This is a genomic window from Kosakonia sp. MH5 (assembly GCF_009935945.1).
In the GTDB taxonomy this organism is placed as follows: Bacteria; Pseudomonadota; Gammaproteobacteria; order Enterobacterales; family Enterobacteriaceae; genus Kosakonia; species Kosakonia radicincitans.
The window spans coordinates 192,683-654,055 of the sequence record NZ_QODH01000002.1 but is presented as its reverse complement, the minus strand read 5'-3'; the positions used below and the strand labels follow the sequence as shown (position 1 = coordinate 654,055).

Annotated in this window: 411 protein-coding genes, 6 tRNA genes, 7 pseudogenes, 2 riboswitches and 1 other annotated feature (1 of these 427 running past the window's edge); of the genes and pseudogenes, 141 read left to right on the top strand and 283 right to left on the bottom strand. The window is 54.0% G+C overall.

Annotated elements, in window-relative coordinates; genetic code table 11:
• Window positions 1-93, bottom strand: the beginning of a protein-coding gene (locus DK872_RS09400) for a mannosyl-3-phosphoglycerate phosphatase-related protein (RefSeq protein ID WP_007371380.1). The gene continues 732 nt to the left of window position 1, outside the view; 93 of the gene's 825 nt are visible here — the first part of the coding sequence; its start codon is at window positions 91-93; the stop codon falls past the left edge of the window.
• A gap of 1,287 nt (window positions 94-1,380) precedes the next feature.
• Between DK872_RS09400 and DK872_RS09395 the strand changes: the two genes are divergently transcribed.
• The 5 genes and pseudogenes from DK872_RS09395 (at window position 1,381) to DK872_RS09375 (ending at window position 6,789) form a co-directional block, all read left to right on the top strand.
• Window positions 1,381-1,569 (top strand): YjfB family protein, encoded by a 189-nt coding sequence (locus DK872_RS09395; RefSeq protein ID WP_007371378.1) that lies wholly within the window; start codon window positions 1,381-1,383, stop codon window positions 1,567-1,569.
• A 158-nt stretch (window positions 1,570-1,727) separates the two neighbouring features.
• Window positions 1,728-2,404, top strand: a pseudogene (locus DK872_RS09390) (TetR family transcriptional regulator C-terminal domain-containing protein).
• A 30-nt stretch (window positions 2,405-2,434) separates the two neighbouring features.
• Window positions 2,435-3,412, top strand: coding sequence for an MDR family oxidoreductase (locus tag DK872_RS09385; RefSeq protein WP_161518277.1), 978 nt, complete (start codon window positions 2,435-2,437; stop codon window positions 3,410-3,412).
• A 130-nt stretch (window positions 3,413-3,542) separates the two neighbouring features.
• A complete protein-coding gene (locus DK872_RS09380) occupies window positions 3,543-4,997 on the top strand; it encodes an AMP nucleosidase (protein ID WP_035890079.1) in 1,455 nt (484 codons plus the stop codon).
• Window positions 4,998-5,013: 16 nt separating this feature from the next.
• A complete protein-coding gene (locus DK872_RS09375) occupies window positions 5,014-6,789 on the top strand; it encodes an aminopeptidase P family protein (protein WP_161518276.1) in 1,776 nt (591 codons plus the stop codon).
• 154 nt (window positions 6,790-6,943) lie between these two features.
• Here DK872_RS09375 and DK872_RS09370 read toward each other — a convergent pair whose 3' ends face one another.
• Window positions 6,944-7,564: a TetR/AcrR family transcriptional regulator gene (locus DK872_RS09370; protein WP_107146597.1), complete on the bottom strand. Its 621-nt coding sequence runs from the start codon at window positions 7,562-7,564 to the stop codon at window positions 6,944-6,946.
• Between the two features lie 131 nt (window positions 7,565-7,695).
• Between DK872_RS09370 and DK872_RS09365 the strand changes: the two genes are divergently transcribed.
• The 5 genes and pseudogenes from DK872_RS09365 to DK872_RS09345 all read left to right on the top strand — a co-directional run bounded on the left by DK872_RS09365 (window position 7,696) and on the right by DK872_RS09345 (window position 15,381).
• Entirely contained in the window at window positions 7,696-9,531 is a 1,836-nt protein-coding gene (locus DK872_RS09365) for an FUSC family protein (protein WP_161518275.1), read from the top strand.
• Window positions 9,528-11,000: an aldehyde dehydrogenase family protein gene (locus DK872_RS09360; protein ID WP_035942197.1), complete on the top strand. Its 1,473-nt coding sequence runs from the start codon at window positions 9,528-9,530 to the stop codon at window positions 10,998-11,000. The genes DK872_RS09365 and DK872_RS09360 overlap by 4 nt, the downstream gene beginning before the upstream one ends.
• Window positions 11,001-11,119: 119 nt before the next feature.
• The gene (locus tag DK872_RS09355; protein ID WP_161518274.1) at window positions 11,120-12,574 is read left to right on the top strand and encodes a carotenoid oxygenase family protein; all 1,455 of its coding nucleotides are present in this window, start codon (window positions 11,120-11,122) and stop codon (window positions 12,572-12,574) included.
• Between the two features lie 213 nt (window positions 12,575-12,787).
• A pseudogene (locus tag DK872_RS09350) lies at window positions 12,788-12,968 on the top strand (integrase core domain-containing protein); the annotation flags it as partial.
• Window positions 12,969-13,410: 442 nt separating this feature from the next.
• Window positions 13,411-15,381, top strand: a complete 1,971-nt coding sequence (locus DK872_RS09345; protein WP_161518273.1) for a TonB-dependent receptor domain-containing protein — start codon at window positions 13,411-13,413, stop codon at window positions 15,379-15,381.
• Between the two features lie 32 nt (window positions 15,382-15,413).
• On the opposite strand, the gene DK872_RS09340 is transcribed toward DK872_RS09345, so the two are convergent.
• Entirely contained in the window at window positions 15,414-16,229 is an 816-nt protein-coding gene (locus tag DK872_RS09340) for a helix-turn-helix domain-containing protein (protein WP_035890092.1), read from the bottom strand.
• A gap of 371 nt (window positions 16,230-16,600) precedes the next feature.
• Between DK872_RS09340 and DK872_RS09335 the strand changes: the two genes are divergently transcribed.
• Window positions 16,601-17,497, top strand: a complete 897-nt coding sequence (locus DK872_RS09335) for a helix-turn-helix domain-containing protein (protein WP_071921016.1) — start codon at window positions 16,601-16,603, stop codon at window positions 17,495-17,497.
• A 94-nt stretch (window positions 17,498-17,591) separates the two neighbouring features.
• Here DK872_RS09335 and DK872_RS27975 read toward each other — a convergent pair whose 3' ends face one another.
• The 5 genes from DK872_RS27975 to DK872_RS27970 form a co-directional block, all read right to left on the bottom strand.
• Window positions 17,592-17,819, bottom strand: a complete 228-nt coding sequence (locus DK872_RS27975; RefSeq protein ID WP_227136855.1) for a transcriptional repressor — start codon at window positions 17,817-17,819, stop codon at window positions 17,592-17,594.
• Between the two features lie 80 nt (window positions 17,820-17,899).
• Window positions 17,900-18,325, bottom strand: coding sequence for a hypothetical protein (locus tag DK872_RS09325; protein WP_051644088.1), 426 nt, complete (start codon window positions 18,323-18,325; stop codon window positions 17,900-17,902).
• Window positions 18,326-18,631: 306 nt separating this feature from the next.
• Window positions 18,632-18,707 (bottom strand) — tRNA-Asn (locus DK872_RS09320).
• An 81-nt stretch (window positions 18,708-18,788) separates the two neighbouring features.
• A complete protein-coding gene (locus DK872_RS09315) occupies window positions 18,789-20,240 on the bottom strand; it encodes an EmmdR/YeeO family multidrug/toxin efflux MATE transporter (RefSeq protein ID WP_236946399.1) in 1,452 nt (483 codons plus the stop codon).
• 90 nt (window positions 20,241-20,330) lie between these two features.
• Window positions 20,331-20,423 carry a DUF5951 family protein gene (locus DK872_RS27970; protein ID WP_222104920.1) on the bottom strand — a complete coding sequence of 31 codons (93 nt, stop codon included), beginning with the start codon at window positions 20,421-20,423 and terminating at the stop codon, window positions 20,331-20,333.
• Between the two features lie 5 nt (window positions 20,424-20,428).
• Between DK872_RS27970 and DK872_RS09310 the strand changes: the two genes are divergently transcribed.
• Both DK872_RS09310 and DK872_RS09305 read left to right on the top strand, forming a co-directional pair.
• Window positions 20,429-20,504, top strand: a tRNA-Asn gene (locus DK872_RS09310).
• A gap of 149 nt (window positions 20,505-20,653) precedes the next feature.
• The gene (locus DK872_RS09305) at window positions 20,654-20,986 is read left to right on the top strand and encodes a gamma-glutamylcyclotransferase (RefSeq protein WP_035888660.1); all 333 of its coding nucleotides are present in this window, start codon (window positions 20,654-20,656) and stop codon (window positions 20,984-20,986) included.
• 218 nt (window positions 20,987-21,204) lie between these two features.
• Here DK872_RS09305 and DK872_RS09300 read toward each other — a convergent pair whose 3' ends face one another.
• Window positions 21,205-21,984 carry an alpha/beta fold hydrolase gene (locus tag DK872_RS09300; protein WP_007371359.1) on the bottom strand — a complete coding sequence of 260 codons (780 nt, stop codon included), beginning with the start codon at window positions 21,982-21,984 and terminating at the stop codon, window positions 21,205-21,207.
• A 109-nt stretch (window positions 21,985-22,093) separates the two neighbouring features.
• Between DK872_RS09300 and DK872_RS09295 the strand changes: the two genes are divergently transcribed.
• Window positions 22,094-23,002, top strand: a complete 909-nt coding sequence (locus DK872_RS09295) for a LysR family transcriptional regulator (RefSeq protein WP_161518272.1) — start codon at window positions 22,094-22,096, stop codon at window positions 23,000-23,002.
• Window positions 23,003-23,088: 86 nt separating this feature from the next.
• Window positions 23,089-24,207, top strand: a complete 1,119-nt coding sequence (locus tag DK872_RS09290; protein ID WP_051644040.1) for a lysozyme inhibitor LprI family protein — start codon at window positions 23,089-23,091, stop codon at window positions 24,205-24,207.
• 78 nt (window positions 24,208-24,285) lie between these two features.
• Here the strand turns inward: DK872_RS09290 and DK872_RS09285 are convergent, their stop codons facing one another.
• The 8 genes from DK872_RS09285 to DK872_RS09250 all read right to left on the bottom strand — a co-directional run bounded on the left by DK872_RS09285 (window position 24,286) and on the right by DK872_RS09250 (window position 33,197).
• Window positions 24,286-24,894, bottom strand: coding sequence for an ANTAR domain-containing response regulator (locus DK872_RS09285; protein WP_035888666.1), 609 nt, complete (start codon window positions 24,892-24,894; stop codon window positions 24,286-24,288).
• A complete protein-coding gene (locus DK872_RS09280) occupies window positions 24,891-26,048 on the bottom strand; it encodes a transporter substrate-binding domain-containing protein (RefSeq protein ID WP_007371355.1) in 1,158 nt (385 codons plus the stop codon). Before DK872_RS09280 ends, DK872_RS09285 begins: the two co-directional genes overlap by 4 nt.
• Window positions 26,049-26,091: 43 nt before the next feature.
• Window positions 26,092-27,798 (bottom strand): nitrilase-related carbon-nitrogen hydrolase, encoded by a 1,707-nt coding sequence (locus tag DK872_RS09275; RefSeq protein WP_035888668.1) that lies wholly within the window; start codon window positions 27,796-27,798, stop codon window positions 26,092-26,094.
• On the bottom strand, window positions 27,798-29,291 hold the full coding sequence (locus tag DK872_RS09270; RefSeq protein WP_007371353.1) for a cytosine permease: 1,494 nt from the start codon (window positions 29,289-29,291) through the stop codon (window positions 27,798-27,800). The genes DK872_RS09275 and DK872_RS09270 overlap by 1 nt, the downstream gene beginning before the upstream one ends.
• 335 nt (window positions 29,292-29,626) lie before the next feature.
• Entirely contained in the window at window positions 29,627-30,025 is a 399-nt protein-coding gene (locus DK872_RS09265) for a helix-turn-helix domain-containing protein (RefSeq protein WP_007371351.1), read from the bottom strand.
• Window positions 30,026-30,065: 40 nt separating this feature from the next.
• Complete coding sequence (locus DK872_RS09260) at window positions 30,066-30,929, bottom strand: HlyD family secretion protein (protein WP_161518271.1); 864 nt, start codon at window positions 30,927-30,929, stop codon at window positions 30,066-30,068.
• A complete protein-coding gene (locus DK872_RS09255; RefSeq protein ID WP_035888674.1) occupies window positions 30,926-31,144 on the bottom strand; it encodes a DUF1656 domain-containing protein in 219 nt (72 codons plus the stop codon). Before DK872_RS09255 ends, DK872_RS09260 begins: the two co-directional genes overlap by 4 nt.
• On the bottom strand, window positions 31,134-33,197 hold the full coding sequence (locus tag DK872_RS09250) for an FUSC family protein (RefSeq protein WP_161518270.1): 2,064 nt from the start codon (window positions 33,195-33,197) through the stop codon (window positions 31,134-31,136). The genes DK872_RS09255 and DK872_RS09250 overlap by 11 nt, the downstream gene beginning before the upstream one ends.
• A 76-nt stretch (window positions 33,198-33,273) precedes the next feature.
• Between DK872_RS09250 and DK872_RS09245 the strand changes: the two genes are divergently transcribed.
• Window positions 33,274-34,068 (top strand): helix-turn-helix transcriptional regulator, encoded by a 795-nt coding sequence (locus tag DK872_RS09245; RefSeq protein ID WP_161518269.1) that lies wholly within the window; start codon window positions 33,274-33,276, stop codon window positions 34,066-34,068.
• A 72-nt stretch (window positions 34,069-34,140) separates the two neighbouring features.
• Here DK872_RS09245 and DK872_RS09240 read toward each other — a convergent pair whose 3' ends face one another.
• Both DK872_RS09240 and DK872_RS09235 read right to left on the bottom strand, forming a co-directional pair.
• The gene (locus DK872_RS09240; protein ID WP_090396559.1) at window positions 34,141-34,443 is read right to left on the bottom strand and encodes a putative quinol monooxygenase; all 303 of its coding nucleotides are present in this window, start codon (window positions 34,441-34,443) and stop codon (window positions 34,141-34,143) included.
• 58 nt (window positions 34,444-34,501) lie between these two features.
• Window positions 34,502-35,518: an NADP-dependent oxidoreductase gene (locus DK872_RS09235; protein WP_072440373.1), complete on the bottom strand. Its 1,017-nt coding sequence runs from the start codon at window positions 35,516-35,518 to the stop codon at window positions 34,502-34,504.
• Between the two features lie 90 nt (window positions 35,519-35,608).
• On the opposite strand from DK872_RS09235, the gene DK872_RS09230 reads away from it, so the two are divergent.
• Window positions 35,609-36,511, top strand: coding sequence for a LysR family transcriptional regulator (locus DK872_RS09230; RefSeq protein WP_161518268.1), 903 nt, complete (start codon window positions 35,609-35,611; stop codon window positions 36,509-36,511).
• A gap of 220 nt (window positions 36,512-36,731) precedes the next feature.
• On the opposite strand, the gene DK872_RS09225 is transcribed toward DK872_RS09230, so the two are convergent.
• The 5 genes from DK872_RS09225 to fusA all read right to left on the bottom strand — a co-directional run bounded on the left by DK872_RS09225 (window position 36,732) and on the right by fusA (window position 44,936).
• Window positions 36,732-38,354 (bottom strand): carbohydrate porin, encoded by a 1,623-nt coding sequence (locus DK872_RS09225; protein ID WP_161518267.1) that lies wholly within the window; start codon window positions 38,352-38,354, stop codon window positions 36,732-36,734.
• A 518-nt stretch (window positions 38,355-38,872) separates the two neighbouring features.
• Window positions 38,873-39,898 (bottom strand): LLM class flavin-dependent oxidoreductase, encoded by a 1,026-nt coding sequence (locus tag DK872_RS09220; protein ID WP_007371339.1) that lies wholly within the window; start codon window positions 39,896-39,898, stop codon window positions 38,873-38,875.
• Window positions 39,899-40,049: 151 nt separating this feature from the next.
• Window positions 40,050-41,495: an efflux transporter outer membrane subunit gene (locus tag DK872_RS09215; protein ID WP_161518266.1), complete on the bottom strand. Its 1,446-nt coding sequence runs from the start codon at window positions 41,493-41,495 to the stop codon at window positions 40,050-40,052.
• Window positions 41,496-41,705: 210 nt separating this feature from the next.
• Window positions 41,706-42,650, bottom strand: a complete 945-nt coding sequence (ldtA, locus tag DK872_RS09210) for a L,D-transpeptidase (RefSeq protein WP_007371337.1) — start codon at window positions 42,648-42,650, stop codon at window positions 41,706-41,708.
• Between the two features lie 183 nt (window positions 42,651-42,833).
• The gene (gene fusA / locus DK872_RS09205; protein ID WP_007371336.1) at window positions 42,834-44,936 is read right to left on the bottom strand and encodes an elongation factor G; all 2,103 of its coding nucleotides are present in this window, start codon (window positions 44,934-44,936) and stop codon (window positions 42,834-42,836) included.
• A 221-nt stretch (window positions 44,937-45,157) separates the two neighbouring features.
• Between fusA and DK872_RS09200 the strand changes: the two genes are divergently transcribed.
• On the top strand, window positions 45,158-45,469 hold the full coding sequence (locus DK872_RS09200; RefSeq protein ID WP_007371335.1) for a helix-turn-helix transcriptional regulator: 312 nt from the start codon (window positions 45,158-45,160) through the stop codon (window positions 45,467-45,469).
• A 91-nt stretch (window positions 45,470-45,560) separates the two neighbouring features.
• Here the strand turns inward: DK872_RS09200 and cobT are convergent, their stop codons facing one another.
• Genes cobT through DK872_RS09100 form a run of 20 tightly spaced genes read right to left on the bottom strand, consistent with a single transcriptional unit; the run spans window position 45,561 to window position 62,026 of the window.
• A complete protein-coding gene (cobT, locus tag DK872_RS09195; protein WP_161518265.1) occupies window positions 45,561-46,619 on the bottom strand; it encodes a nicotinate-nucleotide--dimethylbenzimidazole phosphoribosyltransferase in 1,059 nt (352 codons plus the stop codon).
• Window positions 46,620-46,646: 27 nt separating this feature from the next.
• A complete protein-coding gene (gene cobS, locus DK872_RS09190; RefSeq protein ID WP_071921030.1) occupies window positions 46,647-47,384 on the bottom strand; it encodes an adenosylcobinamide-GDP ribazoletransferase in 738 nt (245 codons plus the stop codon).
• Complete coding sequence (cobU, locus tag DK872_RS09185) at window positions 47,381-47,926, bottom strand: bifunctional adenosylcobinamide kinase/adenosylcobinamide-phosphate guanylyltransferase (RefSeq protein ID WP_072439786.1); 546 nt, start codon at window positions 47,924-47,926, stop codon at window positions 47,381-47,383. The genes cobS and cobU overlap by 4 nt, the downstream gene beginning before the upstream one ends.
• Window positions 47,920-49,443 carry a cobyric acid synthase gene (locus DK872_RS09180; protein WP_161518261.1) on the bottom strand — a complete coding sequence of 508 codons (1,524 nt, stop codon included), beginning with the start codon at window positions 49,441-49,443 and terminating at the stop codon, window positions 47,920-47,922. Before DK872_RS09180 ends, cobU begins: the two co-directional genes overlap by 7 nt.
• Window positions 49,440-50,255 carry an energy-coupling factor ABC transporter ATP-binding protein gene (locus DK872_RS09175; RefSeq protein ID WP_079517703.1) on the bottom strand — a complete coding sequence of 272 codons (816 nt, stop codon included), beginning with the start codon at window positions 50,253-50,255 and terminating at the stop codon, window positions 49,440-49,442. The genes DK872_RS09180 and DK872_RS09175 overlap by 4 nt, the downstream gene beginning before the upstream one ends.
• Before the next feature lie 9 nt (window positions 50,256-50,264).
• Window positions 50,265-50,945 carry an energy-coupling factor ABC transporter transmembrane protein gene (locus tag DK872_RS09170; protein ID WP_172825400.1) on the bottom strand — a complete coding sequence of 227 codons (681 nt, stop codon included), beginning with the start codon at window positions 50,943-50,945 and terminating at the stop codon, window positions 50,265-50,267.
• Complete coding sequence (locus DK872_RS09165) at window positions 50,929-51,210, bottom strand: energy-coupling factor ABC transporter substrate-binding protein (RefSeq protein ID WP_072439781.1); 282 nt, start codon at window positions 51,208-51,210, stop codon at window positions 50,929-50,931. Before DK872_RS09165 ends, DK872_RS09170 begins: the two co-directional genes overlap by 17 nt.
• Window positions 51,207-51,941: a cobalt ECF transporter S component CbiM gene (cbiM, locus tag DK872_RS09160; RefSeq protein WP_072439779.1), complete on the bottom strand. Its 735-nt coding sequence runs from the start codon at window positions 51,939-51,941 to the stop codon at window positions 51,207-51,209. Before cbiM ends, DK872_RS09165 begins: the two co-directional genes overlap by 4 nt.
• On the bottom strand, window positions 51,938-52,648 hold the full coding sequence (locus DK872_RS09155; RefSeq protein ID WP_161518259.1) for a cobalt-factor II C(20)-methyltransferase: 711 nt from the start codon (window positions 52,646-52,648) through the stop codon (window positions 51,938-51,940). Before DK872_RS09155 ends, cbiM begins: the two co-directional genes overlap by 4 nt.
• The gene (locus DK872_RS09150) at window positions 52,645-53,439 is read right to left on the bottom strand and encodes a sirohydrochlorin cobaltochelatase (RefSeq protein WP_035888694.1); all 795 of its coding nucleotides are present in this window, start codon (window positions 53,437-53,439) and stop codon (window positions 52,645-52,647) included. The genes DK872_RS09155 and DK872_RS09150 overlap by 4 nt, the downstream gene beginning before the upstream one ends.
• A 10-nt stretch (window positions 53,440-53,449) precedes the next feature.
• Entirely contained in the window at window positions 53,450-54,232 is a 783-nt protein-coding gene (locus tag DK872_RS09145; RefSeq protein ID WP_079517701.1) for a cobalt-precorrin-6A reductase, read from the bottom strand.
• On the bottom strand, window positions 54,232-54,957 hold the full coding sequence (locus DK872_RS09140) for a precorrin-3B C(17)-methyltransferase (protein ID WP_035888696.1): 726 nt from the start codon (window positions 54,955-54,957) through the stop codon (window positions 54,232-54,234). Before DK872_RS09140 ends, DK872_RS09145 begins: the two co-directional genes overlap by 1 nt.
• A complete protein-coding gene (cbiG, locus tag DK872_RS09135) occupies window positions 54,957-56,012 on the bottom strand; it encodes a cobalt-precorrin 5A hydrolase (protein ID WP_079517700.1) in 1,056 nt (351 codons plus the stop codon). The genes DK872_RS09140 and cbiG overlap by 1 nt, the downstream gene beginning before the upstream one ends.
• A complete protein-coding gene (locus DK872_RS09130; protein ID WP_035888698.1) occupies window positions 55,993-56,766 on the bottom strand; it encodes a cobalt-precorrin-4 methyltransferase in 774 nt (257 codons plus the stop codon). The genes cbiG and DK872_RS09130 overlap by 20 nt, the downstream gene beginning before the upstream one ends.
• The gene (locus tag DK872_RS09125; RefSeq protein ID WP_007371320.1) at window positions 56,759-57,328 is read right to left on the bottom strand and encodes a decarboxylating cobalt-precorrin-6B (C(15))-methyltransferase; all 570 of its coding nucleotides are present in this window, start codon (window positions 57,326-57,328) and stop codon (window positions 56,759-56,761) included. Before DK872_RS09125 ends, DK872_RS09130 begins: the two co-directional genes overlap by 8 nt.
• Entirely contained in the window at window positions 57,318-57,923 is a 606-nt protein-coding gene (locus tag DK872_RS09120) for a cobalt-precorrin-7 (C(5))-methyltransferase (RefSeq protein WP_007371319.1), read from the bottom strand. Before DK872_RS09120 ends, DK872_RS09125 begins: the two co-directional genes overlap by 11 nt.
• Window positions 57,917-59,053 carry a cobalt-precorrin-5B (C(1))-methyltransferase CbiD gene (gene cbiD / locus DK872_RS09115; protein ID WP_007371318.1) on the bottom strand — a complete coding sequence of 379 codons (1,137 nt, stop codon included), beginning with the start codon at window positions 59,051-59,053 and terminating at the stop codon, window positions 57,917-57,919. Before cbiD ends, DK872_RS09120 begins: the two co-directional genes overlap by 7 nt.
• A complete protein-coding gene (locus DK872_RS09110) occupies window positions 59,050-59,682 on the bottom strand; it encodes a cobalt-precorrin-8 methylmutase (protein ID WP_007371317.1) in 633 nt (210 codons plus the stop codon). Before DK872_RS09110 ends, cbiD begins: the two co-directional genes overlap by 4 nt.
• A gap of 11 nt (window positions 59,683-59,693) precedes the next feature.
• Window positions 59,694-60,650 carry an adenosylcobinamide-phosphate synthase CbiB gene (cbiB, locus tag DK872_RS09105; protein WP_007371316.1) on the bottom strand — a complete coding sequence of 319 codons (957 nt, stop codon included), beginning with the start codon at window positions 60,648-60,650 and terminating at the stop codon, window positions 59,694-59,696.
• Window positions 60,647-62,026: a cobyrinate a,c-diamide synthase gene (locus DK872_RS09100; RefSeq protein WP_161518257.1), complete on the bottom strand. Its 1,380-nt coding sequence runs from the start codon at window positions 62,024-62,026 to the stop codon at window positions 60,647-60,649. The genes cbiB and DK872_RS09100 overlap by 4 nt, the downstream gene beginning before the upstream one ends.
• Before the next feature lie 99 nt (window positions 62,027-62,125).
• A riboswitch (cobalamin riboswitch) is annotated at window positions 62,126-62,308 on the bottom strand.
• Window positions 62,309-62,693: 385 nt separating this feature from the next.
• Here DK872_RS09100 and DK872_RS09095 point away from each other — a divergent pair.
• Entirely contained in the window at window positions 62,694-63,560 is an 867-nt protein-coding gene (locus tag DK872_RS09095; protein WP_161518255.1) for an L-threonine kinase, read from the top strand.
• Between the two features lie 31 nt (window positions 63,561-63,591).
• On the opposite strand, the gene DK872_RS09090 is transcribed toward DK872_RS09095, so the two are convergent.
• The 4 genes from DK872_RS09090 to dacD form a co-directional block, all read right to left on the bottom strand.
• Window positions 63,592-63,927 (bottom strand): DUF496 family protein, encoded by a 336-nt coding sequence (locus tag DK872_RS09090; protein WP_007371313.1) that lies wholly within the window; start codon window positions 63,925-63,927, stop codon window positions 63,592-63,594.
• 166 nt (window positions 63,928-64,093) lie between these two features.
• Window positions 64,094-65,152 carry an FUSC family protein gene (locus DK872_RS09085; RefSeq protein WP_007371312.1) on the bottom strand — a complete coding sequence of 353 codons (1,059 nt, stop codon included), beginning with the start codon at window positions 65,150-65,152 and terminating at the stop codon, window positions 64,094-64,096.
• Between the two features lie 125 nt (window positions 65,153-65,277).
• Window positions 65,278-65,751, bottom strand: coding sequence for a DNA gyrase inhibitor SbmC (gene sbmC / locus DK872_RS09080; RefSeq protein WP_035888707.1), 474 nt, complete (start codon window positions 65,749-65,751; stop codon window positions 65,278-65,280).
• Between the two features lie 121 nt (window positions 65,752-65,872).
• Window positions 65,873-67,033 (bottom strand): serine-type D-Ala-D-Ala carboxypeptidase DacD, encoded by a 1,161-nt coding sequence (gene dacD / locus DK872_RS09075; RefSeq protein ID WP_161518254.1) that lies wholly within the window; start codon window positions 67,031-67,033, stop codon window positions 65,873-65,875.
• Window positions 67,034-67,243: 210 nt separating this feature from the next.
• On the opposite strand from dacD, the gene sbcB reads away from it, so the two are divergent.
• On the top strand, window positions 67,244-68,668 hold the full coding sequence (gene sbcB / locus DK872_RS09070; protein WP_071921038.1) for an exodeoxyribonuclease I: 1,425 nt from the start codon (window positions 67,244-67,246) through the stop codon (window positions 68,666-68,668).
• 77 nt (window positions 68,669-68,745) lie between these two features.
• Here sbcB and DK872_RS09065 read toward each other — a convergent pair whose 3' ends face one another.
• Both DK872_RS09065 and DK872_RS09060 read right to left on the bottom strand, forming a co-directional pair.
• Window positions 68,746-70,104, bottom strand: coding sequence for an APC family permease (locus DK872_RS09065; RefSeq protein ID WP_007371307.1), 1,359 nt, complete (start codon window positions 70,102-70,104; stop codon window positions 68,746-68,748).
• A 337-nt stretch (window positions 70,105-70,441) separates the two neighbouring features.
• Window positions 70,442-71,266: an SDR family oxidoreductase gene (locus DK872_RS09060; RefSeq protein ID WP_071921039.1), complete on the bottom strand. Its 825-nt coding sequence runs from the start codon at window positions 71,264-71,266 to the stop codon at window positions 70,442-70,444.
• 177 nt (window positions 71,267-71,443) lie between these two features.
• On the opposite strand from DK872_RS09060, the gene hisL reads away from it, so the two are divergent.
• From hisL to hisIE, 9 genes are all read left to right on the top strand, one after another.
• Window positions 71,444-71,494, top strand: coding sequence for a his operon leader peptide (gene hisL, locus DK872_RS09055; RefSeq protein WP_001364200.1), 51 nt, complete (start codon window positions 71,444-71,446; stop codon window positions 71,492-71,494).
• Window positions 71,470-71,592, top strand: a sequence feature (His leader region). It overlaps the preceding gene by 25 nt.
• Before the next feature lie 34 nt (window positions 71,593-71,626).
• Window positions 71,627-72,526, top strand: a complete 900-nt coding sequence (gene hisG, locus DK872_RS09050) for an ATP phosphoribosyltransferase (protein ID WP_007371305.1) — start codon at window positions 71,627-71,629, stop codon at window positions 72,524-72,526.
• Window positions 72,527-72,530: 4 nt separating this feature from the next.
• A complete protein-coding gene (hisD, locus tag DK872_RS09045; protein ID WP_071921040.1) occupies window positions 72,531-73,835 on the top strand; it encodes a histidinol dehydrogenase in 1,305 nt (434 codons plus the stop codon).
• The gene (gene hisC, locus DK872_RS09040) at window positions 73,832-74,893 is read left to right on the top strand and encodes a histidinol-phosphate transaminase (RefSeq protein WP_071921041.1); all 1,062 of its coding nucleotides are present in this window, start codon (window positions 73,832-73,834) and stop codon (window positions 74,891-74,893) included. The genes hisD and hisC overlap by 4 nt, the downstream gene beginning before the upstream one ends.
• Window positions 74,890-75,957: a bifunctional histidinol-phosphatase/imidazoleglycerol-phosphate dehydratase HisB gene (gene hisB / locus DK872_RS09035; RefSeq protein WP_007371302.1), complete on the top strand. Its 1,068-nt coding sequence runs from the start codon at window positions 74,890-74,892 to the stop codon at window positions 75,955-75,957. The genes hisC and hisB overlap by 4 nt, the downstream gene beginning before the upstream one ends.
• A complete protein-coding gene (hisH, locus tag DK872_RS09030; RefSeq protein ID WP_007371301.1) occupies window positions 75,957-76,547 on the top strand; it encodes an imidazole glycerol phosphate synthase subunit HisH in 591 nt (196 codons plus the stop codon). Before hisB ends, hisH begins: the two co-directional genes overlap by 1 nt.
• Entirely contained in the window at window positions 76,547-77,284 is a 738-nt protein-coding gene (gene hisA, locus DK872_RS09025) for a 1-(5-phosphoribosyl)-5-[(5-phosphoribosylamino)methylideneamino]imidazole-4-carboxamide isomerase (RefSeq protein ID WP_071921042.1), read from the top strand. Before hisH ends, hisA begins: the two co-directional genes overlap by 1 nt.
• Complete coding sequence (gene hisF, locus DK872_RS09020) at window positions 77,266-78,042, top strand: imidazole glycerol phosphate synthase subunit HisF (RefSeq protein ID WP_071921043.1); 777 nt, start codon at window positions 77,266-77,268, stop codon at window positions 78,040-78,042. The genes hisA and hisF overlap by 19 nt, the downstream gene beginning before the upstream one ends.
• Window positions 78,036-78,647, top strand: coding sequence for a bifunctional phosphoribosyl-AMP cyclohydrolase/phosphoribosyl-ATP diphosphatase HisIE (gene hisIE, locus DK872_RS09015; RefSeq protein ID WP_007371298.1), 612 nt, complete (start codon window positions 78,036-78,038; stop codon window positions 78,645-78,647). Before hisF ends, hisIE begins: the two co-directional genes overlap by 7 nt.
• Before the next feature lie 67 nt (window positions 78,648-78,714).
• Here hisIE and wzzB read toward each other — a convergent pair whose 3' ends face one another.
• Window positions 78,715-79,698: an LPS O-antigen chain length determinant protein WzzB gene (gene wzzB / locus DK872_RS09010; RefSeq protein ID WP_071921865.1), complete on the bottom strand. Its 984-nt coding sequence runs from the start codon at window positions 79,696-79,698 to the stop codon at window positions 78,715-78,717.
• A 202-nt stretch (window positions 79,699-79,900) separates the two neighbouring features.
• Between wzzB and DK872_RS09005 the strand changes: the two genes are divergently transcribed.
• Window positions 79,901-80,905, top strand: coding sequence for an NAD-dependent epimerase (locus DK872_RS09005; RefSeq protein ID WP_071921044.1), 1,005 nt, complete (start codon window positions 79,901-79,903; stop codon window positions 80,903-80,905).
• Between the two features lie 38 nt (window positions 80,906-80,943).
• On the opposite strand, the gene ugd is transcribed toward DK872_RS09005, so the two are convergent.
• The 39 genes from ugd to DK872_RS08810 all read right to left on the bottom strand — a co-directional run bounded on the left by ugd (window position 80,944) and on the right by DK872_RS08810 (window position 124,002).
• Window positions 80,944-82,110: a UDP-glucose 6-dehydrogenase gene (gene ugd, locus DK872_RS09000; protein WP_007371295.1), complete on the bottom strand. Its 1,167-nt coding sequence runs from the start codon at window positions 82,108-82,110 to the stop codon at window positions 80,944-80,946.
• Between the two features lie 265 nt (window positions 82,111-82,375).
• Complete coding sequence (gndA, locus tag DK872_RS08995; protein WP_007371293.1) at window positions 82,376-83,782, bottom strand: NADP-dependent phosphogluconate dehydrogenase; 1,407 nt, start codon at window positions 83,780-83,782, stop codon at window positions 82,376-82,378.
• Between the two features lie 121 nt (window positions 83,783-83,903).
• Window positions 83,904-84,821, bottom strand: coding sequence for a glycosyltransferase family 2 protein (locus DK872_RS08990; protein WP_071921045.1), 918 nt, complete (start codon window positions 84,819-84,821; stop codon window positions 83,904-83,906).
• Window positions 84,818-85,702 carry a glycosyltransferase family 2 protein gene (locus DK872_RS08985; protein WP_071921046.1) on the bottom strand — a complete coding sequence of 295 codons (885 nt, stop codon included), beginning with the start codon at window positions 85,700-85,702 and terminating at the stop codon, window positions 84,818-84,820. The genes DK872_RS08990 and DK872_RS08985 overlap by 4 nt, the downstream gene beginning before the upstream one ends.
• Complete coding sequence (locus tag DK872_RS08980; protein WP_071921047.1) at window positions 85,671-86,894, bottom strand: O-antigen polymerase; 1,224 nt, start codon at window positions 86,892-86,894, stop codon at window positions 85,671-85,673. Before DK872_RS08980 ends, DK872_RS08985 begins: the two co-directional genes overlap by 32 nt.
• 42 nt (window positions 86,895-86,936) lie before the next feature.
• On the bottom strand, window positions 86,937-88,388 hold the full coding sequence (gene wbaP / locus DK872_RS08975; RefSeq protein ID WP_156897420.1) for an undecaprenyl-phosphate galactose phosphotransferase WbaP: 1,452 nt from the start codon (window positions 88,386-88,388) through the stop codon (window positions 86,937-86,939).
• A gap of 31 nt (window positions 88,389-88,419) precedes the next feature.
• Window positions 88,420-89,400 carry a glycosyltransferase gene (locus DK872_RS08970; protein ID WP_071921048.1) on the bottom strand — a complete coding sequence of 327 codons (981 nt, stop codon included), beginning with the start codon at window positions 89,398-89,400 and terminating at the stop codon, window positions 88,420-88,422.
• Window positions 89,390-90,790, bottom strand: a complete 1,401-nt coding sequence (wzx, locus tag DK872_RS08965) for an O-unit flippase-like protein (RefSeq protein ID WP_161518253.1) — start codon at window positions 90,788-90,790, stop codon at window positions 89,390-89,392. Before wzx ends, DK872_RS08970 begins: the two co-directional genes overlap by 11 nt.
• Complete coding sequence (locus tag DK872_RS08960; RefSeq protein WP_071921049.1) at window positions 90,756-91,622, bottom strand: NAD(P)-dependent oxidoreductase; 867 nt, start codon at window positions 91,620-91,622, stop codon at window positions 90,756-90,758. Before DK872_RS08960 ends, wzx begins: the two co-directional genes overlap by 35 nt.
• Before the next feature lie 6 nt (window positions 91,623-91,628).
• Window positions 91,629-92,165, bottom strand: a complete 537-nt coding sequence (gene rfbC / locus DK872_RS08955; protein WP_071921050.1) for a dTDP-4-dehydrorhamnose 3,5-epimerase — start codon at window positions 92,163-92,165, stop codon at window positions 91,629-91,631.
• Between the two features lie 48 nt (window positions 92,166-92,213).
• Complete coding sequence (gene rfbH, locus DK872_RS08950) at window positions 92,214-93,527, bottom strand: lipopolysaccharide biosynthesis protein RfbH (RefSeq protein ID WP_007371280.1); 1,314 nt, start codon at window positions 93,525-93,527, stop codon at window positions 92,214-92,216.
• A gap of 21 nt (window positions 93,528-93,548) precedes the next feature.
• Entirely contained in the window at window positions 93,549-94,628 is a 1,080-nt protein-coding gene (rfbG, locus tag DK872_RS08945; RefSeq protein WP_071921051.1) for a CDP-glucose 4,6-dehydratase, read from the bottom strand.
• A gap of 3 nt (window positions 94,629-94,631) precedes the next feature.
• Window positions 94,632-95,405 carry a glucose-1-phosphate cytidylyltransferase gene (gene rfbF, locus DK872_RS08940; protein WP_007371278.1) on the bottom strand — a complete coding sequence of 258 codons (774 nt, stop codon included), beginning with the start codon at window positions 95,403-95,405 and terminating at the stop codon, window positions 94,632-94,634.
• 16 nt (window positions 95,406-95,421) lie between these two features.
• Window positions 95,422-96,396: an FAD-binding oxidoreductase gene (locus tag DK872_RS08935; RefSeq protein WP_161518251.1), complete on the bottom strand. Its 975-nt coding sequence runs from the start codon at window positions 96,394-96,396 to the stop codon at window positions 95,422-95,424.
• A 6-nt stretch (window positions 96,397-96,402) separates the two neighbouring features.
• Window positions 96,403-96,951, bottom strand: a complete 549-nt coding sequence (gene rfbC / locus DK872_RS08930; RefSeq protein WP_161518249.1) for a dTDP-4-dehydrorhamnose 3,5-epimerase — start codon at window positions 96,949-96,951, stop codon at window positions 96,403-96,405.
• Window positions 96,952-96,953: 2 nt separating this feature from the next.
• Entirely contained in the window at window positions 96,954-97,832 is an 879-nt protein-coding gene (gene rfbA / locus DK872_RS08925) for a glucose-1-phosphate thymidylyltransferase RfbA (RefSeq protein WP_007371275.1), read from the bottom strand.
• 48 nt (window positions 97,833-97,880) lie between these two features.
• Window positions 97,881-98,780: a dTDP-4-dehydrorhamnose reductase gene (gene rfbD, locus DK872_RS08920; protein ID WP_035888725.1), complete on the bottom strand. Its 900-nt coding sequence runs from the start codon at window positions 98,778-98,780 to the stop codon at window positions 97,881-97,883.
• A gap of 2 nt (window positions 98,781-98,782) precedes the next feature.
• Window positions 98,783-99,865, bottom strand: a complete 1,083-nt coding sequence (rfbB, locus tag DK872_RS08915; protein ID WP_161518248.1) for a dTDP-glucose 4,6-dehydratase — start codon at window positions 99,863-99,865, stop codon at window positions 98,783-98,785.
• A gap of 399 nt (window positions 99,866-100,264) precedes the next feature.
• Window positions 100,265-101,158: a GalU regulator GalF gene (gene galF, locus DK872_RS08910; protein ID WP_007371272.1), complete on the bottom strand. Its 894-nt coding sequence runs from the start codon at window positions 101,156-101,158 to the stop codon at window positions 100,265-100,267.
• 186 nt (window positions 101,159-101,344) lie between these two features.
• On the bottom strand, window positions 101,345-102,760 hold the full coding sequence (gene wcaM / locus DK872_RS08905; RefSeq protein ID WP_007371271.1) for a colanic acid biosynthesis protein WcaM: 1,416 nt from the start codon (window positions 102,758-102,760) through the stop codon (window positions 101,345-101,347).
• 11 nt (window positions 102,761-102,771) lie between these two features.
• Window positions 102,772-103,992, bottom strand: a complete 1,221-nt coding sequence (wcaL, locus tag DK872_RS08900; protein ID WP_007371270.1) for a colanic acid biosynthesis glycosyltransferase WcaL — start codon at window positions 103,990-103,992, stop codon at window positions 102,772-102,774.
• Window positions 103,989-105,269, bottom strand: a complete 1,281-nt coding sequence (gene wcaK / locus DK872_RS08895; RefSeq protein WP_007371269.1) for a colanic acid biosynthesis pyruvyl transferase WcaK — start codon at window positions 105,267-105,269, stop codon at window positions 103,989-103,991. Before wcaK ends, wcaL begins: the two co-directional genes overlap by 4 nt.
• A gap of 32 nt (window positions 105,270-105,301) precedes the next feature.
• Window positions 105,302-106,780, bottom strand: a complete 1,479-nt coding sequence (wzxC, locus tag DK872_RS08890) for a colanic acid undecaprenyl disphosphate flippase WzxC (RefSeq protein WP_007371268.1) — start codon at window positions 106,778-106,780, stop codon at window positions 105,302-105,304.
• A gap of 10 nt (window positions 106,781-106,790) precedes the next feature.
• Window positions 106,791-108,185: an undecaprenyl-phosphate glucose phosphotransferase gene (gene wcaJ, locus DK872_RS08885; RefSeq protein WP_007371267.1), complete on the bottom strand. Its 1,395-nt coding sequence runs from the start codon at window positions 108,183-108,185 to the stop codon at window positions 106,791-106,793.
• Between the two features lie 58 nt (window positions 108,186-108,243).
• Entirely contained in the window at window positions 108,244-109,614 is a 1,371-nt protein-coding gene (gene cpsG, locus DK872_RS08880; RefSeq protein ID WP_071921868.1) for a colanic acid biosynthesis phosphomannomutase CpsG, read from the bottom strand.
• Window positions 109,615-109,723: 109 nt separating this feature from the next.
• On the bottom strand, window positions 109,724-111,160 hold the full coding sequence (gene cpsB / locus DK872_RS08875; RefSeq protein ID WP_007371265.1) for a mannose-1-phosphate guanyltransferase: 1,437 nt from the start codon (window positions 111,158-111,160) through the stop codon (window positions 109,724-109,726).
• Complete coding sequence (gene wcaI / locus DK872_RS08870; RefSeq protein ID WP_071921055.1) at window positions 111,157-112,464, bottom strand: colanic acid biosynthesis fucosyltransferase WcaI; 1,308 nt, start codon at window positions 112,462-112,464, stop codon at window positions 111,157-111,159. Before wcaI ends, cpsB begins: the two co-directional genes overlap by 4 nt.
• Entirely contained in the window at window positions 112,461-112,934 is a 474-nt protein-coding gene (locus tag DK872_RS08865; RefSeq protein WP_007371263.1) for a GDP-mannose mannosyl hydrolase, read from the bottom strand. The genes wcaI and DK872_RS08865 overlap by 4 nt, the downstream gene beginning before the upstream one ends.
• A gap of 2 nt (window positions 112,935-112,936) precedes the next feature.
• On the bottom strand, window positions 112,937-113,902 hold the full coding sequence (locus tag DK872_RS08860) for a GDP-L-fucose synthase (protein WP_007371262.1): 966 nt from the start codon (window positions 113,900-113,902) through the stop codon (window positions 112,937-112,939).
• Window positions 113,903-113,904: 2 nt separating this feature from the next.
• On the bottom strand, window positions 113,905-115,026 hold the full coding sequence (gene gmd, locus DK872_RS08855) for a GDP-mannose 4,6-dehydratase (RefSeq protein WP_007371261.1): 1,122 nt from the start codon (window positions 115,024-115,026) through the stop codon (window positions 113,905-113,907).
• Window positions 115,027-115,051: 25 nt separating this feature from the next.
• Window positions 115,052-115,606: a colanic acid biosynthesis acetyltransferase WcaF gene (gene wcaF / locus DK872_RS08850; protein ID WP_007371260.1), complete on the bottom strand. Its 555-nt coding sequence runs from the start codon at window positions 115,604-115,606 to the stop codon at window positions 115,052-115,054.
• 22 nt (window positions 115,607-115,628) lie between these two features.
• Window positions 115,629-116,375, bottom strand: coding sequence for a colanic acid biosynthesis glycosyltransferase WcaE (gene wcaE, locus DK872_RS08845; RefSeq protein ID WP_007371259.1), 747 nt, complete (start codon window positions 116,373-116,375; stop codon window positions 115,629-115,631).
• Between the two features lie 13 nt (window positions 116,376-116,388).
• A complete protein-coding gene (wcaD, locus tag DK872_RS08840; RefSeq protein ID WP_007371258.1) occupies window positions 116,389-117,609 on the bottom strand; it encodes a colanic acid polymerase WcaD in 1,221 nt (406 codons plus the stop codon).
• The gene (wcaC, locus tag DK872_RS08835) at window positions 117,584-118,801 is read right to left on the bottom strand and encodes a colanic acid biosynthesis glycosyltransferase WcaC (protein WP_007371257.1); all 1,218 of its coding nucleotides are present in this window, start codon (window positions 118,799-118,801) and stop codon (window positions 117,584-117,586) included. Before wcaC ends, wcaD begins: the two co-directional genes overlap by 26 nt.
• Complete coding sequence (gene wcaB / locus DK872_RS08830) at window positions 118,798-119,289, bottom strand: colanic acid biosynthesis acetyltransferase WcaB (protein ID WP_007371256.1); 492 nt, start codon at window positions 119,287-119,289, stop codon at window positions 118,798-118,800. Before wcaB ends, wcaC begins: the two co-directional genes overlap by 4 nt.
• Window positions 119,289-120,134 (bottom strand): colanic acid biosynthesis glycosyltransferase WcaA, encoded by an 846-nt coding sequence (gene wcaA, locus DK872_RS08825; RefSeq protein ID WP_007371255.1) that lies wholly within the window; start codon window positions 120,132-120,134, stop codon window positions 119,289-119,291. The genes wcaB and wcaA overlap by 1 nt, the downstream gene beginning before the upstream one ends.
• Before the next feature lie 105 nt (window positions 120,135-120,239).
• The gene (wzc, locus tag DK872_RS08820; RefSeq protein ID WP_007371254.1) at window positions 120,240-122,408 is read right to left on the bottom strand and encodes a tyrosine-protein kinase Wzc; all 2,169 of its coding nucleotides are present in this window, start codon (window positions 122,406-122,408) and stop codon (window positions 120,240-120,242) included.
• Window positions 122,409-122,410: 2 nt separating this feature from the next.
• A complete protein-coding gene (gene wzb, locus DK872_RS08815; protein ID WP_007371253.1) occupies window positions 122,411-122,854 on the bottom strand; it encodes a low molecular weight protein-tyrosine-phosphatase Wzb in 444 nt (147 codons plus the stop codon).
• Between the two features lie 2 nt (window positions 122,855-122,856).
• Complete coding sequence (locus DK872_RS08810; RefSeq protein WP_035888731.1) at window positions 122,857-124,002, bottom strand: polysaccharide export protein; 1,146 nt, start codon at window positions 124,000-124,002, stop codon at window positions 122,857-122,859.
• 689 nt (window positions 124,003-124,691) lie between these two features.
• Here DK872_RS08810 and DK872_RS08805 point away from each other — a divergent pair.
• The gene (locus tag DK872_RS08805) at window positions 124,692-126,275 is read left to right on the top strand and encodes a TerC family protein (RefSeq protein WP_007371250.1); all 1,584 of its coding nucleotides are present in this window, start codon (window positions 124,692-124,694) and stop codon (window positions 126,273-126,275) included.
• Window positions 126,276-126,279: 4 nt separating this feature from the next.
• Here DK872_RS08805 and DK872_RS08800 read toward each other — a convergent pair whose 3' ends face one another.
• Window positions 126,280-127,035: a DeoR/GlpR family DNA-binding transcription regulator gene (locus DK872_RS08800; protein ID WP_007371249.1), complete on the bottom strand. Its 756-nt coding sequence runs from the start codon at window positions 127,033-127,035 to the stop codon at window positions 126,280-126,282.
• A gap of 84 nt (window positions 127,036-127,119) precedes the next feature.
• Between DK872_RS08800 and DK872_RS08795 the strand changes: the two genes are divergently transcribed.
• The gene (locus tag DK872_RS08795) at window positions 127,120-127,704 is read left to right on the top strand and encodes an NUDIX domain-containing protein (RefSeq protein ID WP_007371248.1); all 585 of its coding nucleotides are present in this window, start codon (window positions 127,120-127,122) and stop codon (window positions 127,702-127,704) included.
• Between the two features lie 42 nt (window positions 127,705-127,746).
• Here the strand turns inward: DK872_RS08795 and asmA are convergent, their stop codons facing one another.
• The 3 genes from asmA to udk form a co-directional block, all read right to left on the bottom strand.
• Complete coding sequence (asmA, locus tag DK872_RS08790) at window positions 127,747-129,594, bottom strand: outer membrane assembly protein AsmA (protein WP_007371247.1); 1,848 nt, start codon at window positions 129,592-129,594, stop codon at window positions 127,747-127,749.
• A gap of 21 nt (window positions 129,595-129,615) precedes the next feature.
• Window positions 129,616-130,197: a dCTP deaminase gene (dcd, locus tag DK872_RS08785; protein ID WP_007371246.1), complete on the bottom strand. Its 582-nt coding sequence runs from the start codon at window positions 130,195-130,197 to the stop codon at window positions 129,616-129,618.
• Window positions 130,198-130,280: 83 nt separating this feature from the next.
• Window positions 130,281-130,922, bottom strand: a complete 642-nt coding sequence (gene udk / locus DK872_RS08780; RefSeq protein ID WP_007371245.1) for a uridine kinase — start codon at window positions 130,920-130,922, stop codon at window positions 130,281-130,283.
• A gap of 353 nt (window positions 130,923-131,275) precedes the next feature.
• Here udk and DK872_RS08775 point away from each other — a divergent pair, with 353 nt between their 5' ends.
• Window positions 131,276-134,605 carry a diguanylate cyclase gene (locus DK872_RS08775; RefSeq protein ID WP_161518247.1) on the top strand — a complete coding sequence of 1,110 codons (3,330 nt, stop codon included), beginning with the start codon at window positions 131,276-131,278 and terminating at the stop codon, window positions 134,603-134,605.
• Window positions 134,606-134,657: 52 nt separating this feature from the next.
• Here the strand turns inward: DK872_RS08775 and alkA are convergent, their stop codons facing one another.
• The gene (alkA, locus tag DK872_RS08770; protein ID WP_161518246.1) at window positions 134,658-135,500 is read right to left on the bottom strand and encodes a DNA-3-methyladenine glycosylase 2; all 843 of its coding nucleotides are present in this window, start codon (window positions 135,498-135,500) and stop codon (window positions 134,658-134,660) included.
• Window positions 135,501-135,631: 131 nt separating this feature from the next.
• Between alkA and yegD the strand changes: the two genes are divergently transcribed.
• The 7 genes from yegD to baeR all read left to right on the top strand — a co-directional run bounded on the left by yegD (window position 135,632) and on the right by baeR (window position 148,305).
• A complete protein-coding gene (gene yegD, locus DK872_RS08765) occupies window positions 135,632-136,984 on the top strand; it encodes a molecular chaperone (RefSeq protein WP_107146569.1) in 1,353 nt (450 codons plus the stop codon).
• A gap of 183 nt (window positions 136,985-137,167) precedes the next feature.
• Complete coding sequence (locus DK872_RS08760) at window positions 137,168-138,400, top strand: MdtA/MuxA family multidrug efflux RND transporter periplasmic adaptor subunit (RefSeq protein WP_035888742.1); 1,233 nt, start codon at window positions 137,168-137,170, stop codon at window positions 138,398-138,400.
• On the top strand, window positions 138,400-141,522 hold the full coding sequence (locus tag DK872_RS08755; protein ID WP_007371238.1) for an MdtB/MuxB family multidrug efflux RND transporter permease subunit: 3,123 nt from the start codon (window positions 138,400-138,402) through the stop codon (window positions 141,520-141,522). Before DK872_RS08760 ends, DK872_RS08755 begins: the two co-directional genes overlap by 1 nt.
• Window positions 141,523-144,600: a multidrug efflux RND transporter permease subunit MdtC gene (gene mdtC, locus DK872_RS08750; protein WP_007371237.1), complete on the top strand. Its 3,078-nt coding sequence runs from the start codon at window positions 141,523-141,525 to the stop codon at window positions 144,598-144,600. It abuts the gene before it with no gap.
• Window positions 144,597-146,012: an MFS transporter gene (locus DK872_RS08745; protein WP_007371236.1), complete on the top strand. Its 1,416-nt coding sequence runs from the start codon at window positions 144,597-144,599 to the stop codon at window positions 146,010-146,012. The genes mdtC and DK872_RS08745 overlap by 4 nt, the downstream gene beginning before the upstream one ends.
• Complete coding sequence (gene baeS, locus DK872_RS08740) at window positions 146,009-147,586, top strand: two-component system sensor histidine kinase BaeS (protein ID WP_144135097.1); 1,578 nt, start codon at window positions 146,009-146,011, stop codon at window positions 147,584-147,586. The genes DK872_RS08745 and baeS overlap by 4 nt, the downstream gene beginning before the upstream one ends.
• Window positions 147,583-148,305 (top strand): two-component system response regulator BaeR, encoded by a 723-nt coding sequence (gene baeR / locus DK872_RS08735; protein ID WP_007371234.1) that lies wholly within the window; start codon window positions 147,583-147,585, stop codon window positions 148,303-148,305. The genes baeS and baeR overlap by 4 nt, the downstream gene beginning before the upstream one ends.
• 29 nt (window positions 148,306-148,334) lie before the next feature.
• On the opposite strand, the gene DK872_RS08730 is transcribed toward baeR, so the two are convergent.
• The gene (locus DK872_RS08730; protein ID WP_187775391.1) at window positions 148,335-148,796 is read right to left on the bottom strand and encodes a helix-turn-helix domain-containing protein; all 462 of its coding nucleotides are present in this window, start codon (window positions 148,794-148,796) and stop codon (window positions 148,335-148,337) included.
• Window positions 148,797-148,991: 195 nt separating this feature from the next.
• Here DK872_RS08730 and DK872_RS08725 point away from each other — a divergent pair, with 195 nt between their 5' ends.
• From DK872_RS08725 to yegS, 3 genes are all read left to right on the top strand, one after another.
• A complete protein-coding gene (locus DK872_RS08725; protein ID WP_202625983.1) occupies window positions 148,992-149,723 on the top strand; it encodes a tetratricopeptide repeat protein in 732 nt (243 codons plus the stop codon).
• A gap of 116 nt (window positions 149,724-149,839) precedes the next feature.
• A complete protein-coding gene (gene yegQ, locus DK872_RS08720; protein WP_161518244.1) occupies window positions 149,840-151,201 on the top strand; it encodes a tRNA 5-hydroxyuridine modification protein YegQ in 1,362 nt (453 codons plus the stop codon).
• 251 nt (window positions 151,202-151,452) lie between these two features.
• On the top strand, window positions 151,453-152,352 hold the full coding sequence (gene yegS / locus DK872_RS08715; protein ID WP_007371230.1) for a lipid kinase YegS: 900 nt from the start codon (window positions 151,453-151,455) through the stop codon (window positions 152,350-152,352).
• Between the two features lie 112 nt (window positions 152,353-152,464).
• On the opposite strand, the gene fbaB is transcribed toward yegS, so the two are convergent.
• The 3 genes from fbaB to thiM all read right to left on the bottom strand — a co-directional run bounded on the left by fbaB (window position 152,465) and on the right by thiM (window position 155,253).
• Window positions 152,465-153,517 (bottom strand): class I fructose-bisphosphate aldolase, encoded by a 1,053-nt coding sequence (fbaB, locus tag DK872_RS08710; protein WP_007371229.1) that lies wholly within the window; start codon window positions 153,515-153,517, stop codon window positions 152,465-152,467.
• Window positions 153,518-153,667: 150 nt separating this feature from the next.
• Entirely contained in the window at window positions 153,668-154,468 is an 801-nt protein-coding gene (gene thiD, locus DK872_RS08705; RefSeq protein WP_161518238.1) for a bifunctional hydroxymethylpyrimidine kinase/phosphomethylpyrimidine kinase, read from the bottom strand.
• Window positions 154,465-155,253: a hydroxyethylthiazole kinase gene (gene thiM / locus DK872_RS08700; RefSeq protein WP_035888752.1), complete on the bottom strand. Its 789-nt coding sequence runs from the start codon at window positions 155,251-155,253 to the stop codon at window positions 154,465-154,467. Before thiM ends, thiD begins: the two co-directional genes overlap by 4 nt.
• A 37-nt stretch (window positions 155,254-155,290) precedes the next feature.
• Window positions 155,291-155,387: riboswitch (TPP riboswitch) on the bottom strand.
• A gap of 282 nt (window positions 155,388-155,669) precedes the next feature.
• Between thiM and DK872_RS08695 the strand changes: the two genes are divergently transcribed.
• Window positions 155,670-156,113 (top strand): DUF2778 domain-containing protein, encoded by a 444-nt coding sequence (locus DK872_RS08695; RefSeq protein WP_233218378.1) that lies wholly within the window; start codon window positions 155,670-155,672, stop codon window positions 156,111-156,113.
• Complete coding sequence (locus tag DK872_RS08690) at window positions 156,088-156,348, top strand: hypothetical protein (RefSeq protein WP_035888754.1); 261 nt, start codon at window positions 156,088-156,090, stop codon at window positions 156,346-156,348. Before DK872_RS08695 ends, DK872_RS08690 begins: the two co-directional genes overlap by 26 nt.
• Window positions 156,349-156,429: 81 nt before the next feature.
• Here DK872_RS08690 and DK872_RS08685 read toward each other — a convergent pair.
• Window positions 156,430-156,519, bottom strand: a pseudogene (locus DK872_RS08685) (IS200/IS605 family transposase); the annotation flags it as partial.
• 508 nt (window positions 156,520-157,027) lie between these two features.
• Window positions 157,028-158,566 (bottom strand): methyl-accepting chemotaxis protein, encoded by a 1,539-nt coding sequence (locus DK872_RS08680; RefSeq protein ID WP_007371225.1) that lies wholly within the window; start codon window positions 158,564-158,566, stop codon window positions 157,028-157,030.
• A 569-nt stretch (window positions 158,567-159,135) separates the two neighbouring features.
• On the opposite strand from DK872_RS08680, the gene DK872_RS08675 reads away from it, so the two are divergent.
• The gene (locus tag DK872_RS08675; RefSeq protein ID WP_161518236.1) at window positions 159,136-160,119 is read left to right on the top strand and encodes a radical SAM/SPASM domain-containing protein; all 984 of its coding nucleotides are present in this window, start codon (window positions 159,136-159,138) and stop codon (window positions 160,117-160,119) included.
• A 34-nt stretch (window positions 160,120-160,153) separates the two neighbouring features.
• The gene (locus DK872_RS08670; protein WP_107146741.1) at window positions 160,154-160,987 is read left to right on the top strand and encodes an FkbM family methyltransferase; all 834 of its coding nucleotides are present in this window, start codon (window positions 160,154-160,156) and stop codon (window positions 160,985-160,987) included.
• A 54-nt stretch (window positions 160,988-161,041) separates the two neighbouring features.
• Here the strand turns inward: DK872_RS08670 and DK872_RS08665 are convergent, their stop codons facing one another.
• Window positions 161,042-162,115, bottom strand: coding sequence for a LacI family DNA-binding transcriptional regulator (locus tag DK872_RS08665; protein WP_144135103.1), 1,074 nt, complete (start codon window positions 162,113-162,115; stop codon window positions 161,042-161,044).
• Window positions 162,116-162,383: 268 nt separating this feature from the next.
• On the opposite strand from DK872_RS08665, the gene DK872_RS08660 reads away from it, so the two are divergent.
• Window positions 162,384-163,649, top strand: coding sequence for a maltoporin (locus DK872_RS08660; protein ID WP_161518234.1), 1,266 nt, complete (start codon window positions 162,384-162,386; stop codon window positions 163,647-163,649).
• A 234-nt stretch (window positions 163,650-163,883) separates the two neighbouring features.
• Here the strand turns inward: DK872_RS08660 and DK872_RS08655 are convergent, their stop codons facing one another.
• The 6 genes from DK872_RS08655 to DK872_RS08630 form a co-directional block, all read right to left on the bottom strand.
• Window positions 163,884-164,204, bottom strand: coding sequence for a glucose PTS transporter subunit EIIB (locus tag DK872_RS08655; protein WP_007371220.1), 321 nt, complete (start codon window positions 164,202-164,204; stop codon window positions 163,884-163,886).
• Between the two features lie 66 nt (window positions 164,205-164,270).
• Window positions 164,271-166,328: a beta-galactosidase gene (locus DK872_RS08650; RefSeq protein WP_161518232.1), complete on the bottom strand. Its 2,058-nt coding sequence runs from the start codon at window positions 166,326-166,328 to the stop codon at window positions 164,271-164,273.
• Between the two features lie 31 nt (window positions 166,329-166,359).
• A complete protein-coding gene (locus tag DK872_RS08645; protein WP_035888880.1) occupies window positions 166,360-167,559 on the bottom strand; it encodes an arabinogalactan endo-beta-1,4-galactanase in 1,200 nt (399 codons plus the stop codon).
• A gap of 4 nt (window positions 167,560-167,563) precedes the next feature.
• Window positions 167,564-168,415 carry a sugar ABC transporter permease gene (locus tag DK872_RS08640; RefSeq protein ID WP_079517655.1) on the bottom strand — a complete coding sequence of 284 codons (852 nt, stop codon included), beginning with the start codon at window positions 168,413-168,415 and terminating at the stop codon, window positions 167,564-167,566.
• Between the two features lie 10 nt (window positions 168,416-168,425).
• A complete protein-coding gene (locus DK872_RS08635; protein WP_007371216.1) occupies window positions 168,426-169,730 on the bottom strand; it encodes a carbohydrate ABC transporter permease in 1,305 nt (434 codons plus the stop codon).
• Window positions 169,731-169,786: 56 nt separating this feature from the next.
• Window positions 169,787-171,022 carry an extracellular solute-binding protein gene (locus tag DK872_RS08630; RefSeq protein WP_007371215.1) on the bottom strand — a complete coding sequence of 412 codons (1,236 nt, stop codon included), beginning with the start codon at window positions 171,020-171,022 and terminating at the stop codon, window positions 169,787-169,789.
• Window positions 171,023-171,375: 353 nt separating this feature from the next.
• Between DK872_RS08630 and DK872_RS08625 the strand changes: the two genes are divergently transcribed.
• The 4 genes from DK872_RS08625 to DK872_RS08610 all read left to right on the top strand — a co-directional run bounded on the left by DK872_RS08625 (window position 171,376) and on the right by DK872_RS08610 (window position 174,721).
• Window positions 171,376-172,485, top strand: coding sequence for an ABC transporter ATP-binding protein (locus DK872_RS08625; protein WP_035888878.1), 1,110 nt, complete (start codon window positions 171,376-171,378; stop codon window positions 172,483-172,485).
• Between the two features lie 250 nt (window positions 172,486-172,735).
• A complete protein-coding gene (locus DK872_RS08620; protein ID WP_161518231.1) occupies window positions 172,736-173,749 on the top strand; it encodes a zinc-binding alcohol dehydrogenase family protein in 1,014 nt (337 codons plus the stop codon).
• A 200-nt stretch (window positions 173,750-173,949) separates the two neighbouring features.
• Window positions 173,950-174,285 carry an RcnB family protein gene (locus DK872_RS08615; protein WP_035888875.1) on the top strand — a complete coding sequence of 112 codons (336 nt, stop codon included), beginning with the start codon at window positions 173,950-173,952 and terminating at the stop codon, window positions 174,283-174,285.
• Between the two features lie 10 nt (window positions 174,286-174,295).
• On the top strand, window positions 174,296-174,721 hold the full coding sequence (locus DK872_RS08610; protein ID WP_007371210.1) for a GNAT family N-acetyltransferase: 426 nt from the start codon (window positions 174,296-174,298) through the stop codon (window positions 174,719-174,721).
• Between the two features lie 113 nt (window positions 174,722-174,834).
• On the opposite strand, the gene apbC is transcribed toward DK872_RS08610, so the two are convergent.
• Complete coding sequence (apbC, locus tag DK872_RS08605) at window positions 174,835-175,944, bottom strand: iron-sulfur cluster carrier protein ApbC (RefSeq protein ID WP_007371209.1); 1,110 nt, start codon at window positions 175,942-175,944, stop codon at window positions 174,835-174,837.
• Between the two features lie 273 nt (window positions 175,945-176,217).
• Between apbC and metG the strand changes: the two genes are divergently transcribed.
• On the top strand, window positions 176,218-178,251 hold the full coding sequence (metG, locus tag DK872_RS08600; RefSeq protein WP_161518291.1) for a methionine--tRNA ligase: 2,034 nt from the start codon (window positions 176,218-176,220) through the stop codon (window positions 178,249-178,251).
• A gap of 69 nt (window positions 178,252-178,320) precedes the next feature.
• Window positions 178,321-178,776, top strand: coding sequence for a YehR family lipoprotein (locus tag DK872_RS08595; protein WP_007371207.1), 456 nt, complete (start codon window positions 178,321-178,323; stop codon window positions 178,774-178,776).
• Window positions 178,777-178,903: 127 nt separating this feature from the next.
• On the opposite strand, the gene DK872_RS08590 is transcribed toward DK872_RS08595, so the two are convergent.
• Genes DK872_RS08590 through DK872_RS08580 form a run of 3 tightly spaced genes read right to left on the bottom strand, consistent with a single transcriptional unit; the run spans window position 178,904 to window position 181,834 of the window.
• Window positions 178,904-179,380 carry a DUF1456 family protein gene (locus DK872_RS08590; protein WP_007371206.1) on the bottom strand — a complete coding sequence of 159 codons (477 nt, stop codon included), beginning with the start codon at window positions 179,378-179,380 and terminating at the stop codon, window positions 178,904-178,906.
• A gap of 52 nt (window positions 179,381-179,432) precedes the next feature.
• Window positions 179,433-180,152, bottom strand: a complete 720-nt coding sequence (gene btsR / locus DK872_RS08585; RefSeq protein WP_161518230.1) for a two-component system response regulator BtsR — start codon at window positions 180,150-180,152, stop codon at window positions 179,433-179,435.
• Entirely contained in the window at window positions 180,146-181,834 is a 1,689-nt protein-coding gene (locus DK872_RS08580; RefSeq protein ID WP_007371204.1) for a sensor histidine kinase, read from the bottom strand. The genes btsR and DK872_RS08580 overlap by 7 nt, the downstream gene beginning before the upstream one ends.
• Window positions 181,835-182,054: 220 nt before the next feature.
• Here DK872_RS08580 and mlrA point away from each other — a divergent pair, with 220 nt between their 5' ends.
• Both mlrA and DK872_RS08570 read left to right on the top strand, forming a co-directional pair.
• A complete protein-coding gene (gene mlrA, locus DK872_RS08575) occupies window positions 182,055-182,786 on the top strand; it encodes an HTH-type transcriptional regulator MlrA (RefSeq protein ID WP_035888870.1) in 732 nt (243 codons plus the stop codon).
• A gap of 58 nt (window positions 182,787-182,844) precedes the next feature.
• Complete coding sequence (locus DK872_RS08570; RefSeq protein ID WP_007371202.1) at window positions 182,845-182,958, top strand: protein YohO; 114 nt, start codon at window positions 182,845-182,847, stop codon at window positions 182,956-182,958.
• On the opposite strand, the gene DK872_RS08565 is transcribed toward DK872_RS08570, so the two are convergent.
• The 5 genes from DK872_RS08565 to bglX form a co-directional block, all read right to left on the bottom strand.
• Window positions 182,933-183,670 (bottom strand): ABC transporter permease, encoded by a 738-nt coding sequence (locus DK872_RS08565; protein ID WP_007371201.1) that lies wholly within the window; start codon window positions 183,668-183,670, stop codon window positions 182,933-182,935. The genes DK872_RS08570 and DK872_RS08565 overlap by 26 nt on opposite strands.
• Complete coding sequence (locus tag DK872_RS08560; protein ID WP_161518229.1) at window positions 183,654-184,601, bottom strand: ABC transporter ATP-binding protein; 948 nt, start codon at window positions 184,599-184,601, stop codon at window positions 183,654-183,656. Before DK872_RS08560 ends, DK872_RS08565 begins: the two co-directional genes overlap by 17 nt.
• Window positions 184,594-185,748 carry an ABC transporter permease gene (locus DK872_RS08555; protein WP_035942170.1) on the bottom strand — a complete coding sequence of 385 codons (1,155 nt, stop codon included), beginning with the start codon at window positions 185,746-185,748 and terminating at the stop codon, window positions 184,594-184,596. The genes DK872_RS08560 and DK872_RS08555 overlap by 8 nt, the downstream gene beginning before the upstream one ends.
• Before the next feature lie 8 nt (window positions 185,749-185,756).
• Window positions 185,757-186,674, bottom strand: coding sequence for an ABC transporter substrate-binding protein (locus DK872_RS08550; RefSeq protein ID WP_072439698.1), 918 nt, complete (start codon window positions 186,672-186,674; stop codon window positions 185,757-185,759).
• Window positions 186,675-186,823: 149 nt separating this feature from the next.
• Window positions 186,824-189,121 carry a beta-glucosidase BglX gene (gene bglX, locus DK872_RS08545; RefSeq protein WP_107146740.1) on the bottom strand — a complete coding sequence of 766 codons (2,298 nt, stop codon included), beginning with the start codon at window positions 189,119-189,121 and terminating at the stop codon, window positions 186,824-186,826.
• A gap of 188 nt (window positions 189,122-189,309) precedes the next feature.
• On the opposite strand from bglX, the gene dld reads away from it, so the two are divergent.
• Both dld and DK872_RS08535 read left to right on the top strand, forming a co-directional pair.
• On the top strand, window positions 189,310-191,058 hold the full coding sequence (gene dld, locus DK872_RS08540) for a D-lactate dehydrogenase (RefSeq protein WP_007371196.1): 1,749 nt from the start codon (window positions 189,310-189,312) through the stop codon (window positions 191,056-191,058).
• A gap of 102 nt (window positions 191,059-191,160) precedes the next feature.
• Window positions 191,161-191,715, top strand: a complete 555-nt coding sequence (locus tag DK872_RS08535; RefSeq protein WP_035888864.1) for a GNAT family N-acetyltransferase — start codon at window positions 191,161-191,163, stop codon at window positions 191,713-191,715.
• Here the strand turns inward: DK872_RS08535 and pbpG are convergent, their stop codons facing one another.
• Together pbpG and DK872_RS08525 are read right to left on the bottom strand one after the other, a co-directional pair.
• Complete coding sequence (gene pbpG, locus DK872_RS08530) at window positions 191,716-192,663, bottom strand: D-alanyl-D-alanine endopeptidase (RefSeq protein WP_007371194.1); 948 nt, start codon at window positions 192,661-192,663, stop codon at window positions 191,716-191,718.
• A 169-nt stretch (window positions 192,664-192,832) separates the two neighbouring features.
• Complete coding sequence (locus tag DK872_RS08525; RefSeq protein ID WP_007371193.1) at window positions 192,833-193,420, bottom strand: Yip1 family protein; 588 nt, start codon at window positions 193,418-193,420, stop codon at window positions 192,833-192,835.
• Window positions 193,421-193,589: 169 nt separating this feature from the next.
• Here DK872_RS08525 and DK872_RS08520 point away from each other — a divergent pair, with 169 nt between their 5' ends.
• Entirely contained in the window at window positions 193,590-194,174 is a 585-nt protein-coding gene (locus tag DK872_RS08520) for a DedA family protein (RefSeq protein ID WP_007371192.1), read from the top strand.
• Here DK872_RS08520 and DK872_RS08515 read toward each other — a convergent pair.
• Complete coding sequence (locus tag DK872_RS08515; protein ID WP_071921075.1) at window positions 194,171-194,941, bottom strand: SDR family oxidoreductase; 771 nt, start codon at window positions 194,939-194,941, stop codon at window positions 194,171-194,173. The two genes, DK872_RS08520 and DK872_RS08515, sit on opposite strands and share 4 nt — an antisense overlap.
• 248 nt (window positions 194,942-195,189) lie before the next feature.
• The gene (locus DK872_RS08510; RefSeq protein ID WP_071921076.1) at window positions 195,190-196,146 is read right to left on the bottom strand and encodes an MBL fold metallo-hydrolase; all 957 of its coding nucleotides are present in this window, start codon (window positions 196,144-196,146) and stop codon (window positions 195,190-195,192) included.
• Window positions 196,147-196,220: 74 nt separating this feature from the next.
• Between DK872_RS08510 and DK872_RS08505 the strand changes: the two genes are divergently transcribed.
• A complete protein-coding gene (locus tag DK872_RS08505) occupies window positions 196,221-197,135 on the top strand; it encodes a LysR substrate-binding domain-containing protein (protein ID WP_071921077.1) in 915 nt (304 codons plus the stop codon).
• A 31-nt stretch (window positions 197,136-197,166) separates the two neighbouring features.
• Here the strand turns inward: DK872_RS08505 and DK872_RS08500 are convergent, their stop codons facing one another.
• The 6 genes from DK872_RS08500 to dusC all read right to left on the bottom strand — a co-directional run bounded on the left by DK872_RS08500 (window position 197,167) and on the right by dusC (window position 205,007).
• Window positions 197,167-198,558 carry a glycoside hydrolase family 1 protein gene (locus DK872_RS08500; RefSeq protein WP_072439690.1) on the bottom strand — a complete coding sequence of 464 codons (1,392 nt, stop codon included), beginning with the start codon at window positions 198,556-198,558 and terminating at the stop codon, window positions 197,167-197,169.
• Between the two features lie 15 nt (window positions 198,559-198,573).
• Window positions 198,574-200,430: a PTS beta-glucoside transporter subunit IIABC gene (gene bglF / locus DK872_RS08495; RefSeq protein WP_161518228.1), complete on the bottom strand. Its 1,857-nt coding sequence runs from the start codon at window positions 200,428-200,430 to the stop codon at window positions 198,574-198,576.
• A 127-nt stretch (window positions 200,431-200,557) separates the two neighbouring features.
• A complete protein-coding gene (gene bglG, locus DK872_RS08490; RefSeq protein ID WP_007371186.1) occupies window positions 200,558-201,391 on the bottom strand; it encodes a transcriptional antiterminator BglG in 834 nt (277 codons plus the stop codon).
• Window positions 201,392-201,549: 158 nt separating this feature from the next.
• A complete protein-coding gene (gene surE / locus DK872_RS08485; protein WP_035888858.1) occupies window positions 201,550-202,422 on the bottom strand; it encodes a 5'/3'-nucleotidase SurE in 873 nt (290 codons plus the stop codon).
• A gap of 14 nt (window positions 202,423-202,436) precedes the next feature.
• Entirely contained in the window at window positions 202,437-203,738 is a 1,302-nt protein-coding gene (locus DK872_RS08480; protein WP_161518227.1) for an OprD family outer membrane porin, read from the bottom strand.
• 321 nt (window positions 203,739-204,059) lie between these two features.
• A complete protein-coding gene (dusC, locus tag DK872_RS08475) occupies window positions 204,060-205,007 on the bottom strand; it encodes a tRNA dihydrouridine(16) synthase DusC (protein WP_071921081.1) in 948 nt (315 codons plus the stop codon).
• A 230-nt stretch (window positions 205,008-205,237) separates the two neighbouring features.
• Between dusC and DK872_RS08470 the strand changes: the two genes are divergently transcribed.
• From DK872_RS08470 to sanA, 4 genes are all read left to right on the top strand, one after another.
• Window positions 205,238-205,636 (top strand): CidA/LrgA family protein, encoded by a 399-nt coding sequence (locus tag DK872_RS08470; RefSeq protein WP_007371182.1) that lies wholly within the window; start codon window positions 205,238-205,240, stop codon window positions 205,634-205,636.
• Window positions 205,633-206,328, top strand: a complete 696-nt coding sequence (locus DK872_RS08465; RefSeq protein WP_007371181.1) for a CidB/LrgB family autolysis modulator — start codon at window positions 205,633-205,635, stop codon at window positions 206,326-206,328. Before DK872_RS08470 ends, DK872_RS08465 begins: the two co-directional genes overlap by 4 nt.
• A gap of 130 nt (window positions 206,329-206,458) precedes the next feature.
• Complete coding sequence (cdd, locus tag DK872_RS08460) at window positions 206,459-207,343, top strand: cytidine deaminase (RefSeq protein WP_090396464.1); 885 nt, start codon at window positions 206,459-206,461, stop codon at window positions 207,341-207,343.
• A 125-nt stretch (window positions 207,344-207,468) separates the two neighbouring features.
• On the top strand, window positions 207,469-208,188 hold the full coding sequence (gene sanA, locus DK872_RS08455; RefSeq protein WP_007371179.1) for an outer membrane permeability protein SanA: 720 nt from the start codon (window positions 207,469-207,471) through the stop codon (window positions 208,186-208,188).
• A 6-nt stretch (window positions 208,189-208,194) separates the two neighbouring features.
• On the opposite strand, the gene DK872_RS08450 is transcribed toward sanA, so the two are convergent.
• The 9 genes from DK872_RS08450 to DK872_RS08410 all read right to left on the bottom strand — a co-directional run bounded on the left by DK872_RS08450 (window position 208,195) and on the right by DK872_RS08410 (window position 217,440).
• Window positions 208,195-208,620 (bottom strand): hypothetical protein, encoded by a 426-nt coding sequence (locus tag DK872_RS08450; protein WP_007371178.1) that lies wholly within the window; start codon window positions 208,618-208,620, stop codon window positions 208,195-208,197.
• A gap of 197 nt (window positions 208,621-208,817) precedes the next feature.
• Window positions 208,818-209,045: a hypothetical protein gene (locus DK872_RS08445; RefSeq protein ID WP_007371177.1), complete on the bottom strand. Its 228-nt coding sequence runs from the start codon at window positions 209,043-209,045 to the stop codon at window positions 208,818-208,820.
• A 188-nt stretch (window positions 209,046-209,233) separates the two neighbouring features.
• Complete coding sequence (gene mglC / locus DK872_RS08440) at window positions 209,234-210,244, bottom strand: galactose/methyl galactoside ABC transporter permease MglC (protein WP_007371175.1); 1,011 nt, start codon at window positions 210,242-210,244, stop codon at window positions 209,234-209,236.
• Between the two features lie 15 nt (window positions 210,245-210,259).
• Window positions 210,260-211,780: a galactose/methyl galactoside ABC transporter ATP-binding protein MglA gene (gene mglA, locus DK872_RS08435; RefSeq protein ID WP_007371174.1), complete on the bottom strand. Its 1,521-nt coding sequence runs from the start codon at window positions 211,778-211,780 to the stop codon at window positions 210,260-210,262.
• Between the two features lie 84 nt (window positions 211,781-211,864).
• Window positions 211,865-212,863, bottom strand: coding sequence for a galactose/glucose ABC transporter substrate-binding protein MglB (gene mglB, locus DK872_RS08430; protein ID WP_007371173.1), 999 nt, complete (start codon window positions 212,861-212,863; stop codon window positions 211,865-211,867).
• Window positions 212,864-213,159: 296 nt separating this feature from the next.
• Entirely contained in the window at window positions 213,160-214,185 is a 1,026-nt protein-coding gene (galS, locus tag DK872_RS08425; RefSeq protein ID WP_007371172.1) for an HTH-type transcriptional regulator GalS, read from the bottom strand.
• Window positions 214,186-214,340: 155 nt separating this feature from the next.
• On the bottom strand, window positions 214,341-215,501 hold the full coding sequence (yeiB, locus tag DK872_RS08420; protein WP_007371171.1) for a DUF418 domain-containing protein YeiB: 1,161 nt from the start codon (window positions 215,499-215,501) through the stop codon (window positions 214,341-214,343).
• Window positions 215,502-215,518: 17 nt separating this feature from the next.
• Window positions 215,519-216,187, bottom strand: a complete 669-nt coding sequence (gene folE / locus DK872_RS08415) for a GTP cyclohydrolase I FolE (RefSeq protein ID WP_007371170.1) — start codon at window positions 216,185-216,187, stop codon at window positions 215,519-215,521.
• A 125-nt stretch (window positions 216,188-216,312) separates the two neighbouring features.
• Window positions 216,313-217,440 carry a YbfB/YjiJ family MFS transporter gene (locus DK872_RS08410; RefSeq protein WP_007371169.1) on the bottom strand — a complete coding sequence of 376 codons (1,128 nt, stop codon included), beginning with the start codon at window positions 217,438-217,440 and terminating at the stop codon, window positions 216,313-216,315.
• A gap of 146 nt (window positions 217,441-217,586) precedes the next feature.
• Here DK872_RS08410 and fghA point away from each other — a divergent pair, with 146 nt between their 5' ends.
• The gene (fghA, locus tag DK872_RS08405) at window positions 217,587-218,423 is read left to right on the top strand and encodes an S-formylglutathione hydrolase (protein WP_071921083.1); all 837 of its coding nucleotides are present in this window, start codon (window positions 217,587-217,589) and stop codon (window positions 218,421-218,423) included.
• 200 nt (window positions 218,424-218,623) lie between these two features.
• Here the strand turns inward: fghA and DK872_RS08400 are convergent, their stop codons facing one another.
• Entirely contained in the window at window positions 218,624-220,093 is a 1,470-nt protein-coding gene (locus tag DK872_RS08400) for an amino acid permease (protein WP_007371167.1), read from the bottom strand.
• Window positions 220,094-220,257: 164 nt separating this feature from the next.
• Window positions 220,258-221,124 carry a DNA-binding transcriptional regulator YeiE gene (yieE, locus tag DK872_RS08395; protein WP_007371166.1) on the bottom strand — a complete coding sequence of 289 codons (867 nt, stop codon included), beginning with the start codon at window positions 221,122-221,124 and terminating at the stop codon, window positions 220,258-220,260.
• Between the two features lie 101 nt (window positions 221,125-221,225).
• Between yieE and DK872_RS08390 the strand changes: the two genes are divergently transcribed.
• Together DK872_RS08390 and nfo are read left to right on the top strand one after the other, a co-directional pair.
• The gene (locus tag DK872_RS08390) at window positions 221,226-222,275 is read left to right on the top strand and encodes a YeiH family putative sulfate export transporter (protein WP_161518226.1); all 1,050 of its coding nucleotides are present in this window, start codon (window positions 221,226-221,228) and stop codon (window positions 222,273-222,275) included.
• Between the two features lie 72 nt (window positions 222,276-222,347).
• On the top strand, window positions 222,348-223,205 hold the full coding sequence (nfo, locus tag DK872_RS08385) for a deoxyribonuclease IV (protein WP_035888851.1): 858 nt from the start codon (window positions 222,348-222,350) through the stop codon (window positions 223,203-223,205).
• A gap of 119 nt (window positions 223,206-223,324) precedes the next feature.
• Here the strand turns inward: nfo and fruA are convergent, their stop codons facing one another.
• Genes fruA through fruB form a run of 3 tightly spaced genes read right to left on the bottom strand, consistent with a single transcriptional unit; the run spans window position 223,325 to window position 227,105 of the window.
• A complete protein-coding gene (gene fruA / locus DK872_RS08380; RefSeq protein WP_007371163.1) occupies window positions 223,325-225,019 on the bottom strand; it encodes a PTS fructose transporter subunit IIBC in 1,695 nt (564 codons plus the stop codon).
• 16 nt (window positions 225,020-225,035) lie between these two features.
• Window positions 225,036-225,974, bottom strand: a complete 939-nt coding sequence (gene fruK / locus DK872_RS08375; protein WP_007371162.1) for a 1-phosphofructokinase — start codon at window positions 225,972-225,974, stop codon at window positions 225,036-225,038.
• Window positions 225,975-227,105 carry a fused PTS fructose transporter subunit IIA/HPr protein gene (fruB, locus tag DK872_RS08370; protein WP_007371161.1) on the bottom strand — a complete coding sequence of 377 codons (1,131 nt, stop codon included), beginning with the start codon at window positions 227,103-227,105 and terminating at the stop codon, window positions 225,975-225,977. It lies immediately after the preceding gene.
• 368 nt (window positions 227,106-227,473) lie between these two features.
• On the opposite strand from fruB, the gene setB reads away from it, so the two are divergent.
• Window positions 227,474-228,655, top strand: coding sequence for a sugar efflux transporter SetB (gene setB / locus DK872_RS08365; protein WP_007371159.1), 1,182 nt, complete (start codon window positions 227,474-227,476; stop codon window positions 228,653-228,655).
• On the opposite strand, the gene DK872_RS08360 is transcribed toward setB, so the two are convergent.
• Window positions 228,652-228,906, bottom strand: a complete 255-nt coding sequence (locus DK872_RS08360; protein ID WP_035888848.1) for a YkgJ family cysteine cluster protein — start codon at window positions 228,904-228,906, stop codon at window positions 228,652-228,654. The two genes, setB and DK872_RS08360, sit on opposite strands and share 4 nt — an antisense overlap.
• Before the next feature lie 163 nt (window positions 228,907-229,069).
• Between DK872_RS08360 and yeiP the strand changes: the two genes are divergently transcribed.
• On the top strand, window positions 229,070-229,642 hold the full coding sequence (gene yeiP, locus DK872_RS08355; protein ID WP_007371156.1) for an elongation factor P-like protein YeiP: 573 nt from the start codon (window positions 229,070-229,072) through the stop codon (window positions 229,640-229,642).
• Window positions 229,643-229,724: 82 nt separating this feature from the next.
• On the opposite strand, the gene uxuA is transcribed toward yeiP, so the two are convergent.
• Window positions 229,725-230,915 (bottom strand): mannonate dehydratase, encoded by a 1,191-nt coding sequence (uxuA, locus tag DK872_RS08350; protein WP_007371155.1) that lies wholly within the window; start codon window positions 230,913-230,915, stop codon window positions 229,725-229,727.
• A 203-nt stretch (window positions 230,916-231,118) separates the two neighbouring features.
• Between uxuA and DK872_RS08345 the strand changes: the two genes are divergently transcribed.
• The 9 genes from DK872_RS08345 to yejF all read left to right on the top strand — a co-directional run bounded on the left by DK872_RS08345 (window position 231,119) and on the right by yejF (window position 242,759).
• The gene (locus DK872_RS08345) at window positions 231,119-232,585 is read left to right on the top strand and encodes a mannitol dehydrogenase family protein (protein WP_161518225.1); all 1,467 of its coding nucleotides are present in this window, start codon (window positions 231,119-231,121) and stop codon (window positions 232,583-232,585) included.
• Window positions 232,586-232,702: 117 nt separating this feature from the next.
• The gene (locus DK872_RS08340; RefSeq protein ID WP_071921087.1) at window positions 232,703-233,689 is read left to right on the top strand and encodes a GTP-binding protein; all 987 of its coding nucleotides are present in this window, start codon (window positions 232,703-232,705) and stop codon (window positions 233,687-233,689) included.
• A gap of 34 nt (window positions 233,690-233,723) precedes the next feature.
• Complete coding sequence (locus DK872_RS08335; protein ID WP_007371152.1) at window positions 233,724-234,425, top strand: phosphatase PAP2 family protein; 702 nt, start codon at window positions 233,724-233,726, stop codon at window positions 234,423-234,425.
• A 422-nt stretch (window positions 234,426-234,847) separates the two neighbouring features.
• Entirely contained in the window at window positions 234,848-235,411 is a 564-nt protein-coding gene (mepS, locus tag DK872_RS08330; RefSeq protein WP_007371151.1) for a bifunctional murein DD-endopeptidase/murein LD-carboxypeptidase, read from the top strand.
• Between the two features lie 160 nt (window positions 235,412-235,571).
• Window positions 235,572-237,128 (top strand): cyclic di-GMP phosphodiesterase, encoded by a 1,557-nt coding sequence (locus DK872_RS08325; RefSeq protein ID WP_007371150.1) that lies wholly within the window; start codon window positions 235,572-235,574, stop codon window positions 237,126-237,128.
• 95 nt (window positions 237,129-237,223) lie between these two features.
• Window positions 237,224-239,032 (top strand): extracellular solute-binding protein, encoded by a 1,809-nt coding sequence (locus DK872_RS08320; protein WP_071921089.1) that lies wholly within the window; start codon window positions 237,224-237,226, stop codon window positions 239,030-239,032.
• Between the two features lie 9 nt (window positions 239,033-239,041).
• Window positions 239,042-240,142: a microcin C ABC transporter permease YejB gene (locus DK872_RS08315; protein WP_079517637.1), complete on the top strand. Its 1,101-nt coding sequence runs from the start codon at window positions 239,042-239,044 to the stop codon at window positions 240,140-240,142.
• Window positions 240,142-241,167: a microcin C ABC transporter permease gene (locus tag DK872_RS08310; protein ID WP_107146551.1), complete on the top strand. Its 1,026-nt coding sequence runs from the start codon at window positions 240,142-240,144 to the stop codon at window positions 241,165-241,167. The genes DK872_RS08315 and DK872_RS08310 overlap by 1 nt, the downstream gene beginning before the upstream one ends.
• 2 nt (window positions 241,168-241,169) lie before the next feature.
• Window positions 241,170-242,759 carry a microcin C ABC transporter ATP-binding protein YejF gene (gene yejF, locus DK872_RS08305; RefSeq protein ID WP_035888837.1) on the top strand — a complete coding sequence of 530 codons (1,590 nt, stop codon included), beginning with the start codon at window positions 241,170-241,172 and terminating at the stop codon, window positions 242,757-242,759.
• Between the two features lie 3 nt (window positions 242,760-242,762).
• Here yejF and DK872_RS08300 read toward each other — a convergent pair whose 3' ends face one another.
• From DK872_RS08300 to rsuA, 3 genes are all read right to left on the bottom strand, one after another.
• Window positions 242,763-243,107: a YejG family protein gene (locus tag DK872_RS08300; RefSeq protein WP_007371145.1), complete on the bottom strand. Its 345-nt coding sequence runs from the start codon at window positions 243,105-243,107 to the stop codon at window positions 242,763-242,765.
• A 338-nt stretch (window positions 243,108-243,445) separates the two neighbouring features.
• Window positions 243,446-244,639, bottom strand: coding sequence for a Bcr/CflA family multidrug efflux MFS transporter (locus DK872_RS08295; RefSeq protein ID WP_072439672.1), 1,194 nt, complete (start codon window positions 244,637-244,639; stop codon window positions 243,446-243,448).
• Between the two features lie 15 nt (window positions 244,640-244,654).
• Window positions 244,655-245,362: a 16S rRNA pseudouridine(516) synthase RsuA gene (gene rsuA / locus DK872_RS08290; protein ID WP_007371143.1), complete on the bottom strand. Its 708-nt coding sequence runs from the start codon at window positions 245,360-245,362 to the stop codon at window positions 244,655-244,657.
• Window positions 245,363-245,510: 148 nt separating this feature from the next.
• On the opposite strand from rsuA, the gene DK872_RS08285 reads away from it, so the two are divergent.
• Both DK872_RS08285 and rplY read left to right on the top strand, forming a co-directional pair.
• Entirely contained in the window at window positions 245,511-247,271 is a 1,761-nt protein-coding gene (locus DK872_RS08285) for a DEAD/DEAH box helicase (protein WP_035888834.1), read from the top strand.
• 124 nt (window positions 247,272-247,395) lie between these two features.
• Window positions 247,396-247,680: a 50S ribosomal protein L25 gene (gene rplY / locus DK872_RS08280; RefSeq protein WP_007371141.1), complete on the top strand. Its 285-nt coding sequence runs from the start codon at window positions 247,396-247,398 to the stop codon at window positions 247,678-247,680.
• A 140-nt stretch (window positions 247,681-247,820) separates the two neighbouring features.
• Here rplY and yejK read toward each other — a convergent pair whose 3' ends face one another.
• A complete protein-coding gene (yejK, locus tag DK872_RS08275) occupies window positions 247,821-248,828 on the bottom strand; it encodes a nucleoid-associated protein YejK (RefSeq protein ID WP_071921093.1) in 1,008 nt (335 codons plus the stop codon).
• Window positions 248,829-248,960: 132 nt separating this feature from the next.
• Here yejK and DK872_RS08270 point away from each other — a divergent pair, with 132 nt between their 5' ends.
• From DK872_RS08270 to DK872_RS08260, 3 genes are all read left to right on the top strand, one after another.
• Window positions 248,961-249,188 (top strand): YejL family protein, encoded by a 228-nt coding sequence (locus tag DK872_RS08270; protein ID WP_007371139.1) that lies wholly within the window; start codon window positions 248,961-248,963, stop codon window positions 249,186-249,188.
• 18 nt (window positions 249,189-249,206) lie between these two features.
• Window positions 249,207-250,967, top strand: coding sequence for an LPS biosynthesis-modulating metalloenzyme YejM (gene yejM, locus DK872_RS08265; protein ID WP_007371138.1), 1,761 nt, complete (start codon window positions 249,207-249,209; stop codon window positions 250,965-250,967).
• A 76-nt stretch (window positions 250,968-251,043) separates the two neighbouring features.
• A tRNA-Pro gene (locus tag DK872_RS08260) sits at window positions 251,044-251,120 on the top strand.
• Window positions 251,121-251,208: 88 nt separating this feature from the next.
• Here DK872_RS08260 and DK872_RS08255 read toward each other — a convergent pair.
• Window positions 251,209-252,024 carry a hypothetical protein gene (locus tag DK872_RS08255; protein ID WP_007371137.1) on the bottom strand — a complete coding sequence of 272 codons (816 nt, stop codon included), beginning with the start codon at window positions 252,022-252,024 and terminating at the stop codon, window positions 251,209-251,211.
• 143 nt (window positions 252,025-252,167) lie between these two features.
• Complete coding sequence (mqo, locus tag DK872_RS08250; protein ID WP_007371136.1) at window positions 252,168-253,823, bottom strand: malate dehydrogenase (quinone); 1,656 nt, start codon at window positions 253,821-253,823, stop codon at window positions 252,168-252,170.
• 278 nt (window positions 253,824-254,101) lie between these two features.
• On the opposite strand from mqo, the gene DK872_RS08245 reads away from it, so the two are divergent.
• Window positions 254,102-255,337, top strand: coding sequence for a SulP family inorganic anion transporter (locus DK872_RS08245; RefSeq protein ID WP_161518224.1), 1,236 nt, complete (start codon window positions 254,102-254,104; stop codon window positions 255,335-255,337).
• On the opposite strand, the gene mgtE is transcribed toward DK872_RS08245, so the two are convergent.
• The 6 genes from mgtE to DK872_RS08215 all read right to left on the bottom strand — a co-directional run bounded on the left by mgtE (window position 255,300) and on the right by DK872_RS08215 (window position 262,652).
• The gene (mgtE, locus tag DK872_RS08240) at window positions 255,300-256,736 is read right to left on the bottom strand and encodes a magnesium transporter (protein ID WP_161518223.1); all 1,437 of its coding nucleotides are present in this window, start codon (window positions 256,734-256,736) and stop codon (window positions 255,300-255,302) included. The genes DK872_RS08245 and mgtE overlap by 38 nt on opposite strands.
• A gap of 146 nt (window positions 256,737-256,882) precedes the next feature.
• Entirely contained in the window at window positions 256,883-258,526 is a 1,644-nt protein-coding gene (locus DK872_RS08235) for a multidrug ABC transporter permease/ATP-binding protein (protein ID WP_161518222.1), read from the bottom strand.
• Between the two features lie 74 nt (window positions 258,527-258,600).
• Complete coding sequence (gene alkB, locus DK872_RS08230) at window positions 258,601-259,251, bottom strand: DNA oxidative demethylase AlkB (protein WP_161518221.1); 651 nt, start codon at window positions 259,249-259,251, stop codon at window positions 258,601-258,603.
• A complete protein-coding gene (gene ada / locus DK872_RS08225; protein WP_161518220.1) occupies window positions 259,251-260,312 on the bottom strand; it encodes a bifunctional DNA-binding transcriptional regulator/O6-methylguanine-DNA methyltransferase Ada in 1,062 nt (353 codons plus the stop codon). Before ada ends, alkB begins: the two co-directional genes overlap by 1 nt.
• A 72-nt stretch (window positions 260,313-260,384) precedes the next feature.
• A complete protein-coding gene (gene apbE / locus DK872_RS08220; RefSeq protein ID WP_161518219.1) occupies window positions 260,385-261,422 on the bottom strand; it encodes an FAD:protein FMN transferase ApbE in 1,038 nt (345 codons plus the stop codon).
• A 93-nt stretch (window positions 261,423-261,515) separates the two neighbouring features.
• Complete coding sequence (locus tag DK872_RS08215) at window positions 261,516-262,652, bottom strand: porin OmpC (RefSeq protein ID WP_007371128.1); 1,137 nt, start codon at window positions 262,650-262,652, stop codon at window positions 261,516-261,518.
• Between the two features lie 835 nt (window positions 262,653-263,487).
• Between DK872_RS08215 and rcsD the strand changes: the two genes are divergently transcribed.
• Window positions 263,488-266,157, top strand: coding sequence for a phosphotransferase RcsD (gene rcsD, locus DK872_RS08210; RefSeq protein WP_081850764.1), 2,670 nt, complete (start codon window positions 263,488-263,490; stop codon window positions 266,155-266,157).
• A gap of 16 nt (window positions 266,158-266,173) precedes the next feature.
• Window positions 266,174-266,824 (top strand): response regulator transcription factor RcsB, encoded by a 651-nt coding sequence (rcsB, locus tag DK872_RS08205; protein ID WP_007371125.1) that lies wholly within the window; start codon window positions 266,174-266,176, stop codon window positions 266,822-266,824.
• Window positions 266,825-266,859: 35 nt separating this feature from the next.
• Here the strand turns inward: rcsB and rcsC are convergent, their stop codons facing one another.
• Window positions 266,860-269,706 (bottom strand): two-component system sensor histidine kinase RcsC, encoded by a 2,847-nt coding sequence (gene rcsC, locus DK872_RS08200; RefSeq protein WP_035888812.1) that lies wholly within the window; start codon window positions 269,704-269,706, stop codon window positions 266,860-266,862.
• Window positions 269,707-269,821: 115 nt separating this feature from the next.
• A complete protein-coding gene (gyrA, locus tag DK872_RS08195; RefSeq protein ID WP_007371123.1) occupies window positions 269,822-272,458 on the bottom strand; it encodes a DNA topoisomerase (ATP-hydrolyzing) subunit A in 2,637 nt (878 codons plus the stop codon).
• 158 nt (window positions 272,459-272,616) lie between these two features.
• Here gyrA and ubiG point away from each other — a divergent pair, with 158 nt between their 5' ends.
• The 4 genes from ubiG (at window position 272,617) to yfaE (ending at window position 277,408) form a co-directional block, all read left to right on the top strand.
• The gene (ubiG, locus tag DK872_RS08190; protein WP_107146494.1) at window positions 272,617-273,345 is read left to right on the top strand and encodes a bifunctional 2-polyprenyl-6-hydroxyphenol methylase/3-demethylubiquinol 3-O-methyltransferase UbiG; all 729 of its coding nucleotides are present in this window, start codon (window positions 272,617-272,619) and stop codon (window positions 273,343-273,345) included.
• 342 nt (window positions 273,346-273,687) lie between these two features.
• Complete coding sequence (gene nrdA, locus DK872_RS08185) at window positions 273,688-275,973, top strand: class 1a ribonucleoside-diphosphate reductase subunit alpha (protein WP_035888806.1); 2,286 nt, start codon at window positions 273,688-273,690, stop codon at window positions 275,971-275,973.
• A gap of 50 nt (window positions 275,974-276,023) precedes the next feature.
• Window positions 276,024-277,154, top strand: a complete 1,131-nt coding sequence (nrdB, locus tag DK872_RS08180; protein ID WP_007371120.1) for a class Ia ribonucleoside-diphosphate reductase subunit beta — start codon at window positions 276,024-276,026, stop codon at window positions 277,152-277,154.
• Window positions 277,154-277,408, top strand: a complete 255-nt coding sequence (gene yfaE / locus DK872_RS08175) for a class I ribonucleotide reductase maintenance protein YfaE (protein WP_007371119.1) — start codon at window positions 277,154-277,156, stop codon at window positions 277,406-277,408. The genes nrdB and yfaE overlap by 1 nt, the downstream gene beginning before the upstream one ends.
• A 62-nt stretch (window positions 277,409-277,470) precedes the next feature.
• Here the strand turns inward: yfaE and glpQ are convergent, their stop codons facing one another.
• Entirely contained in the window at window positions 277,471-278,541 is a 1,071-nt protein-coding gene (glpQ, locus tag DK872_RS08170; RefSeq protein ID WP_007371118.1) for a glycerophosphodiester phosphodiesterase, read from the bottom strand.
• Between the two features lie 12 nt (window positions 278,542-278,553).
• Entirely contained in the window at window positions 278,554-279,906 is a 1,353-nt protein-coding gene (gene glpT, locus DK872_RS08165; RefSeq protein WP_035888801.1) for a glycerol-3-phosphate transporter, read from the bottom strand.
• 273 nt (window positions 279,907-280,179) lie between these two features.
• Between glpT and glpA the strand changes: the two genes are divergently transcribed.
• From glpA to glpC, 3 genes are read left to right on the top strand one after another with little or no spacing between them, the layout of a single operon-like run.
• Window positions 280,180-281,802: an anaerobic glycerol-3-phosphate dehydrogenase subunit A gene (gene glpA / locus DK872_RS08160; protein WP_161518218.1), complete on the top strand. Its 1,623-nt coding sequence runs from the start codon at window positions 280,180-280,182 to the stop codon at window positions 281,800-281,802.
• Window positions 281,792-283,048: a glycerol-3-phosphate dehydrogenase subunit GlpB gene (gene glpB, locus DK872_RS08155; protein WP_007371114.1), complete on the top strand. Its 1,257-nt coding sequence runs from the start codon at window positions 281,792-281,794 to the stop codon at window positions 283,046-283,048. Before glpA ends, glpB begins: the two co-directional genes overlap by 11 nt.
• On the top strand, window positions 283,045-284,235 hold the full coding sequence (glpC, locus tag DK872_RS08150; RefSeq protein ID WP_161518217.1) for an anaerobic glycerol-3-phosphate dehydrogenase subunit GlpC: 1,191 nt from the start codon (window positions 283,045-283,047) through the stop codon (window positions 284,233-284,235). The genes glpB and glpC overlap by 4 nt, the downstream gene beginning before the upstream one ends.
• A 28-nt stretch (window positions 284,236-284,263) precedes the next feature.
• Here the strand turns inward: glpC and DK872_RS08145 are convergent, their stop codons facing one another.
• The 10 genes from DK872_RS08145 to DK872_RS08100 all read right to left on the bottom strand — a co-directional run bounded on the left by DK872_RS08145 (window position 284,264) and on the right by DK872_RS08100 (window position 294,256).
• Window positions 284,264-285,460, bottom strand: coding sequence for a nicotinamide mononucleotide deamidase-related protein YfaY (locus DK872_RS08145; protein ID WP_035888793.1), 1,197 nt, complete (start codon window positions 285,458-285,460; stop codon window positions 284,264-284,266).
• A gap of 93 nt (window positions 285,461-285,553) precedes the next feature.
• Window positions 285,554-286,096, bottom strand: a complete 543-nt coding sequence (locus tag DK872_RS08140; RefSeq protein ID WP_007371111.1) for a YfaZ family outer membrane protein — start codon at window positions 286,094-286,096, stop codon at window positions 285,554-285,556.
• A gap of 240 nt (window positions 286,097-286,336) precedes the next feature.
• On the bottom strand, window positions 286,337-287,719 hold the full coding sequence (menE, locus tag DK872_RS08135; RefSeq protein ID WP_071921099.1) for an o-succinylbenzoate--CoA ligase: 1,383 nt from the start codon (window positions 287,717-287,719) through the stop codon (window positions 286,337-286,339).
• Window positions 287,716-288,681: an o-succinylbenzoate synthase gene (menC, locus tag DK872_RS08130; RefSeq protein WP_007371108.1), complete on the bottom strand. Its 966-nt coding sequence runs from the start codon at window positions 288,679-288,681 to the stop codon at window positions 287,716-287,718. The genes menE and menC overlap by 4 nt, the downstream gene beginning before the upstream one ends.
• Window positions 288,681-289,538 carry a 1,4-dihydroxy-2-naphthoyl-CoA synthase gene (menB, locus tag DK872_RS08125; RefSeq protein WP_043952912.1) on the bottom strand — a complete coding sequence of 286 codons (858 nt, stop codon included), beginning with the start codon at window positions 289,536-289,538 and terminating at the stop codon, window positions 288,681-288,683. Before menB ends, menC begins: the two co-directional genes overlap by 1 nt.
• On the bottom strand, window positions 289,535-290,311 hold the full coding sequence (menH, locus tag DK872_RS08120) for a 2-succinyl-6-hydroxy-2,4-cyclohexadiene-1-carboxylate synthase (protein ID WP_161518216.1): 777 nt from the start codon (window positions 290,309-290,311) through the stop codon (window positions 289,535-289,537). Before menH ends, menB begins: the two co-directional genes overlap by 4 nt.
• Window positions 290,308-291,978: a 2-succinyl-5-enolpyruvyl-6-hydroxy-3-cyclohexene-1-carboxylic-acid synthase gene (menD, locus tag DK872_RS08115; RefSeq protein WP_071921101.1), complete on the bottom strand. Its 1,671-nt coding sequence runs from the start codon at window positions 291,976-291,978 to the stop codon at window positions 290,308-290,310. Before menD ends, menH begins: the two co-directional genes overlap by 4 nt.
• A gap of 71 nt (window positions 291,979-292,049) precedes the next feature.
• The gene (menF, locus tag DK872_RS08110; RefSeq protein ID WP_161518215.1) at window positions 292,050-293,348 is read right to left on the bottom strand and encodes an isochorismate synthase MenF; all 1,299 of its coding nucleotides are present in this window, start codon (window positions 293,346-293,348) and stop codon (window positions 292,050-292,052) included.
• A gap of 87 nt (window positions 293,349-293,435) precedes the next feature.
• Complete coding sequence (gene elaB / locus DK872_RS08105; protein ID WP_007371103.1) at window positions 293,436-293,741, bottom strand: stress response protein ElaB; 306 nt, start codon at window positions 293,739-293,741, stop codon at window positions 293,436-293,438.
• A gap of 53 nt (window positions 293,742-293,794) precedes the next feature.
• Window positions 293,795-294,256 carry a GNAT family N-acetyltransferase gene (locus DK872_RS08100; protein WP_007371102.1) on the bottom strand — a complete coding sequence of 154 codons (462 nt, stop codon included), beginning with the start codon at window positions 294,254-294,256 and terminating at the stop codon, window positions 293,795-293,797.
• A 66-nt stretch (window positions 294,257-294,322) separates the two neighbouring features.
• Between DK872_RS08100 and rbn the strand changes: the two genes are divergently transcribed.
• Both rbn and DK872_RS08090 read left to right on the top strand, forming a co-directional pair.
• Window positions 294,323-295,240: a ribonuclease BN gene (rbn, locus tag DK872_RS08095; protein ID WP_161518214.1), complete on the top strand. Its 918-nt coding sequence runs from the start codon at window positions 294,323-294,325 to the stop codon at window positions 295,238-295,240.
• 76 nt (window positions 295,241-295,316) lie between these two features.
• On the top strand, window positions 295,317-296,342 hold the full coding sequence (locus DK872_RS08090) for a chemotaxis protein (protein ID WP_007371100.1): 1,026 nt from the start codon (window positions 295,317-295,319) through the stop codon (window positions 296,340-296,342).
• 66 nt (window positions 296,343-296,408) lie between these two features.
• Here DK872_RS08090 and nuoN read toward each other — a convergent pair whose 3' ends face one another.
• From nuoN to lrhA, 14 genes are all read right to left on the bottom strand, one after another.
• On the bottom strand, window positions 296,409-297,866 hold the full coding sequence (nuoN, locus tag DK872_RS08085) for an NADH-quinone oxidoreductase subunit NuoN (RefSeq protein ID WP_007371099.1): 1,458 nt from the start codon (window positions 297,864-297,866) through the stop codon (window positions 296,409-296,411).
• Window positions 297,867-297,872: 6 nt separating this feature from the next.
• Entirely contained in the window at window positions 297,873-299,402 is a 1,530-nt protein-coding gene (nuoM, locus tag DK872_RS08080) for an NADH-quinone oxidoreductase subunit M (RefSeq protein ID WP_007371098.1), read from the bottom strand.
• Between the two features lie 237 nt (window positions 299,403-299,639).
• Complete coding sequence (gene nuoL, locus DK872_RS08075) at window positions 299,640-301,481, bottom strand: NADH-quinone oxidoreductase subunit L (RefSeq protein ID WP_035889803.1); 1,842 nt, start codon at window positions 301,479-301,481, stop codon at window positions 299,640-299,642.
• Window positions 301,478-301,780 (bottom strand): NADH-quinone oxidoreductase subunit NuoK, encoded by a 303-nt coding sequence (gene nuoK, locus DK872_RS08070; RefSeq protein WP_002463445.1) that lies wholly within the window; start codon window positions 301,778-301,780, stop codon window positions 301,478-301,480. The genes nuoL and nuoK overlap by 4 nt, the downstream gene beginning before the upstream one ends.
• Window positions 301,777-302,331 (bottom strand): NADH-quinone oxidoreductase subunit J, encoded by a 555-nt coding sequence (gene nuoJ, locus DK872_RS08065; RefSeq protein ID WP_007371095.1) that lies wholly within the window; start codon window positions 302,329-302,331, stop codon window positions 301,777-301,779. The genes nuoK and nuoJ overlap by 4 nt, the downstream gene beginning before the upstream one ends.
• 11 nt (window positions 302,332-302,342) lie before the next feature.
• Complete coding sequence (nuoI, locus tag DK872_RS08060) at window positions 302,343-302,885, bottom strand: NADH-quinone oxidoreductase subunit NuoI (protein ID WP_161518213.1); 543 nt, start codon at window positions 302,883-302,885, stop codon at window positions 302,343-302,345.
• Window positions 302,886-302,899: 14 nt separating this feature from the next.
• A complete protein-coding gene (gene nuoH, locus DK872_RS08055) occupies window positions 302,900-303,877 on the bottom strand; it encodes an NADH-quinone oxidoreductase subunit NuoH (protein ID WP_007371093.1) in 978 nt (325 codons plus the stop codon).
• Window positions 303,874-306,600 carry an NADH-quinone oxidoreductase subunit NuoG gene (gene nuoG / locus DK872_RS08050; protein WP_161518212.1) on the bottom strand — a complete coding sequence of 909 codons (2,727 nt, stop codon included), beginning with the start codon at window positions 306,598-306,600 and terminating at the stop codon, window positions 303,874-303,876. The genes nuoH and nuoG overlap by 4 nt, the downstream gene beginning before the upstream one ends.
• A 135-nt stretch (window positions 306,601-306,735) precedes the next feature.
• Window positions 306,736-308,073 (bottom strand): NADH-quinone oxidoreductase subunit NuoF, encoded by a 1,338-nt coding sequence (gene nuoF, locus DK872_RS08045; protein WP_007371091.1) that lies wholly within the window; start codon window positions 308,071-308,073, stop codon window positions 306,736-306,738.
• Window positions 308,070-308,570, bottom strand: a complete 501-nt coding sequence (gene nuoE, locus DK872_RS08040; RefSeq protein ID WP_007371090.1) for an NADH-quinone oxidoreductase subunit NuoE — start codon at window positions 308,568-308,570, stop codon at window positions 308,070-308,072. The genes nuoF and nuoE overlap by 4 nt, the downstream gene beginning before the upstream one ends.
• A gap of 2 nt (window positions 308,571-308,572) precedes the next feature.
• Entirely contained in the window at window positions 308,573-310,375 is a 1,803-nt protein-coding gene (nuoC, locus tag DK872_RS08035; protein WP_072439644.1) for an NADH-quinone oxidoreductase subunit C/D, read from the bottom strand.
• Between the two features lie 89 nt (window positions 310,376-310,464).
• Window positions 310,465-311,139 carry an NADH-quinone oxidoreductase subunit NuoB gene (gene nuoB, locus DK872_RS08030; RefSeq protein ID WP_007371088.1) on the bottom strand — a complete coding sequence of 225 codons (675 nt, stop codon included), beginning with the start codon at window positions 311,137-311,139 and terminating at the stop codon, window positions 310,465-310,467.
• A gap of 15 nt (window positions 311,140-311,154) precedes the next feature.
• Window positions 311,155-311,598, bottom strand: a complete 444-nt coding sequence (nuoA, locus tag DK872_RS08025) for an NADH-quinone oxidoreductase subunit NuoA (protein WP_035889801.1) — start codon at window positions 311,596-311,598, stop codon at window positions 311,155-311,157.
• Window positions 311,599-312,221: 623 nt separating this feature from the next.
• Window positions 312,222-313,160, bottom strand: a complete 939-nt coding sequence (gene lrhA / locus DK872_RS08020) for a transcriptional regulator LrhA (RefSeq protein ID WP_007371086.1) — start codon at window positions 313,158-313,160, stop codon at window positions 312,222-312,224.
• A gap of 951 nt (window positions 313,161-314,111) precedes the next feature.
• On the opposite strand from lrhA, the gene DK872_RS08015 reads away from it, so the two are divergent.
• Both DK872_RS08015 and yfbR read left to right on the top strand, forming a co-directional pair.
• Entirely contained in the window at window positions 314,112-315,326 is a 1,215-nt protein-coding gene (locus tag DK872_RS08015) for a pyridoxal phosphate-dependent aminotransferase (RefSeq protein WP_007371084.1), read from the top strand.
• An 80-nt stretch (window positions 315,327-315,406) separates the two neighbouring features.
• A complete protein-coding gene (gene yfbR, locus DK872_RS08010) occupies window positions 315,407-316,006 on the top strand; it encodes a 5'-deoxynucleotidase (protein ID WP_007371083.1) in 600 nt (199 codons plus the stop codon).
• Between the two features lie 37 nt (window positions 316,007-316,043).
• Here the strand turns inward: yfbR and DK872_RS08005 are convergent, their stop codons facing one another.
• The 4 genes from DK872_RS08005 to yfbV all read right to left on the bottom strand — a co-directional run bounded on the left by DK872_RS08005 (window position 316,044) and on the right by yfbV (window position 319,744).
• A complete protein-coding gene (locus tag DK872_RS08005; protein ID WP_007371082.1) occupies window positions 316,044-317,876 on the bottom strand; it encodes an SLC13 family permease in 1,833 nt (610 codons plus the stop codon).
• Between the two features lie 76 nt (window positions 317,877-317,952).
• The gene (locus DK872_RS08000; RefSeq protein ID WP_090396424.1) at window positions 317,953-318,612 is read right to left on the bottom strand and encodes a sugar phosphatase; all 660 of its coding nucleotides are present in this window, start codon (window positions 318,610-318,612) and stop codon (window positions 317,953-317,955) included.
• A 10-nt stretch (window positions 318,613-318,622) separates the two neighbouring features.
• The gene (locus DK872_RS07995; protein WP_043952895.1) at window positions 318,623-319,117 is read right to left on the bottom strand and encodes a YfbU family protein; all 495 of its coding nucleotides are present in this window, start codon (window positions 319,115-319,117) and stop codon (window positions 318,623-318,625) included.
• 171 nt (window positions 319,118-319,288) lie between these two features.
• Entirely contained in the window at window positions 319,289-319,744 is a 456-nt protein-coding gene (gene yfbV, locus DK872_RS07990; protein ID WP_035889798.1) for a terminus macrodomain insulation protein YfbV, read from the bottom strand.
• 337 nt (window positions 319,745-320,081) lie between these two features.
• Here yfbV and ackA point away from each other — a divergent pair, with 337 nt between their 5' ends.
• On the top strand, window positions 320,082-321,284 hold the full coding sequence (gene ackA, locus DK872_RS07985; RefSeq protein WP_007371077.1) for an acetate kinase: 1,203 nt from the start codon (window positions 320,082-320,084) through the stop codon (window positions 321,282-321,284).
• 78 nt (window positions 321,285-321,362) lie between these two features.
• Window positions 321,363-323,504, top strand: a complete 2,142-nt coding sequence (gene pta, locus DK872_RS07980) for a phosphate acetyltransferase (RefSeq protein WP_007371076.1) — start codon at window positions 321,363-321,365, stop codon at window positions 323,502-323,504.
• Between the two features lie 67 nt (window positions 323,505-323,571).
• On the opposite strand, the gene DK872_RS07975 is transcribed toward pta, so the two are convergent.
• The 5 genes from DK872_RS07975 to DK872_RS07955 form a co-directional block, all read right to left on the bottom strand.
• Window positions 323,572-324,525, bottom strand: a complete 954-nt coding sequence (locus tag DK872_RS07975; RefSeq protein WP_007371075.1) for a transketolase family protein — start codon at window positions 324,523-324,525, stop codon at window positions 323,572-323,574.
• The gene (locus tag DK872_RS07970; RefSeq protein ID WP_007371074.1) at window positions 324,518-325,351 is read right to left on the bottom strand and encodes a transketolase; all 834 of its coding nucleotides are present in this window, start codon (window positions 325,349-325,351) and stop codon (window positions 324,518-324,520) included. The genes DK872_RS07975 and DK872_RS07970 overlap by 8 nt, the downstream gene beginning before the upstream one ends.
• Window positions 325,348-326,739, bottom strand: coding sequence for a PTS ascorbate transporter subunit IIC (locus DK872_RS07965; protein WP_007371073.1), 1,392 nt, complete (start codon window positions 326,737-326,739; stop codon window positions 325,348-325,350). Before DK872_RS07965 ends, DK872_RS07970 begins: the two co-directional genes overlap by 4 nt.
• Window positions 326,740-326,791: 52 nt before the next feature.
• Window positions 326,792-327,064 (bottom strand): PTS sugar transporter subunit IIB, encoded by a 273-nt coding sequence (locus DK872_RS07960; protein WP_007371072.1) that lies wholly within the window; start codon window positions 327,062-327,064, stop codon window positions 326,792-326,794.
• Window positions 327,065-327,144: 80 nt separating this feature from the next.
• The gene (locus DK872_RS07955) at window positions 327,145-327,588 is read right to left on the bottom strand and encodes a PTS sugar transporter subunit IIA (RefSeq protein WP_007371071.1); all 444 of its coding nucleotides are present in this window, start codon (window positions 327,586-327,588) and stop codon (window positions 327,145-327,147) included.
• A gap of 234 nt (window positions 327,589-327,822) precedes the next feature.
• On the opposite strand from DK872_RS07955, the gene DK872_RS07950 reads away from it, so the two are divergent.
• On the top strand, window positions 327,823-328,842 hold the full coding sequence (locus DK872_RS07950; RefSeq protein WP_007371070.1) for a LacI family DNA-binding transcriptional regulator: 1,020 nt from the start codon (window positions 327,823-327,825) through the stop codon (window positions 328,840-328,842).
• On the opposite strand, the gene yfcD is transcribed toward DK872_RS07950, so the two are convergent.
• The 3 genes from yfcD to yfcF are packed head-to-tail and all read right to left on the bottom strand — an operon-like array spanning window position 328,839 to window position 330,690.
• A complete protein-coding gene (yfcD, locus tag DK872_RS07945) occupies window positions 328,839-329,384 on the bottom strand; it encodes an NUDIX hydrolase YfcD (protein WP_007371069.1) in 546 nt (181 codons plus the stop codon). The genes DK872_RS07950 and yfcD overlap by 4 nt on opposite strands.
• Before the next feature lie 54 nt (window positions 329,385-329,438).
• Window positions 329,439-329,990, bottom strand: a complete 552-nt coding sequence (gene yfcE, locus DK872_RS07940; RefSeq protein ID WP_007371068.1) for a phosphodiesterase — start codon at window positions 329,988-329,990, stop codon at window positions 329,439-329,441.
• Window positions 329,991-330,045: 55 nt separating this feature from the next.
• Entirely contained in the window at window positions 330,046-330,690 is a 645-nt protein-coding gene (yfcF, locus tag DK872_RS07935; RefSeq protein WP_007371067.1) for a glutathione transferase, read from the bottom strand.
• A 135-nt stretch (window positions 330,691-330,825) separates the two neighbouring features.
• Between yfcF and yfcG the strand changes: the two genes are divergently transcribed.
• From yfcG to DK872_RS07920, 3 genes are all read left to right on the top strand, one after another.
• Entirely contained in the window at window positions 330,826-331,455 is a 630-nt protein-coding gene (gene yfcG / locus DK872_RS07930) for a GSH-dependent disulfide bond oxidoreductase (protein ID WP_035889796.1), read from the top strand.
• Window positions 331,456-331,568: 113 nt separating this feature from the next.
• A complete protein-coding gene (locus tag DK872_RS07925) occupies window positions 331,569-332,465 on the top strand; it encodes a TIGR01777 family oxidoreductase (protein ID WP_007371065.1) in 897 nt (298 codons plus the stop codon).
• A gap of 68 nt (window positions 332,466-332,533) precedes the next feature.
• Window positions 332,534-333,028: a GNAT family N-acetyltransferase gene (locus DK872_RS07920; protein WP_007371064.1), complete on the top strand. Its 495-nt coding sequence runs from the start codon at window positions 332,534-332,536 to the stop codon at window positions 333,026-333,028.
• Window positions 333,029-333,057: 29 nt separating this feature from the next.
• On the opposite strand, the gene hisP is transcribed toward DK872_RS07920, so the two are convergent.
• The 15 genes from hisP to pdxB all read right to left on the bottom strand — a co-directional run bounded on the left by hisP (window position 333,058) and on the right by pdxB (window position 347,144).
• A complete protein-coding gene (hisP, locus tag DK872_RS07915; protein WP_007371063.1) occupies window positions 333,058-333,831 on the bottom strand; it encodes a histidine ABC transporter ATP-binding protein HisP in 774 nt (257 codons plus the stop codon).
• A 7-nt stretch (window positions 333,832-333,838) separates the two neighbouring features.
• Window positions 333,839-334,555 (bottom strand): ABC transporter permease, encoded by a 717-nt coding sequence (locus DK872_RS07910; protein ID WP_007371062.1) that lies wholly within the window; start codon window positions 334,553-334,555, stop codon window positions 333,839-333,841.
• Window positions 334,552-335,238: a histidine ABC transporter permease HisQ gene (locus DK872_RS07905; protein WP_007371061.1), complete on the bottom strand. Its 687-nt coding sequence runs from the start codon at window positions 335,236-335,238 to the stop codon at window positions 334,552-334,554. The genes DK872_RS07910 and DK872_RS07905 overlap by 4 nt, the downstream gene beginning before the upstream one ends.
• Window positions 335,239-335,323: 85 nt before the next feature.
• Window positions 335,324-336,106 carry a histidine ABC transporter substrate-binding protein HisJ gene (hisJ, locus tag DK872_RS07900; protein WP_007371060.1) on the bottom strand — a complete coding sequence of 261 codons (783 nt, stop codon included), beginning with the start codon at window positions 336,104-336,106 and terminating at the stop codon, window positions 335,324-335,326.
• Window positions 336,107-336,370: 264 nt separating this feature from the next.
• Entirely contained in the window at window positions 336,371-337,153 is a 783-nt protein-coding gene (argT, locus tag DK872_RS07895; protein WP_007371059.1) for a lysine/arginine/ornithine ABC transporter substrate-binding protein ArgT, read from the bottom strand.
• Between the two features lie 273 nt (window positions 337,154-337,426).
• Window positions 337,427-338,008: a UbiX family flavin prenyltransferase gene (locus tag DK872_RS07890; protein WP_007371058.1), complete on the bottom strand. Its 582-nt coding sequence runs from the start codon at window positions 338,006-338,008 to the stop codon at window positions 337,427-337,429.
• Between the two features lie 93 nt (window positions 338,009-338,101).
• Window positions 338,102-339,619 carry an amidophosphoribosyltransferase gene (purF, locus tag DK872_RS07885; protein ID WP_007371057.1) on the bottom strand — a complete coding sequence of 506 codons (1,518 nt, stop codon included), beginning with the start codon at window positions 339,617-339,619 and terminating at the stop codon, window positions 338,102-338,104.
• 33 nt (window positions 339,620-339,652) lie between these two features.
• Window positions 339,653-340,141, bottom strand: a complete 489-nt coding sequence (gene cvpA, locus DK872_RS07880) for a colicin V production protein (protein WP_007371056.1) — start codon at window positions 340,139-340,141, stop codon at window positions 339,653-339,655.
• A gap of 230 nt (window positions 340,142-340,371) precedes the next feature.
• The gene (dedD, locus tag DK872_RS07875; RefSeq protein WP_007371055.1) at window positions 340,372-341,082 is read right to left on the bottom strand and encodes a cell division protein DedD; all 711 of its coding nucleotides are present in this window, start codon (window positions 341,080-341,082) and stop codon (window positions 340,372-340,374) included.
• Entirely contained in the window at window positions 341,072-342,340 is a 1,269-nt protein-coding gene (gene folC / locus DK872_RS07870; RefSeq protein ID WP_007371054.1) for a bifunctional tetrahydrofolate synthase/dihydrofolate synthase, read from the bottom strand. The genes dedD and folC overlap by 11 nt, the downstream gene beginning before the upstream one ends.
• Window positions 342,341-342,410: 70 nt before the next feature.
• On the bottom strand, window positions 342,411-343,325 hold the full coding sequence (gene accD, locus DK872_RS07865) for an acetyl-CoA carboxylase, carboxyltransferase subunit beta (RefSeq protein ID WP_007371053.1): 915 nt from the start codon (window positions 343,323-343,325) through the stop codon (window positions 342,411-342,413).
• A gap of 103 nt (window positions 343,326-343,428) precedes the next feature.
• Window positions 343,429-344,088 (bottom strand): DedA family protein, encoded by a 660-nt coding sequence (locus DK872_RS07860; RefSeq protein ID WP_007371052.1) that lies wholly within the window; start codon window positions 344,086-344,088, stop codon window positions 343,429-343,431.
• Between the two features lie 28 nt (window positions 344,089-344,116).
• A complete protein-coding gene (gene truA / locus DK872_RS07855) occupies window positions 344,117-344,929 on the bottom strand; it encodes a tRNA pseudouridine(38-40) synthase TruA (RefSeq protein WP_007371051.1) in 813 nt (270 codons plus the stop codon).
• Window positions 344,929-345,942: an aspartate-semialdehyde dehydrogenase gene (locus DK872_RS07850; RefSeq protein WP_007371050.1), complete on the bottom strand. Its 1,014-nt coding sequence runs from the start codon at window positions 345,940-345,942 to the stop codon at window positions 344,929-344,931. Before DK872_RS07850 ends, truA begins: the two co-directional genes overlap by 1 nt.
• A gap of 65 nt (window positions 345,943-346,007) precedes the next feature.
• Complete coding sequence (gene pdxB, locus DK872_RS07845; RefSeq protein ID WP_072440088.1) at window positions 346,008-347,144, bottom strand: 4-phosphoerythronate dehydrogenase PdxB; 1,137 nt, start codon at window positions 347,142-347,144, stop codon at window positions 346,008-346,010.
• A 113-nt stretch (window positions 347,145-347,257) separates the two neighbouring features.
• Between pdxB and flk the strand changes: the two genes are divergently transcribed.
• A complete protein-coding gene (gene flk / locus DK872_RS07840; protein WP_035889789.1) occupies window positions 347,258-348,265 on the top strand; it encodes a flagella biosynthesis regulator Flk in 1,008 nt (335 codons plus the stop codon).
• Window positions 348,266-348,298: 33 nt separating this feature from the next.
• Here the strand turns inward: flk and DK872_RS07835 are convergent, their stop codons facing one another.
• From DK872_RS07835 to fabB, 3 genes are all read right to left on the bottom strand, one after another.
• Window positions 348,299-349,729, bottom strand: coding sequence for a 6-phospho-beta-glucosidase (locus DK872_RS07835; RefSeq protein WP_035889787.1), 1,431 nt, complete (start codon window positions 349,727-349,729; stop codon window positions 348,299-348,301).
• A gap of 111 nt (window positions 349,730-349,840) precedes the next feature.
• Window positions 349,841-351,022: an MFS transporter gene (locus DK872_RS07830; RefSeq protein ID WP_007371046.1), complete on the bottom strand. Its 1,182-nt coding sequence runs from the start codon at window positions 351,020-351,022 to the stop codon at window positions 349,841-349,843.
• A 212-nt stretch (window positions 351,023-351,234) separates the two neighbouring features.
• Window positions 351,235-352,449: a beta-ketoacyl-ACP synthase I gene (gene fabB, locus DK872_RS07825; protein ID WP_007371045.1), complete on the bottom strand. Its 1,215-nt coding sequence runs from the start codon at window positions 352,447-352,449 to the stop codon at window positions 351,235-351,237.
• 155 nt (window positions 352,450-352,604) lie between these two features.
• Between fabB and mnmC the strand changes: the two genes are divergently transcribed.
• Window positions 352,605-354,605, top strand: coding sequence for a bifunctional tRNA (5-methylaminomethyl-2-thiouridine)(34)-methyltransferase MnmD/FAD-dependent 5-carboxymethylaminomethyl-2-thiouridine(34) oxidoreductase MnmC (gene mnmC / locus DK872_RS07820; protein ID WP_370520870.1), 2,001 nt, complete (start codon window positions 352,605-352,607; stop codon window positions 354,603-354,605).
• A 108-nt stretch (window positions 354,606-354,713) separates the two neighbouring features.
• Here mnmC and DK872_RS07815 read toward each other — a convergent pair whose 3' ends face one another.
• Genes DK872_RS07815 through prmB form a run of 6 tightly spaced genes read right to left on the bottom strand, consistent with a single transcriptional unit; the run spans window position 354,714 to window position 359,251 of the window.
• A complete protein-coding gene (locus tag DK872_RS07815; RefSeq protein ID WP_007371043.1) occupies window positions 354,714-354,992 on the bottom strand; it encodes a YfcL family protein in 279 nt (92 codons plus the stop codon).
• A 27-nt stretch (window positions 354,993-355,019) separates the two neighbouring features.
• Window positions 355,020-355,559, bottom strand: coding sequence for an elongation factor P hydroxylase (locus DK872_RS07810; protein WP_007371042.1), 540 nt, complete (start codon window positions 355,557-355,559; stop codon window positions 355,020-355,022).
• Window positions 355,556-356,368 (bottom strand): sulfite exporter TauE/SafE family protein, encoded by an 813-nt coding sequence (locus tag DK872_RS07805; RefSeq protein WP_007371041.1) that lies wholly within the window; start codon window positions 356,366-356,368, stop codon window positions 355,556-355,558. The genes DK872_RS07810 and DK872_RS07805 overlap by 4 nt, the downstream gene beginning before the upstream one ends.
• Entirely contained in the window at window positions 356,368-357,192 is an 825-nt protein-coding gene (gene mepA, locus DK872_RS07800) for a penicillin-insensitive murein endopeptidase (RefSeq protein ID WP_007371040.1), read from the bottom strand. The genes DK872_RS07805 and mepA overlap by 1 nt, the downstream gene beginning before the upstream one ends.
• A gap of 3 nt (window positions 357,193-357,195) precedes the next feature.
• On the bottom strand, window positions 357,196-358,281 hold the full coding sequence (gene aroC, locus DK872_RS07795) for a chorismate synthase (RefSeq protein WP_007371039.1): 1,086 nt from the start codon (window positions 358,279-358,281) through the stop codon (window positions 357,196-357,198).
• Between the two features lie 37 nt (window positions 358,282-358,318).
• Window positions 358,319-359,251 (bottom strand): 50S ribosomal protein L3 N(5)-glutamine methyltransferase, encoded by a 933-nt coding sequence (gene prmB / locus DK872_RS07790; RefSeq protein WP_007371038.1) that lies wholly within the window; start codon window positions 359,249-359,251, stop codon window positions 358,319-358,321.
• A 165-nt stretch (window positions 359,252-359,416) separates the two neighbouring features.
• Between prmB and smrB the strand changes: the two genes are divergently transcribed.
• Window positions 359,417-359,968, top strand: coding sequence for an endonuclease SmrB (smrB, locus tag DK872_RS07785; protein WP_007371037.1), 552 nt, complete (start codon window positions 359,417-359,419; stop codon window positions 359,966-359,968).
• A gap of 58 nt (window positions 359,969-360,026) precedes the next feature.
• Here smrB and sixA read toward each other — a convergent pair whose 3' ends face one another.
• The 4 genes from sixA to DK872_RS07765 form a co-directional block, all read right to left on the bottom strand.
• Entirely contained in the window at window positions 360,027-360,512 is a 486-nt protein-coding gene (gene sixA / locus DK872_RS07780) for a phosphohistidine phosphatase SixA (protein WP_035889074.1), read from the bottom strand.
• Between the two features lie 210 nt (window positions 360,513-360,722).
• A complete protein-coding gene (gene fadJ, locus DK872_RS07775; RefSeq protein WP_007371034.1) occupies window positions 360,723-362,870 on the bottom strand; it encodes a fatty acid oxidation complex subunit alpha FadJ in 2,148 nt (715 codons plus the stop codon).
• On the bottom strand, window positions 362,870-364,177 hold the full coding sequence (gene fadI, locus DK872_RS07770) for an acetyl-CoA C-acyltransferase FadI (RefSeq protein WP_007371033.1): 1,308 nt from the start codon (window positions 364,175-364,177) through the stop codon (window positions 362,870-362,872). The genes fadJ and fadI overlap by 1 nt, the downstream gene beginning before the upstream one ends.
• A 160-nt stretch (window positions 364,178-364,337) precedes the next feature.
• Complete coding sequence (locus tag DK872_RS07765) at window positions 364,338-364,622, bottom strand: YfcZ/YiiS family protein (RefSeq protein ID WP_007371032.1); 285 nt, start codon at window positions 364,620-364,622, stop codon at window positions 364,338-364,340.
• A gap of 377 nt (window positions 364,623-364,999) precedes the next feature.
• Between DK872_RS07765 and fadL the strand changes: the two genes are divergently transcribed.
• Window positions 365,000-366,361: a long-chain fatty acid transporter FadL gene (gene fadL / locus DK872_RS07760; RefSeq protein ID WP_007371030.1), complete on the top strand. Its 1,362-nt coding sequence runs from the start codon at window positions 365,000-365,002 to the stop codon at window positions 366,359-366,361.
• Between the two features lie 61 nt (window positions 366,362-366,422).
• Here fadL and mlaA read toward each other — a convergent pair whose 3' ends face one another.
• The gene (mlaA, locus tag DK872_RS07755) at window positions 366,423-367,175 is read right to left on the bottom strand and encodes a phospholipid-binding lipoprotein MlaA (RefSeq protein ID WP_007371029.1); all 753 of its coding nucleotides are present in this window, start codon (window positions 367,173-367,175) and stop codon (window positions 366,423-366,425) included.
• A gap of 305 nt (window positions 367,176-367,480) precedes the next feature.
• Here mlaA and DK872_RS07750 point away from each other — a divergent pair, with 305 nt between their 5' ends.
• Both DK872_RS07750 and DK872_RS07745 read left to right on the top strand, forming a co-directional pair.
• On the top strand, window positions 367,481-368,407 hold the full coding sequence (locus DK872_RS07750; RefSeq protein ID WP_035889067.1) for a formate/nitrite transporter family protein: 927 nt from the start codon (window positions 367,481-367,483) through the stop codon (window positions 368,405-368,407).
• A gap of 75 nt (window positions 368,408-368,482) precedes the next feature.
• Window positions 368,483-368,557 (top strand) — tRNA-Arg (locus DK872_RS07745).
• A 333-nt stretch (window positions 368,558-368,890) separates the two neighbouring features.
• On the opposite strand, the gene codA is transcribed toward DK872_RS07745, so the two are convergent.
• The 3 genes from codA to codB are packed head-to-tail and all read right to left on the bottom strand — an operon-like array spanning window position 368,891 to window position 372,632.
• Complete coding sequence (gene codA, locus DK872_RS07740; RefSeq protein WP_079517612.1) at window positions 368,891-370,129, bottom strand: cytosine deaminase; 1,239 nt, start codon at window positions 370,127-370,129, stop codon at window positions 368,891-368,893.
• Complete coding sequence (locus tag DK872_RS07735) at window positions 370,126-371,361, bottom strand: PucR family transcriptional regulator ligand-binding domain-containing protein (protein ID WP_007371025.1); 1,236 nt, start codon at window positions 371,359-371,361, stop codon at window positions 370,126-370,128. Before DK872_RS07735 ends, codA begins: the two co-directional genes overlap by 4 nt.
• A 2-nt stretch (window positions 371,362-371,363) precedes the next feature.
• Complete coding sequence (gene codB / locus DK872_RS07730; protein ID WP_035889064.1) at window positions 371,364-372,632, bottom strand: cytosine permease; 1,269 nt, start codon at window positions 372,630-372,632, stop codon at window positions 371,364-371,366.
• 439 nt (window positions 372,633-373,071) lie between these two features.
• Between codB and DK872_RS07725 the strand changes: the two genes are divergently transcribed.
• Complete coding sequence (locus DK872_RS07725) at window positions 373,072-373,650, top strand: YceI family protein (protein ID WP_079517610.1); 579 nt, start codon at window positions 373,072-373,074, stop codon at window positions 373,648-373,650.
• 35 nt (window positions 373,651-373,685) lie between these two features.
• On the opposite strand, the gene DK872_RS07720 is transcribed toward DK872_RS07725, so the two are convergent.
• From DK872_RS07720 to DK872_RS07705, 4 genes are read right to left on the bottom strand one after another with little or no spacing between them, the layout of a single operon-like run.
• Window positions 373,686-374,483, bottom strand: a complete 798-nt coding sequence (locus DK872_RS07720; RefSeq protein WP_079517609.1) for an anti-sigma factor — start codon at window positions 374,481-374,483, stop codon at window positions 373,686-373,688.
• A complete protein-coding gene (locus tag DK872_RS07715; protein ID WP_202625989.1) occupies window positions 374,480-374,956 on the bottom strand; it encodes a sigma-70 family RNA polymerase sigma factor in 477 nt (158 codons plus the stop codon). The genes DK872_RS07720 and DK872_RS07715 overlap by 4 nt, the downstream gene beginning before the upstream one ends.
• Window positions 374,957-375,016: 60 nt before the next feature.
• Window positions 375,017-375,562 carry a tetratricopeptide repeat protein gene (locus DK872_RS07710; RefSeq protein ID WP_007371020.1) on the bottom strand — a complete coding sequence of 182 codons (546 nt, stop codon included), beginning with the start codon at window positions 375,560-375,562 and terminating at the stop codon, window positions 375,017-375,019.
• Between the two features lie 13 nt (window positions 375,563-375,575).
• Complete coding sequence (locus tag DK872_RS07705; protein ID WP_007371019.1) at window positions 375,576-376,154, bottom strand: cytochrome b; 579 nt, start codon at window positions 376,152-376,154, stop codon at window positions 375,576-375,578.
• 260 nt (window positions 376,155-376,414) lie between these two features.
• Between DK872_RS07705 and DK872_RS07700 the strand changes: the two genes are divergently transcribed.
• The gene (locus DK872_RS07700; protein WP_007371018.1) at window positions 376,415-376,897 is read left to right on the top strand and encodes a glutathione peroxidase; all 483 of its coding nucleotides are present in this window, start codon (window positions 376,415-376,417) and stop codon (window positions 376,895-376,897) included.
• A 200-nt stretch (window positions 376,898-377,097) separates the two neighbouring features.
• On the opposite strand, the gene DK872_RS07695 is transcribed toward DK872_RS07700, so the two are convergent.
• The 17 genes and pseudogenes from DK872_RS07695 to hutH all read right to left on the bottom strand — a co-directional run bounded on the left by DK872_RS07695 (window position 377,098) and on the right by hutH (window position 393,710).
• A complete protein-coding gene (locus DK872_RS07695; RefSeq protein WP_007371017.1) occupies window positions 377,098-377,589 on the bottom strand; it encodes a DUF1003 domain-containing protein in 492 nt (163 codons plus the stop codon).
• Between the two features lie 187 nt (window positions 377,590-377,776).
• Window positions 377,777-378,229, bottom strand: coding sequence for a MarR family winged helix-turn-helix transcriptional regulator (locus DK872_RS07690; protein WP_035889059.1), 453 nt, complete (start codon window positions 378,227-378,229; stop codon window positions 377,777-377,779).
• Window positions 378,230-378,661 (bottom strand): SRPBCC family protein, encoded by a 432-nt coding sequence (locus DK872_RS07685; RefSeq protein ID WP_035889058.1) that lies wholly within the window; start codon window positions 378,659-378,661, stop codon window positions 378,230-378,232.
• Window positions 378,662-379,011: 350 nt separating this feature from the next.
• A complete protein-coding gene (locus tag DK872_RS07680; RefSeq protein ID WP_161518210.1) occupies window positions 379,012-380,394 on the bottom strand; it encodes a VasL domain-containing protein in 1,383 nt (460 codons plus the stop codon).
• Between the two features lie 215 nt (window positions 380,395-380,609).
• Entirely contained in the window at window positions 380,610-381,062 is a 453-nt protein-coding gene (gene tssE, locus DK872_RS07675) for a type VI secretion system baseplate subunit TssE (RefSeq protein WP_161518209.1), read from the bottom strand.
• Window positions 381,055-381,294 (bottom strand): annotated as a pseudogene (locus tag DK872_RS07670) (type VI secretion lipoprotein TssJ); the annotation flags it as partial. The pseudogene DK872_RS07670 and the gene tssE, both read right to left, overlap by 8 nt.
• Window positions 381,281-383,161, bottom strand: a pseudogene (locus DK872_RS07665) (ImcF-related family protein); the annotation flags it as partial. The pseudogenes DK872_RS07665 and DK872_RS07670, both read right to left, overlap by 14 nt.
• Entirely contained in the window at window positions 383,148-384,308 is a 1,161-nt protein-coding gene (locus tag DK872_RS07660; protein ID WP_161518208.1) for a hypothetical protein, read from the bottom strand. The pseudogene DK872_RS07665 and the gene DK872_RS07660, both read right to left, overlap by 14 nt.
• Before the next feature lie 3 nt (window positions 384,309-384,311).
• Window positions 384,312-384,578 (bottom strand): PAAR domain-containing protein, encoded by a 267-nt coding sequence (locus tag DK872_RS07655; protein WP_071531985.1) that lies wholly within the window; start codon window positions 384,576-384,578, stop codon window positions 384,312-384,314.
• A 348-nt stretch (window positions 384,579-384,926) separates the two neighbouring features.
• Complete coding sequence (locus tag DK872_RS27495) at window positions 384,927-385,397, bottom strand: hypothetical protein (RefSeq protein WP_233218428.1); 471 nt, start codon at window positions 385,395-385,397, stop codon at window positions 384,927-384,929.
• A 48-nt stretch (window positions 385,398-385,445) separates the two neighbouring features.
• A complete protein-coding gene (locus DK872_RS07645; protein ID WP_161518207.1) occupies window positions 385,446-386,213 on the bottom strand; it encodes a hypothetical protein in 768 nt (255 codons plus the stop codon).
• Window positions 386,206-388,215, bottom strand: coding sequence for a lipase family protein (locus DK872_RS07640; protein ID WP_161518206.1), 2,010 nt, complete (start codon window positions 388,213-388,215; stop codon window positions 386,206-386,208). Before DK872_RS07640 ends, DK872_RS07645 begins: the two co-directional genes overlap by 8 nt.
• A gap of 1 nt (window position 388,216) precedes the next feature.
• Window positions 388,217-389,584, bottom strand: a pseudogene (locus tag DK872_RS07635) (DUF2345 domain-containing protein); the annotation flags it as partial.
• Window positions 389,565-390,332, bottom strand: a pseudogene (locus DK872_RS07630) (type VI secretion system contractile sheath domain-containing protein); the annotation flags it as partial. The pseudogenes DK872_RS07635 and DK872_RS07630, both read right to left, overlap by 20 nt.
• Window positions 390,333-390,366: 34 nt before the next feature.
• A complete protein-coding gene (tssB, locus tag DK872_RS07625) occupies window positions 390,367-390,864 on the bottom strand; it encodes a type VI secretion system contractile sheath small subunit (protein WP_007370994.1) in 498 nt (165 codons plus the stop codon).
• 584 nt (window positions 390,865-391,448) lie between these two features.
• Window positions 391,449-392,090 (bottom strand): DNA-binding protein, encoded by a 642-nt coding sequence (locus tag DK872_RS07620; protein WP_071921130.1) that lies wholly within the window; start codon window positions 392,088-392,090, stop codon window positions 391,449-391,451.
• A 96-nt stretch (window positions 392,091-392,186) separates the two neighbouring features.
• A complete protein-coding gene (gene hutH, locus DK872_RS07615) occupies window positions 392,187-393,710 on the bottom strand; it encodes a histidine ammonia-lyase (RefSeq protein ID WP_007370992.1) in 1,524 nt (507 codons plus the stop codon).
• Between the two features lie 572 nt (window positions 393,711-394,282).
• Here hutH and ypdK point away from each other — a divergent pair.
• A complete protein-coding gene (gene ypdK / locus DK872_RS07610) occupies window positions 394,283-394,354 on the top strand; it encodes a membrane protein YpdK (RefSeq protein WP_099458783.1) in 72 nt (23 codons plus the stop codon).
• A gap of 49 nt (window positions 394,355-394,403) precedes the next feature.
• On the opposite strand, the gene alaC is transcribed toward ypdK, so the two are convergent.
• Window positions 394,404-395,645, bottom strand: a complete 1,242-nt coding sequence (gene alaC / locus DK872_RS07605) for an alanine transaminase (protein ID WP_007370991.1) — start codon at window positions 395,643-395,645, stop codon at window positions 394,404-394,406.
• Between the two features lie 387 nt (window positions 395,646-396,032).
• On the opposite strand from alaC, the gene DK872_RS07600 reads away from it, so the two are divergent.
• Both DK872_RS07600 and DK872_RS07595 read left to right on the top strand, forming a co-directional pair.
• Window positions 396,033-397,715 (top strand): sensor histidine kinase, encoded by a 1,683-nt coding sequence (locus DK872_RS07600; protein ID WP_090396379.1) that lies wholly within the window; start codon window positions 396,033-396,035, stop codon window positions 397,713-397,715.
• Between the two features lie 12 nt (window positions 397,716-397,727).
• The gene (locus tag DK872_RS07595; protein ID WP_007370989.1) at window positions 397,728-398,456 is read left to right on the top strand and encodes a LytTR family DNA-binding domain-containing protein; all 729 of its coding nucleotides are present in this window, start codon (window positions 397,728-397,730) and stop codon (window positions 398,454-398,456) included.
• Here the strand turns inward: DK872_RS07595 and glk are convergent.
• On the bottom strand, window positions 398,453-399,418 hold the full coding sequence (glk, locus tag DK872_RS07590; RefSeq protein WP_007370988.1) for a glucokinase: 966 nt from the start codon (window positions 399,416-399,418) through the stop codon (window positions 398,453-398,455). The genes DK872_RS07595 and glk overlap by 4 nt on opposite strands.
• 178 nt (window positions 399,419-399,596) lie before the next feature.
• Here glk and DK872_RS07585 point away from each other — a divergent pair, with 178 nt between their 5' ends.
• Window positions 399,597-400,832 (top strand): ion channel protein, encoded by a 1,236-nt coding sequence (locus tag DK872_RS07585; RefSeq protein WP_007370987.1) that lies wholly within the window; start codon window positions 399,597-399,599, stop codon window positions 400,830-400,832.
• 3 nt (window positions 400,833-400,835) lie between these two features.
• On the opposite strand, the gene DK872_RS07580 is transcribed toward DK872_RS07585, so the two are convergent.
• The gene (locus DK872_RS07580; protein WP_161518205.1) at window positions 400,836-402,491 is read right to left on the bottom strand and encodes an alpha-keto acid decarboxylase family protein; all 1,656 of its coding nucleotides are present in this window, start codon (window positions 402,489-402,491) and stop codon (window positions 400,836-400,838) included.
• Between the two features lie 179 nt (window positions 402,492-402,670).
• On the opposite strand from DK872_RS07580, the gene mgrA reads away from it, so the two are divergent.
• Both mgrA and ypeC read left to right on the top strand, forming a co-directional pair.
• Window positions 402,671-403,669, top strand: a complete 999-nt coding sequence (mgrA, locus tag DK872_RS07575) for an L-glyceraldehyde 3-phosphate reductase (RefSeq protein ID WP_161518204.1) — start codon at window positions 402,671-402,673, stop codon at window positions 403,667-403,669.
• A 122-nt stretch (window positions 403,670-403,791) separates the two neighbouring features.
• Window positions 403,792-404,112 (top strand): DUF2502 domain-containing protein YpeC, encoded by a 321-nt coding sequence (gene ypeC, locus DK872_RS07570; protein ID WP_007370984.1) that lies wholly within the window; start codon window positions 403,792-403,794, stop codon window positions 404,110-404,112.
• Window positions 404,113-404,188: 76 nt separating this feature from the next.
• Here ypeC and DK872_RS07565 read toward each other — a convergent pair whose 3' ends face one another.
• Window positions 404,189-405,427 carry an Nramp family divalent metal transporter gene (locus tag DK872_RS07565; protein WP_007370982.1) on the bottom strand — a complete coding sequence of 413 codons (1,239 nt, stop codon included), beginning with the start codon at window positions 405,425-405,427 and terminating at the stop codon, window positions 404,189-404,191.
• Between the two features lie 354 nt (window positions 405,428-405,781).
• Here DK872_RS07565 and DK872_RS07560 point away from each other — a divergent pair, with 354 nt between their 5' ends.
• Complete coding sequence (locus DK872_RS07560) at window positions 405,782-406,969, top strand: NupC/NupG family nucleoside CNT transporter (RefSeq protein WP_007370980.1); 1,188 nt, start codon at window positions 405,782-405,784, stop codon at window positions 406,967-406,969.
• 42 nt (window positions 406,970-407,011) lie between these two features.
• Here the strand turns inward: DK872_RS07560 and DK872_RS07555 are convergent, their stop codons facing one another.
• The 3 genes from DK872_RS07555 to DK872_RS07545 form a co-directional block, all read right to left on the bottom strand.
• Window positions 407,012-409,201, bottom strand: coding sequence for an EAL domain-containing protein (locus DK872_RS07555; protein ID WP_161518203.1), 2,190 nt, complete (start codon window positions 409,199-409,201; stop codon window positions 407,012-407,014).
• A gap of 209 nt (window positions 409,202-409,410) precedes the next feature.
• Window positions 409,411-409,486 (bottom strand) — tRNA-Ala (locus DK872_RS07550).
• 41 nt (window positions 409,487-409,527) lie between these two features.
• Window positions 409,528-409,603, bottom strand: a tRNA-Ala gene (locus DK872_RS07545).
• Window positions 409,604-409,823: 220 nt separating this feature from the next.
• Between DK872_RS07545 and DK872_RS07540 the strand changes: the two genes are divergently transcribed.
• Entirely contained in the window at window positions 409,824-410,183 is a 360-nt protein-coding gene (locus tag DK872_RS07540) for a YfeC-like transcriptional regulator (RefSeq protein ID WP_035889037.1), read from the top strand.
• Window position 410,184: 1 nt separating this feature from the next.
• Window positions 410,185-410,577 carry a YfeC-like transcriptional regulator gene (locus DK872_RS07535; protein WP_007370977.1) on the top strand — a complete coding sequence of 131 codons (393 nt, stop codon included), beginning with the start codon at window positions 410,185-410,187 and terminating at the stop codon, window positions 410,575-410,577.
• A gap of 38 nt (window positions 410,578-410,615) precedes the next feature.
• Here DK872_RS07535 and DK872_RS07530 read toward each other — a convergent pair whose 3' ends face one another.
• Together DK872_RS07530 and DK872_RS07525 are read right to left on the bottom strand one after the other, a co-directional pair.
• Window positions 410,616-410,957 (bottom strand): RamA family antibiotic efflux transcriptional regulator, encoded by a 342-nt coding sequence (locus DK872_RS07530; RefSeq protein ID WP_007370976.1) that lies wholly within the window; start codon window positions 410,955-410,957, stop codon window positions 410,616-410,618.
• A gap of 38 nt (window positions 410,958-410,995) precedes the next feature.
• On the bottom strand, window positions 410,996-412,096 hold the full coding sequence (locus tag DK872_RS07525; RefSeq protein ID WP_090396373.1) for an MBL fold metallo-hydrolase: 1,101 nt from the start codon (window positions 412,094-412,096) through the stop codon (window positions 410,996-410,998).
• A 192-nt stretch (window positions 412,097-412,288) separates the two neighbouring features.
• On the opposite strand from DK872_RS07525, the gene DK872_RS07520 reads away from it, so the two are divergent.
• Both DK872_RS07520 and DK872_RS07515 read left to right on the top strand, forming a co-directional pair.
• Entirely contained in the window at window positions 412,289-412,879 is a 591-nt protein-coding gene (locus tag DK872_RS07520) for a TetR/AcrR family transcriptional regulator (RefSeq protein WP_007370974.1), read from the top strand.
• Window positions 412,869-413,255 (top strand): MmcQ/YjbR family DNA-binding protein, encoded by a 387-nt coding sequence (locus DK872_RS07515; protein ID WP_007370973.1) that lies wholly within the window; start codon window positions 412,869-412,871, stop codon window positions 413,253-413,255. Before DK872_RS07520 ends, DK872_RS07515 begins: the two co-directional genes overlap by 11 nt.
• Here DK872_RS07515 and DK872_RS07510 read toward each other — a convergent pair.
• Entirely contained in the window at window positions 413,230-414,102 is an 873-nt protein-coding gene (locus tag DK872_RS07510) for a helix-turn-helix transcriptional regulator (RefSeq protein ID WP_071921133.1), read from the bottom strand. The genes DK872_RS07515 and DK872_RS07510 overlap by 26 nt on opposite strands.
• Before the next feature lie 108 nt (window positions 414,103-414,210).
• Here DK872_RS07510 and DK872_RS07505 point away from each other — a divergent pair, with 108 nt between their 5' ends.
• Window positions 414,211-415,629, top strand: coding sequence for an MFS transporter (locus DK872_RS07505; protein WP_007370971.1), 1,419 nt, complete (start codon window positions 414,211-414,213; stop codon window positions 415,627-415,629).
• A gap of 32 nt (window positions 415,630-415,661) precedes the next feature.
• On the top strand, window positions 415,662-416,492 hold the full coding sequence (locus tag DK872_RS07500) for a PhzF family phenazine biosynthesis protein (RefSeq protein WP_244157404.1): 831 nt from the start codon (window positions 415,662-415,664) through the stop codon (window positions 416,490-416,492).
• Here the strand turns inward: DK872_RS07500 and DK872_RS07495 are convergent.
• Window positions 416,481-417,350 (bottom strand): DMT family transporter, encoded by an 870-nt coding sequence (locus tag DK872_RS07495; RefSeq protein ID WP_161518202.1) that lies wholly within the window; start codon window positions 417,348-417,350, stop codon window positions 416,481-416,483. The genes DK872_RS07500 and DK872_RS07495 overlap by 12 nt on opposite strands.
• A gap of 207 nt (window positions 417,351-417,557) precedes the next feature.
• Window positions 417,558-418,955: a phenylalanine transporter gene (pheP, locus tag DK872_RS07490; RefSeq protein ID WP_161518201.1), complete on the bottom strand. Its 1,398-nt coding sequence runs from the start codon at window positions 418,953-418,955 to the stop codon at window positions 417,558-417,560.
• Window positions 418,956-419,100: 145 nt separating this feature from the next.
• On the opposite strand from pheP, the gene DK872_RS07485 reads away from it, so the two are divergent.
• Window positions 419,101-419,487, top strand: coding sequence for a VOC family protein (locus DK872_RS07485; protein ID WP_007370967.1), 387 nt, complete (start codon window positions 419,101-419,103; stop codon window positions 419,485-419,487).
• 14 nt (window positions 419,488-419,501) lie between these two features.
• On the opposite strand, the gene DK872_RS07480 is transcribed toward DK872_RS07485, so the two are convergent.
• Both DK872_RS07480 and DK872_RS07475 read right to left on the bottom strand, forming a co-directional pair.
• Complete coding sequence (locus DK872_RS07480; RefSeq protein WP_007370966.1) at window positions 419,502-421,442, bottom strand: methyl-accepting chemotaxis protein; 1,941 nt, start codon at window positions 421,440-421,442, stop codon at window positions 419,502-419,504.
• 287 nt (window positions 421,443-421,729) lie between these two features.
• On the bottom strand, window positions 421,730-421,990 hold the full coding sequence (locus DK872_RS07475) for a DUF2534 family protein (protein WP_007370964.1): 261 nt from the start codon (window positions 421,988-421,990) through the stop codon (window positions 421,730-421,732).
• Window positions 421,991-422,279: 289 nt separating this feature from the next.
• Between DK872_RS07475 and DK872_RS07470 the strand changes: the two genes are divergently transcribed.
• Window positions 422,280-423,683, top strand: coding sequence for a glutamine synthetase family protein (locus tag DK872_RS07470; RefSeq protein ID WP_161518200.1), 1,404 nt, complete (start codon window positions 422,280-422,282; stop codon window positions 423,681-423,683).
• 10 nt (window positions 423,684-423,693) lie between these two features.
• Here the strand turns inward: DK872_RS07470 and DK872_RS07465 are convergent, their stop codons facing one another.
• A complete protein-coding gene (locus tag DK872_RS07465) occupies window positions 423,694-424,218 on the bottom strand; it encodes a GNAT family N-acetyltransferase (RefSeq protein ID WP_079517595.1) in 525 nt (174 codons plus the stop codon).
• Between the two features lie 96 nt (window positions 424,219-424,314).
• Here DK872_RS07465 and DK872_RS07460 point away from each other — a divergent pair, with 96 nt between their 5' ends.
• The gene (locus DK872_RS07460; protein ID WP_161518199.1) at window positions 424,315-425,214 is read left to right on the top strand and encodes a LysR family transcriptional regulator; all 900 of its coding nucleotides are present in this window, start codon (window positions 424,315-424,317) and stop codon (window positions 425,212-425,214) included.
• On the opposite strand, the gene DK872_RS07455 is transcribed toward DK872_RS07460, so the two are convergent.
• From DK872_RS07455 to betC, 4 genes are all read right to left on the bottom strand, one after another.
• Window positions 425,211-427,424 (bottom strand): TonB-dependent siderophore receptor, encoded by a 2,214-nt coding sequence (locus DK872_RS07455; RefSeq protein WP_071921139.1) that lies wholly within the window; start codon window positions 427,422-427,424, stop codon window positions 425,211-425,213. The two genes, DK872_RS07460 and DK872_RS07455, sit on opposite strands and share 4 nt — an antisense overlap.
• Before the next feature lie 51 nt (window positions 427,425-427,475).
• Window positions 427,476-428,564, bottom strand: coding sequence for a YncE family protein (locus tag DK872_RS07450; protein ID WP_035889019.1), 1,089 nt, complete (start codon window positions 428,562-428,564; stop codon window positions 427,476-427,478).
• Window positions 428,565-428,870: 306 nt separating this feature from the next.
• Entirely contained in the window at window positions 428,871-429,815 is a 945-nt protein-coding gene (gene choX, locus DK872_RS07445) for a choline ABC transporter substrate-binding protein (protein ID WP_072440006.1), read from the bottom strand.
• 2 nt (window positions 429,816-429,817) lie between these two features.
• Complete coding sequence (betC, locus tag DK872_RS07440; protein ID WP_161518198.1) at window positions 429,818-431,359, bottom strand: choline-sulfatase; 1,542 nt, start codon at window positions 431,357-431,359, stop codon at window positions 429,818-429,820.
• 105 nt (window positions 431,360-431,464) lie between these two features.
• Here betC and DK872_RS07435 point away from each other — a divergent pair, with 105 nt between their 5' ends.
• From DK872_RS07435 to DK872_RS07425, 3 genes are all read left to right on the top strand, one after another.
• Window positions 431,465-432,394, top strand: a complete 930-nt coding sequence (locus DK872_RS07435) for a LysR substrate-binding domain-containing protein (protein ID WP_035889016.1) — start codon at window positions 431,465-431,467, stop codon at window positions 432,392-432,394.
• 104 nt (window positions 432,395-432,498) lie between these two features.
• On the top strand, window positions 432,499-433,335 hold the full coding sequence (locus DK872_RS07430; RefSeq protein ID WP_050998883.1) for an ATP-binding cassette domain-containing protein: 837 nt from the start codon (window positions 432,499-432,501) through the stop codon (window positions 433,333-433,335).
• An 8-nt stretch (window positions 433,336-433,343) separates the two neighbouring features.
• Window positions 433,344-434,177 carry a proline/glycine betaine ABC transporter permease gene (locus DK872_RS07425; protein WP_072440004.1) on the top strand — a complete coding sequence of 278 codons (834 nt, stop codon included), beginning with the start codon at window positions 433,344-433,346 and terminating at the stop codon, window positions 434,175-434,177.
• On the opposite strand, the gene DK872_RS07420 is transcribed toward DK872_RS07425, so the two are convergent.
• The 4 genes from DK872_RS07420 to DK872_RS07405 form a co-directional block, all read right to left on the bottom strand.
• Window positions 434,171-434,554 (bottom strand): hypothetical protein, encoded by a 384-nt coding sequence (locus tag DK872_RS07420; RefSeq protein WP_035889014.1) that lies wholly within the window; start codon window positions 434,552-434,554, stop codon window positions 434,171-434,173. The two genes, DK872_RS07425 and DK872_RS07420, sit on opposite strands and share 7 nt — an antisense overlap.
• Window positions 434,555-434,700: 146 nt before the next feature.
• Window positions 434,701-435,567 (bottom strand): ABC transporter permease, encoded by an 867-nt coding sequence (locus DK872_RS07415; protein ID WP_007370950.1) that lies wholly within the window; start codon window positions 435,565-435,567, stop codon window positions 434,701-434,703.
• Window positions 435,539-436,381, bottom strand: coding sequence for an ABC transporter ATP-binding protein (locus DK872_RS07410; protein WP_007370949.1), 843 nt, complete (start codon window positions 436,379-436,381; stop codon window positions 435,539-435,541). Before DK872_RS07410 ends, DK872_RS07415 begins: the two co-directional genes overlap by 29 nt.
• Before the next feature lie 21 nt (window positions 436,382-436,402).
• Window positions 436,403-437,410: an ABC transporter substrate-binding protein gene (locus DK872_RS07405; RefSeq protein ID WP_007370948.1), complete on the bottom strand. Its 1,008-nt coding sequence runs from the start codon at window positions 437,408-437,410 to the stop codon at window positions 436,403-436,405.
• A gap of 229 nt (window positions 437,411-437,639) precedes the next feature.
• Here DK872_RS07405 and DK872_RS07400 point away from each other — a divergent pair, with 229 nt between their 5' ends.
• The 5 genes from DK872_RS07400 to DK872_RS07380 all read left to right on the top strand — a co-directional run bounded on the left by DK872_RS07400 (window position 437,640) and on the right by DK872_RS07380 (window position 441,926).
• Window positions 437,640-438,662 carry a malate/lactate/ureidoglycolate dehydrogenase gene (locus tag DK872_RS07400; RefSeq protein ID WP_035889012.1) on the top strand — a complete coding sequence of 341 codons (1,023 nt, stop codon included), beginning with the start codon at window positions 437,640-437,642 and terminating at the stop codon, window positions 438,660-438,662.
• 295 nt (window positions 438,663-438,957) lie between these two features.
• A complete protein-coding gene (locus DK872_RS07395; protein ID WP_079518380.1) occupies window positions 438,958-440,166 on the top strand; it encodes a SpoIIE family protein phosphatase in 1,209 nt (402 codons plus the stop codon).
• An 8-nt stretch (window positions 440,167-440,174) separates the two neighbouring features.
• Window positions 440,175-440,756 (top strand): SiaB family protein kinase, encoded by a 582-nt coding sequence (locus tag DK872_RS07390; RefSeq protein ID WP_369878944.1) that lies wholly within the window; start codon window positions 440,175-440,177, stop codon window positions 440,754-440,756.
• Window positions 440,749-441,165 carry a DUF1987 domain-containing protein gene (locus DK872_RS07385; RefSeq protein ID WP_007370944.1) on the top strand — a complete coding sequence of 139 codons (417 nt, stop codon included), beginning with the start codon at window positions 440,749-440,751 and terminating at the stop codon, window positions 441,163-441,165. The genes DK872_RS07390 and DK872_RS07385 overlap by 8 nt, the downstream gene beginning before the upstream one ends.
• Window positions 441,159-441,926: a GGDEF domain-containing protein gene (locus DK872_RS07380; protein WP_007370943.1), complete on the top strand. Its 768-nt coding sequence runs from the start codon at window positions 441,159-441,161 to the stop codon at window positions 441,924-441,926. The genes DK872_RS07385 and DK872_RS07380 overlap by 7 nt, the downstream gene beginning before the upstream one ends.
• A gap of 367 nt (window positions 441,927-442,293) precedes the next feature.
• On the opposite strand, the gene DK872_RS07375 is transcribed toward DK872_RS07380, so the two are convergent.
• From DK872_RS07375 to DK872_RS07360, 4 genes are read right to left on the bottom strand one after another with little or no spacing between them, the layout of a single operon-like run.
• Entirely contained in the window at window positions 442,294-443,055 is a 762-nt protein-coding gene (locus DK872_RS07375) for an amino acid ABC transporter ATP-binding protein (RefSeq protein WP_007370942.1), read from the bottom strand.
• The gene (locus DK872_RS07370; protein WP_007370941.1) at window positions 443,048-443,713 is read right to left on the bottom strand and encodes an amino acid ABC transporter permease; all 666 of its coding nucleotides are present in this window, start codon (window positions 443,711-443,713) and stop codon (window positions 443,048-443,050) included. Before DK872_RS07370 ends, DK872_RS07375 begins: the two co-directional genes overlap by 8 nt.
• 14 nt (window positions 443,714-443,727) lie before the next feature.
• On the bottom strand, window positions 443,728-444,369 hold the full coding sequence (locus DK872_RS07365; RefSeq protein WP_161518197.1) for an amino acid ABC transporter permease: 642 nt from the start codon (window positions 444,367-444,369) through the stop codon (window positions 443,728-443,730).
• A gap of 45 nt (window positions 444,370-444,414) precedes the next feature.
• Window positions 444,415-445,263, bottom strand: a complete 849-nt coding sequence (locus tag DK872_RS07360) for a transporter substrate-binding domain-containing protein (protein ID WP_007370939.1) — start codon at window positions 445,261-445,263, stop codon at window positions 444,415-444,417.
• A gap of 233 nt (window positions 445,264-445,496) precedes the next feature.
• Between DK872_RS07360 and DK872_RS07355 the strand changes: the two genes are divergently transcribed.
• Window positions 445,497-446,969, top strand: coding sequence for a PLP-dependent aminotransferase family protein (locus tag DK872_RS07355; RefSeq protein ID WP_161518196.1), 1,473 nt, complete (start codon window positions 445,497-445,499; stop codon window positions 446,967-446,969).
• Window positions 446,970-446,993: 24 nt separating this feature from the next.
• On the opposite strand, the gene DK872_RS07350 is transcribed toward DK872_RS07355, so the two are convergent.
• The 7 genes from DK872_RS07350 to DK872_RS07320 are packed head-to-tail and all read right to left on the bottom strand — an operon-like array spanning window position 446,994 to window position 455,018.
• Entirely contained in the window at window positions 446,994-448,262 is a 1,269-nt protein-coding gene (locus tag DK872_RS07350) for a Zn-dependent hydrolase (RefSeq protein WP_161518195.1), read from the bottom strand.
• Between the two features lies 1 nt (window position 448,263).
• Entirely contained in the window at window positions 448,264-449,433 is a 1,170-nt protein-coding gene (locus DK872_RS07345; protein WP_072439998.1) for an amidase, read from the bottom strand.
• 15 nt (window positions 449,434-449,448) lie between these two features.
• A complete protein-coding gene (locus DK872_RS07340) occupies window positions 449,449-450,459 on the bottom strand; it encodes an ABC transporter ATP-binding protein (protein ID WP_161518194.1) in 1,011 nt (336 codons plus the stop codon).
• Complete coding sequence (locus DK872_RS07335; protein WP_007370934.1) at window positions 450,449-451,492, bottom strand: ABC transporter ATP-binding protein; 1,044 nt, start codon at window positions 451,490-451,492, stop codon at window positions 450,449-450,451. Before DK872_RS07335 ends, DK872_RS07340 begins: the two co-directional genes overlap by 11 nt.
• A gap of 4 nt (window positions 451,493-451,496) precedes the next feature.
• Complete coding sequence (locus tag DK872_RS07330) at window positions 451,497-452,390, bottom strand: ABC transporter permease (RefSeq protein ID WP_071921148.1); 894 nt, start codon at window positions 452,388-452,390, stop codon at window positions 451,497-451,499.
• Between the two features lie 2 nt (window positions 452,391-452,392).
• Window positions 452,393-453,346, bottom strand: coding sequence for an ABC transporter permease (locus DK872_RS07325; RefSeq protein ID WP_007370932.1), 954 nt, complete (start codon window positions 453,344-453,346; stop codon window positions 452,393-452,395).
• Window positions 453,347-453,359: 13 nt separating this feature from the next.
• Window positions 453,360-455,018 (bottom strand): ABC transporter substrate-binding protein, encoded by a 1,659-nt coding sequence (locus DK872_RS07320; protein WP_071921149.1) that lies wholly within the window; start codon window positions 455,016-455,018, stop codon window positions 453,360-453,362.
• 391 nt (window positions 455,019-455,409) lie between these two features.
• On the opposite strand from DK872_RS07320, the gene DK872_RS07315 reads away from it, so the two are divergent.
• The 5 genes from DK872_RS07315 to DK872_RS07295 all read left to right on the top strand — a co-directional run bounded on the left by DK872_RS07315 (window position 455,410) and on the right by DK872_RS07295 (window position 460,099).
• Window positions 455,410-456,528: a YbdK family carboxylate-amine ligase gene (locus DK872_RS07315; protein WP_161518193.1), complete on the top strand. Its 1,119-nt coding sequence runs from the start codon at window positions 455,410-455,412 to the stop codon at window positions 456,526-456,528.
• Window positions 456,529-456,737: 209 nt separating this feature from the next.
• Window positions 456,738-458,645 (top strand): methyl-accepting chemotaxis protein, encoded by a 1,908-nt coding sequence (locus DK872_RS07310; RefSeq protein ID WP_202625978.1) that lies wholly within the window; start codon window positions 456,738-456,740, stop codon window positions 458,643-458,645.
• Between the two features lie 74 nt (window positions 458,646-458,719).
• Window positions 458,720-458,962, top strand: coding sequence for a DUF1158 domain-containing protein (locus DK872_RS07305; RefSeq protein ID WP_007370928.1), 243 nt, complete (start codon window positions 458,720-458,722; stop codon window positions 458,960-458,962).
• 199 nt (window positions 458,963-459,161) lie between these two features.
• On the top strand, window positions 459,162-459,371 hold the full coding sequence (locus tag DK872_RS07300) for a DUF1471 domain-containing protein (RefSeq protein WP_007370927.1): 210 nt from the start codon (window positions 459,162-459,164) through the stop codon (window positions 459,369-459,371).
• A gap of 128 nt (window positions 459,372-459,499) precedes the next feature.
• Complete coding sequence (locus tag DK872_RS07295; protein ID WP_007370926.1) at window positions 459,500-460,099, top strand: nitroreductase family protein; 600 nt, start codon at window positions 459,500-459,502, stop codon at window positions 460,097-460,099.
• 80 nt (window positions 460,100-460,179) lie between these two features.
• Here the strand turns inward: DK872_RS07295 and DK872_RS07290 are convergent.
• Window positions 460,180-461,373: hypothetical protein (locus DK872_RS07290; RefSeq protein WP_237656184.1), on the bottom strand; the 1,194-nt coding region annotated here is incomplete at its 5' end.

Below are 461,373 nucleotides of genomic sequence, written 5' to 3'. Positions count from 1 at the left end.
CTGGCGGGCAGCATTCCAGTTGTAGTCATGATGATCCAGTAATGAGCCATCAAGGTCGCTTACAATCAGCAAGGAAGAATCAAGAGAGAGCATCATTACTCCTTCTGGCATACCCAGAGAAAACGAGTTAACGGTGCAATAAAAATCACCAATAAATGAGTTTTAAATCTTAGACCGATTATTATCATCGAATCATGAAAATAAATATTCAGTTACAATCGCTGCCATCGTTTTCCGACATAATTTAGTCCGCGACGCTCTCTTATGACTGTGTGGTCTTCTTATATTCCGGTGAGCTGACTCCCGGCGGTGCTGGTCAGTTTTACAATACGGGCGGGAGGATAATGTGAATATCAACAACGACAAGCTCAATAATTACATCCCGAATAGATATTGCGGAATAAAATTTCATCCAGCAAGCAAATCTAGTGTGATTTATCCTGTAAAGTGCACGCTGCATAAAATGTAAAATCACGCCGCCAGTTAGGATAAATCCTATTATTATGCTTGCTCTGAAATCTTATGGAACTTTTTTATTTAACTCTCAGATGATAAGATTTTGCCGTTGCTATGGTATGGCATTAATTAATATAACTCATTTTATACGAAGGCGGTTCTTTATTAAACGAAAGTATAGTATGCGTATTAGCTGAAACACTATTTTTAATATAATAAAAACATTTCTGCCTGCACCAGGGCGATCTGTCAGGGTGTAGATTTGTTGTCACAGATAACTCATATACGCGGTAGTTGCGACACTGTGAGAGTTTTTTATTTGTATCATGGTCTGCATCGAAAAATGTGGCTCTAATAAAGAATTTTAGAATATTTAATTTCTTAGCTACTTACTGGTAAAACCGCTCCCAGCCAGTGAAGCCAAATTGCAGCGATGTTTTCCTTTACCACCAGCTTCTGTTTCCTGGTAAATACTCTACCGCTATCAGATGGGGTGGGAATTGGAGACATAACAGTGATTCCTCGTTTTTTGTGCAAAGAAAATGGCGCGCTGAGTATTCGCCTTATGGCCAGCAGCACCTTCTGCACAGCCGGAAAGATGCTGTGCCGTAGCGGAACAGATCACAGCGAGCGATGAAGGCGAAACGTTCGGCCAGTTGTCTCTGTTTCATTACGATCTGCCCGAAAAAATAACCATCCGGATTTCCTGCCTCAACGAAAAAACCCGTATTCAGACGACCCACGTCTGTTTATAAAAATGCTTCTTTTCACTGTTTCCCCAATTGTTTACGGAGAAAAAGGGGGGGTTTGGCCTGCGTTATCCGCGCTCCGCCTAAAGATTCACCACCTGCTGCCGATAAATTCTGTGCAGTTATATTCACAACTGTTCTTTGGTTGTTTTTTCCACAACACAGGATGATCGACATGGACCCGATACAAATTGCCTCTCTGGCCAGCAGCCTGGACTCCTATCAGCTTGATAGCCAGGTCAGTACGCTGGTACTCAAAAAGGCGCTGGATGCTCAGCAGTCAATGGCTTCCGATATCATTCAGCAGATCCCGCAGTTACCATCCAACCCGGCAATTGGTCGTAATATCAATACCACGGCCTAATCCGGTCTACCCGCAGGCGTGAAAGGGAAGCCACTGCGCCAGTCGGTAAAATACCTCTGCAAGGCCCGTCATTGTGCGGGCCTTTTTCCTGCTCTTCGCTTGCTTAGCCTTCACAAACGGCGTAGCCTACAGCGAATTAAAACCAATCGGTCTAAATTATGAGTAGCGAAACGGCAGCGCGGGCAAAACCCCGTCGCGGACGGCCGCCAAAGGTAGAACGCGATTTCACGGATACCCGCCAGGAGCTGATTCGTTCTGGCCTCGAAGTGATCACCGAAACCGGCTATTTGTCGGCCGGCATTGATGCGGTGATCAAAAACATCGCCGTGCCAAAGGGCTCGTTCTACCACTGCTTCAAGAGCAAGCAGGAATTCGGTATGGCGGTGATCGACGCCTATGGCCGCTTTTTCGCACATAAACTCGACAAATTTTTACTCGATACGCAACTCGCCCCGCTGCAACGGATAGAGGCCTTCGTGCTGCATGCCGGTCAGGGGATGGCGAAATACGATTTCCGTCGCGGCTGCCTGGTCGGCAACCTGCTACAGGAAACACCGCTTTTACCGGAAGCCTTCCCCGAACGCCTGCAGGCGATCCTCCAGGAATGGGAAAGCCGCGTCGCACGCTGCCTGGACGAGGCAAAACTGCGCGACGAGCTGGCGACAGATGCACCGCCCAGCGAACTGGCGCGCCAGTTCTGGTCCGGCTGGGAAGGCGCAGTAATGCGCGCCAAACTGTTCCGCTCTGTGGAGCCCCTCAACCAGTTCTGGACGTTCTTCCGGCACAGTATTACAGCTAAATAACACCTGCACAGGACGGCAAAACTGCCGAATAATCAACGTTATCCGACGAGGAAAACGCAGTCATGAAAGCATTAGTTCTGGAACAGCTTGAGAATAAAACCCTGGCGGAAGTCAAAGACGTGGCGCTGCCTGCGCTGGCCGAGGGTGATGTCCGGGTCGATATTGACTGGTCCAGTCTCAACTACAAAGACGCGCTGGCCATCACTGGTAAAGGCAAAATCATTCGCCAGTTCCCGATGGTGCCAGGCATCGATTTTTCCGGCCGCGTCAGCGAAAGCCGCGATCCGCGTTTTGTACCGGGCCAGGCGGTCATTCTCACCGGTTGGGGCGTGGGTGAAAACCACTGGGGCGGCCTTGCGGCGCAGGCCTGCGTGAAAGGCGACTGGCTGGTGCCTCTGCCGGAAAGTTTAAGCGCGCGTCAGGCGATGATCATCGGTACCGCTGGTTTTACCGCCATGCTGTGCGTCATGGCATTGCAGGAAGCCGGGGTGAAACCGCAGTATGGCACGGTGCTCGTCACCGGCGCGAGCGGCGGCGTGGGCAGCACCGCCGTGGTACTGCTGAAAGCTCTGGGTTACACCGTGGCCGCCGTTACTGGCCGCGAATCGACCCACGATTTCCTGCGCCAGTTGGGTGCTGACGAGATCCTGCCACGCAGCGAATTCGAACAGACGCGCCCGCTGGAGAAACAACTGTGGGCCGGTGCGATCGATACCGTCGGCAGCCATATGCTGGCAAAAGTGCTGGCGCAGACCAACTATGGCGGTTGCGTGGCGGCCTGTGGCCTGGCGGGCGGTTTCGATCTACCGACGACCGTGATGCCGTTTATCCTGCGCAACGTGCGTCTGCAAGGCGTGGATTCAGTCATGGTGCCGACGGCGCAACGTCCGGCAGTATGGGAAAATCTCGCCCGCATCCTGCCGCAGAGCTACTACCAGCAGGCGGCGACTGAAATCGCGCTGGAACAAGCCCCGGCAACCGCCGCCGATTTCCTGCAAAACAAAATCCAGGGCCGCACGCTGGTGAAAATCAGCGGCTAACCCCTTTCCCGGCGCGCACTGTTGCGCCGGGCGCTTCCCCCGTTTCCTCTGAATCCCTGTCCGCACGGCTTTTGTTTCACATTCCTGTGACATACTATCGGGAACCGCCGCAGAAGCAGACAAGGAGATAATGATGAATAAAGGTGCACACCTGACACCTGAGCAGGCGCTGGATCAACTGGAGGCGCTGTACGACCGCTCGGTCAACGCACTGCGCCACGCCATTGGCCGCTATATTGAAAACGGTGAACTCCCGGCGGCTGAAGCCCGCGCACAAGGGTTGTTCGTCTACCCATCGCTGTCGGTAAGCTGGAATGGCAGCGCAACAAAACCGCCAAAAACCCGCGCTTATGCCCGCTTCACCCACTCCGGCTGCTACACCACCACCGTCACCCGCCCTGCACTGTTTCGCGCCTATTTACTCGAACAATTAACATTACTGTGCCAGGACTACGGCGCGCAGATCGAAGTGGGTCTTTCAGCCCATGAGATCCCCTACCCGTATGTGATTGATGGCTCCGAGCTGACGCTGGATCGCTCGATGAGCGCCGGTCTGACGCGCCACTTCCCGACCACCGAGCTGGCGCAGATTGGCGATGAAACCGCTGATGGCCTGTTCCACCCGACCGAGCTGTATCCGCTGTCGCATTTTGATGCCCGCCGCGTGGATTTTTCGCTGGCGCGCCTGCGCCACTACACCGGCACGCCGGTCGAGCATTTCCAGCCGTTTGTGCTGTTCACCAACTACACCCGCTATGTGGATGAGTTTGTGCGCTGGGGTTGCAACCAAATCCTCGATCCAGAAAGCCCCTATGTTGCGCTCTCCTGCGCGGGCGGGCACTGGATCACCGCCGATACCGAAGCGCCGGAGCAGGCGATTTCCGATCTGGCATGGAAAAAACATCAGATGCCAGCCTGGCACCTGGTGACCGCAGACGGCCAGGGGATCACGCTGGTGAATATTGGCGTCGGGCCGTCAAACGCCAAAACCATCTGCGATCACCTCGCCGTGCTGCGCCCGGATGTCTGGCTGATGATTGGCCACTGTGGCGGATTGCGTGAAAGCCAGGAGATTGGCGATTACGTGCTGGCGCACGCTTATCTGCGCGACGACCATGTGTTGGATGCGGTACTGCCGCCGGATATCCCGATCCCGAGCATCGCCGAAGTACAGCGCGCATTGTACGACGCCACCAAAGCAGTGAGCGATATGCCAGGCGAAGAGGTCAAACAACGCCTGCGTACCGGTACTGTAGTGACCACCGACGATCGTAACTGGGAGCTGCGCTATTCCGCCTCGGCGCTGCGTTTTAACCTGAGCCGCGCCGTGGCGATTGATATGGAAAGCGCCACCATTGCCGCACAGGGTTACCGCTTCCGTGTGCCTTATGGCACGCTGCTGTGCGTGTCGGATAAACCGCTGCACGGCGAGATCAAACTGCCCGGCCAGGCAAACCGTTTTTATGAAGGGGCAATTTCCGAGCACCTGCAAATTGGTATTCGCGCGATTGACCTGCTGCGGGCGGAGGGCGATCGCCTGCACTCCCGTAAGCTGCGCACCTTCAACGAACCGCCGTTCAGATAAGAAAAAAGGACTCACTATGCAAACCCCAACACCGTTACAGGCGTTACGCGACCAGCTTGTCGCGCTGGAGCTTGACGGTATCATTGTGCCGCGCGCCGATGCGCATCAAAGCGAAGACTGCGCCCCGCACGATAATAAATTACAGTGGCTCACCGGTTTTACCGGCTCGGCCGGGCTGGCGCTGGTACTGCGCGATCGCGCGTTAATGTTTGTCGATGGTCGCTACCAGGTGCAGGTACGCAGCGAAGTGGATCTGCATGCCTTTGAAATCCATCACCTGCACAACGAGCCGCTCGATCAGGTTCTTGCTTCGTTGCCTGCAGGAAGTCGCATCGGTTTCGAACCGCTGCTGATGGTCAACAGCCAGTTCACCGCTCTTGACGCCACGCATTGTGAACTGGTGGCGCTGACGCACGATCCGTTCGCTGCCATCTGGCGCGATCGCCCGGCAGCACCCTGCGGCGTGATCCGTGAAATGCCCGTCGCCATCAGTGGAGAAAGCAGTGCCGATAAACGCGCGCGTATTGCGCAAGTGCTGGCGGCGAAAGGGGCGGATTATCTCGCCATCACCCTGCCGGATAATATTGCCTGGCTGCTGAATATCCGCGGCTCCGACATTGCGATGAACCCGGTGGCGCACTCTTTTGCTCTGCTGAGCCGTGATGGCGCGGTGGAGTGGTTTGTCGATCCGCGCAAAACAGCGGCTCTGTCTGCTGAACTGAAGGCCACGCTGACGCTGAACGATTTCGATGCCTTTCTGCCGCGCTGCCAGCAGATTGCGCCGGGCAAACGCATCCTGCTCGACGGTGATTTTGCCCCCGTCGCTCTGCGTTTTGCTATCGAACAACAGGGTGGTGAAGTGCTGTGGAGCGCGGATCCGATCACCTTTATCAAAGCGCATAAAAATCCGGTGGAGCTGGCGGGCTACCGTGAAAGCCACCAGCAGGATGGCGCGGCGTGGGTGAATTTTCTGGCGTGGCTGGCGCAGGAAGTTCCGGCGCGTGAAGCTGCGGGTAACCCGGTCACCGAACTGGAAGCTCAGCAGAAGCAACTGGAATTTCGCCAGCAGCAGGTCGGGTTTATCGAGCAGAGTTTCAGTACCATTTCGGCCTCTGCCAGCAACGCCGCCATGTGCCACTATCACAGCAGCGAGAAAACCAACAAAGCCATCACCCGCGCGAATTTTTACCTGAACGACTCCGGCGGCCAGTACCAGAACGGCACCACTGACGCCACGCGTACCCTGTCGTTTAGCCCGCTGGACGCGCAACAGCGCCTGCACTACACCGCCGTGCTGAAAGGCTTTTTGTCGATGTTTACTCTGCAATTCCCTGCCGGAACGCACGGCCATCAGCTTGATGCCTTTGCCCGCCGCGCGCTCTGGGATCTGGGGCTGGATTTCGATCACGGCACCGGACACGGCGTCGGTCACCAGTTGCTGATCCACGAACAGCCGCAGCGCATTGCCAAAAAGGTCAACCCGTGGCCGCTCAGTGCCGGTAATATTATGACCATCGAACCGGGTTACTATCTGGCGGATCGCTACGGTATTCGTATCGAAAATCAGGTGGAAGTGGTGGAAAGCCAGCCCGGTTTCTGCCGCTTCTCATCCCTGACGCTGATCCCCATCGATTTGAGCCAGGTGGAGTGGAACCTGCTGAGCGAACAGGAGAAACAGTGGCTGGATGATTATCACCAGCAGGTGCGTGAAATACTGTTGCCGCGGGTCAGCAGCAACGCCCGCGAGTGGCTGATTGCCGCCACCGCGCCGCTGCGCGTGCAGGCAAGCTAACTCATGGCGCCGGGGCAACCCGGTGCTGATGGTTGCTGAACGCTGAAAAGCAAAAAGCCTGCGCGTAAGCAGGCTTTTTAAATTACCGCATGCACAGCGGCTCGGGCAGTTGATTGCCGCGGCGTGTCGGGGAGATCGGGCTTTCCGTCTGGCCCTACCCTTTATGGCGGTGTGTCTGTGTCGCATCATACGCAGGCAGGAACGCCTCGATTGCGGCGTCAACCGCTTCCCGGCGGGTTTCTTCGGCAGGCTGCTGATCCAATCCCCACAACTGGCGTTCGACCAGGCCTGCCTCGCACAATGCCTTGAAATACAGTCCGGTTCGACGCAACTCGGCCTGGCGTAACAACCCGCGTTGCATCAGGTTGTCGAGCACGTTGCAGATCGAGATCAGTGTCTGGCGTGGGCCATTCTCGTAGAAAATGCGGCTCAACTGCGGGTAACGCCCAGCCTCACCGATGACTAAGCGGTTCAGGTTGATGACTTCTGGCCGAGTGACAAGGTCCAGATAGGCCATGCCCAGGCGCTGCAAGGTCGCTTGTAGTCCATCCTCCCTGGATGTTTCCAACGTCTCGATAACACCTTTCCCTGCCTCCGCAGCGAAAGCTCCGAACAATTCATCCTTGTTCGGGAAGTAGCTGTAAAGCGTGACTTTGGACGCGCCAGCCTCGGCGGCAATCGCTTCCATCGTTACTGTACCGAACCCATGTTCGATGAACAGTTTGCCCGCCGCCTGCACGAAGCTCAGGCGGCGGGCCTCAGTTTTCCTACGCATTTGCAGATCCTGTCTCAGTGGATTTTTAGGTAATGGTAGCCCAAAAATGAACGACATCGTACAAATATATTGACCGCACGACGCCTTGTGCTTAAATTGAACGAAGTCGTTCAATTATAGGTGTTGCGATCGTGGTCAAACCCGCCCTCCATCTCCCCTCACCTCAAGAAAAGGCTCCCATCGCTTTGCTTGAGCCTCCTGTTGAAAAAAGGATCAATGGAGAGGAGCGTCCAGGGGAGAAGCCAGCACTCTTCTCGTTGCGAACCACCCTTGCCGCGCTGCTGGCACTGACCGTCGCCAACGCCCTGGGGATAGATCATCCCTGGTGGGCTGCGATGACGGTCTGGCTGGTCGCCCAGCCGACACGCGGCCTTCTGCTCGAACGGGCCTTTGCACGTATGGTCGGCTCTGCTGTCGGGGCAGCAACCGGCGCTGTGATCTTGCTTGAGCTGGGCGGGCAGCCCGTCCCGTCGTTGTTCGCGCTCGCGCTCTGGCTGATGCTGTGTGCGGGACCTGGCAGCTTGTTTCGCCACTTCCGCAACTATGGCTTCGTGCTGGCTGGCTACACCGCCGCGATCGTTGTGCTGTTCGGCCTGGGCGATGGCATACACGATGGGCATATGGCGAGGGATCGCGTCATATGCACGATGCTTGGCATCGTTTGCTCTGCACTGGCGTCGATCTATGGCGTCCCGAAAGGGCGCAGCGAATATGTAGCCGAATGTGTGGATGGATTGATGCAGCGGTGCCTGGATCGGGTGGAACAGTACCTGCGGTATGGCAGCTCTTTCCCTTCGGCACAGACTCTCATTGCCAACATCGCGGCCCTGGAGCGCAGCGTGGACAACGACGCCGCAGGATCGCTGCGCGGACGCTGGAAGGCGTCTGAAGTACGGCAAATCTCTGGCCTGTTGCTGGAATTGATCGCGCTGACGCCCGAAGACGGGAACACACGGAACATTCCGGCATTCGGCAGTGCGTCCGTCGAAGAACGGGTCACTCATCTTTCCAGGTTTTGCCAGCTTCTGACCGGCTCGCAGCTATCGGCTACACAGTCAAGTGTTGTGCCTCTGGCATCGGTGCTCGATGAACTGTCGGAGGTCTTGCACCAGCCCGGTACAGGATGGTCGCAGGCGGCATTTCGCGGTTTCGATCTGCGCTCAGCGTTACGGTCCGCCGCACGCCCCGTCATAGCGTTGATGCTTACCGCTGCGTTCTGGCGGTTCTCCGGCTGGCAGGCTGGTGCCATGATGGTAATGACGGCGACCCTCTTTGCATCGCTGTTTTCAGCGCATGAGCGAGGGAATGAAGCTCTGGTTCATGTCCTGATCGGTTCAACGATCGGTGCGCCTGTCGGCACCCTGGTCCATTTGTTCCTGTTGCCACAGGTTGAGGATTTCCGGGGCGTCCTGATCTGCTTAGCGCCTTTCCTGGCGCTGGGTGCCTGGCTGATGCGTCGTCCGTCCACAGCCAGGATGGCGATCGACATGAATATGACGTTCCTGCTGACTGCCCAGCCGGGGAGCCATTACCTGGGTGTCGCCGAAGCACTGAACCAGTTGGCCGCCATCGTCCTTGGCGTGCTGGCAGCCGCAGCTACATATTGGTTGTTCTTACCCTCCACGCCGGAGGTACATCGTCGCAAGCTCGCCCAGCGCATCGCGGCATTGGCCGAAGTGGCGAGCCGGGCACCGACCGCATCGGCGTTGATAAAAACTCATCGTGCTCAGCGCGTTGCGCTTACGCGATTGCTCTACTTCTGCAATCCGTCGGAAAGGATGTTTACCCTGGCCCAGGAGTGCCTGGTCAAGTCGCGCCTCTTGCTCGTCCAGCGCACGCGCGGCACCGATGCAAATTCGTCCATTGTTTCCCCAACCGTGACCGCAGGTGAAGCCCTTCGCCATGCGAGCGCCGAGTTGAACGCATGTGTTGCCTTCCCATCAACCGCAGACAGGAACTCCCTATGAATCAGACCCTCACCCCTACCGCATTCACCGGCCAATACATTGCGGGCCAATGGCGCTCTGGCAGTGCCGGGACTGTCCTGCAAGACCGCAATCCCTACGACCAGTCGATCCTGACCGAGATCGTCCTGGCGACGCGGGCGGACCTGGACAGTGCCTATGTCGCTGCCGCGAATATGCAATATGAATGGGCAAGGACACTGCCCTCAGAGCGTGCCGCCGTGTTTTACCGGGCCGTCGAAATCATCGACGCACGTCACGCCGAGATCGTCGATTGGCTGATCGCCGAGTCGGGCAGTACCCGGTTGAAGGCGGAAATGGAGTGGAGCTCGGTTCGGGCCGCGACCCTGGCCGCAGCTGCCATGCCCTATCGGATAGCAGGCAGCATTCTTCCTGTGGATGTGCCAGGCAAGGAGAGCCGGGTGTACCGCCGTCCGCTGGGTGTTGTCGGCGTGATTAGCCCCTGGAACTGGCCGTTGCACCTGTCCAATCGCTCGGTGGCGCCAGCGCTGGCCCTGGGCAACAGCGTCGTGCTCAAACCTGCGGAGGATACCCCGATCACCGGCGGTCTGCTGCTGGCAAGCATCTACGAGGAGGCGGGTCTGCCGCCGGGGGTGCTCAATGTTGTCATTGGTGAAATCAGCGAGATAGGCGACGCCTTCACTCTCCATCCAATCCCGAAATTCATCTCCTTTACCGGCTCGACCCGCGTGGGCCGTCGCATCGGGGAGTTGGCTGTTACAGGCCCAACGCTCAAGCGCGTCGGTCTGGAACTGGGTGGTAATGCGCCGTTCGTGGTGCTCGATGACGCGAATCTGGAACGTGCGGTGGACGCTGCAATCGTTGGCCGTTTCCTGCACCAGGGCCAAATCTGCATGAGCAGCAATCGCATCATCGTTGAAGCTGGAATCTACCCGCGATTCGTGGACGCCTTCGTTGAGCGAGCCCGCAACTTGAAGGTCGGCGATCCGAGGCAGGCTGATACGGTGATCGGCCCCTTGATTAACCAAAAGCAGCTCGATGGCGCCCTTGCGCGCCTGAAAGCAGCAAAAGACGCTGGCATCCGTCAGCTGCTGGGTGCGCCCCATGAAGGGTTGTTACTACCGCCTCAGGTCTTCGCCGACGTACCCAACGATTCGGATCTGGCGCAGACCGAACAGTTCGCGCCCATCGCGCCGCTGATCCGTGCCGTGCACGAGGAGGACGCGCTGCGTATTGCCAATGCCACCGAGTTCGGGCTTTCGAGCGCGGTGTTCACCAGCAACGAAGCCCGTGGCGTGCGCTTCGCGCAGGGGATCGACGCTGGCATGACCCACATTAACGACATTACCCCCAATGACGAGGCCAACGTGATGTTCGGCGGAGAAAAGAACAGCGGAATCGGCCGCTTCAACAGCGACTGGATCATCGCAGAACTCACCACCGACCACTGGGTCAGCGTGCAGCAAGAACCACGTACCTATCCGTTCTGAATGGTTCCATGGCGCAGTTGTCTTCCTCTGCACCATGGATAGCACCGAGGAAGACAACCCATCAATGAGGCGCTTGCGAGCGCAGTTTTGTAGGCAAGAAAACAACAGAGGTATTTGTCATGTGGACTAAAAAGAACCCTTTCCTGCGAGGTCCGTACGAGCCGCTCTACACCGAGTATAAGGTCAACGAACTGCATGTCGAGGGAAGTATCCCCAGGGAACTAAAAGGCACGTTGTACCGGGTTGCCAGCAACCAACAATTCGAGCCTCTCAATCCCGACAAATTCCATTGGTTCGATGGCGACGGCATGGTTCATGCGTTCCGGTTGGAGGATGGTAAAGCCAGCTACAGCAACCGGTTTGTCGAAACTGAAGGCCTCAAGGTCGAGCGCGGGGCGGGCAAGGCGCTCTACAACGGGATCATGGGTTATAGCAATACACCACAGCCACCGCTGCCAGAAGGTGCTCCCAGGATCAAAGCCACGGCAAATATCAACGTGATTCGGCTGGGCGACAAACTTCTCGCCATGCACGAGGTCGAGCATCACTATTGGGAATTAGACCCGGTGACGCTCGAAACGCTTGGCACGTTCAATTTCAATGGACAAGTCGAAGGCATGCTCACCGCCCATCCGCATTTCGATTTGGTGACGAAGGAATGGATCTTCTATGCCCTGGATAACGAAAATCACTTTGTAGAGTGCTTCTCGACCGACGTGGATGGCACTATCACGGCCAGACACCGTGTCCCCTTGTCGTTCACGCCGTGGAATCACGACGTCATTTTCACCAGGCAGCACTACATCTTCTTCTTCGGTCTGATCAGTTGGCGGCCATGGTCGGACGAGCTGATCCAGAAGGGGAAGAGCTCGTGGTTCGTCGCCCCTGGCCAGGATCGCAATGCACGTATCCTGTTCGTCGATCGCAAGACTGGCGAAGCAATCTGGCTGCATCCGGAAAACTCGGAATACATGATCGGCCACTTCCTCAATGCTTATCAGGATGAGGAAGATACGATTATCGACGCCAGCACCACGCCGGTATCTAACGCGATTCTGCAGTTCAATCCTTCGGACTACTATCCGTTCCCTCTGGTAGACGGTCCATCGGCATTCGAGCAACCGCAGCTGTGGCGCTTTGTGATCAACCTCAGGCAGGGCACGGTAAGGCACCACCGGATCGGTGATTTCTCTGCCGAATTCGTACGCCCTAACGAGACCATCCTGGGCTCCCCCCACCGCTACGGTTATATGGCTGGCGTCCATGACCCGAAGCCTGAATCGCGCGGGTTCAACTGTCTGATCAAGCACGACTATCAGACCGGGACGACCGAGTTCCAGCACGTCACCCGCGAGCTCGACCTGGTTGTAGGAGAACCGATCTTCGTGCCGCATCCGGAGGCGAAGGAGGAAGACCACGGATGGATTCTCGCCGTGTGGTATCACCCGCTCAGGAATGCCAGCGAGTTGGTCATCCTCGATGCGACGGACTTTTCCGGTAAACCGGTGGCCCGCATCAAGCTGGACCACCATGTCCCGCAGGGATTCCACGGAAACTGGATCGCCGACCGATAACTGGCCGGCAACAAAGGGGCAGCAAAATCGCTGTCCCTTTGTGCTTCGTGGGAATCATGTTTCATCAAGCCCAGGGGCATCAGATGAAAAGGAGCGTGCCCATGATTGCATACCTGGCTTCACTCGCAATCGGCCTGCGGGTCGGTGACCGGCTCCCCGTTGACTTGAAGAGGAAAACGCGCCTCAGAAGCTGCTCGCCGAAGCCATGCTGGATATCACCGCCGCTTTCACGATGAATACCTGAATGAGCATTGGTTCAGCGATATTGTTCACGCCAGGAATATCATTAATGACTCGCCCACATTCAGCACTGAATTATCAGACGCCGTCAGAGTTTGCGGTACAGTGGCGAAACGGGAAATTAGGCAGTAATAGAGCAGATGTTACTAATTGATCGTTGTATCTGATACTGGGATCTGGTCATGGGATGAGTAAAAAAATAACCAATAAATTCCATGATATTTCTCGTCATAGCCTCACCATCAATGTTTATTAACAAATAATTATCATTGGTTTTTACATATGGAACGTAGTTTGTTTCAGTCATGATAGTTTTCCATTCCGCCATAATGGCGTGCAGAAATGAGCGCTCATATTCGCCCTCCCCACATAACATCATGATAAATATATAAATTTATTAATTAAACTCAAGTGAAGATAAAACTGCACCCTCTGCATGGCTGGAATAAAGAATAATATGGCTGAAATTAATAATGCGGACGGTCTTCTGGCCCTTTAAATTACTATCTCTTAAATGCTTATGATTATCATTATCACATGTGGTGATTTTTCAAGGGCTCTTGGGTTTGAAAAAATAAAAAAATTGGGGAGATAGTATGAGGAAATACAGAATTTCACCTATTAGTATAAGTTTGATATGTCTGGTTACACCGCTTTCTTTTTTCGTTAACGCTACAGATAATGATAATACAATTATTGTCTCAGCAAATGCCAATGGACAAGCCAGTAGTACAGAACAAGCACCGGCATCAGTTACCTCAATTTCCCAAAATCAATTAGAAAAGAAACCGTATCGTGATATTGCGGATATGCTCCAGGGGATTCCGGGTGTTACGACAACCGTCGGTGGAGACCATAAAGAAATAAATATACGAGGTATGGGTTCTGCATATACGCTCTATCTGATCGACGGAATGAGAATTGACTCCAGAGATAGCAGTCGATTATTTGATGGTTCTGGTCAGATGAATGCCTGGATTCCTCCTGTTTCTGCTATTGATCATATAGAGGTTATTAGGGGGCCGATGTCATCGCTTTATGGTTCTGATGCCATTGGTGGCGTAATTAATATTATTACAAAGAAAAATGCAAAAAAATGGCAGGGTAGCATCGGAAGTAATTTGACTGTGCAGGAACATAGTGATTCCGGTGATATTTTTCAGAATGATTTTTTTGTTACAGGACCATTGGTAGATAATATCCTTTCAATGCAAGCCTATGGTAGTTATTCAAAGCGTGATGAAGACGAAATTTATAATGGATATCGTGGCAGCAAAAGAGAAAACGTGACAGGGAAAGTTACCTATACTCCTACCGATGAACAAGAGATTTCGCTCACTGCTAACCATACACAGCAGGATATTAGTCAGATGGTTGGAAAATCCATCAGTCCGGAGTGTACATATTACTCTGGCTGCCCTTCTGATTTTCGTAAAAAAGCAAAGGTAAATCGGTTCTCTGTCAATCATGTGGGCTACTGGGCTATTGGTAAGACTGACTCTTACATTCAGAGTGAAGATTACTCTATTAACTCACAAGATATTGATTTGAAGAATATTAATATGCGCTCTTCACTCTCCTCAAATATAGGGAGTCATATTCTTACGTTTGGTGGTGAGCTAAGCATTAAGAAATTACATGACGGTTATTCAAACCAGATTTCTGATTTAACGAATCTAAAACGGACAGAAAAATCTCTCTTTCTCGAAGATTCATGGATGACAACCGAAGACTTTACTCTGACAACCGGGGTAAGACTGGATCACGATAATCAATTTGGTGATCACTGGAGCCCACGTATGTATGGCGTGTGGAATGTAGCTTCGGACTGGACAGTAAAAGGAGGGGTAAGCAGTGGTTTTAAAGCCCCAGGAATCACTGAAACAGATCCACATTTTGGTTCAGTTTCCTATGCAGGTGATGTTTATGGTAATCCTAACCTTAAACCTGAAAAATCAATCACGCAGGAACTTGGTCTCTTATACAACAACGATGAGGGATTATCTGGTGGTGTGACATTATTTAATAATCAATTTAAAGATAAAATAACAACAACTGCGTGCCCGTCTACCCAATGCGATCCTGTTCCCAACCCATATGGGGCATATCCGCTAACATATGATAATGTAGGGAAAGCGGTTACGAGAGGGGTTGAGGCTGATCTTAATTTTCCTGTAAATGATAAAGTAACCGTTGAAAATAATTATACATATACATATTCACAACAAAAATCAGGTGAGTATAAAGGAAAACCGCTGACGAAACTTCCCAAACATCAGTTTACCAGCACGATAAATTATGAGTTAAATGAATCATTTAAAACCTGGCTTACAGTGAACTTCCGCGGAAAAGATAGTGATAATGTGGGTGGAACTGAGCAGGCAATATTACCAATCAGAGCCCCATCTTTTGCATTATTCGATTTTGGTACAGATTATAGTGTGAATAAAAATATAGATGTCAAAGCTGGCATCTCGAACCTGTTAGATAAGAAAATCAGATATGATAATTACGGATATACTGAGGATGGAAGACGCTTCTGGGTTGCAGTAAACTACGCCTTCTGATGGTGAAAGAGGGTTAATAACCCTCTTTTAAATTAAATTCTGAAAGAATTATTATTTCTAATGTTAGCATCCTGGAATTCCTTATAGTAGCTTAATGGTGGTTTGCCCAAAACTTTTTTGAACATAGTTACAAAACCACTGGTATTTTCATATCCTAAATCAAGAGCAATTGTGGTTATACTATCCCCCTGTGAAATCCTTTGGAGCGCAATGACAATGTGGAGTTGCTGTTTCCATCTGCCAAAGCTCATTCCCAGTTCCTGATGGACAAGTCGGGTAAAACTTCTTTCGCTCATATTAATTTTATTTGCCCAATCTTTAAGTTTTAAGTTATCCCCTGGATTTTTTATTAACATATTGGCTAAAGAATAGAGGCGAGATTCAGAAGGCATAGAAAGGCTCACATCCATTTTTGATGATATTTTTATCTGATCAACCAAAATATCAATAATTTTTTGCTCCGACGGCTTTATTAGTTCGTGATTAAACCCGGATGCATATATTATTAACTCACGTAAGAGTGGAGAGACAGATAACGTGCTACATTCGGAAGGTAATCCTTTAATTAAGCTGGTATCTATAAAAATACAATAACAATCTGTATTACCACTCCCTCTTGTCGAATGGAGGACATTAGTAGGTATCCATATTGCACATTGAGGCGGGATCAATCTGATACAGTTTTTCACTTCGCAAATCATCGTGCCTTTGACTGAAAAAAGAAGCTGTGCTTCGGGATGTTTGTGTGGTTTCAATTCCCAGTCATCAGAGATACTCTCTGATTTCATTGAGAAGACAGGTAATAAAGGATTTATGAATTCTGAGGGTGTATGGTCTAACGTTCTCACTGGAATTGTCTCCACCAATGGGCACTGTCTGGAATACAGACATTATGCCATTTGTTTTAATATCGGGCCAGTACAAAAGGTGTTTTTATATTTTAAATCTTAACTAAATGAGATAGTACTTAATCACTGGAAAGTCTCTTGTTATTCATGTCAGATGCATCAGTATCATTTTGTATTTTTATTATGGAGATGATTTTTAAAATCTGTGCACGCTGTGCATTCTTACTTATATTTGGCCGAGAAAGATAAAGACCTGGCTTGATTATAAAGTTATTATTACTACCTCTAATATATGATGTGTGATTTTTTAGTCGTTATGTAACTCAAGCGTTAGTCTTGTCGGTATACATTTCTTTTTAGGGTGAATATTTATGACTGATTTCTTCTATGATCTGCTTACCTGGATTGAAAATAATCTACACACCAATCTTAAAATAGAAAACATTTCAATTAAATCAGGTTACAGTAAATGGCATCTCCAGAGAATGTTTCATAAATATTTTGGAATAAGTCTTGGAAGATACATTCGAAACAGGAAAATTACGAATGCAGCCCTCCTTATAAAAATGAGTCAGCTCCCGATGGTAGAAATTTGTGTTGAAAGTGGTTTTAGTTCCCAGCAAACATTCGCTCGTTTTTTTAAGAAGTACTATGGCGTAACCCCTGGTTACTACCGTAAGACTCGATTTATATCCAGCTCTTTTTTTCAGAGAAACCTCGCCATGTCCTGGAACTTAACAGTTAAACATGAGAATATTATATTTGAGCATAATATTGTTTCTTCTATTCATGATAGAAGAAATGATTATAAAGAAGAAAAGCAAGAGTTTGTCCTTTCACAAAGAAATGAAAGCATTGAGTCTCTTTTCTATAAAAGACTAACTCGTTTCATTTTAGATTTATACGAAAAAAAATTCGTAATTTCTTCCTGCAGTGAATCCAACCATTTGACTATAACTGCTGAGTTCAAGAAAACGTTGTCAATAAAAGACCCTGTAATTTTTTTTACTGCCAGAGATGCTACGCTCTCTTCGGTTGTTACATATAATGAATTTATAAGATTTTATTATGAGGGGTACATATCTGATTTAGAAAAATTTATAAATTATGTATATTTTAATTATATGATAGAGAACAAAATAAAAAGAAGAGACTCTGATCCTGATCTTTTTTCTGGTTGTTTTTTTGAGAAAGATAATAAAGGTATTTTAAAAGGATATTATTATATCCCTTTACCAGATACGTGTCATTCAAATGATGATAAATAAATATTATTCTTTTCTTCTACGACTTGCTCGTTTTTATATGAAAGTGATAATGATTGTAACCTACAAAGGCAGGCCAGAAGTAAGCCAAATATTTTTATTTCATCGTGTCAATTAATCTATATGTTAGACGTCCATTATATTCATTCCAGCGTCGTTCAAGAATTCCTGCAGTATAGAGATCTCTTGTGACTCGATAAATTACACTCAGCGCAATTTTATGACTTTCTTTCATGAGGGAATATATTTCGGTAACCTGGAGAAATTTATTCTTGTTATTTTCCATGACATTAATAACATATTGCCTTGGTACTGTTTGCCGCATGCGTTTTCTGGTTAACATCATTAATTTTCCTGTTCTTGTTCTTTCACATAAGGGGCGAATTTAACTAAGGTGAAAATGCATTAATCTTGTTGTTTTATATTGTTAAGTAAATTATTGGCTTTGACTATTGCATTTTCCTTATCAGAAACGATTAGCATAGGATATCCCCAAAACTTTGAAAATGCTTTCGCAAAGCCTTTTAATATAATGCTTTGTTTGTTTTCTGGTACTATTTGAATTTGCGCGATTATATATTTTTTCACATTGGCTTTGTTTTTCTTAAGCCATAATGCCAATTTCATTTTTTCTTCTTTCGAATGTTCGTGTTGTTCTTCATCCTCAAATTCTGTCGCACTTATTATGACAAAAGGTATTTTCTTGCCTAAAATTTTTTCTAGCTGAATAAAACTGTTATCGTAAGCTTCGCTTTGAGAACTGCGATTCTCCATTTGGTCGACTTGTATCAGCCATACGAGAGGGAACTCCGATTCATCAATACGTAACATTTTTCTTGCCCTTTAGAAGTAAACCTAATGAGATAGATTATCATTTCCTTTATTTGTAATATTATAAATTCCAGCCATCATGTTACATGATCCGGCCTTATCAATTGAAAAAGACAGTACACGTTCTTGTGGGTACTGCACTGATTTCATTATGAGTATTTAGTGATTACTGATACAGACCGTGTGAATCAGAGGCTTTAAAAGGCTTACGAGATGGTTTGAAATTGCGGAGCAACTGTCTGCACGCGCGGCGCGCGGTAAACGCCAAAAAGCAAAAAGCCTGCTCGAAAGCAGGCTTCTTAAATATGGCTCCTCTGACTGGACTCGAACCAGTGACATACGGATTAACAGTCCGCCGTTCTACCGACTGAACTACAGAGGAATCGTGTGAACGGGGCGAATATTAACGACGCCCCTGACCCTTGTCAAAGCCTGATTTGCCTTTTTCGGCGCGTTTGCCGAATTATTCTCCAGGTTGTGCAGAAATGGCGCTTTTCTGCGGCTTTGGATACTTCCACAACCACCTGCCGCTCGCCATGCGCCAGTAGAAGAAAACGCCGCGTACCGCCCAGTCGAGGAACATCCCGAGCCAGACGCCAATCACGCCCATACCGAGCATGACCCCCAGCGTATACCCTGCCACCACCCGGCAACCCCACATTCCAAGCATGGAAACCCACATGGCGAAACGGGCGTCGCGCGCGCCTTTCAGACCCGCAGGCAGCACCCATGATGCCGCCCAAATCGGCATAAACGCCGCATTAAGCCACAGAAGTACCTTAACCACCTCTTTTACGTCCTCTTCCTGGGTATAAAAGGAAGCAAACAGCCCGGCAAAAGGCGCAGTACCCCAGGCAATTGCTGTCAGCAACAGCGTCGAAAGCCAGAAGACATGGCGTATCTGGCGTTCTGCCTGGCCGATCTGACCTTTACCGAGGCGCTTACCGGTAATAATGGTAGACGCAGAGCCCAGCGCGTTCCCCGGCAGGTTAATCAGTGCAGCCACGGAGAAGGCAATAAAATTACCGGCGATGACGTTGGTACCCATACCCGCGACAAACATTTGCGTTAACAGCTTGCCGCCGTTAAACAGCACCGACTCGATACTGGCCGGAATGCCGATCCCCATCACTTCCCAGATAATAGAGAAGTTGAGTTTTTCGAAGTAGCTTTTCAGCGAGATCCGCAGCGCCGGATTAAAACCAATCATCAGCACCCAGATAATCGCCACCGCGCCAATATAGCGGGAAATAGTCAACCCCAGCCCTGCACCGGCAAAACCCATGCCTTTCCAGCCCCAAAGGCCATAAATCAGGATGCTGCTGATAATGATGTTGAGGATATTCATCCCGCCATTAATCAACAGCGGGATTTTGGTATTGCCCGCGCCGCGCAGCGCGCCGCTGCCAATCAGGGCAATGGCCGCCGCCGGGTAGCTGATGACGGTGAGTTCAAGGTAGGTCAGCGCCAGCGCTTTAACTTCCGCCGTCGCCGCACCGGCGATAAAGTCGATGATTTGCGTGCCAAAGTAGTGGATCACCGCCGCCAGTACAATGGCAAACAACGTCATGATCACCAGCGACTGCCGCGTTGCCGCCCTCGCCCGCTCACCATCCAGTTTGCCGAGGCTGAAGGCCACGACCACCGTCGTCCCTAAATCAATGGCGGCAAAAAAAGACATCACCACCATATTGAAGCTGTCCGCCAGGCCGACGCCCGCCATCGCTTCTTTACCCAGCCAGCTCACCAGAAACGTGCTGAGCACCCCCATCATCAAAACACAGGTGTTTTCCAGGAAGATCGGTACGGCAAGGGGGGTAATTTCTCGCCAGAATAATACACGGTAACTTTTACGTTTTCTGTACCAGGGCGTACGCATGACGGCCTGGCGTAAGGGAGTGACGAGGTTCAAAATGGTCCTTAGCCGCGAAAGGTGAAATCACATTTCAAATGATGAGGGAGAAACCCTGATCCTGCAAAGTATTTACACCGAAATCGGTGTTTATTAGATCAAATTGTCGATGGATTCAGCAGTCAGGTTGCCATCGCTAAAATGAGGTTTGACAAAAGATTTTTCGCCGCTAAGATAAGCCTCCACACGATTCCTCTGTAGTTCAGTCGGTAGAACGGCGGACTGTTAATCCGTATGTCACTGGTTCGAGTCCAGTCAGAGGAGCCATATTTAAGAAGCCTGCTTTCGAGCAGGCTTTTTGCTTTTTGGCGTTTACCGCGCACCGCGCGTGCAGACAGTTGCGAACCTCATCACAAAACCGTATTTTGAATACTCTTCGCCCGCTGGGTATTTATCGCGTTGATTGTTGAGGGAAAATGGAATCGTTATTTGTCTACGGCACGCTGCGTCCCGGCTGTTCTAATGCGCATATCCTGGAGAACATCGGCGGTGAATGGCTGCCGGGCTACGTCACCGGTACGTTTTACGCGCGTGGCTGGGGAGCCGCTGCCGATTTTCCAGGCATCGTACTGGATGAAAACGGCGCACAGGTGCACGGTTACCTGTTTCTGTCCGACAACCTTGCTGCGCACTGGCCGATGCTGGATGAATTTGAAGAGGGATACGACCGCGTTTTAGTCGAGGTCACTACCGCTGAGGGCAAACGCGTCAGCGCTTGGATTTACCAGCTACAGCCACGAGCCGAATAGCCTGGTACTCGCACAGAGCCGTATCAGCGGCTCTGAACTATCCGGCGGGCTGAAAGACATCTCCCATTTTTACACCGCTATGCAGGAATGGGCAGCCGGATTTGACGCGCCGCCAGAGTACCGTCAAATATACGCAACTCTACGGCGCGTTTGCGGGCAAAGAGATAACCGAAAACGCCGCTCAGGGGAAAGATATCTCGCCTGCCTGCGTTAAGGCTTCAGAGTGCATGCGTTATAAAATGCGCGATCCTCTCTGTAAGCGCTTGCGGCGCTTCGAGCGGCAGCAGATGCCCGGCGTCAGGGATGATATGCAACGTCGCCTGCGGGATGCGCGGCAAAAGCTCGGCTTCCAGCACCGGGCGGCGTTCCACCTTATCCCGCTCGCCCAAAATAACCATCGCGGGCACCTTAATTGCAGCGACATCTGCCGTAATATCTTCCGCCATCATCACGTCCGGCCAGGCTTTTTTCGCCTGCGGGCTGCCTTTCAGGCTGTCTTCAATCACCTGCTCCCGCTGTGCGGCGCTCAGTTCTTTCGCTGTCAGCACATTATCAATCACGTATCCGACCGATTCACGGGACGAATAAGCGCTGGTTAAAAGCGTGCGTTCTTGCGGTGAAAGGCGCATCGGCGAAGGGGGAGACGGCGCGACCAGGATCATCCCTGCAAGACCAGTCGGTTGGTGCGAGGCGATAAGCTGCGCAACCTTTCCCCCCATCGAATGCCCCACCAGAATATAGCGTTGCAGGTTAAGCGCATCGATGACCGCCTGCGCATCCGCCGCCAGTGTCGCCAGCTCATAGCCGCTTTCCGGTTTTGCCGATTCGCCCCAGCCGCGATGGTCGATGGCCATCGTCCGGTAGCGATCCGACAGTGCCCCGGCAACCGCATCCCAGGTTCGCGACGAACCGCCGTAATAGTGCAAAAAGACCAGCGCCAGCTCCCCGTTCCCTTGCTGCGTGACCTGAATGTGTGTGCCATTAACGTCAAGTTTCATTGCATAGCTCCTCTGTTTAACGAGTCAGCAGCGTAAACTCCATCACAGTATTTGATAATTCCCTGTAAAGTAGCGAGAGTCGATAATCTGAGTATTGAATGGTAAAGAAATGGATCGGTTAACCAGCCTTGCTGTTTTTGTTGCTGCCGTTGAAGAAGGCAGTTTTGCTGCCGCTGCGAGACGTTTTGGCGTGTCTCCGGCTATGGCGGGCAAACACGTCAGCGCGCTCGAAGCCGAAGTGAATGCCCGGCTTCTGCAACGTTCAACACGGCGATTAAGTTTGACCGATGCCGGTCAAATCTATTACGAGCGCGGCAAACAGATCCTCGAAGCGTTTGAGGAGGCAAACCGCGAAGCGGGCGATACCCAGGCCACCGCACGTGGCACCTTGCGCGTTACCGTCCCGGTCACTTTCGGTGAGCTTCATGTCGCAAGCGTAGTGGCTCGCTATCTGGAAGATCACCCTGAGGTGAATGTGGAGGTGCTGCTGGAAGATCGTTATGTCGATCTGCTGGATGCGCGGGTGGATGTTGCCATCCGCATTGGCAGACTGAAATCGACACAGCTTGTCACGCGGCAACTGGCGCCCTGTCGCATGGTTATCTGCGCTTCGCCTGGCTGGCTTTTGCGACACGGCACTCCGCAAACGCCGGAGGATTTGCGTAATGCTGCGCGGCTGGCTTTTAGTGAAGCCGTCTCAGAAGGAAACTGGACGCTGTTTGATAAGCAAAAACACGCGCACGTGATTGATGGGCCATGCAGGCTGACGGCAAATAATCTGCAGTTACTGGTGGCGTCTGCGCTGGCCGGAACGGGGATTGTCTATGGGCCAACCTTTATGTTTGGCGATTATATCCGCCGCAAGGCCTTGATCCCGTTGCTGCCGGATTACACTGCCAGTGATTTAGTTATTCAGGCGGTTTATCCGAGCGCGCTGCGCATTCCAGTGAAAGTCCGCCATTTTGTCGATTACCTGGCGCAGGCTTTTGGCGACAATCCCCCCTGGGATCGCGCCTGATCCCCCTATTAACAGCAGGTATATTTCCCCTAAAGCTTTTGTCTTTCAGCCCGATAGAGATATTCAAACTTAACAAGGGCGAGATTATGAAGAAAACCATTCTGGCGGGCCTACTGTGCTGCATTTCGCAAATGGGCCACAGTGCTTCGTTTAATTGTGAGAAAGCCGCAGGTTTTGTCGAACTTACCATTTGCTCCACGCCCGCGCTCTCCGGGATGGACAGCCAGCTTAACGCGCTCTATAACCAGCTACTTCAGCAACAGCCGGAAAATAAAGCCCTGCTGCGCAAATCACAGTTGTCATGGCTGAAAGATATTCGCAATAAGGCGACGACCATTGAGTCTCTGCAAACTGCGTATCAGTCGCGCATTCAGGATCTGCAAACGCTGCTGGGTAACAAAACTGAACCCGTTCAGGCGAAACCCGATCCTGCGCCAGTTACCCCGCAGCCCGCACCGGTTGCCGCCAAATCAGAACTTGAATTGAAAGCTGAAGCGGGCGATATCGCTGCACAGGCCGAGTGGGGAATCGCGCTCAGCAAAGGCACGGCGCAGCAAAAAAGCGAAGCCATTCACTGGCTGGAATCCGCAGCGGCGCAAAAAAATCCGGCGGCCATGCAGCGGTTGGGTTTTCTCTATACCTACGGGAAAAGCGTTGCCCGGGATGTTGATAAAGGCGTGGCGTTAACCCGCGCAGCAGCCGAAGCCAATGATGCGAATGCGCAAATTGATTTGGGTTACAACTATGCCAACGGGATTGGCGTCGAAAAGGATTATCAGCAAGCGCTGGCGTGGTATGAAAAGGCAAAAGCCAATGGCAGCCCTTTAGCGGAGAGAAATATCGCGGCGATAAAATCCAATATGGAAGAAGAGGCCAAATACCGCAATGGCTATACCGCAATCGTGACGTGCGGCCCGGTTACCTCGCCGGGATACGTTGATAACTGCTTTAACGACAGCGACCTGAAAATCACCAAAGACAATATCACCACGCTTTATAACATGAGCAGCGGAAACTACCCCAGCGCTGCCGGCGAGGCATTTTCTGACGGATTACATATCAAACTGCCGGAAAACTTTAGCGTCTATGCGCAAAACAGCATGGATAACGATGTGTTAATGGTGAAGATTGTCAAAAATGACAGCGGTAAAGTGGTGTTTCAGGATCAAGCGTCAAAATACGGCGTGATTAACGTCAGAAATTAAGCGGAATGGTGAAAACCCGACACTCCGGCCTCTTCTTGAGGCCGTTTTTTTGCACAGCATCCTGCAAAACAGAGCACACTATTCCGCCAGCAGTGATTTCAACCGGTTGAGCCAGAATTCCGTGTCGTTCAGCAACTCACAGCTGAGGTTTTCAATGGTCATGTGTTGCGCCATCGAGGCACGGCGCAGCAAGCTGTAAGCATCGTCTTCCTCCAGCCGTAGCGCGTGCATAACCCGCAGTTGCGCGGAAAACAAAAACTTACGCGCTCGCAGCCGCTCCTCCTGCCGCCTGAGTTGCGCTTCGAGCTGGTTGATGTGCGCGGCATGATTAAGCGCCAGCGTAAAGGCGGTCATCACACCATCAAAACGTACCGGTTTACGCATATAGCTGTCGATCTTCTGCTCGGCAATCCACTGTAAACGCGATGGCGTTTCAATGGCGGTAAGCGCAATCTTTGGCAGCGCGGGCCAGGGGAGCAGGTTCGTGGGATGAAACAGGGTGGAGTTATCGCCGTCGAACACCAGCAGCTGTTGGTCAGCCAGTTGGCTCTCATCAGGAAACGCCGCACAGAACAGGCCCTCTATCCCTATGCGGCTAAACTGTTGCGCCAGATGGTGGTTATCACGATCGGAACAGCCGATCACACACACTTTTAATCCGCGCATCTGCACGTTTTTTCGGCTCATGCGCTGCCTCCGCGATGCGTGAGGCTCGCGAGATCCACCCAGGCCAGCCAGGGATCGGGTTTCACCGCGGCATCAGCCTGCCAGAAACTCTCCAGCCTGCCGTTGTGACAGCGCGCCAGATGCGGGGTCAACCAGCAGTGATTATTGTCGGCGTCGAGGCGAATTCGCCCGGCTGGCGAATCCATTTCATCCTGCAATACCGCATTGCGCACGCCTTCAACGTCGGCATTGCCGTGGCGCGCAATGGCTCTTGCCAGTAAATGTCCGGCCAGCCAGGCACTTTCACTGTCCACTGACGGCGAAACATGCTCACCAAAGCGCTGGCGGTAGCTGCTCAGAAAACGCCGGTTGGCGGCGCTGTCAATCGACTGAAACCAGCTTGCAGAGACCAGATACCCCTCTAATGCCTCTGCGCCTATTAACTGCACTTCCGGCTCACACAGCGTCAGGCTCAGCTTCAGCACCTCGTTTAACCACGGGTGCTGCTGACAGGCCTGGTGCCAGGCGCGGTAAAAACTGTAGGCGCTTTTGCCGACCATGGTATTCAGGAGCACTTTCGGGCGGCAGGCGATAATATCAGCGATTAACGCATCCACATTTTCGTCGCCCAGCGGCAGTAATTTACTCTGCACCACGCAGCCGCCCGCAGGGATCACGGCCTCACGGGTGATGCGATCCATCTCCCAGGACCAGACATAGTTAGAGCCGATGTGATAGATCTCCGCCGCCTGCTGCTGTAACAGCCAGCTCAGCATCGGCAAGATATGCTGATTGGGCGTGGCGCCAAGATAAATCACGCTGTTGCTGCTCTCAAACCCTTCATAGCGCGCGGAGTGCCACAGCAGCGCATTTGCACCTTCGATCAACGGCAGAATGGTTTTACGCGCCGCGGACGTGTAGCAGCCGATCACATGACGCACGCCGTGGCGATAGAGCAAGTCGTGGCAATAGTCGTAGTAGAGATCCAGCGAACCCTGCGGATCGCGGATTATGGGAGCAAGGGTAAATTCATGGGCGGGATTGGCATTTATCTCCTCAATCGCCAGCAGAATGCCGTTGAGCATCTCGCGCCCGATAACCGCATAATCGCCTGAAACAGAATAGAGAATACCGACCGGAATAACGCGTTTAGGCAGCGGCTGAGTGGCAGACATAATGGCTCCTGAATCAACGCGGCCCGCAGGCCGCGTCTGTGGTTCATCGCGGTGGTTGAGCAACCAGCGCAGTGTAGTAATGCGGCTGACGCATCAGCACCAGGTCTTTACGTCTTACCACATGATCGGGGTAGGTGGTACCGGCTGAACCCGTGGAGATATCCAGCACTGCCAGCCCTTTCGCGCCTGTGGCTTTCGCTTCTTTACGCGGAAAGGCAAACGTATCCGGGCCGAATACTCCGCTCAGGCCAATGCTTTCTCCTTCAGCGGCTGGCCAGTTGGCAAAAGCCAGCCAGACATTATTCTCACCCGCGCGAACGCGCGGCAGCAGCCAGTGGTAAGGATCGGCACCGCGCGGAATCGGCCAGACATGGGGGATCGCCGTGCCCACGTGCGCCATCGGCGCAGGTGTATGAAGCTGCGCCGGGCACGCAATGATGTCGCAGCCTTCCAGCGCCAGAATCCGTGCGGCTTCCGGCACCAGCAGATCTTCTCCCAGCAAAATACCAACCCGCCCGCAGGGCAGATCGCAGGTCACCCACTGATTACCTGCGCAGGCCCATTGCCGATCCTGTTCGCTTACATGAATCTGCCGATAATGCGCACTCAACCCGCCACTGCTCACCAGCACCGCGCTGTTATAGCACTGCTCCCCTTCCCGCTCGGCGAACCCCGCAAGCAGCGCGATATCCAGTTCCATCGCCAGCGCGATCAGCGCCTGTACTGGCGCATCATCCAGCGTCAGCGCGTAGCGGCTACCGTCACCGCCAGTCAGCGCGCGTTCCGGCAATACCAGCAGTTCTGCGCCGCCCGATTTCGCCTGTTCGGCCCAGTGGCGAATCTGCGACAGATTGGCATCAACATCGTTTTGCGGACGAAACTGCGCCACCGCAATACGTGAATCTTTGCCGTCGGGCAGTGGATTACGCCCATATAAGCCAAAAAAGTCCTTTGGATTCCACTGGAAAGTGTTGGTCATCAAACGCTGATACAGCTCAGGCCGACGCTTATTCAGTTGTGGATTCTCCTCAGGCAGGGGTAATTCAGCGCTGAGTACCCGATCGCCGCTGTCACAACTGGCCAGCAGATTCCCGTGGCTATCCACAATGCAGCTGCCGCCGCTGAACTGCACGCCCCGCTCCCAGCCCCAGCGATTACTTTCGATCAGCGCGCAGCCGTTCTCCCAACCGCGCGTAAGCCAGTAAGGCGCAGGTGTGCGTTCAGCCAGCCAGTTGCTGATGTGGCAGATAATTTGCGCGCCGCCCAGCGCAACCAGCCGGGCGGTTTCAATAAAGTGAATATCCATACAGATCAACAGCGCGATATTGCCGATCTCCGTGTGAAAGACCTGATGTCCGCCATCGCCGTTAGCCGCCCATTTCGGTTCCGAGATATAAGGGTGCGTTTTACGGTGGACGCCAATCACCCCCTGCGGCCCGACCAGAACGGCGCTGTTATAGTAAAGGTCGGTCACCGGATCCCGCTCCGGCATGCCAAAGACCAAAAAGCAGTTAAACTCGCGCGCAACGGCAGCAAATGCCTGGCTGGTGGCTCCGTCCGCCGTTTCTACATAAGGGGCGACTTCCGCGCGATCCAGCCAACAATAGCCGGTGGTCGCCATTTCCGGCATAACGATTAAGCGCGCGCCATCACGCGCGGCCTGAGTTGCTAATGCCAGCAGACGCGTGACGTTCTCCTCTTTTCTGAACTGCGTTGGTTCAAACTGGATGGTTGCAACGTTGATGCGCATTATTCTGCCTCCTTGCTCAGTAACGGATTAAATACCGGTTTCGGCCCCTGATAAGCATCAGAAGGTTTCCAGTTGGTTTGCATGTCCTCAGGGAAGGTTTTGAAGTAATAGCTGCCGCGAGTGGCAACGCTGATAGCAACGTGCAGCACCGGGCCAACCAGCATGGCGATAAACGAGGCATACACCATCGGATACAGGCCCAGCACGCCAGCCGCGCCTATGGCAACCGCAACGCACAGCGCAATCACGCCGGACGGGTTCCACATACGCAGATACTCTTTGCGGAACTCCACAAAATCGGATGGCGCAAGGTGCAGCACTTTGCGGCAGATAAAGTAATCCGCAAGGATAATAAACACCCAGGTGTTGGTGAGAATGCCAGTAATGGAGAGGAAAGTGCCGGTATATTGCAAGATATTGCAGATGTAGAACACTACGCCAAGCAACCAGACCAGCAACATCCACCACTGACGTCCCGGACGATAGTTAAACGCCATATCCATAGTATTCGACAGTGCAATCGAACCCGAGTAGAGATTGAGCACGTTAATGCGGATCTGGGTAATCACCGCAAATAACACGCCGGTCAGACCAATAATCAGCGGGAAGACAAAGCCCGGATCGAGCGCCAGCGACCAGACATCTTCGCCCTGAATATGCGGCATCAGGGTGTAGGCCATAAACGCGCCAAACAGCATGACCACCACAATCGGGATCAGCATCCCCAGCATGATGGTGGCAGTGCCTTTATGGCTGATACCCGGACGGGCAAAACGACCGTAATCAGTAGCCATCAATCCCTGAAAGACAATTTGCCCGTTGGCCATATTCATCACCAGCCACAGCGCGTTACTGTCGATCTCCCCTTTTGGCTGCCAGCCGCTGAAGCTGACCGCCGGATAGTGGTGGGTTAATTGCCAGATACAAAAGCCAAACAGCACAATGAAAATGGGAACGCCCCAGGTTTGCAGAAACTGCATGGATGACATGCCTTTCCAGACAAACCAGATGGCGGCCAGCCCCATCAGCGCAAAGATGGCGATGCCGGTAAACGAGTTGACCGGCACGCCCGCATAGTTGGCGATAGCGTGAGACACGATGGTGCCTTCGAACAGGAAATAGAAGATGAAATTCACGGCGTAAATCAGCGATGTGAAGGCCGACCCCATATAGCCGAATCCCAGCCCGCGCGTCATCAGATTGAGTGAAAGTCCCTCTTTACTCGCCATCTTCATAATGCAGGAGCCAATTAAGGTGGCGAACACCACCATATAACCAATCGGCAGCAGCAACATGGGCCAGCCGACCTGATAGCTCATGTCCGCGCCAAGGCTGAACCAGAACATGGCGGTAGAGTTGCCGAGCAGTACCAGAATAATGGCCGGAATAGGCCAGCGATAGTGCGACGGCACGCGGCCGACTGCGTAATCCTCAACGGCTTCTGCTTCAGTGATATCTTGTGGACCCTGAAACCATGCTTTTAACTTGCTCATAGATTTACTCCAAAAAAAAGCCCCGCCGACAGCATTGCCGGCAGGGCTTCTTCGCCTGAAATCGATGTACTGGAGTGGCTAATCGCCACAAGCCGCTTGCCAGGCTACGGTGCCTGTTCCTGCCATGCAGGATGCGGTATCGTTAAGAAAGCAATTGATGTTCCAGCTTTTAAAAACCGCAGAAGGTGCAGGTAAACGGGCAGAATAGCGAGGCGAACACGCATTGTGTCAGTGCAGCGCGCACCATTCTGGTACAAAGGCGCGTTATTCCGGCAAGGCGTCCCGCTTTTTAAATAGATGTCCCCTAATCGCCAGCCGGAACGGCAACAGACGACTCACCTCGACGATGACGCGGGTGATGATTTCCGTGGTTTTACGTCGGTATGAAAATCATCGAAATGCTGACGGAAAAATGTCTTTCGGTATTTATGCGGCGGCAGTTGATATTTTTTGTGAAATGCCCGGGTTAATGATTGCTGAGAATCAAAGCCGTATTTCATGGCCAGACTGATTAATGATTCATTGGATGTAATCAGTTGTTCGGCAATTAAACTTAGCTTTCGATCGCGGATAAACTGGCCCAGATTCTGGCCCGTTTCCGCAAAAAACAGTCGCTGTAAGTGCCATTTTGAATAGCCGGACTTGGCTGCGACATCATCAATTTTCATTGGCGACTGAATATTGCGATTGATCCACGCAATTAAGTTGATGATAAGTTCTTTTCTGTGATTCATAGCGTTAAACCCAACGTGTGCACAATAGTGACCAGAAACGTTATGGCGTAATCAACACGCTCGCGGACAAACCAGCCACCAGATCAATTCCCGCCGGTAAGGTGTCGATATGAATGCGCACCGGAATACGCTGCGCGAGCCGCACCCAGCTAAATGTCGGTTCCACGTCCGGCAGACCAAGCCCGCCCGTCTCGTCATTACTGTCACCGATCCCGTGCCCGATACTTTCAACATGGCCGGTAATGGCAGGCTCAAACCCCATCAACGCTATCTGCGCACTGTTTCCCACACGAATATGGCGCAGTTTGGTCTCCTCGAAATAACCCACAACCCAGAAACTGTTCGCATCGACGATGGCCACTTTTGTTTCGCCAGCGGCAGCGTAGTCGCCAGCGCGAAGCCGCAGATGCGTAACATAGCCCGCAACCGGCGAGCGCACGGTGGCATGGGATAAATTAAGCTGAGCCAGTTCCAGCGCGGCCAGCGCGCCATGGTAGTTCGCCACCGCGACGCTCGCCGCACTGTCGGTTTGCTGCAAATCCTCGCTGGCGATCACGCCCTTGAGGCGGGAACGCCTTGTCGCCGCATCCTGGCGCATTAACATCTCATGGCGTTTAGCCTCGACGTCAGCCTGCGCGCTGGCCACCGCCAGCTTTAACCAGCGCGGATCGATCGTGTAGAGCACATCGCCACGATTAACCCACTGATTATCTTTGACTTGCACACTGCTCACCGGCCCAGAAACCTCCGGCGCAATCTGCACCACATCCGCACGCACCCGGCCATCGCGGGTCCAGGGTATCTGCGCATAATGTTTCCACATCATAAAAGCCAGAAGTGTTGCCACCGCCACTGCGCTTAATGTCAGCGCATAGCGTCCAAACAGAGAGAGAAACGATTTCATGCGAATAACCACCCCAGCGCATTCAACCCCTGGATAAGCAGGGAAAAGGTAACGATATAGATTGAGAAACCCATCAGCGGGCGATAAGGCAAACGCCGGTAAAGCCTGCTGAAAGAGAAAAGCGGCACACACAGCAAAGTAAAGACCAGGGCCAGAACCGCGACGATCAACAGGCCGGGGAAAAAGACACCGCCAATATTCATGTCATTGATCATCGGCTTGCTCCCCGTTCTGCTCCTGCAATGCACAGTACAAATCAACCAGCCTGCCAACGAATTGCTGAGATTGTTGCTGCCCGGCAGGCAAACAGCGGCCAATCATTGCGACAATACGCTCGCGCAAAATAGCGGCATCTGTCGCGTTGCCAGGCAGGTAAAACAGCTCATTGAGCGCTTTACCCGTATCGCCTCCCGCTGGCGAATAACCACGCCGCAAATGCATCACGCCGAGGCCAATCCGCAGATAGTGCAGCATCTGGTTAAGCGTCTGCGCGGGCGATTGCCTGCTACGCTGCAAGCGCGGAAGTAACAAGGCAGTCCTGTCGATCATTAAATTGGTCCAGTGTGTCTCGTCGGATTTAAACGCCCCTTTCACGCTGCGTCGTATATCGCGACGGCAACGCTTCAGCAGACGGTTTATCGCCGCATCTGCCTGCACGGTTTGCAGCAAGCTCATACCGATCACGGCAAAACCGGTCGCGGCAAATAAGGCGATGGCGGTGTTAACAGCCACGGCGAAGTCTCCGCTGTAGCGGGGACCCAACTCGCACAAAACAGGCAGTGTGAGGGTGATCCCCATGGCCATAAACGTGGTGGGCGGCCGTGCCTGGAGCGATCCGGCCAGCAGATAGGCTGGTGCAAACACCGCGACCAGCACACTGAATTCAGTGACGTGTGGAAGAAGGGCAAAGCTGTAGATCAGGCTTATCAATACGCCCCAGAAGGAGCCAATAATGTATTTCACAATATGCGGAGCCGGCGCGTCGAAACTGCCAAACAACGTGCAGCAGACGCCAAGGATAGACACTGCCGTGCCGCCATCAGGCCAGGCCGAGAAAATCCATACCAGGCAGCCGCTCATGATTATCACAAACGCCCCCAGCGCAGTGCGTGCAGCGGCAAGATGATCGCGATGAAAAACATAACCTTTCACCGGCTGGTCTTGCGCCAGCCCTGGCGCGGGTTTCGCGTGATGGATGGCCCCGGCAAGACGCTCGCATTGCTGTATGAGGAGGATCGCTTCTGTCAGATGACGGGCAAAGCTCGCTTGCACGGCATCCTGCAATGTCAGAGCGAGCTGATCCTGCTGCGCCGTTAACTGCTCGCTGCGTATTCTTAGCGCTTCTGCCGTAATTTTTCGTTCCCGCTCATCCTGACAGGCAAGCCAGTGCTGAACATCGCCCAGCAGTTTGTGCAGATCCTCCGGCATCGCCTCAATCATCTGCAGGCGATCGCGTAATTCGCAGATCACGATTAACAATCGGGCCAGCTTGTCATGCAGGGCATTTCTGGCGTGCCGGATCGGTACGGAGAGGGCAAAGTCATAGGGAATGTGGTGGCTGACGCCCTGAAGATACTGCAACGCCAGCGCCAAATGCAGGCTATTTGCAGCCTTATCGGATTTGCCTGCTAACGCGTCGGCAAGGGTCTGTCGCGCCGAGCGCAGCGTTTCCGATAATTTGCTGTTGAACAGCCCGGATATCCGTTTTGGCAGCACATAGCGGTGAAGAAGCGCCGCGCAGAGGATGCCAATCATGATCTCCTGCACCCGAACGATGGCGGTGTCAAAAATCGCGCCGGGTTGCATTACCGCAGGAAAACCAATCAGGCTCGCGGTGTAACCGGCTAAAACAAAAGCGTAAGCGCGGGGTGTGCGTTCAAGCAGCGATAAGTAAAGGCAGAAGGTGATCCAGCCGGTAAGCACCACGCTGCACACGATCGGCATATTCACAAACGTGGGCACAATCAACACGGTCGCTGCGGCACCGATGACTGTTCCGGCCAGGCGATAAAGCGATCGGCTGAGTGAAGCGCCAACCGAGGTCTGCGAAACAATATAAACGGTAATGATTGCCCAGGAAGGCCTTTCAAGACCGATCGATAAGGCGATGTAATAAGCGAGCATGGCTGCTGCAAAGCTCTTGATGGCATACAGCAACGCATTGGCGTCATTTTGCAGCGTCAATGAAGCCATTACGACACCTGCACGGTGGAACACGTTGGAGATAGCCCGCCAAAAGCGGCAGTGACAGAAGTTTATTTTGTTCATGCCGGGATTATTACCGACTTGCACACTCGCTTAAATACTCTATTCTGTCAAAAAATCCCTAAATGTTGCCAATGCTATGAAGACCAGTGATGCCACGCAAGTGTTTGATCCTGACGCCACACCGTGCCCGGCCGTTGCGCGTCATCTCGAGTTCGTTGATTACGCCGCCGAAGTGCCCGTGCATACGCACCGCAAGGGGCAACTGATTATTGCGCTGTATGGTGCTGTTATCTGTCGCGCGGAAAATGATATCTGGATCGTGCCGCCGCACTGCGCTGTCTGGATCCCGGGCGGGGTCCCGCACAGTGCCAAAGCGACCTGGAACGCACATCTTAATTATTTGTTCATTGAACCCGGAGCCGTAGCACTCCCGGAGAAGTGTTGCACGCTGGCGATTTCGCAGTTGATTAAAGAATTAGTTGACCGTTTAACCCACGAGGGCGTTGATTACCCGGCAGATAGCCACGTTGCCAAGCTCACCCGGGTGACGCTCGACGAATTAGCCACCATGCCGCAGCAGAAACTGAGCTTGCCTGTCTCTTCGAATCCCAAAATACGTACCATGGCCGATACGCTGGTAAGCCAGCCGGAAGATCGCAGCACATTTAAAGAGTGGGCGAAACGGCTGGCGATAAGCGAACGTTCGCTGGCGCGCTTGATGCTGCGCGAGACGGGGCTGACCTTTGGGCGATGGCGCCAGCAACTCCATTTGATTATTGCGCTACAGGAGTTAGCCAGCGGCGTATCCGTGCAAAACGTGGCGGCTAAATTGGGGTACGAGTCCGTGAATGCGTTCATCACTATGTTCAGGAAAACGATGGGCAGCACGCCTGCCCACTATTTTGCCGAACGGAAACTAAGCTCACGCTAATGCAGATTTCGTGCTCGAAGCTGCCGGTAAAAACGGTGGCTGACGCGCCGATCATAATAAACGCAACCGGTATTACACGTCCAACAGCCCCCTTTCGTTAAAGGCATCATATTTCAAAACCTCCCCCGTCATTCGCCCTTCCCATTTGGTGATAAATGCCCGGGTGTGGGTTGCCGCAAGATGCGCCGTGAGCGCCTCCTGGTCTTGCCAGCGTTCAGATATCAGCACGCTGCCGGTCACAGGGTCATCTACTGCAGCATCATACGAGAGGTTGCCTTCACCTTTTCGCACGCGTTGAGCCAGTAATTTTATATCGGCCATAAAGTGCTGTAAGCACGCAGGCTCAATATGGATATAGCCGGAGACAATGAGCATAACGCTTTCCTTTTTCTGTCTTCCCCCGATCGCCATGCAGAACAAATCGGGGAAGTGATTAAGCGTTTGTCAGCACAATTTTGCCCTGAATACTTCCCTTCGCAGCACGCTGATGAGCAGCCGATGCCATGGCTAACGGCCAGGTACTATCAATGACCACCCGGATCACGCCTTCTTCCAGCAGACGGCCTGCTTCTGATAATTGCGCGCCACTGGAGCGAACTTGTGTTGATGACACCGTAATATCTTTTTTGGCGGCCTCACTCCATGCGGAAAAACCCAGAGGGTTTACCAGAAATAACGCACCGCCTGGCTTTATACAGCGCAGAAAGCGCTCCATATTTGCACCGCCAACCGCATCAAGTACCAGATCAACATTGCTTACTACGCTCTCTGGTGCTGTTTTGGTGTAATCGATAAACTCATCCGCCCCCAGATCGCGTAACAGCGCCTCATTGCGGGAAGAGGCCACAGCAATAACCCGCGCTCCTTTCCAGTGGGCAATCTGCACCGCAAGGTGCCCCACGCCTCCCCCTGCACCATTGACCAGCACGGTCCGGTCTTTTAATGGAACGGCTTTATGAGGAAAAGCCTGGAAAGGATTCGGTGCGTCATGCCCCGTTTCGACAAGAAACTGCCAGGCCGTGAGGAGTGACATTGGCGCTCCCGCCGCCTGAACATGGTCAATTCCCCGTGGTTTTAATGCCACTTCAGATGAAGGAACGCTGATATATTGCGCATAGCCGCCACTGCCTTCCATTAACTTTTGCGGAAAGCGCGCCATTGAATAGACCTCATCACCCGTGCTGAACCCGGTCACATTTTTACCGACCGCAGCAACGACGCCTGATACGTCAGTCCCCAAAATGAGCGGAAATTCGGGCTCCGGCCACCATTCAGGCGGAAGCGCGCGATAACCGTCACGCAGATACCAGTCTGGCGGGTTAAGGCTGGCCGCCTGCACATGCACAAGAACCTCATCGCTGCCCACTAGCGGCCTGGGGGTCTCTTCATACAGCAGGTTTTCCGGCCCGCCAAACGCATGGAGTTGTACTGCTTTCATCATTTCAGTCATCACAATCTCGCTCTAAAAGTGCTCAGGTGTCAGAGCATATGACGAATATCAGGGATTGATAATGAGGCTGAATTTCGCTTTACTTATGCCATGAAGGAACAAATGGCTTTTGAAAGACTCACCGGTCTTATTGCATTCGCTCGTGCTGGCGCGCTGGGCAGCTATACTGCGGCTGCCAGGTCGCTTTCTGTTTCGCCTTCCGCCATCAGTAAGAGTATTCAGCGGCTGGAGAAACACCTTGGCATCACGCTGTTCACCCGAACGACGCGTTCGCTGGTTTTGACTGCCGAAGGCCGCGAACTGCACGAACGGGCGTTGCGGTTGTTACGGGATGCGGAGGAGATCGAACAGGTAGCCAAACGCACGCGCGCAGAACCCGCTGGTACATTGCGCATCGCGGCGTCGTTACCCATTGGTATTCATTTAATTGCCCCTGTTCTTCCACAATTTTGCGCGCTTTACCCCAAAGTGAAGATTGACCTGCGCTTAAGCGACCACATGGTAAACCTTGTTGATGAGCATATTGATATTGCCATTCGAATGGGTGAGCTTGCGGATTCCAGCCTCCTGTCGCGTCACCTCCCGGCCTATCAGATAGGTTGTTATGCCTCGCCTGAATATTTAGCCCGTTGCGCTCCTCCGGAACATCCCAATGGCTTAATCGGGCATCAAACGATTAATCTGCGTTACCAGAATACGGGGCAACTTTTTCGCTGGCCGTTCCGTATCGGAGAGCGGGAAATTGAGATGGTGCCTTCGTCAACGGTCATTGTTGATGCAAGCGAAGCCGTCATTGCCGCAATTGCCGCCGGGGCTGGAATAGGCATGGCCGCGAATTTTATGGTGGCTTCCCTGGTGAGGGATAAAAAGTTAGTGCCCATACTGGCAGATTTTGCGGTAGAGCGAGGCAATATTTCGGCTGTCTGGCATGAAAGCCGTCGTTCCAATCCTGCGGTACGCGCCTTTCTCGATCATATGCTTAAACATGTTTAAATGTCCGGAAGCCGGTTATTGCTGATTATGGCTGGCGCATGTTTTAAGCCCGCAAACAGACCAGGCAGAATAGTCTGGCTCCCGTTCGCTCCGGGAAATACCGAAACGTATTTCTGCACGCCGTAAAAGATGAGCTGGAATACCATACCCGCCGAGCCCATATATCGCGCGGCCGATAATAAAAGAGCCTGCTGTACGCAGGCTCTGAATTTTTAAGTTATTACCACCACACTTCCGCCTGGACGCCGACGGTGAACTGATCGCTTTTCGCATCGGCAAATTCAAACTGGCTGATGCCATTATCGTTCACCTTCAGATACGTCCCATAGAAACGAATTTCCGGGCGTGAGGTCAACAGGCTGGTATCCACTTTCAGCGCATGATAGAGCGTAGTTTTATAACCGGATTCATGATACTCATTGCCGCCGGTTTTATTTTTCTGATCGAACCAAGCAAGTTCCACGCCAGTTTGATTAAAGTTATCCCAGATATACGCCGGGCGAACCACCGCACGAACGGAATTAAAATCAGTATGCGCACCGGTGTTGTAGTCGTAAATATCATTACCGTGCGCATAGACCAGCGCATGCGCCATAATCACATCCGGACGTAAATAATTCTCGCCCTGAGAAATCATGCGGAAGGCTTTGCCGTAACTATGCTCGCCATAATACTGATCGTTATAACCGTACGTTGGGTTAGAATCCGAAATTAACGCAAAGCCGCTGGCGATGGAATTATCCGCTCCCTGGAGCGTTAATTCGTTAAACCCGCCGTCGTTAAACTTATGCCGCAGAATTAAACCGCCATGCCAGGCATCTTTGACGCTGTAATAGCTGCCGTTATCTTCATTTTTATGGTTGCTGTCGGTTTCATTCGGCATCGCATAACGCGCAAATACTTCCAGCGTGGCTTTCTCCCACAGCGGAATATCTTTATAGCGCACCTCTGCGCTGTTGGCGTTAACCTGCTGCGTATTGCCCGAGGTCGCATAATCGACCGCGTGGGCATTAACATCTTCGCGTGTGACGGCTACATTCAGCTTGCCGGGGCCAAGCTGCCAGTTCTCGATGCCGAGACCAGAACCGGCGTTCGTGCGATGGCTTTTCCAGTCCAGCATCTGAATTTCATACACCGGCAGGTTATGTTTACCGACCCAAAAATCCGCTTCCGGCGCAAACGGCAGGAACCCTTTGGTCGTCAGATAGATATCCGAGAATTGCAGGAGATTTTCCGAAGTGCTGTCAAACCAGCCCGCGCTATATTGCTGGCCAACGTTGCCATCCAGCATGACCACGGCTTTCGCCACCTTGCCGCCGGCATCGTAGACTTTCTGCGACAATTGCAGGTCGAACCAGGCGCTGTTTTCCTGGCCGAACCGCCCCAGGGAACCAATGGCGTAAGACTTCGGCGCGCCGCGCGTTCCGGTCGACCAGCCGGAGCGGAAGTAGCCGGTATAACTGAAGCCGAGATCGTTTTTCACATATTTACTGATGTCCGCCAGCGTCACCTCTTGTACCGGAGTCGCGCCGGTGACCGCTGCAGAATGCACTGGCGTAGCGTCGCCAGGCGCAGATGTTGCCGCATGCGTTTTATCGGCGGGTTTATTACTGGCGACAGCGTTCGCTCCACGGGCAGGATCCGGCTGCCTGTCGAACCGGATTTTATATTGCCGCAGCTCTTGCTTCGTGGCCTGTAATTCCTGTTGGTTTTCCGCCAGTGCTTTTTCCAGTAATTCCAGACGCTGTTCAACAGAGAGTTTTGCAGCGTCGGCGCTGGCGGAAACCAGCGCAGAGGATATTAATAGAGCAATCCATTTCAGTTGATGCTTTTTATTTATCATCTTTTTGTTCCTGTTATCCCTGGTAATAAATGGGTTGATTAACATGAGCTGGGTAGATATTCAGGCAATACAACTCCGCCTGATGAACTGAATCGACATCAGGTAATTAATTATCTGTACCAGTAAAATGAACGACTGGTTATTTGCCGCAAATAGTGTATGGCTGGAATCATTCATTGCGGAAACAAGAGCCGCCCATGAAATATCCCGCAACGACTATCAGGGTATTTCATGCTTCACCTGAACTGACAGGCCATTGGTATTTTTACGTGTTCATCCCTCCTGAGGAAAATCCGATATCATTTCAAAACTCCAAAAAAAAACCTGAATCATTTTTCCAGGCAGTCAATGCTCAGAAAAACGATTCAGGTTTTGCCCGTATTGGTCAGAGAATAATACGGTAGCAATCCAGTTTGTCCTGCGACAGGATACTGGCTTTTAATTCACTGACAAGCGACGAATCACTCCGTCGCGTTATTTTGTGAACTCACGCAATATTTCACGCCTGTTTTTTCATATTAATCGCGCCAGCCCATAGCCGGGGCCACATGTTTAAGAATTGATTCGATAACATGCGCGTTGTAATCAACGCCCAACTGATTCGGCACGGTCAACAATAGGGTATCGGCTTCGGCAATCGCCTCGTCCTGTTTCAGCATTTCAACCAGTTTTTCCGGCTCTGCCGCGTAGCTACGGCCAAAGATCGCGCGGGTTTTCTCATCAAGGAAACCCACCTGGTCCTGATCGTTGCGGCTGCTGCCGAAATAAGCGCGGTCGCGATCGTCCATCAACGCAAAAATGCTGCGGCTAACGGAAACGCGCGGCGTACGCTGGTGCCCCGCTTCCGCCCAGGCCGCACGATACGCGCGGATCTGCTGCGCCTGCTGAATGTGGAACGGCTCGCCGGTTTCATCATTTTTCAGCGTCGAGCTTTGCAAATTCATCCCCAGTTTTGCAGCCCAGGCAGCGGTTGCATTTGAACCTGCCCCCCACCAGATACGCTCGCGCAAGCCTGCAGAATAGGGTTCCAGACGTAAAAGCCCCGGCGGATTCGGAAACATCGGCTGCGGATTTGGCGTAGCGAACTCTTCTCCCTTCAGGATCTCCAGCAGCGTTTCGGTGCGATGACGCGCCATGTCGGCCTCGCTTTCGCCTTCGGCAGGTTGATAACCGAAATAGCGCCAGCCATCAATCACCTGCTCCGGTGAACCCCGGCTGATCCCCAGTTGCAGGCGACCGCCGGAAATGAGATCCGCCGCGCCTGCGTCTTCGGCCATATAGAGCGGGTTTTCATAGCGCATATCAATGACACCGGTGCCGATCTCGATATTGCGGGTTTTGGCACCGATGGCTGCCAGCAGCGGGAAAGGAGAACTGAGCTGACGGGCGAAATGGTGGACACGGAAATAGGCGCCGTCCGCACCCAGCTCTTCAGCGGCAACCGCCAGATCAATGGATTGCAACAGCGCATCAGCGGCTGAGCGAGTGGCGGATTGTGCTGAAGGCGTCCAGTGACCAAAGGTCAAAAATCCGATCTTTTTCATGGTTTCGGGGGTCCTTTTAGGAAAAACGCGGCAGGCGGAATATATTTAGGTCGCATACCGATATATACCCCGCTTATCCTGCCTTTGACTCCCCTACTCTACGCACTATCCGATACAAATAAATATCATTTATTTAACATTAAGCATCAAATTAATTGATGGCCTTTGCGGGCTGGGTAATTAACCCACCGCCAAGCTGTTCAATCAGTAAAATATTCTGGTCCATCATGTCGGCTTGCAACTGTGCAACGCTGCGATCTGACGCCAGCAGTTGATCCTGTAATGAGAGGACGTCCAGCCACGGACGCAATCCGGCTTTAAATTGGGCGGAAACGTCATCCCACGCACTGTGCGCGAGTTTATCGGCATCTTCCGTTTGTACAATCTGCTGCTCCAACGATTTCAGATTCACAATAGAAGTGCTGATATCGCCCAGTGATGAAATCAGCAGGCTGTTATAGTGAGCGACCACCAGATCCCACTCTGCGTTGCTGCCCGCCAAATCCGCCCGCCGTTTCCCGCCGTCGAAAATCGGCAGCGAAAGCGTCGGCCCGACATTGAAAAACCGACTCGGCGCGCCGACAAACGCATCGCCGAGAAGATTGCGCGTCCCGGCTTCGGCAACGAGGTTGATATTGGGGTAGAACTCGGTTTTCGTGGCTTTTATCTGTTTTTCCGCCGCTTCAACGCGCCAGCGCGCGGCAACCACATCCGGCCTGCGCCCGACTAACTCAGCCGGAATCGTCGACGGCAGCGTCGTTTGCATTGCCGGATTGCTCTCTGACGGTTTCAGATGGTGCCAATAATCCGGTCCCTTACCGACCAGCGTGGATAACTTAATTCCCGCTGCGGTGACATTTTCCTGCGCCTGTAATAATGCGGTCTGCGCATCTTTATCGTTAGCCATTGCCTGTTTATATTGATATTCCGGTGAAATACCACCGTGATAAAACTGACGCTGGATATCGCTTATTTTTGCCAGACGTTCGGCATTAGCGGCCGCTATTTTTTCTAATTTCCAGTCGACATTTAAATTATTCCATGCGCGGGCAATATTGGCCGATAAACTGAGCGCGGCAGCTTGTTTATCCAGCTCCGCCGCTTTGGCATTGCCTAACGCCGCCTGCCAGGCCGCTTTCTTACCGCCCCATAAATCCAGCGTGTAGCTGGTGCTGAGCGAGGCGGTGCGCAGCGTGCTGTAAGTTTTACCCACCAGCAAAGGATCATCAACGCGCGCGACGCGGGAACGGGTAATGCTGGTATCCATATTAATATCAGGTAGTTGCTCTGCTCTGGCGCTGACTACCGTGGCATTGGCCTGATCCGCACGGGCGTTCGCTTCCTGCAAGCTGGGGCTGGACGCGAGTCCGTCGCGGATCAGCACATCAAGTTGCGGATCGTTAAAACGCTGCCACCAGTTGCCTTTGGGCCAGTTTGCCGGGCTTAACGTGACCTGCGACAGGGTATTTTTCGCCGCCAGCGAATCCGGGTTTAACATTTTGTTGTGAGTGTGAAGCCCCTCAGATGTGGCGCAACTGGTTAATACCAGAGAAGCCAGTAAGGTCATGGCTTGTTTATTTACTGCCGGAATTCTCATTACTTTATTGCCTTGGGCCGGAACACGAATACAGGACAGGAAGGAGTATCCTACCGTCCGGCCGCAGCGTTTTATATTGACATTCCGTGCGTTGAAATAAAACGAAATAACAAAATCATTATTCAACAAAAATAAAAACATAAATAACCCACAATTACTTCACTTTGTGGATTTTATTTTTCAGGATATTTCAATACTAAAATCGCGCCGCTACAGGCGCTGTTTATCAATCTGCCCGGTCTGAATACTGATATTCACCGGCATCCCTGAACGGCGTTCAAGCTCGGCTGATGCCCGGCTGGCATTAACCTCATCGCCTTTCATCAGCGCATGCAGTACCGGCGTGGCCGGGAGCGGAACTTTATTGCTGGATTCAAATTCCGTGCGATTGCGCGAGAGCGGTTCGTGAACCTCCAGCCAGCGGCTGCCGTCTGGCTCGGTGGTCATTTTCACCGGTTGATCGATAACCTGCACGCGCGTCCCGACCGGAACGTTATCAAACAGATATTTGATATCTGCATTACGCAGGCGAATACAGCCCTGGCTGACGCGTAAACCAATACCGAAGTTGGCATTAGTACCGTGAATGGCATACAGCTTGCCGATATAGATGGCATACAGCCCCATCGGGTTATCCGGCCCGGCGGGCACAAAAGCGGGCAAGGTTTTCCCCTCTGCAGCATAGGCTTTACGGGTGTTTGGCGTCGGCGTCCAGGTCGGCCCTTCTTGTTTACGTTCCACTGCGGTAACCCAGTTGCGCGGCGTTTCGCGCCCCGCCTGACCAATGCCAATCGGCATGATCTCCACCGTGTTGCTCTCTTTCGGGTAATAGTAGAGGCGCATCTCCGCGACGTTGACAACAATGCCTTCACGTACCGTATCGGGCAAGATGATCTGCTGCGGAATAATCAGCTGCGAACCCGCTTTCGGCAAGAACGGATCAGCATCGGGGTTCGCTTCCAGCAAATTGCTCAACCCTTGCCCGTATTTCGCGGCAAAGGCTTCCAGCGGCAACGTATTGCCCTGCTCGATAGTGATGGTTTGCGGGCTTCCCACCAGCCGGCTGCCCTCGGGCGGCAAAGGGTAGCTGACCGCCAGCGCAGCGCGGGTGGAGATCAGGGCAAGCAGGCAGCAAAGCAGTTTTACACGGCGCATGGCAGCATTCCTTAAAAACGGCGAAGACAGGATAAGCATAGCCCGCTTTGTGCATTTTCTGCTTTTTTACAGCACGTTATGACGCAGCGATAAAACGAGCGCGACCGGTTTATCGTGCGTAGCGAATACTGTACGGGCAATAAAAAACCCCGCCGCAGCGGGGTTTGGGGTCAGAATATCATGTCAGGCTTTGGCGCGGCTGGCGATGATCTCATCCGCCACATTGCGCGGCGCTTCCGCGTAGTGGTGGAACTCCATGCTGTAGGTTGCACGCCCCTGCGACATGGATCGCAGCGTGGTGGAGTAACCGAACATCTCGGCCAGCGGCACGTCAGCGCGGATAATCTGGCTGCCGAAGCGCTCTTCCATGCCCTGCACCATACCGCGACGGGAAGAGAGATCGCCCATAATGTTACCGGCGTACTCTTCCGGCGTTTCCACTTCCACATGCATCACCGGCTCCAGAATAGCCGGATCCGCTTTGCGCGCGCCCTCTTTGAAACCAAAGATGGCCGCCATGCGGAACGCCATTTCCGACGAGTCGACATCGTGGTAGGAACCGAAGGTCAGCGTCGCTTTCACATCCACCACCGGATAACCGGCCAGCACACCGCTGTTCATGGCTTCGCGCAGCCCTTTCTCCACGGATGGAATATACTCGCGCGGCACCACGCCGCCTTTGGTGGCGTCTTCAAAGACAAAGCCGCTACCCGGCTCCAGCGGTTCGAGCGTCAGCACCACGTGGCCATACTGCCCTTTACCACCGGACTGGCGAACAAACTTGCCTTCAATGTCTTTCACCGTTTTACGCAGCGTTTCACGGTAAGTCACCTGCGGGCGACCGATGTTCGCTTCCACGCCGAATTCGCGTTTCATACGGTCGACGATAATCTCCAGATGCAGTTCGCCCATACCGGAAATGATCGTCTGGCCGGACTCTTCATCCGTGTGCAGACGGAATGACGGGTCTTCAGAGGCCAGCCGTTGCAGCGCGATACCCATTTTTTCCTGGTCCGCTTTGGTTTTCGGCTCGATAGCCAGCGAAATCACCGGCTCCGGGAATTCCATACGTTCCAACGTGATCACCGCATCCGGGTCACTTAAGGTATCGCCAGTGGTGACATCTTTCAGCCCGACACAGGCTGCGATATCGCCCGCGCGCAGTTCATCCACTTCATGACGATCGTTGGCATGCATCTGCACGATACGCCCGATACGCTCTTTCTTACCCTTAACCGGGTTGTAGACCGCATCGCCTTTTTTCAGCACGCCGGAATAGACGCGGATAAAAGTGAGCTGGCCGACATACGGGTCAGTCATCAGTTTAAACGCCAGCGCCGAGAACGGTTCGTCATCGCTCGGGTGACGTTCCGCCGGTTGGCCTTTTTCATCCACGCCCTGAATGGCAGGAATATCCAGCGGCGACGGCATCAGTTCGACAACCGCATCAAGCATGCGCTGCACTCCTTTGTTTTTAAAGGCGCTGCCGCACAGCATCGGCTGGATCTCACCGGCGATCGTACGTTTGCGCAGACCGGCAATAATGTCGGCTTCGTCCAGCGAACCGGTTTCCAGATATTTATCCATCAGCTCTTCGCTGGCTTCCGCCGCCGCAGAGACCATTTTTTCACGCCACTCCAGCGCGGTTGCCTGTAATTCTTCCGGCACTGGCGCGTAGCTGAAAACCATACCCTGCGTGGCGTCATCCCAGATGATTTCACGCATTTTGATCAAATCCACTACGCCGGTGAAATGCTCTTCAGCGCCAATCGGGATGACGATCGGCACCGGATTGGCTTTCAGACGATCGATCATCATCTGCACCACGCGGAAGAAATCCGCACCGGGGCGGTCCATCTTGTTGACGAAAGCCAGACGCGGCACGTGATATTTGTTGGCCTGGCGCCAGACGGTTTCCGATTGCGGCTGCACACCGCCTACCGAGTCATACACCATCACTGCGCCGTCGAGCACGCGCATGGAACGTTCCACTTCAATGGTGAAATCCACGTGCCCGGGGGTGTCGATAATGTTGATGCGGTGCGGCTCATAACTTCTGTCCATACCGGGCCAGAAGCAGCTCACTGCAGCGGAAGTAATGGTGATCCCGCGCTCCTGCTCCTGCGCCATCCAGTCGGTTGTTGCCGCGCCATCGTGTACTTCCCCCAGCTTGTGGCTCATCCCGGTGTAAAACAGGATGCGCTCGGTGGTAGTGGTTTTACCGGCATCGATATGCGCGGAGATACCGATGTTGCGATAACGTTCGAGGGGGATGGGTCGGGGCATGATGCGTCCTTAGTCATTTGACTATCAGTTCACGGCCGGAATTGGCCGCAGTTCATTGGCATGTATCATAGTACAACTGTACGAGTATATTCGAACTATTTTTGCTATTATTACGATTGGTTGGGCCACGATTGAGGTCGTGGCTTTAAAAATCGAGTTTGCGTATAGTACCGGCCCGGCCGCGACGTTCTTACACCAGGCCATCGCCACACAGGAATATTATGATCGCTAACCACCCAGAACGTGAGCAATTCCGCCTGGAAAATGTGCTCTTCGCCCTCGGCAACCCGCTGCGCCTGGCGATGATCAAACGGCTCGCCGATGGGGCTGAACTGAGCTGTAATACGTTGCGGCCGCAGGATGTGGCGAAATCGACCATGACGCATCACTGGCGCGTACTGCGCGACAGCGGCGTGGTCTGGCAGCGCCCGCAGGGGCGGGAAAATATGATTTCGCTGCGCCGGGAAGATCTGGACGCCTGCTTCCCGGGGCTGCTGGATACGCTGTTGCAGGTGATGCAACAGGAAGGGTGAGTTGCCGGATAGCGGCTTCGCCTTATCCGGCCTACGGTAAGCGAACCCGCTTCACAGGACGGATAAGCGCTTCGCGCCATCCGGCAAAATTCTATTTCGTTTCCGGTAATACGATATTGCTCGCCGCCAGCGTGCCCATCTTGTTGTAAATCGCGCAGGCAGCATCCACCAGTTGCATCGCCAGCGCCGCACCACTGCCTTCCCCCAGTCGCATGCCCATATTGAAATAGGGCTCCAGGCCTAAATGTTCGAGCGCAATGCGCGCACCTTTTTCGGCTGAGAGATGCGACGGGATCAGATACGGCTTCACCTGCGGCGCGATACGGCAGGCGGCCAGCGCCGAGGCGTAAGAGAGGAAACCATCGAGCACCACCGGCAAACCGCAGGTTGCCGCGCCGAGGATCACCCCGGTCATGCCAAGCAGATCATAACCGCCCACTTTCGCCAGCACATCAAGGCCATCGGCAACATCCGGCTGGTTCACCGCAATGGCTCTGCGCACCACCTGCGCTTTATGCCCGAGCAGCGTTTCCGGCAGATTGGCGCCAATACCCACCACCGATTCCGGCTCTTCACCGGTCAGCACGCTGACAATCGCTGCGGCTGGCGTGGTGTTGGCCATCCCCAGTTCGCCGACGCCAAACAGCGTCACGCCCTGCGCTGCCAGCTCGCGGGTATAGCGCATCGTTTCCAGCAGCAGTTCCTGCGCCTGACTGCGGCTCATCGCCGGGCCGCTGGCGATATTCCCGCTGCCGCGCGCTACCTTCATATTGACGAGGCCCGGGATCGGATCGGCATCAATACCGACGTCCAGTACGTGCACTTTTGCTCCAGCTTGCGCCGCCAGCACACAAACACCCGTGGTGCCTTGCGTCATGTTCGCCGCCTGAATTGCGGTCACCACCTGCGGTGAAATCGCCACGCCTTCATGCCAGACGCCGTGATCGGCGCACATCACCACAATCGCTTTTTCAGCTATCTGCGGCGTACCATTCAGCCCCGGCATACCGGCCAGTTGTACCGCTAATGCTTCCAGTCGCCCCAGGCTGCCTGGCGGCTTCAGTAAACCATCCAGATGAACCCGGGCCTGCGCCATCGCCACGTCATCGGGTACCGGAATGCTTGCCAGTAATGTCGTTAATGTCTGCATGCTGTTTCTCATTATGTTGTGGGCTGTTTATAACAGCGCCAGAAGAAAAATCAGTTCGCCAAGCTCAATGGCGGCGCCGAGCGTATCGCCGGTCTGCCCGCCAAGCGTGCGCTTCAACATCTGCCCGAGCAGAAATACCGCCGCCAGAGTCACCAGCAGCGCCACGATCCCTTTCGCGCCCAGCAGCCCAAGCGTGACCAGCGCGGTAATGATGAGCGTGACTGACGTATCGCGCCCCGACACTTTGCCGATAAACAGATTGCCGAGCCCCTCTTCGCGGGCGTAGCGATGACCGAACATCAGTAGCACCGCGCAGCCGCGCCCGGCGGCACAGGCCGCCGCCAGCGCCGCGATCATCGGCGCGTCACGCAGTTGCAGTTCGCTAAGAGTGAGGATTTTCGCTGCCAGCACAAACACCAGCGCCAGACCGCCATGCGTGCCGAGACGGCTGTCGCGCATGATCTCCAGCATCCGCTCGCGCCGCCGGGCGGAAAAAACGCCGTCGCAGGTATCGGCAAGGCCATCAAGATGAAACCCGCCGGTCAGCAACGCCAGCGCCAGCACGCAGAACAGCGCCGCCAGCGGTGCGCCGCACCACGGCTGCAATATCACCAGTACGCCGCCGCTAATAGCGCCCAGCAGTACGCCGACGAGGGGAAAAGTGACAATCCCGCGCACATAATCGGCGACATCCAGCCCCTGCACCCAGCGCTCCGGCACCGGCAGACGGCTGATAAATGACAGCGTGGCGAAGAACAGTTTCATTTGATTTTGACTCCTATCCCGGACACCACCAGCCAGACGTGATCCGCCGCCTGCGCCAGCCGCTGATTGACACGCCCGGCAATATCGCGGAAATGCCGCGCGAGGCGGTTTTCCGGCACAATCCCCATCCCCACTTCATTGGTGACCAGCACCACCGGCGACGGGCAGGCCGCGCAGGCGGCTATCAGCGCCTCAATTTCCTGCTGCACCTGCGTTTCCAGCGCGGCGTAATCCCACTGTTCCGGGTCACTCTCGCCGCCAAAGGCAAACAGCATATTGGTCGTCAGCGTAGTGATGCACTCCAGCAGCACGGCTTCGCGGCTATCGTTGTCGGGAGTAATGATTTCCGCCAGCTGCTGCCAGCGCTCTTCGGTACGCCAGTGGGCCGGACGGCTCGCCCGGTGGTGCGCAATACGTGCCGCCATCTCCTGATCAAAGATCTTCGAAGTGGCGATATAGAGTACGCGGCTGGCGTCTGCAACCAGCGACTCGGCGTGGCGGCTCTTGCCGCTGCGCGCCCCGCCGGTAACAAGGGTTAACATGTTTGCTCCTGATGTTGCTGCATAATCTGGTAGATACGATCGATATCGATATGCTTGCGCATGGCGTCGGCGAGGATATCAAACTGCTGCGCTTTATAATCGGCATAATTTACGGCGATATCGAGCGGCCCCAATCCTTTACGCTCGCGCAGGCCATTCAGCAACGCGCGGGTAAACGCATCGCTGTCGAACAGGCCGTGCAGATAAGTGCCAAACACCAGACCGTCATCGCTGACCGCACCATCCGCCACGCGCTGACCGTTTTTCTCTAACCACAGCGCCGGACGACAACCGCTTTGCAACGTTGTTTCGCCCATATGAATCTCATATCCGCGCAGCGCCAGCCCGGCGCAGTTCGCCAGCCAGCCGGGCAGCGTCTCCTGCAAACGGGCCTCAACAAGCGTGGTGGTTTTATCCTGTGCGAAATGGGTCACGGTATTGAGCAACCCCAGCCCCGGCTGCGTACCCAGCCCGGATTCCACCTCATCGACGATCGTCTCGCCGAGCATCTGATAACCACCGCAAACGCCGATCGTCGGAACGCCCGCGCGATGCCTGGCAAGCACCGCTTTCGCCAGCCCGCTTTCGCGCAGCCAGTTCAGATCGCCAAGGGTGTTTTTACTGCCCGGTAAAATCACCAGATCCGCGCCCTGCAACGCATCGGGCGAGCGGACATAGTGCACGCGTACATCCGGCTGCGCCGCCAGCGCGTTAAAATCGGTGAAGTTGGAAATATGCGGAAACTGCACCACCGCAATATCCAACGCCCGCTCGGCGGTGTTCAGGTATTTGCCACGTTGCAGCGCCACGCCATCTTCATCTTCGAGGTCGACCTCCAGCCACGGCATCACACCGATAACCGGAACGCCCGTCAGTTCTTCAATCTGTTTTATGCCCGGCGTCAGTAGCGCGACGTCGCCGCGGAATTTATTGATGATCACCCCTTTTACTCGCCAGCGTTCATGCGGCTGGAGCAGCGCCAGCGTGCCGTAAATGGCCGCAAAAACGCCGCCGCGATCGATATCCGCCACCAGGATAACCGGGCAGGCTGCCATCTCCGCCATGCCCATATTGACGATATCCCGATCGCGCAGGTTGATCTCCGCCGGGCTGCCTGCCCCTTCCAGCACCAGCGCCTCGTATTCCTGCGCCAGGCTTTGCCAGACGCGCATAATTTGAGCACGCAGATGGGGTTTGTAGTCGTGATAGCTGACGGCATCCATGTCGGTCGCCACCTTGCCCATCAACACCACCTGCGCTTTACGGTCGCTGGTGGGTTTAAGCAACACCGGGTTCATACGCACATCCGGCACGATACCCGCCGCTTCCGCCTGGAATATTTGCGCGCGCCCCATCTCCTGGCCATCCGGCGTGATACCGGAATTGAGCGCCATATTCTGCGATTTAAAGGGGGCGGTTTTCAGCCCATCCTGATAAAAAATGCGGCACAGCCCGGCCACCAGCACGCTTTTACCTACATCTGAGGCGGTGCCCTGCAACATAATTGCCAGCGTCATGACGCCTCCTTAACCCGCATCGCCCGCATGCGGGCATAAAATTCATCTTCACTTTTACACAGCGGCAAACCCAGCTCGCTGTGCAGTTTTACCAGCCACGGCTGCGTCAGACCGGCTTTCTCAACCAGCGCGCGGCGGGCAAACACCTCGCCGGGCGTTCCCTGCGTCAGGCATTCGCCGTGATGCAGCACATAGACTGCATCACAAATTTCATAAATCAAATCAATATCGTGGCTGGAGATCACCACATGATTCCCCTGCGCGACAATACGGCGGATGATCGCGATCATCTGCGCGCGCCCGGCGGGATCAAGACCCGCTGTGGGCTCATCCAGCAGCAGATATTTTGCCTGCATCACCAGCGCGCCAGCGATGGCAACGCGCTTTTTCTGCCCGTGGCTCAGGCACTGGATTGGCTGCTGACGGAAGGAGTGCGCATCCACAAGCGTCAGGGCATCATCAACGCGGCGCGCGATCTCCGCTTCCTCTACGCCGATGTTGCGCAGGCTGAAAGCGATGTCGCTGTCGATATCGGTATAGAAAATCTGCTGATCGGGGTCCTGAAATACAGTAGTCACCTGCTGGCGCAGCGCCAGCAACCCGCGCTTGCTGTAATCGAGCGGTTTTCCCTGCCACAGCACCGCCCCTTTTTGCGGGCGCAGGATACCGCTCAGGTTCATAAACAGCGTCGATTTCCCACAGCCGTTCGCACCGACCAGCCCGGTCACCGGCTGGCGGGAAAAATCGAGCGTCAGCCCTTTCAGCGTCGGCGCATCCTGGTAGCTGAACCACAGATTTTCACATGCCAGCATGCCTCGTCCCTACAGGTGAAAATCACCCTGATAAAGTTTGATATCCAGCGTGGTCGCCATCGCTTTGTAGCGTAGCAGCACGCGGGTAAATAACAGGCTCACCAGCATCGCCAGTGAGCGGTAGCTCAGCGGTAAGGTGCGATAACCAAAGCGCAGCGTCTGCGCACGGTGAAGCGCCGCCGCCTCTTCGAGCAGGATAAAGATAAAGCGCCAGGTGAGCAGGATCTGCTCGGTCAGCAATCGCGGCACGCGCCCGCGTTTAAGCAAGACAATCAGTTGCGGAAAGGTCAGATTGAGCACAAGCCAGAAGGTTGCCGCCAGCGCGGCGAGGCTGCGCCATAACGTGCTGTTGGCTGATGCCAGCCCCTGCGGCGATACGCCGATCCAGATGCTGCCGAGATGCACGCCGTACAACAGCTGCTGCGGCTCGCGCGTCACGCTGAACAGAATCGTCACCACGCCAACCAGCAAAAAGCCCATCGGCAGAGCCATCCAGCGCAGCCAGCGCCAGAGTGAGACGCGCAGCAGCCAGCAGGTAAAAATCGCCAGCGCCACCAGCAACACCCCCTGCCCGAATGGCGGCAGAGAAAAGGCCAGCACCATCATCAGCAACCAGAACATAAATTTACGCTCCGGCGCAACGTGAAACCAGCGGCTCTGGTAGCTCAGCCGATCAAGACCGTTCGCGATCACGCTGCCTGCCTTTCATATAACCGAGGATATAGAAAATGACCGCTGCGCCAATCGAGCCTTGCAGGGTAAAAAGCAGGCTTTCAATTTCGCCGCTTGCTGGCTCATACAGCGGCTGGAACCACGGCTGGTAATGGGGCGCAATCGCCAGGATCTGGCTTTCCGCCTGGTTGTCGGAACCAGCATATTCACCGCCGTGATTGATAAAGAACGGCAGCACCATCAGGCCGATCACCATTGCCAGCAGAATCAGGGTCTTTTTCATCTTAATACCCCGGCGATCAACTGTCGTTTGGTGAGCTGATCGTAAATCATCACCGTCAACAACCCTTCCGCGATGGCAATCGGAATTTGCGTCAGGCAAAAGATGCCCATAAATTTCACGATAGAGCCAGTTGCCCCAGTTTGTGGATCCGGGAATGCCACGCCCAGTTGCAGCGAGGTAATGAAGTAGGTCGCCAGATCTGCCAGCATGGCGCAGAGAAACACCGCCACATCGCGGCGGAAACCCGCCCGGTAGGCCAGTTTCCACACCACATAGCCGACAACAGGGCCAATGACCGCCATCGACATGCCGTTGGCGCCAAGCGTGGTCAGCCCGCCGTGCGCCAGCAACAGCGCCTGAAACAGCAGCACAATCGCGCCAAGAATCGCCACCACGCCGGGGCCAAACAAAATTACCGCCAGCCCGACGCCGGTCGGGTGCGAGCAGCTGCCGGTCACCGACGGGATCTTCAGCGCCGACAGGACAAAAATAAACGCACCGCACAGCGCCAGCAGTACCTTCTGGTTGGTATCGTCTGCCACAATGCGGCGCAGACACACCAGCCCGTACCACAGGCACGGCAGGAACAGCACCCACCACGCCAGCGCCCACATCGGCGGCAGAAACCCCTCCATAATGTGCATGGCGAAGGCCTCCTGCGGCACCACCATCAGCAGCAGCGCCGCGGCAAGCCCGCTGCAGGACAACTGTTTCAGTTGTTGCGTTTTCATCTTCTCTCCCACTGTTTATTCACCAGAATGGTCGAAAAATAGGGCAGCGGCTGGTCATCGCGAACCTCGCTAAGCTGCCGCCAGCACTGCTCGCCGGGCAGGGTGGCTTCCGCCATCATCAGGGCGTGCTCCAGCAGCCCCGCTTGCGCCAGCAACGCTTTGATACGGGCAAAACGGCCATAGACTTTCATCAGTACCAGGCTGTCGTGTTGCTGTAACGCCTGGCGGATTTCATCTTCCGGCGCGGTGCAGGACACCACGCCCAGCGACTGTTGCTCCATCGCCAGTGGCACCTGCGCACGCGCGGCAATGGCGGCAAACGACGTGACGCCTGGTACAATCTCCAGCCACTGCGGCTGGCCAAGCCGTTGCAGCAGGAATACCCAGGTGCTGAACAGCATCGCATCGCCGAGGGTAATAAACCCCACCTGTTTACCGGCCCGCACTTCCGCTGCCAGCGCGGCGGCGACCTCGTCCCACACCGCTTCTTTTTCTGCGCTGTCAGCGCTCATTGGAAAGTGGCAGCAGCGTACTTCGGTCTGCGCGCCGAGGTACTCGCGCACAATGGAAAGCGCCAGGCTGTCGCCGCCTTTGCGCCCGGCCGGGGCATACAGCGCATCGAGCTTTCCAAGAATGCGCGCGCCGCGCACGGTGATCAGATCGGTAGCACCTGGACCGGTGCTCAGCGCGTAAAGTTTACCGCTCATGCTGCGGCCTCCATCACTTGCGCCAGCGCCTGATGCAGATGCTGGACAAACATCGCACGCACATCGGCATTCTCGCCTAAGCCCTGTAACCACGGCGTCGCGGCAATACCGACGCGCTCAAACTGCGTCTTCCACGAATCATCGTCATCGGACGCCATGTCGTTGATCGCATGGTCGCCCGCCACCAGCATCAGCGGCATCAGGTGCACCGCTTTCACCCCTTCATGACGCAGGCCGTCGATCAGCAGATCGATTTCCGGGTAACTCTCCACCGCGCCAACACGCGCCGGAAAACGGTACGCCGCCATCATATGGTCGAGGCAGGCGTAAGCGGCAAAAGCGTGATGGCTGGCGCCGTGACCCATAAACACCACGCGCTCATCGGCCGCGACCTGCGGCATCTGCCGGGAGAGCGCCTGCATCAGATGCAGATAATCGTCGTGGCTGCTGAGCAGCGGCGCGCCAATCACCAGCCGTTTGAACAGCGGGCGCAGTGTCTGGACTTCACGAACGATTTTTTCGTATTCGTCGCCGTTGATAATGTGCAGCGACTGGATCGCCACGTCCTGATACCCCTGCTCCGCCAGCTTTTGCAGCGCCTCCAGCGGCGTGTCGATATGCAGGTTGTCGCGCTGTTTGAGCTTGCGAATGATCATCCCGGAGGTAAAAGCGCGAAACAGCGCACGATCCGGGCAGCTTGCCGCCAGATCGCGCTCGCAGGCGACGATGTTCTTTTCACAGGTGTCGCGATAGCTGGTGCCAAAGCTCACCACCAGAAGGGCTTTCTTCATTCTGTTCTCCTCACTGTGCCGCCAGCCAGCGTTGCAAGCGTCCGGCAAAGTCATCCTGACTGTTGAGTAACTCATCGCCCACGACCAGCGGTTGCGGCCGGGCAATCACAATGCACGGGATGCCAGCATCCAGCGCAGGCTGTACTTTTTCCAGATAACCGCCTTCCGCGCCGGAGGCTTTGGTGATCATCACCTCAACGCGGTACTGGCGATAAAACGCGGCGTTAAATTCAGCGTTAAACGGGCCGCACAGCGCGAAGACCTCCCCCACGCCAAAACCCAGTTCTGCGCACTGCGCCAGCACATCCGCCACGGGCAGCACCCGCGCCAGCAGCGTTTTCCCCGGCAATCCGTCGCGCCAGCGCGCCAGATCTTTGCTGCCGGTGGTCAGCAAGATACGCTCACCCAGATTACGGGCTTTGTCGCAGGCTTCCTCCAGTGTGGCGACGTTGAGCAGCAGCGGATGTTGCAGCTCCGGCTGTTGCTCCGGGCGCTGATAGCGGCTCAGCAACACCTGTGCCGCGTTGCAGGCATGGGCAATATTGCGGCTGACCACGTCGGCGTAGGGGTGCGAAGCATCGATCACCCAGCGCGTGCCGTTCTGTTTGAGCCAGGTAACCATCTCGCCCAGCTCCAGCCGTCCGCAGCGCACCTGACCGCGAATGTTGCCCGCCAGCTGCGCACCGGTCGGTGTGGCAACCGACAGCGTGTAACGCACTCCGGCTTCATCCAGTTGCTGGCAAATCAGCCGCGCATCGCTGGTACCGCCAATCACCAGCACCTCGCCTGCCATCACAGGGTGTAGCCTCGCGGAGTGATCATCAGACCGTTTTGCACATAGGTGGCGCGGTTACCGACAATCACCAGGCTGGTCATATCAACGGGTGCAAAATCCATCTCGCCGAGCGTGGTCAGCCATTTTTCCTCTTTTTTGCGCCCGGCAGATTTCACCACGCCCACCGGCGTGTTGGCGCTTTTGCTGGCCGCCAGCAGTTCGAATGCCCGCGCCAGATGCCCTTCGCGGCCCCGGCTTCGCGGGTTGTAGAAGCAGATAACGAAATCCGCCTCGCCGGCTGCGATAATGCGTTTTTCGATAACCGGCCACGGCGTCATCAGGTCGCTCAGGCTGATATGGCAGAAGTCGTGCATCAACGGCGCGCCCAGCAGTGCAGCGGCGGCGATACTGGCGGTCATCCCCGGCACCAGCCGCACTTCCACATCCAGCTGTTGCTTGTTGACCAGTTCGAGTACCAGCCCGGCCATGCCATAGATCCCGGCGTCACCGCTGCTGACCAGCGCCACGTTATGCCCGGCCTGCGCCAGCTCAATCGCCGCCTGGCAGCGTTCAATCTCTTTGCACATGCCGGTTTTGATCACCTGCTTATCGCCGGTGAAGGCTTTGACGAGGTGCGTGTAGGTTTTGTAGCCCACCACAATTTCCGCTGCCTGTAGCGCGTCGATGGCCTCCATGGTCATCATTGCCTGTGAGCCGGGGCCAATCCCGATTACCGTTAACATCAGTGCGAAACTCCCAAAGTAATTGTCACGCCCTGCTCCCGCAGGGTCTCACCAACCAGTTGCCCCTGGCTCATCAGCCAGGCTGCCGGGCCGGAAACGCTACCCACGCCTGCGGTCTGCCGGACAAAGTCCGAGGCTGGAAAGCGATGCTCGTGCTCACGCAGCGCCTGCGCGGTAAAAATTTCAAACGGCACCCGCAGGCTCTCCACCAGTTGCAGTAGCCCTTTCTCATCCTGCTTTAAGCTGATGCTGCCAATCGCCCGCAGCGCCAGCGGATCGAAGGCCTGCGCCTGCAACTGGCGTTGCAGTAACGCCGACAGCAAGGCAAACGGCGTATCGCGCCGACAGCCGATCCCCGCGACCACGCGCTTTGGCACCAGTTTAAACACCGGCACGGGCAGCGCAGGCAGTTGCGCCCGAATGGAGACGCAGACCAGCCCGTCCAGTTCCGGCAGAGCGTCAAGGCACGTGACGGGGATAAAACCTCGCGTATCACAGCTTGCCACTTCCTCACGCAGCGCCTCTTCACACCACAGGCCGATGCGTTTACCGCTGACCAGCATGTGGTTGATGGTCTTTACCGCCGCGCGAAAATTCTCCATCCGCGCATCAAGCTGACAGGCCAGCGTGTCCAGCGCCGCCAGTTCGTTTACGTCGGTCGCCGTGGTGATCACCGGATCGGCATCCAGTACGCCCGCCAGATAACGCGTCAGCGCGTTTCCGCCGCCGTAGTGGCCGGAAAGCAGACTGATCGCATGCTGGCCGCGTTCATCAATGACGATCACCGCCGGATCGAGAAATTTGTCGTTGACCAGCGGAGCAATCGCCCGAACGGCAATGCCCGTTGCGCCGATAAACACCACCGCCGGGTAGTGGCAAAAGGCCTCGCGCAAGGTCTGCGCAAAGCTGCCTGCAAAAGGCTGAAAGCCGTCGGTGAGCAGCTTCTCGCTGGTAAAACAGGTCATCGGCAGCACCGCTTTCAGACGGTTCGCTAGCGCCACGCCGCCCGGCGTCAGGCAGAACAGCGCAATCGATTCAGGCTTTACGGTATTCATGGCTGAAATCCGCCGCATACAGCCGCGAGTAGTGGTACTCCTCGCCAAGAAATGCGCCAACGAGGATCAGCGCGGTTTTACGGATGCCAGCTTCACGCACTTTGTCGCCGATATCCGACAGCGTGCCGCGTACCGTCTGGCTCTGTGGCCATGTGGCTTTGTAAATCACCGCCACCGGCGTGGTCTGCGGGTAGCCGCCTTCGATTAAGCGCTCCGCCACGCGATGGATGCGCTGCACGGAAAGGTAGATAGCCATCGACGTCTGATGGCTGGCGAAGGATTCAAGCTGCTCGCGCTCCGGCACCGGCGTACGCCCTTCCAGGCGGGTAATGATCAGGCTCTGCGACACTTCCGGTACGGTGTACTCAACGCCCAATTCTGCCGCCGCGCCGAGAAACGCGCTGACGCCCGGCACGACCTGCCAGCGGATGCCGCGCCGGGTCAGTTCTTCACCCTGCTCGCGCACCGAGCCGTAAAGCGAAACATCGCCGGTTTGCAGACGCACCACGACTTTCCCGGCTTTCACTCCGGCTTCCATCAGGTCGATAATTTGCTCAAGATGCAGTTCGGCGCTGTCATGACATGCCGCGCCAGCCGGGCAATATTCCAACAGCTCGGTGTTGATGAGCGATCCGGCGTAAATCACCACCTGAGCCTGTTGCAACAGCCGGTAGCCTTTCAGGGTGATCAGTTCACGATCGCCCGGCCCGGCGCCGACAAACCAGACCGTTTGTGCATCAGCGTTATCAGGCATGCTGCTTCTCCTTTTCGCAGGAAATCAAAAAGACAGGGTTATTCGCTTTGAAGTAATGACCGCTGCCCAGCCCGGTGAGCAGGGAGACCTGGATTTGCTGGCAATCCAGCCCGGCAACCCGGCGGGTGCGCAGGTGTGAGAGCGCGCTGTTAAGGTTCTCCTGCAAAATAAAGGTCATCACCAGCCGTCCTCCGGGGTGAAGCTGCGCCAGCGACCAGTCAATCAGTTGCGCCAGGTTGCCGCCGCTGCCGCCGATAAACACCGCATCGGCAAGCCGCTCGACAAACAGCGGCGCTGCGCCGGTGACGATGGCAATGTTGCGACAGCCAAAGTGCAGGCAGTTATCTTCCAGCAGGCCCAGCGCCGCCGGGTTACGCTCGATGGCGGTGACCTGCAAGCCCGGGTGCGCCAGCGCCGCTTCAATGCTGACGCTGCCGGTACCCGCGCCGATATCGATCAGGTGCTGCGCGCGATGCAACTCCAGCTTCGACAGCGCCAGCGCACGCACCGCCTCTTTGGTCATCGGCACCTTTTCACTACGGATAAACAGCTCATCTTTCATTGAGGATCACCACCACATTCATTGCATATTCGGCCTGTACTTCCGCCGGACGCAGCCGGTGGATGCGCTCATCGTCCAGCCCTAAGTTTTCCCCGATCACCAGCCAGCACTTTTCTGCGCCGCGCGCCAGCAATGCCTCTGCAATCGCTTTTGGTCCGCACTTTGCGTCAGTGACCATCGCCACTTTGTGGGCGCGGGCTAACGCGTCGAAATCCACTGCCCGCCCGTGGCTGCTGGTGAGCCAGATGTCATTCATATCGATACCCGTGCGCGCGCAGAGATATTGCACGGCGCTGATGCCGGGAATAATGCGCAACTGCCCGATACCGAAATGCGCCACCAGCCGGGTGCCGATGCCGTAAAACAGCGGATCGCCGGAAGCCAGCACCACCACGCGCCGCTGCTGTTGCTGCTCAAGCCACGTCAGCAGGCCGGGGATGTCAGCATCCAGTACGCGAACTTCACCGCGAAAATCGGCAAACTGCGCCAGGTGGCGTTTGCCGCCGACCAGCACGTCGGCCTGCGCCACGGCCTCCAGCGCCTGCGGCGTCATCAGCGCGAGGTTACCCGGCCCCATGCCGGCAATGGTCAACATTTCAGATCTCCGGCAATCTCTTCAACCGGGCGATTCGCGCCCAGCACTTTGTTATCAAAAGAGAACAGCACCGCATCACACTGCGGCGGGTTTTGCGTGAAACGCAGCATCTGCGCGATGCGCAGGCAGATCCGCTGCGCCAGATGCGTGTAAAGATGGCTGAACCCGGCAGCATCGATGTACTCCATTGCCGCTTCGGTGGTGTCGCAGTCGCTGACCTTCAGCAGCAGATCATGTGGCGCGCCGAGCAGCGCCAGGTGTGCGACCAGCGTCTCCATCCGCGCATCCGCGATATGGCTGTGGGTATGAAAAATACCGGCGGCGATTTTCACCAGCTTGCCGGGATGGCCGACCAGCACGATCTGCCGGTAGCCCAGACGCACCGCCTCTTCAATCATGTAGCCAACGAAGTTGCTCATCGTCACGACCAGCTCGCCGGAGACGCCAAGCTGCTCACGCACGAAGCGTTCGCCGTGGTTGCCCGGGACGAGGATCACCCGTTCCATTCCGCCCGCGCGTTTTAGCTCCAGCTCCAGCGACAGCGAGCGTTTCCAGCTCTCTTCCGACATTGGCGTCACGATACCGGTGGTACCGATAATCGAAATACCGCCAAGAATGCCGAGCCTGCCGTTGTAGGTTTTCTTCGCCCGCTCTTCGCCTTCCGGGGCGAAAATTTCCACCTGCGCGCCGCGCGTGGGGCCAATCACTTCGCGGACAGCGGCTTCGATGGTCTGGCGCGGCGTGCGGTTGATCGCCGCTTCCCCCACAGCGAGGCCAATACCTTTGCGGGTGACGGTGCCCACGCCTTCACCGCCGCGCAGAACAATCTGGTCATCCTCGGTGAGCGTGACGCGGGCAAAGATCAGCATGCCGTGGGTGGCATCCACATCGTCGCCGCCGTCTTTGCGAATGGCGGCAATCGCCTGCTGACCTTCAATATGCGGCGATTCCACATTCAGATGCAGGGTGACGCCGGAGGGGGTGACAATCGAGACCTGGTGAATAATGTGCTGGCGCAGCACCATCAACGCCGCGACTTTTGCCGCTGCGGTGGCGCAGGAACCGGTGGTATAGCCTTTGCGCAGGGCTTTACCGTTGTGCCACACCGGGTCGTCGAAGGCCTGGCTCATTGCGCCGCCTGCAAGTGATAGAGCAGCGCATTAATAATCGCCGCCGCCACATTGCTGCCGCCCTTGCGACCCTGCGCGGCAATGGCGGGCAAACCGCTCTCTACCAGCGCCTCTTTCGATTCCGCAGCGCCAACAAAACCGACTGGCACACCGACCACGCCGCTGACCGGCACCTTGTGTTCCAGCAGGCGGAACAACGCCGTGGGCGCATTGCCGAAAACAAAGATTTTCTCTTCTGCTTCCGTCAGCGCCAGATCGACCGCCGCCATCGAACGGGTGATCCCCTCCTCTTTGGCTTTACGCACCACGCGCGGATCGGAGATGTAGCAACGCACTTCGCCGCCGAACTCCGCCAGCAGCCGCTTATTAATGCCGGAAAGCGCCATTGTGGTGTCGGTATAAAGGGTGCAGCCTTGCGTTATCGCCCCGCACAGACGTTGCAGCGCATCACTGGAAAACCACAGAATATCGAGCCAGTCGAAATCAGCGGTGGTGTGGATGACCCGTTTGATTACCGCTTCATGCAGCGGGCTGGCAAAACGAAAATCGGGGCGGGTTTGCTGGATAATCTCGCCGATAATGACAAAACTTTTGGCTTCAATAGCCTGCGGTTGCTGCAAATAATCCATCGTCTTCATCCTTATGCGCCCACGAGGGCAAGGTGTATCAGCGCAAACAGTGCCAGCGCCAGCGTGGCGGCAAGCCACATCATGCGAATGGTACGGGGAATGTCATCCGGCGTGATGGCGCGGAGCTCATCGCCAATCCACGGTTTTTCGACTCGCTGGCCGAAATAGTCATTTGGCCCGCCAAGCCGCACGCCAAGCGCCCCGGCCACGGTACCTTCCGGCCAGGCGCAGTTGGGGCTGCTGTGGTTGCGCCGATCGCGAAAACCGATACGCAGCGCATTGCCCGCATCATTACCTGCGAGCCATGCCGCCATACTGAGTAACGGCCAACTCAGACGCGCCGGGATAAAGTTGGCGACATCATCCAGCCGCGCGCTGACCATGCCGATCGCGCGGTATTTTTCATGCTTGTAGCCCACCATCGAATCCAGGGTATTGACCGCTTTGTAGGCCATTGCCAGCGGCGCGCCACCGAGCAGTAAAAAGAACAGCGGCGCGATAACACCATCGACAGTGTTTTCCGCGACGGTTTCCACTACCGCGCGGGTGATTTGCGGCGGCTGGAGCTGCGCGGTATCACGACCGACAATCCACGACAGCTTTTCGCGGCTTTCGGCAAGCGAACAGAAGCGCAGCGCCTGCTCCACTTCCCGCGCCATATCCGCAAGACAACGCGTGGCAAGCAGGGTGTAAATCATCCACACCTCCACGCACCAGCCGAACCACGGATGGATTGCCTGCGCTAGCGCGAGCACGCCCCAGGCAACGCTCCAGGTGATGCCCACTACCAACAGCCACATCACCCCGCCGCCGATGCGCAGCGCGGTATCGCTGCGGCACACTCGGCGGACGGCGCTTTGTACCAGGTTAATCAACGCGCCGATCCAGCGTACCGGATGCGGCCAGTGCGGCGGGTCGCCAAGTAAGCGATCGAGCAGAAATGCGACACACCAGGCCAGCAACGTCATGACGCGCTCCTTGCGGCAGCAAACCAGTGTTCCAGTATCGTTGGACGCTGGGCGAAATGCAGATGTAAATAGCTGGCAAAGGTGTTGCCCACCTGCCAGCCGCCCTGCCAGCGCTTCAGCACTTCGCCATCGCGCGTTTTATGGCACGCCAGCACGGCATCGCCGCGCGGGGTGAAATCGGAATAGTGAAACTCGTGGCCGCGCAGGGTTTCCCCTTCGGCAGCAAGTAAGGTCTGCTGCGTTGCGCGGGCTTCGCAGTAACCAAAGCGGGTGAGCTTACTGCCCATCCGGCTGTAACCGGGGATGGCACCGACCATCGGCCACTCATCACCTGCGGCATCCAGCAACGTATCGCCGAGATACATCAGGCCGCCGCACTCGGCATAGATCGCCACACCACGCCGGTGCGCAGCGAGAATGGCATCCCGCATCGGCTGGTTTGCCGACAGCACGCGCGCGTGTAGCTCCGGGTAGCCGCCGCCCAGCCACAGCATCTGGCATGCGGGCAACTCATGGTCATGCAGCGGGCTAAAACGCACGATGCGTACGCCGGTGTGTTCAAGCAGTTGCAGATTATCGGCGTAGTAAAAGTTGAAGGCTTCGTCGTCGGCCAGCGCCAGCGTCAGCCCTGCGCCCGCCTCTGGCGCGGGCATGGCAGGAAGCTCACCCTGCGGCAGCGTGGTGGTCTTGCTCAGAGCAAGTAAGCGGTCAATATCAAGGGTCTGTTCCAGGCGTGCGGCAAACTCCTGCCATGGCTGCGCGTCGACGACCGACTCGCGGGAAGTGATCAGACCAAGATGACGTTCCGGCAGCGCCACGCCGGGATCAACAGGAACATATCCCAGCACCGGCAAGTCACAGTAATGCTCAATGGCGTGTTTCAACAGTTGAAAATGGCTGTCGCTGTTTACCCGATTGACGATCGCTCCGGCAATGCGCAACTGCGGGTCAAAGTGCTGAAAACCCATCACCGTGGCGGCAATGGAGGTGGATACGGCTTTGCCATCAACCAGCAGGATCACCGGAAGCGCAAGCTGTTTTGCCAGCGCCGCACTGCTGCAATAGTTAGGGTCGGTGCCGTAGCCATCGTAAAGCCCCATTACGCCCTCAATGACGGCGACATCGGCAGCGGTGAAATGTTGGCGAAACAGCGCATTTAACGCAGACGGCGGCAGCATAAAGCTGTCGAGATTGCGGGAAGCCACGCCGGTAACGGCGCTATGCCAGGCGGTGTCGAGGTAGTCCGGCCCCACTTTGAAGGGTTGCACGAGTAAACCACGACGTTGCAGCACGGTGAGCAGCCCGAGCGTGACGGTGGTTTTCCCACAGCCGCTGCCGGTTCCGGCAAGAATAAAGGCGCTGCGTCTGTCTGACATTCCTGTAACCCCGTAGCGGGCAGGAAGAACGGAGCCAGGACGCGTGTTGACCCGGTCTTTCGACCGCACGCTACTGAGCAACCCACTTCCCACCGAAGTTGTTGATAATGTCCATCAGGCCGGTCTTCTGGCTTAGCGTCATCCTCACCCGCCCTTCCCGATCTTACGATCAGTGGCGATTACGGGGTCGTCAGCATTACAGCAGCGGGGGCTGCGGGGGATTTACACCCCCTTCCCAGCCGCAAAATACAGTTGCGGCAAACCTGATAGATTTTTAATCACGGTACGTCATTATTACCCTGATTTTTCCCTGTACGAACTATATCGCAGCAGGGAAATAAAAACGGATTCAGTTTATCTTTGAGCAAATAATAATTTGTTGCGCTATGACAATTTATTGCTCACCCTTTTCATCCCCCCCGGCATATTAAGGCTTCAGAAAGTTCTCAAGCACATACGGAATAACAAAATATTGCTAACGGAAATTTAATCGCCCTTATAATTTGCATTATTTCGCAGACGAAATGTCTGCGGTGTCAGTTGACAGATCTGGCGAAAAACTTTGCAGAAATAGCGGGTCTGCGAGAAATCTACATTGCGCGAAATTCTGGCGTTCGCCGGGTCGAAGTGACACTATCCTGGCTTTGATTGTGAAGGGAGTTACAGCGTGGCGTTGGCACACTTTCCCGCATCGTGCGGTGAAATAATCCAGGGCTGGATCCTGGGAGGTGAAAAACTGGTCTCCTGTCCGGTGGACTGGTACAGCAGTGTCGAAGTCACATACGGCAAACCTCGGTTGGATGAACGACCACTGATGCGTCGTATGGTTAACCAACTCCTGGCGCACTGGCAGCTACCAGCCACACTGACGCATGCATTATGCATCGAGTGCCGCTCTACCATTCCACTGGCCAAAGGCATGGCCAGCAGCACCGCGGATATTGCCGCCGCCGCCGTGGCAACGGCCCGTCATCTTGAGCAACCGCTGGATGAGAAAACACTGGCGCAACTGTGCGTGGCGCTGGAGCCGACCGACAGCACGATCTTTTCGCGCCTGACGCTGTTCGATCACAATACCGCTGCAACGCAGATTACCTGCGGCGGTTTGCCGGAGTGCGACGTGCTGCTGCTTGAAAGTCCGCTAACCCTGACCACTGCCGCTTATCATCGTCTGCCACGCCAGCAGGCACTGCTGGAAAATGCCCATACTCTGGATAATGCATGGCGCCTGTTGCAGCAAGCCTGCGGGGAAAATGATGCCGCGCGGCTGGGAGAAGCTGCGACGTTAAGCGCAATTGCCAGCCAGACGCTGCTGCCAAAACCGGCGTTTCCCGCCCTGCTCGATCTGGTGGAACGTTGCGATCTGTATGGACTGAATGTTGCCCACAGCGGAAGTGTGGTCGGGCTGCTGCTTTATAGTCAGCGCCATGATGTGGAAAGCGTTCGTCGGGAGTTGAAAGAGACCGGGTTGACGGCGCACTGGCCGCAAAACTATCTGCTGAAAATGGTGGCAGGAGGCGTGCTGGAAGGGTGAGAGGCGCACCTCTCACCGCTCGCTGGAGGCGTTATTCCGCTTTTGGCTCAATCGGCTTCAGTTCGCCCATAGTTTTGAGTTTTTTGGAGATTTCGCGGCGCTCTTTCGACAGTTCAGCATTTTTGATGATGTAATCGTCCACGCGATCTTCGTAGTCAGTCTTCATGCTGGCGATAATGCCCTGAATCGCTTCTACGCTCATACCCGGTTTAATGTAGTCGCTCAGGTTGTCCAGCAGCAGCACGCGCTTCTGGTTATCACGGATCTTCTTCTCCACGTCCTGGATTTCACGCTGCAATTTATTTTTGCGGCGGAACAGACGCACAAACTCCAGAACATCCTGGAATGAAGGCTTACTAGTTTCCATTTTTACACCCCTGATAATGTGAGATTCGGATTCGTTAAAGCAACCACCTTAGAGGCAAACCTACCCAATGTGGTCGCATAAGACAATGGTTTTTCCTGTCAGCTATCATAACCGCAAATGTAGCTGAATCGAAACAACCCATCAGCGGTATGTGGTTACCTGACTGTTATTTGCGCAACGCCCGACAGATCAAATGTGACAGTAGCTCCAGTTGACGGGCCAACTCCATGCTCAGCCAGACGTAACCGTGAATCGAGGTTTCAGCCAGTGCATCGCCTTTATGTTCGCCGCTCAACTGGCGCAACTCCGCCACAATTTCACTGAGTTTTTCCGTGTTGGCCAGAATCGGCTGCGGGTTGCCTTCATACAGCGCATGCGCAATGGTCAGCAGTGTTTGCTGAGTCATCTGCTGCGTATCCCGCAGCGTATGCGCATTGATCATCACAAAATGGCTGGTACGTGAGCTCCAGTGAGCATTGATTTGCAGCTCCAGCATGCAGACCATATTGCGGCTGACGGTCTGGATGGCTTCGAAAATCGCCTTTTGCAGATGTGTCTCTTTGCAGGCTGGCGCGATCAGACCGCGCATCTTCACCACATCGTTGAGGATTTTTTGCAGATGTTTTTCCAGACGCGGCCGTTCGACCAGGTTACGGGAGAAACCCGCCTGATAAACGCGATTGAAGGCAGTGACGTAGTTGGCCATCTGAATACGCCAGTGCAAAAATGCCCTCTGCGGCCAGATCCCGGTAAACAGCATCGCCAGCAGCGAACCGATAATCACATCGCCGCTGCGCCACAGCGCGGTATGCATATCACCTGGCGGCGCGCCAACCACCACCGATAGCGTAATACCAATGAGCAGCGCCTGGTAAGGCTTTTTGCCCAGCGCCAGCCAGCCACAGAGAAACATCGCCACCGCGCACCACAGCAGCATCACGGGCAGCGAGAGCAGCTCCAGTTTTAATGCCACCAGACCCAGCGCCGCACCCAAAATTGTGCCGCCAATGCGTTCAAATGCGCGCGGAACCACGTTTCCCCAAAAGGAGATCGGCCCCATCAGAACCACCAGCGTGATCAGTGGCCAGGTTCCCTCCGGCACCTCCAGCAGACGGATCAGCAAAAAGGTCAGAATAAAAGCCAGCGCAATACGCACACCGTGTACGACACGATAATGGCGGTAAAGACGAATCTCGAAAGGACTGAGTGATTTGTCGCGACGCACAGTCGCTTCTCCCGATTGAACCGACAAAGGCGCAATTGTAGGATTTTTCGGACTCAGATAGCACCCTCTGCGATAAAAAAAGAGGCGACAGCGCTTCCTGTTACCTCTTCCGGTTAATTTATCGCTTACAGATTTTTCGGCTCAACCGGGATATGCATGTCGATTTCCCAGTAACCATCCTGCTGTGCATCGTTCAGGTAGACTTCAAAGCAGGGACCCGCAGCAATTTGCACAGATTGGTCGCTAAGCAGTTCATCAAAAAAGAGATCCCAGCACGCTTCGAACTCTTCGTTGTACACCCTCGCCTGCGCCACGGCATACTGGCCGCCGGGAATGTCGGTGAGGATCACCCCTTCGCTATTTGCCGGGATTTGAAAATCAGCATCGACGGTGATGGCAACGTCAGCGCGCAGCTTTTCCGGCGGCACTTCGTCAGGGTTATCGTAATAAGCGCACACCCACTCCAGCGGTGCGATCTTATTGCTGTCGACCCACATCATTAGCTGTTTAAAACCCTGCTTCACCGTCACATTCCAGGGCCCGACCAGATGGAACCCGGCGATACGACGTTTTTCCAGTTGCCTCACGTTGTAGCTCATGTTGACTCCCTTACCGTTACTGTGTGTTTATACAGTATAGCGTTCCGACGATCGCCTGGCATGTCGGAGTCATCAATTATGCGAGCAGACTCGCATCACCGCCACTCTGCCCGCACGCGCGTTACCCTTTGTGATGCAACCAGTCGCTCAGACGCGAGAACAAGCCGCCTTTGCCGACACTTTCCAGCGTGACCAGCGGCCAGTGAGCGATCAGTTGGTCGCGATCGTAGAGTTGAATCTCCCCTACTTGCTGATGCGCAGCCAGCGGCGCATCCAGCTCTTTACTGCTCAGCACATACTTCGCTTTGACGTTCTGCACTTCTGCTTTTGGCAGCACCAGCCAGTGATCCTGATCCGTACCAACCGCAATCTGCTCTTTATCGCCATACCACACGCGCTCGCTGCCGACTTTTTTGCCGTTACGCAAAATTTCGACGGTATCGAAGTTTTGTTGTCCCCAGTGCAGTAATTTGCGCGCCTGATCTTCACGGCCTTTCGGACTGTCCGCACCCATAACCACCGCAATCAGTCGGCGCTGACCATCGACGCTGGAGGCGATCAGGTTAAAACCCGCACCTGAAGTGTGACCGGTTTTCAGCCCGTCGACGTTGAGGGTTTTGTCCCACAATAGCCCGTTACGGTTTTGCTGGGTGATGCCGTTCCACGTCAGGCTTTTTTCGCTATACATGTGGTAGAAATCCGGCTCGCCGTGAATGATGGCGCGGGACAGCACCGCCAGATCGTAGGCCGAACTGTGCTGCCCTGGCGCATCCAGCCCGTGGACAGTTTCGAAGTGAGTATCGCGCAGATTCAGCTTCTGCACATAATCATTCATCATGGTGACAAACTGCGCCTGGCCGCCCGCCACATGATCGGCCAGCGCCACGCAGGCATCGTTACCGGAATCGACAATCAGACCACGGCTCAGATCGCGCACGGTCAGACGGTCGCCTGGTTTCAGGAACATCAGCGATGAACCGTCAAAAACCGGGTTTCCTTTCGCCCACGCATCCTTCCCCACCGTCACCACATCATCCGCGCTGATACGATGGCTGTCGATCGCCCGATCCACTACATAGCCGGTCATCAGTTTGGTTAAACTCGCCGGATTACGCTGCTGATGCTCGTTGCCCGCAGTTAAGATTTGCCCGGTGGTGTAATCCATCAATACCCAGGAGCCAGCCTGAATAGCTGGCGGCTGTGGGGCAAAAGGTAAGTCGTCGGCCTGGGCGTTATGTACGCAAATCGCCAGCAAAGAAGCAGCAAACAAACGGCGTTTCAATGAAATATCCTCAATAGCAGCTAAAATCGCTGTCCTTTTTACGGAACTTCGCGTGTCGTTACCTGGTTAAATTGCAAAAAAGTGTGACACAGATCAGTTTTAACGCGCTGTTTTTGCGAGGTTCTGCGGAACAGTGACGGGTTTTCCTTCGGTACACAGGGTGGGATGGTTTACCATAAGCAACATATTTACTGACAGGATGAGCAACTGGTGTCTGATTCCGCCGCAACGCCCACTTTTCTCTTTCACGATTATGAGACTTTCGGTACCAGCCCGGCGCTGGATCGCCCGGCGCAGTTCGCCGCGCTGCGTACTGATGCCGATTTTAATGTCATCGGCGAGCCGGAAGTTTTCTACTGTAAACCGGCAGATGATTACCTGCCGCAGCCCGAAGCAGTGCTGATCACCGGTATCACGCCCCAGATTGCGCGCGCCAAAGGCGAGAACGAGGCCGCGTTCGCCCGGCGTATTCACGATCTCTTTACCGTACCGAAAACCTGCGTACTCGGTTACAACAATGTGCGTTTTGACGACGAAGTCACGCGCAATATCTTTTATCGCAACTTTTACGATCCGTACGCCTGGAGCTGGCAGAACAACAATTCGCGCTGGGATCTGCTGGATGTGATGCGCGCCTGCTACGCCCTGCGCCCGGACGGTATCAACTGGCCGGAGAACGACGACGGCCTGCCGAGTTTTCGCCTTGAACATCTGACGAAAGCCAACGGTATCGAACACAGTAATGCCCACGATGCGATGGCCGATGTGTACGCCACCATTGCAATGGCGCAACTGGTTAAAGCAAAACAGCCAAAGCTGTTTGACTATCTCTATAGCCATCGCAACAAGCAGAAACTGGCGGCGCTGATCGATGTTCCGCAAATGAAGCCGCTGGTGCACGTTTCCGGCATGTTCGGCGCGTGGCGTGGCAATACCAGTTGGGTTGCGCCGCTGGCCTGGCACCCGGAGAACCGCAACGCGGTGATTATGGTGGATCTCGCGGGCGATATGTCACCGCTGCTGGAGCTGGATGCCGATGCGCTGCGCGAGCGTCTGTACACGCCAAAAGCGGATCTCGGTGAAAGCGCGGCGGTGCCGGTAAAGCTGGTGCATCTGAATAAATGCCCGGTACTGGCGCAGGCCAATACGCTGCGCCCGCAGGATGCAGAGCGGCTGGGCATTAACCGCCAGCAGTGTCTTGATAACCTGCAAATTCTGCGCGATAACCCGCAGGTGCGGGAAAAAGTGCTGGCCATTTTTGCCGAAGCCGAACCCTTCGTGCCGTCAGAGAATGTTGATGCGCAGATCTACAACGGCTTTTTCAGCGATGCCGACCGCGCAGCAATGAAAATCCTGCTCGAAACCGAGCCGCGTAACCTGCCCGCTCTTGATATTACCTTTGCCGACGGGCGCATTGAAAAGCTGCTGTTTAACTACCGGGCGCGCAACTTCCCCGGCACGCTGGATGAAAACGAGCAGCAGCGCTGGTTGCAGTATCGCCGTAACGTCTTTACGCCGGAGTATTTGCAACAGTACGCCGAACAGATCCAGGCGCTGTTCCAGCAATACGACGGTAACAGTGAAAAACAGGCTCTACTGAAAGCGCTGTGGCAGTACGCGGAAGAGATTGTCTGAGCGCGAGTAGCCTGACCTTGAAGCATAAAAAAACCGGAGGCTTTGACCTCCGGTTTTTTGTCTCTGCGTAAAGCGATTTACGCGATATCTTCGTACTGCGGCACCGGGTTGCGGAAGCTGCGGGTGACACAGGCCAGGTAAACCAAGCCGATTGCGCCCCAGATGAGACCCAGAATCATTGAGCTCTGCTCAAGGTTGATCCACAGCGCGCCCACCGTCAGCGCACCACACACCGGCAGAACCAGGTAGTTGAAGTGATCTTTCAGCGTTTTATTGCGTTTTTCACGGATCCAGAACTGCGAGATCACCGACAGATTCACAAAAGTGAATGCCACCAGCGCACCAAAGTTAATCAGCGCCGTTGCCGTGACCAGATCGAATTTAATCGCCAGCAGTGCAATCGCGCCGACCAGCAGAACGTTCCACGCCGGGGTACGCCATTTCGGATGTACATAGCCGAAGAAACGGGACGGGAACACGCCGTCGCGGCCCATTACGTACATCAGACGGGAGACGCCCGCATGCGCGGCCATACCGGAAGCCAGAACGGTAACGCTGGAGAAGATCAGCACGCCCCACTGGAAGGTTTTACCGGCTACGTACAGCATGATTTCCGGCTGTGAAGCGTCCGGATCTTTAAAGCGGGAGATATCCGGGAAGTAGAGTTGCAGGAAGTAAGATGCCGCAATAAACACTACGCCGCCAATCAGCGCGGTGAGGAAGATAGCACGCGGGATCACGCGTTCAGCATCTTTGGTCTCTTCAGACAGCGAGGAGATACCGTCAAAACCAAGGAACGAGAAACACAGGATGGTTGCGCCAGTGATCATCGGCACAACGTGCGCGCCTTCAGACCAGAATGGACGGGAACTGACCAGCGTGCCCGCGCCTTCACCGTGTGAAACGCCGTAAATGATCAGGCCAACGATGACCGCGACGATGCCCATTTGCAGGATCACGATCAGGGTGTTGAAGTTCGCCACGGTCTTGATGCTGCGCAGGTTAGAGATGGTCATAAAAGCCACCAGCGCGACCACGAAGAGCCACGACGGTACGGACGGCACCAGCGCTTCGAAGTAAATTTTCGCCAGCAGGATGTTGATCATCGGCATGAACAGATAGTCCAGCAGCGATGACCAGCCGACCATAAAGCCGACAGCCGGAGAAATAGATTTCTGTGCGTAGGTGTACGCAGAGCCTGCGGACGGGAAGCGACGCACCAGCTTACCGTAGCTCAACGCAGTAAAGAGGATGGCGACCAGCGCAAACGCATAAGCGGTTGCGACATGACCATCGGTCAGGCCGGAGACGATACCAAATGTATCGAACAGCGTCATCGGCTGCATATAGGCAAGGCCCATCATTACAACCGGAATTAACGTAAGCGTCTTACGTAATTCCACGCGAGAGGTTTTTGGAGTAACGTTATGCGACATGGCTATCCCCCAGAACGGTGTATACCGCCGCAAAAGCAAAAAATTGCCCCATTTGTGTTCTTTCCTCAGCGACAACGACTGTCGGTTTTTAAATGTGTATCTATCCGGTACGAAGCCCGGCCTCTTTTATTGAATGACGTTTTTGCCCGCAAAAAAAATAACCGACGGATTAAGGTCGGTTACTCTCTATTTTTGCAGCGGCACATTTTGCACCAGATTGAGGCGCGATGACAATACAGTGCAAGCCAACTCACTGCATTGGTGCAATCAAACGACTGATTTTCAAGCGTTTGGCGAACTATTAATCATACGAATAGCATTTTTTGCACAAAAATCGTCACGACAGCGGCATATTAAACGGATCGGGGTAGAGATATTCGAAGCCCAGCTCATTACAAATCCGGCTGCCATCAATCACTTTGCCCTTATCCTGAGACGTTGATTCGAGGAAATGCGGCGGCGCCAGTCCAAGCTGACGTGCCATCTGCGGATAAAAGCTTTCCCGAGAGGGATGAGACGGCGTGCAGAGATTGTAGATGTGCCCACCTTTGGGTGCCTGTAACAGCAGCGTAATAGCCGCAATAACATCTTCCAGATGCACCAGATTAACGCCATGCTGGCCGTCAGGCGCGGTTTTTCCGGCGAGGAATCGCCCCGGGTGACGCGCAGGCCCGACAAGCCCCGCCAGGCGCAGAATATCAACGGAAGTCCCCGGCAAATTGTGCAGCCAGTCTTCCAGTTCTTTCAGTACCCGCCCGCTGGGCGTCACCGGCTCGCGCGGCGTGCTCTCTTTCACGATGCCCGTTGCATCGCCATAGACAGATGTCGAACTGGTAAAGATGATGCGAGGAATACGATACGCCAGCGCGCTGTCGACGATTTCCTGCGTCGCCTGCAAATAGAACTCTTCGCCAGGCCCACTGCGCCGCGCGGGAAGCGTGATCACCAGTGCATCGACATTCATCAGCGCGTCGAGATCGTCCGTATCACATACCAGTTCCGGTTCGAGATTCAGCAAATAACTTTCGATACCGCACATGCGCGCGGCTTCCACGCCATCGGGGCGGGTTTTGCTGCCGGTCACCTGCCAGCCCCGCGCCATTAACGATAATGCCAGCGGCATGCCCAGCCATCCTAACCCGACAATTGCGACCTTTTTCATGCTTCCTCCCCTTCCTTTCCGGCACCTGACTCTTCAAGGCTACGCCAGCCAGCGACAACTGACAATTCATACAATGTATATGAAATGAATGAATGATTAAAAAAAGCCCTTGCGTTTGTCAGCTAAAGTGGTTTAGGTTAATCAACATTATGTGAATAAGCATTCATTGAGAATTTTATGACCCGCGTTCAATTTAAACACCACCATCATCACCATCATCCTGACTAGTCTTTCAGGCGATGTGTGCTGGAAGACGTTTGGATCTTCCAGTGGTGCATGAACGCAGAGAAAGCCCCCGGAAGATCTTCTTCCGGGGGCTTTTTTTTGAACCAAATTCAGCAGGATAAAGAGGACAACAGAATGTTAGATAATACGCGTTTACGCATAGCTATTCAGAAATCCGGCCGCCTGAGCGATGACTCTCGCGAACTTCTGGCCCGTTGCGGCATTAAGATCAACCTGCACACGCAGCGTCTGATCGCACTGGCGGAAAATATGCCGATCGATATTCTGCGCGTACGCGATGACGACATTCCGGGGCTTATCATGGACGGCGTCGTCGACCTGGGCATCATTGGCGAGAACGTGCTGGAAGAAGAGTTGCTGACTCGCCGCGCGCAGGGCGAAGATCCGCGTTACTTCACCCTGCGCCGTCTCGATTTCGGCGGTTGCCGCCTGTCGCTGGCCACGCCGGTGGATGAGTCCTGGGATGGCCCGGCAGCGCTGGATGGTAAACGCATCGCCACTTCTTACCCGCACCTGCTGAAACGCTATCTGGATCAGAAAGGCGTCTCTTTCAAATCCTGTCTGCTGAACGGTTCTGTTGAAGTTGCACCGCGCGCCGGTCTGGCCGACGCGATTTGCGACCTAGTATCAACCGGCGCCACGCTGGAAGCTAACGGTCTGCGCGAAGTTGAAGTGATTTACCGCTCAAAAGCGTGCCTTATCCAGCGCGACGGCGAGATGAGTGACGCCAAACAGCAACTGATTGATAAATTGCTGACCCGTATTCAGGGCGTTATTCAGGCCCGCGAATCGAAATACATCATGATGCACGCGCCAAGCGAGCGTCTGGAAGAAGTTGTCGCTCTGCTGCCGGGCGCTGAACGCCCGACCATTCTGCCGCTGGCGGGTGACCAGCAGCGCGTGGCGATGCACATGGTGAGCAGCGAAACCCTGTTCTGGGAAACGATGGAAAAACTGAAAGCGCTGGGCGCCAGCTCCATCCTGGTTCTGCCGATTGAGAAGATGATGGAGTAAGGCCATGAGTTTCAATACCGTAATTGACTGGAACAGTTGTAGCGAACAACAGCAACGCGACCTGCTGATGCGCCCGGCTATCTCAGCCTCGGAGAGCATTACCCGCACGGTAGTGGAAATCCTTGATAATGTCCGCGCGCGCGGCGATAACGCGCTGCGCGAATACAGTGCCAAATTCGACAAAACGCAGGTTGATGCGCTGAAAGTCACCGCTGACGAAATCCGCGAGGCCAGCGCCCGACTGAGTGACGAACTCAAGCAAGCGATGGCCGTGGCGGTGAAAAATATCGACACCTTCCACAATGCACAAAAATTGTCGACCGTGGATGTGGAAACGCTGCCTGGGGTGCGCTGCCAGCAGGTGACCCGCCCTATCGCCTCCGTCGGCCTCTATATTCCCGGCGGTTCGGCTCCGCTGTTCTCCACGGTGCTGATGCTGGCGACGCCAGCACGTATCGCCGGATGCCAGAAAGTGGTGCTCTGCTCGCCGCCGCCGATTGCCGATGAAATTCTCTATGCCGCGCAGTTGTGCGGCGTGCAGGAGATCTTTAAAGTCGGCGGCGCGCAGGCCATTGCGGCGCTGGCTTTCGGCACTGAATCCGTACCGAAAGTTGACAAGATCTTCGGGCCGGGCAACGCCTTTGTTACCGAAGCCAAACGCCAGGTGAGCCAGCGTCTTGATGGCGCGGCCATTGATATGCCGGCTGGCCCTTCCGAAGTGCTGGTGATTGCCGACAGCGGCGCAACGCCGGATTTCGTGGCCTCCGATCTGCTGTCTCAGGCGGAACACGGCCCCGATTCTCAGGTGATCCTGCTGACGCCGGACAGCAGCATGGCTTCCCGCGTTGCCGACGCCGTTGCGCGTCAACTGGCGGATCTGCCGCGCGCGAAAACCGCTCGCCAGGCGCTCTCTGCCAGCCGCCTGATTGTGGCGCACGATCTGGCGCAGTGCGTGGCGATTTCCAATCTCTACGGCCCGGAGCACCTGATTATTCAGACCCGCGACGCCCGTTCGCTTGTCGATGGCATCACCAGCGCCGGTTCGGTGTTCCTCGGCGACTGGTCGCCAGAATCGGCTGGCGATTATGCTTCCGGCACCAACCACGTTCTGCCGACCTATGGCTATACCGCAACCTGCTCCAGCCTGGGGCTGGCAGATTTCCAGAAACGCATGACAGTGCAGGAACTTTCGCGCGACGGTTTTGCGCGGCTTGCCAGCACCATCGAAACGCTGGCGGCGGCTGAACGTCTGACCGCCCACAAAAACGCCGTCACCCTGCGCGTCAAGGCGCTGAAGGAGCAAGCATGAGCATTGAAGAACTGGCGCGTAAAAACGTACGCGAACTGACGCCTTACCAGTCTGCCCGCCGCCTGGGCGGCAAAGGGGATGTCTGGCTGAACGCCAACGAATTCCCGACAGCAGTGCAATATGAACTTACGCAACAGACGCTGAACCGCTATCCGGAGTGCCAGCCGAAAGCGGTTATCGAAAATTATGCGCAGTATGCCGGGGTGAAACCGGAGCAGGTGCTGGCCAGCCGTGGCGCAGATGAAGGCATCGAACTGCTGATCCGCGCCTTCTGCGAACCAGGCCAGGATGCGGTTCTGTTCTGCCCGCCGACTTACGGCATGTACAGCGTCAGCGCCGAAACGCTGGGTGTCGAGTACCGAACCGTGCAGGCGCTGGCAGACTGGCAGCTCGATTTACCGGCTATCGCCGACAAACTGGACGGCGTGAAAGTGGTCTATGTTTGCAGCCCGAACAACCCGACCGGACAGATTATTAAGCCGCAAGATATGCGCGTCTTGCTGGAAATGACGCGCGGTAAAGCCCTTGTGGTAGCCGATGAAGCCTATATTGAATTCTGCCCGCAGGCGACGCTGGCCGGTTGGCTAGCAGAATATCCGCATCTGGTGGTGCTGCGCACGCTGTCGAAAGCCTTTGCGCTGGCGGGTCTGCGCTGTGGTTTCACGCTTGCCAATGAAGAGGTGATCGCCCTGCTGCTGAAAGTGATCGCCCCTTACCCGCTCTCCACGCCGGTGGCCGACATTGCCGCGCAGGCGCTCAGCCCGCTGGGCATTGTGGCCATGCGTGAACGTGTGGCACAGATCCTCGCGGAGCGCCAGTATCTGGTTAGCGCATTAAAGGATATTCCGTGCGTTGAGCAGGTGTTCGACTCGGAAACGAACTATATTCTCGTGCGCCTGACGGCCTCCAGCGCGGTGTTTAAATCTTTGTGGGATCAGGGCATTATCCTGAGAGACCAGAACAAACAACCTTCTTTAAGCGGCTGCCTGCGTATCACCATCGGCACCCGCGCAGAGAGCCAGCGCGTCATCGACGCCTTACGTGCGGAGCAAGTATGAGCCAGAAGTACCTGTTTATTGACCGTGACGGAACACTGATTTCCGAGCCGCCAAGTGACTTTCAGGTCGACAGATTCGACAAACTGGCCTTTGAGCCAGAGGTGATCCCGGTACTGCTGAAGCTGCAAAAAGCGGGCTACCAGCTGGTGATGATCACCAATCAGGATGGTCTGGGCACCAGCAGCTTCCCGCAGGCCGATTTCGATGGTCCGCATAACCTGATGATGCAGATCTTCACCTCGCAAGGGGTGAATTTTGAAGAGGTGCTGATCTGCCCGCATTTCCCTGACGATGGCTGCGACTGCCGCAAACCGAAGGTGAAAATGGTGGAGCGCTGGCTGGCAGAACAGGCGCTGGATCGCGCCAACAGCTATGTGATTGGCGACCGCGCAACCGATATCGAACTGGCGGACAACATGGGGATCGGCGGTCTGCGCTATCACCGCGAGACGCTGAACTGGGCGATGATCGGTGAGCAACTGACGCGCCGCGATCGTTATGCTCACGTCGAACGCACCACTAAAGAGACGCAGATTGATGTCAAAGTGTGGCTGGATCGCGAAGGCGGCAGCAAAATTCACACTGGCGTCGGTTTCTTCGATCACATGCTGGATCAGATCGCCACCCACGGCGGTTTCCGCATGGAGATCACCGTTAAAGGCGATCTCTATATTGACGATCACCACACGGTGGAAGATACCGGCCTGGCGCTGGGCGAAGCGCTGAAACTGGCGCTGGGCGACAAGCGCGGCATCAACCGTTTTGGCTTTGTACTGCCAATGGATGAGTGTCTGGCACGCTGCGCCATGGATATCTCTGGCCGTCCGCACCTGGAATATAAAGCCGAGTTCACCTATCAGCGCGTGGGTGATTTGAGCACCGAAATGGTCGAGCACTTCTTCCGTTCGCTCTCCTACACCATGGCGCTGACTCTGCATCTGAAGACCAAAGGCAAAAACGACCATCACCGTGTGGAAAGCCTGTTTAAAGCCTTCGGCCGCACGTTGCGTCAGGCAATTCGCGTGGAAGGCGATACCCTTCCCTCCTCAAAAGGAGTGCTGTAATGAATGTGGTGATCCTTGATACCGGCTGCGCCAACCTGAATTCGGTGAAATCCGCCATCGCCCGTCACGGTTATGAACCGCTGGTGAGCCGCGACCCGGATGTGGTGCTGCGCGCCGACAAACTGTTTCTTCCCGGCGTTGGTACCGCGCAGGCGGCGATGGACCAATTGCGCGAACGCGAACTTATCGATCTGGTGAAAGCCTGTACCCAACCGGTGCTCGGCATCTGTCTTGGCATGCAGTTGCTGGGCCGTTTTAGCGAGGAGAATAAGGGCGTCGATTTGCTGGGTATCATCGACCAGGATGTGCCGAAAATGAAAGATGTCGGCCTGCCGCTGCCGCATATGGGCTGGAACCAGGTCTATCCGAAAGCGGGCAACCGCCTGTTCCAGGGCATTGACGATGGCGCGTACTTCTACTTTGTTCACAGCTATGCGATGCCGGTCAATGAGAACACCATTGCTCAGTGCCAGTACGGTGAAGCGTTCACCGCCGCCGTACAAAAAGATAACTTTTATGGTGTGCAGTTTCACCCGGAACGCTCGGGGCGCGCGGGTGCGCAACTGTTGAAAAACTTCCTGGAGATGTGATGATTATTCCCGCTTTAGATTTAATCGACGGCACGGTGGTGCGTCTCCATCAGGGCGATTATGCGCAACAGCGTGACTACGGCAACGATCCGCTACCGCGTTTGCAGGATTATGCTGCACAAGGTGCCGAAGTTCTGCACCTGGTGGATTTAACCGGGGCGAAAGATCCGGCTAAGCGCCAGATCCCGCTGCTGAAAACGCTGGTCGCCGGAGTGAATGTTCCGGTGCAGGTCGGCGGCGGTGTGCGCAGCGAAGAAGATGTTGCGGCCCTGCTTGACGCGGGCGTGGCGCGGGTGGTGATTGGTTCTACCGCCGTCAAATCCCCGGAAGTGGTAAAAGGCTGGTTCACCCGGTTTGGTGCGGACCGACTGGTGCTGGCGCTGGATGTGCGTATTGATAAACAGGGTACGAAACAGGTGGCAGTCAGCGGCTGGCAGGAGAACTCCGGCGTTACGCTGGAGACGCTGGTGGAAACCTACCTCGCTGTGGGCCTGAAACATGTGCTGTGCACGGATATTTCCCGCGACGGTACGCTGGCCGGTTCCAATGTTTCGCTGTACGAAGAGATTTGCGCGCGCTGGCCGCAGGTGGCGTTCCAGTCTTCAGGCGGTATTGGCGATATAAATGATATTGCCGCCCTGCGCGGTACCGGTGTACGCGGCGTGATTGTCGGACGTGCGCTGCTGGAAGGTAAATTCACTGTGAAGGAGGCCATTCAATGCTGGCAAAACGGATAATCCCTTGTCTCGACGTGCGTGATGGCCAGGTGGTGAAAGGCGTGCAGTTTCGCAATCACGAAATTATTGGCGATATTGTTCCGCTGGCGAAACGCTATGCCGAAGAAGGTGCAGACGAGCTGGTGTTTTATGACATCACCGCCTCCAGCGATGGTCGTGTTGTGGATAAAAGTTGGGTTGCGCGCGTCGCGGAAGTGATTGATATCCCCTTCTGCGTGGCAGGCGGTATTAAATCTGCCGATGATGCCGCAAAAATTCTCTCATTCGGTGCGGATAAAATCTCCATCAACTCTCCGGCGCTGGCCGATCCTGAGTTGATCACCCGGCTGGCTGACCGCTTTGGCGTGCAGTGTATTGTGGTAGGTATTGATACCTGGTTTGATGCCGCTACCGGTAAATACCACGTAAACCAGTATACCGGCGATGAAAGCCGTACCCGTGTGACAAAATGGGAAACGCTGGACTGGGTGCAGGAAGTGCAGAAGCGTGGCGCCGGGGAAATCGTGCTGAATATGATGAACCAGGATGGCGTGCGCAACGGTTACGATCTTGAGCAGTTGAAAAAAGTGCGTGCGGTGTGCCATGTTCCGCTGATTGCTTCCGGCGGTGCAGGCACCATGGAACACTTTCTGGAAGCGTTCCGCGATGCGGATGTTGACGGTGCGCTGGCCGCTTCTGTCTTCCACAAACAGATTATTAATATTGGTGAATTAAAAACGTACCTGGCAGGCCAGGGCGTGGAGATTAGGGTATGTTAACAGAGCAACAACTGGCCCAACTGGACTGGGAAAAAACCGACGGGCTGCTGCCCGCCGTGGTGCAACATGCGGTTTCCGGCGAAGTGCTGATGCTGGGTTATATGAATAAAGAGGCGCTGGCGAAGACGCTGGAAAGCGGTAAAGTGACCTTTTTCTCCCGCACCAAAGGGCGTTTGTGGACCAAAGGGGAAACCTCTGGCCACTTCCTTAATCTGGTTAATATTGCCCCGGACTGTGACAACGATACCCTGCTGGTGCTGGTGAACCCGATCGGGCCAACCTGCCACACCGGCACCTCAAGCTGCTTTGGCGATAATAGCCATCAGTGGTTGTTCCTGTATCAACTTGAAGAGCTGCTGGCATCGCGTAAAACCGCCGATCCGGCCAGTTCCTATACGGCCAGACTGTATGCCAGCGGCACCAAGCGTATCGCGCAAAAAGTCGGCGAAGAAGGTGTGGAAACAGCGCTGGCCGCGACCGTACACGACCGCGAAGAGCTGACGAATGAAGCCTCTGACCTGATGTATCACCTGCTGGTGCTGTTGCAGGATCAGCAACTGGATCTGACCACCGTGATTGAGAACCTGCGCAAGCGGCATCAGTAAGGCGTAAAAAAACCGGGCAACGCCCGGTTTTTTATTGCCCAACTGGATTCCAGTGAAAGCTGTTTGTTTATGGCTTCACCTGATAAGCCCTGATGGCATTGCGTGCCAGTACATAGCCTGAACCAATCATAATACCCAGTAAAACCGCCAGTACGAGTGTCAATACCAACTTGGGGCTGTCGCGGCGAATCGGCTCCGTAGGTTTCATAACGTAACGGTAGCCATGCACGCTTTCCGACCTCACACTAATTGACTGAATATTAAGAAGATTTTGTCTTATTTTGTAGTAATCATCAGAAAAAATCAGCGGACGGGAGGACTCATTTTTAATCATCGACTCCAGCGCTGAACTCCCAAGCAAGAACAACGTATCCTGCGATACGTTTTGCGCCTGCCGCACCTGCGGAGACTGCACTTCGGCCTCTTTTGCAACAGAAAGCGCCTGCGCAATCTGCTTAATACGCAGATCTTTTTGCTCCTGCGCCACTTTTTCCTGTGCAGCGAGCGTTTCAACCAAATCGGCTGAACGGGATTTGATGCTGGTGTTTAAATCATCGATCAGCTCTTTAGCGATCTGTTGATCTACTTTTTCAATATATTGCGCTAGTTTTTGCTGCGCCTCTCTGGCCGTCGGGCCCTGATAGGTCAGTTTGAGAGGTAGCGGTTGCCCCTGAACCGCAGGGTCAATGGTCAGTTTCTCGGGTTTTTCCTGGTTATTTAGTGTCTCAGCTAGCGCTGAAAAGGCTGAATTAAAACGTCCAATCACACGCTGCTGAATGTCAATAATGTCATATTTGTCATCATTGTTCAGCACACTTATTGCGTTTGTATAGCTGGCAATCTGCCCGGCATCAGGCGAACTGATAACAGCAACAGAAGTCCATTTCTCCTTGGCAACGCTTAAATAAACGACAGCAATTACCAGACTCAACAGAACAAACAGTCCGACAAGCCATTTTCCACGCCAAATTTGCAATAAAATATCAATCAAATCAAGATTTTCTTGTTCATTGCTTTGGCTGTCTGGATAGCCATTTTTTTCGTACGTCATAGCAACCTTAAATGAGAAGCGCATAAGAGAAATAGTATAGAGCGCGAGTTTAACCATTCATGCTTTTTTTTCTATAGGATTACATGTAAATATGTTTTGCTGTTCATTATTTCACCTTATTCTGATGTCTATAACTTATAGCGATTAGCCTGTCAGCATCATACAATATGCGAATTGTATTAGATGTCATAAAGGATGAGAGATGAAATTTCTGGTTACCGGCGCGGCCGGCTTTATCGGCTTCCACGTCAGCGAGCGCCTTTTGCAGGCAGGCTACCAGGTTGTAGGGATTGATAATCTCAATGATTATTACGATGTGAGTCTGAAACAGGCGCGCCTGGATCTGCTGGCCTCGCCCGGCTTCAGCTTCCACAAGATTGACCTCGCCGACCGTGAGAATATGGCGCAGTTGTTTGCGACGGAGAAATTCGACCGGGTGATCCATCTGGCGGCGCAGGCTGGCGTACGCTATTCGCTGGAAAATCCGCATGTTTATGCCGAATCAAATCTCATTGGGCATCTGAACGTACTGGAAGGTTGCCGCCACAATAAAGTACAGCACTTGCTCTATGCCTCCTCCAGTTCTGTTTACGGCCTGAACCGTAAAATGCCGTTCTCCACAGATGATTCCGTTGATCATCCGGTTTCGCTGTATGCGGCAACCAAAAAAGCTAACGAGTTGATGTCCCACACCTACTCTCACCTGTACGGATTACCGACTACCGGTTTGCGTTTCTTCACCGTTTATGGCCCGTGGGGCCGTCCGGACATGGCGCTGTTTAAATTCACCAAAGCGATGCTGGAAGGCAAAAGCATCGACGTTTATAACTACGGCAAGATGAAGCGCGACTTCACCTATATCGACGATATCGTTGAAGCGATTGTCCGTATGCAGGAGGTCATTCCGCAGGCCAATCCGGCCTGGACGGTTGAAACCGGCACGCCAGCCAGCAGCTCTGCGCCTTACCACGTCTATAACATCGGCAATAGCTCACCGGTGGAGTTGATGGATTACATTACGGCGCTGGAAGAGGCGCTGGGCATTGAAGCACAGAAAAACATGCTGCCGATTCAACCGGGCGATGTGCTGGAGACCAGCGCAGATACTCAACCACTGTACGAAACGATCGGTTTCAAACCGCAAACCTCGGTTAAAGAAGGGGTGAAACGCTTTGTTGAGTGGTACAGAGACTTTTATAAAGTATAAAAAAAACGGCCCTTATGGGCCGTTTTCATTTTTCGTCTTTAGTCGTTACCGAATAAATCACGGGTATAGACTTTATCCGCAACATCAGACAGTTCTTCCGCCATACGGTTGGAGATAATCACGTCAGCTTCCTGCTTAAACGCCTCCAGGTCGCGCACTACGCGGGAATGGAAGAATTCATCCTCCTGCATCACCGGTTCATAAATGATAACCTGCACGCCCTTCGCTTTAATACGTTTCATGATGCCCTGAATGGACGACGCGCGGAAGTTATCGGAACCGCTCTTCATGATCAGGCGGTAAACGCCGACCACTTTCGGTTTACGCGAAAGAATGGAATCGGCGATAAAGTCTTTACGCGTGCGGTTAGCATCAACGATGGCCGAAATAATGTTGTTCGGCACTGACTGGTAATTTGCCAGCAGCTGTTTGGTGTCTTTCGGCAGACAGTAGCCGCCGTAACCAAATGATGGGTTGTTGTAGTGGTTGCCGATGCGCGGATCGAGACAAACGCCTTCAATAATCTGGCGGCTGTTCAGCCCCAGGCTTTCCGCGTAGCTGTCCAGCTCGTTGAAGTAAGCAACACGCATCGCCAGATAGGTGTTGGCGAACAGTTTGATCGCTTCGGCTTCCGTAGAGTCGGTAAACAGCACGCGAATATCTTTTTTAATCGCCCCTTCCTGCAACAGCGCGGCAAAACGCTCAGCACGTTCAGAACGCTCGCCGATGACGATACGTGATGGGTGCAGGTTATCGTACAGCGCTTTCCCTTCACGCAGGAATTCTGGTGAGAAAATGATATTATCCACGCCGAATTTTTCGCGGATCGACTGGGTAAAGCCCACCGGAATGGTGGATTTGATAATCATCACCGCCTGCGGGTTAATTTCCAGCACATCGCGGATCACCGATTCCACGCTGCTGGTATTGAAGTAGTTGGTTTTCGGGTCGTAATCCGTTGGGGTGGCGATAATCACAAAGTCGGCGCCGCGATAGGCTTCCTGCTTGTCCGTGGTGGCACGGAAATTCAGCGGCTTATTCTGCAAATACTCCTGGATTTCCTTATCAACGATGGGAGAAATCTTCTGGTTAAGCATATCAACTTTGGATTGCACGATATCCAGCGCGACGACCTCATGGTTCTGCGCGATCAGAATCCCGTTTGATAGCCCAACGTAACCTGTTCCGGAGATTGTTATTTTCATTCGATAAGCAACTTTTGTGAGTGTATGAAACCGGAGATGACGAGCCTGTCGCCACCCACTTAATATCAATAACTGTTGGGGTTTTTACCTCTTCTGTTGAGGGACTGTCAAGGCGACAACCAGCCTGCAACAGCGGCGTTGATGCGAAGTTTAATGTCGAAATGTCAACAAATTAAAGACGAGTACCCTGAAAAGCCGCGCTACGGCCGAAAAAAAGCCCGGTTACACTAACCGGGCTTACATTCATCAAACGAATGATTTCAGATTAATCCAGCCACTCGGTGTGGAAGACGCCATCTTTGTCAGTACGTTTATAGGTGTGCGCACCGAAGTAGTCGCGCTGGGCCTGGATCAGGTTCGCTGGCAGCACGGCTGAACGGTAGCTGTCGTAATAGGCCACGGCGGCAGAGAAAGTCGGTACCGGAATACCGTTCTGCACAGCGTAAGCCACGACATCACGCAGCGCCTGCTGGTAATCATCAGCAATTTTCTTGAAATACGGTGCCAGCAACAGGTTAGCGATTGCCGGTGTTTCTGCGTAAGCGTCAGTGATTTTCTGCAGGAACTGCGCACGAATGATGCAGCCCGCGCGGAAAATCTTCGCGATTTCGCCGTAGTTCAGATCCCAGTTGTGCTCGTCAGAAGCGGCACGCAGCTGCGAGAAGCCCTGAGCATAAGAGACGATTTTACCCAGATAGAGCGCGCGGCGCACTTTCTCGATAAATTCCGCTTTATCGCCAGCCGGTTTGGCTTGCGGGCCGGAAAGCACTTTAGACGCCGCAACGCGTTGCTCTTTCAGCGAGGAGATGTAGCGCGCGAAAACGGATTCGGTGATCAGCGACAGCGGCTCGCCGAGATCCAGGGAGCTCTGGCTGGTCCATTTACCGGTACCTTTGTTTGCCGCTTCATCCAGGATCACATCAACCAGGTATTTACCCTCTTCATCTTTCTTGGTGAAGATATCTTTGGTGATGTCGATCAGGTAGCTGCTCAGCTCGCCGGCATTCCACTCGCTGAAGGTTTTCGCCAGCTCTTCGTTAGAGAGGTTCAGACCACCTTTCAGCAGCGCGTAAGCTTCCGCGATCAACTGCATGTCACCGTATTCGATGCCGTTGTGCACCATTTTCACGTAGTGACCCGCACCATCCGGACCGATGTAAGTAACGCACGGCTCGCCATCTTCAGCCACAGCAGCGATTTTCGTCAGGATCGGCGCAACCAGTTCATACGCTTCTTTCTGACCGCCAGGCATGATTGACGGGCCTTTCAGCGCGCCCTCTTCACCGCCGGAAACACCGGTACCGATGAAGTTAAAACCTTCGGCAGAAAGTTCGCGGTTACGACGGATGGTGTCCTGGAAGAAGGTGTTACCGCCATCAATGATGATGTCGCCTTTGTCCAGGTACGGTTTCAGGGATTCAATCGCCTTGTCAGTACCCTCGCCGGCTTTCACCATCAGCAGGATGCGGCGCGGGGTTTCCAGGGATTCGACAAATTCTTGCACGGTGTAGTAAGGAACCAGCTTTTTGCCCGGGTTTTCGGCAATCACTTCTTCGGTTTTTTCGCGGGAGCGGTTGAACACGGAAACGGTGTAGCCACGGCTCTCAATGTTGAGCGCAAGGTTGCGCCCCATCACTGCCATACCAACAACGCCGATTTGTTGCTTGGACATTACATACTCCTGTCAGGTGAAATCATGTTATTGCAAAATACTCTACCAGAACTAACTATAATCGAGAACATCGATGGTTTATCAAAAGATAGCATTTTTCGTTCTGGAGCCACTCGGTAGATTATTTCTTGATCCAGTAACTTTTATACATACTTAATTTGGGTAATAAGAATTTTGGTATTTGATTCCAGCGCAAACCAAGTTTAAAACCCACTAACTTTGCAATGGTATTCAGAATCGATAAAGGTATCCATAACGGATGAGTTTTCAAAAGATATTTCAATTCTGAAATAACAAATTTCTTCCCTTCGCCATCTAAAACACCAAGTTTTTCTCTTATCCATTTTTCTTGAGAATGGAAAACCCCCGTATCAAAATATCGTTTAAACTCTTCAACCGGAGAATAATTATGAGAATGGCGTACACTGGCCTCAGCGCAATAACCGACTTTCTTTCCATCAAGTAAAAATCTTGCAGCAACATACATATCTTCAGCAAGAATGGTATCTAATGGAAAACCGCCAATGTCAAGAAGATCGGCTGTTCGATACGCGGCAAATGAATTAGACATGAATGCCGCTTTGATACCTAGAATCGGTATATCATTAGCCGTCTTAATTATAGATGTTTGCGGATAGTTATACCACCTGGCATGACGTGCAAGAGGGTTTGCGGTCACATGGGGCAACTGCCTACCACATACGGCAGCGATTTCGTTGTCCGATTCAAAGAAGGACAATAAATTCGCAAATGCAAAGGATGAATTGAGGATCGCATCCTGAGTGAGGAATACAATAAATTCAACATCACTCACTAGCCGAGCGGCCATATTCCGGGTCCCACCATGATTAAACTCAGAAGACGGAATAATTTTAATACAATCTGTGTATCTCGAAGCTAACTCAACCGTATTGTCTTTAGAGCTAGAATCTATGACCAAAATTATATTAGGTTGTATACTTTGCGTTGTAATTGATTCCAGACACTCTTTAAATACATCCCCGCCATTATGGGTTGGTATAACTACAGCAAAATTCATTTCAAATATCCCTTTGCATGGGCTAAAGCATAGGCACAAGACTTTCTCAAACCAGACCCGGAAAACAATAACATCAAGAATAATGCCATGAACATCATAAAACTTTTTTTATACGCAGGCTTATCACCATACAAAACACGCTTATTAATATTTACTCGCTTAGTGATATCCTCTAAAGATTCATTATGCGAATGTGCAATAGTAAGCGATGGAACATAATGAACAAGATGGTTTTTATCGATAATCGAACTTGCCCATAAAAAATCCTCACTTGCAGCAACGTCAGGAAAAGTTGTTTCAATGGCCAATCTGGTTTTAAAAAATGAGCCTGCATTACTGAAACGCAAACCTTTTTTATCCGTCACGCTAAATACTCTAGCATCTCTTCTTTCCGGAAAACTTTTATTCAGCGTCAATACATCATAAAGAGAATACCCGTTATTGTGATTTACAACCTGTCGGAAGTACCCACACTCACTTCCTTTCTCTATTGCATCCCCCAATCTTTGCAAGAAATCATTACCAATAATTTCGATATGGGCTGACAATAAAATACAGTTAGGTGCTCTTGCACTCTCCACTAAAAAATTACAAGTTTTGGAGAATGAAAATTCATTTGCATTTATAGAGTAAATTACAAAATTTTCGCAATTCTCCATTACAATTTCAATACTATCATCTTTACTTTCACTATCTAAAAATATTAACTCATATGTATAATTTGTTACCTGCGCCGACAGTGATTTTATAAAGTGTGGTAACATTTTTTCCTCATTCTTCATCCTGACTAGAATCGAAAAAAAAGGAGCCTCATCAAAACCTCTGACATCCTTCACTAAACGCAGCGAATCAAACGATGTTTTTTCTTTTTGTTTCAGCATATGTAACAATCCTGGAATCGTATCTTGCAATGAAGCAAAAATAAATCACCACAAGTTGAAATATAATAGGTAAATACATATAGTGATTATAAAAAACACTTAATATATTACATTGCACAAGCACACAAAAACAAAGTATTGATCGCGTATCTTTTTTACTTTGTAAATAAGTAACAAAAAAGCCAGAAAAGAAAGCGAGTAAAAACACACCTACGCTCCCTAAATCTCTATAAGGATCAATATACGCCGTACTGACGTTAAATGCCTGCGTTACCAAATAATATGTTGAATCGTAGGTTAGATCACCGTAAATCAAATTCCTTAGGAAAGAAGGAATCAATAATATCGTTGAATTATTCAGCCCTATATTCCATTCAGGAGAAATCGTATTAAAGACATGTATAAGGTTATTCAGAGGTGTTACAAGATACATATACACCCATAAGAACCCAGAAGGTAACCAATCTGGATAGTTATCATTAACAGCAGCCAGTTCAAAGAAAGTCTCTTTGCCTGTACGTGCGTCGCCAACTACCCCGAATATAAGGATTAGGATAAGTAGTAATAATGCCGATTTAGCAAATTTGTAATAATTTATTTTAGCAAAATAAAAATGCAACACAACCATTTGAATTACATTCACAATTAATAAATTTCGAGATATAACCACCAGTGCCCAAAAACAAGCGAACAGAGGAATTAATAAATTTTTTTTATTACCTGTCATTAAATACAAATAATAAGAAACTAATGAAGTTGTAAGTATCAATGAGTTAAGAAAACCATGTATACTTGGTATTCCGAAGTCAAAATAAGTTTTGCCATTACCGATAATCAGCCATAATACTGGTACACCTTGGCAATAGCCGACTTCGAACAAGGTCATTATACTCCAAAACCCAAAAAATATTTTCACTCGCCTTGTCAGTTGTGAAATGAATGATTGTGTTACCGTATGAATATGACTATTTTGACTGTAGTTAGTCACAATTCTCATAATTAACCAACCTAGAAAGAAACTGGCTATAATGAAATAAGTGACAAAAAAAGCTTGTAAGGTTGAATAATACAATAATTTAGAAAAATGCAATGAATACAGAAAAAGAACTATATTCCATACTATAAAGAAAATTGCTAGTGGTCCAAATATTAAATTGCGACCAGTTACTTTGCGAATGAAAGCATCATTCATTTTGACTCCTGTAACTACTGAACCATTACACGAAAACAACGGTCAGTAAGCACCGCTTCGATATACAACAACGCTGATTGTCTTTATCAGAATCACAATGTCATTCCATACAGACCAGTTTTTAACATACCATGAATCAAAGTATACGCGTCGCTCGTAATCGACATCGTTACGGCCACTTACCTGCCATAAACCGGTCATTCCAGGGCGAACCATTAGATAATATTCAACATCATCACCGTATTTTTCAAGTTCTTCGTCCACGATAGGTCTTGGACCAACCAGGCTCATTTCACCACGTACCACATTCCATAATTGAGGTAATTCATCAAGGCTTGTATTTCGCATAAAATGACCAATTTTTGTAATTCGCGGATCATTTTTAAGCTTATGATCTTTTTCCCATTCTGACTTTGCCGATGGGTCAGTCTCTAATAAATTTTTCAGCACTTGCTCAGAGTCATGCACCATGGAGCGTAGCTTGTAACAATTGAACTTTTGACCATTACGACCAACGCGAATGTGGCTATAAAATGTCTTGCCTCCATCTTTTCTAATTTTATAACTTAAAAAGACAAATAATGGCCAGATCATGGCAAGAATAGCTACAGCACCAACAACATCAAAAATGCGCTTAAAAATACGTGATGATAATCGTCCAAGATTATTACCAACCTTCAAGATCATCAATTCTTCACTAAAAAAATAGGATAACTCTGTACCATACAGTGGGACACCACGTAACGGAGGAATTACTGACACATAATGAAAACCTGGTTTTGAAGTTAGGCGCAAATAACGGTCACACTCACTTTGCTCGTTGTATTCCAGAGCAATTATCACTTGGTAATTATCTTTCGCTAAATCACTCAGTTGCAATTCATCTTCAGTGAATAACAAGTCAGGGTCTACATGGCTGGAAAGGTAAGATTTGTCTGTAACAAGAAAACCTTTTACTTCCAAACCTAAGTATTTTTCACGTCTAACGGCGCAATAAGCAAGATACGCATTATCGGAGCTACCTATTATTAACGTCGGACGTTGCCAATATTTCAATCGCAGCAAAATTGTTTTTGTAAGAAAACGCAAGCACGGTACCAATAAAAATGCAAGCAACCAAGTGCTACCAAATGAGTAACGGGACACTTCCCACTTAGTTATAGCCACGAGTGCCAGATCAAAAATAGAGAAAATAACGATAGTACGTAATATCTCTTTCAACTCACTCCAGAAAGGTTTCCTGCTAGTATAATGTCTCAGACGGATACTGAACCAAAATATAAAAAAAGTATACAATAATGCCAACGTGTGAAATCTTGTTGAGAAATAAGCGGCTGGAATAAACCTGTTGAGTCCGCCTTCTGCAAACGTTAAGAAAAAGCACGAAATAAAAAAAGAGGAAAATAATGCAATAAGATCGGAAAAAATTAGAATAACATTACATTTTAATTCTCTGTGAGAATTTTTTATCGATATCATCGAATAGTTGCTCATATCTATTACTTCTTAAGTTAAATGCCACACATTAAGACAATGTGAAGAATATTGCACAGCGAACCCTTAGAATGAAATACTTTAAAATATTAATTATGTTTTTCTTATGCTTAACTTCATTATTGCTCCATGAGAAATTGAAAAGCATACTATCTCTCTGTTTCAATAAATTAGTATATTTCGCATACACTTTCATCTCTGGTACATTTCTGCATATCTCTTCACGAAGCTGAAAATCCTTCTCTATAAATGCATCAATAGTTTGTTGCTTCATTGTTTCGTTTTCTCTTATTCGATATAGCGCAACATATTCAGGTTCAATATACACAGTGCCGAACTTAGCTATCCATTTTGACCAAAAATGATAATCCGCCACTGGATAATAATCTTCATCAAAACCACTAATGGTAATAGCTTTGTTTCGATTAAATACTACGGCCAATGTTCCCATAAATACATTGAGAAAAAAAAGAGTTTTGATATCAATAACTCTTCTATGTTTGTGTTTAACTTCACGAATACTTGTATAAATTTTTTTGATTAAGCTATATAACAGATGAACTCGAGGTTTATTTGTAGCAGTCCTTTCATCCAGAACTCCGCAATTGAATGCCATGAAGTCATTTTCCTCAAGCTGGTTGATATCTAAAGCAGAGGAGAAATTATCTTTAAGAAGATCATCATCATGCAACAAGGTAATGTATTTACCCTTTGCCAGCATAAGGCATTGATTCCAGTTACCAAACATTCCATAATTTTCTGAATTTTTATAATATTTAAACTGAAATTTCTCGAACTCTTTCATTTCCTGCAAAGCCAACATGTCATTATCCGGATCATTGTCCACAACAATCACTTCGATATTAATTTTGAAAGCATTTGCAAAAACACTACGTAATGTTTCCTTCAGCAAATCAAATCGTTTATAAGTAGGTATTGCTATAGTTAAAAGCACATCCCCTTCATAATCCATTGTATTTATTATACAGCGATTAGCTTTTTCACTTAGCATACGAGAAAAACTCCTTATAAACCGTCACTGGCCATTTCCAGTTATTATAGGAAAGTTGAATTATACCCTGCGCTATGATCAACCCCATAACGCCTAAATCCGTATATTTCAGTAACAGATATGATGTTAATACAATGAAGAAACCCGATAGTAACGCAGGTTTGACAAAAGGAACCTTATTTTGCGTCGTAATAATAGTTGCACAAATAGAATGAGTTAACTCAAGAAAATACACAACTGCCAGTAATACAAGAAACTTACTGTCCAGGAAATGCACTTTAAGGTTAAGAAGTTCAGTCAAAAAATTTGCCAGTACATAAAAAGTGAGAAAACCAAGTATATATATAGAACAAGAGAGGCTCAGCGTTTTAGCAATGCTTTTCTGTAAGCCCGTGCGATCCCCTCTTAAAACTAAAGAAGAAAGCTGCGGTACTTTTATAGTCACGAATACATTCCCAACAGCTAACAGTGCCATATATACTTGTAAAGTAAATGTATAAGCACCGGCGAGTGCGAGGGGCAAATACAGTCCTGCAATCAGGATGGTCGCGCGGCTTATCATAAAACTTCCCAGACTTACTGTACCAAGCTTGATTGTATTATACGCAATGACGGGTATTGTTGATTCTGACTGCATCACGACATTTTTTGTTTTGCGAATATTATCGTTGCGATTATAAAAGTAGGAACTTACTGCCCTGTTAATAAATATTGAAATGACAAAGACAGCTGAAAAACCAATTATGCTTGAATGGAAAAACAAAACGAGCATTGTCAATATAAGCCAAGACAATTTGCCTGCAATGTTTGCATAGTAGGAATGTTGAATTACACCTAAGCCACACAGAACAGGCGTGTAGTATAAATAATAAAGATTGAGCAAAAGCCCGAGAGAAAAAAAACCCCATGCAATGATAATCTCAGTGGCTAAATGCTCCGGGGAAATGAGCCAAAAATAAATACCGCCGCCCAGCGTAATGATAAAAAACGCTACGATTGTAATATATGAATATATACGTTTAATATCTTTTAATAATCTTAGCAACAAAGGAAATGATATGATTGCATCATCAGAAATTGCAACGATACCATCTTTTTGTAATGTCTTTGCGCCACCAATAACATAGCTGATATTGCGAATTGTCGTCGGCGACAAGCCAAAGTCAAAAAGGTTGATAAGTACCATCATCGATAAAAATATGACCCAAATACTACCATGTTCAGCATCAGTAGTTTTCAAGCCAATCACTGTTATAATGAACGGTGATAGAATATTGACAAACTGATTAATCAGGCCAGTAAGTAGCTGGCCATATTTTTTTATCATTGTTGCTACAACCATTAATATGAAAGTATCAATACCTGTTAGAAAGTTTAATACCTTCTTCAAGCGGAATCTCTGGCTTCCATCCGGGAAGAACCATTAAATTGTTAGCGGGATGCATAACTTCTCTTTCACGATATTCTCGCCCGCCCCAGTTGATATTTAACTGACAATGGTTAGCAGATTCGTATATTTTGGCCAATTTTTTTAGAGACACTGCGTTTTCTGAATATAAACCAAAAGAAGAAACATAACTCTCATTTTGTTTGTGGAGCATATCTACAGCAATGCCATAGGCGCGACAAACATCATCGATATGGATGAGATCAATCATCTGTTCGCCAGGTGACATATCCAACTTTTCTTGAGTTTTAGCTAATCGATCCAACAAAGAGATTAATTTTCCTCGGGAGTCACCAGGTCCATATGAATCATAAATTTTCAGCGTAATGCAGCTAAATCCCTTCGCCATTACGTAATATTTGACAATATCTTCAAATGATTGCTTCGTCGCGGCATAAAGATTTACCGGATTGTATTCCTCAGAATCATAATGTTGCCACGATGTACCCGTATTGATCAGTCTAGTAACACCATTTTCTGCCATAGCTTCTAGTAACTGAGTTGGGAAGAGAATATTACTGCTAATCAGGTTATGGATATCTTCGTATTTATGCGCAGCTAGAAACAGGGACGCAATATGTACTACACAATCGGGTTTAATAAATCCTATAAGTGATTTTAGATTATCGCCGGTTAATAGATGGTAATGGAGTTCCGGATTGAGCACCTGGACTTCGCGTCTCACCAGACCATGGACTTCATGTCCCTGGCTGAGCAAATACTTCATTACTGCGTTACCAATATACCCCGTCACACCAGTAAGTAATATTTTCATATAAACTCAAAATGGGCTATTAAATTCAGAAAAGGTTGAATGTTTAGTATCTCGGTCTGAAATGACTGGTGCACTTACAGGCCAGGGATAACCGAAACTGTCCCACCGAATGCCGCAGTCTTTCAATGGGTCATGAACTGTGCTGGTTTTATATACCATTACACTGTTATCTTCTAATGAAAGAAAACCATGCGCAATGCCTTTAGGAAGGAATAATGTCCTGGCATTTTCACCACTCAGTTCTATTCCCATCGACTGTCCATAAGTTGGAGAATGCTTTCTGATATCAAGGAACACATCCAACACACTTCCATTCATGCAATAAACCAGTTTTTCATGGTCAGAGGGTGGCAACTGGAAATGCATGCCTCTTAATACATCTTTTCTGGAGACAGAATAAAACTCTTCTGCAAGATCTATCTTGATGCCGTTTTCTTCAAATATATTCTTGTGGTAGGTCTTGACAAATCCGCCGCGTACATCCATAAATTTCGAAGATTCGATCAGAAAACAACCTGGGAATTGTAGCTCTGTAATTTTCATAGAAATAATAAGAGAGCGTTAGCTCTCTTATTTCCTTAGTAGGGATGATTAGAAATTCAGACCAAAGAACTCTTCAAATTTGGAAACGACATAATCCAAATGTTCTTTTGTCAGGCCCGGATAAATACCGATCCAGAAAGTCTGATTCATAATGCGGTCAGTATTGGTTAACTCACCAACAACACGATATTTCACATTTGCAAAATATGGCTGGCGGGTAAGGTTACCGGCAAACAATAAGCGGGTACCGATTTTTGCGTCATCAAGGAATTTCACCAGGTCAACGCGCGTAACGCCGCTGGTTTCTTTGAGTGTAATCGGGAAACCAAACCACGATGGATCCGATTTTTCAGTAGCTTCCGGTAATTCCAGGAACTCAGCACAAGACTGAAGACCTTGCTTGAGATATGCAAAGTTCTCTTTACGCAGACGAACGAATTCATCAATACGCTCCAACTGCGCCAGGCCACACGCTGCCTGCATATCGGTAATTTTGAGGTTATAACCCAGATGAGAATAGGTATATTTGTGATCGTAGCCGAACGGCAGCGAACCCAGCTGATGACCGAAACGCTTGCCGCAGGTGTTATCACAGCCCGGTGCACAGTAGCAATCACGGCCCCAGTCGCGGAAAGACTCAATCAGCTTTTTCAGTTCAGCAGATTTGGTAAATACCGCGCCGCCCTCACCCATCGTAATATGGTGAGCAGGATAGAAACTTACGGTGCCGATATCACCAAAAGTACCGACCATTTTGCCGTCATAAGTCGTACCAAGAGCATCGCAGCAGTCTTCAATCAGCCACAGATTATATTTATCGGCAATACGGCGAACTTCCGTCAGATCGAAGGCATTACCCAGCGTATGGGCAATCATAATAGCTTTGGTTTTATCTGATACTGCAGCTTCAATCAGTTTCGAATCGACGTTATAAGTCGGAATATCAACATCGATAAATACCGGAATTAAACCATTCTGGATCGTCGGGTTAACGGTAGTCGGGAACCCCGCAGCAACTGTAATCACTTCATCACCCGGTTTGAGGGCGCGGTCACCCAGTTTTGGCGACGTCAATGCAGTTAATGCCAGCAGGTTTGCTGAAGAGCCTGAAGTGGTGGTCAGAACATGCGGGACACCAATAAACTCACCCAGTTTTTTTTCAAAAGCATCGTTAAAACGGCCCGTAGTTAACCAGCCATCCAGCGATGCTTCTACCATCAATTGAAGCTCTTTTGCGCCAATCACTTTGCCAGAAGGCGGTACGACACTGCTGCCAGCAACAAACGGCTTTGGACTTAACGCTTCGTCAGCATATTGGGCAACTAGTTGAGAGATTTGCTCACGCAGGTTATTTGCGCTCATTGCTTTTTTCCTGTTAGTCAATTATTTCAAAGAGGTGTTCATGTATTCGCTGATTTCATTCCGTGAACGAGCAAGCATATCTTCACCAGCAATCCATGCTTTATGCCATTTCACAATACGCTCCAGCGTTTCAACTAAATTCCAGCGCGGCTGCCACCCCAGACGCATACGCGCTTTGGAGCAATCGAGTTTCAAATAGTGAGCTTCATGTGGATGCTCATTACCGTCTAACAGCCACGCTGCATCGTCTCCCCAAATTTTCACCATGGTTTCGACGATAAACTGCACGGGCATTGCATCATCTTCGCGTGGTCCAAAGTTCCAGCCCTCAGCGAAAGCAGGGCCTTCCTCATACAATCGCTGAGCGATAGTGATGTAACCAGAGAGAGGTTCAAGCACATGCTGCCACGGGCGAATAGCGTGTGGGTTGCGGATAATAACAGTTTGGTTGTTCTCAAAGGAACGCAGGATATCCGGAATCAAACGATCTTTCGCCCAGTCACCACCGCCAATCACGTTACCTGCGCGCACGGAAGCGAGAGCTACTCCGTGTTTTGCATAGTCTTTTTCATTAAAAAATGAGTTTCTGTAGGCCGAAGCTACTAGCTCAGCGCATCCTTTACTGTTTGAGTAAGGATCGTACCCCCCCATTGCCTCATGCTCACGATATCCCCAGACCCATTCGCGGTTTTCGTAGCATTTGTCACTGGTAATGTTGACGATCGCCTTTACGCCACCCACGCGTTTAACCGCTTCCAGTAAATGGACTGTGCCCATTACATTGGTCGAATAGGTCTCGATAGGCTCATCGTAGGAGAGTCTGACCAGCGGCTGCGCGGCCATATGAAAGACGATTTCAGGCCTGAACGCGCTGATTGCCGCATGTAACTGATCGAAGTTACGAATATCGCCAATCGTGGAATCAATCAGATCGTCGACAGCCGCGCTTTCATATAAAGAAGGCTCGGTAGGAGGATTCAGCGAATACCCCTTCAGCACCGCACCCATCGATTGCAGCCAGAGCGTCAACCATGAGCCTTTAAAACCTGTATGACCGGTGATAAAGACTCGTTTACCTTTCCAGAATGATGCGTCAATCATCTTTTACTCCCACGTTTTCCAGGGAGCATTCCCTTTTTCCCAAAGGCCTTCCAGATAAGTTTTATCACGAAGGGTATCCATCGGCTGCCAGAAACCAGGATGCTCAAACGCCATTAACTCGCCCTGTTCAGCCAAACGCATCAGCGGTTCCTGTTCCCACGTCGTCGCATCGTTTTCGATCAGATCGATAACTGACGGGTGCAGGACAAAGAACCCACCATTGATCATCGCACCATCACCTTTCGGTTTTTCTTTGAACGAGCGAACCTGGCGATTCTGAATATCCAGCGCACCAAAACGGCCTGGCGGAAAAGTAGCGGTCAGCGTGGCTTTTTTGCCATGTTTACGATGGAAATCGATCGTCGCGCTAATATCCAAATCAGATACGCCATCACCGTAAGTAAACAGAAAAGCCTCGTCATCTTTCACATACTCACGTACGCGTTTCAGGCGTCCGCCAGTCATTGAGGCTTCGCCCGTATCAACGAGTGTAACGTTCCAGGGTTCTACACGCTTCTGATGAACTTCCATACGATTTTCAGCCATATGAAAAGTCACATCAGACATATGCAGAAAATAGTTGGCGAAATACTCTTTAATGACATATCCCTTGTACCCGCAGCAAATAACAAAATCACGGATACCGTGAGCGGAATACATTTTCATGATATGCCATAAAATCGGTTTACCACCGATTTCAACCATGGGTTTTGGTTTTAATACGGTCTCTTCACTTAAACGTGTACCCAACCCACCGGCTAAAATAACGGCTTTCATCTCTTTATCCTCTGTCTTATTTTGATACGGTAAACGCGTCCGCATAAAAGTGTTTAGCCGGTAATCCCAATGTCATCAGATCTTTTCGGCTCGCGTCGATCATCACAGGTGAACCACAAGCATAAACATCGAAATCCGCTAAGTTTTCGAAGTCTTCCACGACCGCATTGTGAACAAAACCCTTACGTCCTTGCCAGTTGCTTTCTTCACCTGAGACCACAGGAATAAAATGGATATCAGGATTCGCATCAGCCCATTGCTGAGGTAAAGACGAATAGAAATGCGTTGAATGCTGCATTCCCCAATAGATATAGATCTTCCGTTGCGTATTTTCGGCAATCAGCGATTCAACCATCGCTTTTACCGGAGCGAACCCCGTCCCTCCGGCGATAAATATTACCGGGCGCTCATTGTTACGGATGAAGAATGTTCCGCACGGCCCTTCAATTCGCATCAATGTATTTGCCGCAAGCCCGCCGAAAATTAACTGGCTCATTTGTCCATCAGGCACATTGCGAATATGCAATTCAATGCCTTCTTTTTCATTGGCATTAGCAATTGAGTAACTGCGCGTTACACCTTGATACTGCAAATTAATATACTGACCCGGTAAGTAGTTAATCTGCGTCGTCGGCGGGAAACGCAGCAGCAACTTGATTACGTCCGCAGAAACATTTTCAGCGCTAACCACTTTACATGGGGTGATTTTTTTAACCTGCCCGGCAAGCTCAGGATAATACGTTGCCTGTAGCGATATATCACCCTGGGGACGGCAACTACATGTCAGGATATTATTTCCTGCAGTAATAACCAGGCCCTCGGCATCGATCACTTCCCCGGCCATCAGTCCGGCTTCGCAAATACCACAACTGCCGTTTTTACAGCTGTGTTCAAGGTGGATACCTGAATCAAGGGCAGAATCAAGCAACGTTTTCCCGCTGTCGCCTTCAAAGGCAATATCAGCAGGGAATATTTTAATTACATGTGACACGGACAGTTACTCGAAAAATTTCGCTGAGGTAAATGAAGGCGCCACCGCATCTTTGCCGGAGAGCTCAGGCTCTATGGCTAGCGGCCACGCGATATTCAATTCCGGATCGTTCCAGATGATACTACTTTCCGACTGCGGGCAGTAATAATTGGTGGCTTTATAAACAAATTCAGCGCTATCGCTTAACACGACAAATCCATGTGCAAAACCTTCAGGGATCCACAACTGACGCTTATTTTCCGCGGATAAATGTACGCCGACCCACTGCCCAAATGTCGGTGAGCTTTTGCGAACATCTACCGCAACATCAAAAACTTCCCCTGCTACAGCACGCACCAGTTTTCCCTGAGCATGGGGATCTAACTGATAATGCAGACCACGTAAAACCCCTTTTTTGGATTTGGAGTGATTGTCCTGCACGAATTGTACTTTACGCCCAACCGCCTCTTCAAACTGACGCTGGCTGAAGCTTTCAAAGAAAAAGCCGCGATCATCGCCAAAAACCTTTGGCTCAAAAATTAATACATCAGGGATCGCAGTCTCAACGATTTTCATTTTTAGTGACCTTTAACCATTCTTAACAGATATTGACCGTAAGCATTTTTTTTCAGCGGCTCAGCCAATTTTTTAACCTGCTCTGCATCAATGAAATTCTTGCGGTAAGCAATCTCTTCAGGACAAGAAACTTTAAGCCCCTGCCGTGCTTCAATGGTCTGAATAAAATTACTGGCTTCAATCAAACTCTGGTGGGTACCGGTATCCAGCCACGCATAACCACGCCCCATCATCGCCACGGACAAACGTCCCTGCTCCATGTAAAGGCGATTGATATCGGTAATCTCTAATTCACCGCGAGCCGAAGGCTTCAGACTTTTCGCCAGCGCAACCACATCGTTATCGTAAAAATAGAGACCGGTCACCGCATAATTACTTTTCGGTTCCAGCGGCTTCTCTTCCAGGCTGACAGCAGTACCTTCGCTATCAAACTCGACGACACCGTAGCGTTCAGGATCGGTAACATGATAGGCAAAAACAGTCGCACCGCTTTCCTGGTTGACCGCTGTATCCATCAGTTTCGGCAAATCATGGCCATAGAAAATATTGTCGCCCAGCACCAGGGCGCAAGGATCGTTACCAATAAATTCTTCACCGAGGATAAATGCCTGCGCCAACCCGTCCGGGCTTGGCTGAACTTTATAATGCAGGGTTAATCCCCACTGGCTTCCATCACCAAGCAACTGTTCAAAACGGGGGAGATCCTGCGGCGTGCTGATGATCAGAATATCGCGAATCCCGGCCAGCATCAGTGTGGACAGGGGATAATAAATCATTGGCTTATCGTAAATCGGCAACAGTTGTTTGCTCACTGCCATTGTTACCGGATACAAGCGGGTTCCCGAACCGCCCGCCAGTATGATTCCTTTACGTGTTTTCATTTCGTATTCCCGCGCAAAAAATACCTGCCCAGAGGCATTTTCAAGAAGTTAATTTGACGTTGCAGCAAAGAGCTCAGCAAGCATACGTTTTACGCCGTTCTCCCATGGAGGCAGAACAAGACCGAATTCACGCTGGAATTTTTCTGTGTTGAGGCGCGAATTACCAGGGCGCTTCGCTGGAGTCGGATAAGCTTCAGTAGCAATCGGGTTAACTTTATTAAGCGCCAGCGTTAAACCCGCTTTCCTCGCCTCATCAAACACCATTTGCGCAAAGGCGTACCAGGTTGTGGTTCCCGCAGCAACCAGATGGTAAAGCCCGGCGACCTCCGGTTTACTCATTGCAGTACGAATCGCATGCGCCGTACAGTCGGCCAGTAATTCAGCACCGGTTGGTGCACCATACTGATCATCGATAATGGAGAGCTCTTCGCGGTCTTTCGCCAGTTTAAGCATTGTTTTGGCAAAGTTATTTCCTTTGCTGGCGTAGACCCAACTGGTACGGAAAATAAGATGATGAGGGCAATGTTGCTGGACGGCCTTTTCCCCTGCCAGCTTAGTCTCACCATAGACATTCAGCGGCGCGGGAGCATCCGTTTCACACCAGGGTTTGTCACCGGTGCCAGGAAAAACATAATCCGTCGAATAGTGCACCAGCCAGCCGCCAATCGCGCCAACTTCACGCGCAATGGCCTCGACACTGGTTGCATTCAGCAGTTGCGCAAACTCACGCTCTGATTCAGCTTTATCCACGGCAGTGTGCGCAGCGGCATTCACCACCACATCAGGGCGAATACGGCGAACGGTTTCAGCCACCTCGTTCGGTTTACTGAAATCACCACAATACTCAGCAGAGTGAACGTCAACAGCAACCACCTTGCCAAGGGGCGCCAGCGCACGTTGCAGCTCCCAACCTACCTGCCCCGTTTTACCGAATAACAAAATATTCATGATTAACGCTTCTCGTAGTTCTGTTCGATCCAGCTTTTGTACGCGCCGCTTTTAACGTTCTCAACCCAATTCTGATTATCGAGGTACCACTGCACTGTCTTACGGATGCCCGACTCAAAGGTTTCCTGCGGTTTCCAGCCCAGTTCGCGACTGATTTTCTCAGCGTCGATGGCGTACCGCCTGTCGTGGCCAGGACGATCGGTAACATAGGTGATTTGATCGCGGTAAGAACCGGTTTTCGGCACGATCTCATCAAGCAAATCACAGATTGTATAGACAACATCGAGGTTCTGTTTTTCGTTATGGCCGCCAATGTTGTAAGTTTCACCGCCAACACCCTGAGTAACCACGGTATAGAGGGCACGGGCGTGATCTTCAACGTACAACCAGTCGCGGATTTGATCGCCTTTGCCATAGATTGGCAACGGTTTGCCTTCAAGCGCATTGAGAATAACCAGCGGGATCAATTTTTCCGGGAAGTGGTAAGGACCGTAGTTATTGGAACAGTTGGTGACAATGGTAGGCATACCATAGGTACGTAACCAGGCGCGAACCAGATGATCGCTGGAGGCTTTTGACGCGGAGTAAGGGCTGCTCGGCGCATAGGCCGTTTTTTCAGTAAACAGCGGTAACGGCTGACCTTGCGGCTGCTCATCAGGATGTGGCAAATCACCGTAAACTTCATCTGTCGAGATATGATGAAAACGGAATGCTTCTTTTGCCGCATCTGCCAGCGAGGACCAATACGCACGAACAGCTTCCAGCAATACGTAGGTGCCTACAATATTGGTTTCAATGAAGGCCGCAGGCCCGGTGATAGAACGGTCAACATGGCTTTCCGCAGCCAGGTGCATTACTGCATCCGGCTTGTGCTCATCCAGGATACGCGCCATTTCTGCTGCATTGCAAATATCCGCATGCTCAAAAAAATAACGCTCGCTATCCGAGACGTCTGTAAGTGATTGAAGATTTCCTGCATAGGTCAATTTATCGACATTAACCACAGAATCTTGCGTGTTATTAATGATATGACGAACCACTGCAGAGCCAATAAAGCCTGCGCCACCGGTAACCAATATTTTCACGAGAATTATCCGTACTTGCTATGCAATATTTTGAACTATATGAACGGGCGAAAGAGAGAAGCCAAATAATTTCAGGCACGCTACCGCCCCAGGCTCTTCAGCTACCTGTTAACTGATTGAAACTATCTTCTATTTCTGTCGTTAACATGTTTCGTTAACGTAATTTCTGTTTTGCCATCAGGCACAAAATGCTAAGCGGCTATTCTCTACCGAAACAGGCACTGAAACAAGGGAAAATCTTAGTTCTGGTCGTACAATAATCCCGCAAAAACACGCTTTTACTTATTGATTTAATAGTAAAATAAATAAAGGCAGTAAGAATAACCTGAGAATGAAACACCTCATAGCGACTCTTTACTGCCTTATAAACTAGCGTTGCAACTGCAACGTTTTAATTGCTTATTGTGTAAGTAATTTCTTAATACTATCGCGGAACTTCTGACCTTCTTTCAGGTTGCGTAAGCCATACTGCACAAAAGCCTGCATATAGCCCATTTTCTTACCGCAGTCGTAGCTCTCGCCGGTCATCAGCATTGCATCAACAGACTGTTTTTCCGCCAGTTTGGCAATCGCATCGGTCAACTGGATACGGCCCCAGGCGCCCGGTTCGGTTTTCTCCAGCTCAGGCCAGATATCCGCAGAAAGCACATAGCGCCCTACGGCCATCAGGTCAGAATCCAGCGTTTGCGGCTGATCCGGTTTTTCGATGAACTGAACGATACGGCTAATCTTGCCTTCAGTATCCAGCGGCTCTTTAGTCTGAATCACGGAGTATTCAGAGAGATCGCCTTTCATGCGTTTTGCCAGTACCTGGCTGCGACCCGTTTCCGTGAAACGCGCCACCATGGCGGCAAGGTTGTAGCGCAGCGGATCCGCAGTGGCGTTGTCCAGAACGATATCCGGCAGGACCACCACGAACGGGTTGTCGCCAATAATCGGATGCGCACAGAGGATAGAGTGACCCAGACCCAGCGGCTGCGCCTGACGCACGTTCATGATCGTTACGCCCGGCGGGCAAATAGACTGTACTTCCGCCAGCAGCTGGCGCTTAACACGCTGCTCCAGCAGCGCTTCCAGCTCATATGAGGTGTCGAAGTGGTTCTCCACTGCGTTTTTAGACGAGTGAGTAACCAGAACGATTTCTTTGATCCCTGCAGCAACAACTTCATCGACGATATACTGAATCATCGGCTTGTCGACAATCGGCAGCATCTCTTTTGGAATGGCCTTCGTGGCAGGAAGCATATGCATTCCCAGCCCTGCTACCGGAATAACTGCTTTCAAATTAACCATTATTTCTATCCACCTATAATAATTGGACGAAGTATAAACCTTTAACCTGGTTTCGCCAGCAAGTTAGCGATGAGGATCGGTAAAAAGTCTTATGTTGTGTTATGACTGTCCAGATCAGGCCAACGATGTAATCCTAACCCCCCGGTTAAATCACCAGGATTTATCGCAAAAGCCCGTAATAACGGGTTATAACCGCTTCGCCGGTAGTCGGAAGTTCAAATTATCAACGTTCACCACATGCTGATCGACCCTGTCGATATCCACCGAGCTTTGCCCGTTTTCGTTAACTGCGTGAATATTCGCCAGCGACAACAGCGTGTCCTGCCTGGCCATAAAGCGTCCGCGCACATCTTTGCGCATGTCAAAATTGAGTTTCAACGCCGGGCCATTAGCTGCATCTTGCATTACATTGATATTGCGTAAGAAAAGATGTTGCGGCTTGTTATGCAACTCGAGTGTCGCATGCTGCATTTTTAGATTAGTGATCGCCACAAACGACGTAGCATTACCGGACGATATCTGGATACCACGCAGTTTATATTTGCTACCGCTGTTATCCTGCTGAATATCGTTCAGTTTAAAGTTCTGCGGAATGGATAAATAATTCCCCTTGATCACGCCATAACCAATCAACATTCCGGCACTATTGACCATACTGACATTATCAATAACAAAATTATCGCAGCCGTAAATAGCGATCGTGGCATTATCCAGGCCCGCCTTTTTGCTGAAATCGGGAGTGATATTTTCGGCTTTAACGTTGCGGATAATGAAATGTTTGCCGTTCTCGACGTGTACCAGTTGGCGGCAATTACTGCCGGTAATATTGGCCACGACGAAATTTTTAACCGCCTGATCTTCCGGGTAATTATTGTCGTAGGTACTGCCCGCCAGCCCGATACCGATTCCCCAGTTAATCTGGCCGTTGGTGCAATCGATATTTTTGATGACATGGTCGGAAATCAGGATATTGCGATCGTTAATTGCCACGTTCCATTCGATGGCATCGCCCTGCAAATCGCTGAAACGGCTATTCGTGATGCGCGCGCCATCCAGTTGATTATGGTAACCCTGGCGCAGGATACCGTAGTTAGCCTTGCTGACAGTGATGTTATCTATCAGTAAGTTACGCATCGTGCCGGTATTTTTGCCACCAATATAAATCTGCATGATCGGGCCGTAGCCACTCATGCTGACGCCCTGGATGACACAGTTGGAACCGCGCACATCCAGCGTAATGTTATACAAGCTTCCGCCTTTCTCGCCAATAACGCGGCTACCATCCTGCAACACAAATCGTCCGCGCCCACTGCTCTTTAGCGTACCGCGTATCAAAAGCGTTTTACCCGGCGGGATAAAGATCCCGGTATTGATATTTTCACACACCAGGCCGGCGGGAATTTCTACCGTTTGCCCCTCGTTAAAGGCTTTATTTAACGCAGCGGGCCAGTCGTTGTGATCATAATCACTGATATTGACGGAACCCTTGCCCCCCAGCGCACGCGCGGCTGGCGAATGCAGTAACGGAAGCGCTGCCAGTGCAGAGCTGGCAGCGAGAAAAGTGCGGCGTGAGAGCGGTGTTGATGCTTTTTTTGCGGTCATAAAACCTCGATTCAAAGCGCCTGCAACAGGCTGGCAAGCTGCTGATTGATGATCTTTTGATTAAAGTCGGCTTCGACTTTTTCCCGCGCACGCGTCACCACCGGCGCTAAATCCTGGCCCTGCATCGAGCCAAACGCGGCAAGCCGCTGCGCCAGCGCCTGAGCATCGTTTTCCGGCACCAGCCAGCCAGATTTCCCGGCTTCAATCAGCTCCGGAATGCCGCTGTGCACCGTCGAAACCACCGGAATGCCCACGGCCATCGCTTCCATCAGGGCAACGGGTATCCCTTCCATATCGCCATCCGCGCCCGTCACCGAAGGTAACAGGAAAACATCCGCTTCATCGAGCATGGCCTTGACTTCATGGCTCGGTTTGAAGCCCGGCATCTCGATCACATCTTCCAGTTGGAACTGTTCGATCAACGTACGCAAACGGCGTTCCCACGGACCGATACCCAGAATGCGATATTTGAAATCGACGCCGCGTTCCTTCAGCAGGCGGCAGGCTTCAATCGCCACATGCAGCCCTTTTTTCTCGGTAAGACGCGCCACTGAGATAATTTGCAGCGGAGTGCCCGGCGTTCTAACCGGGCGCAGGCTAAAGCGCGCCATATCGACGCCCATACGCGAAACCGCGATTTTTTTCTCCGGGCATCCCATCTTTTTCAGTCTTCCCGCCCACAGTTCGCTGATCGGCAGCATCAAATCCCCGCGCTGGAACAGTTGCTGATACTCCGGCGTGTAGTGGTTCAGCACATCGCGATGGGAAATATCGATGCCATGGAAAACCGTGGCAATTTTGCCCTTCAGCACCCCAAGTTCACGCAGTTTTGCCGCCGTAACGCCTGCCGGGCCAAAGTGAGCAATAAAAATATCCGCCTTGAAGGTACGTGGCGCGAGGGCGCAAATCGCCGGCAGGATCAGGTTACGCGCCTCGTTACCATAGCGGCTGATATTCAGCGCTTTCCAGGTTGCTGATTTCCACATCCCGCGCGCCATTGCCTGCGCACGGTAACCCAGCTTCGCCATACGTCCTTCCGGTTCCGACAGCAACCAGCGGGTTTTCTCCGCCAGTCGGTATTCAGTGTACGCCGCATGGGTATTGTTCATATCGCCCTTTTGCAGAGCGATGATTTCCACCTCAAACCCCATATTGATAAACGCAACAATCTGGTTGAGGACAAAGGTTTCGGAAGATAATGGAAACTTCAGCAAAAAGAAGCTGACTTTCATTTCACCTCCTGTACGCGATCAAGCACCGATTTCACCATCTTCATGCCCTGTTCGCGTTCAGCCGCAACCGCTGTTGCCAGACGCTGGTTAATTGCAGGTAACTGACCCAGCGAATCGGCGACCATCGCCGCCAGCGAACCGTCCAGCAAGTGACGAATATCGACCGCCATTTCCGGCATGCCCAGTTGCTGCATGATGCCCGCCGATTTGTGTTCGTAGTTGATGGCAATCGCCGGGGTACCAAAGTTCATTGAGATGATCGCCGAGTGCAGACGCGTGCCGACAGTCAAATCGCAGGCGGCCAGCAATTTTCCCATCTCCAGATCGTTGAGTTCATCCATCACCACATGGTATTGCGACGGATCGTTAACGTACTGGCCCAGGTTGAGCGCCACCATGCGGTCATCTTTGTTGTAGCTGTCGATACCGGTACAGGTGGAAAGCGCAATCACCTGGTAGCCCGCATCGATAATGCGGTTGACCACTCCGGCAAATGCCTGTTCGTAGGCCTGCTGCGTGGTATTCAATCGCTTGTCGAACGGTGCCAGTTCGCGCAGGGTAATGGCGACGGTTTTCTGTTTTGCTGCCAGGTTCAGCCAGTGCTGCACCGCATAGCTGGCAACAAAATCGTGCTGATGGTGATCCACCAGCCAGGCGGTATCCACGCCCTGCTCCACTTTCGCTGTAGTGATATTGCTCTGCTTCATCAGATTCAGGCTGACGGTTTCACGTAAGATCAGCGCATCACAGTGACCGAAAACATAATTCGCCAGTTGGTTGAAAGCTTCATTCTGGAACGGGCCAACGCTGTGACCAATCATATAAAGCGGCTTTTTCGCCATGAAGGTGCAGAGCGCATGTTCAAATTGCGGCACGCCATAGAGATCGACAAAGAACGAACCGCCGACCTGAATAATCGCGTCATAATCGTTAAGCCTGCGGACAAAATCGGTAAAGCCCTGGGCGATGGCGATATTGCGCAGCTTGCCGGTGTCCGTCACGCGTGAAAGCAGAACCTGGTGCTGATAGCGACGGCGTAGCACTTTCTTCACCCGCCCCATCAGACCGGCGGCGTTATTGTGCTCTTTCATCTGGCTGTAGAGCGGATCGCCCATCACCGGACGGTTTAATAACCATGATGAACTCACCGGATAGCGACTCATCACGTCAACGTCTGCATCAGGATTAATCAGGGCAATCGCATCCAGCAATCCGCGTAAAATTGCGCTGTCACCACGGTTTCCGCAGGTATGATTGCCAAGGATCAATAATTTCATAACGACCTCATGAAGGGGTTCAATAACGTTTCTTATCCTGCGCGAAGCAGCGTTTTAAGTTTCTCGTTGCGGCAAAACTGGCGCTTCATCTCCACCACCAGCGCGTTGCGCGAGACAATCAGCATCACCGCGAAAGCCAGTACGCCTGCCGCGACCTGTACTGCCAGCATGGCGGCCAGCGGCATATGCCCGTTCAGCGCCAGCCCAAGGCCATAGCTCACGACCAGCGTCGGCAGCGATAAGTAGAACGGCAGCCACAGGCTGAGGATGTACTGACGATAGCTGGAACCGAGCACCGGTTTGATCATCACGAAGTAGCTCAACACGGTGTTGATGATTTGCACCAGCAGGAAACCCAGCGTTACGCCCAGCGCACCGGCCAGATGGCCGCCGATAATAATGGCGGGAATAAAGAGAAACGTTTTGAAAACATTGAATTTAAAACTGATATCCACCCGCGCTTTCGCCATCAGCAGCGAACCGATAGGGTTACCGACCGCGCGCAGCAGGCCAACAATACAGAGCAATTGCAGGATCGGGATAATGCTGTTCCACTTGTCGCCAAAGACCAGCGGCACAAAATTGTTCGACACCACCATCAGCCCCAGCAGGATGGGGAAGTTGATGATCCCCACCACCGACAGCAGCTTGTAGAAGTTAACACGCAGCTTCTCCGTGTCGTCCTGAATTTTGGCGAACGCCGGGAACAGTACGCGGGTAATAATCGGGTTGAGCTTCATCGGCGGCACCACCGCCACGTTGTACGCCAGGTTGTATCCCCCGGCGACGCTGGCGCCGAGGATACGCGCCAGCACTAACGTGGAGAGGTTGGTGTTGACATAGTTAATGATGCTGTCAGCCGTCAGCCATGCGCCAAAGCGCAGATTTGAACTGACCGACGCAAGGGAGAAATGCAAGCCAGGGCGATAGATCTTGCGGCCAAAATAGCCGAACAGCAGCGTACGAACGGCGCTGTTGACCAGATAACCGAGGATGGCTGTCATCGCCAGCGGCCAGTAAAAGGCGCTGATCACCGTAAAGCAGAAGCCCGCCAGTACCGACACGGTTTCAATCGCGCCAATCTTATTGAACTCCAGCTCTTTCTGCATCAGCGCGCGGAACTGCTGACCGTGCGGGATCACCACAAAGGCGAACGACAGGGTTTTGATCAGCGGCGCCAGATCCGGGTTGTGCAAGACACTGGCAATGACGTTGCTCAGCGAGAAAACCAGCAGACAAACCACAATCCCCAGCCCAACGTTCAGCCAGTACAGGGTGGTGAGTTCCAGATGGCTTATCTCTTTGCGCTGAATAATGGAGTTAGCAATACCAAAATCTGACAGCGTATCCGCCAGCGCGATAATCACCAGTGAGACGGTCAACAGACCGAACTGGTGATTATCGATAATGCGCGCCAGCACCGTCATCTGCACCAGCCCCAGGCCGATGATGGTTAAAGTGGCCATCGCTGACCACTTTGCACCGCTGATGGTTTTTTCTCTCAGGCTCATGACCTTTCCTTTAATACGCCGCTTTATTAATAAAGCCTTTAAAGATGGTCAGAAAAACGATTTTGATATCGAACCACAGACTCCACTCGCGGATGTACTCCAGGTCGAACTCAACGCGTTTTTCCATTTTTTCCAGCGTGTCGGTTTCGCCGCGCCAGCCGTTAATCTGCGCCCAGCCGGTAATGCCTGGTTTCACTTTATGACGCAGCATGTAACCCTCAATCAGCGAACGGTACTGCTCGTTGTGCGCCACCGCATGCGGGCGTGGGCCAACGATAGACATGCCGCCGAGCAGCACATTAATGAACTGCGGCAGTTCGTCGAGCGAGGTACGGCGCAGGAAGCTCCCCACTTTGGTTACACGCGGATCGTTCTGCGTTGCCTGGGTCACCACTTTGTCGTTTTCCATCACCCTCATGGAACGGAATTTCCAGACTTTGATTGGCTTACCGTCCATGCCATAACGGGTCTGACGGAAGATAATCGGGCCGGGAGAGCTGAGTTTTACCGCCACCGCAATCGCCAGCAGAACCGGAGAGATCAGCAGTAAAATCATTGACGAGAGTACAATGTCTTCAAGGCGTTTCAGAATGCGGTTCACGCCGGAAAGCGGTGTTTCGTACAGCGGAACTACCGGCACGCCATTCATCTCTTCAATCCGCGAATGCAGAATATTGAAGGTGAAGACATCCGGGATCAGGATCACTGAACAGGTGGTGTCTGCCAACTGACGCACCAGCTTTTTGATGCTGGCCGCATCATTCATCGACATCGCGATATAGACGTTGTGAATTTTCCCCGCTTTCGCATCGTCAACCAGCTGGTCGAGATTACCCGCCCAGCCGGTGGTGATGCCGCCCGGTTGCGGATCGTGGTACACCCCCACCACATCGAATCCCAACCAGGGTTCATTGCGAAAACCTTCCAGCAACGCCTGGCCCATCGGCATATCCCCCGCCACCGCAACGCGGCGCGTGTTATAGCCCAGGTTCCGCAGCCAGCCTGCGCCAAAGCGGATTACCGCGCGGCTCAGCATCAGCCCCATACTGGTTAACAAATACCAGGGGAGATAAATCATGAAAGTGTTATCGAAATCGTTGTTGAACGAGAGCAGCCCCGCGCTGAAAATCAGGCTGAGCGTCCAGTTCTGCAACAGTAGGGTCAGTTCAGTCGTAATTTTTACCCCTCGCCAGGAGCGATAAAAATCGGTCATTCCGCCAATCATCTGGAAGACAACCAGGGAGAGCAGAGCCATCAGCAGATGCATGTAGAAAAAGGGCAACGCATTCAATTTGCACACCAGCCACAGCCCACCGAACATAATGGTGATGTCAGAGAATCGCTGCACGATTGAGATTAACGATGCATTCGTTTTGGCCCGGTCGCGCTTTTTTAGATGAGTCATCGTTTTACCTGCCTGTATGTTGACTCTCCCCACGTCCGGGGGAGAGCAACGCCGAGATTTACTGATTCAACAGCGCCAGAATTTCCTGCGTTCGTGCCTCCATCAGTGACACATCGCGACGCGACTCAACGTTCAGTCGCACTACCGGCTCGGTATTGGATGAACGGAGGTTAAAGCGCCACTCAGGGAAGGCGATGCTGATGCCGTCGGTGCGATCGATCTCCAGCGCGCCGGGCGTAAAATGCTGCTCAACACGCTGGATAGCCGTGACCGGATCGGCAAGCTTGCTGTTGATTTCACCACTCGCCGGGAACGCCAGCATTCGATCGCTGACCAGCTCGGCGAGGGTTTTACCTTTCAGGCACAGCAGCTCAGTGACCAGCAGCCATGGGATCATGCCGCTGTCGCAATAGGCGAAATCGCGGAAGTAGTGGTGCGCGCTCATCTCGCCGCCATAGATGGCATCTTCGTTACGCATACGTTCTTTAATAAATGCGTGCCCGGTCTTTGACATTACCGGCGTGCCGCCTGCGCGCGTCACCACATCCACCGTGTTCCAGGAGAGACGCGGGTCGTGGATGATTTTGGCGCCAGGGTGTTTTTCGAGGAACGCTTCCGCCAGCAAACCAACGATGTAGTAACCCTCAATAAAGCGCCCTTCACCATCGAACAAGAAGCAGCGGTCGAAATCGCCGTCAAAGGCGATCCCCATGTCGGCGTGATGTTCCAGCACCGCATTGCGGGTATCCGCGCGACACTCCGGCAGTAGCGGGTTAGGAATACCGTGCGGGAAAGTGCCGTCCGGTTCGTTATGCACTTTGATAAAGGTCACCGGCACGTTCAGCGCTTTGAAGCGGGCTTCAATGGCATCCACTACCGGACCTGCCGCGCCGTTACCGGAGTTGATCACCAGTTTCAATGGCTTAAGGTTAGCCGGATTGATATAGCCCAGCAGATGATCGATATAGGCATCGCGCAGGTTAATCTGCTCATAGCTGCCGCGTTTTTCCGCATCCACCGGCGGAAAGTCGTTGGCTTCCGCCAGACGCTGCACATCGCGCAGCCCGGTATCGCCGCTGATCGGACGTGCGCCTTTGCGCACCAGCTTCATACCGTTATAGTCCATCGGGTTGTGGCTGGCAGTCACTTCGATGCCGCCATCCACGCCGAGATGGAACGTGGCAAAATAGATCTCTTCGGTACCGGAAAGACCGATATCCTGCACGTTGACGCCCGCATCCTGCAGCCCTTTCGCCAGCGCCAGTTTCAACGATTCGCTGGTCTGACGCACATCGCCGCCCAGCACAATCGTTTGCGGCTTCAGGTATTCACCGTAGGCGCGGCCGATACGCCATGCGATATCTTCATTCAGTTCTTCGCCCAGCTTTCCACGGATATCGTAAGCTTTAAAACAGGTTAATTTTTCCATCATTACCTCTTCTTAAGGCAACAGTCAGCCTTGACCGTAAAATGGCCATTTGTTATTGATTCGTTTGTTTTTTCTGCCGGACGGGCAACACCGCGTCCGGCACTGGCTTTTAAACTCGCCCGTAGCGATCCGCAAAGCGCACGATGTCGTCTTCTTCCAGGTACGAACCCGAACGAACTTCAATCAGATCGAGCGGAATTTTCCCCGGGTTTTCCAGACAGTGATGCGCGCCAAGCGGGATATAGATCGATTCATTCTCACCGAGTAATTTCACTTCATCATTGATGGTCACTTTCGCCGTTCCCGCCACCACTACCCAGTGCTCCGCACGGTGATGATGCATCTGTACGGAGAGCCCCTCGCCCGGCTTCACGGTAATGCGTTTCACTTGATAGCGATCGCCGGTATCGATGGAGTCATATTTGCCCCATGGGCGGTAAACTTCACGGTGGATATGATGCTCGTGACGCCCGTCGGCTTTGATTTTCTCCACCACTTTTTTCACATCCTGTACCTGATTTCGATCGGCAATCAGCACCGCATCTTTGGTCTGAACCACCACCAGATCTTTCACGCCGACGGTCGTGACCAGCCCGGACTCCGCATACACGTAGCTGTTTTGGGTGTTATGGCTGATGACGTCGCCGTGATGGACGTTTCCCTCCGGTGTGTGCTGGCTGATTTCCCACAGCGAAGACCAGGAACCGACATCGCTCCAGCCTGCATCCATCGGCACGACCACCGCATCCGCCGTGCGTTCCATTACCGCATAGTCAATCGACTCTTCCGGGCAGGCGAGGAACGCCTCTTCATCAACGCGGACAAAATCCATATCCGGATCAGCGGCCTGCATCGCCTGTTCGCAGGCGCGCAAAATGTCCGGACGATATTTATTCAGCTCTTCAAGGAAACGACCGGCACGGAACAGGAACATACCGCTGTTCCAGTAATATTCGCCGCTGGCAACGTAACCCTGTGCCGTTTCCAGGTTCGGTTTTTCAACGAACTGCGCCACCTCAAAGGCAACGGAATCGGCCTGCCCGGCACTGACACCGCCGCGGCGGATATAGCCATAGCCCGTTTCCGGCAGATCCGGCACGATGCCGAAGGTCACCAGTTTGCCACTCTGCGCATAAGGAATAGCGTCGCGAACCGAGGCGCGAAACGCCTCTTCGTTCTGAATGACATGGTCGGCCGCCAGCACCAGCATCAGCGGATCGCTGTCCGGGTTGTGGCGTTTTATCGCCAGCGCCGCCAGCGCAATCGCCGGAGCGGTATTACGGCCAGCCGGTTCGAGAATGATGTTCTCGGTCAGCTTGTGCAGTTGACGCAGTTGCTCGGCGACAATAAAGCGATGTTGTTCATTACAAATCACCACCGGGCTTTCACACTCGACACCATTCAGGCGACAGACGGTGGTCTGCAACATGGTGAGATCGCCCTTCAGGCAGAGAAACTGTTTAGGGTAAAGCACGCGGGACAACGGCCACAGACGGCTTCCGGAGCCTCCGGCCATCACTACCGGATAGAGTTGTGTTTGACTCATGATTTATCCCCATTCCCGTCAAAATTCAGGCGGCCTTCGTGCTGCGCGCTTTCGCGGGCGCGTACGGGCTTCACGGAACTTTCCGGGCTGATATCAGCAATAAACTGGTTTAATACGCTCTCTTTTTCGAGCGTGCGTTCGGCATATTCACGTGCCACCGTGTTGTTTTTGGGCAGCGCCAGCGCGCGCTCAATGCCCCAGGTCAGCGCCTCGACCGATTCCGGCTCCACGCAGACCGCAATGCCTGGCTCTGCCAGACAGAGTTGCCCGAGCTCAGTGCTCTCTTCAGCAGTGATTACCGCATTACCGCCCACCGCCAGAATGTTGGTCAGCTTGGACGGCAATACCGCATCGGCCGCACCACGTTTCTGAATAACCAGATGGCAATCGCCCATTTTCAGCAGCGCCGGCAGCGCATCGTACGGCTGCAACGGGAAGAAGATGACGTTGTTCAGGCTGCGTTCACTAACCTGTTTTTCCAGCCGCGCCTTCCCCCCGCCCTGACCGACAATGACAAACAGCCATGGATGGGTGTGTAACTGCGCAGCGGCTTCAATGACGTTTTCCAGCCCCTGCTTCTCGCCGATGTTGCCGGAGTAAAGAACGATTTTTTTGTCATCCGGCAGACCGAGATTGCGGCGCAGTTCCGTGACATCGGCATCGCTGACATCGCGAAACCGCGCCACTTCCGACCAGTTCGGGAAGAAGATGATTTTGTCGGCCTCCACCCCTTTCTCGCGCGCTTTGTTCATCATTGAGCGAGAGATGGTGGAGACGTTATCGACGTTATGCAGATTGCTGCGTTCAAACGCGGTCGCCAGCTTCGCCACGCGGCCGCTTTTACCTTTACCCGCCATTCCCAGACCGAGCATGGCGTCCACTTCATAATCCTGAATATGCAGCACGGTTTTTGCGCCGCTCAGTTTGGCCAGCAGGCGCATCCCCGGCGTGCAAAACAACGTTGGCACCACGCCGATAATGCGGTCCGGTTTCCAGCTACGCTGCGCCATCAGCGGGAAAAAGCTGCTGAGGGCAAAGCTGCCCAGATGCAGTAAACGCTTCAGGGTCGATGGCTGTTTTGGCACATACAGCGGGCAGCGCCACACCGTGGCGGCACCCTGCTCTTTACGCCAGCGCCAGGCGCTGTAGTGCTCGCCGACTTTCCATTCCGGATAGTAAGGCGGCGCTGTGATCACGCGCACTTCATGGCCCTGACGGGCCATCCATTCCACCATTTCGCCGGTGTACTTACCGATCCCGGTAAGCTCCGGCGAATAGTTGATGCCATAGACCAGGATCTTCATAAGCCCGGTACTCCCTGTGCGTCGAGGAAATAGGCGCGGCTGTTGTCATGCACCAGCGGGTCGGCAATCAGCGACTCCGGCGTCCCCCAGCGATAGTCATTGTGCTGATCCGGCGGCAGTGCGAGCGTTTGCTCGTCCACGCGCAGGCGGAAACCCAGCACAATGTAGTGGGTGGAAAAATCGCTACCGGAGAAATTATCGTCATAGAAGTGCTGCCAGACGCCGTAAAACTCGCCTGCAGACATCGGCAGGCGCAGCCCCAGTTCCGCCAGGGTCAGCCGCTCGAAAGCGGCCGCCAGCGGTTCGTCCTTTTGCACGCGTCCGCCCGGCACAAACCAGTATCCCTGGGCCGGACGGTTAGTGCGCTTGCCGAGCAAAAACTCGCCGCGTGAGTTTTCCACGATCAAATCGATGGAAATCAGCGGGGTGGAGCGCACCACCGTGGCAAAATCTTCCTGACTTAAAAACATGCCTACCCCCGGAACCGGTGCTGGTTTTCAAGGAACCACTGGTAGGTGCTTGCAAGCCCTGCTTCCAGTGAGATCTCGTGATACCAGCCAAGCTGATGCAGACGCGTCACATCCAGCAATTTACGCGGCGTACCGTCCGGCTTGGTGGCGTCAAACACCACGCGGCCTTTGTAGCCGACAACGCTGGCAACTGTCTGCGCCAGTTCGCGAATCGTGCAATCCACACCAGTACCAACGTTGATATGCGACAGCATCGGTTCGGTGTTCTCTTGCCACACTTCGCGCGCCAGCTCCTGAACATGGATGCTGGCTGCCGCCATATCGTCCACGTGCAGGAATTCACGCATCGGCGTGCCGCTTCCCCACACCACCACGTCCGGCGTGTTCTCCTGCGTCGCCTCGTGGAAGCGGCGCAGCAGCGCCGGGATCACGTGCGAATTGCTCGGGTGGAAGTTATCGTGCGGACCATACAGGTTCGTCGGCATTACCGAGCGGTAGTCGCGGTCATACTGGCGATTGTAGGACTCGCACAGTTTGATACCGGCGATCTTGGCAATCGCGTACGGCTCGTTGGTCGGCTCCAGCGTCCCCTGCAACAGCTCACTTTCCGCGATCGGTTGGTGCGCCAGTTTCGGGTAGATACAGGACGAACCGAGGAACAACAGCTTGTTCACGTCATGCTTATGCGCTGAGTGAATGATGTTGCTCTCAATCATCATGTTTTCGTAGATGAAGTCCGCCGGGTAGGTATTGTTCGCCACAATACCGCCCACTTTTGCCGCTGCCAGGTAAACCTGGTCGATACGGTTGCTGGCGAAAAAAGCATCGACAGCAGCGGAATCCAGCAGGTTCAGCTCTTCACGGGAGCGCAGTACCAGTTCAACATCCGCACGTTGTTCGAGCTGGCGAACAATGGCTGATCCCACCATCCCGCGATGGCCAGCCACGAAAATACGTTGTTTGGTCATGCTTAAGACTCCAGCGCGATGGCAACCTCGTAACCGTGGGCTTTAAGCAGTGAGTGTTTTTTCGCTGCTTCCAGATCTTTCGCCACCATCTCGGAGACCATCTCCTGCAGCGTGGTTTCCGGTTTCCAGCCCAGTTTTTCGTGTGCTTTGGTCGGATCGCCCAGCAGGGTTTCCACTTCCGCAGGACGGAAGTAGCGCGGGTCAACGGCGACGATTACATCACCCGGTTTCACGCCCGGAGCATCATGACCGGTCACGGAAACCACAATACCCTTCTCTTCTACGCCGGTGCCTTCAAAGCGCAGTTTGATACCCAGTTGTGCCGCGGCCATTTCCACGAACTGACGCACGGAGTACTGCACGCCGGTGGCGATAACGAAGTCTTCCGGTTTTTCCTGTTGCAGCATCATCCACTGCATTCTCACGTAGTCTTTCGCATGGCCCCAGTCACGCAGGGAATCCATGTTGCCGAGGTACAGGCAGGATTCCAGACCCTGAGCAATGTTGGCGATCGCACGGGTAATTTTACGGGTTACGAAAGTTTCGCCGCGACGCGGAGATTCGTGGTTGAACAGAATGCCGTTGCAGGCATACATGCCATAAGATTCACGGTAGTTCACGGTGATCCAGTAGGCGTAAAGTTTGGCAACTGCATACGGAGAACGCGGGTAGAACGGCGTGGTCTCTTTCTGCGGAATTTCCTGCACCAGACCATACAGTTCAGAGGTTGATGCCTGGTAGAAACGGGTTTTCTTCTCAAGGCCGAGGAAGCGAATCGCTTCCAGCAGACGCAGCGTACCCATCGCATCCACGTCGGCGGTGTATTCCGGGGATTCAAACGAAACGGCCACATGGCTCATTGCGCCCAGGTTGTAGACTTCATCCGGTTGAACTTCCTGCAGGATACGGGTCAGGTTGGACGTATCCGTCAGGTCGCCGTAGTGCAGATGGAACTTCGGATTGCAGGTGTGCGGATCCTGATAGATGTGATCCACACGCTCGGTATTGAATGAGGAAGCACGGCGTTTAATACCATGAACTTCATAGCCTTTTTCCAGAAGCAGTTCTGCCAGATAAGAGCCATCTTGCCCGGTTACGCCGGTGATGAGAGCGACTTTAGACATAATTTATTTTCCTCAATAGTCCCTGTTAGGGAGTTACCTTTTCAACGCGTTCGCGCGTCACCACTGCGGGATTGCCACGGCAAATTGCATTTGCCGGAAGCGATTTAAAAACACTGCTGCGCGCACCGACTACCGTCCCGTCGCCGATGGAGACGCCTGGCGCGACAAAGACATCCGTCGCCAGCCAGCACTTCTCACCAATCACGATTGGCGTCGCGTTAATATCGAAATGCGCGCTCTGATAATCGTGACTGCCGGTGCACAAATAACATTTCTGTGAAACCACGGAATTTGCGCCGATGGTGATATCGCCAAGGGTGTACAACACCGCGTCATCACCAACCCAACTGTAATCGCCTAATGTTAATTTCCACGGGTAGGTAATCTTTACCGATGGGCGAATAACCACGCCCTTACCAACTTTTGCGCCAAATAAACGCAAGAGGAATGCACGCCAGCGATACAGCACCTGTGGAGACCAGGCAAATAATGTCGCCTGTACCGCCCACCACAGTTGAACCTTAATAGCATTGCCGCCCCGAAAGCCTTTCGGCACGGAGAATCCTTGTAAATCCTGCATCTTTTTTCCCTATATTTGAGCGTTATGCTTTGTTATATAAGGCCTTTGCTTTGCCAGTCGTCCGCAGGCGCAATATATATGACAATTGCGCCCAAAAACCCGGGACTCGTAATATCGTACGCTGAACTTTGCGGGCATCCTGGCACAATTCAACGTTATTAGAGGTAGATACGCCGCCCATTGAAAATTCAGATACCAGCCCTTTCAAACGTTTGAAAGGAAAACCGGCTTTAAACATTCTGGCCGCTAATGCGTAATCGGAAGAGACTTTAAATTGCAGATCGTAGGGGTATGTTTTCAGACCATTTACCGGGAAAAATATAGCCTGATGGCTGGCCGGTAAGCTGTGGTAAATATACCAGCCATGTTTGGCGCTACGGCGTAATTTGTTGCCGTCGCCAAAATCCAGCAGCGCATCGCCAATATACATGGCGTTCTCGTTTTCTTCATCTAACTGGCGAACAACATCCACAATTTCCTCATGGAAAATATCGCCGGAATTCAAAAACAATGCATAGCGTCCCGTCGCCATGTCAATGCCTTTATTCATGGCATCATAGATGCCTTTGTCACGCTCGCTGATAAAACGTAAATTGTATTGTCCGTTGAGATTTTTCAGAAATTCCGCAGTACCATCCTGCGAGCCGCCGTCAACGACAATCCATTCGAATTCGATATTCTGCGCTTTCGCCAGGTGAGCCAGAGACTGCCAGGTCTTCATCACACCTTCATAATTGCGAAACGCGACAGTAATAACACTTAGCAGCATATGACCCACCTTTTCATGAATTCACGATATTCAGCGCTTTACGCAGAATAAACGGACAAACAATTAAAAACGCATATTCCGGGCTAAAAATTGACCCCGTAAAAAACAACGATATAGGCGTAAACAGGTAAAGCTGTACGCGAAAATTCTGATTATTGCCAAAGGCATTTACCATCATTTTCCCGACTTTGAACAAATACCAGCCTGTCAACAACACTGCGAACCACGAGAAATAAATGATCAGCAGATACAACCCATTGTCTATTGTTTTCCCGACATCTGCACCGTTAAAGATTCCGAATGATGCGACATATTCATAAAGTGAGCCAAATCTTACTACCCCATCAATATTGGTCAGTGAATATCCCACCATCACCAGCGGACCGATAATACGATAATAAGAAGAAGAACCTTCCGTACCTAAATCGCCGAGTCGTTCTGCAATATAGGGGAAAGCGAAAACCACACCGACAATAAACACTGCAAGAGAAATAATTGCCAGTGGTAACTTTTTACGAATCGCCTCTTTGTTCAGATACTGGAATGCCCACTCCAGCAAATAAAACAGGATAAAAGTCATTACCCCAGAGAACGATCCCGAAAGTACTATCCCTGCCAAAATCATAGCATCGGTCTTCGGCGTTTTGATACCAAACTGTTTGATACTGAGCCAAATTGAGATTAATGCCAGAGCGAAGAATGCCGGTTCGAAATATAACGCGGTAGTACGCTTACCGCCGAACTTGATAAAATTCAGCACGTAACTGTTGCTGTAGATGAGGTATTTAGAAATACCCTCCATCAAACTACTCCCACCGGTGAGAATAATCTGAGCCATCTCCATCGCCGCAAGCATCACCACCATTGCCACAACCACATAGAAGAATCGCAAAATCTTGCGGTAATTATGCGGTGATATGGTTTTAAAGCGGATGCTCCACACCATGCCAACAATGATCACAATGTAAACAAACAGCATGGTTGAAGTGACATATTTGCTGGCATCCAGCGATTTACCAAAAATAAAGTTAAACAGCGTTAACCCGGCTCCGGCCCCCAGTGCAATCATCAACTTTTTCAGATTGATTTTGTCGAGATAGAGCAGCAACAGTAGCGGCAAAAACGTCACGATCGTGATCGGGAAACTTTCACCGAGCTGCATGATTTTCACGTTAACCAGCAGGTAAATCACCGGCAGCAGCAGGTAACTACAGACTCTGATAGAACGAGACATATTCCTCCAGCATCTGTTGTCCACTGTAGGCCTGGCGGCTGCGCGCGCGAAATGCGTCGAGGCTTTCGCCAAACACCGCCTGGGCAATTTCTGCTTTACGGCACTGCACCAGCGGCAGCACCTCCTGTTCGGCAAAAGTTTTACCGCCGGATTTCTGCAACACTTCCCGCGCCGCATCGCTGTGCGTGGCGATCACCGGCACGCCAATGGAGAGCGCTTCGCAGAGGATCAGCGGGTAGTTATCCACCCTGGAAGAGAAGACCAGTGCATCCATCTGATTGAGTTCGCTCATCAATTGGCGCTTATCTGTAAGAAAGCCGTGGTTGACAACGTTTTGCCCCTCAAACGGAGAAAACTTGCCAAAGGTGTGCAACTCCACACGGTCACCCAGCGCCATGATGTCGCGCACCAGTTGCTGATTGGTTTTACCGTCGTAGCGCAGGTCATGGGCAACCACGGCGATTTTCGGTTTTCCTTCGGTGGCTTTTACCGGCGCAAGTTCAGCCAGAATCGCCTCGGTCGCAACATCAATACCGTTATTAATAATATTGCAGCGCCCTGCGCCATAGAGGCTGTTAAAAGCGTCCGCCACATGCTGGCTGGGGGAGATAAACTGGCAGCCCAGCGCCAGCATATTGTTAAACAACTGGCGCTTGCGGTTGACCAGTTGATGCGCACGATCCACCTTCACCGGCGGATAGTTGCTCAGTGTCGGGCATTTGCGGCAATTCTCTTTCCAGCCTTCGCAGCCATCGGTAAAGGCGCAGCGCCCGGTTACGCTCCAGTGATCGTGCAGCGTCCAGACCAGCGTGACATCAGGTTTGTGCGCTTTCACTTTCTGGCAGAACGCCACCAAATCATCAAGGTTCAGCCAGTAGCTGTGCATTACATGAAAGTGCAGCACCACCGGCCCTTGCGTGCGGGTGACGGTGCGATAAAGGTTATTCAAATTGCCAAAAACGTCGCGGTTAAACAGGCGGAACAGCGCGAGATTAGCAACGGAAGTCAGACGCGGCGTCTGCTTGTAAACCTGCGGATAGTTATCGTGACTGACACTTTTTTTCCCGCCTTTGCCGTAGCCATAAATAAAACGTGACTGCATACCCTTTTGCAGCGCGCGCTGGTGTAAATCCAGCGCCACGCCCGCAGCGCCGCCTTCGGCAAGGCGGACATTGAACTGTAAAATATTCATTTGATCACCTTCACGCGCGCTTTCTCACCCACCACCAGCGCGTTATCGGGGATGCTGTCGAGTACGACGCTTCCCGCGCCGATAGTGACATTGTTGCCAATCGTAATGTCGCCAATGATCACCACATTCGCACCCAGCTCGACATTGTTGCCAATCACCGGGCAGGCCAGATTATCGGCACCGCGATTACCAATGGTAACGGCGTGGCGAATCGTGAAATCATCACCCGCGACCACATTTTTATTGATCACCACCGCATAACCGTGATGGATAGTAAAACGGCGCCCGATGGTCGCAGCAGCCTGGATTTCGTAGCCAAACAGACACTCGGTGACAAAGCGATAGAGCAGGATCGCGGGCGCAGCCCACAGGTTATTGATAACGTGTTTTTTGCGCCACACGGAGCAAAAGTGGGCAATACGGTAAGCCGCAACCATGCAGCAAGGGCGCAAGCTCCAGTGATTTGCGCGAAAATCTTCCAGTCGCATTATTTCCCCCGCAGCCCGTCAGCCAGTCGTTTACCGTTACGCAGCGAGAATAACGTCAGCAGCGTGCGCCAGGTCATGCGCTTATTGCGGATCTGATACAGCGTAAATAACTGATATTTTTTACTGGCGCGATCGAACTTGTTTTTATGCTTCCGATAAAAGTGGAAGTAGCCAGAGAATTTCTTCGGCGACGAGGTGATTTGCATTTCGCCGTGATTAACGTGCAGGATCTGCGTGGCTTCTTCAATCTTCCACGGTTCGCCATACTCATCCACCATGCGCAGGAAAATATCGTAATCCTGAGCCGCTTTCAGTTGCGTATCGAACAAGCTCTCTTTGAAGCGCCAGGCCCAGGTAAAGACCTGGTTGCCGACGATGTTGCGCTTCCAGAACAGCTTGCGCGAGAACGGCGATTTCGGATACAGCGGCAGACTGGTGGGCTGCGCATAAACCTCGCCCTGGCAGAGATAATCATTGGCATAGAGAAACGCGCGGGTGTTGAGCAGATGTTTGTGCGCCAGAAAAACTGACAGTCGGTTCGGCGTCCATTCATCGTCGTCATCAATCCCGGTAATGTACTGCCCCTGCGCCTGTAGAATCGCCTGGTTTCGTACCGCGCAGGCACCCGAGTTATAAGGATTGCGCGTATAACTCACGCGTGAATCACCCAGTTCCTCAACAAACTGTTGCAGTTGTTCATACGCGTCGGAACAGTCGTCCACAACGATCATTTCCCAGTGCGGGTAATCCTGGCGCAGCACCGATTTAATGGCGCGGATCGCCAGCTGTTGCCGGTTCCAGGTTGGCATATAGATAGAAATTAATGGGTTTGCTGTTGTGCTCATGATGCGATCCCTAATGCGTTCAACATGCCACGTTCGCCCCCACGTCTGCTCTCCCCCCGGGCGGAGGGAGAGCAGTTCGTGCTAAAGATTGAAGTGAGGGACTGGTTATTTCGAATCGGACTTGTATTCGTATTCGTAGTAGCCGTAATCCTGATAGCCCGTCGCGCGGCGGAAAATCGAGTTCAGGATCACGCCTTTAACCTCAATACCGTTCTGTTCGAAGCGGCTCAGGCTGGTCTGGATCTCTTTCAGCGTATTCACGGCGTAGCGAGCCACCATCAGCGTAGTGCCGGCATGACGACCGACAATCGCCGCATCCGTAACCGCCAGAATTGGCGGGGTGTCGATCAGCACCAGGTCATAGTGACTGCTGGCCCATTTCACCAGTTGCGTAAAACGTTCGCTCATCAACAGTTCGGACGGATTCGGCGGCACCTGTCCGCGCGGAACCAGATCGAAATTGCTGATGGAGGTTGGTTTGGCGCAATTCTCAACCGAACCTTTTCCGGCCAGCACATCGGACAAACCGTTAATGTTGTCGGTGCCCAGCAGTTCGTGGGTGTAGCCTTTGCGCATGTCACAGTCGATGAGCAGCACACGTTTGTTCGTCTGGCTGATCACCGCTGCGAGGTTGGCGCAGACAAAGGTTTTACCGATGGAGGGGCTGACCCCGGTCATCATCAACACATTATTAGTGGACTGCATCATGGCGAAGTGCAGGCTGGTACGCAGACTGCGCACGGCTTCAATCGCCAGATCCGTCGGGTTACCCACCGCCAGCAACTGGCTCTGCTTGTAGCGCTTCACGCCCTTAACGGTTTTGACGCTATCACGCGCTTTCTGCCATTCGGAAAGCGGGATGCTGGCATACACGCTGATGCCGTGCTCTTCAAGGATCTGCGGGCTTTCCACACCGCGATTGAACAACGAGCGCAGCAGAACGCCAACCACAGAGACAATCAGGCCAAGAATAATGCTGCCGAGAATGATCAACGCTTTCTTCGGCTTCAGCACGCCAGGCTGAGTGATCGCCGGGTCAACAATACGCACATCGCCCACGGTACTGGCCTGGGTAATACGCAGTTCCTGCTGTTTATTCAGCAGTTGCATATAGACCTGCTGGCCGGATTCCACATCACGCGTCAGGCGAACAATTTCCTGTTGCGTTTGCGGCATCGCGGTAATGCGGTTGTTCAGCTTCGCTTTTTCATCTTCCAGCGCTTTACGTTTTTCCAGCAGCGTGCGGTATGCCGGGTGAACTTTGGTATACAACTTGGAGATTTCCGCTTCACGGAAAGTCAGTTCGTTCAACTGCGAGTCGATGTTGACCATCGAATCGAGCACCGATTTGGCTTCCAGCGGCAGATCGACAGAGTCTTTGGTCTGGCGATAGGTGTTGAGCTTATCTTCTGCGATATCCAGATTGTGGCGCACTTCCGGCAGCTGTTTATCGAGGAATACCAGGCTCTTCGCTGCTTCCTCGGATTTACGCTCGATATTTTGCTCAAGGTAATTACGGGTAATGCTGTTCAAAATAGCGCGGATCTGATCGCGATCTTCACCGGTATACGTCAGGCTGAGCACACCGGTATCTTTACCGTTTTCCACTACCGTCAGGTTATTTTGCAGGTTGTTAATCATCCCCAGCGTGGAGAATTTAGTGACGGTAAACTCGGAGTCATTCGAGGCAAGAATATCGCTCACCATCATGGTCACGCCCTGCTTGCTCAACAACTTGCCAACTTCGCCACGCGCCTCAAAACCGCCATCGCTGGTTAACTGATACTGTTTTGGGCTCAGCACTTTCAGCGTAAAGGTTTGCTGATTCATCCCGGCAGGCAACGTAAAGGTGGTGACTTTCACCGTCTCGTTCTGCCTCCCCATCAGCCGCTCCCAGCCGGTACCGAACAGCGGAAAGGTGTTTTTCACTACGGAGATGTCGAGATCCAGATCCTCAACGGTTTTGCCCAGCACCATACGCGACTGGATAAGCTGGATTTCCGCATCTGACGCCGGTGGCTTATTCGCCAGGGCGCTGCTGATATCCTGCACCAGTGAACTGCCGGTGTTTTGTTCGATTTGCACCAGTGAATCGGCGCTGTAAATGGGTGTCGCAAACAGGCAGTAGACAACCGCGATCAGTGCAAACACCGAGGTGATGCCCAGTACCCACCAGCGAGCTTCAATGATAGTGCCGAGCAAACGGCCAATATCGATTTCGTCATTGCCCACCACCGGGGCAGCAGAATGCGAATGGTGTGTTTTCTCTGTCATTATTATCCCTGCTGAGCTTGCAATGCCTGCGCCCACTGGCGGGCAGACTGGTCAAGTAAGGTGTAAACGGCTTCAAAAGCTTCACGACTTTTACGATACGGGTCGGGAATTTCTCGTTCGTTATCCCAGTGGCCAAATAACATGACCTTGCCGCGCATCTCCGGGGCAATCTCACACAGGCTGGCGATGTGGCGTTTTTCCATGACCAGAATCAGGTCATATTCACGACACATGGCACCGGAAACCTGCCGCGCGCGATGTCCCTCCAGAGAAAGTTGATTGTCTGCCGCTACGCTCACCGCGTTAGCATCCGCGCCACGTCCGACCAGCGCGCCCAGCCCTGCCGATGCCACTGTTAATCCGGGCTGGTATTTTTTCAGCAGTCGTTCTGCTGTTGGGGAACGACAAATGTTCCCCACACAAACCACCAGAATTTTGTTGAACATAGTCATTGCAAGTTTTGGATATCGTTGGCCGTGTTGGTCATGTAGCGAACGCCACTGATTGTCGGCAGCAACTGGTTGATAAGACGATTCCAGCGCGCCACCGGCGCAGTCGTGACGTACACCACGTCATACGGCTGGAGTCGGAAATTCGTCGCCATCACCAGAGAGGTGGCGTCCGACATATCAAGCTGGTAGATATTGGCAATCTTGCCGCTGCGATCGCTCTCGCCGCCTTTCAACGGACGGATAACGAAGATGCCGCTGGCGTTGGAGGTCGTCAGGTCGATACCTTCGGCCTGGCCAAGCGCTTCCGTCAGCGTCATGCCGCTGAAGTCCATTTTGAGCGTGCTCTGTTTTTTCACTTCGCCCATCACGAACACTTTCAGATCGTCATTACGCGGTACAAAGAGGATATCGCCTGGATAAAGCAGGCGGTTCTGGCTGAGGTCGCCATTCTGCATCAGCGCCTGGAGCGAAATGCGCTGCTCTTTTCCCTGATGTGTCAGCACTACGTTGCGCCAGTCGGCGTTGTCGGTCAGCCCGCCCGCCGCGTTGATAGCGTCCAGCACGGTAAGCGGCACGTTGGTGATCGCCTGCTGGCCGGACTTGGCGACCTGGCCGGAGATGTAGGCTTTTTGTGAGCGGAATGCGGCGATATTAACGTCCACCTGCGGGTCAGCAATGTACGTCGCTAAACGGCTGGTAATATCACTGCGGATCTCGGCGAGGGTTTTCCCCACCACCTGTACTTTCCCGACATAGGGATAAAACATGGTGCCATCAGGCTGTACCCAGTTGCCTGTGTCGCTGGAACTACGATATTGGCCCGCTGGCGTGGTTAATTCCGGGTGATCCCAGACGGTGACATTCAATACATCCCCTGGCCCTACACGATACTGGTAAGCCGCAATTTCGTTGTCGAGCGACATATTTGGTTGAGCGACATTAACGCGCGGGCGCAATTGTTCAATCAGACGTGGTGTTAAAGGATAAACATTCACCATGCGGTCTAAATCAAAGTCTGCATCCTGCTGTTTAATCACATCCTTTCCCATCGTAGTCATATTGCTACCGGGGAAAACAGTGCAGCCACTCATCATGCTTATGGACACCAATAATGGCATCAATTTCATTTTAGATTTCATCATTGATTAATTATCACTTTGGCAGAGTAATTATCCTGTGCGATTTATATAAGCGCTCAAGTTGTACACAGAATCAGAATGCAGTTAATTACGAAAGAATATAACTGGCATCAATCCTAAAAAGCGTTTATTCAACCACATGCGGTTACAGAATAATCCAGGCTGATTGACATACCCACAGGCACGCTACCGCCCCTGGCTTTCAGTTACCAATTCACTGAACATCTCTAACTCATTGATAGTTATCCCTTACAGGCCTTAAGGTTGCAATGTACCGCAGACCAGAAAAAATACGGCAGGAATCGAATTTGTAACGAATAACGATGACGAAAATAACATCGTTAGTATATTTGAGTGATGCAGGAAGAATTGTTGCAGCTAAGCGAATAGCAGGCAAGGCACCAGCCCTGATAAACATATTTTTAAGAATAAGTTTAAGAACAAACTTTTCAAATTTTAAGACTAACCGTATATTGACAAACTTTGTATATGGAATTACTTATGCGAAATATCCTAATTTGCTAATTTTTCCCTTATAATTAATCACAGTAACAATAAGGAAATTGAATTTATACGTATTGCTCATAACCAATAAATTAAGAATAATCGCAGGCTGGCATTGCAATTTCATCCAGCTTTATCCATGATCGCACTGTGACAATTGTCATATCACAGAAGGTGTTACGTTTACGATGGAATGGATTGCCGATCCATCAATCTGGGCCGGGTTGGTCACGCTGGTCGTGATCGAGCTGGTACTCGGTATTGATAACCTGGTTTTTATTGCGATTCTTGCGGAAAAATTGCCGGCGGCGCAGCGCGATCGCGCCCGTATTACCGGGCTGCTGCTGGCGATGTTGATGCGATTGCTTTTACTGGCCTCAATCTCCTGGCTGGTGACACTCACTAATCCTCTGTTTACGGTGCGCGGCTTAAGCTTCAGCGCGCGCGATCTGATTATGCTGCTCGGCGGCCTGTTCCTGCTGTTTAAAGCGACGGTGGAACTTAATGAGCGCCTTGAAGGCAAAGACAGCGACAATCCAACGCAGCGACGTGGCGCGAAATTCTGGGCTGTGGTCACCCAGATCGTGGTGCTGGATGCGGTCTTCTCGCTCGACTCGGTGATCACTGCCGTCGGCATGGTTGACCACCTGGCCGTCATGATGGCCGCCGTGGTGATTGCCATTTCCCTGATGCTGCTGGCCAGTAAATCGCTGACGCGCTTCGTCAACAGCCACCCGACAATTGTTATTCTCTGTCTCAGTTTCCTGCTGATGATCGGTTTTAGCCTGGTGGCGGATGGTTTTGGTTTCCATATTCCGAAAGGTTATCTGTACGCCGCAATTGGCTTCTCGGTGATGATTGAAGCGCTGAACCAGTTGGCTATCTTTAATCGCCGCCGTTTTCTGTTCGCCAACCAGACGCTACGCCAGCGCACGACAGAAACGGTGATGCGCCTGCTCAGCGGGCGGAAAGAGGATGCTGAACTGGATGCCGATACCGCCTCGATGCTGCACGACAGTGACGACAACCAGATCTTTAATCCGCAGGAGCGGCGCATGATTGAGCGGGTGCTGAACCTCAATCAGCGCTCGGTCAGCAGCATCATGACGTCGCGCCACGATATTGAGCATATCGATCTCAGCGCGCCGGAAGCAGAGATCCGCGCCCTGCTGGATAAAAACCAGCATACGCGCGTGGTGGTTACGGGCGGCGATACTGAAGAGGATTTGCTTGGCGTTGTTCATGTGCTCGATCTGCTGCAACAATCTCTGCGCGGCGAACCGCTGGATCTCAAGGCGCTAATCCGTCAGCCGCTGGTGTTCCCGGAAGCGCTGCCGCTGTTGCAGGCGCTGGAGCAGTTCCGCAATGCCCGCACCCACTTCGCTTTCGTGGTCGATGAGTTTGGTTCCGTGGAAGGCATTGTCACTCTCAGCGATGTGATGGAAACCATCGCCGGGAATCTGCCAAACGAAGTGGAAGAGATCGATGCCCGCCATGATATTCAGAAAAACAGCGATGGCAGCTGGACGGCCAATGGTCATATGCCGCTGGAGGATCTGGTGCAGTACATCGCAATACCGCTGGATGAGAAGCGTGACTACCACACCATTGCCGGCCTGCTGATGGAGTACCTGCAGCGGATCCCCAAACCCGGTGAAGAGGTGCAGGTAGGCGATGTTCTGCTGAAAACCCTGGAAGTTGAGAGCCACCGCGTGCAGAAAGTGCAAATTATTCCGCTGACGCGTGACGAAGATCCGGACTACGAAGTGTAAAGGGCTACGCTTTAACCACCGTCACCCCACGGTGGTTAAACGGGGCCAGCAGGCGATCGTCCGTCTGCGCGTCCACCACCAGCGTGTTGATAAGCGAGATATCGCCAATCACCCATGGCGATGCGCTGTTCAGTTTCTCCGGCGAGGCCAGAACTACAGTCTCTGCCGCCCTGTCGGCCAGCGCGCGCTTGATACGCGACTCCTCAAAATCCCCGGTGCTGAGACCGGCGTCCACATGTACGCCGGTCACGCCCATAAAAAAGAGGTCGGCGCGTATCCGGCTGATAGATTCCAGCGCGCCTGCGCCAACGTTGACGATCGAATGTTTGTAGAGATGGCCACCGATCATCACCACTTCAATCAGCGGATGCTGTGCCAGCCCAACGGCGATACTGGGGCTGTGTGTTACCACGGTAATGCGTAAATCCTGTGGGAAATGCGTAATCAGTTCAGAGGTCGTCGTACCGCCATCAATCATAACAACCTGCCCTGCTGAGACGAGCTGCGCGCCTTTCTGCGCGATACGCCGCTTGGCGTCAGACTGCAAATGTTGCCGCTCGGCAAATGTCACCGTAGCGGCGGAAGATGGCAGTGCGCCGCCGTGCACACGCTGTAACAAACCCTCAGCCGCCAGCTCACGCAGATCCCGCCGCACGGTATCTTCCGAGACGCCAAATCGTTCGCTGAGTTCCTTCGACAGCACCTGCCCTTCTTCAGCAAGCTGGTTGAGGATCAATTGCTTACGTTGTGGGGTTAGCATCGCGTTGCTCCTGCTTGCACGAAAAACCTTGATAATGCACGAATGTGCACGTTATGCTGCTATCTTACCTGCACAGGAGCTGATATGTCATCTGAAAATGCACAAATACGCATTATTGCGTCGATGCCTCTCGCTGAAGATTGGGGAAAACTGACCAAATACACCTTTGATTATCGCCGTCATGACGGTGAATGGCAGCGCCAGACCCGCGAGGTGTATGACCGGGGCAACGGCGCGGTGATCCTGCTGTATAACCGCCGCAAGCGGAGCGTGATCCTCACCCGACAGTTTCGTTTACCGCTTTTCGTCAACCAGCATCACGGTTTTTTGCTGGAAGCGGCTGCTGGCCTGCTGGATGAGCTTGAGCCTGAGGAGCGCATTCGTCACGAAGCGGAAGAAGAGACCGGCTACCGGCTGGAACAGGTACAGAAAGTGTTTGTGGCGTGGATGAGCCCCGGCTCCGTCAGCGAAAAACTGCACTTTTTTATTGCTGAATACGATGACAGCAAACGCACCGGAAGCGGTGGCGGCGTAATCGAAGAGGGAGAGGATATTGAAGTGGTGGAGATGGATTTTGCCACCGCGCTGGCGGCAATCCGTACGGGCGATATTGCCGACGGCAAAACCATTATGCTACTGCAACATCTGGCGCTGGAAGGCATTTTATAGCCCTGCAGCGCCGTTGCTTATCCGGCCGAACTGGCCGGATAGTTACATCTTATCAAGCAGCTTTTTCAGGTCTTTGCTGTTTTGCGAATCTTTATTACGCTCAGCCCAGTCGTTGAGACGACGTTTGGCTTCATCCTGCAAATGTTTACGCAACACCTGGTCCACTTGCAGGCTATAGTTGAGCGCCTGCCATTTACCGTAAACGCGCAGTGGGATCGGCGTCGCTTTCAGGAAGTCGATCAGCGCGCTATCACCTTCCCATCCTTCCAGAACCCGGACATTGAAGCGCGTATCGGTCTGCTCCTGCACCAGATCCATCTTGCCTTCCCCGGTGAGCGCCAGCAGCGCGGAGCTACCCTGCATATCGCTGAAGGTCATCTGCCCGTTATCCAGCGACAACTCTGCGCTGAAATTATCCAGCCGGGTGGCACTGTCGAAATTATCTTTCGCATGCACATCGCTGCTGCGAGCCACCGCCTGTTGTACCAGTTGCTGGAAGTTAAGCCCTTCCATGCGGCTGTTTTTCAGATCGACGTGTGCACTCCCCTGCCAGTCGCGGCGGAAAGATTCTGCATCGATATCCGGGCCGCTGAAATCGCCCGCCATGGTCAGGCTGCCGGTCAGCGCAATCGGGTAGTTAAACGCTTTCAGGATATTACCAATCTCAATGCTCTCCAGCCGTGGCTGGAACTCGGCGCGAGGTTGCTTGCCGCGCACGTCCAGCGTGCCGGGCAATGAGATTTGCCCGTTCCCCATTTTGCCCTGCAACGTCGGGATAGCCAGCAAACCGGCATTATTGTTGAGCTGACCGCTGACATCGGCAAACTGCATACCGCGCCAGCGTACGTTTTTCGCAGTGATGCCGATTTGCGCCGTAAAATCGCGCAGTTCGTTGTACTGCGGCGTATCCGCCCCGCTGGAAATCACCGGGCGCGGCAGGCGATTTTGTTCCTGTCCCTGTGGCATCACGCCGTCGCCGTTCAGCGTCCCTTCCGGCGGCAGCAAGTTATCCAGATTGAGATTGTCGAACTGCACATCGACTGCCCAGACTGGCTGCGTACCAAACGTTACGCTCCCCTTACCGGTAAAGGCGCTGTCATTCGCGCTCAGAGTGACATCATTCAGCGTCAGCCGCTGTGCCGCGCTTTGCCACTGCGCTTGCAATGTGCCCGCCCCGCTGATGCCCTTCGGTGGCGTATCGCCCCCCTGAAGTTGCCACTGCAATTTATCAATAGCGGCGCTAACATTACGCGGATAATCGCGTGCATCTATTTTCGCGCTGAATGAAAGCGTCAGGTCGCGCTGATTGCGGTTAACCCGCCCGGAGAAATCCAGCGTCGCCTGATATTGCGCATCCTGCTCCATTTGCAGACGAATATCGCGTACCGTCACCGGTTCATCGTTGGCGCGCTGGAAAACCAGCAGGCTATCCGCAACCTGTAAGCGGGCAATATCCCATGACCAGCCGCGATCCGATTCCACCTGCGGCAGTGAGTTGCCATGAGGCGCCACTGGCGCATTTTTTTCCGGTGCCGCTTCACTTTGCGGAGTGAGCTGAATCACCGCGCCCTTCAGCATCACTTGTTTCACCTGTAACTGGTGCGACAGCAACGGCAACAGGTTGACATCAAGACGCATATTATCGGCTTTCACCACCGGCATTTCCGCGCCGGGGGCCGTCAACGTGACGCGGCCAGAGAGGATGCTAAGCTGCGGCCAGACGTGCCAGCGCAGCGGGCCATCAAGCTGTAGCTGATAGCCGCTTCGCGCCTCGACCTGACGCACCATGTAAGCGCGGAAATCGTTCGGATTGACCAGTAACACTAATGCCGAAAGGCCGGCAACCAGCACGACCAGCAAAATCATCAGTGTTGTTAACGCTCTTCTCATCACATCCTCAATGGAGATCAGTCAGTCTTTATCAATGCGGCTGGCGACCGCGCCTTGCTGATCGCGATACTTCGCATCTTCACGTCGGTTATAAGGACGATCGGCCGGCCCGGAGAGCGGCTCAAAGCTCAGGGCGCCAATCAGCATGCCCGGTCGCAGCGCCAGCGGCAGCTTGCCTGAATTATAGAACTCCAGCACGATACAGCCCGACCAGCCGGGATCGATGCGGTGCGCGGTTACGTGCACCATCAAACCCAGACGCGCAAGTGAAGAGCGCCCGTCCAGCCAGCCGACCAGATCGGCAGGCAAGGTAACGGATTCATAAGTCACCGCCAGCGCCAGTTCACCCGGATGCAGGAAAAACGCCTCGCCTTCATCAAGCACAATCTCGTCGCTCATTACCCGGTCAAGCGCCGCGCTGACTTCATGCTTCGGGCCGCTGAGATCGATAAATGCCGCCGTATGTCCGCTGAAAGTGCGGAATTTATTGCCGAGGCGGACATCCACCGTCGCCCCGTTAATCCGTTCTACCGGCGGACGCGGGTTAATAGCAAGCCGACCGTCATTCAGCCAGGCTTCAATATCGCGGTCACAAAGACGCATGGCGCATTCTCCTTAATAGTGCGACACGCCCCTGAGAAGATCAGGGGCCGGACTTAACACTCAGTGCTATAGCCTAACATGTATTATTCAAAAAACTGGCTGATTTTGGCTTTCAGGATATCGATGGCGATGCGGTTTTTACCGCCGCGCGGCACGATGATGTCGGCGTATTGCTTGGAGGGTTCAATAAATTGCAGGAACATCGGACGCACGGTTTTCTGATATTGCGCCATGACCGAGTCCATTGAACGGCCACGCTCGTTAACGTCGCGCTTGATGCGGCGCATCAGGCAGATATCCAGCGGCGTATCAACAAAAATGGAGAAATTCATCTCATCGCGCAGGCGTGAATCAGTCAGTAACAGGATCCCTTCCAGGATGATCACTTTTTTCGCTTCAATGCGGATAGTTTCTTTGGTGCGAGTATGTTCCACATAGCTGTACACCGGTAACTCAATAGCTTCGCCGCGCTTGAGAGACTGCAAATGCTGGAATAACAGACTATGATCCATTGCACTGGGGTGGTCATAGTTGGTTTTTACACGCTCTTCCATCGATAGATGGCTTTGATCTTTGTAGTAGCTATCTTCTGGAATAACGCCAATGTGTTCATCACCCACCTGCTCGCGCAGTTCACGATACAGCGTGCTGGCGATAAGACTTTTACCTGAAGCAGATGCGCCGGCGATGCCGATGATGACGCACTGATGAGACTGATCAGTCATAAATTTAGCGACCTGATTAACCTGGATGTAAAGGAAGGACGACGCCGAAGCGTCAAACGCGGCAATTATAGGGATTTCACCGTCGTGATACCAGCCGAATCCTTAGCGGAAACAGGGACGGTAAAAAGCCGCTCGCTTTTGCCCGTCTGGCTGACCAGCCATAAATTAAAACGCTCAAAATTAACCCGGCAGATGTGTTTTTATTACTGACTAAGTAATTAATAACATTATGGTGTCAAATTATGAGCGCCCGGCATAGGAATTGTAAATTGTTTGTACTAGCATAATCCAAAATTCAAATTTCACTCTCCGGACGCGGTTCCGGACGTCACAGGGTTGCGGATAAAGCGGTAATGAAGAAACAACACCAGCGCGTTTTGGTTACCACCCCACATCCTGGGTTGCGGCTTGTCAGTTTAGGGCTGCTCTCTTTCATCTTTACGCTCTTCTCGCTGGAGCTTATCCGTTTTGGCACTGTTATCGCACCGCTGTGGTTTCCCACCGCCATCATTATGGTGGGATTTTACCGCCACGCCGGGCGGATGTGGCCGGGCATCGCGCTGGTCTGCGTGCTGGGCAATGTCGCGGCGACAATCATGCTCTTATCGGCCAACGCAGTCGATCTACGCTATACCGCCGTCAATGTTATTGAGGCCGCGATAGGCGCGGTGCTACTGCGCAAACTGTTGCCCTGGTATAACCCGCTGCAAAACCTCGGCGACTGGCTGCGTCTGGCGGTCGGCAGCGCGATTATCCCGCCGCTGGTCGGCGGCGTGCTGGTTTGTCTGCTGGTGCCCGGCGACAATATTCTGCGTACTTTTCTGGTCTGGGTGCTGTCGGAATCCATCGGCGCGCTGGCGTTGGTGCCGCTCGGCCTGCTGTTTAAACCGCATTACCTGCTGCGTCACCGTAGACCTCAGCTGCTGCTGGAAACACTCGTTACGCTCGCTGTCACGCTCGGGCTAAGCTGGCTGGCGCTGCACTACCTGCCGTGGCCGTTTACTGCGGTCATTGTACTGCTGATGTGGAGCGCCGTGCGTCTGCCGCGGGTTGAAGCCTTTCTCGTCTTTCTGATTACCATCATGATGGTCTCGCTGATGATTGCAGATGATCCCTCTCTCATCACCATGCCGAAAAACAACGTGATGATGAACGCACCGTGGCTGCCGTTTCTGATGATCCTGCTGCCGGTGAACGTCATGACGATGGTGATGTACGCCTTTCGCGCCGAGCGCAAACACATCATCGAAAGCGAAGAGCGCTTTCGAAATGCGATGGAGTATTCCGCCATCGGGATGGCGCTGGTGAGCACCGAAGGACAGTGGTTACAGGCCAACAAAGCGTTATGTCAGTTTCTGGGCTACAGCCAGGAGGAGCTGCAGCAGATGACCTTCCAGCAGCTCACCTGCCCGGAAGATTTAAACAGCGATCTGGAACAGCTTGAGCAACTGGTGCGCGGCGACATCTCCACTTACTCCATGGAAAAGCGCTATTACACGCGCAGCGGCGAACTGGTGTGGGCGCTGATGGCAGTTTCCGTTGTGCGCCATACGGATGGCACCCCGCTCTACTTTATCGCCCAGGTCGAAGACATTAACGATCTGAAGCAGACCGAGTGGGTTAACAAGCGCCTGATGGAGCGTATCACGCTGGCGAACGAAGCGGGCGGGATTGGCATCTGGGAGTGGGAGCTTGAGCCGGACATTATCAGTTGGGATAAGCGCATGTTCGAGATGTACGAAGTGCCGCCCCACACGAAACCGACATGGCAATTGTGGTACGAGCGCGTGCTGCCGGAAGACAGGCCGGAAACCGAACGCATTATCCGCGACGGGCTGGCGGCGCGCATGGCCTTCAAACTGGAGTTCCGCATTAGAGTCAAAGGCGGTATTCGCCATATTCGCGCGCTGGCAAACCGCGTGCTGAACAAGCATGGCGAAGTCGAACGCCTGCTCGGCGTCAATATGGATATGACGGAAGTTAAGCAGTTGAACGACGCGCTGTTCCAGGAAAAAGAGCGCCTGCACATTACGCTGGATTCCATCGGCGAAGCGGTGCTTTGTACCGATGTGGATATGAACGTCACTTTTATGAATCCGGTGGCGGAAAAAATGAGCGGCTGGGCGCAGGAACAGGCTATCGGCCAGCCGTTGCTGACAGTGCTGCGCATTACGTTTGGTGATAATGGTCCGGTGATGGAAAACATCCACAGTGGTGATATGTCACGTTCGGCCATTGAACAGGATGTGGTACTGCACTGCCGCACCGGCGGCAGCTTCGACATTCACTACAGCGTAACGCCGCTCAGCACGCTGGATGGGCAACATATCGGCTCTGTGCTGGTGATCCAGGACGTAACGGAATCCCGCAAAATGCTGCGGCAACTGAGCTACAGCGCTTCCCACGATGCGCTGACCCATCTGGCGAACCGGGTCAGTTTTGAAAACCATCTCAAACGCCTGCTGCTGACAGTACAGGAATTCCACCAGCGTCATGCGCTGGTGTTTATCGATCTTGACCGCTTTAAAGCCGTCAACGATACAGCCGGGCACGCGGCGGGGGATGCCCTGCTGCGCGAGATCGCGTCGCTGATGCTCAGCATGTTGCGTTCGACCGATATTCTTGCCCGCCTTGGCGGCGATGAATTCGGTTTACTGCTGCCGGACTGTAATGTCGAGAGCGCGCGGTATATTTCCGGGCGTATTGTTGAAGCCATCAATGACTACCACTTTATGTGGGAAGGCCGTTTGCACCGCATCGGCGCCAGCGCCGGAATTTCGCTGATTGATGAAACTAACTATCAGGCTTCAGAAGTGATGTCGCAGGCGGATATCGCCTGTTATGCCTCCAAAAATAATGGGCGCGGGATCGTGACCGTGTACGAACCGCAGCAAGGCCAGATGCAGCATGATCGCAGCATCATGTCGCTGGATGAACAGTGGCATATGATCAAAGACAATCATCTGCTGCTGATTGCCCGCGGCGTAGCGTCGCCGCGCGTACCGGAGGCCTGCAACTTCTGGCTACTCTCCCTGCGCTTGTGGACCAGCGAAGGCGAAGTGATGGAGGAGCACGCTTTCCGTTCCGGCCTTAGCGAATCAGAGCTGATCCGCGCGCTCGACCGCCGCGTATTCCATGAGTTTTTCCGTAACCACGCTACTGCCGTTGCGGGTAAAGGGCTCGGCGTTGCCCTGCCGCTTTCCGTGGCCGGGCTCTCCAGCACAACGCTGGTGAATGAACTGCTCGAACTGCTGGAAAGCGGCCCGCTATCCGCCCGGCTGTTGCATCTGGTGGTACATGCCGATGCGCTGATGCGTGAAGATAACACCCTGCTCGACAATCTGAAGCGGCTGCGCCAGGCAGGTTGCCGCATTATTCTCAGCCGTATCGGGCACGATCTGGATATTTTTAACCGCCTGAGTCCGAATATGGTCGATTACCTGATGCTCGATCCGGAACTGGTTACCAACGTTCACGGTAATCTGATGGACGAGATGATGGTGACCATTATTCAGGGCCACGCCCAGCGCCTTGGCATGAAGAGCATTGCCGGGCCGACCAATCAGCCGCTGATGATGGATACCCTTTCCGGCGTCGGCATCGATATGATTTATGGCGATATTATTTCGCAGGCTCAGCCGCTGGATTTGATGCTGAATACCAGTTATTTCGCTATCAACTGACAAACAGGGTGGCGCCTTATCCGGACGGAAAATGCATTAAAACCACAAGGCATCACACTTCAGGCTCCCACCCCGCCGTATACCAGATATGCAACAGTGCATAAGAGCGCCACGGCTGCCAGCGTTCGGCGTAGCGCCTCGTCTGCGCGGGCGTCATCCCGGCAAAACGCTGCTTGATCAGATAATCGTCGGGTAGAAAAATGTCTTTCGCCTGCCAGCCGCGCAGGGCAAAGTAGCTGGCGGTCCAGCGGCCGATGCCGGGGAAAGTTTGCAAGGCTTTCACCCCCTGCTCCACATCCACCGGTGCCGTCAGCGGCAGCAAACCGTCGCAGGCTGCCTGTGCCAGATATATCAGCGATTCAGCGCGTTTGCGCGGCATGCCGAGCGTTTGCAAATCCCCAATTCGCGCCACAGAGAGCTGCTGCGGCGTGGGAAAACAGAGAAAACCGCGCTCATCCAGCGCATCGCCATAACGCTGCGCAACCTTTGCCGTCAGCTTTGCCGCCATCGCCACGCTGACTAACTGGCCTAAAATCGCCCGCACGCCCTGCTCAAATGGATCAACACATCCCGGCAGGCGCAACCCCGGTCGCGCAGCGCCCAACGTCCCCAGCGCCGCGGTCACCTCCTGCGGATTGCAGTCAAGATCAAACAGACAGCGAATCCGTTGCAGGCACAGTTCCGCAATCGGCTGCAAACCTTCGCTGAGTGTGACCCTCAATGTCGCGCTCGCCTCATCCGGTTCGGCAACAATCAACCCGCGATGCTCGCCAGCGGCAAAGGAGCGCACATAGCGTGTCGCATCAATCTCTTCAACACCCGCTACGGCGCGATCGCCTAAAAATCCCAACATCCAGGCCCAGTCATAGGGCGGCTGCCAGCGCAGTTCGTACATAGTTGCTCCTCTTTTCTGCTAACAGCATAAACGGCATCGGAATTTTCCGCCTTGCTTTCATATTCCGGTTGTCGCCCGCGCCGCATTCGGCTAAAGTCGCCCCCCTTCTTCACTGGCATGGGGATAAACACGTGTTTGTAGGCTTTGACTACGGGACAGCAAACTGCTCGATTGCAGTAATGCGCGATGGCGCGCCACACCTGCTGACCATGGAAAATAACAGTACGCTGCTGCCATCTATGCTCTGCGCGCCAACGCGCGAAGCCGTCAGCGAATGGCTCTATCGTCACCATCAGGTTCCGGCTACGGGGAGCGAAACCCAGGCGCTACTGCGCCGGGCAGTGAGCTTTAACCGTGAGGAAGATATTGAGGTCAACGCCGCCAGCGTACAATTTGGCCTCGCCTCGCTGCGTCAGTATGTGAGCGATCCGGAAGAGGTTTACTTCGTTAAATCGCCGAAATCCTTCCTCGGCGCCAGCGGCCTGAAACCGCAGCAGATCGCCCTGTTTGAGGATCTGGTCTGCGCCATGATGCTGCACATTCGCCAGCAGGCCGAAACGCAACTGCCGGAAAGCATCAACCAGGCGGTCATTGGCCGACCGATCAACTTCCAGGGGCTCGGCGGCGATGATGCTAACGCCCAGGCACAGGGGATCCTTGAGCGCGCGGCGAAACGCGCCGGTTTCCGTGATGTGGTGTTCCAGTATGAACCGGTAGCAGCAGGGCTCGATTTTGAAGCCACACTAAGCGAAGAGAAACGCGTGCTGGTGGTGGATATTGGCGGCGGAACAACAGACTGCTCCATTCTGCTGATGGGCCCACAGTGGCGCGCCAGACAGGATCGTGCAGCCAGCCTACTCGGCCACAGCGGTTGCCGCGTTGGCGGTAACGATCTGGATATCGCACTGGCGTTTAAAAGCCTGATGCCTCTGCTTGGTATGGGCGGCCAGACGGAAAAAGGCATCGCCCTGCCAATTCTGCCGTGGTGGAACGCGGTGGCGATCAACGATGTGCCGGCGCAAACCGAATTTTACAGCGCCGCCAATGGCCGTCTGCTCAACGATCTGCTGCGCGACGCCCGCGACGCGGAAAAAGTGGCCCTGCTGCTGAAAGTGTGGCGGCAGCGTCTGAGCTACCGGCTGGTGCGCAGCGCCGAAGAGAGCAAAATAGCGCTCTCGGAAGAAGCGCATGTCACCGCGCCGCTGCCGTTTATCAGCGACGATCTTGCCACTGCCATCACCCAGGAGGGTCTGGAAGCGGCGCTCAATCAGCCGTTACAGCGCATTATTGAGCAGGTGCAGTTGGCGCTGGAAAACAGCAACGAAACGCCGGAAGTAATCTACCTGACCGGCGGGAGCGCCCGCTCGCCCATCATCAAGAAAGCGCTGGCGGAAACGCTGCCGGGGATTCCGATTGCGGGCGGCGATGATTTTGGCTCTGTCACCGCCGGGCTTGCCCGCTGGGCGCAGGTTCTGTTTCGCTAATATTTTGCCGGATGATCGCCATCCGGCATGATTTTCTTCTCCATATTACCCCTAACGCAAATTTCCATCCCCGCTCGACGTTTCTAAACAGTGTTTCATATTTCCTCCATTTTTCTGCGTTAAGGCCTCACTAAACTAGTATTATTTTGGTCATGGTTTTTTCAGGACGAGATACATATAACGATGAAACGCAGTTTCACTTTTCGCCGCACGCTTGTTGCGGTCGTGGTTATCGCAGCGGCAGGTGCCGCGTGGTACCACTTTAGCCATCAAGAGGCTACTTCTTCTTCCGCCACCGGGCACACGCAACGTCAGGCTGGCAGCGGTCGCCACGGCATGCGCGGCGGCGCGTTACCGCCGGTACAGGCTGCCACAGCGACCCGCGAATCCGTTCCACGTTATCTCTCAGGTCTCGGTACGATTACGGCAACCAATACCGTGACCGTCCGCAGCCGTGTTTCCGGCCAACTGATGGCGCTCCACTTCCAGGAAGGGCAACAGGTTAAGGCCGGCGATCTGCTGGCTGAAATCGACCCCAGCGAATTTAAAGTGGCACTGGCGCAGGCACAGGGGCAACTGGCAAAAGATAAAGCCACGCTGGCGAATGCGCGCCGCGATCTGGCCCGCTATCAGCAACTGGCGAAAACCAGTCTCGTCTCCCGTCAGGATCTCGATACCCAGCAGGCGCTGGTAACGGAATCTGAAGGCACCGTCAAAGCCGATGAAGCTTCGGTCGCCAGCGCCCAGTTGCAGCTGGACTGGAGCCGCATCACGGCACCCATCTCCGGGCGCGTTGGCTTAAAGCAGGTGGATATTGGTAACCAAATCAGCAGCAGCGACACCACCGGTATTGTGGTGCTGACGCAAACCCACCCGATTGACCTCGTTTTTACCCTGCCGGAAAGCGAAATCGCCACCGTGGTGCAGGCGCAAAAAGCAGGCCAACCGCTGGTAGTGGAAGCCTGGGATCGCACGAACAAACAGAAACTGAGCAGCGGTTCGCTGCTCAGTCTTGATAACCAGATCGATGCCACCACCGGCACCATCAAACTGAAAGCACGCTTTAATAACCAGGACGACGCGCTGTTCCCCAACCAGTTCGTCAATGCGCGCATGCTGGTCGCCACGCAACAAGATGCCGTTGTGATCCCTGCCGCTGCGCTGCAAATGGGTAATGAAGGCAACTTTGTCTGGGTGGTGAATGAGAATAACCAGGTCAGCAAACATATCGTTACGCCGGGTATTCAGGACAGCCAGAAAGTGGTGATTGCCGCCGGGCTGTCGGCGGGCGATCGCGTAGTGACGGACGGTATCGACCGTCTGACCGAAGGGGCCAAAGTGGAAGTGGTGGATGCGCAAAGCGCCCAGCAGATGCCCACAAAACGTGAGCATCCGGCGAAAGGAGCGCACTCCTGATGCAGTTGCTACCGCCAGGCCGGACGGGAGGTCCTTCCCGTCTGTTTATCTTACGCCCGGTCGCCACCACCTTATTGATGGTGGCGATTCTGCTTGCCGGGGTCATCGGCTACCGTTTTCTTCCCGTCTCTGCGCTGCCGGAAGTGGATTACCCCACCATTCAAGTAGTCACCCTTTACCCCGGAGCCAGCCCGGATGTGGTGACGTCGGCGATAACCGCGCCGCTCGAACGGCAATTTGGCCAGATGTCGGGCTTAAAACAGATGTCGTCGCAAAGCTCCGGCGGCGCATCGGTGGTGACGTTGCAGTTCCAGCTCACGCTGCCGTTGGATGTTGCCGAGCAGGAAGTGCAGGCGGCAATGAACGCGGCCAACAGCTTGCTCCCTTCCGATCTGCCTAACCCGCCGGTTTACAGCAAAGTTAACCCGGCCGATCCGCCGATCATGACGCTGGCAGTCACCTCTTCCGCCATGCCGATGACGCAGGTGGAAGATATGGTCGAAACGCGCGTCGCGCAGAAAATTTCGCAGGTTTCCGGCGTTGGTCTGGTCACGCTTTCCGGCGGCCAGCGCCCGGCAGTGCGCGTCAAACTTAACGCACAGGCCATCGCCGCGCTGGGGTTGACCAGCGAAACCATTCGTACCGCCATCGACAATGCCAACGTTAACTCGGCAAAAGGGAGCCTCGATGGCCCAACGCGCGCCGTCACGCTCTCGGCCAACGATCAGATGCAGTCCGCCGAAGAGTACCGCCAGTTGATTGTCGCTTACCAGAACGGTGCGCCCATTCGCCTGGGCGATGTGGCAACCGTGGAACAGGGCGCAGAAAATAGCTGGCTTGGCGCATGGGCGAATAAGCAACAGGCTATTGTGATGAACGTCCAGCGTCAGCCGGGCGCCAACATTATTGATACCGCCGACAGCATTCGTACTCTGCTGCCGCAGTTAACGGAGAGCCTGCCGAAATCGGTCACGGTGAAAGTGCTCTCCGATCGCACCAACAACATCCGCGCCTCGGTCAGCGACACCCAGTTCGAACTGATGCTGGCTATCGCGCTGGTGGTGATGATTATCTATCTGTTTCTGCGCAATATTCCGGCCACTATCATCCCTGGCGTGGCCGTGCCGCTGTCGCTTATCGGCACCTTTGCGGTGATGGTGTTTCTCGATTTCTCTATCAATAACCTGACGCTGATGGCGCTGACCATCGCCACCGGCTTTGTGGTGGATGACGCGATTGTGGTGATTGAGAACATCTCGCGCTATATCGAAAAAGGGGAAAAACCGCTGGCGGCGGCGCTGAAAGGCGCAGGCGAGATCGGCTTTACCATTATCTCCCTCACCTTCTCGCTGATTGCCGTGCTGATCCCGCTGCTGTTTATGGGCGATATTGTCGGGCGCCTGTTCCGCGAGTTCGCCGTCACGCTGGCGGTGGCCATTCTTATATCGGCTATCGTTTCACTGACACTGACGCCGATGATGTGCGCGCGCATGCTGAGCGCTGAATCCCTGCGCAAGCAGAACCGTTTTTCCCGCGCCTCGGAGCGTTTTTTTGAGCGCGTGATTGCCGGGTATGGCCACCTGCTGGCGAAAGTGCTCAACCACCCGTGGCTGACGCTCAGCGTGGCGATAGGCACGCTGTTGCTGTCGGTGGCGCTGTGGGTTTTCATCCCGAAAGGCTTCTTCCCGGTACAGGACAACGGCATCATTCAGGGCACGCTCCAGGCGCCGCAGTCGGCGTCGTTTGCCAGCATGGCGCAGCGCCAGCGGCAGGTTGCCGACGTTATCCTGCAGGATCCGGCGGTTGAAAGCCTGACCTCGTTTGTTGGCGTCGATGGTACCAACCCGTCGCTGAACAGCGCGCGTCTGCAAATCAACCTTAAGCCGCTGGATGAGCGCGACGACCGCGTACAGACAGTGATTGCGCGCCTGCAACAGGCGGCGGCAAAAGTGCCCGGCGTGGCGCTCTATCTGCAACCGACGCAGGATCTGACCATCGACACCACGGTCAGCCGCACCCAGTACCAGTTTACCTTGCAGGCAAACTCGCTGGAGGCGCTGAGCACCTGGGTGCCGCAACTGATCGCTAAACTGGAAGCGCTGCCGCAACTTGCTGATGTCAGCAGCGACTGGCAGGACAAAGGGCTGGTGGCCAGGATCAACGTTGACCGCAACACCGCCAGCCGTCTTGGTATCACCATGTCGGATGTTGATAACGCGCTGTATAACGCCTTCGGCCAGCGGCTGATCTCCACCATCTATACCCAGTCAAACCAGTATCGTGTGGTGCTGGAACACGACACCACGCAAACGCCGGGGTTGGCAGCGCTGGAGAATATCCGCCTGGCCAGCAGCGGCGGCGGCGTGGTGCCTTTATCCTCGATTGCCAAAGTGGAACAACGCTTTGCGCCGCTGAGTATTAACCACCTCGATCAATTCCCCTCCACCACCATCTCTTTTAACGTGGCGAGCGGCTATTCACTGGGCGATGCGGTTCAGGCGATCACCGACAGCGAAAAAACCCTCAATTTCCCGACGGATATCCGCACCCAGTTCCAGGGCAGCACGCTGGCGTTCCAGTCTGCACTTGGCAGCACGGTCTGGCTGATCGTCGCAGCAGTGGTGGCAATGTATATCGTGCTCGGCGTGCTATATGAGAGTTTTATTCACCCGGTCACTATTCTCTCGACGTTGCCGACCGCGGGCGTTGGCGCGCTGCTGGCGCTGATGATTTCCGGCAGTGAGCTGGATGTGATTGCCATTATCGGCATCATTCTGCTGATTGGTATCGTCAAGAAAAATGCCATCATGATGATCGACTTCGCTCTCGCCGCCGAACGCGAAGAGGGGATGGCGCCGCGCGACGCGATTTTCCAGGCCTGCCTGCTGCGTTTTCGCCCGATCCTGATGACCACGCTGGCGGCCCTGCTCGGTGCGCTGCCGCTGATGCTCAGCACTGGCGTGGGCGCAGAGCTGCGCCGCCCGCTGGGTATCGGCATGGTGGGAGGCTTGCTGGTCAGCCAGGTGCTGACGCTGTTTACCACACCGGTGATTTATCTGCTGTTCGACCGCCTGTCGCTGGCCGTAAAACAGCGCTTCCCGCGCCGTGAAGAGGAGGCGTAAGTGAAGTTTTTCGCCCTCTTCATTTACCGCCCGGTGGCGACGATTTTGATTTCGCTGGCGATAACGCTGTGCGGCATCCTCGGCTTCCGGCTGTTGCCGGTGGCCCCGCTGCCGCAGGTCGATTTTCCGGTGATCATGGTCAGCGCCTCGCTACCTGGCGCCTCGCCGGAGACGATGGCGTCGTCGGTCGCTACGCCGCTGGAACGCTCGCTGGGGCGGATTGCCGGGGTCAGCGAGATGACCTCCTCCAGCTCGCTGGGCAGTACGCGCATCATTTTAGAGTTTAATTTTGACCGCAATATCAACGGTGCCGCGCGCGATGTGCAGGCGGCGATCAACGCGGCGCAAAGCCTGCTGCCAAGCGGTATGCCGAGCCGTCCGACCTACCGCAAAGCGAACCCGTCGGACGCGCCGATCATGATCCTGACGCTGACCTCGGATACCTATTCGCAGGGCCAGTTATACGATTTTGCCTCGACGCAGCTGGCACAAACCATCTCACAGATCGACGGCGTCGGCGATGTGGATGTCGGCGGAAGTTCGCTGCCCGCGGTGCGCGTCGATCTCAATCCGCAGGCGCTGTTTAATCAGGGCGTGTCACTCGATGCCGTGCGTACCGCCATCAGCAGCGCCAACGTCCGTCGTCCGCAGGGCGCTGTGGATGACGGCGCTCAACGCTGGCAAATACAAACGAATGATGAGCTGAAAACGGCGGCCGAATACCAGCCGTTGATCATTCATTACAACAACGGCGCGGCAGTACGTTTAAGCGATGTCGCCACGGTCAGCGACTCGGTGCAGGATGTGCGCAACGCCGGGATGACCAACGCAAAGCCGGCGATTTTGCTGATGATCCGCAAACTACCGGAAGCCAATATTATTCAGACGGTGGACAGCATCCGCGCCCGCCTGCCGGAATTACAGAAAACCATTCCTGCCGCTATCGATCTGCAAATCGCCCAGGATCGTTCGCCAACCATTCGCGCCTCGCTGGCGGAAGTGGAGCAGACACTGGTGATCTCGGTGGCGCTGGTGATCCTGGTGGTGTTCCTGTTTTTGCGTTCCGGCCGCGCGACGCTTATTCCGGCTGTCGCCGTACCGGTTTCGCTGATTGGCACCTTTGCCGCTATGTACCTGTGCGGTTTCAGCCTGAATAACCTGTCGCTGATGGCGCTGACCATCGCCACCGGCTTTGTCGTTGACGATGCCATTGTGGTGCTGGAAAACATCTCCCGCCATCTTGAAGCGGGCGTAAAACCGTTACAGGCGGCATTGCAGGGGACGCGGGAAGTCGGTTTTACCGTGCTGTCGATGAGCCTGTCGCTGGTAGCGGTGTTCCTGCCGCTGCTGCTGATGGCCGGTCTGCCGGGCAGGCTATTGCGCGAGTTTGCCGTCACGTTGTCGGTGGCGATTGGCATCTCGCTGGTCATTTCACTGACGCTGACGCCGATGATGTGCGGCTGGCTGCTGAAGCGCCATAAACCGCGCGAACGCACGCGGGAAAGAGGCGTTGGTCGTCTGCTGATTGCGCTCCAGCAGCAGTACGCCCGTTCGTTGAAATGGGTGCTTAACCACGCCCGGCTGGTGGGTCTGGTGCTACTTGGCACCATCGCATTGAATGTCTGGCTCTATATCTCCATTCCGAAAACCTTCTTCCCGGAGCAGGACACCGGCGTGCTGATGGGCGGCATTCAGGCGGATCAGAGTATCTCCTTCCAGGCGATGCGCGGTAAGTTGCAGGATTTTATGAAAATCATCCGTGACGACCCGGCGGTGGATAATGTCACCGGTTTTACCGGCGGCTCGCGCGTGAACAGCGGCATGATGTTTATCACCCTCAAATCCCGACATATTCGTAATGAAACGGCGCAGCAGGTGATTGACCGGTTACGCGTTAAACTGGCGAAAGAGCCTGGTGCAAGCCTGTTTTTGATGGCCGTACAGGATATTCGCGTCGGCGGGCGGCAGGCCAATGCCAGCTACCAGTTCGCCCTGCTGTCGGACGATCTCAGCGCCCTGCGCGAATGGGAGCCGAAGATCCGTAAAGCGCTGGCGGCGCTGCCGCAACTGGCGGACGTCAACTCAGACCAGCAGGACAACGGCGCGGAGATGAACCTGGTTTACGATCGCGAAACGATGTCGCGGCTGGGCATCAGTGTTGAAGCGGCCAACAGCCTGCTGAATAACGCCTTTGGTCAACGGCAGATCTCCACTATTTATCAACCGCTTAACCAGTACAAAGTGGTGATGGAAGTTGATCCCCGCTATACCCAGGACGTGAGCGCGCTGGACAAGATGTATGTGATCAACAGCGAAGGCCAGTCGATTCCGCTCTCTTACTTTGCCCACTGGCAACCGGCGAATGCGCCGCTGTCGGTGAACCATCAGGGGCTGTCGGCGGCGTCGACCATCGCCTTTAACCTGCCGACAGGCACGTCGCTGTCGGAAGCCAGCGACGCCATCGATCGTGCGATGACGCAACTTGGCGTCCCTTCGAGCGTGCGCGGCAGCTTCGCCGGTACAGCACAAGTATTCCAGGAGACGATGAATTCACAGGTGATCCTGATCCTGGCAGCGATTGCCACGGTCTATATCGTGCTGGGGATCCTCTACGAGAGCTACGTCCACCCGCTGACCATTCTCTCCACGCTGCCCTCGGCGGGCGTCGGCGCACTGCTGGCGCTGGAACTGTTTGGCGCGCCCTTTAGCCTGATCGCACTGATTGGCATCATGTTGCTGATCGGGATAGTGAAGAAGAATGCCATAATGATGGTCGACTTCGCCCTAGAAGCCCAGCGCAAGGGCAGCCTGAGCGCAGAAGAGGCCATCTTCCAGGCCTGTTTGCTGCGTTTTCGTCCGATCATGATGACCACCCTGGCGGCGCTGTTTGGCGCGCTGCCGCTGGTCATTTCCGGCGGCGATGGCTCCGAACTGCGCCAGCCGCTGGGGATCACTATCGTCGGCGGCCTGGTGATGAGCCAGCTTCTTACCCTGTATACAACGCCGGTGGTCTATCTCTTCTTTGACCGCCTGCGTATGCGTTTTAGCCAGAAAGAGAGAGAGCCTGTTAGTGAATGAATGAACTCCCCAAAAACATCCGCTGGCAACTATGGATTGTCGCCTTTGGCTTTTTTATGCAGTCGCTGGATACCACTATTGTGAATACCGCCCTCCCCTCGATGGCGCGAAGCCTGGGGGAGAGCCCGCTGCATATGCACATGGTGGTGGTCTCCTATGTATTGACCGTGGCGGTGATGCTGCCAGCCAGCGGCTGGCTGGCGGATCGGGTCGGCGTGCGCAATATCTTTTTCATCGCCATTGTGCTGTTCACCACCGGTTCGCTATTTTGCGCGCAGGCCTCAACCCTTGACCAACTGGTGATGGCGCGGGTTTTACAGGGTGTCGGCGGGGCAATGATGGTGCCAGTAGGCAGGCTGACGGTGATGAAAATTGTCCCGCGTGACCAATATATGGCGGCGATGACCTTCGTCACTCTGCCGGGGCAAATCGGCCCGCTGCTCGGCCCGGCGCTCGGCGGGGTTCTGGTGGAATATGCGTCGTGGCACTGGATCTTCCTGATTAACCTGCCGGTCGGCATTATCGGCGCGATCGCCACACTGAGCCTGATGCCGAACTATAAACTGCAAACCCGTCGTTTTGACATGGCGGGTTTTGCGTTGCTGGCCTGCGGTATGGCGACGCTGACGCTGGCGCTCGACGGTAGCCGCGGGCTGGGGCTTTCGACCGTCCAGCTTGGCGCGCTGGTGACGGTGGGCGCAGCGGCGACGCTATTTTATCTGCTGCACGCCAGAGGCAACGACAGCGCGTTGTTCAACCTGCGGCTGTTCCGCACGCCTTCGTTTTCATTGGGGCTGGCCGGGAGCTTCGCCGGGCGTATCGGCAGTGGCATGCTTCCGTTTATGACGCCGGTGTTTTTGCAGATTGGCCTTGGCTTTTCACCGTTCCACGCCGGGCTGATGATGATCCCGATGGTGCTGGGCAGTATGGGCATGAAGCGGATTGTCGTGCAGCTGGTTAACCGTTTTGGTTATCGCCGCGCACTGGTCTGTTCCACCCTTGGCCTGGCGCTGGTGAGCCTGCTGTTTATGACCACCGCCCTGCTCGGCTGGTACTATCTGCTGCCGGTGGTGCTGTTCTGTCAGGGAATGATTAACTCGATGCGCTTCTCTTCAATGAATACTCTGACACTGAAAGATCTGCCCGATGAACTGGCCAGCGGCGGCAACAGCCTGCTGTCGATGATCATGCAGTTGTCGATGAGTATCGGCGTTACCGTCGCCGGTTTGCTGCTTGGCCTGTTCGGCCAGCAACATCTTTCAGCTGACAGCGGCGTGGCGCACCATGTTTTCCTTTACGCTTATCTCAGTATGGCGGTGATTATTTCATTACCGGCGTTGATCTTCGCCCGCGTCCCGCATGACGCCAGCCAGAACGTCGTGATTGCCCGTCGCAACAGGAGAGAATCATGAAATTCTGGCGGCCGGGTATTACGGCCAAACTTTTTCTGGCCATTTTGACCACCTGCATCGTACTGCTGATCATCATGCACTGGGCGGTGCGAATCAGCTTTGAGCGCGGGTTTATCGACTATATTAAGCGCGGCAACGAGCAGCGCCTGCAACTGTTGAGCGATACGCTGGCCGAGCAGTACGCCCAGCACGGCGACTGGCAATTTCTGCGCAATAACGACCGGATGATTTTCCAGATCCTGCGATCTTTCGAACGCGATAACGACCATGAAGATGATCACGCTGGTATGCCGGAACGCGGCATGCAGCGGGATCGCGCAATGAGCAACAATGGTAGCGCAGATCGTGGAATGGTAGCGGACAACCAGGGAGCGGCTCGGGGCATGGGGCCAGACAATAACGCCGAATCCGATCGCGGGATGGAAAACGATGATCCACCTCCTGGCCCACCTGGTCCGCCGCCACCGCGCGGCTGGCGCACGGTGTTCTGGGTTGTCGATCAGAACAACAATGTGCTGGTCGGCCCGCGCGGCACGGTGCCGGACGAAGGCAACCGCCGGGCGATTGTAGTGAACCAGAAAACGGTGGGCTGGGTGATTGCCTCCCCGGTTGAACGGTTAACGCGCAATACCGACATCAATTTTGACCGTCAACAGCGCCGTACCAGTTGGTTGATTGTCTGCCTTGCTACGCTGCTGGCGGCGCTGGCCACCTTCCCGCTGGCGCGCGGCCTGCTGGCACCGGTGAAACGGCTGGTCGAGGGGACGCACAAACTGGCCTCCGGGGATTTCTCGACGCGCGTCACGACGGACAGCCAGGATGAACTGGGCAGGCTGGCACGCGACTTTAACCTGCTGGCCAGTACGCTGGAGAAAAACCAGCAAATGCGTCGCGATTTTATGGCTGATATCTCCCACGAACTGCGCACGCCGCTGGCGGTACTGCGCGGCGAGCTGGAGGCGATTCAGGACGGCGTACGCAAATTTACGCCGGAGTCGGTACTGTCGTTACAGGCAGAGGTCGGCACGCTCACCAAGCTGGTGAACGATTTACATCAGTTGTCGATGTCCGACGAGGGCGCGCTGGCCTACCAGCGCACGCCGGTGGATGTGGTGACGTTGCTGGAGATTGCGGCTGGCGCGTTTCATGAACGTTTTATCAGCCGAAACCTGAACTTGTCGCTGGATTTGCAGTCCACCAGTGGCAGAGTATTTGGCGATCCCGATCGCCTGATGCAGCTGTTTAATAATCTGCTGGAAAACAGCCTGCGCTATACGGATGGCGGCGGACAAACGCAAATTCAGTCCACCACCCGCGACGGCAAACTGATCCTGCGCTTTGCCGACAGCGCGCCGGGCGTTACCGACGAGCAGCTGACGCGCTTGTTTGAGCGTTTCTACCGCACGGAAGGATCGCGCAACCGCGCCAGCGGCGGCTCCGGCCTGGGGCTGGCAATCTGTTTGAATATTGTGGAGGCCCACGGTGGCGCTATCCACGCCGGGCACTCGCCATTTGGCGGGGTTACCATTACAGTTGAATTACCGCTTGAAGGCGAACAATCGAGAGAAGTATGACTGAGCTACCCATTGATGAAAACACGCCGCGTATTCTGATCGTGGAAGATGAGCCGAAGCTGGGACAGTTGCTGATCGATTATCTGCGGGCGGCCAGCTACGCGCCGACGCTGATTAACCACGGCGATCAGGTGCTGGGATATGTCCGCCAGACGCCGCCGGATTTGATCCTGCTCGATCTGATGCTGCCCGGCACCGATGGTCTGACCCTGTGCCGGGAGATCCGTCGCTTCTCCAATGTGCCGGTCATTATGGTGACGGCAAAAATTGAGGAGATCGATCGTCTGCTGGGGCTGGAAATTGGCGCCGACGACTACATCTGCAAACCCTACAGCCCGCGCGAAGTGGTAGCGCGAGTCAAAACCATTCTGCGCCGCTGCAAGCCGCAACGCGAATTGCAGGCGCTGGATGCGGAAAGCCCGCTGATTGTTGATGAAGGGCGTTTCCAGGCAAGCTGGCACAACAAACTGCTGGATCTCACCCCGGCTGAGTTCCGCCTGCTGAAAACCCTCTCCAGCGAGCCGGGTAAGGTCTTCTCCCGCGAACAACTGCTCAACCATCTTTATGATGACTATCGCGTGGTGACCGACCGCACTATCGATAGCCATATCAAAAACCTGCGCCGTAAACTGGAAGCGCTGGATGAGGAACAATCCTTTATCCGCGCAGTTTATGGCGTCGGCTACCGCTGGGAAGCCGACGCCTGCAAACTGGCGTAACGCTGTCGGGCTTCACGCCCGACGGTGTTTTATTTACGCAACAGCCGCTGTAAACGCTGTTTGCGCCAGCGGGCGATCGGCTCAGCGAAGACAAAGAGCCGCAATCCCCGCACCAGCAGCAATCCGCCCCAAATCGCTACCACCCACAGTGACCACAGCGGTTCTGGCGCGGTACTGCGATTAAGGAAATAGAGCAGCGCGCAGACAATGACGGCGGTGATAAGCGATCGCCAGAAGCGGCTTTCGGCATCGAGCTTTTCCCGCGCAGCAGTAATGCGCTGATCCAGCGCCTCTTCCCCCGCTTCCGCCTGCCCGGATAACTCAGTGACACTGACGCCAAACACCGCCGCTAACGCACTCAGCGTCTCCAGCGAAGGTTGATCGCCACCTTCAATTCGCTGCACCGTTCTGACGCTCAACGCTGCCATCTCTGCAAGCTGCTCCTGCGACCAGGCGCGGGCCAGACGGAACGCTTTCACTTTATTGCTCATGATATTTCTCCACAGGAAACCGGCTTGCAGTGTCGCTGAACCACGCGGACAGCAACACGATCGTTACCCGACAGCAACACGACACCGCCCTGACAAGGCCCAGCGCCGAGTATAAACCGGTCGTGAACAATGCTGTAATCCTCTGTATCATGGCGGGCGGCTTCAGACGTATCAAAACAATAATAAAGGAGAAGGATGGTGAGGAAATATGACTATGGCGTACTGATGCTGCTGTTGGCTGCGTTCAGTTGCCAGGCGGAAATAACCGACGAAGAAATGGCCGCCGATTGCGCGAAGATCTCTGGTTATGCAAAACAGGGCGAGCAGTTTTACAAAGCGAAAAACTATCCCAAAGCCCGGGAAGCGTTCGAACAACAAGTGGCATGGCAGGAGCAGTGCGACGCCAACGTTCAGCAGTTTGATGAAGACAAGCTGGCGACTGCGTATAACAACGTGGCGCTCACCTGGATTCGCGAAGGTGATTATCGTAAAGCGCAGGCCTGGCTGGCTATCTATCCGGACAATAAAAAATCGGCCTATAACCTGTCGCTGATTAAGGACAAACTCGACGCGCTGCCAAAACCCACCTCTCCCTCCGGTGAATACTGGCAGTACGCCGGGCGAGGCAACTTTCAAACCTTTATTCTCAAGCCGCGGGGCGGCGATAGCTGGCAGGCGGACTGGGAAGGCGCTTATTTTGGGTTGATGGCGATGTACTCGGGCCCCAATTTAGGCGAGTTCTCAGAAAAAGTAACGCTGAAAGAGGGCAAAGGCGCAGTGGTGATTAAAGATTTTGGCATGCAATGCACTATCTCCCTGGCGCTTTCACCGGATGGTCTGAAGCTCGATGCCCGCACCGACAATGCTGAAAACTGCGGTTTCGGCCATAACGTCAGCGCCGACGGCACTTATCTGCGCGTGAACTAACGCGCAGGTTTACTCCCCTGGCGCGCGGCGCTACAATTCCCGCCCTAAATTTAGGGGAACTCCCCCGCCGCCTCACCTGGTGAGGCGATCTGACCTGTCATCAGAACGAGAAAATCATGTTTAAACCGGAACTCCTGTCCCCGGCGGGAACGCTGAAAAATATGCGTTACGCCTTCGCTTACGGCGCGGACGCCGTTTACGCTGGCCAGCCGCGCTACTCGCTGCGAGTACGCAATAACGAATTCAACCACGAAAACCTGCAAATCGGCATCAATGAAGCCCACGCGCAGGGCAAAAAATTCTACGTAGTGGTGAATATCGCGCCGCATAACGCCAAGCTGAAAACGTTCATCCGCGATCTGAAACCGGTGGTGGAGATGGGGCCGGATGCGCTGATTATGTCCGATCCGGGGCTTATCATGATGGTGCGCGAAAACTTCCCGCAGATGCCGATTCACCTCTCCGTGCAGGCGAACGCGGTCAACTGGGCAACGGTGAAATTCTGGCAGCAGATGGGGCTGACGCGTGTGATCCTCTCCCGCGAGCTGTCGCTGGAAGAGATCGCCGAAATTCGCAGCCAGGTGCCGGAAATGGAGATCGAAATCTTCGTGCACGGCGCACTGTGCATGGCTTATTCCGGCCGTTGCCTGCTTTCAGGCTATATCAACAAGCGCGATCCGAACCAGGGCACCTGCACTAACGCCTGCCGCTGGGAATATAACGTGCAGGAAGGCAAAGAAGACGCTATCGGCAATATCGTACATGTTCACGAACCGATTCCGGTGCAGAACATCGAACCCACGCTGGGCGTCGGCGCGCCGACCGATAAAGTCTTTATGATTGAGGAAGCGCAGCGTCCAGGCGAGTACATGACCGCCTTCGAGGATGAGCACGGCACCTACATCATGAACTCGAAAGATCTGCGCGCAATTGCCCACGTTGAGCGCCTGACGCAGATGGGCGTGCACTCGCTGAAAATTGAAGGCCGTACCAAATCGTTCTACTACTGCGCCCGTACCGCGCAGGTTTACCGCAAAGCGATCGACGATGCCGCCGCGGGTAAACCGTTCGACACTTCGCTGCTGGAAACGCTGGAAGGGCTGTCGCATCGCGGTTACACCGAAGGTTTCCTGCGCCGCCACACGCACGATGATTACCAGAACTATGACTATGGCTACTCGGTTTCCGAGCGCCAGCAGTTTGTCGGCGAATTCACCGGCGAGCGTAAAGGCAATCTGGCAGCCGTCGCGGTGAAAAATAAGTTTTCGGTCGGCGACAGCCTGGAGCTGATGACGCCGCAGGGCAACGTCAACTTTACGCTTGAGCAGATGGAAAACGCCAAAGGCGAAGCGATGCCGGTAGCACCAGGCGATGGTTATACTGTCTGGTTGCCGGTTCCGCAGGATATGGCGCTGGAATATGCGCTTCTGATGCGCAATTTCACCGGACAGTCGACGCGTAATCCTCACGCGAAGTAATTTAGCAGGGTTATTTTTACGGCTGGAAAAATCTTAGAATCGGATCACATACCTCCCCGGTCGTTATGGGTATTATCCATCTCGCTGAAAAACATAACCCATAAATGCTAGCTGTACCAGGAACCACCTCCTTAGCCTGCGTAATCTCCCTTACGCAGGCTGATTTTTTTTAACTCTTTTTTCCGCTTTTTTTACCCCCTCCCCGCTCGTGAGATACACTTTCCTCATTGCATGCAATAAGGACGAGAAATATGGGCAAAATTCCTGGAAGCTTATTGATCCTCAACGGTAAAAGCGCTGGCGACGAAACGCTGCGCACAGCTATCGCGTTGCTGCGTGACGAAGGCATGGATATTCAGGTGCGCGTCACCTGGGAAAAAGGCGATGCCGGGCGCTACGTTAAGGAAGCGCAGCAGCTTGGCGTAGATACGGTGATCGCTGGCGGTGGCGATGGCACCATCAACGAAGTGGCAACAGCGCTGGTGAACTGCACGGGTGATAATATTCCGGCGCTCGGTATTTTGCCGCTCGGCACCGCCAATGATTTTGCCACCAGCGCGGGGATCCCCGAGACGCTGGAGAAAGCGTTACAGCTGGCCATAGTGGGTAAAGCGGTGGCTATCGATATCGCCCGCGTCAACGATAAAACCTGTTTTATCAATATGGCAACCGGTGGTTTTGGTACCCGCATCACCACGGAAACACCGGAAAAACTAAAGGCCGCGCTGGGCGGGGTTTCTTATCTGATCCACGGGCTGCTGCGGCTGGATAAGCTGAAAGCCGACCGCTGCGAAATTCGCGGTGAGGATTTCCAGTGGCAGGGTGATGCGCTGGTGATTGGCATTGGTAACGGCCGCCAGGCGGGCGGCGGACAACAGCTTTGCCCGCAGGCGCTGATTAACGATGGCCTATTGCATCTGCGTATTTTTACCGGCGAAGAGCTGTTACCGGCGCTGTTAACCACCCTGACGCAGCCGGACGATAATCCGCATATTATTGACGGAAAATCGGCGTGGTTTGAGATCAGCGCTCCGCATGAAATTACCTTTAACCTCGACGGTGAACCGCTGAGCGGCGAGCATTTCCGCATTGAAGTGCTGCCCAACGCGTTGCAGTGCCGGTTACCGCCGGATTGCCCGTTATTGCGCTGACCCACTTAAAAATGCCTTTCCCTGCCCTCGTCAGCGGGAGGGTTTAATCGAAATAATTTACTGATTCATAAGAAAATCTCCTCCCCGAAATGGAGAGGAGATAACGGAAAAGTTATGCGATGGTCACTTTCTGATCAAGATAGACATCCTGCACGGCGTTAATCAGTTTCACGCCGTCAGCCATGGTTTTCTTGAACGCTTTACGGCCAAGGATCAACCCCATGCCACCCGCGCGTTTATTGATAACCGCCGTACGGACAGCATCGGCCAGATCGGTGTCCCCACCAGCAGCGCCACCGGAGTTAATAAGCCCCGCGCGCCCCATGTAGCAGTTCGCCAGTTGGTAACGCACCAGATCGATCGGGTTATCGCTGGTCAGTTTGCTGTAGACGCGTTCATCGGTATAACCGAAGTTAACCGCCTTATAGCCGCCGTTATTTTCCGCCATTTTCTGCTTCACGATGTCCGCGCCGATAGTGGCGGCAATGTGATTCGCCTGGCCAGTCAAATCCGCCGAAACATGGTAATCCACGCCATCTTTCTTGAAAGCAGAGTTGCGCAGGTAGGCCCACAGCACGGTCACCAGCCCCAGCTCATGCGCGCGTTCAAAGGCGGCAGAGATCTCTTCAATCTGGCGGCGGGATTCCAGCGATCCAAAATAGATGGTCGCGCCAACGGCCACTGCGCCCATATTGAATGCCTGCTCAACGCTGGCATACAGCGTCTGGTCATATTCCGTCGGGTAGCTGAGGGTTTCGTTGTGGTTGAGTTTGACGAGGAAGGGAATGCGGTGCGCGTAGCGGCGGGAAACAGAGGCCAGCACACCGTAGGTAGAGGCAACACAGTTACACCCGGCTTCAATCGCCAGCTCCACGATATTCTTCGGATCAAAATAGAGCGGATTCGCTGCAAAGGATGCGCCCGCCGAGTGCTCAATCCCCTGGTCAACCGGCAGAATGGACAGATACCCGGTTCCCGCCAGCCGCCCGTGGTTATACAGCGTCTGCATGTTACGCAGTACCGCAGGCGGACGATTGTTATCGACCATCACGCGATCCACATAATCGCCGCCCGGCAAATAGAGTTGGTCAGCGGGGATGGTCATACAGCGGTGTTGCAGAAGGCTGTCGGCGTCTTTGCCGAGTAACTGCACAATATCAGTCATAGCTATGCTCCCGTAAGCTTCGCGCAAAGCGAATTGGATTATCCCGACCTGCCTTACGGCAGGCAGAAATAAGCCTGGTACTCATGGGCGAGATTTTCCACCGCTGCCTTTTTTTTCAGCATTATCTGCTGGCACGTTTCGGATCCTGGTTTACCACCACTGATGGAAATGGTGAACCGGCCCGTTTCCGCTACCGACTTCCAGCGAATCCGCCTGCATCAGCGCGGCCGTCAGCCACTGTTTGGCTTCCGCGACCGTCGACGCCCAGTCGTTGTGGCGCGGGCGCAGCGCAGCCAGCGCGGCGGAGAGCGTGCAGCCTGTGCCGTGGGTATTTTTCGTCGCCACTCGCGGTGCGGTAAAGCGTAGCGCGCCATCACGAGTGAAGAGCCAGTCCGGGCTTTCGGCGTCATCCAGATGACCGCCTTTCATCAGCACCGCCTCGCAGCCGAGTGCCAGCAGCGCTTCTCCCTGCGCATGCATCTCCTGCTCGGTGCGGGCATGTGGCGCGTCAAGCAGCGCCGCGGCCTCAGGCAGATTGGGCGTAATAAGTGAAACCTGCGGCAGTAAATGCTGACGCAGCGCCGACACGGCGGAGGGTGACAGCAGCGGGTCGCCGCTCTTGGCGAGCATTACCGTATCCAGCACTACATTGCGTACCTGATAGCGGCGCAGGCGCTCCGCCACCGCTTCGACAATATCGGTTTCCGCCAGCATGCCGATTTTGGTGGTGTCGATACGCACATCGCTGAGTACCGAGTCGAGTTGCGCGGCGACAAAATCCGGTTCGATACGGTACACCGACTGCACGCCGCAGGTGTTTTGCGCCACCAGCGCGGTGATCACCGAGCAGCCGTAAGCGCCAAGCGCCGAGAAGGTTTTTAAATCTGCCTGAATTCCCGCGCCACCGCTGGGATCGGTACCGGCGATGGTCAATGCATTGATTCGCCTCATAACGAACCCTCCCCGCCGAGCGCGTAGAGCGCGTCGAGAAACGCGGGCGTAAAGCTGCCCGGCCCGTTGCTGTTCGCGACCGCCAGGCTACCCGCCAGCCCGAACCAGGCGCAGGCGGCGGCCACATTCACCAGGCGATCGCCTTGCAGCGCACAACTGGCGGCCACCACGGCGGATAACGCGCAACCTGTGCCGACAACCCGCGTCATCAGCACATCGCCCCCGGTGACCATCAGTGTACGACGGCCATCAGTGACATAGTCCACTTCGCCGGTAACGGCCACCACAGCGCCGGTTTGCCGCGCCAGCGCCTGCGCTGCGGGCAACGCATTGCTGGTGGTATCGGTGGTATCCACGCCGCGCCCGCCTGCGCTCACTCCCGCGAGTGCCAGAATTTCGGAGGCATTGCCGCGGATCGCCGCCGGATGCAGGGTAAGCAGTTGCTGGCAAAATTGCGTACGGAAAGTGAGTGCGCCGACGGCCACAGGATCGAGCGTCCAGGGTTTACCTGCCGCATTTGCGCTTTCGGCAGCCGCCAGCATCGCATCGGCCCGCTCGCGGGTTAAGGTACCAACGTTAATCAACAGCGCATCGGCAATCGCACTGAATTGCTGCGCCTCGTCACGATCAATCACCATGGCCGGTGACGCGCCAAGCGCCAGTAGCACATTGGCGGTAAAGGTTTGTACAACATCGTTGGTCATACAGTGAACAAGCGGGGAATGGCGGCGGAATTGCTGTAAGGCATGTGCGGTTTGCGCACGATCAAGCAGGTCAGGTTGCATGGTTTCGCTCCTGCCAGGCCGTGGAAGAAGTGATAGCCCGACAGGCATCTGACTTCCCTACGCTGGCATTATCCAGATCAGGTATTACGGGTATTTCTCAGCCTTCACAAAGAAGGGCACCCCGAGTCATTTAAAACAAATTCAACTACTTGCGATTAATGCTCTCATTAATCCCTGTTCAGGATCATGCCAGCGGGAAGACAAAGACACAACCCTTAAAAATGCGCTGTGTCCCAACTTGTGTCCCCAAATGTGTCCCAAATTCAGAGGGTAAGGCTGGCTGGTTGGTTAAATCGGCGGTAACATAACCCGCAAATCTACAGGGAGTTTTATGTTATGCAGATTTGCAGGATGGACTACAACGACGTATCGGGAGACGGCTTAAACTTCATGTTTACGGTGTCGGAACGTTTCCAGTGTTTTCGGGGATAGCACCAGTAACCAACATCGCAGAGTGTGCATTTATACGAAATGCGGCTTTGCCTGTAGGCACTTACTGGATCGTTGATGCCCCGTCCGGGAGTATTGCCAACCAGGTAGAGCGATTTGTTAAGGATTTCAGGAATGGAACAAATCACGAGGAGTGGTTTGGATTGTTCAATGCCTCCACAATGAGTGATCACGTTTTCGTTAATGGCGTTGACAGAGGATCTTTCCGGCTTCACCCGTTGCGCCCAAATGGCGAGGGGGAGTCGTGGGGATGTATAACTTTCTATAACATTCCTGATTTCCAGTTAGTCAGAACCTCGTTACTTGCACGTAAAAAAGTTCGAGTGCCGGGGGGAAAAGGATTAATGGCATATGGACGTATAGACGTAACAGGGCGGACTGATTATGCGTCATGCAAATTTAATAATTAACACACTGATCGGTCTTCTCTGCCTTGTGGCTTCATTCTTTATCGTGCTGTTCCCTCTGGGCGGGCTGGTCGAGTATTTGTCTCAAATCAGTAATGATTTTCTGAACCGCACCGGGTTGGGATTTGCTGATGGCGAAGCTGATCCATCGTTTCTATGGGTGCTGTTCCTACTCATGCTCGTTGTTACTGCACTGTTGATGTTCATTATTCAGAAAGTACGGCGAAAATATCAGTAGCCAAACATAAGTAAAAGACCACCTTCTTAGAAGGTGGCTTTTGAGAATGCCCCCTGTAAGGGGGCTATTGTCACTTTCCGCTTATTGCTCTAGCAATTCCATTTGCTGTTCATGTATTTGTTCCGTTTTCTCCTGATGCCTCACATATCGTCTGATAATTTCCTCGTTCACACGCAGGCCGCTACTTTTTAACGTACAGCCTACGGTAAATTTAAGCGCGCCAGACTGGCCCCGAACCTAAAAAGGCGGGGCTTTTTTCATTTTTGAACATTATTCGGGTACACAACGGCGGAAAATCCCGTCGTTACTGACGTGGGTATCTTACAGATCGGGTAATACAGGTATTTCTCAGCCTTCACAAGGAAGGGCACCCCGAATCAGTTGAATCTGATTCAACTGATTGCGATTAGCAGCCGTTAATCGCCACTCAGCAATAATGCCAGCGGAGATCAAAGACACAACCCCCGGACGAATTCCCCAGGGCAAATCCCGGGCGTCACGTTAATCAATGCCGGTTTCGGGCAGCGAATACGGCCATGTGGACCGAGAAAGTTTAAAGCATATAACAAGCCTGCAAGTACAAATCCGGATTGTTTGATCGTTATCCGGCCGGTTGCTGAAGAAATCACCCTGCCACAAAAAGAGAGGCAGGCCGAAGCCTGCCTGTCATCGTTTGTCATCAGTTAAGTTTGAAAACAGCCACAGCCTGTTTAAGTAATTGCGACTGCTCTTTCAGCGAATGTGCCGCGGCAGAGGCTTCCTCAACAAGTGCGGCGTTCTGCTGGGTAACGGAATCCATTTGCGCGACAGCAATATTGATCTGCTCAATACCGCGGCTTTGCTCATTGGTGGAGAGATCAATCTCCGACATCAGTTCGGACACCTGTTTAACGGAAGCGATAATGCGCTTCATGCTTTCGCCCGCTCGCTCCACCCTTTCGCTGCCAAGCTGAACCTGAGTACCGGACTGCTCAATCAACTCCTTAATCTCTTTCGCAGCAACCGACGAGCGCTGTGCCAGATTACGGACTTCGCTGGCGACAACGGCAAAACCGCGCCCCTGCTCGCCAGCGCGGGCTGCCTCAACGGCCGCGTTAAGCGCCAGGATATTAGTCTGGAAAGCAATATCTTCAATCAGGCCGATAATTGTATCGATTTTGCCTGAGCTGCTTTCGATTTCCTTCATTGAAAGCACCGCTTCTTCAACGATGGTGTTGCCCTCTTGCGCAGAGTTGCGCATGTTGCTGGCAAGTTGGTTAGCCTGGTGCGTGTTTTCTGAGGTGTGTTTCACCGTGGAAGTCAGTTGTTCCATACTGGCAGCCGTTTCGCCAAGGGAAGCGGCCTGCGACTCTGTTCGCGCCGAGAGATCCGTATTTCCTGCGGCAATTTCTTCGGCGGCATGAGCCACGCTTTCGCTTGAATGACGAACCTGCGCAATGATGTCCACCAGCGAAAGACGCATCTGCTCCAGCGAGCTGAGCAACGTCCCGATTTCATCTTTCGAGCGCGAGATCACCGGGCTATGCAGTTCTCCGGCAGCCATCTGCTGACAGTGAAGCCGCGCAGCGTCAAGAGGAGAAAGAACGCGCCGCCGTATCAGGATAAACATGGCGATGATAATCAGCGTAAACAGCAGAGCGAAGATAACGATAGTGACCACACTGTTGGTAAAGCGGCTCTGCGCATCATTGTTAAGGCGCTGCGCGTTTTTCTCGCGAAACGCCAGCAAATTATCCAGCGTGATTTCGAACTGACGATCGAGTACCGGAATTGTATCGCTGACCAGTTGATTAAAGCGCGCGCTGTCATTACGGTTCGCGGCATCCATCAACGGTTTCAGACCATCATTGACATAAACATGCCAGGCATTGTTATAGGGAACGGAAAACTGTTCTTCACCGGCAATATGTGAAGCCGCCTGATAGGCGTCAAAAGCAGCAGAAGCTTTCTGCATCACTTCTTGCGCTTTCTCAAGTGATGCCCGGGCTTTCTCGCTATCGCCAAGGCTGGAGTTAATCATCGCTTCCATCAGCCTGACCCGCAATGTACGGCTGTGGTTGATCGGATCGATCACGGATAACACCACGCGAATTTCTTTGTTCACGCTATCCAGTGACTGGTTGCTGCGCGTAAGTGACCAAAGGTTAGAGGTAGAACTGATAAGGAAGATACAGAGTAAGAGACTGAAAATAAGAAAAGAAAACCGTCGTAATGACATATTTTTACCCTTGTATAAGATAACGACACAACCATCGGCCCCACAAAAAGCGGTGCGGCCTGCGACAATTATCGGCACAAGAGCGTGAATATTTAGGTTAAGGCTAAGAAGATAATTACGAATAACGCTGACGCAAAACTATTGTCGTGAGCGAGGAGAAGAGATCTCTTAAGTAACGCCTTGCTGGTATTCAAAAAAGAGGCCTCACGCCAAATCCGCTCAACCTCAAGCCCGCCGGTTCCATTCCTGACTTCCCTGATTTAACGGGCGTCGCCCCTTGTCACTAAGCGCAGAAAAGGCTTATGAACACACGTTTGTTACATCCTTAGCCTCTGCTGCCCCAACGCTAAACTGTCTGCAGCCTAATATAAGCGAATCACGCCCGCGCGTCCCTTAAAGGAAATTAATTATCAGGCTGCGGGCTCAGGTTTTCAGTCAGCTGGCCGATATCATTACACGGCGTCTGGTAGCTCATCGGCATGATGTGGCAATAGATCCATGAATATCAATGCATTACAAAACTCAAAGCACGGGTTCTACCCACATGCGGTTGCGGCAGGAGAATGTACATGAATTATTTTGAGCAGATCAGCTTTGCATCAGATGAGGGCATCAAGAACCTGCTGGACAGCCGACGCAGCGCGACGCTGACCGCGGAGCAGAAACAGATCATGTTTAAGCGCCACGTGGAAATCATCAATCTGGAGCTGTCGTATAACTGCAACCGTAAGTGCGATTACTGCCCGGTGAGCTTCTCTAACCGCCAGGCGCTTCAGCGTTATATGGATACGACTACACTGGAGAAGATCTGCGCCGAACTGGCATCGATCCGCTACGAAAACCGCATCTCTCTGAACCTTTATAACGAACCGCTGCTGGATTTAGATCTGGAGCGCAAAATCACCCTCATCAAAGAGGCGCTGCCCTATAGCCACATCGCCTTTAACAGCAACGGTGATTTCCTCGATATCGAGCGTCTGAGTACGCTCTCTGACAGCGGGTTAAACAATATCTGCGTCACGCTGCATCCCTCTTCCAATGTGACACAAACCCCTGCAGCGATCCGCCGCCGGGTAACCAAACTGCTGGATAAGCTGGAGTGCGGCGATAAGTACCCGGATTTCAGCATCGACGACGTAGTTAATTCGACGTCGATTTTATTCCGTCATCGCGGCGTGCAAATCAAGATCCAGTGGCCGGACTGGCGCAAATATGGCACCAACCGCGCGGGCGTGCTGACCGAGCATGCCGCGTCGGCAACCATTCGCACCAGCCCCTGCGTCAAACCGTTTCGCGAATTCACCATCTTTTACGATGGTACAGTGCAGCCGTGCTGTGAGAGCTTTTTAGATGACAAGACCAACCTCGCACCGGCGGGCAACGTGGCGACATCATCCATCTTTGATATTTACGCGTCAAAAACCCTCAGCGGTTTCCGCCGCGGGCTGTTTGATTTTGGGCTGAAGCAAGGTATTTGCGCCTCCTGCGCGGTTGCGGATTACACGCCCCAGCAAGACGACGCCGAGCGTAAACGTATTTTGCAGTCATTGTGAATAAGCGCCTAACCGCACTCAGGTGATAATGAAAATGAACAACGTAGAACAATTTATTTTAGCGGAAGCAGATTATTTCCATCCGATGCTGGAACGCGCACAGCAGTCCACGCTGGAGCAGAGAGAAAACTGGCGTCGCGAAACCATTCGTGAGCGTCAGGAACGTATGTCATTAGAGGTCTTCGACCTGTTGCAGGGCACCGTGAAATACGGCCCGTTCAAAGGATTACATCTCGATCGCGACACCTGGTGGGGAAAACTCGATCTCGGCTCCCAGTGCCTGGGGCTGTACGAAAAAGAGATCCTGAATCTGATCGAGGCAACAGAAGCTGGCCGCTTCTCAACTTTTATCGACATTGGTGCTGCGGATGGCTACTACGCCATCGGTATGCTGGTTTCCGGCAAGATTGGCAAGACCATCTGCTTTGAGCAAACGGAAAAAGGCCGCGCCGTCATTGCGGAAAACTGGAAAAAGAACCACTCGGTCGGCGAGCTGACCATCCTCGGTGAAGCCAATGCTGCCAGTTTTGCCAGCCTGCGCGCGCAAGATCTGGATAACGCTCTGGTGCTGATCGACATCGAAGGCTTCGAGTTTGAACTGCTGACCGATGAGGTGTTAAACCTGCTGAAATCCTGCACGGTGATCATCGAGATTCACCACTGGATGGACGATTTCCTCGCCAAATACAACGCCTTTCTGCGCAACGCCGCGCACTATTTCGACATTGAAACCGTGCAACGCGTTGAACGCGAAACCAGCAATCTGCCTGAACTGCGCGACTTTACCGATGACAACCGCCTGTTGCTCACCTCTGAACGCCGCCCTGGCATGATGCGTTTTCTGAAACTGACGCCAAAAGCGCAGTAATCGCTGTAAACCGAAGCGCTACCGGCACAATGCCGATGGCGCTTCGTGTATCTCTTACTTCCACAGCTTATGCGCAATAGCCTGCAACTGCTGGGAGATCTCCTGCAAATTGATCCCCTGCTCCTGCAACGCGCCGGTTGAATGGCGCACGATAAGTTTTGCAGGCAGCACCGACGAGCTGCGCGCCGCATCGCCATGACCGCTGTCGAGCAGACGACGCACCGCTTCTTTGCCCTGCAAATCGAGATCCAGCGAAACGGTGGTCAGCGACGGATGGAAAAACGAACTTTCATAAGTGCCGTCGTAACCCACCACCGATTTCTCGCCGGGAATGGCAATCTGATGTTGATGGAAGGCGCTCAATACGCCCAGCGCCATCTGATCGTTGCCTACCAGCACGGCGGTGAAATTCGGCGTTTCGCGCAGCATCTGTAATGCGCCAGCGTAACCGCTCTGTGCATCCCAGTTACCATGAAACACCGTTACCGGTTTCAACCCATAGCCGCTGAGCGTATCGATCCAGCTTTTCAGCCGTAGATTCGCCGACACCGACGATTCCGGCCCGGCCAGCAGCGCGATCTCGCGGTGGCCCAGTTCATACAGATGCTTAACACTGGCGCGGGTACCGTCCGCCGGGTTAAACGAAACGTTAAACACGGAACTGTACGGATCGACATCGAGAAACAAGCAGACGATGTCATCGTTGTCAGAGGCGATATGCTGGGCCTCTTCGGTTTCCAGCGGCACGTTAATGATCACTTTATCGACCAGCTGTGACTTCAGTTCATTGATGGCGGACTGGATATCTTGATTGACGTTCTCATCGATCATCGAAATCAAGACCTGGTAGCCATCAAGGTTGGCGTAGCGTTTCACCGCCGCCGCCACCTGCGAAGGGGCATGCAGCGCCAGCGAAGTGGTCACCAGGCCGATAGTCTGACTCTGCTTTCCCACTAATTGCTGCGCCAGCCGGTTCGGTACGTAACGCAATAACTCTATGGATTTCTCCACTTTTAAACGCGTGGCTTCGGATACATTGGCAGATTTGTTGAGTACCCTGGACACGGTCTGGTAGGAGACACCCGCATGGCGGGCTACGTCTTCCAGCGTTGCACTTTTAGACTTCATGGTCCGGTTCCTTATGTTGTTATGCGCCAAGTGTAACAGGGGCTTCCTAAAAAAACGCTCACCACACATTCTCCCGCTTCAATTTCGCAAAATAAGTATCACGCTCACAATACCCAACATTGTGAAGAAATTCGCTGTTGGTAACAAAAAAGGCTGATTTATTTGCAGTTAATCACACATTCGCAATCGTTAGTTTGCCTGTTTTTACATTTAGGCATTTTATGACATCGTTTATGTGAACGTAATACAAAACAATAAGAGGAATGATATGAACACTACGCTACGCACTCTCACTCTTGCGTTAGCCGCTGCGCTGACTTCACCTTCACTGCTGGCTGCGATATCTGTACCGATCGACTTTCACGGCTACCTGCGCGGCGGCGTAGGCGTGTCCGGCGATGGCGGGCAGGTTGAGTGGCAAAAGAACAAGCTGGGCCGCCTGGGTAACGAATCCGATACCTACGGCGAACTGGAACTGGGCTCGGAAGTGTATAAAAAAGACGAGGTGAGTTTTTATCTCGACAGCATGGTGAGCATGGTTTCCGACGGCTCTAACGACAACGAAACCACTATTGGCGACGACGCTCAGTTCGGCCTGCGTCAGTTGAATCTGCAAATCAAAGGGCTTATTCCCAACGATCCCAACGCCGTAATCTGGGGCGGTAAACGTTACTACCAGCGCCACGATCTGCACATTATTGATACCAAATACTGGAACATCTCCGGTTCCGGTGCCGGGATTGAAAACTACACCTTCGGCCCTGGGGCGGTCTCGGTAGCCTGGATCCGTGGCGACGCTAACGATGTTGATTACCGCGTCGATAACGATAACGACGTCAACATCAACTATATCGACGTTCGCTATGCGGGCTGGAAACCGTGGTCAGGCGCGTGGACAGAGTTCGGCATCGACTACGCTATGCCAAATCCGACCAAAAAACAGAAAGAGTACGGCGGATTATACGAAGCGGATGACGGCGTGATGGTGACCGGCGAAATCAGCCAGGATATGTTTGGCGGCTATAACAAACTGGTGCTGCAATACGCCAACAAAGGGCTGGCGCAGAACATGGTGTCGCAGGGCGGCGGCTGGTACGACATGTGGCACTATGTGAACGACGCCAGCGGTTACCGCGTGATTAACACCGGCCTGATTCCGCTTACCGAGAAGTTCTCACTGAACCACGTGCTGACCTACGGTTCAGCCAACGACATTACGGAATATACCGACAAAACCCGCCTGGTTTCACTGGTTGGCCGCGCACAGTATCAGCTCACCAATTATGTACGTCTGATTGGTGAAGTCGGCGGTTTCTACCAGAAAGACGACTATAAAAACGGCACCCACTACAAACAGAGCGGCGAAAAATACACCTTCGCTGTAGGTCTGGCGGATGGCCCGGAATTTATGTCACGGCCTGAATTGCGCGTATTCGCTTCGTATTTAAATGATTCGGAAGATGGAAAATCATTTGAAGACGGCACTAAAAATAATACGTGGAACTTTGGCGTACAGGTGGAAGCCTGGTGGTAAATAAACTTTATCCTTCACGTTATCACTTTATTGGCAGCATCTGTTTACTCCGCTCACTTATTTGAGCAGGAACAGGTTTGTCGCCACGATATAACGCGAATGATTTTGTATATTAATTTATTGCCCTCGTTATTTATCTCCAAGAACTGCCAGGCCATTGCCTGACAGAATTTATATTGACATTGCTTTTCTGTTAGTTATTTCGGGATACCCTCACGGGTATCCCTTTTTTATTTATGCGCGGGAGGAGAAATGTTCATCGAGTAATTTACGCAGCGCATCTGACTGTTTACCAAATATGGCATGCACCTGCTGACCGAGAATAATCACCCCCAACGCGCCTTCATTTTGCAACGCCTGCGAATCCACAATGGCCAGATCTTTCACCGTCACACGCAAACGGGTCAGACAGGCATCAACATTTTCAATGTTCTCCGCACCGCCAAATGCCTGCGCCAGCCGCTGGATCAGTTGCAGCTCAGCATCGCTGATGGGCGCTGCCGCGGTATTTTTCGGTTCGGAGAAGTAGTGCAGGAAGGATTTAAGACTCACCATCATCGGCTCCTGATTTTCGACAGATAAAAAAAAGCCTGCCCGAATGGGCAGGCACATTACGTCGGCTTATGCCTGGCGGCTAACAACGCGACAATCCCACGGTGTCAGCACCAGCGAGCCGCTGACGGTCGCGGCCGACAGACAATCCTGGTAGCCTGGCGGCAGCGTAATCGTCTGTTGCTGAGCGCTGAAGTTCTGGATAAAGACAAACGTGGTTTCGCCGTCGGTACGCGCGGTAGCCACCACGCCCGGCGGGAAATCCTGCTCAACGGCGCGCGGCAGCGCCAGTTCGTCAATAATGCTGGCAAAGAAATCGCGCTGGAAGGCCAGATCGTTGCGCGAAGCGACGTGCCACGCCTTACCTTTGCCGAACTGATTGACCGTTACCGCCGGGCGCCCGGCGTAGAAATCATCCCGGTAAGTGGCCAGTGGTTTGGCGCTCTCGGCATGGATCAGTTCGCACAAATGACGCGCCTGATACGGCCCCTGTAACCCGGCCTCGTTGCCCGCCAGCCCCTGCACCAGATTGCGTTCATTGTCATCCAGGCAGTCGATCTCCTCCGCCCAGATACCCACCAGTTTGCGCAGCGGACCAGGGAAGCCGCCGAGATAGCAGAGATCGCTTTCGTTCACCACACCGGTCCAGTAAGAGGTGACCAGATGCCCGCCCGCCGCGACAAACGCTTCGGCGCGTTCGGCAAAGCCCTCACGTACCATATAGAGCATGGGCGCGATCACCAGTTGATAACGGCTCAGATCCGCGTCGGCGTTAATGACATCCACCGCGATGCCCTTTTCCCAGAACGGGCGATAGTGTTCATTAACCGTTTTTTCGTACTCCATCCCCTTATTGCGCGGGCCTTCGGCATCATCCAGCGCCCAGCGGTTTTGCTGGTCGAAAATGATCGCCACGCGCGCGTCAGTGCGACAGCCCATTACCGGCGTGAGTTTTGCCAGCATCTCGCCCAGCGTACATACTTCGCGCCCGACGCGGGTATCCAGGTGGCCAACATGGTCGATTACCGCGCCATGGAACTTCTCAACCGAGCCGCGACTTTTCCGCCACTGGAAGTACTGCACCGAATCCGCGCCGTGCGCCACCGCCTGTAATGACGACAGAATATGCATTCCCGGCTTTTTCACTTTGCTGGTCGGCTGCCAGTTAGTGACGCTCGGCGTGGATTCCATCAGCACAAACGGCTTGCCGCCTTTCAACGTGCGCATCATGTCGTGATACATCGCGGTGTAGCAGGCGAGCTGCGTTTCGTCTTTGTCCCGGTGCCACATCGGATAGCTGTCCCAGGAGATAAAGTCGAGCGCTGGCGCGAGTTGCCAGTAGTCGTAATCGTAGAAATACTCCATAAAGTTGGTGGTCACCGGAAGCTGTGCATTCGCGGCTTTCAATGGCGCGATTTCATGGCGGCAGAAATCGGTGACCTGCGCGGTATTAAAGCGCCGCCAGTCGAGATTCAGACCGTGGATCGACACTTCGCCCTGCGGCGACGGCGACTGAATTTGCGACCAGTCGCTGTAAGTGTGGCTCCAGAAATCGCTCCACCAGGCGTGGTTGAGGTTTTCCAGCGTCTGGTAACGGGCTTGCAGCCAGTCGCGGAATTTTTGCTGACACAAATCGCAGTGGCATTCTCCGCCGTACTCGTTGGAAATATGCCAGCCGAGTACCGCCGGATGCTGCGCATAACGTTCAGCCAGCAGCGTATTGATTTTCAGCGTTTTTTCCCGGTAGATCGGCGATGTCATGCAGTGATTGTGCCGCCCGCCGTGCAGCGCCGGCACGCGATCGCGCCCGACGCGCAGCACTTGCGGATATTTCTGCGACATCCAGGCGGGCCGTGCGCCGCTCGGCGTAGCGAGGAAAATATGAATTCCCGCTGCATATAATTTTTCAATCACCGAATCGAGCCAGGCGAAATTAAACTCACCTTCCCGCGGCTCCAGTTTCGACCAGCTAAATATCCCGATCGACATGACATTGCAATTTGCCTGCTTCATCATGGCAATATCGTCATCAATAATACCGGGATAATTCTCCCATTGTTCCGGGTTATAGTCCGCGCCATGCAATAGCGAGACAACCTTCGGGCTTAAAGGCGCAAATTTATTCATATTAAACGTCCTGAAATTTACAACACCAGAGTTAATTAAAGACTTTCACTGAGGGCAGCACTTTCCCCTGACAATCAAACAGCGCTTGATTTTCCCGCGCGTTGCCTTCTTTCCACTTATCGTTGATATAATTCATTCCCGCCTGCGTCGCCCAGGTATTTCCCGGCACGGCAATCCAGGTTGGCTCCCAATAAAAAATACCTTTACCGCGATGGCCCTGAACATTAATCACGGACTGCATTAAATCGTGGATATAGTCATATTGCCCCTGCACGGTGCCAGGGTAGCCGCCCGCTTTCTCTTCTTTCTCCTGGAAGCTGTTTTCCGCGTTATCGCAGTTAGCCAGCGTATAGCCGTAAGCCGCTTCCACCACAATCACATCTTTGTTGTAGCGCTTGCTGATGTCGTCCATATTGGCCTGCAACGCGCTTATCGGCCCGTTCCAGTAGGTATACATCGACAGGCCAATCACATCGAACGGCACATTGCGTTTGGTGATTTCATCAAACCACCAGCGGAAGGTATCGTTTTTGGTGCCCTCCGCCAGGTGCAGCATGATCTTCACCTGTTCTCCGTTTTTCAGGTTCTCCTTCAGCCCGTCAATCGCTGAGGTGAGCAGCCCCGCCAGCCGGTCGAATTCTCCGCCGCCCTGCCCCCAGCTTTTGCCTTCCGGCCACAGTATGCCGGAGTTGATTTCATTGCCGATTTGCACCATATCCGGCAGCACGCCCTCCTGCTTAAAGCGGGCGATGGTGTCGCGGGTATAGTCGTGGATCGCCGTTTTTAGCTGCGCATAATCCATTTTTTCCCAGGCTTTCGGTTTGAACTGTTTGCCGGGATCGGTCCAGAAATCGCTGTAGTGAAAATCGAGCAGCAGCTTCATGCCCTGCGCTTTCGCCCGTTTTGCCAGCGCCAGCGTGGTCGCCAGATCGTTATCGCCGCCGCCGTAAGCCTGGCCCTGCGCGTCTTTCGGATCGACCCACAAACGCAGGCGCACATAGTTAACGCCGTTAGCTTTCAGGATGGCGAGCGCATCCTGTTGCTGATTTTTGTCGTTATAAAATTTCGCCCCGTGCTTTTCGGCATCCAACAGCGTGGAGATATCAGCCCCTTTAATAAAGTCGGCGGGCATGCCGCTGAACGGGCGCGTCTTTAACGCGTCGGCGGCAAACGTGCTGGCGGACAAACTACAGAGACAAACAGCAAGCAGAGCGGGTGTAAATCTTTTCATGTGGTTATCCTTTGGTGCTGCCGGAGGTCAGGCCGGAGACGAAGTATTTTTGTAAGGCAAGGTAGAGAATGGCCACCGGCACGGCGATCAATACCGCGCCCGCCGCATAGGTGGTGTAACTGGCACCCATTTTTTGCGCTACCAGGTTGTAGAGGCCAATCGGCAGCGTGTATTTGTCCGGGGTGCGCAAAATGGTGCTGGAGAGGATGAAATCCCCCAGCGGCCCGGTGAAGGAGAACAACGCCACTACCGCCACAATCGGCTTCGACAGCGGCATGATGATCTCGATAAAGATGCGGAAGTTGCTGGCGCCGTCCATGCGCGCAGATTCATCCAGATCGCGCGGGATGGCATCGAGGTAGCCTTTCATCAGGTAAGTGTTCATCGGGATCATCCCGGCCACGTAGATTAGCACCAGCGCCATATGGCTGTTGATCAAACCCAGCAGCTGCGACAGCACGAAGATGGCGATCAGCGCGGAAAACTGCGGGATCATCTGCAACAGCAAAAACAGCATCAGGCCATTCTGCCGCCCCTTAAAACGGAAGCGCGAAAAGGCGTAGGCGGTAAAGCTGACGCTGATTAAGGTCAGCACCATCGTCAGCAGGCTGATCTTCATTGAATTCCAGTACCAGGTCAGGTAGTTCACCTGACCGTTAAACAGATCGGCATAGTGCTGGAATGAGAGGTTCTCCGGGACGATCGAGGTGCTGAGCAGGCTGTTACCGGCGTTCAGCGACGCGCCGACCGTCCAGACCAGCGGGTAGATAATGATCAGCGATACCAGCGCGATAACCAGCCAGGAGAGCGACAGGCGGATCCACTTCTCGCGGCGGATACTTTGTGATTTAGCCATTTTTCTTCCCTTATGCCATGTCGTCGTTTTTAAAAGATTTGGTCGCGCGGAACTGCCACAACGCCAGCCCGACGACAAAAATCGACAGCAAAATGGTGATGGTCGCCGCAATCGCGTACTGCGAAGAGGACATCGTCAGTTTGTAAATCCACGACACCAGGATATCGGTGCCGCCAGCGTTCGCGCCCGCCACCGCCGGACCGCCGTTGTTAAACAGGTAGATGATGTTGAAGTTATTAAAATTGAAGGTGTACTGAGTGATGATGATCGGCGCGATTGAGTAGAGCACCAGCGGCAGCGTAATAGTGCGCAGCCGGGTCCAGGTGCTGGCGCCATCCATCTTCGCCGCTTCGTACAGATCGTCCGGAATCGCCTGCAACACCCCGGTGGTCATGGCAAAGACAAACGGGAAGCCGAGCCAGGTTTGCATCATGATCAGCGCGGTTTTCGTCCAGAACGGATCGGTCAGCCACGCTTTCGGCGCAATACCGAAGAAAGCCAGAATGGCGTTGTTAATCACGCCAAATGAGTCGTTAAACATTCCGGCGAAGACCAGAATGGTGACAAAGCCCGGCACCGCCCACGGCAAAATAAAAATGGTGCGTACCAGCGGCTTGAAGCGCAGATCTTTCTGGTTCACCAGGATCGCCAGCAGCACACCAACGGTGCATTGCAACGTGGTCGCCAGCAGCGTCCAGACCACCGTCCACTGCAACACATCGAGGAAGGTCGAACGCCAGATCGACAGGGTAAAGATATTGACGAAATTCTTTAATCCCACCCAGTCCACCAGTTTGGCGGGCGGCGTGTGATAGAGGTTGTAGTTGGTGAAAGCAATAGAGAAGCCGAACAGGATCGGGAAAATCACCACAAACACCAGCAGGATGAAGCCGGGCGTGATCATCAGATAAGGAAAACCGTCGCTGAGCAGCAGTTGATACTGCTTGCGCACGCTGTTCAGCGGCTTACCTTCGTCGCGCTTTTTGCCGTTGATCCATGCATCGCGTAGCGACAGATACCAGACCATCAGGCCAAAGGCGATGATCAGCAGGCTGATGATCCCTTCTGCCAGCAAAAAGATCGAGTTATCGCGCGGTACTTCTTCGCCGAGGGTATATAACCCCCAGATCCCCTCGCGCAAAAAATCATAAAAAATGCCGGTAAAACTGCTCAGCAGGACAAGGAAGATAAGGCCTTTTAGCCACTGGCGATGATAAAACTGACCAAAGCCTGGCACAATGGCCAGCAGCAGCCCGCACCACGCATGACGCCCTGCTTGCGTTTTGGCAAAATTCTCGCTGGGACTGATAATCACGTACGACTCCTTTTCGACAACGGGAGGTTGCCCTCCCGTTCTGCTACAACAAGCGGTTACTGGTTACTGGCCTGCATGGCTTCAACTTGCATGTGGATCTGTTTGGTCGCGGCATCGAGCGCGGCTTGCGGTTCCTGCTTGCCGGTCAGGCTCAGTTCCAGTGCGGCATTTGCCGGTCCCCAGACTTCGCCCATCTCAGGAATGCCCGGCATTGCCGTCGCGCGCGCAGCCTGTACCGCCACTGCGCTGGCCTTTTCGTCATTTTTAATGACCGGATCGTCAATCATTGCTTTCTGCGCCGGGATCTCGCGGGTGGCGATATAGCGCGTTTTCACGTACTGCGGCTGGTTGATAAATTCGATAAATTGCTGCGCCAGTTGCTTGTCTTTACTCCAGGTGGAGACGACATAGCCTTTCACGCCGAGGAAGGAACTCATCGGTTTGCCGTCCGGCAAGTTTGGCAGCGGCACCACGCCGTAATTAATGCCAGCGGCTTCATAAGGCTGGAAAGCCCACGGGCCGTTAATCACCGCCGCGGCTTTTTTCTCGGTAAACAGTGAATCGATGGCGTTCAGCCCGTTATCACCGAGGATCCCCGACGGAAACACCCCTTCGCTGTAGAATTTTTTCAGGAAGGTGACCGCTTCTACCGCGCCCGGTTTATTCAGGCCGATATCCTGCGGGTTGTAGCCGCCTTTGTCGTTTTTGCCGAACAGGTAGCCGCCCATTGGGCCGATAGCGCCCCAGCTGTAATAGATTTGGTCAAATTTCGCGAGCAGACCGTATTTGTTCTGCTCGCGCTGTTTTTTCGAGTACTCAAGCCACTCCGGCAGGCTTTGCAGCGGCTTGTCGAGCAGATCTTTGTTGTAAATCAGCACCAGCGTTTCTACCGCTTTCGGTACGCCATACAGAGTGTTATCCAGACGAAAAGCGTTGATGGAGGCCGGGGTAAAGGCGTCAACCTTTTCTTTGTCCAGATTCAGGGGGGTCAGCAGCCCTTGCACAACCGCGCCACCCAACTGATCATTGGGGATAACCAGCACATCCGGCCCGATGCCAGCCGGGCCATCAAGGCGTAATTTTTCCAGTTGCTGTGCGTAGGGCATCTCCTGCACGTTCACTTTAACGTCATACTTTTGCTCAAAATCTTTGACGGCATCCTGGATACCGACGGACTTTTTGATGTCTTCCCAGACGTTAAGCTGCTTTGTCGCCGCGTGCGCCGACAGGCTAATAAGCTGGCCGGCAGCCAGTGCAGAGAGGATCAGTGCGGTAAGTGTTCTCTTTTTCATTATCACCCTCATGTCAAGGTATAACATTTTAGTGGTTTTTATGGTGCAACATCCGATGAGACAGCTTAAAAATCACCTGATATCACTGGGCTTAAAACGCATTCACGCGCCTTATCGAATTTGTTATACGCTACGCTTGAGCGATGAATAAAACGAGAATTAACTGTCAGTTGTGTGACAGATGCAACAGAAATGGAAATTCGATATAGGGCGCGAAATCACTGGAAGTTATAGTCTGAGCATGAATTTTCGCGGTTGAGCAGACCTGTCGCCTGATTGTTATACGTAAAACAAAAACATCCGACAACGCGCTTATCGCAGCACATAACGGCTACTAATTTCGGGGAACGTTGATGTCCAATATACGACTGAGGAATGTCACCAAACGGTTTGGCGACACGGTGACGCTGAACAATGTGAATCTGTCGATTGAAGACGGCGAGTTTGCCGTATTTGTCGGCCCCTCCGGCTGCGGGAAATCGACCATGCTGCGCATGATTGCGGGACTGGAAGAGGTCAGCGAAGGGGAAGTATTGATTGGCGATGAGGTGATGAATGATGTCGCGCCCGCACATCGCGGCGTCTCGATGGTGTTCCAGTCTTATGCGCTCTATCCGCATATGACCGTGGCGGAAAATATGGGCTACGGCCTGAAAGTGAACAAAGTGCCGAAGGAGGAGATCCGCCGCCAGGTGGAGATGGTCGCCAAAACCTTACAGCTCAGCCACCTGCTGGACAGAAAACCGAAACAGCTCTCCGGCGGTCAGCGCCAGCGCGTGGCGATTGGTCGCGCTATTGTGCGTAACCCGCGTGTGTTTATGTTTGATGAACCGCTCTCCAACCTTGATGCCGAACTGCGCGTTGAGATGCGCCTGCATATTGCTCGTCTGCATCAGGAGCTGAAAACCACCATGGTGTATGTCACGCATGACCAGGTGGAAGCGATGACGCTGGCCGATAAAATCGTGGTGATGAATTACGGCAATGTCGAGCAGATGGGCTCGCCGATGGAGCTCTATTACAACCCGAAAAATAAGTTTGTCGCCGGATTTATCGGCTCACCGAAGATGAACTTCCTGCCGGCGACGGTGAAAGCGTGGCAGCCAGGCGAGCTTACCGTCACCCTTGCGCAGGGGCATCCGTTAACGCTGGCGATCACGACTTCGCGCCTTGAGCCGGGGGCTGCGGTGACGCTGGGGATCCGCCCGGAGCACCTCTCCACCGATGTCACACGCGGTACGCAGCTGGAGTTTCAGTGCGAAGTGGTAGAGCGGCTCGGCAACAATACTTATCTTTTCGGCCAGTGCTATGGCCACGACAACATTAAAATCCTGCTGCCCGGCGATGTGCATTTCCGCCCGTGGCAGAAAATCACCCTCGCCTTTGATAGCCCGCACTGCATGATTTTCAATGACCAGGATCTGCGCGTCAGCGCCGATATTCCGGTGCCGGACGTCGATTAAGGTCTATCGCCGGATAGCGGCTAACGCCTTATCCGGCCTATGGGATCTCATCACCTGCAATATCAATTCCCCCAGCCCAACCCTTTTGCCGCCTGCACAATGCTGCCCGTTGAGTGGGTGAGAACTCTCCGTCGGAGGATTTTCACTGCCCGAGGATAAGTGCTTCCCGATTCTGATGGTTTCTCATATCAATCAGCCTGACTACCATTAATCACACACCCACTCCCATCCCTTACTTAACGGAGCACATATGAAAGCAATCGCCATTACCCGCGCTGCGCAGGGTAACAGTAACCTGGATTTCCTCAGTGATATTGAGCTGCCGCAACCGCAGGCCAGCGGCCACGATCTGCTGGTCGAAGTGAAAGCCGTATCCGTCAACCCGGTTGATACCAAAGTTCGTGCCGGATTTAATGCCGATACCCCGCGCGTACTGGGCTGGGACGCCGTTGGCGTGGTCAAAGCTGTTGGTCAAGCAGTAACGCTGTTTCAGCCAGGTGATGAAGTGTGGTATGCGGGCGCGTTGACCCGTCCGGGCAGCAACAGCGAATATCAACTGGTCGATGAGCGCATTGTGGCGCACAAACCGAAAACGCTGGATAACGCCCAGGCAGCGGCGCTGCCGCTGACCGCCATCACCGCATGGGAAATGCTGTTTGACCGGCTTGGCATCAACGAGAATGGCAACGAAGGCGACGTGTTGCTGATCGTTGGCGCGGCGGGCGGCGTAGGTTCCATCATGACGCAGCTGGCGCGTAAACTGACCCGCCTGACGGTTATCGGCACCGCATCGCGCCCTGCCAGCCAGCAGTGGGTGAAAGAACTGGGTGCGCATCATGTGATTGATCACAGCAAACCGCTGACCGAAGAGCTGGCGCGAATTGGTATTGCGCAGGTGACGCACGTCGCCAGCCTGAACAATACCCAGGAGCACTATCAGCAGCTGATTAATGCGCTGCAACCGCAGGGTAAGCTGGCACTGATTGACGATCCGGAAAGCCTGGATGCGTTGCCGCTGAAGGTGAAAAGCATCTCTCTGCACTGGGAATTTATGTTTACCCGTTCGATGTTCACCACCCGCGATATTATCGAGCAACACAATCTGCTCACCCGCGTGGCGCAGTTGATTGATCAGGGCGTGCTGAAAACCACGCTCGGCGAGCACTTCGGCACCATTAATGCCGCGAATTTACGTAAAGCGCATGCACTGCTGGAAAGCCAGCGCGCCATCGGCAAGATTGTGCTGGAAGGGTTTGCTGGCTGATCGGCCAGCCAGGACTATTCCCAAACGTTACAAGCGGATAGCGAAAATCGCTCTCCGCCTGTACAGCTATGACCTGGGTTTGCTTACACTTTTTACCAAAGCGTTATTTTTTCCCGGTTGCTCAGCACCGCATTAACGGCAATGATGGCGTGCTACATAAGCAACTGCGTGAAATGTAAAAAGAACAACCTGGAGAAACAATGAGTAAAACGAAAATGATGCTTCTGGGTGCGCTGTTGGTCACCGCCTCCTCGGCGTTTGCGGCTCCGCAGACGGCCACACCGGGGGCGACCGGCACGCAATCGTATGAAATTAAGGACTTTGTTGCCGACTTTACTAAATTTAATATCGGCGATACCGTACCAGAAATGTACCGTAGCGAAGAGTACAACATCAAACAGTGGCAGTTGCGTAACCTGCCTGCACCAGAAGCCGGTAGCCACTGGACCTACATGGGCGGCAACTACGTGCTGATCACCGACGCTGAAGGCAAAATTCTCAAAGCCTATAACGGCGACATTTTCTACCATCGTTAAGGGAGCGCCTGTGATTATCCGCCGCTGGCAGGAGAGTGACAGGCCGTTTCTGCGTACGCTGTTTTTACACGCCCGCAGAGCTGGCTGGAGCTGGCTCGATGGGCGTGACTGGCAACTGGAAGACTTTGATGCCGCCACCCTCGATGAAGTGATTTGGGTCGCTGAAGAGGAGGGTCACCGGCTCGGTTTCGCCTCGGTGTACGAAAACGACAACTTCCTGCATAACTTGTTTGTTGACCCGGCCTTTCAGGGCAAAGGGGTCGGCAGCGCACTTCTCAAACATGTACAGACCACGTTTACCGGCACCGGTGCGCTGAAATGCTTGCTGCAGAATAAGGCCGCGCTGGCGTTTTATGAGCGCCACGGCTGGCGGCCAGAAGCGCAGGGCGTGTCACCGGAAGGGGATTACGTGCTGATGCACTATGTGAAACAGTAAAATTGGTGAAGCAGTAAAATTGCAGGCCGGAATGCGGGATTACCCCATCCGGCCTGTTCTCTTCGAATCTGCGACGTCGCCATCTTCAGATCCGCATCGCCACCATGCGGGTTTTACACCGCGCGGAAAGCGATATCGCCAGGAATAACTTCGCCCTGCCAGTAAAGCTGCGCGGCAACGCGATCCGCAAGATTGCGGTAGATAGCCGTGAATTCACTGTCCGGGCGGCTGACCACCGTCGGTGTGCCCTTATCCAGATCTTCACGCAGTGTAATGTGCAGCGGTAACTGACCAAGCAGTTGGGTGTGATACTGTTCCGCCAGCTTCTCTGCGCCGCCGGTGCCGAAAATCGGCTCGTGGTGACCGCAGTTGCTGCAAATGTGCATGCTCATGTTCTCGACGATCCCCAGAACCGGCACTTCCACTTTCTCAAACATCACGATGCCTTTTTTGGCGTCGATCAGCGCAATGTCCTGCGGCGTGGTAACCACCACTGCGCCGGTAACCGGAATGTTCTGCGCCAGCGTTAACTGGATATCCCCGGTGCCTGGCGGCATATCCAGCACCAGATAATCAAGATCCGGCCACATCGATTCCTGCAACAGCTGCAGCAACGCTTTGCTGGCCATCGGGCCGCGCCACACCATGGCGTTATCGTCGGTGACCAGATAACCGATGGAGTTGGTCGCCAGGCCATGCGCCATGATCGGCGCCATATGCGTTCCGTCCGGCGAGGTTGGGCGCTCATGTTCTGCGCCCAGCATCAGCGGAATAGACGGGCCGTAGATGTCCGCATCCAGAATACCGACTTTTGCCCCTTCCGCCGCCAGCGCCAGCGCCAGGTTTACCGCCGTGGAGGACTTCCCTACCCCGCCTTTGCCGGAGCTGACCGCAATGATATTTTTCACGCCGTTGACGCCAGGCTGATTCTTCACGCGTTTCAGGGTGGCGATGTTGTGCGACAGCTTCCAGTCGATGGCGCGCGCTTCGGTAATGCGCAGCAGCTCCGCGCTGCACTGCGCTTTTAACTCTTCAAACGCGGTACGCCAGACGAACGGCATCACCAGTTCGATATGCAGGGTGCCATCCAGCCACGCAACATGGTGCACGGCTTTTAACGCCGTGAGGTTATGCTTCAGGGTTGGGTGCTGAAAATTGGCCAATGTTCCCGAAACTATGGCGCGCAAAGCTTCCGGGGATTTGGCCGGGGATTGCGAACTCATCCCGACTCCTTTGTAGTTGTTCTGAAGAAACGACATTGTAGCGGCCAAGTTTACCGCACAGGTAATAATTATCCATTTACGGATTCATGCCGTTAACACATAGCGTAATTATTGCGCATATTGGCGCATGTGGTTTAAAACGCTCCTGATAGCGTCGTTCAATTATTCCCATATCTGCATATATGGTTTAAAACGGCCTCGATCGCGTAGCGCGCTAATTCCCCTTTTGGTACTATCGATACCCCTTTTTCTCAAGAAGATGTAATGCCTACTATGACTCAAGTCGCGAAGAAAATTCTGGTAACGTGCGCACTACCGTACGCCAACGGCTCTATCCACCTCGGCCATATGCTGGAGCACATCCAGGCTGATGTCTGGGTCCGTTACCAGCGAATGCGCGGCCATGAGGTGAACTTCATTTGCGCGGACGATGCCCACGGCACGCCGATCATGCTGAAAGCGCAGCAGCTGGGGATCACCCCGGAGCAGATGATCACCGAAATGAGTCAGGAACATCAGACTGATTTTGCTGGCTTTAACATCAGCTACGACAACTACCACTCCACGCACAGCGACGAGAACCGCGAGCTGTCGGAGCTTATTTACACGCGCCTGAAAGAGAACGGTTTTATTAAGAACCGCACTATCTCTCAGCTCTACGATCCGGAAAAAGGCATGTTCCTGCCGGACCGTTTTGTGAAAGGCACCTGCCCGAAATGTAAATCGCCGGATCAGTACGGCGATAACTGCGAAGTGTGCGGCGCGACCTACAGCCCGACCGAACTGATCGAGCCGAAATCAGTGGTATCCGGCGCGACGCCGGTAATGCGTGATTCCGAACACTTCTTCTTCGATCTGCCTTCCTTCAGCGAAATGTTGCAGGCATGGACCCGCAGCGGCGCGCTGCAGGAGCAGGTGGCCAACAAAATGCAGGAGTGGTTCGAATCCGGGCTGCAACAGTGGGATATCTCCCGCGATGCGCCGTACTTCGGCTTCGAAATCCCGGGCGCGCCGGGCAAATATTTCTATGTCTGGCTGGATGCGCCGATCGGCTACATGGGCTCGTTCAAAAACCTGTGCGACAAACGCGGCGATACCACCAGCTTCGACGCATACTGGAAGAAAGATTCCGACGCCGAGCTGTATCACTTTATCGGTAAAGATATCGTCTACTTCCACAGCCTGTTCTGGCCTGCGATGCTGGAAGGCAGCAATTTCCGTAAGCCGACCAACCTGTTTGTTCACGGTTATGTGACGGTGAACGGCGCGAAGATGTCCAAATCGCGTGGCACCTTCATTAAAGCCAGCACCTGGCTGAACCATTTTGATGCCGACAGCCTGCGCTACTACTACGCGGCGAAGCTCTCTTCGCGCATTGATGATATCGACCTTAACCTGGAAGACTTTATCCAGCGCGTGAACGCCGATATCGTCAACAAAGTGGTGAATCTGGCCTCCCGTAACGCGGGCTTTATCGCCAAACGCTTTGACGGCGTGCTGGCGGCAAAGCTGGCGGATCCGGCGCTGTACCAGACCTTTATCGACGCGGCAGCCAGCATTGGTGAAGCGTGGGAAAACCGCGAATTCAGCAAAGCGGTACGCGAAATCATGGCACTGGCCGATGTGGCTAACCGCTATGTTGATGAGCAGGCGCCGTGGGTGGTGGCAAAACAGGAAGGCCGCGATACCGATCTGCAGGCCATCTGCTCAATGGGCATCAATCTGTTCCGCGTTCTGCTGACATACCTGAAACCGGTTCTGCCATCGCTCTCTGAGCGCGCGGAAGCGTTCCTCAACACCACGCTGGAGTGGGGTGCCATTAACCAGCCGCTGCTCGGCCATAAAGTGAATACCTTCAAAGCGTTGTACAACCGCATTGAGATGAAACAGGTCGAAGCGCTGGTTGAAGCGTCGAAAGAAGAAGTGAAAGCGGCTGCCGCACCGGTGACCGGCGAACTGGCCGACAATCCGATTCAGGAAACCATCAGCTTTGATGATTTCGCCAAAGTCGATCTGCGCGTGGCGCTGATTGAGAACGCGGAATTCGTTGAGGGCTCTGACAAGCTGCTGCGCCTGACGCTGGATCTGGACGGCGAGAAACGCAATGTCTTCTCCGGCATTCGTTCTGCCTACCCGGACCCGAGCGCGCTGATTGGCCGCCTGACGGTGATGGTGGCAAACCTTGCGCCGCGTAAAATGCGCTTCGGCATCTCCGAAGGGATGGTGATGGCCGCAGGCCCTGGCGGCAAGGACATCTTCCTGCTCAGCCCGGACAGCGGTGCGAAAGCAGGCCAACAGGTCAAATAACAATAAAGGCGCTGATATCAGCGCCTTTTTTCTATACTGATACCAGTTTATGGAAACAGGGGAATCACCGTGAATATCCGTCATCTTTTTGCCGCCCTTTTCGCCTTTACCCTGCTCTTCAGCCTGAGCGGCTGCGGGGAGAAAGAGCAGAGTAAAACCTTTAGCTGGTCGGCACCAGGAACCGAACTGACGCTGACCTATTACTACAAAGACGACAAAGTGCTGCGCCAGACGGCGAAAAATAAGATCGACTACAGCGCCATTGGCGCGAGCAACAAAGAGGAAGCGATGAAAGTCCTCGGGCCGATCAGCCAGAAATACCAGAGCGTCAAAGGGATCAAAGAGAGCGTTGATTACCAGCAAACCTATGCGCAGGAGACGCTGGATGTAGATTACAGCGCGGTGAATTTCGCCGATCTGAACGCATTACAGGGCACGGCGTTTACCGGCACGGTGCAGGATGGTATCAGTATGCAGAAGTCGGAAGCGCTGTTGAAAGCGAAGGGCTTTAAAGAGGTTCAGTAATTCGTCATCTTGCCCGGTGGCGCTACGCTTACCGGGCCAGTGAAGGTCGTAAGCCGGATAACGCAACGCCGCCATCGGGCAGTTTTTCACAACGCTCAGGCGACATAGCCTGATGGCGCTTCGCTTATCAGGCCTGTGCTTTCGGCTTTTGCACCTTGCTGGCTAAGCCACGCAGGAAATAGCGCAGAAACTGGTCGCCGCACTCGCGGAAGTTTTTATGTTCCGGCGCGCGCATCATGGCGGTGATTTCCGGCATCGACACACGGAACTGCTGCGCGGTGAGGATCGCCAGAATATCGTCGGTCTTTAACGAAAAGGCGATACGCAATTTTTTCAGCACAATGTTGTTATTCAGTTTGCGCTCGACCACCAGCGGCGGCGCGCTGTCATCTTTGCCGCGTTTTTCGTAAATCAGCCCATTGAGAAAAGCGGATAACACAATATCCGGACACGGCTTATACCCTGCCTCATCCTCTTTACGCAGCCACGGAGCAATCTGTTCGGCGGTGACCACCGTATCCGCCAGTGCAAGAATGCGCACCAGCGCGTTATTGTCCACTTGCAGTGTGTAACGCAGGCTGCGCAGGATATCGTTATTAAGCATCTCTTTCCCCAAAATGATAAACCAGCGCGCAGTGTAGGCATCGCACAGGAATTTACAACCCCAGCGCCTCTTTTAAATTCTTCAGATAGCGGCGGCTGACCGGCACCGTCAGCCCGTCACGCAGCAATAGCTCCGCCTGGCCGTTATCTTCAAGGCGAATCTCTTTCAGGTGCGCCATATTCACCAGATACTGACGATGGCAGCGAACCAGCGGCGTGCGGCTCTCCAGCGTACGCAACGTCAGCTCAGTAAAGCCCTCTTTGCCCTCCTGGCTGATGACATAAACGCCGCTCATCCGGCTGCTGACAAACGCCACCTCATCCATCTGCAACAGCCAGATACGGCTGTGCCCGGTACAGGGAATAAATTTCAGCGCTTCCTGATTCTCCGGCAGCACCGACACATCCTGCACACCGCGCTCCTGGCGCAGGCGCGTCAACGTTTTCTCCAGACGACGTGCCTCAATAGGTTTAAGCAGGTAGTCGAACGCATGTTCCTCAAACGCCTGCACCGCATACTCATCAAAAGCGGTAAGAAACACCACATAAGGGCGATTGCCGGGATCAAGCATGCCGACCATCTCAAGCCCGCTGATGCGCGGCATCTGAATATCAAGAAACAGCACGTCGGGGTGCAGCTTGTGCACCGCGCCAATCGCTTCCACGGCGTTGCCGCACTCGCCAACAATCTCGATGTCGCACTCTTCCTGAAGCAGAATACGCAGGTTTTCCCGGGCCAGCGGTTCATCATCAACAATCAGCACTTTTAACATGCCTGTTCCTCCAGCGGGAGTCTTAAGGTAATGCGGGTAAACAGATCCGGTTCGCAGGCAATGCTGATACCGCAGTCGTTACCGAAGCGGGCGCGCAACCGCTTATCCACCAGGCTCATCCCCAGCCCGCTGGCATCGTTTTTCGGTTGATACAGACCCGCATTATCCTCAACCGCCAGCACCAGATGTTCCCCGTCCTGGCTGGCGTTGATGGAAATCTCGCCGACGCCGAGCAGCTGCGATGTACCATGCTTGATGGCATTTTCGACAATCGGTTGCAGCGTAAATGCCGGCAACTGCAAATGCGACAGCGCCTCCGGCACGTGTAACTGCACATGCAACCGCGACTGGAAGCGCGCTTTTTCGATTTGCAGGTAGGCATTCACATGTTCAATTTCATCCGCCAGCGTAACGATCTCTGACGGACGCTTTAAGTTTTTGCGAAAGAAGGTCGAGAGGTATTGCACCAGCAACCCGGCCTGGTCGCTGTCGCGGCGGATCACCGCTTTCAACGTATTCAGCGCATTGAACAGGAAATGTGGGTTCACCTGCGCATGCAGGAGTTTAATTTCCGACTGAGTCAGCAGCGCCTTCTGCCGTTCGTACTGCCCGGCGAGAATTTGCGCCGACAGCAGTTGCGCGATCCCTTCGCCCAGCGTGCGGTTGATGGAGCTGAACAGGCGGTTTTTCGCCTCGTATAACTTAATGGTGCCCACCACGCGCTGGTTTTCGCCGCGTAGCGGAATAACTAATGTCGAACCTAATTTGCACTGCGGATGCAACGAGCAGCGATACGGCACTTCGTTACCGTCAGCGTACACCACTTCGCCGGTTTCGATGGCGCGCTGCGTCCAGACCGAAGAGATCGGCCGTCCCGGTAAGTGGTGATCGTCGCCAATGCCGGTAAACGCCAGCAGCTTGTCGCGATCGGTAATGGCCACAGCACCAATCTCCAGCTCTTTATAGAGCACCTGCGCCACCTTCATGCTGTTTTCTTCGTTAAAACCCTGGCGCAAAATCCCTTCGGTGGAGGCGGCCACTTTCAGCGCGGTGGCGGAAAACGCCGAGGTGTACTTCTCGAACATGGCGCGTTTATCGAGCAGGATACGCATAAACAGCGCGGCGCCGACGGTATTGGTGACCATCATCGGCGCGGCAATGCTCTGCACCAGATGCAGGGCGCTGTCGAACGGCCGGGCAATCAGCAGAATAATCAGCATCTGCGTCAGCTCCGCCACACAGGTGATTGCCCCGGCGGTGAGCGGGCTAAAGACCCGATCGGTACGCCCGCGCTTAATCAACGCACTGTGAACCAGGCCGCCAAGCAGCCCTTCGACAATGGTGGAGATCATACAGCTCAGCGCCGTCATGCCGCCCATCGAGTAACGGTGCAGGCCGCCGGTTAATCCGACCAGACCGCCCACCAGCGGGCCGCCGAGCAGGCCGCCCATTACCGCGCCAATCGCCCGGGTATTCGCAATAGAGTCTTCGATGTGCAGCCCGAAATAAGTGCCAAGAATGCAGAAAATAGAGAAGGTGACATAGCACAATAATTTATGCGGCAGACGGACGGTAACCTGCATTAGCGGGATAAACAGGCGCGTCTTACTCATCAACCAGGCGATAACCAGAAACACGCACATCTGTTGTAGCAGCAACAGCACCAGATTGAATTCGTACATACCGGCAAATACCACATCAACTAAAGCGCGTAACATACATGGAGTCGCCGTACGTTTCTTTGAAGCGCTGCAAAAAAACGCTAAATCGTGCTCTGTATCACAAAGTCTTGCCAGATGATTCACCTTTCACCTGCCGTCCGGGCAATTTTTCACCAATTTCTCTTCATACGACCGCCAGAGGCTACAGTTAAAGTGGGAGCCAGTAAGCAAAGGTGAAACTATGGCGCTTTACACAATTGGTGAAGTGGCGTTGTTATGCGATGTCAATCCCGTCACGCTGCGAGCCTGGCAGCGACGTTACGGGTTATTGAAACCTCAACGCACGGATGGCGGCCATCGACTCTTTACCGAATCGGACATTGATCGCATTCGGGAAATTAAAAGCTGGATAAGTAATGGCGTTCAGGTCAGCAAAGTGCAGACCCTGCTTTCCAGCGAACCAGACGAGGTTCGCGACGGCTGGCGGGAGCAGCAAGAGACCGCGCTGCGCTACCTGCAACAGGGCAATCAGCAGCAGTTGCACCAGTGGATCAAAGAGCACGAACGCGACTACCCGGCCAGTACGCTGACCAGCAATTTGATCATGCCTTTACGCCACCGCCTGCAAAACCCGCAGCCCGCTCTGCAAGCGATGCTCAGCCTGCTCGATGGCATATTGATTACTCATATTTCCGGCTCTCTGGCGCTGGCGCGCAAAAAGAGCGGCCAGGACGCGCTGGTGATCGGCTGGAATATTCACGACACCCCCCGTTTATGGCTGGAAGGCTGGATAGCAAGCCAGCAAGGATGGCGGGTAGATGTGCTGGCACATTCGTTAACCCATCTGCGCCCGGAGATGTTCGACGGCCAGACGCTGCTGGTGTGGTGCGGAGAAAGCCCGACAACAGCGCAACTGCATCAGTTGCTGACATGGCAGGAAAACGGCCACCGCGTTGCGCTTCTCGGTATTTAATGTTTTATCAACAACCCGGCTCCCTTTATACTACTTGCCTTAACAAAAGGAACGACATATGAAGGCTGGTAAAATTATCGTCATCGCGGTTTTTCTGCTGATGGCCATCGGCGGCATCAGCGGCGTGATGCTCGCAGGTTATTCGTTTATTGTGCGTGGCGGTGCTGGCTAAGCCAGCGCGTCAACCGCTCAAATGCCTGGTCGACAATAATCGCGGCCAGCGCCACCAGAATTGCTCCCTGAATAACATAAGCCGTATTAAAACCGCTCAGCCCGATGATAATCGGCGTACCGAGCGTGCTCGCGCCCACCGTTGAGGCAATCGCCGCCGTGCCGATATTGATGATCACCGAGGTGCGCACACCGGCAATGATCACCGGCGCCGCCAGCGGCAGCTCCACTTTCACCAACCGCTGCCACGCGCTCATTCCCATGCCCTGCGCCACGCTTTGTACGCTCTCTGGCACGGCGGCGATCCCGGCCAGCGTTCCCTGTAAAATCGGCAAAATACCGTACAATACCAGCGCAATCACCGCCGGCTCTTTACCAAACCCCATGACCGGCACGGCAATCGCCAGCACCGCCACTGGCGGAAAAGTTTGCCCGACGGCGGCGATGGTTTCCGCCAGCGGACGAAACTCACGCCCGGCCGGGCGGGTCACCACAATGCCAACACCGATACCCAGCACAATGGCAATCGCGCTGGAAATGCCCACCAGCGCAAAATGCGCTGCGGCCAGCGATACAAAGCTCTCCTGCAGATAGACCGGGCGCGGCAGTTGCGGAAACAGTGTGCTGAATAACGCAGCGCTGTGCGGCAGCCACAGCAATAGCGCCACAAACAGCGCGATCAACCATAACAGGGGATCACGCAGAAGCCTCACCGCAGGCCTCCACGCGCAATAAATCACGGAAATGCAGACTGCCGCAGGGCTGGCCGCTGTCATCATGCACCGGCAGGATCTCGCACTGTTGGGCGACAAACGCCGACAACGCTTCGCGCAGCGTCATCTCCGCCCGCAGCGGTTCTCCCTCATAAACCGGTTCACGGCGCAGATAGCCTTTCACCTGGCGCAGCGACAACAGACGCACGCCCAGCTCGCTACGACCGAAAAATTCACGGACAAAATCGTTGTGCGGCGCGGTCAGCAGCGCCAGCGGTGTCCCCTGCTGCACCACTTTGCCCTTATCCATCAACACCAGGTGATCTGCCAGCTGTAGCGCCTCATCAATATCGTGCGTCACCAGTACAATGGTGCGCCCAAGCAGGCGGTGAATGCGCACCATCTCCTGCTGCAATGCCGCGCGGGTGACCGGATCCAGCGCACCGAAAGGTTCATCCATCAACAGCACTTCCGGATCGGCCGCCAGCGCGCGAGCCACTCCGACCCGCTGCTGTTGCCCGCCGGAAAGCTGATGCGGGAAACGGTCGCGCAGGGAAACATCCAGCCCCAACAGCGCCATCAGTTCATCCACCCGTGCCTCGCGCTGGCCGCGCGACCACTTTTGCAGTTGCAGCACGGTGGCGATGTTCTGCGCCACCGTCCAGTGCGGGAACAACCCAATCGACTGTATGGCATACCCCATGCGGCGGCGCAGCTCCAGCACCGGAAGCTGGCGAATATCCTCACCGGCAAAATAAATCGCGCCTTCATCATGCTCGATCAGCCGGTTGATCATCTTCAGCGTGGTCGATTTTCCGGAACCTGAGGTGCCAATCAGTACCGAAAAAGCGCCCGTTTTGACATGCAGATCGAGATGGCTGACGGCCTGCTGTCCGGCAAAGGTTTTGCTGACATTTTTAAATTCAATCATGTTGTTTTACCTTCAGCAGCGCGAGGCTTAAACCAAACAGCGCATCCACGACAACGGCCAGCGCAATAACCGGGATTACACCAAGCAGCACTAAATCCAGCGCGCTGCTCAGTAGCCCCTGGAAGACCAACGAACCGAAGCCGCCTGCGCCGATCAGCGCCGCGATCACCGCCATGCCGACCGTCTGCACCGCCACAACGCGCAAACTGCGTAGCAGCAGCGGCAGCGCCAGCGGAATGCGTACCTGCCAGAAACGCTGGCGCGCGCTCATGCCCATCGCCTCGGCACTCTCCAGCACCTCCTGCGGCACCTGGTTAAGCCCGGCGACCACGCCGCGCACCAGCGGCAACAAGGCATACAAAATAAGGGCAATCAGCGCGGGCGTCATGCCGGTTCCGGCAATGCCGAAACGGCTCAGAACCGGGAAGTGCAGCACCAGCCCGGCCAACGGCGCAATCAGCAGGCCGAACAGCCCGACAGAAGGAATGGTCTGGATGATATTGAGCACCGTGAAAACCGGCCCCTGGCGTGTCGGATGGCGGTAGCACCATAAACCGATGGCAAATCCCACCCCCAGCGCGGGGATGAGCGTACCGAAAAGCAGCGTCAGATGCTGCGCCAGCGCATCATTAAACACTTCCTGGCGGTTGCGGTATTCATGCAGCAATGAGAGATCGTCCAGCTCGCCGCTGAGCAGTAAGAACAGCGGCAGACACCAGATTTGCGCATTGAGCAGCCAGCGCCAGACCGGATGGCTGGCAAGGCGGCGAATGGCGTCGCTACAGGCCAGCAGCGCCAACGCCAGCCACAGCCACAACCCGCTTCCCGGCGAGGTTCGCGCCAGCGCGCTGCCCGACTGCGCCAGTTCCGTCGCCGCCCTGCCCGCGCTCCATACCAAAAGGCAAAACAGCGCTTCGGCCAGCAGCAGCGTACCGATTTGCGCCCCGCGCCCTGGCACAAAACTGAGTATCAGCAGCAGACAGGGCGCCAGCAGCCAGAACGCCGGAAACAGCTGCCACAACACACGACTTTCGCCTGAGACCAGCCGGTTTGGCGCATAGTTAACAAACGGTAGCCAGGCTGCCAGCAGCCCGACGACCATTAACAGCAGCAGCACACGATTATGGCAACGTCGCGAATCCTCCATAACAGCGCTTATTTCACCAGCCCTTTTTCTTTCAGGTAATCGGCTGCCACTTTTTTCGCATCCAGCCCTTCAACGGCAATGCTGGCGTTCAGTTTTTGCAGCGTTTTTTCATCCAGGCTGGCGAAGACCGGTTTCAGCCACGCACCCAGTTGCGGATACGCTTTTAACACCGCTTCACGCACCACCGGCGTGGGCGCATAGATCGGTTGCACGCCTTTCGGATCGCTCAGTGTTTGCAGCCCCAGCGCCGCAACCGGACCATCCGTGCCGTAGGCCATCGCCGCATTCACACCGGAGGTTTGCTGCGCGGCAGCTTTGATGGTTACTGCCGTATCGCCGCCAGCCAGCGACAGCAGTTGATCCTGTTTCAGTGTAAAGTCGTACGCTTTCTCAAAGGCCGGTAACGCATCGGTGCGTTCGATAAACTCCGCCGATGCCGCCAGTTTGAATTCACCGCCCTCTTTCAGGTAACGGCTCAGATCGGCTAAGGATGTGAGCTTATTTTTCTGCGCCAGATCCTGACGCACGGCAATCGTCCATGTGTTATTCGCCGGAGCGGGCGTCAGCCAGACCAGCTTATTCTGTTCGGCATCGAGTTTTTTCACTTTCTCGTAGCCCTGCTGCGCGTTTTTCCATGCGGGATCGCTTTCATCTTTAAAGAAAAATGCGCCGTTACCGGTGTATTCGGGGTAGATATCCAGCTCGCCGGAGGTAATCGCCCCGCGCACCACCGGCGTGGTGCCAAGCTGCACTTTATTGACTGTTTTTACGCCATGGCTTTCCAGAACCTGCAAGATGATATTGCCCAGCAGCGCCCCTTCGGTATCAATTTTGGATCCCACTTTTACCGGTTCCGCTGCCTGCAACGGCAGGCTCGTGGCAGCCACCAGCAGCAGTGAGCACGCAATCTTATGGGTGATTGTCATTGTACTTCCCTCATTTTTTACCGCCTTTTTCAGCAGCTTGAGAAAAAAGCGTAGCCGAAAAATAGCGGCTTTGTCGCGTGAAAGCCCTAAACGATAAAGGAATAAGGTATAGCGGAAAAAATCAGGCCGGTTGCCCGGCCTGGGAAGGATTAGCGCAGTTCGAACTCGCCCTGATTGACGCGTGCGGAATCAACACCGATAAAGACGTTGAATTTGCCCGGCTCCGCAGCATATTTCATCTGCTGGTTCCAGAATTTCAGCGCATTCACATCGATCGGGAAGCTGACGGTTTTGGTTTCGCCCGGTTGCAGGTTCACCTTGTCAAAGCCGCGCAGCTGTTTCACCGGACGGCTCATCGACGCGGTGACATCCTGCAAATACATCTGGATCACCGTTTCACCCGCGCGCTTACCGGTGTTGGTCACCTCCACGCTGGCGGTCACTTTGCCAGTGTTCGTCATCGACGGCGCGGACATTTTCACCTCAGAGACTTTGAAAGTGGTGTAGCTAAGGCCGTAACCGAACGGATAGAGCGGCCCGTTCGCTTCATCAAAGTAACGGGAAGTGTATTTGTTCGGCTTGTCGGCATTGTACGGACGGCCGGTATTCAAATGGCTGTAGTAAACCGGGATCTGCCCCACCGAGCGCGGGAAGGACATCGGCAACTTGCCGGACGGGTTGTAATCGCCAAACAGAATATCGGCGATGGCGTTACCGCCTTCCGTCCCGGCGAACCAGGTTTCGAGGATCGCATCAGCCTGCTGATCCTCTTTCACCAGCGCCAGCGGGCGACCATTCATCAGCACCAGCACCAGCGGTTTACCGGTCGCTTTCAGCGCGGCAATCAGATCGCGCTGGCTTTGCGGAATAGTGATGTCAGTACGGCTGGACGCTTCGTGCGCCATCCCCTGCGCTTCACCCACCACAGCTACCACCACGTCGGATTTCTTCGCCGCCGCCACCGCTTCATTAATCATCTCTTGCGGCGAACGCGGATCGACCACCACCGCCGGTTCATACAGATTGAGGAAGTTAACGATGTCTTTGTCGTTAGTGATGTTCGCCCCTTTGGCGTACAGCACGTTGCCTTTACCGGCCAGCGCATTGCGGATGCCGGTCAGCACGGTAACAGACTGATCGGCCACACCCGCCGCAGACCAGCTTCCCATTGAGTCACGCTTGCTGTCGGCCAGCGGCCCAACCACCGCCACGGTGTCGGTTTTTTTCAGCGGCAGGGTTTCAAGGCGGTTTTTCAGCAGCACCATACTTTCGCGCGCCACTTGACGCGCTTCTTTGCGATGCAGACGGCTTTCCGCATTGGTATCTTGCGGATCGCTCTCTTTCGGGCCGAGATGGCTGTACGGATCGTTAAACAAGCCCATGTCGTACTTCACGTTCAGCACATGACGCGTGGCATCGTTCAGCTCCTCCATCGTCACCTTGCCGGATTTCACCAGACCCGGCAGATACTTGCTGTAGTACTCGTCGCTCATGCTCATGTTGATGCCGGACTTCAGCGCCACACGCACCGCATCTTCCGGATCGGCAGCCGTGCCGTGTTTGATAAGTTCCTTGATCGCACCGTGATCGGAAATGGTGATGCCTTTGAAGTGCCACTGATCGCGCAGCAGATCTTTTAACAGCCAGGAATCCGACGAAGCGGGCGTGCCGTTCAGCGAGTTAAGCGCCACCATCACGCCGCCGCTACCGGCATCGAGCGCCGCTTTATACGGCGGCATATAGTCGTTAAACAGACGCTGCGGGCTCATATCGACGGTGTTGTACTCTTTACCGCCTTCCACCGCGCCATACGCAGCAAAGTGTTTAACGCTGGTCATCACTGAGTAGCGATCCGCCGGGCTTTTGCCCTGCATCGCTTCGACCATCGTGCGCCCCATTTCAGAGGTCAGGAAGGTGTCTTCGCCAAACCCTTCCGACACGCGGCCCCAGCGCGGATCGCGGGAAACATCCACCATGGGTGCCCAGGTCATATTCAGGCCGTCATCGGCGGCTTCATAAGCAGAAATGCGCCCTACAGTGCGCACCGCGTCAAGGTTAAAACTGGAGGCCAGGCCAAGGCTAATCGGGAAGACGGTACGCTGGCCGTGAACCACATCATAAGCGAAAAAGAGAGGAATTTTCAGGCGGCTAAGCTGCATCGCCTGATCCTGCATCGCGCGGATATCCGGGCGGGTAACGGTGTTAAAAATCGCCCCCACCTGGCTCTTTTTAATCATCTCGCGGATAGCTTCCTTCGGGTTATCCGGGCCAACACTGATAAGACGCAACTGGCCAATTTTTTCATCAACTGTCATCTTTTTGAGCAACTCAGTGACAAATGCATCCCTTGCTTCAGGCGTCAGCGGATGGTTGCCAATCAACTCCTCAGCCAGCGCGGGTTGCAGCGCGAGGCTCACAGCGACACCTACAGAACATAGCCATTTCATGTCGTATTTACTCTCTTGTATTTCACCCATAACCGCGGAACGGACCGCGAAAAAAACGCAGTGTGCCATAATCCTGGCATGTCTTGCAGAGTTGGGCTCTGATTTTTCTGCGAATTCACTCCCCCGTCAGGTTTAGCAGGACTACTATTACAGGCACAAAAATGCTGACTCACCACAAGGAGTGGAATATGTCATTCGCAACTTCAAACGAGAACCGCACTTTTTTACACGAACTGAAACGGCTGGTCGGCGCATCTCACCTGTTGACCGATCCCGCTAAAACCGCCCGCTACCGTAAAGGCTTTCGCTCCGGCCACGGCGATGCGCTGGCGGTGGTGTTTCCCGGAACGTTAGTGGAGCTATGGCGCGTGCTGCATGCCTGCGTCAACGCCGACAAAATCATCCTGATGCAGGCGGCGAATACTGGCCTGACCGAAGGCTCAACGCCCAGCGGCAATGATTATGATCGCGATATCGTGATTATCAGTACCCTGCGGCTCGACAAGCTGCACCTGCTGGATAACGGCGAGCAGGTGCTGGCGTATCCTGGCACCACGCTCTACTCGCTGGAAAAGGCGCTTAAACCGCTGGGCCGCGAGCCGCACTCGGTGATTGGCTCCTCCTGCATTGGCGCCTCGGTGATTGGCGGGATCTGCAATAACTCCGGTGGTTCACTGGTGCAGCGCGGCCCGGCCTATACCGAGATGTCGCTGTTCGCCCGTATCGATGAGCAGGGCAAATTGCAGTTAGTTAACCATCTGGGCATTGATTTGGGCGAAACGCCGGAGCAGATCCTCAGCGCGCTGGATGACGAGCGCATCAAAGCGGATAACGTGCGCCACGATCAGCGTCACGGTCACGATCATGATTACATCACCCGCGTGCGCGACGTCGAAGCCGATACTCCGGCGCGCTACAACGCCGATCCGGATCGGCTGTTTGAATCTTCCGGCTGTGCGGGCAAACTCGCGGTTTTTGCTGTACGTCTGGATACTTTCCCGGCGGAAAAACAGCAACAAGTGTTCTATATCGGCACCAACCAGACCGCCGTATTAACGGAGATCCGCCGCCACATTCTGGCGAACTTCGCCCATCTGCCGGTGGCGGGCGAATATATGCACCGCGATATTTACGACATCGCCGAACGCTACGGTAAAGACACCTTCCTGATGATCGACAAGCTCGGCACCGACAAAATGCCGCTGTTCTTTACCCTGAAGGGACGCACCGAAGCGGTGCTGGATAAAGCGCCGCTGTTCAAGCCGCACTTTATTGACCGTTCACTGCAAAAAATCAGCGCCGTCTTCCCGTCTCATCTGCCGCCGCGCATGAAAACGTGGCGTGATAAGTATGAGCATCATCTGCTGTTGAAAATGTCAGGCGATGGGATCGCAGAAGCGCAAAACTGGCTGACGGACTATTTTGCCAGCGCCGAAGGCGACTTTTTCGTCTGTACGCCGGAGGAAGGGAGCAAAGCCTTTTTACATCGCTTTGCCGCCGCCGGTGCGGCGATCCGCTATCAGGCGGTACATGCTGATGAAGTGGAAGATATTCTGGCGCTCGACATCGCCCTGAGGCGCAACGATACCGAATGGTTTGAGCATCTGCCGCCAGAAATCGACAACCAACTGGTGCACAAACTCTACTACGGCCACTTTATGTGCCACGTTTTCCACCAGGATTATATCGTCAAGAAAGGCGTCGACGCCCATGCGCTGAAAGAGCAAATGCTTGAACTGCTGCGCCAGCGCGGCGCGCAATACCCTGCCGAACATAACGTGGGTCACCTGTATGAAGCCGCAGAAACGCTAAAACAGTTTTATCGGGAAAATGATCCGACAAACAGCATGAATCCCGGTATCGGAAAAACCACTAAGCGTAAATTCTGGCAAGAGGAATTAACGACAGATAATCACGCTGATGTGGTGATAAAATAGCCACAATACAGGCTGTATTGTGTGCTCCTTTCGTAATAGAGTAGCGAAAAACGCCAGAGAAACGTTTCTCTGGCTCCCCGCTTTGAAGGAGCACACCTTTCCATGTCTGCTGTCGATATTCTCTCCGGCCCTGCTGTCGTGGTGCGCGACGCCACACCTGACGATGTGCACGCCATTGCCTCGCTGTACGCCTGGCACGTGCTGCATGGTCGCGCCTCCTTCGAAGAAGTTCCCCCGACGATTGACGAAATGCGTGCTCGCATGAGCAAAATCACCAGCGATGGCCTGCCGTGGATGGTTGCGCTGTATCACGGCATTATCGTTGGTTACTGCTACGCCGGTTTCTATCGCCCGCGTCAGGCTTATCGCTATACGCTGGAAGAGTCGATTTACGTCGATGCCAGCATGACCGGTCGCGGTATCGGTTCAACGCTGATGAGCGCCCTGATTGCACGCTGTGAAGAGGGGCCATGGCGGCAACTGATTGCGGTGGTTGGCGATGGCAATAATAATTCCGGCTCCCTGCGGCTGCATAAAAAGCACGGCTTTGAGATTGTCGGGCAACTACGTAGCGTCGGCTACAAGAAAGGGGACTGGCGGGATACGCTGATTATGCAGCGTCCACTCAACGACGGTGACTGGACGCTGCCGGAGTAATTAATCGTTCTGCGCGGTTTGCTCGCCTGCTGCGCTGTTATTCTGCGTCATCTGCGCCGCTTTCTGGCGCTTATAACTCAGCGCCGCCGCCGGAACCGGCTGCACTTTCCCGGTTTCAATCCAGGTACGTAAACGGCTGGCATCGGCAAAGTGCGTAAATTTGCCGAATGCATCCATCACCACCAGCGCCACCGGCTTGTTATTAATCACCGTGCGCATCACCAGGCAGTGCCCTGCCGCATTGGTAAAGCCGGTTTTGGTCAACTGGATATTCCAGTTATCGCGGTAGACCAGATGGTTGGTATTGCGAAACGGCAGCGTATAGGCCGGATTGCTGAAGGTCGCCATCTCTTCGCGCGTGGTGCTCAATTGCCCAATCAATGGATACTGTTTGGTGGCAATCAGCAGCTTGGTCAGATCGCGTGCGGTAGAAACGTTGTGAATCGACAGCCCGGTCGGTTCAACATAATGCGTATTGGTCATGCCCAGCGCTTTGGCTTTGGCATTCATCGCGGCGATAAACGCGTTGTAACCGCCCGGATAGTGATGCGCAAGGCTTGCGGCCGCGCGGTTTTCCGACGACATCAGCGCCAGCAGCAGCATGTTTTTACGGCTGATTTCGCTGTTCAGACGCACGCGGGAGTAGATCCCTTTCATTTCCGGCGTCTGGCTGATATCGACGTTGAGTTTCTCATCCAGCGGCAAATGGGCATCCAGCACTACCATCGCGGTCATCAACTTGGTGATGGAGGCGATAGGACGCACCAGATCCGGGTGACTGGAGTAGATCACCTGATTGGTTTGCAGATCGACAATCATCGCGCTACCTGAGGCAATTTCAGGTTGTGCGGCAGTGGTCGCGGCAGTGGTTTTCGCGACAGCAAACGGCGCCACGGGCGCAGCCAGCAATAAAGCCAGGCTTAATAAAGAGACTCGAAATTTCTGCATGGTGAGACTTCTGAAAATTATTCACGCACGTTGTTACGCACACCGCTTTCATTAATCAGGAAAATAATGAGGCTGGCCTGCGCATAATAGCCGCCATGCAGGGTTGTCGCCACAGAAGAATCATTGCTGAAGATTGCATTGCTGGCATTTACGCCAGCAATGCATTTTATCAGAACAGGCGGTAGCCGTAGCCCCAGAGGATCACCGTCAGCGCCAGCAGCACTTCCAGCACCAGCACGCCAATCGCCAGCGTGGAACTGGAGAAACTCAGCCCCTCTTCTTTATTGATATTCAGGAAGGTTGGAATACCGACATAGAGCAGATAACCGGTATAGAACAGTGCGACGGTACCCACCAGCGCGCACAGCCATACCAGCGGATAGAGCGCCACAATACCGCTCAGGAACAGCGGCGTCGCAACATATCCGGCAAATACCATACAGCGCGCCAGCCCGGGACGATTCGGATAGCTTCGCGCCATCCACCAGATGACGCGGCCCATCACGGCAACCCCTGCCAGCATCAGCGCATAAAACAGTACCGCCATGTAGAAGCCGGTAAACAACGACAGCCTGACGACATTCTCCTCACCGAAGTTCCAGCCAATTTGCGTGGTACCGATAAACGCACAAATAACCGGTACCGCCGCCATAACCAGCACGTGGTGAGTGTAGTGATGCGAAACCGTTTCGTCTTCGCTTTTGATCACCTTCATTTCACGATCGGGATGGGAAAACAGTCCCCAGACATGGTTCATAACGCCCCCTTGCTGACAGCCCGAATAACGACACTGTAAGTATAATTCACTCTTGCGATTATTTTTTGCACAGCCGTAAAAATAGCGCTGCCGCACAACGTATCCTTCCGACAAGAACCCTCAGTCGGGTGTATGCTTATAAGCGTTTTACCGGGAGGGCTTCTTTTTAATGGATATCAATAATCTGATTAGCCAGTATGGCTACGCCGCGCTGGTTATTGGCAGTATTGCTGAAGGTGAGACCATTACGCTGCTTGGCGGAGTTGCAGCGCATCAGGGGTTATTACGCTTCCCGCTGGTGGTTATCTCCGTGGCACTGGGCGGCATGATTGGCGACCAGTTGCTTTATCTGCTCGGTCGCCGCTACGGCATGAAAATACTGCGCCGTTTCTCACGCCATCGCGACAAAATCCATCAGGCGCAAACGCTGATCCGCCGCCATCCATATCTGTTTGTGATTGGTTCGCGCTTTATGTACGGCTTTCGCATCGTTGGCCCATTGCTGATTGGCACCAGCCATCTGCGTCCGAAAATCTTTCTGCCGCTGAATATTCTTGGCGCGATTGTCTGGGCGTTACTGTTCACCACGCTGGGCTATGTTGGCGGGGAAGTGATTGGCCCGTGGCTGCATCAGTTCGATCAGCATGTAAAACGCTGGATTTGGCTGGTCATCGCTATCGCACTGGTGGTTTGTCTGCGCTGGTGGTTCCGGCGCCGTCGTAAAAAGCGCCAGAACAGCACAAAGCACGATTAAGCTTTAGGTTTGAACTGCGGGTTAGCGAGCATAAATCCGCCGTCGATAATAAACGACTGCCCTGTGGTATAACTGGCGTGCGCTGAACAGAGCCAGGCCACCATGCTGGCTATCTCTTTGGTGGTACCGGGCCGGGCCAGCGGAATATTCGGCATCGAACCGGGTTTAGCATCATCATCGCTCATGTTATTCATCGGCGTGGCTATCGCGCCGGGCGCGACCGCATTGACGAGAATGTTGTGTTCAACCAGTTCCAGCGCCATCGACTGGGTTAATCCGCCCAGCGCATGTTTCGCCGCGGTATAGGCGCTCGCTTCCGGCAGCGGCGTATGTTCATGTACCGAGGTGATGTTAATGATGCGTCCGCCCTGACCCTGTGCCACCATTTGCCGCGCGGCAATTTGCGCGCAGAGAAACGCGCCGTCAACATCGACGGTAAAAATGCTGCGCCAGTCTTCGAACGTCACCTCCAGGAAAGGCGCTTTGCTCATTGCGCCGGCATTATTGACCAGCGCATCGATACGTCCGAAACGGGAAATCAGCGTTTGTATCACCTGTGCGCCTTCCGGCAACTGGCTAAGATCAAGCTGGATGGTTTCGGCCCTTCGCCCGAAAGCCTCCACCTGCCGCACCGTCTCTTGCGCGCCCTTTTCATCCGAATGCCAGGTAATACCAATATCGAAGCCCTGCTCTGCCAGCATCAACGCGCATTGCTTGCCGATACCGGAATCTGCTGCAGTGACCACAGCAACGTTGGTAACAGACATCGTTCGCCCTCCGGTGATTGCAAACCATTAAGTATAGAAAAAAGGCAAAAATGCAGCAGATTATCTAAGCTTTGTACTTCCGTATGCATGAAGGACGTTAAAAATGTTGAAGATTTTACTTTGGGTGATCCTGATTATCTTTCTGATTGGTCTGCTGGTGGTGACAGGTGTGTTTAAGATGATTTTTTAATGCTGAGCGCGTGGCGGCTGCACTTCACCCAACCTGAAGTGCAGCGCCATCCGTCAGGTTAGTTCCCCTGCGCGCTGTAGTTAATCGGCACCCAGCGGTAGCCTTTATCGGCTTTTATCACTTTGCCAATGCCAGGAAACGCAATATGCGCGGCGGCTATCCAGTCCCCCTCACGGGCCACCTGCGCCAGCACTTTCTGGCGCGTGGCAACGGCCTGCTGCTGGTTGACATCAAAATGAATCGCCACGTCAGGGTCCGGTAGCTGCACCGGATGCGCATGGATAATGTCTCCCCACAACATCAGCGTCTTACCGCCGTGAGTGACACGATAGATCACGCTGCCCGGCGTATGCCCCGGCGCAGGCACCGCATCAATACCGGGAATGATTTCCGTCGGTGCGCGGAAGGTACTGAGTTTACCGGCATCAATCACCGGACGCAGCGAGCGTTCGGACTCAGCAAAGGTGTGGCGTTGGCTCTCTTCAACCTCTTTCAGATGCGCCGGGTTGAGCCAGAAATCCACGTCGCGCTGATCGACCCGCACCGTGGCATTGCGAAACACCAGCTTGCCGTCGCGCTGCACACCGCCAGAGTGATCGGCATGAATGTGAGTCAGCAACACCATATCAATTGCATCCGGATCGATGCCCGCCGCCCGCAGGTTATCCGGGAGATGACCGCCCGCATCGCCAAACAGTGGCCCGGCCCCCGTATCGACCAGAATCAACTGCTTACCGGTATTAATGACAAAGGCGTTGATCGACGTTTCGGCGTGAACCGTCAGGTTGGCTTTCGCCATCTGCGATTGCAGCGTTGCGGGGGAAATATGCGTGAGCAGCTTGTCAAACGGCACGGCGACCGTGCCATCGGAAACGGCGGTGATTTGCCAGTCACCCATCGCCATCCGGTAATATCCCGGCGCCTGCGCCTGATGCGTACTGGGCGGCTGCGCTGCATGAGTGCTGAAGATCATCGTTGCGCCCACCAGCGCCATCAGCAAAGGATAATGTTTCATCACTTTTCTCCTGTTGTTTTCGTTGCAACAGTATCCCGCCAGCGATACTATCACTCCAATTGATTGGAGCGATAATGACTATCAAAGAGAATGATTTCCGTAAAATCGATCTGAACCTGCTGATCGCCTTTGCCGTCCTGTTTCGCGAACAGAGCGTCTCTGCTGCGGCGGATAAGCTGCATCTGGGCCAGCCCGCAGTAAGCGGCGTACTGTCGCGTCTGCGCACGCTGTTTGACGATCCGCTGTTTATTCGCAGTGGCCATCGCATGCAGCCCACCGCCCGCGCGGAAGAGCTGCACAGCGAGCTGCTGCCGCTGCTGGAGCAGTTGCAAAGTGCGCTGTTTCAGCAGGCGGCGTTTGATGCGAAAACCGTGAATGTCACGCTGACGCTCGGTATGGCTGACTGGGTAGAAATGTGGCTGATGCCACGTCTGATCCCGGCGCTTCAACAGGCGGCACCAGGCATGCGCCTGAACGTGGTGGCCAGCGATCCTTTCAGCGATGCCACGCGGCTCGAAGGCGGCGAGATGGATATGGCGATCAGCGTTGCCACCGCCGGGCCGCGCTGGCTTGAACGTGAAGTGCTGACCACCATGTCATATGTCACGCTCTGGCACCCGCAACAACTGACGCTCAGCGCGCCGCTGGATGTCGATACGTTTGCCGCTCAGCCCCATTTGATGGTCAGCTACCGCGAGGCAACCAGCAGTCATTTCGATACGCTGCTGGCAAAAACCGGACGCCAACGCCGCGTGCATTACACCACGCCGCATTTTGCCGCCCTGCCCGGTCTGCTGGAAACAATGCCAGCGCTGGCGACCGTACCCGCCGGGCTGGCAACGGAGTGGCAGAGAACGCGCGGTTTGCTGGCAAGCCCGCTGCCGCTGGATGCAGAACCGGTCGAAGTGGCGTTACTGTGGCACCAGCGCCACAGCAGCGACCCGGCGGTAATGTGGCTGAAAGAGTTTATCCGTCATCTGATTGGGTAAAAAAACGGGCCCTTCAGCGGGCCCGTTTGCATTACTTCAGGCTTGCGCCGTTGCTGGCAATCACATCGCGATACCAGTAAAAACTCTTCTTGCGGCTGCGTGCCAGCGTGCCATTGCCGTTATCATCGCGGTCCACATAGATAAAACCGTAACGCTTGGAAATCTCGGCTTTCGATGCGCTGACTAAGTCAATCGGCCCCCAGCTTGTGTAACCCATCACCTCGACGCCGTCGTCAATCGCTTCGCGCACCTGCACCAGATGGTCGTTCAGATAGGTAATGCGGTAGTCGTCGTTGATACTGCCATCGGCTTCCACCTTATCCTTCGCGCCCAGACCGTTCTCGACGATAAACAGCGGCTTTTGCCAGCGATCCCACAGCATATTCAGCAGCGTACGCAGGCCAACCGGATCGATCTGCCAGCCCCACTCTGAGCTGGCCAGATGCGGATTTTGCACCATGCTGAGAATATTGCCGCGCGCCTGCTGATTCAGCGCGTCGTCGGTGGTTACGCAGCCGGTCATGTAGTAGCTGAATGAGATAAAATCGACGGTGGATTTCAGCGCTTCGCGATCGGCATCAGTGATCTCAACGTGGATACCGTTATCACGGAAATAACGCAGCATATAGCCCGGATACGCGCCACGGCACTGCACATCGCCAAAGAACTGCCAGCTACGATTCTCTTGCAACGCTTCGAACACGTCATCCGGCTTGCAGGTTAGCGGATACATTAGCCCACCCAGCAGCATATTGCCGATCTTGCCGTCCGGGATAATCTCATGGCAGGCCTTCACGGCCAGCGCGCTCGCCACCAGTTGATGGTGAATTGCCTGATAAACCGCCTCCTTACTGCTGTTCTCTGGCAGCCCGACACCGGTCATTGGCGCGTGCAATGACATGTTGATCTCATTGAAAGTCAGCCACAATTTCACCTTCTCCTTGTAGCGGCTGAACACGGTGCGTGCATAACGCTCGAAGAAGCCAATGGTCTGTCGGCTGCCCCAGCCGCCATACTGTTTCACCAGCCCCCACGGCATCTCATAGTGGGATAAGGTGACCAGCGGCGTAATGTCGTATTTCGCCAGTTCATCAAACAGCTTGTCGTAGTAGGCAAGGCCCGCTTCATTCGGCGTGGTTTCGTCACCGTTCGGGAAAATACGCGTCCAGGCAATCGACACGCGCAGACAGCTAAACCCCATCTCCGCAAACAGCGCGATATCCTCCGGATAGCGGTGGTAAAAATCGATGGCGACATCTTTCAGCGCACTATCTCCCGCCACGCGTTCAACCACGTCGCCAAACACGCCTTTTGGCTGGACATCCGATGTTGAAAGGCCTTTTCCACCTTCCAGATACGCACCTTCAACCTGATTCGCAGCAATCGCGCCGCCCCATAAGAACGATTTCGGAAATGCTTTCATCACTTTCTCCTTTGATTAACCAGCGACCGCAAGCAGCGGCATTCCGGCCTGTACTGAGGTTGCAGCCACGGTACGCACACCACCGGTGCTGTCGCTGTTACTGATAATAATCGGCGTGGCGAGATCGTAGCCGGCGGCGAGGATCGCTGCGCGATCGAACTCCAGCAGCAGATCGCCCACGTTCACTCTGTCACCCACCTGAACATGCGCAGTGAAAGGCCCGCTTCCCAGCTTGACGGTGTCGATACCGACGTGGATCAACACTTCAACGCCGCTATCGCTGAGCAGCCCGATCGCATGTTTGGTAGCAAACAGCGATGCCACTTCTCCGGCAAACGGTGCCACCACGCGTCCGTCCTGCGGAATGATCGCCACGCCCTGCCCCAGTAAACCGCTGGCGAACGTGGCATCCGGCACCTGTTCCAGCGCCAGAACTGTACCGCTCATTGGCGCCAGAACCGTATTCTCCGCAGACATTGCCGCACCGTCTGGCTCTGCGGCGAGCGGAGCTTTTGGCAATCCGGCAAAAAAAGTCAGCACGCCGGATAAGAGCAGCGCTACGACGCTACCGATAATGCCGCCCCACAGCGTTGCATCGACACCACCCGGCGGGATCATCTGCGCCAGCGTAAAGATGTTGGCGAAACCAAAGGAATAGGCATGGCTACCGCTAAAGCCGACAATGCCACCGCCGATAGCTCCCGCCACACAACCAAAAATAAACGGACGGCGCAGCGGTAGCGTTAAACCGTACACGGCCGGTTCCGTGATGCCGAAAATCCCGGCGGCGATGGATGAACCCGCCAGCATCTTCTGACGCGCATCGCGGGTACGCAGAAAGATACCCATTGTTGTGCCAACCTGACCGAACACCGCAGGCAGCAGGATCGGCAGCATGGTGTCCTGCCCCAGGACAGCAATGTTGTTGATCATCAACGGTACCAGCCCCCAGTGCAGACCAAAAATCACGCAGACCTGCCACAGCGCGCCCAGCGACGCTCCGGCCAGCCAGGGTGCCAGCGTATAGATTGTCTGATAGCCATATGCCAGCATCTGGCTCAGCCAGGTTGCGACCGGACCAATAATCAGGAACGTTAACGGGACGGTGACGGCGATGCAGATCAGCGGCGCAAAGAAATTTTTTACCGCAGCATGCAGAAAGCGATTGCCCTGTTTTTCCAGCCAGCAACTGACCCAGGCGGCAAGAATAATGGGGATCACGGAACCGCTGTAATTGAGGAACGTCACCGGGATGCCGAGGAAAGATTCGCTGGCCGCACCGGCCGCCTGGCTGGCATTGAAGGCCGCGATCATCAGCGGGTGCGTCAGCGCGCCACCAATCACCATGGTGACAAAAGGACTGCCGCCGAATTTTTTCCCGGCGGTGTAGCCCAGCACCAGCGGTAAGAAGAAAAAGAGCGCGTCGCTGGCGGCAAACCAGATTTTATAGGTGCCGCTGTCGGTGGTGAGCCAGCCACAGACAATCACCAGCGCCAACAGTCCTTTGAGGATCCCGGATGCGGCAAGAATGCCGATAAACGGGGTAAAAATGCCGGAAACAATATCAATCAATCGCCCCAGAAGATTGCCTTTATCTTCTGGCGCCGCCGCTGGCGTTTCATCCGTTAATCCTGCCTCCTGGCGCACGGCATGCCACACTGCGTTCACATGGTTGCCAATCACAACCTGAAACTGGCCGCCGCTCTCCACCACCATAATCACACCGGGGTTGGTTTTTAAACCTTCGGCGTCCGCTTTCTGGATGTCTTTGAGTTTGAAGCGCAACCGGGTAGCACAGTGTACCAGGCTGCTGATGTTCTCCTTCCCACCGACGTGGCTGAGGATCGCTTTCGCCAACTCTTGATATTCCATGTTGAATTCCCTTGCATCTGTCGCCCGAAGGCGGTGACTGAGTAAAAAAAAACCTGAGCCAGCGCCTCACGGAGCCAGTCTCAGGTTTTGCCTGCGCAATGCAGTAACAATCCTTTTGCGTCTTGTTTTAACGCTTTTCTTTTCTCACCCGTTCAATATGAATGGCGAGGAACATAATTTCTTCGTTCGTTAGCTGACGCTGATAGCGGTTTACCAGATGGCGAGCGATTTTTTCCGCGCATTGCCATGCCAGTTGATAATTCTCTTTCACCGCCTGATGCAGAGAAAGATCGTCATCCGCCACCACCGTACGGTTCAGCAAGCGCTGTGAGAAAAATTTCAGATGCGTCACAAAGCGATGATAGCTCAGCGACTCTTCATCGTATTCCAGCGTTAACTGATACTTCACGATGTGCAAAATTTCCTGCATCACCTGGGTGATATGCATCACTTCCGGCATTTCGCTGTTCAGTTGCGCCGTCACCAGATGCAGGGCGATAAACCCGGCCTCATCTTCCGGCAACTCAACATTGAGGCGTTTAGCAAGTATCGCCCGCGCCTGCTGGCCCAGCGCAAACTCTTTCGGATAGAGATGCTTGATCTCCCACAACAATACGTTGCGCACCACTGCGCCCTTTTTTTGCCGCTCAAGTGCAAAATAACAGTGGTCGGTCAGCGTAATGTAGAGACTGTCCTGCAACTTGCCGAGCTGGCTGCGGGCCAGTTCGATGATGCGATCGCAGGCGGTCATCACTTCCAGCGGGATCTGGCTGAGCAGTTCGCTGAGACGGCGCACCAGCTCATCGCTTTGCAGAGCAAACACCTTCTCAATGCAGCGCTCATCCAGTTCATCGCCGGGGCGTTTCTGGAACGCCAGCCCCCGGCCCATGACAACCTGTTCGCGCTGCTGCTCATCCAGCACTACCACAACATTATTGTTTAATATTTTGGCGATTTTCATTCCGGCCCCGGAAACAAAAAAACCTGACCTCCGGCAGTTGCCGGACAATCAGGTTTCGCCTGCCTAAGCAGTAACAATCCAGGTGCCGACTCTACCAGTTTCCCGACGATGAAAAACACGCCGGGAGATTAAAATTGTGATCTTGCTCGCGCGATGCCTTAACGGAAAATCGCCTGATACGATGATTCATACTGCGGCGCGTTCCATTCACCATCAAAAATCGTCAGCGTGATGTAACCGCGATTTAACCAGCCGGTATCCGTATCCGCTTCGCTCGGCGTCAGCACTTTCTCACTCATTACCTGTTTTGCCCGCCCGTCCTCAAGTAACACATAGTTGTGTTGCGGCAGAGGAAAACGCTCATTGCCAATATACTTTTCACCTTTCACGGCACTTTTCGCCAGCGGCGGGTAGTTAATGCTCACCCCGGTGCCAGCGGGCAACAGCGGCTTGCCAGGCTGCCATTTAGCGTGGAGTTTATCGACCCGCGACACCACATCATCAACAGCGTCCGGCCAGTATTTATGCGTGCTTGGCCAGCCCGACCTCATCTCTTCAGCAGTCAGTAAATAGCCAATGCTGGCGGCAATGCCCGGGTAGCCATAGCGTACCGCGCGCGCCGCTGCGCCGACGGTGCCGGAATTGAGCTGCGCAACACCGGTATTCGGCCCGTCATTAACGCCGGAAATTACCAGATCCGGCGGGTTATCCTTCAGCACGCCGAGCAGGCCAAAATCCACGGCATCCGCCGGGGTTCCGGGGAAGCAGTAACGCTTCTCCGCCACCTTTTTAACGTCGAAGATCTTGTTCGGTTTGAAGGTGATCGCCGAACCGATGCCGCTCTGATTCGTCGCCGGCGCCACCATCCAGACGTCATACCCTTTCGCCGCCAGCTTCTGCTGCAGCGAAAGCGTACCCACAGAATCACAACCATCATCATTGACCAGCAAAATACGCATGGCGCGTTCCGCCGCCTGGACGCCGGGCGCTGCCAGCGCCGTTACCAACAACACCATCACTGTTTTTTTCATGGCTAAACTCCTTTTTAATTAAACAGACCAAATTTGTATTCCACGGAAACCGCGCCACCGATGCCTTTTGAGCGATGAAAAGTGCGTTTATCTTCGGTGAGCCACGGTTTTCCATTGTTCAGTTTCCAGCCGTAGCTGGGACCTATTCCGGCAAACAGCGAAAAACCTTCGAGGCGTTTCGGCGTCCAGGCGAAATATCCGCCGTACTCCCATTCAGTTAATGCGGTATTTTGATAATTGATGTTGTAACCGTAATTACCATACAGGCCGACGGTAAATTCCGGCGAGAAGGCATATTTGCCGTAGAGATAAAACATTTGTTCGCCATCATTGACATAATCATTTCCTTCACCGTCCGCCGGACTATTAAATGCGCCCCGGGTATTTTTCCCCAGATGCCAATAAAAACTCCCTAAACCATTATTTAGCGGCGCTTTGGTTTTTGACCAGCCGATACCCGATTCCATATGGTGATATTGATAACCCACCAGCGTAAAAAGATGCCGGGCGCTATGGCTAAAACCTCGTGCGCCTTCCCATTTATCAAGCCCGCGATTGTAATACCAGGCGCCGCGTAATAAGAGATTTTGCCGTTCGGCAACCGGTATTGAAAATTGCGCTTCTACGCCATGGCGTAAAAGGTAATTATCACTTTCACCCGACATCCAGCTTATTCGCGTATTTTTCGACGGGCTCCAGATGATTTCTCCTGTCGCAATATGATCGATTGGCTTATTACTGGCGAGGGTGTAAAAACGGCGCTTTTCCGGCTCATCGCGTTCCGAAAAACGCGTCACCCAGGCGCCGCGCGCCGAAACTGATCCCCAGCCGCTTTCCATGCTGATGCCCTGCCAGCTGCTCGGTGCCGCGCGGCTGCGCGTTACGTTCAGCGCGCCAAATTTATAAAGCTGCCGCCAGCCCGCGTACAGCCGGGCGTACGCTGCTTCATCGCCCCACTTAAGCTTTGCGTAGAGTTGCCCTATTTTATTGAAACCTTCCGCATGACCGTGATTGTCTCGCAGCAGGTCGCGCCCGGCGAATGACGCGTTCGCCGAGAGTTTCGCCACGCTGTACCAGGAGGCGTCAATGCCCAGCAGATCGCCATACCAGCCGCTTTGATAATCCAGATGCGCCGCCTGCGCCCAGGCACTCTGATCGCCCACGCCGAGCAATTCCAGCTGATCGCCGGTGTTAAACATCCAGATGTTTTTTAGCGTGAGATCGAGCTGGCTATCGGTAAGAAAAGGCGTGGCACCAACAGGCGCTGTGCAGACGGAAATAAAAACCAGAGGGAGTGATAATTTAAAAGGTGCCATAATATGCATTCCATTATTATATTACTGGCCACTGAATAGCTATCGAACCGGTGTCGATATCGGTGACAAATGAATAGATTAATTAAAAAGAGTAATTTAGTCGCTCAATTAACACGCCAGATAAAAACAAAAAAACCTAAATTCGGAATTCGCCATAACGAACCCTGTAAATTTAGGTTTTGCCTGTATAACAGTAACAATCCTGACGTTGTGCAAACAGAAATAGCACTCTGCTTTTAAATAATCCAGCGACTATTTTATGAATAAAGAAAAAACGTGATTCAGCTAACGCAGAAATCGAGTGCTGGCGTAATTATTACATTATTCTGGATTCAGCTTAACACGTGAAATTGCCGCCGCTATCTCTTCCGACGTTTTATAGGTACGAATTTCAGCGAATAAATCACTGGCTTCATTATATTCTTTGCGCAAATAACCCAGCCACTGTTTAATACGCGCCACATGATACAAACCGGTATCGCCCTGCTTTTCCAGCCGCGAATATTTCGCCAGCAGCGCCACCACATCAGGCCACGGCATGCGTGGTTCGTTGTATTTCACCACCCGGCTCAGATTTGGCACATTCAGCGCGCCGCGACCGATCATCACCGCATCGCAGCCGGTGGCTGCCATACAATCCTGGGCGCTTTGCCAGTCCCAGATCTCGCCGTTGGCAATCACCGGGATCGATAACCGCTGCCGGATCTCCCCAATGGCCTGCCAGTTAATACACTCTGCTTTATAACCGTCTTCTTTGGTGCGCCCGTGTACCGCCAGTTCCGTCGCGCCCGCCTGCTGTACCGCATCGGCAATCTCAAACTGCCGGGCGGAGCTATCCCAGCCGAGACGCACTTTAACAGTAACGGGTAAATGCGACGGCACTGCCTCGCGCATCGCTTTCGCGCCGCGATAAATCAGCTCAGGATCTTTCAGTAACGTTGCGCCGCCGCCGCTGCCATTGACCAGTTTGGATGGACAGCCGCAATTCAGATCAACGCCCCATGAACCGAGTTCCACCGCCCGCGCGGCATTTTCCGCCAGCCATTGCGGGTATTGCCCCAGCAGTTGAACACGTACCAGCGTGCCGGAAGCGGTGCGGCTTTGCCGTTGCAACTCCGGGCAGATTTTATGGAATGATTTTACCGGCAGCAGTTGATCGACCACGCGCAAAAACTCGGTAATGCACAGATCGTAATCGTTAACCTCGGTCAGCAGCTCGCGCACCAGCGAATCGAGCACACCTTCCATCGGCGCCAGTAATACACGCATAGACCACCCCGGGAAAAAATGAGGCGACATAGTAGCGCCTCCGTTGCAGCGAGGAAAGTGCCTTTATTACGCGGGAAAACTACACTGAGCGAGGTTCACACGGCAAATCTTGTAAGAATGCCTGACGTTCACAAATGGAATGTTTGGTATGCTCATAATTCATGATGTGATCAGTAGCACGTTTTAAGCTTTAATTGTATGATGAATGCGTTTCAGCAAGGGCTTTCACCATGAGTAAATCATTGAATATTATCTGGCAATATCTTCGTGCTTTCGTGCTTATCTATGCCTGTCTTTATGCAGGTATCTGGCTCTCTTCGCTACTGCCAATCACGATTCCTGGCAGCATTATTGGCATGCTGATTATGTTTGTGCTGCTGGCGCTGCAAATCCTTCCGGCGAAGTGGGTCAATCCTGGCTGCTTCCTGCTAATCCGCTATATGGCGCTGCTGTTCGTCCCGATTGGCGTGGGGGTGATGCAGTATTACGACCTGCTGCGGGCGCAGTTCGGGCCGATTATTGTTTCCTGTGCCGTCAGCACGGTAATTGTCTTTTTGGTGGTGAGCTGGAGTACGCATCTGGTACACGGCGAACGCAAAGTAGCAGGACAAAAAGGTAGCAAAGAATGATGACGTATATCTGGTGGTCGTTGCCCCTGACGCTAGTGGTCTTTTTTGCCGCGCGTAAGCTGGCCGCACGTTTCAAAATGCCGTTGCTGAATCCACTGCTGGTGGCAATGATCGTGATTATCCCCATTCTCTTAATCACCGGCATCCCCTACGATCACTATTTTCAGGGCAGCAAAGTTCTGAACGATCTGCTGCAACCGGCAGTAGTCGCGCTGGCTTTTCCGCTCTATGAACAGCTACACCAGATCCGCGCGCGCTGGAAATCGATCATCACCATCTGTTTTGTCGGCAGCGTGGTTGCAATGACCAGCGGCGCCGTTATTGCTTTATTGATGGGCGCGACACCGCAAATCGCTGCATCGGTATTACCGAAATCGGTCACCACTCCTATTGCGATGGCCGTAGGCGGCAGCATTGGCGGTATTCCGGCAATCAGCGCCGTTTGCGTGATTTTTGTCGGTGTGCTGGGCGCGGTATTCGGTCATACCCTGCTGAATGCAATGCATATTCATACCAAATCCGCCCGTGGGCTGGCGATGGGAACCGCGTCACATGCGCTGGGCACCGCGCGCTGCGCAGAGCTGGATTACCAGGAAGGAGCGTTCAGCTCGCTGGCGCTGGTTATTTGCGGGATCATTACCTCCCTGGTCGCGCCATTTTTGTTCCCAATCATTCTGGCTGTCGTCGGTTAAAATTTGCGATACTTCGCGCATTTATTGCTGGTGGTTACATAAGTTGCAATTGCAGTGTGATTTGAATCACACATAAGGGTAATTCCGCCCCGTAAACTACGATTCCAATACACTGCTATGAGGCACTGCTATGCATCCACGTTTTCACACTGCTTTTTCCGGGCTTACGGAGAACCTGCAAACCGCGCTGGCACCGCTGCTGGCTGATGCGCACTTCCCCGCGATGTTGAGCGCAGAGCAGGTGGCAACATTGCAACGTGCCAGCGGTCTGAATGAAGACGCGCTGGCGTTTGCGCTGCTGCCGCTGGCCGCAGCATGCGCCCGTACCGATCTCTCTCATTTCAATGTTGGTGCCATCGCGCGCGGTATCAGCGGTACGTGGTATTTCGGCGCGAATATGGAGTTTGCCGGCAGCACCCTGCAACAATCTGTGCACGCCGAGCAAAGCGCCATCAGCCATGCCTGGCTACGCGGTGAAAAATCCCTCTCCGCCGTGACGGTGAACTACACGCCGTGTGGTCACTGTCGTCAGTTTATGAATGAGCTCAACAGCGGGCTGGATCTGCATATTCATCTGCCGGGTCGCGCGCCGCATACGCTGGGTCATTACCTGCCGGATGCGTTTGGTCCGAAAGATCTGGAGATCAAAACGCTGCTGATGGATAACGCCGATCACGGTTTCCTGCCGGACGGCGATGAACTGGCGCAGGCGGCAATTAACGCAGCGAATCAGAGCCACGCGCCGTATACCAACTCCCCTGCCGGCGTGGCCATTTTGTGTCGTGGCGGGCAGATTTTCAGCGGTCGTTATGCCGAAAATGCTGCCTTCAACCCGTCGCTGCCGCCGTTACAAAGCGCGCTGAACCTGCTGAGCCTTAACGGTTATGATTACGCCGATATTGAACGGGCCGTGCTGGCAGAACGTGCTGATGCGCCACTCACCCAGTGGGATGCCACCGCCGCCACGCTGCGCACCATTGGCTGTCATCAGATAGAACGCCTGCAACTCGCCTGATCTCCTCACACTGCGGGCAAAACCCGCAGTGATGAAAAAGCCCGCAGTTGAGCTTCTGTTTCTTGCGCTTGCCAGACGGGTAAAGTAGCCTGAGTTAAATTTCACTCCTGTACTGAGTCTGCTGCATGCTAAAGCGTTTTTTCTACAGCCTGTTAGTCCTGATCGGCTTACTGCTGTTAACTGCGCTTGGCCTCGATCGCTGGATGAGCTGGAAAACCGCCCCCTATATTTATGACGATTTGCAGGATCTCCCCTGGCGTCAGGTTGGCGTGGTGCTTGGAACGGCAAAATATTACCGCACCGGCGTCATCAATCAGTATTACCGCTACCGGATTCAGGGCGCATTGAACGCCTACAACAGCGGCAAGGTCAACTACCTGCTGCTGAGCGGCGATAATGCGCTGCAAAGCTACAACGAACCGGTCACTATGCGTAAAGATTTGATTGCCGCAGGCGTCGATCCGGCAGACATCGTGCTCGACTATGCCGGTTTCCGCACGCTGGACTCCATTGTCCGCACGCGTAAGGTCTTCGACACTAACGATTTCATCATTATTACGCAGCGCTTCCACTGTGAGCGCGCACTGTTTATCGCGCAGCATATGGGGATTCAGGCGCAATGTTATGCCGTGCCTTCACCAAAAGATATGTGGAGCGTGCGGGTGCGCGAGTTTGGCGCCCGGCTGGGCACCATCGCCGATCTCTATCTCTTCAAACGCGAGCCGCGCTTCCTCGGCCCGCTGGTGCCGATTCCATCAATGCAGGAGGTTCCCGACGATGCGCAGGGCTATCCGGCAGTCACCGCCGGGCAGTTGATGGAATTGCAGAAGAAAGCGAAAAACTGAGCGCGTTTAATTCACTGATGTGTTGCGGGTCGTATTTTTCACCGGACGGATCAGTGTAAAACGACGCGCGAGAAAATCGCGGTGGTCAATAGTGGTCTGCGCCATGCGATCCAGCGTCCATAATCCGTTCAGCGCGTTGAATGGTAAAATCACCTCCCCTTCAGGCGTATCAACCAGATATTCACCGGTCTTCAGATAACCCACACTGCATACGATTCGCGCCGGTGGACTATTTTTTAAACGGAATTCTATTTTGCGAAACCCCGTTGGCACAATACAAAAATAGAAGAACGGTAACGCGGTAATTTTAATATCACCAGGGGTGGCAATAATATCGCCATCGCGCAATAACTCTACGCCTTTTAAATAGAAACTGGTCTGGTGATTTTTTTCGTACGGTAAACTATCAACTTTAAAATACACAAAATTCATAAGCGCCCCTGAGCTGCGTATACAACTTTCACAGATTCATTCCTTTAAGCGTAAATAGCCATGCAGATGAAGGCATTCAGAATTGACTTAATTATTATACGGAGGGGAATAAGCGGTTGTGTAATTTGGGAAATAATGGTCTGCCATCCCGATGATATGTTTAGTAAGACACCGCAGATGGCAGTTGAATAACACTATCAGGCCACTTTGTCCTCGCACTGATGTAAACAACGTTCCAGGTCGTAAATCAGGCTTCTGACCTGCTCGGGGGATAAATCAAAGAACTGCGAATCAAACACCGATGCGCCCGGCCCGGCTGGCGATGTGCTGTAGCCAAACTTCATCACCACGCCGTGCGCGTTATCTACTGCCCCAACCTGCCAGCCAGTGACGGGGAATGCGGGAAATACACCTGCGCTGTTCATCTCAATCTCCTTATAAACGCTGTGTCTTAATTCAGCGTAGCATTGAAATGAAAAATTTAACAAGTCAGTTGTCATGAAGTTTTTTTGTGGTCATCAGGCGCTATTTTCAGTAAGAAAAATCTATAACACGGTGAAAAAAGGCAAAAAAAAGCCCGCTACGGGAAGCGGGCTTGATAAGCATATCTGAATTATTTCTTACGTGCGTATTTTAATGAGTCCAGCGCTACGGCGAAAATGATGATTCCGCCCTTGATAATATACTGCCAGTACGGGTTGATACCGATATAGGTCAGGCCGTAGTTGATAACGGTGAAGATAATAACACCCGTTACCACACCGATAACCGTACCCACGCCGCCGCTGAAGGAGACGCCGCCCACCACGCACGCGGCGATCGCATCCAGCTCATACATGAAGCCGAGGTTGTTGGTCGCGGAACCGATACGACCGGCTTCCAGCATCCCACCGAACGCGTAGAACACACCGGAAAGGGCATAAATCATCAGCAGGTTCAGCGCAACGTTAACGCCCGAGACTTTCGCCGCTTCCGGGTTACCGCCGATGGCGAAAATATTTTTGCCAAAGCGGGTTTTATTCCACAGAACCCAGACGAAGGCGACGGCAATCAACGCATAGAAGGTGATGTACGACAGACGGAAGCTGCCCAGCGCGACAAAGCCCTGCGTAAAGGTCGAGAAGCCGCTATCGAAGCCAGAAATGGGCGACGCGCCAACGAAGTCGTAGTACAGGGAGTTGATACCGTAAACGATGATCATCGTACCGAGCGTGGTAATAAACGGCGTCACGTTAAGGTACGCAATCACGATACCGTTCACCAGACCAATCACCGCGCCGATTGCGCAGACAATCAGAATCACCACCGGAATCGGCATGGTCGCCATATCCGGGAAGACTTTGTTGACGTTTTCCATCGACTGCAACAAGGTTGCCGCCACCACCGCGGCAAGCCCGACCTGGCGCCCTGCGGAAAGGTCAGTACCCTGAGTAACGATTAAGCCCGCCACACCCAGCGCAATAATAATACGCACTGAAGATTGGGTCAGAATATTACTTAAGTTCAGCAGACTTAAGAAAGTGGGATCCTGAAAAATGATAATGGCCAGTAACACTAAAAGAACAACGTAAATACCGCCGTCTTTCAGATAAGTGAGAAAAGTTTTCTTATTTAACGCACTCATGAGGAGCCCCTGATCTTAAAGGTGCAAAGACGCAAGACGGAGAATTTCGTTTTGCGTTGTCGTTTTAGTATCAACAATCCCGGAGACGAGGCCATTGCTCATTACCAGAATACGGTCAGTGATGCCTAACAACTCAGGCATTTCAGAGGAAATAATAATAATCCCCTTATTTTTCTTGGCCAGTTCGGCAATCAGTTGGTAGATTTCAAATTTCGCACCAACATCAATACCGCGGGTCGGCTCATCGAGCATTAAAATTTCCGGCTGAGTTAATAACCAGCGGCCAATAATAACCTTCTGCTGGTTACCACCGGATAACGAACCAATTTGTGTGCGGTGTCCTGGCGTTTTCACACGCATCGAGTCGATAACCCACTGAGTATCACTCTTCATGCGGCTGTTATCCAGTAAGCCAACTTTGTTTTTATAGTTTTGAATATTAGAAATCAATGAGTTAAAACCGATATCAAGGTAAGCATAAATACCGGTAGAACGTCGCTCTTCGGTCACCAGCGCGAAGCCATTATTAATCGCTTCATTGGCATTGTGATTATTAATCGGTTTGCCATGCAGCTTAATGGTCCCGGATGATTTCTCGCGAATGCCGAATAGGGTTTCAACAATGTCGGTACGTTTCGCCCCTACCAGCCCGGCAATGCCGAGAATTTCCCCTTTGCGCAAATCAAAGCTGATATCGCGAATGGAGGGCTGGCGCAACGAGGTCAGATTACGCACTTCAAGAATGGTTTCCCCTGGTGTGTTCTGTTTATCCGGGAAGCGCTGGTTCAAAGAACGTCCGACCATCATGGCGATGATCTTATCCATATCCAGCCCTTCCAGCGGCTGAGTGGCAATCCACTGACCATCGCGCAGGACGGTTATTTCATCACACAACTGAAATATCTCTTCCATTTTATGGGAGATATAAACAATACCGCAGCCGCGTTCTTTCAGCTTGCGGATAATTTTAAAAAGATGATTGACCTCTTTTTCAGTCAGAGACGAAGTTGGTTCATCCATAATAACGATTTTGGCGTTATAGGAGAATGCTTTCGCAATTTCAATCATCTGCATTTGTGAAACAGACAATGTTCCCACACGCGCCCGTGGATCAATATCAATATCCAGCTCATCAAAAATGGCTTTGGTATCGCGGTACATTTTTTCCTGATCGACAAACATACCTTTGGTCGGGTAACGACCCAGCCACATATTGTCCATCACGGAACGTTGCAGCACCAGGTTAAGTTCCTGGTGAACCATCGAAATACCATTTTCCAGCGCTTCTTTCGCGGAATGGAAATCGATCTCTTGTCCCTGAAAAAGAATGCTACCGGAATCTTTTTGATAGATCCCAAAAAGACATTTTAATAATGTTGATTTACCTGCGCCGTTTTCACCCATTAATGCATGAATGGAATGTGGACGGACTTTTAAATTGACATTATCGAGTGCCTTTACGCCCGGAAAAGACTTGTTGATATTGCTCATTTCCAACAAGAATTCACCTGACGACTGAGTATTATTGCTGACCATAATTATACCTTGTTGGCCTGGCATATCGTATTATTAATGGGCGTATTAATTAATACGCCCAGTGAGAACATGCTTACTTAAATATTATTTACCGGCAATTTCAGCCAGGTTGTCTTTATCTACACCAACGTAAGGGATACGAACAATTTTATTGTCGATTTTCCAGTTGGTGCCATCAGCGGCGCCTTTACCTTCAGCGAGGTTTTTCGCCAGATCAAAGCTTGCTTTCGCCTGGTTGTTGGCATCGTTCAGCACCGTACCGGCCATCGCACCGGATTTCACCAGCGCCAGCGCTTCTGGCAGCGCATCGACGCCGAAGACCGGGATGGAGGACTTGTTGTGTGCTTTCAGTGCTTCAACTGCGCCCATTGCCATCGCATCGTTGTTAGCGATAACCACTTCAATTTTGTTTGCATTCGGGCCGGAGAGCCAGGCGTCCATTTTATCTTTCGCCTGAGCGGTATCCCACATTGCAGTATCCAGCGCCAGCTGCTGCGTTTTGATACCTTTGTCGTTCAGCTCTTTGATAACGTACGTGGTACGCGCTTCCGCATCCGGATGGCCCGGTTCACCTTTCAGCAGTACGTACTGGATTTGACCGTCTTTGTTCAGGTCCCATGCCGGGTTAGCGGCCCAATGTTTCGCAATCAGGTCGCCCTGAATCACGCCGGATTCTTTAGAGTCAGTCCCCACATAGTAGGCTTTGTCGTAGCTATCCAGCGCTTTACGGGAAGGCTCTTTGTTGAAGAAAACAACCGGAACGTTCTGGCCGCGCGCTTTTTCAATTACCGTGCCCGCTGCCGCCGGGTCAACCAGGTTGATGGCCAGCGCTTTCACGCCCTTCGCCAGCAGAACGTCGATCTGATCATTCTGTTTTGACTGGTCGTTCTGGGAGTCGTTCATCAGCAACTGAACATCCGGCGCTGCTTTGGCATCTTTCTCAATTGCTTTACGCACAACAGACATGAAGTTGTCGTCATACTTATAAATGGTCACACCAATTCGGGTATCGGCTGCGTGTGCGGCTGCGCCAAAAAGCATGCTTGCCATAACAGCAGAAAGGGTCAACACCTTCTTATTCATGGTATCTCCGGTTTTTTTATATGCAGGGTAGTTCTTATGAATAATGCTCGGCAGGCCGGAATGTTACTAAAACGTTACGGTCGACCGAAGTTCACTCTAAAAAATTCCACTCGTCCGTGTTCGGTAACGCTCCAGAAGTTCGATTTCTTCGATGTATCAAAGCAATTACCCGTAGTTAAAGTGAATAATCACCGTTACATCGTGTTTCAGCTTCTAAGACGCTGACATCATAGTCAGCGCGTTGTTAAGATACTGTGAATTTACTCACAGATTGAAAACGGTTACATCACCCGATGTTATAAGTTAGTGATCGGAGCCACAGTTTGCCGGGCGGCAACAGAGTGGCGGCGCACCAACGTGGGCATAAAGCAGTGCGACGCCTGCAGATCCAGCTTCCCTGCGGCTCCCAGCAGAGCCAGCTCAGTAGCAAGGCGCGCCATTGACGCCACCGGATAGCGCACAGTCGTCAGTTGCGGATCGGTGTAACGGGCGATGGGAATATCATCGAAGCCAATCAATGATAAATGCTGCGGCACCGCAATGCCGTTATCTTTCAGCGCCGTCAATGCCCCTGCTGCCATGCTGTCGTTGTAGGCGAAGACAGCGGTGAGTTGCAGATTGCGACCAAGCAGCTCAACCATTGCCGCTTCCCCGCCCTGCATATCCGGCGAACCAGTGCCAACCCAGCTATCCGGCGCCACAATCCCCTGCTCTTCCAGCGCGCGGAACCAGCCGTCACGGCGCAGATCGTTGTCTTCAATATGGTGGCTGGACGCCAGATAGCCGATGCGCTGATGACCATTATTCAGCAACATGCGGGTTGCCATTACCGCCCCGCTGACGTTATCAAGGCAGACGCAGCGGTGGGCATATCCTGGTACTAACCGGTTGATCAGCACCATGCCCGGAACCTGCTCCATAAAGCCTGCCAGCTCCTCATCGCTCAACGCTTTCGAGTGAACAATCAGGGCGTTACAGCGCTGGCGGATCAGCACTTCAATAGAGTGGCGCTCCTTTTCGGCTTCATGGTAACTGTTGCCGATCAGCACATATTTGTCGTGCTGCTGCGCGACGGTATCCACCGCTTTGACCAGCGCGCCGAAGAAGGCATCCGAGACATCCATCACCACCACGCCGATGGTATCGCTCACCTGCGTGGCCAGCGCCTGCGCGTTGGCATTCGGGCGGTAACCAAGCTGGGCGACCGTTTTCATCACCGTCTCACGCGTATCCTGGCTTACCAGCGCGCTATTATTCAGCACGCGGGAAACCGTCGCGACGGAGACGCCCGCATGACGGGCAACGTCACGAATGGTGATCATTTTCACCCACCTTTTCTGGATTGCGGCTGTTCACACTCACCCCCTGGGTTAAGTAAGGAGGCTATTCTGGCAGTCGGTGCGGGAACGCTACGTGAGTGACTTCACATGAATGGAAACGGTTACATCCATTTTGTTAATGATTGTGATCGGGATCGTTATCTGGATGTGCGTTCTAATGATGTCCCTGAAGCACGAGCGGTTAATTGCCGCCACAACCACTCCAGGGGCCCCTGGCGGAAATGTTTAAGCCAGAATACGGAGAAGAGGATGTTGACCGCCCATACCACCGGCACAAACGCCAGCAGTTGCAAACGGTTAAACTTCATAAACAGACCAAGATGATTAAACAGCGTGGTGCAGATCAGGGTTTGCAGCAGATAGTTACTCAGCGCCATTCTGCCAACGCAGGCAATCGCGCTCACCAGTTTACTGCCGCAGATTTGCGGCCAGAACCCCCACGCCAGCGCGGCATAGCCAATCGCCTGCATCGGGCCGCCAAGTTCTCGCGGCGCCTGTAAAAAGAAAGCGCACCAACGGTAGGACCAGCCAAGCTGCCACTGCGCAACAATGGACGGAATGTTGATCAACATACCAAGCCCAATCAGCAGTGCGCCAACGCGCCGGTAGTGACGAAGAGTGAACTGCCCTCTCAGCCAGCCGCTACGCATCAGAGCCGCCCCCAGCAGCATCATGCCGGCCAGTTGCCAGCCGTATTGCGCCCCCAGCGCCAGCAGCGTATTCGACAGCATATCCGCGCGGTTACTGAGCGCCTCCGTAAAGCTGCCGCTGGTTTTCCACCACATTTCATACTGCACATTGGCGGCATCCGGCAGCCAGGAGCGGTTAGGCGTACTGCCCGAAATGGCACCCAGCAACAGCAGTACGGCGATACCAATCAGATACAGCACCACGCCGGTATTGAACATCGTCTTCACGCTGTGCGCGTCGCGGATCATCCGCCAGGCAATCAGCCCTACTAGCCCGTAGGCCAGCAGAATATCGCCATCCCAGAAAAAGAGGCCATGTAGAAACCCGAGAATAACCAGAAGCGTCAGGCGCGACTGGATCCAGCGTTTACCGCGCGGCAGCAACATTTGCAGCCCTGCGCCGAACAGAATGGCGAACAGCGAGAGAAATTTCACCTGAGCGAACAGATCGAGCAGCGCCCATGTCCAGGCATCGCGCTGCGTGATGTCGCCATACCAGGCGGGATTCAGGTAGGCCGCCTTCGGCAAACCGAAGGCGGTAATATTCAGCAGCAGAATACCAAGAATGGCGATGCCACGAACAAAATCCAGCGTGACATTTCTCTCCATGTCTGGCTCCCGGCGAATCAGTTGCTGTGGCGTACGGCGCGCAGGAACTCCTGGCGGGTATTCTGGCTGGACTTAAACAGCCCGCCGAGCGAGGTGGTGGTAGTGGCACTGGTGGCATCACGAATGCCGCGAGCTTTAACGCAATAATGCACAGCATCAATGGATACTGCGACATTGTTGGTACCCAGCAGCGTTTGCAGCGCCGTCAGGATCTGCTGCGTTAAACGCTCCTGCACCTGCGGGCGCTGGGCGAAAAACTGCACGATACGGTTGATTTTCGACAGACCAATGACCGACTCTTTCGGAATGTAGGCCACCGTCGCTTTGCCATCGATAGTCACAAAATGGTGCTCGCAGGTGCTGGTCAGCGTGATATCACGCACCGTCACCATTTCATCCACCTTCATTTTGTTCTCAATGACAGTGATTTTCGGGAAATTGGCGTAATCGAGGCCGGAGAAAATTTCATCGACATACATTTTGGCGATGCGATGCGGCGTTTCCATCAGGCTGTCATCATTCAGATCGAGATTAAGTAGCTGCATAATCTCGGTCATATGCCCGGAAATAAGACGCTTACGGGTTTCGTTATCCATTTCGCGCACCGGGGGGCGCAGCGGTGTTTCCAGGCCGCGGGCGACCAGAGCCTCGTGAACGAGCGCCGCTTCTTTACTGAGTGATGACATATTATTTTTTCTCCTGCAGGTGTGGCATGCTTCGCCAGTTACGGCGAAGTGAGCGAACATTGTGCGTGAGGTCGCGCACATAATCCAGCCCTGGTCGTGATAATTATAGAAATCGTTATTGCCTTTCAGGCGCTACGTTTCCATACCAGTACGCCGCCGATCAGCAGCGCAATCGCCGCCACACCGAGCGCTGGTTCAAGGCGATGCGTCAGCCAGGTGGAGAGCGCCGACGTCATCGGGCCAACCAGTTGCCCCACGGCATAGCCGGTGGTCAGCAGTCCGGCCATATAACGTGTGTGATCGGGTGCAAGCTCTCGCCCATACAATAACGAAAGCTGTACCGCGCAGAGAAACCCGCCGCCGACCAGTAACGCACCGCACACCAGCCCGCTCATGCCAGGCAGCAACCAGGCGGCCAGCACGCCAGCGCCCTGCAACCACAACACGATCGCCAGCCGTTGGTGGCTGTGTCCCACATGACGCAGCAGGATACCGAGCGCAATCCCCACCACCGCTGCAGCACCGAATACCGGCCAGACAAACTGCGCGAAAAGGCTGCCGGGAAAACGCAACGCAGCCATTTGCGACAGAAACGTCGCGGGAAGAATATAACCGAATCCGGCAAGGCTGTAGCTCCACACCAGCCGTTTCAGATTTGCCGTCAGTTGCAGCGGCTGCGGTTGTGTTCCGACACGGTGCCACTCGCCAGGGCGCGGCAGATAGCGGGCGATCAGCGCCACCAGCAGCAATGCCAGTACGCCATACACCTGCCAGGCGGAAGCCGCACTTAAGCCTTTCGCCTGAATCGCCACCGCCAGCAGGCCGCTGATGGCAATCCCCGCGCCGGGGCCGGCAAACACTGCCGCGCTCAATCCCGGCTTACCGGCATGCGCCAGCCGCTCATTACTCCAGGCAGCGATCAACACCATCGCCCAGCCGCTCATCGCGCCAATCACCAGACGTAACACACCGTGAACCAGCACGTTATCCGCTATAGCAGAGAGAAACGTCAGCGCAACCGCGCCGCAGATACCAAGCCACAGGCGCAGCTCGATATGCCGCTGGGCGCGCATCGCATCCCAGGCGCCAAGCAGATAACCAAGGTAGTTAATGGCGGCAACCAGCCCGGCGCTGGTCAGCGTGAGCTGCCCGTCGCGGATCATCAACGGCACCTGCGGGGTAAACGCAAAGCGGCCAATCCCCATCGCCACCACCAGCACAATAAAGCCGCAGAACGCTACTCGCTGCGCCATCGCCTCTCCGAATGTTAATAATAAGTTGTATTTATGATGCAACAGGTTAAATGGAGGCGAAAGTGAAAGTTACTCAGCTAAGGGAATAATCTGTATGATACCAGGATGTTACTTATTTTTAACCGTGAATACCTGAGGAGCCCCGCATGGAAATGCTCGAAGAGCACCGCTGTTTCGAAGGCTGGCAACAGCGCTGGCGTCACGACTCCGCCGTACTCAACTGTTCAATGACCTTTAGCATCTTTTTACCACCGCCGCGCAGTGTAACGCCGCCGCCGGTGCTGTTCTGGCTCTCCGGCCTGACCTGTAATGATGAAAACTTCACCACCAAAGCGGGCGCACAGCGTGTCGCGGCAGAACTGGGAATTGTGCTGGTGATGCCGGATACCAGCCCGCGCGGCGATACAGTGCCCGACGTTGACGGCTACGATCTGGGCAAAGGCGCAGGCTTCTACCTCAATGCCACGCAACAACCGTGGGCAGCGCACTACCGGATGTATGATTATCTACGTGACGAGTTACCGGCGCTGATCCAGGCGGAATTTAACGTCGGCCCGCGTTGCGCCATTAGCGGCCATTCAATGGGCGGCCATGGCGCATTGATAATGGCGCTGAAAAATCCGGGGCGTTATACCAGCGTGTCAGCGTTTGCGCCGATTGTTAATCCGTTGCAGGTACCGTGGGGACAGAAAGCGTTCACGGCGTATCTGGGCGATGACGCCGCGTTGTGGCGTGAGTGGGATAGCTGCGCGCTGATGCTGGAAAGCACAGAGGCCAATGCGATCCCGACGCTTATCGATCAGGGCGATAACGATCAGTTCCTTGCCGATCAACTGCAACCGGCACGGCTGGCGGAAGTGGCGCGGCAGAAAAGCTGGCCGCTGACGCTGCGTATCCAGTCCGGTTACGATCACAGCTACTTCTTTATTGCCTCCTTTATTGAAGATCATCTGCGCTTCCATGCCCAGCATTTGCTGAAATAACGGCAACCCCGGCGCTAACTGCTGTCGGGGCTTTTCCTGTCAGAAACGGTAATCGACGGCAATAAAGTCGCGGAGACCATCTTTGAGATTTTGTACCAGCTTGTGTTGCAGATCTTCTTGCTTAACCACGCTGACACTGGCGGGCGAGAACTTTTGACAGGCAAAAAAAAGCCCTCATAACGAGGGCTAAAAGAGTGAATTTATTTGCTAAGGCGTTCCGGGAACTCCATTTCACTATAGCGTACGAAACGGGTGCCTTTGGTCCATTTGTAACCAAGCCAAATCACCAGGAACAGCGGGATACCAATATAAGTAGCCGCAACCGCGCCCCAGTCGATGGAGTCGGCGAGAAACGCCTGATAATTCTGCCCGAGGGTGATGATCAGACAGAGCACGAAGGCAAAGATCGGCCCAAGTGGGAAGAAGCCGGAACGGTATGGCAGATCATTCAGCGAGTGCCCCTGCGCTACGTAACCGCGACGGAAGCGGTAATGGCTGATCGCGATACCGAGCCAAGCGATAAAGCCGGTCATCCCGGAGGTGTTCAGCAGCCACAGGTAAACGGTCTGATTGCCGAACATCGAGGTCAGGAAGCACAGCCCGGCGATCACCGTAGTGGCATACAGCGCGTTACGCGGCACGCCGCCCTTCGACAGTTTGGCGAAAATACGCGGCGCTTTGCCGTCGCAAGCCAGGGTATAAAGCATACGCGTAGAAGCGTACATACCGGAGTTACCCGCAGAAAGCACCGCCGTCAGGATCACCGCATTCATTACCGCCGCCGCAGAGAGCAAACCAGCATGTTCGAACACCAGCGTGAACGGGCTGACGCTGATGTCTTTTACATCATTACGCAGCAGGCTGGGATCGGTATATGGAATGATCAGGCTGATAATCAGGATGGCAAATACATAGAACAGCAGAATACGCCAGAACACCTGGCGCACCGCGCGCGGAATGTTTTTCTCAGGATTTTCAGATTCGCCCGCCGCAATACCAATCAGTTCGGTGCCCTGGAAGGAGAAGCCGACAATCATCGCCACGCCAATCATCGCCGAAAAACCACCGGCAAATGGCGCATCGCCAATCGTCCAGTTGCTCCAGCCCGCCGGTTTATCGCCCTGGAAGATACCGACGATCATCATCACGCCAACCACGATAAAGATAATGACCGTGGCGACTTTGATCAGCGAGAACCAGTATTCCGCTTCACCAAAGCCTTTTACTGAGATGTAGTTAAGCAGGAAGATCACCGCCAGGAACAGCGCGCTCCAGATCCAGCCTGGCGTATCCGGGAACCACCAGGTCATCACCAGTTGCGAGGCCACAAGGTCAACGGCAATGGTGACCGCCCAGTTGTACCAGTAGTTCCAGCCCAGCGCGAAGCCAAAGCCTTCTTCAACGTATTTTTGACCATAAGTGGAGAATGAACCCGAAACTGGCATATAAGCGGCGAGTTCGCCGAGGCTGGTCATCAGGAAATAGACCATCAGGCCGATCAGAATATAGGAGAACAGCGCCCCGCCAGGACCAGCTGAAGAAATGGTCGCCCCTGATGCGACAAACAAACCCGTACCAATGGAACCGCCAATGGCGATCATCGTCAAATGACGCGCCTTAAGTTCACGACGAAGCGTGGGCGCTTCTGTGGTTTTAATTTCGGAAACCATAAGAAAATGCTATCCATCCAAAAAATGAGGCGCGATTGTAGCAAACGAAACGCCCCCCTTCCGGTATAAAACACGTCATATTAGAGAGCTTCATGATAGGCGGCGAATTATAAGTAAAGCAGTGAATGGTTGATGTTGCGAGCCTGTCGGCAGGCTCGCTGTCATCAGAGAGAGCAATAGCTAATAAAGCGCTGTAATGCGCTGGAGAGGTGTTTCTGGCGATGATGGATGCGCCACAGCGTGCGTACCAGGCGCGGCAACGGAATGGGCACCTCCACCAGCGAACCGCTTTCCAGTTGTTCGGCAATCACGCGGCGCGACAGGCAACTAATGCCCAGCCCGTGACGTACCGCATGTTTGATGGCTTCCGAGTTGCCCAACTCCATGCCGAGATGAAACTGCGGCAGGTGCGACAGCAGTAAATAATCCACAAGTTCCCGCGTACCCGAACCACGTTCACGCAGGATCCACGGCGCGGCAGCCAGTTGCTCCAGCGTAACCGGCCCCTGCAATAACGGCGAGGAAGGCGGCGCGAAGACCACCAGTTCATCCTCCAGCCACGGTTCGGCAATAATCTCCGCGGTGTGGCACGGGCCTTCAATCAGACCAATATCCACACGGAAATCGGCTACCGCATTGATCACATCCTGGCTATTGCCGACGCTCAGCTCCAGCGGTAAATCGGGGAAATCGCGACGGTAGCGGGCAATCACTTCCGGCAGAATGTAGTTACCGATGGTACTGCTGGCAAAAACGCGGATGGCACCGTTATCTTCGCGAAACAACTGCTCAATTTCCGTTGCCTGCTCCAGCGCTGCCAGCGCACGCGGATAGAGCAGTCGCCCGTGTTCGTTCACCACCAGCCGCTTACCGACGCGGTCAAACAGTTGCACGCCAAGCTGCCCTTCCAGATCGGTAAGCGCAGCACTCACCGCCGACTGGGAGAGCGCCAGCATCTGCGAAGCCTGTGTGGTGGAGCCGCTTTTCAGCACTTCGGCGAAGACTTCCAACTGACGCAACGTTATATGCATAGAGGTTACTTACCACTTATAAAGATTGATTATAAATATATAATCAATTTTACCTTTAAGCCAGCGAGCCTTACCCTTTTATCCAGCAAAAGGAGAAGGTTATGACTGAAATCACACTACAGACTCACCGTCATCCGGCCTGGCGTTTTATCCCCGGCCTGTTACTCAGCGGTTTCATTACGGGGCTCGCCCTGTGGCTTGGCGCTATCCCGTCGGTAGCAGGTATGGGATTAAGCGCCCTGACGCTGGCGATCCTTATCGGTATGGTTATCGGCAACACGCTCTACCCTGCCCTGCATACGCAATGCGACAGCGGTGTACTGTTTGCCAAACAGCATCTGCTGCGGCTTGGCATTATTCTGTATGGCTTTCGCCTGACGTTTTCGCAAATTGCTGATGTCGGCGTAAGCGGGATTGCCATTGATACGTTGACCCTCTCCAGCACCTTTTTGCTGGCCTGCTTCCTTGGGCAAAAAGTCTTTGGGCTGGATAAAAAAACCAGTTGGTTGATTGGCGCTGGTAGCAGTATTTGCGGGGCCGCCGCCGTGCTGGCAACAGAGCCGGTGGTCAAGGCCGAGGCCAGTAAAGTCACCGTTGCCGTAGCGACCGTGGTGATCTTCGGTACGCTGGCGATCTTTATTTACCCTGCACTTTATCCGCTGCTGGGTCAGTGGTTCAGCCCGGAAACCTATGGCATCTGGATTGGCTCTACCGTGCATGAAGTGGCGCAAGTGGTTGCCGCCGGGCATGCCATCAGCCCCGATGCTGAAAACGCGGCAGTGATTGCCAAAATGCTGCGCGTCATGATGCTGGCTCCCTTCTTATTACTGCTGGCGGCACGCATCAAACAACTCAGCCCGCAGGCAGGCGCAGAAAAAAGTAAGCTGACGATCCCGTGGTTTGCACTTGGCTTTATCGCGGTAGCGGTGTTTAACTCGTTCCACCTGCTGCCCTCTTCCGCAGTGAATGCGTTGAACACGCTGGATACTCTGCTGCTGGCGATGGCAATGGCGGCGCTGGGGCAGACCACGCACATCAGCGCGCTGAAGAATGCCGGTGCGAAACCGCTGGTAATGGGATTACTGCTGTTTGTCTGGCTGATTGTCGGCGGCGGCGCGATTAATCTGGTCGTTCATCACCTGATGGCATAAACCACTACATGCCAGCCCTGGAGACCCGCTATTATTGACGTTTTCCCCTGGCGGGTTTTAACAGGAGTTTTTATGAAATACATTGGTGCGCATGTGAGCGCCTCGGGCGGCGTAGCGAATGCCGCCGTCCGCGCCGCTGAAATCGAGGCAACGGCTTTTGCGCTGTTTACCAAGAACCAGCGCCAGTGGCGTGCCGCGCCGCTGAGCACGGAGGCCATCGACGAATTCAAAGCCGCCTGCGAAAAATATCACTACACGCCCGCACAGATCCTGCCGCACGACAGCTACCTGATCAACCTCGGACATCCGGTGGCCGACGCGCTGGAAAAATCCCGCGAGGCCTTTATTGACGAGCTGACGCGTTGTCAGCAACTGGGACTGACGTTGCTGAACTTCCATCCTGGCAGCCATCTGATGCAGATCCCGGAGGACGAGTGCCTGGCGCGTATCGCCGAATCCATCAATATCGCGCTGGCGCAAACCGAAGGGGTAACCGCGGTGATTGAGAACACTGCGGGCCAGGGCAGTAATCTTGGGTTTAAGTTTGAACATCTGGCGGCGATTATTGATGGCGTGGAAGATAAATCCCGCGTCGGCGTCTGCATTGATACCTGCCACGCTTTTGCCGCAGGTTACGATCTGCGTACGGAGCAGGCAACGGCAGAAACATTTGCTGAATTTGAGCGTGTGGTTGGCTTCAAATATCTGCGCGGTATGCACCTGAACGATGCGAAAAGCGCGTTTGGCAGCCGCGTTGACCGCCACCACAGCCTTGGTGAAGGTAATATCGGCCACGATGCGTTTCGCTGGATTATGCGCAATGAGCGTTTCGATGGCATTCCGCTGATCCTCGAAACCGTCAACCCGGATATCTGGGCGGAAGAGATTGCCTGGCTGAAAGCGCAACAAGACGCTGACGCCGCGGCATAAATCGTGCTGCGGGACGCCCCATTGTCTGATGGCGTTTCGCTTATCAGCGTTGCCAGTTGGCGACAGCAAATTACGCCATAAAAAAAGGCCGCTTAGCGGCCTTTTTTACTCATTACGTTTTATGCAACTTTCGCAACCACTTCCGTTTCCGGACGTTTCAGGAAGGCATACACCAGACCTGTCAGCAGCGTACCGGCAACGATGGAGAGCAGGTAACCGAGAACCGGCGTAATCGCACCCGGGATCAGCAGTACAAACAGACCACCGTGCGGTGCCATCAGTTTTGCACCAATCGCCATTGAGATAGCACCTGTCAGCGCACCACCGGCGATACAGCACGGGATCACACGCATCGGGTCACGAGCCGCGAACGGGATAGCCCCTTCAGAGATAAAGCACAGGCCGAGAACCAGCGCCGCTTTACCACCTTCACGTTGACCTTTATCGAACTTGTTACGCGCAACCAGCGTTGCTAAGCCCATTGCCAGCGGCGGAACCATACCGGCCGCCATAATGGCTGCCATCGGCGCGTAAGTCTGGGTACTCAGCAGACCCACCCCAAACGCATAAGCCGCTTTGTTCACCGGACCGCCCATGTCGGTACACATCATACCGCCGAGGATTGCGCCCAGCAGAACAGCGTTTGCCGTGCCCATGGTTTGCAGCCAGGAAGTCAGACCGGCCAGGATTTTCGCAACCGGCGTACCGATCAGGTAAATCATCGCCAGACCGACAATCAGGCTGGAGAACAACGGAATGATCAGAATCGGTTTCAGCGCTTCCATACTCGGTGGCAGCTTCAGACCTTTACTGATGGCTTTTGCCAGATAACCGGCGAGGAAACCGGCGATAATACCACCGATAAAACCGGAACCGGTGCTTACCGCCAGCATCCCGCCAATCAGACCCGGCGTCAGGCCCGGACGGTCAGCGATAGAAAAGGCGATGAAACCCGCCAGTACTGGCACCATCAGCGCGAATGCCGAACCACCACCGATTTTCATCAGCGCAGCCGCCAGCGTGCCTTCTTCTTTAAACGCGGTGATACCGAAAGCGAAGGAGAGTGCGATCAGCAAGCCACCCGCGACCACCATCGGCAGCATATAAGAGACGCCGGTCAGCAGGTGACGATAAGCGCCCGCGCCCTCTTTTTTCCCTTCCGAACTTTCGGACTGAGCCTGACCTGACGGTTGATAAGGCTTCGCTTCCGCGACGGCTTTATCTAGCTCCTGAGCCGTTTTCTTCAGCGCCAGACCCGTTGTGGTGCGGTACATCGGTTTACCCGCAAATTTTGCCAGGTCAACTTCAATATCGGCGGCAACCACGACCAGATCGGCTTGTGCCACCTCTTCCGGCGTGATGGCATTGCCTGCACCCACGGAACCACGCGTTTCCACTTTCACCCACCAGCCGCGTTTTTTTGCTTCGGTTTCAATGGCTTCTGCGGCCATAAAGGTGTGCGCCACGCCGGTCGGGCATGCGGTAACCGCAACGATGCGTTTCGGGCCATTGCTGGCAACTGGCGCAGCCGCTACCGCTGTCGGCGCAGTGTAAAGCGCGGCATGGTTTTTCGCTTCGCTGAGGAACAGATCCGGGTGTGCCACTGCACGATTGATATCGCCCAGCCACACTTTTTTCCCGCTGAGCGCACTGTCGTTTGGCAGTTGACTACCCAGCACAATCGCCAGTTCCGCTTCGCCAGGGTTTTCGATGAATTGCAGATTTGCTTTCTGCGCCGCCGCACCCAGTAAGGTCTTCGCCATATAGGCGCGGGCCTGTCCGAGTTCGGAGTCAATAATCAGCAGCGTTTTCATTATGCCTCTCCTGCTGTTAGTTAAAGGGTTTTAAGTCAACTCGCGCCATCATCGCGGCTAACTGGGTACGGTCGGTAATACCTACGTTACTCTGACTAACCGCCAGTGCAGCAACAGCGGTAGCCAGGCGTAATGTATGTTCACTGGACTCACGCATCAGCAAGCCATAAATCAGGCCGCCAACCATTGAATCCCCTGCGCCAACGGTGCTTACCACTTCCATTGACGGCGGTTTGGCAATCCATTCCCCTGAAGCGTTAACCCACAGAGCCCCTTCTGCGCCCAGCGAGATCACCACGTGGGCGATCCCCTGTTCGCGAAGCGCGTGAGCGGCTTCAATAACATCCTTCAATTCAGGTAATTTGCGGCCCGCCCAGATTTCCAGCTCGCGGCGGTTTGGTTTTACCAACCACGGCGCGGCTTTCAGGCCAGCCACCAGCGCATCACGGCTGCTATCGAAAATAATGCACGGGCACTGGCTGCGCAGGCGCGTCATCCAGTCGGTAAAGGCTTCCGGGCTAACGCCGGATGGCAGGCTGCCGCTGACGCAGACCATGTCGAACTGACCCAGCCAGGTCAGTGAGTCGTTGACAAAACGCTCCCAGTCAGCCGGAGTCACTTCAAAGCCGGAGAAATTGAAATCGGTCACTTCACCGTCTTTTTCCGTCAGCTTCACGTTAATGCGGGTACGTCCGGCAACCACCTGGAAACGGTTGGCAATACCCAACTCGCTGAACAGTTGCTGAAAACCATCCTGGTTATCCTTACCAAGGAACCCGCCAACGGTCACGTCAATGCCAAGATCTTTCAGTACCTTCGCAACGTTGATCCCTTTACCCGCCGCATGCAGGCCGGTAGTGCGGACCAGGTTCACTTCGCCGCGTTCAATTTCCGGGGTGAACCCCACCAGATCATAGGCCGGGTTCAGGGTAATAGTGGCAACACGTCTGCTCATTTACGCGCCCTCCCCAAGACCGGCAGCGATGGCTTCGCCTATCGCTTTCAGCGCCTGTTCAGCATCACTGCCCTGCGCCGTGAAACGCAGGCGATGCCCTTTTTTCACGCCCAGCGCGACAACTTTCATCAGGCTACGGCCGTTTGCCGGTTTACCGGTGCCGTCGAGGTTCGTCACGGTAATTTCGCTGGTAAATTGCTTGATGGTGTTGACCAGCATGGTGCCCGGACGGGCGTGCAGGCCGTGCTCGTTACGCACCACAAACTCATCGCTCAGCACATCGCCAACCAGCGCATCATCGCTGGTCAGCAGCGCCAGCAGCGTGGCCGCATCAGCATTCAGCAAGCTGTCAGCTTTGTTTTCTAACAGCAGATCGCTCAGGCGCTTCAGCACGGCAACAGGCTGCTCATCAGCCATTGCAACGCTGACCAGCAGCGCAGCTTGCTCACCTTCGACGTCGAACGGGGTTTCCGCGCGGCTTATCGCCACGGCGCTCAGCAAATTGCCTTCTGCGCTATCGTTCAGCCAGATGCCCTGACCAAGGTTCAGCGGTTTCTCATTAATCGCACGCGTAACATAAGCCGCGTCAACCGCACCGGCTTCTTTCAGACGCGCCGCATTCAGCGCCTGCAGTGTCAGCAGATCGCTTGCTGCAACATCAAGGGTTAAGGTGTCGTTATCCAGCTTCAGCGCCTCGCTCTGTTTCTCGCCCATCAGCAGAGCACGCAGCTCTTCAGCCGTGGTGGCGGATTGCAGTTGCGCAGCGACGTCATCATCGCTCAACACATGCGTCAGCTGACGCAGCAGGCCGAGGTGCTCATCGGAACTTGCAGCAATCCCGATAGCAACGTAGGCAACCTGGCCCTCGCTCCACAGAATGCCCTGCGGGAACTGGAACACTTTGACGCCGGTTTTCAGCACCTGGTCGCGCGTGTCGGTCGTGCCGTGCGGAATGGCAATACCATTGCCAAGATAGGTGGAGGTTTGCAGCTCGCGCGCCAGCATGCCATTGACGTAGCCATCAGCTACATTGCCTGCTGCTGCCAGCGCTGCTGCGATCTGGCGGATAGCCTCTTCTTTATTACCGGCCTGCTGGCCCGGATGGATGTCCTGAACGGATAACTGGAACATGTAACCCCTCTCTCGCTGATATTGAATCGTTTCAGCTAACTTGAGAAATAAGGCGCCATCACTCTGGTTCAGATATTACGCGATGACGCTGAAACGTTTCATGAAATCTTCACCTTTTTACTCCAGCAATCAAGAAATCTCTGAATTTGCGTTGCAGAATTTAGAGCTACTGCACATTTCATCATCGCGTTAAGCGAATTTGCTGAAGTGGATTTGAATTTCAGCACCGAAGTTTCAGCTTCATTCAGCTTTGATGAGAATGATTTGAAATGGCGTTTTGATTTTTCGTGGCAAATGTTGCTTAGCAGGCTGTGCTTTTTTAGCGCAACGGCGTAAACTCCGCGTCTCACTATTGGATCTCATGAAAAATGCAAAACTCTCCCGCCGCCGCCAGACCCGGCACGTTTGATTTTACATCGACGGCGTTCCTGATTGTCGCGTTCCTGACCGGCATTGCCGGTGCCCTGCAAACCCCCACGCTCAGCCTGTTTTTAACCAACGAAGTGCAAGTCCGCCCGGCGATGGTTGGTTTCTTTTTTACCGGCAGCGCGGTGATTGGCATTCTGGTCAGCCAGTTTCTTGCCGGACGTTCCGATCGCAAGGGCGATCGGAAGTCGCTGATTGTGTTCTGCTGCCTGCTGGGCATGTTGGCCTGCGTGCTTTTCGCCTGGAACCGCAACTACTTTGTTCTGCTGTTTGTCGGCGTGTTCCTCAGCAGTTTTGGTTCCACCTCCAACCCGCAGCTTTTTGCTCTGGCGCGTGAACATGCGGATCATACTGGTCGCGAGGCTGTGATGTTCAGCTCCATCCTGCGTGCGCAGGTCTCGCTGGCATGGGTGATTGGTCCGCCGATCGCTTACGCGCTGGCAATGGGCTTTGGTTTTACGGTGATGTATCTCTGCGCTGGCGCTGCGTTTATTGTCTGTGGCGCCATGGTGTGGCTGTTTTTGCCCACGATGCGCAAAGAACCCAAACTGAATTCGGCCGTGCTGGAAGCACCGCGCACGCATCGCCGCGATACACTTTTGTTGTTCGTAATTTGCACGCTGATGTGGGGCACTAATAGCCTGTATATCATTAATATGCCGCTGTTTATTATTGATGAATTGCATCTGTCGGAGAAACTGGCAGGGGTGATGATGGGCACTGCCGCCGGGCTGGAAATCCCGACCATGCTGATTGCGGGTTACTATGCGAAGCGTTTTGGTAAACGTTTTTTAATGCGCGTCAGCGCGGTTGCCGGGATCTTTTTCTATGTCGGGATGCTGACGGTGCATACGCCAGCCCTCCTGTTAGCTTTACAAGTGCTGAACGCTATTTATATCGGCATTCTCGCCGGGATTGGCATGCTCTATTTCCAGGATCTGATGCCTGGTCAGGCGGGTTCAGCCACCACCCTTTATACTAATACCACGCGTGTCGGCTGGATTATTGCCGGCTCTCTGGCAGGCGTGGTGGCAGAAATCTGGGACTATCACACGGTGTTCTGGATTGCGCTGGCGATGACGCTGATAACCCAGCTCTGTCTGACGCGTATTAAAGATATTTAGGGCGCCGTCTGGCGTTCTAAATCGAGCAGGTAAACCATCGCATCAGCGCGATTCGAGCCGCACATATCGCGGCCCGGCTGCAACCCGGCGCACACTTTTGGGCGCAGCGGCGAAGCGAAGATTTTGCAACGCTGCTGTTCATCCAGCTGGACGCAGGGAGTGTTGGCCGGTTTACCATTGGGCATGCCGGGGATTGGGCTGGAGATGGACGGTGCGGTACAACACGCTCCACAGTCCGGGCGGCATTGCATAGTGGCTCTCTTTTTTGACGGCGCGCCGGGCTGGCGCGTACAGGGCGCAAACTACCATCTTTTGCAGCCCAAAGGCAAAACTCAGATTCCGCTTGCCTGGAATCCGCCGCGCGAGTAGTTTGTCGCGATATTTTTGTTATTTTAATCTCACAGGACCCTTGCAATGCCAAGAGCGAACGAAATTAAAAAAGGTATGGTGCTGAATTACAACGGCAAGCTGCTGATTGTGAAAGATATTGATATCCAGGCACCGAGCGCCCGTGGCGCAGCGACACTGTACAAGATGCGTTTTTCCGATGTCCGTACCGGGTTGAAAGTGGAAGAGCGTTTTAAAGGCGATGATATCCTCGATACCGTTACCCTGAACCGCCGCTTTGTTGACTTCTCTTACATTGATGGCAACGAATACGTGTTCATGGATAAAGAAGATTACACGCCGTATACCTTCACGAAAGATCAGATTGAAGAAGAGCTGCAGTTTATTCCGGAAGGCGGCATGCCGGATATGCAGGTTCTGCTGTGGGATGGCCAGCTGCTGGCGCTCGAACTGCCGCAGACTGTCGATCTTGAAATCGTGGAAACGGCTCCGGGCATTAAAGGTGCTTCTGCCAGCTCCCGTACCAAACCCGCCACCCTGAATACTGGCCTGGTTGTGCAGGTGCCGGAATATCTGACCACCGGTGAGAAGATCCGCATCCATATCGAAGAGCGCCGCTACATGGGCCGCGCTGACTGATCTCGTGTTGCCATGAAAAAAGCCACTTCAATGAAGTGGCTTTTTTTTGCCTGATGGCGCTTTGCTTTACATCAGAACGACATTACAGCAAATCGCGGAACAGGGTTTTCTTCAGCGCCAGCTCAACGCCGCGCACTTCCGCCATCCCTTTCAGACGACCAATCGCCGAGTAACCCGGGTTAGTTTTCTTGCGCAGATCGTCCAGCATCTGGTGACCATGATCCGGGCGGAACGGGATCGGGCGCAGATCGCCTGCTTTCTTGCGGCGCTGCTCTTCAGTCAGAATCGCTGCCACAACAGAGACCATATCCACATCGCCCTGCAAATGCGCAGCCTCGTGGAAGGTTTTCGGGTTATCTTCACGGCACGTTGAACGCAGGTGCGTAAAGTGAATGCGATCGCCGAAGGTTTCAATCATCCGCACCAGATCGTTATCAGCACGCACACCGTATGAACCGGTACACATGGTGAAGCCGTTATTGATGCTGTCGACAGCTTCTTTCAGCCACTGCATATCTTCAATAGTCGAAACGATACGCGGCAGGCCGAGGATTGGACGCGGCGGATCGTCCGGGTGAACCGCCAGACGTACGCCCACTTCCTGAGCAACCGGCACAATAGCGCGCAGGAAATAAGCCATGTTTTCACGCAGTTGCGCTTTATCGATACCATCATATTCCGCCAGACGCGCACGGAACTGATCCAGCGTATAACCCTCTTCGGCGCCCGGCAGACCGGCGATGATATTGCGTGTCAGCTTTTCGACTTCCGCATCGCTCATCGCGTTGAAGTAAGCCTGCGCCTGGCGCTGCTCTTCTTCGCTGTAGTCCGCTTCCGCGCCTGGGCGTTTCAGGATATGCAGCTCGAAAGCGGCGAAGGCGATCTGGTCGAAACGCAGCGCTTTGGAACCGTCCGGCAATTGATATTCAAGATCGGTACGCGTCCAGTCGAGGATCGGCATAAAGTTGTAGCAGACAGTATCGATACCGCAGGTCGCCAGGTTACGGATGCTCTGCTGGTAATTGGCGATCCAGGTTTCATACTGGCCGGAATGGGTTTTGATATCTTCATGTACCGGGATACTCTCCACTACCGACCAGGTCAGCCCTTTTTCTGCCAGTAGCGCCTGACGCGCCTTGATCTCCTCAACCGGCCACACCTGACCATTTGGGATATGGTGCAGCGCAGTGACCACGCCGGTTGCACCTGCCTGCCGCACATCGTCAAGAGATACCGGATCGTTCGGTCCATACCAACGCCAGGTTTGTTCCATCGCCTTACCCTCTAAAGTTGTTATACCAATACACATCATTGCATGACGACTACCATACATGTTTAGCTGGAAGGGTCAATTCCTCCCACAGCAATGATTGATCCAGCTCACATTCCCCGGATATTTAAGGCATACCAATTCTTTTTGCTGTCATATAACTTTACACTGCTGTTGTTAATTATTGGTTAATCAGGTGTATACAGATGAAGACTATTGCTTCCGCATTGCTTCCCGCCACGGTACAGCAACCTCAGTATGATCGCACACAGCTGCGCTCGCGAATTGTGCACTTCGGTTTTGGCGCATTTCATCGCGCGCATCAGGCGCTGTTAACCGACCGGGTGCTGAATACGCAGGGCGGTGACTGGGGGATTTGTGAAATCAGCTTATTCAGCGGTGATGTACTGATGTCGCAACTGCGCGAGCAGGATCATCTGTATACCGTGCTGGAGAAAGGCGCAACCAGCAACCAGCCGATTATTGTCGGCGCAGTCAATGAGTGTCTGAACGCAAAGCTCGATTCCCTGCCTGCCATCATTGAGAAATTTTGTGAGCCTCAGGTGGCGATTGTTTCGCTGACGATTACCGAAAAAGGCTACTGTATCGACCCGGCCAGCGGCCAGCTGGATCTGCACCAGCCACGTATTGAACATGACCTTCAACACCCGCACGAGCCGCATTCGGCGCCGGGCATTCTGGTTGAAGCGTTGTATCGTCGTCGTGAGCGCGGGTTGCCGCCATTTACTGTACTCCCCTGCGATAACATTCCCGACAACGGGCATATTGTGAAAAATGCGGTGTTGGGCATGGCAAACACCCGCTCACCGGAACTGGCGCACTGGATCGCGGAGAATGTCAGTTTCCCGGCGACAATGGTCGATCGCATTGTACCGGCAGCAACAGACGAATCGCTGGCGGAAATCAGCGATGTACTGGGCGTTTTCGACCCCTGCGCTATCAGCTGCGAGCCGTTTATTCAGTGGGTGATTGAAGATAATTTCGTCGCCGGGCGTCCGCAGTGGGAAGTCGCAGGCGTACAACTGGTGCAGGATGTGCAGCCGTGGGAACAGATGAAACTTCGTATGCTCAACGGCAGCCACTCTTTCCTTGCTTATCTGGGGTACCTGGCCGGTTTTGCGCATATTAATGACTGCATGCACGATGAAGCATTCCGCGAAGCAGCGCGTCGTCTGATGCTGGATGAGCAAGCGCCAACCTTGCGTATCACCGGTGTCGATCTGACAGCTTATGCTGACAGCCTGCTTGAACGCTTCGCTAACCCGGCGCTGAAACACCGCACCTGGCAAATCGCCATGGACGGTAGCCAAAAACTGCCGCAGCGCATACTGGACAGCGTTCGCGTCCATTTACAGCGGGAAAGTCGCTGGCCGCTGCTGGCACTGGGCATTGCTGGCTGGATGCGTTATGTCAGCGGCGTAGATGATGCCGGGCAGCCTATTGATATTCGCGATCCGCTGGCGGATAAAATTCACGCCATTGTCGAAACCAGTAACGAAACTGAGCGCGTGGCTGCGCTGCTGGCGCTGAAGGAGATATTCGGCAACGATCTGCCACTTAATCCGTTGTTTGTCGATGCCGTTGGCGATGCATGGCAAAGCATTGTCGCCCATGGCGCTCACGGCGCGATAAAACGCGTGCTCAGCGCTTAACAATTATTGCGATTTACGCGGATGGTTCGTGCTTTACACCGTCCGCGCCCTTCTCTTTTTTCATTTTTTTCTCCAGGATCACAAATTACCTACGTTTTATTGACGACTGGAGCTTTTGTGACCAAGACCAATCTCATTACTGGCTTTCTCGGAAGCGGCAAAACCACCTCTATTTTGCATCTGCTGGCGAATAAAGATCCGCAGGAGAAATGGGCAGTGCTGGTGAATGAATTTGGCGAAGTCGGTATCGACGGCGCATTGCTTGCCGACAGCGGCGCACTGCTTAAAGAGATCCCCGGTGGTTGCATGTGCTGCGTAAATGGTTTGCCGATGCAGGTGGGGCTGAACACCTTGCTGCGTCAGGGCAAGCCCGACCGTCTGTTAATTGAACCAACCGGGCTCGGCCACCCGAAACAGATCCTCAATATGCTGACGGACCCGGTCTATGAACCGTGGATTGACCTGCGCGCCACCCTCTGTTTGCTTGATCCACGCCAGTTGCTGGATGAGAAAGCACTTACTAATGATAACTTCCGCGATCAACTGGCGGCTGCCGACATCATTGTCGCCAATAAACAGGATCGCGCGACCATAGAGAGCCAGCAAGCACTGGAAGCATGGTGGTCCCGCTTCGGCGGCGATCGTCAGCGGATCAGCGTCACACAGGGCGCGATTGATGGCGCGTTGCTCGATCGCCCGCGCCGTAATCTGCGGGAACTCCCTTCCAGTGCTGCGCATGAGCATACGCACGGTGAGCGGAAAGGTCTTGCGGCGCTGAGCCTGCCAGCGCATCAACGCTGGCGTCGCAGTCTGAACAGCGGCCAGGGCCATCAGGCATGTGGCTGGATTTTTGATGAAGACACGGTGTTTGACACCATTGGCCTGCTTGAGTGGGTGCGCCATGCCCCAGTTGAGCGTGTCAAAGGCGTTATGCGCATACCGGAAGGCCTGCTGCGGGTGAATCGTCAGGGAGAGGATTTTCATCTCGAAACGCAGAATGTTGCGCCGCCGGATAGTCGAATCGAGCTAATTACCGCCTCAGAAGCGGACTGGAACACGCTTCAGTCCGCTTTGTTGAAGCTTCGTTTAAGTCAGGAGCACTAACGTTCCCCCTGTGTTTATTAAGAATCCTTAAGTAATGAAAACTCGTTTACCCTTGATTATTTTGCTGAACGCCATCGGGCTGGCGTTGTTTATGTGCTGGTATCTGCCTGTAAATCATGGTTTTTGGTTTCCGCTAGACTCGGCCATTTTCCACTTCTTCAACCGTGGGCTGGTAGAAAATCGTGCCTGGCTTTGGCTGGTGGCGCTAACCAATAACCGCGCGTTCGATGCCTGTTCGCTGGTCGCCATGGGCTGCCTGATGCTCTCGTTCTGGCTGCCAGCCGATCGCACCGGCCGTCGCCGTGTGGTAATCATTGGTTTGACCATGTTATTGATTGCTGTAGTGGTAAACCAGCTGGCGCAGCATCTGATGCCGGTACAACGCGCAAGCCCGTCCCTCTACTTTACCGATATTCACCGCGTCAGCGAGCTGCTCGATTTCCCGACCAAAGATGCCTCGAAGGATAGTTTCCCCGGTGACCACGGAATGATGTTGCTTATTTTCGCTGCGGTGATGTGGCGTTATTTCGGCAAAAAAGCATTTGGCATTGCCCTGATTATTTTTGTGGTTTTTGCCTTCCCACGCGTCATGATCGGTGCACACTGGTTTACAGATATTGCTGTTGGTTCGTTATCCGCCGTGCTGATTGGTCTGCCGTGGTGCCTGTTAACGCCGTTAAGCGATAAAATTATCGCTTTGTTCGATCGTTATTTGCCTGGAAATAACAAACTTTAAACAATCACCCAACATCAATAAATGCCATCCATTAGGGATCGTTTTCGATCCCTAATTCAAATCTGCCGCCTTTTCCCACTATTGTCATTTTCCTGTCATGGTAAACTGCATATGAATTAGCACATTGCGTGCTTTTTACACTGCACGGGTTAATATTTGAGCATTTCAGGAAATTCACTTTCTGTATCATAATTTCTTATAAAAAAATGCAGAAAAGCGCTCGCCATGCCCAGGATGTTCAGGTAACCTCGGTTCGTCTTGTCGCAAAGAGTGCTGTTATTCTCGTTGTGCGTTTTTTTGTGCGTTCTTCCACAAATCTATGCCGGAGTAATTGTCTCGATGCCTTCAGATAATTAATCTCGCTGCGTTGGCATTTTTATAACGATATTTATCGTTAAGGACTTCAAGGGAAAATAAGTAACATGGTCAAATCTCAGCCGATTTTGAGATATATCTTGCGGGCGATCCCTGCAATTGCAGTAGCGGTACTGCTCTCTGCTTGTTCTACAAATACCGCAAAGAACATGCATTCTGAGACGCTTGCTGTGGGTGAAGACAGTTCTTCACTGCAAACCTCTCAGGATGAATTTGAAAATATGGTTCGTAATCTGGACGTAAAAAGCCGCATTATGGATCAATATGCTGACTGGAAAGGCGTTCGCTACCGTCTCGGCGGCGACACCAAAAAAGGCATCGACTGTTCTGGTTTCGTGCAGCGCACCTTCCGTGAACAGTTTGGGTTAGAACTGCCGCGTTCCACATGGGAACAGCAGGAAACCGGTAAGTCCATCTCGCGCACCAGTTTGCGTACGGGCGATCTGGTTCTGTTCAGGGCGGGTTCAACGGGTCGACACGTTGGCATCTACATTGGCAATAACCAGTTTGTTCATGCTTCCACCAGTAACGGTGTGATGATTTCCAGCATGGATGAGCCTTACTGGAAGAAGCGCTACAACGAAGCGCGACGCATCCTGACACGCAGCTAATTGCTTAATGCCGGTTTACCCTTGAGCTGGCGATTAAGTCTAAAAACACTGCTCCGGCGGTGTTTTTTTATGCCTGTTGTATGCCATCCCCTTCTTTTCAAGTTATAGTCCAGCAACTGTTGCTCCCGCATCTCTGAACGCCTGGAATGGACCTGACACTATGTTCAGCCGTTATTTTTCCCTGAATCGCAAAATTATACTGATAAGCCTAATCGCGGGAGTACTCTCTGCATTGATTGTCGGTGGACTGCAATTGGGGCTGGAGCAGCATAAACGCGAAGATCGCTATACCGCATTAGTGAACAATATCCAGCACTGGCTCTCAGGCTATCTCCGTGAAATACGAACAACAGCAGAATCGCTGCAACCGTTCACGCTGAATGAGTGTCATGTCGTCGTCAGCGAGCTGACCTCCAGAGCCGCATTCACGATTAACGTGCGAGCGTTTCTGCTGGTAAAAGATCAACGAGCCTTTTGCTCATCGGCCACCGGCGAGATGAGTATGGCAATGAAAGATCTGGTACCGGATATCGACCTGACGAAAAACATGGATATGGTGTTACTGCCCGGCACACCGATGATGCCGAACAAACCCGCCATCGCCGTCTGGTTTCGCAGCCCGCTCCGGGAGAACCGCGGGGTGTTCGCCACGCTGAATATCAATCTGACACCTTATATGCTCTATACCTCGCAACGCCCCGATCTGACCGGCGTGGCGCTGGGCATCGGCAATCGTGCCGTTTCTACCTTTTCACCTGGTTTAGTTGATCTGAGTACGATAACCCCGCCGCCGATACGAGCTACGCACATTGAAGGGTCGCCAATCACGTTTTATCTCTATGCAGAAAAGTGGCGATCAGAGGATATTCAATTCGCCGTGCTGCTTGGTGCCACTTTTGGCATACTTTTTGGCCTGCTGACAGCCTATATCCTGCAAAACAATCTCACCCCTGGCCGCGAGATCCTGACCGGTATCAAGCGCGATCAGTTCTATATTGTTTACCAGCCAGTGGTGGAAGCGAAAAATTTGCAGGTCACCGGCGTTGAAGTTCTGATGCGCTGGAAGCATCCAACGGCAGGTGAAATACCGCCGGATGCATTTATTCATTTTGCTGAAGCCCAGCAACTGATTGTGCCGCTAACGCAGCATCTGTTCCGTTTAATCGCCCACGATGCGCCGCGATTAAAGACATTGCTGCCCGAAGGCGCAAAACTGGGCATTAACATTGCCCCAGGTCACCTGCAAGATGAAACCTTTATGCAGGATATCCGCCAGCTATCACGTTCACTCCCCGCCCACCATTTCAGTATCGTACTGGAGATCACCGAGCGGGATATGTTGCGTTTTAACGAAGTGACTGCGCGATTTGAGCAGCTTCGGGAAGAGGGCTACGAAACCGCTATTGATGATTTCGGCACCGGCCACAGTGCACTGATTTATCTGGAACGTTTCACGCTGGACTACCTGAAAATCGACCGTGGCTTCGTCAATGCCATTGGCACAGAAACCGTGACGTCGCCCGTGCTTGATGCCGTGCTGACGCTGGCAAAAAAGCTGAATATGCTGACCGTCGCCGAAGGTGTTGAAACGCCAGAGCAAGCCCGATGGCTGCGCGAACATGGCGTTCATTATATGCAGGGCTACTATTTTAGCCGTCCGATGACGCTGCAACAGTTTACCGAATGGCAGCCGCCGCCATTTTCCGCCCTGCTATAGGCGCGAATTATTTCACAACCTGCGGGGCCTCCCTTATTATTCAATGATTAGAGGTTAAGGCGCCTGCTGCGCCGCCGTTCACAGGAACACAGCGAATGAAGTTTTTGCGTATTTCAGCTTTCGTGCTGGCGTTTGCCGCTCTGGCTTGTCAGGCCCAGACCATTAAAGAGAGCGACTCATTTGCCGTGATCGGCGAGCCTAAATACGCCATCAACTTTACCCATTTTGACTACGTGAATCCTGCCGCACCGAAAGGCGGTAATGCAACGCTGTCGGTGATTGGCACCTTCGATAACTTCAACCGTTTTGCCATGCGGGGCAACGCCGCGGTCCGAACTGAATCACTGTACGATGCCCTGTTTACCACCTCCGATGATGAACCCGGCAGTTACTACCCGCTGGTCGCAGAAATGGCCCGCTATGCGGACGATTTCTCCTGGATGGAGGTTTCGCTGAACCCCCGCGCAACATTTCACGACGGTTCGCCCATCCGCGCCAGCGATGTGGCTTTTACCTTTCAAAAATTTATGACGGAAGGCGTGCCGCAATTTCGCCTGGTCTACAAGGGAACGACGGTGAAAGCGATTTCGCCGTTGACCGTACGCATTGTGCTGGCGAAACCGAGTAAAGAGAGCATGCTTAGCCTGCTGACGCTGCCAGTAATGCCGGAAAAATTCTGGAAAGATCACCGGCTGGATGAACCACTCTCGCGCCCTCCGCTGGGCAGCGGTCCTTATCGCATCAGCGCCTGGCGCATGGGGCAGTACATTACTTATAGTCGGGTCAAAGACTACTGGGGCGCGAATCTGCCGGTTAACCGCGGACGCTGGAATTTCGACGCGATCCGTTACGATTACTACCTCGACGATAATGTCGCGTTCGAAGCCTTTAAGGCGGGCGCATTCGATATGCGCAGCGAAAGTGATGCCAAAAACTGGGCCACGCGCTATACCGGCAGCAACTTCAGCCATGGTTATATTGTTAAAGATGAACAACCGAACGCATCAGCGCAGGATACTCGCTGGCTGGCGTTTAATATTCAGCGGCCGATTTTCAGCGATCGCCGCGTCCGCGAAGCCATCTCGCTGGCTTTTGATTTTGAATGGATGAACAAGGCGCTGTTTTACGGCGCCTACAGCCGCGCTAACAGCTATTTCCAGAACACTGAATACGCCGCGCGCGCTTATCCCGATGCGGACGAATTAGTCCTGCTGGCGCCGCTGAAATCACAAGTACCGCCGGAAGTTTTCACTTCCGTTTACACACCGGCAAAATCCGATGGCAGCGGTTATGACAGGGCTAATCTGCTCAAAGCCGATAAACTGCTGACGGAAGCGGGCTGGGTGCTGAAAAATCAGCGGCGAGTGAATGCGCAAACCGGCCAGCCTTTCACCTTTGAGCTGCTGCTGCCTTCCGGCGGCGATACCTTGTGGGTTCTCCCGTTCCAGCACAGCCTTGCACGCCTGGGCATCGATATGGAGGTGCGCCAGGTTGATAACTCGCAGGCCACCAGCCGCCTGCGCAGCCGCGATTACGATATGATGCCGCGCCTGTGGCGGGCGCAATTGTGGCCGAGTGAGGATCTGCAGATTGCCTGGAGCTCGCAATACATTGACTCTTCATATAACGCGCCCGGCGTCAAAAACCCGGCGGTGGATAATCTGATCGCGCAGATCGCGCACTGGCAGGGCAATAAGGAGAAACTGTTGCCGCTTGGTCGCGCACTGGATCGCGTGCTGACCTGGAATTACTACATGCTGCCAATGTGGTATATGTCGGCCGATCGCATCGCCTGGTGGGATAAATTCTCAATGCCTGGCGTTCGCCCGCTCTACTCACTGGGTTTTGACACCTGGTGGTATGACGTAAATAAAGCGGCAAAATTGCCCGCAGCCAGACGTTAAGGAGATCGGATGGGCACCTATATCATTCGCCGCTTATTGCTGATAATTCCCACTCTCTGGGCCATTATCACCATTAACTTTTTCATCGTGCAGATTGCCCCCGGCGGCCCTGTCGATCAGGCTATTGCCGCCATTGAGTTTGGCGATCATAGCGCATTGCCCGGTAGCGGCGCAGGCGGTATGGGCGCAACCCATGCGCGAACCGGCGTGGGCGATGTTCTCAGTAACAACAGCCACTATCGCGGCGGGCGCGGCCTCGATCCGCAAGTCATCGAAGAGATCAAAAAGCGCTATGGTTTTGATAAGCCGCTGTACCAGCGCTATTTCAAAATGCTGTGGGATTATATACGCTTCGACTTCGGTGACAGCCTGTTTCGCAGCGCCTCAGTGCTGCAATTGATCAAAGATAGCCTGCCGGTTTCTATCTCTGTCAGCCTGTGGGCAATGCTTATCGTCTATCTGGTGTCGATACCGCTCGGCATTCGCAAAGCGGTCTACAACGGCAGTCGTTTCGACATCTGGAGCAGCGCGGTCATTATCGTTGGCTACTCAATCCCCTCTTTCCTGTTCGCGATCCTGCTGATTATCTTTTTTTCCGGCGGCAGCTATTACGACATTTTCCCGCTTCGCGGACTGGTCTCGACAAATTTCGACACGCTGCCCTGGTATCAAAAAATCACCGACTACCTGTGGCATATCACTCTGCCGGTACTGGCTTCGGTGATTGGCGGATTAGCCGCGCTGACGATGCTGACCAAGAACTCCTTTCTGGATGAGATCCGCAAACAGTATGTGGTTACTGCTCGCGCCAAAGGCGTCAGCGAGCGCAATATCATGCGCAAACATGTGTTCCGCAACGCCATGCTGCTGGTGATTGCCGGTTTTCCTGCCACCTTTATCAGCATGTTTTTTACCGGTTCACTATTGATTGAAGTGATTTTTTCGCTTAACGGTCTTGGCCTGCTGGGCTATGAAGCCACGCTCTCGCGGGATTACCCGGTTATGTTTGGCACACTCTATATTTTCTCTCTGATCGGCCTGCTGCTGAATATCCTCAGTGATATCACTTATACGCTGGTGGATCCGCGAATCGATTTCGAGGGACGCTGATGTTTCAACTTAGCTATGTCAACCAGATGCGCTGGGAGCGCTTTCGCTATAACCGGCGCGGCTACTGGTCGCTATGGATCTTTTTAACCATTTTTATTCTCAGCCTGTTTGCCGAGTTGGTGGCGAATGACCGACCACTGCTGGTGCGTTATGAAGGGCACTGGTATGTCCCACTGGTTAAAAATTACAGTGAAAGCGATTTTGGCGGCCCGCTGGCCACGGCAGCGGATTATCAGGATCCGTGGCTGAAAAAGCAGCTTGAAGAGCACGGCTGGGCGTTGTGGGCGCCGGTGCGATTCGGCGCGCGCAGCATTAACTACGACACCGCTACGCCCTTTCCCTCACCGCCTTCAGCACAGAACTGGCTTGGCACCGATGCAAATGGCGGCGACGTTCTGGCGCGGATCCTCTACGGTACGCGAATTTCGCTGCTGTTCGGCCTGATGTTGACCTTTTGTACCAGTGTGATTGGCATCATGGCTGGCGCATTACAAGGCTATTACGGCGGTAAAATCGACCTGCTTGGACAACGTTTTATTGAAGTCTGGTCCGGTCTGCCAACGCTATTTTTAATTATTTTGCTCTCCAGCGTGATCCAGCCAGGCTTCTGGTGGCTGTTGGGTATCACTGTGCTGTTCGGCTGGATGACGCTGGTCAGCGTGGTTCGCGCTGAATTCCTGCGCACACGTAACTTTGACTATATCCGTGCCGCTCAGGCGCTGGGGGTTAGCGATCGCGCGATTATGCTGCGCCATATGTTGCCTAATGCGATGGTCGCCACCCTGACGCTGCTGCCGTTCGTGCTTTGCGGCTCAGTGGGAACGCTGACTTCGCTGGATTTCCTCGGCTTTGGTTTGCCGCTTGGCTCGCCGTCGCTGGGTGAGTTGCTGTTACAGGGGAAAAATAACTTACAGGCGCCGTGGCTGGGGATTGCCGCGTTCGTCTCCACCGCCCTGCTACTTTCGCTGCTGATTTTTATCGGCGAAGCGGTGCGCGACGCATTTGATCCGAATAAGGCGGTGTAATCATGGCCACTCCCCTGCTCTCTATCGATTCCCTCTCTATTGCTTTTCGTCAGCAGCAGACGTTACGCACCGTCGTCAGCGATCTCTCCTTGCGTATCGAAGCCGGTGAAACGCTGGCGCTGGTGGGTGAATCCGGTTCCGGCAAAAGCGTCAGTGCACTGTCGATCCTGCGCCTGCTGCCCTCGCCGCCGGTGGTTTATCCTGCTGGCGAAATTTTGTTCCACGGCGAGTCGCTGCTGCATGCCAGTGAACGCACGCTACGCGGTGTGCGCGGCAACACCATCGCCATGATTTTCCAGGAACCCATGGTGTCGCTTAACCCGCTACACACGCTGGAAAAACAGCTTTATGAGGTGTTATCGCTGCACAGAGGAATGCGTCGTGAAGCCGCGCGCGCGGAGATCCTTGATTGTCTGGATCGAGTAGGAATACGAAACGCACGCCAGCGTTTAGGGGATTTCCCACATCAATTTTCCGGCGGCGAACGCCAGCGCGTGATGATCGCCATGGCGCTGTTGACGCGCCCGGAGCTGCTGATTGCTGACGAACCCACCACCGCGCTGGATGTTACCGTGCAGGCGCAAATTCTGAAACTGCTGCGCGAACTGCGCGATGAGTTGAATATGGGGCTGCTATTTATCACCCATGATTTAGGCATCGTGCGCAAGCTGGCAGACAACGTTGCTGTGATGCAAAACGGTCGCTGCGTCGAGCAAAACAGCGCTCAGGCGTTGTTCAGCACGCCAGTGCATCCCTACACCCAGCGGTTGCTCAACAGCGAGCCATCAGGCGATCCCGTTCCGCTCCCTGACGATGCGCCGCCGTTACTGGAAGTACAAAATCTCGGTGTCAGCTTCCCGGTGCATAAAGGGATTTTTAAGCGTGTGATCGCGCATAATCAGGTGGTGCGTAATATCAACTTTTCTCTACGGGCGGGTGAAACGCTGGGGCTGGTAGGCGAATCGGGGTCCGGTAAAAGCACAACCGGGCTTGCGCTGCTGCGTCTGGTGGCTTCGCAGGGCACGATTTTTTTTGATGGGAAGCCGTTGCATCTCTGGAATCGTCAGCAGATGCTGCCGGTGCGTCATCGCATCCAGGTGGTGTTTCAGGATCCCAATTCCGCGCTCAATCCTCGTCTCAACGCACAGCAAATTATCGAAGAGGGCTTGCGGGTGCATCACCCCGCGTTAACGCGCAGTGCCCGCGAGCAGCGGGTGATTGAAGTGATGCAGGAAGTGGGCCTGGATCCCGAAACACGGCGGCGTTTTCCCGGCGAGTTTTCCGGCGGCCAGCGCCAGCGCATTGCGATTGCCCGTGCGCTGATCCTGAAGCCGGAACTGATCATTCTGGATGAACCCACCTCATCGCTGGATCGCACCGTGCAGGCGCAGATTCTTACATTGCTTAAGTCTTTACAGCAAACGCACCGGCTGGCGTATATCTTCATCAGCCACGATTTGCAGGTGATCCGCGCGTTATGTCATCAGGTCATTGTGCTGAAACAGGGTGAAGTCGTTGAGCAGGGTGAATGTCAGCGTATTTTTAGCGCGCCGGAACAGGCATATACACGTCAGCTGTTGTCATTACGCTGACGTTCAGAACGGGTTTTGGCGGGAGAATGGCTCGGCGATGGCAACGCCAAAGTTTTTCAGGCGGCAGGTCGCGGCGAACTCATCCTGGCAGTTGACGAACAGGCACGGCTCCCCTTCGCACTCCAGAACGGAACAATCCACTTCAATATCACTCAACGCCTGGCTGAGCTTGTGCATCACCGGCCAGGCATTATCACCATCCGGACTGAGCAGTTTTAAGGCGACAAGGCTGTCTTCCGCAGACTGACCATTTTGCGGAATCGGTTCAACTTTTGCGCCTGCAAAACCATCCAGCCAGCGATAAGACTGGGGCAGACGATGGATGATGGAGAGCTGTAATGTATTCACTTTCTTTCCCCAGAAGTACTTACACTTCACAAATATTTCACATCTAGATTAACACAATATTGACAATTCATCTTGTCAACTACGCAGAAAAGGTCACATCCCGCGCAGCGTATGGGCTGGCTGCTCATTTATCTGGGTTTTAATGGGTAAGCAACGGACCGTGTTTCGCGCTATATGTACCCGTTTCTGCGATCTAACTCAACCTTTTTCACTACAATGATGTGACTTTTTACACTAATTGATTTTACATAAAATAAACAATTGCGGGCGAATGTATGTCGTTTCTGGTTGACATGCATCAAAAAAGGGAACGTTTTCACGCTCCCTTTGGTGAGGATTCAGGCAGGTTTCTTTGAACGGCTGGCGTAGAGGTAAAAGAGGATTGAGCTGGTCGCACAAAAGGTGATCGACCAGATCATTGGCCAGGCGGTGTTAAAGGTCGCCATCGACAACAACGCGCCGACAATCGCGCCGATGCCGAAACGGAACGTGCCCGCCAGCGACGAGGCCGTTCCTGCCATATGCGGGAATTCATCAAGAATTACGGCCATCGCATTGGATGCCACCAGCGATACGCAGCCGACAAATGCCGCCACGCCGAGCACCAGCGACCAGAAGCCCACACCCAACAAGGCTGTCATTACCATCCACATAGCCATCGCGAACTGGATCCACAACCCACTACGGAACATGTTCAGCGCGCCGACACGACGCACAAAACGGCCGTTGATAATCGTCATGATAAACAGGAACACAATATTCAGCGCAAAGTAATAACCAAAATTCTGCGGTGAAACGTGGTTGATTTGGATATAGACGAACGGCCCGGCGCTGAGAAAGGAGAACATTCCGGCAAAGCTGAAGCCGCTCGCCAGCATATAGCTCAGCACACGTTTGTGGCGAAACAGCGAAGCAAAGTTGACGATGGTGGTGCGCAGGTGAAACTTATGCCGTTTCTCAACGGGCAGCGTTTCGGGGATAAAGAGCATAATCATCACCGACGCCAGCAGCGCGGCAATCGCCAGGATCCAGAAAATAGCATGCCAGCTAAACCAGACCAGCACCGCGCCGCCGACCATTGGTGCCAGCAATGGCGCAATAGTGGTGACCAGCATGACAAACGACATCATGCGCGAGAACTCCTCACGCGGGTAGATATCGCGCATCAGGGCGTTGATCACCACGCTCGATGCCGCTGCCGCCAGACCGTGGAAAAAGCGCATGGTGATCAGTTGATCGATGCTCTGCGCCAGCGCGCAAGCGACAGCCGCGGCGGCAAAGATCAGCGTACCGCCAAGAATAACCGGCTTACGCCCGATGCTGTCGGCCATCGGCCCGTACAGCAACTGCCCCACCGCAAACCCCAGAATATAGGTGCTGAGGGTCATCTGCGCGCTGCCCGCCGGGACGCCAAACTGCTCGGCGATCACCGGCAGTGCCGGCAGATACATATCAATGGATAACGGCATCAGCATGGCCAACAGGCCAAGAATGAACACTATACTCAGTGAAGAGTGTGGCCTGCTGGTCACGAAGATCTCCTGAAATTAACGAAAAGGCATGCCAACGCTGGCGATTTCATCTTCTGTCAGCGGCCGATACTCGCCGGGAGCCAGATCCTCATCCAGCGCAATCGCGCCGATCCGCTCGCGGTGCAGCGCGACGACATGGTTACCGACAGCCGCAAACATGCGTTTCACCTGATGATAGCGGCCTTCGCTGATGGTCAGGCGCACCTGCGTCGGGGTGATCACTTCCAGCTCTGCGGGTTTGGTGAGATCTTTCTCGTTATGCAACTGGATGCCATGAGCAAACTGCGCGGCGGTATCTTCGCTGACCGGAGACTCGAGCGTCACCAGATAGGTTTTTTCGCAGTGATGGCGCGGCGAAGTAATGCGGTGCGACCATTGACCATCATCGGTCATCAGCACCAACCCGGTAGTGTCGATATCCAGACGCCCCGCGGCATGCAGCTTGTGGGCAACCGGTTCATCAAGAAAATAGAGCACGGTGGGATGATCCGGATCGTCGGTAGAACAGACGTAACCTTCCGGTTTATGCAGCATAAAATAGCGCGGGCCATTCTGCTGAACCAGGGTGTTGCCCTCGTATTCAACCTCGTGCTCAGGTTGCAGTTTAAAGGCTGTATCTCTGACGATGTCGCCATCGACGGTAACACGGCTGGCGCGGATTTCACGCCCGGCAATCGCCCGGCTGACGCTAAGCTGCTGAGCGATAAACTTATCAAGTCGCATGAATTTTTCTGGCCTGTATGGTGCTGGGTGCGGGCAAAACGCCCACAAGAAGAAATGAGTACCCTGACAGTATAACGAGCATCACAAACCGCTCAAAGGAAAGATTCGTGGCATACTGTGCAGTGTCACCCTGCAACCCATCGAGACCATGACTTTTACGCTACGCCCTTATCAACGTGAAGCGGTGGATGCCACCCTCGCCCATTTTCGCAAACATGCTGAACCCGCCGTGATTGTGCTGCCTACCGGCGCAGGAAAAAGCCTGGTGATCGCTGAACTGGCACGGCTCGCTCGTGGCCGTGTACTGGTGCTGGCACACGTCAAAGAACTGGTGGCGCAGAATCATGCGAAATATGTGGCGCTGGGGCTGGAAGCCGATATTTTCGCCGCCGGGTTGAAGCGTAAGCAGAGCCACGGAAAAGTGGTGTTCGGCAGCGTACAGTCGGTGGCGCGCAACCTGGAGCAGTTTCAGAGCGAGTTTTCCCTGCTGGTGGTCGACGAGTGTCATCGTATCAGCGACGATGACGACAGCCAGTACCAGCAAATCCTCAGCCACTTGCGCGAAGTGAACCCTCACGTGCGTTTGCTTGGCCTTACCGCCACGCCTTTTCGGCTGGGAAAAGGCTGGATTTACCGCTTTCACTATCACGGCATGGTGCGCGGCGACGAAAAAGCGCTGTTCCGCGACTGCATTTATGAGCTGCCGCTGCGTTATATGATCAAGCACGGCTATTTAACACCGCCGGAACGGCTGGATATGCCGGTCGTGCAGTACGATTTCAGCCGCTTACAGGCGCAAAGTAATGGGCTGTTCAGCGAGACCGATCTTAACCGCGAACTGAAAAAGCAGCAGCGCATTACCCCGCATATCATCAGCCAGATTATTGAATTCGCGCAAACGCGCAAAGGGGTGATGATTTTTGCGGCGACCGTCGAGCATGCGCGGGAGATTACCGGCCTGTTACCCGCAAACGATGCGGCGCTCATCACTGGTGAAACGCCAGGCCCGCAACGCGATGCGCTGATTGAGGCATTCAAAAATCAGCAGTTCCGTTACCTGGTTAACGTGGCGGTGCTGACCACCGGTTTCGATGCGCCGCATGTTGATTTAATTGCCATTTTACGACCAACGGAATCCGTCAGCCTGTATCAGCAAATTGTCGGACGCGGCCTGCGACTTGCACCCGGTAAAACCGACTGTCTGATCCTTGATTATGCCGGGAACCCTCACGATCTCTATGCGCCGGAAATTGGTGCGCCGAAAGGCAAAAGCGATAACGTCCCGGTGCAGGTTTTCTGCCCCGGCTGCGGCTTCGCCAACACCTTCTGGGGAAAAACTACCGCCGACGGCACGCTGATTGAACACTTTGGTCGCCGCTGCCAGGGCTGGCTGGAAGATGATGAAGGCAACCGCGAGCAGTGTGATTACCGTTTTCGCTTTAAAAACTGCCCGCAGTGCAATGCGGAAAACGATATCGCGGCCCGCCGCTGCCGCGCCTGCGATACCGTGCTTGTCGATCCGGACGATATGCTGAAAGCAGCGCTGAAGTTAAAAGATGCGCTGGTGCTGCGCTGTAGCGGCATGACGTTGCAACACGGTGCCGATGAGAAAGGCGAATGGCTAAAAATCACCTATTACGATGAAGATGGCGCCGATGTCAGCGAGCGCTTCCGCCTGCAGACACCTGCCCAGCGAACCGCTTTCGAACAGCTGTTTATCCGCCCGCATACGCGCACGCCCGGCGTGCCACTGCGCTGGATTGTCGCCGCCGATATCGTGACGCAACAGGCGCTGTTGCGTCATCCCGATTTTGTGGTCGCCCGCATGAAAGGGCAGTACTGGCAGGTGCGGGAAAAGGTGTTTGATTATGAGGGGCGCTTCCGGCGGGCGCATGAATTGCGCGGGTAAACGTACTTTTGATTGATGTATCGAACGTTCGAGGATAGAATACCGCCCGCTTTTGCATCCGCAAAGCCGATCATCTGCCTGTTGCTGGGTCGCCTGTAACAGGATTTATTTAAGAGAGATTTAAATGTTTACTATTAACGCAGAAGTACGTAAAGAGCAGGGTAAGGGTGCGAGCCGCCGCCTGCGCGCAGCGAACAAGTTCCCGGCAATCATCTACGGTGGAACTGAAGCGCCGATCGCTATCGAACTGGATCACGACAAACTGTGGAACATGCAGGCGAAAGCTGAATTCTACAGCGACGTTCTGACCATTGCAGTTGATGGCAAAGAAGTAAAAGTAAAAGTTCAGGCTGTACAGCGTCACGCGTTCAAAGTACGCCTGACTCACATCGACTTCGTTCGCGCTTAATCGCCGACAAGTTGAAGAAAACCCCGCTCCGGCGGGGTTTTTTTATGCCTTATCAACGTCGATACACGGCTCGCTGAGTCATATGGCGGCTCACGTCGTGCGTAAAAGAAAACCTGCCCAAATGAGCAGGTTTCAGAGGATTACTTCCCACCCGTGAATCGGCGTTGCAGTTGATCGCGCAGATTCGGCGGCGTGCCTTTGATGGTCAGCGTATCCGTAGCCGGATCCCAGAAAATACGTTCGCCCAGCAGCAAAGCATCAAAGTTGATCGTCAGACCACCGCCGCTGCCCGCAAATTTGGTCAGCTGTCGCAGGGTACTGCGATCCGCCGGGAAACTCTCTTCCAGCTCGTAGCTCTGGCCTGCGGTAAACTCTTCGAAGCTTACTTCGCTGACGCCCGCCAGCTCTTTAGAGAGCGATGCCAGTTCAATCTCTTCGCCCGCCTGCAACTGCTCATTGCAGTAGGTATAAACCTGCTGGCGCACGGTCTGGCGTTCTGATTTATCCAGTTCGGCCTGCGCGGTGAAGTCGTCTACCGCCTGCAACAGACCGCGGTTTTGCGCTTTCGCGTTCAACCCTTCGCTGGCGCCGAGGAAATCCATAAAGAAGTCTGCGACTTTGCGCCCTACTCGCCCTTTCAGGAAGGTCAGATAGCGGGTTGATTCCGGATTAGTTTCCCACTCGGTTAAATCAATGCGCGCCACAATATCGGCATGATTAATATCGAGATAATGCGTCGAGCTGATGTCGAGATTTTCATTGACGCGCATGCTGCTTAAGTTGTTCAGCACCGCCACCAGCAGATACTCCACCGCCAGGTAGCGGTAGTGGCAAAACAGCACAATACCGCCATCAGCAAACGGATATTTCGCCAGTTCATCACGTAAGCGCCCGGTTGCCGCGCGGCTGAAAGCAAGGAACTCTTCCTCGCCCTGACGCTGAAGACGCAGCGCCTGCGCCAGTTCGCTCTCTTCGTTAAACAGACCGTAGGCTTTATTTTTGGCGCTGTATACCCGATGCAGTTCCGCCATCATCTCTTCGACAGGTGCGGTCGGTTCCAGCAAAGAATCGCGCAGCACCAGTTCAAGGGTTTGCTCATCGCGCTTGATAAGCTGGTGCAGGGCAATCTGGTTGATGTCCAGACTCATGATAAACTCTCCTTTTAGACGGCGGTATTCAACCACCACCAACGCAACTGTGCAACTGCTGATAAAAAAGCAGAAAAAAAGCGATTGCTACGGTAATATGTTGCCCTTTCATGAGTAAACAGATTCCGATTTATGCCACAAATCTCCCGCTACAGTGATGAACACGTTGAACAGCTGCTCAGTGAGCTGGCAAACGTGCTGGAAAAACACAAAGCCCCGACCGATCTCTCCCTGATGGTGCTGGGCAATATGGTGACGAACCTGATCAACACCAGCGTCGCCCCTGCACAACGTCAGGCGATCGCGAAATCGTTCGCTCAGGCTTTACAATCGTCAATTGGCGACGACAAAGCGCATTAAGGGAAATATCGACAGTCTATGGTGACCAATCGTCAGCGCTACCGTGAAAAAGTCTCCCAGATGGTAAGCTGGGGGCACTGGTTTGCGTTGTTCAACATTTTGTTGTCCATCGTTCTCGGTAGCCGTTATCTGTTTGTCGCCGACTGGCCGACTACCCTCTCCGGGCGTATCTATTCTTATCTCAGCGTGGTTGGGCATTTCAGCTTTCTGGTGTTCGCCACCTACTTGCTTGTGCTCTTCCCGCTGACGTTTATTGTAATGTCGCAGCGCCTGATGCGCGTGCTGTCCGCCATCCTTGCGACGGCGGGCATGACGCTGCTGCTGATCGACAGCGAAGTATTTACCCGTTTCCACCTGCATCTTAATCCTGTTGTCTGGGAACTGGTGATTAACCCGGACCAGAACGAAATGGCGCGGGACTGGCAGCTCATGTTTATCAGCGTGCCGGTGATCTTGCTAATTGAGATGTTATTCGCCACCTGGAGCTGGCAGAAGCTGCGCAGCCTGACGCGCCGTCGCCACTATGCCAAGCCGCTGGCCGCCTTTTTCTTCGTCGCCTTTATTGCCACGCATGTGATGTATATTTGGGCCGACGCCAATTTCTATCGCCCGATTACCATGCAGCGCGCTAACCTGCCGCTCTCTTATCCTATGACCGCGCGACGTTTTCTGGAAAAACACGGTTTGCTGGATGCGCAGGATTATCAGCGCCGACTGGTGGAACAAGGCAGCCCTGAAGCCGTCTCCGTACAATACCCCTTAAGCGATCTGCGCTACGCTGATATGGGTTCCGGTCAGAATGTACTGCTGATTACCGTTGATGGCCTCAACTATTCACGTTATGAAAAACAGATGCCGCAACTGGCCAGCTTTGCACAGCAGAACGTCAACTTTACGCAGCATATGAGTTCCGGCAACACTGCTGACAATGGCTATTTCGGCCTGTTCTACGGCATCTCGCCGGGTTACATGGACGGCGTGCTGTCGGCGCGTATTCCGGCGGCGCTGATCACTGCCTTTAACCAGCAGGGTTACCAGCTTGGCTTGTTCTCTTCGGACGGCTTCAGCAGCCCGCTCTACCGCCAGGCACTGCTCTCCGATTTCTCATTGCCAGCCGCGCAAACGCAGAGTGACGAGAAAACCGCCTCGCAGTGGATCAACTGGCTGGAGCATTATGCGCAGGATGATAATCGCTGGTTCTCGTGGATTTCGCTGAACGGCACGGCGTCTCTGGACAGTTCGCAGCCAAACTTCGCGCGTAAATACAGCCGCGCGGCGGCAGATGTCGATGCGCAAATCGGGCGCGTGCTGGATGCGCTGCGCGCGACGGGCAAGCTGGACGATACGGTGGTGATTATTACCGCTGGCCATGGCGTTCCTGAAAGCAAAGCGGACGATAGTTTCGAATGGTCGCGTAGCCGGCTGCACGTTCCACTGGTCATCCACTGGCCGGGAACGCCGGCGCAGCGTATCAATACGCTGACGGATCATAAAGATGTGATGACCACGCTGATGCAGCGGCTGCTGCATGTCAGCACGCCAGCCAACGCCTGGTCACAGGGGCAGGATCTGTTTAACGTACCGCGCCGCCACAATTGGGTCACCGCGGCGGGCGGCGGCACGCTGGCGATAACCACGCCGGAGATGACGCTGGTGCTGAGTCCTAACGGCAATTACCATACCTGGAATGCGCAGGGTGAGAAGATCCGCGATCAAAAACCGCAGCTCAGTTTGTTGCTGCAAGTGTTAACGAATGAAAAACGTTTTATCGCTAACTGATTGATTAATTATGAATCACTCAGGTGCCCCTCTGCTTGCAATCAGCAACGAAAAGGGTACTATTAGCGCCACATGTCGGCACGTAGCGCAGCCTGGTAGCGCACTGTCATGGGGTGTCAGGGGTCGGAGGTTCAAATCCTCTCGTGCCGACCAAAATTCTCCAAAAAAACCAACCCATGCGGTTGGTTTTTTTTATGCCTGTAATTTACTGAAGGTAATACGCGGCGTCAGACAAACACGCTTACCTGGCATCGACCACGGTACAGTTGATCACGCTACCGCCCGGATAACTCAGTTTAAACCGCTGTCCGTTAGCCGGAATGGCTTTATCAGACAAAGAGAGTGAATAGCCATCCGCTAACATTTTTGTCGATTCATCCACTTCATATGTGTTGGTATTCACCGTCCATGCAGGGCTAAATTTGTTACCTCGGGCATTAATGCAATCTGCTTTTAAGGTGTAGACCCCATTTCGCGAAGTGGCAGACTTTGGCAGCAATTCCGCTTTACGCTTATTGCCGGGCTTTACAGATGCCGTCTGTAACTGGTTTTGCAGGGCTCCGATCTGCTTATCTTTCGTGTTCATCTGCGATCGCAGTGAGTCCACATAATCAGAGGACGAATGATTAGCCACAGCACCACCCGTAACATAACCGCCAACGCCCAGGACAATACTGAATACGAACAGCTTTTTAATCCAGCCGCGCAGAATACCCAACTTTTCATCTTGTTCCTGTGAAGTACGGTGCCACTTGATTGCCAGTTCTTTTGCTTCGCGCAAATCGGCAGGGTTACCTCTGGCGGCAGCTAAAGCATTTTCAAGATGTAAAACCCTGCGCCGCTCATCATCAAATGAACGTTGCAGCGCCGCATATTCCGCTCTGAGCGCTGCCAACTCGGCACCGTGCTGTGCCTCCTCCTTACGGACCAGAAACGCTTTGGGATTGAGCCCTTCTTTTTGCATCGCAGCGGCGGCCGTTCTAAGCGCCTGCGCAGCCTCATACGCGCTGGAATTATTCAGTGCGCTACCGATCATCTTTTTTATTTTTTCCGTCATCCTGTTTCCCTGTTACAGGCCGCACATTACCGTAACTCATTGTATCTAAAAGTGCAGGCTTGCCAAATATCGGATATCCATCAACTAACAGGTAAAAAAAACCGCAACGCATCCGTTACGGTTTTATTTTTTCGGAAAGGCAATTACAGTGCGATATCCGCAACCGTTTCGCCATCGTTGTGCGGCTGGGTCGTTGGCTTCTGCACCGGTGGCGTGGCATCTGCTACCAGAGACTCGTCGCATTTCAACCCAAGGATCTCGCTGGTGTAGCGCAGCTCTGCATCGGCAGCTTCAATATTGCCGTTAAGTTGCGTACCAAAAGAGGGGATGATCTCTTTCAGCTTCGCTTGCCAGGCTGCGGAAGCAAAGCGTTCAGTAAACACTTTCTCCATCAGCTCAAGCATAATCGGCGCCGCGGTAGATGCCCCCGGCGAGGCGCCCAGAAGCGCAGCAATAGTACCTTCTTTATCGCTCACCACTTCGGTGCCGAGGCGCAGTACGCCGCCCTTCCCGGCTTCACGTTTGATGATCTGTACACGCTGACCCGCCTGCCACAGACGCCAGTCCTCTTTCATCGCCAGCGGGTAGTATTCTCGCAGTGCGTCGAAGCGGTCATCTTCGTTTTGCAGTACCTGGCTGACCAGATATTTTACCAGGCTGAAGTTGGTCATTCCCACCGTCAGCATCGGTAAAATATTGGATGAGTTGGTCGAACGCAGCAGATCCCACAGCGAACCGTTTTTCAGAAAACGTGTTGAGAAGGTCGCGAACGGTCCGAACAACAGCACACGTTTACCATCAATAATGCGGGTATCAATATGCGGAACCGACATCGGCGGTGCGCCAACGGTCGCCTGACCATAGACTTTTGCCAGATGGTGGTTGACCACATCCGGGTTCTCCGCCACCAGGAACTGGCCGCCAACCGGGAAACCGGCATAGTCTGCCGCTTCCGGAATACCGGATTCCTGCAACAATTTCAGCGCCGCGCCGCCCGCGCCAATAAAGATAAACTTCGCTTTTACCACGCGCTCGCCGCCACCTTTCAGGTTGCTGAGCGTCACGCTCCAGCTGTTATCGGCATTGCGTTTGAGGCTGCGAACTTCCGTGCTCAGTTGCAAAGAGAAGTTCTCTTTTTTCTGCAATGAGCCAATCATCTGGCGCGTCAGTTCACCGAAGTTAACGTCGGTACCAATCTCGGTGCGGGTAGCGGCGATTTTTTGCTTCGCATCACGCCCTTCCATCACCAGCGGCGCCCACTGTTTGATCTGCTCGGGATCTTCGGAATAGCGCATACCGCGGAACAGCGAACACTGCTGCAACGCTTTGTAACGGGCACGCAGGAAGTTCACATTGTCATCGCCCCAGACAAGGCTCATATGCGGTACGGTGTTAATAAATGAGCGCGGTTCGCGCAGCACACCGGTTTTGACCTGATGCGCCCAGAACTGGCGAGAAATACGGAACGCTTCGTTGATTTCAATCGCTTTTTTAATGCTGACCGTGCCGTCAGCCGCGCGCGGGGTGTAGTTCAGCTCCATTAAAGCAGCATGGCCCGTACCGGCGTTGTTCCAGCCGTTCGAGCTCTCCTCTGCCAGGGCATCCAGCCGTTCCACCATCGTAATCGACCAGTCGGGTTCGAGATCCTGAAGCCAGGTACCCAATGTGGCACTCATGATCCCACCACCGATTAAAAGCACATCTGTTTCCTGCTCTTTCGATGCGGACGCTTTCGCTGCCTTTGAGACAGCATTTAGCCCGACAGCCATCGAAAACAGCCTGGCAGTCATTCTTTTCATGGTATTAATGCCTTACTTTTAGTGCTGTTTTATTCGCATTTATTGAGGGTAAAGTAGTTAACCCTCCTAACGTAGCACTTAAGAAGTGAGATTTAAATAATGTTTAAACATTAAATATTCATTGTATAAATGTTACTAATAAGTTGATTTTCCAGATTAGATTTAACACTTATTGTTGACCCGCCGCGGTTAAAATCTGCTATTATTTTGCGCTTTGCCAAACGCACCGATGCTGTTTGCGCGCCTGTTGTTGAACGCCACACCGACCTGCGAACCTTATGACTGAAAAATTACACTCCCCGGCAAACCGTAGCGTTGATGTCCTGCGTTCCCCGTCATTATTGACCCGTGAATGTCTGGCTGGCGTGATCACTGCGCTGGCGCTGATCCCGGAAGTGATCTCTTTCTCGGTGATTGCCGGTGTCGACCCGAAAGTGAGCCTGATTGCCTCGGTCGTACTGTGCCTCAGCATGTCTTTTTTGGGCGGACGCCCGGCGATGGTGACGGCGGCAGCGGGGTCAGTCGCTCTGGTTATCAGTCCTATGGTTAACCAACACGGTATGGAATACATCCTCCCGGCGGTTTTACTGGCGGGGGTGATTCAAATTCTCTTCGGTCTGAGCGGTATGGCGCGACTGATGCGCTTTATTCCTCATGCGGTGATGACCGGTTTCGTCAACGCACTTGGCATTCTGATCTTCTTTGCACAAATCCCCCATTTCTGGAGCAAAGACCCGCTGATTGTGGGGCTTTTCGTACTGACGCTGCTGATTGTACTGTGGCTGCCGCGCTGGGTAAAAAGCATCCCTGCGCCGCTGGTTGCCATTGTGTTACTCACCGCGTTTACTCTCTTCAGCGGGCAGATTCTGCCGACCGTGGGCGATGAAGGCCCAATGCAGGGCGGATTACCGGGGATAAGCTCATTTCTGGTTCCGCTCAACTGGCAGACATTGAATATCGTCTGGCCCTGCGCGCTGAGTATCGCCTTTGTTGGTTTGATGGAATCCCTGCTGACCGCCAAACTGGTGGACGATTTAACCCATACGCCTTCGCACAAAGGCCGCGAGAGCGCCGGGCTTGGCATCGCCAATATTCTGGCGGGGTTCTATGGTGGGATCGCTGGCTGTGCGATGATCGGTCAGACCATTGTGAATGTGGAGATGGGTAAAGGTCGCACGCGCGTCTCAACGCTGGCTGCCGCGCTGGTGCTGTTGCTGCTGGTGACAGCACTCAGTAGCGTGATGGCGAAAATTCCGATGGTTGTGCTGGCGGGTATTATGGCCATCGTTGCCTTTAAAACCTTTAACTGGGGCAGCCTGCAACCGGCAACGCTCAGGCAGGCGCCGGTCATGGAAACGGTGGTGATGCTGGTCACGGTGGTCGCTACCGTCAGTACCGGTAACCTGGCGATTGGTGTGCTGGGCGGGCTGGTCACGCTGGCGCTCACGCCGCCAAAGTGGCGTAAGTCAGCAAACGTTACAGCAAAAACAGCGTCGCCAGCCCAAGAAAAATAAAGAAGCCACCGGTATCCGTGATCGCGGTGATCATCACGCTGGAGCCAACCGCCGGGTCGCGCCCCAGCCGGGTCATGATCATCGGGATCAACACTCCCATCAACGCCGCCATCAATAAGTTCAGCACCATCGCCAGCGTCATGACGCCGCCCAGCGCCGCATCGTCGTACAGCCACCATGTGATGCAGCCCATAATGCCGCCCCACACCAGACCGTTAATCAACGCGACGCCAAGTTCACGCATAATCAGGAAAGCAAAGTTGCCCGGCTGAATGTTTTGTAACGCCAGCGCGCGCACAATCATGGTAATAGTTTGGTTGCCGGTGTTGCCGCCAATCCCGGCGACAATCGGCATCAGCGACGCCAGCGCCACCAGTTGCGAAATGGTGTGTTCAAAACCGTCGATCACGCGCGAGGCGATAAATGCCGTACACAAGTTGATAGCCAGCCACGCCCAGCGGGTTTTCACCGCTTTGCTTACCGGGGCAAACACGTCTTCTTCGGCGCTCAGACCGCCCATCTGGCGCAAATCGTTATCAGTCTCTTCATAGACCACATTGACGATCTCATCGATGGTCAGACGGCCCATCAACATTCCGTTATCATCGACCACTGCCGCGCTAAGCAGGTTGTCACGCTCGAAAGTACGCGCCACTTTTTCCGCGTCCTCTTCCGGAGAAAAGGCCACCGGATCCTCATCCATCACTTCGCTGACCCGACTCCCGGCGGCATTGAGCAAAATGGTTTGCAACGCCAGTTCCCCCATCAGCCGGTTATCACGGCCGATAACAAACAGTTTGTCGGTGTTGTCCGGCATTTTGCCGAGTCGTCGCAGATAGCGCTGAACCGCCGCCAGCGTTACTTCAGAGCGCACGGTGATCACCTCGAACTCCATGATCGCGCCGACACAGTTTTTGCCGTAGCGCATCACTTCCCGCATGCGGTTACGCTCTGCGCGCGGTAATGTCGCCATTAAGCGGCCGGTCAGGTTACGCGGCAGATGCTGCACCAGCCAGATTTGGTCGTCGATATCCAGCGTTTGCAGTGCATCGAGCAGCGCGCGGTCACTCATCTCATCAATCAGGTCATCCCAGACATTTTCCGACGCTTCAAGCAGAACTTTGCCGCGTTTATCATCGCTCACCAGCCGCCATAATGCGTGGCGTTCATCTACCGGCAAGGCCTCCAGCGTATCGGCGAGATCCGGCGGCGGCAAGTGGGAGACCAGCGCGTTAACCTCTGCCAGATCCCGCTCCAGCGAAGCGCTATCCACCTGCTCGGCGAGGGTGAGTTGTCCGAGCAGTGAGGCGGTAAGCGGTTTATGGGTGATCAGTAACCAAATCAGGCGCGCACGCTCCTCGTCGCGCAGTTTGACGCTGTTTTTTTTGCTCAATGACATTAGCCGTTCCCTGAATGCAAAGCGCCCTGAAGCCGGGGCCGAATAGACTTAAGCATAGCGGCAGCTTTTGTAAAAAATAATAAACAGCGGGGGCGTTTGGTGAAAAAAGGAGCGAATGCCCCCTTCGCTCGAAGGGGGCGCATTGCTCAGGCAGTGCGGGAGACGGCGTCGCGGGAAGCTTGCGCGCGCTCTTCACCGACCAGCTCAGTCAACCGACCATTGCGCATCTCCAGCAGGCGGTCGGCGTGGGTAAAATAGTGATCGTCGTGGCTGATGGCAAAAATGGTTTTCCCCATCTGTTGCATCAGCGGCAGCAACACCTGGTAGAAGTCGCGGCGGAAATGGGGATCCTGATCGGCCGCCCATTCGTCAAGCAACAAAATATCGCGCTCTTCCGCCAGCGCCAGCAGCAGCGCCACGCGCTTTTTCTGCCCTTTCGAGAGCTTCAGATTGAGGATCTTGCCGTTGTTCAGTTCCAGTTTATGCGCCATCTTCAACTGATCCAGCCACTTATCGACCAGCGCCGGATCCGCCGGTTTACCTTCCGGCCCGAGCAGATCGTCAAACAACCAGACATCGGTAAACACCGCCGAGAACAGTTTGCGATAATCTTCCGGGCGATCCTGCGCCATCGGTTTACCATCCAGCAGGATCTCGCCGGAAACTGGCTGATACAGCCCGGTCAGCAGCATCGCCAGCGTTGATTTACCGCTGCCGTTGCCCCCAATCAGAAACACCAGTTCGCCCCGGTTCAGCGTCATGTTGATCGGGCCGACAGAGAAATCATTCTCCTGATATTTAAAGGTCACGTTGCGCAGCTCCAGCGTTTTCCAGCCGGGGAAAGCCTGCGGACGCGGAAATGCTGGCTGATACGGCGCCAGAGCAAAATGCTTCAGTTTTTTGAAAGCAACCTGGGCGCTCAACAGCGTCGGCAATGCGCCGACCGCCGACAGCAACGGCGTACGTAAAAATAGCAGCGTCAGCGAATAGGTTGCCGCAACGTTGGTATCCGCCCAGCCCAGACTATTTGCCATCCAGAACACGAGGCCAATCGCGCCGAGCATCATAATGTTCGACCAGTTGACGGCGCTGAGATGGAAAGTGTCGGCACGAATAATATGGTGGCGGTACTCGCGCGCATCCGGCAGGTACATCTTCTCGAAAATATGTTCGGCGCGTTCCCGATTCAGATTCAGCTCTTTGCGCCCTTCCAGCACCGTCTGGAAATCGTTATAGAGCTTGTCTTCCGTCTCGCGCAGCGTCGCCATATGTTTATACACGCGGGAAACCAGAATAAAGCCGCCCCAGATGTTCAGCGCCATCCACAGTGCAGTGATCACCAGCATTTTGCCGGATAGCATCGCCAGATAAATGCACGAACCTACAGTCAGGATAATGCCCTGCACCAGTTCCGGCAGGCGCACAAAAGCGATGGTGATGTTGCGCACATCGCTGGTCAACCCGGCCAGTAGCGACGCGCTGCCCAGTTGTTCAATGCGCTCCACCGGCGTATCGAGGATCCGTTTGATAAATTCACTACGCAGACGGTAAATGAAATGGTGGCCGAGCGTGGTCAGCGCCAGTTGCGAGCCGAGTGTCACCGCCATTAACAGCAGCAGCAAGCCGAGAAATTCCGGTAGCACGGCCAATGATATATCGACGGTTTCGATCAGACGCTGGTTAATAAAAGCGATCAGCCCGATACCCAATGCAGCGCTGGCAAGGGTAAGCGCCAGTACCGCCACGAATGGCCAGCGATACTGCCGCCAGACAAGAAGAAGGAGTTCCATAACAACGGCCCGGTCAACAAAAACAGCCAGCAGTTTAAACGGACACTGTTTTACATCAAGAATAATTCTTATTTTTATTCGCTGTTGCCAGCCTGGCGGAACGTCAGGTTGTAACGACACTCGCCAGTCACCGGGTGATAACCCGCTTTCAGCGGCGCGATGCCATGATAAAAGAGCCGCGATTCACCGCCCCACACCACAATATCGCCATGTTCCAGCATCAATCGTTGCAGCGGATCGTTACGCTTCAGCCCACCAAACTGGAAAATAGCCGGTAAGCCCAGCGAGACAGAGACAATCGGCGCGCGCAAATCAGGTTCGTCCTTATCCTGATGCAGCGATAACTTCGCACCAGGCGCGTAACGGTTGATCAGGCAGGCATCCGGGCGAAACTCAGGGTAACCCGCCGCAATGCTGGCTTTATGACATAGCGCCGTGAACGCAGCCGGCATTTCCGGCCACGGCTGCGCCGTTTGCGGATCGACAGGCGCGTAGAGATAACCGTGCTGATTAGTCGTCCAGCCAAGCCTGCCGCAATTGGTCATCGCCACGGACATGGTATACCCGCCCGGCGTGACCATATGGCGCAGCGGCGACTGGCCAACCACCTGCGCAATGCCGCGCATCAGCGCTTCCACATGCCGCAGCGCAAAACGGCGCAGCACCACCGCGCCGGGCGCCAGCGGCTCCTGCCAGGGTTCTTCATCGGCAAACAAATCGAGCATTAACTCTCCTCTTTTTTCGCTTCCCGTTGCAGTAGTTGCGCTTTGCGTGCGATTCCCCAGCGATAACCGGAGAGCGCGCCATCGCCACGTACCACGCGATGACAAGGGATAACAATCGCCAGCTTATTCGCTGCGCAGGCGCTGGCCACCGCCCTCACCGCAGCGGGTTTGCCTATTTGCTGCGCAAGGCGCTGATAGCTGATCGTTGTGCCAGCAGGGAGTTCGCGCAGCGCCTGCCATACCTGGAGCTGGAAAGCCGTGCCGCGCAAATCCAGCGGCAATGTAAATGGCGCATCCGCACGATCAAGACGGCGGATCACCTGCGCGACGCGTTCAAGCATCGCCTCATCGCCCTGCACGTTTCGGGCATGAGGAAAAATCGTATGCAGTTCTGCCAACAGTTGTTCATCACTGTCGGCCAGTAAAATGGCACAGATGCCCCGTTCACTTTCCGCCACCAGACAGCGCCCCAGCGAACAGTCACTCAGGGCGTAACGAATATCAGCATCGTCACCGCCACGGCGAAACTGACGCGCCGTCATTCCCAGCGCGGCATCCGCCTGGCGATAGTAGCTGCTACTGTCGGGGAACCCCGCCGCCAGCACGGCATCGGTCACCGTGTCGCTCTCTGCCAGCGTGTTGCGCAGACGCCGGGCGCGGAAGGCTTGCTGCCAGGCTTTCGGTGTCATCCCGGTCACGGATTTAAACAGACGATGAAGATGGTACGGGCTGATGCCCACTTCAGTTGCCAGTTGATCGAGGGTGACAGGCATATCCTGCTCCAGCAATCGACAAGCGGTGGCCACTTTATCCAGCCGCTGCTGTTGCGGATGCGCTTTATCGGGCTGGCAACGTTTGCATGGGCGAAAACCCGCGGCAACAGCGCTATCGGCATCCGAGAAGAAACGCACATTCTGGCGCAGGGCGTGGCGCGCGCGACAAGACGGGCGGCAGAAGATACCGGTGGTCAGCACCGCAAAAACAAACTGACCATCCGCCTGTGGGTTGCGCGCCAGCACCGCCTGCCAGCGCTGTTCATCAAGTAAAGTCGTCTCGTTCATGTCAGGCTCCTTATTTAAGCTTAGCCCCACTGTGCACGCTCGCGAAGAACCCGACACCCGCAATCTTGCGTTTTAATTTTTTTCGCTGACCAGGAAGGAAGAAAATTGCGGCGACATCCAGGTGCTAAAACCGTCACCCTCTTTCATGATCATAAATACCGCCAACCCTTCTCGCGTCACCACTTTTTTGGCTTTATCGGTACCCAGTACCATTAAGCCGGTGTCCCACGCATCCGCTTCCAGCGCCGTAGGTGCAATCACAGTGACCGAAACCAGGCGGTGATCGATGGGACGCCCGGTGCGCGGATCGATAATATGCGAAATACGTTTGCCATCCAGCTCGTAATAGTTGCGATAACTTCCGGAGGTGCTGATCCCATGACCGTTAATATCGACCACGGCTTGCGCGACATTTTCACGATCGGTCGGTTTCTGAATCGCTACCCGCCACGGCTGGCCCTGCGCATTCATGCCCCGGCTGGCAAGCGCGCCGCCGACGGAAACCAGATAGCGGGCAATCCCTTCATGCTCCATAAGCCGCGCCAGATGATCCGCCGCATAGCCTTCACCGACTGTCGATAAATCGACGAACAGATCCGGCAGATCTTTTTGCAGGAATTGTTCCCCCGCGCGGTTAATCACCGTCAGATGCTGCAAGCCGGTACGGGCTTTTGCCGCATCAATTTGCGCCTGCGTTGGGCTGACTATCGGTTGTTTATCCGGACCAAATCCCCACAGATTCACCAGCGGCCCAACGGTAATATCCATTGCACCGTCCGTTTTTTCCCCGACCCGCAAAGCGATGGTCACAATATCCGCCATTGCGGCGCTGACCGGCCAGAGCGCGGTACTGGTCGCGTGATTAAAGCGCATTAGCACAGAATCGCTCTTCCACGTTGACATTAAACGATCGTCAGCATCCAGCTGAGTCTGAATTTTTTGCTGTAGCGCCTGAGCGCGCTGCGCATCAATATCCACCAGACTAACGCGCCAGAAAGTCCCCATCGTTTTGCCTTCCAGCACGGTTGGTTGCGCCTGTTCGCTGCGATCGCAGCCAGCCAATAACAGCAGCGAGGCGGCCACGAAGCTGCGGAAAATAGTCATTGTCATTGCTTGTTATCTCCTTGCTGGCGGCAAGCGTACATCAAAAACCGGACAATAAAAAAGGCGCCTTGCGGCGCCTTAGCAATCGTTGTGGCGAACTTAGAACTGGTAAACCAGGCCCAGTGCAACGATGTTGTCGGTAGAGATACCGGCAGAACGGGTAAAGTCGTTGTCGTCCAGCAGGTTGATTTTGTAATCAACATAGGTGGACATGTTTTTGTTGAAGTAGTAGGTCGCGCCAACATCGATGTATTTCAGGATATCCTGATCGCCGTAGTTAACGGTACCGGTGTTGTTGGTGATGTCCTTACCTTTAGATTGCAGGTAAGCGATGGACGGACGCAGACCGAAGTCGAACTGGTACTGAGCAACCACTTCGAAGTTCTGTGCTTTGTTAGCAAAACCGTAGATATCGCTGGTGCTCTGAGAGTTACCGAAACGAGTTGCGTTATAGGTCTGAGAGTACTGTGCCGCCAGGTAAATATTGTTGGCATCGTATTTCAGACCGCCGCTGTACACTTCAGCGCGGTCGCCTTCACCGAACAAAGCAGCATTGGTAGTCACGTTCTGGTCAGCAGTACGACGAGAAGAAGACATTGCACCACCGACGCTGAAGCCTGCGCCCAGATCGTAGGTCAGAGATGCACCGTAGCCATCGCCATTCTGTTTCAGCGTGCTACGACCTGTGTCGTTTTCACCGCTGACGCTGCCGTTTTTACCCTGATACTGCAGAGCAAAGTTCAGGCCATCAACCAGACCGAAGAAGTCGGTGTTACGGTAGGTGGCAAGGCCGTTTGCACGTTGTTGCATGAAGTTATCTGAACCGTAAGTGTCGCCGCCGAATTCCGGCAGAACGTCGGTCCAGGACGTTACATCGTAAATTACGCCGTAGTTACGACCGTAGTCGAAAGAGCCTGCATCAGTCACGCGGATACCGGCGAAAGCCACACGAGTCCATGCCTGATCGCTTGCAGATTCAGTGTCGTTAGCCTGAACGTTATATTCCCACTGGCCGTAGCCAGTAACCTGATCGTTTACCTGAGTTTCGCCTTTGAAGCCGAAACGCACGTATGTCTGATCGCCATCAGAACCTTTGTCGTCAGAGAAATAGTGCAGACCATCTACTTTGCCGTACAGATCTAATTTGTTGCCATCTTTGTTATAAACTTCAGCCGCATTTGCTGCGCCTGCTACCAGCAGAGCTGGTACCAGAAGGGACAGTACTTTAACTTTCATTTTATTAACCCTCTGTTATATGCATTTTTATTTGCCACTGCTTGCTGACTAACCCTCTAATCAGCTGGCAAATTCATTGTGCTTAAAATAGGAAAATAATCCATCGGGAATATGATACGAAAACTTTGAAGATGTTTCATATTTAATGATAGATGTTTCAATTTGTAAAATCCAGGGAACTTTTTATAGCACGAATAGCTAATTGATATCGCACAAATAATCAAATAAAATCAAAAAAACCATAAAAAACAATCACATAAATAAAAATAAATGATAGCACTGAATGCAAAAACGAAATCTCTAATCGTCACTAAAATACAACACGCTATCATCATTAACTTTATTTATTACCGTCATTCGAATCTGAATGTCTGTTTACCCCTCTTATGACCGAATGCCCTGCATTCGGTTTTTTTTTACCTTTCTTTACTTAACTTGAATAATAATCTACATATAATAACTATTTGTAACGACTATTAATTAATCAACAAACGTGCCAGATTTATCTTATTGACTTAGGAATTTAATTAATTTCTTGTTATTTATTGCGTTCTTCTTATTCAGCACTGAGAAATATTTGTACAATCTCCATGTTTTGTACATTTTTGCCGTTTCGTTTAAATGAGAGACAAAAAGCCACATTCTGCGGATAATGGCTGAAAAGAGAGTCTGGAAATTCACTCATTAACCGATATACTGCCTGCTGTACACTGCTCTGCAACACATCTATTTGTAGTCCGCGCACGACAGGCGGTAGTTACGGCATGGCAGCAACATTGTTTCAGCGGATGCTGAGCGTCACCTGCAGTGTTGTCATAACGGGTTACACACAAGAATGAGTCAATCTGACACAATGATTCCTGGCAAATTTTCCCTGATACCGGGCAACATTACCCGTTTCTTCCTCTTATTGATTATTGTCCTGCTGGTAACGATGGGGGTGATGATCCAGAGCGCGGTCAACGCCTGGCTGAAAGATAAAAGCTATCAAATCGTCGATGTTACGCATGCCATCCATAAGCGTATCGACACCTGGCGGTATGCTACCTGGCAGATCTACGACAATATCGCTGCGGCTCCGGCGACCACACCGAGCGAAGGTTTACAGGAAACGCGTCTGAAACAGGATGTCTATTACCTCGAAAAACCGCGCCGCAAGACAGAAGCGCTGATTTTTGGTTCGCACGACAGCTCCACGCTGGAGATGACACAGCGCATCTCAACGTATCTCGATACACTGTGGGGCGCAGAAACCGTTCCATGGTCGATGTACTATCTGAACGGCCAGGATAACAGCATGATCCTGGTTTCAACGTTGCCTCTAAAAGATCTGACCTCGGGTTTTAAAGATTCCACCATCAGCAATATCGTCGATTCCCGACGCGCAGAAATGTTGCAGCAGGCTAACGCCCTCGATGAGCGCGAAAGCTTTTCCTCCCTGCGCCGTCTGGCCTGGCAAAATGGCCACTATTTTACGCTGCGCACCACCTTTAACCAGCCGGGTCACCTGGCGACGGTGGTTGCGTTTGACTTGCCGATTAACGATCTGATCCCGCCGGGCATGTCACTGGACAGCTTCCGCCTCGACCCTGATAGCACGCAAAATACCACACGCGGGCAGGATAAAGAGACCACAGATAATGTGACCGTCAACTTTAATAGCTCGCGTATTGAGATTGCTTCTGCATTGAACGGCACCGGGCTGCGTCTGGTGTGGCAGGTTCCTTTCGGTACGCTGCTGCTCGACACCCTGCAAAACATTCTTTTACCGCTGTTGCTGAATATTGGGCTGCTGGCGCTGGCGCTATTTGGCTACACCACCTTCCGTCAGCAACCGGGCCGTAAGACGGATAGCCTGGCGGCGCCGGGAGCAAACAACGAGCTGCGCGTGCTACGAGCTTTCAACGAAGAGATTGTCTCATTACTGCCGCTTGGCTTGCTGGTACACGATCAGGAAGCTAACCGCACGGTGCTGAGCAACAAAATAGCCGACCATCTGCTGCCGCACCTGAATCTGCAAAATATCACCGCCATGGCGGATCAACACCAGGGTGTCATCCAGGCCACGATAAATAATGAGCTGTATGAAATCCGCCAGTTCCGCAGCCAGGTGGCTTCACGTACGCAGATCTTTATTATTCGCGACCAGGACCGCGAAGTGCTGGTCAACAAGAAGCTAAAGCAAGCGCAGCGTCTGTATGAGAAGAACCAGCAGGGTCGCGCCGCCTTTATGAATAATCTGGCTGACTCGCTGAAACAGCCGGTAAAGGCTCTCGCTGCTGAAGCGGCCGCCCTTGAAAACAAAGAGGGCAATCTCGTCGCCGATCACGCCGACAGACTGGTGCAACTGGTGGATGAAATTCAGCTGGCCAATATGCTGGAAAGCGATAGCTGGAAAGGTTCGCCTTCCGTGTTCTCGATTCAGGATCTGATTGATGAAGTGGTGCCGGAAGTTCTGCCAGTCATCAAGCGTAAGGGCCTGCAATTGTTGATCAACAACCCGCTGCCGGCTAACGAGGAGCGCCACGGCGATCGCGATGCGTTACGCCGAATCCTACTGCTTTTGATCCAGTACGCGGTGACGACCACGCAAATGGGTAAAATCACCCTTGAAGTGAATATGGATGAATCGGCAGAAGATCGCCTGACCTTCCGTATTCTTGACACTGGCACAGGCGTAAATACCAGTGAAATTGACAATCTGCACTTCCCGTTCCTTAACGATACACAGAGCGATCAGTACGGAAAAGCAAACGCCCTCACCTTCTGGCTGTGCGATCAGTTAGCCAGAAAGCTCGGTGGGCATTTGAATATTAAGGCCAGGGAAGATCTGGGCACCCGCTACTCTTTGCATGTTAGAATGGCGGCCCGCTCACCGCAGGTTGAAAGCGAAGAGAAATTGCTCGATGATGTTGTCGCGATGATTGACATCACCTCGAATGAAATCCGCAATATCGTAGTTCGCCAGTTGGAAAATTGGGGTGCAAGCTGTATTTCCCCGGATGAACGTCTTTCAAGTCAAGAATATGATCTCTTTTTGACAGATAATCCGTCTAATCTTACAGCCTCAGGCTTGCTTTTAAGCGATGATGAGGCCGGTGTGCGGAAAATTGGCCCAGGCCAATTGCGCGTTAACTTTAATATGAGCAATGCAATGCAGGGAGCAATATTGCAGCTTATAGAAGAGCAACTGGCGCAGGAAGATGTACCGGAATCGCCATTGGGAGGCGATGAAAACGCGGAACTCCATGCCAGCGGCTATTATGCACTGTTTGTTGACACAGTACCCGATGATGTTAAGAGGTTGTATACTGAATCAGCGTTACGCGATTTCGCTGCGCTGGCGCAGACAGCACACCGCCTGAAAGGTGTGTTTGCTATGCTAAATCTGGTACCTGGTAAGCAGTTGTGCGAAACGCTGGAGCAATTAATTCGTGAGAGCGATGCTCCAGGCATAGAAAATTACATCAGCGACATTGACGCTTACGTCAAGAGCTTGCTGTAGCAAGGTAGCCTAATACATGAACAATATGAACGTAATTATTGCCGATGACCATCCGATTGTACTGTTCGGTATTCGCAAGTCACTGGAACAAATCGAATGGGTTAACGTAGTCGGTGAATTTGAAGACTCTACAGCGCTCATTAATAATCTGCCGAAACTCGAGGCAAATGTTCTGATCACCGACCTGTCAATGCCGGGCGATAAATACGGCGATGGTATTACGCTGATCAAATACATTAAACGCCATTTCCCTGCGCTGTCGATTATTGTTCTTACCATGAACAATAACCCGGCAATTCTGAGTGCGGTGCTGGATCTGGATATCGAAGGTATCGTACTGAAACAAGGCGCGCCGACCGACCTACCGAAGGCACTGGCCGCGCTGCAGAAAGGTAAGAAATTTACCCCTGAAAGCGTTTCTCGCCTGCTGGAAAAAATCAGCGCTGGCGGCTATGGCGACAAACGCCTGTCACCGAAAGAGAGCGAAGTACTGCGTCTGTTTGCAGAAGGTTTCTTGGTAACGGAAATCGCTAAAAAGCTGAATCGCAGTATCAAGACCATCAGTAGCCAGAAGAAATCTGCGATGATGAAACTGGGCGTCGATAACGACATTGCCCTGCTGAACTACCTCTCCTCGGTCACGCTGACCCAGACAGAAAAAGAGTAATCCCACACAACCCCGGCTTTCGCCGGGGTTCCTTTTTATCCCCTGCTGTTTCTGACCCGCGCGACATAAGCGGCCAGCGTTTGCTTCAGCACATCCAGCGTCACCGGTTTCGACAAGCAGCTATCCATACCGGATTCAAGGCAGCGCTGTTTCTCTTCCGCCAGTGCGTTAGCCGTTACGCCAATCACCGGCAACGTCAGGCCCAACTGGCGAATCCGCTGCGTCAGACGATAACCGTCCATATTCGGCATGTTGACGTCGCTGAGCACAATATCAATGTGGTTCTTGCTTAACACGTTCAATGCATCCACCCCATCGTTGGCTGTTTTGCATTGATAGCCCAGCGATCCCAGCTGATCGGCAAGTAATCGCCGGTTAATCGGGTGATCGTCAACCACCAGGATCATCATATCGTCGTTGCGCGATACCTCATTGTCCTCTATGGCCTGCGTCGCGCTCGCCTGCGGTTCCACCACCTGTACGCGGTAAATGCGTCCCAGCAACGCCAGCAAATCGTGCGGCGCGGCGACGCTGTGTAACCATTCGCCCGGCGCACGTTCAACTGGAATACCGATATGGCGACGGCAGAAAACAATCACCGCCCGCGCGCCCGAAGGATGTTCCAGATCATCATCGGTAATCAACGTATCCTGAAGGCCGAGTTCTCGCCCGTCGTACTGCTTCGTATGGATGCCATTCCAGTTCAGCAAGCTCTGCAAATAGGCCGATAGTGAGGCGTTACGCACCGCCAACCAGCAGCAGGTCTCCGCCAGCCCATCGACATCAGCGCGCTCCGGCGCGACCGCATTGTAAAGCGGAATACGAATAGTGAACTGGCTGCCCATACCCGGTTCGGTATCCACCGCGATATCACCATCCATCATGCTAATCAGCTTCTCGCAAATCGCCAGCCCCAGGCCTGTGCCCTGGAAATTACGCTGCACCCCGGTTCCGACCTGGAAGAAAGGATCAAACAGCCGCACCACTTCTTTACCGGGGATCCCCACACCGGTATCGCGTACGCGTATGCTGAGATAATCCGCATCACGCTGTACATGCAGCACAATGCAACCGATGTCGGTGAACTTAATCGCATTGCTCAGCAGGTTTGAGATCACCTGTTGCAAACGCATTGGATCGCCGTTGAGAACCACGGGCACATCAGGCTCGATAAAACAGTAGAGCCCCAGTTGTTTACGCACCACCAGCGGCAGATAGTTGGCGGTAATATGGCTCATCACCTCGCGCGGGGAAAACTCCCGCGGCTCGATTTTTAACTGCTCAGACTCAATTTTCGAGAAGTCGAGAATATCGCTGATAATTTTCAGCAGCAGGCTGGAAGAGTTATTCATCGCCGTCACCAGGCGGTCAACGCCCTTCGGCAGCTCTTTGGTCTGCAGCAGATCGAGGTTACCGATAATGCCATACAGCGGCGTGCGCAGTTCATGGCTGACGGTCGCCAGGAACATCGATTTCGACTGGCTGGCCTGTTCTGCCGCCTGCGCCATTTCCTGTAACGACTCTTCCATTTTGACGCGCGCGGAGACATCCACCAGCACACAAATCGCCACGTTTTCATTGCGATAGCGCGAATGAACAAAGCTGATTTGCAGATTAGTGTTGTTGCTGGTCAACACATCAACAAAATTGACCTGCTGGCCGCAGATGATCTGCGTCAGCCGCTGCCGATCTTCATGCGTAAGCATGTTCAGGTAATTATGCGCCAGTTCGTTACTGAGAATATTCGTCCCGTCCTGGGTGCGCAGAATACAGATCCCCACCGGCGCAGAAGCGACGATTTTACGGTTGAACTGCTCATGCTCTTCCAGCCGCTGCGCATCATTTTCCGCGGGAATAAAGATGCGCCGCTCATACATGCGCGCCAGGGTAAACAGCGCCACGCCAACCAGCACGTTCAGGAGCACGGCATTGAGGATCAGCATGCGGATGCGTTCCAGTACCATATCGACAGGAACGGAATAGACCACGCTTAATGAGGATGGTGGTAAGCTCTTTTTCAGGATCAGCTCGCGGAAACCAGAGGTATAACCGAACCACGAACGTTCCTGCATCCAGCGCGGATCGGCAACAATGCCGCTGTCCTGGCCGGTCAGCGAAATCAGCGAGTGCCCGCTTTCATCCAGAATGGTGACGCCCATCGGCAGGCTGCCCGGCGTAAAGAAATTCTCCATGCGGATTGACTGTTCGGTGCCCAGCAACGCCTGAAGACGATTACCAAGATAAACCGGCGTCAGCGCGTAAAAGTAACCAATTCCAGGGCGCGGCCCCTGGCTCATCCAGTAGAGGTTATTGCTGCGCTCATCCTGCGGCGCATTGCGGTATTTCACAATCCGCTCATGCAAGCTTTTTAAGGTATCGTCACGCTCGACCGGCAGGTCGCGCAGGCCGAAATCCGCCATACACAGATTGTCACTGCCAATCAGAAATACGCGGTTGAGATCGTAGGCGGCTGAGAAATTGTCACGCCAGTAGCGCATAAACCACGCCAGCGACTCCAGCGAACCACGCCATGAACTACTCATTGCAGAGCAGTCAGAATCGGGGAACAGCGGTAAAAACGCCGGCACGTCGGTTTTATCATCGCGACTGCGCGAGGTAAGGATGCCGTTTTCCGCCGTCAGACGGTTTTCGGCAATGTACTTCAGCTCTTTCATCACATCCGAAGTGCGCTGAATATAACGCTGCGCCTGATCGGAACTGAGGTTGAATTCCTGACGAATCTCTGACTCTTTGTCGTGCAACGCATTGACGATGTAAAACACTGAAAAAAAAGCAATTAACAGCCACAGCAATAGCGCCAGCGCTCTGAATAAATAGCGGGAAACTTTCAGGGTACTGCGAAAAGAGACGAGGTATTTCAACCTGGGGAAACTCCGCCACAAGGAAGTTAAAAAAGAGTGTCGTTAAGGTAGCGATAAATCGCGAATGCCGCAATGGCAATGAAAAAGGGCCGGAAAACCGGCCCTCTGTGACGCATTACTCGTCGGCGTCATCCGCCGTATCGTCGTCAGTGTCAACTTCCGGCGCGATGTCGTCATCGCCTTCCGCCACACTGCCATCGATGGAGTCCAGCTCTTCGTCATCCACCGGTTCGGCGACACGTTGCAGACCCACAACGTTTTCATCTTCCGCGGTACGGATGAGGATCACACCCTGGGTGTTACGGCCCACCACGCTGATTTCCGACACGCGTGTACGCACCAGCGTACCGGCATCAGTGATCATCATGATCTGGTCGCAATCATCGACCTGCACCGCGCCGACCACGGAGCCATTACGCTCGGTGACCTTGATGGAGATAACGCCCTGTGTACCACGAGATTTGGTCGGGTACTCGGTTTCAGCAGTACGTTTACCGTAACCGTTCTGCGTGACCGTCAGGATGGCGCCTTCGCCGCGCGGAACAATCAGCGATACCACGCTGTCTTTTTCCGCCAGCTTGATGCCGCGTACACCGGTCGCCGTACGACCCATCGCGCGCACCGCACCCTCTTTAAAGCGCACCACTTTACCGGCAGCAGAGAACAACATCACTTCGTCGTTCCCGGAAGTCAGATCGACGCCAATCAGTTCGTCGCCTTCGTTCAGGTTAACGGCAATGATCCCGGCAGAACGCGGACGGCTGAATTCGGTAAGCGCGGTTTTCTTCACGGTACCGCTGGCAGTCGCCATAAAGACGTTAACGCCCTCTTCGTATTCACGTACCGGCAGGATCGCCGTGATACGTTCGTCCTGCTCCAGCGGCAACAGGTTGACGATCGGACGACCACGCGCGCCACGGCTCGCTTCCGGCAGCTGGTAAACCTTCATCCAGTAGAGACGGCCACGGCTGGAGAAGCAGAGGATCGTATCGTGGGTGTTGGCCACCAGCAGGCGGTCGATAAAGTCTTCTTCTTTAATACGCGCAGCCGATTTACCTTTACCACCACGGCGCTGGGCTTCGTAGTCGGTCAGCGGCTGATACTTCACATAGCCCTGATGCGACAGCGTAACCACAACGTCTTCCTGATTGATCAGGTCTTCGATATTGATATCGGCGGTGTTCGCGGTAATTTCGGTACGGCGCTCATCACCGAACTGTTCGCGAATCAGTTCGAGCTCTTCGCGAATCACTTCCATCAGGCGCTCAGCGCTGCCGAGGATGTGCAGCAGTTCAGCGATCTGCTCCAGCAGCTCTTTGTATTCATCGAGCAGTTTTTCATGCTCAAGGCCCGTCAGTTTCTGCAAACGCAGATCCAGAATCGCCTGTGCCTGTTGCTCGGTCAGGTAGTACTTACCGTCACGGATACCGAACTCCGGCTCCAGCCACTCCGGACGTGCTGCGTCATCGCCCGCACGTTCCAGCATCGAGGAGACATTGCCCAGATCCCACGGCTGCGCGATCAGGCCCGCTTTCGCTTCGGCCGGGGTCGGCGCACGACGGATCAGTTCGATGATCGGATCGATATTCGCCAGCGCCACGGCCAGCGCTTCAAGGATATGCGCACGGTCACGGGCTTTACGCAGTTCGAAAATGGTACGACGGGTCACCACTTCACGGCGGTGACGCACGAACGCGGCCAGAATCTCTTTCAGCGTCATGATCTTCGGCTGACCATGGTGCAACGCCACCATGTTGATACCGAAGGAGACCTGCAATTGCGTCTGGGAGTAGAGGTTGTTCAGCACCACTTCGCCCACAGCATCGCGTTTCACTTCGATGACGATGCGCATACCGTCTTTATCAGACTCGTCGCGCAGCGCGCTGATGCCTTCAACGCGTTTGTCTTTCACCAGTTCGGCAATCTTCTCGATCAGGCGCGCTTTGTTCACCTGATACGGAATTTCATGCACGATAATGGTTTCACGGCCGTTTTTCGCATCGGTTTCTACCTCTGCGCGGGCGCGAATGTAGATCTTGCCACGACCGGTGCGGTAGGCTTCTTCAATCCCACGGCGACCGTTAATGATGGCGGCAGTCGGAAAATCCGGCCCCGGAATGTACTCCATCAGCCCTTCAACGCTGATGTCTTCATTGTCGATATAGGCCAGGCAACCGTTGATCACTTCCGTCAGGTTGTGTGGCGGAATGTTGGTTGCCATACCGACCGCAATCCCGGAAGAGCCGTTCACCAGCAGGTTCGGGATCTTGGTGGGCATTACATCTGGGATTCTTTCGGTGCCGTCGTAGTTATCGACGTAGTCAACCGTCTCTTTTTCCAGATCGGCCATCAATTCATGGGCGATCTTCGCCAGGCGAATTTCCGTATAACGCATCGCCGCCGCGGAGTCGCCATCGATGGAACCGAAGTTGCCCTGACCATCAACCAGCATGTAACGCAGCGAGAACGGCTGCGCCATACGGACAATGGTGTCATACACCGCGGAATCACCATGGGGATGGTACTTACCGATTACGTCACCAACGACACGGGCAGATTTTTTGTAGGCTTTATTCCAGTCATTGCCCAATACGTTCATGGCGTAAAGTACGCGACGGTGAACCGGTTTCAGGCCATCTCGGACATCCGGCAGCGCACGGCCAACAATGACCGACATCGCATAGTCCAGATAGGAGCTTTTCAGCTCTTCCTCGATGTTAACCGGTGTAATTTCTCTCGCAAGGTCGCTCATCTAACCGCTATCCCTCTACTGTATCCCGGATTCAAAGGTCGCAAATTATAACACAACCGCTGTGAGACAGGTAAATCTATAACTCCCGCGCAAAGGTTTATTCATCCCGTCGGCCTGATATACTCACACGTCTTATTGAGAGAGGAGTAAATGCGCCCATGAATGCCGAAAAAACACTGGCCGCTCAGAATGTTGACCACGCTGAAATCGCCAAATTCGAAGCTGTCGCTTCACGCTGGTGGGATAAAGAGGGTGAGTTTAAGCCCCTGCACCGTATTAACCCGCTGCGTCTGGGCTACATTAGCGAACATGCTGGCGGTCTGTTCGGTAAAAAGGTGCTCGATGTTGGCTGCGGCGGCGGCATCCTGGCGGAAAGCATGGCGCAGGAAGGCGCAACGGTGACCGGTCTGGATATGGGCTTTGAACCGTTGCAGGTCGCGCGTCTGCATGCGCTGGAATCCGGCGTGCAGGTCGATTATGTTCAGGAAACCGTCGAAGAACATGCCGCGAAACACGCGCAGCAGTACGACGTGGTGACCTGTATGGAGATGCTGGAGCACGTCCCCGATCCGCAATCGGTGGTAAAAGCGTGTGCGCAGCTGGTTAAACCGGGCGGTCACGTCTTCTTCTCGACAATTAACCGCAATGGCAAATCCTGGCTGATGGCTGTCGTCGGCGCAGAATATGTGCTGCGCATGGTGCCGAAAGGCACGCACGACGTGAAGAAATTCATTAAACCTGCTGAATTATTAACCTGGATCGATGAGACGGTGCTTCAGGAATGTCATATCACCGGGCTGCATTATAATCCGCTGCTGAATAAATTTACCTTAGGGCCGGGCGTTGATGTTAATTACATGTTACACACAACGGCAAAAAACAACTAAGGTCATTAGTTAAAGTTATAAATGTTGCGCAGTATCAAGCTGCGCATTTGCCTTTCCCGATGAAGAAATCAGCACTCGATCAAAAATTCATTTTTTTTTGCAAAATGTTGACATCCCCGCCAGGCCTTACAGCATGAGGACTTAGCGTTTATTACGCTTTCGCAACCTCAATTTAACCTCAAAATCAACTCTTGTACTGAAAAGAATCCTTACTAGAATAATCACCATATAGCGTTTTCCTTATCGCAAACCCCCTACATATAGTATTTATCCACAGAGTTAGTCACAGCGACGAACTGTGGATAATTGGGGGATACTTTTATTTCACGGACAGGTAATCACATGAATCAGAGTCTGCTGGTGACAAAACGTGATGGTGGCACTGAGCGCATCAATCTCGACAAAATCCATCGAGTGCTGGATTGGGCGGCAGAGGGGCTGAGTAACGTCTCTATCTCTCAGGTTGAACTGCGTTCACATATTCAGTTTTACGACGGGATCAAAACCTCCGACATCCATGAGACCATCATCAAGGCCGCCGCGGATTTAATCTCCCGCGATGCGCCGGACTACCAGTACCTGGCCGCGCGCCTGGCGATTTTCCACCTGCGTAAAAAAGCTTACGGTCAGTTTGAACCGCCAGCGCTGTACGACCACGTGAAAAAAATGATCGAACTGGGTAAATACGATCATCATCTGCTGGAAGACTACACGGAAGAAGAGTTCAAGCAGATGGACGGTTTTATCGATCACTGGCGTGATATGAACTTCTCCTATGCCGCCGTGAAGCAGCTGGAAGGGAAATACCTGGTACAGAACCGCGTGACCGGCGAAATCTACGAGAGCGCGCAGTTCCTCTATATTCTGGTTGCTGCCTGCCTGTTCTCGAACTACCCACGTGAAACGCGTCTGGACTACGTGAAGCGTTTCTATGATGCGGTATCCACGTTCAAAATTTCGCTGCCGACGCCGATCATGTCCGGCGTGCGTACTCCGACGCGTCAGTTCAGCTCCTGCGTACTGATTGAGTGCGGCGACAGCCTGGATTCCATCAACGCCACTTCCAGCGCGATTGTGAAATACGTTTCCCAGCGTGCCGGTATCGGCATCAACGCCGGCCGCATCCGTGCGCTGGGCAGCCCGATCCGTGGTGGTGAAGCGTTCCACACTGGCTGTATTCCGTTCTACAAACATTTCCAGACGGCGGTGAAATCCTGCTCGCAGGGCGGCGTACGCGGTGGTGCGGCCACCCTGTTCTACCCGATGTGGCACCTGGAAGTAGAAAGCCTGCTGGTACTGAAAAACAACCGCGGCGTGGAAGGTAACCGCGTGCGTCACATGGACTACGGCGTACAGATCAACAAACTGATGTACACCCGTCTGCTGAAAGGTGAAGAGATCACCCTGTTCAGCCCGTCCGACGTCCCGGGTTTGTATGACGCGTTCTTCGCCGATCAGGACGAGTTCGAGCGTCTGTACACCCAATATGAGAAAGACGACAGCATCCGTAAGCAGCGCATCAAAGCGGTTGAGCTGTTCTCACTGATGATGCAGGAACGTGCTTCAACGGGCCGTATCTACATCCAGAACGTCGACCACTGCAACACGCACAGCCCGTTCGACCCGCAGGTCGCACCGGTACGTCAGTCCAACCTGTGCCTGGAAATCGCGCTGCCGACCAAGCCGCTGGATGACGTTAATGACGACAGCGGTGAAATCGCACTCTGTACGCTGTCTGCTTTCAACCTCGGCGCCATCAAAAACCTTGACGAACTGGAAGAGCTGGCAACGCTTGCGGTACGTGCTCTCGACGCGCTGCTGGATTACCAGGATTACCCAATCCCGGCGGCAAAACGTGGCGCCATGGGCCGCCGTACGCTGGGTATCGGCGTGATCAACTTTGCTTACTGGCTGGCGAAGAACGGCAAGCGTTACTCCGACGGCAGCGCCAATAACCTGACGCATCAGACCTTCGAAGCCATTCAGTACTGGCTGCTGAAAGCGTCTAACGAGCTGGCGAAAGAGCAAGGTGCATGCCCGTGGTTCAATGAAACCACCTATTCGCAGGGCATTTTGCCGATCGACACCTACAAGAAAGATCTCGACGGTATTACCAACGAGCCGCTGCATTACGACTGGGAAGCACTGCGCGAATCCATCAAAACGCACGGCCTGCGTAACTCCACGCTCTCCGCGCTGATGCCGTCTGAAACGTCATCGCAGATCTCCAACGCCACCAACGGTATCGAACCGCCGCGCGGCCACGTGAGCATCAAAGCGTCGAAAGATGGTATTCTGCGCCAGGTGGTGCCGGACTACGAAAAACTGAGCACCGCTTACGAGCTGCTGTGGGAAATGCCAAACAATGACGGCTACCTGCAACTGGTCGGCATTATGCAGAAGTTTATCGATCAGTCGATTTCTGCTAACACCAACTACGATCCGAGCCGTTTCCCGTCGGGCAAAGTGCCGATGCAACAATTACTGAAAGACTTGCTCACCGCGTACAAATTTGGCGTGAAAACGCTGTACTATCAAAACACCCGCGATGGAGCGGAAGATGCCCAGGATGACCTGGTACCTTCCATCCAGGACGATGGCTGCGAAAGCGGCGCATGTAAGATCTAACGAAGGGGCGGGGAAACCCGCCCTTTTCTTTCGCAAGACAGGACACTTTCATGGCTTACACCACTTTTTCACAGACGAAAAACAATCAGCTACTGGAGCCGATGTTCTTTGGCCAGCCGGTTAACGTGGCGCGCTACGATCAGCAAAAATATGACATCTTTGAAAAGCTGATTGAAAAACAACTCTCCTTCTTCTGGCGTCCGGAAGAAGTTGATGTTTCCCGCGACCGTATCGATTTCCAGGCGCTGCCGGAACACGAAAAACATATTTTTATCAGCAACCTGAAATACCAGACGCTGCTGGATTCCATCCAGGGCCGCAGCCCGAACGTCGCACTGCTGCCGCTGATCTCCATTCCGGAACTGGAGACCTGGGTCGAGACGTGGGCGTTTTCCGAAACCATCCACTCGCGCTCTTACACCCACATCATCCGCAACATCGTTAACGATCCAGCGGTGGTGTTTGACGATATCGTCACCAACGAGCAGATCCTCAAACGTGCGGAAGGCATCTCGCATTTCTATGATGACCTGATTGAGACGACCAGCTACTGGCATCTGCTGGGCGAAGGCACACACACCGTGAACGGCAAAACCGTTACCGTGAACCTGCGCGAGCTGAAAAAGAAACTCTACCTGTGCCTGATGAGCGTTAATGCGCTGGAAGCGATTCGCTTCTATGTCAGCTTCGCCTGCTCCTTTGCCTTTGCCGAGCGCGAACTGATGGAAGGCAACGCCAAAATCATCCGCCTGATTGCCCGCGATGAAGCGCTGCACCTGACCGGCACTCAGCATATGCTGAACCTGCTGCGCTCTGGCGCTGACGATCCGGAAATGGCAGAGATTGCCGAAGAGTGCAAACAGGCATCCTATGACCTGTTCGTGCAGGCGGCTTTGCAGGAGAAAGAGTGGGCGGAATATTTGTTCCAGGGCGGTTCAATGATCGGCCTGAACAAAGACATTCTCTGCCAGTACGTCGAATACATCACCAACATCCGCATGCAGGCGGTTGGCCTCGATCTGCCGTTCCAGACGCGTTCAAACCCAATTCCGTGGATCAACACCTGGCTGGTTTCCGATAACGTGCAGGTGGCGCCGCAGGAAGTGGAAGTCAGTTCCTACCTGGTCGGTCAGATCGATTCTGAAGTCGATACCGACGATCTGAGCAGCTTCCAGCTCTGATGAGTCGCGTAACGCTGCGCCTTTCCGGCACCGAGGTGCTGTGCCGGGATGAGCACCCTTCCCTGCTGGTGGCGCTGGAGTCACAGCAGGTGGAAGTGGAGTACCAGTGCCGCGCAGGCTACTGCGGTTCCTGCCGTTGTCGTCTGGTAGCAGGCCAGGTTGACTGGATTGCCGAGCCGCTGGCCTTCGTTAACGAAGGGGAAATTTTGCCCTGCTGCTGCCGGGCGAAAGGCGATATTGAGATTGAGATGTAAAAAAGGGCCATACGGCCCTTTTTTGTTGACGGCTTCAGCACCATCTGGCGAAACAGCTTTCCCTACTGCCGCTTATCTTTTAAAAACTGCACTGCTTTATCCGGGAAGTCGGTAAACAAGCCATCGACATCCGCCTGCCGGTACAGCACCTCATACAGCTGATTGACATCACTGGCGTACGGCGGAAGCTGATCGGCCCGCACGGTAAACGGATGCACCTGCAAATGGTGTTCATGCGCCTCTTTGACCATCTGCGTTAGCTTCACGTTGCCCGGCGTGGAACCGTCGGCCACCAGCATATGGTAATCCGGGCCAATCCCGTCAGCATACTGCGCAATCTGCTGCATCGCGCCGGGTTGCAGCATCCAGTCATAGTTGTAATTCACCCATTTACCATCCGGTTGTTTTTGCTGAGTTTCATGCCATTTGGTGTAGGCAATCAGTTGCACCAGATTGAGATCCATCCCCATCTTCGGCTCCAGCTCATGTTTAATGCGCTTTAGCTCGTCGGCATCAAAACATTGCAGGTAGACTTTGTCTTTTTTACTGGTGTAACCGTACTTTTTCAGCACTTCCAGCGTCTTCGCAGCAATGTCCTTGCCTTCCTGATGATGGAACCACGGCGCTTTGATTTCCGGGTAGATACCGATATTTTTGCCCGTGGAGTGGTTCAACCCCTGCACAAACTCAATCTCTTCGGCAAAGGTATGAATGCGGAATTCCGATTTGCCCATCGGAAAGCGCCCCGGAAAGAGCTGCACTTTCTTGCCGTTTTCCACATCAAAGCCTTCGGTAAACTTCAGCGAACGAATTTCGTCCAGCGTAAAGTCGATGGCGTAAAAGCGGCCATCTTTACGGGCGCGCTGCGGAAAACGCTCCGCCACATCGGTCACGCGATCCAGATAGTGATCGTGCAGGACAACCAACTGGTCGTCTTTGGTCATCACCAGATCCTGCTCGAGATAATCGGCGCCCTGCGCATAAGCCATCGCTTTTGCCGGTAATGTGTGCTCCGGCAGATAGCCGCTTGCACCGCGATGGGCAATCACGATTTTCTCCGCCGCCAGCGCCTGGCTGGCAAATAAACCGGCCAGTAACAGGCCGGTTGTGATACGGGTAAAGGTGGTTTTCATCTGCACTCCCTTTTACTGACGGCGCGCCAGCATCTCAGCATGGTGACGTTTTTCGCCCAGCATCACGATAATCAGCAACAAAACGGCGAGAATGCTGCCGCCGATCATCACCATAAAACCGCCATCCCAGCCGAAGAAATCAACGGTATAACCGACAATGGCACTGGCGGCGACAGAACCGCCGAGGTAGCCAAACAATCCGGTAAACCCGGCTGCCGTACCTGCCGCTTTTTTCGGTGCCAGCTCCAGTGCATGCAGACCAATCAGCATCACCGGGCCATAAATCAGGAAGCCAATGACGATCATACAGACCATATCTACCGTCGGATTGCCCGCCGGGTTCAGCCAGTAAACAATAGTCGCGATTGTCACCAGCGTCATAAAGAACACGCCGGTCGCGCCGCGATTGCCACGGAACACTTTGTCCGACATCCAGCCGCAGAGCAGCGTGCCGGGAATACCCGCGTACTCATACAAAAAATAGGCCCACGAGGATTTATCCAGCGCGAAGTGCTTCACTTCTTTCAGGTAAGTTGGCGACCAGTCGAGAATGCCGTAACGCAGCAGATATACGAACACGTTAGCCACGGCGATGTACCACAACAGCTTGTTCGGCAGGATGTACTGCATAAAAATCTGCTTCGCCGACAGCTCTTCTTCGTGCTTGTCACTGTAATCATCCGGGTAGTCGTTTTTGTACTCTTCGATCGGCGGCAAACCGCAGGATTGCGGCGTATCACGCATCAGAGCAAAGGCGATAATCGCCACCAGAATCGCGCCAAAGGCTGGCATATACAGCGCTGCATGCCAGTCGTTAAACCAGGCCATCCCTAACAAAAACAGCAGTGGCGGAATACCGCCGCCAACGTTATGCGCGCAGTTCCACACAGAAACAACGCCGCCGCGCTCCTTCTGCGACCACCAGTGCACCATCGTACGTCCACACGGCGGCCAGCCCATCCCCTGAAACCAGCCGCATAAAAAGAGCAGCACAAACATGATCATAATGCTGGAGGTGGCCCAGGGCACAAAGCCCATAAACAGCATCACGGCAGCAGCAAGAATCAGCCCGGCGGGCAGAAACACGCGCGGATTCGAACGATCCGATACCGAGCCCATGATGAATTTCGAAAAGCCGTAGGCAATCGAGATACCTGAAAGCGCAAACCCCAGATCGCCACGGGAGAACCCCTGTTCAACGAGGTACGGCATGGCCAGTGCAAAGTTTTTACGCACCAGATAATAGGCAGCGTAACCAAAAAAAATGCCGAGGAAAATTTGCCAGCGCAGCCGCCGATAAAGCGGGTCGATTTGCGCGTCCGGCAGACGCGAAAGATGGGGGGCAGGTTTAAAAATACTCAACATAGCGGCCTCCGTGGCGCGGTAAGACTCATTTCGGGCAAGAATGAGTGAAAACGAACATTACGAAAGTTATTCGCGGCGGATTGTAGAGAAAGTTTTACGTAGAGAGAACGGGTTGTCGCAATAAATGTTACAGAAATATGACAAGAGTCTAATTTCACGCATGAAAGCGCGTTCGACTTTCGTTATTTGCTCGAATATGCGCGATATCAAACAAACCACACTCATAGTGTGGCTAAATGGTTGCATCTGAAAGTCGGCCACAGGGACGCGAAGATGCATAACTCTCCTGATTACGATGTGATTATTATTGGCGGCGGAGCCACCGGTGCCGGGATAGCCCGTGACTGCGCTCTGCGCGGACTGCGCGCGGTGCTGATCGAACGTCACGACATCGCCACCGGCGCAACTGGCCGCAACCACGGCCTGCTGCACAGCGGGGCGCGCTATGCGGTCACTGATAACGAATCTGCGCGCGAATGCATTGCAGAGAACCAAATCCTCAAACGCATTGCCCGTCACTGCGTTGAACCCACCGATGGTCTGTTCATTACGTTGCCGGAAGATGATTTGGTCTATCAAAGCCAGTTTATCAATTGCTGCCGGCAGGCAGGTATTCCGGCACAGGCGATTTCGCCGCAAGAAGCGCTGCGGTTAGAACCGAGCGTTAACCCGACGCTGCTCGGCGCTGTGCGGGTGCCGGATGGGACAGTGGATCCTTTCCGCCTGACCGCCAGCAATATGCTGGATGCGCGTGAGCACGGAGCAAAAATCCTTACCGGCCACGAAGTGTGCGGGTTGATTCGCCATGGCGATCGCGTGAGCGGCGTGAATCTCTGGCATCCTGCCAGCGGCGAAAATCTGCAACTTTACGCGCCAGTGGTGGTGAACGCTGCCGGGATCTGGGGCCAGCGCATCGCGGAATATGCCGATCTGCACATTCGCATGTTCCCGGCCAAAGGCGCGCTGTTAATCCTCGATCACCGAATCAATCAGCGGGTTATTAACCGCTGCCGCAAACCTGCCGATGCCGATATTCTGGTGCCTGGCGACACCATTTCACTGATCGGCACCACCTCCACGCACATTGATTACGCCGATATCGATAACGTCCGCGTGACGCCGGAAGAGGTGGATATCCTGCTGCGGGAAGGGGAAAAACTGGCACCGGTAATGGCGCAAACGCGTATTCTGCGCGCCTATGCGGGCGTTCGTCCGCTGGTAGCCAGCGATGACGATCCGAGCGGCCGCAATGTCAGCCGGGGCATTGTGCTGCTGGATCACGCGCAGCGCGACGGGCTGGAAGGGTTTATCACCATTACCGGCGGCAAACTGATGACCTACCGTTTGATGTCCGAATGGGCAACGGATGCGGTCTGCCAAAAACTGAACCACGGCGCGGCCTGCACCACCGCTTCCACTCCGCTGCCTGGTTCCCGGGAGTCAACCGAGCAAACACTGAAAAAAATCATCTCACTGCCAACGCCGCTGCGCGGTTCTGCGGTTTATCGTCACGGCGATCGCACACCCAACTGGCTTGGCAGCGATCGCCACAACCGCAGCCTGGTCTGCGAATGTGAAGCCGTGACGGCGGGCGAAGTGCAGTACGCGGTGGAAAACCTGAATGTCCATTCGCTGCTCGATTTGCGCCGCCGCACGCGCGTCGGCATGGGCACCTGCCAGGGGGAATTATGCGCCTGTCGCGCCGCCGGGCTGTTAAACCGTCTGCATGTTACCAGCGAAACCGAGTCGCTCAGCCAGTTGCGTGATTTCCTTAATGAACGCTGGAAAGGCGTGAAGCCGGTGGCCTGGGGCGATGCCCTGCGCGAAAGCGAGTTCACTCGTTGGGTTTACCAGGGATTATGTGGTCTGGAAAAGGAGGCAGAAGATGAGATTTGACACGGTCATCATCGGCGGCGGTCTGGCAGGACTGTTGTGCGGAATTCGCCTGAGCGAAAGCGGGCAGCGCTGCGCGATTATCAGCCGGGGCCAGAGCGCGCTGAGTTTCTCTTCCGGTTCGCTGGATCTGCTCTCCTTTCTTCCGGACGGGCAACCGGTTACCGACATCGACAGCGCCATTGCTGTGCTTGAGCAACACTACGGCGCGCATCCTTACGCGCTGCTGGGCGCGAAAGCGGTGCGTCACTACGCGCAGCAGGCGCAAACCCTGCTCGCCGACTGTAAGCTGGCGTTACAGGGGGAGATTGATACACCGCATCACCGCGTGACGCCGCTGGGCACGTTTCGCCGCGCCTGGCTTAGCCCGCAGGAAGTACCGCGCAAAACAGAGGCGCAACAGCGAACTGCGGTGGTCGGCATTAGTGGGTTTCTTGATTTTCAGCCGCAACTGGCCGCAAGCGCGCTGCGTAAACGCGGCATCGATGCCCATGCCGAAGAGATTGAACTGCCAGCTCTGGACAGGCTGCGCGATAACCCCAGCGAGTTCCGCGCGGTGAATATTGCCCGCCTGCTGGATGCACCGGAGCACTATAGCGAACTGTATAACGCACTGCTTCCGCTCAGCCAGCAATACGGAATGCTCTGGCTGCCCGCCTGCTTCGGCCTGACGGACAACCATGTCTTTACCCAACTGAATAAACAATTAGCCTGCCCGCTGCGCCTGCTGCCAACGCTGCCGCCATCTGTACCGGGAATGCGCATGCAGTTATTGTTGCAGCAGCGTTTTATTCAACAAGGCGGGAGCTGGATGCCAGGCGACGACGTGCTGCGTGCCGACATCAGCCACAACCATGTCACGCAGCTCTGGACCCGTAAGCATGAAGACATTCCGCTGCGTGCGCGCCACGTCGTGCTGGCCAGCGGCAGTTTCTTCAGCAATGGCCTGATCGCCGGGCGCGATCGCGTGCGGGAGGCGGTTTTCGATCTCGATGTCATGCAGAGCGACAAGCGCAGCGACTGGTATCGCGACGATGTGTTTGACAGCCAGCCGTGGCAGCAATTTGGCGTCCGGACCGACGCGCAACTGCGCGGCCTGTGTCAGGGCGCTGTCGTGGAGAATCTTTATGTTATTGGTTCGGTGCTGGGCGGGTTCGATGCGGTCGCTCAGGGATGCGGCGGCGGCGTTTGCGCCGTGACGGCGCTGCATGCCGCGCAGCAGATCATTGCACAAGGAGGCGAACAATGAACAGCACGCAGTTCGAAAGCTGCATTAAATGCACCGCATGCACCACCGCATGCCCGGTTAGCCGGGTTAACCCCAATTATCCCGGCCCGAAACAGGCCGGTCCCGATGGCGAACGGCTGCGTCTGAAAGACGCCGCGCTGTATGACGATGCGCTGAAGTATTGCACCAACTGTAAACGCTGTGAAACCGCCTGCCCTTCCGGGGTGAAGATTGGCGACATTATTCAGCGCGCCCGCGTCCAGTACGCGGCAAAACCGTTCTCGCTGCGTAATGTCATCCTCAGTCATACGGATTTGATGGGCTCGCTATCAACGCCCGTTGCTCCACTCGTCAACACCGCTACGGCGTTAAAGCCGGTACGCCAGTTGCTTGATAAAACGCTGAAAATTGATCACCATCGCGCGCTGCCGAAATACTCTCACGGCACGTTTCGCCGCTGGTATCGTAGCATCGCCGCGCAACAGCGGGCATTTCCTCAACAGGTAGCGTTTTTTCACGGCTGCTATGTCAATTACAACCATCCACAGTTGGGCAAGGATCTGATCCGTCTGCTGAACGACATGGGCATTGGCGTGCAGTTATTACAGCGGGAGAAGTGTTGCGGCGTGCCGCTGATTGCCAATGGCTTCTTCGCAAAAGCGAAAAAACAGGCGCAATTCAATGTGCAGTCGCTGACGCAAACCGTTGGCGAGCAAGGCTTACCGGTGATCGCCACCTCTTCCACCTGCGCTTTCACCCTGCGCGATGAGTATCCGCATCTGCTGGATGTGGATAACAGCCATGTGCGCTCACACATCGATCTGGCGACGCGCTGGATCTGGCGCATGCTGGATGAAGGGAAAAAGCTGACGCTGCGTGAGACACCGCTGAAGGTGGTCTATCACACCCCGTGTCATCTGGAAAAAATGGGCTGGACGCACTACACGCTGGAACTGCTACGACGCATTCCGGGGCTGGAACTGACAGTGCTGGACTCCCGCTGCTGCGGTATCGCTGGCACGTACGGTTTTAAAAGCGAGAACTACACAACTTCGCAGGCCATCGGCGCGCCGCTGTTTGCCCAGATTGAGGCCAGCGGCGCCGACCTGGTGGTGACGGATTGCGAAACCTGCAAGTGGCAGATTGAGATGTCCACCAGCAAGCGCTGCGAACACTCCATCACTCTGCTGGCGCAAGCATTAGGGTAACGGCAAGCCGTTACCCTTTCTTTCGGAATTACACCGACAGAGTTTCGACAACATTGATCCAGCCGTGATCGCTGGCCAGATCTTTACCTTCCAGCCAGCGGCGCAGGATATTGAGCGCCATCATCGCGCACACTTCCTGACGCACGACCAGACCATGGCGATTGGTATTGAATTTCACCCGCAGCGCCTGCGTCCCTTCCGGCGTGGCAAGCGCAAAGTTGAGGTGATCCTCTTCCAGGCCAGTGACGGTCAGCGCCAGCCCGGCGAGATGCCGGTTGCGCAGTTCGGTCGTCCAGCGCGCGCTTTGTGCCAGTTCTTCCGCCTGCGACGGCAACACTTCGCTGGCCAGCAGCGGCGCACCGGCCCGGGAAAGTTGCAGTGCGACCAGACCACCGGTGAACTGCTCGCTCAGGGTCAGGCTGAGCTGACGCTCGCGCAGCCGCGCGGCAAGCAGCGCCGGTAAGCCGACGGTGCCTTCAAAAATCAGGCTCTCACCGGCGACACGTTTCACTTGCGGCCATACGGCTTCCATCGCCGCGCGATGCTCCGCCGGACCAGTCAGTTTCAGTTCAATAATCGGCATTGATGAGCGGTAGCCCATCACCACGCCTTCAGGCAATTCGAGGTGCGCCAGGCTTTGCGCCAGATCGCTTTCCGAGCGACCAAAGGTGGTCAGACGCAGACAAACCGGCGGCTCTGGCAGAGTAAAACGCGCACGCAGACGCGGCAGGATTTCGTGCTCGACCATCACCCTGAACTCAGACGGCACGCCGGGGGTAAAGAACATCAGACAGCGGTTTAGCTGTATGGCAAAGCCGCACGCGGTGCCGACCGGGTTATCGACCAGTTCTGCGCTGGCCGGGATTTCCGCCTGTTTGCGGTTGCTGGGCGCCATCACGCGACCACGTTCACTGAAAAAACGCTCCATTTGCGCCAGCCAGGCTTCGTGCAACACCAGCCCTTCACCTTTGGCTGTCGCTGCCGCCAGCGCGCTCAGATCGTCGCTGGTTGGCCCAAGACCGCCGTTTACAATCAGCACATCCGCGTGTTCGCTGCGTTCACGCAGAATGGCAACCAGATCATTGAGATTATCGCCGACGGTGTTGCGGCGCGTTAACGGCAGTCCCTGATTAAAGAAAAAGTCCGCCAGCCATGCCGCATTGGTATCCACAATCTGACCATGCAGCACTTCATCGCCGGTGGACAGCATCTCCACGTTTAACATTGTTATCTCCAGCAATCGAGGTTGAAACACTATAACGCATGTGCGGGGTAAAAAAGGCAATAAACTGGCGCGGACGAACGCCGCGCCGGGGAATCAGAAGCTGGCACTTACGCCGACGTACGGGCCATCGGCCACGGCGTTATCACGATGACCTTCTTTACCGGTCATATCGATATAGCGATAACCGGCTTCAACGGTCAGCGGGCGCATAATGGTGTAACGCGCACCGGCGTTCGCTTCCTGATACTCTTTCACGCCGCTGGAGAGCGAATCCGGCGAGTAGTAATATTCGCCGAACAGGCTGAAGCTGCTGGCGATTTTCCATTGCAGGCCGCCGCCGACCGCGATGGCGTAACCATCGCTGCCGGAATCCGGGCTGATATAAAGGCCTTTACCGCCGACCGTTGCCAGGAACGGCCCCAGCGGAAGGTTATAGCCCAGACCCAGACCGGCGACTTCACCATCATCTTCGCTGTGCGCCCAGTTGCCGGTTACGGCAATACCGCTGGTTTCAGTGCCGAACCCAAAACCTAAGTTGCTGTAATCTTTACCAAGCTGACCATTCAAACTCACAGCCTGCGCGCCGGCAGATGCCAGCAGCAGACTGGCTAACCCTAACAAAGCCACTTTTTTCATTTTTGATATCCGCACATTTCAAGCCAATTTCCCAAAGCTGCTGATTATATGCCTATTTTTCTTTTCGCATAATGAATAAAAAAGGGATGATGCGCTAAGCCGCGCACTTTCTCTGTGCAGTAGTGTGCTATAACGTTGCGCAGACTTTTCCTTATCATCACGGATTTTTCCAGCATCGCTCGGCAATACGTAACACTTCCTGCCGTATGCCCTGGTCCCTGAGAAACTGCGCAATGTTGATTATGCTGATCGCACCGTGCCATTAACGGCGGCATTCGCCCACTGAAGCACTGCGCGCCGCGAGATTTTGATCCCGCCATTTTTCAGCTCAGCAGGCATCGCCAGCCAGCGCAGCGGCTGCTGAAAACGAGCCAGTTTATCGCTCACCCACGCTGACAGCGCAGCCACATCAACGCTGCCTTCACACTCCACCACCGCCACCGGGCGCTGGCCGAACTCGGCATCATCAACCGGCACAACCATAACCTGCTGAACCTGTGGATGACGCGCGATCACGCGTTCCACCTCTTCCGGTTGAATCCCTTCCCCGCCGCTGAAGAAAAGATTATCCAGCCGGCCACGGATAGTGAGGCAACCGTCGTGAAGCATCCCGCGATCGCGAGTGGCAAACCAGCCTTCACTGTTCACCAGCGGCAGAAGCTCGCCGTTGCGCCAGTACCCTGACGCCATGCTCTCCGCCCGCAGCCAGACCTCTTCATCAACAATTTTCACTTCGCGCCCGGGCAGGGCGTAACCGACATCTGGCGCGCCGTCGGCTTCTTTGGCGCATACCGTCGAGGCAAACTCCGTCAGACCATAGCCGCAAAAACAGCGAATACCGCGTTCATGCGCCTGCTGCGTCAGCGCCACCGGAATCGCTGCGCCGCCGAGCAGGACCGCTTTCAACGATACCAACGCGTTGTCGTTGAGTAAGCGCCACAACTGCGTCGGCACCAGCGAAGCATGCGTGCAACCGACCAGCGCCTGTGCCAAAGGTAATGCAGGCTGTACGGCGATCCGCGCCCCGGCCAGCAGCCAGCGCCACAAAATCCCCTGCCCGGAGACGTGAAACAGCGGCAGCGACAGCAGCCAGTCATCATTCTCAGCATAGGGAATCAACGCCAGCACGCCCTCGGCGCTGGCGAGGTGAGCATGAAACGTGTGAACGGCCGCTTTCGGCAGGCCGGTGGAGCCGGAAGTCAAGGTCATCGACGCCAGACGCTGCGGGTGCCACGCCACGGCATGCTCGCCAGCGAGTTCATCAAGCGCCAGCGCCTCCAGAGCAGGCCAGCCGCCGCCAGTATCTAAATCCAACGCGAAGCGCAACGTCAGTTGCGGTAAGAGTGCATCCAGCAACACGGCGGGCAGTTGCGGGTTAACCGGCAGCACCCGCGCGCCACACTGCAACAGTGCCAGCCACGCCAGCAGCGTGTCCGGATGATTACGCGCCCGCAACATAACGCCATCACCGGCGTTCACCCCCTGCCGCGCAAAACCGCTGGCCAGCCCATCGATACGTGCGCACAGTTCACGCCAGTTCAGGGTCTGTTGTTCAAGGCGGGCCGCAATCTGATCGCCACGTACCTGCCGCCAGTGCCGCCAGGGCCAGTCCGTAAAGGTCATAGTAGTGGTTCCAGTACCTCTGTCTGTAAACAGGGTAAATCGCTCTCTGGCCAGCGGCGCAGGAGTTGGCACTGCATCAGTTGTAAGGTATCCAGCCCGGGAATGGTGCCAGGCGTCAGCCAGGCGGCAATACGCGCAAGCTGCGTCAGGCCGAGACTGGATTCAATAGACGAACTGATCACCACCGTCAGCCCGAGCGCTTTTGCTACCGCAACCTGCTGCTGCACCCGCTGCAAACTGCCGGTCAGCGTGGGTTTGATCACTACCGCGCCCAATCCTTGCTGCGGCGTAAGCTGAAAGCCATCATCGCGCAGGCTTTCATCCCAGGCGATGGTTATTCCGCTTTCGCGGGCAAAGGCCAGCGACTCTGCGGGGGTTTTGCACGGCTCTTCGAGAAAGGCAATGCGTGAGCGGTATTCCGGGTTTACATATTTGGCAAACTGCTGCGCTTTCAGCGGTGTCCAGGCGCGATTGGCGTCCAGACGCAGGCGTAAATCGGGGATCGACTCCAGCAGCAGGTTAACCACCATGCCATCGCGCACCGCTTCGTATAACCCGACCTTCACTTTCGCCACTTTCTCACCCGGCAAAGCAGCCAGCGCAGCAAATAGCTCGTCCGGATCGCCACTGCATAGCATGGCGGCGCGATAGTCCGCCTGTTGTGGTAACTCGCCGTGCAGTTCCGCCAGCGCGCAGCTCAGACCAAATGCCACTGACGGCTGCTCGGGCAACGATAATGTTTTATCTTCACGCCAGCCGCGCAACCAGCTGATTGCCGCCTGTTGCGCCTCGTCCAGCGTTTCATGGCTAAAGCCCGGCAGCGGGGAAATCTCTCCCCATCCTTCGCGCCCGTCGGCCTGTAAATGGACAAACAAGCCGTCGCGGGTTTTCAGGCGCCGCTCACGCAGCACGACACCCGCATCGAGCGGAATTTGCCAGCGGTAAAGTTGCGCTTGTCGCATTATGGGTTCCGTTTGAATTTGCTGAAATCGGGCTGACGTTTCTGGTTAAAGGCGTTGCGCCCTTCCTGACCCTCTTCGGTCATGTAGAACAACATGGTGGCATTACCCGCCAGCTCTTGCAGACCCGCCTGGCCGTCGCAGTCAGCATTCAGCGCCGCTTTCAGGCAGCGCAGCGCCATCGGGCTGTTTTGCAGCATTTCACGGCACCAGCGCACGGTCTCTTTCTCCAGATCCGCCACCGGCACCACCGTGTTCACCAGCCCCATATCCAGCGCCTGTTGTGCGTCGTACTGACGGCAGAGGAACCAGATCTCGCGGGCTTTTTTCTGCCCGACGATGCGCGCCATATAAGACGCGCCCCAGCCGCCATCAAAGGAGCCGACTTTCGGGCCAGTCTGACCGAAAATGGCGTTCTCTGCCGCAATGGTCAGATCGCACATCATGTGCAACACATGGCCGCCGCCAATGGAATAGCCAGCCACCATTGCCACTACCGGTTTCGGGCAGGTGCGGATCTGGCGCTGGAAATCGAGCACGTTGAGATGGTGCACGCCGGAGTCATCCTGGTAGCCGCCGTAATCGCCGCGCACTTTCTGATCGCCGCCCGAGCAAAATGCTTTGTCGCCTTCGCCGGTCAGAATGATAACGCCAACGCTGTCGTCATAACGCGCATCGGCCAGCGCCTGGATCATCTCTTTCACCGTCAGCGGACGGAATGCATTGCGCACCTGCGGACGGTTGATGGTGATTTTGGCAATCCCGTCGGCAGACTTCTGGTAACGAATGTCGGTGTAGCCTTCGGAACAGTCACGCCACTCAACCGGCGCGTAAAGCATGGTTTCATCTGGATAGATCATAGTGTGTCCTTTATCTCAAGACGCAGAATTCGCGCCAGGATGTCAGCAACGGCCGCGGGATTTTCCCGGTGCGCGTTGTGCCCGGCGGCAGGAATGGCGTGACAGTGACCGGTGACTTGCGTCGCCAGCGCCTGAAACTTACTGTCGTATTCACCGTATAAATAATGAACAGGAATGGAAAGCGCCCGCAATGTGCTACGAAGATCGGGCTGTTGCGCCAGCGAGGTTGCTTCCAGCATGTCGGCAAGCATTGCGCCATTGTTCTGGCTGCGCAATGCGACCAGCGCCGCGCGCTGCGGCTCGCTGAGCGAGGCAAAAACCGGCTGCCGGTACCAGGCATCAAAGACGGCCTCAAGCGGCTGCTGACGAAAACGCGCCGCCCATTGTCTGTCCGATGCCAGACGTTCGCGGCGGCTGGTTGCATCAGTCAGCCCCGGATGCCCGCCTTCAATGACAACACCGCATAAACCGGCAGGACGCTGGCAAGCGTGGTACATCGAAATCCTCCCGCCCAGCGAATAGCCTATCAGCCAGTAGTTTTGTATGTTGTAACGAATAAGAGTTGCCCGCAGTAGCGCGTCCATCTCATCGAACGAGGCCACAGAAAGGTCGGCGGAACCGCCATGCCCGGGCAGATCGAGCAAAAGCCGGGGGAACGCAGTCAGCGTTTCACTGACCGCTTGCCACTCGCGGTTATCGCCGGAAAAACCGTGCAAAAAGACCAGCCACGGCTGCGGCCTGTCGGCAGAGATAGCGCGCCCGTGCAGCGTCACAACTGGCTCACCTGCGCCAGCAGCGTTTGCAACGTCTGCGCACCATCCGTGTCGTTGACCACCAGTTCAATCAGCGTAGCACCCGGTTTGCACCAGGCGCCGGATAACGCCAATTCCAGCGCTTCCCAGTTTTCCGGACGATGGTAATCAAGACCGAACATTGCTGCCGCGTGGTCAAAATGCACGTTCTGCGGCATCAGATAGAACTGCTCGCGCTCGGCGGGTGGCGTCGGCAGCAGAGAAAAGATTTGCCCGCCGTTGTTGTTCACCACCAGCAGGACAAAAGGCGCAGAAACCTGACGCAGCAACGCCAGCGCATTCAGATCGTAGAGGGCAGTAAGATCGCCAACCATTGCCAACGTCGGGCGGGCGCTGGCGCGCTGCACGCCTGCTGAAGTCGATATCAAACCGTCGATGCCGCTGGCGCCACGGTTGCTGAAGACCGGATAACCTGCCGGGATCTGCCCGAGCGCATCCACCAGCCGTACCACCAGGCTATTGCCGAGAAAAAGCTGCCCCTGTTCCGGTAAATAATCGGCAATGCGGTGCGCAAGCTGCGCTTCGCCAAAGGTTTCACGCTGCGACGCGACCCTGTCCCACGCCTGCGCGGAGAGCTGCGGTAGCTCCACACTCCAGGGCGCGCGCGGCTCCGCCGGATGTAACGCCAGCCAACCGGCAACGTCCGAAACCAGCCGACGTCCGCGATGGTGCGCCGGATCCAGCCGTCCCGGTAGATTATCAATCAGCCAGTATTCTTGCGGTTCGCAGGTTGCCTGCCACTGGAGTAGCCGTTTACCGGTCAGGCTGCTGCCAAACTGCAACACAATTTGTGCCTGGGCCAATTCTTCTGTCGCACGGCTGTTGCCGAGCCACAGATCGGCGCACGGCAACGGCTGGCCGGTCTGGGATAAAACATCGCCCATTAATGGCCAACCGAGCGTTTTCGCCCATTCAGCCAGCAGCTTGCCTTCGCTCGCACTCATGCGACCGGCCACAATAACGCCGCGTTTTTGCCGCCAGAAAAACCAGTCATGCTGCTTTTCGCTACTGACTTTGTTCGGTGTTTGCAGCCACGGTTTATCATCCTGCCACCAGTCGCCCAGTGCCAGTTGCCAGGCAAGACCGCTTTCATCCATTTCGCCATACAGAGGTTCAGCAAACGGACAGTTAATGTGTACCGCACCGCCATGCAACGAGCCGAGCACGTTATCAATAGCCGATACCAGCCAGCGGGCCGGGATATCCTGCGACGGGCGCGGCAACGCGAGAGATTCAGTGGGATGCGAGGCGAACATCCCCGGCTGGCGGATAGCCTGGTTTGCCCCACAATCAATCAGCTCAGGCGGACGATCGGCGGTGAGCAGCACCAGCTTTTCGCCGGTCAGACCGGCTTCGATCAGCGCGGGATAGAGATTTGCCACCGCCGTACCGGACGTCACGATAACCGCGACGGGCTCTTTGCTCGCTTTCGCCAGCCCCAGCGCAAGATGGCCTAAACCCCGCTCATCAAAGTGCGTATGGTGGATAAAAGCGCTATTTTCCGCTGCCGCCAGCGTTAAAGGGGTGGAACGCGATCCGGGGGCAATACAAACATGCCTGACGCCATGACGGGTAAGGGCCTCAAGGATCACCGTCGCCCAGCGTCGGTTAAATGAACTGATTGACATGAGTTTGTCCGGTATCAATATTGCTGTTCAGTATAAATAATCAGAAAAAATCGAATTTTGATATGAATCGGTTATGCGTGCGTAAGTTCTAATAAAGATCGCAGGCCCGCCGCTTTATTGTCGATTTCCTGCCACTCTTGCTCGGCGTCGGAGCCAGGCACAATGCCAGCTCCGGCGTACAGCCGAACGGTACTGCCGCTGACTTTTGCTGAGCGTAGCGCGACGCAGAATTCACTCTGCTGACGGGATAAATATCCCGCCGATCCGGCATACCATTCACGGGTGAACGGTTCGTTGCGCTGAATAAAGTCCCACGCTGAACGGCGCGGTAACCCGGCGACGGCGGCTGTCGGCTGTAACAGTTGCAGGCATAATGCGTCGTCGGGCGTTTGTAAATCGCTCCAGATACAACGCCGGAGGTGCTGAACATTGCGCAGCCTGACGATCTGCGGCGGCAGCACATCGAGCGCCGCCGTCTGCTGCTGCAAACGCTGGCAGATATCTTCCACCACCAGCATATTTTCCCGCTGATTTTTATCGTCGCCCATCAGCCAGTCGGCCAGGCGCTGCGCCTGCAGATCGTCATCATGACCGGCCACCGTTCCGGCCAGCGCTTCGGTACGCAGTGCATGACCGCGTCGCCGCCACAGGCGCTCCGGCGAAGATCCTAAAAAGGCATTCTGCGCGTCAAAGGCCATCATAAAGTGGAAACAGTGGTAATTAACGCGGCGGCTGGCAGCCATCAGCGAAGCCGCATTCACGGCATTTGCATAGGAGTAATCGGTCGCCCTGGCGAGCACCACTTTATCCAGCTCAGCGCTTTCCAGCGTACCCAACGCCTGCGCAATCAGGCTTTTCCAGGCCTCACGCTCCGGGTAATGGCGCTGCGCAAGACATGGCTGCTGTTTCAGGTTGGCAAGTGGAGTGAAAGGCGAAAGTGCCTGCAAAAACTCAGCTGCGCGCTCAGCGTCGTCATGCAGTGAGGTCTCGCTGTAGAGGTAAAGCCGTAACATCGCTCGGCCACCTTCACGACGCCACTCAAGGCGTGGCAAAAACAGCGATCCCTGCGAAGGAGCAAAGGCATTCAGCCCCCAGATACGAACATCCTCTGGCAGGGCGTGTAAAAATTGTTGGGCAAGAGGTAACGATGAGAAGTGGCATAGCGCGCCAAGCGCGGCCGTCTCCTCGTCCCCGCTACGCTGCTGCCAGTAAAATTGCGGCCAGACAGGCTGACTGGCGAGCCATGCCAGCGGATCGAAAGCGTCGTTTAACGGGAAAGGCGCATCAAAAAAGCAAAAACCAGGCGACCGGGGAAAACGATCGGTCAGGCGGCGATACAGGTCGCCAAGCGCAGAGGAAATGGAAAGCACGCGAGCCCCTCCCTGTTAAAAACCACATAGTATACGGGGTACTAAACGTAATAACAGTACCCCCTTCCAGGGAGGGGAAGTGAAGCGTTAGCGGCGGGCCAGTAGCAGGCCGAGCACCAGACCGACAGCAGCACCGGCGCCAATGCCCTGCCACGGTTTTTCATGAACATAATCGTCGGCGCGATACACCGCTTTTTTCGCCCGATAGTAGTAGGTATCCGACGCGCTGCTGACGCGGTTCTTCACGTCATGCAGCGCCTTCTCGGCGCGGGCTTTGAGTTCGATGTACTTCTGGTCTGCAGGGTCGCCCGAGGAGCGGAGGACTTCTTCCAGCGTTTCGCTCAGCAGGGTCAGGTCGTCATCAATATTTGAATCATAAGAGTGATATGACATCGTTTGTCTCCATGTTATGCACCTGTCCGCTAACTATAGACAAACACTGCGGGTTACGCCTGGTGGATCTCCCGCGCCATTCCGATGTGCGCAATGCCATCTTCATCATAGACATCCGTCACTGGCTGAAAGCCAAAGTGCGCATAAAAAGATTGCAGATGTGCCTGCGCTCCCAGGTACAGCGCCTGCTGCGGCCAATGTTGCTCACAGGAGTTCACGGCGCGCTCCATCAACTGGTAGCCCAGTTTTTCCCCTCTGACCTGAGCGCTGACAATCACCCGGCCAATCACCACGGGCGACAGATCATCATCACTTTTCAGAATCCTCGCATACGCCACCAGCTGATTCTCTTTCCAGCCAAGAATATGCCGGTTTTCTCCTGTCAGGTCATCGCCATCCACGTCCAGATAAGGGCAGGTTTGCTCGACAACAAACACTTCACAGCGCAGCTTCAGTGCAGCGTAGAGTTCAGCAACGGTGAGTTCAGAATGGTGCAGGTCTTGCCAGCGGATCATCTCTTGCTCCTTATTTGTTATCATCCCGTTATACTCAATTTTTTGTGATTTGGGCAGAGCAAAACTGTGGAACTGATTTTCCTGGGCACCTCCGCCGGGGTCCCGACGCGCACACGTAACGTAACCGCGATGTTGTTGAATTTACAGCACCCGACCCGCGCAGGGCTTTGGCTGTTTGATTGCGGCGAAGGCACGCAGCACCAGATGCTGCGCACGGCGTTCCCCCCAGGCAAGCTGGACAAAATTTTTATCACTCATCTGCATGGCGATCACCTGTTTGGTTTGCCGGGGTTGCTGTGTAGCCGCTCGATGGCCGGGAATGTTCAGCCACTGGATATCTATGGCCCGCAAGGCATTCGCGAGTTTGTGGAAACAACTTTAAGGCTGAGCGGTTCATGGACCGACTATCCGCTGACCATCCATGAAGTGACAGCCGGGCTGGTGGTGGATGACGGTCTGCGCAAAGTGACGGCTTACCCGCTGGCGCACCCGGTGGAGTGCTACGGTTATCGTATTGAAGAGCATGATAAGCCCGGCGCACTGGACGCGGCCGCGCTAATCGCCGCAGGCGTAACGCCAGGGCCGCTGTTTCAGAAATTAAAAGCGGGTGAAACGGTAACGCTGGAAGATGGCCGCACGCTGTGCGGTGCGGATTACCTTGCCCCGGCAGAGCCAGGTAAAAAGCTGGCGATTTTTGGCGATACCTCTCCCTGCCCTGCATCGCTTGAACTGGCGCGCGGTGTGGATCTGCTGGTGCATGAAGCCACGCTGGAAAGCGCAATGGAGGAGAAAGCGAATAGCCGCGGTCACAGTTCAACGCGGCAGGCCGCACAACTGGCGCTGGACGCGGACGCAGGCAGGCTGGTGATTACTCACCTCAGTTCACGCTATGACGATAAAGGTAGCCAGGCATTGCTGGCCGAATGCCTGGCTACCTTTGCGCAAACAACTCTGGCTGAGGATTTTGCGTTGGTTCACATTTGATTTTAATTTAGGCACTCTATTTTTTTCACCGCATGCCGATAATAGATATACGCAGGCATCTTCTATTGAGGGCATGATGGATAATTTCCAGAAAGACATCGATGACAGGGCGAATCTTACTCTGTCGAACCGGTTTGAGCTGTTGCTGTTTCGTCTCGGCACGTCGTTAGATTCCACGAAAGCAGAGTTGTTTGGCATCAACGTGTTTAAATTGCGCGAAATAGTACCGATGCCCACCTTCACTCGCCCTGCCGGAATGAAGCCGCCCTTACTGGGGATGGTCAATATCCGCGACCAGGTGATCCCGGTGATTGACCTGGCGGCGGTGGCGGGCTGCAAGCCCACGACCGGCCTCAATATTTTGTTGATCACAGAATATGCCCGTAGCGTGCAGGCCTTTGCGGTGGAGTCGGTAGATAACATCACTCGCCTGGACTGGAAACAAGTGCATACGGCGGAGAAAGCGATCAATGGTCGTTATATCACCAGCATTGCCTGCCTGGATGACGATAAGGACACCAACAATCTGGCGATGGTGCTGGATGTTGAGCAGATCCTGTATGACATTGTGCCTGCGGATCACGACGTTCATGGCGATCATGTGCCGGACAAGAAATTCCATCTGAAGCCGGGCTCGGTGGCGATTGTGGCGGAAGACTCCAAAGTGGCGCGCGCCATGCTGGAAAAAGGCCTCAACGCGATGGAAATTCCGACCGACATGCATATCACTGGCAAAGATGCGTGGGAGAAAATCCAGCTTCTGGCGCAGCAGGCCGACAGTGAAGGTATACCGGTTAGCGATAAGATCGCCATGGTACTGACCGATCTTGAAATGCCGGAAATGGACGGATTTACTTTGACGCGTCTGATCAAAACCGATCCGCGCCTGAAAAACATTCCAGTGGTGATCCACTCGTCACTCTCCGGTAGCGCAAACGAAGATCACGTACGTAAAGTGCAGGCCGATGGCTATGTTGCGAAGTTCGAAATCAACGAGCTTTCATCAGTGATTCAGGAAGTGCTCGACCGCGCGGCCAATAATGTACGCGGCCCGCTGATTAGCCACCACCAGGTTGCTTCACAGCCGTTACTGGCGAAGTAATTTCTGCGCCATAAAAAAACCGCCGGATTTGCAGCCCGGCGGTTTTTCTTTATGCGCTGTACGCCATTACATCATCGGCAGCGCTAACTGTACGATACTGATCAGCGGCTGCGGGTAAATACCCAACAGCAGTACCAGCAACGCAGAGATCAGCACCACAATCCCGCCGGCACTGTAGGCCCAGTCGGATGGCGCATCGCGGTTCAGCTGCTGCGGCGCACTCAGATAGAGGCTCACCGCCACGCGCAGGTAGTAATACAAACCAATCGCCGAACCGACCACCACAGCGCCCGTCAACCACCACAGGTGCGCTTCGACGCCAACGGCAAGGATGTAGAACTTACCGATAAAGCCTAAGGTCATTGGAATACCTGCCAGCGACAGCATCATCACCGTCAGAACCGCCGAGAGAATCGGACGGTGCCAGAACAGACCACGATAGGAGTAAAGTGATTCTGCATCCGGGCCGCGATACGGGCTGGACATCAGACTCACCACACCAAACGCGCCGAGGCTACTGAACAGGTAACCGGCCAGATAGACACCAACGGTTTCCATCGACATCTGGCCGCTCTGCAACGCAATCAGCGCCACCAGCAAATAGCCGAGGTGCGAGATGGAGGAGAAACCGAGCAGACGTTTGATATTGGTCTGGCTCAGCGCCATCAGGTTACCGAAGATAATGGAAACAAAGGCGATAAGACCCAGCACCACACGAACGGCTTCACTGTCGCTGACCGGCGCATAGAGGAACAAACGCATCAGCACGCCAAAGATGGCGATTTTGCTGGCGGTCGCCAGGAAGGTTGAGACCGGCGCAGGCGCGCCCTGATAAACATCCGGCGTCCACAGGTGGAACGGCACCAGTGAGAGTTTGAAACCGAGACCGACAATCATCAGGCCCAGACCCGCCAGCAGCAGCGGCTCGTGCAGCATGCCTTCACCGAGGCTCTTACCGATAGCAACAAATGCCAGATTCCCGGTTTGCGCATACACCAGTGCGATACCGAACAGCAGGAAAGAAGACGCTGCGGCAGACAGAATGGTGTACTTGATACTGGCTTCCAGCGAACGTTTCTGGCGGAAGGCATAACCCACCAGCCCGAACAGCGGCAGGGAGATCAGTTCAATACCAAGGAACAACGCCGCCATATGGTTGGCGTTAGCCAACAGAATGCCGCCCATTGCGGCAATCAGTACCAGCAGATAAAACTCTTCTTTGTTGTCGTTATACCCTTCCAGCCACGGATAAGCGAAGGTGCAGGTGGCAAGGCTCGCCAGTAGCACCAGCCCGGTGTAGAGCATGGCGTAACCATCGACGCGCATCAGCGGCGTCACATCCATAGCTCCCGCCTGCCCGACAAACCACAGGGAGAGCAGCGCGACGTTCAGGCCGATGACCGACAGCGTGGCATTGAGGAAATGGTTGCGTCGCCACGCAATGGAGAGCATCACAACCACCACCGTCAATCCGACGATCAGCAGCGGCAGCAGCGCAATCAGGTGTTGTGGAGTAATTGTCATGGCGATTTACGGCCTTGTAGTAGTAATAGAATTAACAAACCACTGCTGGATATTACCCATCGCGGCATGCGAGGTATCCAGAATCGGCTGCGGATAGAAGCCAAGCAGTACCAGAAGTACAACCAGGATCAGGATCATAAACAGCTCGCGCAGTGACAGCCCCGGCAGTTCCTTGCTGGCCAGTTCGCTTTTCGCTTTACCGAAGTAGGCGCGATGCAGCATTGCCAGTGAGTAAACCGATGCGAAAACCAGACCGAAGGTGGAAATCACCGTGATCATCGGCACAACCTGGTAGCTGCCGAAGAGGATCATGAATTCACCGACGAAGTTACCGGTACCCGGCATACCCAACGTGGCGACAGCGAAGAACATCGACAGCGCCGGCAACCATTTAATCTTGCTCCACAGCCCGCCCATCATACGCATGTCGCGGGTATGCAGACGTTCGTACAACTGACCGCACAGGATAAACAGACCCGCCGCAGAAAGACCGTGCGCAATCATCTGGATAACCGCGCCCTGATAGGCCAGCTGGCTGCCGGTGTAGATAGCAATCAGCACGAAGCCCATGTGGGACACCGAGGTGTAAGCGATCAGGCGTTTGATATCCGTCTGGGTGAACGCCATCCACGCACCGTAGAAAATACCGATGACGCCCAGCCACATGGCGATGGGGGCAAACTCTGCGGAAGCATTCGGGAACAGCGGCAGCGAGAAGCGCAGCAAACCGTAGGCTGCGGTTTTCAGCAGGATCCCCGCCAGGTCAACGGAACCTGCTGTCGGTGCCTGCGAGTGCGCATCCGGTAACCAACCGTGCAGCGGCACCACCGGCATTTTCACCGCGAAGGCGATGAAGAAACCAAGCATCAGCAGATATTCGACGTGGTCAGACATCGGCGTTTTCAGCAGGTCTTCATAGTCGAATGTCCAGACGCCGGTCGCGTTATAGTGCACCACTACCAGCGCCAGGATGGCAATCAACATCACCAGACCACTGGCCTGGGTATAGATGAAGAACTTGGTCGCAGCCGTAATACGCGTCTTCCCGTCGGAGGCTTTGTGGCCCCACAGTGCAATCAGGAAGTACATCGGCACCAGCATCATTTCCCAGAAGAAGAAGAACAGGAACATGTCGATGGCAAGGAACACGCCGATAACGCCGCCCAAAATCCACATCAGGTTGAGATGGAAGAAGCCCTGATATTTCTCGATTTCACGCCAGGAGCAGAGTACCGCCAGCACGCCGAGGAAACCGGTCAGCACCACCATCAGCAACGACAAACCGTCCATCGCCAGATGAATATTGATGCCGAAACGTGGGATCCACGCCAGTTTAAACTCTTCCTGCCAGGCAGGCAGACCGGTGGATTGCGTCAAAGAGTAGCCGCCCTGCATCCAGAGTTGCAGAGAAAGCGCCAGCGTCAGTCCCATGGTGATCAGGGCTATCCAGCGCGGCACCTTCACGCCGAAGCGTTCGGTCTGCCAGCAGAGAAAGCCGCCGATAAAGGGAATCAGTATTAGCCAGGGTAATAACATGGCGATATTTGTTCCTTGTTTAAGTCCGCCTCAGGCTATCTTGCTCGTCATCGCGAACCCCGGCTGTGCTCGCAATCCGCACGTACTTTAGTACGCTCCGGTTGCTCTGCGCAGGCGGTGTCCACTCGGACTTTGCCGATAACGCCTGTCCATTCGGACCTGATTTTCAACGAATTTTCTAAAAATTCTCTTTCAGTTTGTAAGCCGGATAAGCGCAGCGCCAGCCGGCCCACAAACTCAGCGCAATACCATCAGCAACGCCAACACCACGACAGCGCCAATGCTCATCGACGCGACATACCAGCGCAGATACCCGTTCTCGCTAAACAGCAGCCCTTTGCCTGCAAAGCGCGACAGGATCGCCGGAATGTTCATTAGCGCATTCAGCGGATCGCTCTTCAGCAGCCAGGCAATGCCAAGATACGGCTTCACAAAGATGCGGTCGTACAGCGCATCGAAGCCCCAGGCATTGAACCACCAGGTCCCGAAGAAGCGACCTGTCGCGCTGTTGGCGATCGAGTGCACCAGCGTACGTTTACCCAGCCACAGCCAGGCCGCCAGCAGAATACCGATGACAGCAACCGCACCGGACGCCACTTCCAGCATGACCACACTGCTGTGCGCCAGCTCGGTGGTTTCTGGCAGAACGCCTCTCAGCGGTGGCACAATCATCGCGCCAATAAAGGTGGAAAGTACCAGCAGCACAATCAGCGGCAGATGATGGGTGATCCCCTTCCCTGCATGAGCGTGAATCTGTTCTTTCCCGTGGAAGACTATGAAAATCAGGCGGAAGGTGTACAGCGATGTCATAAACGCGCCCACCAGACCGGCAATCATCAGATTGACATGGCCGTTTGCTACCGCACCGGCAAGGATTTCGTCTTTACTGAAGAAGCCTGCGGTCAGCAATGGCAACGCCGACAGCGCCGCGCCACCGACCAGGAAGCAGGCATAGACCAGCGGAATCGACTTACGCAGGCCACCCATTTTGAAGATGTTCTGCTCGTGATGGCAGGCGAGGATCACCGAACCGGACGACAGGAACAGCAGCGCTTTAAAGAACGCATGCGTCATCAGGTGGAAAATCGCCGCGTCCCAGGCCTGCACACCCAGCGCCAGGAACATGTAACCAATCTGGCTCATGGTTGAGTAGGCAAGTACGCGTTTGATATCCGTCTGCACCAGCGCGGCGAAACCCGCCATCAGCAGCGTTACCGCACCGACGATACCAACCAGATGCAGCACTTCCGGCGTCATCAGGAACAGCCCATGCGTACGGGCAATCAGGTAAACACCGGCGGTCACCATGGTGGCGGCGTGGATCAGCGCAGAAACCGGCGTCGGGCCAGCCATCGCGTCCGCCAGCCATGTCTGCAACGGCAGTTGCGCGGATTTACCGACCGCACCGCCCAGCAGCATCAGCGTCGCCCACATCAGCATGTTATTGCCGTTGGCGAAGTGCTGCGGCGCCAGCTCAACCATTTCGCGGAAGTTCAGCGTACCCAGTTCGTTGTAAAGGATGAACAGCGCGAAAGCGAGGAAGACGTCACCCACACGGGTAACCACGAACGCTTTCATCGCCGCTGCGCCATTCTTCGGATCGGTGTAGTAGAAACCGATCAGCAGATAGGAACACAGGCCCACGCCTTCCCAGCCGAGGTACATCAGCAGCAGGTTATCTGCCAGCACCAGTACCACCATACTGGCGATAAACAGGTTGGTGTAGGCGAAGAAACGGGAGTAGCCCTCTTCTCCGCGCATATACCAGGACGCGAACATGTGAATCAGGAAACCCACGCCGGTAACGACCGAAAGCATGGTCAGCGACAGGCCGTCCAGCACCAGGTTGAAACCGATGTTGAAATCACCGACCGCCATCCACGTCCACAACGGTTGCGAAAACGCCTGCTGACCGTTGTTGAAGAAATCAACGCCGACAAAAGCGGTCACCAGCGCCGCAAGGCCAATCGAGCCAACGCCAACGGTCGCAGAAAGATTCTCTGACCAGCGCCCGCGGGAAAAGGCCAGTAAGACAAAGCCAATAAAAGGCAGAATAATGGTTAAGGCGAGCATGTTCATCCACGCATCTCACTTACTGAATCGATATTCAGATTCTGGCGGCGACGATGGAGTTGCAGCAGCAACGCCAGGCCAATACTCGCTTCCGCAGCCGCGAGGCTAATGGCGAGGATATACATCACCTGCCCGTCGGTCTGTCCCCAGTAGCTGCCGGCAACCACGAAGGCCAGCGCAGCAGCGTTAATCATGATTTCCAGCCCAATCAGCATAAACAGCAGGTTGCGGCGGATAACCAGACCGGTCAGACCCAAAACAAACAAAATCGCCGCGAGGATCAGTCCATGTTGTAAGGGGATCATGCTTGCTCCTCCGTTTTTCTTTTTGCGCGGTCATCGGTGCGATTACTCAGCACTTCACCGGCCCTGTCTTCGCGCCCCAGATGGAAGGCCACAACCAGGCCAGCCAGCAGCAGCATGGAGGCCAGCTCCACGGCCAGAACGTAAGGACCAAAAAGCGTAATACCGACCGCTTTCGCGCTAATCGCCGTCCCGTCGATACCCTGATCGTTGACGCCCAGAATGGCGTAAACCATCACCACCAGCAGCACCGCAGAGAGCAGCGCTGGGCCGATCCAGATTTGCGGCGACAGCCAGTTGCGCTCCTGCTCGACTACGGTATTGCCAAGGTTCAGCATCATCACCACAAACACGAACAGCACCATGATGGCCCCGGCATAAACGATGATCTCCAGCGCACCGGCGAAGTAAGCGCCGAGTGAAAAGAAGACCCCGGCAATGGCCAGCAGCGACACAATCAGATACAGCAAAGCGTGCACCGGGTTGGTATGCGTTATTACGCGTACCGTCGTCAGGATGGCGACCAGGCCACAGATATAAAAAGCGAACTCCATTGCCCCTCTCCTTACGGTAACAGGCTCTTGACGTCGATAGGTTTGGCTTCGTTTTCCGCTTCACCTTTATCTTTGCCGTCGATTGCCATACCTGCCATCCGGTAGAAGTTATATTCCGGGTATTTGCCCGGACCGGAGATCAGCAGATCCTCTTTTTCGTACACCAGGTCCTGACGTTTGTATTCACCCATTTCGAAATCCGGGGTGAGCTGAATCGCCGTTGTCGGGCACGCCTCTTCGCACAGACCACAGAAAATGCAGCGTGAGAAGTTGATACGGAAAAATTCCGGATACCAGCGACCGTCCTGCATCTCCGCTTTTTGTAGCGAGATACAGCCTACCGGGCACGCTACCGCACAAAGGTTACAGGCAACGCAACGCTCGGAACCGTCCGGGTCGCGCGTCAGCACAATACGGCCACGGTAACGCGGCGGCAGATAAACCGGCTCTTCCGGGTACATACGGGTTTCGCGTTTCGAGAAAGCATGCAGGCCAATCATCCAGATACTACGGACCTGGGTGCCGAAGCCCACGAGTAATTCTTTTAAAGTCATGGTCTTTTCACCCCTTATTGCGCCTGCCAGAGAATGACAGCCGCCGTTCCCAGCAAGTTGAGTAGCGTCAGCGGCAGACAGATTTTCCAGCCGAACGACATCACCTGATCATAACGAGGACGCGGCAGTGCGGCGCGAATCAAAATGAACATCATCATAAAGAACGCGGTTTTCAGCGCGAACCAGATGAAAGGCGGTAACAACGGCCCCTGCCAGCCCCCGAAGAACAGCGTGACCATCAACGCGGAAATGGTGACGATACCGATATATTCGCCGACGAAGAACAGACCGAATTTCATCCCGGAATATTCAATGTGGTAACCATCCGCCAGTTCCTGCTCGGCTTCCGGCTGGTCAAACGGGTGACGGTGACACACCGCCACGCCAGCGATAGCGAAGGTCACAAAGCCGAAGAACTGCGGAATGACGTTCCACAAACCCGCCTGGTTGTTGACGATGTCGGTCATGTTGAATGAACCGGCCTGCGCCACTACGCCCATCAGGGAAAGCCCAAGGAACACTTCATAGCTCAGGGTTTGCGCAGAAGCACGCATCGCACCGAGCAGTGAGTATTTGTTGTTGCTTGACCAGCCCGCGAACAGCACCGCGTAAACCGCCAGCCCTGCCATCATTAAGAAGAACAGGATGCCGATGTTCAGATCCGCCACGACCCAGCTCGGGCTGACCGGCACAATGGCGAACGCTAACAGCAGCGAGGTGAAGGCAATCATCGGCGCGAGGGTGAAGATCACGCGATCGGAAAAGCGTGGGATCCAGTCCTCTTTAAAGAACATTTTGATCATGTCCGCGACCAGCTGGAGTGAGCCACCCCAGCCAACGCGGTTCGGTCCGTAACGGTTCTGGAACAGACCGAGCAGGCGACGTTCGCCAAAGCTCATGAACGCACCGCAGGTGACCACCACCAGCAGAATGACCACTGCTTTCAGGATGCTCAGCAGAATGTCGATAACATCCGGTGTTAACCAGCTCATGCTTGCGCCTCCCGCAGATTTTCAAGACGTGCTCCGGCCAGTACCGGCGCGATGCCAGGCATCCCCATCGGCAGACCAACCTGCCCTGCCGCCAGACCTTCGGAAACCTGCAATGGCAGGCTGATGGTCTGACCTTCCCAGGTGAAGGAGATATGCGCGCCCGCGTTAACACCAAGCTTCGCAGCGTCGGCCGGGTTCAGCTTGATGTACGGTTGCGGCATACGGCTCTGGAATACCGGAGAACGCTGCGACATTTCATCGCTGCCGAACAGGTGGTAGTACGGCGCGATACGCCATTTACCCTCCTGCGCTTCGAAGGTTCCCGGAATGGAAGTGAAGTATTCCAGCCCACTTTCGCTGGCCTCAATCAGACGAACGCCCGGATCGCCGTAGCGCAGGTGACCACCCACTTCAGCCTGGAATTTGTTCCATGCCTGCGGGGAGTTCCAGCCCGGCGCCCACGCAAACGGAATTTGCGAACGCGGAGCGGACGGCTGGTTGTTCCCTTCCATCGAGAAGGCGAACATGGTGTCTTTATCCTGCGGCTGGCGCGGTTCGTGCACGCTGATGTTGGCGCGCATGGCGGTACGCCCACTGTAGCGATGCGGTTCACGGGCCAGTTTCTGACCGCGGATGCGGAAGCTGGCGTCCGGCGCCGCCTCTTTAATGCCAGCCAGTTGCGGCAACGCTTCAACGGCAGCGTCAATCACATGGTCAAGCTGCGTCCAGTCCACTTCGCGGTTTTCAACGGTGCTGTGCAGCGAATGCAGCCAGCGCCAGCTCTCCAGCATAATGGTTTTGCTGTCGTAGTAGGCCGGCTCGTAAACCTGGAAGAAACGCTGCGCGCGGCCTTCGTTGTTGATTACCGTACCGTCGCTTTCTGCAAAGCTGGCAGCGGAGAGCACCAGATGAGCCTGCTCCATGATTGCCGTACGCTGATGATCAATTACCAGCACCAGCGGCGCTTTCGCCAGCGCGGCATCAACGCGTGCAGCAGAAGCATGGCGGTGCAGGTCATTTTCCAGCACCACAACGGCATCAGCGTGGCCCGCTTCCAGTTCTGCCAGCGCATCATCAAGACTGCCGCCGCCAATCAGCCCGAGGCCCATACTGTTCACCGAACGGGCAATCATGGTGATGCCGACATCGGCACCGCGCCCTTTCAGCGCTTTTGCCACGTTGGCAGCCGCCTGAATCACTTCCGCGCTACCGGCGTTCGTCCCGGAGATAATCAGCGGTTTCTTCGCGCCAGCCAGCGCCTGGACAATCACATCGATTTTGTTTTTCAGATCGCTGCTCAGACCGTCAACCGCTGGCGCCGTCTCATCCAGCGCGTGGGCGATGGCGAAACCTAAACGCGCCTGATCTTCAACCGGTGCGCAATAGGTCCACGCGGCGATATCGTCCAGACGAGTACTGTCGACGTTGGTAACAAACAGCGGATGTTTGGCGCGCTGGCCAATGTTCATGATCGCCGCAATCTGCCAGTCGGCAACTTTCTGTGCCGCCGCCATTTCGCGGGCTTTGCCTTTCACGGCCTGACGCACCGCCAGCGCAACGCGCGCGCCTGTCTGCGTGATGTCTTCGCCGAGGATCAGCACCGCATCGTAAGATTCGATTTCGCGCAGCGCCGGGGTACGGATACCACCTTCGCGCAGCACTTTCAGCGCCAGTTCCAGACGTTCCTGCTCGCCTTTGGCGATGCCAGTGTAGAAGTTATCCGCACCGACAAGCGCGCGCAGGGCAAAGTTGCTCTCCACGCTGGCGCGCGGAGAACCGATGCCAATCACTTTCTTCGACTGACGCAGAATATCCGCCGCGCCCTGCATTGCTTGCTCGGCGTTCAGGGTGATCAGATCGTCGCCACGGCGTTGTACCGGCTGACGCGGTCTGTCTTTCAGGTTGACATAGCCATAACCGAAACGGCCACGGTCGCAAAGGAAGTAGTGGTTAACGGTACCGTTGTAACGGTTTTCGATGCGGCGCAGCTCGCCATAACGTTCACCCGGGCTGGTGTTGCAACCCAGCGAGCACTGCTGGCAGATGCTCGGCGCAAACTGCATATCCCACTTACGGTTGTAACGCTCGGAGTGCGTTTTGTCGGTGAAGACGCCGGTTGGGCAGATTTCCACCAGGTTGCCGGAGAACTCGCTTTCCAGCGTGCCATCTTCCGGGCGGCCGAAGTAGACGTTATCGTGCGCGCCATACACGCCAAGATCCGTGCCGTCTGCGTAGTCTTTGTAATAACGTACGCAGCGATAGCAGGCGATACAGCGGTTCATTTCGTGTGAGATGAACGGGCCAAGATCCTGATTACGGTGAGTACGTTTGGTAAAGCGATAGCGACGGAAGCTGTGGCCGGTCATGACGGTCATATCCTGCAAGTGGCAGTTACCGCCCTCTTCGCAGACCGGGCAATCGTGCGGGTGGTTGGTCATTAACCACTCCACTACGCTTTCACGGAACTGCTTCGCTTCATCGTCATCAATAGAAATAAAGGTACCGTCGGATGCCGGTGTCATACAGGACATCACCAGGCGGCCACGCGTGTCTTCCGCGTTTTGATATTGCTTCACCGCACACTGGCGGCACGCACCCACGCTCCCCAGCGCCGGATGCCAGCAAAAATAAGGAATATCAAGGCCTAAGGAGAGACAAGCCTCAAGAAGGTTATCTGCTCCATTTACCTCGTATTCTTTGCCGTCTACATGAATAGTAGCCATTAGCATGCTTCCAGTTGGCCTGAATAACCTTTGTCCTTCGCGCCGTAGCAGCGTTGTTACATCGCGAAAGTTGCGGGTCTTTCTCAGGTATTAATCAAAATTTGTTTCCGGCCTCGCCCAGGCGAGTAACCCCAATTACCAGCGCGCTTTCAGCAAGTTTGGCTGGATACCGCCAATCGCATGGGTATTGCTAAATTGCTGTTTAATGCCCGCTTCGAATTCTTCGCGGAAATATTTAATCGCGCTCTGTAAGGGTTCAACCGCACCCGGTGCATGCGCGCAGAAGGTTTTACCCGGCCCAAGTTGTCGACACAGTTGCTCAAGTGTCTCGATGTCCCCAGGCTGGCCTTCACCACGTTCCAGCGCGCGCAGAATTTTTACGCTCCACGGCAGACCATCACGGCATGGCGTACACCAGCCACAGGATTCGCGGGCGAAAAACTCTTCCAGGTTGCGCACCAGCGGCACCATGCCAATTTCATGATCGACGGCCATCGCCAGCGCCGTTCCCAGACGGCTACCCGCTTTCCCGATGCTTTCGAATTCCATTGGCAGATCAAGGTGCGCTTCGGTCAGGAAGTCTGTACCTGCGCCGCCTGGCTGCCAGGCTTTGAATTTCAGGCCATCGCGCATACCACCAGCATAATCTTCGAGGATTTCACGCGCGGTCGTACCGAACGGCAGTTCCCACAGGCCCGGATTTTTCACGCGGCCGGAGAAGCCCATCAGCTTGGTACCGGCATCTTTGCTGGTCGAAATGTTCTGATACCATTCAACACCGTTAGCCAGAATAGCTGGCACGTTGCACAGGGTTTCGACGTTGTTGACGCAGGTCGGTTTACCCCATACGCCAGAGCTTGCCGGGAACGGCGGCTTGGAGCGCGGGTTCGCGCGGCGGCCTTCCAGCGAGTTAATCAGCGCGGTCTCTTCACCGCAGATATAACGCCCGGCCCCGGTGTGAACGAACAGTTCGAAATCAAAGCCGCTGCCGAGGATATTTTTACCCAGCAAACCCGCTTCGGTCGCTTCGGCAATGGCGCGACGCAGATGTACCGCTGCTTCAATATATTCGCCACGCAGGAAGATGTAGCCACGGTAAGCTTTCAGCGCAAAGGCGGAAATCAGCATGCCTTCCACCAGCAGGTGCGGCAACTGCTCCATCAACAGGCGGTCTTTGTAGGTGCCCGGCTCCATTTCATCGGCGTTACACAGCAGGTAACGGATGTTCATGGATTCGTCTTTCGGCATCAGGCTCCACTTCAGACCGGTGGAGAAGCCCGCGCCGCCACGACCTTTCAGGCCGGAATCTTTTACCGCGTTGACGATTTCGTCCGGTGCCATACCGGAGAGCGCTTTACGCGCACCGGCATAACCATTTTTGCTCTGGTATTCATCCAGCCAGACCGGCTGCTTGTCGTCACGCAGCCGCCAGGTCAGCGGATGTGTTTCAGGAGTACGGATAACTGTTTTCATTTATACCGCTCCAGCAGTTCGGGGATGCCTTCCGGAGTCAGATGCGCGTGAGTGTCCTCATCGATCATCATGTTCGGCCCTTTATCGCAGTTGCCCAGACAGCAGGTCGGCAGCAGCGTAAAGCGGCCGTCGAAAGTGGTCTGGCCCGGTTTGATCTTCAGGTGGCTTTCAATCGCCGACTGAATGCCCTGATAACCGGTGATATGGCAAACCACGCTGTCGCAATAGCGGATCACATGGCGGCCGACTGGCTGACGGAAGATCTGGCTGTAGAACGTTGCCACGCCTTCGACATCGCTCGCCGGGATCCCCAGAACATCAGCAATGGCGTAAATCGCGCCGTCCGGCACCCAGCCACGCTGCTTCTGAACAATCTTCAGCGCTTCAATGGACGCCGCACGCGGGTCTTCGTAGTGGTGCTTTTCGTGCTCAATTGCCTCACGCTCTGCCGCACTCAGCTCAAAAGCCTCGGTTTGTGGTTGTTGATTCTCGTGCATAATTAGCGGTCCACATCTGACATAACAAAATCGATACTACCCAGATAGACGATCAGGTCGGATACCAGGCTGCCGCGGATCGCCGACGGGATTTGCTGCAAATGCGCAAAGCTCGGTGTGCGAACGCGCGTGCGGTAGCTCATGGTGCTGCCATCGCTGGTCAGGTAGTAACTGTTAATACCCTTGGTTGCTTCAATCATCTGGAAGGATTCGTTGGCCGGCATTACCGGGCCCCACGAAACCTGCAGGAAGTGAGTAATCAGGGTTTCGATATGTTGCAGCGTGCGCTCTTTCGGTGGCGGCGTCGTCAGCGGATGATCCGCTTTGAACGGGCCTTCCGGCATATTGTTAAGACACTGCTCAAGAATACGCAGGCTCTGGCGCAGCTCTTCCACTTTCAGCATCACGCGGGTATAGCAGTCGCTGACGCCACCGCCCACCGGGATTTCAAAGTCGAAGTTTTCATAGCCGGAGTATGGACGCGCTTTACGCACGTCAAAGTTGATGCCGGTAGCACGCAGACCCGCGCCGGTAGTGCCCCACTCCAGCGCTTCTTTCGCGCCGTAAGCGGCAACACCCTGCGAGCGGCCTTTCAGAATGGTGTTACGCAGCGCCGCCTTCTCATAAGAGGCCAGACGTTTCGGCATCCAGTCGAGGAATTCACGCAGCAAACGATCCCATCCACGCGGCAGATCGTGCGCTACGCCGCCAATACGGAACCACGCCGGGTGCATACGGAAACCAGTGATCGCTTCCACCAGATCGTAGATTTTCTGCCGATCGGTAAAGGCGAAGAACACCGGGGTCATTGCGCCCACGTCCTGAATAAAGGTGGAGATATAAAGCAGGTGGCTGTTGATGCGGAACAGTTCAGAGAGCATCACGCGGATCACGTTGACGCGATCCGGTACGGTGATCCCCGCCAGTTTCTCTACCGCCAGCACATACGGCATTTCGTTAACGCAACCACCGAGGTACTCAATACGGTCGGTATAAGGAATGTAGCTGTGCCAGGATTGACGCTCGCCCATTTTTTCCGCGCCGCGGTGGTGGTAACCGATATCCGGTACGCAGTCGACAATCTCTTCGCCGTCGAGTTGCAGGATAATGCGGAAGGCACCGTGCGCAGACGGGTGGTTCGGACCGAGGTTGAGGAACATAAAGTCCTCATTGTCGGTGCCGCGCTTCATACCCCAGTCTTCCGGCTTAAAGGTCAGCGCTTCCATTTCTAAATCCTGCTTGGCTTTGGTCAGCTCAAACGGATCGAATTCGGTGGCGCGCGCCGGGTAATCTTTACGCAGCGGATGTCCCGTCCAGGTCTGCGGCATCATGATGCGCGTCAGGTGCGGATGACCGTTAAAGGTAATGCCAAACATTTCCCACGTTTCACGCTCGTACCAGTTGGCGTTGGGGAAGAGTTTGGTAAACGTCGGCACATTCAGATCGTTTTCAGAAAGCGCCACCTTGAGCATGATGTCGCGGTTACGATCGATCGAAATCAGGTGATAGAAAACGGAAAAATCCGCGGCGGGTAAACCGGCGCGGTGTGTACGTAGACGCTCGTCCATGCCGTGCAGATCGAACAGCATGACGTAAGGTTTCGGCAGCTTCTTCAGGAAATCGCCAACTTCCAGCAATTGCTCACGCTTCACCCAAACTACGGGTACCCCGGTGCGGGTCGCCTGAACAGTAAAGGCATCCGGCCCAAAACGGTTGCGCAATTCGCCAATGACCGGATCATCCAGATGATCCCGAGTCTGCCATGCGGCTTCTTGCGCGGTTAAATCGGTCATATTGTTCACCATTGCAAAGGGTCCGTGGTGACTGTCGGGTATGGCTTCGCGTTATTGGATTATTGAAATGCGAAGTTTTTTCCATTACCCACAGGCGCACATTAAATCTCGTCCGGCGTACGCAGATTGGTAACGGCAATGCGTTCGCCACGCTTACGGTCGCGTTCCGACTGCATATTGGCGCGGTAAACGCCCTGATCGCCAACCACCCAGGAGAGCGGACGACGTTCTTTACCAATCGATTCCTGTAACAACATCAGCGCCTGCATGTACGCTTCAGGACGCGGCGGACAGCCAGGGATGTAAACATCCACCGGGATAAATTTATCGACGCCCTGCACGACGGAGTAGATATCGTACATACCGCCAGAGTTCGCGCAGGCTCCCATCGAGATAACCCACTTTGGTTCCAGCATCTGGTCATAAAGACGCTGAATAACAGGCGCCATTTTGGTAAAGCAAGTACCGGCGACGACCATCAGGTCCGCCTGACGAGGAGAAGCACGCAGTACTTCCGCACCAAAACGCGCGACGTCGTGAACGGCAGTAAAGGAGGTCACCATCTCTACATAGCAGCACGACAGACCAAAGTTATATGGCCAAATTGAGTTTTTACGGCCCCAGTTCACCATATCGTGCAGGGCATTTTCGAGTTTGCCCATATAAACGCTACGGTTGATTTCTTGTTCCAGGGGGTCGGTTACGATCTCCTGTTTTTGCAGGGGGTAACGGTCGTTCTCACCGTTAGGATCTATGCGGGTGAGCGTATAATCCATCTTATTGCCTCGCGGTTAGCGTTGACGATCAGTGTAGCTGCCAGTCTCTGGGTTGATATGCTCACGGCGCGAACGCACGGGCGTCCAATCCAGCGCGCCAATACGCACCAGATAAACCAGACCAGCTAACAGCACTAAAATAAAAATTGCAGCTTCGACAAAACCGACCCAACCACTCTCGCGAATGGAGGTTGACCATGCATAGAGGTAAAGCGCTTCCACATCGAAGATGACGAAGAACATGGCCACCAGGTAGAACTTGGCGGAGAGACGTAAGCGCGCGGAACCGACAGAATCGATACCGGATTCGAAAGGAACGTTTTTGTGCCTTGCGCGTGCGCGGCCGCCTAAAAAACGACCGCCGACCAGCATCAGGCAACAAAGCCCTATGGCGACAATAAGAAAGATAGCGAATGCCCAGTGATGAGCGATGATTTCAGTGGATGTTGACATACGCATTGCTTAACTCAAAAGGTAGCGTTAATACCTCTGCTCTTGCTGGCAGATGACGCCACATCGATTCACGGGGAGGAATAAAACCACACATTAACTGTGAAAAAAGGCGAAAACAGCTAAACGATGTGGGTTTTACTCCTTTCTATAACCTTTTGTCAACTTTAACAAAAGTTTCCTCACATTAGTTTACATCGGCAGCAATTCATTAACATTTAGTGCCGTTTTCTTGATCGGCCTCAAACATACCCGCGAAAAAATCAGGTGTTGAATCGTGTCCGTTGTGAGCTTTTCCTGATATTACCCGCTTATTTTGACAGGATTTTGTCCGGATTCCTCCCCCTCATTGGGAGTATTTTCTTGATCTGAGACACGCTTTTGTTAATTCATCGCAAAAAACGGCAACAATCCAGCTTGATTTTTAACATGAGCTTAAGGCATGAAAGACTATAGTTGATAAAGGGATATTTTGCTGTGAGGAGTATTAACTTCTTGAAAGGAAATATTATTTAGAGGGTCAATAATTCACCAGGGAAATGTTCCGATATAAAACGAACCAGTGGCAGCGATTTCACTGCCAGCGGTTCATTTTTGCACTTACATTTTGTTACCAGTTTTGGCGCAAAATGTTAGCCAAAATCCCCTTCAACGATAAGCGGATCCCCACCTTCTTCAGACCCAGAATTCCCGTAATGCCACGGGTTCTGGTAATGTTCCATCGCCTGAAAAATAACCTGCGCCAGTTCATTCTGGCTATTGGGATTATAGCCCAGCAGATATTCCGTATCAGGCAACAGCGGCAGGCCATCAGCGCGGCCTAATACCCGCAAATCTGGACTCATCATTTCAACAGGGCGGGCGGTGACACCAAGCCCAGCTTTCACTGCCGCTTTCACGGCCGAAAGCGTTGAAGCCACATAAGCCATGCGCCATGGAATATCGGCACTATTGAGCGCATTAATCACCATGTCGCGAAACGAACTGGGTTCATCCAGCAACACAAGTGGGATAGCCTCACCTTTCTGCAGGACATATTCCGCCGAACAGTACCAGTGCGTTGGGGATGTACGTAACGTCAGGCAATCAAACTGCCCGTAGCGATGCGTTGTCACCACCAGATCGAGGTCATGATCCTGAAGACGATCGTCGGATAACGGGTTGCGCTTCACGCGCACATCCAGCGCCAGTTTCGGATATACCGAGCTAATACGATTAAGCAAGAAAGGCAAAATGGTATCGGCTGATTCGTCAGAAGCGCCAATAGTTAATACGCCCTGCAAGTTGCTAAACATCAGCGATGTACAAGCTTCATCATTGAAACGTAAGATCTTTCGCGCATAACCCAGTAATTGAATACCGTGCTCGGTTAAAAGTTTATTACGCCCATGACGGGCAAAAAGTTCCTTTCCCACTAACTGTTCCAGCCGCTGCATTTGCTGGCTTACGGCAGACTGGGTGCGACATACCGCAGCCGCAGCCGCAGCAAAGGTGTTCAGATCAGCGACCGCAACGAAAGTTCTCAGCAGATCGAGGTCGAGATTCAGTATCGGACGATTTGCATTTATCATATTTTTTCACTTACGGGTTGCTCGCGCAGAGTGACCCGGGTTTATGCTGTGCTCGTAAGATTAAGTAATTCCATTTAAAAAGTGCATCCAGCAACGTCATGACTCATCAAAGCCTGACTGTAAGTTCTCGTGTTTATAGTTCGCTGTCTAATGCAAGCTGAACCCATTGGCTTTATTTCGCATGCTCCATTCCTTCTGGATATATAAACCGTGATAAACCTTGCGAATGCTTTTAAAAAAAGAACCTGTTTATGCACATCACTGGCTATACATAGCACATGTATCATATACCATAAGGCTATATAAGCGGACTGGAGTAAAAGCGAATAATAACAACCAACTAAAATCAAGAAATAGTCCTTAACTAAAGCATGGCTTTTTCACATCAGCACCATTTCTTGCCCTCCGAGTTTAACCTAAAACCTTTATATTTATAAGCATTATTGCGAATAATCTTAAACCGCAATTGTCATGATGTCCGACCTCTGGTTATAATATTAGAGACGAACATAGTTCCCATTCTCAATATTAATTCGCTATTAATTGACAACCGTTCTAACTATTAATAATGCTTAACATTGCGTTTACAGCGCAAACATTCCCCTCTGACAAAATGCATGACTCCATCTTGCCATCATCCAGATTTTGCGAAGAATTCTCTGTCGGTTTGCGTACTTCTTTTTTAAACCCGCACTAAGCAAGGGTCTTTTATTAGCGATAAATTACAACTTCTTATGTATTTTTGATATTTAAAACTGAAAATTAGCGTAAAGGCAGTTTAAGAACAAGGGAAAAATAAAAGAAAACAGTTAAAAAAACGTTAATCAATGAGAAAGTTACCGCGAAATCTTCTTCTGCTAACCCTTCAAAACTGGCGGGCGTGGGAGTACATTGTTCCGTGCTCACTTCCACGGCAGGCAGTGGCTCCCATAGCTAAAAGGTCAAAGGTTCATGTCCTCCATCGAAAAATCCAGCAAATTAGATAATGTCTGTTACGACATCCGTGGCCCGGTTCTGAAAGAAGCAAAGCGTCTGGAAGAAGAAGGCAATAAAGTTCTTAAACTTAACATCGGCAACCCTGCTCCATTCGGCTTCGAAGCGCCGGATGAAATTCTGGTTGATGTGATTCGTAACCTGCCAGGCGCGCAAGGCTATTGCGATTCCAAAGGGCTTTATTCAGCCCGTAAAGCGATCATGCAGCACTATCAGGCGCGCGGTATGCGCGAAGTCACCGTTGAAGATATCTATATTGGTAACGGTGTTTCTGAACTGATCGTTCAGTCGATGCAGGCGCTGCTTAACAGCGGTGACGAAATGCTGGTTCCCGCCCCGGATTACCCGCTGTGGACAGCGGCCGTGTCGCTTTCCGGTGGTAAAGCCGTACATTATCTGTGTGATGAATCTGCTGGCTGGTTCCCGGATCTTGACGATATTCGCGCCAAAATCACACCGCGCACCCGTGGTATTGTGATTATCAACCCGAATAACCCTACCGGTGCGGTTTATTCAAAAGAACTGTTGATGGAGGTGGTTGAGATTGCGCGTCAGCACAACCTGATCATCTTCGCCGATGAGATCTACGACAAAATTCTTTACGACGCGGCCGAGCACCACTCTATCGCCGCACTGGCGCCGGATCTGTTCACTATTACCTTTAATGGTCTGTCAAAAACCTACCGCGTGGCAGGCTTCCGCCAGGGCTGGATGGTGCTGAGTGGGCCGAAAAAACACGCGAAAGGCTATATCGAAGGGCTGGAAATGCTGGCCTCGATGCGCCTTTGCGCCAACGTTCCGGCACAGCACGCAATTCAGACTGCGCTCGGCGGTTACCAGAGTATCAGTGAATTTATTGTGCCGGGCGGTCGTCTGTATGAACAGCGCAACCGTGCATGGGAACTGATTAATGAAATCCCCGGGGTTTCCTGCGTGAAGCCCAGCGGCGCACTCTACATGTTCCCGAAAATTGACGCGAAACGCTTTAATATTCACGACGATCAAAAGATGGTGCTCGACTTCCTGCTACAGGAAAAAGTGCTGTTGGTGCAGGGTTCCGCATTCAACTGGCCGTGGCCGGATCACGTACGTATCGTGACGCTGCCGCGCGAAGACGATCTGGAGATGGCGATCAGTCGTTTTGGCCGTTTCCTCTCTGGTTATCATCAGTGATCTTCATCGGGGGAGGATTTGCATCTTCCCCCACACTCTGCGCACAATGACTCAGGTCGCAGTCACAGACAAGGTTAACTATGAGTCAGAGTCATTTCTTCGCCCACCTTTCCCGCCTTAAACTGATCAATCGTTGGCCGCTGATGCGCAACGTACGCACCGAAAATGTGTCCGAGCACAGCCTGCAAGTGGCGATGGTCGCCCATGCGCTGGCGGCGATAAAAAACCGTAAATTCAATGGTCAACTGAATGCCGAACGTATTGCGTTACTGGCTATGTACCACGACGCATCGGAAGTTCTGACCGGCGATCTGCCCACCCCGGTAAAGTATTTCAATTCACAAATTGCGCAGGAATATAAGGCGATTGAAAAGATTGCCCAGCAAAAGCTGGTCGAAATGGTACCGGAAGAGTTGCAGGATATTTTTGCGCCGCTGATTGATGAACATCACTATAGCGCGGAAGAAAAAGCGATCGTGAAACAGGCAGATGCACTATGCGCCTATCTGAAATGTCTGGAAGAGCTTTCCGCCGGCAACAATGAATTCGGGCTGGCAAAATCTCGCCTCGAAAAAACCCTTGATGCCCGGCGCAGCCCGGAAATGGATTACTTCATGCAGGTTTTTGTGCCGAGTTTCCATTTATCGCTGGATGAAATCAGCCAGGACTCACCGCTGTAAGTATTCTTTGCCGGGTGAATGCCACCCGGCAAACGCGTCAAAACGGAAACAGTATCGGGATCAGCACCGCACAAACCACCATCACCAGCAGCGTAAACGGCACACCGATCTTAACAAAATCACTAAACTGGTAATTGCCTGGCCCGAGCACCAGCGTATTGACCGGTGATGAAACTGGCGTCATAAATGCGGCTGATGCCGCCATTGCCACCATCATGACAAACGGATACGGCGAAACGCCCATCGATTTTGCCGCCGCTAGCGCAATCGGTGCCATCAGCACCGCAGTGGCGGTGTTCGAGATAAACAGCCCGATGACCGCACACATGATAAACAGGCAGATCAGCATAACGTGCGGCCCGTAACCGCCGCCGATATCCATCAACCCCTTAACCACCAGATCCACGCCGCCGGTTTTTTGCAGCGCCAGCGCAAAAGGCATCATCCCGACGATCAGAATAATGCTCGGCCAATGAATGGCCTTATAGGCGCTTTCAGCATCAATACAGCGGAATTTCCCCATTAACATGCAAGCGATAATCGCAGCGATCGGGTTGGGGATTTCATCGGTGAGCATCAGGGCAACCATCAGCACCAGGCAAAAAATTGCATGCGGCGCCTGGCTATGGGCAGGCGAAGCAGCGCTCTCTTCAACCGGTAAATTGAGCACCACAAAATCGCGGCCGTGAGAGCCCAACTGACGGATCAGTTTCCAGTTACCGACGACCAGGAAAATATCGCCCAGTTCCAGCGTGATATCCGTAATCACACCGTCAACCGCCTCGCCGTTGCGCTTCAGGCCGACCACGTTTAAGCCGTAACGGGTACGAAAACCGATTTCGCGGACCGTCTTACCTATCAGTTCAGAATCCGGAATTAACGACACTTCCGCCATCCCCACATCCAGCGCTTGATCGGAAAAATATTCACCACGTAGCACCATGGGTTCCAGCAACTGTTCGGCACAGAATTCACGCAAATTCACTTCAGCAGCAGACATGTCAATCAGCAGAACGTCGCGGGCACGAAACTCGGAGACACCATTAACGTTGACAATTACCCGCCGAAAACGCCTCCAGCGTTCGACGCCGATAACATTCGCGCCATAACGTTCGCGAAGCCGCAAATCATCAAGGCGCTGGCCGATCAAAGGGGAACCGGGACGAATAGCAAGGCGGCGCGCGCGCCCGGTAAGGCGGTACTCTTTAATCAACTCACGAAACGAGCGACGCTTCCAGCCGTCACGCTGCGCTTGCTCATCATCCCCTTTCAACATAAAACGCATCAGCAGCATATAGATGATCCCCAGCAGCAGAATCACCAGGCCCAGCGGCGTCACGCTAAAAAAGCCAAATCCTTTCATGCCTTCTCGCAACAGTTCGCTGTTCACCACCAGGTTAGGCGGCGTTGCCACCAGCGTCATCATGCCGCTGATAAGCCCGGCGAAACTGAGCGGCATCATCAGTCGTGAAGGCGAAATCTGCATGCGTAGCGAAACGCTCATGACCACCGGTATAAAAATCGCCACCACACCAGTCGAACTCATAAACGCGCCCAGACCGGCAACGGTAAACATGAGCAGCACCAACATTTTCACTTCGCTGCTGCCAGCCATCTCAACCAGCCAGGCGCCCATATTCGTTGCCACGCCGGTGCGCACCAGGCCATCGCCGATAATAAACAGTGCGGCAATCAGGATCACATTGGGATCGCTAAAACCTGAAAAGGCCTCGGGCAGAGTGAGTATGCCACTTAAGACAAAGGCGACAATCACAAACAGCGCCACCGCATCCATGCGTACTTTCCCCGTTGCGAAAAGCACAACGGTAATAGCCAGCAGACACAGCACCCAAATCAGTTCACCGTTCACAACATATCCTTGTCAGTTGATGGAGGGGAAATAGTGCCATAAAAAAACCCCACAAATGTGGGGTTAAATCATGGGTTCAGGCATTCAGCGTGACAATCGCCGTTCCGTCTGACTGCTTCGCAACATTCAGCGCTTCGAGGCTGGTAAGTACGAAATCGGCTTCATCAAGCCGGGGAGAATCGGCCGGAACATTTACCGCAATGACGTGGCATCCTGCCGCCAGCCCGGATAAAACGCCCGCAGCGGCATCTTCAACCACCACACAATCCTGTGGCGCCAGCCCCAGCCGCTCTGCACCAAGCAGATAAGCATCCGGAGCAGGTTTACCATGTTTAACCTGCTCGGCGGTGATAAACACTTCCGGCGCAGGCAGACCGGCTGCGCGGTGACGGGCGTGAGCAACCGGCACGGAACCGGAAGTAACAATCGCCCACGGAATCCCTGCCGAATCGAGGTGCTGCAGTAATGCGATAGCACCGGGCAACGGAGCGATCCCGTCGGTATCCGCCGCTTCGATGGCTTCCAGCCAGGTAAACTCGGCGGCAATCTCCTCTTCCGATTTTCCCGGCATAAAGTGACGCAGCGAGGTAATCGCCTGTTTGCCATGGATGAAATTCAGCACTTCATCATGCTCGATGCCAAACCTGTCAGCCCAGCTACACCATGCCCGTTCAACAACGGGCAGAGAATTAACCAACGTGCCATCCAGATCAAACAGAAATCCTTTGCACTGCACACTCACCTCCTCAGGCGTTGATAATCTGATTAATTTCGTTGCTGCTCAGATGATACTGGCGCGGGCAGGAGTGCCATACGCTCAGCATGCGCTGATATTTTTCCCACATAGGCGTTTGCGCATTAAAGCCGTGCGTACCGGCATCGAAATGGGTGTAGCGGCCTTCAATATTCACCATAAAACGCACATAGCCGAGGTAACGCGCTTCCGTTGCCGCGTCGAAGCCAAGGAAAGTCACACGGCGTTCATCAATGGTGTTAGCGTCTTTCAGGTTGGTCCAGGAGACATGGAGCGCGTGATACATCTCCATGATATCGATAACAATGCGGCAGGTTTCTTCTTTCAGCTCGCCGAACTCGCGATCCAGCTCGCGCATTTGCAGACCATAGCCACGCTCAATAATGGTCTGTAAACGGCGGTAGCGTTCTGCATTCGCCGGATCCATCATGGTCATCATTTTATACTGATTGGATAAGATCAGACGTTGGGCGTTAGTCATTTCCATCTTTCGACTCCTGTGGCTCATCGGCGCTTTAAATAAGATGTTTCGAGTTTACATGCTGAAAACGATGGCTTTCTTGATTTGCCGGGGGTGTTGCGTAGATCAAAATGAAAATAAAAAAAGAAGCCACCGCAAAGATGTCTTCTTTTATATAGACTGCGATTCCTGATGGCGTCACAGATCATCAAGAAATGTTTTATCCAGCTGCTTGAAAGCACGTTTAAGAGTATCTGCCAGCGCCTGGTAATCAGGTTTGCCTTCGAACGGCGCCAGCGCCTGTCCTGCTTCCTGGAGCTTGCCCCGCACTTCGTAAAACCAGTGCAGAATGGAAGGCGGTAGCGGCGTGACGGAACGTTTACCCAGCCACCATAGCCCCTGCATTGGCAGGCTCAGGGCAAACAGCGCGGTTGCCACTGCCGGGCCAAGCTGACCGCCAAGCGCGATTTGCCAGCACAGAGTGAAGACCGCCAGCGGCGGCATAAAGCGGATAGCGTGACGCGTTGCGCGGATCACGCGATTCTCAACAAACACCGGAGCGAGGCGTTTTTCCATGGGCCAGGTCTTCGCATAGCGCTGACCTCGACGAAACAAACTGAAGAAACTAACGGGTCGATTCTCAGAAGTGGACATGGTCTTACCTCAACTTCACATATAAAAATTAAAAAATTTGTGCAAAACAACAACTACGGATGACAACGTTAAAATTTTTTGTCAATCCCACCTGGTATCAGGTATCCTGTGGCAGCCTGACCAGGGCCTATAGACGACTATTGTTAAATCGTCAAATTTAAAGCTCATTATGCCACTGTCTGAAATTTGCGCAAAATAGCTTAAAATCTTATGTATTCTTCCATCATGCCAAAAAATATATTCAGCATGATGTTAATCATAAATGTCAGCGTCAACCTGCGCTACGCTGTGCGACTCACTGACCTTTTTTAGCCACGTATCATAAATAGGTACTTCCATGTCGAGTAAGTTAGTACTGGTTCTGAACTGCGGTAGTTCCTCGCTGAAATTTGCCATCATCGATGCATCTAACGGTGACGAATACCTTTCTGGTTTAGCCGAATGTTTCCATCTCCCTGAAGCACGCATCAAGTGGAAAATCGATGGCGGTAAACAAGAAGCGGCTTTAGGTGCAGGTGCCGCTCACAGTGAAGCGCTGAACTTTATCGTTAACACTATTCTGGCACAAAAACCAGAACTGTCTGCACAGTTGACTGCTATCGGTCACCGTATCGTGCACGGTGGCGAAAAATACACCAGCTCTGTTGTGATCGATGAATCTGTTATTCAGGGCATCAAAGATGCAGCTTCTTTCGCACCGCTGCATAACCCGGCTCACCTGATCGGTATCGCTGAAGCGCTGAAATCCTTCCCGAAACTGAAGGACAAAAACGTTGCTGTCTTCGACACCGCGTTCCACACCACGATGCCGGAAGAGTCCTACCTGTACGCTCTGCCGTACAAACTGTATAAAGAGCACGGCGTACGTCGTTACGGCGCGCACGGTACCAGCCACTTCTATGTTACTCAGGAAGCTGCCAAAGTACTGAACAAACCGGTTGAAGAGCTGAACATCATCACTTGCCACCTCGGCAACGGTGGTTCTGTTTCCGCCATTCGCAACGGTAAATGTGTTGATACCTCCATGGGTCTGACCCCGCTGGAAGGTCTCGTAATGGGCACCCGTTCCGGTGATATCGATCCGGCTATCGTGTTCCATCTGCATGACACCCTGGGCATGAGTGTTGAAGCGATCAACAAAATGCTGACCAAAGAGTCCGGCCTGCTGGGTCTGACCGAAGTCACCAGCGACTGCCGTTATGTAGAAGACAACTACAAAGAGAAAGAAGACGCCAAACGTGCGATGGATGTTTACTGCCACCGCCTGGCAAAATACATCGGTTCTTACACTGCGCTGATGGATGGCCGTCTGGACGCCGTTGTCTTCACTGGTGGTATCGGTGAAAACGCCGCAATGGTACGTGAACTCTCCCTGGGCCGTCTGGGCGTACTGGGCTTTGAAGTTGACCACGAACGTAACCTGGCTGCCCGTTTCGGCAAGTCTGGCTTTATCAACAAAGAAGGCACCCGTCCTGCCGTTGTTATCCCGACCAACGAAGAACTGGTTATCGCGCAAGACGCGAGCCGCCTGACTGCCTGATTACCCACACCGCCAGCCAACGCTGGCGGTGCTGTTTTGTAACCCGTCTGCAATGACGGTAACGAAAGAGGATTAACCGTGTCCCGTATTATTATGCTGATCCCTACCGGAACCAGCGTCGGCCTGACCAGTGTCAGCCTTGGCGTTATCCGTGCTATGGAACGCAAAGGCGTTCGTCTGAGCGTCTTTAAACCGATCGCCCAGCCGCGCGCCGGCGGCGATGCTCCGGACCAGACCACCACCATCGTGCGTGCGACTTCTGGCCTGCCAGCGGCTGAACCGCTGAAAATGAGCCATGTTGAGTCGCTGCTCTCCAGCAACCAGAAAGACGTGCTGATGGAAGAGATCATCGCGCGCTACCACGAAAGCAGCAAAGATGCTGAAGTCGTGCTGGTAGAAGGTCTGGTGCCGACCCGCAAACACCAGTTTGCCGATTCGCTGAACTTTGAAATCGCGAAAACGCTGAACGCAGAAATCGTGTTTGTTATGTCTCAGGGCACTGACACTCAGGAACAGCTGAAAGAGCGTATCGAACTGACCCGCAACAGCTTCGGCGGCGCAAAAAATACCAACATCACCGGCGTTATCGTTAACAAACTGAACGCACCGGTTGACGATCAGGGCCGTACTCGCCCGGATCTGTCAGAAATTTTTGATGACTCTTCCAAAGCGAAAGTCGTGCATGTTGATGCGACAAAACTGCAGGAAACCAGCCCGCTGCCGGTACTCGGCGCGATTCCATGGAGTTTCGATCTGATTGCCACGCGTGCAATCGATATGGCGCGTCACCTGAATGCAACTATCGTCAACGAAGGCGATATCAAAACCCGCCGCGTGAAATCCGTGACTTTCTGTGCGCGCAGCATTCCGCACATGCTGGAACACTTCCGCCCGGGTTCTCTGCTGGTGACTTCCGCAGATCGTCCGGACGTGCTGGTTGCTGCCTGCCTGGCCGCAATGAACGGCGTAGAAATCGGTGCCCTGCTGCTGACTGGCGGCTACGAAATGGAAGCCAGCGTTCGCAAACTGTGTGAACGTGCATTCGCTACTGGCCTGCCGGTATTTATGGTGAACACCAACACCTGGCAGACCTCCCTGAGCCTGCAAAGCTTCAACCTGGAAGTTCCGGCTGACGATAGCGAACGTGTTGAAAATGTTCAGGAATACGTTGCCAGCTACATCAACGCACAGTGGATTGATTCCCTGACCGCGACTTCCGAGCGCAGCCGTCGTCTTTCTCCGCCAGCCTTCCGTTACCAGCTTACCGAGCTGGCGCGCAAAGCAGGCAAACGTGTTGTTCTGCCGGAAGGTGACGAGCCGCGTACAGTTAAAGCCGCAGCGATTTGTGCTGAACGCGGCATCGCGACTTGTATCCTGCTGGGTAACCCGGACGAGATCAACCGCGTTGCGGCGGCTCAGGGCGTTGAACTGGGTACTGGTATCGAAATCGTTGACCCTGAAGTGGTTCGCGAAAGCTACGTTGCTCGTCTGGTTGAGCTGCGTAAGAGCAAGGGTATGACCGAAGCCGTTGCCCGCGAACAGCTGGAAGATAACGTAGTTCTCGGCACACTGATGCTGGAACAGGATGAAGTTGATGGTCTGGTTTCCGGTGCTGTTCACACCACCGCAAACACCATTCGTCCGCCGCTGCAGTTGATCAAAACCGCGCCGGGCAGCTCTCTGGTTTCTTCCGTGTTCTTCATGCTGCTGCCGGAACAGGTTTACGTTTATGGCGACTGCGCGATCAACCCGGATCCGACCGCTGAACAACTGGCTGAAATCGCGATTCAGTCTGCTGATTCTGCTATCGCTTTCGGTATTGAGCCGCGTGTGGCAATGCTCTCCTACTCCACCGGTAACTCCGGTGCAGGCAGCGATGTAGAGAAAGTGCGTGAAGCAACCCGTCTGGCGCAGGAAAAACGTCCTGACCTGGTTATCGATGGTCCGTTGCAGTACGACGCCGCAGTAATGGCTGACGTTGCGAAATCCAAAGCGCCGAACTCTCCGGTTGCCGGTCGCGCTACCGTGTTCATCTTCCCGGATCTGAACACCGGTAACACCACCTACAAAGCGGTACAGCGTTCTGCCGACCTGATCTCCATCGGGCCGATGCTGCAGGGTATGCGCAAACCGGTTAACGACCTGTCCCGTGGCGCGCTGGTTGACGATATCGTTTACACCATCGCACTGACCGCCATTCAGGCGTCTCAGCAGCAGTAATTGTGTCGGATGGCGTTAGCGCCATTCGGCAAAAATCAAAAGGCGACCATCCGGTCGCCTTTTTTATTTACAGCAGTTCCCGCGCGGCGGACACAATATCCTGCGCCGTCAGCCCATACTCTTTTTGCAGAAAATCCTGCGTTCCCACCTGACCATAGCGCTCCTTCACGCCCACGCGCCGCATCGGCACCGGACAGCTTTCCACTAACACTTCCGCCACGGCCGAACCCAGCCCGTTATGAATGCTGTGATTCTCGCAGGTGACAATCCGCCCGGTCTTCTCGGCGTAGTTCTTCACCAGCATGCGGTCGATAGGTTTTAAGGTAAACATATCGATCACTGCCGCACTCACGCCTTCCTGCGCCAGTTGCTGCGCCGCAGCCAGCGCTTCAGCCACCATAATGCCGTTGGCAATCAGCGTAATATCCGTACCGTCACGCAGAACATTGCCTTTGCCGATGGTGAAATGTGAACCCGGTTGATAAATGGTTGGCGCCTGTTTACGAATGGTGCGCACCCAGTAGAACCCTTCCAGGTGAGCAAGTTGGTTCAGGATATCGGCGAACATCACCGCATCCGTCACCTCCAGCACCACCGAATGAGCCAGACCGCGCACAATCCCCATATCCTCAAATGACATGTGTGTCCCGCCGTTGTGGCAGGCGGTCACACCGGCATCGGAGGCGATGACTTTGACATTGTTGCGCTGATAATCGAGTGACATAAACAACTGGTCGAAACAGCGGCGGCTGGCAAACGCCGTAAAGGTATGCACAAAGGGTTTGCGCCCGGTCAACGACAGCCCCGCTGCTGTACCAATGACGTTAGCCTCCATGATGCCGCAGTTGATCACCTGCTGCGGATACTTTTTCTGCACCCCATCCATTGCCATCGAACTCATCAGATCGGCTTCCAGCGCGATAATATCGCTGCCCGCCGCAATCTGATCGCTGATAAAACCGGCATAAACTTTGCGCATCTCGATGCTGTCTTTGCCGCCGACTTCAGCCACCTTAATCATGCGCCGCCTCCAGTTGTTCGATGGTTTCGTTAAGCGCCTGTTTCATCTCTTCGGTCAGGCGTAAATGGTGCGAGTTGCTCAGCTTTTCGAGATACGGCACCCCCTGCCCTTTAATGCTGTCGAGGATCACCAGCCGTGGCCGGGCATCGGCAGCCGGAACCGGCTTCACCACTTCCAGAAGTGCAGCGATGTCATCGCCCTTCACCGTACAGACATCGAAACCGAAGGCGCGGAATTTCCCCTCCAGATCGAAAGCGCAAATAATCTCATCCAGCTCGCCGTCCAGTTGCTGCTTATTCCAGTCCACAAACACCGTCAGGTTGTTGAGCTTGTGATGCGCAATAAATTGGAACGCTTCCCAGCACTGCCCTTCATTCAACTCGCCATCACCAACGATGCAAAACACACGGTTAGGCCTGCCCGCCAGTTTATGTCCCAGCGCCATCCCTCCGGCAATAGAAATGCCCTGGCCAAGCGATCCGGTGGTCGCATCCACGCCGCGGGTTTTTAAGCGATCCGGATGACTCGGCAGACGGGTGCCGTTCTCATTGAGCGTTTGCAGCATCTCCTGCGGGAAATAACCTTTCAGCGCCAGCGTGCTGTAGAGCGCCGGGCCTGCGTGGCCTTTCGAGAGCACAAAGTAGTCGCGCTCCGGCCAGTCCGGATCGGCAGGATCAATTCGCATAACGTCGCCATACAGTACGGCAAGCGTTTCCACCACCGACATGCTGCCGCCATAGTGTCCAAAGCCCAGGTGCGTCAATGCTTTCAGGGTTGCTATGCGAATATCCCGCGCAAACTGTTTCACTTCTGCAATCGTGCTCATGACTTCGCTCCACTCTTTTCTTCTGTGTCATTGGCAGCAGGTTTGCCCTTCGACATCAGATTCCAGATGACCAATGCGACGAACAGCGCCACCACCAGCCCGGTAATTGCCAGCGGCGACAGGTAACGCGCCAGATTGCCCAGCACAATGCCGATAAAGCCAAAGTCCGCGTCCGAGAAGGTGGTATTGGCAAAGCCCAGTGCGCCGAGCACTGGCAACAGCAAGACGGGCAGGAAAGTGATGAGTAATCCGTTGGCGAACGCGCCGATCATCGCACCGCGTCGTCCGCCGGTAGCGTTACCAAAAACACCCGCCGTCGCACCGGTAAAGAAGTGTGGCACCACGCCTGGCAGGATCAGCACCAGTTTCATCTGCCCGAGCAGGAATAGCCCCACCAGCCCGCCGAGGAAACTGAACAGGAAGCCGACCAGCACCGCATTTGGCGCATAGGGATAAACCACCGGGCAATCCAGCGCCGGTCTGGCATTAGGCACCAGTTTTTCGGAAAAGCCGGTAAAGGCAGGAACAATTTCCGCCAGAATCAGGCGTACGCCTTGCAGGATAATGAATACGCCGGCAGCAAAAGTGATGGCCTGAATAATCGCGTAGACGAGGAAGTTCTGCCCGGCGCTGAGTTGGCTCTCAACGTACTCACGCCCGGCGCAAACAGCTAAGATCATGTAAATAATGATCATCGTCAGCGAAATGGAGATCGAACTGTCACGCAGGAAGCTCAGGTTTTTCGGCAGGTTCATCTCTTCTGTTGAGCGTGAACCCTTACCGCATTTACTGCCGATCCAGCCTGACAACACGTAGCCAAGCGTACCGAAATGGCCGAACGCGATGTCATCGTTGCCGGTGATCCGTTTCATATAACGCTGCGCAATCGCCGGGAAGAACGCCATCACCAGGCCGAGGATCAGCGAACCGGTAAACACCAGCCCAACGCCTTCAAAACCAGCGACAGTGAGGATCACCCCAATCATGCAGGCCATATAAAAGGTGTGATGACCGGTCAGAAAAATGTATTTCAGACGCGTAAAGCGCGCGACAATAATATTCGCCACCATGCCGAATGCCATGATCAGCGCCGTTGATGCACCATATTTCTCCAGCGCAATTGAAACAATCGCCTCGTTATTTGGAATGATCCCCTGAATATTAAAAGCATGTTCAAACATGCCACCCAGCGGATTTAACGAGCCGACCAATACTGTCGCACCGCCGCCCAATACGATAAAACCGAGAATCGTTTTGACTGTCCCTTTCACGACATCGGAAAAGGATTTTTTCTGCGCCACCAGGCCAATCAGCGCAATTAAACCCACCAGTACAGAAGGGACTTTCAATATATCAACAACAAAGTTTAGCGTTTCAAGGATAAACATATCCACCTCGCTTTATGCATGCCGCACCATTGTGCAGCGCATCCGGTTGATGTTAACGGTTGGCGAAGAAAGCGCTGATTTTCGCTTCCAGTTCATTGATATCAATGATGTTGCTGAGAACAACTAACTGGTTTTCCGGCACGCTGGCGCTGGCGGCAATATCTTTTGCCATGACAAACACATCGGCGGCACCTGGCGTGGCGGAAGAGAGGTCGGAATGCTCGACCTCAGCTTCGATATTCAATTTTTTGAGGACTTTCTTAATATTCATTTCGACCATAAAACTACTGCCCAGGCCGGATCCGCAAATTGCCATTATTTTCATTGTATTTACCTTTTTTGAGTAGAGTACGACCTCATCGCCCATAGCAGGCAATGTGTAATCACTGGTGACAAAATAAAAAATCAGAAACGCTGAATAATGTTTTTAATTTCCTCCAGGCTGTTTGCACGATGTAATTGCGCCATATCTTCATCGCTGGAAAATAGTTCCGCCAGCGCGGCAATCATTTCAATATGGCTGTGTTTATCCGGCGCGGCCAACATAATAATGGTATCAACCGGATCCGCATCCTCTGCGCCAAAATCAACTCCGCGAGACAATTTTAACAACGATAATCCTAACCCTTTTGCCCCCTCTTCCGGCCTGGCATGTGGCATTGCCAGCCCCGGCGCCAGCACATAGTACGGCCCCAGTTTCTGGTGCTGGGCGACAATGGCTGTCACATAATCCGGCGCAATCGTGCCGGATGCGAGGAGCGGTCTGGCACAAATTTCCAGCGCCTGCGGCCAATTCTCTACGCCATCAAGCACCTGAATCGTCTTGTCGTTAAGCCATTGGTCTAACACTTCACACTCCTTATCAGGGATAAGATGGGCAAACTTTATGCAAGTCAGCGGCGCTTATCCGTGATGATAGTCGCAAAGATAGCGCTACCAACAGGAATGATCGAAAAATGTGATAGCGCTATCAGATATGAAAACGCAGGGGAATTCGCAGAAAAAGCAGGGCTTTCCGGCGTATACTGCCTTGAGATGACTCATAACTCAGTACCTGAGATATCAGGGCTGTCAGGAAACGGAATGGCAATTACCCGAAAACGTCGGAGCACAGGAAAAGTCACCCTTGCCGATGTCGCGCAGCTCGCTGGCGTTGGCACCATGACCGTCTCGCGGGCGTTACGTACCCCGGAACAGGTTTCAGATAAATTGCGTGAGAAGATAGAGGCTGCCGTGCAGGAGTTGGGGTATATGCCCAATCTGGCGGCCAGCGCGCTGGCTTCGGCGTCATCCTGGACTATCGCGATGGTGGTGCCGAGCCTTGCCGAATCCGGCTGCTCGGAGATGTTCGCCGGTTTGCAGCAGGTGTTGCAGCCTGCCGGTTACCAGATCATGCTCGCCGAGTCGCAGCACCGGCTGGAGCAGGAAGAAAAATTACTGGAAACGCTGCTTGCGTCCAATCTGGCCGCCGCCATTCTGCTCAGCGTCGAACATAGCGATATGGTACGCCACTGGCTGAAAAACGCCTCCATTCCGGTGATGGAAATTGGCGCGGTGCGTGCCGATCCGATTGATATGAATATCGGGATCGATAACGTTGCTGCGATGTTCGAGCTGACACAAATGCTGGTGCAGCGCGGCTACCAGAATATCGGCCTGCTGTGCGCCAACCAGGAGCAGTGGATTTTCCAGCAGCATTTACAGGGCTGGTACAAAGCAATGCTGCGTCACCATATGTCGCCGAACCGGGTGATTAACGCCGCCGCGCCGCCGGTTTTCTCCACGGGTGCGGCACAACTGCCGGAGTTTTTGCTGGCGTGGCCGGAACTGGATGCGCTGGTGTGTGTCTCGGATGAACTGGCCTGTGGCGCGCTGTATGAATGCCAGAGACGACGTATTAAGGTACCGGATGATTTAGCGATAGTCGGCTTTGGCGACAGCGACGTCAGCCGGGTATGCCAGCCGCCGTTGACCACCATTTCCGTACCGCACCGCAAGATTGGTATTGAAGCAGGACGCGCGCTGCTGGCGCGCCTGAATGATGAAACCTGGGAGAACAAAACGCCGATAGCACCGACGTTTTGCCTGCGGGATAGCTGCTAGTCGGCTTCCGGGGCTTTTTCCGCATCATTGCTGGCATTACGGCTCATCCACAACGCAAGCGCTTTCAGGGAATCAGGGGTGAATTCATCACAGCGGGCGGTAATCTCTTCCGGCGTCATCCAGAAGACCTCGCTCACCTCTTCTTCCTGCAAAGCGAAAGGCCCGTGGGAAACGCAGCTGAACAAACCGCCCCAGACGCGGCAATGTTCATCTTCAAAGTAGAACTGGCCATGTTCGGCGAAGGGAACACCGGCAATCCCCAGTTCTTCTTCGGCTTCACGGCGTGCGGAATCCAGCAAAATTTCACCGGCCTGTACCACGCCACCGGCGGTGGCATCCAGCATACCAGGCATAAAATCTTTGATTTCGGTACGGCGCTGCACCAGAATTTTGCCCATCCCATCATGCACCACAATGTAGGTTGCGCGATGACGCAAACACTGCGCCCGCATCTGTTGCCGGCTTGATTGCGCGATCACCTCATTGTCTTCGTTGACAATGTCCACCCACTCCATGCCTGCAAAATGACTCTGTTCCACCATCGGGAAATCTTCTCTTTGTGGCGCTCTTTTGGCGCGTTTCGGTTGAAAGGTAAATTACGGATTAATCGCGACCTGCGCAATAACCCGCTGATCATTAAGTGCGATAACGCGCAACACATCCTCTTCCAGCATGCCGTAACTGGCGGCAAACCCACCTTTGGGAATACTCACCGAGCCGGGGTTGAAGTGGAAAATGTCGCCCCGCTGCTCCGCTACCGGAATGTGCGTATGGCCATAAACCAGCACATCGCCTGCCGCCAGCGGCGGTACATCATCCGGGCCAAACAGATGTCCGTGCGTCAGAAACAGGCGGCGTTTTGCCAACAGCACTTGCTGCCAGGGCGCGGTAATCGGGAAATGCAGCAACATTTGATCCACTTCGCTGTCACAGTTGCCGCGCACGGCAATGATGCGGTTGGCCTGCTCGTTCAGCCGCTCCGCCACCTGCGCCGGTGCATAACCCTGCGGCAGCGCGTTGCGCGGCCCGTGATTCAGCACATCGCCGAGGATCACCAACCAGCGCGCATCGCTTTGGGCAAACAGTTCCAGTACGCGCTCCGTCGCGGGCAACGACCCATGAATGTCCGATGCAAACATCAGTTTCATCATTACACCTCATGTGGAAGAAAACAGCCCATGATAACGGAAGTCAGCGGGCTTATCAGCCTGCACGCTTAGCGGAAAGTGCAACATAGCGCTGAACGGACGAGCGCTGCCACTGGAACGCAGCATACTCCGCCAGCCGCTCCGGCACCGTATCGCCATTCATCACCAATCGGTTGAGCATCAATGCCAGATCGATATCCGCAATACACCACTCGCCAAACAGATTCGGCTTACCGTGCGCCAGCAAATCACCGGCGATAGCAAACAGTTTTTCCGCACTCTCCTGCCCGGCAGCGCTGAGCGGCGCTTTTTTCTCGCCAGCAAAAACGACCTCTGTCGGGCGCTCTTCGCGGATGGGCATTAAATCGCTGCGCAGCCAGGCCTGGATTTGCCGGGCGCGGGCGCGTTTTTGCAAATCGTGTGGGTAGATACGCTCCCATTCCGGCGGCGCGAAACGCTCTTCGAGATATTCCGCTATCGCCGTCGATTCGCTGAGTTCGAAACCCTCAATCGCCAGAACAGGCACGCGATACGTCAGATGGTAACCCGGCCAGCCAGGCATATGCTGAGCGCCGCTGGACAGATCGACGGTTTTAAGCGAGAAAGGCAAACCTTTTTCATGCAGCGCGACATAGGCCGACAGGACATACGGGGAGAAATAATTAGCATCGGACCATAACGTGATAGCCGGTTCGTTCATAACATCCTCGTTTAACGGTGAGTTTTTCCTTCAAAATATAACGTCCTGACCAGGCTGTCACTTAATGAAAACTCAGCAGCCAGAGGGAACACCTATACTCTGAGAGTAACGATTATTCTTATATCTGGAGTATTGATGATAGACCTCTATTTCGCGCCCACACCAAACGGTCATAAAGTAACGCTATTTCTGGAAGAGAGCGGGCTGGAATACCGCCTGATCCGCGTTGATATCAGCAAAGGCGACCAGTTTCGTCCGGATTTTCTGATTATCTCTCCGAACAATAAAATCCCGGCCATTGTCGATCACCTGCCCGCCGATGGCGGCGCGCCGCTGAGTCTCTTTGAATCGGGTGCGATTCTGCTCTATCTGGCGGAAAAAACGGGAAAATTGCTCAGCGGCGAATTGCGTGAACGCCATGTCACGTTGCAGTGGCTTTTCTGGCAGGTTGCCGGTTTGGGGCCGATGCTCGGGCAAAATCATCACTTTAACCACTTTGCGCCACAGCCAGTGCCATATGCTATTGAACGCTATCAGGTCGAAACCCAGCGTCTGTATCAGGTATTGAATAAGCGTCTGGAACGGGTGCCGTGGCTGGCAGGTGAGCATTACAGCATTGCGGATATCGCCGCCTGGCCGTGGATCCATGCCCACCAGCGTCAGCGCGTGAACCTTGAGGATTATCCCGCGGTATTTAACTGGTATGAGCGCATCCGTACCCGTCCGGCCACCGAGCGGGCTTTGCAAAAAGCACAGCAGGTATAAAAGCCGGATAACCTATTCTGATAATTAAAAAATCCGTGAAATGTGTTCGGTATCGCACGCGGATTTGAGCCGCTCACTTATGCTGAAATGGAACATCACCAAAGGAGGGAAACATGAAGATACTGATTACCGGCGGGACTGGCCTGATTGGTCGTCATCTCATCCCTCGGCTGCTGGAGCTTGGGCATGCCGTTACCGTTGTGACGCGCAGCCCGGCCAAAGCGCAACAGCTACTTGATGCCCGCGTGACGCTGTGGAAAGGGCTAAACGATCACACTCACCTCAATGAGTTTGATGCGGTGATCAACCTGGCAGGCGAGCCGATTGCCGATAAACGCTGGAGCGAAGAGCAGAAGCAGCGTCTGTGCAACAGCCGCTGGCAGATAACGCAACAGCTGGCGGATTTAATTAAGGCCAGTGACACGCCGCCGCGCGTGCTGATTTCCGGATCGGCGGCGGGCTACTACGGCGATCTCGGTGAAGTAGTAGTCACCGAAGAGGAGCCGCCGCACAACGAGTTCACGCATAAACTTTGCGCCCGCTGGGAGCAAATTGCCTGCGAAGCGCAAAGCGATCGCACCCGTGTTTGTCTGCTGCGTACTGGCGTGGTGTTCGCGCCGCAGGGCGGGATCCTCGGCAAGCTGCTGCCGCTGTTCCGTCTCGGACTCGGCGGCCCAATTGGCAATGGCCGTCAGTATCTGGCGTGGATCCATATCGACGATATGCTGAACGGCATTCTCTGGCTGCTGGATAACGATCTGCGCGGGCCGTTCAATATGGTTTCGCCCTACCCGGTGCGTAACGAGCAGTTTGCTCACACGCTCGGCCATGTGCTGCACCGCCCGACCATTATGCGCGCGCCCGCTTTCGCCGTGCGCCTGATGATGGGCGAATCCTCTGTTCTGGTGCTTGGCGGCCAGCGCGCATTGCCGAAACGCCTCGAAGCCGCTGGTTTCGCTTTCCGCTGGTACGATCTGGAAGAGGCGCTGGAGGATGTGGTTACCTCTTAATTTTCGTGGCTCCGCCAGCGCGTTTGCAGTGGTAAGCTAAGACGCTTTACCACCGTAAGGGCGCTGGCATGACGTTGTACACTTCCCGCTTGACTCTCTCCCCGTTTGAACCCTCCGACTGGCCATTTTTCCTGCATCTGCGCAGGAATGGCAGCGTGATGCGCTATATGGGCGAGATCGCCTCTGAAGAACAGATTCGCACCCTGTTCGACGATCGTCTTGCCGATCGCCACGCCTTTATTATTCGCAACGCCCAGCATACTTCGGTGGGCGATATCGGTCTGCGTATCAGCCAGCACAATCCACAGGAAGCCGATGTCGGCTACTCGATTGCGCCCGCCGCGCAGGGGCAAGGCGTTGCATCAGAAGCGCTACAGGCGCTGTGCGAATACGCGTTTGATAGCGAAGTGCAGGCACTGAACGCCTGGGTGCTGGCAGAGAATCAGGGGTCGGTGAGGGTGCTGGAAAAAAGTGGTTTTCAACGTGTACAGGTGCTGGAAAAAGCCTACCTGCTGCGCGGCGAATATCATGACGACTGGATTTACCGGCGGGAAAAAGCATAGATTGAGGCCGCCTGTACGGCGGCCTTATATCACTTCAGCGAACCTTTGAGGAACTGCTGCAAACGCGTGCTTTTCGGGTTGCCGAACAACTCATCCGGCGCGCCCTCTTCTTCAATCTTGCCCTGGTGCAGGAAAATAACGTGGGTGGAAACATGGCGGGCAAAGCCCATTTCATGCGTTACCACCACCATGGTTTTCCCCTCTTCCGCCAGTTGCTGCATAATGCGCAGCACTTCGCCCACCAGTTCAGGATCGAGCGCCGAAGTCGGTTCATCAAACAGCAATACTTCCGGCTCCATCGCCAGCGCGCGGGCAATGGAAACACGCTGCTGCTGACCGCCGGACAAATGCACCGGGTACTTTTGCTGCTGCATCTCATCAATGCCGACTTTCGCCAGATATTTCACCGCGCGTTCGCGGGCTTCCTGCTTGCTCAAGCCCAGCACCTGAATCGGCGCTTCCATGACGTTCTCCAGCACCGTCATATGGCTCCACAAGTTGAAATGCTGAAACACCATCGTCAGACGCGTACGCAGCAGACGCAACTGGTGTTTATCCGCAACGCGCAACTGGCCATCTTTATCGCGGACCAGATTGATATTCTGGCCGTTAACCACGATGGTGCCTTCGCTCGGTTTTTCGAGGAAGTTAATACAGCGCAAAAAGGTACTTTTACCGGAGCCGGAGGAACCGATGATACTAATCACATCGCCCGCGTTGGCCTGCAACGAGACGCCCTTCAGCACTTCATGTTCGCCGTAGCGTTTGTGCAGATCGATAACGTTTAATTTATTCTCAGACATCGTGTTCTCAGTGCGTCGAAGAAGGTTTCATATGCTGCAACCAGCGCTTTTCCGCCTTGCGGAATAAGCTAATCAGCACATAAGAGATAATCAGATACAGCACCGCAGCAATACCAAACGCGGTAAACGGCTGGTAAGTTGCGGAGTTGATATCACGGGCAATTTTCAGCAGGTCCGGCACCGTGGCGGTAAAGGCCAGCGCCGTTGAGTGCAGCATCAAAATGACTTCGTTGCTGTACGCAGGCAGCGCAATGCGCAGCGCCGCCGGCAGGATAATGCTGCGGTACATTTTGAACGACGAGAAACCATAGGCCCGCGCCGCCTCAATTTCGCCGTGCGGCACCGAACGGATCGCACCGGCGAAAATCTCAGTAGTATAGGCACAGGTATTGAGCGTCAGCGCCAGCACCGTGCAGTTCAGGCCGCTACGGAAGAAGGCATTCAGCAGCTCGGTGCCCTTGACGATCTCCAGCGTGTACATGCCGGAGTAGAACACCAGCAGTTGAACATAGAGCGGCGTACCGCGAAACACGTAGGTGAATAACCAAATCGGGAAGCAGACAAATTTATTGCTGGAAACACGTCCGATGGCCAGAAACACCGCCAGCACGCCGCCCATCGCCACCGATGAAATCAACAGCCACAGGGTAATTGCCACGCCCGTCAGGCGATAACCGTCGCTCCACAGCAGCGATTGCCAGTACTCCTGAATGATCTCGATCACAGGTCAGCCCTCTTCACACCCACGGAGTAGCGACGTTCGAGAAGAAGCAGCACACCATTGGAAACCGTTGTAAAAACGAGGTAAATCACCCCGCAGACGATAGCAAAATAGAAGGGCTCCCAGGTACTTTTCCCGGCGAGCTGAGTGGCTTTGACCACATCTTCCAGCCCCAACAGCGAAACCAGTGCTGTTGCTTTCAGGATCACCTGCCAGTTGTTGCCAATACCCGGCAGCGCGTAACGCATCATCGCCGGGAACAGGATGCGGCGAAAGATTTGCCGACCGGTAAAACCAAACGCTGTTGCCGCTTCAATATGCCCTTTCGGTACCGCCATAAAGGCGCCGCGGAAGGTTTCCGTAAAATAGGCGCCGTAAATAAAACCGAGGGTAATAATACCGGCGACCATCGGATCGATATCCAGTTGGTCCATGCCCAGCGCATCCGTGATGCTGTTGAGGGCGATTTGCAGGCCGTAAAAAATCAGCAGCATCAACACCAGATCCGGAACACCACGAATGAGCGTGGTATAGCCTTCAAAGATCAGCGCCAACGCCCGGTTTTTCGACAGTTTCGCCCCTGCGCCTACCAGACCAATAAGTACCGCCAGCACCACCGAACTGATGGCCAGCTCCAGGGTGACTAACGCACCGTGTAATATAACTTGAGAAAACCCGTACAGCATGCAGCCTGTCCTGTCGTATGTGGTGTTTTGCCGTGTCTCTTCCCCTCCCAATGTGAGAGGGGCTGCACGTTAAGCACGGGTGGGATTAGCCACCATAAACATCAAAATCAAAGTATTTCTTCGCCAGCTTTTCGTAAGTGCCGTCCGCGCGCATTTCAGCAAACGCTTTGTTCAGCGCATCGCGTAGCTCGGTGTCACCTTTGCGTACGCCCATGCCGGTGCCAACGCCAAACAATTTCTCATCTTTGATGGACGGACCACCAAATTTGTAATCTTTACCGACCGGCGTTTTCAGGAAACCTTCGCTGGCCGCCACTTCGTCCTGGAACGCGGCATCAATGCGGCCAGCAGTCAGGTCAGAGTAGATGTTGTCCTGGCCCTGATAGGAGACGATTTCCACCCCTTTTGGCGCCCAGTTTACGTTGCCGTAAGTTTCCTGCGTGGTGCCCTGCAACACGCCAATGCGTTTACCTTTCAGCTTGTCCAGATCCGGCTGAACGTTAGAATTTTTCGCCACCACCAATCGGGAATCCGCCGCGTAAAGCTTGTCGGTGAAATCGATTTCCTGCTGACGTTTTTCGGTAATGGAGAGTGATGACATGATGGCATCGATTTTTTTCGCTTTCAGCGAGGGAATCAGTGCATCCAGCGGGTTCTCAATAAACACACACTGGGTTTTGATGCGTTTGCACAGTTCTTTCGCCAAATCGATGTCAAAACCGATCAATTCCCCCTGCGCATTCTTCGATTCGAAAGGCGCATAAGTAGGATCGGTACCAATACGTAATTTTTGCGGAATGGCTGCGAACACAGTAGAAACGCTGGAAAACGCAAGCACCAGCGAAAGGGAGAGCACCAGTTTTTTCATCATTATCCTCAACAGACTGTCTTTCCTAAGGGAATTCTCATAACAATACGGTGCCGTTATCGTGCCATCATATGCCCCGGCAAGGCAAAAAATTATGCCCGAGCGCTGGCTTTTTTTGCAGTATGAATGCTTAACTATGCATTCATGCACCAACATGGTGCATAGCGTGCACCACAACGAGACATTTACCGTATAAATGCACCACGCCAGTTATTTAACGTGGTGCATATTTCCCTCATCCCGGATAAGCCGGGTTATGCAGCCTTAATCGCCGTAGACGTTAAAGTCGAAGTACTTTTTGGCGAGTTTGTCGTAGGTACCATCTTTACGCAGTTCGGCAAATGCTTTGTCGAACGCGGCTTTCAGCTCAGTATCATCTTTGCGCAGACCGATACCGGTGCCGTCGCCGAAGTATTTCTTATCTTTCACTGACGGGCCAGCAAAAGCGAAGTCTTTCCCGGCAGGCTGTTTCAGGAAGCCTTCGCTGGCAGCAACCTCATCCTGGAATGCTGCATCCAGACGACCCGCAGCGAGGTCAGAGTAGATCAGATCCTGGTTCTGGTAGGCCACCACATCGATGCCCTTGGTGCGCCAGTTGTCATTGGCATAGCCTTCCTGGGTAGAACCCTGCAGCACGCCAACGTGCTTGCCTTTCAGCGAATCCAGCGTCGGCTGAATCGATGAACCTTTGGCGGCAATCAGGCGGGAATCGGCAGCGTAGAGTTTGTCAGAGAACGCAATTTCCTGCTGACGTTTTTCCGTAATCGACAGAGAAGAGATGATGGCGTCGATTTTTTTCGCTTTCAGCGACGGGATCAGCGAATCAAAATCACTGCCGACCCAGGTGCATTTCACATGAATGCGTTTGCACATTTCGTTGCCGAGATCGATATCAAAACCCACGAAGTCCCCTTTCGCATCTTTCGATGAGAACGGCGCATAGGTTGCATCAGTACCGATGCGCACCGTGTGGGGAAGCGCTGCATAAACGCTGGCTGTCGCTGACAGGCCCAACAGTAAAGACAGAGCGAGAACCGTCTTCTTCATACATTACCCTCAAGTGTTCTGTTTTTTATTCTGTATTACGTTGTGTTGTGTGTTGCTGACAGTTACCTTGCACGTCTTATGCCAGTTTCCCGCAGCCGGAAAAAGACCGCGTTAAATTTGTTAATAAAACGTTGCAAACTTACTTAATGATGAAAGATAGCAGGTCTGCTGAACGAACCGGAGTGTTAGCACGGGGAAAAGAGGATTAAATGTTGAGGATATGATCGCGCTTGCAGAATTGCCCCAAAAAAGCGCACGCCGGGTAGCAGCGCACTATTTTGCGGCATCGCTCCCTTGCCAGCGGGTAAACAGATCTTCCGGCAACTCAATGTCAAACTGATCAAGAACGCGGTTAACGGTCTGATCAATCACCGCATCCAGGCTTTGCGGGCGGTGATAAAACGCCGGTACCGGCGGCATAATTACCGCGCCCAGTTCCGCCGCCTGGGTCATCAAACGCAAATGCCCAAGGTGCAGCGGCGTTTCACGCACGCACAGCACCAGCGGCCTGCGCTCTTTCAGCACCACATCTGCCGCCCGCGTCAGCAGGCTGTCGGTGTAGCTGTGCACAATGCCGGAGAGGGTTTTGATCGAGCAAGGAAGAATTACCATGCCTGCGGTTTTAAACGAACCAGACGAGATGCTGGCGGCGATATCGCGCGCATCGTGCACCACATTCGCCAGCGCCTGTACATCGCGCAGAGAAAAATCAGTTTCCAGCGTCAGCGTCTGGCGGGCCGCCTGACTCATCACCAGATGGGTTTCAACCTCTGCCACGTCGCGTAGCACCTGCAACAGGCGAACGCCGTAAATTGCGCCACTGGCGCCAGAGATCCCCACAATGAGTCGTTTCATGATTGTTGCCCCTTTTTTATCGGACGAACTTTGCCTGATTATAGAGGGCGTTGCAACAGATTGCGCCCCTCACGATGGAGGGGCGCGGCAGGATTAACCTTCGTTATGCATCTCTAAGCTTTCCACTTCGTTCTGACGCTGCACCGCTTTGGCATCGTCATTGCGCAGCGAGTCGAGATAATCAAGGTACTGCTGATCAACATCCCTGGTGACATACACACCGTTGAATACCGAGCATTCAAACTGCTGGATATCCGGGTTTTCAGAGCGTACCGCCTCGATAAGATCGTTGAGATCCTGGAAAATCAGGCCGTCAGCGCCGATGATCTGGCGGATTTCATCCACTTCGCGCCCGTGAGCGATCAGCTCATTGGCCGTCGGCATATCGATACCGTAAACGTTCGGGAAGCGAATCTCCGGCGCAGCAGAAACGAGGTACACTTTTTTCGCCCCGGCTTCGCGAGCCATCTCGATAATCTGCTCGGAAGTGGTGCCGCGCACAATGGAATCATCCACCAGCAGCACGTTTTTATCGCGGAACTCGGCACGGTTTGCGTTCAGCTTACGGCGTACGGATTTACGACGCAGTTGCTGGCCCGGCATGATAAAGGTACGACCGACATAGCGGTTTTTCACAAAGCCCTGGCGGTACGGTTTACCAAGGATACGCGCAATTTCCAGCGCGATATCGCAGGACGTTTCCGGGATAGGAATGACCACGTCGATATCCAGATCTTCCCACTCGCGCGCGATTTTCTCGCCAAGCTTAGTGCCCATATTGACGCGGGCGCTGTAGACGGAAATTTTGTCGATGAAGGAGTCCGGGCGCGCGAAATAAACGTATTCGAACAGGCACGGGTTGCTGACCGGGTTATCCGCACACTGACGGCTGAACAACTGGCCTTTTTCGGTGATATACACCGCTTCGCCCGGCGCGACATCACGCAGGAATTCGAAGCCCAGCGTATCCAGCGCCACGCTTTCAGACGCCACCATATATTCAGTGCGGCCATCGCCGATTTCGCGTTTACCCAGCACCAGCGGGCGGATGCCATTCGGATCGCGGAAAGCGACCATACCGTGGCCGATAATCATCGCCACGCAGGCATAAGCACCGCGGATCTGGCGGTTAGTTCCGGCAATAGCGGCAAAAATGTTATCCGCTTCCAGCGGATAGTGGCGGAAGTTATCCAGCTCGCTGGCAAACACATTGAGCAGGATTTCAGAATCAGAAGTGGTGTTAATGTGGCGGCGCTTCTCTTCGAACAGCTTTTTACGCAGCTCATGCGCATTGGTCAGATTGCCGTTGTGCGCCAGCGTGATGCCGTAAGGGGAGTTAACGTAAAACGGCTGCGCTTCAGATGCGCTGGAACTACCAGCGGTAGGATAACGTACGTGACCAATCCCCATATTGCCTTGCAGGCGCTGCATATGGCGGGCCTCGAATACATCATTCACCAGACCGTTCGCCTTACGCAGACGGAAACAGTTGTTTTCGTCGATGGTGATGATGCCTGCGGCATCCTGCCCACGGTGCTGAAGCACCGACAACGCGTCATAAATCGACTGGTTTACCGGCATAAAACCGGCGATACCGACAATACCGCACATACGTCTTTTCCTCGTTAAGCCACATCTCAGGGCCTATGCCCTGGGCAAGAAACTCGACGAACTTTGCAGATAGTCAAAGAACCATCTGATGATGAAGCTGAATTGTGGGATAAGCTGCGACTTCTGCCAGTCTTCACTTTTCGACAGCCCGGTAAAGGTATCGAGAAAGAACAGAATGGCGGCGACGATCAGTACGCCGCGTAGCGCGCCAAAACAGATCCCCAGTACTCTGTCTGTACCCGACAGGCCAGTCTTCTCGACCAGCGCACCGATCACATAGTTAACGATAGCACCGACAATCAGCGTCGCGATGAACAGTACTGCGATGGCTATCCCATTGCGCACCAGTTCGTCTTCAAAGCCCGTGAACCAGACAGACAGGTAAGTGTAGTAATGACTGGCGACAAAGAAAGCACAGCCCCATGTCACCAGCGATAACGCTTCACGAACAAAGCCGCGGATCAGGCTTACCAGACAAGAAAAACCAATCACCGCAATGATGGCGTAATCAATCCAGACCATATGTGTCCCACGATTTTACGCCCTGTCGTCCAGTTCGGGGCGCATTCTAACAGAAAAAGAAAACGTTTGCGTAGGGATTTCCTTCCCGCGCGGAAATAAAAATGGCGCTGAAAAAATATTCAACGCCACGGTTCCGGTTGCCTGTAGTCAGGGCTTTATTTCCCCTCATCCCTGCCCGCTTTGCCGTACAGAGAGGGATGAGAAGTGGCGCCGTTTTTTCTCTTCAGCCGTTAGTTCGGCGTATAACCCATCACCACGCCGCTCAGCCCGGAGAGCTGTTTCAACTCCTCCAGTGAGCCTTTCAGCTTATCGCGCGACGCATCCGGCCCCACCAGAATACGAGTGATTTTACCCTGAACCGGCGTCGTCGGCGACGTGTAAACGCGATAACCTGCGCCACGTAATTTACCAACGATTTCATTCACTTTATCCGCATTCTTCAGCGCGCCAAGCTGCACCACATATGCTTTACCGGTTGGCACCGTTTTGTCGTCCTGCGCTTTCGCAGGCGGCGCTGACGTTTCGTTTGCCACAGCAAGCTGCTCGCTGGCTTTATCACGCGTTGCGGGCGGCGCGGTTTGTTGCTGCGCCTGCGGTTTTGGCTGCGGTTTAGGTTTCGGTTGTTCAACCGGCGTGCTGGTGACTTCCGGTTGCGGAGCGCCGTTCGCCGCCAGCCTTGAAGCATCCAGCGACGGTGCTTCTGCATCGCCAGCGCGCACCTCTTCCGCTGCGCCTTCCGGCGGCTGCGCCGGAAGCGCCTGCGTTGCAGCTGGCATCATGTCCGGCTCATCGCGATCGCCAGGTTTCGGCACCAGCGGGATCGCGGCAAACTCATCCTGATAATGTTTTTTCTGCCCGTCGAGCAGCCCGGGAAGAATAATCACCCCGAGCGCAACCAGCACAATGGTACCCATCAAACGGTTCTGAAACTTACTTGCCACCGGTTCTCCCCGCGTCCATCGCTTCCATGACATGAGCCACCGTGTGGAACGATCCACACACCAGAACAGTATCGTTGGCGTCAGCATCGGCCATCGCCGCCTGCCAGGCCTGCGCAACATCCGGCCACGCCCGGCCAGAATTCAGATGCTCCAGCAGTTGTTCTGCAGTTGCACCGCGCGGCCCTTCCAGTGGGGCACAATACCAGCTATCGACCACCGGCTCCAGACAGGCAAGCGTCCCGGCGATGTCTTTGTCATGCAACATGCCAATCACCGCCAGTACGCGCCCCTTCTTCGGTAACGTGGCAAGACGGCTGGCAAGGTAACCAGCAGCGTGAGGATTGTGGGCAACATCGAGGATCAGACGCGGCGACTCGCTGACAATCTGGAAACGTCCCGGCAAAATAGCACCGGCAATGCCGTCGCGGATCGCCTGCTCGCTGACCGTAAGCTTACTGGCGCGCAGCGCAGCCAGCGCGGTTGCCGCATTTGGCTGCGGTACCTGCGGCAACGGCAGATTGGTAAGCTCGCCCTGAGCATCGCGAAAACGCCAGCCCTGCGCGTTAACGTCATAATCCCAGTCAACGTCCCGGGGCAGCAGATGCGCCCCCTTCTCCTGCGCCACCTCGGCAATAGACTGCGGCATATCCGGTTCGCCGACCACAGCCGGTTTACCACCGCGGAAGACGCCCGCTTTTTCGCGGCCAATGCTTTCACGATCCGGGCCGAGCCAGTCGGTGTGATCCAGCGCAATGCTGGTGACCACAGCGACATCCGCATCCACCATATTAGTGGCATCCAGGCGGCCGCCCAGCCCCACTTCAAGGATCACTACGTCGAGTTGCGCCTGCTTAAACAACCACAGCGCCGACAAAGTGCCATACTCAAAATAGCTCAGTGAAATATCGCCACGAACGGCTTCAATCTCTGCAAAAGAGCGGGTATGTTCGCTTTCAGCCAACTCTTCGCCCTGGATGCGTACGCGTTCGGTATAGCGCACCAGGTGCGGTGAACTGTAGACGCCAACCCGATAGCCCGCCGCCAGCAGAATCGACTCCAGCGTACGGCAAGTGGTGCCTTTGCCATTGGTTCCGGCGACGGTAAAGACAAACGGTGCGGGGCGGAGCACATCAAGGCGCGCCGCCACCTGGCTTACGCGCTCAAGACCCAGATCGATGGTTTTACTGTGCAGGTTTTCCAGATAAGAAAGCCACGCGGCCAGGGGCGACGTGGCTTGCGGAATGCGTTTAATGTCCATGATGCCCGTTGATAATGTACGGTTTGAAAAGCAAAAGGGCAGCGCCTGGTGGCCCTGCCCTTCGGTATTATCAGGCTTCGCCTTCCTGACCGGCCGGTGACGGAGCCGCCGTGCCAACATGCGACTCATCCGGATCCGGCGCCGGTAGATTCATCAGTTTCGCCAGAATACGCGCCAGCTTCAGACGCAATTCCGGACGGCGGATAATCATGTCAATCGCGCCTTTTTCGATCAGGAACTCACTGCGCTGGAAGCCCGGCGGCAGTTTCTCACGCACGGTCTGCTCGATAACGCGCGGGCCGGCAAAGCCGATCAGCGCTTTCGGTTCGGCGATGTTCAGATCGCCCAGCATCGCAAAGCTTGCGGAAACACCGCCCATGGTCGGATCGGTCAGCACGGAGATATACGGCAGACCGCGCTCCTGCATTTTCGCCAGCGCAGCGGAAGTTTTCGCCATCTGCATCAGCGACATCAGCGCTTCCTGCATACGCGCGCCGCCGGAAGCGGAGAAGCAAATCAGCGGGCAGTTGTCTTCCAGCGCCTGCTCGACGGCACGCACAAAACGCGCGCCAACAACGGAACCCATAGAGCCGCCCATAAAGGCGAACTCAAATGCCGCTGCCACAACTGGCATACCGTGCAGCGTGCCTTTCATTACCACCAGCGCGTCTTTCTCGCCGGTCTCTTTCTGGGCTGTCGCCAGACGGTCTTTGTATTTTTTTGAATCGCGGAACTTGAGCACATCTTTTGGCTCAAGCTCGCTACCCAGTTCTACCAGCGACCCTTCATCCAGCAGGCTATGCAGGCGATTACGCGCTGACATCCGCATGTGGTGATCGCATTTCGGGCAGACCTCAAGGTTACGCTCCAGCTCGGCGCGGTACAGCACCTGGCCGCAGCTATCGCATTTTGTCCACACCCCTTCAGGGATACTTGCCTTGCGGGTGGGGGTGATGTTGCTCTTAATTCTTTCAATCCAGCTCATTGATAACCTTTATACATGAACCTGGTAGCCCATAAATGGTGCACATTAAAACATAACAGTTCGCAACTTGGGATAAAAAAGTGGTCGAACCGCCATTGCGCCCTTATTTTATCTGCTTTGCCGCAGCGCGTCGGTGACGAATAATCTCAATCACACCGGGAAGTATAGACACCACGATGATTGCCACAATCAACAGCTTAAGATTTTCCTGAACCATCGGCAGGGTGCCAAAGAAATACCCGGCGTAAGTAAACAGCAGTACCCATAACAGCGCGCCCGCTACGTTGAAAAGGGCGAAGTGGCGATAAGACATATGCCCCATCCCGGCGACAAACGGTGCAAATGTCCGCACAATCGGTACAAAGCGCGCCAGAATGATCGTTTTGCCGCCATGCCGTTCATAAAACTGATGGGTTTTATCAAGATAGCTGCGACGGAAAATCTTTGAATCCGGATTACTGAATAATCGATCGCCAAAGAGTCGTCCGATGGTGTAGTTCACCGCATCACCGGCAATTGCGGCAATAAGCATCAGTACAACCATCAGATGTACATTCAGATCGTTCGTGCCGAGAGAGGCCAGCGCACCGGCGACAAACAGCAGCGAATCCCCCGGCAGGAAAGGCGTGACCACCAGCCCGGTTTCGCAAAAAAGGATCACAAACAGAATCGCATAAACCCAGATGCCATACTGTGCCACCAGCTCCGCCAGATGCACATCGATATGCAGGATGAAATCAATAAGGAAGCGTATTAAGTCCATATTTACTTATGCCTTTTATGAATTGCGACTAGTCCGCCAGGAACAGCGGGCCCATTGGCGCAGCCGGAAGGTCGAAGCGCGCTGGATAATCCACCGCCACCAGATATAGCCCTTCCGCTTTCGCCGTTGCTGCCGCCAGCGTGCGATCCTTGACCGCCAGCAACTCTGCTATCCAGCTCTCCGGCTGGTTGTGGGCGCCTACTTCCATCAGGCTGCCGACAATATTCCTGACCATATGATGTACAAAGGCATTGGCTTTGATATCGACCACAATGTAATTGCCATAGCGACTGACGTTGATATGCATCACATTGCGCCACGGCGTGCGCGACTGGCACTGCACCGCGCGAAACGAGGTAAAATCATTTTCGCCTAGCAGGCACTGCGCGGCGCGATGCATCCGCCCGGCATCCAGCGGCTGGTGATAGTGCGTAACACCGTGGCCTAACACCGCCGGTCGTAAACGATGGTTGTAAATAATGTAGCGGTAGCGGCGAGCCGTAGCGCTGAAACGAGCATGAAAATCATCGGCAACAGTTTTTACCCAGCGCACCGCGATGTCACCAGGCAAATTCGCATTTACCCCTAACGTCCAGGCGGCATCTTTGCGCAGCGCAGTCGTTTCGAAATGCACTACCTGCCCTGTCGCATGAACACCAGCGTCAGTTCTCCCGGCGCAGAACACATTAATTGGCTCATTGGCAACCTGCGAGAGGGCTTTTTCCAGCTTCTCCTGCACACTGCGCACTTCTTGCTGACGCTGCCAGCCGTAATATTTGCTGCCGTCATACTCAATACCCAGCGCAATTTTGTAGACTGGCGCTTTGACTTCGTCCTGCATCAGTACAGATACTCCTGCACCAGTTTCTCGGCTGTTTTAACCGCCATCAGCGCGCCACCGAAGCGAACGTTGTCGGCCACCGACCAGAACTGGATCTGCTCCGGCATGCCGTAATCATTACGGATGCAGCCCACAGAAAGATGCGTCTGACCGGAAGCATCGCCCACCTGGGTAGGAAATTCATTTTCTTCAGACAGCACAATTTCGTCGAAACGGGCAAACGCATCGCGCGCTTCTTCGGCAGCCAGCGGACGCAGCGCTTCAAAACTGACCATTTGCGCATGGCCGTAAAATACCGGCGACTGTACGCAGTTCGCGGAGATCATCAGACCGTCATCCTGCAAAATTTTGCGCATCTGATCGATAATCACCCGCTCTTCACGCACGCTACCTTCGCTATCCGGCAGCAGTGGCAGCATGTTGAACGCAAGCTGGCGGCCAAAATAGTCATCTTCATCAATCGGGATGCCATTCAGCAGCTTGGCACTCTGCCCTGCCAACGCATCAACCGCCTGTTTACCGCTGCGTGAAACAGACAACATGCTGGTGACAGCGACGCGCGAAAAACCGCCTTCATCGATCAGCGGTTTAATACTGGCCAGCAGTTGACTGGTCAGGCTGTCTGGCACGGCAATAATATTGCGATTGCGGTAATCCGCGAGCACAAAGGGATTAACGTCCGGCATGACCAGCGGCACATCCGGCTCCAGCGCAAACAGACCGCTGGTATCGATCACCAGGCAACCCGCGTTGGTGGCCTCTTCAATCCAGGTCGCAGATGCCTGCGCACCGGCGACGAAAAACGCCAGTTGCGCCTGCGTCCAGTCAAAACTGGCAACGTCTTCAACGCGCACGGTTTTACCCGCGAAGCGCAAGTTTTCGCCCGCGCTCTCTTCTCTGGCCAGAGCGTACAATTCGCCTACCGGGAACTGACGTTCCTCCAGCGTTTCAAGCAAGGCTTCTCCGACAGCGCCAGTTGCGCCAAGAACGGCAATATTCCAGCCTTCAGACATGGTGATTTACTCCAGGAAATAAAGCGTCCCTTCGGCATTTTTCCGCAGGGAGCATTAAGAAGACATTAACGGGCCGGGGTGTGCGTGGCGTTAAAACCCAGTTGCTGCAACAGTGCGGCAGCACTGGCATCATCGCACTGTACATACAGTGATGACCATTCGCGACGCTCAAGATAGTTTTTACGTAACTTATCAAATTCACCCGGCGTGCCTGCCACTTTTCGCAGCAACGCATCGTCACGGCGCACATCATACACCAAATGAACCAGCCTTTTTAGCGTTGACTGATCGAGAGGGCCGTGCAGTGTTATGCGGCCAAACTCCGGCGCAGGCAGTAAGGTATCGAGCGCTATTTGCGTACGCTTACCGATAAATTCACTATAGGCTTCAAAGACTTGTGTTGTGCCACGTGCTTTACCTTCAAGGGTATATCCAGCGATATGCGCGGTGCCAATGTCAATGCGTTGCAGCAACTCCACGTTGAGATCAGGTTCCGGCTCCCAGACGTCCAGCACCACATGTAGCGCCTGTCCCGCCTGCAAACGCTGCAGCAGCGCTGCATTATCCACCACCGGGCCCCGGCAGGCATTAATCAGAATAGTGCCAGGCTTCAGACGCGCCAGCAGAGCATCATCCGCCAGGTGCAGCGTTTTATACGGTCCGTCTTTAAACAGCGGCGTATGGAAGGTCAGCACATCCGCTTCACGCACCAGCTCATCAAGCGAGCGGAAATCACCGTCATCACCACGATCGGCGCGCGGTGGATCGCATAGCAGCGTGCGGATCCCCAGCGCTTCGAGGCGCTTCTGTAAGCGCCCGCCCACATTGCCCACACCGACAATCCCTACGGTACGATCTTTGAGAGCAAAACCTTCGCGCTCTGCCAGCATTAACAGCGAAGAGAAAACATACTCTACGACCGCAATGGCGTTGCAGCCTGGCGCTGCGGAAAAGCCAATCCCCGCTTGCTGCAAATACCCTTCATCAACATGGTCAGTTCCCGCGGTTGCCGTACCGACAAATTTGATCCCCGTCCCCTGTAATAATGCCTCGTTGACTTTCGTCACGGAGCGCACCATTAACGCATCAGCATCGGCCAGTTCCGCAAGCGGGATTGGACGACCGGGAACCGCTTTCACTTCACCCAGACGGCTAAAAAGATCGCGGGCATAAGGCATATTTTCATCAACAAGGATTTTCACGCTACAGTACCTGTTTGAGAACGGGAGTTGAGCGCGCAAGTGTGCCATAATCTCGCCGCCAGGCATACCTGCAATGCCGACCACCGCCATGCGAGAGTGAGAGGAAATCCATGATGCAACCCATTCAGGGGACGCCCGCGCGCCCTCCCGGGCAAGAGCCGACACAAGCCGCGAATAATGCTGGCGAACAGCCTTTATCCACCCTGCAACGTACCGTGCTGGAGCGACTGGTTATTCGCTTGATCGCGTTAACGCAGCAGCAAAGTGCGGAAGTATGGGCTGGCATGAAACACGATTTAGGGCTGAAGAATGACGCCCCGCTGCTCTCGCGTCACTTTCCGGCTGCTGAGCAGAACCTCAACCAGCGCGTGGAAACTGCAACGCAGAACCACACCACCCGCCAGGTGGTTTCACAACTGACGGAACTGTTAGGCCAGGGGAATAATCGCCAGGCGGTGAGCGATTTTATTCGCCAGCAGTTTGGTCAGACAGCGCTCAGCCAGTTGACGCCTCAGCAGTTAAAAACCGTGCTGACCATGTTGCAGAATAACCAGATCACTATCCCACAGCCGCAGCAACGCCCGGCCACTGAGCGTCCGCTGCTGCCTGCCGAGCACAACTCGCTGAACCAGGCGGTCACGAAACTGGCGGCTGCAACAGGCGAATCAGGTAAATTGATCTGGCAGTCAATGATGGAGCTTTCCGGCGTCAAAACCGGTGAGCTGATCCCGGCGAAACATTTCGCGCCGCTGATGACATGGCTACAGGCGCGCCAGACGTTAAGTACGCACAACGCGCCCACGCTGCACACTATCCAGACCGCCCTGAAACAGCCGCTGGATGATATGGAAATGCGCACGATTACCGAGTATGCCCAGCAAACATGGCAAGCCACGCCGCAGACGATCCTGACGACGGCGCAGGTTCAGGACATTCTTAATCATGTCTTTTTACGCCGCACAGAACGTGCGGCGGGCACCTTTGAGGTTCGCGATATTCAGCCCATTTACAGCCCGTTTGTCGCCCCCATTGTCGAAACAATAAAATCGATTTCCACGCGCCCGGGATTCTTTTTTATCGCCCTGCTTATCGCATTAGCGCTTTTCTGGCTGGTGAGTTAAAAAATTCCCCTCCATCTGGAGGGGAATTTATCGTCAAATATTCTCGCCGTTGTGTTTGATAACGTCCTGATACCACCAGAACGATTTTTTACGGCTGCGCGCCAGCGTGCCATTACCCTCGTTATCTTTATCAACGTAGATTAAGCCGTAGCGTTTTTTCATTTCGCCAGTGCCCGCAGAGACCAGATCAATACAGCCCCACGGCGTATAACCCATTAAATCGACGCCATCTTCCACCACCGCTTTTTTCATTTCGCGGATATGGTTGTGCATATATTCAATGCGGTACTGATCGTTCACTACGCCGTCGCTTTCAGGCTGATCAATCGCCCCAAAACCGTTTTCCACAACAAACAGCGGCAACTGGTAGAGATCGTAGAAATAGTTCAGAGAGTAGCGCAGGCCAACCGGATCTATTTGCCAGCCCCAGTCGGAGGCTTTCACGTACGGGTTTTTCACCAGGCTTTTCGTCTCGTCGTAATCGAGGTGCGGATTGTTTTCCTGGGCTTTGGTGACAAACGACATGTAATAACTAAAGCCAATATAGTCAACGCGTCCGCGCGTCAGGATCTGCAAATCCTCTTCGGTGATATCGAGTTTGAACTGGCGGCGAGCAAAATAATTGAGCAGATGCTGCGGGTAATAACCGCGTACGTGAACATCGGTAAACCAGTAGCGCCGGTGCATCGCAGCGACCGACATCATCATATCATCCGGCGCGCAGGTGAGCGGATAAATCGGGCACATGGCGATCATGCAGCCGATTTTAAAATCCGGGTTAATTTTATGCCCGGCTTCCACCGCCAGCGCGCTGGCTACTAATTCATAGTGGGCAGCCTGATACATGATCACTTCGCGATCTTCACCCGCTTTATATTTCACGCCAGAGTTGGTGAAGGGCGCAAAATCTTCGTGATAGTTGGCCTGGTTGTTAATTTCGTTGAAGGTCATCCAGTATTTCACCTTGCTGCGGTAGCGGGTGAAAACGGCACTGGCAAAACGGACAAAAAAGTCGATCAGTTTGCGATTACGCCAGCCGCCATATTCGGTGACAAGGTGATAAGGCATTTCGAAATGGGAAAGGGTAATAACGGGTTCAATATTGTATTTCAGGCATTCATCAAAAAGATCATCGTAGAATTGTAACCCGGCTTCATTCGGCTCCAGTTCATCACCCTGAGGAAAAATACGCGTCCAGGCAATGGAGGTGCGAAAACATTTAAACCCCATTTCGGCAAACAGTTTGATATCGTCTTTATAACGGTGATAAAAATCGATGGCTTCATGGTTAGGGTAATTTTTGCCAGGCAGCACGCCGTCGGTAATTTCACGCGGTACACCATGCGCCCCGGCGGTCATGACATCGGCAACGCTGATCCCCTTGCCTCCTTCCTGCCATCCGCCTTCCAGTTGATGCGCCGCCACCGCGCCGCCCCATAAGAAATCCGCTTTAAACCCAGCCATTGTTTTCTCCTTTCGCGTAGTGATGGCAAAAGAATAAACAAGCCCGCAGTGAGATGACATCACCACGGGCTCATTCCGTGAAACCGGTTGCAAAGAGATTTTATAGTGCGATCATTTCCGCGCGCCGAAGGCAACCAGGGTGATCACAATACCGGTAATGGCGGCAATTGCTCCCGCGAGAAAAACCGACGGGTATCCCGCAGACGTTGCCAGCAGCCCGGTTAACGGGCCGCTAAACGCGTAAGAGATATCCTGAAATGCCGCATAGCCGCCAAGCGCCGTACCACGCACCTGCGGTGGCGCGCGCTTGACGACTTCAACGCCCAGCGACGGAAAGATAAGCGAGCAGCCACTACCGGTCAGAGCCGCGCCCAGCAATGCCATCCACGCGCCATGCGCCTGCCATAACAGCAGCAGGCCAATGGTTTCAATGACCAGCGAAACAATCGCCACCCGCACACCACCAAAACGGTCCGGCATCCAGCCAAACAAAATGCGCATCAGCACAAATGCGCCGCCGAAAGCCGTCAGGGTAAAACCCGCCATTGACCAGCCCTGGCTGGCAAAGTAGAGCGAAACAAAGGTGCCGATCACCGCAAAGCCAACGCCCTGAAGCGCCAGCCCCAGCCCCGGTTGCCAGATAAGCCCGACCACGCTCCACAGTGAAGGACGATCGCCCGGATGCGCAGGCGTTTTGGGCACGCCGCCGTTAAATGCGAAGGCCAGTAGCGGCAATACCGTGGTGATCGCTGCCAGGGCGGCGAAACCAAAGTGGCTGTGGACCAGCAACCCAAGCGGCGCGCCGGCGGCCAGCGCACCGTAAATCGCCATTCCGTTCCATGACATCACTTTGCCGGAACGCGCGGGGCCAACCAGCCCCATTCCCCAGGTGAGCGTGCCGGTAAGAAGCTGGCTTTCACCGAAACCGAGGATCAGGCGCCCCAGAATCAGCAGCGCAAATTTGGCAGCGGGCGCAACCGGCAACAGCGCCGCCAGCAGCCATGCTGCTCCGGCCAGAGCACAGGCGATCATGCCCTGTATCACCGAACGTTTCGCGCCATATTGATCGGCAAGACGGCCGGCATAGCCGCGTGTTAAGACGGTAGCCAGAAACTGAATACCAACGGCAATTCCCACCATGGTATTACCGTAGCCCAACTCATTGTGGACAAACAGCGGGATCACCGGTAGCGGCAGGCCAACGGTCAGATAGGTCAGAAACACCGCAAAGGCGATACGAAACAGCGACATATTCGCTGACGAGGTTTTAACAGATTGAACATCTACAGACATGCATTACTCCATAACGCAGAGTAAGGCGGGATTTGGAAGTACCACGCCCCCTCCACCTGAGTGCCAGGATTAAGGTGCGTTGGTTAACGTTAAACGCTTACGCATTATCATGTTGATAATGTTGCGGCGAGGAGTTTGCCTGCCGCAACGGCAGCTTGTCAATGCATAAAAAAAGAGAGCCAGTGGCTCTCTTTTTCTGCTTGCCGACAAACTTATTTCAGTTTGCGCATTACCAGCGTGGCGTTAGTACCGCCAAAACCGAAGCTGTTGGACATGACCGTTGTCAACGAGGCTTCCATCGGTTTTGTCACAATATTCAGGCCAGCAGCCTGCTCGTCCAGCTCTTCCACGTTAATGCTCGGCGCGATAAAGCCGTGTTCCAGCATCAGCAGCGAGTAGATCGCTTCCTGTACGCCCGCAGCGCCCAGAGAGTGACCGGTCATCGCTTTGGTTGCGGAGATAGCCGGGCTATTGTCGCCGAACACTTCGCGAATAGCGCCCAGTTCTTTCACGTCGCCAACCGGCGTGGAAGTACCGTGGGAGTTCAGGTAGTCGATCGGTGTATCAACGTCTTGCATTGCCATCTTCATGCAACGCACTGCGCCTTCGCCTGACGGCGCTACCATGTCCGCACCATCAGAGGTCGCGCCGTAGCCAACGATCTCTGCATAGATGTGCGCGCCACGCGCCAGTGCATGTTCCAGCTCTTCAACAACAACCATACCGCCGCCACCCGCGATAACGAAACCGTCACGGTGTTTGTCATAGGTACGGGAAGCTTTTTCTGGCGTTTCGTTGTACTTGGTGGACAACGCGCCCATCGCGTCAAATTCACAGGCCATTTCCCAGCACAGCTCTTCGCCGCCGCCAGCAAAAACGATGTCCTGTTTACCCAGTTGAATCTGTTCTACCGCGTTACCGATGCAGTGCGCGGAAGTAGCGCAAGCAGAACTGATAGAGTAGTTAACACCGTGGATTTTAAATGGTGTTGCGAGGCAAGCGGACACCGCAGATGCCATCGCTTTGGTCACCACATAAGGACCCACAGCTTTCAGACCACGCGGGCTACGCATCGCATCAGCGCCGAAAACCTGAGATTTAGAAGAACCGCCAGAACCTGCAATCAGGCCCACGCGCGGGTTGTTCTGGTAAACCTCGTCTTTCAGGCCAGCATCTTCGATCGCCTGCTGCATGGAAAGATAGGAATAGATAGAGGCATCGTTCATGAAACGAACCACTTTACGGTCGATCAAACCAGTGGTGTCCAGTTTAACGTTACCCCATACGTGGCTGCGCATGCCGGAATCTTTAAATTCCTGAGAGAATGTGATCCCTGAGCGTCCTTCACGCAGAGATGCCAGGACTTCCTGCTGGTTATTACCAATGCTGGAAACGATGCCCAGGCCAGTAATCACTGCACGTTTCATTCAATACCCCTAAGTCGCACTAATTAAGTTTCGTGTCGCAAGATAGCGTACACTTGTACGCCGAACAAGTCCGATCAGACATTTTCTGTGGAAATTTGCGCCTTTCTTTGTCCCTCGTTAAGATCGTGACACTGCCTGATGGACGAGTAACTTACGTGAAACAAACCGCTATACAATCCGCCAACCTCGAATTCAACGCTGAGGGTACACCTGTTTCCCGAGATTTCGACGACGTCTATTTCTCTAATGATAACGGACTGGAAGAGACGCGTTATGTTTTTCTCGGCGGCAACCAACTGGAACAGCGTTTTCCTGAACACCCGCGCCCGCTGTTTGTGGTTGCGGAGAGCGGGTTTGGCACCGGTCTGAATTTCCTCACGTTGTGGCAGGCATTCGCGGCCTTTCGCGCAGCCAATCCTGACGCTACCCTGGAAAGATTACATTTCATCAGTTTTGAAAAATTTCCTCTCACCCAGGACGATCTGCGCAAAGCCCACGCGCACTGGCCGGAACTGGCACCATGGGCGGAACAGTTACAGGCGCAGTGGCCGCTGCCCTTTGGCGGCTGCCACCGACTGCTGCTCGATGAAGGTCGTGTGACGCTGGATTTATGGTTTGGCGATATCAATCAACTCACCGATACGCTTGATGATTCCTTAAACCAGCGCGTCGACGCCTGGTTCCTGGATGGCTTTGCCCCGGCGAAAAACCCGGATATGTGGACGCCAAACCTGTTTGCCGCGATGGCTCGACTGGCAAGGCCGGGCGGCACGCTGGCGACCTTTACCTCGGCAGGTTTTGTCCGTCGTGGTTTGCAGGAAGCGGGCTTTACCATGCGCAAAAGCAAAGGTTTTGGCCGCAAACGCGAAATGTTGACCGGCGTAATGGAAAACACCGTCGCATCTGCGCCGCGTACGCCGTGGTTTGTCCGCAGCGGCACTGAGGTACGCGATGTGGCGCTGATTGGCGGCGGTGTCGCCAGCGCGCTGTTATCGCTGGCCTTGCTGCGACGCGGCTGGCGGGTGACGCTTTACTGCGCCGACGACGCGCCCGCCGAGGGCGCATCCGGCAACCGTCAGGGGGCGCTTTATCCGCTGCTCAGCGCTCACGATCCGGCACTGGCCCGCTTCTTCCCCGCGGCGTTTACCTTTGCCCGCCGTCTGTATGATGCGTTACCCGTGACGTTTGACCACCAGTGGTGCGGCGTCACACAACTTGGCTGGGATGAAAAAAGCCAACAAAAAATCGCGCAAATGTTGACGCTGGATCTGCCACCGGAGATTGCCCGTGCGGTTGATGCACAGGCGGTGAAAGCCGAAACCGGGGTGGAAACGGAATGCGGTGGCGTGAATTACCCGCTCGGCGGCTGGCTCTGCCCGGCGCAGTTAACGGCCGCCGCGATTAAGCTGGCTTGCGAGCAAGGCCTGCAAGTGCATTATGGACATGATGTTGAACGCCTGAGCCGTGAAGATCAGCGCTGGCAACTTCATTTCCGCCATGGCAACCAGCGGGCGCATGCAGCAGTCGTACTGGCGAACGGGCACCGCATTCACCATTTCCCGCAAACAGAGAAACTGCCCGTCTATCCTGTTGCCGGTCAGGTCAGCCATATTCCGACCAGCAATATGCTCTCTGCGCTTCGCCAGGTGCTGTGCTACGACGGTTATCTGACGCCGCAGAACCCGCATAACCAGCAGCACTGCATCGGCGCCAGCTATCATCGCGGGCAGCAGGAGGCAGGTTACAGCGAGGCGGATCAGCAGCAGAATCGCCAGCGGCTTATCGACTGTTTCCCGTATGCGGCCTGGGCAAAAGAGGTGGATGTCAGCGACGGCGACGCGCGCTGCGGCGTACGCTGCGCAACGCGGGATCATCTGCCGATGGTCGGGAATGTCGCCGACTTTGACGCCACGCTGGCAGCTTACGCCCAACTGGCAGAACGGCCGGAAGAAGCGGTCAGTGCGCCGATCTACGAAGGTTTATTTATGCTCGGCGCTCTCGGTTCGCGCGGTTTGTGCAGCGCGCCGCTGGCGGCGGAGATTCTGGCTTCGCAGATGAGTGACGAGCCGATTCCGCTGGATGGCGAAACGCTGGCAGCCCTCAATCCGAATCGTTTGTGGGTCAGGAAGTTATTGAAAGGCAGAGCGGTGAAGTGAAGGTGGGAATATTCGCCGGATGGCGGCGTTGTTTTATCCGGCCTACAAACCTGTAGGCACGGATATTGGCCGGATACGCGTCAGCATTACCCGGCACTACGACGCCCCTTAATGCGACTTCGCCTGCTGGTATAGGTTTTCCCACATCCCCATCACCAGCGCCTGATCGCGCGGCGACAGTTCTCCGGCCTGAATAGCAGTTTCCACGCTACCGGTGACTTTCTGGTACAGATTTTCCGGCGAATAGTTATCCTCGCCTTCCAGTTCAGCCACCGCCAGCGTCAGGTGGCCGCGCAGATAACCGCCCGCAAACAACTCATCATCACTGGCGTGATCCACCATATTATCGATTAACGCCAGAATGCGTGATTCAAACTCCGCGATCATCTCTCTTCCTCTTTTGACAACATGGCTTCAAAGATCTTCCGGCCATGGGAACTGTTCTGCCGCTAAAGGCGGCGTTTGATAATAATCCTGTAATGCCTTGATAAAACGCGCCGGGCGCGGGGGAATACCCTGCTCCAGATAAGCCATGACCTGCGCGTGAACGCGGCGCTGGAACACGATACGATCCGGCTCGACATCGCCTTCCAGATTGTCGCAACTGACATTAAACGGGAAACCCGCCGCCACGCAAAACAACCAGTCAAACGCCTGCGGTTTTACTTCAACATCCTCGAACTGCCCCTGCGTTACCGCATCGCGGCCATCAGGGCAATACCAGTAGCCAAAATCCACCTGCTTGCGACGCTCGGCACCGGCGATGCACCAGTGCGAAATCTCATGTAACGCGCTGGCATAAAAACCGTGAGCAAAAACAATGCGGTTATACGGCGCATCCGCATCAGCAGGAAGATAGATCGGTTCGTCGTCGCCTTTAATCAGACGGGTATTAAAATCGTCGGCAAAACAGCCGTCAAAAATATCAATCAATTGTTGGTAGTGATGTGTCATACGTTCACCCCCAGAAAATGGAGGATCTCCTGGCCGTGACTGTCATAAAGAAGTTTTGCACTCATCACCGCCGAGACAATCACAATCATCGGACGAATGAGTTTTTGCCCTTTGCTGAGCACCAGACGCGAGCCCATTCGCGCGCCGAGAAACTGCCCGGCCAGCATGATGAAACCCGTGCCCCACACAACTTTGCCGCCAATAATAAACAGCAGCAGACCGCCGACATTCGAGGTGGCATTCAGCACTTTGGCATGCGCGGTGGATTTCGCCAGGTTGTACCCTGCGAGCGTCACAAAAGCCAGCGCGTAAAAGGAACCGGCGCCGGGGCCGAAGAAACCGTCGTAAAAACCGACACAGCCACCGGAGACCAGCGCAAACGGCAGCCCGTACAAACGACGCTGACGATCCTCCTCACCCAGCTTCGGCATCAACAGGAAGTAGAGACCGATACAGATCACCAGAATCGGCAGGATTTGGCGCAGTACATCCGATTGCACATGCTGCACCAGCAGCGCACCGGTGGTTGAACCGATAAAGGTCATCAGGATATTGAGTTTCTGATCGGCAAGATTCACCACTTTGCGACGGATAAAGTACAGCGACGCAGAAATCGAACCGCCACAGGCTTGTAATTTATTCGTTGCCAACGCCTGGGCTGGCGTCATACCTGCCGCCAGTAACGCTGGCACCGTTAACAGCCCGCCGCCGCCCGCCAGCGCGTCAATAAAACCGGCCAGCAACGCGACAAAAAAAAGCACCACCAGCAGTAACGGCGATACCATAAACAGTTGTTGAAAGAGTTCCATCAGAGTGCGTGTTCATCCAGTAAAGCCTGACAAGACCGCGGCAATGGCGGCGGCGTCTTTTTCTCAGGGATTGTGCTGCCAGGTTTCGCCGGTTCAAACCAGCTTTGCAGTTCTGCGCCGCAACCGTCGCCAGGCGGCGGCAGAGGTTGATCCTGGCACTCCAGGCTATCAGCCGGACAGCGCAAACGCACGTGCATATGCGCACGATGCTGGAACCATGGACGCACTTTACGCAGCCAGTCGCGATCGGTTCCGGCATCGAGGCAAAGCTGCTGTTTGATTGCCGGGTTAACGAAAATGCGCGTCACGTCGTTATCTTGTGCCGCCAGCTTGATCATGCTACTGATTTCCGGCTTCCACAGCGCGGGCACGACTTGCTTACCATCGCTTGAGACGAGATCCAGCGCCTGTGGTTTCAGCAACTGCGCGGCGCTCCAGCGGGTTTTCGGTAGTTGCAGGAAGATATCAACATCCAGCCCGGATTGATGGCTGGCATGGCCGCCGTTGAAACGTCCACCTGCGGGCATCCCCATGTCGCCCACCAGCACCGTACCCAGCCCCAGATTGTGCACCTGATTGCTCAGACGCTGAATAAACAGCACCAGATCGGGATGACCGAAGTAGCGCCGCTGGTCAGTGCGCATCACCTGATAGTTGTCCGATTGCAGCGGCAGCGCATGCGCACCAACGATACAACCATTAGCGAACGCGCCAATGGACTGCGGGCTACCGGCGACCGGATGCGTCAGTTTTTGCCACGGTGTCGCCGCCGTCGCGGCGGCGCACACCAGCAGAGTAAACAGCGCAATTGCCGTTCTTTTCATTATTTACCAGCGTGGAATATCAGTAGTGACATCAGCGTTTTGCGCACGCTGACGCAGGAAGTGATCCATCAGCACGATCGCCAGCATCGCTTCGGCGATCGGCACGGCGCGAATACCGACACACGGATCGTGACGGCCTTTGGTTACCATATCCACTTCTTCGCCGAAACGATTAATGGTGCGACCCGGTACGGTAATGCTCGACGTGGGTTTCAGCGCGATATTGGCAATAATTTGCTGCCCGCTGCTGATGCCGCCAAGAATGCCGCCCGCGTGGTTGCTCTGGAAACCCTGCTGCGTGATTTCGTCGCGGTTTTCGCTGCCGCGCAGCTTCACGACTTCAAAGCCATCGCCAATTTCCACGCCTTTCACCGCGTTGATGCTCATCAGCGCGTGCGCGATATCAGCATCAAGACGGTCAAACACCGGCTCGCCAAAACCTGCCGGAACGCCATCGGCCACTACGGTCACTTTCGCGCCGATGGAGTCGCCCTCTTTTTTCAGGCCGCGCATCAGTTCATCCAGCGCCTCGATTTTGTCCGGATCCGGGCAGAAAAACGGGTTCTGTTCAACCTGCGCCCAGTCTTTGATCTCCAGCGGGATCTCACCCATCTGAGTCAGGCAACCGCGAATAACAATGCCAAATTTCTGCGCCAGATATTTCTTGGCGATAGCGCCAGCGGCGACGCGCATTGCGGTTTCGCGCGCAGAAGAACGACCACCACCGCGATAGTCGCGCAGACCGTATTTTTGTTCGTAGGTGTAATCCGCATGGCCCGGGCGGAACAGATCTTTAATCGCGCCATAATCCTGCGAGCGCTGGTCGGTGTTTTCGATCAGCAGACCAATGCTGGTACCAGTGGTGACGCCTTCAAAGACGCCGGACAGAATCTTCACCTGATCCGGTTCGCGGCGTTGGGTGGTATAGCGCGATGTTCCCGGGCGTCGTCTGTCGAGATCGTGTTGTAAATCGGCTTCGGTCAGCGGAATACCCGGAGGTACGCCGTCAACGATGCAACCCAGCGCCAGGCCGTGCGATTCACCAAACGTGGTTACGCGGAAAAGTTGTCCAATTGTGTTACCTGCCATAACGGCTCCGTTGTCGTTGTTGGTGTTGAGCGTCGTTTTAATCTTTATAGATGCTGAAGTGTTCGCGAGCGGCAATCAGCTGCGCTTTGGTCAGCATAAAGACGCCGTCCCCGCCATTATCAAACTCCAGCCAGGTGAACGGAACGTCCGGATATTGTTCCATCAGATGTACCATGCTGTTGCCGACTTCACAAATCAGGATGCCGTGGTCAGCAAGGTAATCCGGGGCGCAGGCCAGAATGCGGCGCGTCAGTTTCAGGCCGTCGCTGCCCGATGCCAGGCCCAGCTCCGGCTCGTGACGGTATTCCGATGGCAGATCGGACATATCTTCTTCATCAACGTACGGCGGGTTGGTGACAATAAGGTCGTACTGCACTTTCGGCAGATCGCGGAACAGGTCGGAACGGATCGGCGTAACGTGGTGAATCAGGCCGTGCTCTTCAATATTATGCTCAGTTACCGCCAGCGCATCCGCGGAGATATCGACCGCATCCACTTCCGCTTCCGGGAAGGCGTACGCCGTCGCAATAGCGATACAGCCGCTGCCGGTACACATATCCAGAATATGCTGCGGCTGTTGATCAATCAGCCCGGCAAAGCGGTTGTTGATAAGTTCACCAATCGGGGAACGCGGCACCAGCACGCGCTCATCGACATAAAATTCGTGGCCGCAGAACCACGCTTTGTTGGTCAGGTAAGCGACCGGAATACGCTCGTTAACACGACGGATCACGCGCTCAACAATGCGGTGACGCTCGCTGGAAGTCAGACGCGCGGTGCGCATATCCTCCGGGATATCGAGCGGCAGATAGAGCGTCGGCAACACCAGTTGCACCGCTTCGTCCCACGGGTTATCCGTGCCGTGACCGTACCAGATATTCGCGGCGCTGAAGCGGCTGACCGCCCAGCGCAGCATGTCCTGAATGGTGTGCAGCTCATTCACTGCTTCATCGACAAAAATTTTATCCATAGTATCCCCCAGGTACATGCTCGCATTAAATTCGGCGGCTAGTTTGCCATGAAGACGGCGATAAATCAGCATCTCACGCGCCTGCCAGAGGGAAAAATGCATTTTGCTTCGCCGGAGCCGCAGTGAGTCGGGTACACTGAAGAAAAGAAAAGATGAGACGCACAAATGAAAAAGAAATCATCGCTTAGCGAGGAGGAACAGGTGTTGTTCCGGCAACTGATGACCGGTACGCGCCAGCTTAAGCAGGATACCGTGGTACATCGCCCGGCGCGGAAAAAAATCAGCGAAGTTCCGGTGAAACGGTTATTACAGGAACAAGCCGACAACAGTCACTACTTTTCCGACGAGTTTCAGCCGCTGCTCAATACCGAAGGTCCGGTCAAATATGTGCGTGAAGATGTCAGCCATTTTGAGCTAAAAAAGATGCGTCGGGGCGACTACTCGCCGGAGTTGTTTCTCGATCTGCACGGTTTAACACAGCAGCAGGCGAAGCAAGAACTGGGCGCGCTGATCGCCGCCTGTCGCCGTGAACATGTGTTCTGCGCCTGCGTGATGCACGGCCACGGTAAACACATTCTGAAGCAACAGACACCGCTGTGGCTGGCGCAGCACCCGCATGTGATGGCGTTTCACCAGGCGCCGAAAGAGTATGGCGGCGACGCAGCAATTCTGGTGCTGATTGAAGTGGAAGAGTGGCAGCCGCCGGAGCTGCCCTGATGCCAGAAACGTCAAGAGCCGCATAAAGCGGCTCTGCGTTTTTCAGTGTCCGGCGAATTCAGATGGCTTTTCGCATCTTCAGGTTGCAGGGACTCATTTGCCAGTCAAAAACCCCTTTACCGTCTTCACCCAGCGTAACGCTGGCAATGGCGGAAGTGGTAAACATCGGCGGTGCTTCACCCGGGCAAAGCTCGGACACCAGGTAACCCACCAGCGGCAGGTGAGAGATCACCAGCACAGAGGAGATTCCTTCATTCGCCAGCGCCTGTAAATAGGCACTGACAAGGCCGATATCGCCGCAAGGCGTCAGTTCCGGCAGGACCTCCACGTTGTCAGGCAGGTTCATACACTCCCCTACCTTTTCCAGCGTCTGTTCAGCACGTAAAAAAGGGCTGATCAGAACACGTTCAATATCCACTTTTTGGCCTTTCAACCATGTTGCCATTTGACGGGATTCGTCACAGCCACAAGGGGTTAAGGGACGAACCGAGTCACTGGCTGCATCGAGGGCAGCGTCGCCGTGACGCATGATAAAAACTTGCATATTGCACCGCTTTTGTTAACCAGAATCATCAACACTTTCACTGCGAAATCATTTCGCGACGACGGAAAAGTATCGATGGCCGGGCATTGTGCCTGATCCATTCCATGAATGAAACGCTGTTTTTTACCTCAATGGTGTAAGTATAGTCAATCACTGTTTACAAAATAACCGCGAACGCCATGAGGAATAACAGAATTAAATTTTTAGACCTTAATTCACATCTTCAGTTTCTTTTTCCGACCAAAAAGTTACACCCTGCTCCGCCATACGCAACAGCGGTTCACAAGGCGCAAAACGCGCACCGTATTGCGCCTCCAGCCGCTGCAACCTCGCCACGACGTCGCCCGCTCCTGATGTCGCTATATAGTGGAACGGCCCGCCTAAAAACGGCGGAAAACCGATGCCGAATACGGCGCCAATATCGCCGTCTCGCGCGCTGCGAATAACCTGCTCATCAAAGCAACGCACCGCCTCGTTCAGCATCAGCAGCACACAGCGTTCCGCCATCTGCTCTGCCGATAACCTCCCACCGCCGGAGGCACCAATCAGGGGATAAATCGCCGGATCGGGCTGCTTTTTGCTTTTACGCCCTTTCGCAGGGTAAAGATAGAAACCACGACCATTTTTTCGCCCTTTGCGATCGTCGTTCAGAATTGCGCTCACAATACTTGCAGGGGCGCTAAACCGTTCACCATAAGCGCTTTCCAGCACCGGAATAATTTTTGTACCGGTATCGATGCCCACTTCATCCAGTAACTGGATCGGCCCGACCGGGAAGCCAAATTTCACCAGCGCGCGATCAATATCCTCGATGCACTCGCCTTCACTCAGCAGCCGGATGGCTTCATTAATATAGGGAGCAAGAATGCGGTTCACGTAAAATCCGGCTTTATCCGCGACCACAATCGGCGTTTTGCCCTGTTTTTTCGCCAGCTTTACCGTGGTAGCGATGGTCTGCTCATCCGTTCCGGCGTGTGGAATCACCTCCACCAATGGCATTTTTTCCACCGGACTGAAAAAATGTAATCCGATGATCTTTTCTGGTCGCGCGGCATGCGCTGCAATATCGCCGATCGGTAAAGAAGAGGTATTGGAGGCAAAAATAGTATGAGCGGAACAATGGGCTTCCACTTCAGCCACCATTTTCTGTTTCAACGCCAGATCTTCAAACACCGCCTCAATGACCAGGTCACGCTGAGCAAAGCCGCTAAAATCCAGGGTGCCGGATATTTTCGCCAACTGCTTATCGCGCTCGCCCGCTTTCAGGTAGCGGCGCCGCACTTTTTTATCCAGCTCTTCCCAACTGTATTTCAGCGCGTGGTTGATCCCTTTCGCATTAATATCTTTTATGCGAACCGGCAATCCTGCTTTGCTTGCCGTGACGAAAGCGATCCCGCCGCCCATTAATCCGCCGCCCAGCACACCGATCGTGTTCAACGGGCCAGCCTGCACCTCGCTGCCAGGATCTTTTTTAACGCCGGTACTGGCGAAGAACAGGTGGCGTAACGCCTGTGATTGCGGCGTCATCGCCAGTTGACCAAACGCGCGCGCTTCCGCGTCGTAACCGCTGCTGCGCCCCTGCGTCAACCCGGTTTCAATAACGGATAAAATGCGCGTGGCCGCAGGATAATTCCCCTGGGTTTTTTGTTCGGTTTTCTTACTCACCATACGGAACAGCAACGCGCGGCCAAGCGGCCCGGCCAGAACCCGTTCACGAACCGGCAGATGACGGGCAACCGGCCGCCCCTGTTTGGCCAAATCAACAGCGGCCTCAAGGAGAATTGACTGCGGTACGACATCGTCCACCAGACCAACTTTTAATGCCTGGCGCGGACGAAGCTGTTTTCCGGTGAGGATCATTTCCAGCGCCGTACTGACGCCAATCAGACGCGGCAATCGCTGTGTCCCGCCGGAACCGGGCAGCAGACCTAACTGAACTTCAGGCAATCCCAGCATTGTTTTCGCGTCGTCAGTACAAATCCGGCGATGGCACGCCAGTGCCAGTTCCAGCCCGCCGCCCAGGCAAGCGCCATGAATTGCGGCAACTACCGGAATCGACAGCGCATGGATCTCCGCCATCACTTGCTGCCCCTGACGAGCCAGATCCTCGGCCTCTTTTGCCGTCTGGCAACGGGCGATCATATTGATATCCGCGCCAGCGATGAAATTGTCTGCCTTGGCCGAGATAAACACCACGCCACGCAGCGCCTTATTGTCGCGGATCTGTTTCAGCATGGCGCGCACTTCACCTGCAAACTCCGCTTTCAGGGTGTTCATTTTTTCATTCGGCACATCAATGGTGACGACCGCGATATTGTCGGGACGCACATTAAAGGTAAATGCGGACATCATTGTCATTATTCAGCCTCCAGAACCATTGCCGCGCCCAGACCGCCCGCGGCACAGGCAGTGACCAGACCAAAACCGCCTCCCCGGCGGTGCAGTTCGTGTAACGTTTGGGTGATCATGCGCGCGCCGGTGGCGGCAAACGGATGACCGTAAGCGATGGAACCGCCCAACACGTTAAACTTACTGTCATCCACCTCACCTGTTGCCTGCGAGCGCCCAAGTACCTCACGAGCAAAACGCTCGCTGGCCATCAATTTCAGGTTGGTTAAGGTTTGCGCGGCAAAGGCTTCGTGCATATCGAGAAGCGTCAGATCAGCCATCGTCAACCCGGCTCTTTCCAGTGCCAGCGGCGTTGCCCAGGCTGGGCCAAGCAGCATGTCCTGTTGCACATCAATGGCGGTGAAAGCGTAGCTGCGCAAATAACCCAGCGGTGATAATCCCAGTTCCCGGGCGCGGGATTCGGTCATTAAAATTACAGCCGCAGCTCCGTCGGTCAGCGGCGTACTGTTCGCCGCCGTCACCGTGCCATGCTGACGATCGAAGGCGGGACGCAGCTTCGCGTAATCGGCCAGGCTGGAGTTATGACGAACGTTATTATCCTGTTCAACCGGATCGCGAAACGGCGGCGCATAGGCGGTCATCACTTCATCACGCAGTTTGCCTTCAGCCCAGGCCTGTGCGGCTAGCTGGTGTGAGCGGTGGGCCAGCGCATCCTGCTGTTCACGGCTGATACCGTATGTTTTCGCCATCTGCTCAGCTGTATCGCCCATTCTCAGCCCGGTGGAATACTCCGCGACGGCGGGAGGAACCGGCAACAGGTCGCGCAAGCGCAAGCGGGAGAAAAGCTTCAGTTTTTGCCCCACAGTGCGGGCTTTGTTGGCATCCACCAGCGCACGCGCCAACTTTTTACTGACGCCAATCGGTAAAACAGAGGAAGAATCCGCCCCGCCAGCAATACCGGCGCGAATAGTGCCCGCCAGCAGACTTTCTGCGACGTTGGCCACGGCCTGGAAACTGGTTGCGCAGGCGCGGCTGACGCTGTAAGCATCGGTATGGACGCTCATGCCGGTGCCGAGCACGATTTCGCGCGCAATATTAGGCGCTTCCGGCATCTGCACGACCTGGCCAAACACCAGTTGTTCAATCACTTCGGGGGGAATTTCGCTGCGCGCCAGCATCTCTCCCACCACCATTTTGCCAAGATCGATCGCCGGAATGCCGTGAAAAGCGGTGGCCTGGCGGGCAAACGGGGTACGTAACCCACTGACAATGGCAATGCGGTCGCCCTGGCGGGTGACAAGCGGTAATGCCTTCATAACACTCCCCTGTTAACAGCGTATGCTTAAAGTGGTCTGACCTGATAACAGTCTTAACCAATTTTTTACATATAGCCAATGGGAGCGAGAGAAAAATGCGAGCTAAGGCACAGAGATGCTTAGCAAAACGCCTCCGTGAAAGGAGGCGTTGGCAAGAAGATTAACGCAGGCCAAGCTGGAAAATCAGGGTTTCCGCTTCGCAGGCGAAAACAAAATCGATATCGAGACGCACGCCATCCGCCACTTCGGTGAAGGTGGAGGTAATTTGGCAAGGCTCGGATTCCACGCTGCGGGCTCTTGCGCTCAGCGCGGCCAGCGTTTCATCGGCTTCAGCACGATTGGTGAATACACGACTGTAAGAGGCGGTGCAGTCGGAGTTGTCCATAATGGTGCCAACATCCATACAGCAGCAAACCGGGGTTTCATCAGCACTGCATTTGCTCATTGTTGATTCCTCTGAATTAGCACCCTGGGTGCCAGATAAACGATGGACATATTTTACGCCGCCGTTCATGGCGTCTCCAGTTGATAATCTTCCGAAAGTGGATAAGTGACCGAAATCACACTTAAAAATGATCTAAAACAAAAATCGCCCAATTGACTGATTACCAACCCCGGCGATTTTGCCACGCAGATCCCGTTTCGAAGATCACAATTGAAAAAACTTATATACAAACTTGCAACATTCCCTCTGGTCGGACCTATACTTCCGCCACTGGTCTGATTTCTCTGCTGTAACACAGACCCTACACTTCGCGCTCCTGTTACAACACGTAACATAGTTTGAATAAAAATAAATCGATTTCGAATGAGGTTATGGTCATGAGCCAGAAAACCCGTTTTACCAAGTCTGCTCTGGCAGTCGCAGTGGCAATTGTCTCTACCCAGGCCTGGTCCGCAGGCTTTCAACTCAATGAATTTTCGGCTTCTGGTCTTGGCCGTGCTTATTCCGGTGAAGGTGCAATTGCGGATGATGCAGGTAACGTCAGCCGCAACCCTGCATTGATTACCATGTTTGACCGCCCGACGTTCTCCGGCGGCGCGGTGTTTGTTGATCCGGATGTCGATGTCTCCGGCCGTTCCGCGATTGGTAATGATGCGAGCCAGAAAAACATTGCGCCGACAGCGTGGATACCAAACCTGCACTTTGTCGCGCCGATTAACGATCAGTTCGGCTGGGGGGCTTCGCTGACTTCCAACTTTGGGCTGGCAACAGAGTTTAATAATGACTACGCAGCCGGGTCGATGGGCGGTAAAACCGATCTCGAAACACTGAACCTGAACCTTAGCGGCGCGTATCGTCTGGATACCCACTGGAGCTTCGGTCTGGGTTTTGACGCCGTTTATGCTCGCGCGAAGGTTGAGCGTTACGCTGGCGATCTGCCGCAGATCATCGGCGCCAGCCTGCCAGGCATGGTGCAATCTGGCCAGCTTAGCGCCCAGCAGGCTGCCGCTATTGGCGCACAGGCGGGCGGTATCAGCCGTGATACGCAAATCGCGCATCTGAAAGGCGATGAATGGGGCTTTGGCTGGAACGCCGGTATCCTTTACGAGCTGGATAAAAACAACCGTTACTCCTTAACTTACCGCTCCGAAGTGAAGGTCGACTTCGACGGCGATTATAAGAGCAGCCTGCCGACAACGCTTAACCCGATCAACACAGCACTGGGTCTTGGCTTGCCGTATGGTACTGGCGGCTCGACCACCAATGGCTCGCTGTCGCTCCATCTGCCAGAGATGTGGGAAGTTTCGGGTTATAACCGCGTAGCTCCACAGTGGGCCATTCACTACAGTCTGACCTATACCAGTTGGAGCCAGTTCCAGGAGCTGAAAGCGACCGGTGACAGTGGTCAAACGCTGTTCTATAAAGATGAAGGCTTTAAAGATGCCTATCGCATCGCGCTGGGTACCACTTATTATATGGATGATAACTGGACCTTCCGCGCCGGTATCGCCTTTGATGACAGCCCGGTTCCGGCTAACAAACGCACGATCTCCATCCCTGATCAGGACCGTCTGTGGCTGAGCACGGGGGCGACCTATGCCTTTAATAAGGATGCTTCCGTCGATGTTGGCTTCTCTTATATGCATGGTCAGAAAGTGAAGTTCACCGAAGGCCCGTATACGTTCCAGTCTGAAGGCCGCGCGTTCCTCTACGGCGCTAACTTCAACTACGCCTTCTGATAACGCGTCAATAATAACAAAGGTGAGCCTGGCTCACCTTTGTTATTGGCTGCGACCGGATTTATTCCGAATCGATATCTTTTAAATCGCCCTGAATCGCCTGCGCGTTCGGATTTTCCTGCGGCTTCAGCTTGCCGCCATTGGCGATAAAATCGTGACGCTGGAAATAGGCTTCCCGCACAAGGATATAAGGATCGGAAGACTGGCGCAGCAAGCCGTCGGAATCGAGCAGTTGCGCACGGGATTCGACACCTTCAATGGTCCATTTACCGACAGAAAGCGGCCATGTCAGCCACGAGAGCACCGGATAGAGCGTATCCGCCATATCGCCGCCATCTTCACGCAGTGTGAAACTGCCGTAGAACGGTAACTGCATATACGGACCGTAACCAATGCCATAGTGCCCCAGCGTACTGCCGAAACGGTGCGGATCTTCACGCTGCAATTTGCTGTTCGACATACCGGCGACGTCCATAAAGCCGCCCATCCCCAGCAAGGTGTTCAGGAAAAAACGCGTAAAATGCACCATGCCCTGATAGGGATCGCCCTGCAGGAAGTAGTTCACCATCTGTGCAGGCTCTTCAAGGTTGCTGGTGAAGTTGCTCAGACCATTGCGCGCAGGTTGTGGCACATAATCACGCCATGCTACCGCCACAGGACGAACAACGTACGGATCCAGCACGTTGAAGTTGAAGTTGTACATAGTCCGGTTGAACCCTTCCAGCGGGTCCGAACGTCCCTGCGTCTGCTGAGAACTGGCGCAGCCGACCAGTACAGTGGTTGCCAACGCAAGCGCCGACAGGCGGTGTTTCATAGGTGTCTCCCTGAAGAAAATGACCAGTGCTGAAGGTCATCCATAATAACGCGAACGCGACGCCGGGTTTGCGTCGAAGTTATGCAACGCATTGTATCAGCGCATATTATGATGTCCACGCAGTGAACGAGACTCAAACCAGCATAGCCCACATTATCTATACGGCTCATTAACAATTCTATACAAACTTTGCCTGTGCCGTATCGCCATTGTTGCTTTTCCCGGCACTTTAAGACGATGCCGCCATGGAAAGCAGCGTAAAACCGCTACGCTTTAGACATCAGAGCAGCAGAAGCGAGGTAAGTATGGAGAAAATCGATAAACACAGCGATGAAATCGAGGTTGAGAGCGACGAAAAAAAGCGCGGCGAAAAAATCGAACTTGATGAAGAGCGCCTCCCCTCCCGGGCCATGGCTATTCATGAACATATTCGCCAGGATGGTGAAAAAGAGCTGGAAAGAGACGCCATGGCGCTATTCTGGTCGGCTATCGCCGCCGGGCTGTCGATGGGTTCATCATTGCTGGCAAAAGGGATTTTCCATGTGCAACTGGAGGGCGTTCCGGGCGGTTTTCTGTTGGAGAATCTGGGGTACACCTTCGGTTTCATTATTGTCATCATGGCCCGCCAGCAACTCTTTACCGAAAACACCGTAACGGCCGTGCTGCCGGTGATGCAAAACCCTGGCTGGGGAAATTTTGCCCTGATGGTGCGGTTATGGGGCGTGGTGCTGCTGGGAAATCTGCTCGGTACCGCTATTGCGGCCTGGGCGTTTGAATATATGCCGGTGTTTGACGAAGAGACCCGCGATGCCTTTGTCAAAATCGGCATGGATGTGATGAAGAATACGCCGCTGGAGATGTTTTCTAATGCGATTCTTTCCGGCTGGATCATTGCGACAATGGTGTGGATGTTTCCGTCTGCGGGCTCCGCGAAAATTGTGGTGATCGTGTTGATGACGTGGCTAATTGCGCTGGCAGACACCACGCACATTGTGGTCGGCGCGGTAGAGATTTTTTATCTGGTATTTAACGGTACCGTGCACTGGAGCGAATTTATTTGGCCATTTGCCCTGCCAACGCTCGCCGGAAATATCTGCGGCGGTACCTTTATTTTCGCCCTGCTCAGCCATGCGCAAATCCGTAACGACATGATCAACAAACGCAAGGCTGAAGCAAAAGCCCGGGCAGAAGCACAGGCAAGCGCCGACGAAGGTGCAGAAAAAAAAGCATAAACGGTGACGGTTTAACCACTTGGCGGCAAACACGCTTAACGCAGCAGATAAATGACGTTATACTCCTGCCGCCTTGTCCCCTTAGTTAAATGGATATAACGAGCCCCTCCTAAGGGCTAATTGCAGGTTCGATTCCTGCAGGGGACACCATATATCCCTCTCCTGACGTCTGCCGAATGCAATAAGCATCCTTATATTACCTTCAACTTTAGCTATGCGGCATCAGCCGATATCTACCAGTTTCAACGTGAATCAATAAATGCCCTGTTCAAGGAAAAGTGAGCCCCCTACAATTGCCGCTACCTCCCTCGGTTGAACTACACACGCAACATTCATCTATTGAGAGCAGGTCAACCCTACCCGACGTTTAAGCCGCTGAAAGCGCACCTTATCCAGTTGTCCACAATAATGAAAGCCAGCGGATCGGGGCCGGATAAGGTGCGCGTTTTAAGCCCGGCAGGTTAACTGGCCGGGCTTAACGTGTCAGGCTGGATAGCCAATCTGTTCCGGCTGGCGCTGCATGATTATTTCACCGTGGCGAATTGACGTCAGCACTTTGGCCTGGCGACAGACCGCATCATAGTCATTTTCCGCGTCAAGGATCAGCAGGTTAGCCGGGCGTCCTTCGACAATGCCGTAATTATCACCCAGGCACAGCGCCCGGGCGCTGTTATCGGTAATAAGATCGAGGCAGCGCTGCAAATCTTTATACCCCAGCATATGGCAGATATGCAGGCCGGCGTCGAGGATGCGCATAATATTGCCGTTGCCCAGCGGATACCACGGGTCCTGGATGGAATCCTGAGCAAAACAGACATTGATCCCGGCGCGGTCCAGTTCAGCCACCCGCGTCACGCCGCGACGTTTCGGCCAGGTGTCGAAGCGCCCCTGTAAATGAATACTCTCGGTCGGACAGGAGATAAAGTTAATGCCCGACACTTTTAGCAGCCGGAACAACTTCGAACAGTAAGCGTTATCGTAAGATCCCATGGCACAGGTATGGCTGGCGGTAACCTGCGCGCCCATTCCACGTACCCGGGCTTCTTCCGCCAGCACCTCCAGGAAGCGCGACTGCGGATCGTCGATTTCATCGCAGTGCACATCGACCAGGCAGCCGTGGCGCTGGGCCAGATCCATGAGAAAAACAAGTGAGCTGACGCCCTTGTCACGGGTGTTTTCGTAGTGCGGAATGCCGCCCACCACGTCGGCCCCCATCTCAATGGCTCGAGTCATCAGATCTCGCCCGCCGGGGAAGGATTCGATGCCCTCCTGTGGGAAGGCAACGATTTGCAGGTCGATAAGATGAGCCGCCTCTTTTTTCACCATCAGCATGGCTTCAAGCGCCGTCAGGGAGGGATCGGTAACATCAATATGGGTGCGCACGTGCTGCACGCCGTTATCACGCAGCATACCGATGGTTTTCAGCGCGCGTTGACGCGTATCTTCAACCGTTACACTCTCTTTTCGCTGGCTCCAGCGGGAGATCCCCTCAAACAGGGTGCCGCTCATATTCCACTCCGGCTCGCCCGCCGTCAGGGTGGCATCGAGATGAATATGTGGCTCGACAAATGGCGGGATAACCAGTTTTTGTTGCGCATCGATATCGCAGACCTCAGCTACCTGCGCTGAGGTCTGCAAAGTGATGCTTTTAATCACACCGTCCTGTAATTCAAGGGTATAGAGCGCTTCTTTATGGCGCAGGCGCGCGTTGATAATTTTCATGGATGTTCCCGTAAATGATTTTGCGACATACGCCAGATCGTTAAAGCGACCGAGGCGTTGAGATGGAATTGCGGATGGCTGATCGGATAGCTGGTCAGCTTTTCAATTCGTTGAATACGTTGATGTAATGTGTTGCGGTGGATACCAAGCCGTTCGGCGGCCCTGACCACGTTACCGTTCTCCTGGAGCAGCGTTTCCAGCGTCTCCATTAACAGCCATGGGCTTTTGCGATCGCGTTCTATCAGACAGCCGAGGGTGTCATGCATAAAATCGCTCAGCAGCGCAGGGTCGCCGATGGCAGAGAGTAGTTTGATAAAGCCCAGTTGTTGATAGTCGCTAATGCGCTGGGCCGGACGCAGATTATCGCTGAGGTCCAGCGCCTGACGCGCCTGCGACAGCGCGCGCTGATAATCCTGTAATTGCTGCACTCTTGCGGAAAGGCCGCACAGTAGCGACAACCCATCGTCGCTATCCGCCAGCGCGAGCAGCCACTGCTGTAACCACTTTTTCTGCTGATAAAACTCACCTTCCTCATCCGGAAGCAGGAAGATAAACATATTGCTGCGTTCTACCAGCGGAAAGGGGTTGCCCTGCTGATTGAGTTGCTGCTGCAATCGCTGGCGTACGCTACGGCGAGCCTGCTGTAACCATGCTTCCGCCTGCTCGGGTGGAAACTGACGAAACAGGTTCTGTATTCCCTCAAGGCGTAATGCCGCGACCCGCAGCGGGCGGGTAAAATCCAGTCGCTGATGGATCGCGCGTTGCTGCAGGATTTGCAGATCGGGATAATCCCCGGTTAACAGCTGCATCAGAATATCGCGCTGCGACTGCAGAGCGTTTTCACTGCGCACCAGTGCGGTGCCAATGCGTTCGGTAACAATCACCATCTTCAGCAGATAGGGCTGTTCGATCAGTGGAATACCCAACTCATCGGCGAGGGTTATCAAACGCAGCGGGATTGACTGGATATAGTCGCCTCCGGTCAGGATCACCATTCCGGCGATCCCGCGCTGCTTGCCTTCCATCAGCAACTGGATCAGGTTGTCTTCATCGCGGGGATGGTTGATCCCGGTGATAAACACCAGTTCCCCGCCCATGATCCATTCGGCGATATTTTCATTTTCTGCGACGTAGTACCAGCGAACCGCCAGTTGCAGTCCCTGCTTGCCCGCGCGCAGGCGCATAGCGGAGAGTTCCTCAAGGGCGAGGATTTCTCTGACCGTCAGGCTCATGGTTACTGCTCCGCAACCGAATCAGCGGCAGGCTGACGTTTACTCAGGCGAGTCAGGGCGATGTAGACCAGCGCAGAAACGGTAATGCCCACCAGTGGCGCGATCCATGGCGACAGATAAGCCACCACGGCTCCCACGGCGTAGGCGCAAAGCCCCGACCAGTTAAAGCGCGGCAAACGGGCAGTTTGCAACAGCGGATAGCGGCCGCCGCGATAAAACCAGTAGTCGGCGAGGATAACGCCGCCGATGGGCGGAATGATGCTGCCCAGTAAGACCAGGAAAGGGATCAGCATTTCATACATACCGCCAATGGCCAGCAGAATGCCAACGCCAGCGGCGACAATAGTCAGGGTGCGACGGTGCTCACTGCGCAGCAGATGGCAGGCGGCAGCCGAGACGTTATAAATCGTCGGCCCCTGAATCGTCAGCAGATTGAGGCACAGCATCACTACCGCAGCGACGGACAGCCCCTGCAAAATCAGCACTTCCACGATATCAGCCTGCTGGTAGACAATAGCGCACCAGGCTCCGGCAACAATCATCAGCCCGTTACCGACAAGGAAGCTGCCCATGCTGGCGACGATGGCGGTGCGGCTGGAGTTGGCCAGACGCGTCCAGTTTGTCGCCTGGGTCGCCCCGCTGGCGAAAGTGCCGAACACCATGGTGATAGCCGCTGACCAGGCCATGGTTTCGCTTCCGCCCGGCTCGATTTTGGTCATCGCCTGCCAGCCGCCAGCGTGATGGGCAGCAATATACATAGAAATAACCAGCAGAATGAACATCAGCGGCACCGACACGCGCGACAGCGCATCCAGCCCCTTGTAGCCGACCAGCGCGGTCACGCAGAACAGAATACCGAACAGGATCATCAGCGGAATGGTCATGGCTTCAGGTATGGCGAGGATTTTGACCAGCGAAATGGCGACGGTCGCCGTCCCCCAGGCGTACCATCCCAGTTCAGCGAAACCGAGAATAAAATCGGCGAGCTTACTGCCTATTTCACCGAAGCAAAAACGCCCCATCAGCACGGTATTCAGCCCGCTGCGCGCAGCAATCCAGCCGAGCGACGCGGCATAGAGGGCCAGCAAAAAGTTACCGATAACGGCAATCCACAACAGGTTAACGATGGAAAAAGAGACGCCGAGCTTACCGCCCGCGAACATCGTGCCGGTAAAGAAAGTAAAGCTGAACAGAACCATGGAAATCGAAAATATACCCTTGCGCCCTGATGCAGGCGCTTCGACGAGCGGAAAATCATTGCTGTTTGACATAGTTGAACCTCTGAGTGGCTATCTGAATGGCTATGCACAAAAGAGCAAGAGATATGCCAAAAATATCTGGGCAGAGGCCACACAATGAAGTGGGCACATTGCACACAAATACTCATTAATCCGCAGTTAACCGCCAGGATATTGTGCATGGTGCAAACTTTCGCACCATAACGGGGCAGCGATGGATACACATCGATATGTGTACATTTACCATGGAAGGGGTATATGAGGCCCACCTGGAAAACGGAAAATCTCCCCTGCCGGGGATACTTTTCAGTCGGTCAGCTTGGTGCCAGGGCAGAGGTTGTAACTTCCGCTGGTGTTAATCAACGTGGGAGCAAATCGCTTTAAGTGTATTTGCACAATGGAGGTGAACCCTGAATCGAATAAAAAACACGGCTGGCACGTTTACACGCTAAACACATCAAGGATTATCAACATGACGCGTATCGTGCCTGTAATCGCTCTCGGATTTTTAATCAATCCCTTTTCGTTATATGCCAGCCCTGCTAACTACAGTATCAACACGCAGAAAACAACGATTACCCTCTCCTGGCATGCATTTGGCGATACTTCTGAGGCCAGACTGGGAGATGTAACGGGTGATATTGCACTCAATGCCGGAAACGACGAGTACGACACTATCAATGTATCCATTCCGGTGGCGACGTTGAAGGCGTCTAACAGACTGTTAACCTGGCAGATGAAAGGGACGCTTTTTTTTGACGCTGGACGCTATCCGAATATCACTTTCATCAGTAGCCGCGTGGTGGCATTGGGACAGGGCCATTTTCGGATTTTTGGCACACTTGTGGTTAAGAACGTCTCGCGCCCGGTCATTCTGGATGCCTTACTGATGGGGAAAAACACCGGGCTCACCAGTGCTGAGAGCATTTATCTGCATGCCTCAACGACGATTTCACGCTCAGCATTCAATATGGACAGTTTCGCTGCGCTTGTAGATGACAACGTGACAATCAATATTGAGATTCAGGCCCGGCTGCATCAGGCCGTATAAACATTTCCGGCCAGCATACCGGTGCATCCCTTTTGCTATGAAAGCGCAGCCTGTAGCGTCAGTGCGTTTTGTTTCAGTTGGGAAGCAGGGTTACGGCCAATCAACACAAACTGGTAGCCTCTGGAATGCCACCAGATGAGATTCATCGTATGGCGCTGTTCTTGATTCAGTTCTGTGCTGGCTGGCTGGCGGTCTGGTGAAATACACAGCGCCATCGGGCCATAATCCGCATGCATCCAGGCGATTTGCGCAATCGAGGTGCTGTCATAGCGCAGCATACGCACCATTTTCAGCTCTGCCCCATGCAGCACAAGTTGCTGCTCATTCGCCTGCAAACCTATGTCTTGTGCAGTACGCGCCAGTCCACGTTGCAATGCTAACGGGGAACTGTCTGTATCAAGCAACGTTTCTGCACTGTACAAAGACATATACTGTGCCTCAAGGTCACGAATTTTTTCGCTCTCGCCCTGAGCCTTTATTGCAGGCCGCGCGAAATAGCCCATCCCTGAACCGATAACCAGAAAACTGAGCGAGGCCGCGATCAACGCGCGTCGGCTAACTCCCTTTGCACCGGCAGTGGTTACCGATGGTTGGGCGAGTATGTTGGCCAGTTGTGCCTCCAGGCGAGACTGCGGCGCCTCTTTCAGCAGGGGCGCGAAGGCGCGGGCAATATCAGTCTGGTTGAGCCTTAACACTTCTGTTCGTTCCGCCAGTTGTTTATCCTGACCGAGCGCAGCCTCAAAGCGCTCTGCATCACTTGCCTGCATTTCGCCATCCAGCCAGGCGACTATCGCTTCATCGCTGTACGGTGCTGTAAATCTCATTGAGTTCAATATCGCTTCTCCTGTACAGGGTGCGGCGTGTGAATCACCTGGGCGATTTTCGCCCTCGCCGTAGCCAGCCGGCTCATGATCGTGCCAATCGGGACAGACAATGTATCTGCCGCCTCCTGATAGGTAAAACCTTCAACATAGACTAAAAATACCGCATTGCGTTGTGCTTCCGGCAGAGCGCTCACGTACTGCATAATTTTCGCATAGTGCAGGCGCGCCTCATCCTGTTCATACGTATCCGGCGCCAGTAATTCATCGCTTTCAACGAACCCCTGCCCCAACCGCACCCGGCGGGAACGCACCTCTGAAATCCAGATGGAATGCAGAATAGTGAATAACCAACTATCAATGCGTGTGCCGGGGGTGAACTGCGCGCTTTTTTCAAGCGCTCGGACACAGGTAGACTGCACCAGTTCTTCGGCAACCTCGCGGTTACGCGACAGAACCAGCCCATAGCGCCACAGGCGTGTCAGATGTTCAGCAAGATGCTGACGGACGTCACTGGTAGTGATTTTTTTATCCTCATACCATTCTCAGGATTCAGGATGGCCGTCGATAGCAGCCTGCAGATCCCTGTACTCTTCGCAACTCTGGCCGCAAAGTGTGGCGATGGTTTCCAGTTGCGCTTTTGCCAGGTCAGGACGCCCTTTCACCAGCCATGCTTCACCAAGGTATTCACGTACTTTGGCATAGGTCGGATCGAGTGCTATTGAACGCTGATAATAGCCGATACCTTCATCAGTACGACCCAGCTTACGTGTGGCATAGCCGCGGTAATTCCAGGCTTCCGCAGTATCGCCATTTTTCAGCGTGTTGAGCAGATCCAGGGCCGCCTGATACTCCCCTTTTTTTGCCAGATGATAAGCATAACGCGTTTTATCTTCATCGCTGAGCTGGCTTGTTTTCTCGGGTACGCATTGTTTTGTCGTGCTGTCATACACCTGCCCGGTGGGACAATCCGGCGTTTTGCTGTTGGTATTATCGTCACCTGCGGCAAAAACCGGCGTGGTTAGCAGAACAAACACCACGGGCAGCAGACGTTGAATAATTGCGGAATGTGCAAACGAAAATAGATTCATGGTGAACTCCGGGTTAACGAAAAGCACGGCCAGGCAGCATACGGCTCAGTACGCTGTCCCGTAACAGGTAGTGATGGAAAAGCGCCGCCAGAGCATGCACAAATGCCAGCGAAACCAGTGCCCAGGCCACATTGCCGTGCCACTGAGCGAGGGTATGCCGTAGCGTTGGTGTAATCTGCACCCAGCCAGACAGGTCGAAAAGACCAAAGAACGAGAAGGGTTCCTGCTGCGACCAGCGGAAAAGAAACCCAAGCACGATTTGTGCGAAAAGGAGGAGATAAAGCGCGCCGTGCATGCCATGTGCGAGCAGTTTAGCAAGCCTTGCACCTTCAACCGGCGGCATCGATAAATGGGGAGAGTGCTGGCTGTATAGCCGCCATAGCGGCCGGATTACCATCACCAGTGCCAGTAGAATTCCGCAAGAAATATGAACAGCCTGCAACCCTTTTCTCAGCGGCGTCCCCCGCTCAAGTTGCTCCCAGATATGTGCGCTTGCAAACAGGAAAATGACACAGGCTGCGGTGACCCAATGCAGTACCAGGGTAAAGCTATCGTAGCGCTGTCGTGTTAACGGTTGCGTTGTTCCAGTCATAAATTATGACTCCATCAGTGTGTTAATGATGGGTAAACGCCACACCTTCTGAATCTATTCGAAAAAAATACTTTTTTATCCCGGAGCACAGGTCAACGGTCGCCTGTTTGTTGTTCTTTCCGTTCGACTTTGCAAAGATGTATCGCACACGATCCAGACCTGCCACACAATCAGGAACAGGATCTACTCTCCAGGCCCCGGCAATAACGAGCTACGTGGCAATGCCGACGTCAAACTGGTTCTGCTTTGAGGATTCCGCTATGACTCCCTTTCATCAACTTACAGCCACCAGTCTGGGCGGCCAGCTTATCTCTATGGCCGACTACGCAGGTAAGGTGGTTCTGGTCGTTAATACCGCCAGCCTTTGTGGCTTCACGCCACAATACGGAGGCCTTGAATCGCTCTACCAGAAATACGCCGCCCGGGGTTTGGTGGTGCTTGGTTTCCCCTGCAACCAGTTTGGTAAACAGGAGCCCGGCGGCGCCGAAGACATCGCGCAAACCTGTCACATTAATTACGGTGTGAGCTTTCCGATGTTCCAGAAAGTTGAGGTCAACGGAAGTGCAGCGCACCCGCTGTTTCGTTATCTGAAAAACGAATTGCCCGGCGTGCTGGGTGGGCGGATCAAGTGGAACTTCACTAAATTCCTGATCGGACGCGACGGTAAACCGCTCAAGCGTTTTGCGCCGTTCACCACCCCGGAGAAAATGGAAGCCACAATCCTTGCGGCACTTGAAATTTAAGTTTATCGGTAATTCGAACCATTCAATTTTAGAGCGCTGCCGAAAAATTCATTATCCGTTCATCGCACATAGCAGCCTGTCATGTCTGCTTAAGAACCAGCTTTACGGGTGATTTCGTTCCATTGCGAGCGATAACTGCCAACTGTCTGGCAGCAGGCAGATTGTGGAAACCAGCCACCACCAGAAATTGACTGCTGCTGTCAGTGCAACTCACGCTGCGCAAGCTGCGTTGCGAGCGTTTCGATACGCTCGGCCATTTGCCGGGTCAGCTCGGTCAGATGCGTATTTTGTTTCAGCAATTCCAACAGTTGTGCCGACTGCTCCTCGGCCAGCATCTGGCGCTTCGCCATTGCGTCATCCAGATCTTCGCGGTGCTGCGCGTCCGCCAGGGCATGCGCCTGATCGCGCTCCGCCTGTCGGGTTTGCGCTAACAGGATCAGCGGAGCTGCATAAGCAGCCTGAATACTGAACGCCAGGTTGAGCAAAATAAAGGGATAGGGGTCAAACTTCACGACGCCTGCTGCGTTCAGAACAATCCACACGATCACCGCGATAGTCTGCCCAATAAGGAATGTCGGTGTACCGAAAAAACGTGCGAAGGCTTCTGCTTTCAGCGCAAACCACTCTTCGCCGAAAGTATGCGTAATATCCTTCAAAGGGCGATATAAACGAAACTCTTTATCTTTGTGCATATCAAAAACTTCCTGCTGCGGGGCATTGTCGGCATCGACGAAAACTTTGGCATCAGTGGAAACTGATGCCCAACCGTACGAAAATATACGTCAAATATGTTATACAGTAGCTCTCACGACTGCATAAATCCCATCGCCCCACTTAACTACACCCCTATTATTCCATCGCCAACAGCAGGATTCGGGGTTATCGGAGAAGTTTTCGGAACAAAGTCACCAGGGATTGTCCATTATCCTCAAGCGGCATAAAAAATTTTTTATCGGTGGCTTCTACAACCTGCACGGCTTGTTCAGCCAGCTCCCGCCCCGCTTTTGTTACCCTAATCACTTTGGAACGCGTGTCTTTTTGATGCGGAATACGCTCCAGATAGTCTGCCTTTTCAAGGACACGAACAACCTGGGATATCGTCATCGTGTCGCTCCCGGTTAGCTGTGATAACCGTATTTGTGTCAGCGCCTCCTTTTCCTCAAACCAACTGGCTACAGCCAGAACGACAAACTGCGTGTGTGTCAGGCCTAAGTGTTGCAGGGCATTTCGTTGTTCGCGTTGCCAGCTATTTGACACTCTCCACAGTAAATAGCCGGGGCTCTCGTCCGGCCCTTCGAAAGCGCTGGGAAGGGGCTTATTTTCAGATGTCATTTACATTGAACCTGTTTCCGCAAGGTATTTTGCCAGCCCCGCCATCACTTCAGGGAAGTCCGAGCTTATTCCCTCTCCGAAAGCCTGAGCCTGGGAACCTTGCGTGCTGATAGCATAAATCAACATGCAGTGACCGGTACCTGATGCTTCAATACGATGTTCAACTCTGACCAGCGTTTCATCTACCCTGGTCTCATCAATAAAATACTTTTCTTCAGAAACATCGATAAGCTGGCTACGAACAACATCACCTTCCGGTAACTCCATCGTGAACCATGTTCCCGTATGAAATGGCCCCTCGATAGTGATTGACTTTACGCCAGGGTTCCATCGCTTCCAGTTATCTGTGTCGATAAATGCCTGCCATATTGCTTTCGGCTTGCTGTTTACAGCGAGCGTAAAGGATTTACTCCAGACGTTATCTTTGTTCATAAAATCCCCCTCAGTTGTAATAAGTAAACATATAGCATGTGCACTTATAATAATGTGCCGCCAGTTTTTTATACAACCCTGATGAGTCTCTATTTCGCTGTGGGGGCATGATTGTTTGGTGCTCGCTCTGGTGACATATCTATCCGGCATCCACAGTCAGAACAGAGGAAGCCGAAATGCCTGTCCCGTAGAACACCAGAACGGCTTATAGAAGGGGCCGGGAAAGAAGAAGTCCTCTGGCTATCGATGCCCCTTTATCCCCTCCCCCTCCGGAACGCCTGTTTTAGACTTCTGCGCCTGCTCAGCGTTACGTTTTTTATCACCAGAGTTCCCTTCCCTGTAAATGATGTTCACTCTTCCGACGCAGTCTGCTTTATTTCTGCATAACGGGTAATCAGCTGCTTCAGACGCATCTCCAGCCGGGTCTTATCGGCCAAAGACAAAGCCTGACCAGCCGGGGTCAGCGACAGTGCCCGCAATTGTTCTTCGACCGGTATGGTTTGATTAAAGGATTGCATGGCGGAAAATACGACTGACTTCAGTTCGCTGACCGTCATGTATCTTCCCTTCTGCTCGTCCAGCCTGTTCAATCGATCGCTCAGCTGCTTTAGCTTCGTCATCCCCTGATGCCAGCCGTCCAGGTCTTCTTTTGACAACGCACTGGCATTAAGTTGTTGATACCATTGTAAAACAATGGATTTAGCCTGCTCCGGCCACAGCGCCTGAGCCTGCTCAATTAACTGCCGGCTGTAGGCAATGTTCCAGTCAGGGGGAAGTTTCTCCAGGCGGGTAAGTTGCTGCTGTGTCTGCGTAATGAAGGCTTGCTCCAGAGGAGCCTGCTGGCTCAGCAAATCCCGCTGCACAGGGGTGAGAGTTACAGGCAACGGTGCCAGAGATGCAGCAAGCTGAACCTGTAGCGGGTCAGGTTGGCGCAAAACGTGCCAGCTCCACAGCGTTGCAGCGCCGATCGCCAGCATGGTACACATCCCCGCAGCGAAAAATTTCCATTTTTTTATCGGCGCCGGTATCACCGACAGAACGTCCACATTCGGTATATGTTCCGGCTGGGGAACATATACCCACCTCGTTGTATTTTTCTTTGGAAGAGGTAGCGCAGAAGGGGTTTCTGCCGTTATTTTCGCGCCATCCATTATCCCCGGGGGCAACAGGATAGCGGGCTGAACGAAAGCACCGGAACCCGATGCGCCGTCGCTGTTTTCCAGCCTGACAGCATTATTGTGCATCAGCGTCCGCAAGGTATCGAACTGGCTCAGGTGCTTAAGCTCCAGGCGCTCAAGGATCGTTCCAAGGCTGGTAAGTTGCTGTTCTGCTGTGTAAAGCTGGCTCAGGTCACTGTAGTTAAGTGGCAGAGTGCGCATCACTTGCTGTAGACGCAGGCTCAGGTTACTGAGGATCTCCATCCGCGTATGGACCGGCTGTGGCCAGAGCGTTCCCCACTGGTGGTTTATAAGAGCCTCCAGTATTGCCAGACCTTCATTAAGGCCGGGCAACCCTGCCAACTGGGTTCGAGTAAGGGTATACCAGGCTGCAGTTTGCAGTTCGACGCCATTTTGCCCGAACAGTGAGAGGCAGAGTTTTTCTACATGCTGCCAGTTGACATCCGGGCGAGCCGGATGAGTCAGTTTGCCCAGCTCATCGCGCAGAGCTTCATAATCCGCCAGCGTGCGTGGGTCACCGCCAGTTTTAATTTTACGGTAGGGAATGTCATTCATGACCAGTTGTCCATTTAATTAATATGCAGCACAGGAGGGTTATTATTTATGCGGCTTAGCTTTCTACATTGCCGATGTACATCCCGGATTTTTTGTTCCAGTTTAAAGCACTCTCTTAGCAGATCTTCCCTGTGTGCACCTTCAGCGGTAAGCAGGGCTTCTTCCAGTGATCGCTGATATTCAGCAAGATTTTACTGAGAGGATATTCTCTGGCTTTACATACGGGTTGTCGTGTCGAGATATTGCTGTTGCTTAAGATGTCGCAACAGCACCCGTCCTTCGGGCATAAACTCCGTGCCATAGCGCACCAGGCCAATACCTTTAAGTTCAGCATCAATGGCATAGCGCAGTTCGCCGGGGACGTTCTGCTCCAGCAGAACGACGCCTATCTTTTTCAGGCGTGGCTCATATTTGAGCAGGACGACAGGCAATGTGCCCATAAGCTCATGGGCCGTTCCCGGCATTCCCTGCAGGATTTTCGTCATATCGGGCAACCCATAGTCAGGCAGATGCGCCAGCGTGCCGGCGCGACAGTTGAGAACGCGCTGCATGTTGTCAAGTACGGACAAAACGACCTGGTTCTGCTCGCTGACCTGATGCAGGTCAAAGCCGCCAGTGAAGTTGCCATAAAGAGTTTCATACAGTGAGGGACGGGATGACTCAATCATCTTTCAGTGCCTTCAGGGTCAGGCGGTTGTTACCGGCCTCAATCACCCGGGCTTTATCCGGATCGAGATCATCACGGCTCAGCACCACCCGCCAGGTGTTGTTCACCTGGTCCGGCGACATAAACATACCAGCCACTGCGACATACTGCGCATTTTCATCCATCGGCATATCCACCATCACCGCCCCGCCCGGCTGAAGGCGGATATCTTTCTCAGCTACCCGGCACGACTTCCGTGGTACTGAACAGACGGGATGCATCGGTATCGCCGGTCATGTCTTCCAGGCGCATATCGACATACAGATGTGCCACCTGGGAGAGCATCTTCTGGTACAGGGTCGATTCACTGTTGCGCACACCCATCAGGCGAACCAGCAGCGAGCGCGCCTGGCTGACCATGCCCTCATCAGCACGGAACTTCCACTCTGGATGCGTGACCAGCTGTGCGCCATAGAACGACAGCAGCGACGGTGCTACGCCCTGCCAGACGCCGTCTTTCACGCCATCACGTTTTGGCCAGTCGTGCAGCAGCGCCGAGCTGAACCAGGCGGCGTCCATATGTTCCGGACGCGCCAGCATCAGGTAGAGCTTGAGCTGCTCCCAGGTGGTTTTTGCCATCCGCTCACGCAGCGGGCTGCCTGGCGGCAGCGCATTGAAGGCACTAAGCTGAGTCTGCAGATGGTCCGCAGCCGCATCCCGCAATAACGGTAGTGCGCTGTCCTGATAACGTGGCCAGAGTGCGGCCAGCAGGGCGTTATTCTGGCTCAGTCCGGCCTTCTCGTGCCACGGCACGCCGTGTTCTGAACGGTACTGCAGTCGGGCCAGCGTTTTCTGAAGTTCAGACAGTGCGTGCAGGCGCTGTTCCAGCGGCTGATTCTGTCGGGCGGCAAGTGCGGCCTGAGCATTCGCGCCGTCAATCTGGCTGCGGTTGGTGATATACGCGATACCCATCCACACAGCCCAGCCCACCATCGCCAGGGCAGCAACTGACGCAAACACTTTGCGCCATGGAATGCCCGGTTTGCGCGGACGCAGTCCGGCAGGAAGCGTCCGGACGGATTCAGGCAGAACATCCCAGCGCTTATCCATGCCCCAGTGGTGCGGCACGGCACGTTCAGCACCGGCTGAGGGTTGACTGAACACCACGCCAGCCAGCGGCAACGGGCGGTACGGATTGAGCATCACCGACAGCGGTGCAGTCACGCTCTGTGGCTCGCGAATGAGCTGGTCAGCCAGCGTCAGCAGGAAGTTATGTTTCACCTCACCGCAGGTCTGCTGCAGGCCCTGTGATATCAAATCTGGCGTCAGGGCGGAAAGTTGTTCTGCCAGCCCCTCGGTACGACAACCGGCAGGCAACAGGCAGCCGGTCGCCTGTGTAATGCGTCCTTCCGACTTACCGGCTCGTGGGTGCAGGCACCAGACATACAGCGGGAGTTTCCAGCCAAGCGTATCCATACGCGCGCTGATAGCATGAGACAGGGAATCCATGGTGCTTTCAGACGGTACCGGCAGCGGCTGCTCCAGCCCAGGTGCTGAGAGCTGGTCAAAGGCCGAGGTGACCCATACCATGCCATCCATCGGACGACGGCGCAGCTTACGCAGCGCGGTCAGCCAGGCACTGTCTGCTGGCGTATTGAGGTCACCGCCCCACAGCAACAGTGTGCCGCGGTCTTCCTGCCAGAGCTGAGCCGTCAGACCCGGAGTCAGTTGCTCTACTTCAGCGGTCGTACCGGTTATCAGCAGGATGCGTGTTTTACGTCCCCAGCGCCGGCCGTAGAGGTTACGCATGGCGTCACGGATGGAATCAACGGTGACATTGCGTGGCGGAGTCCGGGCAACTCTTGATTCATCAGAAGGCAACGCATTGTTCTTCTGTTCCCGCCAGCGGTGATACTTTTCCCGCATGTACCGGAACATGAACGGCGTATAGAAAACAATCAGCAAGACTATCCATACGGTAACAAATGCAAGCACTTGCTTCAGTCGGGTATCAAGGCCATACGAGGGACCAAAATGCAGGATCAAGGCCACTATAATCGCTGAGATGCAGGCTATTATGCCGGCAAGCCCCCCTCTGCTCCATGTACTACCCGGCATCATTATTTCCACTCCCTGAAGTAACAGTACTGACAAAACGATCAGTACCTGAGGTAAACAGCCCTAAAACAGGTTTGTTGCTGACGGGCACGATGTCGGCCAGTAATGTGGCTAGAAGCCACGCACTCCCGCCCCCTGGAATTCCGTTATATTTTTCCAGTACATCAATTTCCTGGGGCACCCACGGTGTCAGATGTGATTGAGACGCGGTCATTAGATCAGCAAACCCGTCATTCCAGTGCCCGTAATCACAGAACACGTTTGATGTCTGACAGGCGATCGTTTGTGTTTCGAGGAACAACCCCATATCAGCCCTGAAATTTGTCATGTCCAGCGGCATCGGTCGCAATATGCGGGCGGAGTGTGAAAGCTGGTATTTTTCAGCAACATCATCGCTGGTAAGTACCATCGCTGCGAGTGCATCGGAATACTGTTCAGCACCCTGGTCCTGCAATATCAGGATCAAATCAATATCGAAAATGGGATTTTTAAGGCGCTCCTCGAGCCAGGCAAAAGAAAGGGCTTCACAACATGAAACTGAACCTGTTAGCGCACGCCCAGGGTAAATTTTCCCCCATGATTTGCGAAACCGGGTCTCGAAGTCTGACGAAATCATGTCGCTCACAATGGTGACGTTGAACGGCACTGTCGCAGGCAGCATCGCGATCGCGTTTTGTACACCGGCCAGCCCCAGTTCAAGCAAGGAGGTGGAATTCACCGATTGCGCATCAAAATGGCTGGTCAGTGAAAGAAATTGCGGCGCATCTGTAGCACCAGATTTAGCAATGGCGTCAGAGGTCACTCCGGAAGGTAGCAGTATGCTGCTTCCAAGGACGGCCAGATAGCGTCCAGCCCAGGCTTCCCATCGTTGCTGTCCGTATTCCGCCTCCCTCTGCAAAAACTGATGTTCATTGACTGTTCTGCCCCACAGCCATCCCCGCAAACAAAACAGGAAAAACCAGCCAAGAACAGGGCTGGATGCCAGCCACCAGATATTGAATGCAGCCAGTGCCTTAACCATGCCTGACGCATGCAGAATAAACAGCAAAATACCCACAACCGCGGCAACACCACCAGCCAACAGCCATCCCGTAAAAGATGGTTCAGGAGGCAACTCCATCGTTGTTGCTTTCGTCCTTTCCCAGCCCATTGCTTATCCTACCGTGCTGTTCTGAGCACTTGAAATTACAGTACAACCGCACTGACATTTACAGCCATCGACGACAACAGCGCGGCCGTTAAATGTCCGGTGCGGTGATCCTTCCACGATAGGATTAGTTCCATGCCCATCTACCGGACAACTCACCATATCACCCACCAATGCGGCTTTTTTCCCGTCGACAGTAATATTGGAAGAGGCGGAGATCACTTTTCCGCCGTGAGAAGTTTTGTCACCAAGTAAAACCAAACCTTTTGTCATATTTAATTCTCGACTATTAAAAACACACAATCAATTAACTTTCATTTCATCAACCTTTTTAAAGTCAGGTTTTATTTCTCGCGATGACACCCTTTCACCATTGGGGTATACAAAAGTGAATGCCACTCCTTTTTTCTTTTCATAAGGGAATATCATCTCAACTTTCTTATTTTCTTCGATTATTGGATGGTAATTCACCCAGACATCATTATCTTTTACAATCAAACGAACATCAAAAAAGGAACTTCCCCCCCCAAATAAGTTCAGCTTATCTGATTTTGTAGAATTCTTTTGAGTACTCCACCGTTCTAATACGGGGTAATATTTAGGGGCGTAATTGAATCTATTTCAACTTATGATTTCAAATTGTCCATTCCTAGAGGCATCATCATCAAATGCAACCGTTCCACCTACAGCAGAGCCTGGGATAAGATCCTTCCCAAGATGGGCCGCATCTATATATTCAACACCTACATTTACTGCACTTAAAGTCCATTTGCATGAACCACCATCAGTCATAGCCACTTTTGCTTCCCAAATATTTCCACTTCTTGGCATCATTGGGATCCCGATAACGTTATAGCTGGGTTCTGTGACAACTGAGCCGTCAAATCCACTGATTCTCTTTTTCATGCATTCATACGAGATGTATCTAACCTCAAGCGGGAATGGCTTTGTATACTGAGATGGATTTTTTACTTCAAAATTGACCCATTTTGTGTCCGCCGGTGGAGATAAGGTTTTATCCATTGCCTGTGCAAAGCTATTCAAAATCAATGCAGACAGAAAAACAGTGATAATTTTTATCGAATTATGCATTCCTATACCCCCGAATATAACAGATACAACCATACAATCATAAAAGAATCATTTACTGTTCATTCCATCTACTTTGTCAAAGTCAGGAAAAGTTGAACCGTCAGATACAACTGTTCCATCCGGGTATATTATAGTGGGATGAGAGTCATCCGTTTTTTTTCTTGGCTCTATATATCTAACAACTTTACTTTCATCAATCATTGGCATATATGATATCGCTGTCGCCCCCTCCGCCCTATAAGAAAAAAATCTTTCCTTTGCAAGAAAGGTTAGCTCATTTTTTTGCCTTACCAAATGCCACTCTCTTATATATGGATAATATTTCGGAGTTAACCTAACATCCCCCTTCACAAAGGTGAACTGACCATTTCTTGATGCATCGTTATCAAATGCAATCGTTGCACCTACTGCAGCTCCAGGAGCAAGGTCTTCTCCAAGATGCGTTGCATCTATATACTCAATTCCTAAATTGAACTCGCTTAATGTCCAGTCACATGACCCACCGCCTCTCATCGCAACCTTAGCAATCCAGACATCGCTTTTACCCTGCTGCTGGAGCGGGATTTTCGTTCCGTTATAGCTCGGTTCAGTGACCGACGAACCATCAAAACCACTGGTCCTGTTTTTAAGACATTTATGCGAAATGTAAGTCACCTCAAGTGGAAAAGGTTTGGTATAACGCGATGGGTTTTTAACTTCAACATTCACCCACTTCGTGTCTGAAGGCGGAGAAAGAGTTTTATCCATTGCCTGTGCGCAGCTATTCAAAATAAATGCAGATAGACAAACAGCGATAATTTTTATCAACTTATGCATTTTCCATATCCTCTTCTCCATACAAAGCAAAACGTTCCAGAGCATTACCACCATCTTTCATTGAGAGTGTAGTGTTTAATGCCACATCAAGCCTATCTTCCAGCAAGAGAAACAATTCATTTCGCTTAATCTCAGTGTCGGGAATATATTTTTGATCTTCCGAAATTTGATCTTTAAATTTCACAATATTTTCAGCATGCTCAGTAAAGTGTTTCTTCTTACTCAGACCTTTCTTATCAATCAAACCAAGAATTTTGTTATTAATGTAAGGCATATAAGATGTCATGAAGTGCTCCCCAAAAGTTAAACCCGCGAATCTGGATGGGTTTTGCTCTTCAGGAAAATATTTACTTAAATCATTTGCTGTTAATGATTTTTTATATTCATGCTGTTTTTTCCCAGCTTCTTCAGATTCCACCTCTGCAAATGATGGTACCAGATAAAGCTTTGCTGTAATTGGTAGCGGGCCACTCAAAGTTATACATCCAGCTGGTTCAGGAAAACTAATTTTACACTCTTTCCATTCTCTAAATTGCGTTGCCGTGAAAAATGCAACGATTTTCCCATGATGCCAAAAACAATCCCCCCAAGATTTCAATTGATATGCCATCAATTCACCTACGGACCAAGTCATACCTAATAATGCACCAACTGGTCCCCACAAATTGTATAGTTCATTATCAACATTAGCTTCAGGAGGAACAGCAGGAACCGGGTCATTGTCATTAACATGACGATAGTGAGTTATGCCGGATAACTGCTGGATAGCATCTTTTGTAAATGTTCGAGGCATTCCATATGTATATAGCTTAGGCTCTAAATTCTTTAGCTTCGCGGAGTGAATCAAAGCTAATGCACCACCTAAGCTATGACCACATATGAATAACTTCAAACCACCTGCTAATTGTTCCAACTCTAACATTTGGTCTTCAAATTTTCGTTCGGCTCGACAATAGCCACTCCAAAAACCATCATGAACTTTTCCAGCCGAAAGCAATTCAGCACACTCAGTCTTATCCGCATTGCATGTTTGAGTATTTACCGGAGCAAATGAAAGATCAGTTCCAACGTCATATAAACTTGCTGTGCCGCGCCATGAAACTATCACTTTATCTGAGTTATAAACGTAATATAACTGAGTATCGCCATCGGCTTTGCCTGTAGTACTATTATTTTTCGGAGTGCTCCCGGCATCAGATGAAGATCCACCGGTATTTTTTGATGTATCCATAAACACCGGTGGATTATAGCGATCGCTATAGGGAACATCACATACAAGGGCATTGTAAGTATTGCTACCTTTATGAAACTTTGGTAATTGCTTTAAGTCCTGACATTGACTTATGAAAAAGCGGGTTATTGATTTTTCATCAAACACATTATCATCTACATATGCTAAGCAAGCCCCTCCGCCTAAATTTATAGCATTCGCCAGCGAATAATCTTTCTGATGATGTAAGACAAGTTCCCAAGCCCGGAACGGACATATTTCTATTACATGACGTTTTTCAAGCTGATTTGACCTTATCGTCAACCCTTTCATAACCTTGTCTGCCGGAAAATGAAATGGCGGCCACACTTCTCCTTTTCGTAGTTTAACGGAAGGAAGGGTACGGCAAAGTTCACCGATAACTGCATAGTGCCAGATATACCCTTTCTCTTCAGCTTCAGGACGCACAATAGAATCATTTTCCGCATCGCGACTAACGCGTAAAGCACGTTGTTCCATTTCCGTAGCCAGCTGATTGCCATCTAACGTCAGCCTCAGCTCCAGACCGTGCGGCATATCGATCCTGATTAGCCCGTCAGCATCGCTCTGACCAGAATAAGTGAATCCCTCCACCGGCCCGGAAACAGGATGAGCGCTTTCCACAGTCCATGGCATATTCGCCACGGGATCGCCCTGCTCATCAACCAGTTGAAATTCGACCCAGTAGGGCATTTGCTCTTCACATGGAGCATGGGGATTTTTACGGCAGAGTGAGGATACAGCGGTAGTCATGTTATTCGCCCTCCTGGCTATCAGCAATATTGCGCGGATATTCGATTTTTAACTGCGATGGCATAGACGTAAATATTGGAGAAGTCTCTCCTTCTGCACCGGAAATGCCCTCATAAACATCTCCTTCAGCCGTCGTAATTTTATATGTGGTGAAAGGCTTTACTGCTCCGCTGGCGGATGACGTTGTGATAAACCCTTCGCTGTACCCTTTCGGGAAAGTCACCGGCGGTGTATCTAAGCTGGCAGGGCCTGTCTGATTAACATTGGCCGCTTTCAGCAAAATATTTCCCGGACACCCCAGTTCAATATTCCCACCGCTAAGCTTTATATAAGCGCCGCCGCAACTTAAAATCAGTTCCTTGCTGGCATTTACCTTCACGCTCCCCTGACTACTGGCGACAGTGATGTCCTGTAATGCTGAGACATTCATGGCATCTGCCTGCGCCTGAATGTCAACCTTCCCAGCTCCAGCATACATTTTCATTCCTGCAGCCTGTGCAAACAAACTTACAGCTTCGCTTGCCGCTACAGTGAATGATTGCCCGGTACTGATATCCGTGTTTTTACCTGACATAAGGCCAATACTTGCCCCGCCTGAAGCAAGCCGGACAGCCTCAGGACTGATAATGCCTATTCCAGCGGGAGCACTGGCCAGCAATCCTGGCATTTTTAGATATTTCAGTGAGCTGTTTAGCGTCTTTTGGCTGTCGATGTCAGATACTGTTGCCTGTGCCCCTTTCGCAGCGGCCTGGAGGCTTCTTGCCAGCGTGAGTGCCTGCTCCAGTTGTTCTACAGCCCTGTCCATTTCAAGCATTTTACTGCCGACGTCAGGCTGAGCATCTGCAGTAAGCAGAATGCCCTTACCACCACGAACGCTGACCCAGTCGTTAGTGCGCAACTCTGCCCCTTTACCACGAAGAACCCTGGAAGCATTGACGTTGTGCCCTAAATTCAGTTGGGTCTTCCCCCCGTATTCGGTACTGAGCTTAATGTGCTCTTCGCCGCGCTTGTCCTCCATCCGCAGTTTGTTCAGGCCTGCAGTCCTGATCACATTTCGGCTGCTGTTGGCTTCAGTAACGTGGTCAACGTGGCGGGAGTCGTGCATGGCATGGGCAATATACGGCCGATCCGGATCGCCTTCATGGAAGGCAATGGCGACTTCAGTACCCTGTATCAGCGGAAAGTGGAAGCCGTACTTGTCACCACCGTAAGGTTTGGCAAAGCGCACCGGCATGCTTTCCATGCCCTGGCGTTTATCGTCGCGGTCAGCATCAAACTTCACCCGGTACATGCCGGATGCATCCTGCCAGGCGTAGATGTCGTTATCTTTGGCACTGGTCACACGCGCCATCGTCCGTCTCACGGAAGGATTTCCACTTGATGTACTCCGCACGATCGAAGTAGTTACCAATGTCTTTGATGGCCGCAACTTCCTCCATCGAATCCTTGAGGAAAAATTTCGGGCCGGCAGAGCCGATAAATGGCATGTGAGCAGCAGCGGAGACTTTTGAAATGTTGCGCAGGAGCGCGACATCCTGCGCAGACGCATCAAATTCGTAAGCGGAAATCAGCGCAGCGATCGGCTCTCCACCCGGTGTGTCATACTCATCGATGTATGTATGTTTATACAGTCCACTCTGAATGATTTCCGGGCTGTCTTCGAAGTCCTGACGCAGATCTTCTTTAGACATATCCAGCAGTTCAACCTTCACGTTCTGGCGGAAATCGGTTTTGTCGACCAGGGATTTCACGCCGCGCCACAGGCTCTCCACCGCCTAGAATTCTTCGCTATGCATGACCGCATCCAGCTGATGGCTAATCTGGTAGTCCAGCTCAGCGATATGATGGTCAATCAGGTTTTTGTCGAGTTTTTCAACCTTTGAACCCGATTTTGTCAGGCACTCCAGGAACACCTGCATCCCCGCCGTTAAACGTTCATCCGCAGTCGCATCCGACATCGCCTGCGCGTCCTGCCAGATATCCAGGGCACTCAACTCGGACACCGGGCTCAGATTGATTTTTTCAAACAGGGATGCATAAACCCCACCTGCTGTAGGACGTTCCAGCACCACGCTTTCGCCGCCAGTCGCATTCTCATTTTTTACAGACATCAGCATCTTCCTTATTAATCCGTTAAATCATCAGTGACCGTTATGGCTGTTTCGGTGCCAGGGCTGACAGCTCAGTTCTGAGTTCTGCGCTCAATTCCGGGTCGAGGAGAATTTTTTCCAGCTCCTTTCGGAAAGCCTGATTGTCCAGCAGGTTCGCTTTTAAATCGCGAAGCAGATTGCGCATGGAAAGCATTGCCTTCAGCTGAGGAATTTGCCGAGAAACCTGCTCAGGGGTGAAATCCTTCATGCTCCGGAAGGTCAGACTGATGTTGTCTTCGCTGCCATCATCAGCCAGCGTATTTTTAACGGTCAGACTGACGTTTGGGGAATATTCAGAAAGAACACTATCAAAATTATTTTTGGAAATATTTACCTTACTGCGTTCTGATAATGACGCAGTTTCCTGCCCGTTACTAAAGTCACCGGCAACCAATAATTTCAGTGGTAATTCCGTTTTTTTGCTCGCCCCGCCCGTATGCAGATCAAGCTTTAAATTAATACGTGCCTTAGGCACTTCGTTCTGGAAGCTGTCAGCCATTTACCTGTCCCTCTGTTTATATTTGTGCATATTTTCCATGCACGACCTTTCCTGGCCCGCGATAATAGAACAATGATCTACAAAATATCAAACACACAAACTCTTAAACCATATATATAAGAAAATTAAGAATTTCCACCCATTACTTAAGAAGAGAGTAATTATGATAAATAAGAAAAACAAACTATCATCACTGCTAAAAATAAAGCTTTATAGCGAAAAAACAAAAAAGGATAGAGCATTGTTAAAAATGCGATTTTAAAATGACATGCATCAATGTTAAGAAAATAAAAATACCCATTCGCGATAAGAGATGTAATTACAGAGCGAAATAATGGAAAGGATAAGAAACTGACAGGAGAAATGGATGAGGTAAACACGTCGAAAACATGACCACATGGCCAATAATTATTTTAAGGCCGACCTGAAATGGTAAATAAACCCGCAATCAGAATTTTCAGTTCGACCGACAAAGTGAATGCACGGCAAAAGGAAGCAATACTGAGGGCTTAATCTTCTGCCAAACAGAATGCAGTCAATAATTAACCGCAAAGAAAGAGCACATATTCCGGCCAGAAATGTCCTCACGCACTTTCATTTTCTACGCGCCGATAAACTGGTACACGCCGCGTTGTTCCGGTCAAATTATCAAAAACGTCCGTTTCTGCGGTGACTATCTTCAGGCCGGTTTTTCTCAGTCGTTGCACATCGGCGGCGATTCGCTGAATACCAAACCAGAAAAGCCCGTCCAGCGCGGTTACCTGTAATCCTTCCGTCAGCGCAACTTTAAGACGCTCACGCGGTGCTTTAGTCTCTTTCGCAATCTGTTGATAAGGCGCGGCTGTATTGCCTTCGGCATCAATCCGACGGATGCGCGTTGACAGCCGGTACTGAAATTCATCCGGAATACCGCTCAAATCGTTTCTCAACGTGTAGACGCAACCAAAACGCTTACCGTTAAACAGCACATTTTTCTGGCTGATTTGCAGTTCATCACGCAGGCTGGCGATCAGTTGCGGAGCGCGAATAAGCAGCAACCGGAAAGGTAATTCAAAGCTGGTGACATAATCGACATTCAGCAGCGCGATCCGCAGGCGCTCTTCGGCTCCGGCCTGCGTCTGACGGCACTCTTCTGCGACATCGGCCCATTGCTGCGTCAGGCGCGGCGTTTCACCCACTTCCGTAAAACTGTACTTCTCTATCTGATAGTCAATTCTTCCGGTCACGCTGAATTCCCTGCTGGTCACGTTACAGTATGCTTCACTTTACCAACCCAGGCGTTTAACCGGAAGTGAGTTAACGAACCGCAATCCGGTGATCCTTTATGACAAAATATCCGGTAGCAGCAGTGCCAGATGACGCTCCGCCAGCATCTGCGAAGCCTGCTCAATATCCGGCGCGAAGTAGCGATCTTTATCGTAATGAGACACCCGTTCACGTAGCAAATGGCGCGCCTGCTCAAGTAACGGGCTGGAGGTTAATCCTTCCCGCATATCCAGCCCCTGGCAGGCAGCCAGCCATTCCACGGCAATCACGCCGCGGGTATTAGCCGCCATTTCCCAAAGCCGACGACCGGCAGCAGGCGCCATCGAAACATGATCTTCCTGATTAGCAGAGGTCGGCAAACTATCGACACTGTGCGGATGCGACAACGCTTTGTTCTCACTCGCCAGCGCTGCGGCTGTAACCTGGGCAATCATAAAACCGGAGTTAACACCGCCGTTTTTTACCAGGAAGGGCGGAAGTTGCGACATATGGCTGTCCATCAACAGAGCGATACGCCGCTCCGCCAGCGAGCCGATTTCAGCGATGGCCAGCGCGATATTATCAGCGGCCATCGCAACCGGCTCCGCGTGGAAATTACCACCGGAGATCACCTCATTTTCAGCGGCGAAAACCAGCGGGTTATCAGAAACCGCATTCGCTTCGGTCAGCAACACATCGGCGGCAAAACGCAGCTGCGTCAGACACGCTCCCATGACCTGCGGCTGGCAGCGCAATGAGTAAGGATCCTGCACTTTATTGCAGTTGTGATGAGACTGTGAAACCTCGCTATTATCAGTCAGTACATGGCGATAGAGAGCCGCCGCGTCGATCTGCCCACGCTGACCACGCACTTCGTGAATGCGCGCATCGAATGGACGGCGTGAACCGAGCGCCGCCTCGGTGGTCAGCGCACCACAAACCACTGCAGAAGCGAACAGATCTTCGGCCTCAAACAGGCCGCGCAATGCGAACGCTGTCGAGGTTTGCGTCCCGTTGAGCAGCGCCAGCCCCTCTTTCGCCGCCAGCGTCAGCGGAGCAAGCCCGGCTCTGTTCAGTGCTTCAGTTGCAGGCAACCATTCGCCTTGCCAGCGCGCTTTGCCTTCGCCAAGCAGCGTAAGCGACATATGTGCTAAAGGCGCTAAATCGCCGGACGCACCGACAGATCCTTTCGCCGGGATCCAGGGATAAACACCTGCATTTACCATCGCCACCAACATTTGGATCACCTGCAAACGAATGCCGGAAAAGCCACGCGCAAGGCTGTTGATCTTCAGCACCATAATCAGGCGCACCAGGTCATCATCCAGCGGTTCGCCAACGCCCGCAGCGTGAGAAAGCACCAAAGAACGCTGTAAATTTTCCAGATCGTCGGTAGCGATACGCGTCTGAGCAAGTAATCCAAAACCGGTATTAATACCGTATGCCGTTCGACCTTCCGCCATGATGGCATTGACGCAAGCGACGCTGTCGTTGATGGCGGTAAAGGCGCGCTCATCCAGCGTTAACAGGTGCGGTTGGCTATAGATATCACGCAGTTGGGTCAGTGTGAGTTGGCCGGGGATGAGGGTGATATTTTTCATTGTCAGCAAAGTCTCTGCAGTGAGGATATAAATACATATACTTGTCTATACATATCCACGCAAGCCAGCTTTTAACAAGAAAGATACAGTTTTGTTATATTGCGCCTGCAATCACGGTTTTATACAACGCCTGGCCAGTCATGTCGCTCGCTCCACCATATGATTTAAGCCCCTATTCTTACTCATGACATAAGTATGCATTATGCTTCTGGTGTGCAAAACGTGACCACCATCAAAAAATAAGTCTTAGAATTCAAGTGGAAATGAACCGTTTCAGCCTTGCGTTTTTTGCGTCGCTCAAAGGCAATTTATTTAGCAACGAAAGTATTGTGTCGCCAAAGCCCGACACATTGTAAGTCACTAAAATTTCATAAAAAAAAGCCTCTTGTAAGGCCAAAAAATTAAGCGTACATTAGCCCCCGTTGGTGAGGAATTCACCCGAAATTCTGAGATGGAGCTGTGGCCAGAATGGAGATAATTCTCAATTTGGTTTTGGCGTAGTTTCACCTCTCTATACTCAGTCCTTGTTAAGGTCATTAAGTGCATACTGAAACGTATGCGGAGCGATGAACGTGAAATATTTCTTTATGGGCATTTCTGTGATGGTCATTGTGTGGGCCGGCACTTTCGCCCTGATGATCTGACCTGAGCTATTGATGCGGAAAAAAACAGGAGCCTCGCGGCTCCTTTTTTTTAGGGTTCAATATCTTCTGTTGCGCTTTTTTGCGTCACTGGCAGTAGCCCGTCGTTGCGGAACATCGTCTTAATGCCGCGTACCGCCTGACGGATACGATCGCGGTTTTCAATCAAGGCAAAACGAACATGGGTGTCGCCGTAATCACCAAAACCAATGCCAGGAGAGACGCACACTTTGGCGTCTTGCAGTAACTTTTTGGCAAACTCCAGCGAGCCCATCGCCGCATACGGTTCCGGAATTTTCGCCCATACATACATTGAGGCTTTTGGCATTTCAACCATCCAGCCCGCTTCATGCAGCCCTTTCACCAGCACGTCGCGGCGGCGCTTATACTGTGCGGCAATATCGCGTACGCACTGCTGATCCCCCTCCAGCGCAGCAATCGCGGCTACCTGCAATGGCGTAAACGTGCCGTAGTCATGGTAACTTTTAATGCGCGCCAGCGCGTTCACCAGCACCGGGTTACCGACCATAAATCCAATGCGCCAGCCGGCCATATTGTAGCTTTTCGAGAGTGTGAAAAACTCCACCGCAACGTCGCGCGCGCCCGGCACCTGCATAATCGACGGCGCTTTCCAGCCATCATAAACGATATCGGCATAAGCCAGATCGTGAACCACCAGCACGTCGTAACGTTTAGCCAGCGCGACCACTTTCTCAAAGAATTCCAGCTCCACGCATTGTGCCGTTGGGTTGGACGGGAAACCCAGAATCATCATCTTTGGTTTCGGGTAACTTTCACGGATCGCGCGTTCGAGCTCATTGAAAAAATCCACACCTTCAACCAACGGCACAGAGCGAACCTGCGCACCCGCAATCACCGCGCCATAAATGTGGATCGGATAGCTTGGGTTCGGCACCAGGACGGTATCACCGTGATCCAGTGTCGCCAGCATCAGATGCGCCAGCCCCTCTTTCGAACCGATGGTCACAATGGCCTCAGTTTCCGGATCGATCTCGACCTGATAGCGATCCTGATACCAGCGGGAAATAGCCCGACGCAGCCGAGGAATGCCGCGCGAAGTTGAATAGCCGTGAGTATCCGGACGCTGGGCAACCGTGCAAAGTTTCTCAACAATATGCGCTGGTGTTGCGCCGTCCGGGTTGCCCATACTGAAATCGATAATATCTTCACCGCGACGACGCGCAGCCATTTTCAGTTCAGCGGTGATATTAAAAACATAAGGGGGAAGACGATCGATACGCGTAAAACGACGTTCAGGACTGAAGTCAGCCATAGATTCCTCGGAGTAACGTTAGCGCCCGGACCGTCCGAGCGACGTCGCTGTCAACACAGCGTGCTTAAAACATATCCTGAAAAATTTCCTGCTGTCGAGAGAAAAAAGAAAAATAATGGTCAGGTATAAAAGAGGAACATCGATTTAGGAAAGGGAAATCAATCTCATCCTCTTATCACTAAATTGAGTGCTAAATTTAACAATATGATATCAATGTAATTACTTTTATTTTTCAGTATCTTTCGCCATTCGCCACTATCCTTTGAGCATCTTTTAATCCCCTTTTGGAAATATGGTCTTTCCCCATTGAACGAATGAATGTGGTGACTGGTTATCTGCGACAGGGTTCCTTATCATAGCTTTTTGACGTCATTCACCGAGTCCCCTGTGCACGAAATATTCGATATGTTATTGGCGGTTTTCGATCGCGCAGCATTAATGCTGATCTGCCTGTTCTTTTTGATCCGCATGCGCCTGTTTCGCGAACTGCTGCATAAAACCGCCCACACGCCAAAAGAATTGCTTGCAGTTACCGCGATCTTCTCCATGTTCGCCCTGTTCAGCACCTGGTCCGGCGTGCCGGTTGAAGGTTCGCTGGTTAACGTGCGTATTATTGCCGTTATGGCCGGCGGGATTCTGTTTGGCCCGTGGGTCGGCATCATTACCGGCGTCATCGCCGGGGTACACCGCTATCTGATCGACATTGGTGGCGTTACCGCAGTTCCATGCTTTATCACCAGTATTATTGCCGGGATTTTTTCGGGAATGATTAACCGAAAAGTTCCTAAAGCGCAGCACTGGCGCGTGGGGATCATTGGCGGAATGATTTGCGAAAGCCTGACCATGATTTTGGTAGTTGTCTGGGCACCAAGCATCGCGCTGGGGCTGGATATTGTCTCCAAAATCGGTGTGCCGATGATCCTCGGCAGCGTTTGTATCGGCTTTATTGTGCTGCTGGTGCAAAGTGTCGAAGGGGAAAAAGAGGCTATCGCGGGTCGACAGGCAAAACTGGCGCTGGATATTGCGAATAAAACATTGCCATTATTCCGTAACGTCAATAGCGACTCGCTGCGTCAGATATGCGATATCATTCGTCGCGATATAAAAGCCGATGCCGTGGCAATCACCAATACCGATCATGTGCTGGCGTACGTTGGTGTCGGCGAAAATAACTATCGCGACAGCGACGATATTCTCAGCCCGACCACGCATCAGTCGATCAGCACAGGCGAAATTATCATTAAAAACAATGATGAAGCCCACCGCACGCCTGAAATTCACTCCATGCTGGTGATCCCGTTACGGGAGCAGAGTGTGGTCACCGGTACGTTGAAGATCTACTATTGCCATGCTCATCAGATCACCTCCTCTTTACAGGAGATGGCGGTCGGGTTATCGCAAATTATCTCGACCCAACTGGAAGTTTCCCGCGCTGAGCAACTGCGTGAAATGGCGAACAAGGCAGAACTGCGCGCACTGCAAAGCAAAATAAACCCGCACTTCCTGTTTAATGCCCTGAATGCGATTTCTTCCTCTATTCGTCTCAACCCGGATACCGCCCGACAACTGATTTTCAATTTGTCGCGTTATCTGCGCTATAACATTGAATTAAAAGACGATGAGCAGATCGACATCAAAAAAGAGCTGTATCAAATTAAAGATTACATTGCGATCGAACAGGCGCGTTTTGGCGACAAATTGACCGTTATTTATGACATTGATGAAGAGGTCAGTTGTGTGATCCCCAGTCTGCTGATCCAGCCGCTGGTAGAAAACGCCATTGTGCACGGCATTCAGCCCTGTAAAGGCAAAGGCGTGGTAACGATAAGTGTGGAAGAGTGCGGCAACCGCGTACGTATCGCGGTTCGTGATACCGGCAACGGCATCGCACCGGAGATGATTGCCCGCGTTGAGGCCGATGAAATGCCGGGCAATAAGATTGGCCTGCTTAACGTTCACCAGCGCGTAAAATTGCTCTACGGCGAAGGATTACATATTCGCCGCCTGACACCGGGAACCGAAATCGCCTTTTATGTTCCGCGCTCGCCGTCCGCCACATTGTTGCCCTAACTGGAGAAGTCGATGAAGGTCATCATTGTTGAAGATGAATTCCTGGCGCAACAGGAGTTGAGCTGGCTGATAAAAGAGCACAGCCAGATGGAGATCGTCGGTACCTTTGACGATGGCCTTGATGTGCTGAAGTATTTGCAGCACAACAAGGTTGATGCGATTTTTCTGGATATCAATATTCCGTCGCTGGATGGCGTATTGCTGGCGCAAAACATCAGCCAGTTCGCACATAAACCCTTTATTGTGTTTATTACTGCGTGGAAAGAGCATGCAGTCGAAGCCTTCGAACTGGAAGCGTTTGACTACATTCTGAAGCCGTACCAGGAGTCGCGAATAATCAGCATGCTGCGGAAGCTGGAAGCGGCCTGGCAGCAGCAATCGGGTACCGCCAGCAGCCCGCAATCGCGGGAAAATGCCACGATTAATCTGGTGAAAGACGAACGCATTATCGTTACCAGCATTAACGATATTTATTATGCGGAAGCGCATGAAAAAATGACCTTCGTCTATACGAAGCGGGAATCGTACGTGATGCCGATGAATATCACTGAGTTTTGCAGCAAGCTGCCAACGGCGCATTTCTTTCGCTGCCACCGCTCGTACTGCGTGAATCTGGATAAAATTCGCGAGATCGAACCGTGGTTCAACAACACCTATATCTTGCGGCTGCGGGACCTGGATTTTCAGGTGCCCGTCAGCCGCAGCAAAGTTAAAGAATTCAGGCAGCTAATGAATCTTTAAAGGAAATGACCCAGCGTCTGGCGCAGATGTGCGCCAGAGCCGAGCAGGCCGGGGTTATCGTGCACAATGAGATAGACCGGAATGTCCTGCACATAGGACTTGAAACGCCCTTTATCTTCAAAGCCGCCGCGGAAACCGGAGGCGGTAAAGAAATCAAGGAAGCGAGGCACGATCCCGCCCGCGATATACACCCCGCCGAATGTACCGAGATTCAGCGCCAGGTTACCGCCAAAACGCCCCATAATGACGCAGAACAACGACAATGCGCGGCGGCAGTCAATGCAACTGTCCGCCAGCGCTCGTTCGGTAACATCTTTGGGTTGCAGATTCTCCGGTAAACGACCGTCAGATTTCACAATCGCCCGGTAAAGATTGACCAGCCCAGGACCAGAGAGTACACGTTCGGCGGAGACATGGCCGATTTCCGCCCGCAATTCTTCGAGGATAATCCCCTCTTCTTCACTGTTCGGTGCGAAATCGACGTGACCGCCTTCGCCCGGCAGACTCACCCAGCGTTTATCGACATGCACCAGATGCGCAACGCCAAGACCCGTACCAGCGCCGTAAACAGCGATCGGCTTGCCTTCCACCGCCTCACCGCCGCCAAACTGGATCAGGTGATCTTTTTTCAGCATCGGGATCGCCATTGATACGGCGGTAAAATCATTAATAATTTCCAGATGCGCAAAGCCGAGGTTTTTCTTCATTTCCGCAATCGAGAAAGCCCATGTGTGATTCGTCATCGCCACCCAGTCGCCGGTAATCGGACAAGCAATAGCGATGCAGCCGTCTTCCACGCTGACGTCATGTTCTTCAAGATAAACGCGCACTACGGCTTCCAGGCTCGGGTAATCGAGGCCGGAATAAGTTTTGGCCCGGGAGATATCACCACTGTCGACATCGCACAACGCTAAGCGCGCGTTGGTACCGCCCACGTCTCCCACTAAAGCATACTTTGTCATTCTTTTACGGCTCCGCTAAAGTCAGAATAAATCTTTGGCACACTGTAAATTCAAGGCGCTGTAACAACAACGACGATAACACGAGTGCCCCAGGATAATCGATCTACGTCACAGATTAACCCGCGGGCTGCCGCCAGATTGTTCTGCGTCGCCCCGACGTCTTTACAAGGACCTATGTATGCTTCATCCGCGAGCCAGAACACTGTTACTGCTGGCCCTGCCTGCGTTGACTATCGGCGTGGCCTCCAGCCTTGTGCTGCAACTGGTAATGAAGATCGCTTCGCTGCTGCAAGCCGTTTTGTGGAGCGGCATTCCGTGGCAACTGGGCATTGCGCCCGATTCGCCAGGCTGGATCTTATCGATACTGACGCTAACCGGGATCGCCGTTGGTCTGGTGATCCGTTTCAGTCGCGAACACGGTGGTCCGGATCCGGTGACCGTCCCGCTGATCAATGCGCCAGTGTCCGTCAAAGCATTGCCCGGCCTGGTGCTGGCGCTGATCCTCGGGCTGGCGGGTGGCGTTAGCCTTGGGCCGGAACATCCGGTAATGGTGCTAAATATTGCGCTCGCGGTGGCGCTGGGCACACGCATCTTCCCGCGCGTAGCGCCGCTGGACTGGACCATCCTCGCGTCGGCGGGCACCCTTGGCGCGCTGTTCGGTACGCCGGTAGCGGCAGCGCTAGTATTTTCACAAACCCTGACCGCCAGCAATGACGTGCCGCTGTGGGACCGTTTATTCGCGCCGCTGATGGCCGCCGCGGCTGGCGCGCTGACCACCAGCTTGTTCTCCCTGCCCCATTTTGCCCTGCCAATCCCCCATTATCCCCAGTTGCATATCGTCGATATCATCAGCGGCGCGGTGGTCACTGTTTTTGCCATCGCGCTGGGTATGGTTGCCGTCTGGTGCCTGCCGCGCCTGCACCGGTTGATGCACAAGCTGCATAACCCGGTGATAGTTCTTGGCGTTGGCGGCTTCCTGCTTGGCTTGTTGGGGATCATTGGTGGTCCGGTCACGCTGTTTAAGGGGCTGGACGAGATGCAACAACTGGCCTTCGCCCAGACGCTAACGGTGACGGATTACCTGCTGTTTGCGGTGGTAAAACTGGCTGCACTGGTGGTTGCTGCCGCTTGCGGTTTTCGCGGCGGGCGTATTTTTCCGGCGGTGTTTGTCGGTGTGGCGCTAGGGCTGATGCTGCATGAGCATGTTGATGCCGTACCCGCCGCCGTGACGGTTTCTTGCGCGGTGCTCGGTATGGTGCTGGTGGTAACGCGCGATGGCTGGCTGAGTCTGTTTCTTGCCGCCGTGGTGGTGCCGGATACCACGTTGCTGCCGCTGTTGTGCATCGTGATCCTTCCCGCCTGGCTGCTGCTTGCCGGGAAACCGATGATGATTGTTCCCCGGCGCGATCAATAACGCTTAGCTGTTACGCGCTTCGAGCGCGTGGGTGACTTCCCGTAGCAGATCCGGCAGATCGTTTTTTGGCAGCATCACTTCTATCAACGCAAGGCGGTGGTGATGCGCCGCCGCTTTCAGCGCTTCCGCCAATTGCACGGTTTCACTTACGCGCCAACATTCTGCCTGGCAGTCCACGCTTAAAGCATGGGGAAGATGGGTCCAGTTCCAGCGGGCAATGTCGTTATAGCGCTGTTTTGCGCCGTGAATAGCGCGTTCGACCGTATAGCCATCATTGTTGAGCAGTAAAATGATCGGCCGTTGCCCGTCACGCAGCATCGATCCCAGTTCCTGAATCGTCAGTTGCGCCGCGCCATCGCCAGTGATCAACACCACCCGGCGTTCCGGGCAGGCGGTTTGCGCGCCAAACGCGGCGGGCAGGCAAAAACCAATTGATCCCCACAGCGGCTGTACCAGCAGATCCGCTCCGGCAGGTAAACGCAGGGAGGCTGCGCCAAACGCCGCCGTGCCCTGATCCGCCAGCAAAATGTCATCAGGACGAATAAACTCCTGTACAGTCTGCCAGAATGTCTCCTGATTAAGTGTTCCCTGATGAACCGGGGCATGAGCAACCTGCGACGGGCGATGATTTGCTACGGAATGCGCTCTGGCACGCACGAGGGGAATCAATGCATTTATCGCCTCCCGCATCGGAATACCGCTAAACCACACATTGCCGACGCGGGCGGCAAACGGCTGGATTTCAATGGTACGCTCCTGCGCAAGTCGCTGGGTAAACCCGGCGGTCAGCGTATCGGTAAAACGTGTACCGATGCAGATTAGCGTATCCGCACCCTCTATCGCCTCTCGCACTAGCGCCGGGCTGGCCGCGCCGCTGTAGGTGCCAACAAAACCGGGTTGCGTTTCATCAAATAACCCTTTCCCCATTAGCAGTGTGGCATGCGGCAGCGGTGAATCTTTCATCCAGCATTGCAGCATTTTATGAACACCAAAACGGCGGGCGAGAAAGTCGGCCAACAACGCCACGCAGGAACCGGCTGATAACATCGCCTGCGCATGCTGACGAAAGGCATTCAGGCACGCTTCGTTTACCGGGAACGGGGAAATTTTGAGAGCGTTTACAGGCGGAATGGCAGGCATTTTCGCCACATCAGCAGGCAGCATCAGATAGCCTGGACGGGACTGTGTCAGCATCACTTCGAGCACACGATCGATCTCATAGCAGGCATTTTGCGCTGTTAAAATGGCGCGTGCGGCGGTGACCGGCTCACTCATCCGGTAAAAATGGTGGAAATCGCCGTCGCCAAGCGTGTGGTGCAGCAATTCACCCCGTTGCTGTACGCCGCTACAGGGCGCACCAACGATATGTAATAGCGGAACATATTCGGCATAGCTGCCAGCAACGCCGTTGATTGCGCTCAGTTCGCCCACGCCGAAGGTGGTTAATAACGCACTCGCTCCCCGACAACGCCCATAACCATCAGCGGCATAGGCGGCATTAAGTTCATTTGCACAACCCACCCACTGCACAGCCGGGTGTTGAATCACATGATCGAGAAATTGCAGGTTATAGTCGCCCGGCACGCCAAAAAGGTGGTGGATACCGCAGCCAGCAAGCCTGTCGAGTAAGTAGTCGGCAATTGAGTAATCACTTTGCATGTCGTTGATCCCTGACCTCTAACATTGATCTGAGTATTAAAGAAGTGTGATGAGAATCCAGGTTAGAGGTCATATTTCAGGTGGAAAGTAAGCTTTACGACACAACCCGGTGTACGCTCAGGAAGGCCAGTTTGTGTAAACGTATACACTCACGTAATAAAGACATAAAGGAGTACGGCATGGCTTATCAGGCAGATCCTGGGCGTTATCAAAACATGGCTTATCGTCGCTGCGGCGACAGCGGATTAAAGCTTCCGGCCATTTCCCTTGGGCTGTGGCACAATTTTGGTGATACCACGCTGCTGGAAAACAGCCGTCAGTTATTGCGGCACGCTTTCAATCTCGGTATTACGCACTTTGACCTTGCCAATAACTATGGACCACCGCCGGGATCGGCTGAACGCAATTTTGGTTGCATACTGCATGAGGATTTTCACTCCCTGCGGGATGAACTGATTATCTCCACTAAAGCCGGTTACACCATGTGGGATGGCCCGTATGGCGACTGGGGTTCCCGCAAGTATTTGATTGCCAGCCTCGATCAAAGCCTGCATCGGATGGGGCTTGAGTATGTGGATATTTTCTACCATCACCGCCCGGACCCGGAAACACCGCTGAAAGAGACGATGCGCGCGCTGGATCATATTGTGCGCCAGGGTAAAGCGCTGTATGTCGGCCTGTCTAACTACCCGGCAGCACAGGCGCGGGAAGCAATTGATATTCTTAATGATCTGGGAACACCTTGCCTGATCCATCAGCCCAAATATTCGATGTTTGAGCGCTGGGTTGAAGACGGACTGCTGGACGTGCTGCAGGAAAAAGGGGTGGGCAGCATTGCCTTCTCTCCGCTGGCTGGCGGCCAGCTAACCGACCGCTATTTGCAGGGGATCCCGGCGGATTCGCGCGCTGCCAGCGGCAGCCGTTTTCTGAATCCGGAGCAGCTCACCACACAAAAACTGGACATCGTGCGCGCGTTGAATGCGTTGGCGCAACGGCGTGGTCAGAAGCTGTCGCAGATGGCGCTGGCATGGGTACTGCGGGATGATAAGGTGACGTCAGTGCTGATTGGTGCCAGCAAGATAAGCCAGCTTGACGATGCGGTTGGCATGCTGGAAAACCGTCACTTCACTGCGGATGAACGTGCTGAGATCGATGCGATTCTGAACGGTACAAAATAAATACATTTTTAGCAAAAAGTGCTGCCATTCACGATTTAAGAGTTCCGCCAATAATACGGGGTATTGCCGCCCCGTAAAATTGTTGTAACAGGCCGTTTCGGCCCGATCGTGAGGAGAAGAGTATGTTCAGGTCACTGATTCTGGCAGCAGTGTTAATGGCTTCAGCGCCGCTGGTCGCTAATGCTGGCGAAATCACCCTGTTGCCGTCGATTAAATTACAAATTGGCGATCGCGATAACTATGGTAACTACTGGGACGGCGGACGCTGGCGTGACCGGGACTACTGGGGCCGCCACTATGAATGGCGCGGTAATCGCTGGTACAGACACGATCGTGGTTGGCATCGCGGCTGGGATAAACACGATGCTTACGAGCGCGGCTATCGTGAAGGCTGGCGTGACCGTGATGATCATCGCGGCCCAGGGCGCGGCCATCACCACTAATTTTCGTGCCGGAAGCGCTCTGCTAACCGGCATTCAACACCCTGCCCGCAACGCCAAACGGCTGCGGGCATTTTCATTATAAATCTGCAAGTGTTCCGACCAGCAGCCAGCCATTCAAGCTCACCACCAGCACCACAATTAACCAGCCTATGCGGTTTACCAGCGCGCTGTTTACCAGCCCGCCCATCAATTTACGGTCGCTGGTAAAGACCAGTAACGGCACCAGTGCCAGTGCGATGCCGAAGCTCAACAGCACCTGGCTCATCACCAGAATGCGGGTCGGATCAAGCCCCAGCCAGATCACGATAAACGACGGCATCATGGTAATGCTGCGGCGCACCCACAGCGGAATGTGAAAGCGGACAAATCCCTGCATCACCACCTGTCCCGCCAGCGTCCCCACCACGGTGGAAGAGAGACCTGCCGCCACCAGGCTCAGACCAAAAATAGTTGCCGCAGCATGGCTTAAAAGCGGTTCCAGCGTCAGATAAGCCTGATCGAGATCGGCCACGCCGGTATGTCCGTTGAAATGAAACGCCGCCGCTGCCGTCGCCATCATCGCCAGGTTAACAAAGCCGGCAATGGTCATGGCAATGCCCACGTCCCATTTTGTTGCAGAGTAGCGCTCGTGCTGCGTGCCCTGATGCAGATGCTGCGTCAGCGACGAATGCAGGTAAATCACGTGTGGCATGATGGTTGCGCCAAGCACACCAGCGGCAAGGAACACGGCATCCGTTCCCGGCAAACTGGGGATGATAATACCTTGCGCCAGTTGCGCCAGCTTCGGCTGCGAAAAGACCAGCTCAACAATGTATGCCGCCGCCACAAACAACAACAGCCCGCCAATGACTTTCTCAAGCGGTTTTTGCCCGCGACGCTGCAGCATCAAAATAAGGAATGTCGCAATACCAGTGAGTACTGCGCCTTGCAGAAGTGAAACGCCAAGGATCAATTTGAAGCCAATCGCAGCGCCAATAAATTCAGCCAGATCGGTCGCCATGGCGATGATTTCCGCCTGAATCCAGTAAAACCACACCAGCGGACGCGGATAGTGATCGCGGATCTGCTCAGCGAGATTTTTTCCGGTGGCGATACCGAGTTTGGCAGACAGCAACTGGATCAACATCGCCATAACGTTGGCCCACACGACAACCCACAGCAACTGGTAGCCAAAGCTGGCCCCTGCCTGGATATTGGTGGCGAAATTTCCCGGATCGATGTAGCCAATCGCGGCAATAAACGCAGGCCCCATTAACGCCAGCTTTAACTTGCGCGCTGCACGCCCACTGCTATTCTCAACGCGACTATTGTTCATTTATTGCCCCTAAATATAGCCTTTGCTATGTTTCATGTTAGCAAAATGAGAATGATTATCAAGTTCATTTAAAGTGGATTTACCTGATTTCTCTGATAGCCAGAAACGATAGAAGGGCCGGATCTCAAGGATGGTGACGGCGGTAGCAGGAACCATCGTCGAATTATGTTAAGAGTGTAGCATTTCAACGTAACTTTTCACTCCTTTACTTAACATAACAGAAATGTATGTTTGATCACTATTTTTGAGTCTGGTCACAGGACATCAATATAGTGTGTGTTTGATCTCGTTTTCTTTCCGCTTGTTACATAGAATGTGCACGAAATTTCTACCCGTCTCATATTTGGAGCAAATATGTCCCGCGTTCTGCACTTTGTACTGGCGCTTGCTGTTGTGGCGCTGCTTGCCCTGCTCTTCAGCAGCGATCGCAAGAAGGTCCGCATTCGTTTTGTTATTCAACTGCTGGTGATTGAAGTTTTACTGGCCTGGTTCTTCCTGAACTCTGACATTGGCCTTGGCTTCGTAAAAGGCTTCTCCGAAATGTTTGAAAAACTGCTCGGTTTTGCTAACGAAGGTACTAACTTCGTCTTCGGTAAAATGAATGACGAAGGCCTGGCGTTCTTCTTCCTGAAAGTGCTGTGCCCGATCGTCTTTATTTCTGCATTGATCGGTATTCTGCAACACATTCGTGTGCTGCCAATCATTATTCGCGCCATCGGGACGGTGCTTTCCAAAGTTAACGGCATGGGCAAACTGGAGTCCTTTAACGCCGTCAGCTCCCTGATTCTGGGTCAGTCCGAAAACTTTATCGCCTATAAAGATATCCTCGGCAAAATGTCACGCAACCGCATGTACACCATGGCCGCGACAGCAATGTCTACGGTTTCCATGTCCATCGTCGGCGCGTACATGACCATGCTCCAGCCGAAATATGTGGTGGCGGCGCTGGTACTGAACATGTTCAGCACCTTTATTGTTCTGTCGCTGATCAACCCGTACCGTGTTGAAGAGAGCGAAGAAAACCTGCAGATGGCAAAACTGCACGAAGGTCAGAGCTTCTTCGAAATGCTGGGTGAATACATTCTGGCGGGCTTTAAAGTGGCGATTATCGTGGCGGCAATGTTGATCGGCTTTATCGCGCTGATCTCCGGCCTGAACGCGCTGTTTGCTGCTATTTTCGGCATCTCCTTCCAGGGTATTCTCGGTTACATCTTCTATCCGATCGCCTGGGTTCTGGGTGTGCCGGCGCACGAAGCATTGCAGGTAGCCAGCATCATGGCAACCAAACTGGTGTCTAACGAATTCGTGGCAATGATGGATCTGCAAAAAATCGCAGCTAACCTCTCCCCGCGCTCTGAAGGCATCCTGTCAGTGTTCCTTGTTTCCTTCGCAAACTTCTCCTCTATCGGCATTATCGCTGGCGCGATCAAAGGCCTGAATGAAGAGCAAGGCAACGTCGTTTCCCGCTTTGGTCTGAAGCTGGTGTACGGCTCGACGCTGGTCAGCGTGCTCTCTGCCGCCATCGCCGCGCTGGTGATCTGATAGCGACACAAGCGACAAAAAACCGGGGAATTCCCCGGTTTTTTATTCGCCATCAACCAGCGGTTGCGGCTTGCCAAACAAATATCCTTGCAGATAATCCACTCCCGCTTCCAGCAGCAGTTCGCGTTGCGCTTCGTTTTCCACATACTCTGCCACAACGGTAAGCGATTTCGCTTTCGCCAACTCGCAAATGGCTTTCACAATCATCACATCTTGCTGATCCTGAAGAATATCCCGTACGAAACAGCCATCGATTTTGATGATATCCGCTTGTAGCCGTTTCAGGCGCTCAAAGTTGGCATAACCGGTACCGAAATCGTCAATAGCAATTTTGAATCCCGCCTGGCGCAATTGCAGGATGTTAAGAATGCTCACCTCAGAGTTAGAAAAAGCCTGCTCTTCGGTGATCTCAATAATCACCGCCTGCGGCGCTATCGCATAGCGCTCAAACAGTGCCAGAAATTGCGGAGCAAACGCTTTTTGCATCAGCGTCATTGGCATCAGATTCACTGAAAAACGCGCAGACTGGTTGTTTTGCGGATGCTGCTGCATCCATTGCAACAGGCGTTCAACCACCAGCATATCGAAGCGTGTTCCCAGGTTGAACTGCGCGATAACCGGGATAAATTGATCCGGCGTAATGATTTCACTCTCGCTGATAAGCCGGGTGAGAATTTCCTGATATCCCTTCCCTTGCGCATCAACAATCGGCTGGCCATAAAGCTGAATGCCATTTTCATCCAGCGCGCGTTTAACCTTATTAAGCAGCAAAACACGGTCCGTCGTCTGGTCAGCTACCGCCTGTAAACTGTTGGTAAGAGCCAGTACCTGATGCCCGACGCTGGCCTCCTCTGCCAGCCAGCTCAATTGCCCCAGCGTCTGATGCAGCGCTTCGCCGTACGCGTGCAGCTCCCCCCAGGAGGCGCCAAATTCGATATCAAGGCCGACGTTGTTCCAGAAGATGCGACGACTGTTCAGATAATCGGTCATATGCTGTAAGCGTGCCGCCGTTTCCGGCCCGTTTAACAGCAGCAACAGTTCACAGCCTGGCAACTGGAAAAAACGCTCGCCTTCCTGCAACAGGGATTGTAGCTGCCGGGTAACGCAGCGCTTCACATGCACCCGCATCATCATGCCGAAATGCTTGCTGAGAAACTCCATATTCTTCATGTGCAGACAACACACCACGCCGTTGGGCTGTTGTTCCATCTGTTTTTCCAGCGCGCGAAGATTTGGCAGACCGGTCAGCGGATCGCTCATTGCCTGTAACTGCCAGCGTCTTTTCAGCCACTCATTGCGGTGAAAAACCTGCGTCATATACAACATGCAAATGGTAAAGCTGATCAACACTGACATGACAAACGCCAGCGAGTAGTCGGAATTTACCCCCTGCAGGAAGTTATTGTTATAAGCCAGCAGCATAAACGCCGAAACAGACCAGCTAAGTGTAATAAATGAATAACTTAACCTGCTGATCCCCAGCGTAAAAAGGATGAAAATAATCGGTACTAAATATCCGGCAATATAGTCGGTTTTAAAAGGTGAGCACAATATAATAACGGTCGTAACTAACGCCCCCAGCCAGCCCAGCATAAATAATCGGTTTTTAGCTGATAAAAAAGGCTGACGATTGCGATACCAGAATGTTCGGGCAAAACGCGGATTGATTATCATCCGTAACGGATAATAGATAATCATGGTAAAAATGAGCGCTGCGCAAATCAGACTTTGTATATCAATTATGGAGAAAATGATTGCTCCGGAACCGAAAAAATTCGAGATATTAATCGGATAGTTAAACCAGGCTCCGGCAATATACATTGACGCCTTAATGCCAACAGGCGCAACAAATCCCATCCACACCACGCGTACCGCTATGTCTCTATTTGGCATACCGTGACGCCAGCGCGCGCCAAGCCGCCAGCGCACAATAGCGCAGACTGCAAATACCGGGAATAACTGGCAGAATAACAATACCGCCGCTTCCGTATACGGGAGATGAAATGTGCTCTCATTCACTACGGCAAAGCTAATGATTATTGGAATTATTCCATGACGGCCGAATAAAAAAATAATCGCCAGCATTACGCTTAATGGTAGCCATGCCAGAAATAGCGTAGAGGAATCGACAACTGCGCGCGGTGAAATAAAACGAGAAACAGAAAGCGCTACCAGGCATAAAATTAACGCGAGCAGAAATTTTCTTATACAACTGTATTTTTCATATGTCATCAAAGTTAATTAAATGATCCCGGCAGAAGAATAGAATAGCCAGAATAATAGGTTTATTCATTACATGAATCAAGTTATCAGACCGTCGAATAGCTTTCATTACTGCGGCTTTACCGGACTACTACTTTTCCAGTTTTTGCTGTAATAAATTGACAAATTGGAAGCCAGAAAAGCAAAAACCCCCGCGTAAACGCGAGGGTTTGAAATTTTGGTGGAGCTAAGCGGGATCGAACCGCTGACCTCTTGCATGCCATGCAAGCGCTCTCCCAGCTGAGCTATAGCCCCACAATTTGTCTTTACGCACCAACTCCGTTGGGTTCGGAATTTGGTGGAGCTAAGCGGGATCGAACCGCTGACCTCTTGCATGCCATGCAAGCGCTCTCCCAGCTGAGCTATAGCCCCATTGCGTAAAGCGTGTCGTGTTGACGGGCGGCATAATATGAATTCCCTTGCCAGGTGTCAACGGCAAAATCGTACCGCGTCAACCAATCGCTGAAAAAGCATGCAAATTAAGGACATTGCGTAGCTCCTCGCAGTCAGTAGTTAAACGTGTCACATTTTCCCGTAAAATGGTGCTATAACATAAGCCACTAATTACCCTTACAACCATTCGGGAAATTACATGCTCAAGGAACGAATGACACCAGAAGAGTTAGCCAGTCTTACCGGGTACAGCCGGCAAACCATCAATAAATGGGTGCGCAAAGAAGGCTGGATCACCTCGCCAAAACCCGGAGTGCAAGGAGGAAAAGCCCGGCTGGTGCATGTGAATGAGCAAGTCCGCGCCTTTATTCGCAGCGCACAGCGTAGCGAAGAGCCAGCCCCTGCGATGCGTACTATCAGCAACAACTCACTTGAAGCTTTGCTTATTTCGTTGGCGAAAGAGATGACCGACGCCGAGCAAAAGCAGCTCACCTCTCTACTCTTACGTGACGGCATAACCGGGTTATTGCAACGTCTTGGCATCCGCAATCAGAAATAAAATGATGAAACTCGCTAACAAAATGACGACTGAAGAGCTAGCCGATTTTCTCGGTGTTGCCAGACAAACCGTTAATCGCTGGATCCGTGAACAAGGCTGGCAAACGGAAGCGCTCCCCGGTATCAAAGGTGGTCGGGCAAGGCTGATTCACATCACCAAAGAAGTGCGGAATTTCGTGATGAAAACGCCTTCCATGCGCCAGCGCCATTCTCCTTACTCTATCGCAGAGCCGGCACCATCCTATGCGAGTGAAAATAGTTCGCTGCGGGAGATTGTCAAAGTTTTACAGAACATGACGCCCGAAGAACAGAAGCTGTTGGCGGTATTACTCGCCCGTGAAGGGATCTGTGGGTTCTTACAGCGTCTCGGTATAACGCAGACGATCGATGAGTAAAAAAACCGGCCTTGATGGCCGGTTTTTAGTTTGTGCGTTTAATGCGTATGTGGGTGATTTTCCCGACGATACGCACCCGGCGGCTGATTAAACGTGCGGGTAAAGGTACGTGTGAAGGTTTGTTGCGAATCAAAGCCGTACTTCAGGCAGATATCGTAAACCTTCTGATCGGTATTGCGTAAATCCTGCGCAGCAAGCGCCAGTTTACGCTCACGAATATAACGTCCAAGACTCTCCCCTTTGTACTGCATGAAGAGGCGTTGCAGGTGCCATTTGGAATAGCCCGCGTGCGCTGCAATATCATCAATACGTAACGGTTGATGGAGATTGTCGTCGATCCACTCGACGATAGTGTCGATAACCTGAGCGGAAATAGTCATACTGCGCTCCCCCTCTGCTCTTCGATTAATAAACGGGTTTATTCCCACCAGGCACGGAATTCCTGCGCATCGTTAGCCGCAAGAACCGGTTCGCCCAGCATCGGTGTTAGTAAACGAAAACTTTTGCCCCGACTTGCTGCCGCCAGCCGTTTGTACGGATCGTCCCATGTGTGTTTTGCCAACACAAAACGCCCCGCGTGGCCCGGCAGAACCGCGCGTGCATTAATCTCTTCCGCCGCCTGCGCGGCCTGTTCCGGCATCATGTGGATGTACTTCCAGTCTTCGTCATACTGACCGTTTTCCATGATGGCGATGTCCACCGGGCCAAACTGCTCGCCGATGGCTTTAAAATGCGGGCCATAGCCGGTATCGCCGCTGTAATAGACCTTGCGCTGGTCGGTGACGAACATAAAACTGGCCCACAGCGTCTGGTTACGTTTCAGGCCGCGCCCGGAAAAATGGCGCGCCGGCAGCACATGTACCGTCAGTTCATCGCCGATCGCCACCTTCTGCTGCCAGTCCGCTTCATGAATAATCTGCGAATTCATGCCCCAGTAACGCAGGTGCGAACCGACGCCCAGCGGCGTCACGACCCGTTTGATTTTCGGCATCAGCGCTTTGATGGTGGCGTAATCCAGATGGTCATAGTGATCGTGAGAAATGATCAGCAGATCGATCTCCGGCAGGCTCTGCGCTGTCCATGCCTCATTCCCGGCAAACGCTTTATTGAGAAATGAAAACGGCGCGGCGTAGTCGCTCAGCACTGGATCGATCAGGATGCGTTTGCCCGCCAGTTGCAAGTACCACGAAGAGTGCCCCATCCATACCAGCGTGTCCTGTTCCACAGGCAGGCTGGCGAGATCCGTTTGCACTATTGGCAGCTGCTGCTGAGGACGGACATTTTCCCGTTTGGTGACCAGAAAATCCCACCACGCGGCCAGCATATTTTTCTTGCCGGTAAAACCTGGCGTCGGCAGCGTATTTTGAAATTTGCCGTCACGGTAATGGGGTGATTTTTCGACTTCCGTAAGCTGTTCGCCTTGCGGCGCTTTGCCAAATCCTGCATTTAAAACAAAGGGTAAACTGGCGGCGGACGCAACGAGCATAACCATGACCACGCTGAAAATGAGACGCTTCATATCCTGACCCGAAGAAATCGCTCCAGTCCGTAGAGACGATATGAACTAAACTTGATTATGAGTGAGTAAGCACTCATTATAGAAAGCAACAGCAAACCGTCAAGATCATTTTCTTTCTTTGACATTCGACGTTGCAGCCTCCTGGTGGGCATGTTTCAATCGTGGTTTTTATAACGTGTGAGGAAAAATGTAGTGGCTCGTCCAAAGAGTGAAGACAAAAAGCAAGCGTTACTGGAAGCAGCAACCGAAGCCATCGCGCAGTCCGGGATCGCCGCTTCCACCGCCTTAATAGCCCGCAATGCGGGAGTTGCGGAAGGGACGCTGTTTCGCTACTTCGCCACCAAAGACGACCTGCTGAATGCACTTTACCTGCATCTGAAAACTGACTTGTGCGGCACCATGCTGGAGAATCTCGATCGCTCCATCAACGATCCGAAAGTGCATACGCATTCGGTCTGGGACAGCTATATCGACTGGGGAATTCGTCATCCCAACGGCCACTGTGCGGTGCGGCAAATTTCCGTCAGCGAAAAACTGCGCCCGGAAACGCGCCAGCAGGTTACCGATATCTTTCCGGAGCTGCACGAGCTCTGCCACCGCTCGGTATTGCCGATTTTTCTCGACGGCGAATTCGCGCCTTTTGGCGATGCCATTTTCCTGACGCTGGCGGATACCACCATTACCTTTGCCAGCCGCGATCCCTCCCGCGCCAAAGAGATCAAACGCCTCGGTTTTGAAGCGATGTGGCGCGCACTGACCGCTGAGGGGATAGATGGACAGTAAAACATTGCAGGCCTGCGCGCACCGTATTGCGCTTGAGATGCCGTTTACCGAGCACTGTTGGCCGTTTGGCCCGGAATATGATGTGTTCAAAGTGTGTGGCAAAATTTTTATGCTGACTGCCACCGCCCATGGCAGGCCAATGGTAAACCTGAAAGCAGAGCCGCAAACCGCCCTGCTCAACCAGCAAATCTACCCCAGTATTGAACCGGGGTATCACATGAACAAAAAGCACTGGATTTCCGTCTATGCGGGAGAAGAGATCGACGAATCGCTGCTTGCCTCGCTGATTCAGGCCTCGTGGGATCGGGTGGTGGATGGCCTTTCGCGTAAACAGCAACAGCGCCTGCGCCCTACGCGTTCTCAGCCAGCCAGCTAAGCGCCCGCTCGCCCGCTGCATCCACCGGCAGATAAACCAGCAGCCGCGAACCGTTACGCGGCGCTGAGTACCAGTACATTTGCTGTAAGGTAAACTCTCCCAGTTGCGGATGGGTAAACAGTTTCAGCTTGTTTTCCACGCCGCGCACATCCAGATATTTCCGCCACAGTGTGGCAAACTCGCTGGACGCCGCGCAAAAACGCGCCAGCTTCGCTTCCCATAACGGATCGCCACGGTGCTCCGCCATCGCCGCACGAAAATAGGCCACAAATGTCTGCAATATGCTGTCATCGCTGCCAAGACGGTTGCGCCACTGCGGATGCGTGAGATAAAGGTAGATGCAATTACGCTCATCTTCGGGGATTTCACCGAATTTAATCCCCATCAGGCGTTCAAAAGCGACATTCCACGCCACAATATCAAAATTAGGTTTCTGAATACTGGCCGGTTGCGGCAGCAGGCTATCCAGCAGACGGCGTGTGCCCTCACTAATTCCCTCGCATTGCGGCACATTCAGCGTTTCGGCAGGCGCTAATCCGGCGAGTAAAAACAGGTGCCGCGTTTCAGTGGGAGAACACTGCAACGCGCTGGCAATGGCCTGTAAAACCGCTGACGAAGGGTTCACATCCCGTCCCTGCTCCAGCCAGGTATACCAGGTGACGCCAACATCAGCCAGCAGCGCCACTTCTTCACGTCGCAGTCCCGGCGTGCGCCGCCGACCACTGCGCGGCAGCCCCAGACGCTGCGGATCGAGACTCTCCCGGCGGGCGCGTAAAAATGCGCCGAGCTGTTTGCGGTTTTCATCCTGGATGGTCACATCCATCATTCGATCGCTTATCAGCGTCATCACACTCTCCAGCATGGTAGTGCCAATACCAGTATACGTAAGAACTGGTACCCGTTTTTCTAATCGGTGATGCTACGTCTATCTGATGAATGACGCAATGGAGTCACCATGAAAACGTCTGCTGTTTCACCAGGCCGGGCAGGCCTGATCCTTCTGCTGACCGGGCAGATGCTGCCCCAGATAGATACTTCAATCACCAACGTTGCGCTCGATTCTATCACCCAATCGTTGCACACCAGCGCCACGCAACTGGCGTTGATCGTCGCCCTGTACGGCGTGGCATTTGCCGTCTGTCTGGCGATGGGCAGCAAGCTGGGCGATAACTTTGGCCGCAAGCGCCTGTTTTTAGCGGGCGTAGCGCTCTTCGGCCTCGCCTCGCTGCTGTGCGGCCTGGCAAACTCTGTCTCCGCTCTGTTGGCCGCCCGCACGTTGCAGGGCATCGGCGCGGCGCTGATCGTGCCGCAAATTCTCGCCACATTGCATGTCACGTTAAAAGGCACCGCGCATGCCCGCGCCATTAGTCTGTATGGCGGTATTGGCGGCGTGTCATTCATTATTGGCCAGATGTGCGGCGGCTGGCTGGTATCGGCAGATATCGCCGGGCTGGGCTGGCGCAACGCCTTCTTTATCAACGTACCGATTTGTCTGCTGATACTGGCGCTGAACCGCTACCTGCCGGAGACGCGCAACGACACCCGGACACGTATTGACTGGCAGGGCACTTTCGCGCTGGCGCTAATCCTCTGCTGTCTGCTGTTCCCGCTGGCGCTTGGCCCGGATCTGCACTGGCCGTGGCCAACACAGGCCGCGCTGCTGGCGCTGTTCCCGCTGGCTCTGTGGATGCGTACCAGCGCCTTGCAACAACAGCGCGCCGGTCTGATTCCGCTGGTGCCGCCGCATCTGCTTAAGCTGCACAGCGTTCGTTTTGGTCTGCTGATTGCGCTGCTGTTTTTCACTGCCTGGTCCGGCTTTATGTTCTGCATGGCGCTGACGTTGCAGGCGGGCATGGGAATGACGCCGTACCAGTCCGGCAACAGCTTTGTGGCGCTCGGTATCGCCTATTTTGTCTCCGCCTGGTATGCGCCGAAACTGATTGCCCGTTACAGCATGCGTACGATTTTACTGACCGGGCTGGTCATCCAGGTGAGCGGCCTGCTGGCGCTGATTGCTACGTTGCAGCTCTCCGGGCGGATGGTCGGCGTGCTGGCGCTGGCGCCTTCCACTGCGCTCATTGGCTACGGCCAGGCGCTGATTGTGAACAGCTTTTACCGCATCGGAATGCGGGATATCACCACGCAGGATGCAGGCGCTGGCAGCGCGCTGCTCAGCACGCTGCAACAGTCGACACTGGGTCTCGGGCCGGCCGCGCTTGGCAGCGTATTTCTCTATCTGGTCGGTCAGTCAAACGGCAATTACAGCACCGCGCTGAGCGGCTTTCTGGTGACAGAAGTGGTCATGATGCTGGTACTGGCAGCAGCGGCAGTCAGCGCGCGCCAGCAACTGGCTCACCGTTGTCCGGCCAGTTAAAGAACGCTATCCGTTGTCGCGAAACAGGAGTAGTGTTATCACTTTGTTACGAAGGGAGCGAAGCGGTGGAACTCGATATTTATCAGGTGGACGCGTTCAGTGCGCGTCCTTTTTCTGGCAACCCGGCGGGCGTATGCATCACGCCGCACGGGCTGGAAAGCGGGTTAATGCAGCAGATTGCCGATGAGATGGCGGTGTCGGAAACCGCGTTTCTCAATCTTGCCGATAACAACCTGCGCTGGTTCACTCCGCAGGCTGAAGTGGATTTGTGCGGCCACGGTACGTTGGCGACGGCACATATCCTGCGCCAGACCGGGCTGCTGCAAGTGGGTGATACGATCACGTTTCAGACACTCTCTGGCCCGCTATCCGCCACGCTCGGCGCAGCGAGTATCCAGCTCGATTTCCCGTTACTCACCCCGCAACTGCACAGCGCGGTGCCGCCCGCATTACTTGATGCGCTGGGGCTGGAGAGCGCGCAAGTGCGAGATTACGGCCAGTTTGGCCCAAAACAGCTGGTGGTGGTTGAGGATGCGCAGATCGTGCAGGCATTGCAGCCCGACTTCCAGGCCCTGAGCGCATTACCGGGACGCGGTGTGGCCGTTACCGCGCCAGGTGATGGGGAATATGATGTGCTGTCGCGCTATTTTGCACCGTGGGTTGGCGTCAATGAAGATCCGGTCACCGGCTCGGCGCACTGTGCGCTGGCAGCCTACTGGTCCGAGCGACTGGGTAAGCGCTCGCTTACCGCTTACCAGGCATCACGGCGCGGCGGCGTGCTGGCGCTTCACTGCACCGACGATGGCCGCGTGCAGATGAGCGGCGCGGCACATACGGTGCTGGCAGGAACGTTACGCCTTTGATGGCAGGCGCGACACCATACGCCAGCGGAACCAGATCTGTGCAAGCAGGATCAGCACTCCGCCGATAATTTTTTGCAGCGGCAGACGTTCGCCGTACCAGAGGGAGGCGGCAATCACCGTCAATAGCGGCTCCAGCACCATAATAATGGCGGCGCTGGCAACGGCGGCATATTTCTGCCCCTGCAATTGCAGGCCAAAGCGCAAACTGGTGGCTATCAGGATGCTGGCCGCCAGCCAGCCTGCGGTGGTGGCGGTGAACGGCTGCGTCCATGATTCAAACAGCGCCGAAATCGCTAATCCGGCGATACCGGTAATCGCCAGTTGCACTGCGGTCAACGACAGCAGCGGCACTTCCCGCGCACAGCGGCTGGTATAGCAAAAGTAGATCGATTGCACGAACGCCGTCAGCAGGAACCAGCCCTGGCTGGCATGAAATGTAATAGGCATATGCAGGCTTAACAGCCCGAGGCCGATAATCGCCACCGGCAGGCACTCCCAGTATGCGCGCGCTGGTCGGGTGCGCATCATTCCCCAGGCAACCAGCGGCACAAACAGCATCGACAGGCTCATGATAAATGCCCCCTCGCCCAGCGACGCCGTGGTCGATACCGACCAGATCCACAGACACAGATTAAGCGCCATCCACAGGCCGCTAATCACCACCTGGCGCATTTTTTCCCACGGAATACGCTGCCCACGACAAAACGGCAGCAGCACCAGCGCGGCGCCGAAAAAACGCAGCCCGAGAAAGGCGAAGACCGGCATACCAGAAATCGCCTCGCGGGAGAAAATCCAGCCGCAGGCGGCAATCATGGTGGTCAGAACGAGGAAGAGGTCGGCTTGTCGTTTCCGGGTCATGTCAGCTCCAGAACAATAAAAAAGCCAGCGCGGACGGCTGGCGAAATTTCTCGTTATCATGCCTGAAATAGCAGGCGCTGGCGCGGGAAATATCACGTCAGTCCATCATTACGCTTTCTGATATTACGTCAGTGTAATCAATGGAAGTCAGCAAACTCGCGGGCAATCGTGGAAATTCCCGCCGAATCCGGCGGGAAGAGAGCGGGATTACGCGCGCTGCGGTGCGCGACGCAGCAGCTTGAAAGCCACGAACAGGAATGCGATCCACGCTGGCAGCAGTACGGCTGACAGGCGCATATCGTCCATGGTGTACATCAACACGAGGATCATCAGCATAAAACCGATGCACAGATAGTTGCCCGCCGGGAAGAGCAGCGCTCTGAACTGCGGATCGCGCCCTTTACGGCGCATCGCGGCGCGAAACTTCAGGTGCGCCAGCGAAATCATGATCCAGTTCAGCAGCAGGGTCGCCACCACCAGCGCCATCAGCATACCGAACGCTTTTTGCGGCAGCAGATAGTTCACCAGCACCACCAGCGAGGTGATAGCCGCCGAGAGAAACAGCGAGTTGATCGGCACGCCGCGACGGCTGACGCGGGTCAGAAACGCGGGCGCATTACCCTGCACAGAGAGGCCGAACAGCATACGGCTGTTGGAGTAAACTCCGCTGTTATACACCGACAGAGAAGCCACCAGAATCACGAAGTTCAGCACAGAAGCCACCAGATTGCTGTCCAGATCGTGGAAAATCATCACGAACGGGCTGCTGTTCGCTTTGACATCAATCCACGGATAAAGCGCCAACAGCACGACCAGCGAACCGATATAGAACAGCAAAATGCGGTACACCACCTGATTCACCGCTTTCGGGATGGTGGTGTGCGGCTCGCTGGCCTCGGCGGCGGTGATACCAATCAGTTCCAGACCGCCGAAAGAGAACATAATCACCGCCAGCGCGAGAATAAGCCCATGCCAGCCGGTGGCGAAAAAGCCGTTATAACGCCAGAGGTTATCGAAGCTGGCGCGTTCGCCGCCGTGGCCGGTAAACAGCATCCACAGGCCAAAAGCGATCATACCGATGATGGCGACCACTTTGATCAGCGCAAACCAGAACTCGGTCTCGCCATACAGACGCACATTCACCAGGTTGACGGCGTTGATAATGACAAAGAACGCGGCGGCCCAGATCCAGGTCGGCACCTGCGGGAACCAGTACTGCATATAGATCCCGGCGGCGGTCAGCTCGGCCATGCCCACCAGCACAAACATTGCCCAGTAGTTCCAGCCAGAGAGAAAACCGGCAAACGGTCCCCAGTATTTATAGGCAAAGTGCGAAAACGAACCGGAAACCGGCTCTTCCACCACCATTTCACCAAGCTGGCGCATGATCAGGAAAGCGATAATCCCGGCGATACCGTACCCCAGCAGCACGGCAGGCCCGGCCATTTGAATCGCCGGGCCGATACCAAGGAACAACCCGGTACCAATCGCGCCGCCCAGCGCAATTAACTGAATATGACGATTTTTTAATCCCCGTTGTAGTGTCGGCCCTGTTTCCGGCCCGGCATCGGTTACGTTACCCGCTGCCTGTGACGCGTTTTTCACGTCCTTCCCCTTTCTGGTTTTATAAAGGGGCACCTTTTAACATCTCAGGTCAGGGCTGGCAAGAAATGGAAAAGAGAGGAAGGATAAACAACGCGAGTCGTCATATTATCAATGCTTACCCCTACACCCCTTCAAGGAGATAACAATGAAAATTGCCCACGTCGCGCTCTGGACGCGTAACCTCGACGCTCAGCGAACGTTCTGGCGCGACTTTTTTTCCGCCAGCAGTAATGAAAAATATGTCAGTAAAAATCGCGCGGGATTCGCCTCGTACTTTATCTCGCTAAAAGATGGCCCGACGATTGAGCTGATGACGCTGCCGGAACTGGCCGATGCGCCAGCAAACCCGGAATTTGTCGGCTGGGCACATATCGCCATTACCGTTGGCCGCGTCGAAACCGTGGATGCGATGGCAGAAAAAGCGCGCCAGCAGGATAAACTCGCCAGCCCGGCAAGATGGACTGGCGATGGTTTTTATGAAGCGGTGATCCTCGATCCGGACGGCAACCGCATCGAACTGGTCGCCGAATAGCGCGACCTGCGGCGTTACGCTTCCAGCCGGAATTGCTGCACGCTTTGCGCAAGCTGCTGCGCCTGATCCTCAAGCGAGGTGGCGGCAGCGGCCATCTGCTGCACCAGCGAGGCGTTCTGTTGCGTTACGCCATCCATCTCGTTCACCGCGATGGTCACCTGCCCGATACCCTTGGCCTGCTCATCCGATGCACTGACGATCTCGGTAATGATCGACTGCACCGAGTTCACCGCTTGCGTCATCTCCTGCATGGTTTTCCCGGCGTCGTTAACCAGTTGAACGCCGGTTTCCACCCGCTTGCCGGACTCTTCAATCAGCGCACCAATCTCTTTCACGGCGTTGGCGCTGCGCTGCGCCAGGTTGCGCACTTCTGAGGCCACTACCGCAAAACCGCGCCCCTGCTCGCCCGCCCGCGCCGCTTCTACCGCTGCGTTCAGCGCCAGAATATTGGTCTGGAAAGCAATGCTGTTAATGATGGCGGTGATATCGCCGATCTTGCGCGCGCTGTCATCAATCTGCGCCATGGTAGATACCACCTGGCTGACCAGCTTCTCGCCACGGCTGGCGATCTGGGTTGCATTCGCCGTCAGTACCGTCGCCTGGTGTGCGTTTTCCGCGTTATGTTTCACCGTCGCGCTGAACTGTTCCATGCTGGCGGCCGTTTGCTCCAGCGCCGACGCTTGCTGCTCGGTGCGCGACGAGAGGTTGATATTACCGCTGACAATCTCCCCGGCGCCCTGGCGCACGGAATCGCTGGCCTCTTTTATCTGGCCGACAATCTGCCGCAACTGCGCCTGCATGGTGTGCAGCGCATAGAACAGGCTACTGCGATCGCCCTGTTTAACATGGATAGCGTTATCCAGCTTGCCATCCGCCACGGAGAGTGCAATGGTCGCGCCTTCAAGCGGCTCGCCGCCAATCGGCTTCAGCACTTTGCGGCTGAAGAGAATCCCCAGCAGCGCACTGACCAGCAGGATGCTGATCACACCAAGAATAATGGCGCTGAGTAGCTGGCGATTCGCCGCCGCCATCACCTGGCTCACCGGCGCGACAACGCCGAGATACCAGCTATCGCTGCTGTTGCCGATGGTAATTGGCTGCCAGGTAATCAGGCCTTTCTCACCGAGGATCGGATCGTCCTGCTCCACCACGCTGCTGCTGAAGTTGTCCGTTTTACCGGGATACGGTTTGCTGGTCAGGTTTTTATCCGGGTAAGAAATCACTTTTCCGGCAGTCGAAAGCAGCACCGCGTAGCCGCCGCCCGCCCACGGTTTGATCTGATTCACTTTCTGCTGCAACGACGCCAGCGAAATATCGGATGTCACCACGCCGTGCAATTTGCCGTCACTGACAATCGGTGCCGCCACCGAGGTCAGTAGCGTCGGCACACCGTTATAGGCATAGCTGTAAGGTTCAATCAGCGTATCTTTCTGGCTTTTCTGCGGCAGCAGATAGTAGTCGCCCTGGCCCGGCGTCAGATAAGAGAGCAGCGGATGCATTTTGTAGCTGCCGGACTGATCGCGATCGACAAAGAAGGCATAACGCCCTTTTGGTGCCTGATCGGGCTTGTCGGTGAATTCCGCATCGCGCCCGTCATAGGCATTTTCTTCAAAAATGACCGAAATAGAGAGGTAATCCGGGTTATCGCGCAAGGTGGATTCCATGATCTTGTCCACCACTTTACGATCGGTGACGCCGCCCTGCGGCAGGGCAATCAGACTATGTCCGAGGTTATGCGCCACATCGCGGGCGTAACTGAGTTGCTGCTGGATTTTCAGCGCTTCGTTTTGAGCGATCTGCTGGAGATAGTGTTCGGCGAGACTTTTTTGCGCATTACTGGATTGCCAGCTCAGCACCCCAATCGTTACCACAAATCCGAGGGTGATGGTGATAGCACCCGTCAGCAGCATTTGCGCACGGGTACTCATTTTTTTACTCACGAGTTGTCTGGCCATTACAGCTCTCCTGGTATAAACCTGCTACATCAATATTCCTTTCATCACATGCTCCCTGATACCTGCTCTATCGGCGTACATTTTTTGATCTTTAATTGTTAACAGCGAGGTTACGCAGGTGTAAAAACGCGCGCGCAAAATCATAATCAGCGGTATGAGAGGGCGGGATGTTGTAGCGACGGTTAACCCACGGAGCTTGCCGTTTAATGCAGCAGTTTATGCTGTGGTCTTAGCAGAGGAATTTTTGCAACAGGAGAGCGCCCCGGCACGCGCCAGGGCAGGAAGCGTTAGCCTTTGTCGTCTTTCGGGCCGAGGAAATAAAACCCGAAGGGCAGCGAGCCAATAATGGTAAACATCAGGCTGTAAATCGCCACCCATGCGCCCTGGATGATAAACATCGAGGTGGTCCACGTTTCCATCGGCAGATTGTACTGCTCTTCCACGCCCTCGAAGGCGGCTTTCGAGATCACACTGACGGCAATACAAAACACAATCACCACCGCCGTGATAAATTTTTTCCCCTCGCGGGTACGTAGTTTTTCCAGCATAGACACCTCCTGTCATGTGGCTTTTCTGTGCGGCGAGTGTAACCGATCTGCTGTCGAATTGTTGTGAGAACTTACATAAAACGGCGAACAGTGATGCTATCTGCGGCTATTTTTTGCAGCATTCTGTTTTTTTATCGCCGCTGCGTATTATGTCGGCCACGCTTTAACGACACTGTTTTTATAGTATTTTTACTGCCTCGCATTTCCTTTTTACGCGGCGTTTATATCAAAATAAAAATGGCTCTTTTATGCTGAGTTCATCGCCGCAAGGCCTGACAGAAAGAACACCATGAACTCGTTGATGACTATTCCACTGCTGAAGAATATCCGCACGCTGTTTACTTCCATGCCCATTCCGGCGCTGTCAATTCCATCCAATGGAACAGAAAGTGATATCAAAATCAATGAATTGCAGGAAACGCTTACTGGCGAAATAAGAGACTACCTGAACCATTACCCTGAAACAAAGCATGTGGATATTTATCTGAACGATACGCATGGCATATTCAGGGGGAAAAGAGTCTCTGTGGATAATTTATTTTCCATAAGCAAAGGATGTTATTTCCCGCAGTCTGTTTACGCCATGGATCGCGAAGGGAAAATAATCTCATCCGATACGCTGATTAACGAAGAACCGGATAATTTATGCCTGCCTGTTCCCGGCACACTGCGCCCCGGCGCCCACGATCCGCAGCATAATGCTCAGCTGTTGTTAACCATGCTTGATGAAAACAACCGGCCTTATGCGCTGGAACCAGCGGCGATCCTGCAAAATGTAGTGCGGCGGTTTCATTACCACGGTTTCTATCCGGTCGTCGCCCCCGAAATTGAGTTTTACCTTGTTGATCCTGCCGCGCCAAAAACCCGCCCGCAGGGCTGTTTTCATATGGCGGTGCCCTCCACCTACTCGGCGTTTATCGAAGAGCTGGAAAGCCTGGCGGCAGCGCAGCGGCTTCCGCTCTCTGGCGTGGTGAGTGAAGCCGAGGCCGGACAATTCGAACTGAATATGCCCCACTCGCATCATGTCGTGGAAGCCTGCGAACAGATCCTGGCGCTGCGTCGGCTCACCGGTACGGTGGCCGGGGAATTTGGCTTTCAGGCCAACTTTATGGCTAAGCCCTTCTCCGGGCTGGCGGGTAACGGCCTGCATTTTCATATCAGTCTCAATGACATTCACGGTGAAAATGTTTTCGCCTGTCCCGCAGAAGAACTCAACGACATGGTGCGCCTCTCGCTGGCCGGGATGCTGGAACTGATGCCAGCGTCAGTGGCAATTATGGCGCCAGGGGTTAACGGATTCCGCCGTTTACGCAAGAACCTCAGCGAACCGCTCTTTCATTCATGGGGTTACAACAAACGCAACGCCGCCTTGCGTATTCCCTGTTCCGACGCCCGTAACCGGCGCATCGAATATCGCCTCGCAGGCGCGGATGCCAACCCCTATCTGGTAATGGCCACCATCCTCAGCGGCATCCTGTACGGTCTGGAGCGAGTCGATGACGATACGCTGGCGAATTTCACCCACACCGCACCGACATTACCGCTGTTTCAGCAACCGGCGCTGGAGATGTTTCGCCAGAATAGCTATCTGGCAGAGCATCTCGGCAGCGCGTTCTGCGAGCAGTGGTATAGCGGCAAAATGGCGGAACTGAACTGGTTTGAAAGCCTCGTCACGCAGCAGGAGCTGGCATAACCCGCTGCACTTAGCTGGCCTGTGGCAATGTGAAATCTCCTTCCCCCAACGGGCGCTGCATCAGCACGGTATCCAGCCAGCGCCCGTGCTTCATCCCCACGCTTTTGAGCGTGCCGATCACCACAAATCCGGCTCGGCTGTGCAGCCGTAACGAACCTTCGTTTTCGCTGTTGCCGACGTTGGCAATCAGTTGCCGGTAGCCCTGCGTTTCGGCCCATGCCACCGCGCGGGCGAGCAGCGCTTTGCCTGCGCCCTGGCGACGAAACGTCTCATCAACGTAGATGGAATCCTCCAGCGTATACCGGTAAGCGCGGCGCTCGCGGTAGCGGGAGAGATAGCAATATCCCCGAACCTCTCCATCCTGCACGGCCACAAACCACGGCAGCCCGGCAAGGCGGATTTTCTTAAGCCTTGCGCGCATCTCGTCGATATCCGGCGCTTCGGTCTCAAAAGTGGCGTTCCCCTGCGTCACGTGGTAAGCATATATCTGTGTAATCGCACGCAGATGTTGTTCTTCTGCCTCAATAATTTCCATCATCCGTCCTCTGTTCCCGCTTTCGCACAGGTTATCTGCCGCGCGGCAAAACAGGCACCGGGCGGCGCTTATAACCGCGATAAGGAAAACTTTGCCATGGCGCAATTTAGCCTCGACCAGTTGGCAACCTACAAACTGGTGATCGCCCGGGGAAGTTTTACCGCTGCGGCAGAAGTGCTGGGGATTTCGCAACCGGCGGTCAGCCTGCAAATCCGCCAGCTTGAACAGGCTCTCCAGACGCGGCTGATTGAGCGCACCGGGCGCAGCCTGCGACCGACCGCTGCGGGAAAAACCTTTCTCGCCCACTGTGCGGAAATCGAAAACGCGGTCAGCGCCGCCGTGCAATCTGTCGCAAAGCATCAGCAGGAGATTAGCGGCAGCGTCACGCTCGGCACTGGCGCAACCACCTGCATTCATCTGCTGCCACCCGTGCTGCAACAACTGCGCGAAGATTTTCCGTTACTGACCGTTGGCGTACGCACCGGCAATACCACGGATATTGTGCGCGCGGTGGAAGAGAATCGTATCGATATTGGCCTGGTGACGCTGCCCGCGAGCGGGCGCAACCTCGCCATTTCACCGCTGTTTGATGAAGATTTTGTCGCCATCAGCGCCAGCCATTCGCCTGCGTTGCCCGATGCCACACCTGCGCTATTGCAGGCCTTACCGCTGATTGTCTTTGAGTCCGGCAGCAGTACCCGCCAGTTGATTGACGGCTGGTTAACCGCCGCCGTCACGCCGGTGATGGAGCTTGGTAGCATTGAAGCCATCAAACGCATGGTGCGCGCCGGTCTCGGTTACAGCCTTGTGCCTGAAGTCGCCGTACAGGCTGAGGAGGATAGACGTGGGTTGCGCATGCAGGCGTTACAGCCGCCGTTACAGCGCACGCTGGCGCTGGTAATGCGGCAGGATAAGGTGGTCAATCGCGGGATGAAAGCGGTGCTGAACAGCCTGAAACAGGCGGGCAAGACGCCCGCCTGCGAAATGCGCGCTTAGAAGTCGTAGCTCATAGAGACTTTCAACTTACGCGCATCACCCTGATAGATATAGGTGCCGTTGTCTTCGACACTGGCCCAGTATTTCTCATTGGTGACGTTATCCACGCCGACACGCCAGACCATCTCGTTTTTATCCTGATTGAGGTGCATACGGTAGCGTACCCCCAGATCCAGCGTGGTGTAGCTGTCGAGTTTTTTGGTATTGGCGTTATTCGCATACTGCGAACCGGTATGGTTGATTCTTGCCGTCGCCGTCAGGCCGTCAACCGGTTTGATGTCGTATTCCGCGCCCAGCACGCCATAGAAGCGCGCCACGCCAATAGGCCGGTTCCCCTGATTAATACCATCTTCGGTTTTGGTCAGCTCAGCATCGATCCAGGTGGCGCTGCCGTTCAGGCGCAGGCCAAGCATCGGTTCACCGAACAGGTTCAGCTCAACTCCACGGTTACGCTGCTCGCCATTCAGCGCATAGATATTGGTATCACTGTTCTGAATGGCGGTCGGTTTCTTAATTTCAAACAGCGACAATGTACCGCCCACGCGGCCAAAGTCCGTTTTCACGCCAACTTCATTCTGTTTCGAGTGCGCAATGCCGGTGGTCTGATACTGGTTAGCGGCGCCTTCCGGCGCGGTGCTGCCCGGTTGCAGCGCTTCGGTATGGTTCGCATAGAAGGAGACCACTTCCCACGGCTTATAAACGATGCCGTAAGTCGGCATCCAGCGATCCTGGATAAAGCGTGCGGTGTCATCTTCTGCGCCCGTCGCATTGCTGTAGCTGTGAACCCACACTTTCTGGTAACGCGCGCCCGCCGTGAACAGCACAGTGTCGTTCAGAACGCCCAGCGTGTCGCTCAGCAGCCAGCCCTGTGAACGGGTGCGGCCAGTGGTCAGCGGATCGCTGTAGTTGCCGCCGACGTAGCTGTAATCAGGCATCGCAACCGACGAGTTATCATAGATGTTCACTGCCGGGTTATCCGCCGTGGCCGACATACGCCACGCCACCTTGTCCCGCTTGATATTGGCCGAATAGCCCACGTTCACTTTGTGCGACACAAAGCCGGTATCGAAGTTACCGCGCACACCAGCCATGCCGCTCCAGGAGTCGCTGATGCGGTTGGTGTCGAGGCGGCCAATCGTCGCATCGCCCTGCTCATCATTCACTTTTGGCGCGCCGTAAATCCCCTCTTCATGCGAGTGCTGACCACCAAATGCGGCATATGCCGTCCAGATATCGGTCAGATCATATTCCGCGCGCGCCAGGCCAAATTCGTTTTCGATATTGCTGTACGCCCACTGCTGGCTGTAGTTTTTGGTGTTGCTCGGGACCTTTGGAACAAAATCCACTGCGCTGATGTTCACGCCCATCGAGCCACCGTGGAAGGTCTTTTTCTGATAACCGAGATCCAGCGAGCTGCGGAAGCGATCGCTGCGATAATCCAGGCCAATCGACGCCGCCGTAGTACGACGGTTGTCATCCTCAACGGTGGCTTCGCCTTCGCGGTGCAACAGGTTGACACGCACGCCGAACTGATTGTTATCACCATAGCGACGGCCAACGTCCAGCGAACCGCCAAGCTGCGAACGCGAGGAGTAATCGACGCCGACGCGCGTCAACGGCGTATCATCGGCATGTTTCGGTTCGAGGTTGATCATCCCGCCGACGCCGGAGGACGCCGCGCCATTCATCAGGGCATTGGCACCTTTAAACACTTCCACGCGCTCAAGCATCTGGGTATCGACCACCTGGCGCGGCACAATACCGGCCAGACCGCCCATCAGCATATCGTCGCCATCCAGCTCAAAGCCGCGAATACGGTAAGTTTCCGCCATGTTGCCGTAACCCTGGCCAACCTGCACGCCCGCATCATTGCTGACCACATCGGCAATGGTTTTCGCCTGTTGATCCTGCACTAACTTCGAGGTGTAGCCGATCACGTTAAACGGCACATCCATCGCCTTCTGTTCGCCCATCATCCCAAGGCGACCGCCGTACGCGACCTGACCATCCAGATACGCCGGAACCAGCGCATCGCCGCCCGGTTTGAAGTCGCTGCTGGTGGTCGACTGCACCACAATGGTGTCGTCTTTCGTCTGGCTGGTGTTGGCATTTGTCGTCGCGGCCTGCGCTGAGTGCGCCGCTGCGCCAATGGCCAGCGCAAGTAACGTCTTGCGCAAAGAAGGATGGATCGTTTTGCTGTTATTCATCATCGACTCATATCGAAGTGTGTGGAAAAACGGCCCGTTTCCGGGCCAGATTGATTACTGGTTAAGGGCGATACGGACGACGCTGTCCGGCCCGTTGGTAGAGTGATCTTTGTTAAACGCCTGTTTGACAGTGACAAACAGCGTCTGGCCGTCGGCAGAGAGCAGCAGGCTGTTTGGATTCGGCGGCAGATCCCAGCTCTGCTTCACCGCAAGGCTGGTGGCATCGAGGCTCAGCACTTTGCCCGCTTCACGCTGGGTAAGGTAGATTTCGTGGCGTTTCGGGTTAAATTTCACCGCCAGCGAACCGCCCAGATCGAGCTGTTTCAGTACTTTGCCGCTATGGATATCCAGTACCAGCGTGGTTTTAGCTTTCGAATTATCGGTAACGAACAGACGGCCGGTCTCGCTGTCTTCGGCAATATTCAGCAGCAGCGCCGGTTTATCACCGAGCGGTTTCCAGCGTTGTTCAATGCGGTTGTTGCGCGGGTTGACGACCAGAATTTCACCGACGCCGTTCGCCACATACAGGCGCTGAGTTTGCTCAGACCAGTGCAGGCCCGTGACCCATTTCCCGGCATTTTTAATCCGTGCTTTCACTTTCAGGGTTTTGGCGTCCACCACCCACACCAGCGCCGGATCAGCCACCGCGCCAACATACAGCACACCGTTGTGCAGCAGGATTTCACGCGCGCCGTACGGCAGGCCTTTCTCATTGCGTTCCGGGAACAGCGTGCGGGCCAGCACTTTGCCATTGCTGGTGTCGATAGCGCTGATGCCGCCATCAAGGGAGTTAGTAACGTAAACCGTTTTACCGTCCGGGGAGATCGTCATACCGAAGTTTTTCAAATCGGTATGAGTGGAACCGAGGGTTTTCAGCGTCGCAGGATCCAGTTTGTAAACCACCCCGCCCTGCACATCTTTAAAGCCTTCCGCGCTGGAAACGTACAGCGCATCGCCCTGCGGGCTGAGCGCCATTTCATACAGGCCGCTTGCCAGATCGCGTTTTTGTACATTCGCCGGTAATGACGCGGCAGCGGTTTTTGGCGTTTCGGCGACAGGTTGCGCCGATGTGGTGTGCTGAGCGCTGCATCCGGCCAGTACCAGGGTTGCCAGCAGCGCCAGCGCGGGGGTTTTCATCGTCATCGGAAAGATCCTTTACCGTTAATGTCATCAACAGGCGAGCCAGCGCGTTACGCTCAGGTGCGTACTTTTTGATGAAGGCAGTTTTGCCCGGCGCAGCTCGCCACTTCTTCGTGTCCCTGTAAGCGTTTACGCCTACTGTTTTTGCGGGAAAATTCCGTGCTGCGCCCACAAACACTAAAGAGAATGAGAACTATACTCATTCATTTTATTCAAGCAAGAACTATTGTTGCATTGTGTTGTCAGGGGGAAAAAATGCGCCGGAAAGGAACAACCTGCCCGGCGCGGAGTGAGGATGTTGGGAGGAGATTACAGGCCGAGCGCTTTTTCCACTGCCGGTTGCGCGGGTTGACCGTCACGCGTGGTGACGCCTGAAAGCCACGCTTTCAGCAGTTCCGGGCGTTTTGCCAGCTCAGCTTTGGCGGCCGCCTGCACATCTTCTTGCTTATCCAGCACGCGGGTGATCACCGCGTTTTCCAGCGCGACATCAAATTTTAACTGGCTGAAAAAACGGTTGGCGTTCGGGCATGCTGTAGCGAAATCTTTGCGTGTCACTGTATTCACGGTGGCGCTGCCGTAGTTCGGCCCGAAATACGCATCGCCGCCGCTCAGGTAAGCCAGCTTGAAACGTGTATTCATCGCATGCGGCTCCCAGCCAAGAAAGACGATCCACTGCTTACGCTCCACCGCACGCGTGACCTGCGCCAGCATGCCGCTTTCGCTCGATTCCACCAGTTGCCAGTTTTGCAGGCCGAAATCGTGTTTATCGATCATCTTTTTCAGATTCTGGTTAGCAGGCGCGCCCGGCGCAATGCCGTAAATTTTGTTGTCGAATTTCGCCGCGTTCTTTTGCAGATCGGCAAAATCTTTCACACCGGCAGCCGCAACATAATCCGGCACGGCCAGCGTAAAGCGCGCCGCAGGCAGGTTCGCGCCCAGTACGTTAATCGAACCATCAGTGGTAAATTTGCTGATGACTGGCTCCTGCGCAGGCATCCAGTTGCCGAGAAACACATCGACCTGCCCGGTTTTCAGCCCCTGAAACGCCAGCGCGACTGAGAGATTTTGCACCTTTTGCTGGTAACCCAGCGCATTAAGCACCACGCCGGAGAGCGCGTTTGTCGAGGCGATATCCGTCCAGCCCGGATCGGACTGGGTAATCGTCGCGCAACGGGCTTCGTCAGCGGCATAACTGCTCAATGAAACCCCGCCAGCCAGCGCCAGCAGTAAAAGTTTGCTCACACGTTTTTTCATTGTTATTTCCCTGCCGGTTGTTTTAAAGGGCGCGGATAACGGGCAAAAGCTTCCTGTTCATCCAGCGTTTGATGGTTACGAATGTAGCGTTGCGACGCCTCCTGATGCGGCTGAAAATCCCACTTCGGAATGGCATCGCTGCCTGCAATACGGGTTAAAAACAGCCGCCGTTTCTGGCTTGCCAGCACCTGCTCGCGCAGCGCAGGCAGATCCCAGCGGCGGGAAACTTCAGCGGCAAACTCAGCGCTGACTTGCTGATAATCGCTGCTTGCGGCCAGGTTTTGCCGCTCATCTGGATCGTTTTGCAGATGGAAGAGCTGTGGTGCTTCGCTGAAGGAGTGAATGTATTTCCACGGGCCGCGACGGATCATCAGCATCGGTCCCAGCGCGCCTTCGGCGAGGTATTCGCTGCAGGCACCGTCCGGCCCCGATTCGCCGCGCAGATGCGGTACCAGGCTGTTGCCATCCAGCGGCGCAATCGCCTGCGCTTTACGGTCTTCGCCGCTTGCCAGCTCAACCAGCGTCGGCAGCAGATCGACCAGAGAAACGCTGTGAGCAATGCGTCGCGGCACAAAGCGCGCCGGGTTATGCACGATAAACGGAATGCGCACCGCATTTTCGAAGAAGGTCATTTTGTACCAGAGATCGCGCTCGCCGAGCATTTCGCCATGATCCGCCACCACCAGCACCACGGTATCTTCCGCCAGCCCGGTTTCTTGCAGGGTGTTGATGATTTCGCCAAAGCAGTCATCAACATAAGCCAGCGCACCGTAATAAGCATGCCGCGCGCGGCGGATCTGCTCATCGCTGAGCAAGCCCTCTTCCAGTTGATACATCGCCCGCAGACGCGCGGAGTGCGCATCCTCCTCGACATCCTGCTTGCGGGTTTTCGGCATATCGATCGCTTCCTCGCGAAAACGGTCAAGATAACGGCGCGGAATCGCAAATGGATCGTGTGGATGGGTGAGCGACAGCAGCAACATAAAAGGTTGTTCTGCAGGACGACGCGCGGCGTCATACAGCCGCTGGCGCGCCAGAAACAGCGCTTCATCGTCGAAATCAAGCTGGTTGGTGCGCACGCATTCGCCCGCTTCCAGCACCGAGCTCATATTGTGATACCAGTCGAGACGGCGCTCCGGTCGTTCCCAGTCCGGCGTCCAGCCAAAATCGGCCGGGTAGATATCGGTGGTCAGGCGCTCATCAAAACCGTGCAACTGATCCGGGCCGCAGAAATGCATCTTGCCGGAGAGCCAGGTGTGGTAGCCCTGTTCGCGCAGGTAGTGGCAAAAGGTGGGCGAATCGGCATGAAACTCGGCGGCGTTATCATAGACGGCATTGCGCGAGATAAATTGCCCGGTCATCAGCGACGCCCGCGACGGCGCACACAGCGGGCTGTTGCAGTAGGCGGATTCAAACACCACCCCCTCGTCGGCCAATTTATCGATATTCGGTGTCAGGCTAACGTTATTACCATAGGTTTTTAATGCGCTGGCGGTTAATTGATCGGCCATCAGAATAACGATATTCGGTTTCTTTATAAGCATACTGCGTCCAACAATAAAATATTCAATTAAAACGTGATAGGTTTATCTCACGCTTATTAAACTCCGTGAAGGGGTTATTTCTTTATCATGAAATAAGGTGGATTTATGGCAGACAAATTACAGCTTCCGCCTTTACAGGCTTTAGTGGTATTTGAAGCAGCGGCGCGGTTAGGTAATTTTACCGCCGCAGGCAATGAGTTAGGACTTTCGCAACCGGCGGTTAGCCAGCGTATTCAGACGCTGGAAAGCCGGCTCAATGCACCGTTATTTGAACGCCGTCATCGCGGCGTGCAATTAACCGAATCCGGCCACAGCCTGTACCTGATTGTTCGCAGCAGCCTGAATGACATCAGCGAGCAACTGGAGCGCACGCGCCGCCAGCGCAGCGTGCTGCGCATCGACACCGATATGGGCTTCGCCAGCTACTGGCTGCTGCCGCGCATGGAGCGGCTGCAGGCGCTGATCCCCGGCGTGGAAGTGCAGGTTACCACCTCGCCGAATGACTACAATTTCCGCGACAGTAACGCCGATTTAGCGATCTATTTCGGCCTCGGCAACTGGCCGGGCGCGCAAACCCAGCGGCTGTTCCCGGAGATCGTTTTTCCTGTTTGTAATCAGGAGATTAAAAAGAAAATTGGCGCTGAAAATAACGCCGAACAGTTGCTGAGCTATCCGCTGTTAAAGCTGCCGGAAACCCGCCCGCAGCGCTGGATAACCTGGGAAGACTGGTTCCGCCACCATCAGGTTTACGGCCAGAGCCACAGCGCCTCACGCACCTTTAACGCCTACTCGCTGGTGATCCAGGCCGCGCTGGAAGGCCAGGGCATTGCGCTCGGCTGGCAGCCGCTGATTGCGCCGTTTATCGCCAGCCGCCAGCTGGTGCAGTGCGGTCCGCAGGTGCGTACCGAACGCGGTTATTATCTTATTTCCGCCAGCCATAAACCGCTCAGTACGCAGCAGGAAAAAATAAAAGCCTGGTTATTAGATGAAGCCTGGGGATTTCATGAAAATAGCGCATTGATTGCCGGAATATAAATAAGCTAATGCGGAAAAAGCATATCCACAAAGTTAAAATCAATTCTCCCTCCATTTCTTTTACGCTAGGGTGTAAACATCTTTCCGATAATAAAGCATGCACTATGTCACAACCGTTATTCGAGTTAAGCGCGGTCAATAAATCTTATTATTCCACGCGCAAAAAACGTCTGTTTTCCCGGCGCGATAACCGCACTGCGGTGCAAGCATTGCAGGATATTAATCTGCAAATCTTCGCCGGTGAAATATTTGTCATCGTCGGTTTATCCGGTTCGGGCAAGTCGACGCTGCTGCGTACGCTCAATCATCTTATTCCGGCCAGCTCCGGCGAGGTGCGCTTTCAGGGCCAGCCGCTTGCCGCGTTATCCGATCGCGAACTTATCGCGCTGCGTCGTGAACAGATGGGTATGGTGTTTCAGTCGTTTGCCCTGTTTGACGAGCGCAACGTACTGGAAAACGTGGCGTTCGGGCTGGAAGTGGCGGGCGTTCCGCGTGAAGCGCGGGAAGCAAGGGCGCTGACAATGCTGGAGAAAGTCGGGTTGAGCCATGTGGCAAAACAGTATCCGCATCAGCTTTCCGGCGGAATGCAGCAGCGCGTCGGGCTGGCACGAGCGCTGGTAGTGAATCCGTCGGTACTGTTGATGGATGAAGCCTTTTCCGCGCTCGATCCGATTATCCGCCGTGAAATGCAGTCGCTGTTGCTGGTGCTTCAGGCCGAAGCGCAGCGGACAATTGTCTTCGTCACACACGATATGGAAGAGGCGCTGCGGCTCGGTTCGCGCATCGCCATTATGGAAAAGGGCAGACTGGTGCAGGTAGGGAAACCGGAAGCGCTGATCAACGCGCCCGCCACGCCTTATGTGCGTCACTTTTTCTCCGGCGTTGATGTGTCTCGCTGGCAAATGGCGGAAAACTACGCCGATATCTGGACGACACGCTAAGGAATACCATGGCTTATCCATTAGATTTTAGTCGGCAGATTGACGATGCCGTCCACGCACTGCTGGCCCATGCTGGCGGGTTATTTGACGGTATCGCCCGGATAATCGATCTGTTTGCCGGTGGCCTGGAGCAGCTAATTATCGCACTGTCGCCGTGGGGGCTGGTGACGCTGGCGGTGGTCATCGGCGCATGGCGGATCGGCAAAGGGTTTGCGCTGTTCGCCCTGCTCGCCACGCTGTACATCATTTACAGCGGTTACAGCGATCATGCGGCGATCACGCTGGCGCTGACCTTATCTTCCACCTTTTTCAGCCTGCTGCTCGGCATTCCGCTTGGCATCTGGAGCGCCCGCCGTGCGGCCGTCGGTAGCGTGGTGCGCACCCTGCTCGATTTTATGCAGACCATGCCCGCGTTTGTCTATCTGATCCCGGCGACGATTCTGTTCGGCCTCGGCAGACCACCGGGCATTTTCGCCACCATTCTGTTTTCCATGCCGCCGGTCGTGCGTCTGACGGATTTAGGCATTCGCCAGGTGAACAGCGCCCGGCTGGAAGCGGGCATCGCCTTTGGTTGTACGCCGTGGCAGTTATTATGGAAAGTACAATTACCCGCCGCGCAGCCGTCGATCATGGCTGGGGTAAATCAAACGATAATGATGGCGATGTCGATGGTGATCATCGCCTCGATGGTCGGAGCCGGTGGGCTGGGGAATGATATTCTCAGCAGCATTCAGCAACTGGAAATTGGCCTCGGTTTACAGAGCGGCGTCGTGGTGGTGCTGATGGCCATTTTGCTGGATCGCCTCTCCGCCAGTTTTGCCCGCCGTCCGGCGGATCAATAACCGCGGAATTGCGCGCGTTGCCAGGCGCCGTCGACCAGCTCGGCGGCCGCCAGCGCCTGATCGCGAAAGTTCGCGCCGTAGAGCTCCATCAGCGCGGCGTGGCGGGTCAGATAGCGCATCCCCTCTTCATCTTCGGCAATGCTTTCCAGAAACCACGCCGGCACGCCTTTTTCCAGCGTCTGCTTAGTTAGCGAAGCGTTGAATTGCCTGCGCAGAGAAGCGTCGGTAATCCACGACGGTTGCTGACGAACCATATTGCCCTTAATCGCACGCAGCGCACGCTGCGAACGTTGGTAATGTTCGTTAAGCCTCGCGGAATTCCACGCTTTCACAAATAACAACACCAGTACCGGGATCACACACCAGAATAGGCTCATCGCTCTCTCGTTATCTCTGTTTGCCGCTCCTGGATAGTACTGACAAAAAATTACAAAAGCCTTCGCAAAGATCAATATTTGGTTTTAAGAACGATACCCGGCAATCAACCTGCTGCCGGGCACAGAAGAGGATAAAAGGCGGGAGATTAACGCTGCATACCCCAGCGTTTGACGGTGACTTTCTCAAGGCTGGCGAACACCACGCCTTCAACCAATAAACCGATGGCAATCACCGTAACCAGCCCGGCAAAAACGCGGTCGGTGAATAACTCGTTGCGGTTCTGGAAGATATACCAACCCAGACCGCCCTGCCCGCTGGAGGCACCAAACACCAATTCGGCGGCAATCAGCGTACGCCACGCAAAGGCCCAGCCGATTTTCAGCCCGGAGAGAATGGCCGGTAGGGATGCCGGGATCAGGATCGTCACCACATAACGTGGGCCGCTAAGACCATAATTGCGCCCGGCCATACGCAGGGTCTCCGGCACGCCGCTAAAGCCCGACCAGGTGTTCAGCGCAATCGGCCACATCACCGAATGTACCAGCACAAAGATCAGGCTGGCATTGCCAAGACCAAACCACAGCAGCGCCAGCGGCAACAGCGCAATCGCCGGTAACGGGTTGAGCATCGCCGTGAGCGTGCTGAGCAAGTCGCGGCCAAACTGGGTGGTCACCGCCAGCGCGCTGGCCACCAGCGCCAGCACGCTGCCAATCAGATACCCTTTCAGCAAAATGCTCAGCGAGTTAACAATCTTCTGCGGCAACTCGCCGTTGCGCATATCTTCGCTGAAGGCGTGCCAGGTTTGCAGCACGCCGGGCAGCATCAAATCATTCTGTTGCACGCGCGCGGCGATTTCCCATAACGCCAGCACCAGCAGCACAATAAAGGTTTTACGTAACCACGTCATATTCCACAGCCGCTGGCCGAGCGGCAACGGCGCTTCAACGGCCACATCGCGCAGCGGCGGCAGTTCACGTTCAAATTCAGGACGAATGTAGGGTGGCTGCGACATACGCGGGCTCCTCACCAGAAACAGGAGATGTGCGGTTTCCACCAGAGGGGAACAGCAGATCGTGAATATGCTGCGCGGCATGCTGGAATGCCTCGCTACCAAAATCGTTGAGCGTGAACTGATGACAGTTCAGCTCGGCGCGAACCCGGCCCGGGTGCGGCGACAACACCAGAATACGGCTGCCGACCACCAGCGCCTCTTCAATGGAGTGCGTGACAAACAGCAGGGTAAAGCGCTCCTCTTCCCAGAGCGCAAGCAGCTCCTCCTGCATGGTGCGGCGCGTCAGCGCATCCAGCGCGGCAAACGGCTCATCCATCAACAAAATGCGCGGCTTCATCGCCAGCGCGCGGGCAATTGCCACGCGCTGTTTCATGCCGCCGGAGAGGGTATGCGGCATCGCATCGGCAAACCCGGCCAGCCCGACTTTATTGAGAAAGTGCAGCGCCGTTTCTCTGGCTTCTGCGCGATTGGCTTTGCGGCTGGCCAATAGCGGGAACATGATGTTTTCCAGCACCGTTTTCCACGGCGGCAACTGATCAAACTCCTGGAACACCATCATCCGCTCCGGACCAGGCGCTGCGATCGCCTCGCCCTGCAACGTGATCTCGCCGCCACGCGGCGCCAGAAAGCCGCCCGTCGCTTTCAGCAGGCTCGATTTCCCGCAGCCGGAAGGGCCGAGCAGAATAAAGCGGTCGCCAGGCCAGACATCAAAACTGACGTCGTGGGTTGCCCGCACCAGCCGTTCGCGGGTGCGGTATTCAATATCAACATGGCTGACCTGCAACAGCGGCCCGTCGTTGTGGTGAGTTGCCATCGCGGCCTCCTGGGTGGTGGTTTAACTGCCTGGGTTTTCCCACGCTTCGTCGAAGAAGTAGTCTTTCCACGAGGCGGCTTTGTTTTTCAGCACCCCAAGTTCATGGAGTTTTTCGGCGTACACACCGGTGCGTTCCGGCGAAATGGTGAAGCTGATCTCCGGGTCGTTCACAATTTTCTGTACCAGCGGTAATGGCAGCCGTGATTTTTCCACGCGAATATAGGTTTCCGCCGCCGCATTTTTATCGGCGTTGATGATTTTGGCGGCGTCGCTCAGGGCACGATAAAACGCCTTATAGGTTTTCGGGTTCTCGTCGTGGAATTTCTGCGTGGTGTAAAGCACGTTAAAGGTGGCCTGTCCGCCCAACACATCATACGAACTGAGAATTTTATGGACGTTGCTGTGTTCCAGCGCCTGATACTGGAACGGCGGGCTGGAGAAGTGAGTGGTAATTTCCGAACCACCGGCAATTAATGCTGCGCTGGCATCCGGGTGCGGCAGGCTGACGCTAATATTGTCGAAGCGTTTAAAATCGGCATCGCCATATAATTTGGCAGTTTCAATCTGTAATGTCCGCGACTGGAAACCGACGCCCGCAGCCGGGACGGCAATTCTGTCTTTATCGCTCAAATCTTTAATGCTTTTTACCGCCGGGTTATTACTGAGCAAATAGTTGGGCATGGAACCGAGCGAGGCAATGGCTTTTACATTCTGCCGATCTTTGGTGCGATCCCACAGCGTTAATAGCGGCGGCACGCCTGCGGAGGCCACATCCAGCGCGCCGGAGAGCAGCGCTTCATTCATACCAGTGGCGCCGGAAATGGTGCGCCACTCAACCTGAATATCCAGCCCCTCTTTTTTACCTTCTTTTTCAATTAGCTGCTGGTCGCGCACCACGTCCAGAATTAAATAACCAATGCCAAACTGCTGTGCAATGCTAATTTTCCCCTCCGCCAGCGCGGACGGGCTGATACCGCCAAGCGTGGCAAGCGCCAAAACGCCTGCGAGCGTCTGGTGTAATTTCTTCATCTCTGTTCCCCGTTTTTTTAATTTTTCAAAAGAAAATGATTGGCTGGCGGGGTCAGAAAAAGGAAATGATTTAATCTGCAATGCTTAGTTAAAAATTAACAATAGCCAGATAAGGCGCAGGCGTTATTCAGCGGGCGGGAAAGGATAGTTATTTTTAATGGTTAGGTGACAAATATATCCTCGTTATAGTCGAAAGCTCCTCTTTATTTCCTTAATGAGTTCAGGGATTATGCCGTTATTTTCACATCAACAATTGCGCACGCTGCTGCAACAGCATCTGCTACGGGTGAATACGCCTGCGGATATTGCGCAAAAAGTCGCAGATAATCTGGTTGAAGCCTCATTAAAAGGCCACGATTCCCACGGCGTCACGCTGCTACCGCGCTATATTCGCGCCATTCTCGCAGGCGATCTGAAACCGGATGCCCGCCTGCATACCGTACGTGATGCAGGCGCGGTGCTCTCCTTCGATGGCGGGCACGGTTTCGGCCAGTTGCTGGGCGAACAGGCGATGCAGGCCGGGATCGATCGCGTGCAGCAATTTGGTGTGGCGCTGGTCGGTTTATCCAATTCACACCATCTTGGTCGCATTGGCGCATGGGCGGAACAGGTTGCCGCTGCCGGGCTGGTATCGATCCATTTTGCCAATGTGGCGGCCCCTTCGGCGGTGCTGCCGTTTGACGGGCTGCGGGCGCGGCTCGGCACTAACCCCTTCTGCGTGGGTATTCCACTGGCGGATCGCCCACCGGTGGTGCTCGATTTCGCCACCAGCGCTATCGCCGGGAACAAAGCCCGCGTGGCATGGAACGAAGGTCGCCCAATCCCGCCGGGTTGCGCGGTGGATGCTAACGGTGAGCCGACCACCGATCCCGGCGTATTGATGAGCGAGCCGCGCGGTGCGCTGCTGCCATTCGGCGGGCACAAAGGTGCCGGGCTGTCGCTGATTTGCAGTCTGCTGGGGGCAGCGCTGACCGGCGGCGAAACCGAAAGTCATGACATTGCGCCGCGCGCTGGCATTATCAACAACATGCTGTCGATTCTGTTCGATCCCAAAAAGTTAGGCGCAGGCGAAAGTTATCAGCAGGAAGTGCTGGCGCAGGTGGACTGGGTACGCCACGACCAGCAGGGCCGCGACGTGCAGATCCCCGGCGAGCCGGAACAGCGGGCCTGGGCGCGCCGGATTGAAGAAGGGATCGCCATCGATGAGGTGAGCTGGCAGGAGTTTGTCGCCCTGGAATCCTTAACAGCATGAAGTCGCACAAAATTTGGGGTTGATCGAAAAGATGATAAAGATTATCTTTCTCATTACCGAATAGTTGAGTTAATCACTCAGGTATTCGGTACGACATTGCTCACATTGCTTCCAGTATTTTTTGCCCGCACGTCAAGCGCGGGCTTTTTTTTGCCTGCGCAACTGCTCTTACCGCCAATATTTCACTTAAGTAGCAATAATCTCCCGTTATTCATCGAGTTACCTAATTGAAATCAAACCGTCACAAACGCCCCATAACCTAGGATTATTCTTAATACAGGGTTTTGCGTGGATGATGGACATACCGATCTCTTCCCGGCAGCTTAACGCAGGCATTTTGCGCCTTGCCGTCCCGCACGTGACGCCGGACGCCAATAACCTGCAGGTGATGTCGCTGTTCAATGAACACAAGTCATTGATCGGTCTGCCGGTGCTGGAAAAAAACCGGCCTATCGGCATGATTAACCGACATATTTTCCTCTCGCAGATGAGCCGCCCCTTTTTCCACGAGCTGTACGATCAGAAGAGTTGTATCGCGTTTATGGATAAAAACCCGCTGATTGTCGATGCGAGTGCAGGTCTTGAATATCTCTCCGGGCGGGTCATTGAAACCGGCGACAAAGCGGTGACCGAAGGTTTTATCCTCACTGAAGAGGGGCAATATGTCGGCATTGGCCTCGGCATCGATCTGATTCGTACCGTTTCCGATTTGCAGGCTAAACAGCATCTGCAAATTATGCAAAGCATTGAATATGCGCGCATTATTCAGGAATCCATGCTCAGCCGTTCACGCACTGCCATTGATAAAACCCTGCAAGACTGGTGCCTGCACTGGCATCCGCGCGACTGCGTCGGCGGCGATATTTATGCTTTTCAGCGCGCGGAGAATGGCTGGTTGATGGTGCTGGCCGATTGCACCGGACACGGCGTGCCGGGCGCGTTTATGACCTTTATCTTCTCCTCGGCGCTGGAAAAAGCGCTGACGCTGGCGCCGATTGACGCGCCGGAACAACTGCTGAGCCATATCAATCAACATATAAAACAGACGCTCAGCCAGATGCATCCGTCGGCGGACAGCGGCCAGTCAAATGATGGTTGCGACGCCATCGCCCTGTTTGTTGATACGAAAAACGAACAGATGCGCTGGGCCAGCGCCCGTATGCACGCTTTTCTGCTGGGCGCAGAATCCCGGCAGAGCGAGGTACTGGAGAGTTGCCGCAAAGGCGTGGGCTATACCGATACGCCGGTGGATTACCAGTGGCAACGTTATCAGGCGCCGTTGCGCCGTGGTGACACACTGTTGCTGGTTTCCGATGGCGTCACCGATCAGCCCGGCGGCCCGCGCAACGTGATGTTTGGTAAGAAACGTATTCAGTCATTGTTGGCGCAGCACCGTGCGCTACCGCTACCTGCGCTTTCTGACGCCCTGCTGACGGCGCTGACAGCGTGGCAGGGGCAGCAAACGTCGCGCGATGACATGACATGGTTTGGTTTTCGTTGGTAGATAAAAGCATGCAAATAAACGACCTGCAGGTCAAAGACGCCGTTCTGTTACCCCTTTTTACGCTGCAACGGCAAAACGCCGTTGAGCTTTTTTATACCGGCTACTTTTCCCAGCAACATATTGTTTCGCTGGGCGAAGTGATCCGCGCCTGGCTGGATAAACATGAATCCTCCGCCGTGACGCGCCGCAAACTCTTCTCGGCATTTATCGAGATGGGGCAAAACATTGTGCGCTACTCCGCCGACGATCGGTTTTTATCGGCCGTTGAACACGAGCTGCGCTTTGGTTCGGTCTGTTTTCATATGGATCAGACCCATTACTACCTGGAAACGGCAAACCTGGTAGGGCCGGAAGCTTCCACCCTGCTGCAAACGAACCTTGAAGTGTTGCGTGGCATGTCGCAGGCAGAAATCCGCGACGCCTGGAAGCAGGGGCTGAGAAGCGAAGCGCCGGCAACCAGCAAAGGGGCCAATATCGGTTTGTTGACCATGGCGCGCGATACCAGCGTTCCGCTGGAGTATCGCATTCATCCACTGGCGGCAAGCTCCCTTTCCGCCTTTCACTTAAAGGCAACGTTTTGCCATGACTGATATGACATTGACGCCTGCTATTGAATTGTCCGCCACCGCCGCCACGCCGGAGGTGAAATTTGATTTTGCCGCGCAAAAGCTGCTGCTGAAAGGCGAAGCCTACCCGGAGAATGCCGCCGCGTTCTTCCGCCCGCTGCTGGATGCGCTGGAGGGCTGGCTGCAAAGCGGGCAACAGACCAGCGCGCCGCTGCAATTACATGTCGCGCTTAGCTATTTCAATAGTTCAAGCACCAAGCTGTTGTTTACACTGTTTGAGATCCTGAATAATCACGCGAAAAGCGGCGCGCCGTGCGAGCTGTACTGGTACTACGACCCGGAAGATGACATCTCCGAAGAGTTTGGTCAGGAGTTGCGCATCGACTTCCCGTCACTGGCTGTGTTTCTTATCCCGGACATCACCGCATGCTAGATATTAATGAGCTCTTCAGGGAGGAATATTCCGTACTCGAAGAAGCCCGGCTGGCGGCTGCCGATGCGCAACTTCCGGCGGAGGTCTGCCGCGAAAAACTGTGGGCCGTTTCCAGACATTACCAGCGTCTGATCCGTGAATCGTATCGTCTGATCTCCCGCAGCGACCGCGCCGAGCGCGAACTGACGCGAATGAACGAGCAGCTCCAGCAACTTGCCGCGCGCCTGGAGTACGAAGCAACGCACGATCCGCTGACCGATGTGTTTAACCGCAGCGCGATCATCAATCAGATCAACAGTGGCCTGCTGAAAGGCGATGTGGCGCTGATCCTGCTGGATATTGATCATTTCAAACGTATTAACGACGAATATGGTCATCCGACCGGCGATCGGGTGATTTGCGCGCTGGTGTCGCGCGTACGCCGCGCCGTGCCGGAGAGCGCCGCTATCGGCCGCGTCGGCGGCGAGGAATTTACCATTGTGCTGCCGAACGCCAGGGTGGAAGAGGCGATGATTACCGCCAGCTATATTCACGCCTCACTGAATGCTTCGCCGCTGGACGTGTTGCCGCAGCAACTGGTCACCGCCAGTTTCGGCGTCAGTCTCGGCGTGAAAGAGAGCAGCTTCGAAACGCTGTACAGCGAAGCCGACGGCGCGCTGTATAACGCGAAAAAACGTGGGCGAAACCAGGTCGCGCTGCATGAGGCTTTTTTTCCCGCACCGGTAAAGGTCAATTTTTCACGGGAAAATATTCAGCATTGAGGGTTGCCTGGTTCTGAGGAATAGTTCCGTTCACCAGACGTTCGGTAACCAGCTGAACATCAACATACGTGAACAGGAAAAGGGGAGCTTGCCGCGCTCCCCTTTTCAATCCCCGCGGCCCCGCGGGAAATCGGAGCTTCGCACCGTGCTCACCTCCCGCACATCTGCCTGCGGTCGGCTCGACTCGACGTCCTGTTTCGTTTCGCCGATTTCAGCGGGGACCAACCCCGCCGCTGTAATATTGTGGCTTATAAAAACTCTGTATCGCGACAGGAATGCCGTCCGGCGATATAACTGGCCCGTGCTTTTCGTTCTTTCATTAAGGTACAGTCTGGTGAACGGAACTATTCCGCAGAGCCCACCAACTTCACCGGCTCGACTGCAAAAACTTCCTCACCCTGTCCGAATCCGGATTGGTAAAAAACTTCTCCGGCGGTGCTTTCTCGATTAGCAGCCCTTTTTCCAGAAACACCACTTCATCCGACACCTGACGGGCGAAATCCATCTCGTGGGTCACCACCACCATCGTATAACCTTCTGCCGCGAGATCTTTCATCACCCCCAGCACTTCATTCACCAGCTCCGGATCCAGCGCCGAGGTCGGTTCATCGAAAAGGATCACTTCCGGCGACATCGCCAGCGAACGGGCGATCGCCACACGCTGTTTTTGCCCGCCGGAAAGGGTAATCGGGTAGACATCGGCCTTGTGGCTCATGCCCACTTTTTCCAGCTGGCGGCGGGCAATCTCGTTTGCCGCGTCGCGCTTCATCCCTTTCACATGCACCAGCGCTTCGGTGACGTTTTGCTGCACCGTCAAATGCGGCCACAGGTTAAAACTCTGGAACACCATCCCAACCCGCTCGCGGATATGGGAGAGATCTTTGTGCGACATCGCTTTGCCCGTCTTCTCATCCACCCCTATGCGCTGGCCGCTGATACGCACTTCACCGCGATCCGGCTGCTCCAGCCAGTTCATGCAGCGCAGCAGTGTCGATTTACCGGAGCCGGACGAACCCAGAATGCTCACCACCGTGCCCTTCTCCACCGTCAGGTTGATATCCCGCAGCACTTCAACGTTATCAAACTGTTTGGACAGGTTTTTGATGCTAACCGCGCTTGCTTCAGGCATGGCTCATTCCTCTTTTAGCTCCATAATGACTTAACCGCTTAATCAACAACTCCAGCAAAATGCTGATCCCCCAGTAGAGCGCAATGGCGACAATAAAGGCGTTAAACGGAATAAAGTAAGTTGACTGCACGCTATTCGCGGCGGCGGTAATCTCCTGCACGGTAATAATGCACAGAAACGCGGTATCTTTCAGGCAAATAATAAGCTGGTTACCCATTAACGGCAGCGACGACGAAAAGATATTTGGCAGAATAATACGGCGAAAGGTTTTATAGCGCGAAAAACCCTGCGACTGCGCGGCCTCAATATACCCGGCGGAAAATATCCGCCGCTGGCTGCGTAATATTTCGAAGAAATAAGCCCCGTGATAAATCACCAGCGCCAGCAGACCGGCGGTCCAGGCTTCCATACTGATACCAACTTGCGGCAAGCCGTAATACAGCAGATACGCCAGAATTAAAAATGGCACGGCGCGCATCAGGCTGACAAAAGCGATAATCAGACGATTAATAACGCGATGCTGATACTCCATGACATAGCACAGCGTAATACCAATAAACAACCCGACAACGGCAGCGATAATAAACAGTTCCAGCGTTGCCAGCAGCCCGTTAAAAAAACTCTCACGCGCCGCCCAAATAATTCCCCACTGATTCATATCTCCTCCGCCTCTTATCGCGCCAGGCGCTTCGCTTTACGTTCGGCCGCGCCCTGCAACTTCAGCAGCAGACCGATAATAATGACGTACAACAGCCCGGCGGCCAGGATCGGCGACAGCGGTTCATAGGTCACCGAGGAAATGCGGTTGGTTACGCGGGTTAAATCCACCACACCGATGATCGCAATTGCCGGGCTACCTTTAATCAGGAACGACATCTCGTTGACCAGCGCAGGCAGGCTTTCAATCCACATCTGCGGCAGCATGATTTGCCGGAAATAGGTCCAGCGGCGCATACCGACGGATTCTGCCGCTTCCCGCTGCTCACGCGGGAAATTACGAAATGCGTTGCGCCAGATTTCAGCGTTAAATGCCGAGGTATTCAACGTCAGCGCCAGAATAGCAGCGGGCGTTTTATCGAGATTAATGCTGAGCGTCGGCAGCGATAAAAACAGAAACAGCACCAGCGTCACCAGCGGCGTCGCGCGAGCCAGGCTGATGTAGACCACCAATAACTGATCAATAACCGGGATCTTCATCATGCGGATAAAGGCGATCACCAGGCCAATCACCACGCCGAAAGCAATCGCCACGCAAGAGATCCAGAGGGTCGTCCATGCGCCTTCAATCAATAACTGCCACGAGATTAAGTCCATGTTCCCTCCTGTTAAAACGTGCGGCGGTGCCCCGCCGCGTTACACTTACAGACCGGCTAACTTGTGGAACTGATCGGCGCTGGTGATCGGTTCTTTCGGCAACTCGTAGGTCTCACCGAACCATTTTTTCTGCAACTCAGTCAGCTTGCCGGTTTCGGTCATATGATTCATAAACCCGGTCATGAACTTCAGCAGTTCCGGCGAGTTTTTCGGGATTGGCCAGGCCATATAGCCAGGGCCAGAAACCGCCAGCCCTTTGGCGAACACTTTCGGCTTCGCTTTCACCAGGTCGTTCACCGAAATCACCACGTTGATCACGTAATCGACACGTTTGTTCGCCAGGTCAGCATAGGCTTCCGGGTAGGATTGATACTCAACGACCGGGCCAAGTTTACCGCCTACTTTTTCCAGCATCGCTTTCAGTTCCGGCAAACGCGCCAGCAGTGCGCTGCCCGCCTGAACGCCCACTTTTTTACCGCTGAGATCGGCAATGGTATTTAACGTTTTGTCATCTGCGCGTTTCACAAAATAGTGCTGCGCGGAGGCCCACGGCGGAGTGAAATTAAATACATTGAGGCGTTCGTCGGTAATTACCGCGCCAGTGAGAGCCATATCATATTGCCCGGTGGAGACCGCTGCGAGTAATCCGGTCCACGGCAGAATACTTTGGTTGATATTGAATTTTGCGTATTTACGCAGCTCTTCAAGCATGTCCTTGTTAAAACCATCCGTCTGGCCGTTATTCATAAAGTTAAACGGCGCATAATCATCTTCGGTCGCGACTTTCATCGTGCCGGATTTTTCAATTTCAGGTAAATCCGCTGCCACTGCGTGTAATGAAAATGCCAAAGAGATCATGGCTGCAAGACAATATTTGCCGAATACTTTTTTCATCTCTCCACCCTTATTTAATTTGCCAGACCGGTACATTCCAGGGGTGCCGGAAGCTTTGCAAGATATATGCCGAAACAGGAACTCGCCCGACGTTTTGTGACTGCGTTTTTACAATAGGGAGGCAAAGTCGCTTCTGAATAGAGCCAGTTTTTGCAAATGGATGTGTCAGTTTGCCGGAATCTGGTATGAAACTTGCTCAACTCCTGTAGAAGATATATCGAGAGGAGTGCAGCATGATTCGCCATCTACTGAACGTAAATTTTGATGCCCGGCGTGGACTTCAGGAGCAAGTTCGCGAATCGCTGGTCAATGCCATTCTGAGCGGTATTTTCCCGGCTGATACCCCTCTCCCTTCCTGCCGACAGCTCGCCAGCCAGCTTGGCGTCTCGCGCAATACCACGGCGCTGGTGTTTGAAAGCCTGGTCAACGAGGGCTACCTGGTTAGCCGCCCGCGCAGTGGTTACTACCTGCATCCGGATTATTACTCCGCTGGCCCGGCGAGTGGGCAGAGTGTCGCGGCTGCACCCGAATGCGAGGGCGATGCACCACGATGGGGCAATCGCCTGAAAATTACCCCCAGCCAGCAGGAGTCGATTCTCAAACCCGCCGGCTGGATGCACTACCGCTACCCGTTTATCTACGGCCAGCCCGATACCCAGCAGTTTCCCCTCGCCACCTGGCGCGCGGCGGCGAACTGGCTGCATGGCGGCGTGCGCGATCCGGCCTGGGTGATTGACCATATCGACCAGGATGTGCCGATGCTGGTTGAGCAGATCCGCACACGCGTGCTGCCCAAACGCGGCATTGTCGCCGCGCCGGATGAGATTCTGATTACCCTTGGCTCGCAAAACGCGCTCTACCTGCTGACGCGCCTGCTGATGTCTGAGGAAACCCGCGTGGCGGTGGAAAACCCCAGTTTTCGCGAAGCCATCAACACCTTTTTATTAAGCGATACGCAGATTGTGCCGCACCCGGTAGACAGCGAAGGGCTGGTGCTCAATGAAACGCCCTGCGACTACTACTACGTGACGCCGGGCCATCAGGTACCGACCGGGGTGACGATGAGCAAAGCGCGGCGCACGCAGTTGCTGGAATACGCCACCCGCCACGATGCGGTGGTGATTGAAGATGATTACGACTCGGAAAGTAACTTTATGCAGAACCCGCTGCCCGCGCTGAAAGCCAGCGATCGCAGCGGACGGGTAATCTACGTCAGCAGCCTGTCGAAAGCGCTGTCGCCGGGGCTGCGCCTTGGATTTATGGTTGCTGCGCCGGAGATTATTGATGAGGCGCGCGCGCTGCGCCGTCTGGTGTATCGCCATCCGCCGACCAATATTCAGTATCAGATGGCGCATTTCCTCGCTCAGGGGCACTACGAAACCCATTTGCGCCGCTACCACGAGGATTCCGCTCGCCGCTGGGACAGCTTGTACAATGCACTGCGCACCTTTTTACCGGAGTGTCAGATGATGGACGGCAGCGAGCATGCCAACGCGTTCTGGCTGCGCACGCCGGAGCATATCAGCACACAGCAACTGACCTGGCGGGCCGCGCATGCGGGCGTACTGATTGAACCTGGCGCGCGCCATTTTCTCAATGCCGCGCCGCCGGATAACTTCTTCCGCATGGGCTTTCACGCCATTAACCCGCAGGCCATTGCCCCCGGTGTGGAAGTCCTGCGCGGGCAGCTTGAGCAGTTCTGCTAAACCGCCCCAATGAGGGCGGTTTTCTCACTGTGCTTTCGCGTACTCCATCATCACCTGCAGCAGCACATTCGCTCCGGCAGTAACATGTTCCGGCGAGGCATACTCAATTTCGTTATGGCTGATGCCGTCTTTGCAGGGAATAAAGATCATTCCGGTCGGCGCAAGGTAACTCATATAAACCGCATCGTGACCAGCGCCAGAGACAATCGGGCGTGACGGATAGCCAAGCTGCTGCGCCGCGCGGCCAATCGCCTGCTGGCACTGCGCGTCAAACGGCGCGGCCGGATAGTGGCTGACCTGCTCCAGCGTGACGCCCAGCCCCGTTTCCTGTGCCACTTTGGCGGTAAAAGCGCGCAGTTGCGCGTCCATCTCATCGACAGCGGCATCGCTGATGTTGCGCATATCTACGGAGAATTTCACTTCGCCCGGCACCACGTTGCGGCTGTTCGGGTGCACCTGCACCATACCTACCGTACCGCGCCCCTGCTCGCTGCGCCCGGCAATCGCCACCACTTCCTGCATAATGCGCGTCGCCACCTGCAACGCATCCTGGCGCAGGTGCATCGGCGTTGGCCCGGCGTGGGATTCCATCCCCGTGACGGTGCAGTCATACCAGCGGATGCCCAGTACGCCCTGCACCACACCGATCACTTTGTCCTCTTCTTCCAGAATCGGCCCCTGCTCAATATGCGCTTCAAAGTAGGCCGCCAGCGGATGATCGCCCGGTGTCTGCTCGCCAATGTAGCCAATCTTCCCCAGCTCTTGCCGCACGGTTTTGCCTTCGGCATCGGTGGCAGCGTAGATTTTCTCCAGCGGGAAAACGCCAGCAAAGACGCCGGAACCCATCATCACCGGCACAAAACGCGAGCCTTCTTCATTGGTCCAGAACACCACTTCCAGCGGATGCTCGGTTTCAATCTGCAAATCATTGAGCGTGCGCACCACTTCCAGCGCGGCCAGCACGCCAAAGTTACCGTCGAATTTTCCGCCGGTCGGTTGCGTGTCGATATGGCTGCCCGCCACAATTGGCGGCAGGTTCGGGTTGCGCCCTTCGCGGCGCATAAACACGTTGCCGATTTTATCGATGGTGATACTCAGCCCGGCGGCTTTGCCCCAGCCAATCACCAAATCGCGCCCCTGCCGGTCGAGATCGGTTAACGTCAGGCGACAGCAACCACCTTTTGGCGTCGCGCCGATTTTCGCCAGTTCCATCAGAGAATCCCATAACCGCTCGCCGTTAACCCGGCAGTCACTCAGCGTCAGCGCGTGGCTGTGCAAAACTTCGCTTGTCATCTTATTTCTCCTGCATAAAGGTGGTGGCCATCGACACCAACAGCGCATCGCTGCCGCACGGGCCGATGAGTGAAATCCCCAGCGGCGCGCCGTCAATCGTCGTCACCGGAATATTGACCTGTGGGCGACGGGTCAGCACCGCGATCAGCAACAAGTCATGAGAGATGCGCCGCGTGGCTTCGATCTCTTCTGGCGCGGCCGTTAATAATGGTGCCGCATCCGGCACCGTCGGCAGCAACAAAATGCGATCGCCCAGTTGCGTCTGCCACCAGGCCGTAAAGGCTTCGCGAAGCTGGCACGCCGCAGCGAATTCCGCCTCCGTGACCGCTTTGCCGTACGCAAAGCGCTCCGCCACATCCGGCCCCAGTTGCATGCCCAGTCTTTCAATGTTGTGTCCCTGTGATTGCCAGGCTTCATAGCCCTGAATCTGGCGAAACGCGGTGTAAACGGCTTCGCGCTCCGGCAGCGGCGCATCCAGCGAGGCGATCTCACCAAAGTGCTGCGCGAGTTTTTCCCGTACCGGCAACAGCGCCTGCTGGCTATGCGGCGGGAGCGCGGCAAACAGCGCTTCATGGCAGGCCAGTTCGATCTGCGCAGGCGTGAAGGTGTCGTCACCGAGCAGGCAACTGGCCGCTGCGCTAAAGGCCTGCGGCGTGCGGGCGAAGAACCCACAGGTGTCCATGGTGGCACACAGCGGCTGGCAGCCTGCCAGCGAAATGCGCCCGTGGGTTGGGCGCAGACCAAACAGGCCGCAATAGCTGGCAGGCGTGCGTACCGAACCGCCAGTGTCGGTACCGAGCGCAATATCACACAGACCATTGGATACCGCCGAGGCCGAACCGGACGACGAACCGCCAGGAATACGCAGCGGTGCCGCGCCATTGCGTGGCGTACCGTAATGGATGTTATGGCCGCTCATCGAATAGGCCAGTTCACTGGTGTGGGTTTTGCCAACAAACCGCGCCCCGCCGTCCAGCAGCATTTGCACGGCGGGCGCAGTGGTGGTTTTGATGCCCGAGGCGGCAAGTACGTGCGGATTGCCGCCGCCGGTGGGATAGCCTGCGACATCAAACAGATCTTTTGCGGCAAACGTCAGGCCGCTCAGCGGGCCGCTTTCCGCCTGCGGCACAGCGACGAAAGGATAAGGCATAAAAGCCCGTGGGTCCTGCATGTTACCTCCCCGGTTTCAGGCGAATGCCTGCTGTGGTGTGATGTCGGTTGTCAGTTCGCGCCAGCGGTGGCAACTGACCACATGGCGTTCAGCAACCTGTTCCGTAACGGGTTGTTGCTGGTGACAGGCAGACTGCGCGTGAGGACAACGAGCGGCAAAGGCGCACCCCGGCGGCAGAGCGGCCAGATCCGGCGGCGAGCCGGGAATGCAGTGCAACACATCGCCCTTTTTCAGCCCCTCTTTCGGGCGGCTGCCGAGCAGTACGCGGGTGTAGGGATGGCGCGGCTGCGCGAGGATATCGGCAATCGGCGCTTCTTCCACGATGCGCCCGGCGTACATCACTGCCACCCGATCGGCGATCTCCACCGCCGCACCAATGTCGTGGGTGACGAAGATAATCGACAAATCGCGCAGTTTTTGCTGCTCGCGCAATAGGATCAGGATCTGGATCTGCACGGTGGCATCCAGCGCGGTGGTCGGTTCATCGGCCAGCAGCAGTTCCGGGTTGCAGGAGAGCGCCAGCGCAATCATCGCCCTCTGGCGCATGCCGCCGGACATCTCATGCGGATAGGCCTCAAGACGACGCTCCGGGCTGGGAATACGCACCTGGCGCAACGCCCCCAGCGCCCGCGCTTTCGCATCATTGCGCGCCAGCCCTTCGTGACGCTGCAAACCTTCCACAATTTGTTGGCCGATGGTGTAAACCGGGTCAAACGCCAGCAGCGGCTCCTGGAAAATCATCGCGCAGATTTTCCCGCGGTAGTGGCGCAACTGGCGGCTGTTCATCGCCAGCACCGCTGCACCGCCGACATTCATCGTGCCGCTAAGCCGGCTGCTCTGCGGCGGATGCAGGCGCATCAAGGCCCGCAGGGTGACGCTTTTACCGGAGCCGGATTCGCCAATCAGTGCCATCACTTCGCCTTTGCGGACATCAAACGAAACACCGTTGACCGCATTGACGGTCTGCCCGTCACGGCGAAACTCGACGCGAAGATCGCGAATATGGACGAACGCTTCATGCGACATCACTCACCTCCTGTAGCGGAATATCCCGGTGCCAGGGCGAATCCGGCTGCGCCATCAGGCAGGCACTTTGATGCGCCTCGCCGACCAGCGCCAGTTGCGGTTTCACCTGCGAACAGACCGCTTTGGCGTGCGGGCAGCGGGTGTGAAAACGGCAGCCCGCAGGCGGTGAAATGGGGCTTGGCGGATCGCCGGAGAGCGGTGAAACCTCGGTGCGGTTATGCGGGTCCATCGACGGCATCGAGCTGAGTAACGCGCGGGTATAAGGGTGTGCGGAAGCGGTAAACAGCGCTTCCGATGGGCCAATTTCCACCACTTCGCCGAGGTACATCACCAGAATGCGATCCGACAGCCAGCGCACCACGTGCAGATCGTGGCTGATAAACACATAGGTAAGATCGAGGGTGCGTTTTAACTCCTGCAACAGTTGCAGCACCTGCGCTTCCACGGATTTATCCAGCGCGGAAACCGCTTCGTCGAGGATCACCAGCCGGGGTTTCATTGCCAGCGCGCGGGCAATATTGACGCGCTGGCGCTGACCGCCGGATAAAGCGTGCGGATAGCGATGCGCAAACCGCGCAGGCTCCAGCCCGACGTGCGCCAGCAGATAGCGGGCATATTCATTGGCCTCTTTGCGGCTGATGCCATGTACCTGCTGGCCAAAGGCGATGCTCTCTTCCATGGTCATACGCGGGTTCAGCGAGGCGTAACTGTCCTGAAACACCATCTGCACCTGGCGACGATAGGCTTTCAGCGGCAAGCGCGACGAACCAACAGCCTCGCCATCAAACACCAGTTCGCCGCTGTCCTGCGTTAGTAGTTGCATCAGTAACCGGGCGGTGGTTGATTTCCCGCAGCCGGACTCCCCCACCACACCGAGAGTTTCCCCTTTGTGCACTTCGAAGCTGACGTTATCCACCGCCTGCACCACGTCATGGCCTTTACGCACGCCGAGGTGAAAATGCTTCAGCAGATTGTTCACCCGCAGCAGCGGCTGCGCCGGGCCGCCAATATCGACATTGATAAAAGGTTGCATGCTGTTACTCCTTGATCGCCATGGCGGCGCGCAGACGATCCGCCAGAACGTTAAACGAGATGGAGGTGATAAAAATCATCATCCCCGGCAGCGCCGCCACCCACGGCTGGGTATAAATGGCGGTGCGCAGCGTGTTGAGCATCAATCCCCATTCCGGTTCCGGCGGACGCACGCCAAGGCCGAGAAACGACAAGCCGGAGGCGAGGATCATGCAGACGGAAATCAGGCCGGTAGAGAAGACGAAAATCGGCCCCAGCACATTGCCCAGCACCTGCACACGAATAATGGTGAACGCACTGGCACCGGTGGCGCGGGCAGCATCGATATAATCCATATGTCGCACCTGCGCGGTAACGCTTTCGGCGATACGCGCCACTTGCGGCACAAACACCAGCGTCAGCGAAAGCAGCGCATTGCCAATGCCAGCGCCCATCGCGCCGGAGAGCGCAATCGCCAGCAACACCGATGGAAAGGCGTAGAAAATATCTATGGTGCGCATGATCAGGGTGTTGGTTTTCCCGCCGGCATAACCGGCGATAATCCCGATGGCGCCGCCGATAAAAAAGGCGAATACCACCGGCACAATCCCCATAAACAACGACAGGCGCGTCCCCAGGATCAGGCGTGAGAGCATGTCGCGCCCCAGTTCATCGGAACCGAGAGGGAATCCCTCGGTGCCGATCGGTTTCAGGCGCAGAAACATTGAGGTCTGGTAAGGATCTTTGAGGATCAGCCACGGCCCGAACAGTGCCATCAGCAGCAACAGCAGAATAATGCTTCCGACTACCATGCCCGTTGGATCGCGCAATAACCGCGCGCCCACACCGCGCCAGTAGCCCTGCGTCGCCGCAACCGGCGCGGCGGCAACGTTGATTTTTGGCGTTACGCTATCCACCATCGTTAGCTCCTCTTAATGCGCGGATCGAGAGAGGTTTGCAGCACATCCACCAGCAGATTGAGCAGCACGAAGAACAGCGCCAGCACCCAGATCGTCCCCTGCAAGAGCGGCAGGTCGCGCTGGAAGATGGCGGTATTGAGCAGCAGCCCGGTGCCGGGCCATGAAAAGACCGTTTCGACCAGAATCGAGCCGCCCATCAGGTAGCCAACCTGCAAGCCCATGACCGCCAGCGCGGTCGGCGCGGCGTTTTTCACTACATGCAGAAAGATGCGTGATTCATTGAGGCCGCGTGCGCGCAGCCCGACGATGAACTCCTGGCTCAGGATATCCGCCACCTGCGAACGCACGGTACGGGCGATAATGCCGGTGGGGATCACCGACAGCGTGACGGCGGGCAGCAGCATAAATTGCAGATGCGCCCAGTCCCACTGCCAGCCGGTTTCGCCAATCGGCCCGCCGCCGGTCGCGGGCAGTAGCGCAAACTTGACGCAGAAAACAATCACCAGCAGCATGCCGAGCCAGTAGTGCGGCACGCTGACGCCGAAGACCGATAGCAGCGAGGCCACGCGATCGATAATGCTGTTGCGAAAGTAGCCCGCGACAAAACCAAACAGGCTACCGAGCACAAAGCCAATCAGCGTTGCCAGCAGCGCAAGGCGCAATGAGTACGTGACGGCAGTCATCACCTCACTCATTACCGGACGACCGGTAGCGATCGACATACCCAGATCGCCATGCAGCGCCCGCCACAGCCAGTGCACAAACTGCACCGGCAGCGGTTTGTCAAAACCGTAGGCCTGCATCAGCGTCTGGCGCATCGCTTCGGACGCATCCGGCGGCATCACCGATACCAGCGGATCGCCCGGCGCGATTTGCACCAGCAGAAAACAGATTACCGCTACCCCTAACATGGTCGGAATAGCCAGCAAAACGCGGTAAAAAAGTGTGCTGATCATGGCCCCTCCTCGGTTACTCTTTCTTGCTCACCAGACTTAAATCAATAAACCAGCTCTGCGGTTGCACCACGCCGGTCACGGCCGGGGAGATGGCGCGCGGGCCAACGTCGTGCGCCACAAACAGGAACGGCACCTGATCCACCAGCGCGGCATGCAGCTCACCGGCGGCTTTATCCATCTCGGCCGGGGTGAAAGCGTGTTTGACGGCGGCCGCCAGTTTTTCGGTTTCCGGCGAGGTGAAGTAACCCCAGTTGGTGGCGGTAGGCGGGAAGGCTTTTGCGGTAGAGAAGCGGATCATGCCGAAGTACGGGTCGGTCACCGCAGCGCTGACGTTGATGGCGTTAACCCCCTGCGCGGACGGATCTTTCGCTCCTAAACGCCAGTTGGTGAACAGCGTGTTCCACTCGTTGACCTTGATATCGACGTTGAAGTAGCAGCTTTTCAGGCTCTGCTGGATGTATTCATTCATCGGCAGCGGCTGCATCTGGCCGGAACCCGAGGCGGACGTCGCCACGGTAACGTGCAGCGGTTTGCTTTCGCTGTAGCCTGCTTCGGTCATCAACTTACGCGCGGTATCGGGATCGTATTTGATCTGGAATGTCGGTTTGCCGCGCCACGGGTTGCCCTCTTCATACACTCCGGTCGCTTCGGACATATAACCGCCGAGATAGCTTTTCAGCTCGGAACGGTTGAGGCAGAGGTTGGCGGCTTTGCGCACACGAATGTCGCGCCACGGCGAACCTTCCAGGAATGAGAACTGCCACGGCCAGAGGTGCGGCTGGGTGTTGGAGTAGATTTTAAAACCCTGCGCTTTGATCTGATCGACCGCATCCGGTGCTGGCGCTTCAATCCAGTCCACCTGTTTCGACAGCAGCGCGGCGGTGCGGGCGTTAGCTTCCGGTAGCGGGATCAGCACCACTTTATCGACGCGCGGAATGCGGTCTTTATTCCAGTAATCCGGGTTCTTATCGAGGATTAACTGCTGGCGCGGCACCAGTTTTTCCAGCTTGAATGGCCCGCTGCCGACGGCCTGCGAGGCAAAGGTGGTCCACGCTTGTTTGCTGCGTGCGGCGGTATCGCCTGTCGAAGCCGGAACCGCGTCATAAATTTTCTGCCACGCCGTCGGCGAGACAATAAACAGGTTAGTGATGTTGTACGGCAGCAGTGCATCCGGCTCTGAGGTGGTGAGCGCGACCGTGTGATCGTCAATTTTTTCAGCGCCGGTCAGCGTCGGCATACGCGACAACGTGTTGCCGATTTGCCCCGGCGCATATTGCGGCGCGGCTTTATCCAGCACTTTACCTACGTTCCAGACAATGGCGTCGGCATTCACTTCCGTGCCGTCGTGAAACTTCACGCCAGGGCGCAGCGTGAAGATCCAGCGGCTCTGGTTTTGCGGATCAACATGCCATTCGGTTGCCAGCCCTGGCACCAGCCCGCTCGGTTTTTCGCCTTGCGACAGATCCCACTCCACCAGCGAGTCATATAACGGAATACCGGTAAAGCGATTGCCTTCAAAACCCTGGTCAGGCTGGCCCAGCGTTAACGGGATATCCGCTGCGGTCATGGCGATACGCAATGTTGAGGCCTGCGCCTGTAATCCCCCTGCCAGCGCCAGTGCGCCAATCGCGGCCGCAATACGGTGTTTACGCCAAAAAGATTGATTAAGCATCACAGTGTCCCTGTTAAATAAATGAGACATTTAACAGGCAAGATACATACCAGCCGAATAAACAAGAATTTATCGCATTCAGACGCAGAAAATATCAGAAACGGTTATTACTCAGGGCATTATGCGGTGTTACGGATAACAGCTTTATATAGTTCGCGGCAGTAAGCGCACCCATTTCGGGAAAAATGTTGCAAAAATGCACCATTAAATCGGGAGAATGGTGGTTTCATAGCGATATTATTTTCCTGTGCGACTATTTATTAAATCTTTTCATGATCATGCATAAATCATAAGTAATCACTGTAGGGCGGATAACGTGCGTGGCGGCAAAAGAGGAAGGATCAGTCATTCACTTCCATAATAATGGAAACTCATTTCATAAGGGACGACTATGCCACTAGCCGATTTTCATGTTTCGGATCCGCTGACCCTCGGTATTGAAGTGGAATTACAGGTGGTTAACCCGCCGGGCTACGATTTAAGCCAGGACTCATCCCGGCTGATAGACGCGATGAAAAGCCAGGTGACTGGTGGCGAAGTGAAGCACGATATCACCGAAAGTATGCTGGAGATCGCCACCGGCGTCTGCCGCGACATCCATCAGGCGGCTCACCAGTTTTCTGCCATGCAGCAGATAATTTTGCAAACCGCGGCCGCTCACCACGTACAGATTTGCGGCGGCGGCACGCATCCGTTCCAGAAATGGCAGCGCCAGTTGGTGTGTGAGGATGAGCGCTATGCCCGCACGGTGGAGATGTTCGGTTATCTGATGCAGCAGGCAACAGTGTTTGGCCAGCATGTGCACGTCGGCTGCGCGAATGGCGACGACGCCATCTATTTGCTGCATGGCCTTTCCCGCTTTGTCCCGCACTTTATTGCGCTCAGCGCCGCTTCTCCCTACAGCCAGGGCACCGACACCCGCTACGCCTCGTCGCGCCTCAATCTTTTCTCCGCCTTTCCGGATAATGGCCCGATGCCGTGGGTGGCAAACTGGCAGGAGTTTACCGGTCTGTTTCGCCGCTTAAGCTACACCTCAATGATTGAGAGCATTAAAGATCTGCACTGGGATATTCGCCCCAGCCCCAATTTTGGCACGGTTGAAGTGCGGGTGATGGACACGCCACTGACGCTTTCCCACGCCATTAATATTGCCGGACTTATTCAGGCAGTGTCGCACTGGCTGCTGGCCGAGCGCCCCTTTAAGCACCAGCCGCAGGATTACCTGCTGTATAAGTTCAACCGTTTCCAGGCGTGTCGTTACGGCCTGGACGGGATTATTACTGACGTTCACAGCGGCGAGCAGCACACCATTGCCGAGGATCTCACGCGTCTGCTGGAAAAAATCGCGCCATGGGCCGACAGACTCCATGCCGGTAGCGCACTGGATGAACTGGCAGCGCGAGTCAAACGCGGCAAGAATGAGGCGCAACTGATGCGCGATTTTGTAGCGGATGGCGGCTCATTAATTGGCCTGGTGCAGAAACATGCCGAAATTTGGGCGGCAGGATAATCAGAATTTACTCAATCGATAATTTTAGCGCAGCTTAATGCTTTGCTGCGCTAAAATATATTTTAAGTGTTACTTACAAAATAGTAATCATAAAGTGGTAGAACCCCCTGTCGGAATTGATAAATATCAACAAGCCTCGTGTTAAAAATAAAGAATGCCTCTTTATCCCCGATAAGCCATATAAGTTAAAGCCAACCTGAGGCATCGGTATGAGATGGATTTATCGTTTATCAATGAAATTGAAATTATTGCTGGCACTTTTTCCTTTATTGTTTGCACTCATAGGGTTAGCGTCTAACGGCATCCTGAGTCGTCTTGAAACAGGCCAGCAAATGCGCACCATTATGAACTTAACATTGCTGGCAAAATATGCCGGAAGCGTTATTCATGAATTGCAAAAAGAACGTGGATTGAGCGCCGGATATTTAGGCAGCAAAGGCCAACAATTCTCTGCTGAATTAAACGATCAATATCCATACTCTTCGAAAGCCATTACGCAATTAACTGAAGCGCTTAAACAATTTCCTCTCCAGCAAGCGAATAACGATATTCGTCACGCGCTGGAACAATTTCAGCAACATCAGCAGGGAATCGACGCGTTTCGTCAGCAAATTCGCGGGCAGAGCGTAACCGGTACCGAATCCCTGGCGTGGTACAGCGCAATGATTAACGACCTGCTGAATGTCGTTGGTGGGATCAGCCAGTTGACCGATAACGGGGCGATCGTCAACCAACTGGCGGCCTATTACAGCATCCTGAATGCCAAAGAGCAGACCGGCATCGAGCGCGCGTTGATGTCGAACGTCTTCTCCGCCGATCGCTTTACCGACGGCCAGTTTCGCCAGTTGAATGAAACGGTGGGCAAGCAACTGTCGTGGTTCGCGGCGGCGCAGGCCTTCAATACGCCAGCAGTGAATGAAAAACTGGCCGCACAGTTGCAGGCACCGCAGGCGACGCACGCCCTTGAACTGCGCCAGCAGGCGATTGACCATGCGGCAAGCGGCAGTTTTGGCGTGGCTCCCGCAGACTGGTTCACCGCTCAGACGGCGCGGATTAATGCACTCAAAACGGTGGAGGATTCAGCCTCCGATACGCTACTCGCCACGGCGCAGTCGCTGGCGGACAGCGCCTGGCGCGGGGTAATTATCTTTGCGCTGGTTAGCGTCGCGGCACTGGTGGTGGCGCTGTTCTTCGCCCTGCTGGTCGCCAGCAGCATTCACCGTCAGTTGCATCACTCTCTGGCAACCATCGAAGGGATGGATGGCGATCTGACTCAGCGCCTCGACGTGCCCGGTAGCGATGAGCTGTCGCTGCTTAATCGCGCTTATAACCAGGCCATTGAGAACATTCAGCATATTGTCAGCGAGATAAAACAGGGCGCTGCCGTGCTGCGCAGCGCCAGCGCAGACATTGCCGATGGCAATCAGGATCTGGCTTCGCGTACCGATGAGCAGGCCGCATCGCTGGTTGAAACGGCCGCCAGTATGGAGCAGATTGCCACGGCGGTGAATCTGACGGCAGATAATGCCATTGAAGCGAAAAGGCTGACCGAAGAGATGGAGCAGCAGGTGCAGGAAGCGAGTCGCGTGGCGGCAGAAGCCAGCAGCAGTATGCTCGCCATTCGCGGTTCCAGCGAGCAGATCTCCAGCATTGTCAGTTCCATCGACGAGATCTCTTTCCAGACCAACCTGCTGGCGTTGAATGCGGCGGTAGAAGCCGCCCGCGCCGGGGAACTGGGCAAGGGCTTTGCGGTGGTAGCCTCCGAGGTGCGTAATCTGTCGCAGCGCTGCGCCAGCGATGCCCGGCAGATCCGCGAGTTAATAAGCAACAACATGGAGCAGATCGAGCAGGGCGTGACGCTGGTGCAGGCATCCGACCGGGCGTTGCAGTCGGCGAAAGCCAATACCGGTCAGATGCTGGCGTTTGTCAGCGATATCGCCCATGCGGCAGGCGAGCAGTCACTCGGCGTCTCGCAGGTGCATGAAGCGCTGAACCAACTGGAGCAGGTGACCCAGCAAAACGCCGGGCTGGTGGCCAGCGCCGCCAGCGCCAGCCAGATGCTGGATCAACAATCACAAACCATGACGACGCTGGTCGATCGCTTCGTGGTGGCGTGATCCGTCATACGGGGAACGTTGCGCTGCGGCGTGCTTTCCCCGACAATGCTTTTTTTCACCGATGATTAACGCTTATGAAACACCCGCTCGAATCGCTGGTTACGCTGGCAGGCATCCTGTTGATGGCTTTTATCTCTGTCCTGCTGCTGCCCGCGCCATCACTGGGCCTGCAACTGGCGCAAAGTCTGATGCAGCGCTTTCATCTGCTGGATTTGAACCAGCTTTATACCCTGCTCTACTGCCTGTGGTTTTTACTGCTTGGCTGCATTGAGTTTTTCGTACTGCGTTTTATCTGGCGGCGCTGGTTCGCCGTCTGAGTATGTTTGCTCCCTCTCCCTGCCCTGTCTGCGGCAGGGTATCGCTACGCTTTTAGCGCAGAATTAATTCCATAGTTGTTCTAATTATTTGAACGTTATCCGCAAATAGTTCAGCTTTTTCTTCGTATTCATCAGGCATATGATTTATCACATCAGGGCAACACAGCCCTCCCAAACAAAATGATGCAGGAATACGACCATGAAATTCATCAAAACTTTCGTTGCAGTTGCCGCACTGTCCGCCCTCTCTTTCGGTTCTTTTGCCCAGAGCATCAGCGCCAGTGCATCGACGCTCTCCGCCGCTGAGGCCAAAATTGCTGCACAGGCGGAAAAAGCCAATGCGTCTTACAAAATCACCAGCGCACGTGCTGACAACGGCGTGTATATGACTGCTGAACTGACGAAATAAATTACCCAGCCGGAATAACAAACAGGATAAGGCGAGCCATGAACCCGTTGCAGAAACTTTTTAGCGCTTTGTTCCCGCAGGCCGCAAATAGCGACACCACGGAATTACCATCAACTTCAGGAGCCGTTATGTCAGACAATTTTCTTGCTTTAGCGAAACAGCGCAGAACCATTTATGCCCTTGGTAAAGATCTGCCGGTTGCAGAAGAGGTTGTTATCGAGACCATTAAAGAAGCCATTCGCCAGGCACCTTCTGCGTTTAACTCTCAGAGTTCTCGTGCGTTGATTCTGTTAGGTAAAGAGCATGCGAAGTTCTGGGAACTGACCCGCGAGCAGTTGAGAAAAATTGTTCCGGAAGAGAGTTTCAAAGCGACATCCGACAAACTGGATGGTTTTGCCGCAGCTGCGGGTTCGGTGCTGTTCTTTGAAGATCAGGACGTGGTGAAAGGGTTGCAGGAGCAGTTCGCTGCCTACGCCGATAACTTCCCTGTCTGGTCAGAACACAGTACCGGTATCGCCCAATACGCCGTCTGGCTGGCGCTGGCGGAAAAAGGTATTGGTGCTAACCTTCAGCACTATAACCCGCTCGTTGATGCTGACGTGCAGAGCAGCTGGAATATTTCGGCGAACTGGAAACTGCGCGGCCATATGAACTTTGGTTCCATCGTGGCTCCGGCGGGCGAAAAAGCCTTTATGGACGATGACAAACGTTTTGTCGTTGCCCGCTAAGCATTCCTGAAACCACCCCGGTAAAGGTGAAATCCCCCGCTCGTTGGCGACAATGCGCGGGGATTTCTTTTTTGGCGGGTTTACTGCGTCTGGGCATCAAAAACCAGTGTTACCGACCCCTTCCACGTTGAGCCTGGCGCTTTTACCATCGTTTCCACCGCAGGCCTGAGCACGCGAAAATCAACGTGCGAACGACGATATGTAATAAAAGCACCCGGCGGATCAATAACGGCCCCATTGGCAGCCGAAGTAAGCCGCAGGTTATTGACATCGGTGCCATTGCTTTTAAATCCAGGGAGTGTCAGCCTCACTTCCACAGGTACTTTCTCGTTGGTTTGCGTATTCTCTATACCACAATTCTGGTTACCGCCATCAATACCGCACTGCATCTTGACGGTAAATTTCGAGGATGAAGAGACAATAAAAGGCACCTCTTTACTCAATGACTGCGGTATATGACCGCCATTCATCCACGGCTCCCAGCCTCCCTGTGCGCCCAGCAGGACATTTTCGCTGCCCGGTGCGAATTTAATAAAAAATGCATGTTCAACGGTCGCTTTTAAGTGGATTCTAATTTCATTATCAAAAGTCGCATCGGCATGGAAATCAAGGTCACCATTATCTCCAATCGTATAAATAAGGTCACCTTCGTATGTTCCCGCTAAAATATTTAACGGTTTCGGAGTGATAGTTAACAGATATCCTATACTGACCTGGTCAATATTAACCTTGCCCTGAAATCCTGTATTATTCATTTTCCTGTAACAGGTCAACTTCGTGCTCTGTAGCATTCTCCAACCCAAGCGGTACCAGTTTTCATCCATTGCAGTGCTATTTCCATCACACCCTCCCAAAGGGGCCGTTCCTAAGCCACTCAATGCATCACTCAATATACCGTTATTGGCATCCAGACGATTAATTGTCGCACCAAACATCGCGAAACGGAAAACTGCACTTATGCTGTTGCCAGTTTTCGTATCGGTTAAGGTTACTGTTCGCGCAGTACTATCAAATGTAAATGATGGATGATGTTTATTCAGATCGGGGGATAAATAATCCAGATATTTTTCTGCCCAAACGCCAGAAACAGAAAAACTTTTCTCATTACTCGCGCAATTGTATCTGACGCAATATCCTGAAACGGGAGTGGTATTGGTAAATTGATTATTTTGCGGCTTGCTGATGTCTGCCGCAAATTCTGCTGTGATATCCACCGTGGCGGCCTGTACCACAAAGGGAAATTGAAGAAAAAAACAGAAAATTACTCGAATAAT

Excerpts from the sequence above, each read along its gene's own strand:
- cobT (WP_161518265.1), bottom strand. The coding sequence starts at position 46,619 with ATGCAGACATTAACGACATTACTGGCAAGCATTCCGGTACCCGATGAC.
- tssB (WP_007370994.1), bottom strand. The coding sequence starts at position 390,864 with ATGGCTGACAGCTTCCAGAACGAAGTGCCTAAGGCACGTATTAATTTA.
- hisF (WP_071921043.1), top strand. The coding sequence starts at position 77,266 with ATGCTGGCAAAACGGATAATCCCTTGTCTCGACGTGCGTGATGGCCAG.
- DK872_RS08730 (WP_187775391.1), bottom strand. The coding sequence starts at position 148,796 with ATGAGCAATAAAGTGAAAGCGTTCCGTCTGGCCCGCGCCTGGTCGCAG.
- DK872_RS09110 (WP_007371317.1), bottom strand. The coding sequence starts at position 59,682 with ATGGATTATTTGCAGCAACCGCAGGCTATTGAAGCCAAAAGTTTTGTC.
- DK872_RS08360 (WP_035888848.1), bottom strand. The coding sequence starts at position 228,906 with ATGCAATGCCGCCCGGACTGTGGAGCGTGTTGTACCGCACCGTCCATC.
- wcaI (WP_071921055.1), bottom strand. The coding sequence starts at position 112,464 with ATGAAGATCCTGGTCTATGGCATCAACTATTCGCCGGAGCTTACCGGG.
- bglG (WP_007371186.1), bottom strand. The coding sequence starts at position 201,391 with ATGAAAATCGCCAAAATATTAAACAATAATGTTGTGGTAGTGCTGGAT.
- DK872_RS08235 (WP_161518222.1), bottom strand. The coding sequence starts at position 258,526 with ATGGAACTCCTTCTTCTTGTCTGGCGGCAGTATCGCTGGCCATTCGTG.
- DK872_RS09290 (WP_051644040.1), top strand. The coding sequence starts at position 23,089 with ATGAAGAAAACCATTCTGGCGGGCCTACTGTGCTGCATTTCGCAAATG.
- DK872_RS08655 (WP_007371220.1), bottom strand. The coding sequence starts at position 164,204 with ATGGTGAGTCTTAAATCCTTCCTGCACTACTTCTCCGAACCGAAAAAT.
- DK872_RS08450 (WP_007371178.1), bottom strand. The coding sequence starts at position 208,620 with ATGAATTTTGTGTATTTTAAAGTTGATAGTTTACCGTACGAAAAAAAT.
- dcd (WP_007371246.1), bottom strand. The coding sequence starts at position 130,197 with ATGCGTCTTTGTGACCGCGATATTGAAGCCTGGCTGAATGACGGTCGG.
- hisC (WP_071921041.1), top strand. The coding sequence starts at position 73,832 with ATGAGCATTGAAGAACTGGCGCGTAAAAACGTACGCGAACTGACGCCT.
- DK872_RS07390 (WP_369878944.1), top strand. The coding sequence starts at position 440,175 with ATGCAAATAAACGACCTGCAGGTCAAAGACGCCGTTCTGTTACCCCTT.
- DK872_RS07540 (WP_035889037.1), top strand. The coding sequence starts at position 409,824 with ATGCTCAAGGAACGAATGACACCAGAAGAGTTAGCCAGTCTTACCGGG.
- gndA (WP_007371293.1), bottom strand. The coding sequence starts at position 83,782 with ATGTCCAAGCAACAAATCGGCGTTGTTGGTATGGCAGTGATGGGGCGC.
- DK872_RS08745 (WP_007371236.1), top strand. The coding sequence starts at position 144,597 with ATGAATGAACTCCCCAAAAACATCCGCTGGCAACTATGGATTGTCGCC.
- truA (WP_007371051.1), bottom strand. The coding sequence starts at position 344,929 with ATGCAGGACGAAGTCAAAGCGCCAGTCTACAAAATTGCGCTGGGTATT.
- nuoE (WP_007371090.1), bottom strand. The coding sequence starts at position 308,570 with ATGCACGAGAATCAACAACCACAAACCGAGGCTTTTGAGCTGAGTGCG.
- DK872_RS09125 (WP_007371320.1), bottom strand. The coding sequence starts at position 57,328 with ATGAAAGATGAGCTGTTTATCCGTAGTGAAAAGGTGCCGATGACCAAA.
- sbmC (WP_035888707.1), bottom strand. The coding sequence starts at position 65,751 with ATGAGCTACAACGTGAGGCAACTGGAAAAACGTCGTATCGCCGGGTTC.
- yfcG (WP_035889796.1), top strand. The coding sequence starts at position 330,826 with ATGATAGACCTCTATTTCGCGCCCACACCAAACGGTCATAAAGTAACG.
- nuoK (WP_002463445.1), bottom strand. The coding sequence starts at position 301,780 with ATGATCCCCTTACAACATGGACTGATCCTCGCGGCGATTTTGTTTGTT.
- DK872_RS07960 (WP_007371072.1), bottom strand. The coding sequence starts at position 327,064 with ATGAAAATAATGGCAATTTGCGGATCCGGCCTGGGCAGTAGTTTTATG.
- DK872_RS27495 (WP_233218428.1), bottom strand. The coding sequence starts at position 385,397 with ATGCATAATTCGATAAAAATTATCACTGTTTTTCTGTCTGCATTGATT.
- DK872_RS07385 (WP_007370944.1), top strand. The coding sequence starts at position 440,749 with ATGACTGATATGACATTGACGCCTGCTATTGAATTGTCCGCCACCGCC.
- DK872_RS09090 (WP_007371313.1), bottom strand. The coding sequence starts at position 63,927 with ATGGAAACTAGTAAGCCTTCATTCCAGGATGTTCTGGAGTTTGTGCGT.
- yfbV (WP_035889798.1), bottom strand. The coding sequence starts at position 319,744 with ATGTCCACTTCTGAGAATCGACCCGTTAGTTTCTTCAGTTTGTTTCGT.
- DK872_RS07475 (WP_007370964.1), bottom strand. The coding sequence starts at position 421,990 with ATGCTGGAAAAACTACGTACCCGCGAGGGGAAAAAATTTATCACGGCG.
- DK872_RS07640 (WP_161518206.1), bottom strand. The coding sequence starts at position 388,215 with ATGACTACCGCTGTATCCTCACTCTGCCGTAAAAATCCCCATGCTCCA.
- DK872_RS08645 (WP_035888880.1), bottom strand. The coding sequence starts at position 167,559 with ATGAAAAGATTTACACCCGCTCTGCTTGCTGTTTGTCTCTGTAGTTTG.
- DK872_RS08660 (WP_161518234.1), top strand. The coding sequence starts at position 162,384 with ATGAACACTACGCTACGCACTCTCACTCTTGCGTTAGCCGCTGCGCTG.
- DK872_RS07450 (WP_035889019.1), bottom strand. The coding sequence starts at position 428,564 with ATGACGATGAAAACCCCCGCGCTGGCGCTGCTGGCAACCCTGGTACTG.
- mlaA (WP_007371029.1), bottom strand. The coding sequence starts at position 367,175 with ATGAAACACCGCCTGTCGGCGCTTGCGTTGGCAACCACTGTACTGGTC.
- DK872_RS07480 (WP_007370966.1), bottom strand. The coding sequence starts at position 421,442 with ATGGCCAGACAACTCGTGAGTAAAAAAATGAGTACCCGTGCGCAAATG.
- DK872_RS08470 (WP_007371182.1), top strand. The coding sequence starts at position 205,238 with ATGAGTAAATCATTGAATATTATCTGGCAATATCTTCGTGCTTTCGTG.
- DK872_RS07405 (WP_007370948.1), bottom strand. The coding sequence starts at position 437,410 with ATGAAGAAATTACACCAGACGCTCGCAGGCGTTTTGGCGCTTGCCACG.
- DK872_RS07430 (WP_050998883.1), top strand. The coding sequence starts at position 432,499 with ATGTCACAACCGTTATTCGAGTTAAGCGCGGTCAATAAATCTTATTAT.
- yeiP (WP_007371156.1), top strand. The coding sequence starts at position 229,070 with ATGCCAAGAGCGAACGAAATTAAAAAAGGTATGGTGCTGAATTACAAC.
- udk (WP_007371245.1), bottom strand. The coding sequence starts at position 130,922 with ATGACTGATCAGTCTCATCAGTGCGTCATCATCGGCATCGCCGGCGCA.
- baeS (WP_144135097.1), top strand. The coding sequence starts at position 146,009 with ATGAAATTCTGGCGGCCGGGTATTACGGCCAAACTTTTTCTGGCCATT.
- aroC (WP_007371039.1), bottom strand. The coding sequence starts at position 358,281 with ATGGCAGGTAACACAATTGGACAACTTTTCCGCGTAACCACGTTTGGT.
- DK872_RS09165 (WP_072439781.1), bottom strand. The coding sequence starts at position 51,210 with ATGAAAAAGACCCTGATTCTGCTGGCAATGGTGATCGGCCTGATGGTG.
- DK872_RS08665 (WP_144135103.1), bottom strand. The coding sequence starts at position 162,115 with ATGAAGTCTAAAAGTGCAACGCTGGAAGACGTAGCCCGCCATGCGGGT.
- DK872_RS09270 (WP_007371353.1), bottom strand. The coding sequence starts at position 29,291 with ATGAGCAAGTTAAAAGCATGGTTTCAGGGTCCACAAGATATCACTGAA.
- wcaB (WP_007371256.1), bottom strand. The coding sequence starts at position 119,289 with ATGCGACTGGAAGATTTTCGCGCAAATCACTGGAGCTTGCGCCCTTGC.
- DK872_RS08215 (WP_007371128.1), bottom strand. The coding sequence starts at position 262,652 with ATGAAAGTTAAAGTACTGTCCCTTCTGGTACCAGCTCTGCTGGTAGCA.
- DK872_RS09245 (WP_161518269.1), top strand. The coding sequence starts at position 33,274 with ATGAAGACCAGTGATGCCACGCAAGTGTTTGATCCTGACGCCACACCG.
- wzb (WP_007371253.1), bottom strand. The coding sequence starts at position 122,854 with ATGTTCAACAAAATTCTGGTGGTTTGTGTGGGGAACATTTGTCGTTCC.
- hisJ (WP_007371060.1), bottom strand. The coding sequence starts at position 336,106 with ATGAAAAAACTGGTGCTCTCCCTTTCGCTGGTGCTTGCGTTTTCCAGC.
- DK872_RS07560 (WP_007370980.1), top strand. The coding sequence starts at position 405,782 with ATGTCCCGCGTTCTGCACTTTGTACTGGCGCTTGCTGTTGTGGCGCTG.
- DK872_RS08725 (WP_202625983.1), top strand. The coding sequence starts at position 148,992 with ATGGTGAGGAAATATGACTATGGCGTACTGATGCTGCTGTTGGCTGCG.
- DK872_RS08555 (WP_035942170.1), bottom strand. The coding sequence starts at position 185,748 with ATGGAGGATTCGCGACGTTGCCATAATCGTGTGCTGCTGCTGTTAATG.
- DK872_RS09280 (WP_007371355.1), bottom strand. The coding sequence starts at position 26,048 with ATGTCTGCCACTCAGCCGCTGCCTAAACGCGTTATTCCGGTCGGTATT.
- nuoF (WP_007371091.1), bottom strand. The coding sequence starts at position 308,073 with ATGAAAACAGTTATCCGTACTCCTGAAACACATCCGCTGACCTGGCGG.
- DK872_RS07485 (WP_007370967.1), top strand. The coding sequence starts at position 419,101 with ATGAAAATTGCCCACGTCGCGCTCTGGACGCGTAACCTCGACGCTCAG.
- DK872_RS08270 (WP_007371139.1), top strand. The coding sequence starts at position 248,961 with ATGCCACAAATCTCCCGCTACAGTGATGAACACGTTGAACAGCTGCTC.
- cbiG (WP_079517700.1), bottom strand. The coding sequence starts at position 56,012 with ATGAATACCGTAAAGCCTGAATCGATTGCGCTGTTCTGCCTGACGCCG.
- DK872_RS09230 (WP_161518268.1), top strand. The coding sequence starts at position 35,609 with ATGAAGGAACAAATGGCTTTTGAAAGACTCACCGGTCTTATTGCATTC.
- wzxC (WP_007371268.1), bottom strand. The coding sequence starts at position 106,780 with ATGAGCCTGAGAGAAAAAACCATCAGCGGTGCAAAGTGGTCAGCGATG.
- mepA (WP_007371040.1), bottom strand. The coding sequence starts at position 357,192 with ATGAAAAGAACGGCAATTGCGCTGTTTACTCTGCTGGTGTGCGCCGCC.
- DK872_RS08100 (WP_007371102.1), bottom strand. The coding sequence starts at position 294,256 with ATGATCCGCTGGCAAGACCTGCACCATTCTGAACTCACCGTTGCTGAA.
- DK872_RS08325 (WP_007371150.1), top strand. The coding sequence starts at position 235,572 with ATGTTCAGCCGTTATTTTTCCCTGAATCGCAAAATTATACTGATAAGC.
- DK872_RS09255 (WP_035888674.1), bottom strand. The coding sequence starts at position 31,144 with ATGATCAATGACATGAATATTGGCGGTGTCTTTTTCCCCGGCCTGTTG.
- rfbG (WP_071921051.1), bottom strand. The coding sequence starts at position 94,628 with ATGATTGACGCATCATTCTGGAAAGGTAAACGAGTCTTTATCACCGGT.
- DK872_RS08400 (WP_007371167.1), bottom strand. The coding sequence starts at position 220,093 with ATGGTTTCCGAAATTAAAACCACAGAAGCGCCCACGCTTCGTCGTGAA.
- DK872_RS09140 (WP_035888696.1), bottom strand. The coding sequence starts at position 54,957 with ATGTTAACGGTAATCGGGATTGGCCCCGGCTCACAGGCAATGATGACC.
- DK872_RS07330 (WP_071921148.1), bottom strand. The coding sequence starts at position 452,390 with ATGGTGGATAGCGTAACGCCAAAAATCAACGTTGCCGCCGCGCCGGTT.
- thiM (WP_035888752.1), bottom strand. The coding sequence starts at position 155,253 with ATGCAACCTGACCTGCTTGATCGTGCGCAAACCGCACATGCCTTACAG.
- rsuA (WP_007371143.1), bottom strand. The coding sequence starts at position 245,362 with ATGCGACTTGATAAGTTTATCGCTCAGCAGCTTAGCGTCAGCCGGGCG.
- mgrA (WP_161518204.1), top strand. The coding sequence starts at position 402,671 with ATGGCTTATCAGGCAGATCCTGGGCGTTATCAAAACATGGCTTATCGT.
- glpT (WP_035888801.1), bottom strand. The coding sequence starts at position 279,906 with ATGTTGAGTATTTTTAAACCTGCCCCCCATCTTTCGCGTCTGCCGGAC.
- DK872_RS08860 (WP_007371262.1), bottom strand. The coding sequence starts at position 113,902 with ATGACCAAACAACGTATTTTCGTGGCTGGCCATCGCGGGATGGTGGGA.
- yejM (WP_007371138.1), top strand. The coding sequence starts at position 249,207 with ATGGTGACCAATCGTCAGCGCTACCGTGAAAAAGTCTCCCAGATGGTA.
- DK872_RS08590 (WP_007371206.1), bottom strand. The coding sequence starts at position 179,380 with ATGCTTAATAACGATATCCTGCGCAGCCTGCGTTACACACTGCAAGTG.
- DK872_RS08775 (WP_161518247.1), top strand. The coding sequence starts at position 131,276 with ATGAAGAAACAACACCAGCGCGTTTTGGTTACCACCCCACATCCTGGG.
- argT (WP_007371059.1), bottom strand. The coding sequence starts at position 337,153 with ATGAAGAAGACGGTTCTCGCTCTGTCTTTACTGTTGGGCCTGTCAGCG.
- DK872_RS08410 (WP_007371169.1), bottom strand. The coding sequence starts at position 217,440 with ATGGCGCAGCGAGTAGCGTTCTGCGGCTTTATTGTGCTGGTGGTGGCG.
- menC (WP_007371108.1), bottom strand. The coding sequence starts at position 288,681 with ATGCGACAAGCGCAACTTTACCGCTGGCAAATTCCGCTCGATGCGGGT.
- DK872_RS07565 (WP_007370982.1), bottom strand. The coding sequence starts at position 405,427 with ATGAACAATAGTCGCGTTGAGAATAGCAGTGGGCGTGCAGCGCGCAAG.
- DK872_RS08550 (WP_072439698.1), bottom strand. The coding sequence starts at position 186,674 with ATGACAATCACCCATAAGATTGCGTGCTCACTGCTGCTGGTGGCTGCC.
- purF (WP_007371057.1), bottom strand. The coding sequence starts at position 339,619 with ATGTGCGGTATTGTCGGTATCGCCGGTTTTATGCCGGTAAACCAGTCG.
- DK872_RS07700 (WP_007371018.1), top strand. The coding sequence starts at position 376,415 with ATGACTCCCTTTCATCAACTTACAGCCACCAGTCTGGGCGGCCAGCTT.
- yejK (WP_071921093.1), bottom strand. The coding sequence starts at position 248,828 with ATGAGTCTGGACATCAACCAGATTGCCCTGCACCAGCTTATCAAGCGC.
- mglB (WP_007371173.1), bottom strand. The coding sequence starts at position 212,863 with ATGAATAAGAAGGTGTTGACCCTTTCTGCTGTTATGGCAAGCATGCTT.
- yegQ (WP_161518244.1), top strand. The coding sequence starts at position 149,840 with ATGTTTAAACCGGAACTCCTGTCCCCGGCGGGAACGCTGAAAAATATG.
- cdd (WP_090396464.1), top strand. The coding sequence starts at position 206,459 with ATGCATCCACGTTTTCACACTGCTTTTTCCGGGCTTACGGAGAACCTG.
- uxuA (WP_007371155.1), bottom strand. The coding sequence starts at position 230,915 with ATGGAACAAACCTGGCGTTGGTATGGACCGAACGATCCGGTATCTCTT.
- DK872_RS08515 (WP_071921075.1), bottom strand. The coding sequence starts at position 194,941 with ATGTCTGTTACCAACGTTGCTGTGGTCACTGCAGCAGATTCCGGTATC.
- fusA (WP_007371336.1), bottom strand. The coding sequence starts at position 44,936 with ATGCCCCGACCCATCCCCCTCGAACGTTATCGCAACATCGGTATCTCC.
- DK872_RS09295 (WP_161518272.1), top strand. The coding sequence starts at position 22,094 with ATGGATCGGTTAACCAGCCTTGCTGTTTTTGTTGCTGCCGTTGAAGAA.
- mepS (WP_007371151.1), top strand. The coding sequence starts at position 234,848 with ATGGTCAAATCTCAGCCGATTTTGAGATATATCTTGCGGGCGATCCCT.
- lrhA (WP_007371086.1), bottom strand. The coding sequence starts at position 313,160 with ATGATAAATGCAAATCGTCCGATACTGAATCTCGACCTCGATCTGCTG.
- DK872_RS07530 (WP_007370976.1), bottom strand. The coding sequence starts at position 410,957 with ATGACTATTTCCGCTCAGGTTATCGACACTATCGTCGAGTGGATCGAC.
- mglC (WP_007371175.1), bottom strand. The coding sequence starts at position 210,244 with ATGAGTGCGTTAAATAAGAAAACTTTTCTCACTTATCTGAAAGACGGC.
- DK872_RS08245 (WP_161518224.1), top strand. The coding sequence starts at position 254,102 with ATGACTGAAAAATTACACTCCCCGGCAAACCGTAGCGTTGATGTCCTG.
- DK872_RS09370 (WP_107146597.1), bottom strand. The coding sequence starts at position 7,564 with ATGCGTAGGAAAACTGAGGCCCGCCGCCTGAGCTTCGTGCAGGCGGCG.
- bglX (WP_107146740.1), bottom strand. The coding sequence starts at position 189,121 with ATGAAATGGCTATGTTCTGTAGGTGTCGCTGTGAGCCTCGCGCTGCAA.
- DK872_RS08285 (WP_035888834.1), top strand. The coding sequence starts at position 245,511 with ATGACTTTTACGCTACGCCCTTATCAACGTGAAGCGGTGGATGCCACC.
- fadI (WP_007371033.1), bottom strand. The coding sequence starts at position 364,177 with ATGAAGGCATTACCGCTTGTCACCCGCCAGGGCGACCGCATTGCCATT.
- sanA (WP_007371179.1), top strand. The coding sequence starts at position 207,469 with ATGCTAAAGCGTTTTTTCTACAGCCTGTTAGTCCTGATCGGCTTACTG.
- wcaM (WP_007371271.1), bottom strand. The coding sequence starts at position 102,760 with ATGACCGCAAAAAAAGCATCAACACCGCTCTCACGCCGCACTTTTCTC.
- glk (WP_007370988.1), bottom strand. The coding sequence starts at position 399,418 with ATGACAAAGTATGCTTTAGTGGGAGACGTGGGCGGTACCAACGCGCGC.
- yfcF (WP_007371067.1), bottom strand. The coding sequence starts at position 330,690 with ATGAACGAACCGGCTATCACGTTATGGTCCGATGCTAATTATTTCTCC.
- DK872_RS08345 (WP_161518225.1), top strand. The coding sequence starts at position 231,119 with ATGAAGACTATTGCTTCCGCATTGCTTCCCGCCACGGTACAGCAACCT.
- DK872_RS08335 (WP_007371152.1), top strand. The coding sequence starts at position 233,724 with ATGAAAACTCGTTTACCCTTGATTATTTTGCTGAACGCCATCGGGCTG.
- DK872_RS09335 (WP_071921016.1), top strand. The coding sequence starts at position 16,601 with ATGACTGATTTCTTCTATGATCTGCTTACCTGGATTGAAAATAATCTA.
- cbiB (WP_007371316.1), bottom strand. The coding sequence starts at position 60,650 with ATGACGTTGCTGGCCTGGTGTGTCGCATTTCTGCTCGATCGCTTACTT.
- DK872_RS07305 (WP_007370928.1), top strand. The coding sequence starts at position 458,720 with ATGAAACACCCGCTCGAATCGCTGGTTACGCTGGCAGGCATCCTGTTG.
- DK872_RS08520 (WP_007371192.1), top strand. The coding sequence starts at position 193,590 with ATGGATATCAATAATCTGATTAGCCAGTATGGCTACGCCGCGCTGGTT.
- DK872_RS09345 (WP_161518273.1), top strand. The coding sequence starts at position 13,411 with ATGAGGAAATACAGAATTTCACCTATTAGTATAAGTTTGATATGTCTG.
- wcaF (WP_007371260.1), bottom strand. The coding sequence starts at position 115,606 with ATGCAGGATTTACAAGGATTCTCCGTGCCGAAAGGCTTTCGGGGCGGC.
- rfbC (WP_161518249.1), bottom strand. The coding sequence starts at position 96,951 with ATGAAAATCGTTGAGACTGCGATCCCTGATGTATTAATTTTTGAGCCA.
- nuoL (WP_035889803.1), bottom strand. The coding sequence starts at position 301,481 with ATGAACATGCTCGCCTTAACCATTATTCTGCCTTTTATTGGCTTTGTC.
- DK872_RS09360 (WP_035942197.1), top strand. The coding sequence starts at position 9,528 with ATGAATCAGACCCTCACCCCTACCGCATTCACCGGCCAATACATTGCG.
- smrB (WP_007371037.1), top strand. The coding sequence starts at position 359,417 with ATGAAAAAGAAATCATCGCTTAGCGAGGAGGAACAGGTGTTGTTCCGG.
- DK872_RS07890 (WP_007371058.1), bottom strand. The coding sequence starts at position 338,008 with ATGAAACGACTCATTGTGGGGATCTCTGGCGCCAGTGGCGCAATTTAC.
- yfcD (WP_007371069.1), bottom strand. The coding sequence starts at position 329,384 with ATGGTGGAACAGAGTCATTTTGCAGGCATGGAGTGGGTGGACATTGTC.
- DK872_RS08675 (WP_161518236.1), top strand. The coding sequence starts at position 159,136 with ATGAATTATTTTGAGCAGATCAGCTTTGCATCAGATGAGGGCATCAAG.
- glpQ (WP_007371118.1), bottom strand. The coding sequence starts at position 278,541 with ATGAAAACCACCTTTACCCGTATCACAACCGGCCTGTTACTGGCCGGT.
- DK872_RS08320 (WP_071921089.1), top strand. The coding sequence starts at position 237,224 with ATGAAGTTTTTGCGTATTTCAGCTTTCGTGCTGGCGTTTGCCGCTCTG.
- sixA (WP_035889074.1), bottom strand. The coding sequence starts at position 360,512 with ATGCAAGTTTTTATCATGCGTCACGGCGACGCTGCCCTCGATGCAGCC.
- thiD (WP_161518238.1), bottom strand. The coding sequence starts at position 154,468 with ATGAGGCGAATCAATGCATTGACCATCGCCGGTACCGATCCCAGCGGT.
- DK872_RS07685 (WP_035889058.1), bottom strand. The coding sequence starts at position 378,661 with ATGAACAAAGATAACGTCTGGAGTAAATCCTTTACGCTCGCTGTAAAC.
- DK872_RS08505 (WP_071921077.1), top strand. The coding sequence starts at position 196,221 with ATGACTATCAAAGAGAATGATTTCCGTAAAATCGATCTGAACCTGCTG.
- DK872_RS07680 (WP_161518210.1), bottom strand. The coding sequence starts at position 380,394 with ATGAATGACATTCCCTACCGTAAAATTAAAACTGGCGGTGACCCACGC.
- DK872_RS09065 (WP_007371307.1), bottom strand. The coding sequence starts at position 70,104 with ATGTCGCATAACGTTACTCCAAAAACCTCTCGCGTGGAATTACGTAAG.
- DK872_RS09285 (WP_035888666.1), bottom strand. The coding sequence starts at position 24,894 with ATGAGCCGAAAAAACGTGCAGATGCGCGGATTAAAAGTGTGTGTGATC.
- DK872_RS07515 (WP_007370973.1), top strand. The coding sequence starts at position 412,869 with ATGGACAGTAAAACATTGCAGGCCTGCGCGCACCGTATTGCGCTTGAG.
- nuoC (WP_072439644.1), bottom strand. The coding sequence starts at position 310,375 with ATGGTGAACAATATGACCGATTTAACCGCGCAAGAAGCCGCATGGCAG.
- DK872_RS07805 (WP_007371041.1), bottom strand. The coding sequence starts at position 356,368 with ATGGAACTCTTTCAACAACTGTTTATGGTATCGCCGTTACTGCTGGTG.
- fruK (WP_007371162.1), bottom strand. The coding sequence starts at position 225,974 with ATGAGCAGACGTGTTGCCACTATTACCCTGAACCCGGCCTATGATCTG.
- DK872_RS09130 (WP_035888698.1), bottom strand. The coding sequence starts at position 56,766 with ATGCCTGATAACGCTGATGCACAAACGGTCTGGTTTGTCGGCGCCGGG.
- DK872_RS09175 (WP_079517703.1), bottom strand. The coding sequence starts at position 50,255 with ATGCTGGCATGTGAAAATCTGTGGTTCAGCTACCAGGATGCGCCGACG.
- wcaA (WP_007371255.1), bottom strand. The coding sequence starts at position 120,134 with ATGAGCACAACAGCAAACCCATTAATTTCTATCTATATGCCAACCTGG.
- cobS (WP_071921030.1), bottom strand. The coding sequence starts at position 47,384 with ATGAAACTGTTCTTCGCCACGCTGTCATTTATCAGCCGTCTGCCGGTG.
- DK872_RS07380 (WP_007370943.1), top strand. The coding sequence starts at position 441,159 with ATGCTAGATATTAATGAGCTCTTCAGGGAGGAATATTCCGTACTCGAA.
- yfcE (WP_007371068.1), bottom strand. The coding sequence starts at position 329,990 with ATGAAACTGATGTTTGCATCGGACATTCATGGGTCGTTGCCCGCGACG.
- DK872_RS09180 (WP_161518261.1), bottom strand. The coding sequence starts at position 49,443 with ATGACGCTGGCAATTATGTTGCAGGGCACCGCCTCAGATGTAGGTAAA.
- DK872_RS09100 (WP_161518257.1), bottom strand. The coding sequence starts at position 62,026 with ATGTCAGACAGACGCAGCGCCTTTATTCTTGCCGGAACCGGCAGCGGC.
- DK872_RS07375 (WP_007370942.1), bottom strand. The coding sequence starts at position 443,055 with ATGCCTGAAGCAAGCGCGGTTAGCATCAAAAACCTGTCCAAACAGTTT.
- DK872_RS09120 (WP_007371319.1), bottom strand. The coding sequence starts at position 57,923 with ATGTTGACCATTGCCGGCATGGGGCCGGGTAACCTCGCGCTGATGACG.
- nrdA (WP_035888806.1), top strand. The coding sequence starts at position 273,688 with ATGAATCAGAGTCTGCTGGTGACAAAACGTGATGGTGGCACTGAGCGC.
- DK872_RS09250 (WP_161518270.1), bottom strand. The coding sequence starts at position 33,197 with ATGAACAAAATAAACTTCTGTCACTGCCGCTTTTGGCGGGCTATCTCC.
- DK872_RS09235 (WP_072440373.1), bottom strand. The coding sequence starts at position 35,518 with ATGACTGAAATGATGAAAGCAGTACAACTCCATGCGTTTGGCGGGCCG.
- DK872_RS07395 (WP_079518380.1), top strand. The coding sequence starts at position 438,958 with ATGGACATACCGATCTCTTCCCGGCAGCTTAACGCAGGCATTTTGCGC.
- DK872_RS09305 (WP_035888660.1), top strand. The coding sequence starts at position 20,654 with ATGGAATCGTTATTTGTCTACGGCACGCTGCGTCCCGGCTGTTCTAAT.
- DK872_RS07695 (WP_007371017.1), bottom strand. The coding sequence starts at position 377,589 with ATGCACAAAGATAAAGAGTTTCGTTTATATCGCCCTTTGAAGGATATT.
- wcaC (WP_007371257.1), bottom strand. The coding sequence starts at position 118,801 with ATGAATATTTTACAGTTCAATGTCCGCCTTGCCGAAGGCGGCGCTGCG.
- DK872_RS09300 (WP_007371359.1), bottom strand. The coding sequence starts at position 21,984 with ATGAAACTTGACGTTAATGGCACACACATTCAGGTCACGCAGCAAGGG.
- DK872_RS07850 (WP_007371050.1), bottom strand. The coding sequence starts at position 345,942 with ATGTCTGAAGGCTGGAATATTGCCGTTCTTGGCGCAACTGGCGCTGTC.
- DK872_RS07920 (WP_007371064.1), top strand. The coding sequence starts at position 332,534 with ATGACGTTGTACACTTCCCGCTTGACTCTCTCCCCGTTTGAACCCTCC.
- DK872_RS08510 (WP_071921076.1), bottom strand. The coding sequence starts at position 196,146 with ATGAAACATTATCCTTTGCTGATGGCGCTGGTGGGCGCAACGATGATC.
- DK872_RS07460 (WP_161518199.1), top strand. The coding sequence starts at position 424,315 with ATGGCGCAATTTAGCCTCGACCAGTTGGCAACCTACAAACTGGTGATC.
- DK872_RS08990 (WP_071921045.1), bottom strand. The coding sequence starts at position 84,821 with ATGAATTTTGCTGTAGTTATACCAACCCATAATGGCGGGGATGTATTT.
- DK872_RS09005 (WP_071921044.1), top strand. The coding sequence starts at position 79,901 with ATGAAATTTCTGGTTACCGGCGCGGCCGGCTTTATCGGCTTCCACGTC.
- DK872_RS08465 (WP_007371181.1), top strand. The coding sequence starts at position 205,633 with ATGATGACGTATATCTGGTGGTCGTTGCCCCTGACGCTAGTGGTCTTT.
- DK872_RS08140 (WP_007371111.1), bottom strand. The coding sequence starts at position 286,096 with ATGAAAAAAGTGGCTTTGTTAGGGTTAGCCAGTCTGCTGCTGGCATCT.
- DK872_RS07970 (WP_007371074.1), bottom strand. The coding sequence starts at position 325,351 with ATGAGCACGATTGCAGAAGTGAAACAGTTTGCGCGGGATATTCGCATA.
- DK872_RS09375 (WP_161518276.1), top strand. The coding sequence starts at position 5,014 with ATGCAAACCCCAACACCGTTACAGGCGTTACGCGACCAGCTTGTCGCG.
- bglF (WP_161518228.1), bottom strand. The coding sequence starts at position 200,430 with ATGGAATATCAAGAGTTGGCGAAAGCGATCCTCAGCCACGTCGGTGGG.
- DK872_RS08795 (WP_007371248.1), top strand. The coding sequence starts at position 127,120 with ATGTCATCTGAAAATGCACAAATACGCATTATTGCGTCGATGCCTCTC.
- nuoI (WP_161518213.1), bottom strand. The coding sequence starts at position 302,885 with ATGACTTTAAAAGAATTACTCGTGGGCTTCGGCACCCAGGTCCGTAGT.
- DK872_RS09150 (WP_035888694.1), bottom strand. The coding sequence starts at position 53,439 with ATGAAGAAAGCCCTTCTGGTGGTGAGCTTTGGCACCAGCTATCGCGAC.
- DK872_RS08580 (WP_007371204.1), bottom strand. The coding sequence starts at position 181,834 with ATGTACGAATTCAATCTGGTGCTGTTGCTGCTACAACAGATGTGCGTG.
- yieE (WP_007371166.1), bottom strand. The coding sequence starts at position 221,124 with ATGCATATAACGTTGCGTCAGTTGGAAGTCTTCGCCGAAGTGCTGAAA.
- DK872_RS08810 (WP_035888731.1), bottom strand. The coding sequence starts at position 124,002 with ATGATGAAATCTAAAATGAAATTGATGCCATTATTGGTGTCCATAAGC.
- hisB (WP_007371302.1), top strand. The coding sequence starts at position 74,890 with ATGAGCCAGAAGTACCTGTTTATTGACCGTGACGGAACACTGATTTCC.
- DK872_RS07905 (WP_007371061.1), bottom strand. The coding sequence starts at position 335,238 with ATGCTGTACGGGTTTTCTCAAGTTATATTACACGGTGCGTTAGTCACC.
- nfo (WP_035888851.1), top strand. The coding sequence starts at position 222,348 with ATGAAATACATTGGTGCGCATGTGAGCGCCTCGGGCGGCGTAGCGAAT.
- alkA (WP_161518246.1), bottom strand. The coding sequence starts at position 135,500 with ATGTACGAACTGCGCTGGCAGCCGCCCTATGACTGGGCCTGGATGTTG.
- ldtA (WP_007371337.1), bottom strand. The coding sequence starts at position 42,650 with ATGCGCCGTGTAAAACTGCTTTGCTGCCTGCTTGCCCTGATCTCCACC.
- nuoJ (WP_007371095.1), bottom strand. The coding sequence starts at position 302,331 with ATGGAGTTCGCTTTTTATATCTGTGGCCTGGTCGCCATCCTGACGACG.
- ada (WP_161518220.1), bottom strand. The coding sequence starts at position 260,312 with ATGAACGAGACGACTTTACTTGATGAACAGCGCTGGCAGGCGGTGCTG.
- DK872_RS09145 (WP_079517701.1), bottom strand. The coding sequence starts at position 54,232 with ATGGCAGGCGAGGTGCTGGTGATTGGCGGTACCAGCGATGCGCGGCTG.
- mgtE (WP_161518223.1), bottom strand. The coding sequence starts at position 256,736 with ATGTCATTGAGCAAAAAAAACAGCGTCAAACTGCGCGACGAGGAGCGT.
- DK872_RS07965 (WP_007371073.1), bottom strand. The coding sequence starts at position 326,739 with ATGTTTATCCTTGAAACGCTAAACTTTGTTGTTGATATATTGAAAGTC.
- DK872_RS08480 (WP_161518227.1), bottom strand. The coding sequence starts at position 203,738 with ATGGCACCTTTTAAATTATCACTCCCTCTGGTTTTTATTTCCGTCTGC.
- DK872_RS07325 (WP_007370932.1), bottom strand. The coding sequence starts at position 453,346 with ATGATCAGCACACTTTTTTACCGCGTTTTGCTGGCTATTCCGACCATG.
- DK872_RS08620 (WP_161518231.1), top strand. The coding sequence starts at position 172,736 with ATGAAAGCAATCGCCATTACCCGCGCTGCGCAGGGTAACAGTAACCTG.
- DK872_RS07750 (WP_035889067.1), top strand. The coding sequence starts at position 367,481 with ATGGAGAAAATCGATAAACACAGCGATGAAATCGAGGTTGAGAGCGAC.
- menE (WP_071921099.1), bottom strand. The coding sequence starts at position 287,719 with ATGACCTTTACGGACTGGCCCTGGCGGCACTGGCGGCAGGTACGTGGC.
- wbaP (WP_156897420.1), bottom strand. The coding sequence starts at position 88,388 with ATGAGCAACTATTCGATGATATCGATAAAAAATTCTCACAGAGAATTA.
- wcaJ (WP_007371267.1), bottom strand. The coding sequence starts at position 108,185 with ATGACTCATCTAAAAAAGCGCGACCGGGCCAAAACGAATGCATCGTTA.
- dld (WP_007371196.1), top strand. The coding sequence starts at position 189,310 with ATGTCATTCGCAACTTCAAACGAGAACCGCACTTTTTTACACGAACTG.
- DK872_RS08760 (WP_035888742.1), top strand. The coding sequence starts at position 137,168 with ATGAAACGCAGTTTCACTTTTCGCCGCACGCTTGTTGCGGTCGTGGTT.
- prmB (WP_007371038.1), bottom strand. The coding sequence starts at position 359,251 with ATGGATAAAATTTTTGTCGATGAAGCAGTGAATGAGCTGCACACCATT.
- nuoA (WP_035889801.1), bottom strand. The coding sequence starts at position 311,598 with ATGCGTATGTCAACATCCACTGAAATCATCGCTCATCACTGGGCATTC.
- DK872_RS09155 (WP_161518259.1), bottom strand. The coding sequence starts at position 52,648 with ATGAGCGGTAAACTTTACGCGCTGAGCACCGGTCCAGGTGCTACCGAT.
- DK872_RS08560 (WP_161518229.1), bottom strand. The coding sequence starts at position 184,601 with ATGATTGAATTTAAAAATGTCAGCAAAACCTTTGCCGGACAGCAGGCC.
- DK872_RS07370 (WP_007370941.1), bottom strand. The coding sequence starts at position 443,713 with ATGAATCAGTGGGGAATTATTTGGGCGGCGCGTGAGAGTTTTTTTAAC.
- DK872_RS07340 (WP_161518194.1), bottom strand. The coding sequence starts at position 450,459 with ATGTCGCATGAAGCGTTCGTCCATATTCGCGATCTTCGCGTCGAGTTT.
- mqo (WP_007371136.1), bottom strand. The coding sequence starts at position 253,823 with ATGAAAAGAATGACTGCCAGGCTGTTTTCGATGGCTGTCGGGCTAAAT.
- DK872_RS07345 (WP_072439998.1), bottom strand. The coding sequence starts at position 449,433 with ATGCAGGACCCACGGGCTTTTATGCCTTATCCTTTCGTCGCTGTGCCG.
- DK872_RS07310 (WP_202625978.1), top strand. The coding sequence starts at position 456,738 with ATGAGATGGATTTATCGTTTATCAATGAAATTGAAATTATTGCTGGCA.
- rfbF (WP_007371278.1), bottom strand. The coding sequence starts at position 95,405 with ATGAAAGCCGTTATTTTAGCCGGTGGGTTGGGTACACGTTTAAGTGAA.
- DK872_RS07725 (WP_079517610.1), top strand. The coding sequence starts at position 373,072 with ATGACGCGTATCGTGCCTGTAATCGCTCTCGGATTTTTAATCAATCCC.
- nuoN (WP_007371099.1), bottom strand. The coding sequence starts at position 297,866 with ATGACAATTACTCCACAACACCTGATTGCGCTGCTGCCGCTGCTGATC.
- DK872_RS07410 (WP_007370949.1), bottom strand. The coding sequence starts at position 436,381 with ATGGCAACTCACCACAACGACGGGCCGCTGTTGCAGGTCAGCCATGTT.
- DK872_RS07655 (WP_071531985.1), bottom strand. The coding sequence starts at position 384,578 with ATGACAAAAGGTTTGGTTTTACTTGGTGACAAAACTTCTCACGGCGGA.
- DK872_RS07355 (WP_161518196.1), top strand. The coding sequence starts at position 445,497 with ATGATTCGCCATCTACTGAACGTAAATTTTGATGCCCGGCGTGGACTT.
- DK872_RS07830 (WP_007371046.1), bottom strand. The coding sequence starts at position 351,022 with ATGTCTGTAGATGTTCAATCTGTTAAAACCTCGTCAGCGAATATGTCG.
- DK872_RS08090 (WP_007371100.1), top strand. The coding sequence starts at position 295,317 with ATGGATAATTTCCAGAAAGACATCGATGACAGGGCGAATCTTACTCTG.
- DK872_RS09200 (WP_007371335.1), top strand. The coding sequence starts at position 45,158 with ATGATCGCTAACCACCCAGAACGTGAGCAATTCCGCCTGGAAAATGTG.
- DK872_RS07645 (WP_161518207.1), bottom strand. The coding sequence starts at position 386,213 with ATGCATAAGTTGATAAAAATTATCGCTGTTTGTCTATCTGCATTTATT.
- cpsG (WP_071921868.1), bottom strand. The coding sequence starts at position 109,614 with ATGGAAAAATTAACCTGTTTTAAAGCTTACGATATCCGTGGAAAGCTG.
- DK872_RS07535 (WP_007370977.1), top strand. The coding sequence starts at position 410,185 with ATGATGAAACTCGCTAACAAAATGACGACTGAAGAGCTAGCCGATTTT.
- DK872_RS07950 (WP_007371070.1), top strand. The coding sequence starts at position 327,823 with ATGGCAATTACCCGAAAACGTCGGAGCACAGGAAAAGTCACCCTTGCC.
- fabB (WP_007371045.1), bottom strand. The coding sequence starts at position 352,449 with ATGAAACGTGCAGTGATTACTGGCCTGGGCATCGTTTCCAGCATTGGT.
- DK872_RS07365 (WP_161518197.1), bottom strand. The coding sequence starts at position 444,369 with ATGGACTTAATCTCGTGGCAGTTATTGATTGAAGGCGCATGGACGACC.
- yejF (WP_035888837.1), top strand. The coding sequence starts at position 241,170 with ATGGCCACTCCCCTGCTCTCTATCGATTCCCTCTCTATTGCTTTTCGT.
- DK872_RS08015 (WP_007371084.1), top strand. The coding sequence starts at position 314,112 with ATGTCCTCCATCGAAAAATCCAGCAAATTAGATAATGTCTGTTACGAC.
- glpB (WP_007371114.1), top strand. The coding sequence starts at position 281,792 with ATGAGATTTGACACGGTCATCATCGGCGGCGGTCTGGCAGGACTGTTG.
- codA (WP_079517612.1), bottom strand. The coding sequence starts at position 370,129 with ATGAAAATTATCAACGCGCGCCTGCGCCATAAAGAAGCGCTCTATACC.
- DK872_RS09260 (WP_161518271.1), bottom strand. The coding sequence starts at position 30,929 with ATGAAATCGTTTCTCTCTCTGTTTGGACGCTATGCGCTGACATTAAGC.
- gmd (WP_007371261.1), bottom strand. The coding sequence starts at position 115,026 with ATGTCTAAAGTCGCTCTCATCACCGGCGTAACCGGGCAAGATGGCTCT.
- fadJ (WP_007371034.1), bottom strand. The coding sequence starts at position 362,870 with ATGACAATGATGTCCGCATTTACCTTTAATGTGCGTCCCGACAATATC.
- DK872_RS09355 (WP_161518274.1), top strand. The coding sequence starts at position 11,120 with ATGTGGACTAAAAAGAACCCTTTCCTGCGAGGTCCGTACGAGCCGCTC.
- DK872_RS07295 (WP_007370926.1), top strand. The coding sequence starts at position 459,500 with ATGTCAGACAATTTTCTTGCTTTAGCGAAACAGCGCAGAACCATTTAT.
- glpC (WP_161518217.1), top strand. The coding sequence starts at position 283,045 with ATGAACAGCACGCAGTTCGAAAGCTGCATTAAATGCACCGCATGCACC.
- DK872_RS08640 (WP_079517655.1), bottom strand. The coding sequence starts at position 168,415 with ATGGCTAAATCACAAAGTATCCGCCGCGAGAAGTGGATCCGCCTGTCG.
- DK872_RS07660 (WP_161518208.1), bottom strand. The coding sequence starts at position 384,308 with ATGGGCTGGGAAAGGACGAAAGCAACAACGATGGAGTTGCCTCCTGAA.
- DK872_RS07705 (WP_007371019.1), bottom strand. The coding sequence starts at position 376,154 with ATGACTGGAACAACGCAACCGTTAACACGACAGCGCTACGATAGCTTT.
- cbiD (WP_007371318.1), bottom strand. The coding sequence starts at position 59,053 with ATGAGCCAGGCCTTCGACGACCCGGTGTGGCACAACGGTAAAGCCCTG.
- DK872_RS07690 (WP_035889059.1), bottom strand. The coding sequence starts at position 378,229 with ATGACATCTGAAAATAAGCCCCTTCCCAGCGCTTTCGAAGGGCCGGAC.
- DK872_RS07810 (WP_007371042.1), bottom strand. The coding sequence starts at position 355,559 with ATGACACATCACTACCAACAATTGATTGATATTTTTGACGGCTGTTTT.
- DK872_RS09240 (WP_090396559.1), bottom strand. The coding sequence starts at position 34,443 with ATGCTCATTGTCTCCGGCTATATCCATATTGAGCCTGCGTGCTTACAG.
- surE (WP_035888858.1), bottom strand. The coding sequence starts at position 202,422 with ATGAAAAAAACAGTGATGGTGTTGTTGGTAACGGCGCTGGCAGCGCCC.
- galF (WP_007371272.1), bottom strand. The coding sequence starts at position 101,158 with ATGGTTAATTTGAAAGCAGTTATTCCGGTAGCAGGGCTGGGAATGCAT.
- DK872_RS07400 (WP_035889012.1), top strand. The coding sequence starts at position 437,640 with ATGCCGTTATTTTCACATCAACAATTGCGCACGCTGCTGCAACAGCAT.
- DK872_RS07975 (WP_007371075.1), bottom strand. The coding sequence starts at position 324,525 with ATGATTAAGGTGGCTGAAGTCGGCGGCAAAGACAGCATCGAGATGCGC.
- flk (WP_035889789.1), top strand. The coding sequence starts at position 347,258 with ATGCAACCCATTCAGGGGACGCCCGCGCGCCCTCCCGGGCAAGAGCCG.
- btsR (WP_161518230.1), bottom strand. The coding sequence starts at position 180,152 with ATGTTAAAAGTGCTGATTGTTGATGATGAACCGCTGGCCCGGGAAAAC.
- folC (WP_007371054.1), bottom strand. The coding sequence starts at position 342,340 with ATGGACATTAAACGCATTCCGCAAGCCACGTCGCCCCTGGCCGCGTGG.
- DK872_RS09225 (WP_161518267.1), bottom strand. The coding sequence starts at position 38,354 with ATGATAAATAAAAAGCATCAACTGAAATGGATTGCTCTATTAATATCC.
- DK872_RS08755 (WP_007371238.1), top strand. The coding sequence starts at position 138,400 with ATGCAGTTGCTACCGCCAGGCCGGACGGGAGGTCCTTCCCGTCTGTTT.
- DK872_RS08625 (WP_035888878.1), top strand. The coding sequence starts at position 171,376 with ATGTCCAATATACGACTGAGGAATGTCACCAAACGGTTTGGCGACACG.
- DK872_RS07505 (WP_007370971.1), top strand. The coding sequence starts at position 414,211 with ATGAAAACGTCTGCTGTTTCACCAGGCCGGGCAGGCCTGATCCTTCTG.
- nuoB (WP_007371088.1), bottom strand. The coding sequence starts at position 311,139 with ATGGATTATACGCTCACCCGCATAGATCCTAACGGTGAGAACGACCGT.
- nrdB (WP_007371120.1), top strand. The coding sequence starts at position 276,024 with ATGGCTTACACCACTTTTTCACAGACGAAAAACAATCAGCTACTGGAG.
- DK872_RS07525 (WP_090396373.1), bottom strand. The coding sequence starts at position 412,096 with ATGAAGCGTCTCATTTTCAGCGTGGTCATGGTTATGCTCGTTGCGTCC.
- fruB (WP_007371161.1), bottom strand. The coding sequence starts at position 227,105 with ATGTTCCAGTTATCCGTTCAGGACATCCATCCGGGCCAGCAGGCCGGT.
- DK872_RS08980 (WP_071921047.1), bottom strand. The coding sequence starts at position 86,894 with ATGAATGATGCTTTCATTCGCAAAGTAACTGGTCGCAATTTAATATTT.
- DK872_RS08960 (WP_071921049.1), bottom strand. The coding sequence starts at position 91,622 with ATGAAAATATTACTTACTGGTGTGACGGGGTATATTGGTAACGCAGTA.
- wzzB (WP_071921865.1), bottom strand. The coding sequence starts at position 79,698 with ATGACGTACGAAAAAAATGGCTATCCAGACAGCCAAAGCAATGAACAA.
- DK872_RS07300 (WP_007370927.1), top strand. The coding sequence starts at position 459,162 with ATGAAATTCATCAAAACTTTCGTTGCAGTTGCCGCACTGTCCGCCCTC.
- DK872_RS08445 (WP_007371177.1), bottom strand. The coding sequence starts at position 209,045 with ATGAACAGCGCAGGTGTATTTCCCGCATTCCCCGTCACTGGCTGGCAG.
- setB (WP_007371159.1), top strand. The coding sequence starts at position 227,474 with ATGCAAAACTCTCCCGCCGCCGCCAGACCCGGCACGTTTGATTTTACA.
- DK872_RS09380 (WP_035890079.1), top strand. The coding sequence starts at position 3,543 with ATGATGAATAAAGGTGCACACCTGACACCTGAGCAGGCGCTGGATCAA.
- wcaL (WP_007371270.1), bottom strand. The coding sequence starts at position 103,992 with ATGAAAGTCAGCTTCTTTTTGCTGAAGTTTCCATTATCTTCCGAAACC.
- apbC (WP_007371209.1), bottom strand. The coding sequence starts at position 175,944 with ATGAGTTCGCAATCCCCGGCCAAATCCCCGGAAGCTTTGCGCGCCATA.
- mglA (WP_007371174.1), bottom strand. The coding sequence starts at position 211,780 with ATGGTCAGCAATAATACTCAGTCGTCAGGTGAATTCTTGTTGGAAATG.
- DK872_RS08310 (WP_107146551.1), top strand. The coding sequence starts at position 240,142 with ATGTTTCAACTTAGCTATGTCAACCAGATGCGCTGGGAGCGCTTTCGC.
- glpA (WP_161518218.1), top strand. The coding sequence starts at position 280,180 with ATGCATAACTCTCCTGATTACGATGTGATTATTATTGGCGGCGGAGCC.
- cpsB (WP_007371265.1), bottom strand. The coding sequence starts at position 111,160 with ATGAGTCAAACACAACTCTATCCGGTAGTGATGGCCGGAGGCTCCGGA.
- fghA (WP_071921083.1), top strand. The coding sequence starts at position 217,587 with ATGGAAATGCTCGAAGAGCACCGCTGTTTCGAAGGCTGGCAACAGCGC.
- rcsB (WP_007371125.1), top strand. The coding sequence starts at position 266,174 with ATGAACAATATGAACGTAATTATTGCCGATGACCATCCGATTGTACTG.
- DK872_RS08690 (WP_035888754.1), top strand. The coding sequence starts at position 156,088 with ATGCGTCATGCAAATTTAATAATTAACACACTGATCGGTCTTCTCTGC.
- DK872_RS08630 (WP_007371215.1), bottom strand. The coding sequence starts at position 171,022 with ATGAAAAAGAGAACACTTACCGCACTGATCCTCTCTGCACTGGCTGCC.
- DK872_RS07735 (WP_007371025.1), bottom strand. The coding sequence starts at position 371,361 with ATGAGCCTGACGGTCAGAGAAATCCTCGCCCTTGAGGAACTCTCCGCT.
- DK872_RS08800 (WP_007371249.1), bottom strand. The coding sequence starts at position 127,035 with ATGCTAACCCCACAACGTAAGCAATTGATCCTCAACCAGCTTGCTGAA.
- DK872_RS08500 (WP_072439690.1), bottom strand. The coding sequence starts at position 198,558 with ATGAAAGCATTTCCGAAATCGTTCTTATGGGGCGGCGCGATTGCTGCG.
- DK872_RS08390 (WP_161518226.1), top strand. The coding sequence starts at position 221,226 with ATGACTGAAATCACACTACAGACTCACCGTCATCCGGCCTGGCGTTTT.
- fadL (WP_007371030.1), top strand. The coding sequence starts at position 365,000 with ATGAGCCAGAAAACCCGTTTTACCAAGTCTGCTCTGGCAGTCGCAGTG.
- DK872_RS07495 (WP_161518202.1), bottom strand. The coding sequence starts at position 417,350 with ATGACCCGGAAACGACAAGCCGACCTCTTCCTCGTTCTGACCACCATG.
- DK872_RS07315 (WP_161518193.1), top strand. The coding sequence starts at position 455,410 with ATGCCACTAGCCGATTTTCATGTTTCGGATCCGCTGACCCTCGGTATT.
- DK872_RS07425 (WP_072440004.1), top strand. The coding sequence starts at position 433,344 with ATGGCTTATCCATTAGATTTTAGTCGGCAGATTGACGATGCCGTCCAC.
- DK872_RS09385 (WP_161518277.1), top strand. The coding sequence starts at position 2,435 with ATGAAAGCATTAGTTCTGGAACAGCTTGAGAATAAAACCCTGGCGGAA.
- DK872_RS09265 (WP_007371351.1), bottom strand. The coding sequence starts at position 30,025 with ATGAATCACAGAAAAGAACTTATCATCAACTTAATTGCGTGGATCAAT.
- DK872_RS07470 (WP_161518200.1), top strand. The coding sequence starts at position 422,280 with ATGAACTCGTTGATGACTATTCCACTGCTGAAGAATATCCGCACGCTG.
- galS (WP_007371172.1), bottom strand. The coding sequence starts at position 214,185 with ATGATCACCATTCGTGACGTTGCCCGTCATGCGGGCGTCTCCGTCGCG.
- hisP (WP_007371063.1), bottom strand. The coding sequence starts at position 333,831 with ATGTCTGAGAATAAATTAAACGTTATCGATCTGCACAAACGCTACGGC.
- rplY (WP_007371141.1), top strand. The coding sequence starts at position 247,396 with ATGTTTACTATTAACGCAGAAGTACGTAAAGAGCAGGGTAAGGGTGCG.
- DK872_RS07765 (WP_007371032.1), bottom strand. The coding sequence starts at position 364,622 with ATGAGCAAATGCAGTGCTGATGAAACCCCGGTTTGCTGCTGTATGGAT.
- pbpG (WP_007371194.1), bottom strand. The coding sequence starts at position 192,663 with ATGCAGAAATTTCGAGTCTCTTTATTAAGCCTGGCTTTATTGCTGGCT.
- DK872_RS07860 (WP_007371052.1), bottom strand. The coding sequence starts at position 344,088 with ATGGACTTAATACGCTTCCTTATTGATTTCATCCTGCATATCGATGTG.
- DK872_RS09325 (WP_051644088.1), bottom strand. The coding sequence starts at position 18,325 with ATGTTACGTATTGATGAATCGGAGTTCCCTCTCGTATGGCTGATACAA.
- rfbA (WP_007371275.1), bottom strand. The coding sequence starts at position 97,832 with ATGAAAACACGTAAAGGAATCATACTGGCGGGCGGTTCGGGAACCCGC.
- DK872_RS08650 (WP_161518232.1), bottom strand. The coding sequence starts at position 166,328 with ATGAATAAATTTGCGCCTTTAAGCCCGAAGGTTGTCTCGCTATTGCAT.
- DK872_RS08670 (WP_107146741.1), top strand. The coding sequence starts at position 160,154 with ATGAACAACGTAGAACAATTTATTTTAGCGGAAGCAGATTATTTCCAT.
- hutH (WP_007370992.1), bottom strand. The coding sequence starts at position 393,710 with ATGAAAAATATCACCCTCATCCCCGGCCAACTCACACTGACCCAACTG.
- accD (WP_007371053.1), bottom strand. The coding sequence starts at position 343,325 with ATGAGCTGGATTGAAAGAATTAAGAGCAACATCACCCCCACCCGCAAG.
- betC (WP_161518198.1), bottom strand. The coding sequence starts at position 431,359 with ATGCTTATAAAGAAACCGAATATCGTTATTCTGATGGCCGATCAATTA.
- DK872_RS07420 (WP_035889014.1), bottom strand. The coding sequence starts at position 434,554 with ATGAGCCTATTCTGGTGTGTGATCCCGGTACTGGTGTTGTTATTTGTG.
- DK872_RS07835 (WP_035889787.1), bottom strand. The coding sequence starts at position 349,729 with ATGGCTGGGTTTAAAGCGGATTTCTTATGGGGCGGCGCGGTGGCGGCG.
- alkB (WP_161518221.1), bottom strand. The coding sequence starts at position 259,251 with ATGCTCGATTTGTTTGCCGATGAAGAACCCTGGCAGGAGCCGCTGGCG.
- DK872_RS07320 (WP_071921149.1), bottom strand. The coding sequence starts at position 455,018 with ATGCTTAATCAATCTTTTTGGCGTAAACACCGTATTGCGGCCGCGATT.
- DK872_RS07455 (WP_071921139.1), bottom strand. The coding sequence starts at position 427,424 with ATGATGAATAACAGCAAAACGATCCATCCTTCTTTGCGCAAGACGTTA.
- alaC (WP_007370991.1), bottom strand. The coding sequence starts at position 395,645 with ATGGCTGACTTCAGTCCTGAACGTCGTTTTACGCGTATCGATCGTCTT.
- nuoM (WP_007371098.1), bottom strand. The coding sequence starts at position 299,402 with ATGTTATTACCCTGGCTAATACTGATTCCCTTTATCGGCGGCTTTCTC.
- DK872_RS08570 (WP_007371202.1), top strand. The coding sequence starts at position 182,845 with ATGAAGGCTGGTAAAATTATCGTCATCGCGGTTTTTCTGCTGATGGCC.
- metG (WP_161518291.1), top strand. The coding sequence starts at position 176,218 with ATGACTCAAGTCGCGAAGAAAATTCTGGTAACGTGCGCACTACCGTAC.
- DK872_RS08255 (WP_007371137.1), bottom strand. The coding sequence starts at position 252,024 with ATGACGGAAAAAATAAAAAAGATGATCGGTAGCGCACTGAATAATTCC.
- yfbR (WP_007371083.1), top strand. The coding sequence starts at position 315,407 with ATGAGTCAGAGTCATTTCTTCGCCCACCTTTCCCGCCTTAAACTGATC.
- DK872_RS07465 (WP_079517595.1), bottom strand. The coding sequence starts at position 424,218 with ATGGAAATTATTGAGGCAGAAGAACAACATCTGCGTGCGATTACACAG.
- DK872_RS08970 (WP_071921048.1), bottom strand. The coding sequence starts at position 89,400 with ATGCTAAGTGAAAAAGCTAATCGCTGTATAATAAATACAATGGATTAT.
- DK872_RS07595 (WP_007370989.1), top strand. The coding sequence starts at position 397,728 with ATGAAGGTCATCATTGTTGAAGATGAATTCCTGGCGCAACAGGAGTTG.
- DK872_RS08535 (WP_035888864.1), top strand. The coding sequence starts at position 191,161 with ATGTCTGCTGTCGATATTCTCTCCGGCCCTGCTGTCGTGGTGCGCGAC.
- baeR (WP_007371234.1), top strand. The coding sequence starts at position 147,583 with ATGACTGAGCTACCCATTGATGAAAACACGCCGCGTATTCTGATCGTG.
- DK872_RS08615 (WP_035888875.1), top strand. The coding sequence starts at position 173,950 with ATGAGTAAAACGAAAATGATGCTTCTGGGTGCGCTGTTGGTCACCGCC.
- fbaB (WP_007371229.1), bottom strand. The coding sequence starts at position 153,517 with ATGACTGATATTGTGCAGTTACTCGGCAAAGACGCCGACAGCCTTCTG.
- DK872_RS07925 (WP_007371065.1), top strand. The coding sequence starts at position 331,569 with ATGAAGATACTGATTACCGGCGGGACTGGCCTGATTGGTCGTCATCTC.
- DK872_RS07555 (WP_161518203.1), bottom strand. The coding sequence starts at position 409,201 with ATGACATATGAAAAATACAGTTGTATAAGAAAATTTCTGCTCGCGTTA.
- ackA (WP_007371077.1), top strand. The coding sequence starts at position 320,082 with ATGTCGAGTAAGTTAGTACTGGTTCTGAACTGCGGTAGTTCCTCGCTG.
- ypeC (WP_007370984.1), top strand. The coding sequence starts at position 403,792 with ATGTTCAGGTCACTGATTCTGGCAGCAGTGTTAATGGCTTCAGCGCCG.
- DK872_RS08805 (WP_007371250.1), top strand. The coding sequence starts at position 124,692 with ATGGAATGGATTGCCGATCCATCAATCTGGGCCGGGTTGGTCACGCTG.
- asmA (WP_007371247.1), bottom strand. The coding sequence starts at position 129,594 with ATGAGAAGAGCGTTAACAACACTGATGATTTTGCTGGTCGTGCTGGTT.
- DK872_RS07585 (WP_007370987.1), top strand. The coding sequence starts at position 399,597 with ATGCTTCATCCGCGAGCCAGAACACTGTTACTGCTGGCCCTGCCTGCG.
- DK872_RS07510 (WP_071921133.1), bottom strand. The coding sequence starts at position 414,102 with ATGACGCTGATAAGCGATCGAATGATGGATGTGACCATCCAGGATGAA.
- DK872_RS09060 (WP_071921039.1), bottom strand. The coding sequence starts at position 71,266 with ATGAAAAAGGTCGCAATTGTCGGGTTAGGATGGCTGGGCATGCCGCTG.
- cobU (WP_072439786.1), bottom strand. The coding sequence starts at position 47,926 with ATGTTAACCCTTGTTACCGGCGGGGCGCGCAGCGGCAAGAGCCGCCAC.
- fruA (WP_007371163.1), bottom strand. The coding sequence starts at position 225,019 with ATGAAAACGCTGCTGATTATTGACTCCGAACTCGGACAGGCCCGCGCC.
- rcsD (WP_081850764.1), top strand. The coding sequence starts at position 263,488 with ATGAGTCAATCTGACACAATGATTCCTGGCAAATTTTCCCTGATACCG.
- elaB (WP_007371103.1), bottom strand. The coding sequence starts at position 293,741 with ATGTCATATCACTCTTATGATTCAAATATTGATGACGACCTGACCCTG.
- wcaK (WP_007371269.1), bottom strand. The coding sequence starts at position 105,269 with ATGAAATTATTGATCCTTGGCAATCATACCTGCGGAAACCGTGGTGAC.
- menB (WP_043952912.1), bottom strand. The coding sequence starts at position 289,538 with ATGATCTATCCAGATGAAACCATGCTTTACGCGCCGGTTGAGTGGCGT.
- DK872_RS09220 (WP_007371339.1), bottom strand. The coding sequence starts at position 39,898 with ATGAAAAAGATCGGATTTTTGACCTTTGGTCACTGGACGCCTTCAGCA.
- codB (WP_035889064.1), bottom strand. The coding sequence starts at position 372,632 with ATGTCAAACAGCAATGATTTTCCGCTCGTCGAAGCGCCTGCATCAGGG.
- folE (WP_007371170.1), bottom strand. The coding sequence starts at position 216,187 with ATGTCATCACTCAGTAAAGAAGCGGCGCTCGTTCACGAGGCTCTGGTC.
- DK872_RS09395 (WP_007371378.1), top strand. The coding sequence starts at position 1,381 with ATGGACCCGATACAAATTGCCTCTCTGGCCAGCAGCCTGGACTCCTAT.
- DK872_RS08145 (WP_035888793.1), bottom strand. The coding sequence starts at position 285,460 with ATGTTAAACGTGGAGATGCTGTCCACCGGCGATGAAGTGCTGCATGGT.
- dusC (WP_071921081.1), bottom strand. The coding sequence starts at position 205,007 with ATGCGTGTATTACTGGCGCCGATGGAAGGTGTGCTCGATTCGCTGGTG.
- nuoG (WP_161518212.1), bottom strand. The coding sequence starts at position 306,600 with ATGGCTACTATTCATGTAGACGGCAAAGAATACGAGGTAAATGGAGCA.
- DK872_RS08865 (WP_007371263.1), bottom strand. The coding sequence starts at position 112,934 with ATGTTTTTAAGTCAGGAAGATTTTGCCACGGTGGTGCGCTCCACCCCG.
- hisD (WP_071921040.1), top strand. The coding sequence starts at position 72,531 with ATGAGTTTCAATACCGTAATTGACTGGAACAGTTGTAGCGAACAACAG.
- ubiG (WP_107146494.1), top strand. The coding sequence starts at position 272,617 with ATGAATGCCGAAAAAACACTGGCCGCTCAGAATGTTGACCACGCTGAA.
- DK872_RS07710 (WP_007371020.1), bottom strand. The coding sequence starts at position 375,562 with ATGAATCTATTTTCGTTTGCACATTCCGCAATTATTCAACGTCTGCTG.
- apbE (WP_161518219.1), bottom strand. The coding sequence starts at position 261,422 with ATGACAATGACTATTTTCCGCAGCTTCGTGGCCGCCTCGCTGCTGTTA.
- DK872_RS08525 (WP_007371193.1), bottom strand. The coding sequence starts at position 193,420 with ATGAACCATGTCTGGGGACTGTTTTCCCATCCCGATCGTGAAATGAAG.
- cbiM (WP_072439779.1), bottom strand. The coding sequence starts at position 51,941 with ATGAAAACGCAACAACTGAAACAGTTGTCCTGCAGCGGGCTTGCCGCG.
- yeiB (WP_007371171.1), bottom strand. The coding sequence starts at position 215,501 with ATGGAGAGAAATGTCACGCTGGATTTTGTTCGTGGCATCGCCATTCTT.
- wcaD (WP_007371258.1), bottom strand. The coding sequence starts at position 117,609 with ATGTCTCGTTCTATCAGAGTCTGTAGTTACCTGCTGCTGCCGGTGATT.
- DK872_RS08680 (WP_007371225.1), bottom strand. The coding sequence starts at position 158,566 with ATGTCATTACGACGGTTTTCTTTTCTTATTTTCAGTCTCTTACTCTGT.
- DK872_RS09275 (WP_035888668.1), bottom strand. The coding sequence starts at position 27,798 with ATGCGCATCAACGTTGCAACCATCCAGTTTGAACCAACGCAGTTCAGA.
- DK872_RS07335 (WP_007370934.1), bottom strand. The coding sequence starts at position 451,492 with ATGCAACCTTTTATCAATGTCGATATTGGCGGCCCGGCGCAGCCGCTG.
- hisH (WP_007371301.1), top strand. The coding sequence starts at position 75,957 with ATGAATGTGGTGATCCTTGATACCGGCTGCGCCAACCTGAATTCGGTG.
- hisIE (WP_007371298.1), top strand. The coding sequence starts at position 78,036 with ATGTTAACAGAGCAACAACTGGCCCAACTGGACTGGGAAAAAACCGAC.
- DK872_RS08315 (WP_079517637.1), top strand. The coding sequence starts at position 239,042 with ATGGGCACCTATATCATTCGCCGCTTATTGCTGATAATTCCCACTCTC.
- yfaE (WP_007371119.1), top strand. The coding sequence starts at position 277,154 with ATGAGTCGCGTAACGCTGCGCCTTTCCGGCACCGAGGTGCTGTGCCGG.
- yegS (WP_007371230.1), top strand. The coding sequence starts at position 151,453 with ATGGGCAAAATTCCTGGAAGCTTATTGATCCTCAACGGTAAAAGCGCT.
- rfbC (WP_071921050.1), bottom strand. The coding sequence starts at position 92,165 with ATGAAAATTACAGAGCTACAATTCCCAGGTTGTTTTCTGATCGAATCT.
- DK872_RS07350 (WP_161518195.1), bottom strand. The coding sequence starts at position 448,262 with ATGACAAGCGAAGTTTTGCACAGCCACGCGCTGACGCTGAGTGACTGC.
- wzc (WP_007371254.1), bottom strand. The coding sequence starts at position 122,408 with ATGACAGAGAAAACACACCATTCGCATTCTGCTGCCCCGGTGGTGGGC.
- DK872_RS08985 (WP_071921046.1), bottom strand. The coding sequence starts at position 85,702 with ATGCTGAAACAAAAAGAAAAAACATCGTTTGATTCGCTGCGTTTAGTG.
- DK872_RS27975 (WP_227136855.1), bottom strand. The coding sequence starts at position 17,819 with ATGCGGCAAACAGTACCAAGGCAATATGTTATTAATGTCATGGAAAAT.
- choX (WP_072440006.1), bottom strand. The coding sequence starts at position 429,815 with ATGAAAAAACGTGTGAGCAAACTTTTACTGCTGGCGCTGGCTGGCGGG.
- nuoH (WP_007371093.1), bottom strand. The coding sequence starts at position 303,877 with ATGAGCTGGTTAACACCGGATGTTATCGACATTCTGCTGAGCATCCTG.
- tssE (WP_161518209.1), bottom strand. The coding sequence starts at position 381,062 with ATGATTGAGTCATCCCGTCCCTCACTGTATGAAACTCTTTATGGCAAC.
- mlrA (WP_035888870.1), top strand. The coding sequence starts at position 182,055 with ATGGCGCTTTACACAATTGGTGAAGTGGCGTTGTTATGCGATGTCAAT.
- DK872_RS07580 (WP_161518205.1), bottom strand. The coding sequence starts at position 402,491 with ATGCAAAGTGATTACTCAATTGCCGACTACTTACTCGACAGGCTTGCT.
- hisG (WP_007371305.1), top strand. The coding sequence starts at position 71,627 with ATGTTAGATAATACGCGTTTACGCATAGCTATTCAGAAATCCGGCCGC.
- ugd (WP_007371295.1), bottom strand. The coding sequence starts at position 82,110 with ATGAAAATAACAATCTCCGGAACAGGTTACGTTGGGCTATCAAACGGG.
- hisA (WP_071921042.1), top strand. The coding sequence starts at position 76,547 with ATGATTATTCCCGCTTTAGATTTAATCGACGGCACGGTGGTGCGTCTC.
- cvpA (WP_007371056.1), bottom strand. The coding sequence starts at position 340,141 with ATGGTCTGGATTGATTACGCCATCATTGCGGTGATTGGTTTTTCTTGT.
- wcaE (WP_007371259.1), bottom strand. The coding sequence starts at position 116,375 with ATGCTGCTAAGTGTTATTACTGTCGCGTTTCGCAATTATGAAGGTGTG.
- DK872_RS09215 (WP_161518266.1), bottom strand. The coding sequence starts at position 41,495 with ATGAGAATTCCGGCAGTAAATAAACAAGCCATGACCTTACTGGCTTCT.
- DK872_RS07360 (WP_007370939.1), bottom strand. The coding sequence starts at position 445,263 with ATGAAAAAAGTATTCGGCAAATATTGTCTTGCAGCCATGATCTCTTTG.
- DK872_RS07995 (WP_043952895.1), bottom strand. The coding sequence starts at position 319,117 with ATGGAAATGACTAACGCCCAACGTCTGATCTTATCCAATCAGTATAAA.
- DK872_RS07815 (WP_007371043.1), bottom strand. The coding sequence starts at position 354,992 with ATGATCGCGGAGTTTGAATCACGCATTCTGGCGTTAATCGATAATATG.
- rfbH (WP_007371280.1), bottom strand. The coding sequence starts at position 93,527 with ATGAGCGCAAATAACCTGCGTGAGCAAATCTCTCAACTAGTTGCCCAA.
- rfbD (WP_035888725.1), bottom strand. The coding sequence starts at position 98,780 with ATGAATATTTTGTTATTCGGTAAAACGGGGCAGGTAGGTTGGGAGCTG.
- DK872_RS07415 (WP_007370950.1), bottom strand. The coding sequence starts at position 435,567 with ATGTCGCAGCCACCCTACATTCGTCCTGAATTTGAACGTGAACTGCCG.
- menD (WP_071921101.1), bottom strand. The coding sequence starts at position 291,978 with ATGTCAATCAGTTCATTTAACCGACGCTGGGCGACGGTGATCCTTGAG.
- DK872_RS07435 (WP_035889016.1), top strand. The coding sequence starts at position 431,465 with ATGGCAGACAAATTACAGCTTCCGCCTTTACAGGCTTTAGTGGTATTT.
- gyrA (WP_007371123.1), bottom strand. The coding sequence starts at position 272,458 with ATGAGCGACCTTGCGAGAGAAATTACACCGGTTAACATCGAGGAAGAG.